This window comes from Herbiconiux solani NBRC 106740, assembly GCF_001571005.1.
Taxonomy (GTDB): Bacteria; Actinomycetota; Actinomycetes; order Actinomycetales; family Microbacteriaceae; genus Herbiconiux; species Herbiconiux solani.
Window position 1 is genome coordinate 1 of the sequence record NZ_BCST01000003.1, and the last position, 443,288, is coordinate 443,288.

The following is a 443,288-nucleotide window of genomic DNA, read 5'->3' on the forward strand; positions in this document are numbered from 1 at the left end:
CGAGGGCAGCGGTGAGGCCGCCGATCGAGCCGCCGACGACGACGGCACGCGAGCCGCGATAGGGGTGGGTGGACATGGGGATCACGCCTTTCGGGTGGGTGCGGAGGCCGGGCCGGCCGGCTCCGCGATCGGGGCGCCCGCCGCATCCGCCGCCAGCGATTCCTCGGTGGGCAGCGGCTGGCCGTTGGTCTCGCGGGCGAAGGCGACGCCGATCAGGCCGACGAGCCCGATGGCCGCGATCACCGCGGTGGCGATGCCGAGGTTGCCGTCGAACCACGAGACGGCGATGACTCCGGCGACCAGGGGGCCGGCGGCGGTGAAGAAGCGGCCGACGCTGTTGCAGAAGGCGATGGCCGAGGCGCGGACGCTGGTCGGGAACACCTCCGGGCTGTAGATGAACGCTCCCGACAGCGATCCGAAGAGCGCGAAGCCGAGCACGGGCATCACGATCATGTAGGTCGTCACGCTGTGCTGGAACGGGAACAGGAAGGCGATCGCGATCGCCGCGGCCCCGAAGGTGATGAGGAACGTGGGCCGGCGCCCGATCTTGTCGGCGATGAAGCCCCAGGCCGCGTAGCCGATGATGCCGCCGGCGTTGAACAGGATCGAGGCGAGCGCGACCCGCGAGGCGATCAGGTCGGGCGACCAGTCCTCGGCCGCGCCCATCTGGCGGATGATCTGGGGGTACCAGGTGGTGACGCTCCAGAACGCGATCAGGGCTCCGGTCGCGATCGCCGTGCAGACCAGGGTCGGGCGCAGCAGGGGCTTCCGGAACAGGCGCTTCAGCACGAAGTCGTCCTGGGCCGCGGCCCGTCCGGCGCGCTTGCGCTCCCGCCGGGCGCGGATGGCGTCGGCCGACTCCGGCGGCTCCTTCACGAAGCGGCGGATGAACCAGACCAGGATGGCGGGGATGACGGCGAGCGCCATCATGAAGCGCCAACCGAGTCCGCCGGCGAGGGCGAACACGATCGCGGCGATGAAGAACCCGGCCGCGTAGCCGGACATCATCACGCCGCCGGCCCGCGCGCGGTACCGGTTCTTCCAGCTCTCGGCGATCAGTGCCGCCCCGACGGGTGCCTCGACGCCCGAGCCGAGCCCCGCGATGAACCGCAGGATGCCGAGCTGCCACCAGGTGTCGGCGAACGCCGCGGCCGCGGTGAAGACGGCGTAGGTCAGGATGCCGATGGCCAGGATCCTGGTGCGGCCGAGATAGTCGGCCAGCACCCCGAACACGATCCCGCCGAGGGCCCAGCCGCCGAGGAAGAGCGCGACGGTCAGCCCGCCGTAGAGTCCGATCGCGGCCGGGCTGACCTCGATGCCGCTGTGCGGCAGCAGCTCGGTCATCGCCGGGCCGAGGACGAGCGTGTAGAGGCTGCCGGCGAAGCCGTCGAGCCCCCAGCCGAGCATGGTGCCGGTGAGCACGAGCCACTGGGCCTTCGTGATCTCCTGGCGCCAGCCGGAACGGAGTTCGTTGCGCGTGTTGCGAGTCTGCGTCACCATCGACGTGCTCTCCTTCGGAATAGGTGGTCCCGGTCCCGGATGCCCGGGGTCCGGGTGGTGCTCAGTTGAGGCGTTCGGTGCCCGATCCGCCGTACCAGTCGACGGAGTCGGCGGCGATGCGGGTGACGACGGTCTTGAGCCACGAGAAGTCGTCGAACGACTCCACGCCGGCGTCCTTGCCGATGCCGGACTCCTTGATGCCGCCCCAGGGGAGGGAGGGCTCGAGGCGGTGGTGGTCGTTGATCCAGACCATGCCGGCCTTGATCCGGTCGGCCACGCGGTGGGCGCGGGCGACATCCCTCGTCCAGAGGCCGGCCCCGAGGCCGTAGGGGTTGTCGTTGGCCATGGCGACCGCGTCGTCCTCGTCGTCGAAGGGGATGACGACGGCGACCGGGCCGAAGATCTCCTCGCGGGCCACGCGCATCTGCATCGTGGCGTCGGCGAGCACGGTCGGCTCGTAGAAGAAGCCGTTGCGGAGCGCCTCGGTCTCGGCCGTGCCGAACTCGGGCTCGGCGCCGCCCGCGGTCACGCTGGCGCCCTCCTCGCGGCCGGACTCCACGAGGGCCTCGACCTTGTCGCGCTGGCGCGAGCTGATCAGCGGGCCCATCTGGGTGTCGGGGCTGGTCGGGTCGCCGACGCGGATCGCCTTGGCGCGGGCGGTCAGGTGCTCGACGAACTCGTCGTAGACCGCGCGCTGCACGAGGAACCGGGATCCGGCCACGCAGGACTGCCCGGCGGCCACGAAGGCCGAGAACGCCGCACCCTCGGCGGCGTCGCGCGGGTCGACGTCGTCGAACACGACCACGGGGGTCTTGCCGCCGAGCTCGGCGGTCATCCGGGCGAAGCGCCGGGCGGTGGCGACCGCAGCGGAGCGGCCGGTCTCGGTGCCGCCGGTGAGGGTGATCTTGGCGATGTCGGGGTGCTCGGTGAGCGCGCGGCCGGCCTCGGCGGCGCCGGTCACGATTTGCACGACGCCCTCGGGGATGCCGGCCCGCTCGAGGATGGGCAGCAGCGCCAGGGTCGTCAGCGGGGTGAGCTCGGAGGGCTTCACGACCACGACGTTGCCGTTCGCGAGAGCGGCCGAGAGGCTGCGGGCGAGGATCAGCATCGGGTGGTTGAAGGGGGTGATGATGCCACAGACGCCGAGCGGGGCGCGGCGCTGGTAGGTGAGGTAAGGGCCGTCGGAGGGCAGCACGCCAGTGCGCTGGGCGGCGAGCAGCCCCGCGTTGTAGCGGAACCACTCGGGCACCCGCGAGAGCTGCGCCCGCGTCTCGGTGACCGGCCGGCCGTTGTTCAGGGCCTCGAGGCGGTAGAGCTCCTCGGTCGAGGCCTCGATCTCGTCGGCGACGCGGAGGAGGATGCGGGCGCGCTCGCTCGGGTGCAGGTCGGGCCAGGGGCCGGACTCGAAGGCGGCCTTGGCGACACCGACGATGCGGTCGACGTCGGCGGCGCCGTGCTCGGGGACCGACTGGATGACCGCGCCGGTGGAGGGGTTGATGATGTCGCGGGTCGGGCCGGTGGGGGCGGGGGTCTGCACTGTCCCGGGCGCGGTGGCCGGCTGGGCTGCCGGCTGGGCCTGGCTCGCGCCGTCCTCGGTGAGGGTGGTCTCGTTCACTGCGGTGTCGGTCATGTCGGTCTCCTCAGGCTGGGACATGGTCCCGAGAGAGGCTCCGTAAGGCCACGGCGCCCCACTCAGGTTCCAACAGCATGCCGTCCGCCCGAACCCACGACAATGTCCCTGACACCACACTTGACGCCGCGCGATGTGCGTGCTCACATGAGGGGGTGGACTCCGAACTGGTGGTGTGGCTGGGGCGGCTGCGCGAGCTGAGCGCGGTGGCCGTGGGTGGGCGATCCGTCGACCAGGCCCTCGAGCTCGTCGCAGAGACGGCCCGCGAGCTGCTCGGGTTCGACTTCTGCGGGGTGCTGGTTCCGGATGCGGCGGGCACGGCCCTGGTCATCACCGGCTGGAGCGGGCTGTCACGCGAGTACGTCGACGGAGTCAACCGCTCGAGCCCGGTGACGCTCGGCTCGACCGCACCCTCCAGCCAGGCGTACTTCGGCGGGCGGCCCGTCGCCGTCTCCGACATCGAGGTCGAGCGCGGCTTCGAACCCTGGGGCGGGGTGGCGCAGGAGCAGGGGTACCGCTCGATGATCAGCGTGCCGCTGATCGGGGCCGACCGCGTGCTCGGCACGCTGAACGGCTATCACGCGCGCATCCACGAGTACAGCGACCTCGAGGTCGAGCGGCTGACCCTGCTCGCGAACCACGCGGCGGCGGCGCTCACGAGTGCGTCCCTCGTCGAGGAGCTGCGCGGCGCCAACGCCTCGCTGCTCGAACAGCGCGACCTGCTCGCGAAGTCGGAGGACATCCACCGCCGGCTGCTCCGCGTCTCGCTCGAGTCGGGCGGGCTCGACGGGGTCGTGCGCACGCTCGCCGACCTGATCGGGCGGGCGGTGCGGCTGGAGGATCCGCGGGGCGAGACGCTCGCCGAGGCGGGCGGCGCGGGATCCACGGCTCGCCGACACGACGCGGCACAGGCCCCGGGACACGACGGGGCGCACGACCCCGCACACGACCGGGCGCACGACGGCGAGATCGTCGAGGTGCCCGTGCGCCTCGGCGCCGAGGAGGTCGGGGTGCTGCGCGTCGACGACCCCTCGGGTGCCGGCCTCGACGCGCTCGACGCCCGCGCGGTCGACCACGCCTCGGTGGTGATCGCACTCGAGGTGCTGCGCATCCGGGCCGCGCTCGAGACCGAGTACCGCATCCAGGGCGAGGTACTCACCGACGTGCTGCTCTTCGGCGTCACCGAGCAGGCCTCCCGGCGGGCGGCGGCGCTCGGCCACGACCTCGCGGGGCTCCGGGTCGCCACGGTCGCCAGCGTGCCGGGCCTCGGTGGCGCGCTCGGCCTCGGCGCGGCCGACACCCGGCGCACGCTCGCGGCGCTCTCGGCGGTCTCCGCACTCACCCTGCCCGGCACATCCACCGCCCGCCCCCTGGTCGCCGCACTGCAGGGGATGATCGTGGCGCTCTGGCCGGCGCCGCGTGACTCCGATCGGGGTGCTTCGGGTGCGGATGCGGTGGGCGAGGTCTCCGAGGCGGCGGGGCCGCTCGTGCTGCGGGCGCTGCACACGGCGTTCCCGGGCGAGAAGGTGCTGGTCGCGGCATCCGGAGCCCATCATCGGCCGCTGCCGGAGGCGTTCCGCATCGCGCGGGGTGCGCTCACGCTGGCTCGCGCCACCGGCCGGGCCGACGAGGTCATCACGCCGGCGGGGCTGGGGCTGGTCGGCGTGCTGCTGCAGACGGATCAGCCCGAGACCCTGCTCGAGTTCGCCCGCGAGCGGCTCGGGCCCCTGATGGACTACGACCGCGCCCGCGGCACCGACCTCGTCGAGACCCTGCGACGACACCTCGACGACGGGCTCGACCGCGCGGCGACCGCTGCCGCCCTGCGGTTGCACCCGAACACCGTCAACCAGCGATTGCGGCGCATCGAGGCGCTCACGGGTGCCGAGCTGCGCCGCCCCGCCGACGTCGTCTCGTTCGCCTCGGCGCTCGCGGTCTGGGACGTCGCCCGCTCCCTCACGGCCACCCTCGCCTGACCGCGCCGCCTCTCGCGCCCCACGAATGTCCGCGATCCGTCACTTGTTGTCGCTATTCCGTCCCCATAGCGGCAACAACTGACGGATCGAGGACAGTTGGGCGGAACCGCGAGACGGGGGCCGCCGCCAGGAGGTCAGGCGGAGGCGTAGCCGGGGAGGGCACGGATGAACGCGTCGACCAGGCGATCGAAGCTGCGGTCGACGTCGTCGGGCATGCCGAACCCGCCGGCCGCCTCGAGCGACACGAACCCGTGCAGCAACGACCGCAGCGCCCGGGTCGCGTCGATCGCGTCGCCGCCCTCGAGCCCGAACCCGGCGAGCGCGTCGAAGATCACCTCGAGCGCCGCCTCGGCCGCCACCACCTCCACCTCAGGGACGACCTCGCCCGAGTCCGCTCGGGTCTCCGCATCCGTTTCCACCACGACGACCTCCCCCGAATCCGAATCCGCGCCGGCCGCGCCGGCCGCGCCGGCCACTCCCGCCACCCCGGCCGCACCGGCCGCCACCGACCCGCCAGCCACCGCCGCCGCCTCAACCACCGCACCCCGCCGCGGCGGCGCCACCGTCGCCGAGTACCGCCCCGGATGCTCGAGCGCCCACCCCCGCAACGCCCGCGCGAGCGCACCCACCGCATCCGCCCCCGACCGCCCGACCGTCGCACGCGCCATGACCTCGGTCAGCTCGCGGATGGCCCGCTCCCCCACCGTCGCCTTGAGCGCGGCGAGCGAGTCGATGTGCTTGTACAGGCTCGGCAACCGGATCCCGAGACGAGCCGCCACCGCGGCGAGCGTGATGTTCTGGAGCCCGACCTCGTCGGCGAGCGCCTCCGCCTCCTCGGCGACCCGGTCGCTCGTGACGCCCGCCCTAGGCATCCGTGCCCGCTCCGGTCCCGGCGTCCGATGCCGCGGCCGCGCCCACGCGCTTCGCGAAGTCGAGGATGGCCGGGGTCACGAGCTCCGGACGCTGCGCGTGCGGGTAGTGCCCGGCCTCGGGCACCATCAGCACCTCGGCGGCCCCGCCGCGGGCTGCGTCGCGCCCCGCGAACTGCTCGGCGATCCAGCCGGCCTCCGTCGCGGCGCCCTTCGACGCGAAGTCGGGATCCATCTCGCCCATGACCACGAGCACCGGTGCCACCACGGCCGGCAGTGCGGCCTCGGCCGGAGCGTGGTTCACGTGCGTGGTCTTCGAGAAGGCCGCCGCGTGTCCCGGCCGACGCAGGGCCGCCACGATGTCGGCGCGGTGCGCCTCGAAGTCGGCGGGCTTCCGGCCCGCGTAGAGCGACGGCAGGTAGGCGCGCCAGACCGGCCTCGCCCACGGCCGCGCCATCATCAGCCGGAACGCCCCGAGCAGCAGCGGGTTCATCGGTGGGTTGCGCACGAACGGGCCGACGAGCACGAGACCGGCGACGAGGTCCGGCCGCTCGGCCGCGACGATCGCCGCGGCCCCGGCGCTCAGCGAGTTGCCGACCAGGATCGCCGGGCCCCCGAGGTGCTCGATCAGCGCGATGAGATCGGATGCGGTCTCCGGGTCGCCGTACGAACCGAAGCCCGCGTCGCTGTCGCCGTGACCGCGCAGCTCGGCATCCGCGACCCGGAATCCGGATGCGACCAGCAGCGGTGAGAGGGCGCGCCAGGTGGAGCGCAGATCGCCCATGCCGGGCGAGGTGACGACGAGCGGCCCGTGGCCGGCCAGCCCGTAGGCGAGCCGCCCCTCGCCGCGGTCGAGGTGGTGGAGCGAGGATGAGGTGTCGGTGGGGTTCATGTTGGCTACTCTAGCTAGCCTTTTGGCTATTAGCAATAGCTTTAGCAAAAAGCGGGTTAGAAACGACTCAGAAGGAATTTGGTTGTACCTACAAGCGTTCCACTCAGCATGACGTCGAACGCATCCGATCTCCTCGCCCCCGACACCGCCATGGGCGCCGTCACCCTCCGGGTGGGCGACCTCGATCGCATGATCGCGTACTACCGCGACGCCGTCACGCTCGACCTGATCAGTCAACACGGCGACACGGCGGTGCTCGGCCGGGGTGGCGTGCCTGCGATGATCCTGCAGCACGCACCCGAGCTCAAGAACCCCGAGCCACGGTCGGCAGGCCTGTTCCACACCGCGATCGTCTTCGAAACCGAGGCCGCCCTCGCCGCCGCGGTCTACTCGGTGGCGCAGCGTTTCCCGCACTCGTTCACCGGATCCTCCGACCACCTGGTGTCGAAGGCCTTCTACTTCACCGACCCCGAAGGCAACGGCGTCGAGCTCTACTGGGACCGCGACCGCACCTCCTGGAGCTGGACCCACGGGCAGATCGAGATGTCGACCCTCTACCTCGACCCGAACGCGTTCCTCCAGCAGAACCTCACCGAGGAGCTCGTCGAGGATCCGCGGATCGGCGGCGCCTCCGTCGGCCACGTGCACCTCTCGGTCGGCGACGTCGCGACCGCGCGCGACTTCTACGTCGACACCCTCGGCTTCGAGGTCACGAGCGCGTTCGGGTCGCAGGCCCTGTTCGTCTCGGCGGGCGGCTACCACCACCACATGGCGATGAACGTCTGGAACTCGCTCGGCGCCGGCCGCCGCCAGCAGACGCTCGGCCTCGGCCAGGTCGAGATCGTGCTCCCGGATGCCGACGGCGTCGCCGCCACCGAGGAGAGGCTCCGGCATCACGGCCTGCAGACCGCGAATGACGGCCGCACGGTCACGGTCGCCGACCCCTGGAACAACACCCTCCTCCTCCGCACCCCCACCCCCGCCTGACCGCCGGCCCGACCCCACCGCCCGCGAACCCCTCCTTGACATGGATAGTGTCGGTATCCAAGAATGGATATTACCGCTATCCGCTGACTCGAGGAGCCGACATGGCCCGCATCACCCCCGGCCGGATGACCCACCGTCACTCCGGCGAGCTCGTCGTCTTCCTGATCGGCATGCGGTTCAACCGCCCCTGGCGCATCGACCAGTGGTGGCCCGCGTTCGTCGCGATGCCGAAGATGCTCCGCGAACTGCTGACCGACCCCGACTCGGGCCTCATGGGCTTCCGGATGACGATCGGCTCCGGCGGCCCCGTGCTGGTGCAGTACTGGAACTCGCTCGACAAGCTCTACGCCTACGCCTCGGCACCGGACGCCGAGCACCGCCCGGCCTGGGCCGCCTTCAACGCCCGAGCGCGCAAGCACCCCGGCACGATCGGCATCTGGCACGAGACGTTCGTCACCGAGCGCGCCGAGAGCATGTACGTCGGGATGCCGGCATCCGGTCTCGCCGCGGCCACCGAAGCCGTCGAGGTCACCTCGCGATCGAACCGGGCGTCGGATCGGGCAGGGGACGGCGCGACCTCACGGTGAGGTAGAGCCGGTGCGCCGTGATGATCAGCGCGAGCCACGCGGCGCCCAGGATCCAGCCGGCCAGCACATCCGTGAACCAGTGGTGCCCGAGGAACACGCGGCTGAGCCCGACGGCGAGGTCGAACACCACGGCCCCCGCCCCGATCGCGATGCGGGCGCCACGCGACTTGCGGCGGAGGATCAGCAGGTACGCGATGATCCCCACCACGACCACGGCGTTCAGGGTGTGCCCGCTCGGGAACGACGGCGAGTACTCGTACGGCGGCACCGCATCCATCAGCGGCGGGCGGGCCCGGTCGATCAGGTCTTTGCCGGCGATCGTCATCAGCAACGACCCTCCGCCGGCCGCGGCGATCAGGACCACGGGGGTCCAGGATCGCCGATGGATGGCCAGGATGAGGATGGCGATCACCGCGATGACGGGCATCCCGATGGGCCCCGCGATATCGGTGAAGTGGGTGACCACGGTGTCGGCGACCGGACTTCGGAGGGTGAGCGCGAAGTCGAGCAGCGGCCGGTCGAGCCCGGCGACACCGTCGGAGTCGGTGACGGCGTCGTAGACCTGCCCGGCGGCGATGCTCAGGAGGAGCGCGATCCCGGCGCCGACCACGACCGTGATCACGAGCGTCGCGTTCGGCCCGAGACGGTCGCCCACCCAGCGGGCGACGGCGGCCAAGACGCGGCCGAACGGCGTGTACCAGTGGGTGAGGTCGGTGGGGCCGAGGTAGCGGTCCTGCTTCAGCTCGGCCCGGACGCCCTTCTCGGGCAGACCCTCGCCCTTCTCCGGCCCGGTCATGCCACCGCCGGGTCGACGACGACGGCGGTCCGCGGCGAGAGGCCGGGGGCCTGCGCCGCGGGAACCGGCAGCCGCACGATGAGCGCGCCCGGGTCGACCCCGAATCGGCCGCGCGTGGTCTCGCCGACCGGGTCGCCGTCGAGCTCGGCGAGCACGGGCTGGTCGAGCTCGAACTCGAACTCCCGGCCCGGCCACTGCTTGAGCGAGGCCAGACCGTTGCGGTTGCGAGTGGCGACGTCGATCGCGACGCCCAGCCAGCCGGCGACCACGTTGGGCCGCAGCATCACGAGTTCGAGGTCGCCGTCGTCGAGCACGGCACCGGTGGCGAGCTCGATGTTCGCGACGACCGAGCTGCAGTTGCAGGCGAGCACCATCAGGCAGTTGGTCGGCTCCTCGGCCTCGCCGTCGATCGTCAGGGTCGCCTCGAAGCCGCCCTTGAACAGGGCGGGTGCACCGGCGGCGACGTAGGCGCCCCAGCCGACCTTCTTCTTCAGCTCGTCGTCGGTGTTGTCCATGATCTGCGCGTCGAGCCCGACCCCGCCCATGACCACGAACACGCGCTCCTCGCCGTCGTCGAAGGTCGCGGTCCCGACGTCGATCGCGCGGTCCTGGCCGAGCAGGGCGATCTCCACCGCGTCATCGAGGTCGGTGAGCGGGATGCCGAGGTTGCGGGCGAGCAGGTTGCCCGTGCCGCTCGGCAGCAGGCCGTAGGGAACGCCGGTTCCCCGGAGCACCGCCGCCACGGCCCGCACGGTCCCGTCGCCGCCCATCGCGCAGACGACGTCGGCGCCCGCATCCAGCGCCGCTTCGGCCGCCGCGGTGCCCGAATCCTCCACGCTGGTCTCGAACCAGAGCGGCTCGGCCCAGCCCGCCCGCGAGGCGCCCGCGGCGACGGTGGCCTTGACCTCGTCGACGTCGGTGAACTTGCTCGGGTTGATGACGACGGCGACGGTGCGCCGATCGGAGGGGGCCTGACTGGGGCTGGCGTCGTGGGTCATTGTCGTACTCTCTGCTGTTCGAGGCGTTCGTGCAAGGGCGTGGCCGCCACCCGTGGGGGAGAGTGGCGGCCACTGGGGGTGTTCGAGGCCGGTTACTGCAGTCTCGTGGTCGCGGTCACGCGGGAACGGAAGCCGCCGCTGATCTGCACGAGCGCCGGCAACGGCCGCCCGAGCAGCTCGTCGAGCGCGCGCACCGCGTCTTCGACGATCCGGGCGGCGTCCCGGGGCGAGACACCGCGACGGCAGGTCACCGAGATCTTCAGCACCGGGGTGCGGCGCACCCGGTAGGTCGACACGTGCGAGGCGACGAACTCGGGGCGGGCCGAGATGGCCTCCTCGAGGGCGTGCTCGGCGACGGCGGCCTCGACCACGGTGGTGCCGTGCTCGCTGGTCGGCTCGGTGAGGGCGACCGAGGTGTGTCCCCGGCCCTGCCGGGCGATGAACACGACGAGCACGATGACCGCGATCACGAGCAGCACGAGCACGGCCGGCATGATCCAGCTCACCCCCGTGTCGCCGAGCGCCGTCTGCTGCAGCCACGTCGACACCTGGTGCGTCACCGGCCCGGTCGCGTCGCTCCAGCCGTCGCGGACGACCGGCACGAGCACGGTGGCCGCAGCCCCCGCTCCCACGACCAGCAGGGTCAGGCCGATCACGAGGATGAACAGGCGGTTGGCCGCCCGGTTGGTGCTGTTCATGCGCCGATCCTCCCGTTCTCCGCGATCTGGATCCGGGCCGATACCGGCGGCCGGAGCCCGTACGAGTCGAGCTGCCGGGTGACGGCCTCCGTGACCACGGCGCGGTCGACCGGGATGCCCGAGGTCGGCGTCAGGTGCACGACCGCGTGACGGTGCGACACCGAGACCGAGGCGTTGTCGGGGTCGACGTTTCCCGCCAGCGAGGCGTGCCGGGCGAGCGCCGAGGCGATCACCTCGTTGTCGACGACGATCGCGGTGCGCTCCGCCGAGAGCAGGTGCCGGGCACGGCGCCCGGGCGAGACCGCGGCGATCACGAGCACGAGCCCGATCACGGCGACCAGGATGCCCGCGGTCGCGACGATCGCGACCGGCGCGTCCACGAGGCCCAGCGTCCCGGCGAACATGTCGGCGGGTGCGACCAGCAGGGCCGGGGCCCCGAGCAGCGCGATCACGATCTCCGTGCCCACCCAGGCGAGCGCGACGATCACGATCACGGCGAGCACGATCGCGAGCAACGAGCGCGGCGAGTGGGTCTCGCGGCGGGCGATGCGCCGGTAGAGACGGGTGAAGGATGCCGGGACGGGCGTCCCGGAACCGTTCGAGGCGGAGTCGGGTCGCGCATCCTGAGCCGTGTCAAGGCTGGTGAGGGTCGTGGTCATCGGACTCTCTCCTCCTTCTGGATGTCGGCGGCCGACAGCCGCACGGTGACCCGGGCGACGGCCGAGCCGGTGAGGGCATTGACCCGGTCGCGGATGGTCTCCTGTGCCCGGGCGGCCCGCGAGACGATCGAGCCGCCGGCCCGTTCGACCACGGCGCGCTCTTCGGCGACGCGGTTCAGGGAGACGACCCGGATGGGCGTGGTGACGGTGAGGACCAGGAGGCCCTTCTCGTCGGCCAGGGCGACCCCGACCCGCGACGCCTCGACGCCGAGCGCGTCGGCCGTCACCGCAGCGACCACCCGGTTGAGAGCCCGGGACGTGATGCGGTTGCGGCCGGCCGCGACGGGGGTCGTCGCGGCGGTCGTCATGACGAGGTGCGCTTTCCGCGGAAGACGTCGACGAGCGCGGCGAGGCTCAGCTTGCCCTCGATGATCCGGCCGATCAGCGCGCCGATCGCCATGGCGATCGCGACGAAGAGGAACGGCCAGAAGCCGAGGACGACCCAGGTCAGGGCGAGGACCGCCCCGACCAGGATGCCGGTACGCGTGGCGGACGAGGTCACTGGACTCGCGCCTCGGGCGCCTCGACGTCGTCGGTGGGCAGGTGCACGTCGTTGACGGTCACGTTGACCTCGGTCACCTCGAGGCCGACGATGGTCTCCACAGCCTCGATCACACCGAGACGCACGCCGTCGGCGACGTCCTGGAGCGGCATCGGGTACTCGGCGACGATGGTCACGTCGACCGCGACCTGGGTCTCGCCGACCTCGACGCTGATGCCCTGGGTCTGGTCGGTGCCGGCGACGGCCTCACGGATGGCGCCGAAGGCACGGGCCGCTCCCCCACCGAGGGCGTAGACGCCGCGAGCCTCGCGGGCGGCGATCCCGGCGACCTTCGCGACGACGCCGTCGTTGATGACGGTCTTGCCGAGGGGGGTCACGTCGTCGACGACGGATCCGGAGGTGGTGATGCCGCTGGTTCCGGGTGTCGGGTTTGCCATGGTCGAGCTCCTTCTGGTTGGCCCGGAGAACCGGGGTGTGATGCGTTCTTACTGATGAGACGCAGGCACTCGGTCATTCGTCACGCCGCGGCCCGAAGATTGTTGCTCGGAGTCGGTTTTTCTCGGAGTCCGTTTTTTCCTCAGCCCCGGAACGCCTGCTGGAAGAACATCACCAGGAACGGCACGAGCGACACGGCGATCGCGATCGTGCTCACCCAGCGTGCGCCGGACGGCCGCGAGCGCATCACCGAGATCAGCGCCACGAACAGGCCGATCGCGGCCAGGAGGAGCGGCACCCACGCATCCACGCCGATCACGAGCAGCACGATGCCCACGACCCCGGCGGCGAGCGAGATCACGGCGGTCGGGTCGACGCCTCCGCGGGGGCGCTGCAGCGTCTGCGGGCGCTGGGTCGGGTCGTCGATGGCCTCGGTCATGATCTCTCCTCGTGGTGATGGCGGGCGACGAGCTCGACGGCGGCCGTCCGGCCCTCCGGTGTGAACTCGTAGACCCGCCGGCGGTGCAGCTGCGTGGTGACGTTCTCCTCCCAGACCGAGTCGATCCAGCCCTGCCGCTCGAGTCGTTCGAGGATGGGGTAGATCGTGCCCGAGGGCCGGCCGGAGCGCTTCATCACGTCGAGCCCGAAGACGGGCCCGGAGCTCTCGAGCATCGTCGAGAGCACGTCGACGGTGGGGGCGGTCACCCGCTTCAGCGGTTGCATACCCCCACCGTACCCAGACCACCGGGATCGGGCGGATTCCTGGACGCCGGGCTCCGGAATCCCTAGCCTCAGAACAGAGCCGGAGAGCGAGGTGGTCACGGTGAGGAAGCCGAGCGAGACCAACGTCATCGAGTACGACGAGGCGGGCACGGCGGAGGTGCTGACCGCCAGGACGCGGCCGTTGCCCGCGGCCGGCCCGGGCGAGGTCACCGTCGAGGTGATCTGCGCGGGGATCAGCCACATCGACGGCTTCATCCGCAGCGGGCGGGAGGCCACGTGGGAGGCCGAGCCCTTCCCCCGTCGCTCCGGCAGCGACTTCGCGGGGATCGTCGTCGACTCCTCCGACCCGCGGTTCGCGCGCGGCTCGGACGTCGTCGGGCATGTGCGGTCGGGGGCGCAGGCCTCGTACCTGACCGTCCCGGCAGCGGCGCTGGTCAAGAAGCCCAAGTCCGTCAGCTGGGAGACGGCCGGCGGTGCCTACCTCGCCGGAGTCACCGCGCTCGACACCCTGGACGACCTCCGGATCGGCGCCGGCGACACCGTCGTCATCTCGGCGGCGGCGGGCGGTGTGGGCAGCATCGAGGCCCAGCTCGCCTGCCACCGGGGCGCGACGGTGATCGGCACCTGCGGCGAGCGCAACTTCGACTACCTCCGGCAGCTCAAGATCATCCCGGTCAAGTACGGCGAGGGCATCGCCGACCGCATCCGGGCGGCGGCGCCGGGCGGGGTCACGGCCTTCATCGACAACTTCGGGCAGGACGGCCACGAGCTCGCCCGCGCGCTCGGCGTCCCCGAGTCGCGCTACCGCTCGAGCGAAGACCGCCGGGAGGTCGAGCTGCGGCTGCTCCAGGACGACTCCGAGTCGGTCGCGCACGGCACGAAGCAGCTCGAGATGCTGATGGAGCTCGCGGCGGCGCAGGCGTTCCACCTGCTCATCTCCGGCTACTACCCGTTCGACGACGTCGGGCTCGCCTACGCCGACCTCGAGCGGCTGCACTCCCGGGGCAAGGTCGTGCTCGGCACGCATCCGGTGTCGACGTACCGGTTCCTGAAGGCCAGGGACGTGCACGACCAGCGCAGCTGAACGCCGAAGCGGGCCCGGCAGATCGCCGGGCCCGCTCAGGTGGGGCCGCTCAGGTGGGGCCGCTCAGGTGGGGCCGCTCAGGTCGGGTCGCTCGGCGAGCAGCCCCGAGGGTGATCAGGCCTGGCCGATGCCGACCTCTTCGGGCGCGACGTCGGCGCCGGGCGCCGAGGGGTCGAGCGCGGCGGCGACGCGGGCCGACAGGTCGGCGTCCACGTTCGCCCAGTACTGCAGCACGCGCTCGCGGAGCGACGGGATGGTCACCTTCGAGACGTGCCCGGCGATGTTCTGCACCAGACGGGCGCGGGCGGCGTCGTCCAGCACCTCGCGGACGAGGGTTCCGGCCTGGCCGAAGTCGTCGTCCTCTGGGTGCAGCGTCGCGGCGCTGCGGACGAGCTCGCCGTCGGACTCCCAGCCGGAGTCGACGCCGAGCCGCGCGGGGTCGGCGTGCGGGCCGCCGAACGAGTTCGGTGCGTAGACCGGAACCGACGGATCCTTGAAGCCGAAGCGCATCGCGCCGTCCTTCGAGTAGCTGTTCTCGGCCAGCGGGGCGTTGACCGGCAGCTGCGCGTGGTTGGTGCCGACGCGGTAGCGGTGCGCATCCGCGTAGCTGAAGATGCGCGCGAGCAGCATCTTGTCCGGCGACGCCGCGATCCCGGGCACGAAGTTCGAGGGGGCGAAGGTCGCCTGCTCGATCTGCGCGAAGTAGTTCTCCGGGTTGCGGTTCAGCGTCATGGTGCCGACCTCGATCAGCGGGTAGTCGCTGTGCGGCCAGACCTTGGTGAGGTCGAACGGGTTGAAGCGGTAGGTCGCGGCATCCGCGTAGGGCATGACCTGCACCGACAGCGTCCACGACGGGAAGTCGCCGCGCGAGATGGCGGACGACAGGTCGCGGATGTGGAAGTCGGCGTCCTCCCCGGCGATCTGGTCGGCGTCGGCCTGGGTGAGGATCTCGATGCCCTGGTCGGTCTTGAAGTGGTACTTGACCCAGAACTTCTCACCCGCGGCGTTGATCCACTGGTAGGTGTGCGAGCCGAAGCCGTCCATGTGACGCCAGGATGCGGGCAGGCCGCGGTCTCCCATCAGCCAGGTCACCTGGTGCGCCGACTCGGGCGAGAGGGTCCAGAAGTCCCACTGCATGTCGTGGTCGCGCAGGTGCGTGCCCGGCAGGCGCTTCTGCGACCGGATGAAGTCGGGGAACTTGATGCCGTCGCGGATGAAGAAGACGGGGGTGTTGTTGCCCACGAGGTCGTAATTGCCCTCGTCGGTGTAGAACTTTAGCGCGAAGCCGCGCGGGTCGCGCCAGGTGTCGGGCGAGCCCTGCTCGCCGGCGACGGTGGAGAACCGGGCGAGCATGTCGACCGAGGCGCCGGGCTGGAAGAGCGAGGCGCGCGTGAAGGCGCTGACGTCGCCGGTGGTGCGGAAGGTGCCGAACGCGCCGCCGCCCTTCGCGTGCACGACGCGCTCCGGAACCCGCTCGCGGTTGAACTGCGCGAGCTTCTCGACCAGGTAGTGGTCGTGCAACACGACGGGGCCGTCGGCTCCGACGCTCTGCGAGTGGTCGTCGCTTCCGACGGGAGCGCCGGAGTTGGTGGTCGTGAAGTTCTGATCGGTCATGTTCTCCTGGTTTCGTTGGTGTTCTCAGGCAGACGATCGAGCGGTCTGACACTCGGGGCACAGGCCCCAGAAGGTCACCTCGGCCGTCGAGATCTCGAAGCCGCCGGTCGACGAGGGTGCCAGGCACGGCGCTTCACCGTGCACGCAGTCGACGTCGGCCACCGCGCCGCACCGCGTGCAGACCACGTGGTGGTGGTTGTCGCCGATCCGCCGTTCGTAGCGGGCGGGAGACCCCGCGGGCTCGATCCGGCGGAGGATCCCGGCATCCGTCAGCGCGTTCAGCACCGCGTAGGTGGCCTGGAGCGAGAAGCCCGGGAACTCCTCGCGCACCCGGCGGTGCACCTCGTCGGTGTCGGAGTGCGGATGCTCGTCGAGCGCCCGCAGAGCGGCGAGCCGCTGGCCCGTCACGCGCAGACCGGCATCCCGGAGGCGCGCGTTCAGCTCGATCGTCATGAAACGACCGTAGCCGGTAATCATGAACAGTTCATGATTACCGGCTACGTCGCGCGTGTCGTGCGCTACCCGTGTGGGTGAACGGCCGGGGTCAGCCGCAGGAGCGCAGGCTCGCCACCTCGGGCGACAGCGTCTCCGCGCCGCCGAGGAGGGTGACCTCCGTCGCACCCAGGCCGACGATCTGGTCGATCGTGGCCTGCGGGACGCAGGTGCCCGGGACCGTGAACAGCGGCGCACCCAGTCGGGCGGCGAGCGCCGAACCGGCCAGAGCATCCGGGAACGTGAGGCCCGTGGCGAGCAGCACGTCGTCGGAGGCGGTGAAGAAGTGCGCGTTGATCAGTCGCGACGTGTCGTACCGGTCGGTACCGCCCAGTCGCGTGGTCGTGGCGATCGTCTGCGCGTCGGCGAGGATGCCCGGGGTGACCGAGGCCTCTCCACCGACGATGACGATCTCCTTGACGTTCAGATCCTTCAGCGCCTGGCTCGTGGCGGCGTCGAGGTTCGACGCGGTGCCGTCCACCAGGATGACCGGGCCGTCGGCCCCGATGCCCGCACCGGCGGAGAGGGCGTCGGCGAAGTTCGCCCCGGCCGCCAGCACTGCCGTGTCGGCACCGGCCGTGAACACCGTCGAGGCGACCTTGCGGGACGTCTCGTACCGGTCGGCACCCTGGATGCGGGTGACGGTCGCGGTCGCAGCCAGCGTGGTCTCCACTCCGGCCGACACGGTCCCGGTGCCGCCGACGATCACGATGTTCGTCGGGTTGAGGCGCTTGAGCTCCTCCTGCACCGCAGCCGGCAGCTCGCCGCCCTGCGTCAGCAGGATCGGAGCGTCGGCCTTCGCCGCGGCAGGCGTGGCCGACAGCGCGTCGGGGAACACCTCGCCGGAGACGATGTAGACGGTGCTCGACCCGTCGGGCCAGCCCTTCTGCGAGGTCTCGACCGAGCTGGAGTAGCGGTCCTCACCCGACACGCGGTCGGTCGGGATGATCGGCAGCGTCTCGTCGACGGTCACCGCGACGCGGACGACCGTGCCGCTCGGCTTCGCCGTGAGCACCAGCACGCTCGACGCGGGGGCGTCGGCCGGGACCTTCAGCGACACCGTCGCCGCGCCGTTCGTGACCGCGACCGGAGCGAAGGTCGCCGTCGATCCCGTCCACGAGACCTCGAGCGAGGTGTTCTTCGGGCTGCCCAGCGAGGTGAGGTCGAGCTTCGCGACGTCGAACGTGACCGTCGAGCCCGGCGCCACCGCGGCGGTCGGCGCGTTCTTGACCTCGGCCGACCGGCGGGCGAAGTCCGGGGTGAGGCCCGGGTTCGTCTGCAGGTACGCGATCCACGCGTCCCGGTCGATCAGACCGGAGTCACGCAGATTCGTGCCCTTGGCCAGCTCGCGGAAGTTGTCTCCGCCCGAGGTCAGGAAGTTGAACGTCCCGATCCGGTAGCTGGCGGCCGGGTCGATCGGCTGACCGTCGATCCAGATGCCGGTGACGTGGTTACCCTGCGTGGCGGCCGAGTCGTAGGTGTACTCGACGTTCTCGGACAGGCCGAGCTTCAGGAATGCCCGCGACGGCACGGTGCCGTCGAGGTTCGTCTGCCACTGCTGCTCGAGCACCGTCTTGAACTGGGCGCCCGTGAGGCTCGTCGTCCACAGGTTGTTGGCGAACGGGAGCACCGCGTTGGCCTCGGCGTAGGTGACCGTGCCGTCCGGCGCGTAGGTCAGCTCGGCGCGGAGACCGCCCGGGTTGACCACACCGATCTGGGCGCCGCCGCGGTCGGCCGGGCTCAGCGAGGTCACGAGCGAGTCGGCGACCAGGTTGCCGAGCGTCGACTCCGAACCCCGGTCGTCGCGGGTGCCGCCGACGTAGACGTCGTTCGAGTAGCTGCCGCCGGTGAAGGCGGTCGTGATGTCGGCCTTGACGGAGCCGACCGGCTGGCGGCCGATCACGTCGGCGGCGGCGATCGCCGCATCCGTGATCCGCTTGACCTCGGCCACGCGGGGGTAGGTCGACACGAGGGTCGCGTCGGCCGTCGTCACGCGGGGCACGTTGCGGGCCGTGTAGCTCTCGACCTCGCCGGTGGCGGCGTCGACGGTGAGCTTCACGTTGCCGATGTTCTCGCCGTACGAGCCGGTCTGCAGAACGGGGCGGGTCTTGCCGGCCTCACCGGGGATCGGTGCGTCCCACGCGTACTGCTTGTGGGTGTGGCCGGTGAAGATCGCGTCGACGGATGCGGCGGTCTTCGTCACGATGTCGGCGAACGCACCGCCGGCGGCGATCTCCTGGTCGAGCGTCACACCGTCGGGGGTGCCGAAGCCGGCGCCCTCGTGGTAGCTGGCGATCAGCACGTCGGCCTCGCCGTTGGACTCGTCACCGTCGGAGAGCTGTGCCGCCACGCGGTTGACCGCGGCGACCGGGTCGCCGAAGTCGAGACCGGCGATCCCCGAGGGGGTCACGAGCGTCGGGGTCTCCTGGGTGACGGCGCCGATGACGCCGATCCGCACACCGTCGACGACCTGGATCGAGTACTCGTCCAGGGCCGGGGTGGTCGTGCCCTTGAGGTAGACGTTCGCGCCGAGGTAGTCCCACTTCGCGTTGCGCGCCGTGTCCGGCCCGATGATGCGGTCGGTCAGGTCGGAGTAGCCCTGGTCGAACTCGTGGTTGCCCACGGCGCTCGCCTTGAGGTCGAGCGCGTTCAGCACGTCGATCGTGGGCTGGTCCTTCGCCGAGGAGGAGGCGAAGAGCGAGGCCCCGAGGTTGTCACCGACCGAGAGGAACAGCGAGTTCTCCTCGCCGCCCTCCGCACGGATCTGCTCGATGGTGCCGGCGAACTTCACCGTGTTGGAGTCGATGCGACCGTGGAAGTCGTTGATGTCGATCAGGTTGAGGTCGACGGTCGACGGGGCCGCGGCGATGTCGTAGCCGACGATCACCGGGTCGTGGTCGCTCGAGCGGTAGAACGACTCGTCGTAGAAGTTCGTCGCGTTGTAGTTGAAGCGGCTGTACTCCTTCGCGATCGACTGGCCCGAGTTGATGTTCCAGATGTCGACGCCGGCGATCTTCGCCTCGGCCGAGGGCGACGCGAAGATGTGGTCGAGCGATCCGCTCGTCCCGGAGAACGAGTAGCTGTACTTGCCGGTCTTCGAGCCCTGGTCGACGTAGCCCGCGTCGGTGATGACGACGGCCGGGTCTTCCTTCGTGTAGGCGTTGAAGTCGCCGATCAGGAAGACGTCGCTCGTGCCGAGCTGCGTCTGCAGCGAGCTCGAGAACGTCACCAGCGCCTTGGCCTGCGCCACACGCGAGGCGTTCGAGGCGCCCTGGCCGTCGCCGGTGTCGGCGTCGGCCCCGGTTCCGGAGCCCTTCGACTTGAAGTGGTTGACGATCGCGATGAACGAGGATCCGTCGGTCGAGCCGGCGGCCTTGAACTGCTGCGCGAGCGGCTGGCGGGCGTTCGAGAACGCCGGGTCGATCAGCACGTGCGAGGAGCCGACCGGCTCCACGGCGGCCTTCTTGTAGATGAAGGCGGTGCGGATGACGTCCTGGCTCGACAGCGGCGGCAGCTGGTCGGCGGCGGGCGAGGGCACGAAGGCCCAGACGTCGCTGCCGGCCGCGGCGTTCAGCGCGGTCACGAGGGTGCTGAGGGCGCTGTCGCGGTCCTTGCCGAACTTGGCCGAGTTCTCGATCTCCTCGAGCGAGACGACCTCGGCGCCGAGCCCGTTGATGGCGGCGACGATCTTGGCCTGCTGGCGCGCGAGGTTCGCGGCGTTCGCGGCACCGCGGGCGTCGCATCCGGTGTTCACCGTGACGTTGTTGCCCGCGCGGTCGGTGTAGAACGAGCAGCCGGTGAGCTGGTCACCGGTGGTGGTGAAGTAGTTCAGCACGTTGAAGCCGGCGAGCTGGATGTCTCCGCCCACCTCGGCCGGAGCCGCATCCTGCACGTCGCTGAAGGTCGCCGGGGCGGTGCCGCCGACCGTGTAGGGCTGGGTCGGCTGGAACTTCCAGGCGCTGTTGCGGTAGTCGAGGATCACCGGGTTCGGGATCGTCGCGGCGGAGCCGACGGTGATGTCGGGGTTCTCCGTCAGGTACGGCAGCGGGATGTCCTTGTTCGCCGTGGCGCCGAGGAAGTTGATGCTCGCACCGTCGTCGAGCGTGACGGCCTTGGCCGCGTTCGCGGCGACGGCAGCGGTGTACTCGGCGGTACCGGGGCGGGCGATCTCGGTCGGGGTCAGCAGCGGCGAGTCCCCGGCGGCGAGGCCGATCTCGGCGTACTGGTTCGTCGAGTAGGTGTTGGTGACCGTGTAGGCGCCCTGGGGAGCGACGAGCATGCTCTCGACGGTCTCGCGGGCGGCGTCACCGAGCGGCAGCGTGATCGGCAGCGGGGTGACGGGGAGCGCGGCCGTGTCGAGCTTTTCTAGGCCCGCGGCCGAGGTGACGTTGAACTCGGTCAGGCCCTGGAACTCGCTGATCGTGCCGGTGACGCGCACCAGGTCGCCGATCGCGACGGATCCCGCGGTGCTCGCCGAGTAGACGAAGATCGCGTCCGAGGCGGTGCGGCCGTCGACGGTTCCGCCGCCGGTGCCCTGCGTCTGGATCGTGTAGCCGTTGAAGCCGCCGGTCGCGTAGACCGCGGTGACGACACCGGTGGTCTGCACGGTGGGCGCCGCGGTCGTGGCGTAGGGCGAGGAGTCGCCGGTGCCCTGCAGCTCGGCGATGGTGTGCACCTCGGCCGCCGGAGGATCGGTCGGGTCGGTCGGATCGGTCGGGCCGGTCTCGCCGGTGCCCGACTGCGGGGTGACGGTGGTGGTGGTGCTGAAGTCGGCCGAGTTGCTGTCCGTGTCGCCGAAGCTCGTGCGCACGAGGGAGTTCGGAACGCCGTTGGCGCCCTCGACCGGCTCGACGGCGGTCTCGAAGGTGTTGGAGGTGCCGTAGCCGACCAGGTCGACGATGTCGGCGGCGCCGGCGGCGTTGCCGACCGGCGGCGTCAGGGCCGTCGTCGTGTCGGCGAGGAAGACCGTTCCGGTGGTGCCGGAGGGGTTCAGCTTCGAGCCCAGGTCGATGTCCGGGGTCGGCAGAGCGGCGCCCGCGGCGGTCGCGCCGCCGTTGCCGTCGATCTGGATCAGGTAGTAGTCGCCCGCTCCGATGGAGCCGGAGAGCGCTCCGACGCCGTTGGCCGCGCCGGTTCCGCCCGAGGAGCGGTACTGCAGCGACCAGCCGTCGAGCGAGACGCTGGCAGAACCGGGGTTGTACAGCTCCACGAACTTCTTGTTGAAGAAGGCGTTGGCGCTGCCCCCCTTCGTGTACACCTCGTTGATCACGACGCCGGTTCCGTCGACGCTGGCGGATGCGGATGCGGCGACGCCGACGATGGGTGCTGCGAAGAGCGCCCCTCCGACGACCGTCGCGAGAATCGCTTTCAGCGACCTCGTGGCTTTTTGGGACATGTCACTCCTAGAACGAACGGCACACACGGATTCGGCCATGCTAGGAGGCGAAAGAGAATAAAGAAAGACTGGACATTTCCAGCAGGTTAATTCAGGATAACTGAATCATTGTCACCCTCTCGGGGGTCAAAACCCTAACGCATCTCCAAGCGGTCGGACAAGCCTCAGGGGGCCGTGTTCGGCCCCGCCGACGCCGTCCCGAAGGCCGCGTGCGCCACCGTCCCGCCGCTGAAGGGCACGAGACCCAGCCTCAGGGCGGTCACGAGGTACTGGGCGCTCGAGTCGCCGCTCGCCGGGATGAAGGTCGTCCCGGAGGGGGCGCCCGGCTGGTCCGGCTGCACGTTCACCGCGAGCGAGAGCACCTGCGGCAGGCGGTTGACGATCGTCCCGACCGCCGTCACGATCGGCGTCACCAGACCGGTGAGGGACGCCCCGAGGGTCGTGACCAGCCCGAGCACGGTCGTGGTGACCGCGTTGCCGAGCGGAGCCACGAGTCCCGTCGCGAGCCCGAGGATCGCGGTGGTCAACGAGGCCACCGTGTTGCCCACTCCGAGGATGCCGAGCAGGGTGCCGAGGAGGGTCCCGCTGACGAACTGGGGCGGGTCGACCGTGAAGGTCGCCGTACCGTCGACCAGCCCGCCGAGCGTCGAGTTGAGGTGCAGCCCGGTCGACACCAGCTGGATCCCCGCCACGTTGAGCCCCACCGCGAGGTTGACCGACACGGTCGCGGCCCGGATGGCATTCGTGATCGTCGTCGTCACCTGCGTCACGAAGGCGTCCAGCAGGGCGCCGACACGCGTGATGATCGGGTTGAGCACCGTGGAGTTCAGCACCAGCTGGGTGTTCGGCGGCAGGTCGTTCAGGCCGCCCGCACCGCCGAGGATGGCGGCGAGGTCGGCGTCGATCTTCCCGGTCGCGAGATCTACCGAGACGGTCCCGTCCGGGCTCGTCAGCTTCTGGGTCAGCAGGCTCGACACGGTCGTGGCGAGGTTGAGGTTCGACACCGTGACGTTGCCGGTGAGGTTGCCCACCGTCAGGCCGGGCACGAGCAGGTTGAGCTGCGCCCGGATGCGGTTCGAGAGCACGCCGTTCGACCCGGTCAGGCCGTCGAAGGCAGACTGGATGGCGGGCAGGCCCGCCGAGACGCCGCTCACGAGGTTGCCGACCAGCGGGCTGCTCAGCTGCACACCGAGGCCGGCGATCCCGTAGTCCCGGGTGACCCCGGTGACCGAGCCGTCACCCCAGAGCGAGGAGCGCAGCGCCGCGCACCAGTCCAGCGACGAGCTGGCGCCGACCGCACCCACCTGGGCCTGCGCATCCGCGATGCCCGTCACCGGGCCGAGCAGCGAGGTCAGTGAGACGGTCGCCGGCTGCGGCAGCTGGTCGTCCGGCGTCGACGCCGAGACCAGCACCCCGCCCGAGTCGTCGACCAGGCCCGAGGCGCCGGTCGAGTCGCCGTGACCGGACACCTGGGCGTACTGGTTCACCGCGCCGAGCGAGCCGACCGGGAGGCCGACCTGCAGACCGGTGAGGTTGAGCCCCGCGATGCCGCCGAGCAGCGAGATGTCGAGCGGGTTCGCGTAGGTCGCCGTCGGCGGGGTGGAGCCGAGGTTCTGGGCGTTCGAGGGGTCGACCGTCAGCGCGCCCGCACCGTCGCGGGTCAGCGTCATGCCGCGCAGGGCGGCCACGTTGTCGAGGTTCGTGCCGAGCAGCGAGCCGCTGAGGAAACGGCCGGATGCGGTGGTCGCGTAGCCCTCGTCGGTGCCGCAGTCGAAGGAGGAGGTGCCGACGGTGTCATGCACCCACTCGTCGTCGGGCCACGACGCCGTGGTCGCCGCGATCGAGGAGGGCACCAGCGCGACCGTGAGGACGGTCGCGGTCAGGAGGCCGATGGTGGTCGTGAGTCGTTGCATCTCAGTAGTCCTCGCCGCGTCGGATCGTTCGTCTGTGGAGGCGCCCCGCGACCATCGCGAGGCCGAGGAGCCCCGCCGTGAGGGCGCCGAAGGCGAGCATCGCCTGCAGCCCGCCGTCCAGACCCGTGTTCGCGAGGTTGCCCTTTCCGGGCGTCACGGGCGTGATCGGGCGGTCGTCGATGGCGGTGGCGGTGAGCCCCACGCCCATCGAGCCGGTCAGTCCCATCAGGCTGTCGTCGGCCATCGCCGCGGCCGAGTCCTCGACCGCGAGGGTGACGAGCAGGTGCTCGGGCGACCCCGCCGTCAGGGGCTGCAGGGTGAAGGTGGGGCTCGAGGTCGCGTAGTCGTCGGCCGGTGTGGCCACGGCGATCCGCGCGAAGCCCTCGCGGCAGGTGGGGGCGGTCTGGGGGTCGGTCCAGGCGACCGAGCAGCGGTCGACGGTCATCGTGATCCCGCGGGGATGCTCGGTGACCGCGCCGTCCTTCCGGAGCTCCAGGGTCAGGGTGGCGCGGGTCGCGTTCTCGAGCCGGGCGTCGACCTGCCAGTAGGCGGGGTCTCCCGGGCTGATGTCGAGGAATTCGGCAGGGTAGGGATCGGCCGCCAGCACCAGATGGCCGGGGGCGCCGGTCTCGGGGACGTCGACGAAGGCGGCCGTGGCCGCATCCGCCAGCACGAGCGAGCCGAAGGCCAGCGCGGCGACGGAGGCGAGGCCGATCAGCGCGGTCACGGCGCGAGAACGCCGCCGGACCGGTTCGGGATGGAGCATGTGATTCCCCTGTCGATGGTTCTGTGTCAGTGGCGCGGCCTGGCGCGCCGGTCGCGGCGGGTGGGCCGGTCGTGGCGGGTGGGCCAGAACGCCCAGGCCGCGATGGCGGCGACGGCGACGGTGATCCCGACCATCGCGATCGGGCTCTTCAGCCAGGCGACGACGGTGCCGGCGCCCGGGACCGCCACGAGCACCCGGCCGGCTTCGGCGACGACGTACTGCTGGCGATCGGGCCGTTCGTTGTCGTCGCCCTTGAGGGTCAGCGACCGCTGCTCGGCGACCCCGGCGACCTCGTCGATCGCCACGATCCGGTGGGTGACCGGGGTGCCACTCAGGGAGCGGGGTACGGTCACCACGTCCCCCACCCGCAGCTCCGAGGCCGGGACGGTCTGGATGACGGCGCCCGTCCCGGTCGGCATCGTGGGGGCCATCGACCCGGTGACGAAGACGATCACCGAGAGCGAGAAGATCCACGACACCAGGAGCCAGACCACCGCGAGGATGCCGAGCGTTCCCACGGTCGTCACGGTCGCGTCGCGGAGCGACGGTCGGTGCCGGACGGTCGTGGTCGTGCTCGTGCTCATCTGCTCCCCCGCGGTGGTCTGGAGATCCGGTCGGTGTCTTCGGTGCGGGCTAGTCGGCCTCGCCCTCGAAGTTCCAGGCCGGAGCCGCCGTCAGACCCATGTAGTCGTCCGCCGTGAAGCCGGTGGCGGGAACGAAGGGATCGGGCAGCGAGACCTCGAAGCAGTAGTACTGGATGCCGCCGGCCGCGGCCGCGAGGGCCTGGGTGGCCGTGCCGCCGGTCGTGCCGAGCGGGCCGTCGGCGATCACCGTCGGGGCACCGGGTGCGCCACTGAAGGCGGTCGCGTCGCAGACCGCGATGGGCGTGGCGCTCGTGGCCACCCGCACCTCGAGCGCGTCGAACAGCAGCTCGTCGGGGTCGGTGACCGCGATGCCCGCGGCCGGGACGGCCGGCTGCAGCTCGACCGTGCCGGCGAGCGACGTGGCCGTGGTGCGGAGCGACATCGCGGAGTAGACCGCGTCACCGGGCGAGATGTCGAGGGCGTCGAGCCCGAAGGTGATCTCGCCACCCGGGTTCGTGTCTTCGCTCACGAAGTCCGTGGGCACGTTGAACGGCGCGACCGTGTTCTGCTGCACCTCGAAGGTCGAGGTGCCGATGCCGGGTCCGCCGGCCCCGTCACCGCCGAACACCCACTCGGAGTCGGTCCAGGCCGCGAGCGTCGCGGTGGCGCCGATCCCCAGCACGGCGCCCGCCGCGGCGAGAGCGAAGACCTTGCGGCGGGTGCCGCCCTTGCCGCCGCTGTTCTTCTCCGTCGAAGCGTGAGATGTCATCTCGTTGTCCCCATTTCAGTCAGGTGCGGCCCCCGCTCATCCGGCGGACCGCGATCCGATCGGATCTGCTTCCGCACGCTAGGGGCGGCGAGAACCGGTGCACCATGGCCGACGACCCGACTCGGTGGTTGCTCCGTGGTGCCGACACCGAGAGCTGCGGGGATCCCGGTATCCGACACTGTTGTGAAGGGCTGATCTCGGTAGTGCGAAGGCCTGCGCTCGGCACAATTCGGTAGTAGGTAGACCGCTTGGGAGCGCACGGTGACGAGCTCGGCTCGGTAGGTTGGGGGGACGCCGCGGTGGGGTGGGACGAAGTCGTGTCATTCCCTCGGGGATGTCCGAGTGTGATGATGTGGTCGTGGGGGTCACAGATGACAACAACGGTGGGTGGATTCCGACGCGTCGGCTCCTCTGACGAGAACAGATCGACGATGGTCGGCGTGGACCAGCGGGTCGAGGAGGTGGCTGCCCACCTGCGGCGCGACGGGAGCGTCATGCTGGCCGGGGCTCTGGGTTCGGGTAAGAGCTTCTTCACCGCCGAAGTCGTCAGACTCCTTCGCGAGCGGCGGCTGGACCCGGTGATCGTGCGGGGCGCGAACGCCCTCTCCCGGGCGCCTCTCGGGGCCCTCCAGGCGGCGGCCGACGAACGGCTCGACCCGCTGTTGACCGGCGCCACCGATCCGGAGGCCGATCCCGTGCTGATCGTGGTCGACGACGCCCACGCCCTCGACTCGGCCTCGCTCGACGTGATCGCCCGCGCCATCTTCACCGGGTCGGCGCGGGTGCTGCTGGCGGTGGACGCCGACCCCTCCAAGGGCAACGCGCAGGCCGTCGTCGACCTCTGGCTCGACGGCGCGGCCGCCCGCTTCGACCTCTCGCCGCTCGACCATGCCACCGCCGACGCACTGATCAGCGCCTTCGTCGGCCCCGGCAGTCTCGACACCGCGACCCGGGCCGCGCTGTTCACCCGGTCGGTGGGCTCCCGCAGGCTCCTGCACGAACTCGCTCTGGATGCGGCGGCCGCCTCGGCGGCGGGTCGCGATCCCCTCGACCCGGCCCGCGACCTGCCGCCCGGCTCGCGGCTGTCCGATGCCTTCTCGGTCTCGCTCGGCGAGTGCACGGAGGAGGAGTGCCTGGCACTCGCCGTCCTCGGCCGACTGCGCGGGGTGGAGCACGCCACCGCCGCTCAGAACATCGACCCCGAGGTGCTGCAGTCGCTGATCCAGCGGCGCGCGGTGTTCGTCGACCCGAGCAACGAGCGGGGCCTCTACACGAACGCAGCGCTCGCCCGGGAGGCCGAGCGACGGGTCGCCCCGGAGAAGCTGGGCGCGGCGCTGGACGCGGTCGCGAACCGCGCCCTGGCCTCGGGCCCGCACCCCGTCGGCAACGCCGTCGACCGCCTCGTGGCGAGCAAGTGGTACATCGCCAAGCCCACCGTGCCCTCGCCCGCGGAGGTGGATGGCCGCGTGCGCTGCCGCATCCTCGCGAACGCCGCCCGCTCGGCCAACTCCCGCGGGCGGGCCGACCTGGCGCTGGCGTACGTGAACCTCGGCCGGCAGACCGACGGCTGCGCGACCCTGCACATCGAAGCCTCCCGCGCCTACGCCCGGTTGGGTCGGTGGCAGGAGGCCTACCAGGAGCTCACGGTGCACGAGCCCGCGAGCATGCCTGCCGACGACCTCCGGCGGCTCGTCCGCTGGTGGGGAGCGCTGCTGTCGTGGATGCCGCTCGGGCGCGGACTGGAGGAGATCGAGGAGTGGCTGGCGGCCGGCGGGATCACCGACCCGACCATCCTCTGCGAGCTCGACGTGCAGCGGGCCGAGTCGGCGTGCCTCGAGATGGACTGGGCGCGCGCGGTGGAACACGCCAAGAAGGTGCTCGCGGTTCCCGGCTCCCACACCCTCGCCCGGGTGCGCTCGGGCGTGATGGCCGGGATGGCGGACTCCGAGCTCGGGCGGCTCGACAGCGGCGCCTCGACCTTCGCGCAGGCGGAGCGGGCCAACCGCGATCCGGTGACCGGTCAGACGGTGTCGCTGCTCGCCGAGCTGTCCATCCTCTGCTTCGAGGCGATGACCACCATCCTCGGCGGGGTCGCCACGCCCGGACTCGCCGAGCGGCTCCGCGCGGCGACGCTGCAGGCGGCCCAGCGCGACGACCGGACGGGGCTCGCGATGGTGGGCATCGCGGCCGGCACCCTGCACGGGATCGGAACCGGGGACGGGGCGCGGGCCGAGATCGAGTTCGCGGCATCGCTCCGCCGGTTCGAGCGGATCGAGTTCGCGCTCTGGCGGCCTCTCGTCGTGCACTCGCGGATCGCGGCCCTCACACAGCTCGGCGACCTCGCCGGCGCCCGGGCGCTGCAGGAGGAGGTCGACCCCGACCTCGTCGCCTCGCACCGGCTCTACCGGGTCTCGGGGTTGATCGTCGAGGCGCAGCTGCGGGCGGCCGAGGGGGATCCGGCCGGTGCCGCCGAGGCGGCGGCCGAGGCACTGGCCGAGCGCGAAGCCGCGGGGACGACCCTTCCCGAGTCGATCGACGTGAAACGTCTCACCCATCTGATGGGCGCCGGCGAGATGGTGCCGATGGAGGCGTACGCGCCCCCGGGCATCCTGAAGGCCGACCTGCGACCGGTGGGCGGGCACTCGACGGATCGCCGGACCGACCGGCGCGGCGACCGGCACACAGGCGACCGGCATCTGGCCGATCGCCACGGTGCCGCGCGAGCCGAGCGGGGGGACGCCGGGCGGCTCGTCGGCGCGGAGCCGCAGACCGCCGAGAGGCCGCGGTCCGAGGGTCAGCGGTTCACGCAGGAGATCGGTTCGCGGAGGGGTGCGGACGAGCGCGGCGGCCGCTTCGACGACAGGCGCGGGCTCGGCGACGCGCACCGTGAGGAGAACGGAGCGGAGGGTGCGGTGCTCGCCGAACTCACCGACCGCGAGCACGAGATCGCGCTGCTGGTCTCCCGGCAGCTGACGAACAAGGAGATCGCGCGGCAGCTGTTCCTCTCGGTCCGGACGGTCGAGTCGCACGTGTACACGGCGCGCGGCAAGGTGGGGGCGCGCACCCGCCGGGAGCTCGGGCGGATGGTGGCCGAGGCCGACGGCGGCCCGACCGACAGCCGCGGGTGGCGGCTGGCATAGGCGACCGACCGACGAGGGTGGAGCCTGCCGTAGAATAGAGGAGTCCGTCCCGCCCCGACCGCAGGAGCACCACGTGCCGAAGATCGTCGTCGACGTCATGCCCAAAGCCGAACTCCTCGACCCGCAGGGAAAGGCCGTCGCCGGCGCACTGACCCGGCTCGGCCGCTCGGAGTTCACCTCCGTGCGCGTCGGCAAGCGCTTCGAGCTGACCGTCGAAGGGCCCGTCGACGCCGACGTGCTCTCGGCCGTCCGCGAGATCGCCGACGACCTGCTGTCGAACTCGGTGATCGAGGATGTCGTGAACATCACCGTCGTCGACGAGGCCGGCGAGCACAGCGCCGCGTCCGCATCCGGGGTGCTCGCGTGACCCGGGTCGGCGTCGTCACCTTCCCCGGCTCGCTCGACGACCGGGATGCCCAGCGTGCCGTGCGCTTCGCCGGAGCCGAGCCGGTCGCGCTCTGGCACGGCGACCACGACCTCCAGGGCGTCGACGCCGTCGTGCTCCCCGGCGGCTTCAGCTACGGCGACTACCTCCGCTGCGGCGCGATCGCCTCGCACTCCCCCATCATGCGCGAGGTCATCGCGGCGGCCGAGCGCGGTGTGCCGGTGCTCGGCATCTGCAACGGCTTCCAGATGCTGACCGAGGCGCACCTGCTGCCCGGAGGCCTGATCCGCAACGATCACGGCAGCTTCGTCTGCCGCGACCAGGTGCTGCGGGTCGAGAACGCGTCGACGGCGTGGACGAACGGGTACACCGTCGGCCAGGAGATCACCATCCCGCTGAAGAACGGCGAGGGCGGCTACATCGCCTCGGCCGAGACCCTTGCGCGGCTCGACGGCGAGGGCCTCGTGGCCTTCCGCTACGTGGGCGTCAACCCCAACGGCTCGCTCGACGACATCGCCGGCATCACCAACGCCCGCGGCAACGTCGTGGGCCTCATGCCCCACCCCGAGCACGCCGTCGAGGCCGGCTTCGGCCCAGACACCCCCCTCGCGATGCGCTCGGGCGTCGACGGCCTGACGATCTTCCGCTCAGCCCTGGAAGCGGTGCTAGCTGCCTGACGAGCGTGCTGCGCGCGCCCGTCAGGGCCGCGCCGCCGCCTCTGCGGCGCGGGCGACATGCTCGGCTGCGGTCGCTGACGCGGCCGCGGCCTCACCTTGGGTCGTCTGAGAGGGGCCCGTCGCCTTCGGCATTCGGGCGACTGCTCTGGGCAGGTGAGTGGGCTCTTATTCGCCGGTGGCTCCGTCTAGGAGTTCTCGGAGGATGTCGAGGTGGCCGAGGTGGCGGGCGGTCTCCTCGGTCATGTGGAGGATGATCCAGCGCAGGGAGAAGCGGCCGTCTCGGGCCGCACTCGGGGCGTCGAGGTCGTAGCGGGCCGCCACCTCGCGCGACTCCTGGCAGGCCGCCTCGTAGTCGGCGATGACCTCGGCCAGGCTGTCGGCCTCCGTCACCCGGAATTCGCCGTCGGGATCCGCGTCCGAGTACCGGAACGGCACGTTCTGCTGGCCGTCGAGGTCCTCGCGGAACCACGAGCGCTCGACGTCGGCCAGGTGGCGGATGAGGCCACTCACGGTCGTGAGGCTCGGCAGCAGGCGGCGCGCCGCATCCGCATCGCTGAGGCCGGTGGCCTTCCACACCACCGATGCACGCTGGAAGTCGAGGAAGCCCTCGAGGGTCTCGCGCTCGCCACCGCGCTCGGGCGCCTGCGGCCGCTCGTCGGGAGGGAGCGTGCCGGTCGAGGGTTCGGTACTGGTCATGCGACGAGGGTACGCCGCGAGTACGGTCGGGGGCATGACGGATCGGGTGCGGGTCGAGGTCGCCGACATCACCACGGTGACGGCGGATGCGGTGGTGAACGCCGCGAACAGCTCGCTGCTGGGTGGGGGCGGGGTCGACGGGGCGATCCACCGGGCCGGCGGGCCCGAGATCCTCGCCGCCTGCCGGGAGCTGCGGCGCACCGTGCTGCCGGACGGGCTGCCCGCGGGTGACGCCGTCGCCACGACCGCGGGGCGGCTGCCGGCACGGTGGGTCATCCATACCGTCGGGCCCGTCTGGTCGGCGCGGGAGGACCGCTCGGCCGTGCTCGCCTCGGCCTACCGGCGGTCGCTCGAGGTGGCCATCGAGCTGGGTGCGGCATCCGTCGTCTTCCCGGCGGTCAGCGCCGGCGTCTACGGCTGGCCGCACGCCGACGCCGCGCGCATCGCCGTCGAGACGGTTCGGGCCGCGCCCTTCGACGGAGAGGTCTCGTTCGCGCTGACGCCCACGATGCTCCCGCACTTCGAGCGGGCCCTCGCCGAGTCGCTGTAAAGCGCAGCGGGTGCAGCGACCGGACGCCGTTACGGCAGCCGGTGCCCCGCCGCCGTGAACAGGCGGTACCACTCCGGCCGCGTCAGCCGGAGCTCCGATCCCGCGGCCGCCTCCCGCACCCGCGACGGGCTCGTCGTGCCGAGGACGACCTGGATGCCCGCCGGATGCCGCGTGATCCACGCCAGCGCGATCGCCGTCGGCGTCACCCCGTAGGCCGCCGCGAGCTCGTCGAGCACGTCGTTGAGCTCGGCGTAGTGCTCCCGGTCGCCCAGGAAGACGCCCGGGTACTTTCCACTCTGGAACGGCGACCACGCCTGCAGCGTGATGCCCTCGACCCGGCAGTAGTCGAGCAGCCCGTTGTCGCGATCGACCGACTGCGGGTCGTCGGCCATGTTCGCCGCCACCCCCGCCGCGATCAGCGGCGCGTGCGTGATGCTCAGCTGCACCTGGTTCACGATCAGGGGCTGCCGCACCGACCGTGCCAGCAGCTCGATCTGCCCGGGAGTGTGGTTCGAGACCCCGAACGCCGTGACGAGACCCTGCTCGTGCAGAGCGTCGAAGGCCGCGGCCACCTCGTCGGGCTCGACCAGCGCATCCGGCCGGTGCAGCAGGAGCAGGTCGAGGTGGTCGAGGCCGAGCGCCGAGATCGAGGCCTCGGCGCTGGAGACGATGTGCTCGGCCGAGAAATCGAAGTAGCCCTCGCGGATGCCGACCTTCGACTGGATCAGCACCTGCTCGCGCTCGGCCGGCGAGAACCGCACCGCGCCGCCGAAGCGCGCCTCACAGGCGTGCGGCGAACCGCCGTAGATGTCGGCGTGGTCGAACACGGTGATGCCGGTGTCGAGGGCGGTCTTCACGAGCATCCGGATCTCGGCGTCGTCGAGCTCGCCGATGCGCATCATGCCCAGGATGACGTTCGAGGCGGGCAGATCGGTTCGCGGGAGGGTGAACTGCTTCATCCCTCGATCTTCGCAGAGCCGGAGTTCTCGGCCGGGCCCGGGTCGTTCGCCGGGTCGGGGTCGTCGAGCTCCTCGGGGTCGATCGCGGCGCTCCGCGCGTACCCCCGCACCCGCCGGTCGACGAAGGTCGCGACCCAGAGCAGCAGACCGATCACGAGCAGGATTCCGGCGATCTCGTACTGCGCCGCCGGCCTCCCCGAGGTGAAGGGCAGCACGAGGAACACACAGAGCAGTGCCCCGAGCACCGGCATCACCGTCGGCGTGCGGAAGTGCTTGTGGTCGACCTTCTGCCGGCGCAGCACCAGCACGCAGACGTTGACGACCGCGAACACCGCGAGCAGCAGCAGCGAGGTCGTTCCGCCGAGCAGCACGGCGATCGGGTTCTTCGGGTCGACCGAGACGAACGCGGTCAGGCCCAACGCGATCGCGGTGGTGAACAGGATGGCGGCCCACGGCGTGCGCCGCCCCGGCAGCACCTTCGACAGGAACGGCGGCAGCACGCCCTGCTTGCTCATGCCGTAGAGCAGTCGGCTCGCCATCATCATGTTGATCAGCGCCGAGTTGGCGACCGCGAACAGCGAGATGAAGGGGATGAGCGCCGAGATGGGGAAGTCCGGAGCCGCGGTCTGCACGACCGTGACGAGCGGGGTGTCGTTGCCGGCGAGCTCCCCGACCGGCACGATCGCCACCGCCACGATCGAGACGAGCACGTAGATCACGGCGGTGATGCCGAGCCCGGTGAGCATCACCCTCGGGAAGATGCGGCTCGGGTTGCGGGTCTCCTCGGCCATGTTGACCGAATCCTCGAAGCCGACCATCGCGAAGAACGCCAGCGAGGTGGCCGTCGAGATCGCGAGGAACACGTTCTTGTCGTCCGGAGTCGCGAAGGCGACCACCCGGGAGAAGTCGGCCTGGCCGCCGAAGATCGCGAAGAAGCTGATGAAGATCACCAGGAGGAGCCCCGACAGTTCGACCAGCGTAAGCACCACGTTCAGGCCCACGCTCTCGGCCACCCCGCGGAGGTTGACCGCGGCGATCAGGATCATGAACACCAGCGCGATCACGAGCGCGAGCCCCGGCCCCTCGCCGAGCCCGAAGCCGATCGCGAAGTTCGACGCGAAGGCACCCGCCGCGGCCGACGCCGAGGTGATCCCGGACGACATGACCGTGAAGCAGATGAGGAAGGTGACGATGTGGATGCCGAAGGCCTTGTGCGCGTACAGCGCCGCCCCGGCCGCCTGCGGGAACTTGGTCACCAGCTCGAGGTAGGAGCACGCGGTGATGGTCGCGACGACGAAGGCGATGAGGAACGGCAGCCACGCGGCCCCGCCCACCTCGGCCGCGACCTGGCCGGTCAGCGCGTAGATCCCGGTGCCCAGGATGTCGCCGACGATGAACAGCAGGAGGAGCTTCGGCCCCATGACCTTCTTGAGCTCTGGCTCTGTCTCCGGCGTGCCGGTCGACGGTGACGTCGTCGTCATGGACCAAGCATGCCCCCGTTAACCTTCAGACGGCATAATGCCCCCATGGCCAAGAAGACGAAGACCGCGTTGAAGGAGCTCACGAAGGCTCTCGAGAAGCACGTCGAGGTGCTCGAGGACTCCAAGAGCAGCAAGAGCAAGCGCGAACGCGCCACTGCGAAGGTGCGCGCCGCCGCCATCAACTACTCGTCGGTGCTCAATTCCCGCACGGGCAGCCAGAGCCCGTTCCTCGACATCCCGGACCCCGCGCTCGACGAGTCGACCGTGGCGTCGCTCAAGGCCGAGAAGGATGCGCTGGTCGCGCGCCGCTCGGCCAAGCACTCGCACGACCAGGGCTGAGCCGAGTCGGTCGGGCCGGCAGGCCCGGCCTGAACTCAGGCGGCCGTGCCGCCGATGTTCACCAGCCAGTGGATGCCGAATCGGTCGGTGAGCTGCCCGAAGCTGTCGCCCCACGGCGCCTTCTCGAGCGGCAGCGTGATCTCGCCGCCCTCGGCGAGCGCGGCGAACCAGCCCGAGAGCACCTCGTCGTCCTCGTCACCGCTCAGCGAGACCGAGATGTTGTCGCCGACGGTGTAGGGCATCGAGGAGGGGACATCCGACCCCATGAGGATCAGGCCCGCCGGCGTCACGAGCTGGGCGTGCATGACGAGGTCGGCCTCGGCCGGATCGGACGACATCCCGAACTCGGCGAAGGTGCTGCTCGTGAGGGTGCCGCCGAAGACCGATTCGTAGAACTCCATCGCCTGTCGGGCCTCACCGCGGAAGCTGAGATAGGGGTTCAGGTTGATGCTCATGGCGCCTCCTCGCGCTGGATAGGCGGAGGGTGTCCCGCCCTGCCTGCACCGTAACAGAGAATGTGAACGGTGTACACATGTCTACACCGGTCTCGGTAGTCAGGGTTCGGGCAGTCAGCGTCCGGCAGTCAGCGTTCGGATAGTCAGGCGGTGCAGGCCCCCGAGGCCACCGGCTCGCTCGCCGAGAGCTGGCCGAGCACGGGCGCGATCTCGTCGAGGGTCATGGCGTAGCCGGTCTCGCCGTCGATCGTCGACCGGGCGAAGACCACTCCGACGACGTCGCCGTCCACGTCGAACAGCGGGCCGCCCGAATTGCCGGGCCGCACGATCGAGCGGAGGGAGTAGATCTCGCGGGTCACCGCATCCTGTTCGTAGATGTCGCGGCCCATCGCGTCCACGAGCTCGCGCACGCGCGCCGAACCGACCGTGTAGGCGCCGTTCTCCGGGTAGCCCGCGACGACGGCTGGGTCGCCGGCGGCCAGCGCCGTGCCGAGGGGCAGCGGGTCGATGCCGAGCCCCGGCACCTCGAGCACCGCGAGATCGCGGGCGGGGTCGAACACGACGAGCTCGGCGGGCAGCAGTTCGCCGGTGCCGCCGCGCTGCACGTAGAGCTGAGCGGATCCGGCCACGACGTGCGCGTTGGTGACCACCCGCTCGCCCGCTGCGACCCAGCCGCTGCCCTCCGCATCCGCCCCGCAGGCCGGCGCGGAGGAGAGGATACGGACGACGCCGTCGGCCGCGTCGTTGACCGCGGCAGGGATGCTCGGGTCGGGTGCGGGCGCGTCCTGGATCGCCTCGTCGCCGAACGCGAACACCTGGGGGAAGCCGGAGTCGCCGAGCGTCGCCTCGAGCGTGCCGAGCGCGGTGGTCGCGGGAACCGGGGCGATCGCGTCGAGCGTCGCCACGACCTTCGACGAGGCCACGAGCTGGGTGACCGGGACGAGCCCGGTGGTCTGCAGGAAGCCGGCGACGAGCCAGACCACGACGGCCCAGGTCAGCAGGCCGAGTACGGCGCCGCCCAGCGAGTCGAGGCCGCGCGCGACGCGCAGCACGCCGATCACACGGCGGATGAGCCCGGCGACGAGGCTCAGCACCGTGATGGCGAAGGCCATGCTCAGCAGCAGCACGCCGCCGGTCGCGACCGCGCGCTGCACGGGGTTTCCCCAGCCCAGGCCGGCGAGCCATTCGACGATCGACGGCGCGATCCACGAGGCCAGGAAGGCGCCCGCCACGATGCCGAGGAGGGAGGCGGCCGTCATCAGCGCACCGCGGCGCCAGCCCCCGAAGACGGCGGCGACCGCGATGACGATCAAGACGATGTCGACGATGAGTTCCATGTGCCGCTCATGCTACGGAGGCCGCATCACGGCGACCTGGGAGACAGGTGTTGCGGGTCGCCTGTCCGGCCTTCGGCCCACTCCGCGAGAGTAGAGTTGCCGTCACCCGATCGTGATCGAAAGAGGCAGCCGTGGGCGCGAATCTGAACGACATCCCCCTGACCACCATCGACGGGACGACGACCACCCTCGCCGACTACGCGCCGGTGACCCTGATCGTCAACGTGGCCTCGCGCTGCGGGCTCGCGCCCCAGTACGAGAAGCTGGAAGAGCTGCAGAAGCTCTACGGCGACCGGGGCTTCACGGTGCTCGGGTTCCCCAGCAACCAGTTCCTCCAGGAGCTGTCGGACACCGACAAGATCAAGGAGTACTGCTCGATGACCTGGGGCGTCACCTTCCCGATGTTCGACAAGGTGAAGGTCAACGGCAAGTCGGCGCATCCGCTCTACGCCGAGCTGACCAAGACCCCGGATGCGGCGGGCAAGGCCGGGCGCGTCAAGTGGAACTTCGAGAAGTTCGTCGTCACCCCTTCGGGCGTGCACCGCTTCCGCCCCACCGTGCAGCCCGACGACCCCGAGATCGTCGCCCTGATCGAGTCCTCCCTCCCCGCCTGATCCTCACCCCCTGAGCGGCTCCACCCACCCCTTTCCCCTCGCCGAGAAGTCACTTTCACGTCCAAAACGGGGCGGGAAGACGTGAAGGTGACTTCTCGGCGCGGGGAGGGCGGGGGGTGGAGGCGGGATGGAGCGGGGTCCCAGGGGATGCTCGGAGTGGGGCGGGTAGAGTGACGGCGATGAGCGACAGCGACAGCGCCCGCACGGATGACGACGTCCGGCGGCCACAGGGTTTCGACGGGATCGTCGCGCGGCTCCGCGCGGCCGGATGCGTGTTCGCGGAGGACGAGGCGACTCTGATCCTCGAGGCGGCCGGTGACGACCACGGCACCCGCGAGCGACTCGTCTCGGCCCGCGTCGCCGGCACTCCGCTCGAACACGCCCTCGGATGGGCCGAGTTCTCGGGGCTCCGCGTCACCGTGGGGCCCGGCGTCTTCGTGCCGCGGCGACGCACCGAACTGCTGGTGCGCTCGGCACGCGAGCTGGCCCGGCCTGGCGCCGTGGTGCTCGACCTCTGCTGCGGCTCGGGAGCCGTCGCCGCCGCGCTGGCCGCGGGCGGCGGCAAAGAAGCGGAGCCGCTCGAGGTGTGGGCGAGCGACATCGACCCCAATGCGGTGCGCAGCGCCCGCGCCAACCTCGGCGACGAGCGCGTGCTCGAGGGCGATCTGTACGGCGCCCTCCCCGACACCCTCCGCGGCCGGATCGACCTGATCGTCGTGAACGCCCCCTACGTCCCGACCGAGGCGATCGCCACGATGCCGCCGGAAGCCCGCCTGTACGAGGCGCCGATCGCGCTCGACGGCGGCGACGACGGGCTCGACGTGCAGCGCCGAGTGATCGCCGAGGCCTCCGAGTGGCTCGCCGCGGGCGGCCGCCTGCTGATCGAGACCAGCGAGTTGCAGGCCCCCGAGACCACCGCACTTTTCGAGGCCGCGGGCTTCGAAGCCGAGACCCTGCGCGACGACGAGATCGACGCGACGGTGGTCTCCGGCGTCCTCCGCTGACCCGATCGCGCCGCGCCCCGCCCGCCTCGCGCCCAGAAGTCCCCGCCCAGAAGTCGAAAAGACGTCCAAACCCGAAGGTTTGGACGTCTTTTCGACTTTTCGATGACTGACGCATCAGCGAGGGGTGGGGGCCGGGCCGGAGCCCGACCCCTCACCCGCTACGCGGTGCGGCGGCGACGAAGGTAGAGGAACGTCCCTCCGACCCCGATCAGCAGCAGCGACCCCGCCGCCAGCGACCCGAGGATCGAGCCGTCGGTACCGGTGTTGCTGAGCCGGCCGGTCACGGATGCATCCGTCGCCCCGGTCGATCCCGAGCTGCCGTCACCGGGCAGCTGCGGAGCGAGCACCTCGAAGGACAGCGAGGCCGAGGCCTGCGAAGTCGCGCCCGAGGCCACGATGGTGTGCCCGCCGACCGCTACCTGCGGCACCGTGAAGGTGAGGCTGAATGCCCCGCGATCGCTCGCGGTCGCCGTTCCCACCGTCACCGGATCCGAGTTGAACTGCACGGTGATCTGCTCGCCGGGAGCGTAACCCTCGCCCAGCACCGTCACGAGGTCGCCGGGGCGGCCCGAGTCGGAGTCGGCGTGCAGCTGCGGCGTGTACACCGGGGTCACGACCGGCGGCACGACGTTGATCGTCGCCGTGGCCGGCATCTTCGACTCGGCGCCCGTGGCCACGATCGGGTAGATCGCGGGCACCGTGTCCGAGGGCACGGTGAGCGTGGTCTGGATGTGACCCGCGCCGTCGGCCTGGATGGTCGCCGTCACCGGGGTGGGCGTCTGCAGCTCGACCGAGACGGACTCGCCCGCCTTGTAGCCGTCGCCCGAGACAGTGACGTCCGTTCCGGCCAGCACGTCGTCGGCCGGATCGACCGTCAGCGTGGTGGCGTAGACCGGGGCCGCCGCGATGGTCGCGGTGAGCGAGAGCTGCTCGGTGTGATCGGCGGTCGCGACCGTGACCGACACCGGGAAGCTCCCGGCGGAGGCGTAGGTGTGGCTGCCGGTCACGGTGAGCACGGCCGGGTCCGTGGCCGACGGGGTGACCGTCGCGTCCTCGGTCACGGTTCCGTCGCCCCACTGGACGCGGACGATCGGCTCGACGTCGGCGGACTTCATGGTCACCGTGGCGAGCTCGGCCGAGACCGGCTCACCTGCGGTGCCCGCGACATCCTTGCCGACCGCCGTGGTGTAGCCGAGGTCGGCCTGCACCCCGTCGGACGCGATCGCGAAGATGTGCACGCGACCGGTCACGCCACCCTCACCGGGCTGCAGCGGGAGCGTGATGCTCGCCACCGTCTTGCCCGTGGGGATGGTGTAGGGCACCGTCGAGAAGAGGTACGGCGCAGCGCCGTTCCGCGACCCGCCGACCAGACGGTAGTCCGACTTCACGACCTCGATGTTGCCGTAGGGAGCCGTGGCACCCTGCTGGCCGCCCTTGGTCCAGTCCGAGAACTGCAGCGGGATGACCGCGGTCGTCTCGTCCGTGAAGGTCACCGTGGCGGTGGTGTCCTGGTTCTTCTCCGTCGCAGCGCCGATGAACGACAGCTGCTCCGCGCCCTCGCCGAGGTCGACCGCGATGGTCTGGCCCGATCCGGTCGCGTTGTCGGGAGCGCCGACCGGGACGGCCGGGATGGTGAACGACAGGTCGGTGCCCGGAACCGTCATCGGCTGGCCGAAGGTGAGTCCACCGTCGATCAAGCCCTGACGCGGGTACGAGATGCCCTTGTAGTCGCAGTTGCCGCCGCCGATGCCGTCGTCACCGATGCAGACGTTGTCGTACGCGGCGCGCAGACCCCCCTGCTCGAGGTAGTCGACGGTGATGGTGGCGAGAGCCGTGAAGGTCGACACGCCGTCCGCAACCGTGATGGTGGCCTGGTAGACCCCCGGCTGCGTGTAGGCGTGGCGGCCCGAGACCGGGTAGTTGCCGAGGGTCGCCGCAGCGATGTCGGCGCGATCGGTCTCCGACCCGTCACCCCAGTCGACCGTGGCCGTGTAGCCGTCCGCGACTCCTCCGGAGAGGATGCCGAGGGCGAAGTCGGTCGTGGTGCCGGTCGAGGCGGTCAGGCCCTCGGCGGGGCTGAAGGTCAGCTCGTTCGCCTCGGATCCGGTGCCGTCGGTGAGCAGCTCGAACTCGGCCAGCGCGACCGCTCCGGCCGAACCGCCCGCCGTGACCGAGATCCGGAACTGCTGGTAGGCACCCGGGTTCTCGATCTTGAAGGGGACGGTCTGGTTGCGGTTGGCGAAGGCGACGCCCGACTGCGAGTCGACCTGGGTCCAGGTCACTCCGTCGTTGCTGCCCTCGAGCGTCCATGCCGACGGGTCGGTCGCCGCGGTTCCGGCACCCGAGGTGAGCGTGTAGAACGTCGGGCGCTGCTTGGCGCCCTTGTACGCCACGGTCACCGAGGGCGTCGCCGAGGCGAACGTGACCTGGGTGCGCGAGGTGCCGTCGACCAGGCCGGCGACGTTCTCGCCACCGGCGCTCGTCGCCGAGGCCAGCACGGGTCCGGTCGAGTCGACCAGCGGAGCCGCGACGGCCGAGCCGGTCGTCAGCGACGGCAGTCCCGAGTTCTCGCCGGTGCCCCACGCGGAGGGCGAGGAGCCCATCGCGAAGTCGAGCGTCGCTCCGTCGGTCAGGATGCGGGAGTCGATCGAGGTGGTCGGGTGGTCCTCTCCGTTGACCTTGAGCGACTGCACGTAGATGTTCGACGTGCTGTTCTCCGGCGCGTTGATGACGAGCGACTTGCCGCCCGCGAGGTGCACGGTCGCCTTGGTGTAGAGCGGCGAGCCCAGCACGAGCTGGTCCGAACCGGTCTGCAGCGGGTAGAAGCCGAGCGCGTTGAAGATGTACCAGGCGCTCATCTCGCCGTTGTCCTCGTCGCCGGCGTACCCCTGGCCGATCTCGCCACCGGCGTAGGAGCGCTGGAGTGCCTCACGCACGATCGCCTGCGCCTTCGCGGGTGCTCCGGCCTCGTTGTACATGAACGGGATGTGGTGGCTCACCTGGTTGCTCACGCCCCACTGGCCGTAGCGGCCGTCGCGGGCCTCGACCATCTCGTGGATCGTTCCGAGGGTGGTCTCCGGGGTGGCGAAGAACTCGTCGAGCTTGTCCTCGAGGCCCTTCTGTCCGCCGTAGAGGTTGGCCAGACCGTTGGGGTCCTGCGGAGCGTGGAACGCGAAGTTCCAGCCGTTGGTCTCCGTGTAGGGGCCCCACCAGGTCTTCGGGTCGTACTGGTCCTTCGGGGTGGCGAAGGTGCCGTCCGCGTTGCGGGCCTGGAAGAAGTCGATCGAAGGATCGAACAGGTTCACGTAGCCGGTCGCGCGGTCGAGGTAGTACTCGCTGTCGGCCTTCAGCTGCTCGACCCGGTCCGCGGGGGTCCGCGGGTCGGCGGCGAGGGCTGCGGCCATGTTGCCGATGCCGAAGTCGTTGATGTAGCCCTCCGCGGCCCACGACACGCTCTCGCCCTGCGAGGCGGGCGTGTAACCGAGGAAGATCGACGTGGTCAGGCTCTTGCGGCCCACGCTGTCGTTGCTCGACGGGGTCGACGCGTTCTTGACGGCGGCGTCGTAGGTGGCGAGCGCATCCGGCAGCGGGACGTCGCGCAGGTAGCTGTCGGCGAACGCCACGTCCGAGCTGGTGCCCGTCATGATGTTCGCGTAGCCGGGCGAGGACCAGCGGGCGATCCAGCCGCCGTCACGGTACTGCTGGGTGAAGCCGTCGACCAGTTCGGCCGCGAGCTCGGGGTAGAGCATCGAGTAGGCGGGCCAGACCGTGCGGTAGGTGTCCCAGAAGCCGTTGTTGACGTACATCTTCCCGTCCTTCACGGCGGCACCGGTGACGGTGGCCGTGCTGGCGGAGGTCTGTGCGCTGACGGGGCTGGCGTACTTGTAGACGGGGGCGTCGGCGGTGCCGACGTTCTCGTGCTGCTCGTTCGGGTAGAGGTTGAGGCGGTAGAGGTTACTGTAGAGGGTCCGCAGCTCGGTCTCCGACGCGCCCTCGACCGAGATCACGCCGAGACGGTCGTTCCAGGCCGAGCGGGCGGCGTCGTGCACCGCGTCGAACGACTGGGCGCCGACCTCGGCGGCGAGGTTCTTCGCCGCCTGGTCCAGGCTCAGGTACGAGGTCGCGAAGCGGAGCTCCACGGTCTTGGAGCCCGAGGTGTCGAAGGTCGCGTACTTGGTCAGCTGGCGGCCGCCGGGGGCGGTGCCGGTCGAGGTGGGTGCGCGGTCGAACGCTCCCGAGACGAACATCCGGGTGCGGCCGGTGTCGCCGGCGGCGCCGTTCTCGATCCAGCCGCTGACGGTGCCGTCGGCGTTGATCGTGAAGCTGCCCTCGTTCGCGTTGCCGTTGGGGGCGTCGAGCACGAGGCTGCCGGAGGTGCCGGTGAAGGTGAAGCGCTCCACGGCGGCGTGGTCGGTCGGGGTCATCTCGGCCTTCACCCCGTTGTCCAGGGTCACGCCGTAGTAGTCGGGCTGAGCGGTCTCGTTCTCGTGGCCGAAGCTGCCGGAACGCTGGTGCCAATCGCCCGCGGGGACTCCCGAGCCGGCGACCGGCATCACGGAGAACTGGTTGCGGTCACCCATCCACGGGCTCGGCTCGTGCGAGACGCCGAGGCCCTCGAAACGGGTGCGGTTCGCGCTGGTGTTGTCCTGCTGCCAGGCGTACTCACGCGAGTTCGCTCCGGCGTTGGTCAGCGGCACGAGGAAGTTGAAGCCGTTCGGCATCGAGGTGATGGCCTCGTTCGACCCGCGCGAGAAGGCGCTGGAGGAGTTGGTGCCGCGGCGGGTGTCGACGTAGTGGGTCAGGCTCGAGCCGTCGACCGTGGCGGGCTGCGCCTGGATCGCGATGTCGTCGAGGTAGCCCGAGAACGCCGTGGTGGCCGATCCGCCCGGGTTGTCGTAGCGGAACTGGACGGCCGAGACCGTCTTGCCCGCCGCGACCGGGCCGAGGTCGATCTGCACCTGGTTCCACTGGTTGGGGTAGAGGACCTTGCCCGAGCCCTGGCCGGCGGCCGTCGCGTCGATGCCGTAGACATCCGTCGGCGACAGGTCGGACAGCTCGGTGCCGTCGGTGAAGCGCAGGTCGACGGCCGAGTAGGTCGACGGGTACTGCAGGTCGTTCGCGGTGAGCTCGGGGAAGATCAGGTAGCTCAGGCGGGTGGTCTGGCCGACGGGGATGTTCACGTCGAACAAGCGGTTGGTGAAGGATGCGGCGCCGTCGGCGGTGTGCGTGCCGGCCCACCGGAGCGAGTGCGAGCCGGTCCAGCCCACGCGCGCCTTCATGTTGTAGCCCGTGGTCGGTCCGGCGCCGACGGTCGTGACGACCGGGGCGGCGGGGGCGTTCGGGTCCTCGGGAACGAGGAGGTCCCAGTCGGCGAGCTGGATGATGCCGCCGGAGTGGTTGGTGACGTTGTCGAGACGGTAGTAGGTGTACGCCGTCGGGGTCGCGAAGGTGAAGGTCTTCTTGACGCCGCGCTCGGAGTCGGCCCAGGTCTGGTTCGACTGCGTGTCGAGAGTCGTCCAGGTGCTGCCGTCGTTGGATCCCTTGACCGTCCAGCTCTTCGGGTCGCGCTCCGGGGAGTCGTTGCCCGAGGTCAGCGTGTAGGTGACCGCCGCCGTGGAGGTGCGGAGCTGGTACTGCAGCCACGCGGTGCTGGTGAAGACCAGCCACTTGGTGGATGCATCCCCGTCGGCCGCCCAGATGGCCGCCTCGCCGGGGGCGTTCTGCCCGCTGGCGCTGACCGTCGCCACGTTCGGCAGCAGGCTGCCGCCGCCCGTGCCGTGCACGTTCTGCTGCAGCGGCGTGCCGTCGGCGGCGAGCTCGACCCGGCTGCCGAAGGGCGCCGTCTGGTCGGACTCGAACGAGTTCGAGAAGTCGGTGGGCGCCGGCACGGCGGGTGCGGCACTCGCGGCCGAGGCGCCCAGCGGGATCATGCCCGCGACGAGTGCGGCCGCGACCAGCGGCGCACCCATCCGGCGCAGAAGCGCGCCGCGTGGGCGGAGGGGACGGGGGGAAGAGTGGTGCTCCGGCATGCGGGGCCTTTCGACACTGAACGGCAGGGTGGTGGGCAGGCGCCCGAAAGACGCCCGACGGAAAACCTAACCCGCGGATGGCCGGTGTGTCAACGTTGTCACAGAGCGATTTGCCGAAGACCGGCCTATATCCTGACCCCATGACCACCCCTCCCACCCGCGCACGCCCCACGATGGGCGACGTCGCCGCTGCCGCCGGGGTGAGTCTGAAGACCGTCTCCCGCGTCGTCAACGGCGTCGGCTACGTCAGCGCCGAGACCCTGGCCTCCGTCCAGGCCGCCATCGACCAGCTCGGCTTCCGCCGCAACGAGTTCGCGCGGCAGCTCCGGCAGGGCACCGCGGCGACCATCGGGCTCGTGCTCGAAGACGTCGCCGACCCCTTCTACTCGGTGCTCACCCGGGCCGTCGAGGATGTCGCGCTCGAGCAGGGCTACCTCCTCCTGTCGGCCTCGTCGGCCGAGGATCCGTCGCGCTCGCGCCGGATCGTCGAGTCGTTCAGCTCGCGCGGGGCCGACGGCATCATCCTCGCGCCCGCCCGCGGCACCGACCCCGAGTTCCTTCGCGGCGAGATCGCGGCAGGATGCTCGATGGTGTTCGTCGACCGGCCCGTGCCGGGCATCCCCGCCGACACCGTACTGGCCGAGAACGTCGGCGGCGCGCGCGAGGGCACCGCCCACCTGATCGCGCACGGCCATCACCGGATCGCCTTCTTCGGCGACCAGGAGTCGGTCTACACGGCGACCGAGCGACGGACGGGCTACTGCGAGGCGCTCGAGGAGGCCGGGCTCGAGTCCGACGAGGCGATGATGGTGCTCGCGGCTCCCCGCGAGGCACCGGCGGAGCTGATCGACGATGTGCTCGAGGCCGCGGATCCGCCGACCGCGATCGTGGCCGGGAACAACCGATGGAGCGTGCGGCTGCTGCGGCACCTCAAGGAGCGCGGCCAGCGCCCCCTCCCCGGCTTCGTCGGCTTCGACGACTTCGAGCTCGGCGACGTGCTCGATCCCGGGATCACGGTCGTCGCGCAGGATCCGGCGACAATGGGCCGGCTGGCGGCCGAACTGCTGCTGCGCCGGGTCGCGGGCGACGAAGCGCCGCACGAGCACATCCGGCTGCCGACCCGCCTGATCGTGCGCGGCTCGGGCGAACTGCCGGGACCCTTCGCCGAGCGGTGACGAAGAAGCGCGCCTAGTTCTTGTAGGGCGACTTCACCATCTCGACGAGCGCCATCAGGCCGAGCGCCCCGACTCCGAGTGTGAGCAGTGCGACGATGCCGATCAGCACTTCAGCCATGAGCGTTCTCCCTCTGTTCCGCGTCTTCCAAGGCTACCAAGCATCGCCCCGCCGGCGGGCGTCGCCCGGAGACCGGCCACCGTGCGGTCGCCGAGCTGCCACCGATCGGCCGTCGAGCGGCAGCCCGACCCGGCGCGTCACGCCCACGGGTCGATCAGCACCTTGCCCTCGAGCTTGCCGCTGGCGAGCCGTTCGAGCTGAGCCGGCAGCTCCTCCAGCGGCAGCACGGCTTCGAGCAGCTCGGGCCCGACGACGCCCTCGGCGAGGATGTCGAGGGCCGGAGCCAGGTCGACGTCGCAGACGTGGGCGAGACTCGAGTCGATCGTGATCTCGCGGAACACCACCGAGTGCACGTCGAGCTCGGGCTTCGCCTTCGGCAGCCCCACCGCCAGCACCCGGCCCCCGTCCCGCACCAGCGAGACCGCGGTGGCGAGCTGTCCCGGGGCGCCGCTGGCCTCGATCACGACGTCCGGCTTCACCCCGCCGAGCGCCTCGGCGACGTCGGCCGCGAGGCCCTCGCCCGGCGAGACGACGTGGGTGGCGCCGAACCGGCGCGCGCGATCCTGCTTCGGGCCGGGGAACTCCACGACCACCGTCTCGACGTCGACCAGGTGCTGCAGGCCGGCGAGCACGAACGAGGCGATCGCCCCGGCGCCGATTATGACGACGCGGTCCCCGTCCTGCGCGCCCGAACGACGAGCCGCGTGGATGCCGACGGCGAGCGGCTGGGCGAGTCCGGCGTGGTCGTCGCTCAGCCCCTCCGGGATCCGGGCGAGGATCTTGGCGGGCGCCGAGACGTAGCCGGCCATTCCGCCGTCGGTGCTGAGCCCGTAGGTCCAGTACCGGTCGCACATGTTGGTGCGGCCCTCGAGGCAGCGCGCACATTCGCCGCACCAGACGCCGGCGCCGCTCGCGACGCGGTCGCCGGGGGCGAAGCCGCTGTCCGCATCCGCTTCGACGACCTCGCCGATGAACTCGTGGCCGAGCACCATCGGGCCGACGTGGCCGGTGACCCGGTGCGGCGTGTTCACCGGGAAGATCTTGGGCCCGACGGCCCACTCGGTCGCATCCGTGCCGCAGAGACCGGACCGGGTGATCCGGATCAGCACCTCGCCCGGAGCCCGCTCGGGCACCGGGACATCGGTCACGCGGATGTCGTGGTCGGCGTGATAGACCGCCGCCCGCATCGTGTCGGTCATCAGACGAGCACCTTCCGTCGACGGCGCGCCACCGAGTAGAACACGGCGGCGACGAGGATGAGTACGCCCTGGAAGATGTACTGCCACATCTGCGACAGCCCCAGGAACGTGGTGGCGTTGAGCACTTGGATCAGGAGGATGGAGCCGAACAGGCTCCCGACGAACGTGCCACGCCCGCCGAGCAGCGAGGTTCCGCCGAGCACGACCGCGGTGATGCTGGAGAGCGTGTAGCTGACGCCCTGCGCGGGGTCGCCGACCCCGATCTGGGTCATCAGCACGATCGCGCCGCAGAAGGCGAGCACCGAGGTGGCCATGTAGGCGAACACGACCGTGCGGTCGATGTTGACGCCGATCCGGCGGGCGGCCTCCTCGTCCGAGCCGGTGGCCCGCAGCCGCCAGCCCCACTTGCGCTTGCGGAGCGCGAGCTCCAGCAGCACCGTGAAGACGACCAGCACGATGAAGATCAGCGGGATCGGACCGACGCGGGTGGTCACCAGGTTCGTGAACGAGGTGGCGATGTAGCCGCCGGGCGAGTCGCGGAGCAGGAAGCTGAGGCCCTGCAGCGCGATGTACAGCGTCAGCGTCGCCGCGATCGCCGTGAACTTGCCGAACCGGATCAGGGAGCCGTTGATCAATCCGGTGGCGATCGCCAGCACGAACATCAGCAGGATGCCGAGCCCCATCACCCCGAAGGGCTTGTCGTCGTTCACGAAGAACGACCCGACCACCACCAGGAAGCCCGCGAGCGGCCCGACCGAGAGGTCGATCCCCCCGATCAGCAACGAGACGGTCTGGCCGAGGGCGATGAAGCCGAGCGCGCTGACGAGCATCAGCACCGAGAAGATGTTGAAGTCCGACAGGTAGCGCGCGTTCTGGCTGAAGATGAACGCGCCGAGCACGACGATCACGCCGACCAGGAGCGCCGAGGGCGCGTAGTCGCCCTGGATGAACCGGCGCACGGGCGTCGAGCGCACCACCTTCTCGGTGGCGAGCTGCGTGTTGGCGGTGTGCGCGGTCGAGGTCACGGCCGACTGCACGATCCGGGTCTCGGTGATGTCGTCGCCGAGCAGGGTGCCGACCGCGTTGCCGCGCGACATCACGACCACCTGGTCGCAGAGGCCCTCGAGCTCCTTGGCGTCCGAGGAGGCGACGACCACGGGGATGCCGGATGCCGACACGTCGCGGAGGATCTTGTAGATCTCCAGCCGGGCCCCGACATCCACCCCCTGCGTCGGCTCGTCGGCGATGACGATCGAGGGCTCGGAGAGCAGCGCCCGGGCCATCACGACCTTCTGCTGGTTTCCGCCGGAGAGCGAGGAGACCACCGCATCCATCGACGAGGCCTTGACCGAGAGCGAGTCGAGCGTCGAGCCGACGGTGGTGACCTCGCGGTCACGGCTGAGCAGGGCCCAGCGCTTGAACCGCTTGAGGGCGGCGACCGCGGCGTTCTCGCGCACGGTCAGCGACATCATCAGGCCCTCGGTGTGCCGATCGGCGGGCATGTAGGCCGCACGGCCGAGGAGCGACGACGAGCTGAGCTCGGCGCCGTTGACCACGACCCGGCCCTCGAAGGAGTCGAGCCCGGCGAGCGCGCGGAGCAGTTCGCTCTGGCCGTTGCCGACGACCCCCGCGATGCCCAGGATCTCGCCGCGCTTGACCGCGGCGCTGACGTCGACGAAGCCGTCGCCGGAGATGCCGTCGATCACCAGGTTGATGTCGTCGGCCTCCGTCGCGGTGTACTTCGGCGGGAAGGTCGACTCCATCTGCCGGCCGATGATCATGGTCAGCAGTTCGTCGTCGGTGACCTCGTCGACCCGGGCGACACCGCGGAGCCGGCCGTCGCGGAGCACGGTGACCCGGTCGGCGAGCTGCCGTACCTCCGCCATCCGGTGGGTGATGTAGACGACCGCGGTGCCGCCGGCGACGGCCTCGCGCACCCGGGCGAACAGCAGGTCGACCGAGTCCTGGCCGAGGGGTGCGGTGGGCTCGTCGAGCACGAGCACCTTGGGCTCGAGGGCGAGCGCCTTGGTGATCTCCAGCAGGTGCTTCTGCGCGACACTCAGCGTCTCGACCCGGTCGCCGACGTGGGCGGTCAGCCCCGACGCCCGGATGAGGGAGGTCGCGTACTCGTCGATCGGCCCCTTGCCCTCGAAGACCGAGGGCGGGAGGGCGACCCGGAGGTTCTCCAGGATCGTCATGTCCGGGAGCACCGCCGGGTGCTGGTGCACGATCGCGATGCCGAGCCGCGCGGCGAGCGCGGGGCTCAGCGACTCGATCGGGTCGCCGTTCACGCGGATGGTACCGTCGTCCGGCTGGACGGTGCCGGAAGCGACGTTCATGAGCGTCGACTTGCCGGCGCCGTTCTCGCCGAGCAGCGCGTGCACCTCTCCCGGCAGCACGTCCAGCGACACGTCGGTGAGTGCCGCGACGCCGGAGTACGACTTCGAGATGCCGGTGAGAGAGAGGACGGCGACGGTGGTGTCGACGTCTTCGAGTTGTGTGTCCACGGAGTTGCCCTCTGCTGGTGGATGGATACCGCTACTTCAGGAGTGCCGCCTGGTCATCTGCCGACATCTCGGCCGAGAGGAAGATGTCCCCCGGCAGATCCGCCTTGCACTCGACCGGGTTCGGGGTGCCCGAGACCGAGTCCTCGAAGACCGGGGCGTCGAAGACCGTGGTGTCCGGCAGCACGCCCCCGGTGGCCTTGGCCACCGCGTACTGCACCGCGAGGCGCACGTTGTCGTTGCCCGTGGCGACCGTCATCATCTTGAAGTCGGGGTTCGCGGCCTGGTTGTCGGTCCAGAAGCAGCCGAGCACGTTGCCGTCGGAGGTGACGAGGGCGGGGATGCTGCGGCCGCTCTTGGTGAACTCGGGCAGCGCGCCGACCAGCGACGGGCCGAAGTCCGACACGATCACGTCGATCTGCGGGTTCTTGGCGATCGCGCTCGTCAGCACCTGCTGCGTGAGCGCCGGGTCCCAGTTGGTGGGCTCGAAGGGGGTCTCGCCGATGAACTCGTACGAGCCGCCCTCGCCGAGCACCGAGTTCATCCCGGTCAGCTCGTCCTCGCCCTGGCTGTTGCCCTTGGGTCCGGAGACGAAGAGGATCTTGGCGCCGTCGGGGAAGTTGGTCTTGATCCACTTGCCCCAGTTCTCGCCGTCGGTGGTGAAGTCGGCGCCGATCCAGGCGTCGTAGTCCACGCCGTCCTTGCCGCCCGGGTTGACCCGGTAGGGCACGGTGACGACGCCGGCCTGGTAGGCGCTGCGGAGGGCGGGCAGCATGGCCTCGCCCGCATCCGGGAACACGACCAGGGCGTTGACGCCCTTGGCCACCATGCCCTGGATGTCGGCGATCGACTTCTGGGTGTCGCCCTGACCGTCGGCGTACTCGTAGCCGGTGACGCTCGGGCACTTGGCGACCTCGTCGGCGCCGGCCGCCGTGGTGATCTTGCGCCAGCTGTTGCCGCCGAAGCCGTCGAGGAGGCCGAGCGTGATCTGGTTGGGGCCGCACCAGCTGGGGGCGCCCGCGACGGGGGCCCCGGTGGCGACGGTGTCGTTCGAGGAGGGGGCGCCCGAGCTGCAGGCGGTCAGCGCGAGTGCGCTGACTCCGAGGGCCGCAGCCGCCAGGACGATTCTGTTCCGGATTGCCATGAGTGGTTCCTCTCACATCGGCGGCGCCTCTGCCGCTCGTTGGTGCCGACGGCGTCGTCGGCGTTCGGGTTGGTTCTCGGGTGTTCTCGGTGTTCGGGTGTTCTCGGTGTTCAGTGATGGATGGGTCAGGTGACCGCGCTGACGCGCCGCCGCCCCGCCAGCCGGGCGCGGATCCCGGCCCAGTTGATCGTGTAGAGGCCGACGCCGACCGCGAGGGCCGCCGCCTGGATGATGGAGCGCACCGCGAAGGGCACGCCCGCAGCGAGCACGAACTGGTCGAGCTGGCTGAGGAACAGGGCCGCCACCACGGTGGCGAGCGGGAAGCCGCGGCCGCCGAGGAGCGACGTGCCGCCGAGCACGACCACGGCCACGGCCGGGATCAGGTAGGTGTTGCCCTGGAAGGCCGTCGGCTGGGCCGTGATGCCCGCCAGCAGGATGCCGGCCAGGCAGTAGAGCAGCTGCGCCCAGACGTAGGCCGTGGCCTGGTGGGTGCGCACCCGGAGGCCGGTGGCGCGGGCGGCGACCGGGTTGGCTCCGACGGCCTCGAAGCGGCGGCCTGCGACCGTCTTCTTCACCAGCACGGTGACCAGCACGAAGGCGGCGAGGGCGAAGAAGACCGAGTTCGGGATGCCGAAGCTCAGGCCCCCGGCGATGTCGCGGAGCAGGCGGGTCGTCGTGGTGGGGCTGCCGCCAGAGATGCCGAGCACGACGGCGAACAGCAGGGCGTTCGTGCCGAGGGTCGCGATGATCGCGTTGAGCTTGAGCCAGCCGATCAGGGCACCGTTCAGGATGCCGGCGAGCGCCGCGAGCCCGAAGGCCAGGGCGACGGCCGGCAGCAGCAGGTTGCTGTCGCCGTTCGGTATGCGGCTGACGACCACGATCGACAGCGACACCGCGCCGGGGATCGACAGGTCGATGCCACCCTGCTGCACGACCAGCATCTGGCCGAGACCGACGCAGGTCAGCACGGCGAAGAAGGGGAGCATCCCGAGCACGGCGCCTTGGGAGACGCTGGACGGCGCGAAGACCGCGGAGAGGATGAACAGGGCCACCACGGCGATGCCGACGGTGACCAGTCCACGGGAGATCGTGAACCGGGAACTCGTCAATCCGGTCGTCGTCCGCTCCGTTGCGCTCATGCTCTCTCCAGTGATCGATCCGGGCGTCGTCCTCGACCCCGTCGTTGAGTATAGCTTTACAGCAGCGGCCGGGTGTTCACAACAGCTTTGGGTAACTATTCGATCAAAACGCCCGTTCTGCGCGGATGTGGCGGAAACGCGCAACGGATTGTAAAGCAAAAGTGTACATTTGCTCTGAACAGCTCGACGAAAGGGACGATGATGTCAACAGACGGATCCGGGCGCCGCGCCCTCGTGGTGGGATCGACGGGGATCGCCGGTCAGGCCCTCTGCCGGCAGCTCCTCGACGCGGGCTTCGAGACCTACGGGGTCTCCCGCTCGCTCGCCACCCCGGTGGCGGGGGTGAACCCGATCGCGGCCGACCTGCTCGACGCCGACGGCCTCGCCACGGCGCTGGCCGAGGTGCGGCCGAACCTGGTGTTCATCACGGCCTGGATGCGCCAACCCAGCGAGGCTCAGAACATCGAGGTGAACAGCGCGATCGTGCGCAACAGCATCGCCGCGGCCGCCGCGGGCGGGTCGCTCGAGCACGTCGCCCTGCTCACCGGCCTCAAGCACTACCTCGGCCCGTTCGACAACTACGCCACCGGCGTGATGGCCGACACCCCGTTCAGCGAGGACGAGGCGCGGCTGGACAGCCCCAACTTCTACTACGCGCAGGAGGACGAGCTCTTCGCGGCCGCCGAGCGCCACGGCTTCACCTGGAGCGTGCACCGCGCGCACACGGTCTTCGGCTTCGCAGTCGGCAACGCGATGAACATGGCGCTGACCCTCTCGGTCTACGCCACCCTCTGCGCGCGCACGGGCGAGCCGTTCCGCTTCCCGGGCTCGGAGACGCAGTGGAACGGCGTGACCGACGTCACCGACTCCGACCTGCTCGCCGAGCAGCTGCTCTGGGCCGCCACCGACCCGGCCGGCCGCGACCAGGCCTTCAACATCGCGAACGGCGACGTCTTCCGCTGGCGCTCGCTCTGGCCGAAGATCGCGGCGCACTTCGGTGTCGAGTGGATCGGCTTCGAGGGCGAGCCCGCGCCGCTGGAGGGCCGGATGGACCACGCGGCCGCGGAGTGGGCGGCGATCGCCGCCGAGAACGGTCTGGTCGAGAGTGATGTGAACCGGCTCGCGAGCTGGTGGCACACCGACGGCGACCTCGGGCGCAACCTGGAGTGCTTCACGAGCATGAACAAGAGCCGCGAGGCGGGCTTCCTCGGCTTCCGGTCGACGCCGCTGAGCTTCTTCGACAAGGTCGACCGCTACCGCGCCGCCCGCATCATCCCCTAGACCGGGTCCCACCCGCCCGACCGCGGGCGGGCTGTCGCGGGTCAGCGGTTGCGGGTCAGCGATTGCCGGTCAGCGGTTGCGGGCGGTCCAGGCGAGGAGGCGGTCGAGGGGCCAGGTCGTGACGATGCGATCGGCCGGCACCCCGGCGGCCGCGGCCCGCGCCGCACCCAGGTCGAGGAAGGCCAGGTGGCCGGGCGCGTGGGCGTCCGAGTCGATGCTGAACAGGCATCCCGCATCCAGAGCGACCCGGATCAGGTCGTCGGGCGGATCCTGCCGCTCGGGGCGGGAGTTGATCTCGACCGCGACCTGGTTGGCGGCGCACGCGGCGAAGACCGCGGCGGCGTCGAACTCGCTCTGCGGCCGGGTTCCCCGTGAGCCCTCGACCAGCCGGCCGGTGACGTGGCCGAGCACGTCGGTGTGGGGGTCGTCGACGGCGGCGAGCATCCGCCTGGTCATCGTGCTACGGTCGCTGCGGAGCTTCGAGTGCACGCTCGCGACGACCACGTCGAGGCGGTCGAGGAGGCCGGGCTGCTGGTCGAGCCCGCCGTCTTCGAGGATGTCGACCTCGATGCCCGAGAGCAGGCGGAAGCCGGAAGCGTCGCCGCCGCCCAGCGCCTCGTTCAGCGCCGCCACGATGCCGAGCTGCTGCTCGAGGCGGTCGGCGGTGAGGCCGTGGGCGATCTTCAGGTTCGGCGAGTGGTCGGTCAGCGCCTGGTACTCGTGGCCGAGCGCGATCGCGGCGTCGGCCATGCTCCGGATGTCGGTGGTGCCGTCGGACCAGTCGCTGTGTGCGTGCAGGTCGCCACGGAGAAGAGCCCGGAGCTCGGCGCCGACCGGGTCGAGCTCCTCCCCCGCGCGGGCACGCAGGTCGGCGAGGTAGTCGGGCACCCGGCCCTCGGCGGCCTGCGCGATGATCTCGAAGGTGCGGTCGCCGATCCCCTTGGTCGACTTGAGCCGGCCGTCGGCCAGTCGCGCGGCGAGCTCCTCGGCGCTCCACGTCTCGACGATCCCGGCCGCACGCCGGAACGCCTTCACCTTGAACCCCGGCGCCCGCTCGTGCTCGAGCCGGAACGCCACCTCGTTCAGCGCATCCAGCGGCTCCATGCCCACAACCTACCCCGCGGCGCGCGACCCCGGGGCGGCATCCGCGACCACTACGCTCAAGCCATCATCACCTGTAGAGCGGAAGGCCCTTCATGCACCTGATTCCCTCGAGCGAGTCGCGACGGACGCGACGACCTCTCCTCATCGCCGGGGTCGCCGTCGCGGTCGGCGCCGTCCTCGCGAGCGGCGGAGTCGCCGCAGCGGCCACTCCCACTTCTGTGGATCATGCTTTCAGCCTGCCCAGCACGCCGGACGAGCTCCTTCTCACCGGAATCTTCGATGGCCCGGGCTGGACCGCTCCTGGCGTTCCGGCGTCCACCACCTCGATCACCTTCCGCCTTCCCGATGAAACCGCGAACTTCTCCTCGCATGAGCTGCGCTACTCGCTAAACGGCGGCAGCACCGTGAACGACTGGGGCGACGTCGAATTCGACCCCACGTCCAAGTCGGTGACCATCCCGGTGGCGCCTGGCGCCTTCGCCGGGCTTCCGGTCGACGGGTCGACAGTCCTGCGCTTCCAGCTCTACAACACCGACCCCCAACCGCTCGGGTCAGGCCCGCGCGAGACATTCACCATGAGCGGCGATCTCAAACTCGTCGCGGCCGACGGCGACGACACGCAGTCGATCGTGCTTTCCCGGGCCCAGGCGACCTCCTTCACCTACCGCAATAGCTACCGCCTCCCGGAGCTCACGTCGTGGCTCACGCCCTCCGACACCATGACGTTCACGCTGGAAGGCGGGGCCACGTGGAGCAGCACTTCCAGCGGCCTCCTCACGTCAGCTACAGAGGAGCGCACCCAGGGCGGCTTCTGGGACCCGACCGGTCCCGTCTATTCGGGGCTGCCGCTGTCGAACGTGCCCTCCGCCGACCACACCTCATTGACCGAAGGATTCTCGCTGGCCGACTGGACGACGTCGTACTTCGGCGCGAACGGATTCGCCAATCTCCACCTCCTCTCTCAGCCGACGTCGCAGCCCGCGTCCGGGCCCGCCACCCCTGAGATCGAGGTCACGATGCTCGCCACGGTGGCCTTCCCCACCTCGTCGAGCGGCGTCGCCTCGACGCGCATCTCGGGAGCGGACCGCTACCAGGGGGCCATCGCGATCTCTGTCGCCGAGCACAAGACGTTCTCGTACGCACCCGAAGACGGCAACACGGTCTTCGTCGCGTCCGGGCAGAACTTCCCGGACGCTCTCAGCGCAGCACCGGTCGCCGCGGTCGCGGGCGGCTCGCTTCTGCTCGTGCCGCCGACGGCGGACGACTCCATCGACCATGAGATCTTCCGGCTCGCAGCGACCCGCATCGTCATCGTGGGCGGCGAGAACTCCGTGTCGTCCGCGTGGCAGGAGCACCTCGAATCGCTTCGGCCCGGTGAGGTGACCCGCATTGCGGGCACCGACCGCTACGACGCGTCCCGCACCCTCGCTGAGGAGAGCTTCCCGGAGGGCGCCCGCACCGCCTTCATCGCGACCGGCGCCACCTACCCGGATGCGCTCTCCGCGGTCTCGGCGGCAGCATCCGTCGATGCTCCCGTCATCCTCGTGCAGGGAACCGCCGCCAGCCTCGACCAGCCGACTCTCGATACGCTCGATCAGCTCGGAGTCGACCACGTCACGATCGTCGGAGGGCCGGCAAGCGTCTCCCCCGGGATCCAGACACAGCTGGAGTCCCTGCATCCGGGTGCCACGCTGCGGCTCGGCGGCGTCGACCGGTACGCGGCCTCCGCGGCCGTGAACGCGCACTACTTCGCGACGGCGCCCCGCGCCTACCTCGCCTCGGGCGCGAACTTCCCCGACGCCCTGGCCGGCGGAGTGCTCGCCGGCATGGACGGCGCACCACTGCTGCTCTCCCAGCCGAGCTGCGTGCCGGCAGCAGAGCTCGGCGCGATCGCCGGATGGGGAACGCACGAGGTCACGGTGCTCGGCGGCCCCGCCACCATTTCCCCGGCGGCCGCACAGCTCACGGCCTGCAGCTGAATAGGTGGAGGCTCCGGGACGCCCCTGACCGGGAGCGTCCCGGAGCCTCCGAATCTTCCACTCAGGAGGCGAGGGGGGCGGGGGCCGTGAGCTCGATCTGGGCCTTGATGACTCCGCGCTGGGCGGCGGCCGTGGCGACCGCATCCGTCGCCTCGTCGACACCGAAGACGTGGGTGATCAGCGGCGACAGGTCGATGCCGGTCGAGGCGAGGAAGCGGAGGGTCTGCGGCCACACGCCGGGCGAGCCGATCGAACCCGAGATGCTCAGCTCCTTCGACTGGATGAGGCCCAGCTGCGCGGTCGCCGAACGGCCCACGTCGATGCCGATGTACGCGATGCGACCGCGGAAGGCCGCGAGCTCGAGCGCGGTCGCCATGACCTCGGGGCGGCCGCTGGCCTCGACCACGACGTCGGCGCCGCGCCCGCCGGAGAGGCGGTCGAGGGTCTCCTGCACGGCATCCGGATGCACGGCCTCGGCCGCTCCCAGCTGCACCGCGATCGCGCGGCGCTCCTCCGAGGGCTCGACCACGATCGTCGTCGCCCCCATGGCCGCGGCCGCGGCGGTGACGGCGAGGCCGATCGGGCCGGCTCCGAGCACGACCAGCACGTCGCTGCCGTCGACGTTGCCGACCCGCAGCAGCGCGTAGTAGGCGACGCTGAACGGCTCGACGAGTGCGCCGGCGGCCCAGTCGAGCTCGTCGGGCAGGCGGTGCAGCCACGCGGGCTTCGCCACGAAGTACTCGGCGGCGGCGCCCGAGATCGAGAAGCCGAAGTGGTCGTCGCCGATCACGCACTCGCCGACCACCCGGTCGCCGACCGCGAACTCGGTCACGGCCGAGCCGATCGCGGCGACCTCGCCCGACCACTCGTGGCCGGGGATCACGGGGTACTCGAAGGGGATGATGTAGCGGCCCTCGAGCAGCTCGATGTCGGAGTGGCAGACCCCCACCCGGCGGGAGGCGATCAGCACCTCGTCGGGGGCGATCTCGGGGACGTCGAGGCTCCGCACCTGCGCGGAATCCTCTTCGACGAACTGCAGTGCCTTCATGGCGCGAGTCTCCTGTCTGGTTTCTGTCAGCGGGCCTGGATGAGGACTTTGACCTGGTCGCCGCTCGGCGAGAGCAGTGTCTCGAACCCGGCCACCACATCCGCCATCGGCACTTGGGCGGTGACGACCTTCTCGACCGGGTAGCGCCCGCGGGCGATCAGGTCGATGATGCGGGGCCAGTCGGTGACGGGGTAGCACCAGGTGCCGGCCAGGGTGATGTCGTGCTCGGAGAGCACCATCGGGTCGATCGATGCGGCCTTGGTGTGCAGGCCGGTCTGCGAGATGCGGCCGGCCGAGCGCACCGAGGCGATCGCGGCCTGCAGCGCGCGCTCGTTGCCCGAGCACTCGACGACGGCATCCACGCCGACGCCCTCGGTCGCGTCCTTGAGGTACGCGGGCACGTCGATCTTGGTCGGGTCGAGCACTTCTCCCACGTCGAGCGCGGCCGCGAGCTCGGCCCGGAACGGGTTGACCTCGGAGATGAAGACGTTCGCGCCGAGCGACGCGGAGTAGAGGGCGGCCAGGGCGCCGATCGGGCCGGCACCCGTGATCAGCACGGTGTCGCCGGGGCGCACGTGCGCGGTGTCGACGCCGTACGCCGCGACGGCCCCCGGCTCGACGAGGGCGCCCTGAAGGTCGGTCATCGCATCCGGCAGCACGAACACGTGCGTCGCGGGCACGACGGCCAGCTCGGCGATGCCGCCCGAGGAGTAGCTGAGGCCGATGCAGCCCATGCGCTGGCAGAGGTGGTTGAGGCCGCGGCGGCAGAAGTAGCAGACACCGCAGGAGAGCAGCGGCATCACCGAGACACGGTCGCCGGCCTTCACGTTCGTGACGCCGGCGCCGACCTCGAGCACCTCGGCCGAGAATTCGTGGCCGAGGATCTGCGGGGCGGTCGCCCCGGTGAGCGGATGCGGGGCGGCCGGGATGACGATCGGGCCCATCGCGTACTCGTGCAGGTCGGTGCCGCAGACGCCGCACCAGAACGGCCGCAGCAGCACCTCGCCGGCCGCCGGGCCCGCAGGCTCCGGCACCTCTTCGACCCTGATGTCGTGGGCGGCGTGGAAGACGGCTGCTCTCATCCCTTGCTCCTTTGCACGGTTCCTAAGTTCATTCTCACTGTACACATCTTGACGCGTCTTGGCACATTCCCTGGCGTTCGGGCCCCACCATCCGCCACTCTGTTCAGTAGAGCTATCCACAGTTCGCAGAACACGACCACGATCCGCGAAGAAGCAGGAACCAGGAAGAGGAGCAGACGATGACGTTCGTTCTCGAAGGCATCCACCACGTCGGCATCACGGTGCGCGATCTCGAGGTCTCGCGGGAGTGGTACTCCCGCATGTTCGGCCTGACACCCGGCCCGGTGAACACCGGCGCGGGGCCCGAGCTCGAGCAGGGGGTGCAGGTGCCGGATGCGCACCTGACGTTCTCGATGATCCGCATCGGCTCGACCCGCATCGAATTCCTCGAGTACCAGGAACCGGTGGGCGAGGACTTCGACCGTCGCAACTGTGACGTCGGGGCCTCGCACGTCTGCTTCGAGGTCTCGGACATCGACGCGGCCGTCGCCGAACTCACCGAGAAGGGCGCGGTGTTCAGCAGCGGCCCGATCGAGATCACCGAGGGCGCACTGGCGGGCTCGAAGTGGGCCTACTTCCGCGACCCCGACGGCATCCAGCTCGAGGTCTGGCAGTCACCCAGGTAGCGCGGCGCGGAGGCGGGGGAGGTTGTGCAGGCCGGGTGTGACCGTGCCGGCCTCGATCTCACGCGCCAGAGCGACGACGGCGGCGTTCACCGGGGCCGTGCGGCCCTGCGCCTCAGCCGTGCGCACGACGTGGCCGTTCAACTCTTCGACCTCGCTCCGCCGGCCCTTCGTCCAGTCCTGCAGAACGGTCGTCGTCGTGTGCGGCAGGATGAACCCGCCGTAGAGCGTGTCCAGCAGCGTGTCGACGACCTGGTCGGGGTGTCGCACGTCCTCCTCGGTCAGGCCGAAGATCGGCACGACGGTGGCTCCGTCGGCGAGCGCCGTGTCGAGCGCCTCCTGGCCCGAGGCGAGCATGAGCTCGCGCATCCCTGGCGTCGCCTCGGCCTCGGCCATCGACAGCCCGAGCGACGCGGTCGTCACGAGTGTCGTGGCGTTGCTCACGAGCTTCATCCACTTCGCCGAGCGGATGTCCTCCACCACGTCGACCCGCCCGCTCAGCGCCAGCACCTCGGCCACCTCGGGAGCCCGCGCCGCCGTCCCCGGCGTCGTGCCACCGATCGCGAACCAGCTGCGGCTCGCATCCGAATGCCGTTCGACGATCCCCGGCTCGAACATCGTCGACGAGATCTCGATCACGCAGCCGAGCGTGCGCTCGACGCCGACGACCGAGCCGATCGCATCCAGCGTCATGCCGTTCTGCACACCGACCAGCAGGCCATCGGGTTTGAGCAGCGGCCGCACGAGGTGCGCCGCCCAGACCGAGTCGTAGGCCTTCATGAGCATGAGCACGAGATCGAACGGCTTCCGCTGCTCGGCCACCTGGCTGAGGTGGATGACCTCGACCGGCGTGACCGTGCTGCCCGCGGTCGTGCGCACCTCGACGCCGCGCTCGCGCATCGCCGAGACGTGCTCGGGCCACTGCTCGATCAGTGTGACGTCGAGCCCGGCCCGCGTGAGGTCGGCACCGATCGCGGCGCCGTTCGCCCCGGCGCCGAGAACCGCGATCCTCATGACGCCGGGTCGTACTCGTAGTCGACCACGGCCCGGTTGGCCACGTACCGCCCGGCCTCCGCGGCGGCGGCCTGGTGATCCGGATGCACCTGGTAGGCCTCCAGGTCGGCGACCGTCTCGTGCTCGGAGACGAGCACCACGGGCCAGTGCCCGTCGACCCGCCCGAGGTCGGCCTGCACCGTGAGCGACACCACCACGTCGAGGGCGACGAGCGGCTCGAGCACGGCCTTCATCTCGCCCACGTCCTCGGCGATCTGCACCGGGTCGGAGGCCTTGAGGTCGAAGGCGACGATGTGCCGGATCATGACGGCTCCACCACCTTGCGCCGGGTGACCTCGGCGATCGAGGCCCAGTCGAGGTCGCCCTGCCCCTCGGCGAGCGCCGACTCGAACACCCCGCGCAGCACGCTCTCCGAGGGCATGGCGACCCCGGATGCACGGGCTGCGTCGAGCGCGAGCATCAGGTCCTTGAAGCCCAGCTCGGTCGTGAACAGCGCCGGCGAGTACGTGCTCGTCGCGATCAGGTTGCCGTAGCCGGTGTAGACCGGCCCCGGGAAGAGGCTGTCGCCGAGCAGCTCGACGAACATGCCGGTGTCGATGCCGCGCGTCTCGAGCAGGGTGACCGACTCGGCGAGCGCCTGCAGCGCGTGGATGATGAGGTAGTTCATCCCGATCTTCACGACGTTGGCGGTCGAGGGGTCGGCGCCGAAGTCCCAGACCCGGCGGCCGATCGTCTCGAGCACAGGGCGCACCCGGTCGACGAGCGCCGGGTCGCCGGCGGCGAGCACGCTGAGCGATCCGGATGCGGCCACGGGCGGGCGGCCGAGCACCGGCGCGGCGACGTAGCCGACGCCCGCGGCGGCGTGCCGCTCGGCGAGCCGGGTCGCGGCCGAGGCCCCGATGGTCGCCATGTTCACGTGCACGGCACCCTCCGGAGCCGACGCCAGGGTCTCCTCGTCGAAGACGTCGAAGACGACCGACTCGTTCGAGAGCATCGAGAAGACCGTGCCGGTCTCGAGCGCCTCGGCGACCGACCCGGCACGGGTGGCGCCCTGGGCGACCAGCGCATCCACCGCATCCGTCGACCGGTTCCAGACCGTCAGGTCGTGGCCGGTCTCCAGCAGGTGGCCGGCCATCGCGGCCCCCATCGAGCCGAGACCGACGAAGCCGATGGTGCTCATGCGCCGGGCTCGCCTCGCCCGGCGGCCGTGTTCAGGTGCGACTGCGCATCCCGCAGCGTCGGCAGCGTGCCGCCGACCGTGAAGTACCGCTTGCCGGCGACCAGCAGGTCTTCGGCGGGGAACTTCGTGATCACCTGGCAGCCGTCGGCGGTCACGATGACCTCCTCCTCGATGCGGGCGGCCCCGATGCCGTCGGCCGAGGGCCAGTAGGTCTCGAGGGCGAAGACCATGCCCTCCTTGAGCTCTTCGGGGTGGTCGAGCGAGACCAGGCGCGAGAAGATCGGCTTCTCCCAGATCGACAGGCCGACGCCGTGCCCGTACTGCAGGGCGAAGGCGGCCTCCTCGTCGGGGAACCCGAACTCCTGGGCGGTCGGCCAGACCTTGACGATGTCGGCGGTGGTCGCGCCGGGGCGCACCAGCGCGATCGCGCGGTCCATGTACTCGCGCGCCCGCTTGTAGGCGTCGTTCTGGGCCGAGCTCGCCGAGCCGACCGCGAAGGTGCGGTAGTAGCAGGTGCGGTAGCCGTTGAAGCTGTGCAGGATGTCGAAGAACGCGGGGTCGCCCGGCCGGATCAACCGGTCGGAGAAGACGTGCGGATGCGGCGAGCAGCGCTCACCGGAGATCGCGTTGACGCCCTCGACGTACTCGGAGCCGAGGTCGTAGAGCTTCTTGGAGACCAGGCCCACGCACTCGTTCTCCTTGACGCCGGGCTTGAGGAATTCATAGAGGTCTTCGTAGGCCGCGTCCACCATCGAGGCCGCCTGCGTGAGCAGGGAGATCTCGTCGAGGGTCTTGATGCGGCGGGCCTCCATGAACACCTGCTGGCCGTCGACGACCTGGATGCCGAGCTTCTGCAGCGCGAACAGCACCGGCAGCTCGATCACGTCGACGCCGAGGGGCTCGTTGGCGACGCCGAACTTCTCGAGCTCGCGCTTGATCTTCTCGGCGACGCGGTCGGCGATCTCGGCGTCGGGGCTGAAGGCGCCGCGGAGGGTCGAGATGCCGGCGCGGGAGCCGCCCTCCAGGCGCGGGCGCACGGCTCCGTGGTGCGGCGCGTGCGGGTCGGCGTCGGCCTCGGCGGTCGTGGTGTCGAGCCACGGGTTGAACAGCGCGTGGTGCTTGGCGGCCGAACCGAAGTCCCACATGATCGGGTCGCTGTTGCGGGTCAGCAGGCTGAACCGGATCAGCTTGTCCATCGCCCAGGTGCCGATGTGGGTCGAGGTCATGTAGCGGATGTTCGAGAAGTCGAACGCGAGCAGGGCCCCGACGTCCGAGCGGTCGAGCTCGGCCTTGAGGCGCGCGAGCCGCTCGCTGCGGAGACGGTCGAAGTCGACGCGCTGCTCCCAGTCGACCGCGTTCGTGCCCCGGGTGGCTGTCGCCATGGTGGCGCTCGGGCCGGATTGCGTGGTCATACGAGGACCATCCCTCCATCGATCATGATCACCTGGGCCGTGAGGTAGTCCGAGTCGGACGAGGCCAGGTACAACGCGGTGCCGACGATGTCGTCGACCTTGGCCGTGCGGCCGCGGATGATGCCGCTCGCGAACTCGTCCATGGCGGACGTGCCCTTCTCCACCTCGCCGATGTCGACCAGGTCGGCGTCGAGCTTGACCCAGAGCGGTGTCTGCACGACTCCGGGTGCGAACGCGTTGACCGTGACGTCGTGCTCGGCGAGCGCCTTGGCGGCGGACTGCGTGAGTGAGATGACGGCCGACTTGGCCGCGGAGTACGGGGCGAACGCGGGGAAGCCCTCGCGGCCGGCCATGGAGGTGGTGTTGATGATCTTGCCGCCGCCGCCCTGGGCGATGAACTGCTTGGCCGCCTCCTGGGTGCCGATCAGCACGCCGAGCGCGTTGACCTCCATGATGGAGCGCCAGTTGTCCTCGGTCACGTCGAGGAACTGCATCGGCACGTTGAAGCCGGCGTTGTTGAACCACACGTCGATGCGGCCGAACTCCTGCACCGCGCGCTCGACCACGGCCCGCACGTCGTCGCGCACCGACACGTTGGCGCGCACACCGATCGCCCGCTGGCCCGAACCCTGCAGCTTCTCGGCCGCCGCGGTGGCCGCCTCTTCGTTCAGGTCGGCGATCACGATCGCCGCACCTTCCCCGGCGAGGGCGTTCGCGATGCCCAGGCCCATCCCGCTGGCGGCGCCGGTGACGACGACCACTTTGTCCTTCATACGATTCGCCATTGATTCGTCCCTTTCGGCATGTTCAGTGTTGCTTGCCAGTGTGTTCAGCATAGCAACACACTCCGCCGGGATGACCCTACAAAATTAGAGAGACGGATCAGGGCCGTTCGTATACTCTTGCTGCACAAGACGTCCGCCCTCAGGGATGCTGAACAGAGGGTGCCGGGGTGGACTAGACGCAAGGAGATGGACCATCACCGATGACATCGGGCCCCGCCTGCGCGCTGCGCGCATCGCGAAGGGCATCAGCCTCAGGAGCGTGGCCACCTCACTCGGTGTCTCGGCCAGCCTCATCTCCCAGGTCGAGACGGGGAAGACGCAGCCGTCGGTGAGCACGCTCTACGCTCTCGTCAACCACCTCGGCATCTCGTTCGACGACCTGATGGCCGGCAGCGCGCACGGCTCGGCGGCCCCCGCCGCCGCGGCGCAGAGCGCCGAGAACGGGCGCGCGGCGCGGTCGCTCCCCGCGGCCGAGCAGTGGCCGGTCGGTGTGCCGGTGCAGCGCAGCGACGAGAACCCCGTGCTCGAGATGGAGAACGGGGTGCGCTGGGAGCGCCTGGCTGCGAGCCGCGACGGATCGGTGGATCCGCTGCTCGTCACCTACGACCCCGGGGCCTCGAGCTCGATCGAGGGCCGGATGATGCGGCACAGCGGCGTCGAGTACGCCTACCTGCTCTCGGGCGAACTCACCGTGCGCCTCGACTTCGACACCTTCACCCTGCGGCCCGGCGACTCGCTGAGCTTCGACTCGGTGCGGCCGCACATGTACGTCAACGAGGGTACGGTCCCGGCGAAGGGGCTGTGGTTCGTGGTGGGCCGCCGCGAGTTCTCGAACGAGATGCCCGACTCGGGCCAGCCGGAGCGCGCCACGGGCAATCTCAGCTCGGCGGTCGACGTCCTCCAGGCCATGGACCGCCTGGCCTGACGTCCCGCTCCCGCACCCTGCCGTCCGAACGGGCTGCTGAGAAGCTCCACGCGTGCAATACGCACACATAACGCTCCTCAGCAGCCCGTTCGTGCACGCACCGCCCCCCAATGCAACGCAACAGGCCCTACTCGACGACCCAGGGTGAGACCGTCGCCGCGTCAGCGACGGCGGCCTCACATGTCGCCCGTGCCGGGCAGGGACCGGCGCGGCAACAAGCACCTCGCATGTCGCCCGCGCCGGGCGGGGACCGGCGCGGCACTAAAGCAGAATGCTCAGCGGGTTCTCGATCCGCGACGTGAACGCCGCCAGCCACCGCGCCGCCAGGGCCCCGTCCACTGCACGGTGGTCGACCGAGAGCGTGCAGCGCATGACCGTCGCGACGCGGATCTCGCCGTCGACCACGACCGCCTGCTGCGTCGCGGCCCCCACGGCGAGGATGCCGGACTGCGGCGGGTTGAGGATCGCCGAGAACTCCAGCGTTCCGTACATCCCGAGGTTCGAGACCGAGAAGCTGCCGCCCTCGAGTTCGTGCTGCTTGAGCTTCTTCTCCTTGGCCCGGCCCACGAGTTCGGCGATCGACGCACTGACCGCGCTGAGGCTCTTGGTGTCGACACCTCGCACGACCGGAGTCACCAGGCCGCCTTCGGTCGCCACGGCGACCGCGATGTCGACGGCGCGGTGCACCCGCATGCCTTCGTCGCTCCAGGTGACGTTGGCCTCGGGCACCTCGGCGAAGGCCGCAGCCACCGCCTTGACCACGAAGTCGTTGATCGAGACCCGCACGCCCGAGGTCTCGTTGACCTGCTTGCGCAGGGCGATCAGGTCGTCGACCCGGCACTCGGTCGTGAGGTAGAAGTGCGGAACGGTCGCCTTGCTCTCGGTGAGCCGACGGGCGATCGCCTTGCGCATGCCGGTGTGGGGCACGAGGTGCCACTCGGCGGACGCGTCGGAGGCGGATGCCGGTGCCGGGGCGGCCGGCTGGGCCGGAGCGCTCGGTGCCGAACCGGTCGGTGCCGGCGTGCTCGCTGCGGGCGTTGCCGCCTCGGTAGCGGGCGCGGCGGTCGGAGTCACCTGAGCCGCGGGAGCCGCGTTCTCGATGTCACGGCGCACGATCCGCCCGTCCGGCCCGGTGCCGGAGATGGAGGCGGGATCGATCCCCTTCTCCTTCGCGAGCTTGCGCGCGATCGGGCTGACGAACAGGCGCGAGCCGGCCTCGGTCGACGCTGACACCGACGCGGATGCAGGCGCGGCAGCAGACGCTGCGGAATCACTGCCACCCGTCGCACCAGTCGTACCGGCCGTAGCCGACCCAGGCACCTCGGGCACGGCGGCCTTCTCGGCCTCCACCTGCGACGCCGCCTCGACGACCGGAGTCGCTCCGTCGGGGTCGCGCTCGGCCTCGTCGCCCTCGGGGATCGCGGGCGCGGTGCCGTCCGCACCGGGCTCGGGCGTCGGCGTGGCGCCCGACGGTCCCGTCGCGGGCGCCGCATCCGAGGCAGAGCCGGCCGCAGCATCCGTCGCAGAGCCGGCCGCAGCATCCGCCGCACCGGCCCCACCACCACCGCCGCCGAGCAACGCGTCGATCTCGGCGTCGCCCTCGCCCTCGGCGATCAGCACGGCAATCGGCGCACCGATCTCGCCCGACTCACCGGGCTCGAGCAGCACGCGCCCGACGATCCCGGCATCCTCGGAGTTGTACTCCACGACGGCCTTCTCGGTCTCGATCTCGGCCAGGGGATCCCCCACGGCGATCGACTGGCCGGGCTCGACGAGCCACGACGCGATCGCGGCCTCCTCCGAACCAGCGAGGACACTGGGCATCCTGATGATGATCGCCATCTCAGCTCTCCTTCCCGGCTGCGGCGCCGAATCCGGCGCGCACGCGTTCGAGGCCGAGGACGACCTCCTCGCTCCGTGCGATGGCGGCCCGCTCGAGCACCTTCGAGATGCTCGGCGACGCCTCGGAACCCGTCACCCGCTGCACCGGCTGGTCGAGCCAGTCGAAGTAGCGGCGCTGGATCTCGTCCGACAGCCAGGCACCGTAGGAGGTGCCCTGGGCGCCCTGCTCCACGATCAGCACGCTGTTGGTCTTCTTGATGCTCTCGCCGATGGTGTCCCAGTCGATCGAGGCGCGGTCGAGGAAGCGCAGGTCGATCAGCTCGGCGTCGATGCCGGTCTGCTCGATCGCCTTGGCGCTCTCGCCGACCATCGAGAGGTAGCTGATCACCGTCACGTCCGAGCCGGTCCGCCGCACGGCGGCCTTGCCGAAGGGGATCTGGTAGTCGAGGTCCTCCGGGATCTCGCCGGACTCGGCATAGAGGTCGACGTGCTCGATCATCAGCACCGGGTCCTGGATCGCGAGCGCCGCGTTCATCAGCCCGATGTAGTCGAAGGGCGTCGAGGCGGCCATGATCCGCCAGCCGGGGCTCGTGGCGAAGATGCCGGCCGGGTCCATCAGGTGCTGGGATCCGTAGCCGGAACCCATCGCCACCTTCGTCCGCAGCACCAGCGGCACCGGGTTGTCGCCGCCGAACATGTGGCGGGCCTTGCCGATCTGGTTGAAGACCTGGTCGGCGGCGACCCAAATGAAGTCCGGGTACATGAACTCGACCACGGGCCGGTAGCGGCCGTCGAGCGCGATGCCGGCACCGAGGCCGGCGAAGGCGTTCTCGCTGATCGGCGTGCCGAGCACCCGGCCCTCGTACTTCTCGGACAGGCCCTTGGTGGCACCGTTCGTGCCGCCCTTCAGGCGGTGCACGTCTTCACCCAGCACGACGATCCGGTCGTCCTCGGCCATCCGCGCATCCATCACGGCGGCGACGGCGTCGACGAACTTGCCGGTGCGGGTGGCGCCGGTGTACTGGTCCTGCTCGAGGGTGGTCGCGTCGGCGAGCTCGCTCAGGTCGCCGCGGATGCCGACGTCGACGAAGCTCGGGTCCGGCCACAGGTCGGGGCGGATCCGGCGCACGCCCGGCTTCCCACCCGGGTCGGGCTCGGTGAGGGCGTCCGAGGCACGGCGCACCGCATCCTGAGCCTGTGCCCGCACCGACTCGAGTCCCGCGTCGTCGATCAGGCCGAGGGCCTTCATCTCGCGGCCCATGCGGGTCAGCGGGTCGCGCTCGCGCCAGGCCGCCTCCTCGTCCTTGGGGCGGTAACCGAACGCGCTGCCGGGGTACGGGCCGTTCTGGTGGAAGAAGCGGTACACCTCGGCCTCGATGACGGCCGGGCCGCGGCCCGAGCGCATGTGCTCGGAGGCCTTCTCCATGGCGAGGTGCACGGCCAGCGGATCCATGCCGTCGACCCGCCAGGCCGGGATGTTGAAGCCGAGCGCGCGGGCCGAGAGTCGCGGCTCCGCGGTCACCTCGCTGACGTGCGTCGAGACGGCGTAGAGGTTGTTCTCGATGAAGAAGCACAGCGGCACGTTCCAGGCCGCCGCGAGGTTCATCGATTCGAGCACCGAGCCGATGTTCACGGCGCCGTCACCGAAATAGCTCACGGTGAGGTCGGTCGTGCCGGCGTGCTTCTGCGACCAGGCGTTGCCCGCCCCCATCGGCACACCGCCGCCGACGATGGCGTTGGTGCCGAGCGCACCGGCCTCGTGCCACTGCAGGTGCATGGAGCCGCCGCGACCACGGCAGTAGCCCTGGGCGAGGCCCAGGATCTCTGCGAGCGTCTTCTGCAGCACCTCCTGCACGGCGTCGTTGACGAGGTGCTCGGGGTCGAGCCCCTCCGGAGCGACGTGGCCGAGGGCCTTGGCGAGGAACTGGTGGTGCCCGCGGTGCGAGCCGTTGACCCCGTCGGCCGAGCGCAGACCGACGATGGATCCGACCGCCCCGCCCTCCTGCCCGATGGACGAGTGCGCGGGGCCGTGCACGAGGCCGGCGCCGGCCAGGTCGAGCACGGTCTCCTCGAACGCACGGATGAGGTGGAGCTGACCGAGCATGGTGGCCAGGAGCGCCGGATCGGCGGCCTTCCAGTCGGCGGACGTGGTGCGCAGCTCGACCCAGTCGGACCCTGGCTGCAGACGCTTCTCGCGGGGCATTCCACTTTCTCCTTCGATCGTGGGAAATGCAGGTACACGAGCACGCTAACCCGTGAATGGATACATTTCAACCCTTTTGCTCGGACATTGTGGCGAGTATCGTCGGCGATGGATACATCCTTGACGCAGAGAGGCGTAAGACATGCCCATTCCCACACTGCGCGGCGCCGAGCACCTCGGCTTCACCGTCCCCGACATGGAGGAGGCGCACACCTTCTTCGTCGACGTGATCGGGGCCGAGCACATCTACTCCCTGCCGGCCATGCAGAAGGACGACGACTGGATGCAGGAGCACCTCAACGTCGACCCGCGCTCGGTCGTCAACGAGATCCGCTTCTACCGCTGCGGTCACGGTCCGAATTTCGAGGTCTTCGAGTACCAGCCCGCCGCCGACCAGCGGCCGCAGCCGCGCAACAGCGACCTGGGTGGTCACCACATCGCGTTCTACGTCGACGACCTGGATGCGGCGATCGCCTACCTGCGCGAGTCAGGCATCCGCGTGCTCGGCGAGCCGACCGCGTCTCGGAACGCTTCGGCCGGCCAGCGCTGGATCTACTTCCTGAGCCCGTGGGGAATGCAGTTCGAGCTGGTCAGCTACCCGGACGGCAAGGCGTACGAGAAAGACGCCCCGGTGCTGCTCTGGCACCCGGCCCGCCCGGCCGAATGATCTGCCGGGTGCTGTGCCGGGTGACCCGCCGCTAGGCTGGCGCCGACATGAGTGCGATCAGCGAGAACGTCGCGAGCCACCGCATCGCGGATGCGCTGCGCACCGAGATCCTCGGCGGTGCGCTCGCCCCGGGCACCCGCATCCGCCAGGAGGATCTGGCCGAGCGCTTCGGCGCCAGCCGCATCCCGGTGCGCGAGGCGATCAGGATGCTGGACGCCGACGGCCTGATCACCATGGTCTCGAACTCGGGCGCCTGGGTCTCGCGGCTCTCGCTCGCGGAGTGTACCGAGGCCTACTCGATCCGCGAGCGGCTCGAGCCGCTCCTGCTGCGGTCGAGCCTCCCGGCGCTCGACGCCGACGCGCTCGACCGCCTCGGAGCGCTCGCGGACGAGATGCAGCGGAACACCGACGTCGACGTGTTCATGCGGCTCGACCGCGAGTTCCACCTGCTGAGCTACTCGGGCGCGACACCGGGCGGGTACCTGTGGGAGATCATCCACCGGCTCTGGAACACCACGCAGCACTACCGCCGCGCCTACGCGAACCTGGTGGGCGTGGGCCTCGAGGTGACGCACATGGAGCACCACCTGCTCGTCGACTGCCTGCGGCGGAGGGATGCGGACGACGCCGAGCGGGTGCTCGTGACGCACATCCGGCGGACGCGGCTCGAACTCGAGCGGCATCCGGAGATCTTCGCGTGACCGCAGCGTGACCCGCGCCTGAGAGCCGCTCGAATCGAATGAGAATCGGGGGGTCTGTCGACACTATGTCGACGAACCCCCCGATTCTCATTCCGTTCGGATCAGCCGACCCGCGCGCCCACCAGCAGCTCGATGTTCTCGGGCTTCCGCTCGAGCTCGCCGGCCTCGATCCGCCGGGCCAGCTCGACCACGAGCTCGTTGGCCGGCGCCGATCCGCCCACCTTGGCCTGCTCGTCGACGACCAGGCCGTTGATCTCGTGCACCTCGTTGCGGCGCCCCTTCATCCAGTCCTGCAGCGACGTCGTGCGGGTCGTCGGCGACGAGAAGCGGCGCAGCACCTGCTCGAACAGCTGCTCGGCGAAGACGTCCGGGTCGTCGAGGGCGGCCTCGGTCATGCCGAAGATGGGTCGCAGCTTGCTGCCCGAGGCTACCGCCGTGCGCGCGGCCTCGCTGCCGCAGCGCAGCATGAACTCGTACATGCCGGGCACCTGCACGGCCTTGGCGAGCTCGAGGTCGAGGATCGCCGAGGGCACGAGCTCGGCGGCGTTGACGATCAGCTTTCCCCACTTCGAGGAGCGGATGTCGTCCGACACCTCGACGGTGCCGGCGTGGCCGAGCACCTCGGCCACCTCCTGCTCGCGCCCCTCGACGGCCGGGTGGATGCCGCCGATCGCGAACCAGGCGTGCTCGGGCGGCGTCTCGCGGTTGACGACACCGGGCTCCCACATGTTCGACGCGACCTCGATCACGGCGCCGAGCGTGCGCTCCGGGCCCATGATGTCGGCGATGTCGTCGAGCGACATCCCGTTCTGCAGGCCCACGACCAGGCCGGTCGGCTTGACGAGCGGCTTGATCAGCTCGCAGGCCCAGCGGGTGTCGTAGGCCTTCACGACGATGAAGACGATGTCGAAGGGCTCGCGGAGCTCGGCGACCTCGTAGAGGTGGCGCACCTCGACCCGGGTGTTCTCGGTGCGGTCGGGCATCACGACGGTGATGCCGTTCTCGCGCATGGCCTCGACGTGCGCCGGCCACTGCTCGATGAAGGTGACGTCGAGTCCGGCACGGGTGAGGTCGGCGGCGATGCCGGCGCCGTTGGCGCCTGTTCCGACGAAGGCGATCTTGGGGGAGGTCATCGGCGCTGATACCTGCTTTCCGTTCGCTATTAATGAACAGTGGCCATGCTAACCCGGGGTCGAGGCCGGTGAACAGGGGTCAAGCGTTCATTTGAGCTACACAAAAGCACCCCTCGCCTCGCAATCCGGTCGGAGTTCGGCCACGCGGCACCCGACCGCCGTATTGTGTGGCCATGGCAGCGGAGTTGACGCTTGGCGCAGAAGAAGAGCTCCACCTGATCGATCTCGGTAGCGGGAAGCTGTCGGCGCGCGCGCCACAGATCCTGTCGCGGCTGCCCTCGGAGAACTACTCGGCCGAGATCCAGCGCACCACCGTCGAGACCAACACCGACGTGGTGACGGGGCTCGACGGTCTCCGCGACGAGATCCTGAGGCTCCGCCGCGGGGTGATCGAGGCCGCCGCACCCGACGGCGTCGGCATCGCCTGCGTCGGCACCGCACCCCGCTCCGAGTTCGCCGACTTCGAACTCACCACGACGGGCCGCTACGGGCGGATGCAGGAGCAGTACCGCCTGCTGGTCGACGAGCAGCTGATCTGCGGCACGCAGATCCACGTCGGCGTCTCCGACCGCGACCTCGCCGTCGACATCTCCCAGCGGGTGGCCCGCGACCTCCCCGTGCTCCTGGCCGTCTCGGCCAGCTCGCCGTACTGGAACGGGCACGACACCGGGTACTCGAGCATCCGCTCGATCATCTGGCAGCGCTGGCCGAGCGCCGGCGCCACCGGGCCGCTCGGGTCGGCCGCCGAGTACGACGAGCTGCTCGCCGACCTGCTCGCCACCGGTGTGATCGCCGACAGCAAGATGGCCTACTTCGAGGTGCGCCCCTCGTCGCACGCCCCCACGCTCGAGCTGCGCGTCTGCGACGCCTGCCCGATCGTCGACGACGCCGTGCTGATCGCGGGCCTGTTCCGCGCCTCCGTGCGCGCCGCCGAGCTCGACATCGAGACCGGGCTGCCGTTCGTGCCGCAGGCCGCGCCCGTGCACCGGGCCGCGATGTGGCAGGCCGCGCGCGGTGGACTCACCGGCGACCTGCTCGACGACACCGCGCATCCACGGCCGACCGCCGCCGCCCACGCGGTGCGGCACCTGATCCGGCGGCTTCGCCCCCAGCTCGAGGAGCTCGGCGACTACGAGCAGGTCTCCTGGCTGGCCGAGACGCTCCTCGCCCGCGGCAACTCGGCCGACCGCCAGCGCGCCGCCTTCGCCGAGCGGGGCGACCTGGCCGCCGTGGTCAAGCTCGTCGTCGAGGAGACGCACGGGCCGGCCGGCGGCATCCCGCCCGCGGCGCCCGCGCTCCGCACCTACCGCACCCGCGCCGGAGACGAGGCCGTGGGCCCAGGCTCGCGACCGCGGCCCGCCTACGAGTCGATCGTCGCCCACTACGAGCAGCTCGACCCGGCCCTCGTCGCCGAGCGGATGGCGGCCGTCACCGACTGGACGCGCACGCACGGCCTCACCTTCGGCGTCGACGGCGAGGTGCGCGACTTCGCGGTCGACCTCGTGCCCCGCGTCATCCAGGCGCACGAGTGGAAGCAGATCGGCGCCGGGCTCGAGCAGCGGGCCCGGGCGCTCGAGGCGTTCCTCGACGACATCTACGGCGAGCAGCGGATCGTGGCCGACGGGCTGATCCCGCCGAGTGCGATTCAGGATGCGCCGGGCTGGTGCGACGAGGCCAGATCGCTGCCCAGCGGCACGGTCAGGGCCCCCGTCATGGGCTTCGACCTCGTGCGCAACGAGTTCGGCGGCTGGCGGGTGCTCGAGGACAACCTGCGGAATCCGAGCGGCGCGGCCTATTCGGTCGCCATCCGCCAGTTGATGGACGACGTCTCGACCGCGCCGCGGCCGGCCGGGATGCTCGACCCCTCGAGCCTGTCGGGGCTGCTCCGGCGGTCGGTGCTGCCGGCCGGCGGCACCGGCGCCCTCGTCTCGACGGGCCCCGGCAGCACCGCGTGGTTCGAGCACCGTTCGCTCGCCGAGGGGGCGGGGCTCCGGCTGCTCGGTCTCGACGACCTCGAGGTGCGGGACGGCCGGGTGCTCGACCGCACCGACGGCACCGCGCTCGACGCCCTCTACCTCCGGCTCGACGTCGAGCTGCCGGATGCGCGGGACTCGTCCGGTTCCCCGATCGGCTCAGCGGTCATGGAGGTCGCCGCCGCGGGCCGCGTCTTCCTGGCCAATGCGCCCGGCAACGGGATCGCCGACGACAAGGCCATGTACTGCAACGTGCCCGGACTGATCGGCTACTACCTCGACGAGCGCCCGCTGCTCGAGCAGGTGCCGACCTACCGCACGAGCGACGAGACCGAGCGCCGGGGCGTGCTCGAGCGGGTCGGCGAGCTGGTGACCAAGCCGGTGGACGGGCACGGCGGCGAGGGCGTGCTGATCGGCCCGGCCGCGTCGGCCGCCGAGGTCGCCGCCCGGCGTGCCGAGATCGCGGCCGACCCGGCGAACTGGGTGGCGCAGGAGGTGGTGGCGCTGTCGTCGCATCCGACGTTCGTGGAAGGCGCGGGGATCGTGCCGGCGCAGGCCGCCGGGGAGGTCATCGCTCCGGTCTCGCTGCTCGAACCGCGGCACGTCGACCTCCGGGTGTTCGTCTACGCGACGGCCGACGGGTGGGAGCTCGCCGACCTCGCCCTCACCCGGGTCGCCCCCGGTGGGAGCATGGTCGTCAACTCCTCGCGCGGCGGCGGAGCGAAGGACACCTGGATCGTGACCGAGGATCAGCCGCTGGTCGTGGCCGATGCGGCGCGGCAGGCGGCGGAGCGGCTGTCCGGGCAGGCGGCGGTGGCGCGGCAGCCAGCGGCTCGCCAGGTGGCGACCGAGCAGGCCGAGCCGGCCGAGCATCCGGCGACTGCGCAGACCGAGCCGGTTGAGCATCCATCGACCGAGCCGCCCGAGCAAACGGCCGGCCCCACCGGCCAGGAGGAGGTGCCCGATGTGCGGAATCGCGGGTGAGCTGCGGTTCGACGGCCGCAGCGCCGATCTCGGCGTCGTCGAGCGGATGACCGCGTGCCAGAACCACCGCGGCCCGGACGGTTCCGGCCTCTGGTCCGAGGGCGGGGTCGCGCTCGGCCACCGCCGGCTCTCGATCATCGACCTCAGCGCCGCCGGCAGCCAGCCGATGATCGACCTCGACCTCGGGCTCTCGATCGTCTTCAACGGGTGCATCTACAACCACCGCGAACTGCGCGCCGAGCTCGAGGGCCACGGCCACCGCTTCTTCTCCACCTCCGACACCGAGGTGATCGGCAAGGCCTACGCCCAGTGGGGCAGCGACTGCGTCGACCACCTGCTCGGCATGTTCGCCTTCGTGATCGTGGAGCAGGCATCCGGTCGCATCATGATGGCCCGCGACCGCCTCGGCATCAAGCCGCTCTACCTCGACGAGCGGCCCGGCCGGCTGCGATTCGCCTCGACCCTGCCGGCGCTCCTGCAGGCCGGCGACGTCGACACCTCGATCGACCGCACGGCCCTGGAGTACTACCTCACGTTCCACTCCGTCGTGCCGGCGCCGCGCACGATCCTGAACGGCATCACGAAGCTGCCGCCCGCGACCGTGCGGCTGATCGACGCCGACGGGCGCACGACCGACCACGTCTACTGGCGGCCCGAGTTCGACCGCGACCCCGGCCGCGCCGACTGGACCGGCCGCGACTGGGAGGACGCGCTGATCACGAGCCTCCGCACCTCGGTCGAGCGGCGGATGGTCGCCGACGTCCCGGTCGGCGTGCTGCTCTCGGGCGGCATCGACTCGAGCCTCGTGGTGGCCCTGCTCGCCGAGGCGGGCCAGACCGATCTCGCGACCTTCAGCATCGGGTTCGACTCCGCGGGAGGCGAGTCCGGCGACGAGTTCGAGTACTCCACCCTGGTCGCCGAGCGCTTCGGCACCGACCACCACCGCATCGCGATCGACAGCTCGCGGTTGCTGCCCGGCATCGACGGCGCCGTGCGCGCGATGAGCGAGCCCATGGTCAGCCACGACTGCGTGGCGTTCTACCTGCTCTCGGAGGACGTGTCGAAGTCGGTGAAGGTCGTGCAGTCCGGGCAGGGCGCCGACGAGGTGCTGGGCGGGTACGACTGGTATCCGCCGCTCGCCGGGGTTCCGCGCGACCAGGCCGCCGAGGCCTACGCCGAGGTGTTCTTCGACCGGCGCCGGCCGGCGCTCGGCGGCATCCTCGCGCCCGAGTGGCTCGACGCGACCTCGGATGCCGCGACCGACTTCATCCGGGCCCGGTTCGCCGAGCCCGGCGCCGAGACCTCGGTGGATGCGGCGCTCCGCAACGACACGACGATCATGCTCGTCGACGATCCGGTGAAGCGGGTCGACAACATGACGATGGCCTGGGGGCTCGAGGCGCGCGTGCCCTTCCTCGACCACGAGTTCGTGGAGCTGGTCGCGCGCATCCCACCCGAGCTGAAGCTCGCCGACGGCGGCAAGGGCGTGCTCAAGCGGGCGAGCCGCGGCATCGTGCCGGACGAGGTGATCGACCGCACGAAGGGGTACTTCCCGGTGCCGGCGATCCGTCAGCTCGAGGGGCCGTACCTTGATCGGGTGCGGGATGCGCTGACCGATCCGGCGGCCCGTTCGCGCGGGCTGTACGACGGGAGTACGGTCGAGCGGATGCTCAGGACACCGAACGAGACCCGCACCACCCTCGGCTCGAATGCGCTCTGGCAGCTGGCGCTGCTGGAGATGTGGCTGCAGGAGCAGGGCATCCGATGACGGGGCGGCACGCGGCCGTGGGGGCGGGTGCTGCGGGGGCGGGTGCTGCGGGGGCGGGTGCTGCGGGGGCTGGTGCTGCGGGGGCTGGTGCTGCTGGGGCGGCGGTCGCTGACGGCACAGCGGCGGGTGCCGCCGGGCTCGGCACCGCCGATGAGTTCGCCGCCGCGCTGGTCGGGGCCTGGGGCAGCTGGGGCCCGTCGATGACGCCGGATGCCGACCGGGTCGCCTTCTTGAGCGACCGCGGCGGCATCCCCGAGGTCTGGGTTCAGGATGTCGTGCCGGGCGCGACCGCGCGACGCGTCTCCTTCACGCACGACCCGGTCGTCGCCGTCAGCTGGTCGGCCGACTCGGCCTGGCTCGCCTGCGCGGTCGCGACCGACGGCGGCGTGCGCACGCAGGTCTGGGTCGTGCGCCCCGACGGCACCGACGCGCGCCGCATCTCCGGCCCGCCCGAGCGGCACGCCGAGCTCGGCCCGTGGACCAGGAGCGGTCACCGCGTGGTCGTCACCATCCCCTCGACCGAGGTCGCCGAGCCGACCCGCGCGTTCCTGGCCGACCCCGCGACCGGGGAGCTGCATCCGCTGGCCGAGGGCGAGCTCATCCACGTGCTCGACCTGTCGGCGGCCGAGCGGATGCTCGTGCTCCGCGACGGGCGTCGCGGCCACGAGTTCGCGGTGGTGGTCGACCGGGCGACCGACACCGATCATCCGGTGATGCCGTACCCGGCGACCGGGGCGACGGATGTCGCGTTCATCCGCCCCTCGCCCCCCGGGCAGGAGGCGCCGGCGGTCGTCTACGCCGCGACGGAGGTCGGGCTGCCACGGCGGCAGCTCGTGGCGATGCCCGTCGATCCCGACGACTGGAGCCGCACCCCGGTGGTGCTGGCCGAGCGCCCCGATGCCGAGCTCGAGGAACTGGATGCGGATGACGCGGGCCGCCTGCTGCTGCTGGTCTGGAACGTGGCCGGCCGCAGCGAGCTCGAGCTGTACGACACGGCGACCGGCAGTTCACGGGCTGTGCCCGGGTTGCCGGGGGCGGTGGCGACGAGTCCGGTGCTGAGTCGTGACGGGTCGCGGGTGCTGCTGGCGGTCGAGGGCCCGACGCGGCCGCGGGAGCTGTGGCAGCTCGAGACGTCGTCGCTGGCCTGGTCGCGGGTGAGCGAGGTGCCGCGGCTGCCGGAGCTCGCGCTCGTGGAGCCGACGCTCGAGCGGTACGCGTCGCTCGACGGGCTCGAGATCACCGGGTGGTTGTACCGGGCTGGCGGTGCCGGCGGGGCTGGCGGTGCCGGTGCTGGCGGGGCTGCCGGCGCGGGTGCTGGTGCTGGTGCGGGTGCGGGTGCGGCCATGCTGCATCTGCACGGCGGGCCCGAGTCGCAGGAGCGGCCGACGTTCAGTCCGCAGCACCAGGTGATGGTCGCATCCGGGATCACGGTGTTCGCGCCGAACGTGCGCGGGTCGTCGGGGTTCGGGCGCGAGTTCGTGCACGCCGACGACGTGCGGAAGCGGCAGGGCGCGTTCGACGACGTGACCGCAGCGGCGCGGATGCTCGTGGAGCGCGGCATCGCGGATCCGGCCCGCATCGCGGTGACCGGCCGGAGCTACGGCGGGTACCTGACGCTCGCGGCGCTCGCCTTCACGCCCGGCGTCTTCGCGGCCGGCGTGGACATCTGCGGAATGTCGCACATGCTCACCTTCTACGCCGAGACCGAGCCGTGGATCGCGGCGGCGGCGGTGACGAAGTACGGGCATCCGGAGCACGACAAGAAGTTCTTGCGGTCGATCTCGCCGCTCGCGAAGGCCGATCAGATCGAGGTGCCGCTGCTCGTGGTGCACGGGGAGCTCGACACGAACGTGCCGATCGGCGAGGCGCACCGGATCGTGGCGGCGCTGCGCGAGCTCGGCCGCCCGGTCGAGTACCTCGAGCTGGCGGGCGAGGGGCACGAGTACCGTCGTGCCGACTCGCGGCTGCGGCTCGTGCTGGCGATGCGCGACTTCTTGGCCCCCGCCCTCTCCTGACCCGCCCGCCCCACCCCGCGCATCCCGGCCGTCCCACCCACCCCGCAGGTCCCACCCACCTCGCGCGTCCCACCCCTCCCCGCGCATCCCACCCCCACCCCTTCGCCGAGAAGTCACTTTCACGTCCAAATCCCGGCGTTTAGACGTGAAAGTGACTTCTCGGCGGGGTGGGAGGTGGGCTCGCGGGGTGGGAGGTGGGTGGCGCGGGGTCAGGCCGGGACGAGGGTGCGGGCCCGGGGCATGCGGAGGGCGAAGACCGAGGCCGCCGCCATGAGCACGAACGCCGACGCGAATGCGGCCGGGAACCCGAAGGCGTCGACGAGCAGCCCGGCGACCAGCGGGCCGGCGATGGCTCCCGCATCGGCCACCGCCTGGAAGACCGCGACCGGCTGCCCGCCTCGCCCGCCCGCCGCATCCCCCACCGAGGCGGCCGGCGCCGTGCCCATGAACGCGGCCGCCACGCCGTAGACGCAGAGCAGCACGATCAGCACGCCGATGTTCGGCACGAACGGGATGGCGAGCATGACCACGGCCCCCACCGCGAACGACGCGATGATCGCCGGACGGCGGCCGACCGAGTCGACGAAGCGGCCCGCCGGCAGCAGCGCCAAGGTCTGCGCGACGGCGGCGACCGCGAAGGCGATGCCCGTCCAGGCCGGTTCGCGGTGCAGCACCTCGACGACGAGCACCGGCACGAGGGCGCTCCGCACGCCCATCGCCGCCCACCCCTGGGCGAGGTTGGCGAGCAGGGCGGACTGGTACCGCGGATCTCTCAGCACCTGCCGCATCGGCCGGGGCTCCTCGCGCGGGATGCTGGGGTCGGCCGGGGCGTGGCGTTTGAGAAGGGCGAGGCCCACGGCTCCGGCGACGACGAGGGTACCGGCGTAGAAGAAGAACGGGGCGTGCAGCGAGATGCCCGAGAGCAGGCCGCCGACTGCGGGGCCGGCCATCCCGCCGATCAGGAAGCCGCCCTGGTAGAACCCGACCGCCCGGCCGCGCACCTCGGGCGAGGTCGAGGCGAGCAGCAGCGTCATCGCCGAGACCGAGAACATCGCCGAGCCGATGCCGCCGGCGCCGCGGAGCAGGAGCACCTGCGGGTAGTCCTGCGCGAGGCCGACGAGGGCGCTCGAGACCGCGACGATGCCGATGCCGGTCGCGAGGATGACGCGCTCACCCGCGAAGTCGATCAGCTTGCCCACGAACGGGTTGGCCACCAGCCGCATCACCGCGAAGGCCGAGACCACCGCGCCGACCTCGAAGTAGCCGACGCCGAAGCTGCGCACGTAGACCGGCAGCACGGGCACGACCACGCCGAACCCGAGCATCACGAAGAACGCGACGACCCCCAGCACCACGACGTCGCGGGGCAGCGCGGGGCCGTTGCCCCAGGCGAGGCGGCGGATGAGGGTGGATGCGCGGGACACCGCTCCAGCGTACGTCGCCCCACCGACGCCCACGCCCGCCAGGGCGCGCGGTGCCCGTGCGCGGTGCCGTCGGCCGCGGCGAGCGCCGGGTCAGTCCCGGGAGGGGGTGGGAGTGGTCGGGGCGGCGGCTGCGTCGGCGCGGGGCGGGGCGGATGCGAGGTGGCCGCCGCGAGCGCCGGATCGGTCGCTGGTTGCGGCGAGAGTGAGGCCAGTCGGAAGCAGGCGGAGGCCGGCTCGGGGAAGGTGCGGGGCGGGCGCCGCGAGCGCTAGACGAATTTCGGGGGCGCAGCGAGCGCCAGACAGACGCAGGACGGCCGTCGCGAGCGCCGGGTCAGTCGCGGGTGGCCGCCGGAGTGGTTGGGACGGCGGCCGCGAACCAGGCCAGGGCGTCGCGGGCCTCGAGGGTGAAGGTGGCACCGACGAAGTCGTGGAAGCCGTCGGGGTAGATGCGCAGCTCGGCATCCGTGCCGGCGGCCCGAGCCTTCCGCGCGAACGCCCGCACGTCGGGCACGAAGATCTCCTTCCCGCCCACCACCGCACGGATCGGCGGCAGCCCCGCCAGCGCGTCGGCGATCGGACTCACGACCGGGTCGTCCGCGCTGCGCGAGCCACGCCAGAGGTCGCCGGCCAGTCGCAGGGTGCCGGCTCCGAGCATCCGGTCACCCGGTTCGAGGGGTGGGATGCCGGGGTTCTCGAGCCGCACGTCGACCCACGGCGAGATGAGCAGGAGCGCGTCCGGGGGCGGCGCGCCCTCGTCGCGGAGCTCCATCGCCAGCGCGAGCGCGAGCCCCCCGCCCGCCGAGTCCCCGGCGATCAGCACCGGCCCGTCGGTGCGAGCGCGCACCTCGTCGTAGACCTCGCGCAGCAGCGGCAGCGCGTCGTCGACCGTGTGCCAGGGGGCGAGGCCGTAGAGCGGGACGGTCACCCGCGCATCCATCCGCCGCACCAGCTGCTCGATGATCGCCCAGTGCGCCCCGAGCAGCGGGTTCACGTAGGCGCCGCCGTGCAGGTACACGATCTCGGCCGCCGGCGAGGCGGCACCCGCGGGGTCGACGGGACCAGCGCCCGCACCAGCACGAGCGGCACCACCACCGGCACCGGCACCACCGGTATCGGCACGGGCACCGACGGCGGCGCCCCCACCACCTCGCGGCGTCAGCGTGATGACCGGCCGGCCGTGGCGGGTGGTGGTCTCAATGTGGCACAGCCGTTCGAGTCGCTTCGGGATGCGCGCGGGCTCCGGGTACGGCCGGTCGAGCCACGCGGCGCGCCTCTCGGCCGGCTCGGCCTGCCCCCGCCGGGCCGAGAAGACGACCCCCGCGGCGAACCGCGTCAACCGCATCGCGATGGTCATGCCGCTCCAGTCCGGCGAGCCCCGCCGCCTCCCGTCACCGTACTCCCGCACTCCCGCACTCCCGCGAGCCGGCCGGCGGGTTCGATGTCCGATCGCGACACGGCCCAGGGCCCGTCAGCCGCAGCTCACGTCGAGGCAAGAACCGCACTGGCCGCCAGGGCGAGCGCGAGGCCGATGATCTGGATGAGCGTCAGACGCTCCCGAAGCACGATCGCCGCGAGGATCACGGTTCCGATCGGATACAGGGCGTTGAGAACACTGACCAGCGGGAGGACATCCGCGGACGCCCCCGAGTGCAGGGCGGCCTGGATGAGGACGTTCGCGGAGGCGTCGAGCGTGCCGCAGATCGCGAGCTGCAGCCACAAGCCGCCTCGTCGACCCGGCGACCAGGCGGCGGCGGTGCGAGAGGTGGCGGCAGCGGCAGAAGTGGCGGCAGTGGCAGCCCCCCGCCGTCCTCGTTCACGGCCGGCGACCCCGGCGACCACGGCGACGCCGATCCACATCACAACGGCTTGCACGACGCGTGCGACGACGAGGGGCGCCAGCCCGTCCTCGGGTGTCGTCGCAGCATAGGCGAGCACGAGCCCGCCGAACCCGCAGCCCGCGGCGACCGCCGTGAGAAGCCCGCGACCGGTGAGCCGCGCGCCGGAACGATCCTTCACGGCGCCGACCAGCCCCACGGCGACGACGGCCACGACGACCGCCGCGATGCCGAGGCCGGTGAGCCGCGAACCCGCGAAGAGCAGGCCGACGCCCACCGGGACGATGACCGACACCACGGATGTCACGGGCGAGAGCACGCTCATCGGACCGACCGCGAGAGCGGTGTAGAGCATGAGCACTCCCAGCGAGCCCGCGATCCCGGCGACGGTGCCCCAGAGGAGCGCATCCGCTGAGAACCGGCCGCCCAGCACCGCGAGACCGACGGCGAGCGGCACCAGTCCGATGAGCGCCGCCCAGGCGGTCGCGACGATCGGGCGGATCGATCGCGACGCCAGCCCGCCCAGGAAGTCGGCGAACCCGTACGCCAGCGCTCCGGACAGTCCCAGGAGAATCGTCATCGGCCCGGCCCGAACTCGCGGTGCGAATCGCTCATACAGTCATTCTCTCCACAGCGGTCGGACCGGCAACGAGACGCTCGGGCGAACGAGCTGTCGCCTCGCCAGCCCCAACCGCCGGCCGACCGGAATCGTGCGGCTACGAGCCGGGTCGATCGGTCCCGGCCGCTTCCGCAGCCGCCGCTGCCGCCGCCGCGTCACGCACCGCCGCGAGCACGAGGGGGTCGGCACAGCCGCCCGCGAAACCGCGGATGCGCCGGTCCATGTCGCGCTGCAGAACGACGGTGCCGATGCGCTCGGCGAGCGGCGCCAGCCACTTGGGCCGGCAGGCGAAGTTGTAGCGCCAGACGGCGAGGGTGCTTCCCGGGTCGCCGGCGACGGGCGTGAACTTCCATCCGCCCGCGAGGCGCTCGAAGAACCAGGAGCCCTTCGTCATCTTCATGCCCACGTTCGACGGCGGGTTGTAGGAGACGTACTCGCTCTCCATCCGGAACCCGAATCGCTGCACGGTGAACGTCCTCACGCCCTTGGCCGGCAGGGTCGCCCCGCCGACGAAGTACTGGCGACGGATGAAGGGGTCCCATCGCTTGCGGGTGGCGCCGGTGGTCTGCGAGACCGCGAACGCGACATCCGGAGCCACGGGGACGACACAGCGGGACTCGACGACGGGCATGGCCTCATCGTCGCACGCCCGCCGCACCCGCGCAGCGTCGCACGCCCGCCGCGCCCCCGCACGGTCGCGCCGCCACACCACGCCCAATCACCCGAAGCCCTAAGCTCGAGGGCGCAGCGTATTCTTCGTCGCGCGCAAGAGCCCGCATCAGCTCGTATCGGAGAGATCTCGTCATGGCGATCAGAGGTGTGCCCCGCATCCCCGCCGGAATCGGTGAACGACCGCGGCTGACCCGTCGCTTCGACGGGCCCGAGCCGCTCGTTCTCGCGCAGGCGCCCGCGGGCTACGGCAAGAGCGTCGCCATGGCCCAGTGGGCGACCGCGACCGACGCCGACGGACTCTGGCTGCAGCTGCGCGAAGGCAACGCGAGCACCGCTGCGCTCGTGCAGCATCTCGCCGTCGAGCTGCTGGCCGCGGGGCTGATCGACGACGCGAACCCGCTGCGCTGGGGCTCCGAGGCGCTCGCCGGCGGGGCGGACGCGTGGGGCCTGCTGCGCCACGGACTCCGGATGATCGGCCGCCCCCTCACCCTGGCCTTCGACGGCCTCGACCGGCTGAGCGACGAAAGTCTCACCGGCCTCGCCGATCTCGTCTTCGAGCTGCCCGAGCTGCGCGTGCGTGGCACCGCCCGGCGCTCCGGGCCCCTGCACGAACCCGCTCTCGCCCTGAAGCTCGACGTGACGATCATCGGCGCCATCGAACTGGCGATGACCGAGGCCGAGATCCGGGCGGCACTGGGGGCGGATGCCGACGCGACGACGATCGCGCGGATCGTCGAGAACGGCGGCCTCCCCGTCGTCACCCGGCTGCTGAGCCGCGAGACAAGCGGCGAGACGAGCGGCCTGAAGAACGGCGAGGCCGACCCCGCCTCCCTGACCGGATCGATCGAGCACGTCGTCGACTCGCTCATCGCCGCCGAGCTCGCCTCCGGCCACTGGGACGCGCCCCTCGTGCGCTTCGTGCAGGCGACCTCGATCGCCCAGTCCTTCGACGCCTCGCTGGCCGCCGAACTGGCCGCCGTCGCCGGGGTGCTGAGCTCTCCCGCCGGCCCAAACGGTGAGGATGCGGCCCTCTCCGCGGTCGCCGAGTGGATCGACCGGGCCGAGTCCGAGGGGCTGGGACTCCGCACCGGCAGCACGAACGCGGCCTTCACCTACACACCCGTGATCCGGGAGGGGTTCGAACGCCGCCTCCGCGCCGAGAACCCCGGACTCGCCGCCGAGCTCACCCGCCGCGTGGCCCGCCGGGAGCTCGCCGACGGCCAACCCTTCCTGGCGCTCCGCCGCGCGGTCGAGTTGCGCGACTGGGAGCTCGCCTCCCGCGTCATCCGCGGCTACTGGAACGAACTGCTGCGCAACCACGGCCCCCAGCTCCGCACGCTCTTCCACGGCACGTCGCTCGGCGTCCTCCGGCGGCAGCCGTTCGTGACCATGCTGCTCGCCTTGGACTACAACCGTGACGGCCACCACCGGCTGCGGGCGCTGGAGTACTTCGCCCTCGCCTCTCACGCAGCCCGCACCCAGCGCGCGAGCGCGAGCCCGGCCGACCGCGCCGTGCTGCGCTCCATCGAGACGGCCGCGCTGCGCGTCAGCGGACGACTCGACGGCGCCGTCACCGCCGCGCTCGACGGCCGCGACATCCTGCTCGCGATGAGTCCCGACGACCGCGACCAGCTCGGGCGCACCGAACCGACCCTGCACAACCAGATCGGCACGTCCCTCTTCTACGCCGGCCGCACCGAGGAGGCCCTCGAATCCTTCGCCCGGTCGACGGCGGTCGGCGCCTCGAAGGGGCTGAAGGGCGGGCTCCAGGGCCTGGCCCTCTCGGCCGGAACCCTGGCGATCACCGGCGACCTCGGCGAGGCGCGGGCCCTCATCCGAGAAGCGGATGCGCTCGACTGGCCCGAGGGCTGGATCACCGGCTACGCGGGCAGCTTCTACCAGGTCGCCGCCGCCTTCTCGGCGCTCGAGTCGTGGGACGCGGACGAGGCCGAGCGCCGCATCCGCCTGCTCGATCCGCACCGCGAGACGATCGAGCACTGGCCCCTGCTCGCCCACGTCGACGCGCTCATCGAGCTCACCCGGGGCAATCCGGATCGCGCGCGGATCAAGCTCGAGACCGAGATGCGCACGCAGCAACGGCGCCGCGCGCTCGCGTCGCAGACCGTCGCCCGTCTCGCACGCACGCGGTCGCTGATCGAACTCGCGGCCGGGCGGCATGCGGAGGCCGAGAAGATCCTCGGCAAGGCCAAGAACTCGCGGCACGGGATCGCACTCGCCCGGATCGCGCTGGCCCGCGCACAGCCGGAGGCGGCCCTCCGACTCCTGATGGGCGATCACCCCACGGGCGGCGAGGCCGCGTCGTCCCGCTCGCGCGCCGAGACCCTCGCGCTCCGGGCCGGTGCACTCGCCCTCGCCGGGGATCGGCAGCGCGCCGACGCCGCCCTCCGGCTGGCCGTCGAGTTCGCGGTGGACCGCCAGCAGGGTCTCGCGTTCGCGCTCGTGCCGACCGATGCGCTCGAGGCACTCGTCGGGATCGCGGCGCGAGGCGGGGAATCGGCATCGGCACCTGCATCGGCATCCGCATCGGCATCGGCATCGGCGGGGCAGGCGGTAGCGCTGCTCGAGGGTGCGTGCGCGCATCCCCTCGTGCGGTCGGTCGCGGTCGTGCCGACGCTCTCGCCGCGCGAGCTCGCGCTGGCCCGGGTGCTGCCGCGGGTGAGCCGCACCGCCGAGATGGCCCAGATCCTCTCGGTCTCGCCGAACACGGTCAAGACGCAGCTGCAGGGCCTCTACCGCAAGCTCGGGGTCTCGAACCGGGCCGAGGCGGTCAACGCGCTCTCGCTGATGCAGCTCAGCGACGAACCGGCCGACCTGGCTGACCCTGCCGACCCGCAGCGTCGAGCGGATTCGGATCCGTTCGGTTGAGGACCGGCCGCAGGAAGACCAGCGGCACCAGGGCGAGCAGCGCGACCGCACCGGCGATCAGGTACAGCGCTGTGTAGTTGTCCGTCGACCCGGAGAGCGGATCGCCGCCGGTCGCCGCGAAGACGGCGAGCGCGAGAGCGGGTGCGATGGTCTGCGGCAGCGTCTCGGCGATGTTGAAGACGCCGAGGTAGGTGCCGGTCTCGCCTGCCGGAACCGTGCGCAGTGCGAGTGCGAGGTCGACGGCGTAGAAGGTGCCGAGCGCGAGCCCGCCGATCGCGGCGCTGATCCAGAGCTGGGAGGTGGCGGCGCCCGTGTCGGTGCCGGTGCCGCTGCCGCTGCCGCTGCCGGTCACGGTCGCCCGGAGCACCGCCGCGACGACGAGCCCCAGCGAGACGACGAGGATGTACGGGCCGTAGCGCCCCCGCCGCGACGCCAGGAACCCGGCACCCAGAGCGGCCACGACCACCGAGGCCCCGCCGATCAGCGTCGTGAGCGCGACGACGGACGACCCCTTCTCGGCGTCGACCGCCATCCGCGACATCACGAAGAACAGCGTGAACGTGGTGACCAGCGAGAACGCCAGCTGCAGCAGGAAGCGCTGTACCCAGATCCACGCGAAGAGGCGGTGGCGACGGATGCCGGCCAGCCTCGAACGGGCCGCCGGCGCGACGGCGTCCGGCCGCGGGTCGTCCTGGCGCAGGTCGTCCTGGCGCAGGCCGTCCGGGCGGGAGCCGGCCCGGGCCGGGTCGCTCTGCCGCCCGCCCGTGCGCGACCGGCGCAGCGGCGCGTCCGTGAGGAACAGGCAGCAGACGATCACCACGACCACCGCCGCCACCGGCATCGCGAGCACCACGATCTCGAGCCGCGAGGGCACCACCGCGGCGAGGATGAGCGGGGGCAGGGTCCCGAGGAACGCCGCCGCCCCGAACACACCCGACGCCGACGCGCGCCGTCGCTCGCTCACCTGGTCGCCGAGCATCGCCGCGACCGCCGCGAGCGAGGCGTTGTAGGCGACCTGCGCGAGCACCCAGCCGACACCGAGGACGATCACCGAGTCGGCCTCGACGATGACGACGGATGCGACGAGCCCGACGACGACGCCCCCCAGCATCCAGGGCCGCCGACGGCCGAAGCGACCCGGCGTGCGGTCGGAGAGGAAGCCGAACAACGGGTTCGCCACGACGGAGGCGATCGCGCCACTGATCGTGATGGCGGCGAGCACCGAGGTGCGGTCGGGCTCCGCCACGAGCCGGGAGATCACGAGCGGCAGGCCCGTGACGAGCGGGGCGGTCAGAGACCCGAGCACCACGAGGTTGATCGCGGCGAACAGAACGACCCTGCGCATCCTCAGCCCCCGTTCGTCGCCGACCTCTCAGCGTAGCGGTGAACGAAAGCCCGGCCGGCTACGGGTGGAGCCCCGCGTCCGCCTCCGTCACCCGCCACGAGGTGAAGTGCACGACCAGGCCCGCCCGCGACGGAGCGCAGCAGTAGGGCCCGGCCGTGACAGCGGCCTCGGGGTCGAGGGGCGCGACGCGCACCAGCCGCCAGTCCTCCTCATCCACCTTCGCCCGCACCGTCACCGCGTCGCCCGAGCGGCTCGCGCGCACCGTGACCGTGCGCCCCGCCCAGCCGCTGACCTGCCCGAGCGACCAGTCGGAGAGCCCGCGGGTCACGACGGCGCCGAGGCTCGTGGCGCCGTCGCTCGACTCGATGCCGGCCTTGATCCACACGGTGTCGTCGACGCGGAGGAAGACCCCCGCCTGATCGAACTGCTCGGCGAAGTCGAGCACGAACGACACCTCGACGGCCGTGCCCTCGTCGAAGGGCGCGAGGAGGGCGCGGGCGTCGTCGTGGATGAAGCCGTACGAGGTGATCCGCCACGCGTCGCTGCCCTCGACGGCCGTCACGCGCATCCCGTCGTCGGCGATCTCCACGCGGGCGGGTTCGGTGCTCCACTCGCCCGTGGCCCAGTCGATGCGTGTCATGAGTCCGATTCCGTTCCTGTCGAGGATGCCCCGACTTCCGTCGAGGATGCGCCGTCTTCCGTCGAGGATGCGCCGTCTTGCGCCGAGGATGCCCCGTCTTCCGTCGAGGATGCCCCGTCGCCGACACCAGTCTCGCGCGTTCCCAGCGCCTGGGCGATCGGCGTGCCGAGGAGCCTCCTGGTCCAGTCGGCCAGTGCCCGGATGGCGCTCCTCGAGACGGCGGCGCCCGGCATCATGCTCGTGAAGCCGTGGAACGCACCCGGCCACACGTGCAGTTCCGCGTCACCACCGGCAGCCCACAGACTGCTGGCATAGGCGACCGTCTCGTCGCGGAAGACCTCGGCGCTCCCGCAGTCGAGGTAGGTGCGCGGGAGTCCGGAGAGGTCGATCGCCCGCGCCGGTGCGGCGTAGACCGACACGTCCTCGCCGGCCCGGCGGGTCCCGAGGTAGGCGTCCCAGCCGAACAGGGTCATCTTCCGGTCCGCGACCCCGACACCGTCGATCTGCGTCGTCGACACGGTGGAGTCACGGTCGTCGAGCATGGGTGAGATCAGGATCTGCGCCAGGAGCGCCGGCCCTCTCCGGTCTCGAGCGAGCAGCGCGGTGCCGGCAGCGAGCCCGGCACCGGCGCTCTGCCCGGCGATCACGATGCGGTCCGGATCGATGCCGAGCTCGTCGGCGTGGGCGTGCACCCAGACGAGGCCGGCGTAGCAGTCCTCGACCGGATACGGGTCGGGATGCTCGGGGGCGAGGCGATAGTCGACGCTGATCAGCACGGCGTCGTGGTCGTTCAGCAGCCAGTCGTCGTAGGAGTCGAGGTTTCCGAGGTGGTGACCGAACATCATCCCGCCGCCGTGGATCGTGTACACCGCGCTCCTGGCCGCCGTGGTGCGGCCGCTCCGCTGGATCACGGCGAGCCCGATCGGTTCCCCGAGGTGGCCCGGCACGGTGAGTGCCCGCCGCTCGTAGCCACGGGACCGCAGCCGTTCGTCGAGCGCTTCCTCGCTCATCCCGAGGCCGCGCATCTGCGGCAGCATCCCGGTCGTCAGGGCGAACGGGCCACGCGCCTCGAGGGCGGTGAGGAAGGTGGCGAGTTCGGGGTCGAACGGGGGGCGGGGGATCTGATCAGACATGGGAGGGCTCCTGAATGGTGGGCGGGACTGAGGGGGTGCGGCGTGACCGGCGGATGCCGATGGCGACGAGGGCTGCGGCGAGCGCCGTGATCGTCAGGCCGGCGACGAGGATCGCGTTCTGGAAGGCCGCGAGCCCGTCGGGCGTGAAGGCCGTCGTCGCGATGCCGGCTCCGACGAGGGCGGCGAGGATCGTGCCGGTCGCGGCGATCCCCACGGCGGTGGCGATCTCGCTGGCTGTGTCGACGAGGGCCGCACCGACGGAGGTCCGGTTCTCGGGAAGACCGCGGAGCACGTTGTTGCCGGCGACGACGCCGACCACCCGCATCCCGGCGGCGACGAACACGAGCGCGACCACGACCCAGGGGTACCCGTACCGGCCGAGGAGCGCGAACACGGCGAGCCCGGCGACGACCGCGGCCGCGCTCATCCACGCGGCTCGGCCCAGGCCCACCCACGCCACGAACGGACCGACGAAGCGTCCGCTCGCCAGGAGCGCCACGACCTGAGGGAGGGTCCCGAGCGCGGCCAGGGCCGGCGGCCACCCCCAGGCGAACTGCAGCTGCAGCGTGACCAGGTACGACAGCCCGGCCATCGCGAGCCCCGCGGCGGCCTTGTAGGCGAGGCCGGAGGAGACGAGCGGATGCGCGACGAGCCGGAGATCGAGCAGCGGGTGGTGCGCGGTGCGCTCCCTGATGACGAAGGCGACCGCGGCTGCCACGGTGACGGCTGCTGCTGCCCAGCCGGCCCACGGCAGAACGACCCCGGTGCCGGCTCCGATCGCGTCTTCGATGCCGGCTCCGCCGGCGGCGACGAACAGCGTCGGGGTGAGGAGGACGCCCACGACCGTCAGGGTGCCGAGAACGGCGCCGACCACGTCGATGGGGTCGCGGTGGAGGTCGGCCCGGCGGTCGGCGGCGATCCCGGCGCGGATTCCGAGGAACGCGATCACCGCGATGGGGGCGTTGGCGACGATGAGCACCTGCCACGGCGCCACGGCGAGCACGAAGCCGCCGATCGTGGGCCCGGCGGCGAGCCCGACCAGCCCCGCGGTCGAGATGACCGTCAGCGCCCGCACCCGCAGGTCGTCCCGCGTGAACAGGCGGAACGCCAACGCCATCGACCCCGGAGTGGTCATCGCCGCCGCGACCCCCATCAGCGCGCGGACGGCGATCAGCTGCTCCACCGAGGTGACGAAGACGGTCAGGATGCTCACGACCGCGAGCAGCGTCAGCCCGACGAGCATGATCCGCCGTCGGCCGAACCGGTCGGAGATCGCACCGAAAAGCAGCATCAGGCCGCCGAACGCGACCGAGTACGCCCCCGAGACCCACTGCAGGGACGAAGTGGATGCCGCGAGGTCACGCGCGATGGTCGGCAGCGCGACGTTCAGCACGGAGTTGTCGAGCATCTCGAACAGGAACACCGCCGAGAGCCCGGCCAGCGCGACCCACGCGTCGCGGAGACGTGGCGGTGGGGCCGGGATGGCTGGGGAGGTCGAGGGTTCTGACATGGGCGCACTCCTTCGATGAAGAAGTGGCGGCTCCCACGAGCCGCGTGCGCGCTTCCGCCGGCCGGAGCACGACGGGATTTTTCCCTCTGCCGCCAGATTACCGCATCGTCGGGCGCTGCCCGGAACCCCCAGCGGACCGGACGCGGGGAGATGTCCCCATGGCCGAGGCGGGCGGTGCTTGGTAGCGTCGGGGGAACCGCAGGTCCGGTGTGTCGCCGGAATCCGATGCTGCGGAACTCTTTGACGAGGTAGAGGTAGACGATGAGCGACCAGAACCAGCCGCCGAGCTCCCCCGAGGAGAACGACTCGCCCACCGGCGCCGGCCCGGACACCCCTCCGGCGACCCCGCCCGCCGCGGCCCCCACCAGCGGGGCGGGCACGAGCGACGCCGATGCTAGCGGCACCGAGGGGATCGGATCCGACGCGATCGACGAGGACACCCACGCCACGGGCACGACTCCCTCGGCCACCTCGCCCGCCGCACCGACCGGCCCGACGACGCCGATCACCCCGCCGCCGCCCGCCGCGCCCACGAGTGGCGCGGGCGCCGCCTCGGGCACGGGACTGACCCAGCCTTATGGCCAGAACAGTGGCCAGCCCGGCCAACAGCAGCCCGGCGCCGGCCAGACCCCGCCCGTACCTCCCGTCGGCGGCCCGACCCCGCCCGCTCCCCCGGCCGGCGGTCCTTACCCGCCGTACCAGGGCCCCGGCGCAGGCCAGCCCGGCGCGCAGCAGCCCGGCGGCCCGCAGCAGCCCGGAGGCTACCCCGGCACCGGCCAGCCCGGCCCCCAGCAGCCCGGCGCCCAGCAGCCCGGCGCCCAGCAGCAGCACCCCCCGTACCAGCAGCCCGGCCAGCCCGGAGGCCCCGGCTCCTACCCGCCCGCGGCCGGCTTCGCGCCCGGTGACTTCCCGGGCAAGACGCTCGGCATCATCGGCCTCGTCGTCTCGATCATCGCCAACGTCATCGGCCTGATCATCTCGGCGATCGCGCTCAGCCAGTCGAAGAAGGCCGGCTACAAGAACGGTCCGGCACTCGCGGGCGTCATCGTCGGTGGCGCGCTGACCCTCCTCACGGCGATCTTCGTGATCTTCTCGATCGTGATCGCGGTCGTCGCGGGCACCGCCGCGACCGACGACTACGACTACGGCAGCGGCGGAAGCGGCAGCAGCGACTCCGGATCCGACGGCACCCAGACCGACGTCTTCGCGCTCGCCGTCGGCGACTGCCTCGACGACCAGACCGGTACCGAGATCACCGAGGTGCCCCTGGTCGACTGCTCGGCCCCGCACGACTTCGAGGTCTACTACGACTTCGATCTACCCGGCGGCCCCTTCCCGGGCGACGACGCGATCGAGACCCAGGGCGAGGCCGGCTGCCGCGACGCCTTCGAGACCTTCGTCGGCATCCCCTACGACGAGTCGTTCCACGACTTCACGTACTACAAGCCGACCGAGTCCTCCTGGACCGAGGGCGACGACCACCTGATCAGCTGCCTGGTCTTCGACCCCAGCGGCAAGGTCACCGGCACCCTCAAGGGCATCGGCGAATAATCCGCGCCGGCCGCGGCCGCTTCACGACAGCACGTCCTTCGTCGTGAAGCGGCCGTAGGCCAGCGCCCCGAACACCGCCACGTACGCCAGCTGCAGCAGCGCGTTCGATCCGAACGACGACCAGTCCACCGGCTGCCGCAGCAGGTCGGCGAAGTCGAGCCAGTGGTAGCTGAACAGCCACGGATGCAGCCACTCGGTCTGCGACAACTGCCCCAGCACCTGCGCCACGATCGAGATCACGACCGTGGCGGCCATCGCGCCGACCGGGGCATCCGTCAGCGTCGAGATGAACAGCCCGATCGCGCTGAGCCCCAGCAGCCCGACCGTCACGTAGGCCGCGATCAGCAGCGACCTGAGCAGCGATTCGCCGACGCTCACCTGGTCGCCCGAGAGCAGCGTCACCGGCCCGACCGGGAAGAGTGCGACCCCGATCAGGATGCCCGCGAGCGACACCGTCACGGTCGCGGCCAGGCAGAACACCGCGGCTGCTGCGAACTTCACGACCAGCAGGCGGATGCGCCCGACCGGCGAGACCAGCAGATACCGCAGCGTGCCGGCGTTCGCCTCACCCGCGATCGAATCGCCGGCGACCACGCCGACCGTGAGCGGCAGGAACAGCGGGATCGCGACGACCAGCGCGGTCATCGCGACGAAGAGGCCGTTCTGGGTGATGCGGTCGAGGAACGCCGGGCCCCGGCCGTCTCCGCCGTCGGTCACGCGGATGGCGACGGCGATCAGGATGGGCACGGCCGCGAGCGCCGCGAGCATCGCCCAGGTGCGCTTGCGCCGGAAGAGCGCGGCGAGCTCGGAGAGGAAGAAGCCGAGGCCGATCGCGCGCCGGGGCCGGCGGGCGTCGAGTGCGGATGCGGTAGCCGGGTTCGCTGCGGAGCGTGAGCTTTCCGCGGGGACCGGGCTTGCCGTCGGGACGGCGCCCGTCGATTCACTGGACAACGTCGAACCCCTCCCCCGTCAGCTCGACGAACAGCTCCTCGAGCGAGGCCCGTTCCACGGCGAATCCGCGCACCCGCACGCCGGCGGCGACGAGCTCGGAGACGATCGTCTCGGGAGGCAGGCCGTCGGGCAGGGCGGCCCCGAGCATCCACTCGCCGCCGGTCGAACCGGGGGCGGACTCGATGCCGGGCACCGACTCGATGCGGGGCGCACCGGCGGTCAGGCGGGCGAGCACCGCTTCGGCCGCGGCCGCATCCGCCGTCACGACCTCGAGCCGCACGCGCGCCTGGCCGGCACTGCGCAGCTCGTCGAGACTGCCCTGCGCCACCAGCCGCCCCGCGCGCATGACGGCGACGTGGTCGCACATCTGCTCGATCTCGCTGAGCAGGTGGCTCGAGACGAAGACCGTGGTGCCCTCGGAGGCGAGCGAGCGGATGAGGCTGCGCACCTCGCGGGTGCCCTGGGGGTCGAGTCCGTTGGTCGGTTCGTCGAGCACGATCAGTTCGCGCGGGGCGAGCAGTGCGTTGGCGATGCCGAGCCGCTGCTTCATGCCGAGCGAGTAGGCGCGCATCTTCTTGCCGGCCGCGTGCCCGAGCCCGACCCGTTCGAGGGCGCGGTCGACGCGGGCGGCGCGGGTCGCGTGCGGGGCGAAGCCGTCGGCCGCGTCGAGGCGGCGGAGGTTGGCGGCGCCCGACAGGTACGGGTAGAAACCGGGGCCCTCGATCAGGGCGCCGACGCCCGGGAGCACGGTGGCCGCGCGGGCGGGCATCTCGTGACCGAGCACGCGGATGTCGCCGGCCGTCGCCCCGGCGAGCCCGAGGAGCATGCGGATCGTGGTCGTCTTGCCCGAGCCGTTCGGCCCGAGGAACCCGAACACCGAGCCGCGCGGAACCGTGAGGTCGACCCCGTTGACGACGGTCGAGCGGCCGAAGCGCTTGGTGAGGCCGCGGGTGAGGATGGCGGGCTCGGCGCCGGCCGCGTCGGCGCCGGCCGCATCCGTCACCCGGTCGCCGGGCCGGACCGCGGTGCCGGCCTCGGCCGCATCCGTCACTCGGCCGCGGCCTGCTCGAGCGTCTCGACCGGAACCGCTCCGGCGAGCACCCGGCCGTCGTCGGTCAGCAGCACCGAGACCAGCGTGGTCTGCAGCGCGTCGCCGCCCTCGACGGGCGTGGCGAGCTGGGCGAACAGCGGGTTGGTCTTGAGCGACGAGAGGTCGCCGCCGATCGAGGCCTCGACCACGGCGTTCCAGCCGGTGCCGGTGACCGTCGGCTTCTGCGACTCCGGCAGCGAGCCCGAGCCGTCGTGCGCTCCGGCCCCCTCGTGCGGGGTCACGGTCTTCTCGGTGACGTCGGTGCCGGCCGGCGGGTTGAAGGAGAACAGGTCGGCTGAGGGCGTGTCGAGCGAGAGCGAGGTGAAGCCGACGCTGAATGCCGGGCTCGAGGCGCCGCGGGCGAGCACCTCGACCTGCAGCGGCAGTCCGGTCTCGGAGTCGACCGCGATCGAGACCGAGCCGACGAGCGTCTCGGAGCTGCGCGGGGTGAGCACGAGGTCGTAGGCGTCGCGGCCGGCGACCGAGGTGTCGGCTCCGAGCGAGACGTCGGTCGAGGGGTCGACCGCGTCGATGAACTGCTTCGCGAGCTGGGCGGGCGTCGGGATGGTGCCGGTCTCGAGCGGGGTGGCGGCATCGGAGTCGCCGTCGCTTGCGCTGCGGTCGGGCAGGGTCGCGTGCACGGCGCTGTCGTCGCTGGAGTCGTAGAGCCAGAGGTCGCTGCCGTTGAGGATCGCGTCGCGCTCGGCGAGCTGGTCGAGCACCTGCACCCGCAGGAGTCCGGGCCCGCCGGCGTAGACGCGGGCCGAGTGGCTGCCGGTGAGGAGTTCGAGGGCGCTGGTCACGGAGGCCGTGGCATCGGCGGACGAGCCGGAGCCGCTGCTACCGGAACCGGAGCCGCCGCTGCCCGAGCCGGAGCCGCTGCCTGCGCCCGCACCGCCCGGCACGCTCGACAGATCCGGCAGGCCGAGGTCGGCGCTCTGCTCGATCGTGCCCGAGAAGGCGGTGACGTCGGAGGCCGCGGCGAGCTCGAGCACCTGCTCGGCGCTCTTCTGCGGGAGGTCGGCCGAGGCGCTGGCGGCGAAGCCTCCTGCCACGACCACGGCGACCGCCGCGGGGGCCGCGATCGCGGGAATCCATCGTGTCCAGGTGCGTGCCATGTCGATCTCCTCCGTGCTGCAGGGCGGCTGCCGGGCCGCTGCCGTCGGGCGCTTCGGGATGCGCCGTCCGATGAGAGGAAAGATACGCCTCGCACCCGGGAGTTTGCTCGGCATCCGGCGCCCGCCGACCCCCCTTCGCGGCCCGGTAGAATCGATGCGCATCCCACCCCCGCAACTCAAGGAGTCCTGGCCGCGTGAGCATTGCCGATACCGTCGAGAACGCCGTCGCGACCCCCGAGAGGGAGCAGCCCTACGAAGCCCTCGGGCTGAAGGCGGACGAGTACGCGAAGATCCGCGAGATCCTGGGCCGCCGCCCCACGAGCGGCGAGCTGGCGATGTACTCGGTGATGTGGAGCGAGCACTGCTCCTACAAGTCGTCGAAGATCTACCTCCGCCAGTTCGGCCAGAAGGTCAGCCCGGCGATGAAGAAGAACCTCATGGTCGGCATGGGCGAGAACGCCGGTGTGGTGGATGTCGGTGAGGGCTGGGCGGTGACCTTCAAGGTCGAGTCGCACAACCACCCCTCCTACATCGAGCCGTTCCAGGGCGCCGCGACCGGCGTCGGCGGCATCGTGCGCGACATCATCTCGATGGGCGCCCGCCCGGTCGCGGTGATGGACCAGCTGCGCTTCGGCGCGCTCGAGCATCCCGACACCGCCCGTGTGGTGCATGGCGTCACGAGCGGCATCTCGTTCTACGGCAACTGCCTGGGCCTGCCGAACATCGGCGGCGAGACCTACTTCGACTCGGTCTACCAGGGCAACCCGCTGGTCAACGCCCTCTCAGTGGGCGTGCTGCGGCACGAAGACCTGCACCTGGCCAACGCGCGCGGCGTGGGCAACAAGGTCGTTCTCTTCGGGGCCCGCACCGGCGGCGACGGCATCGGCGGAGCATCCATCCTCGCCTCCGACACCTTCTCGGCCGGCGGCCCGACCAAGCGCCCCGCGGTGCAGGTGGGCGACCCCTTCGCCGAGAAGGTGCTGATCGAGTGCTGCCTCGAGCTGTACCGCGGCTCGCTGGTCGAGGGCATCCAGGATCTGGGGGCCGCCGGCATCTCGTGCGCCACCTCCGAGCTCGCCTCCAACGGCGACGGCGGGATGTTCATCGAGCTCGACAAGGTCCTCCTGCGCGACCCGTCGCTGACGGCCGAGGAGATCCTGATGTCCGAGAGCCAGGAGCGGATGATGGCGATCGTCGAGCCCTCCAAGCTCGAGGGCTTCCTCGCGGTCACCGCGAAGTGGGACGTCGAGACCAGCGTGCTCGGCGAGGTCACCGACACCGGCCGCCTGGTCATCAACTGGCACGGCGAGGAGATCGTCAACGTCGAGCCCCGCACGGTCGCCGTCGACGGCCCCGTCTACGAGCGCCCCGTCGCCTACCCCTCGTGGATCGACGAGCTGCAGGCCTCCTCGGCCTCCGTGCTGCCCCGCGCCACCTCGGGCGACGAGCTGCGGTCGGAGTTCCTCCGCCTGATCGGCTCGGCCAACATGGCGTCGAAGGAGTGGATCACCAACCAGTACGACCGCTACGTGCTCGGCAACACGGCGCTGTCGTTCCCCGACGACGGCGGCATGGTGCGCGTCGACGAGGAGTCGGGCCTCGGCTTCGCCCTCGCCTCGGATGCGAACGGCCGCTACTGCCAGCTCGACCCGTACCGCGGCGCGCAGCTCGCGCTGGCCGAGGCCTACCGCAACGTCGCCGTCACGGGCGCGACCCCGGTCGCCGTCTCGGACTGCCTCAACTTCGGCTCGCCGGAGAACCCCGAGGTGATGTGGCAGTTCTCGCAGGCCGTTGAGGGCCTCGCCGACGGCTGCCTCGAGCTCGAGATCCCGGTCACCGGCGGCAACGTGTCGTTCTACAACCAGACCGGCTCGCAGCCGATCCACCCCACGCCCGTGGTCGCCGTGCTCGGCGTGATCGACGACGTCGCCCGCCGCGTGCCCTCGGGCTGGCAGGACGAGGGGTCGAACCTGTACCTGCTCGGCACGACCCGCTCGGAGCTCGACGGCTCGGCCTGGGCCGGCGTCATCCACGACCACCTCGGCGGTCGCCCGCCGCAGGTCTCGCTGCCGGCCGAGGCTGCGCTGGCGTCGCTGCTGCAGGCGGGTGCGATCGAGGGTCTGATCGACTCGGCCCACGACCTGTCCGACGGCGGCCTCGCCCAGACCCTCGCCGAGTCGGTGCTGCGGTTCGGGATCGGCGCGCGCGTCTGGCTCGACGAGATCGTCGAGCGCGACGGGGTGTCGGTGTCGGACGCGCTGTTCAGCGAGTCGACCGCACGCGTGCTCGTTGCCGTGCCGCGGGAGGACGACGTGAAGTTCAAGGGGCTGTGCGCGGGACGCGACATCCCGGTGCTGCGGATCGGCGTGACCGACGCGGAGTCGGGCACGCTCGAGGTGCAGGGGCAGTTCGAGGTGCCGCTGGCCGAGCTGTCGCGCACGCACCGCGCAGCGCTGCCGGAGCAGTTCGGGCCGGTCGTCGGGGGCTGAGGCTGCCGCGCCGTGGCGTTCTTCGGGAGCTGAGGCTTCCGAACTAGGGCATTCGGCACCGGTGATGTTCGAACGGGCTGATATTCGCGGTCACGCGTGCAATATGCACGTATAGCGGCGAATTTCAGCCCGTTCGTGCACGCACGCTCTACTCGGCGGTGTCGGCCGCGATGCGCTCGTGGTGGTGGATGACCTCGGCGACGATGAAGTTGAGGAACTTCTCGGCGAACGCCGGGTCGAGGTGCGACTCCTCGGCGAGGCCGCGCAGCCGTGTGATCTGGCGCGCCTCCCGCTCGAGGTCCGCGGCCGGCAGCCCGTGCTCGGCCTTCAGCCGGCCCACCGTCTGGGTGAACTTGAACCGCTCGGCGAGCATGTGGATGAGGGCGGCGTCGATGTTGTCGATCGACTGCCGGATGCTCGTGAGGCGGTCGTAGACATCCGCCTTGCTGTCGAATCCCTCGGTGGACGCCGTCGTTTCAGCCATGCTCAAACTTTAGCGGCCGAGGCCCTCCGCGGCAGGCGCAGCCTGCCCTGTGCCAGGACGATGCCCAGGAAGACCAGGAGGGCGCCGAGCGGCGCGTTCCAGCTGAGGGTCTCGCCGAGCAGCAGGAAGCCGAGCGCCACGCCGACGACCGGCGTGAGGTAGGTGACCGTCGAGGTCGCGGTGGGGCCCCAGGCGTTCAGCACGTTCATGTACCAGTAGTACGCGACGCCTGTGCCGAGCACGCCGAGGATGACCAGGCTCACCACGATCGCGGGGTCGAGCGAGATCGGGCCGAGCGCGACGGCCGGAGTGAGCACGAGCAGGATGAGCGCCCCCATCCCGACCTGGAGGAACGCCGCGGTCAGGCCACTGACCGGGTGCCGGGTCGAGATGAACCGGCGGATGTAGCCGAACGTGAAGCCGTAGCAGAGCGCCGATCCGATGCAGGCGAGCTGACCGGCGAGCTCGAGGGCGAGGTCTCCGTGGGCGGCCTCGCTGACCGCGAACGACCACGGGGCGATGATCACGACCACTCCCGCGATGCCCGCGATCACGCCGAGCACCCGCGAGCGGTCGAGGCGCTCGACCCGGAAGACGACGGTGACCATGAGCGCGGTCGTGATCGGGGTGACGGCGTTGTAGATGCTGGCGAGGCCCGAGGTGACGTACTGCTCGGCCCAGGCGAAGAGCAGGTAGGGCGCGGCACAGCCGAAGAGCCCGATGACCACGAAGTGCAGGTACACGATCGGCCGGCGCGGCAGCGCGGTGCGCGTGATCAGGATGAGGACGGCGAGGGTGAGGGCGCCGAGGACCAGCCTGGTCCACGCCACCTGGCCGAACGAGATGCCGCCGAGCGCGACCTTCATGAAGAGGAAGCTCGCTCCCCAGATCAGCCCGAGCGCGGCGAACTGGAGGACGACGGTGGAGCGTTTCGGTGTCACTGCCCGAGAGTATCGCGCGGGCCCGACATCGGGCCCGCGCGAAGGGTGCTCTCGGGGAGGAATGGCGTCTGCACGTGGTGCATTGGCCGTTGTTCGTGGTCGGCTGGGTAGCCGTTGTTCGTGGTCGGCCTGGTGGCCGGGGTTCCTAGCTACTCGACGACGGCGACGTTCACGTCGATGTTGCCGCGGGTGGCGTTGGAGTAGGGGCAGATGGTGTGCGCCTTGTCGGCGATCTGCCGGGCCTCGTCGGGCGTGACGTTCGGAACGTAGACGTCGAGCTCGACGGCGAGGCCGAACCCACCGGCGTCGTTGTTGCCGATCGAGACGCTGGCGGAGACGCCGGCGTCGGTGGTGTCGAGCTTGAGCTCGCGCCCGGCCGCGTGCACCGCGCCGAGGAAGCAGGCCGAGTAGCCGGCTGCGAAGAGCTGCTCCGGGTTGGTGCCCTCGCCCGATCCACCCATCTCCTTGGGCGGGCGGGTGTCGAAGTCGAGTCGGTCGTCCTCGCTCCGGACGTGGCCGTCGCGTCCGCCACCGGATGCGTGTGCGATTGCAGTGTAGATAGCTTCCATGCCGCTATCCCATCACCTTCCCGCGCCCCGCGCCACGCTCGCCGCAGCCGGGCGCGGCGCTCACGACAACTGCACAGGTCGGCCGCCGCCCTGGTTCTCCACACGTTCGGCCAGACCGGCCCGCACCTCGGGCCATTCGTCGATGATGATCGAGAAGACGGCCGAATCCCTCCAGCTCCCGTCGGCGCGCGGAACATCGCGTCGATGGATGCCCTCGAAGGTGGCGCCGAGCTTCGCGATCGCCGCCCGCGAGCGCGTGTTGAGCACGTCGGCCTGGATCTTGACCCGACCGAAACCGTGCTCGAACGCCAGACCGAGAAGGAGGAGCTTTGCCTCAGGATTCACGACCGTGCCCCAGACCCGGGGGTCGTAGGCGGTCCAGCCGATGTGCGCGGCCTCGAGCGCCGGCACGAAGTCGCCGAGGGTCGAGGTGCCGATGAGCGTTCCGGCGTCTGGGCCACCGACGAGGCGGATGGCGTAGGGGTTGCCGCGGTCCCACTGGTAGTAGCGCCCGGCCCAGGCGATGAACTCGGGTTCGGTCGCGCGGTAGCCCGCGGGGCCGCCGCCGTAGCCCCCGGCGAAGACCTCGGGCCTGCCGATCGCTTTGAACAGCTCGGGCAGGTGTGCCGGGGTGAGTGGTTCGAGACGGATGTACCGGCCCTCGAGCGGAGCCGGTTCGGGACGTGTGGCTGGCATGGCCCAAGTCTGGCATCCGGGGGCCCGTGGGCGGGTAGCGGTCGTCGTGCGGGCGCCACAGCACCGGTTCCGGGCGCCCGTCGGGCGGTTCCGGGCGCCCGTCGGCCGGAACGAATTCGTCTGCACCTGTGCCACGATTGAGCCATGGGCAGCGCCGCCATGTATTTCCACTCAGCCACCGCGTTCCACGACCTCGTCACCCGCATCGACGACGACCAGTGGGATTCCGTCGCGCTCGGCGAATGGAGCCTGCGCTCGCTCGTGGGGCACACGACCCGGGCCATCCTGACCGTCGAGAGCTACCTGTTGCTCGACGACCCGGGTTACCCGAACGTGCAGAACGCCGAGGGCTACTACGCCCGGGTCTACCGCGACCTCACCGACCCGGTCGCCGTGGCCGCGCGCGGGGTCGAGGCGGGCATCTGGCTCGGAGCCGACCCGGCGCAGACGATCGCGGATGCGCTCTCGCGCGCCATGGCGCTCGTCGACGCCGCTCCGCCCGAGCGGATCGTCTCGATCGGCGGCCTCGGCATCGAGCTGCCGGAGTACCTCCGCACCCGCACCTTCGAGCTCATCGTGCACTCGATCGACATCAGCCGGGCGACCGGGCTGCCGCACGGTCAATCACCCGACGCGATCGCGGCCACCCTCGAGCTCGCGGCCGGCATCGCGGCGATGCGCGGCGACGGCGAGCTGCTCCTCGCCGCCCTCACGGGCCGGGGCGCCCTCCCCGCGGGCTTCTCGGTCGTCTGACCTCTGGGCGCCGCCGTCGGCCCATCCGCCCGCCGGCCCGTCCGCCCATCGCGGCTCCGGCTCTGCCGGCGGCGGCCTAGTCCGTCGTCGGCGCCTCGGGGTGGGATTCGAGGCTGGCCAGAAGAGCTCGAAGACCGTCCACGAGCCCGGGTCGCACCCCTGAGGGGATGCCGGTCAGGAGTTCCCGCTCGACCGCGAGGAGAGCGGGGAAGACCTCGTCGATGAGGGCGGTTCCGGATGCCGACAGGCTGATCAAGGCGCCGCGTCCGTCGGCGGGGTTCGGCGAGCGGTCCACGAGCATCCGGGCTTCGAGCGAGCGGAGGCGTTTGGTCGTGGCGGGGCCGGTGGCGAGAGCGACGGTGCGGAGGGATCCGGGCGACTGCGGCTCGGGCTGCCGCCGGAGCGCGGCCAGGATGTCGAACTCGCCCCGGGTGAGCCCGTAGCGCGCGAGGAACTCGTCGCCCGCTCGCGTCACGAGTGCCGAGGCGCGCAGGATGCGGCCGATCACGTCGATGGGCGCGGTGTCGAGCTCGGGATGCAGTCCCGCCCACGCGGCCCGCACTCCATTGATGACGTCCGTCGCCGCCTCGATCTCCGGGGCGAGAACGGGGGCAGGAACGGGGGCGGGGGACTCGGTGGGCACGAGTTCAGGGTACAGTAGTTCACGAGTAAACTACTTTCGGTCGACGGAGCCCGCCGTCGACAGGAGACCGCATGACCACCAGCCCCACCCGCCCAGCCGGCGCCGCCCGCACCACAAGCACCACCCGCGCCGAGCTGCTTCCGCACCCCCGGCGGCTGGTCGAGCTCGGGCCGCACGGCGGCGCGCACTGGGTCGCGCTCCGCGCAGGGGTCGCCGTGGCGATCCCGCTCGGCATCCTCTACGCCACCGGCCACATCGACCTCGCGCTCTACGCGGTCTTCGGCGCGTTTACCGCCCTCTACGGCCGGTCTCACACGCACGTCACCCGGCTGCGGATGCAGGCGAGCGCAGGCGTCGGACTCGTCCTGGCCGTCGTGATCGGTACGGCCGTGAGCGTCTCGGGTGCGCGCGACTGGATCGTGCTGCCCGTGGTCGCCGTGATCGCCGCCGGCGCGACCTTCGTGGCCGACGCGCTCGACTGGCATCCGCCCGGGGCGTTGTTCTTCGTGTTCGCGCTCGCGGCGTGCGCGTCGGTGCCCGCGGACGCCGGCCGCATCCTCACCGCCTTCGTGCTCGCCGCCGTGAGCGCGGTCGTCGCGATGATCATCTCGACGGCGGGGCTCGCCCTTCCCCGCTGGCGCAATCGCGAGCCGACCCGGCTGGCGATCTCGTTCGCCGCCACCGCGAATCGTCCCGGCGAGCTCGCGAAGGTGGCCGCCGTCGGAGCCGCGGTGCTGATCGCCGGGGCCATCCCGACCGCGACCGGGCTCGGGCATCCGTATTGGGCGATGGTCTCGGCGGTGGCCGCGCTCGGTGCCGCCGACACCGCCGGCCACCTGGTTCGCGCGGGGCAGCGGGTGCTCGGCACGCTCGTCGGCGTCGGGCTCGCGGCGGTGCTGCTGGCGGTGTCCGCCGCATCCGGATCGGCGACGGGCTCGACGGCCGCGCAGCTCGAACTGATCGTGTCCGTCGTGCTGCTGCAGGTCGGCGCCGAGCTGTTCGTGATGCGCAACTACGGCGTGACGATGATCTTCGTGACCCCGCTAGCGCTGCTCATGTCGCAGCTCGCGCACCCGCTCGACGAGGTGGCGCTGCTGCGCGACCGCACCCTCGAGACCCTCCTGGGAGCCGCAGTCGGCATCGCGGTCAGCCTCGTGGCAACCTTGGCGGCCTCCCGCGCCCGCTCCCGTCCCCGCGCCGGCCACCACCCGCACGCTCGCACCGACCCCTGATCCCAACGCCCGGCGCCCACCCCGAGCCCCACTTCATCGAGAAGTCACTTTCACGTCCACCCCAGGGGTTTTGGACGTAAAGGTGACTTCTCGACGAAGGTGGGGGTGGGGTCGGAGCGGAGGTGGGGGGTGGGGATTGGCGAGAAGTCACTTCTACGTCCATCCCGGGGGTTTTGGACGTGAAAGTGACTTCTCGGCGGAGGTGGGGCCGGGGCTAGGGGAGGAGGTCGTGGCGGGTGACGATGGCGTCGCGGTCGGGACCCACGCCGATCGCCGAGATGCGCGAACCGCTCATCTCTTCGAGCGCCAGCACGTAGCGCTGGGCCGCCGGCGGCAGGTCATCGAACGAACGGACACCCGTGATGTCCTCCGACCAGCCCTCGAACTCCTCGTAGATCGGGACGGCGTGGTGGAAGTCGCTCTGCGACACCGGCACCTCGTCGACCCGCACGCCGTCGACGTCGTAGGCGACGCAGACCGGGATGCGCTCGAGCCCGGTGAGCACGTCGAGCTTGGTGAGCACGAAGTCGGTGACGCCGTTGATGCGCGCGGTGTAACGCGCGATCGGCGCGTCGTACCAACCGGTGCGGCGCGGCCGCCCGGTGGTCGTGCCGAACTCGAAGCCCTTCGAGCGCAGGAACTCGCCCGACTCGTCGTGCAGCTCGGTCGGGAAGGGGCCGGCGCCGACGCGGGTCGTGTAGGCCTTGACGACCGCGATCACCCGGTCGATGCGGTTCGGCGCGACGCCGGAACCGGTCGCCGCCCCGCCCGAGGTCGCGTTCGACGACGTGACGAAGGGGTAGGTGCCGTGGTCGACGTCGAGCATCGTGGCCTGGCCGCCCTCGAAGAGCACGGTCTTGCCGTCGCGCAGCGCCCGGTCGAGCACGAGCGCCGTGTCGGCGACCATCGGCCGCAGCCGCTCGGCGTACGACAGCAGGTCGTCGACGACCTCGTCGGCCGCGATCGCCCGGCGGTTGTAGACCTTGACCAGGATGTGGTTCTTGAGGTCGAGCGCGCCCTCGACCTTTTGACGCAGGATGCCCTCGTCGAACAGATCCTGCACCCGGATGCCGACGCGGTTGATCTTGTCGGCGTAGGCCGGCCCGATGCCGCGACCGGTCGTGCCGATCTGACGCTTGCCGAGAAAGCGCTCGGTGACCTTGTCGATCGTGCGGTGGTACGCGGTGATCACGTGCGCGTTGGCCGAGACCAGCAGGCGCGAGACGTCGACGCCGCGCGAACCCAGCGCCTCGAGTTCGTGGAAGAGCACCTCTACGTCGACCACCACGCCGTTGGCGATGACCGGGGTGACCCCGGGGGTCAGGATGCCGGAGGGCAGCAGGTGCAGGGCGTATTTCTTGTCGCCCACCACGACCGTGTGGCCGGCGTTGTTGCCGCCGTTGAACTTGACGACGTAGTCGACGCGGCTGCCGAGGAGGTCGGTGGCCTTGCCCTTGCCTTCGTCGCCCCACTGGGCGCCGATCAGGACGATCGCTGGCATGTGGAATCCTTCCGGGTCCGATGTCAGTGTCCGACGAACGGTGCCGGTTGACAGCTGATTCTATCGCGGGGCGCTCGGCGCCGCCGCGGGGGCGCCGAAGCCTGGGGAATCAGACCGGCCGAACCGGTGTTGTGGAGAAGATGGCCGAACTCAGCGTCACGCTCTACTCCTCGAGCTTCTGCGGCGCCTGCACGAGCACCCGCGCCACGCTCGACGACCTCCGCCCGCTGCTCGGCGACCGCGTCGAGTGGCACGAGATCAACGTCGCGGATGCGCCCGACGTCGCCGAGTCGGCCGGGATACTGGCGACCCCCACGGTCGTCATCACGGCCGCCGACGGCACCGAGCGGATGAGGGCATCCGGAGTGCCCTCATCCGCTCAGGTGCTGTCGGCGATCGCCCGAGCTCTGCCCTAGCCCAGTCGCCGGCGCCGGCCGCGGATCACGGCGAGCGCCCCGAGCGCGATCACGAGCAGCCCGATGGCCAGCCATTGGCCTGCGCCGTCACCCACGCCAGTGGCTGCAAGGCTTCCACTCGACTGAGGCGCGACTGCAGATGCGGGATTCTCGGGAGAGCCACTAGTCGGGTCGGTCTGACCCGATCCAGGCGAACCCGAACCCGAACCCGACCCCGGCTTCCCCGGCTCCTCGACCACGCCCCCCACGGTGAACGTCCGCACCGCCGAGTAATCCACGGCACCGTACGGGTCGGCCGTCTTCACGAACCACCCGTGCTCGCCGTCGGCGAGGCCCTTCCAGACCGTCGACAGCACCGTGCCGCTGGCCACGTCGCTGAACGACGCGATCTCGTTGGTCGTCAGGATGTCGGCCGAGAACGCATCCGTCGCCAGCGTCTTGGTCGCCGAGCGGATGCCCACCGCCGCGTAGGGGATCGTGAACTCCTGGTCGGCGAGCGTGAACGACGGGTCGTCCGAGTCGAACTGGTCGAGCGATGGCGAGTAGGTGCGCACCGAGACCGTCGACGAGGCGTTGTCGAAGTGCAGCAGCCGCAGGAAGCCGAGGCCTCCCTCCGCGAGCCCCTGGTAGTCGAACAGCATCGCGTAGACCGTGCGGTCCGGGGTGCCGTCGCCGTCGTCGTCGAACTCGTCGGTGCGCGTGTAGGCGTCGTGGTAATGACCCGACATGACCATCATCACGTTGGGGTTGGTGGCCACGACCTCGTCCATGATCCGCTGCGGGATGGGGCCGAGCCCGCCCGTCGTCAGCATGTACTCGTGCAGGTTGATGATCACCTTGCGCTCGGGGTACTTCGCGATCACCTCGTTCATCCAGGCGATCTCGGCGTCTCCCGGATCCCAGCCCATCGACACGACCATGAAGTCGATGCCGCCGGCCGTGATCAGGTCGAAGTGCCCGCGGTTGTCGAGGTAGCTCTCGCCGTACCAGGGGTTGTTCTCGTAGCGCGAGGCGCCGAAGTACTTCGAGAACTCGGTGTAGTCGTCCTCCTTGTGTCCGACGTCGTGGTTGCCGGCGAGCACGCCGTAGGGCAGTTTCGCGTCGTCGAACAGGCGGTACGCGGCATCCGCGTTGTCCCACTGGTGCTGGTCGGCCGAGTTGTCGACGACGTCACCGGTGTGGAACACGTACTGCAGGTTGAGGTTCGCGCGCTCCTTGAGGAAGAACCGGTTGATGTCGAGCTGGTGCTGGTAGAAGGTGTCGTTGTAGTACTGCGTGTCGGTCTCCCAGCCGAGCGTGAAGTCGTAGTCGGCGCGCGGCGTGGCCCCGGCGTTGAACGGCGCCACGGCGGTGTCGCGGGTCGAGAGGTTCGCGCCGGCGAAGCCCTCCGAGTGCTGCACGAGCACCTGGATGCGGCCGTCCTTCAGGTGGCCGGCGACCGGCACCGTGGCGCCCAGGTCGAACGACGCGGGCGAGTCGGCGGCAGCGGCGTCAGCAGCGTCAGACGCAGCAGAGCCAGCAGCCGAACCGTCACCAGAGTCAGCCCCCGTCACATACCGGTCCACCTCCTCCCAATCCCCCGTCGCGGTGTCGAGCACGTACATCAGCACCTTCGCGTCGGCGTTCGCCGTGCCGCTCCAGGAGAGCCGGGCGAGTGCGTCGGCCCCCGCGGTCGCCGGAACCGAGACGTCGAACATCTGGTACGGGAAGGCCGCGTCGGTCGAGACGGAGGCGTCGATCCCGTCGGTGCCCGTCATCGCGGCGAGCTCCTCGGCCGAGACCGGGGTGCGGGCCGAGCGGTCGGTGCCCGAGGCCTCGCCCGTCTCGCCCTTCCAGCTCGTCACGCCCGCATCCGAGGGATCGAGGTGGTAGCCCTCGGCGAAGCTCGCGTCGAGCACGTCACCCGAGGGGTCGGTCACCTCGGCCGAGAGCGTCACGTCGCGGGTCGACTCGATCGCGTTCTCGACCGGCGAGATCGGCTCGGTGCCGGGCTGCTCGTCGGGGGTCGTGAACGCGACCGTCTTCGTCGCGGCGTTGCCGAGCGCATCCGTCGCCGTGATCACGAAGGCGTGCGAGCCCGAGGCCATGGTCACCGAGGAGGCCGAGTAGGGCAGGCGGATGGCCGAGCCGTCGAGGGTCGCGGTCTGCGTGGCCAGGCCCGAGCCCGCATCCGTCGCCGTCGCGTCGATCGAGAAGGCGCCGCGGTACTCGGTGCCGTCGGTGAGGGTCGTCGTGAGCGCCGGCGCGGTGTTGTCGACGGTCACCGCAGCGGATGCCGTGGTCACGCCGCTGGTCGCCACGACCGTGTGCGCCCCGTCGGCCACGGCGGTCGTGTCCCAGACCGCCGCCTTGGCCGAGAAGGCGTCGTCCGGCAGCACGAAGTGGGCGTCGTAGTAGTCGAGCTTTCCGGTGGAGTCGCCCATCTGCAGCACGGTCGACGGGTCGTCGTAGCCGACAGGGGTCAGCGTGCGGCCGTCCGGCAGCACGAGCCGCAGGTTCTTGATCGTGAAGTCGTCGTTGTTCTCGTTCGGGTCGATCACCGGGGCGGCCTTCGTGCCGGCCCAGACGCTGACCACGAGGTCCTTGCCCTGCGTCACGTACGACAGCGGGACCGAGGTCGAGATGGTCTCGTAGCCCGAGGGGATGCCGTCGTCGAAGATGCGGAGCACGTCGTCGCCGATGCGCACACCGTTCTTGAAGAAGACGTTGACGCCGCTCGCGTCGAAGGCGAACGAGGGCTCGGACTCGAGCGCCGGCGTGGTCGCGACCGCGGCCCCGTCGATGCTGAGGCCCACGGTGTCGGTGGCGTGGTCGGTCGCCGCCGAGAGCAGCGTCTTCCCGCCCACGAACTGGCCGTCGGTCACGTTGAGCCGGAGCGGGGCGTCGTTCGCGCCCTCGACCGTGAGGTGCACCGCGGGCAGGGTCGTCGTCTGCGCGCCGTCCGAGGCGGTCAGGAAGTAGTCGACCGAGCGGGCGCCGGTGAGGTCGACGGCCGGGACGGTGAAGCCGTAACCGTTCGACCCGTCGTTCTCGAGGTTGACGGTGCGGTAGCCCGCGTCGGCGTTCGTCTTCCAGTGCAGCGTGACCGTGCGGACGAGCACGTCGTCGGTGATCTCGAAGTGGAACGGCAGGTCGGCCGCGCGCTTCACGACCGTGGGGCTGGTGTCGGTCACGACGGGCGCCGAGTGGTCGGCCGGCGGCACCATGAGGCCGGCGGGCACCTGGTCGGCGGTGACGGATCCCGGGGAGGCCGGCGCCTGCTTCACGAGCGTCTGCCGGGTGAGCGCCTTCGGGTCGACGGCGTACTGGATGCCCTGGTCGGCGGTGGTGTCGTCGGCTCCGGCGAGGTTGTAGTAGGCCCGGTTGATGCGCTGCCCGGTGTTCGTGATGATCTCGATGCCGCGGGCCGAGGAGTTCGCCATTCCCGCGGTGCGGGTTTCGACGAGGTTCTGGCCCAGCGTGAGCGCGGTGCCGAACTTCGTGTTGAAGTCGGCGGGGGTCAGAGCGTCGTTCGTGCCGTTCTTGACCCAGACGACGAGCGTGCCGCCGGCCGGGATGACCGGGTTCGCGGGCTCGACCGGCCAGAGCGCGGTCTGGCTGTTCGAGAGGTCTTCGAGGGGGTAGAGGTAGCGCAGCGTGTAGTCGGAGAAGTCGACCGCCTCGCTCGTGGCGTTGTAGAGCTCGATGAACTCGTAGGCGTCACCGCCGCCGAGGTTCGAGGAGTCGGGCAGCAGCTCGGTGACCTGCAGCGGCGCCGTGACGAGCGCCGGGTCGGGCTGCGGGCCGGGCGCGGGGGCCGGGGTCGTGGGGGTGGGCGTCGGGGTGGGATCGGGCGTCGGCTCGGGCTCCGGGGCGGCCGGCAGCTGCTCGGCCGCGACGACTCCGGGCGTGGGCGCCCCGAGGGTCTGCTGCACGGGCGCGCTCGCCGTTGCCGAGTCGGCCGGCACCGCGAAGTGCACGCTGCGGTCGGCGCCCGCCGATCCGGTGGGGTAGAACGAACGGCTCACGGCCGTGCCGGCGGCGTCGGTGATGCGGATGCCGCGGTTGCCGCCGTTGGCCATCCCCGCCTGGCCGGTCACCTTGACGACGGGGTAGCCCGCCGTGCCGCCGTAGTGGGCGGCGAAGTCGTCGGCGTCGAGCACCGAGGTGTCGATGCCGGTGGCCGTGTAGTCGAGCCAGAACACAGTGGCCGCGTGGGCGGGCACGACGGTGCCGGCGGCCGGGGCGAGCGCCACGTCGCGGGCGCGGTCGTCGGTGTCGGCGTAGATGTAGGCGAAGCCGAACGCACCGTCGAGGGCGAGCGGAGCATCCGTCGTGTTGTAGACCTCGAAGAACTCGAACTGGTCCGAGCCGACGTTGTCGGGGTTGATCTCGGTGACGACGAGCGGCGGCGGCACGGATGCGGCGGCGGCAGCCGGGGCTGCGGCGAACGCCGGGGCGGCGACCAGGGCTCCCGCTCCGAGTGCGAGGCCGGTTGCTCCGGCGAGGACTGTGGACAGGAAACGGGGGCGTGCACGCATCGTAGAGATCAAGAACTCCGGCTCGTCGGTCAAAACGAGAGCGAACGTAACCACTTCGGGTTACCCGGATGCAGATGCCGAGTGAACACTAAGCACTCCTCAGCAACGCGTGTCGAGGAGCGGCGGCAACGTCAGAACGCCGCCGAACGCCGCCGAATCCTGCCCGCTCAGGCCTCCTGGCGCACCTGCCGCAGGTACCGGTAGACCGTCGGCTCCGAGATCTGCAGCACCGCGGCCGCCCTGGCCACCGACCCTTTCAACAGGAACACACCCGCCTTGTCGAGGTCGCGCACCGCATCCACCTTCTCGCCCGGCATCATGCGCGCCGGGGGCACCGGCTGGGCCGAGACGATCCGCGAGACGCTGTCGAGCGTCAGGTCGTCGACCGTGATGCTGAGCTTCTCGGAGTAGCCGTCGCCCTTCATGATGTTCGTCGTCGCCGTGATCGCCTCGAGCGCCCGCCTGGCCAGCACCAGGTCGGTGTCGTCGATGTTGATGCACAGCATCCCGATCACGGCGCCCGCCTCGTCGCGGATGAAGTAGGTGGACGACCGGAAGCCCCGGCCCGTCGCCGACTCGGCCTCGTAGTTCGCCAGGAAGTCGTCGCCGTCGCGCTGGTTGCGCAGCACCTTCAGCACGAGGTCGGTGGCCGGCGCCCCGACCGACCGGCCACTGACGTGGCCGTGGGTGAGCGCCACGACCGAGCGGCTCAGATCGCTGGTGTCGTGCAGCACGATCTCCGAGCGCGGGCCGAGCAGGGCGCCGAGGAAGTCCATCAGGCCGAGGAAGGGCGCGAACTCGGGCCGGAGCTCGCGGTCGGTCGCGATCTCGGTGCTGACAGACGTGGTCATGCCCGACCTCCAGGACGAATAGGCGTGAGCGGAATCATCTCAGGTTCCCGGCCCGGGAACGGGGTGAAACAACACCGAAATAATTATCTATCATGATGACAGTGTTCTATCACGCGGCACTTCCGCCGCGTGAAGACCGATGACGTTCCGAAGGAGCACACCTGATGCCTCGACTCACCACCCGCGTCGCGCTCGCGACCGGCGCACTCGCGCTCACCGTCGCCCTCGCCGCCTGCTCCGGTTCGGGAGCCGGCGCCGGTGCCGGCACGGGCACCGACGGAGCGGCCGACGCCGACGTCACCTCCGCCATCCCCGACACCTCCTCGATCCTCGACGCCGTCACCGCCGACGCCGCGCTCTCCGGGCAGGTGCCCGCCGCGATCTCCTCCGACGGCGTGCTGACCGTGGGCTCCTACGTGCAGTCGCCGCCGAACAACTTCTACGCCGCCGACGGCTCCACCGTGGTCGGCAGCGACCACGACCTGATCGTGGCCATCGGCAAGAAGCTCGGCCTCGACGTCGCCTACGAGAACCTCGACTTCCAGGCCCTGATCACGAGCCTCCAGTCCGGCCGCGTCGAGGCGACCATCGCCGCGATGAACGACACCGCCGAGCGCCAGAAGACGATCGACTTCGTCGACTACCTCACCTCCGGGATCACGATCATGGTGCAGAAGGGTAACCCGGCCGGCATCAACGGCCCGCAGGATCTCTGCGGAAAGAAGATCGCGGTCGTCACCGGCACCAGCCAGCAGGACTTCGCGCAGCGCACGAGCGACGACTGCGTCGCCGACGGCGGCAAGCCCCTCGAGATCACGGTCACCGACAGCGACAGCCAGAACCAGACCCAGCTGCGTACCGGCCGCATCGACGCGATCGTCAACGACCTGCCCACCGCCGTCTACGTCTCGCAGACCACCAAGAACGGCGAGGCCTTCGAGGTCGTGCCGGGCGACGTGATCGACGGAGCCCCTTACGGCATCGGCGTGAACAAGGACAACCCGGGCCTCCGCGACGCCATGGCCTCTGCACTCGACGCCCTGATCGCCGACGGCACCTACGGCCAGATCCTCGACGCCTGGGGCGTGCAGAGCGGCGCCGTCACCGCCGCAGCCGTCAACGGCGGAAAATGAGCACCACCCGAACGGATGGGGTGCGGCCCGAGGGCCGCACCCTCCTCCCCCAGGTGCGCCTGAAGCACACCGGGAGGTGGATCAGCGCGGCCGTGATCGTCGTGCTGCTCGTGCTGCTGGTGATCGGGGCGTCGCAGGGCGACATCGACTACGCGGCCATCCCGGCCTACGTGGTCTCCCCGGTCATCCTGGAGGGCCTGGTGAACACGATCGTGCTCGCGATCGTGGCCCAGGTCTCCGCCATCGTGATCGGCGTCGCGATCGCACTCATGCGCATCTCGAAGAATCCGGTGGCCGTCGCCTTCGCCTCGGGCTACACCTGGCTCTTCCGCGGCCTCCCGGTGCTGCTGCAGATCCTGCTCTGGTACAACCTGGCGCTGATCTTCCCGAACCTGCAGCTGGGCATCCCGTTCACCGACATCGTGTTCGTGAGCCTGAACACGAACGACGTGATGACGACCTTCGTGGCCGCCTTCCTCGGCCTCGCGCTCAACGAGAGCGCCTACATGGCCGAGATCGTGCGGGCCGGCCTGAAGAGCGTCGACCGCGGCCAGATCGAGGCCGCCCAGTCGATCGGCGAGACCCCGGCCCAGCGGATGTCGCGGATCGTGCTCCCCCAGGCGATGCGCGTGATCATCCCGCCCACCGGCAACGACTTCATCAACATGCTGAAGGGCACGGCGATGGCCTCGGTGATCGGCTACATGGAGCTGATCAAGGCCGCCAACAACATCTCGTCGTTCAACCTGCAGGTGATGGAGACGCTCATCGCCGCCGCCATCTGGTACATGGTGATCGTGAGTATCGCGAGCATCGGCCAGTACTACCTCGAGCGCGCCTTCGACCGTCAGGACCGCCGCCCCGGCGGCCGCGGCAAGGCGCCCACCCTTCGCCGGAGGGTCGCCGCCGATCTCGGTCGCGCCCCCCTGATCAGGAGCACGCAATGACCACGACCGCGCCCGCGCCCGTCCTCGAGGCGATCTCGATCGGCAAGTCCTACGGCCACAACACGGTTCTCGAAGACGTCTCGCTCGAGGTCTACCCCGGCGAGGTCGTCTGCATCATCGGCCCCTCGGGCGCCGGCAAGTCGACCTTCCTCCGCACGCTCAACCGCCTCGAAGTGCCCGACACGGGCGAGGTCTGGGTGGGCGGGGAGCCGATGGGCTTCGAGCTGCGTTCCGGCAGGCTGCACGAGTTGAGCGAGCGACGACTGTCGGCGCAGCGCGCGAAGACCGGCATGGTCTTCCAGCACTTCAACCTGTTCCCCCACCTCACGGTGCTCGGCAACGTGATGGAGGGGCCGGTGCAGGTGCAGCGACGGCGCTCCCGCGAGGTGCGCGAGGAGGCCGTCGCCATCCTGGAGCGGGTCGGTCTCGGTGACAAGCTCACCCACTACCCGGGACAGCTCTCGGGTGGGCAGCGGCAGCGCGTCGCGATCGCCCGGGCGGTGGCCATGAAGCCGCTGTTCCTCCTCTTCGACGAGCCCACCTCGGCGCTCGACCCCGAGCTGGTCGGCGAGGTGCTCGCCGTGATGGCGGGTCTGGCGAAGGATGGCATGACCATGCTCGTGGTCACCCACGAGATGGCGTTCGCCCGCCAGGTGGCCGACCGGGTCGTCTTCATGGCCGACGGCGGCATCATCGAGCAGGGTCCGGTGGCCCAGGTGCTCGAGCAGCCGCGCGAGCCGCGCACCCGCCAGTTCCTGCAGCGGGTGCTCGAGTGACGGCCCCGTTCGAGACCTACCGGGCGCAGTTCGGCGAGGACGAGGGGTACCTCAACTTCGCCAGCTACGGCCCGCCGTCCCGCGCGGCCGCCGAGGAGAGCGCGCGTCTGTTCGGCCTCGCGGTCTCGGGTGCCGACTCGGGCGCCGAGCTGCACTCGGCCGACCGGCGCGCGCTGGCGGCCGCGGCCCGGCTGGCGGGGCGCGAGGTGTCGGCCGTGCAGCTCTCGCCCAGCACCTCGCACGGGTTGTTCCAGGTGGCCTTCGGGCTCGCGGGCGGCGACGTGCTCGTCTCGGCGGCCGAGTTCCCGGCGAACCTCTACCCCTGGTGGCGTGCCGAGCAGGCCGGGCGGATCCGCACGGTCACGATGGGCGACGGCACCCCGCAGCCGGTCACGCCGGAGCTGGTCGCCGCCTCGCTGACCCCGTCGGTCACGGCCGTCTCGGTGAGCGCCGTCGACTTCCGCACCGGCCACCGCGCCGATCTCGCCGGCCTCCGCGAGGTCGTCGGCGACCGGCTGCTGATCGTCGACGGCATCCAGGGCTTCGGCGTGCTCGACCTGCCGTGGCAGCTGGCCGACGCCCTGGTCGTCGGCGGCCAGAAGTGGCTTCGCGCGGGGTGGGGCACGGGCTTCGTCGCGTACTCCGCCCGGGCGCTCGAGCGCCTCGAGCCGACTCTCGGCGGCTGGACCGGGGTCGAGCAACCGACACTCTACGACGGCGCCGAGCATCCCGTGCAGGCCGGCGCGCAGCGCTTCTCGGTGACGAACGGCTCGCCGTTCGCCTCGGGCGCCCTGGCCACGGCCCTCGAACTCGTCGAGGACGCCGGGGTCGGCACCATCGCGGCGGCCGTCGCCGAGCGCGTCGAGCTCTTGGTCGACCGCCTGGTCGGGGCAGGGGCCATGGTCGGAGCCGTGGCTGGGGCCGGGGCCGGGATGCGCGTGGCGCTGCCCGAGGATCCGGCCCGTCGCTCAGGCATCGTCCCGGTCGTCTTCGCGCCCGGCCGTGCCGAGGAGGCCCACCGGGCCCTCGCCGCCCAGGGCGTCACCACCACGCTGCACGGGCCGGACCGCATCCGCTTCTCGGTGCACGCGACCACCACCCTCTCCTCGCTCGACCTCGTCGGCGACATCCTGAAAGGCCTCCGATGACCGACACCACCAGTACCGCCCCCGCCGACACCGACACCGCCCAGGCCGTCGCCGACACCGCCCCCAACGGCGCCGGCGCCATCCGCACCGACCCCACCGGCAGCGGCGCCGAGACCGCCCGCATCCGCCCCGTCGCGGTCGAGACCGCTGCGGCGCCCGCGGCGATCGGACCGTACTCGCAGGCCGTGCGGGCGGGCTCGCTCGTCTTCGTCTCGGGCCAGCTGCCCATCGATCCCGCGACCGGAGAGTTCGCCGGGCCGGGCGTGAAGGACGAGGCGGCGCAGTCCCTGAAGAACGCCGCCGCCGTGCTCGAGGCCGCCGGAAGCGGGCTCGACCGGGTGGTGAAGACGACCGTGCTGCTCGCCGACATGGCCGACTTCGCCGACGTCAACGCGGTCTACGCCGAGTTCTTCCAGGGTGCGGTCCTCCCGGCCCGAGCTGCCTTCGCGGTAGCGGCCCTCCCCAGAGGCGCCCGCGTAGAAATCGAACTAATAGCCGCCGCCTGACCCCTCCCCCTCTCCCGCCCTCCCCCGCGAACCGTCACAAATCGCCCGAAAAGCCCCCGGGAAGGGCGGTTTCTGACGGCTCGCCGGACGAGGGGTGGCGAGGGGTGGGTGGATGCGCAGGGTGCGCCGATCCCCACCCCGGCTTCCGTCCCCACCCCCCACCGCGAGCCGTCACAAAACGCCCAAAAAGCCCCCGGGAAGGGCGGTTTTTGACGGGTCGCCGGACGAGGGGGGAGGGACGGGGGGCTAGGGGGTTACCGCCAGGAGGGCGCCGGACTCCATGGCCACCCAGATCGTGCCGGCGGGCGACACCGCCAGGCCGTGGGGCTCGTCGTGGCCCGAGGAGGCGAGGGCGAGCAGCGTGACCGCGCCCGCGAGGTCGATGTGGCCGAGCTCGTTCGAGCCCCAGAGCGTGAACCACGCTCCCCCACCGGCGGGGTCGGCCACGATGGCGTGCGGCCCCGATCCGGCGTCGGGCAGCGGATGCTCGGTGACGTTCCCGCGCCGGTCCACCCTTCCGATGCGGCCGGCCAGGATCTCGCAGAACCACGCCGCACCGTCGTCGCCGACCGTGATGCCGACGGGTCCCGCATCCGGAGTCGGCAGGGCGAACAGCTGCGGAGCCGAGTCACCGCCCCGCACATACCCCACGGCGTTCGCCCGGTGCGCGGTGAACCAGAGCGAGTCGCCGGAGGCCGCGATCATCGAGACCATCCCGTCGGAGGTGCCCGCCGCGAACTCGGCGACGCCGCCGAGGATGTCGATGCGGCCGAGCGAGTCGATGCCGGCCTCGGTGAACCAGGCGGTGCCGTCGTCGAGCGACACGATGCCGAACGGCTGGGCTCCCGGGGTGGGGGCCGCGATCTCGCGCAGCGTGCCGTCGGGGCCCAGGAGGAGCACCCGGTCGCGCGCACCGTCGGTCACCCAGACCGAGTCGTCGCCGGCGGCCGCGACCTGGGCGGGCTGCGCGCCCTCCCCCAGTGCGAACCGCGAGAACCCTCCTCCCGGAGCCTTCCGCACGACCTCGCCGGCGTGCACGAGGGTGCTCCAGACGGCCCCGTCGCGCGTCACGGCTACGCCGTACGGCCCGCCCGCGGGCCCTGACACGTCGTAGACCTCGATCGCGCTCATGGAGACCGAGCCTAGCCCGCAGCCCGCCGCGCCCGGCCCCGCGGAACCTCGTGAATCGTTTCAGAAAATTTGGCGCGAAACCTTGACACCTGTCGATCGTGACGACCAGAGTGGGCCCACCCGCCTTGCTCAGCCAAGGGACTACCCATCCCGGAAGTTGAAACGATTCAATGGAGAATTCACATGGCTCATAGGCTTCCACGCCGCCTTCGCACCGCTCTTGCCGGGTGCACGACTATCGCTGTCGCGGTCGGGATCGTCTCCCTCTCCGCACTCCCCGCTCAGGCGGCCGAGGCGCAGTCGCCGTTCGCGACCACCGCATCCTCGGCCGTCGACGCGACCACCGCATCCGCACCAGCCGCCCCGGCCCCGGCCCCGACGACCGCCCCGCAGGCCACCGCCCTCACCACCAACGACCTCACCGACCCGCTCGGCGTCGGCGGCGACGCGCCCCGCCTGTCGTGGCAGGTCATCGACCCCGACCGGGGCAGCGTGCAGTCGGCCTACCGCGTGCGGGCCGCGAGCTCTGCGGAGGGCCTCGCGAGCGGCGACACGATCTGGGATTCCGGCAAGGTCGACTCCGACCAGTCGGTCGACGTCGACTGGGCCGGCCCCGAGCTCGCCTCCTCGACCCGCTACTTCTGGCAGGTGCAGGTCTGGGACGGCACGGGAGCCGCCTCCGATTGGAGCGCCCCCGCCTGGTTCGAGACCGGTCTCCTCGAGGCCTCGGACTGGTCGGCCGACTGGGTCGGCGCGCAGGCCGAGTCGCGCGACTGGACCGACTACACCCTGACCTCCGAGTTCTCGCTCGTGCACCCCGCCTCCTCGGCGATCGGATTCTTCTTCCGCAGCCCCGACGCCCAGAACGGCTTCATGTGGCAGATCAACTCGGGCATCCAGGCCGCGGGGAAGGTCTACTTCCGCCCCCACGACAAGGTCAACGGCGGCTACAACCTCCTCGGCAACCAGGACATCACCTCGATCATCGCCGAGCACGGCGGCGTCGAAGCCACGCACACGATCACCGTCCAGGTGGTCGGTGACACCATCACGACCTCGATCGACGGGGTCGCCCTCGGCGGCCAGTTCGGCGTCGTGAAGAGCTCGAACCACCCGAGCGGCGGCATCGGCCTGCGCACGAGCGGCACCGAGAGCGCCCTGATCAAGAACCTCACGGTCGTCTCCTCCGAGGGCGAGAGCCTCTTCGGTTCCACCTTCGGAGCCGGAGGCACCGGCACAGCCACCACAAACCCCCTGAACGGCGGCACCCCCTCCCCCGACGGCCTCGCGATCAGCGGCGGCGTCGAAGCCTTCCAGACCGTCGAGCCCCCGATCGTCCGCGGCGGCTTCACCACCGACCCGACCAAGACCATCGCGTCGGCCCGCGCCTACGCCTCGGCCCAGGGCCTCTACCAGCTGAACCTCAACGGCGCCCAGGTCGGCGACCAGTACCTCGCGCCCGGCTGGACCGACTACTCCAAGACCTACCAGTACCAGACCTACGACATCACGAGCCAGGTCGTGCCGGGCGCGAACGCCCTCGGCGCCCAGCTCGCCGACGGCTGGTTCGCCGGCACCCTGCAGAGCGGGCCGAAGAACGTCTGGGGCTCGACCTCCGACCTGTCGCTGATCGCGCAGGTGCTCGTCACCTACACCGACGGCACCAGCCAGACCTTCGGCACCGACGGAAGCTGGACCACCTCGACCGGCCCGGTCGTGGCCGCCGACCTCTACAACGGCGAGACCTACGACGCGACCCGCGAGCAGACCGGCTGGGACACCCCGGCCTTCGACGCCTCCACCTGGGCGCCCGCCGTCATCCGCCCCTCGCAGACGGCGAAGCTGCGTGCGCAGTCCGACCAGCCCGTCCGGATCACGAGCGAGCGCCCCGCGCTCACCCAGACCGAGCCCACGCCCGGCGCGTTCGTCTACGACCTCGGCCAGAACATGGTCGGCACGGCCGCGCTCACGCTGACCGGCAAGGCGGGCCAGCAGGCGCGCATCCGGTACGCCGAGGTCCTCAACCCCGACGGCACGATGTACACCGCGAACCTGCGGAGCGCGAAGGTCACCGACTACTACACCTTCGCCGCCGACGGCACGGCGAGCTTCCACCCCACGCTGACCCAGCACGGCTTCCGCTACGTCGAGGTCACCGGGGTCGACACCGCCCCCGCCCTCACCGACGTCGTGGGCACCGTGTGGAACTCGGCCGGAGAGGACACGGTCGGCTTCACCACCTCGAACGCCCTCGTGAACCAGCTGCAGTCGAACATCACCTGGGGCCAGCGCGGCAACTTCGTCTCGATCCCGACCGACACCCCGGCCCGCGACGAGCGGCTGGGCTGGACGGGTGACATCAGCGAGTTCGCCAGCACCGCGACCTACAACCTCGACTCGGACGCGTTCCTGACCAAGTGGCTGCGCGACCTGCGCACCGCCCAGTCGGCGAACGGCGCCTACCCGGATGTCGCCCCGAACTACGCCGGGATGTCCGGCAACGGAAACTCCGGCTGGGCCGACGCGGGCGTCACGGTGCCCTTCGCGCTCTGGCAGAGCTACGGCAACACGGACGTGCTGGAGGACGGCTGGTCGTCGATGACGAAGTACATGGACTACCTCGCCGCGACCAGCTCGAACTTCCAGCGCGACGGCGGCGCCTTCCGCGACTGGCTGAACCTCAACGACGAGACCGCCTCGAACATCATCGGCACCGCGTACTACGCGCACAGCGCCGACCTGATGTCGCAGATGGCGGCCGCGATCGGCAACACGGCGGATGCGGACAAGTACCGCACCCTGTACGAGAACATCCGCTCGTCTTACCAGGACGCGTTCATCGGCGACGACGGCGCGCTCTCCAGCGACACGCAGACCGGCTACGTGATCACGATCATGTTCGGCCTGGTGCCGGATGCCGTGCGCGACCAGCTGGCCGACCGCTTCGTCGCCACGCTCGAGCGCGCCGACTGGCACCTCTCCACCGGGTTCCTGGGCGTCAAGAACCTGCTGCCCGCCCTCACCGCGATCGACCGCACGGATGTCGCGTACCGCCTGCTGCTCAACACCGACTACCCCTCGTGGGGCTACGAGATCGCGAACGGGGCGACCACGATCTGGGAGCGCTGGAACTCGATCATGCCCGACGGCTCCTTCGGCGACGTCAGCATGAACTCGTTCAACCACTACGCCTACGGCGCCGTCGGCGCGTGGATGTACGGCACCGTGGGCGGCATCTCGGCCCTCGAGCCCGGCTACCGCAAGACACTGATCGCCCCGGTGCCCGGTGGTGGACTGACCAGCAGCGCCATGGACTACCGCACCCCGTACGGCACGGTCTCCAGCCACTGGAGCACGGGCCCTGGATCATTCGACCTGACCGTCGCGGTGCCGGCGAACACCACGGCCCGCGTCGTGGTGCCGGCGCAGAACCCGCTGGCCGTGACGGAGGGCGGCTCGCCGCTCACCTCGGCCGCCGGGATCGTCTCGTCCACCGACACCGGTGACACCGTCACGATCGAGCTCGGCTCGGGCGACTACGACTTCGCGGTCGAGTCCCCGGCCGCCGACCTCGCCTCCGTGAAGGAGGGTCTCGCCGCCTTCGACCAGCTGGTCGAGGACGCGGACCTGACCGGGCCGCAGCGCACCGCGCTCCAGGCCGACTCGGCCACCGCCGCCGCGGCGGTCGACGCGGGTCTCGCCGACCCGGCCTCCGCGGCCGAGAAGGCGGGCGCCGCGCTCTCGGCCCTGCAGGACGCGAAGGCGCTCGTCGCCACCGACCTGACCGCCGGGCCGCTCGACCAGGCGGGGGCCGACGCTCTCGTCGCCGCCCTCGACCCGATGATCCAGAGCCTCAACCGGGCCCTGGTCGCGGCGATCGGCATCTCGGTGGGCACCACCGGGCCGGCCGGCGAGCTGCTGCCCGGCCAGACCGAGACGGTGACCGTGACGGCCAGCAACACCTCGGCCGCGGACATCGCCGACGTCGGAGCCGCGCTCGACCTGCCGGAGGGCTGGACGTCGGCCCCCGCGGCCGCCGAGCGCGTCACCCTGGCGGCAGGGGCGTCGAACGCCTTCACCTTCCAGGTCACCGTGCCCGTCGACGCCACGATCGGGAGCAACCCGATCGTCGGCCGGGTGGACGTGCCGATCACCGGAGGCCGGGCCTCGACGACCGCGGCCACCTCGGTCACGGTCGCCTCGCCGGTCACCCTGACCGCGACCGCGGCTCCCGCGACCGCGGCCCCGGGCGGCTACGCGCTCGTCACGGTGGCGCTGCACAACCGCAGCACGGCCACCGTGACCGGCACGGTGCAGCTGGGTGTGCCGGAGGGCTGGACCGCACCCGCGGCCTCGGCTCCCGTCACCCTCGCCCCGGGCGCCGACGCCTCGGTGCCGGTGAGTCTCGTCGTCCCCGCCTCGGGCAACACCGGGACGGTACCGGGCCTCGTGGCCGGCTTCGCCTCGGCGGGCCAGACGCTCGCCACGGCTCCGGTGCCCTTCGCGCTGACCATCGGCGTGCCGGATGCCGCGACGGCGATCGACTACCTCGACATGGGCAGCACGGCCTCCACCCCCGCGGGCGAGGCGGCCCACGCCGTGACCTTCTCGTCGCGCTCGGGCAACTCGCCCGACGAGGCCGGACTGACCCGCCGCTACACCTACAAGGGCGAGAAGGACGGCTTCATCCAGTTCACGATGAAGATCACCAAGGGCCAGCCGTTCGTCCTCCGAACCCGCGAGACGTACGACGGGCCGCAGATCAAGGACTACGAGGTGCTGGTGAACGGCCAGACCGTCGAGTCGCGGATGTTCGAGCACACCTCGGGCATGGGCACGGAGGTCTACCAGGTGGTGGTCGACGATCCGGCCCTGCTGACCGGTGACACCGTCACCGTTCGCTTCCAGAACAACCCCGAGGGCCGCAACTACGACCCGTCGATCGCGGATGTCTGGACGCTGCCGGTCCCGGCTGCTGACACGGTCGCCCCGGTGACCACCGCATCCTTCGACGACCAGGGCGGCACCGCCGTCGGGCCGGTCGCGGTCACCCTCGCGGCGACCGACGACGTCTCGGGTGTGGCGAGCACGACGTACTCGGTCGACGGTTCGCCCGCCGCCGTGTACACCGCGCCGTTCGAGGTCTCGGGCGCCGGTGCGCACACCGTCACCTACCGCTCGACGGATGTGGCCGGCAACACGGAGGAGATCAAGACGGCCACGCTCCACCTGGTGCAGGGGCCGCCCGAGGTCGACCGGTTCTCCGGCGTCGACCGCTTCGAGACCGCGGTGACGGTGTCGAAGGCCGGCTTCGAGACCGCCGACACGGTTTACCTGACCTCGGGCGAGACCTTCCCCGACGCGCTCTCCGCGGCTCCCGCGGCGGCCGTCGACGGCTCGCCGATCCTGCTGACGAACGCGGGCTCGCTGCCCTCGGTCGTGCGGGACGAGATCATCCGGCTCACGGCGACGCACGTCGTGATCGTGGGCGGGCCGAACTCGGTCGGCGCCGCGGTCGAGGCCGACCTCCAGACCCTCGTGCCCTCGGTCACGCGGATCGGCGGGGTCGACCGCTACGAGGCCTCGCGCAACGTCGCCTCGACGGCGTTCCCGACCGGAGCGGACGTGGCGGTCATCGCGACCGGCACCTCGTTCCCGGACGCACTGTCGGCCGGTGCCGCGGTGGCCGCGCACGGCCCGGTCATCCTCGTCGACGGCTCCGCCCCGACGCTGGATGCCGCGACAGTGGCGCTGCTGAAGCAGCTCGACGTCGATCAGATCGTGGTCGCCGGCGGTCCGGACACGGTCTCGGCGGGCATCCTGGCGCAGGCGAAGTCGCTGGTGCCGGACACCGTGCGGCTCTCCGGAGCCGACCGGTACGCCACCTCGCGGGCGATCAACGCGCACTTCTTCGACTCCACGGAGAAGGTGCTGATCGCCACCGGCCTGAGCTTCCCCGACGCCCTGTCGGGATCGGCTCTGGCGGCACGCGTGGGCGGCCCGCTGTTCACGGTGCCGGGCACCTGCATCCCGTCCGAGACCCTGGCGCAGATCACCGCGCTGGGTGCGAAGGACGTGGCGCTGCTCGGAGGCGAGAACACGCTGTCACCGGCGGTCGCCGATCTGACGGTCTGCGCACCCTAGCGCCGGCCCGCACGCCGTAGCACCCTGAGGGGGTGGCCGCACCCGCGGTCACCCCCTCAGTCCGTTTGATAGACTGAGCGACCTGCCCTCTCCCCGACATGAGGAGTCCGCGTGATCCTGATCCTGCTGCTGTTCGCAGGATTGTCAGCGCTCACTCCGATTCTCACGAGGCTGCTCTCGACGAAGGTCTTCTACCTCGTCGCCCTCCTCCCAGCCGGCGCGTTCTTCTGGACATTGGCGCAGTCAGGCGTCGTGCTGAGCGAGCACGCCGAGGGCACGGCCTCGATCACCGAGTACGTGCCGTGGATCCCGCAGCTGGACATCGCGCTGTCGTTCCGGATGGACACGCTCGCCTGGCTGCTCGCCCTCGTCGTCACCGGCGTCGGCGCGCTCGTCTTGATCTACTGCGCCCGCTACTTCTCGCGCGACGAGCCCTCGCTCGGCCGCTTCGCCGCGCTGCTCCTCGCCTTCGCGGGCACCATGTTCGGCCTGGTCACCGCCGACGACATCTACATCATGTTCATGTTCTGGGAGATCACGAGCGTGCTCTCCTACCTCCTGATCGGCCACTACACCGGCCGCAAGGAGAGCCGCGGTGCAGCGCTGCAGGCCCTGCTGGTCACCACCTTCGGCGGTCTCGCGATGCTCGTCGGCATCGTGCTGCTGACGGCGGATGCCGGCACCACGAGCATCGCCGAGCTGGTCGCCGACCCGCCGGCCGGCAGCGCGCTGGTCACCGCCTCCATCCTGCTGATCCTGGTCGGCGCCCTGTCGAAGTCGGCCCTCGTGCCCTTCCACTTCTGGCTGCCCGCGGCCATGGCGGCGCCGACACCGGTCAGCGCCTACCTGCACGCCGCCGCCATGGTGAAGGCCGGCATCTACCTGATCGCCCGGCTCGCCCCCGGCTTCGCCGACACCCCGGGGTGGACCCCGGTGCTCGTGAGCCTCGGCGTCTGGACCATGCTGCTCGGCGCCTGGCGCTCGCTCCGCCAGAACGATTTGAAGCTCCTGCTCGCTTACGGCACGGTCAGCCAGCTCGGCTTCCTCACCGTGGTGGTCGGCTTCGGCACGCGCGACGCGGCCCTCGCGGGCGCCGCCCTGCTGCTCGCCCACGCCCTGTTCAAGGCCACCCTCTTCCTCGTCGTCGGCATCATCGACCACGACGAGGGCACCCGCGACCTGCGGGAGATCTCCGGCCTCGGCCGCCGCCGCCCGCTGCTCGCCGCGGTCGCCCTGATCGCCGTGGCCTCGATGGCCGGCATCCCGCCGCTCCTCGGCTTCGTCGCCAAGGAAGGGGTGCTCACCGCGTTCCTCGAGGCGGGTCTCGGCTCGGCCGACGCCCCCGCCGACCCCTGGGGCTGGGTGGCGCTGGTGGGCGTCTCGGTCGGCTCGATCCTCACCGTGGCCTACAGCGCCCGGTTCTTCTGGGGCGCCTTCACCACGAAGAAGAAGACCACGGATGCGCTGGCCGGCCCGCAGGCGCACGCCGCCGCCCACGGCGAACCGGCCCACCCGCCGGCGCGGAGCATCCTCGCCGCACCGGTCGTGCTCACGCTCGCGACGATCGCCTTCGGCTTGCTCGCCTCCCCGCTCGGCCACGCGCTCGAGAGCTACGCCGACACGATGCCGGATGCGGAGACGGCCGACTACCACCTGGCGCTCTGGCACGGGCTCGAGCCCGCCCTCGGCATCTCGGCACTGATCATCGCCGCCGGCCTCGGCCTCTTCGCGCTGCGGAAGCCGTTCGCGCGGCTGCAGAAGAAGGTGCCGGCCCTGGTCGACGCCTCCCGCACCTATTGGGGCATCGTGCGCGCGGTCGACCAGGTCGCCGCACACGTCACGGTCTTCGCCCAGAAGGGCGGTCTGCCGCAGTACATCAGCACGATCCTCGTGGTGTTCGTGCTGTGCCTGGGCACCGCGACCGCCTTCAACCGCACCTGGCCGAGCGAGTTCGTGCTCTTCGACTACCCGGCCCAGGTGTTCGTCGCGGCCGCGATGGCCGTCGCCGCCGTGATGGCCGCCCGGGCGACCCACCGGCTCGCGGCCGTGCTGCTGGTCGGCGCGACGGGATTCGGGCTTGTCGCGCTCTTCGCCTTCCACGGCGCACCGGACCTCGCGCTCACCCAGGCCCTGGTCGAGACCGTCACGGTGGTGGTGTTCGTGCTGGTGCTGCGCCGCCTGCCGCAGAAGATCGCGCAGCACAACAAGCCCGTCCGGCAGGGCCGGCGCATCCTGATCGGCACGCTCGTCGGCGTCACGATGGGCCTCGTCGGCTTCATCGCGCTCGGCGCCCGGCAGGCCGGCGGGCTCGGCGACGAGCTCGCACGGCTCGCGCTCGAGGAGGGCCACGGCAAGAACGTCGTGAACGTGATGCTCGTCGACATCCGCGCCTGGGACACGATGAACGAGCTCTCGGTGCTCGTCGTCGTGGCCACGGGCGTCGCGAGCCTGATCTTCGTGACCGGCCGCAACTTCACGATCCCCCGGCTCCGCGAGTCCCGCGGCCGCCGGCAGGCGACCAACCGTCGCGACCTGGTGGCGGATCCGCACACCGCCGACGCCTCGCCGGACGACCGGCAGCACTCCTGGCTGCTCGGCGGCCGGACGCTGTCGCCGGAGAACCGCTCGCTCATCCTCGAGGTGCTCGTGCGACTGGTCTTCCACCCCGCGATCGTGGTCTCGATCTTCCTGCTGTTCGCCGGTCACAACCTTCCCGGCGGCGGGTTCGCGGCCGGGGTGCTGGCGGGGCTGGCGCTGATTGCGCGCTACCTGGCCGGCGGGCGCTACGAACTCGGCGAGACCATCCCGATCGGTCCGGGCATCCTGCTCGGGGTCGGGATGCTGCTGGCGACCGGCACCGCCGTCGGGTCGCTCTTCGCCGGCGCCGACATCCTCACCTCGGCCTACTTCGAGACCGACGTGCCGCTGCTCGGCCACATCTCGTTCGGCACCTCGACGATCTTCGACGTCGGCGTCTACCTGGTCGTGATCGGGGTCATCCTCGACATCCTCCGCGCGCTCGGCGGCGAGGTCGACCGGCAGCAGGCCGAGGACGACGTCGACGCCGCCCCCGACGACCACTCGGTCGTGGCGGATGAGGCCGACACCCGCGGACGGGTCGCGAGCCGTGCCACCAGCGGCCCGCTCGGCCGGGACGACGAGGCGCGGGCCGGCTCCGGCGACGCGCTGGAAGAGGAGGCCCGCCCATGAACGCCTCGATCACCCTCGTCGTGCTGATGGCCGTGATGTACGGCACCGGCGTCTACGTGATGCTCGAGAAGAGCCTCACCCGCATCCTGATCGGCTTCCTGCTGGTCGGGAACGCGACGAACCTGCTCATCTTCCTGATGTCGGGCCGCTCGGGGTCGTCGCCGATCATCGACGGCGGCACGGCCGACGCGCCCATGGTCGACCCGGTTCCGCAGGTGCTGATGCTGACCGCGATCGTCATCAACTTCGGGGTGACCGCCTTCATCCTGGCGCTGATCTACCGGTCGTGGTGGCTGTCGAACCTCGGCGACGAGGGAGACGACGTGATCGCCGGCGAGGAGGAGCAGGACGCGGCGGAGGCCGACCAGGCGCACGAGTTCCACCAGTCGCTCGAGGGCGACGACGACGCGGTGCGGGCGGTGCTCGGCGAAGGGTCGGGGGCGGGCGACGACGATGACGACGAACCGAGCGAGCAGGAGAGGGATGTGATGCGATGAGCGCCCTCGTTCCCCTGCTCGTGATCATCCCGCTCGTCGGGGCGGCGATCACCCTCATCCTCGGCCGCTACCGCCGGCTGCAGATCGCGATCAGCGTGACGGCCCTGACGGCCGTGACGATCGCGGCCGCCGTGCTGCTCGCCCAGGTCGACAGCACCGGAAACCCGATCGTGGTCAAGGTGGGCGGCTGGGAGCCACCGTTCGGCATCGTGCTCGTGGTCGACCGGCTCTCGGCGATCATGGTCGTGGTCTCGGCGCTCATGCTGCTCGGCGTGCTCGTCTTCGCCGTCGGCCAGGGTCTCGCCGACCGCGACCGCGACACCCCGGTCTCGATCTTCCATCCCACCTACCTGATCCTGTCGGCGGGTCTGTTCGACGCGTTCATCGCGGGCGACCTGTTCAACATGTACGTGGGCTTCGAGATGCTGCTCGCGGCCAGCTACGTGCTGCTGACGCTCGGCGGGACCGGGGCGCGGATCCGGGCCGGCGTCACCTACGTGGTCGTGAGCCTGGTCTCGTCGCTGCTGTTCCTCGGGGCGATCGCGCTGATCTACGGCGCGACCGGAACGGTGACGATGGCGCTGTTGTCGGACCGCATCCGGGAGCTGCCGCTGGACGTGCAGGTCATCCTGTGCGCCGCGCTGCTGATCGGTTTCGCGGTGAAGGCGGCGATCTTCCCGCTCTCGTTCTGGCTGCCGGACTCGTATCCCACCGCGCCGGCCCCGGTCACGGCGGTGTTCGCGGGGTTGCTGACCAAGGTCGGTGTGTACGCGATCATCCGCACCGACAAGCTGCTGTTCTTCGACGTGCCGCTGACCATCCCGTTGCTGATCGTGGGCGGGCTGACGATGCTGATCGGCATTCTCGGCGCGCTCGCGCAGGCCGACGTGAAGCGGCTGCTGTCGTTCACGCTGGTCAGCCACATCGGCTACATGATCTTCGGCGTCGCGATCGGCACCGAGCTCGCCACCGGCGCCACGATCTACTACATCGTGCATCACATCACCGTGCAGACCGCGCTGTTCCTGGTGGTGGGGCTGATCGAGCGGGTCGGCCGTTCGACCTCGATCACGCGGCTCGGCGGGCTGCTGAAGAAGGCGCCGTACGTGGCGATCCTGTTCTTCATCGGGGCGCTGAACCTCGGCGGCATCCCGCCGTTCTCCGGGTTCCTCGGCAAGGTCGGGCTGTTCGAGGCCGGTGCCGAGTCGCCGTCGCCACTGGTCTACGTGCTGATCGGTGCGGGCGTCGTCACCTCGCTGCTGACCCTATACGCGCTCATGCGGGTGTGGAACATGGCGTTCTGGCGGCCCTCCGAAGACGTCGAGGGCTACGAGTCGCCGCTGATCGAATCGCTGCAGGAGAGCCCGGATGCGGTCAACGGCTCGACCACGGGCGTCGGCGTCGCGACGCGCACCTCGGTGCTCATGGTGGGAGCCACGACCGGGCTGATCGTGATGACGCTGTGCCTGACGGTGTTCGCGGGGCCGCTGTTCGAGCTGGCCGGGCGGGCTGCGGGCAACGTGGCGACGCCGGATTCGTACGTCGACTCGGTGTTCCCGGGCGGGGTGCCGTCTGACGTGTCTGTCGGTGGGCCCGCCGGCTCGGGGGGTGCTCGATGAGGGCGCGGATCCTGAGCGGGCTGGTGCCCTTCCTCGGGCTGGTGCTGCTGTGGATGCTGCTGTGGGGCCAGTTCACCTGGCTCGCGCTGATCACCGGCGTGCTGCTCGCGGGCCTGGTCTCGATCACGTTCTACCTGCCCGCCGTGCGGCTGAGCGGGCGGCTCAACCCCTGGTACGGGCTGGTGTTCCTGGTGCGGCTGCTCGTCGACATCGTGCGGGCGTCGTTGCAGATCGCCTGGATCGCGCTGAAGCCGCACTACCGGCCCTCGAACGCGATCTTCGCGGTGCCGCTGCGCACGCGGTCGGATCTCGTGATGGTGTTCACGGCCGAGGCGATCGCGCTCGTGCCCGGGTCGATCGTGCTCGACATCGACCGCGACACGGCGACCCTCTACCTGCACGCGCTGAACGTACAGTCGGCGGAGGACGTGCCGGCGCTGCGGAAGGCGGTGCTGGCGACCGAGCGGCGGCTGATCCTGGCGGCGGGGTCGGCGGACGACCTCGAGCGGCTGCGGACCGGGGCGACGGTGGCGGGGGAGCTGGCGGCGGAGGCGGCGCGGGCGGCGGCGGCGGGTGAGCCCGGGTCTGGCCGCGCGTCCGAACCCGGCGGCGGGTCCGCATCCGCATCCGGCGAGGACTCCGGCACTGACTCGGGCACCGATTCGGAAGGGGCGAGGACATGATCGTGATCGTCGTGATCGCCGGCATCCTGATGGCCGGAGGTGCGCTCGGTGCTCTCTGGCGCATCGTGAAGGGGCCGTCGGCGCTCGACCGGATCATCGCATCCGATGTGCTGGTCGCCACCGCGATGTGCGCGATCGGCGCCGAGATGGCGATCAACCGGCACACCGACAACCTTCCCGTGCTGCTCGGGCTCGCGCTGTTCGGCATCGTGGGCTCGGTCTCGGTCGCCCGATTCATCTCGTCGAGGGATGAGACATGAACCCCATCGACTTCTCGTTCGGCGATGACGGCTTCGACCTGCGCGATGCGGTCACGGCTGTGCTCGTGCTGCTCGCCGCCCTGATGTGCTTCGCGGCGGGCGTCGGGCTGGTGCGGTTCCCGGATGTGCTGTCGCGGCTGCACGCGGCCACGAAGCCCCAGATCCTCGGCCTCATCGCGATCGTGGCCGACGTGGCGGTGACCAACCTCTCGGTCGGAACGGTCACGCTGGCGGTCGCGATCATCTTCTTCCAGGGCCTGACGGCGCCGGCGGCGGCGCACATGACGGGGCGGGCGGCCTTCCGCACCGACCACTTCCGCGAGGACATCCTGGTCGTCGACGAGCTCACCTCCCGCCCCGACGCCGATCGGCGCTCGTAGCCTGTCGCTTGTCATCCGGCGCTTGTCGCTTGTCGTCGGTGGCCTGTCGCCCGTCGCCATTGACACGACCGGCGGATGCTTGCGAGCCTGGAAGCAGGCCGGACTCGGCGTTCCGGCGACGGGAGGGCCACGATGACGGGCCGAATCGAGATCGATCTCTTCAGCACCCTCGACGGGGTCATGCAGGCACCCGGCGGGCCGGACGAGGATCGCGACGGCGGCTTCGCGTTCGGCGGCTGGCAGGCCCCGCTCGAGGATCCCGCGATCGGCGCCGAGGTCATGGCGGGCATCGGCAGGCTCGACGCCCTCCTCCTCGGCCGGCGCACCTACGACATCTTCGCCGCGTACTGGCCGCACCACCTCGACGGCCCGGAGGGCGAGATCGGGCAGACCTTCGACGCCGTTCCGAAGTACGTCGCCTCGCGGGGTGCTCCCGCTCTCGACTGGCGCGACTCGCACCTGATCGGGGACGACCTCGCCGCGCAGATCGCGGGGCTGCGGGAGCGGCACCGCGAGATCCACGTCATCGGCAGTGTGGAGTTCGCGCGCACCCTCGTGGCGGAGGGGCTGTTCGACCGGCTGAACCTCTGGGTCTACCCGATCGTGCTCGGCGCCGGAAAGCGCCTGTTCCCGCCGGACGGCCCCGCACTGGCGTTCGACCTTCTCGAGCCGGCCACCAGCACCCCGGCTGGCAGCGTCATCCTCCACTACGGCCCGACCGGCCGCACCCCCACCACCGGCGACATGACCCAGCCCGCCGCCTAGCCCGACGCACCACATCGCGTCGCGTCGCGTCGCACGTCGCGTCAGCCGGCGGGCGGGAGGAGGGCCGCGTACCAGGGCTCGGCGATCGCCTCGATGGCGGCGGGGTCGAGGTCGGAGAGGGCCGGCAGGTCGAGGAAGTGGCGGGCGATGGTCAGGCCCAGGATGCTCGAGACGAGCATCGCGGCGCGCAGGTCGGCGTCGGCGCGGGCGCTCGTTCGGGCGAGGTCGTCGGCGCGCTCCTGCAGGTACTCCCGCATCGCGTCGGCGGCGTCCGGCGAGGTGAGCATCGAGCGCAGCAGGGCGCGCGTCGCGGGCGGGAGCTCGCGCATCCTGATCTCGAGCACCTCGCCGAGATGGCGGGGCACGTCGGCCGCGGTGAGGTCGGGCTCGGGCCGGACGGCGACCTCGAACAGGCCCTTCTTCGAGCCGTAGTGCTGCAGCACGAGCGACGGGTCGACACCGGCGCGGCGCGCGATGCCGCGGATCGTGGCCCCCTCGACACCCCGGTCACCGAACTCGGCCTGGGCGGCCTCGAGGATGCGCGCGGCCGTCGCCGCCCGGCGTTCGTCGCGGCTCGGAGCACTTTCCATGAATTCACTCTACAACCGTGGAGCGAACAGGCGTAGTCTCACTCAACAGGTAGTGAGCGAACGGCTCACCCGACGCTCGGAAGGAGCGACGATGACGCATCCGATCACCGAACCCGAGGGCTCCCCCGCGCTGATCGCGATCGAGGAGCACTGGACCGAGGCATCCATCGACCGCGCCCTGCGCGCGCTGCCCGAGGCCGACCGCGACCCCAGCCTGGTGCTGAACGACCACGGCGACGTCGGCGAGCGCCTCAACGACATCGGCGAGAGTCGCCTCGCCGCGATGGATGCGCAGGGCGTCGGGATGCAGGTGCTCTCGCTGGCCCCGCCCGGCACGCAGGGACTCCGCGCCGCCGACGCAGTCGCGCTGAGCCGCGACGCGAACGACATCGCCGCCGCCCGCGTGGCCGAGGCGCCGACGCGGTTCGCGGCCCTCGCCAGCCTTCCGCTGGCCGATCCCGCCGCCGCGGCGGTCGAGCTCGAGCGGGCCGCCGGCCTGGGCCTCGTCGGCACGATGGTCTACGGGCGCACCGGCGACGTGCCGCTCGACGACCCGCGCTTCGACGACCTCTGGGCGGTCGCGGCCGACCTCGGGATGCCTGTGTTCATCCATCCGCAGATCCCGCCGAGGGCGGTGCGCGCCGCGTCGTACGGCGGACTCGGCGACCTGCCCGACCTGGCGCTGTCGACCTTCGCCTGGGGCTGGCACCTCGAGGCGGGCACCGCCGCGCTGCGGCTGATGGCGGCCGGTGCGCTCGACCGGCATCCGGAGCTGCAGCTCGTGCTCGGCCACTGGGGCGAGCTGCTGCTGTTCTGGCACGAGCGCGCCGACGGGCTGGCCCGGATGGCGGGGCTCGAGCGGTCGGTCACCGAGTACCTGCGCGAGAACGTCTGGATCACCGCCTCGGGAATGCTCGACCCGGCCCTGCTGCACCATGCGCTCGCGGTCACGACGCCCGACCGCATCCTGTTCTCGACGGACTACCCCTTCCAGCGCCCCACGGCCGAGCAGATCGCGGCCTTCCTCACCGAGCTGCCCGACGCCGCGGCCCGCGAGGCCTTCGCCTCCGGCACCGCCCGCCGCCTCTTCCGCCTCGACGGGCCGGACGGGAGGGACGGGACGGACGGGCCGGACGGGACAGACTGAGGCGAGGGCGGCGCGCGGGCCGGGGCGACGCGAGTAGCTCAGTCGGCCGCGAGCGCCGCGGGCACGGGGTCGGGCTTCGCGGCGGGCGTCTCGGCCGCGACCGACTCGCGGCCCGGGAGGAGGAACGAGAGCACGGTCGCGACCGCCGTGATGCCGATCGCCCACCAGAACGCGGTGTGGAACGCATCGACAGCAGCGCCAGCCGCACCAGCACCAGCACCAGCACCAGCACCAGCACCCACAGCAGACCCCGCCGCCCCCGCCAGCACCACCGCGAGCACCGCCGTGCCGAACGCCCCGCCGAGCTGCTGCGTCAACCGCGTGATCGTGCTCGCGTGCGGCACCTCGGGCCGGTCGAGCCCCACGAAGCCGACCGCCATGATCGGGATCATCACCGCCCCGAGTCCGAAACCGCGCACGACCAGCACGAGCGCGAGCATCCACACACTCGTGTCACCGTCGAAGAACGCGAACGGGATCGTCGACACGAGCACCACGGCGAATCCGAGCACGGCGACGGTCCGCGCGCCGACACGGTCGGTCAGACGCCCGGCCAGCGTGCGGCTGAGCAGCGACCCCACGCCCTGCGGGATGAGCAGCAGACCCGCGCCGAGCGCGTCGGTGCCGCGGAGCTCCTGGAACGACAGCGGCAGCACGAGCATCCCGCCGTACAGCGCCGCGCCCATCAAGAACATCAGCCCCGAGGCGGCGGCGAGCGGCCGGTGCCGCAGCAGCCGGAGGTCGACGAGCGACTCGCGACGACCGCGGGTGGCGTGCAGCACGAAGGCGACGAGCAGCACCGCACCGGCCGCGAGAGGCGCCCAGACGTCGAGGCGGGCGAAGCCGCCGTCGCCGGCCGCATTGCTCAGACCGAAGAGCAGCCCCACGACCGCGGGCGAGAGCAGCACGAGCCCGAGCACGTCGAGGCGGGCGGTGCCGCGCGTCCCGTCGGCCGGGATGAACCGCCACGCCAGCACGAGGCCCGCGATCCCGAACGGCACATTGACCCAGAACAGCCACGGCCAGCTGCCGGCGCCGAGGATGAGGCCGCCGATCACCGGTCCGAGGATGGGGCCGAGCGCGGTCGGCAGCGACGCCACCGACATGACGCGGCCGAGCGACTGCCCGCGCGCCGCCTGCATGAGCAGGGTGGTGAGCAGCGGCATCATCGCGCCGGCGCCGATCCCCTGCACGACGCGGAAGGCGATGAGACTCACCGGGTCCCACGCGAGCGAGCAGAGGATGCTGCCCACCGTGAAGACCACGAGCGCCGCCATCCAGAGGCGGCGGCCCCCGACGCGGTTCTGCAGCCAGCCGACGATCGGTACGGTGACGCCCAGCGCCAACAGGTAACCGGTACTCACCCACTGGATCGTGTCGAGCGTCGTGTCGAGGTCGGTCGCCAGCGTGCGGAGCGCCACGCTCACGATCGTCGAGTCGAAGAGCGGCGCCATCGCGCCGACGACCAGCGCGATGGCCAGCCGGGTCAGGTTCTTGTCCATGTCCACCTTAGATACGTTGAAGTGTCTTATTGGCAGCACTCTACGTCGACGCGATAAGATACGCAAATGGATCTTGTGAAGACACGCCGCCGCGGGGCCGAGCTCGAGGAGGCGCTGCTGGATGCGGCCTGGGCCGAGCTCCAAGAAGTCGGCTACCCGGCATTCACGTACGAGGGCGTCGCCCAGCGCGCCGGCACCTCGAAACCGGTGCTCTACCGGCGCTGGCCCGCGAAGGTGGATCTCGTGCTGGCCACGCTCACCCACGGCGGCCTCTTCATGCGGCGCGAGCTCGCCGACACCGGAACCCTGCGCGGTGACATCCTCGCCACCCTCCGCGACTTCAACGCCGCCCGGGCCGACTTCATGACGGTGATCAGCGTCTACCTCTCGAGCATCCACGCCGACACCGGCCTGACGCCGGCCGATCTGCGCGAGCGCCTGCTCGGCGGGGGTGCCGACACCGGCCGCGTCCTCCTCGAACGCGCGGTCGACCGCGGCGAGATCCCGCAGCGAGAGTGGCCGCGCGGCCTCACCACCCTGCCCGCCGACCTCGTGCGGCACGATCTCGTGATGACACTGAGGCCGCTGCCGGATGCGCGCATCACCGAGATAGTCGACGACCTCTGGCTGCCCCTGGTGCGCTGACGCCCGAGCCGGCCTGGCACCTCGAGAGCCTTGACCGGGCGGCGCGGGCGGTGCTATTTTCCCGGAATGGAAAGTACGAGCGGGGTGCGGACGAGGGCAACCGCAGACGATGAGGCGATCGGCGCGGTGTTCAGCGCCCTGGCCGACCCGACGCGACGGGCGCTCGTTCGGGCCCTCGGCGAGGGCGACGCGACGGTCGGCGAGCTGGCCTCGGGTTTCTCGGTGGGGGTGCCGGCGATCTCGAAGCACCTCTCGGTGCTCGAGGCCGCGGGGCTGGTGTCGCGGCACCGCGAGGCGCAGTGGCGCCGGTGCCGGCTCGAGGCGCAGGCGTTCGACCGGCTCCAGGAGTGGCTGCAGCACTACACCGCCCTCTGGCAGGGCAGCCTCGACCGCCTCGACGAGTTCCTCATCCGCTCACCCGACGAGGAGGCGCGGTCGTGACGGGGTCGAGCTCGATCACCCGGCTCCCCCAGGGGCTGGAGATCTCGCGGCGGTTCGCCGCGTCGCGGGAGCGGATCTTCCGCGCCCTGTCCGAGGCCGACCAGTTGATGCAGTGGTGGGGGCCTGCGAGCTGTCCGGTCGTCGAGTGCTCGGTCGACTTCCGCCCGGGCGGAATCTGGCACTACCGGCTGCACCTGCCCGACGGCGGCGAGGCGTGGACCCGTGCCGTCTACCGCGAGATCTCGGCCCCCGAACGCATCACCTACCGCGAACACTCGTCGGATGCGGCCGGCACCGAAACCCCCGACCGCCCCGCCGCCCTCGGCACCATCACCCTGCGGGCCGACGACGACGGAACCCTCTTCACGGTCACCCTGCGCTACGAGTCGCCGCTCGAGCTCGACCGGGCGATCCGCACCGGGGTCGAGCGTGGGTTCCCGGCGGCGCTCGACCAGCTCGCCGCGCTGCTCGACCGGCCCGGCTTGGTCTACGGGTCCGACCCGCTCGATGGGCCCACCCTCCCGACCGAACCAGCCCGCCCGCTCGACAGGCCCGGCCTTCGCGAGCCGGATGCCGCATCCGTCAGCTCTCCGAAAGGAACCCCATGAGCACCCTCACCTCCCCCGACGGCACGACCCTCGCCTACGAGACGATCGGGTCCGGCCCGGCCGTCATCCTCGTCGACGGAGCCCTGTGCTTCCGCGACGCCGGGCCCATGCGGCCGATCGCCGAAGCCCTCGCGCCGCACTTCAGCGTCACCCTCTACGACCGCCGCGGCCGGGGCGCTAGCACGGACGAGACTGCCATCGATGGCGAAATCGACCCCGTCGCCCGCGAGATCGAGGATCTCGACGCCCTCGTCGAGGCCGCCGGCGGCTCGGCCGTCGCCCTGGGCATCTCCTCCGGAGCGGCCCTCCTCCTGCGCACCGCCGATCGGCTCGGCCCCGACCGCCTCACCCGCATCGCTCTCTACGAACCCCCGTACATGCCCGAGCCGGCCATCCCCGCCGCCGCCCAGTACACGGCCGAACTCACGGCACTGCTCGCCGAGGGCCGGCGCGAGGATGCGGTGGACCTCTTCCTCGCGCGCGTCGGCGTTCCCGAGGCAGGCCTGAAGGGCATGCACCGGTCGCCCACCTGGCCGGCCACGGTCGCTCTCGCCCCGACTCTCGCCTACGACGACGCGGCGCTCGGTGACAGCAGGGTTCCGGTCGGCCTTGCCGAACGCATCCGGATCCCGCTGCTCGGGCTCGCCGGCGGCGCGACCCCGCCCTTCCTCCGGCACGGCGCCGAGGGCGTGGCGGCGGCCGCCCCCGCAGGTCGCTTCGAGCTCGTCGAGGGCCAGACCCACGACATCGCGGCCGCCGCCCTCGAGCCCCACCTGCGAGCGTTCTTCACCGCCGAGGTCTGATCCCCCGACGCCGACACCGGGCCCCACCTAGGCTGGCGTGCATGAAGATGGCAGAGCTCGCGCGCCGATCCGGGATCCCCGTAGCCACGATCAAGTTCTATCTGCGGGAAGGTCTTCTCCCGTCGGGCGAGCACCGCGCTCCCAACCAGGCCGTCTACAGCGACGAGCACCTGCGGCGGCTCTCGATGATCCGCGCTCTTCTCGAGGTCGGCGGCTTGAGCGTCGCCGCCGCCAAGAACGTCCTGCAGGCGATCGACTCGGACCTGCCGCTAGCGCAGACCTTCGAGGTCGCCCAGCGCGCCGTCTCCGAGAAGCCCGACGCGTCGACGCTGAACCCCGAAGCACTCGCCGTCGTCGACGACATCACCGCCGGATGGCACATGTACCCGGACAACCCGGGCCGCCTCGTCGCCGCCCGCACGATCGACACCTTCTGGAGCATCGGGCAGGAGGACACCCACGGCTGGTTCGTCCGATACGCCCAGGCGGCCATGCTCGCCGCAGAAGCCGACCTCGACGAGCTCGAGGCCCGGGAAGGCCGAGGCGCCCAAGCTGAGACCGTGGTGGTCGGCACGCTGCTCGGCGACGCCCTCTTCGCCGCGCTCCACCGCGCGGCGCAAGAACACGTCTCGTCGCTCCGTTTCCCCGCCGAGCCCAAGGGCCCCACGGCGTAGAGCGTCGGAGCAGGCTCGGCGACGCGTCTCCGCCCGCACAAGCGTGGCGCTTCAGAAAGTCCCTTCCACCGGTTCCGAGTGATCGACGTTCAGCTTGACCGTCATCTCGCCGGTGGCGTGGTCTGTAGTTGTTTTGCAGGTCCAGTAATCGACATAGTGGGAATCGTCGGACAGGCGAAACTCAGTCTGTCCCGTAATTTCCCACTCTTCGCTGTGTTCGCCGGCCACCTTGGGCACGGCTCGCACGTTGGTCGTCTCCGACCCGTCGAGAAAGTATTCCGAGTCGGTGTGGGTTGCAACATGCACACACGATTCGACCAGCTTTTCGCCGAGTCCGTGATATTCGACCGGGCCATCCCCGTAATCGGTGCACCCTGCGAGCGGGATCACTAGCAGAAGCCCCGCGGCTGCACCGATCCCGCACCTGACTACTCTCGGAATCACCACCCCTCACTGTCACCCCCGCACCCGACGCTTCAACGGAAGCCTCGCCGAACAAGCGCACGCAGCCGCCGGCCCGCTCTACCGGAACTGCGAGGGATTCCGTTCTTCGGTTGCGGTCTGGACACCCTCCCGACAGTGGAATGAGAGCGCGAGCACTCCGAGGATTCAGCGCGCTGCCAGCTAGTGGCCCTGGCTCCCGAGCTCGATGACCAGCACGCCGATCGCGATCAGCACGATGCCGGCGCCCATCCTCCAGGTGAGTCTCTCCTTGAAGAAGACCCGGGCCCCGACCGCCGTCAGCGCGACCCCGCACGCCGCCCAGATGCCGTAGGCGATGCCGACCGGCATCCCCGCCGCGAGGGCCACCGTGAGCAGACCGAACGCGCTCAGGTAGAACACGGCGACCGGGGCGATCCACCGCTTCTTGCGGAGCCCCTCCGACGCCCGGAGCGACATGGTCGCAGCCGCCTCGAGGATGATCGCGCCGGCGAGCAGAAGCCAGGTCACGATGCGTCCGCCTTCGTTCCGTGCCCGGTCTCCACGAGCACCACCCCGACGATCACGATGCCGATGCCGAGCCCGATGAGGAAGGTGAAGGGCTCCCCGAAGACGATGCTGCCGAGCACCGCGGTCAGCGCCACCCCAGCCGCGGCCCAGATGCCGTAGACGACGCCGATGGGCGTGCCCATCCTCAGCAGCATCGACAGAGCCACGAAGGCGCCACCGTACCCGACGACGGCGAGCACGGCCCACCACGGCGCGTCGATCGCGGCGCGCAACGACAGCGTCGCCATGACCTCGAGCGCGATCGCGCCCGCGAGGAGCAGCCATCTCCTCATCGGCGCTCCTCCCCGGGGAGCAGAGCGAGCAACGCGGCCACCAGCGCTTCACGCCGGGTGTCGTCGAGGGTCAGGATGCCGGTCGACTCCGCGATCCACAGCCCGTTCGCCGCCAGCCAGACCAGAAGCAGCGGGGTCGCGTCCGGCAGGTCGCCGCCGTCGACGGCGAACCAGGTCTGCAGGTAGTCCAGCCACGGCGCCGACAGCCCGGGGCGTCGCACCGCCTCAGAGAACACGGCGAACTCACCGGGCGTCGCCCCGCCGGTGCCGGTGAACTGGACGAAGGCCCTCACCCGCTGCTCCAGGGTCGACTCCGCGAGCGGGATGCCGAGCGCATCCTGCAGTTCGTGCTGCCACCGGCCGATGACGTGCTCGATGATCGCGATCATCATCGCGTCCTTCGAGGGGAAGTGGTACATCAGGCCGGCCTTCGTCAGGCCCGCCTCTCGCGCCACCGCGTCGTAGGTGATGTCGCCGCCGTCGGTGGCGTCGAGCACCCGCATCGCGGCGTCGAGGATCTGGGGGAGTGAGCTGGATCGCATCCCGTCACTAAACCATACGTACGGTAAAGTTTCGAAGCGTCAGGAAGCTTGACTCAGGTGTTCAGCAGCTTTTCCCGAAGTGTCTTCGCGATGTCCTCGAGGCGATCCAAGTCGCTGATCGCCTTGGGCCGTTTCGCACTGGATGGGTCCATAACCATCAGGGGAAATTGCGTCTGGGGCGCGGCCGTGTGGATCCAGACCGCCTTCGCGGCGAAGCCGGCCGCCGGGTAGGCTCCCGCCTCGATCGAGGACACGGTCGGCGCCGAGATCTCCGCCGCCGGGCGAAGCCGCCCATCCTCCTGGGCCCAGAGCGTGAGCATCCCTGAAGACACCGACACCGGCGTGTACCTCGGAACCCGCGGGGAGGTGAAGCCCAGTTTCTTAACCGCGCGGCGAGTGTCCACCCACGTCAGCGCGACGATGACATACGGCGAGTCGGGGCCCGAACGGAGCCGAGCCGCAGCCTCGTGGGCTCGCATGTAGCGCCTGCTCGGGACGAGAAGGAGCACGACGACGAGTGCGATGAATCCGGCCAACATTGGAATCGCGAGCCAGGTGAGGGTCGGCCCCAGGGCAATGCCCTTGATGACCACGGTCACGGTCATTCCGGCGATGAAGACCCCCGCCGCGACGATAGACGGCCACTGCCCGGCGCTCTTCTTGTTGCGGCTCACCCCTTGAATGTACCCAGCGGCGACGGCCAGACCGGGAGTGTGTTCTCGATCCTCGACGGGGGCACGGCGGACGTGCGGCTCCGTCGTGAATCAGGCGACGTCATTCCGTAGTGTCGTACTGATCGAAGGCGCCAAGCTCAGCCCAATTCGGCCACGTCGTCTCCCACAACTGCTGGATTCGCGCGTCCCGGAAGACGGCGATGAAGATCACTTCGATGCGCGTCGGTTCTTCGTCAGGTCGTGACGTCGTGATCCAGACGCGGCCCGCCACCCGATCGCCGGCATCGACCCACGCGTCGTCGTCGTACTCGAGGGAGTACTCGATCGCGGTGCCGTAGACCTTTCGATGCTCGTCCGCGAACGCCTGGAAGCCCTGTGTGACCCCGTTCGAGTGGAGCCGGAAGTCCTCGCTGTAATAGCGATCGACGAGGTCGGCGTTCTTCCCGACGACCATCGCCTGGAACATCTCGCGGATGAGAGCCACGCTCATTGCGGCACCCCTGCTGCGCCGACGGCCTCGGCTGGCAGACGGGTCGCTCCGGTTCCCTTCATCGTCAGGACCTCGCCGAGCGCCGCCGCCGGATGAACAGGAGGATGGCGCCGGCACTGACAGCGACTGCGGCCAGAGCGAGCGCGCCGCCCAGGTCTGTACCTGTGGCGGCCAACGCCCCGGAACCGGCCCCGGCGCCAGAAGGAGGAGTGCCGGCAGGCCCGGACCCGGACCCCGACCCGCTTCCGCCTCCCGGGCTCCCGCTCTCGACGACCTCGACCCGCATGATCTGCTCGTCACGAGCGCCTGCACTCTCCGTCCCGAGGATGACCTGGTGCAGCTCGTGCAGCCCGGGCTCTTCGGGAGTCCAGCTGAAGGATGCGGATCCGCCTTTCCCCGCGGCCACCCCACGCACCGTCGTCGACGCTACGAGCTTGCCGTCCGAGGGCTCGCCGTCGTAGATGAGCACGGTCTGGTTGTCAGCCGAATCGGATGCGGCCTTCATGTCCACATAACCGGTGAGACGCGTCCCTCTCGTGAAGGTCGGGACCGCAGAGGTCTCGTCCAACTCGACCGGCGCAGATCGGTCTGCGCGGATGGCGCCGCCGTCGAGGGTGACGTCGGCCGGCCCCTCGACCGTCGTCGCATTGCCGACCGAGATCAGCCCGTACCCCTGGTTGTTCTGGCCGCACTCCAGGGTGGAGGTCGCGCCGGTCATGGGGTCGATCAGAGCGGTGCCGCCTTGCACGGACGAGGTCGGGCAGGTGTTGCTGCCATCTCCCGCCCAGCCATGGACTTCAGCAATCGTGTCATCGGGATCGACGACGGCGAAGACACGGTACTGCTGCAGTGTCCCGTCGAGTCCCGCGACGGCCGACCAGCTCGGCGAGGAGATGGTGACCTCGCCTTGAGACGGGATCCCGCCCGTCCAGTCGGTGTTCCCCAGCGAGATCGGCGATCCCGTGACCCGCGCGTTGCGCGCATCCACCGGCACGGCGTAGAAGGCGACGTCAAGCGGTTCATTCAGATCCACGAGGCTGTAGTTGTGCACGGGGATGTCGAAGATGACCGGAGCCCCGGGCGCAGGAGCCGACGCGTACGGGGCACCCGATGTCGTGGGTGAGCTCGGATCTGCGGGCTGGTGCGCGACGAAACCTCGGATCATCTGCGCCGTGTCCACCGGATCCCACTTGGTGATGTTCCGCACCCCGACGGGGTTGTCGACGGTGAACGTGGCGTACGGCAGATTCAGGGCCGGGTCGGGGTCGACCCCATAGTTGGGCCCCCAGAACCCGGCCGACTCGGCGCCATCGGTGAGGTCCACCGAGTAAGCCACTTTCGGGTAACCGCCGGTGGTGTAGTAGTAGCTCGTCCCGATCGTGTACTCGTAGTCGTCGTTGATGCTCGGAACCGTGAGCGCGAAACTCTGGCCGTGGCTGTTCGTCGTCGAGCCGGTGGTCGAATCGGTGAACGAGTTCGCCGCGTTGAAGCCCACGCCGAATTGGTTGTTGATGCTCTCCTGGCCTTCACCGGGAATGCCCACTCCTGCCTTCACGGTCGTCGTGACGTCGGCACCGACGTTCCAGCTCTGGCTTGTCGATTCCGAGGTCGTGGTGCCGCTGGTGTCGCTGACGCTCAGTTGCACGGTGGCGGAGGTGCCACCGAGCTGTCGGATGTCGTTGATCAACGGGGCGCTGGAGGCGACTCCGTTGGCTGTGTAGGTGCCGATGTCAGCAAGGGTGATCGTCCCGTTGTCGATAGCGGGATAGGAGAGCGCGTTGCCGTTCGACCAATCCGGCTGGAAGAAGTCCATGCTCTTCCCATCGCCGGAGAGCGACTCGACGGAGCCGGGGATCGTGATCTCCCAATACCCGCTGCACCCCGCGTCGCAGGACCCGTCGGCGGAGTCGGTGCGTCCGGCAGTGCCGATCACGGGGTAACGCAGCACTCGGAACGTCTGCACTTCCGCATCGACGATGTCATCGTCGGCGGTGGCCTGGGACACAGCAGTAGACGTCGTGGAGGAGAACTGCGACAGCGAGCTCTGCTTTGACGACCAGGTCTTGTTGAAGTTCTCGGCGACGTTCAGGCTGAACTGCCCGCTGGCGATGAAAGGGATTCCGACCTTCGTCGTGGCCGTCAGGTCCTCCGTCTGCGATACCGCGTAGCTCTGGTCGCTCTCGTGCGCTGAGGTGTTCGAGTACCCCGCGGACGTCGTGGAGCCGATGTTCACATTGAACTGGTCCGTTCGGGAGACCTCTTGGAACGCGCCGTCGAGCCAGTCGGAGTGCCCCGGTGGCTGGCCGGCGACGAGATCGAGCTGCTTGAGCTGGTCGACCGTGAACACGAGGGGAGCGCCGAGGACGAGCGATTGCCCGGTCCGGTCGTACGAGGTGAGGGAATAGTGGTTCGCGAATGGGCCGGCGCTCTGAGGCAGGGCTTCCAGTGCGTTGAGGAAGGAGCTGACCGTTCCGTCGTCGTTGATGGACATGGTGAACAGGTAGGCGTAGTAGTCGTCGCCGAACTCAGGTGAGTACACGAACGAGACGGTGACCGACCACTTTCCCTCGTCGGAGGCGTCACCGAGGACGCCGGCCGCCATGTCCATCCCCCACAGACCGTCCGTGACCTGGAAGACCCCGAAGTTGCCGGGATCGTGGGCGATGATGGCGGCACTCTGAGGCGTCGAACCCGACGCCGGCGTGTATTCCCAGATGAACAACGTCGCCACTTGCTCCTGCTGATACGGGACAGCGATTGCGAGCTGACGGTACCCGGGTTGTCCGGCGTACTGGGGATCGAAAGATCCGGTGTCCATCAGGACGGTGTCGTGCTGACTCAGGCCCTGGGTGACCGGTGTGGAGTCTCCGTCATTGATCGGTGTCGTGTACGAGTTCGTCAGTGCGAAGTCGGAATCGAAGAAGAAGTATCCCAACGTCGGGACGCTGCTGTTCGATGCGTCCGGGTAGACGAAGGCGAGATCTGCGCCGCCGAGGAGGTCGAAGTTCCACGCGGCCGAGTCCGCCCACGTCGTGTCGAGCCCCTGCGTGGTCCAGAAGGGCTTGATGCCCAGCGGCACCACCGACGACACAGTCAAGGTCCTTTGTCCTGCTCCGGTGGTGGGATCAACTGTCGCGCCGTCTGCGTATTCGAGGAACGCGACCGAGGTGGTTCCGTCGGCGGTGGTCCACGTGACGGCGATCTCATTGCCTCCGTCGCCGTCGAAGTCTGCAATGTCCACGGTCACGGGGCCCCACGACGTCCCGACGGTGCCGACGTTGTCCACGGTCGTCACGAGCTGGCTGGAGTGGTCCGGGTTCGCGTTGAAGTCCACGACGGACACGGTGATCGCGTTGTCTGCACCGAGGTAGGCGACGGCCGCCTCGTCGTGGTAGTTCAACTGAGAGTCGATCGAATCGTCCAGGTCGCCGGCAGCCAGATCGATCGGTGTGTCCTCGCTGCCGACGTCGTTCGTCACCGACCAGGTGGCGGGTACGGGGCGTCCCTCATCGATGATCCAGAAGATGGTAGGGGTGTTGCCGAGCGCGGCCGGGTCGTAGAGCACGGGGGCGTCGTTGTCCGGGCCATTGGTGACCGCAGACCCGAACGGGAGGCTGCGTAGCTGCCAGGCGTTCTCGCCGACGTTGACGAATTGCCAGGTTTGGGCGGAGTTCGATGTGTCGCAGATATCGGTCACGACGGCCGAGTTGTTCTGGCCCTGGCCGGACGCTTCCATACAGGTGCCGTCGGCACGATTCTGCAGCCAGAAACCGCCGCCGGTTTGCGCGATCACCGTCCACTGCTGGTCGATTGAGAGTTGCTCTTGGTCGCCGTCAAGGAATTCGGCCGAGGTGACCGCGCTACCTAATTCGGCTGAAGTGGCTGCGCCGGCGTTGCTGATCGCTAGGTAGAAGATGCCGCCCGCCCCGATGCCGATGGTGTTGCCGTCTTGAGGAGCGCCGCTGATCGCGATTGGCGAGTCCCATCCCGGCGACTGGGCCTCGGGATACGTCGAGATGTCGGAGAGTTGGAGGTTGCTTCCCCCGCCGGCCGTGACATTTTGGAAGGCGAGAGCCTGGTCGACGTCGGCGGTGGTGAATCGACCCGATTCGGTCGGGAAAGAGGCCTGCACCGCGCGGGTGGGGGTGTCGGGCACAGTCGTCGGATCGGTGTTCAACGTGAGCGCACTGCTGTCGGCGTTGCCTGCAGCGCGGCTCTGGCTGGAGTTGTTGTCCCCGGCGGGCGGGCCCGACGTGCGGGTGACCAGCAACTCGTCACTGGGGAGGATGCTGCGGTTCACCGGAGCGCCGACCACGTCCTCCGGCAGGTCTGCTGAAGCGCCGACGTCGATCGGCGAGATCGCTGTCAGTGCGACCGAGCTCGCGGTCATGGGAGAGATGAGGACGGATCCGATGACGATCGCCGCGGCGGCGACGGCACCCGCCGCGCGGAGCGCAATCCGTGGATGGTGGTTCTTCGCGCTCACGAGCAGGCCTCTTCCTCGACAAGACGCCCTCGGCGCCGTCATCCATTCGCAACCCAAGCGTCGAAGCTGACCTAGCGCAAAACACTTGTGATTTTTAATTGAAGAGAATAGTTATCGGAAAGTCTTTTGCATAGAGTCCAGCGGAATCCGCGCGATAATTCAGCAATGGAATTCTGGTTGCACGGTTTCCCCCTGGTGGGCCGCACGAAGGATTGGGCCGCGCGGGCCGAGCAGCAGGGTTACGCGGGGATCCTGCTCGCCGACAGCGAGACCCTCGTCGCCGACCCCTATGTCGAACTCGCCCTGGCCTCTTCGGCGACCGAACACGTGCGACTCGGGGTCGCCGTGACCAATCCGATCACGAGGCATCCCGCTGTCACCGCGGCAGCCATTGCGACGGTGCACGCCGAATCGGGCGGACGAGCCGTTCTGGGCTTCGGCCGCGGGGATTCAGCACTTCGTCTACTCGACCTCAAGCCCGCATCCCTCGCTGCCTTCAAACAGGCGGTGATCGACGTGCGCCACTACCTCGGCTCTCCGCCGGATGAAGGCGACATCGCATCGGTCGCGACCCCCCTGTCCTGGATGACGGATGAGTTCGGGCACGTTCCGGTGGACGTCGCGGCGACCGGGCCGGGGGTCATCGCGATCGGTGCGGTCCACGCCGATCGCCTGACCTTCAATCTCGGGGCCGACGCCGGTCGCCTGAGCTGGGCGATCGCCACGGCGCGTAAGGCGCGATCAGACGCCGGCCTCGACCCTGACGCGATGTCCTTCGGCGCCTATGTCAATGTGGCGTGCGCGCCCCTTGATGACGCCATCGCGATGGTACGCGGGAGCGCGTCCATCTTCGCGCAATTCCTCGTGGAAGGCATGCGGGCGGGAGTCCCGGTCTCCGACGACGACAAGACGGTTCTCGAGGCTGTGGCATCGGCGCACGACGAAGCCCAGCACGGCCTGGGGATCGCTCCGCAGGCCGAACTGCTTCCCGAGGGTTTCCTGCGCCGGTTCGCTCTGTGCGGGCCGGCCGAGATCCTTCTTCCGAGGATCGCCGAACTCGAGGATCTCGGTCTCGACCGGATCGTGGTCGTTCCCGCGTCCCGGGACGTCTCCGCGGCAGCGGTCGATGCCAGCATCTCCGATTTCGCGACGGGAGTCATCGGAAAGGGCATGTTGTAAAATCTTTTCACGATCCGTAATCGATGGTTCCTGTACTGCAATTTTATTGCAGACCCTGTCGAGTGGATCGGGAAAGGGAACACGATGGCATTGTGGTTCGGAGCCGACTACAACCCCGAGCAGTGGCCGGAGTCCGTCTGGGAGGACGACATCCGCCTGATGCGTGAAGCGGGGGTCACGGTGATGACGGTCGGCGTGTTCTCGTGGGGCTTGCTCGAGAGATCCGACGGGGAATTCGACTTCGCCTGGCTCGACCGGGTCCTCGGCCTCCTTCACTCCGCGGGCATCGGCGTCGACCTGGCGACGAGTACGGCGAGCCCTCCCCAGTGGTTGACCGCGAAACACCCCGAGATATTGATGGTGGACGAATGGGGCCACACCCTGTCTCCCGGGAGCCGGCAGCACTACAATCCCTCGTCGGCCACCTACCGACGGTATGCCTGCCGCCTGGTGCAGAAGCTGGCCGAGCGATACGGATCCCACCCGGCTCTCGTCGCATGGCATGTCGGCAACGAATACGGCAACGACAATCCGCGCGACTACTCCGATGAGACGGCCTTCGCCTTCCGAACCTGGCTCGCCGCGAAATACGGGTCCATCGAGGCGTTGAACGACCGGTGGGGAACGGCGTTCTGGTCTCAGACGTACTCAGGTTTCGACGAGGTCCTGCCACCTCGTGCCGCCCCCACCTTCCGCAATCCGACGCAGCTTCTGGATTTCGATCGCTTCAGCTCGGATGCCTTGCTCGACTGCTACCGGGCGGAGGCGGACATCCTCCGCGCGGCTACGCCGGCCATCCCCGTCACGACGAACTTCATGGGCCTGTTCCAACCCGCCGACTACTGGGCCTGGGCGAAGGAGGTCGACTTCATCAGCGACGACGCCTACCCCGATCCCGCCGTCGTCGACTCCTGGAAGGACGCAGCGCTTCAACGGGACCTCATGCGCTCCCTCGGGGAGGGCAAGCCCTGGATCCTGATGGAGCAGGCGACCAGCGCGGTGAACTGGCGGCCCCTCAACGCACCGAAACGGCCCGGGCAGATGCGCGCCCTGAGCTACCAGGCACTCGCTCGAGGTGCGGACGGGATCATGTACTTCCAGTGGCGCCAGTCGCGGCGCGGCGGTGAGAAGTTCCACTCCGGCATGGTTCCGTTCGCGGGCACCGACTCCCGCATCTGGCGCGAGGTGGTCCAGCTCGGGCACGAGCTCGAGCAGCTGCAGGCGATGGAAGGCACACGTACCGCGCCGGCCCGGGTCGCCATCATGATCGACTGGGATTCCTGGTGGTCGATCGAACAGGATGCCACACCCGCGAGAGTGGACTACAAGGCCCTGGTCTCGGCCTGGCACAGCGCACTCCTGGATCACGGGATCGTGACCGACTTCGCCGGCCGCGACACCGACCTCTCCCGCTACGACCTGGTCGTCGTGCCGTCTCTCTTCGTGGCCACCCGAGCGACGACGGACGCGCTGTCGCGATACGCCGAGAGCGGTGGAAACCTCCTCGTCACCGCTCTCACCGCGGTGGTCGACGAGGATGCCGCGCTCAGCGCGGGCGGATACCTCGGATCGTTGGCCGCGACGCTCGGCGTACGGATCAAGGAGTTCGCGCCGCATCCGATCGAGGAGCCCGTCGCCCTCGTAGGCGAGGTGGACGCCAGGACCCTGCAATGGTCCGAGGTCATCCAGGTTAACGATGCGATAGTCGTCTCGCGCTTCTCGGGAGGCATGGCCGACGGCGGCGCAGCCCTCACCCGCCGCACGACCGGCACCGGGAAGGCATGGTACCTGGCGGCGGATCTGACGACTGAAGGGCTGCGTGCGGTTCTGGAGGCGGTCCTGCGCGAGACGGCCATCACTCCCGAGGTCCCCGGGCTCCCTGCAGACGTGGAAGCCGTGCGCCGAGGCGACTGGACGATCGTCGTGAGTCATCGGCGGGACTCCGTGAGCCTGCCAGTCGCTGGGCTGGACCTCCTCACCGGCGGTCGAGTGAGCCGACCGGTCCTCGAGCCCTTCGGAGTGCTCATCCTCGAGACGGCCGTGTCGATATAAAAAGATTATCAGTCAGCGGCGGCTTTCCCGCGCACGACTGCAAATAACTTGACACATCGAAAAGAGCGTGGAATTGTCTTCTCAGCAGCCACGCTGCAGACCAAGGACTTCGAAGAGGAACCAGATGACGACGATGTCGAGCACAGCAGTTCGCGCCCGAAAGGGCGGTGGGCGCCGTCGGCGGCGTAGCTGGATCGGGTGGGCCTTCGTGGCCCCCTTCTTCCTCACCTTCGCGTTCGTCACGGTCGCCCCTCTGGCCTACACGCTCTATCTGAGCCTCTTCCAGGAGAAGATGCTGGGCGGCACCGCCTTCGTCGGTCTGGGCAACTACGTCCAGCAACTCACCGACCCCGTGTTCTGGGATGCCCTGGGTCGCGTGAGCATCTACCTGGTGATCTTCGTGCCGGTGATGTTGGCTCTCTCGCTCATCGCGGCCTTGGCGATCGACAGCGCACGACTCCACTTCCCGCGGGTCTTCCGCCTGGCGATCTTCCTCCCCTATGCGGTTCCGGGTGTCGTCGCCGCGCTTCTGTGGGGCTACATGTACGGAACTCAGTTCGGGCTCGTGGGGAACATCGAGGACCTCCTCGGGGTGGCTCTTCCGGATCCGTTGTCCAGCAACCTCGTGCTGATCTCGATCGGCAACATCATGGTCTGGCTGACCATGGGCTACAACATGCTGGTCTTCTACTCCGCGCTGCGGGTGGTGCCCGCCGAATTGTATGAAGCAGCCGAACTCGACGGGGCCGGCGCATTCCGGGTCGTCCGCGCCATAAAGCTTCCCGCCATCCGGCCCGCGCTCGCGGTGACGCTCGTCTTCTCGGTCATCGGCGCCTTCCAGCTCTTCAACGAGCCGAACATTCTGCGCACGCTCGCCCCGAATGTGATCACGAGCCACTTCACCCCGAACATGTACGCGTACAACCTCTCGTTCGCAGGGCAGCAGTACAACGCGTCTGCCGCCGTCGCCATCACCATGGGCGTCATCACGATGGTGGTCGCCTACGTCATTCAGCGCGTCGCGAGCAGGAAGGCCTGACCATGGCGATCGTCACCACAGACACCACCGGAGAACGAACGGGCGAGGTGCCGGCGCGAACTCCCCGCGGCGCGTCCGCGCCCACGAGGGCCAAACGACGGGACCCCATGCAGCGGCGGCCGTCGTGGGTGCTCACGGCCGGGATGACGCTGCTCCTTATCTACAGCGTCCTGCCCTTGTTCTGGCTGGTCATCAACTCGACCAAGACCCAGGGCGCGCTGTTCTCCAGTTTCGGACTCTGGTTCTCAGGGCCGTTCGCTCTCTTCGACAACATCCAGCAGGTCTTCACGTACGGCGACGGCGTGTTCGCCCGGTGGCTGGCGAACACGCTCCTCTACGTGGTCGTCGGAGCAGGCGGCTCCACGTTCCTCGCGACCCTCGCCGGCTACGGTCTCGCCAAGTTCGACTTCCCCGGGAAGAGGGGCGCCTTCGCCGTCGTCATCGCGGCGATCGCGGTACCCGGATCGGCGCTGGCCGTCCCCACCTTCCTGCTGTTCAGTCAGCTGGGGCTCACCAACACACCGTGGTCGGTGTTGATCCCCTCCCTGGTGACGCCGTTCGGGCTGTTCCTGATGTGGAGCTACGCGAGGGAATCGATCCCCGACGAACTCGTCGAGGCCGCGCGCGTGGACGGTGCGGGCGAGTTCCGGACCTTCTTCACGATCTCCCTGCGGCTCCTGGCGCCCGGCGTCGTCTCCGTGCTCCTCCTGGAGATCGTCGGGACCTGGAACAACTACTTCCTCCCGCTGATCATGCTGAGCGATCCGCAGTGGTATCCGCTGACGGTCGGCCTGAATCAGTGGAGCGAACAGGCGAACACCGCCGGCGGTGAAGCGGTCTTCAACCTCGTCATCACCGGCTCGTTGATCACGATCGTGCCCATCATCGTCGCCTTCCTGCTCTTGCAGCGTTTCTGGCAATCCGGACTCGCCGCAGGAAGCGTCAAGCAGTAATCCACCCCCACCACGAAGAACCTCGGAAAGGTACCACCGATGACCACACACAGACGTTGGCGAATCGGGGCCAGGAAAGTCGCCCTCACGGCCGCAGCCGGACTCGCGCTCACCGCACTCCTCGGCGGATGTGCATCCTCTACGCCGGGCTCCACATCCGCGGCCCCGTCCGTGAGCGAAGCCGACATCGAGAATGCTCTCGATCAGGAGACGACGATCACGATCTGGACCTGGGCCACCACGCTCACCGGCATCATCGAGGCGTTCGAGAAGGAGCACCCGAAGATCACGGTGGACGTCGTGAACGTCGGCACCGGCGCCGCTCATTACACGAAGCTCGAGAACGCCCTGAAGGCCGGGTCGGGCGCACCGGATCTCGCGACCGTCGAGTACAGCGTGCTTCCCCAGTTCGCTCTCGGGGGCAACCTCGTCGACCTCAACACGTTCGGCTACGGCGACCTCGAGGACCAGTTCACCCCCTCCGTCTGGAACTCGACCAATCTCGACGGCGGGCTCTACGAATTGCCGCACAACGCCGGGCCCATGGCGCTGTTCTACAACAAGACCGTCTTCGACCAGTTCGGCATCGAAGTGCCGACGACCTGGGCCGAGTATGCCGCGGCGGCCAAGAAGATCCACGAGGCAGATCCCACGGTCTATCTCGCCGCCGACAACGGAGACGCCGGGTTCACCACGAGCATGCTCTGGGCGGCCGGGTCGAAGCCCTTCGAAACGACCGGCACGTCCGATGTGACCATCGACCTGTCCGACGAGGGAGCGAAGAAGTTCACCGATTTCTACAGCCCGCTCCTCGAGGACGGTCTCCTCGCGCCCACTGCAGGCTTCAGCAACGAGTGGTACCAGGGCCTCGCCAGCGGCAAGATCGCCTCCCTCGCAACAGGTGCCTGGATGGCCGGCAGCCTCAAGTCAGGCGTTCCCACCGGCGCCGGTCAGTGGCGCGTCGCCCCTCTTCCCACCTATGAGGCAGGCGAAAAGGCGAGCGCGATGAACGGCGGTGGCGGATACGCCATGCTGAACCAGAGCCCTGAGCAGAACCAGCTCGTCGCGGCAGCGTTCCTGAAGTACATGGAGACCGGCCCTGGCGTCCAGCTCTCCATCGACGCCGGGCAATTCCCGGCGACCGTGGCGGATCTCCAGTCCCAGGCGTTCCTCGACAAGCCGAACGACTACTTCGGCGGACAGGACATCAATAAGGTCTTCGCCGAGTCGGCCGAGAATGTCGTGCCCGGCTGGCAGTACCTGCCGTATCAGTCCTATGCCAACAGCGTGTTCGGCGACACCGCCGGTCAGGCGTACATCGGGCACACCTCGCTCGAGGACGGTCTCAAGGCGTGGGGCGATCAGCTCGTCACCTTCGGGAACGAGCAGGGCTTCACCGCCAAATAGCAGGGTCGGGAGTGGCCGGGGTTCGCGTGAGCGAGCTCCGGCCACTCCGTCCGTTAAAGTCGAAGCTGCGGGAACTCGCAGACGAAGGGCCTACCTCATGAAGACAGCGGCAGATCCAAGTCCTCTCCAACTCATGCGGGACGCGCTCCCCGGGCTGACCGGTGGGCGGAGAAGAGTCGCGGAACTCATCCTCGCCGACCCCCTCGAAGCGGGCCGGAACTCGATCACCTGGCTCGCCGAGCAGTCGGGTACGCAGGCAGCCACCGTCACCCGCCTGTCGACCGCGCTCGGGTACAGCGGCTTCCCGGCGCTCCGGGCAGCTGTTGCGAGCGAGAGCGGTCGCGAATCCCAGGCCGGCTGGGAGAGCGACATCGGTCCCGATCTGACCCCGCAGGATTCGCCCGAACAGGTCATGAACGTTCTCGCAGGACACGAGTTCCGGGCGCTGCGGAACGCCATGGCCAACGTCGACCTCTCCCTTCTCAGCAAGGCTGCGGATGCGATCGCGTCGGCGAAGCGAGTCGTCATCTTCGGCGAGTGGGGCGATCGACCTCCGGCGGACGAGTTGTCGATGCGCCTGATGCGCATCGGTGTGCCCGTGTGGTCCCATGAGGGGTCGCACACCGCTCGTGTAGGGGCATCCTTGATGACCAAGGGAGACGTCGCCCTCGCCGTCGTCCGCGCCGGCGAGAGCGAGATCGCGTCCTCGTTCCTGAAGGAAGCCGCGGCCCATCACGCCACCACCGTCATCATCACGGGAGTGCCCGGCGGCCCGCTCGCAGCCGACGCCGATCTGGTCCTCTTCACCGGAACCGGGGGCGGGCGTACCTGGACGGAGTATTTCGCCGGACGGGCCAGCGACGACTTCCTCGGGGGCGTGCTCTGGATTCTCGTCGCTCAGCGACTGAAGGCCTCGTTCACGTTGCCCTCATGAGGGTCGGACGACGCGGACCTCGCCCTGAGGCACGGCACCTTTCTTACGAGCTGAAGACGCGGATAGCCACGACCATCGCGTACTCCGAGCCGTTCGTCGCCTCGACGACGATCCTGAGCGCGGACGTCTCGACTTCCCGACCGAGATCGTGGACGCGACGGCGGCGGCGATTGCCGCTCTCGTGGTGCACAGCCATCCATTCGCCGTCGACGCAGACCTCGATCCGGTAGTCCCGCACCAATTCGGGGATCACCGGAAACGGACTCCGGTGATGGTGCAGGTTGACCAGATCCTCGTCGACGTCGTCGTTGAAGATCAGCTCGACCTTCCGGACGGGCACCACCTCGGACCAGGTGAGTTCGACGTGCTCTTCGGTCCCGTGATCCATGGGCAGCGACGACCACAGTTGGGGTCCGTTGTACGGTCGGGCCATCCCGCCGCGGACGTTGTCCGCCGCGTAGGCCCCGGTCGCGGATCCGATGTCGATCACCGGCGCCCGGCGTCGCAGTTCGGCGGCCGACCAGGCGTTCGACTGCGGACGGTGGAGGTCTTCGGCGGGCGTCCGGCTGAGGAGTCCGAGGACACCGTACGGGCCGGGCCGGGGATCGACGACCACCGCCAGGCCTGACGAGCGCCGGATGAGGACGACCGCGTCCTCCGGCTCGGCGGCGAGGTAGCCGAAATCGACGTCGATCCAGGAGCGGCCGACGGGCACCGGCCGGACGGACCGGCTCACGAACTCGACGGGGATGTGGTTCTCGCCCCCTCCGGTTCGCCACAGTTCGACGACCGCATCCGTGGCGTGATCGGCGTCGACCAGGATCCGCGTGCGGCCGAGCTCTCGGTGGACCGGAAGGTGGATACCGAAGTCGTGATCGTCGATCGGATAGGGAACCGACGAAGCGGAGGCCGCGACGGCGATCCTCTCCAGCGTGCTCGACGCCGTCACCTCCGCCTGGAGCGCCAGATCGTCCGGATGCGACCAGGGAACGCCGAGGAGGCTGCCGTCGCCGCGGAGCATGATCTGCTGGAGCTCGTCGATCCGCTGCTCGGCGATCACCCGGGGGGTCACTCCGTCGCGGGCGGCCAGAGCCGCTCCCACGCCGGCCGCCTCGCCGGTGAGAGCGCAGGTGGCCATGACCCGCGTGGTCCCGAAGGCGACGTGGGTCGCCGAGATGTCGCGACCGGCCATCAGCATGTTCGACACGTTCTTCGAATACAGCGAGCGGAACGGGATGTGATAGACGCCCGAGGTGAAGAGGTGCTTCGATCCCTCATCGGAGGAGTACATGCCCCCCGGTGGGTGCAGGTCGATCGACCATCCTCCGAAGCCGATCGAATCGTGGAACCTGGTCTGCTGCATGATGTCGTGCTGGGTGAGGATGTGGTCGCCGACGAACCGGCGGTACTCGCGCTTTCCGGGGATCGAGCCCACCCACTCGAGAGTGAGGTTGTCGGCGTCGAACTTCCCGGAGTTCTTGATGTGGTCCCAGATCCCGTACACGACCGACCACAGCTCGTCCCGGATCGCCTCGTTGTCGGCGACGGCGTCGAGCTCTCCACCCCACTCGATCCACCAGTAGTCGCACCCGTTCGCGGCGGTGTCGATCCGTCGGTGCGCCGTGATGGAGGTCGCCGAGATGTCTTTGGTGATCGAGGGCCCGACGAACGGAACCGGTTCGCCCGCATCCTTCGTGTAGAAGAGGATCGTGCTGCCGAGCATGTTGCCGTCGGGCACCTCGGGCGCCCATTCTTCTCCGTGCACCGCTGCCGCCTCGCGGCCGGACGAGTACCAGGCCCCGGCGAGGTCACCGACCAGGCCGTCGCCGCTCGCGTCGATGAACATCGGCCCAGTGAAGGTGATCCGCCGCTCCGAGCCCTGCTGCCACCCCGTGACCGACTCGATCGATCGGCGGTCGTCGGCACCGGAAGCCTTCACCTCGGTCACGTCGGTATTGAGGAAGAGGGAGATGCCTTTCTCCGCGCGGACCACGTCGAGCACCACCTGATCCCAGTACAGCGGATTCCCCTCGGGGTTGCGGTACTGGTTCTCGGTGAACAGTTCGCCCATGATGCCGGTTTCGCGGGCGAACTTCTGCGCTCCGTGGGCGGTCGCCCCGCAGACCCAGACCCGCACCTCGCTGCTGGAGTTGCCGCCGAGCACCGGGCGATTGTTGATGAGGGCCACCGATGCGCCGGTGCGGGCGGCCGCGACTGCGGCCGCGACTCCCGCCAGACCTCCCCCGATCACCGTGACATCCGATCGGACGGTCTGCTCCTGCATGGCGGCGGCTCCTTCGTCGCGGACATTCGCCGCTGCAAAAGAATAACATGCAGGATTACGTGCGAGACTTTATGACGCAAATCATTTTCTAGATGAAGGGGGCACAATGGCGAGCTTCGAGATCGGTGACGAGGACTTCCTGCTCGACGGCGAGCCGTACCGCATCATCGCAGGCGCCCTCCATTACTTCCGGGTGCACCCGGGGCAGTGGGCCGACCGCATCCAGGCCGCGAAGGAGATGGGCCTGAACACCATCGAGACCTACGTCGCCTGGAACGAGCACGCCCCCCGCCGAGGAGAATTCCGGACCGACGGCCCCCTCGATCTGGAGCACTTCCTCCGGCTCGTCCAGGAAGCGGGCCTGCATGCCATCGTCCGGCCCGGCCCGTTCATCTGCGCCGAATGGGACAACGGCGGCCTGCCGGGCTGGCTCACGGCCATGTGCGGCACGGACATCCGGAAGTCGGATGCGCGCTATCTCGACGCGGTGCGTGACTACTTCGAGCAGCTTCTGCCCGTGCTCGCGCCCCTTCAGATCGATCGCGGCGGGCCGGTCATCCTGATGCAGATCGAGAACGAGTACGGGGCCTACGGCAGCGATGCCGACTACTTGGAGACGCTCACCCGGTGGACCAGGGAGGCCGGGATCACCGTCCCCCTCACGACCATCGACCAACCCACCGACTCGATGCTCACCGCAGGAGGCCTGCCCGGTCTGCACAAGACCGCGTCGTTCGGGTCGAATGCAGCCGAACGACTGGCGACGCTCCGGCGCCATCAACCCACGGGCCCGCTGATGTGCGCGGAGTTCTGGGACGGCTGGTTCGACCACTGGGGCGGACGGCACCACACCACGTCGGCCGCGGACGCAGCAGCAGAACTCGACGCCATCCTCGCCGCGGGCGCATCCGTCAACATCTACATGTTCCACGGCGGTACCAACTTCGGGTTCACCAACGGCGCCAACCACAAGGGGTATTACGAACCCACCACCACGTCCTACGACTACGACGCCCCTTTGAGCGAGGACGGCCGCACCACAGCCAAGTACGCGGCGTTCCGCGACGTCATCGCCCGGTACACCGCCGTTCCCGGGATCACGCGCGAGGACCCGCCGGCGTCCCCGTCCTTCACGAGCCCGTTCGAGCAGGAGACGCGCATCCTCGAAGCGGTGGCCGACGGCCCGTGGCAGCGATTCACGTCGGTGCCCTCGATGGACGATCTGAACGCCTACCGGGGCTTCGCCCTCTATCGCGCCGCAGTCGCCGGCGGTGGTCGACTTCGATTCCGCGAGGTGCGGGATCGCGCCCAGATCTTCGCCGACGGCGTTCCGATCGGCACGCTGGAGCGGGAGCACGGAGACACCGGCATCGAACTGCCGAGTGGCACCAGCGATGTCCAGATCCTGGTCGAAGACGAGGGCCGAGTGAACTACGGGCCCCGCATCGGCGAGAGGAAAGGACTCATCGGCCCTGCGATGCTGGACGGGCGCGAGGTGACGGGCTGGTCTGCGGTACCGGTGCCTCTCGATGACCCGTCGGCGTTGTCGAGACGATCCGCCTCCACCTCGTCCCGGGCGCTGGGCCCGGTGCTGGCGAGTTCGACGTTCACTCTGAACGAGCCATCCGACCTCCACCTGTCCACGACGGACCTGGGCAAGGGGGTCGCCTGGCTGAACGGCTGGCCACTCGGACGGTTCTGGAGCCGAGGGCCCCAACGAACTCTCTTCGTTCCGTCGCCCGCCACCCGTGCGGGGCTCAACGAGCTGATCGTCCTGTCCCTGAGCGGGTCGCCTGCCTCCGATGCCCGGTGGGTGGATGTCGCCGACCTGGGCCCGTTGGAGTCCTGACTTCTGGACGCGTCGAAGGGCCCGGGCTCGAGCCCGGAGCCCAAGCGGGACAACATCAACGGCGCCGTCCTCGCGTCGGACGGCGGATGGTCGGTGCAGTAGGCGGCGGGCTCGGCGCTGAGCAGCCAGCCGGAGCCGGTGCAAAGACGAGCCCGCTACGCGCCCCAGCTGGCCTGGGCGCCGCCGACGCGGTCGGCAACGATCTTCTGCTGGTACCCCGATGCCTTGAAGGCCGCGATCGGGTCACCGGCGATACCGCGCGACTCGCGCCAGGAGGCCAGGGCGGGGCGCACGTCGGTGTAGAACGCATCCATCAGGATGCCGTTGGCCCCGAGCACGTCGTTCTCGTTCTGCGCGGCGAGCAGCGCCGCACGGTCGACGAGCAGCGCACGCGCCGTCATCTCCTGCACGTTCAGCACCGAGCGCATCTGGCCGACGATCTTGTCCTCGACGTTGTGGCACTGGTCGAGCATGAACGCGACCGGCGAATCGACGTCATAGCCGCCACCCCGCACGACCTCGAACAGAATGCGGAACAGCTGGAACGGATCCGCCGAACCCACGATCAGGTCGTCATCGGCATAGAACCGCGAGTTGAAGTCGAACGAACCCAGCTTCCCCAGACGCAGCAACTGCGCGACGATGAACTCGATGTTCGTTCCGGGAGCATGATGCCCGGTGTCCAGACAGGTGAACGCCCGATCGCCGAGCGCCGTGACGTGGGCGTAGGAGGTACCCCAGTCCGGGACATCCGTGTGGTAGAAAGCCGGCTCGAAGAACTTGTACTCCAGCACCAGACGCTGCGACTCGCTCAGCGCGTCGTAAATCTCGCGCAGCGACTCGGCCAGCCAGTCCTGCCGCGACCGGATGTCGCCCTGACCCGGGTAGTTGGTGCCGTCGGCGAGCCAGATCTTCAGATCCTGCGATCCGGTCTCGTTCATGACGTCGATGCACTCGAGGTGGTGATCGATCGCCTTACGGCGGATGCCCTTGTCCGACGAGGTCAGCGACCCGAACTTGTAGTCGTCGTCCTGGAAGGTGTTGGAGTTCACCGTTCCGATGTCGACGCCGAGGTCGTTCGCGTACGAGCGGAGCGCCTTGTAGTCCGAGACCTTGTCCCACGGGATGTGGATGGCGACCTTCGGCGCGAGGCCGGTGTACTGATGCACCTGCGCCGCATCCGCGATCTTCTCCTCCGGCGTGCGGGGCGTGCCCGGCGTGCCGAAGACCTTGAAGCGGGTACCCGAGTTGCCGAAGGCCCAAGACGGGAGCTCGATCGCTTGACGCTCGAGCTCAGAGGCGATGTCACTGAACTGCACCATGGGAAGTCCTTTCACGAGGGATGAGAGTGTCCGGGAAGACGCTCACGTGGGTGCCGTGCCCCAACTCGACGGGAGCGGCACCGGGGAAGTGCAACTCGGCGGTGGAGCCGACGGGAACCGTGCACGTCACTTCGACGCCCTGCTCGCTCACCCGCCAGGAGATGCCGGCTTCCCCGTACGGGGTGAGGTGACGCGCGGCCGCCGATCGGAGGCCACCCCCGGGACGCGGGGCGAACCGGATCCGGCGGTACCCCGGTGCATCCGGAGCCAGCCCTGCCACGACACGGTGCAGCCAGTCCCCCACGGAGCCGAGGGCGTAGTGATTGAAGGACGTCATGTCACCGGGGTTCACCGTCCCGTCGGGGAGCATGCTGTCCCAACGTTCCCAGATCGTGGTCGCGCCCATCCGCACCATGTACAGCCAGGACGGGCACTCCTCCGAGAGCAGCAGACTATAGGCGGCGTCGTCCTGGCCACCGATCGTGAGGGCGTCGGAGACGACCGGCGTTCCTGCGAACCCGGTCTCGACCCGTCCCTCTGCGGCCTGCACGAGCTCGGCCAATCGGGCGGCGCCGGCCCGCTCGGCCTCCGGAGTCGGCCAGAGCCGGAAGGTCGTGGCGAGCGCGTAGGCCGCCTGGGTGTCACCGTCGGCCCGACCATCGAGCGTCAGGAACCTCGAGGCGAAGGCGGCCTCGACGGCCTCTCCCAACTCGCGGTACGACTCTGCATCCCGTTCGGCACCGATCGCTGCTGCGATGACGCCGAGACGACGCGCGGAGTGCGCGAAGTAGGCGGTCGCGACGAGGTAGGGATCGGTCGTCGCGCGCTCGGGCGCATCGGGCGGAGCAGCGGGGTCGAGCCAGTCTCCGAGCTGGAAGGTGTCACGACAGATGAGGTCGTCACCGGCGCGCGAGTGCACCTCGTCGACCCACGCTTTCGCACTCGCATACTGGCGGCGGAGCAGTTCGACGTCTCCGGTACGAGCATGCAGCACATCGGGAGTGAGCACGGCGACGTCTCCCCAGACCGCGACCGGGTCGACGGGTGCGTCCTGCCAGGTACCGAGCGGGAGGTAGGGGACGTAGAACGGCACGGTTCCCCGGTCCGTCTGTTCCACCGCGACGTCCTGCAGCCATGACGAGAGCATCCCGGTCGCCGAATAGAGGAACGACGCCGTGGGGGCGAAGATCTGGAGATCGCCTGTCCAGCCGAGTCGTTCGTCACGTTGCGGACAGTCCATCGGGATGTCCACGAAGTTCGAGCGCATGCTCCAGAGGATGTTCTCGTGGAGCCGGTTCACCGCTGGGTTCGAGCTCTCGAACCAGCCGATGCGCTCCATATCCGTATGGAGGACACGCGAGACGATGTTCTCGGCTCTCAACTCGCCTTCCCAGCCGGTCACCTCGGCGTAGCGGTACCCGTGGATGGCGAACCGCGGCTCCCAGGAGAAGTCGCCCGGAGGCAATTCCACCTGGTCGGTCGCCGCCGCTTGCCGGAGCGTGCGGGTGTAGAGCTCCCCGCCTTCGATCACCTCGGCGTGCCGCAGGACGATCGAAGCACCTCGGGCGCTGCTACCGGTGACGTGGAGCCGCCCGGAGTGATTCTGGCCGAAATCGATCAGCCAACGCCCGTCACCCTTTTCGAGGATCTCGACGGGAACCAGTTCACCGGCGCAGCGCACCGGCGGCCCCGTGGGGGCGACGAGCGCCGCGGTTCCCCGGTCACTGATCGCGACCGGGCTCCACGAGGGATCGTTCCAACCCGGCAGAGACCACCCCGCGTCGTCCTGGCGCAGGTCGACGTGCTCGCCGTCGTACACACTCGAGAGCATCATCGGCCCGAACCCGGCCGACCACTCGGCGTCGCTGCCGATGACCACGACGCTCCCATCGGAACGGGTGAGTTCGATCTGGGCGAGCACCGACTGGTCATGGCCGTACACATCGCGCACGCCGCCCTCGAAGCCGATGCGATCGCGCCACCATCCGTCGGAGAGCCAGAAGCCGATCGCATTGGCCCCGGGCCGGAGCTGCGGGCCGAGATCGAAAGTGGCGTAGCGGAGACGGTGATGGTAACTGGTCCAACCCGGTGTCAGCTCTTCGTCGCCGACGCGGACCCCGTTGACCTCGGCCTGCACGAGCCCGTGCGCGGTGACGTACAGACGGGCTCGGACGATGTCGGAGGGAACGGTGAATTCGGCCCGTACCCGGCTGGGACGCCGGTCGGAGTCACGCTCCTCCGGCCAGGCCGCTCCGACGAAGCTGCCGACCCACTCGTGATCGTCCAGCAGCCCCAGTTCCACCGTCGCGCTATCGCTCCAGTCGCTGACTCCGGTTTCCGACTCGCTGCGCACGCGCACATGCACCCGCTCGCGGGAAGCCAGCGTGCGTCCCGGCCAGTCGACGAGGATCTGCTCGTCGCCCGTGATTCGCTGTTCGGAGACTTCCGCATCCCGGCCGGGCTGATCGATCGAGATCTCGATCGTGACCGCCGTCTGCCGGAAGCCGGGCGGCGCTTCCCGATATCGCCAGGAGAGCCGCGGTCGGGCCTCACCGATGCCGAGACGTCCGTCAGCGTGGTGCTCGAATCGGACATCGACAGGACGGGGTGTCAGGTCATGGGCCACGGTCATCCCTTCACCGCACCGGCAGCGAGTCCGCGCATCACGCGCTGATTGAGCACGAGGTAGAGCGCGAGGATGATGAACACGTTGATGCAGATCGCGGCGAACGTCGGACCGTAGTCGACCACCCCGAATTGGCCGGTGAAGTTCAGCAACCCCACCTGAACGGTACGGAGGCTGTCGTCGGTGGTGAAGGTCAGGGCGATCAGGAGGTCGTTCCAGAGGAAGAAGAACTGCACCAGCGCGATCGTGAAGATCGCATTGCGCATCATCGGCAGGGCGACGTAGAAGAAGGAACGCAGGATGCTCGCGCCGTCGAGCGTCGACGCCTCGAACACCTCCCGCGGGATGCTGCGGAAGTAGGTGGCCATCATGAACACCGTCAACGGCAGAGCCGTGGCCGTGTACGTGATGATGAGCGGCCACAGCGTGGAGCTGAGCCCGATGTTGAAGTACACCGAGAACAGCGGCAACAGAATCATCTGTCCCGGGATCATGATGCCCACGAGGAACACCAGCAGCAACGTGCTGCGACCCTTGAACACCATCACCTCGAGCGCGAATCCGGCCGCCGTTCCGATGAGCAGGCAGATCGCGAGCGAGGGGAAGACGGCGAGCACGGAGTTGAGCAGGTAGTGCGCGGTCGACTCCCATGCGACGGAGTAGTTGGAGAAGTTGAGCCAGTTCTCCGGGAGGGCCCAGGTGGGGTTGTTGAGGAACTCGTCCTGTGTCTTGAGCGAACCCAGCACGAGCCAGACGAGGGGGTAGACGAACACGATCAGCAGCAGGGCGACGATGATCCAGCCGGGGATCTTCCCCAGCACCGACCGGGTACGCCGTCGTCGGCGCACGGGCTGCGGCCGGGGGGACGCGAGTGCGGTATTCGTCATGAGAACTCCTTGGAGTTACGCGCGGTCGAGCGGAAGATGGCGACGGTGACCAGCAGACACATGATGGTCAGCACGAGAGCGATGGTGGAGCCGTAGCCGTAGTCACCTCCGGCGAACGCCGTGCGGTACATGTACAGGGTCAGGGGAGTCGTGGCCGAGCCCGGTCCGCCCCCGGTGAGGGCGTAGATCGAGTCGAAGACCTTGAGCGTGCCGTTGATGCTGAAGATGCCCGCCGCGATGATCACGGGCCAGGAGAGTGGGATCACGATGCGACGGATGAGGCTGAACGTGCCGGCACCGTCGAGTCGCGCCGCCTCCATGACGTCGTCCGGGATGTCGATCACACCCGTATAGAGCAGCACGCCGTAGAAGCCCATGGCCCGCCAGATGTCCATCACGGCGATCACCACGAAGGCGGTCGCAGGATTGCCGAGCCAATCGACGGAGTCCATCCCGAAGCCGTTGAGGACCGAGTTGACGAGTCCCGTCTGGGGTGCGAACTCGAACATCTTCTGGAACAGCAGCGACACGGCCACCGTCGGCAGCACGACGGGGAAGAACACGAGGGTCCGGACCACGTTCGATGCCCGTTTGAGGAAGAACGTATAGAGCAACGCGAGCAGATAGCCGAAGACGATCTGCCCGATGGTGACCACCAGCGCGTACTTGATCGTGAACAGCACCGCGGGGCCGGAGTTCGGATCGTTCCAGAACCGCACGAAGTTGTCGAACCCGGCGAAGTCGAATCCGCCGAGCACGCTTCCGGTGAAGAACGTGTATCCCAGCGACCACAGCATCGGCAGCAGCATCACCAGGGTGTAGACCAGCAGGGCCGGCCCGAGCAGGACCCCGATGGCACGCTTGTCGCTGAGAACGGATTTCATGTCAGCCTCGAGAAGAGAGAGGCCGTGGGCGGGGTCGAGCCGCCCACGGCCGGATGGAATGGGTACGGAGGTCAGTTACCGAGAGACGACTGAACGGTGTTCATGAAGTCGGAGCCCGAGAGCTGGCCGGAGCCCAGCGGGCCTCCGTTGGTCTGGCTGGCCGTGGTGGCGGCAGGACCGAAGAGGGCCTCAAACCACTGCACGGTCTCACCGGAGTCGGCGATCTCGGTCTGCACGAGCTTGGTCAGCGGCGGCACCTCGACATCGCCGTTCACGGTGAAGCCGGTGATCTGACCCTCGCGAAGTGCGGCGGCACCGTAGTTCGCGGCGATGCAGTCGGCCCAGGCCTTGACCTTCTCGTCGCCGTCGTACGCAGCCTTCGAGAATGCGATGTCGGTGCCGACGTTCGCCGGAGTCTGGTCGGCCGATCCGGCACCGCCCTTGACGGCAGGGAACGGGAGGAAGCCGATGTTGTCGGCTCCGATCTTGTTCTGAGCCTCGTCGTTGAAGGCCGAAACCGCCCAAGAACCCATGTAGTAGTAAGCAGCCTGGCCGGTGAGGAACTGGTTGAGCGCCGTGGCGTAGTCGATCGAGCTGGGCGAGGGGCCGAAGTAGCCGGCCGAACCCAGACCGGCGATGGTGTCGGCAGCCTCGGCGTACTCGGGGTCGGTGAGCTTCGCGGATCCGTCGGCGATCTTCTTCAAGGCGTCAGGGCCGAGGGTGCGGTAGATGTAAGCACCCACCCAGCGAGTGACGCCCCAGCCGTCGCCTCCCTTGCCGGCGGCGGAGATCGGCTGGATGCCGGCGCCCGCGAGCGTGCCGAAGGAGTCGTTGAGCGCCTCCCACGAGTCGGGCTCGGCGATACCGGCCTGCGTCAGCAGTGCCTTGTTGTACCAGATGCCTTCGATGTTGAGCTCGGTGGGGAGCACGAGGGTCTTGTCGTCGTAGAGCGTGTGAACACCGGAGAGCGCCACGGGGACGATCGACTTCTCGGCATCCGTTCCGGTGAAGTCGGCCACCTTGCCGGCCTCGTTCAGCTCCTTCAGGAGGTCTGGCGAGTTCGGCGACACGAAGGCGGACGGGAGGGCGTTCTGTCCACCGAGCAGCTGGAGCTGCTGGTCGAGCGAGGCCTGAGCCTGCTTGTTGATCTTCAGGGGGAGGGCGGTGTTCTCAGCCGCGCACTCGTTCTCGCTGAGCGAGGTCAAGACCGTGGGGATGGTGGTGTTCTCGTTGATGGCGAGGAAGGTGAACTCGCTCGCCGAGCTGTTCGAACCCGACCCGCCAGACGAACAGGCCGCCAGGCCGACGGCGACGACAGCGGCCGATGCGGCCACGAGGACGGTGCGACGAGCGCGGGATGTGCTGTGGAACATGGGTTCCTCCTTGAACCGGGAAATGATGAATTGAAGCGCTCCAAATAGTTGCATGGCAGTGGGCATTCGTCAACTGGCATGTTTTTCCGGCCCTCCCGCATAATGGTGAGCATCATGTCGACACCGGAGAACGTCGCGTCGCACGCCGCCGTGCGAATGGAGGACGTCGCCAAGCGCGCCGGTGTGGCGCTCGGCACCGTGTCGAATGTCCTCAACCAGCCTCAGAAGGTTTCTCAGAAGACGATCGACAAGGTCGTGCTCGCCATCGACGAGCTGGGGTTCGTGCCGAATCGCGCGGCGAGGGCCCTGGCTGCCGGCACCAGCAACACCATCGGGATGGTGATCGCCGACCTCAGCAACTCCTTCTTCGTCGACATGGCGCGCGGAGCCGAGCGTCTGGCATCCGAGTCGGGGATCAACGTCGTGCTCGCCAACACCGACATGCGTCGATCCAAGCAAGCTGCGAACCTCAATCTGTTCCGGCAGGAGAGGATGGCCGGGATCCTGCTGGCGCCGCTTCCCGGCGCGGACCCCACGCTCCTGACGAGCAACGCCACCCCGCTGGTCTTCCTCAACGACGCCGCTATCGTCGGCGCCTGCACCGTGAGCGTCGACAACGAACACGGTGGATACCTCGCCGCCAGCCACCTTCTCGGGCTCGGCCGGCGCCGACTGCTCTTCGCCGGCGACCCGGACCAGGCCGTTCCGATCGCCGATCGCTATCGAGGAGTCGAGCGCGCCGTGGCCGAGGTCGCCGGCGCGACTCTCGAACTCGCTCGTACGCCCGAAGTGCAGGCCGAGAACGGGCGGGAGCTCGGCATCGAGCTGACGCAGCGCGCGTCGGTCGATCGACCTGACGGGATCGTCGCGTCAGCCGACCTGCTGGCCCTTGGACTCGTGCAGATCTTCGGGGCCGACCCGTCCATCCGCATCCCGGAGGACATCGCCATCACCGGTTACGACAACAACCGCGCAGCCTGGGACAGTCTCATCCCGATCACCACGATCGATCAGCCGGGAGAGCAGATCGGTGCCGTCGCCGCCGAACTCCTGCTCGACGAGATCCGCTTCCCCGAGACACATCGGCACGTGCATTCCGTGCTCCAGCCCTCACTCGTGGTCCGAGCGAGCACTCGCCGCCCCTGACCCCGCTCAGGTCGCCCGGTGCTCCGCGATCACGCGGGCGTAGTGCAAGCCGCTGTCCTTGATCGTCCGTTTCTGCGTCTCGTAGTCGACGTGGACGATCCCGAAGCGTTGTCCGTAGCCCCAGTCCCACTCGAAGTTGTCGAGCAGCGACCAGTAGAAGTACCCCCGAACGTCGACTCCGCCGTCGACCGCGGCCGCCACGGCGCGGAGATGAGCGTCGATGAATCGCACCCGGGCCGCGTCATGCACCCGCCCCGCGACCACCCCGTCATGGTAGGCAGCCCCGTTCTCGGTCACGTAGATCGGCGTGCCGCGACGGGCTGTGTAGTCGTCGCTCAATCGTCGCAGAAGGCGTTCCAGTCCTTCTGGCTGCACCACCCACCCCAGCGCTGTGCGCTCCGGGAGCACCGTGTGGAAATGGATGCCTCGACTCGCCGGATACGGAGTCGCCGGGGGCCGGTCGGTGGCGGGCCGGATCGTGTCGTCGGCATCCGGTGGCGTGAACGAGACGACCTCACCGCGGTAGTAGTTGGCGCCGAAGAAGTCGAGCCGAGCCGAGATGAGGTCGAGGTCGCCGGCGCGGACGAGCCCATCGGGCCACCAGGGAGAGAGCGCCTCTCTCACATCCTCCGGATACGCCCCGTTGAACAGCGGATCGAGGAAGAAGCGATTCATCTGGCCGTCGATGAGCCGAGCCGCCGGTTCGTCGACCGGTGTGAGCGGATCGATGACCGACAGGTTCAGCGTGATGCCCAGCTCGGGGGCCGTGGCCCTCGCCCTCAGACGGGCAACGGCCGTGCCATGGGCGAGCAGCATGTGGTGCCCGGCGGCGATGGCTTCCGACGGGTTCTGATGGCCGGGAGCGTGAACACCGGCCGCATGACCCAGGAACGCCGCGACCCACGGTTCGTTGAAGGTCGTGTAGCGATGGATGCGATCACCGAGACGGTCGTCGACGGCGGCGGCGTAGTCACTGAAGCGCTCTACGATGCCGCGATCGGCCCACCCGCCCTCGTCCTGGAGCGTCTGAGGCAGATCCCAGTGGTACAGCGTGGGCCACGGGTCGATCTCGCGTTCGAGGAGCCCGTCGACGAGCCGTTCGTAGAAGTCGAGCCCGTTCGGGTTGAGTGTTCGCCCATCGGGCATCACCCGGGGCCAGGCGATCGAGAAGCGGTAGGCATCCAGCCCTAGGGCACTCATCGTCGCCAGGTCGTCGTCGAGCCGGTGGTAGTGGTCGCACGCGACCTCGCCGGAGTCTCCGCCGGCCACGGCACCAGGGAGGCGACAGAACACGTCCCAGATGGAGTCGCTCTTCCCGTCCGCGTTCGCTCCGCCTTCGATCTGGTACGCCGATGTGGCAGCACCGAAGACGAACCCTCTCGGCAGACGCGGCGGCGGCGGTGACGTCGGATTCAAAGGCGGAAGCCCGTCGTGGAGGTCGGTCATGCGGTCCTTTCTTGTGAAGCGCTTCAAGAATATCGAGGAATCCCTTGTGTTTAATGGAGCGCTTCAATAATGTCGGACCGCCCGCACCGATGCGGGTCGGAGGCCTGGTGCAGCACGGTCTCCCCACCCATTCGAAGGAGAATCAGTGGCACTCAGAAGACAGTTCACCGCGACTGCGTTGGTGGCCTCGACGGCCGCTCTCGTGCTCGTCGCCGGGTCGCTCGGGGCGACTTCCGCCTCTGCGGCCGCGCCGACGTTATCGAACGGACCCGTCGTCTCGACGACCTACAGCTCATCGGATGAATCGCTCACGCTCGACTCGGGCGCAGCGCTCGATTTCGCGCCGATCGACAGCAGCGGCATCACCACCATCGGCGTCAACACGTCGGAGACGGGCCAGTCGCTCGACGGTCTCGGCGGTTCGCTCGAGTCGTCGAGCGTGTACAACATCGCTCAGCTCTCGCCGGAGAATCGCGACGCCGTGATGAACGCGCTCTTCAACACCGAATCGGGCAACGGGTACGACCTGATGCGACTCGCCTTCGGCTGCCCGGACTTCTGCTCCGAGGCGTTCTACACCTACGACGACGTCCCCGCCGGGGAGTCCGACCCCACGCTGGCGAACTTCTCGATCCAGAAGGACATCGACTCGCAGATCGTATCGGTGGCCAAGCAGGCCCTCCAGATCAACCCGCACGTGGAGTTCTTCGCGTCGGCCTGGTCACCTCCTGCGTGGATGAAAGACAACCAGAGCCTCAACAACGGCGGCTCGGTGCTGCCGGAGTACTACCCCGTACTGGCGCAGTACTACCGGATGGCCATCGCCGCCTATGCCGAGCAGGGCATCCCGATCAAGGCCCTCACAGTCAACAACGAGCCGCAGGTCGTTCCCGACTACCCCTCGGCGTCGTGGACCTGGGAACAGGAGCGCGACTTCATCCCCTACCTGCGGGGCGAGCTGGACGCCCATGGGCTCTCCACCGAGATCTGGATCCAGGACGACAACTGGTGGACCACCTCGCAGTTCGCGAACATCCTCGCCGACCCTGTCGTGGGGCCGATGGTCGACGGTGTCGCCGTGCACGACTACGACGACGGTGACGTGACTCAGGCCGCTGCCCTGGTGGCGCAGTACCCCGACATCACCGTGCGGCTCACGGAGCGCTCGTACTACGACGTCAAGGGCATCGATCGGATGATCCAGCTGTTCCGCAACGATGTCTCGAGCTGGACCTACTGGCTCACCTTCCTCGATGAGGACGGCCTCCCGAACGAGGGCCCGCTCGACGGGGACTCGTTCCCGCAGCAGATCGGCGCACCGCACGACGACCTGAATTCCTGGTATCTCGACCGCGACTACTACCTCTACGGGCAGTTCTCGCGGTTCCTGGAGCGTGGCGCAGTCCGCGTGTCGAGCGACTATGGGTCGACCAGCACCGTCACGAACGTCGTCTTCCGCAATCCCGACGGAACGCTCGTGGCGATCGTCGACAACCAGACCGACTACAGCCAGCAGTTCCGTCTCGTCACCCCCGACGGTCAGGTGACCGACACTCTCCCCGAGGCGACGGTGGGAACCTACACCTGGACGCCTCAGCACCAGGCACTCGACCGCTCCGGCTGGACCGCCACCGCCAGCACCCAGGACTGGGGCTCCAGCCAGATGCTCGACAACGACGACAGCACCGCCTGGCGCAACTTCAGCCCCCAGACCCCCGGCCAGAGCATCACCGTCGACACCGGAGCCGTGCAGCCGATCGCCCAGGTGACTCTCGACAGCGGGGACCTCGAGAACGGTTCCAGCGCCAACGACTGGCCGCGCGGATATCGCGTCAGCACATCACTCGACGGCACCACGTGGAGCGAGCCCGTGGCCACAGGACGCGGCACGAAGCGTTTCACCAACATCGCCTTCACCACGACGGATGCCCGCTACCTCCGGATCGAGCTCACGGCCACCGCTCCCAGCAATTACTGGTCTGTCGCCGAGGTGTTCGCATACAGCGGCCCGCCCGCACCTGCAGAGGTCGACCGGATCGGCGGGTCCGACCGCTACGACGCCTCTGTGAAGATGTCGCAGGCAGGGTTCCCCGACGGATCCGACACCGCCTTCGTGGTGTCGGGCGAGGTCTTCGCCGATGCCCTCTCGGCCGGCCCGGCAGCTGCACGAGACGACGCCCCGATCCTCCTCACGGCGACGGACACGCTGCCCGCAGAGGTGGCCGACGAACTCAGCCGCCTGGCTCCGAAGAAGATCGTGATCGTCGGCGGCCCCAACTCGGTGACGCCGGCGGTGGAGGACTCGCTGAACGCGATCGCCGAGACGACACGGATCGGGGGTGTCGACCGCTACGAGGCGTCACGCAACGTCGCGAAGTACGCGTTCCCCGACGGTGCCGAGACCGCGGTCCTGACCACGGGTACGACCTTCCCGGACGCGCTCTCCGCCGGCGCCGCGATCGACGGTCTTGGCCCGGTCATCCTCGTCGACGGCTCGGCGTCGGCGCTGGATGCGGCGACGAAGGGCCTGTTGACGACAGCCGGAGTCACGAGAACGGTGATCGCAGGCGGCCCCGCCTCCGTCTCACCGGGCATCGAGACCGACGCCGGAACGATCAGTACCGTGACCCGGCTCGGTGGAGCTGACCGGTACGAAGCGTCCCGAACGATCAACGCGAGCTACTTCACGGCCTCCGACCGGGTCGTGATCGCGACCGGCGAGAAGTTCCCCGACGCGCTGTCCGGATCCGCACTCGCGGCGCGCTGGAACGCGCCGTTGTTCACGGTTCCCGGCACGTGCGTTCCCGCCGAGACCCTGGCGCAGATCAAGGCACTCGGTGCCGAACGGATCACACTCCTCGGTGGAGAGAACACACTCTCCGCCGCGGTAGGAGCTCTCCAGCCCTGCGACTAGGGAGGAAGCCGGTGGCGGGTAAAGGGCACGCTTTCACCCGCCACCGGCACTTCACCTGTTCTCGGGAAAACCCGAGCACGGCGCGCCGGGTTCTCAGCCTGGCCCGCTAAGGTCGGCCCCGATGAACGGAACGACGGCCGCATGAGCAGATCAGCGGATCAGGCGCGGCACGGCCGGCAGTCCACCCCCTCGCGGGCCGGGCTCATACTCAAGTCCCTCGGCATCGCGGTCTCGGTGCTCCTGGTCGCCGGCATCAGCGTCGTCGGCTACGCCGTGGGGAGCGTCTCGACCACCTTCCAGGAGGCCGCCGTCGACATCGGCGGCAGCGCCCCTCCGCCGCCCCCGCCCTTCCTCGGCGCGATCGAGGGCGGCTTCAACATGCTCATCGTCGGCAGCGACAACGACGACAAGCAGGGCGAGGAGTACGGCGAGCGCGAGGGCACGCTGAACGACGTCAACATCCTGGTGCACGTCGCCGCCGACCACCGAAACGCCGTCGTGCTGAGCCTGCCGCGCGACCTCGTCATCCCCCAGCCCGAGTGCGACAACTCGGATGCGGTCTCCGCCCAGCCCCTGAACGCCGCGTGGGAGCGGGGCGGCGAGAACGGCCTCGGCTGCGTCGTCGCGACCGTGCGCGAGCTGACGGGGCTCGACATCCCGTACGCGATGGAGACCTCGTTCAACGGCGTGATCGAGATGTCGAACGCCGTCGGCGGCGTCGACGTCTGCGTCACCGGCGAGATGAGCGACGAGTTCACCGGCCTCTTCCTCACCCCCGGCCACCACGTGCTGAAGGGAGCCGACGCGCTCGCGTTCCTCCGCAACCGGCACGGCGTCGGCGACGGCAGCGACCTCGCCCGCATCGGCTCGCAGCAGCAGTACCTCTCGTCGCTGCTGCGCACGATCAAGAGCTCGAGCACCCTCTCCGACCCGACCAAGGTCTACGGCCTGGCCCAGGCGGTCGCCCAGAACATCACCCCGTCGACCAGCCTCAAGGGCGCCGACACCCTGGTCTCCCTGGCACTGGCGCTCAAGGACATCGACCTCTCGAAGGTCGTCTTCGTCTCGTACCCGGTCTCGGCCTACGTCGAGAACCCCAACCAGGTGCAGCCCATCGAGAGCCTGGCCTCGGAGATGCTCGAACGCATCGCCACCGACCAGCCGTTCTCGCTCGACACCTCGTCGACGGCGACCGGCTCGACCGTCGAGGGCCCCGCCACCGACGCGGGCACGCCGCCGGACGCCGGAACCCCGACCGACGCGGGCACCCCCACCGGGACAGCGGCCGCTCCTCCCGCGTCCGACGCCCCGACCGACTCGGCGGCGACGCCCGACGTGATCGAGGGCCTCAAGGGTCAGACCGCGGCCGAGCAGACCTGCGCCAGCCCCTTCGAGGACTGACCAGGGGCACGGCGAGAGGGCTCGACCTTCGCGGGATCAGACTGGGCGGACCGGTTCGGCCGAGCCGCCCGCATCCACTCGTTCGAACGCCCCCACCCGCTCGAGCCGCACCGTCGCGAGCAGCACCCCCGCCAACAACGCCCCGAGCCCGCCGACCGCCATGTCGCCGATCGTGTCGTCGTACTCGACGAAGATCGCCGAGCTCACGTAGGTCTTGCCGATCCACTCCACCATCTCCCAGAGCGCGCTGACCGCGAGCCCGAGGGCGGTGGTGACGAGGATGCCGCCGGCCACCGTGAACCCCGCGCCACCCGGGCGGGCGACTGCGCCCAGCCGGGCCAGGAAGAGATACGCGACGATCGCGATCATCCCCGTGCAGACCAGATGCACCGGGATGTCCCACCAGGTCACCCGCGTGTAGAGGTCGAGCACGTTGCTCCAGCCGGCCGCCTGCAGGGCGAGGCAGTACGCGATGTCGAAGCCGGCGCGCATCCCGAGGAATCGCGGCAGCAGGAGGCCGGGCAGCACGAACGCGAGGATGCCGGCATCCGTCGCACTGAACAACAGCGCAGCGACCAGCACGCCGACAAGACCCAGGATGCGCAGCGCATCCGCCGCGATCTCGGCCGCACCGCGGGGCGGGCGGAGGAACTCGGCGATCACGCGCCCACCTCGGGCAGCCGCACCACCGCCTGCACGGGCAGGTGGTCCGAGGCCCAGACCCCGCCGGGCCGGCGCGGATCGATGCCGATGCGGTCGACGGTGACGCCGGGGGTCACGGCGATCCAGTCGATGCGCTTGCGCTTGAGCTGCGGATCCCGGTAGTTCGTGAAGGTGCCCCACTCGGGCGTGAGGCGCTTCTCGGCCGCACCCCACGCATCCACCAGCACGCCGTCGCGGAGGAGCTCGACCAGCGCGGTCGTGCCGTCGCCGGTGTTGAGGTCACCGGTGACGATCGCGGGCAGCCCCGAGTCGGCGACGAGCTGCCGCACCTGCGCCGCCGCCGCGACGCGCGCGCGACGCGAGAAGTTGTCGAAGTGCGTGTTGATCGCGAGAAAGCGGATGCCCGTGGCCCGGTCTCGGAACTCGGCCCGGACGAGCTCGCGCGGGGTCAGGTTGCCCCAGCCGCGCGAACCGGGCTTGTCGGGGGTGTCGGACAGCGCGAGTTGCGACCACTCCAGCAGCCGGAGGCGGTCGGTGTCGAAGTAGAGGGGTGTGCCCTCGCCCTGGCCGTCGGCGTTGCGACCGTGCCCGATGCGCCGGTGGCCGCGGCCGAGGGTCTGGGCGACGAAGCGCGCCTGGCCAGGCAGGGCCTCCTGCACGCCGAGCAGCGTGGGGCGCTCGGAGCGGATCAGCTCGGCGACCGCAGGCTGCCGGGTGGCCCAGCGGTCGGCCGAGGGCGGGAGGGCCTTGGGCATCCGGCGACGGATGTTGAACGTCATGACATGCAGGAACGGTGCTGCGACCTGCCCGATGAGCACTTTTTCCTTCACCCTCAGAGCCTAGGCCCGAGCCCCGCCCGCCCCACCCCGCGGGTCCCCCCACCCACGCCCGCGAGCCGTCACTTATCGCCCTAAAACCTGATGGGAGGGGCGGTTTGTGACGGCTCGCGACACGACATCGCCCCCCAACCCACCTCAAACCCCACCCAGCCCCTCCGCGAGCCGTCAGTAACCGCCCTAAAACCCCAGGGGAAGGGCGGATTGTGACGGGTCGCGGAGAGGCGGGGGCGCGCAGTCGCGCGCTACACTGCGCGGATGGCGGTGACCGACGAGGCGATCCTCAGGATCAAGGACATGATCCTGTCGGGAGAGCTGCGGCCCGGCGACCGCCTGCCCCCCGAGAAGGAGCTGAGCGAGCGCCTCGGGCTCTCGCGCAACTCGCTCCGCGAGGCCGTCAAGGCGCTCGAGGTGATCCGCGTGCTCGACGTGCGGCGCGGGGACGGCACCTTCGTCACCAGCCTCGAGCCCCGGCTGCTGCTCGAGGCGATGACCTTCGTGGTCGACCTGCACGACGACGACACGGTGCTCGATCTGTTCGCCGTGCGGCGCATCCTCGAACCGGCGGCGGCGCGGATGGCCGCGGCCGCGATGACCCGCGAGTCGGTCGAGGCGCTGCGGGCCACGATCCCTCAGACCTCACCGGCCGACCTGTCCGGCGTGAGCGAGTCGGATGAACGGGGCGAGACGGATGAACGGGGCGAGCCGGGCGGGGCGGCCGACGACACCACCGGCGCCGACACGGCCGCGACCACCACGACCGCCGAAGATCCGATGTCCGTCGACGCGCTGATCGCGCACGACCTCGAATTCCACTCCACCATCACGGCCGCCGCCGGCAACGCCTACCTCAGCACCGTGCTCGATTCGCTCTCGGGCCGCACGATCCGCGCCCGGATCTGGCGGGGCCTCACCCAGGAGAACGCGGTCGCCCGCACGCTGGATGAGCACCGCGCCATCGTCGACGCCCTCGCCGCGGGCGACGGCGTGCTCGCCGAGGCACTCTCGGTCGCGCACATCTCGGGGGTCGAGAAGTGGCTCGAGCAGTGGCGCTCATCCACTTGATTGTTGCTTGACACAACATACTCCACCTGCTTTCATGGGCTAGACATCGGATGTCTCAGCAGAGCCCCGGTGCATGACGATGACGTCCTGACAGCCCCGGAGGCCGACGATGACCGTTCCCGAGCACGCGCGCCCACGGCGGCGCCTCGTCTCCACCCTGATCTCGGGGGCCGCGCTCTCGGCCCTCCTCGCCGGAGCCCTGGCGGCCCCGGCCGCCGCATCCGCCGTCGGCACAGGCAGAGACGCAAGCGCAGGCACAGCCGCAACCACAAGCACAGCGGCGGCCGCACCCGCCCCCACCCCCGCCCCCGACGTCGACCGCATCCCCGGCCAGCCCGGCCTGATCTGGTTCGACGAACCCCTCCCCACCGACGGCGACGCGCAGCGCCAGTGGGAGCAGCGCGCCCTGCCGATCGGCAATGGCGCGATGGGCGCCGTGGTCTACGGCGGCGTGCAGAGCGAGCAGCTCCAGCTGAACGAGAAGACCCTCTGGACGGGTGGGCCCGGCTCGGCCGGCGGCTACGACTACGGCAACTGGACCGACGACCGCACCCCCGCCGACATGCAGGCCGTGCAGCAGATGATCCAGGATTCGCCGACCGGCGGCGTCTCCCCCGAGGTCGTCGCCGACCTGCTCGGCTCGCCCAAGAAGAACTTCGGCTCGTACCAGACCTACGGCGACCTCAAGCTCGACATGGCAGGCCTCGCCGATGCCACCGACTACCGCCGCCAGCTCGACATCGCCACCTCGCTCGTCACCACGACCTTCACCTCGGGCGGCGTCACCTACACCCGTGAGTACTTCGCCAGCGCAGCCGACGACGTGATCGTCGTGCGCCTGACCGCCGACCAGCCCGGCCGCATCGGCTTCACCACCCACGTCGACCTGCCCGACGGCCGCAGCGGCGTGAGCAACACCGCCGCCGCGGGTCGCATCACCACGAAGGGCACGCTCTCCGGCAACGGGATGCGCTTCGAGTCGCAGACGCAGGTCGTGGCCGAGGGCGGCTCGCGCACCGAGTCGGGCGCGGCCGTCACGGTGGCGAACGCCGATTCGGCGATGGTCGTCTTCTCGGCGGCGACCGACTACGCGATGGAGTACGACACCGACTACCGCAACGGCATCGACCCGCACGTGCCCGTCACGGCGGCCGTCGACGCCGCCGCCAACGCGGGCTACGGCCAGCTGCTCGCCCGCCACACCGCCGACTACACCGGCCTGTTCGACCGCGCGGCGCTCGACCTCGGCGCGGCCCTGCCGAACATCCCCACCGACGAGCTGCTCGCGCAGTACCGCTCGAGCATCGACCCCGAGAGCGCCCGCGCCCTCGAGGCCCTGTTCTTCCAGTACGGCCGCTACCTCCTCATCTCCTCCTCGCGCGAAGGCTCGCTGCCGGCGAACCTGCAGGGCGTCTGGAACCGGTCGAACAACCCGCCATGGGACGCCGACTACCACGTCAACATCAACCTGCAGATGAACTACTGGCCCGCCGAGACCACCAACCTGAGCGAGACCACCGGGCCGTTCTTCGACTACGTCGACTCGATGGTGGATCCCGGAACCGTCACGGCGAGCGAGATGTACGGAGCCCGCGGCTGGGTCACCGGCAACGAGACCAACCCGTTCGGCTTCACCGGCCTGCACGAGTACCCCTACTCCTTCTGGCAGCCGGATGCGGCCGCCTGGCTCGCCCAGCACTACTACGAGCACTACCTCTTCACCGAGGACGAGCAGTTCCTCCAGGAGCGCGCGTACCCGACGATGAAGTCGCTCGCGCAGTTCTGGTTCGACTTCCTGATCGTCGACCCGCGTGACGGCAGCCTCGTCGTCTCGCCGAGCTACTCCCCCGAGCAGGGCGAGTTCTCGGCCGGCGCCTCGATCTCGCAGCAGATCGTCTCCGAGCTGCTGACGCACACCAAGGAGGCCTCTGCTCTCCTCGGCGAGACGGATGCGGCCTTCCTGGGCGAGCTGGATGCGACGCTCGCCGACCTCGATCCCGGACTCCGCGTCGGCTCCTGGGGTCAGCTGCAGGAGTGGAAGTCGGACTGGGACCAGCAGGGCAACCAGCACCGGCACGTCAGCCACCTGTTCGGCGTCTACCCGGGATCCCAGATCTCGCCGGCTCTCACGCCGGAGCTCGCAGCAGCGGCCGAGGTCTCGCTGAACGACCGCGGCGACGGCGGCACCGGCTGGAGCAAGGCCTGGAAGATCAACTTCTGGGCCCGCCTGCTCGACGGCGACCGCTCGCACAAGATGCTCAGCGAGCAGCTGAAGGCATCCACTCTCGACAACCTGTGGGACGACCACCCGCCGTTCCAGATCGACGGCAACTTCGGGGCGACCTCCGGCATCGCCGAGATGCTGCTGCAGAGCCACGCCGGCTCGATCGACGTGCTCCCCGCGCTCCCGAGCGCCTGGCCGGACGGCTCGTTCAGCGGCCTCAAGGCCCGCGGCGACGTCGAGGTGGATGCGGCCTGGCAGGGCGGCGCCATCCGCGACCTGGCCGTGACGCCCACGCGCTCCGGACCGGTGACGGTCTCGAGCACCCTGTTCGCGCCCGGATTCTTCCAGCTCGTCGACGCGGCCGGCGATGCGGTGCCGTACACGCTGGCAGACGGAGCGGTCACCTTCACCGCCGAGGCGGGGCAGCGCTACGAGGCCACCGCCGAGCTCGCCGTGCGCATCACCGCACCGGCGACGGCGACCTCGGGCGAGACGGTCGAGGCCACGGTGGAGGTCTCGGCGACGGGGCGCAACCCGATCGTCGGCGGCTCGCTCGCGATCACGGTCCCGGCCGACACTGCCGAGGGAATCCTGCCCTGGTCGGCCGAGCCCGCCACGCTGACGCTGCCGGACATCCCGGCCGGTGAGAGCCGCACCGAGACGATCCGGGTGCGGGTCGGAGCGGGCAACGCGCAGCGCCAGTCTCCCGTGACGGCCACGCTCACCGCGGGTGAGGCATCCGTCTCGTCGACCGCAGTGCTGAACGTCAAGGCGCCGACGCCCTGCCCGGTGCCGGCGGCCGAAGGGACGCTGCTGGCCTGGGATCTCGGCGAGAGCCCGCTGACGGATGCGTCGGGCAACGGCGTCGTGCCGATGGTCGACGGCACCGCGCCGGTCGTCGCCGACGGGCCCACCGGATCCGCTCAGCGCCTCGACGACACGGGCTACGTGCGCAGTGCCTCGCCGGTCTCGCTGGGCTACCTCGAGGAGACGACGCTCGCCGGCGAATTCTTCATCGACGCCGACCAGCCGAGCTATCGGAGGCTCTTCGACACGCAGCCGGTCGGGGGCGACACCGAGGGCATCCTCGTCGACCTGACGCCGTCGAACAATGTGCGGATCATCACCGCGGGCGTCGGCACGGTCACCTCGGCCGTGCTGCCCTCGGCGACGTGGGTCGACCTGGCGGTGACCATCGGCACCGACGGCGGGCTCACCGTCTACGTGGACGGCACGGCGAAGGCCACCGCCAGCATCGCGGGGTACCAGGCGGTGAACGCGTGCGCCGAGCGCACCTTCCATGTCGGGGCCAACCGCGGGGGCGGCGAGCGGCAGCACGGTTTCGCCGACCGGATCGCGGTCTTCCCCCGCGCGCTGGATGCCGAGGAGGTGCGCTCGTGGCAGGACGCGGCCTTCGGTGTCGAGCAGTGCGCGACCCCGGCCCCCGAGGGCACGCTGCTCGCCTGGGATCTGGGTGAGGAGCCGCTGACGGATGCCTCCGGCCACGCGCTCACCCCGACCGTGTCGGGGCCGGGCGGGGTACTGGCCGAGGGGCCGACCGGATCGGCGCAGGCGCTGGACGGGCAGACCTTCGTCGGCAGCCCGGTGACCTCGCTCGGCCGGCTCACCTCGGCGACCTTCGCGGCCGAGGTGCGGATCGACGCCGGCCAGAACTCGTACCGCCGGCTGTTCGATTCGCAGCCCGAGGCCACGAACTGGGACGGCATCGTGATCGACGTGACGCCGGATGACCGCATCCGCATCATCACCGCGGGCGCCGAGCCGGTGACGACTCCGGTGGCCGTGCCGACCGGGGCCTGGGTGAATCTCGCGGTGGTGATCGCGTCGAGCGGCGCCGTCACCATCCACGTTGACGGTGTGGCGCACGAGGGCGGGACCATCTCGGGCTTCACCGCGATCGACGGATGCAACGAGCGGGCGCTGCGATTCGGCGCCGACCAGGGCGGTGGCCAGGCCCAGAAGGGCGCGGTCGATCGGGTCGCGATCTTCCCGACCGCACTCACCGCGGCCGAGGTCGCGACCTGGCAGGAGACCGCGTTCGGGGAGACGCCGGAGCCCGTGGCGCCGGTCGTGTCGTCGATCGAACCGGCCTCGGGGCCGCTCGCGGGCGGGACTCGGGTGACGCTGCGGGGTACCGGGTTGCTCGGGGCGACCGGGGTGACGGTCGGCGGGGCGGCTGGGGTCGCTGGGGCCGCTGGGGCCGCGTTCGAAGTTGTGAGCGACACCGAGCTGCGCTTCACGACCCCGGCTGTGCCGGCGGGCACGGCGGGTGCGGTGCCCGTGGTGGTGGTGCATCCGAACGGCGACTCGGTCGCGGTGGTCTTCACCTATGAGGCGCCGGCCGACCCGGGCGAGGACAACCCGCCCGCGACCGCCGGCGACCCGGTCGACGAGTCGCTGCTCACCGAGGAGTCGCGCGGCGGCATCACGAGCCCGGCGACGGCGACCGCCGGAACCGAGATCGCGGTGGGCCTGCCGGCCGACCGCGTCGGGGACTGGGTGTCGGTGTGGCTGCACTCGGAGCCCGCCCACCTCGGGTGGCACCGGGTCGACGCGACCGGGGGCATCCTTGTCACGCTGCCGACGGCGGTGCTCGGCGAGCACCGGCTCGTGGTACTCGACCGCGACGGCGCCCTGATCGGCTGGAACCCGATCACCCTCGTCGCCCCGTCGCCCGGTGGCGGCGACGGAGGTACCGGTGGCGGCGGAGGCGGCGGTACCGGTGGGAACGGCGGTAGCGGCGGCGATGGCTCCGGCACCGGTGGCACGGGCACTGAAACTGGCGGCACAGGCAGTGGCGTCGGCGGTCAGGGCTCCGGCTCCGGCGCGGGCACCGGCTCGAACTCGTCCGCAGGTTCCGGATCCGGCTCGGCCGCCAACACCGGTTCCGGCTCGGGTTCGCCCGACGGCGACCTGGCCGGCACCGGAGCCGCCCCCTTCGCGGCGGCGGGCCTGGCGGCCCTCCTGCTCGCGGCAGGCACCCTGTTCCTCATCCTCCGCCGTCGCCGCCTCGGCTGACCCCCTTCGGGCCCGCCACCTCGGCCCGCCCCACCCCGGGCCCACCCCCGACTGTCCTCGACCCGTCACCTGTTGCCGCTAATCCCCTGAAATGGCGACCACACCTGACGGGTCGAGGACATGAGGGTCGAAGACACGAGCCCATCCCCAGCCCCCACCTCCGCCCGAACCCGGGTCGCGAGCCGTCAAATATCGCCCCAAAACCGCTGCCGAGGGGCGGTTTCTGACGGGTCGCGGACGCGGACGCGAGGCCGTCCTTCACCCCGCCCCGGACCTCATCCCCCACCCCGGCCGCGAGCCGTCAGTCATCGCCCTAAAAGCTTGGGGGAAGGGCGGTTTTTGACGGGTCGCGGGGGCGGGGTCAGGGGAGGAGGGGGTCGAGGATGAGTTTGCCGCGGACGGAGCCGGTGTCGACGAGGATCTGCGCCTGCGCCGCATCCCGCAGCGGCAGCCGCAGCGCGACCTCGACCTCGAAGTCGCCGAGCTCGATCAGCTCGAGCGTCACGGCGTAGGCGGCCGCGCGCAGGGCGAGCTCCTCGCGCGTGGGCGGCACGGGGTTGCCCCCGGCCCACGCCTGGATGCCCAGCTCGGCCGCGCGGGCACCGGCCACGATCGTGCCGATGCGCTTCTTGTCGGCCACGAGTTCGATCGAGGTCTCGAGGGCCTCGTCGGTTCCGGCGGCGTCGAGCGCGGCATCCACCCCATCCGGAGCCAGCTCGCGCACCCGGTCGGCGAGCCCCGGACCGTACGCGACAGGGATGGCCCCCAGCTCGCGGAGCCGCTCGTGATTGCGTGGGCTCGCGGTCGCGATGACCGTGGCTCCCCAGTCGCGACCGAACTGCACCGCGGCCTGACCGACCGACCCCGAGCCGCCGTGCACCAGCAGCGTCGTTCCGACCTCGACGCCGAGCGACTTGAGGGCCTGATAGGCGGTTCCGGCCGGGATGCCGATGCCGGCCGCCTCGTCCCAGCCGACCGCGGCCGGCTTCCGCACCAGCTGCTCGGCGCGCGCGACGACGTGGGTGGCGTACGCGTTCTGCGCCTGGCGGATGACGACCTCGTCGCCGGCCGTCCAGCCATCCACACCGGCGCCGACCTCGACGACGACGCCCGCCGCGTCGAACCCCGGCACCCGCGGCGTGTCGATCGGATCGCTCGACCGCAGCCCCGTCCGCAGCTTCACGTCGATGGGGTTCACCCCGATCGACCTCGTCTCGACCACCACGCCGCCGGCCGGCGCCGACGGGGTCGGCACCTCGACGAACTCCAACACCTCGGGCCCGCCGAACTCGCGGTACTGCACCTGCTTCGCCATGCCCGCCATGCTATTGGCCCGACCGCCCCGCCGCCCACCGGATGCGCGACCCAGTACCGGATGCACGCCTCCCACCGGATGCGCGCCACCCCATCGGGTGCGCAACGCAGCGCCGGATTCGGCGCGGGGGTCAGCGGCGGACGGGGTCGGCGTGGGCGAAGGCCGCCAGGTCGGCGGGGCGGGCGAAGCCGCGCCAGTCGCTGGGGTGGGTGCAGGCGATGGCTCCGGCGAGCGCCCCGTCTCGGAGCGCATCGGACACGCGGCGGCCCTCGAGACGGGCGGCGAGGTAGGCGGCCGTGAAGGCGTCTCCCGCCCCGACCGTGTCGATGACCGGGACGGCGAACGCGTCCTGGTGCAGCACCTCGCCGTCCGTCACCGATGCGCTCGCGCCCCGGGGGCCGTGCTTCAGCACCGCCTCCGCCGGGCCGAGCGCACGCAGGGCGGCGAGCAGCGAGACCGTGTCGTCGCCGGGATCCGCGCCCGAACTCGAAGCCGCGCCGGAAACGCCAAGAGCGCCGACGACCAGGCGCGCCTCGTCGTCGCCCGCGATCACGATGTCGGCACGGGAGACGAACCCGCGCAGCACCGCCGCGGCCTCCTCGTCGGGCCAGAGCCGGGAGCGGTGGTTGACGTCGAACGAGACCCGGCAGCCGGCCTCCCGCGCGCGATCGATCGCGGCCGAGACGGTCTCGCGCGCCGACGGCGACAGCGCCGGGGTGATGCCGGTGAGGTGCAGCAGGGCGTAGCGGGTGAAGTCCACCGCATCCAGATCGGACGGGCTCAGGCGGCTGCCCGCGCTGCCGGCGCGGTAGTAGGTCACCTCGGTGCGACCGGCGTGCGGAGTGGTCTTGATCATGAGGCCGGTCGGCGCCCCGGCGTCGGCGAGCGCGACGACATGGATGCCCTCGGCACGCAGATCGCCGGCCACACGTCGGCCGAGCGCGTCGTCGCCGACCCGGCCGAGCCAGGTCACCGGCACGCCGAGGCGCGCGAGCCCGACGGCCACGTTGCCCTCGGCACCTCCGGTCTCAATGTGGGCGGTCGCCAGGTGCTCGAGGCCGCCGATCCCCTCGCCCCGGATGAGCGCCATGCTCTCCCCGAGCGTCAGCACCCCGCCCGGGCGGGCACCCGCCGCGTCAGCATCGCCCTGCGCGTCGGACCCGAGCGCTTCACCGCCCGCCTCCACGGCACCGCCCGCACGGGTACCCACGCCCGCGCCCGAGCCGTCAGCATCGCCCCGCGCGCCGGACGGGTCCGCGTCCGCGGCACTACTCGCGCCCGCGCCTCCGGGCACGCGCCCGTCCCCGCTCACGCCCACATCCCCGCTCACGCCCGCACCACCCCGCCCGCGGCCGGCACAGCGGAGCCGGCAGACGCTGCAGACGCAGACGCCGACGGCACAGCAGACCCGCCCGCCGCAGCAGCCCCACCCGCCACGACACCCCCCGCAGCCAAAACCGCCGCCCGCGCCAGCCCCTCGATCCGCGCGAAGTCGCCCGCCGCGATGGCGTCGCGCGGCACGACCCACCCGCCACTGACCGCGAAGACCGACGGATGCGCGAGGTACTCCCCCGCGTTCCCCTGCGACACCCCGCCGCTCGGCAGGAAGCGGGCGCCCGGGAACGGGCCGGCCAGCGCATCCAGATAGGCCGTGCCGCCGAGCACGCCCGCCGGGAACACCTTCACGTGATCGATACCGGCGCGCAGCGCCCGGCCCAGCTCGGTGGGCGTGGCGATGCCCGGCACGATGTCCAGGCCCTGCGCCTGAGCGGCCGTGACCACCTCGTCGTCGAACCCGGGCGTCACCGCGAAGCGCGCCCCCGCCCCGACGGCCGCGGCGAGCTGCCCGGGCGAGACCACCGTGCCGACACCCGCCACGAACCCCGGCACGCCGGCTGCCGCCTTGAGGGCCGCGAGCGCCGCCGGGGTGCGCAGCGTGAACTCGCCGCAGCCGATCCCACCCGCCACCAGCGCCTCGGCGAGGTCGCGGGCACGGGAGGCCTCGTCGATCACGATGACCGGCACGATCCACTGCCCGGCCAGCGAGGCCGGCGCGCCGCTCATCGGCCGAGCCATCCGCCGTCGACGGGGAGGATGATGCCGTCGACGTAGTCCGACGCGGGTGACGCCAAGAACACGGTCGCACCCGCGAGGTCGTCGGCCTCGCCCCAGCGCCCGGCCGGGATGCGGTCGAGGATGGACCGCGACCGCACCGGGTCATCCTGCAGCGCCTGCGTGTTGTCGGTCGCGATGTAGCCAGGGGCGATCGCGTTGACGTTGACTCCGAGCGGCGCCCACTCGTTGGCGAGCGCCTTGGTCAGCCCGGCCACGCCCGACTTCGCCGCGGTGTACCCCGGCACGTTGACCCCGCCCTGGAAGCTCAGCATCGACGCGGTGAAGATCACCTTGCCGCGACCGCGCTCGATCATGCCCGCGGCCACCGCCTGCGTCAGCCGGAACTGGCTGGAGAGGTTCACCGTCAGCACCCTGTCCCACAGCTCGAGCGGATGGGTCACCGCCGGCGCCCGCTCGATCGTGCCGGCGTTGTTCACGAGCACGTCGACCGGCCGCCCGGCGAGGGTGCGGCCGAGCTCGTCGACCGCCGCCGGATCCGCGAAGTTGCACGCGATCGCCTCGAAGCGGCGGCCCGCGGCCTCGACCGCGTCGCCGATCGCACTGCCCGAGGCCGGGATGCTCGCACTCACCGCGATCACGTCCGACCCCGCCTCGGCGAGCGCCTTCGCCATCGCGAAACCGATGCCACGACTGGCCCCGGTGACGACCGAGAGCCGCCCCTCGAGCGAGAACGAGACGCTCATGCGACAGCCCCGGCCGTGGACCCGGCCCCGGCCCGCACGTCCACGAGGATCTTCATCGCGCGGCCGCCCTCGAGCTCCTCGAGCGCCTGCTGCGTCTCAGCCAGCGGAACACTGCGGGTGATCAGCGCGTCGGCCGGGATCGTGCCGTCGGCGATGAGCTCGACGGCGCGCTCGAAGTCGGTGCGCTGGTAGACCCGCGCCCCGCGGATCGTCAGCTCGCGCCAGAACACGCGCTGCAGGTCGATCTCACGCGGGGTGGGGTGGATGGCGACGACCACGAGCATGCCCCGCACCTTCGCGAGCGCGGTCGCGCCGAGCACCGCCGCGGCGGCACCCGAGACCTCGAAGACGACGTCGGCGCCGACCCCCTCGGTCCACTCCTCGACCCAGACGGTCTGGTCGACGGCACGGGGGTCGACGGTCGTGAAGCCGAGCTCCTCGACCTGCGCGCGACGCCCGGCGTCGACCTCGATGACCACGACCTCGGCGCCGACCGAGCGGGCGACCGTGGCGATCAGGACGCCGATCGGCCCGCCGCCGATCACGACGGTCTTGTCGCCGGCCACGAGCTCGGCGCGGCGCACGTCGTGGACGGCGACGGCCGTGGGCTCGACGAGGGCGGCGTGATCGAGCCGGATGCCGTCGGGCAGCGCCACCAGGGTGCCGGCGGGCACGTTCCAGAGCCGCTGGAGGGCTCCGGGCGAGTCGATGCCGATGAAGTCGAGGTTCTGGCAGATGTGCGAGTTGCCCGCGAGGCACGCGGGGCAGGTGCCGTCCCAGGAGAGCGGCATGACGGTGACCAGGTCGCCGACCGACCAGCCCTCGACGCCCTCGCCCACGGCGGCGATCGAGCCGCTCATCTCGTGGCCGAAGACGACCGACTCGCCGACCCGCGCATCCATCGAGCCGTGGAAGATGTGCAGGTCGGTGCCGCACAGGCCGACGTGCGAGACGTCGATCTGCACCTGCCCGGGCGGGGGCGGAGGCGTGGTCTCCGCCTCGGTGATCTCGATGGTGCGATTCCGCACGTAACTGGCAGTCAACACTGACTCAACCTTCCGTCATCGGGGGGGGGTGTCCTTGGTTCCGTCGGCGCCCGGAGGGCCGCTCCTTGCGCGTCGACATCCGCTAAAGTAGCATGAGCAAACGATTGAGCAAAGGCTTCGCCCGATCGGGGCGTGCGCCCACCCGCAAGGATGCGGGCCCGGACCAGAAAGTGACACAGGTGCGATGACGGCACAAGGGACTCTGCCGCTGGACGGCATTCTCGTTCTCGATTTCAGCCAGTTCCTCGCCGGGCCGGTGGCCGCGATGCGGCTCGCCGACCTCGGGGCCCGGGTGATCAAGGTCGAGCGACCCGGCACGGGCGACATCGGTCGCACGCTCGCCTTCGCGGGCCGGATGGCCGACGGCGACACCGTCTCGTTCCACGCGATGAACCGCAACAAGGAGTCGATCACCGCCGACCTCAAAGACTCCGACGACCTGGCCTACGTCAAGCAGCTCGTGGCCGAGGCCGACGTGATCATTCAGAACTTCCGCCCCGGCGTGATGGAGCGGATCGGCCTCGACTATGAGTCGGTGCGCGCGGTGAACCCCTCGATCGTCTACGCGAGCGCGACCGGCTACGGCTCCGAGGGCCCCTGGGCCTCTCGCCCGGGGCAGGATCTCCTGGCCCAGGCCATCTCGGGGATGCCGTGGCTGAACGGCTCCGCGGCCGACGGCCCGGTGCCGGTCGGGCTCTCGATCGCCGACCACCTGCTCAGCTGCCACATCGCGCAGGGGGCGACCGCCCTGCTCGTGCGCCGCTTCCGCACCGGCGAGGGCGGGCTGGTCGAGTCGAGCCTGCTCGAGGCGATGCTCGACCTCCAGTTCGAGCTGCTGAGCGTGAAGCTCAACGACGAGTCGATCGCCGTCCAGCGCCACGGCGAGCACTCGGCCCACGCCTTCCTCGCCGCCCCGTACGGCACCTACCCGACCCGCGACGGCTACCTCGCCCTCGCCATGAACCCGATCCCGAAGCTCGGCGAACTGCTCGGGCTGCCCGAGCTCGAGCAGATGACCGACCCGCAGGATGCCTGGGACCAGCAGGAGCGCATCGAAGCGATCCTGGCCGACCGGTTCGCGACCGATTCGACCGAGCACTGGCTTCGCATCCTGGATGCGGCCGACGTCTGGTGCGCCCCCGTGCTGACCCTGGACGAGCTGATCGACAGCGAGGGTTTCGCCGCGATCAGGATGACGCAGGAGGTGGGCCGGCGCGGCACGACGCTGACCACGACGAGGAGTCCGCTGCGGGTCGACGGGCAGGTGCTCACCAGCCGGAAGGCCGCGCCGCTGCTCGGCGAGGACGACGAGCGGGTGCGCGCCGAGTTCCCGCCCGCGCGCGCCGGCGCTGCCCCGACAGCAGCTGCGACGGCGGCTCCGACAGCGGCGACCACCGCAGCCACGACAGCCGCGGCCCCCGCGACCGCGGCAACGACCGCGACCCCCGCCCCCACCCCAGGCCGCGCCCGATGACCGTCCACCTCCGCGGCATGACCTGGGAGCACGCCCGCGGCCACGGCAGCGTCGTCGCGGCCGCCGAGGCCTACCGCGCCCTGCACCCCGACGTCGAGATGACCTGGGAGTACCGCTCGCTCCAGGCCTTCGCCGACTACCCGCTCGAGAAGCTCACCGACGACTTCGACCTGCTGGTCATCGACCACCCGCACATCCCTTTCGCGGCCGAGAACGGGCTGTTCGCCCCGCTCGACGGCGCCGGGCACGACGAGGCCCTCGCGTTGCTGTCCCGCCAGTCGGTCGGCGCCTCGCACCGCTCTTACTCCTACGCCGGCCGGCAGTGGGGCCTCGCGAGCGACGCCGCCGCGCAGGTCTCCGCGTTCCGGCCCGACCTGCTCGACGCACCCCCGGCCGACTGGGACGAGGTCTTCGCGCTGGCCGAGGAGGGCCGCGTGCTCTGGCCCTACAAGCCGGTCGACGCGTTCTCGAGCCTGGTCACCGTGGCGGCCGGCCAGGGCGAGGAGGCGATGCGCACCGAGGGCGTCTTCCTCACCGCCCCCGCGCTCGGGGCTGCGATGTCGGTGCTCCGCCGCCTGGCCTCGCTGGTGCCGGCCGAGAACGCGACCTGGAACCCGATCCAGACGGCGGATGCGCTGAGCGCGGCCGGAAACGACCGCTACGCCTACGCCCCACTCCTGTTCGGCTACACCAACTACAGCCGCGCCGGCTTCCGGCCGAACCGCCTCCGGTACTCCGACATCCCGGCCTCGCGCCTGGGCGTGCGCGGATCCCTCCTCGGCGGTGCCGGGATCGCGGTCTCGGCCGCGTCGGAGCATCTCGCCGAAGCCGTCGCCCACGCCTTCTGGCTCGCCTCGGCCGAGGTGCAGGAGGGCGTCTACTACGACGGCGGCGGCCAGCCCGGCAACGCCGTGGCCTGGGAGAGCGACCGCACGAACGCCGACAGCCTCGATTTCTTCCGCGGCACCCGCGCGACGCTCGAGGGGGCCTACCTGCGCCCCCAGCATCCGCGGTACATCGAGCTGCAGAACGAGCTGTCCGAGCACGTCACGGCGGCGCTCCTCGGCGAGCTCGACGACGACGACCTGCGCGCTCGCCTCGACGAGGGCGTCGCGACCTGGCTGGGAGGGCCTGAACGATGATCACGATCGACCGCTACTACGAGGACTTCGAGATCGGCGAGCGCCGCGAGAGCGTCGGCCGCACGATCACCGAGGCCGACATCGTGCTGCACGCCGGGCAGACCGGCGACTTCTTCCCCCACCACATGGACGCGGAGTGGATGGCGACGCAGCCGGCCGGTCAGCGGATCGCGCACGGCACGCTCATCCTGTCGGTCGCGGTCGGCATGACCGCGGGAGACATCAATCCGCAGGCGATGTCGTACGGCTACGACCGCATCCGCTTCATCAAGCCCGTCTTCATCGGCGACACCATCCGGGTGACCGCGGAGATCAGCGAGAAGGCCCCTCATCCCAAGCGCCCCGAGGGCTACGGCTACGTGCACGAGCTCGTGACGGTGACCAATCAGCGTCACGAGACGGTGCTCGTGCTGACCCATCTGTACCTCGTGAACGCCCGCTCCGCGCTGTCCCTAGACTGATCCGATGGCGACCCTCAGCGATGTGGCGTCGATGGCGGGGGTCTCCGTCTCGGCGGTCTCCCGCGTGCTCACCGGAGCCGCGGACGCCCGGGTCAGCGAGGCCACGCGGAAGCGCATCCACGACGCCGCCCGGGAGCTCAACTACCGGCCGAACTACGCCGCGCGGGCCCTGAAGTTCTCGCGCACCAACGTCGTCGCCCTCGTCGTGCCCGACCTCACGAACGCGATCGTCAGCGAGCTGATGCGCGGGGTGGAGGACGAGGGGTACGAGCGGCGCTACATGGTGATGCTCGCGCGCGCCGAGAGCGAGCTCGAGGAGTACGCGCTGCCGCGCCTGATCGGCGAGGGACGCATCGACGGCGCCCTGGTGCAGGCGGCGGATGCGATGCTCCCCGCCGAGCTGAGCGAGCAGATCGACAGCGGGCTGCCTGTCGTCTACGTCAACTCCAACCACCCCGAGGACGGCGGCTTCGTCGACCTGCAGGATGCGCTCGGCGCCCGCATCGCCACCCGTCATCTGATCGGGCTCGGTCACAAGCGCATCGCCTTCGTCGGCGGGTTGGCCTCGTCGGTGACGGGCAGGCGCCGGGTCGCCGGGTTCCGCGACGAGATGGCGAGCGCCCGGCTGCCGGTCGACGACGCCCTGGTCACCGACCTCGGGTACGAGCTCGTGGTCGGCCGGGCGGCCGTCGAGCAGCTCCTCCAGCAGGAGGTGCGGCCCACCGGAATCGTGGTGGCCAACATCAACGCCGCCTTCGGAGTGCTGCTCGAGCTGCGCAGCCGCGGGGTCAGCGTGCCCCACGACATCTCGATCGTCGCGATGCACGACGCCTGGACGGCCGACAACACCTGGCCGCCGCTCACCACGGTGAAGATGCCGCGGTACGAGCTCGGCCGGGCCGCCATGGCGGCGCTCTACGACCGCATCCACGACGGGACGGTGCCGCAGCTCGTGGTCACCGACCCGCCGCCCCGGCTGATCATCCGGGAATCCACCGTCTCACCGCGGCCCTGACGACGCCGATCCCCGAGCCGCCGCGCGCGGTTTCAGGGGCTCGGCGGAATGAGGTCGGGTGTTCAGAACCGCTCAATCGTTTGTTCAGTAGGAGGAAACACGTGTACCCGATCATCGACGCCCACCAGCACGTGTGGGATCCGGCCCGCGCGGCCTACCCTTGGCTGGGCCCGCAGCATTCCCCGATCGACACCCGGATGACCTTCGAGGAGGTGCTCCCGGAGCTCCGCGCGGCCGGCGTCGACTTCACGGTGCAGGTGCAGTCCTCCGACAATCCCGAGGACACCGAGCTGATGCGCGAGTCGGCCGCCGCGCATCCCGAGGTGGCCGGGATCGTCGGCTACGCCCCCCTCGACGACCCCGGGACGGCCGCCGCCGTGGTGGCCTCGTGGGCCGGGGATCCCTTGATGGTCGGGGTGCGCACGCTCATCCACGAGCAGCCCGACCCGGAGTGGCTGCTCCGGCCCGAGGTCGACGAGGGCCTCGGCATCCTGGAGGCCGCGGGGCTCCCGTTCGACGTGGTGGCGGTACTCCCGCGCCATCTGGAGATCATCCCGATCGTCTCCGAACGCCACCCCGGGCTCCGGATGGTGATCGACCACCTGGCCAAACCGCCGATCGGTCTCGACGGGGACGCCCCCTGGGCGCGCCTGATCGCACGCGCCGCCGAAAACCCGAACGTGCACGGCAAGGTCAGCGGTCTCTACTCGGCGACGGAGCGGATGGAGGACTGGTCGACCGACCTCATCCGCCCCTTCTTCGACCACGCCCTGGAGATCTTCGGGCCCACCCGTCTGATGTACGGCGGCGACTGGCCGATCTCCGTGCTGGCCGGCGGATACACCCGGGTCTGGAACGGACTCCGACCCCTCTTCGACGAGCTCGGGGCCACCGATCGCGAGCAGGTACTCGGACGCACGGCGACGAGCTTCTACGGGCTCGACCGGGCTCGGATCGGTCTTTCGTGAACTCGGACCGCAAAATGTGCGCAAACGTTTGACTAGGCCTGCTCGCTCGGGATAACGTGGCACCGGCACCAAGCGGGACAACCCGCTCGCTCAGCAAACCGCAGTGTGGCGATTGCTCTCACTGCTCTCATCAGGGAGTGTCAATGAAGACAAGAAGATTCCTTTCAGCAGGAGTCGCCCTCGCCGCAGCATCGCTTCTCCTAGCGGGTTGCGCGGGCGGAGGCGACTCGAGCACCGCGAGCAACCAGACCGACTCGGGCGGCAAGATCACGGTGTGGGTCGACCCGCCCCGGGTCCCCGCGGCCGAGGCCTTCAAGGAGGCCTACCCCGACATCCCCATCGACATCGTGCAGATCGACGGCACGGTCGGCGGCCAGACGGTCCGTCAGGCCTTCGCGAACTTCGACTCGGCGGGGCAGGGCTGGCCGGACGCCATCTTCTTCCCCTCCAACGACGACATCGCGTGGGCCACCAACTCGACCAGCAACTACGCGGCCGACCTCACCGATCTGCTTCCCGACGTCGTCAAGGGCTACGACCCGGCCGTGATCTCGTTCTGCGACATCGACGGCCAGATCCGCTGCCTCCGCAACGACGCCGCACCGGACGTGTTCTGGTACAACAAGGCGTTCTTCGACGAGAAGGGCTACACCGTCCCGACCACGTGGGAGGAGTACGCCGACCTGTCGGTCAAGATCGCCCAGGAGAACCCGGGCAAGATCTCCGGCTTCCTCGGTGACGCCTACGCGGTCAACCGCTACCTCCAGGCCGCGGGCTGCCCGACCAACGACCGCGTGTCGGAGTCCGAGGCCCACATCAACATGGACGACCCGAACTGCCAGCGCGCCACCGATCTGCTCGACACGATGCAGGCCGGCAACGCGCTCTCGACCCAGGGCATCTTCGACGGCGACGCCGCCGAGGCCGGCGCGAACCTGGTGATGAGCCCCGGTGCGGTGTGGTGGGGCAACTACCTCTTCCGCGACACCTGGAAGATCCCGGCCGGTCAGATGACCGCGGTCGCGCCCCTGAAGTGGGAGGGCGACAGCAAGCCGTCCACGGGCAACGAGGGTGGCGGACTGTGGGGTGTCTCGTCGCACATCACCGGCAAGCAGCTCGAGAACACGCTGACCTTTGCGACCTTCGTGGCCACCGACCCGCGCTGGCAGGTCGACCTGAGCACGGGTCTCCCCGGCTACGGTCCGGTGCAGGAGGACTGGCTGGCGAAGATCGCCGGCGACGCCTACTTCGCCGACATCCCCACCACCCAGGCGGCGTTCAAGTCGGCGCTCGGCGACGTGCAGCCGTACTCGTACATGCTCTACGACACCGGTTCGGTCTGGACCCAGACGGTCCCGTCGACCCTCATCGGGGGCGGCTCCGCGACCGACGCGATCAAGGCCTTCGGCGACGAGCTCGTCAACCAGGCGAAATCCGTCGGCTACACGATCGTGACCGAGTAGCACCAGTGAACACGCGGGCGCCGGCATCCGTGCCGGCGCCCGCACCATCAGAGGACTCATGACCAATCAACTCCTGGAGGACCGGTCGGCGACCGGTCCGACCGCAGGCGCCTCGCGGGCGGCCGATGGTGGCACCCCGCCGAAGAAGCGCCGCCGCGCATCCTGGCTCCACCGCGACGAGACCGTCGGTGCCTGGATCCTGCTGGCGCCGTACACGATCCTGTTCCTGGTCGCGGCCGCGATCCCGATCGGCTACGCCTTCGTGATCAGCATGCAGAAGGCGCCCACCCTGGTGAACCCGAAGTCGGGCTTCGGCGGGTTCGACTCCTTCGCGACGGTCATCGGCGACTACCGGTTCTGGTCGACCTTCGTCAACATCTTCACCCTGATGGCGATCTGGCTGCCGATCATGATCATCGGCATCGTGGCCCTCGCCCTCCTCATCCACGCCAGCCCCGGCCGCTTCGGCGGCGCGATGCGCTTCATCTACTACATCCCGGGCGCGCTCGGCGGCATCGCCAACTTCGTGCTCTGGGTCTACCTGATCGACCCCGTCAACTCGCCGATCGCCTTTCTCTGGCAGGGCATCGGGGCGAGCACCTACAAAGAGGTCATCACCCCGGGCAACATGCCCTTCATCCTCACCGCGATGCTCTTCTTCCAGGGCGTCGGCACCTGGATCGTCGTGGTCAACGGAGGCCTGAACGGCATCTCGGACGAGGTGATGGAGGCCGCGCGCCTCGACGGCGCCAACGCCTGGCAGCTCGCCTGGCACGTCAAGCTCCCCCTCATCCGCCCCTGGGTCGGCTACGCCGCCCTGATGAACCTGGCCTACGGCTTCCAGCTCTTCCTCGAGCCCTATCTGCTGCGGCAGATCTCGTCGGGGTCGGTGGTGGCCGAGTGGGCGCCCACCCAGCTGGGCTACGCGTTCGCGTTCACCAACCGCAACTTCCCGGCGGCCGCCGCACTGTCGATCATCCTGCTCGTGATCACCCTGGCCATCGGCCTCGTCATCGTCACCCGCAGCGGGCTGTTCGGCGACGACCGCGTCCCGCGGATCAAGAAGAAGGACAGGACGGCATGACGCGCTTGACTCCCGAGCCCCGCGTGGTGGGCTCCTCTAAGTGGAACCCCGGTCGCGTCGCGCGCATCGTCGTGATGAGCGTGATCGCCGCGGCCTTCCTGCTGCCGATCATCGGCTTCATCGCCCTCGCCTTCGGCAGCCAGGAGAACATCGAGGCGGGCCGCAGCGGCTTCCTCGGCCTCGCCGGCATGTCCTGGGACAACATCGTCTACAGCTGGAACCAGATCACCGGCTTCGGCCCCGGCAACGGCGGCCTGTTCCAGCAGTGGATGCTGAACTCGGTCATCGTGGCCGTCGGCGGTGCAGCCCTCGCGCTGATCGCTGCGGTGCCGGCCGGGTACGCCTTCGCCCGGCTGCGCTTCCGCTTCCGCAAGACGTTCCTGATGGCGACGCTGCTCGCGATGGTCATGCCGAACACCGTGCTGGTCATCCCGATCTTCCTCGAGGTCAGCGCGGTCAATGCGGTCGGTCAGCTCTGGCCGGTCGCCGTGATCATGGGCTTCTTCCCGTTCGGCGTGTACCTCTCGTACATCCACTTCATGACGACGATGCCGCACGAGCTCGTCGAGGCGGCCCGGATCGACGGGCTCAGCGAGATCCGCACCTTCTTCCTGATCGGCCTGCCGATCTCGAAGCAGGCGATCGCGCTCGTCGCCTTCTTCAGCTTCGTGGCGAACTGGACGAACTTCTTCCTCCCGCTGGCGCTGCTCACCTCCAGCCAGCAGAACAAGACGATCTCCATCGGCATCCAAGAGCTCATCGGGGCGAGCCCGCTGTTCAACGCGACCGTGGCCGCGGGCCTCGACGTGAAGCTCTACCTGCCGCAGCTGGCCCTGGCCACCGTGATCTCGATGATCCCGCTGCTGGTGATGTTCATCGGGGCCCAGCGCTTCCTGGTGCGGGGGCAGACGATCGGGGCGGTCAAGGGATGAGCGCCGCGGCCTCCGCGACACCCGCCGCGGCCTCCCGGGCCGACCTGCCCGAGCGCCACCCCGCTGCGGCGTACACCCTCGAACTCCCCCGGCATCCGCGCCCCATCGTGATCGTGGGCGCCGGCGGGATCGTGAAGGATGCGCACCTGCCGGCGTACCGCAAGGCCGGCTACCCGGTCTGGGGCATCGTCAACCGCACGCTCGCCCGAGCCGAGGCGCTGGCCGCCGAGTTCGGCGTGCCGAACGTCTTCGGCAGCATCGAGGAGGCGGTCGCGGCGGCCCCCGCCGACGCCGTCTACGACATCGCGCTCATGCCGGAGCAGTACGCGGCGACCCTCGAGGCCCTGCCCGACGGCGCTCCCGTGCTGATCCAGAAGCCGCTCGGGCACAGCCTCGAGCAGGCCGAGGCGCTGGCCGAGATCTGCCGGCGCAAGCAGCTGGTCGCGGCCGTCAACACGCAGCTCCGCTTCGCGCCCTACGTGGCCGAGGCCCGCCGGCTGATCGCCGAGGGCGCGATCGGCGAGGTGCACGACATGGAGGTCCGCGTCTCGGTCGACACGCCCTGGCACCTCTTCCCGCACGTGTTCGGCATGGAGCGGCTCGAGCTGACTATGCACAGCGTGCACTACCTCGACCTCGTGCGCTCGTTCTTCGGCGACCCGGACGGGGTGAGCGCCGTCACCCGGCGGCACCCCGCGAAACCGGAGATCGCGACGACCCGGTCCACGATCATCCTGCGCTACCGCGACCGCGACCTGCGTGCGGTGGTCAGCACGAACCACGACCACGACTACGGGCCGGCCTACGAGGAGAGCTTCATCAAGTGGGAGGGGACCGAGGGCGCGATCCGTGCCCAGCTGGGCCTCCTGCTCGACTACCCGCGAGGGCGCGAGGACCGGCTCGAGATCGCCCGGGCCGGCGTCCGCGGCTGGAGCGCGGTGCCCTTCGAGGGATCCTGGTTCCCGGATGCGTTCATCGGCTCGATGGGGGCGCTCCAGCGCTTCGTCGAGGGCTCGGTCGACGCGCTGCCGACCTCGGTCGACGACATCCTGGGCACCATGGCGGTCGTCGAGGCCGCCTACGAGTCGGATGCACGCGAGGGCGTCCCGCTCCGTGTCGGAGCCGTGCGGTGAAGCGCGTCGCGTCGGTGATCGGCCTGCCCGCCGAGAACCGCGAGGAGTACGAGGCGTACCACGCGGCCGTCTGGCCCGAGGTGCTCGCCCGGCTGGCGGCGAGCCACGTGCACAACTACTCGATCTACCGGTTCGGCGGGCTGCTGTTCTCCTATTTCGAGTACACCGGCGACGATTACGACGCCGACATGGCGGCGATCGCGGCCGACGAGGCCACCCAGCGATGGTGGGCCGTGCAGGAGCCGCTCCAGCGACCGCTCGAGACCCGGGCCGACGGGGAGTGGTGGCAAGAGATCCCCGAGGTCTTCCACACCGCCTGACCCGTCCTCCGCACGCGCTATCGCGTCCCGCGCTGTTCCGCCTGTTCCGCCTTCCGCCCCCTTGACTCCCAGACCACCCACGACTGAATGGTTCTTCCGCAGATGACTCGAATCACCGGGGTCGACGTGTTCGACGTCCGCTTCCCCACCTCGCTCAGCCAGGACGGCTCCGACGCCATGAACAAGGACGGCGACTACTCGGCCGCCTACGTCGTGCTGAAGACCGACGACGACCTGCGCGGCTTCGGCTTCACCTTCACGATCGGCCGCGGCAACGACGTGGTCACCGAGATGTCGCGCCAGCGCGCACTGCCGCTGATCGGCCGCGAGGTCGAGGAGATCGTCGGCGACCTGGGCGGCATCTACCGCGAGCTCGCCTCCGACTCGCAGCTGCGCTGGCTGGGCCCGGAGAAGGGCGTCGAACACCTCGCGATGGCCGCCGTGATGAACGCGGTCTGGGACATGGCGGCCCGCCGGGCCGGCAAGCCGCTCTGGCGTCTGCTCGCCGACATGACCCCGGAGCAGCTGGTCGACGTCGCCGACCTGCGCTACCTCTCCGACGCGCTGACCCGCGACGAGGCCCTGGCGCTCCTGACCGAGATGGCGCCCACCCGCGGCGACCGGATCGCCGAGCTCGAGGCGCGTGGCGGCTACCCCTGTTACACCACGAGCGCCGGCTGGCTGGGCTACAGCGACGACAAGCTGCGCCGACTGCTCAAGGAGTCGGTCGACCAGGGCTACCGCCACCTGAAGCTCAAGGTCGGCGCGAACCTCGACGATGACATCCGCCGCTGCGGCATCGCCCGCGAGGTGATCGGCTGGGACACGCACCTGATGATCGACGCGAACCAGGTCTGGGACGTGCCGGAGGCGATCGAGTGGGTGAACCGCCTCGCCGAGTTCAAGCCGCTCTGGATCGAGGAGCCGACGAGCCCGGACGACGTGCTCGGTCACGCGGCCGTGCGGAAGGGCGTCGCCCCGATCGGCGTCGCGACCGGCGAGCACGGGATGAACCGGGTGCTGTTCAAGCAGATGTTCCAGGCCGAGGCGATCGACTTCTGCCAGCTCGACTCCGCGCGGCTCGCGAGCATCAACGAGATCCTCGCCGTGTACCTGATGGCCAAGAAGTTCGGCGTCCCGGTCTGCCCGCACGCCGGTGGCGTAGGGCTCTGCGAGCTGGTGCAGCACCTCTCGATCTTCGACTTCGTCGCCGTCTCGGGCACCTTGGAGAACCGGGTCACCGAGTACGTCGATCACCTGCACGAGCACTTCACCGACCCCTGCATCGTGATCGACGGCAACTACGTGCTGCCGTCGCTGCCGGGGTACTCGGCCGAGATGTACGAGGCGTCGGTCGCGGAGTACTCGTTCCCGGACGGCGGGTACTGGAGCCGGGCCCGTGCGGGTGCGGTGTCGCCGGAGGCCTCGCGGGATGCGGAGTCCGAGGGCGCCACCGTCAGCGCGGGGACGCCGGCGTGAGGACCCGGCGGCTGCGCACCGGGGTCGAGCTCACCGAGCTCGGCATCGGCACGGCGCAGTTCGGCAACCTGTTCCGGGAGACCACCGACGAGGACTCCGAGGGCGCCTACGCGGCCGCCTTCGACGCGGGGGTGCGCTACTTCGACACCGCTCCGCACTATGGACTCGGGCTCTCCGAGCGGCGGCTCGGCACGATCCTCCGCGACACCGGGACGCGCGACGCGATCGCACTCTCGAGCAAGGTCGGCAAGCTGCTCGTCGACAGCCCCGAGACGGCCGGCCGGCAGGACGACGAGGGGTTCGTGGTGCCCGCAGCCACCCGGCGGGTCTGGGACTACAGCCGTGACGGCATCCTCAGGTCGGTCGAGGCGAGCCTTGCCCGGCTCGGCACCGACCACCTCGACATCGCCTACCTGCACGACCCCGACGACCACTGGGACGAGGCCTCGACGACCGGCGTGGACGCCCTCGTCGAGCTGCGCGACCAGGGTGTCGTGCGGGCGATCGGCGCCGGGATGAACCAGGCGGCGATGCTCGCCGAGTTCGTGCGCCGCACCGACGTCGACGTCGTGATGGTCGCCGGCCGGCTCACGCTGCTCGACCAGAGCGCGTCGGCCGAGCTCCTCCCGCTCGCGGTCGAGCGCGGGGTGGGCGTGGTCGCGGCCGCCCCCTACAACTCGGGGCTTCTGAGCCGCGACGTCGTGCCCGAGACCGCCCACTTCGACTACGCCGAGGCACCGCGCGAGCTCGTGGAGCGCGCGCGACTGATCGCCGACGTCTGCGCTCGCCACGGCGTGCCGCTGCCGGCCGCGGCCGTGCAGTATCCGCTGCGGTTCGCGGGCGTGGTGAGCGTCGTCGCGGGTGCCCGCACCGCGCAGCAGGCGCTGTCGACCACCGAGCGTGCCGGCGTGGGGATCCCGCAGGCGCTCTGGGACGACTTGGATGAGGCGGGGCTGGCGCCCCGCGGCACGACGACCGACGACTAGCCAGAAGGACAAGGAAAGAGACACAGATGAGATTCCTCAGAATCGGCGCGCCCGGCGCCGAACGGCCCGCGGTCGAGGTCGACGGCATCCGGTACGACATCTCGGCGGTCACCGACGACATCGACGGCGACTTCCTGACCCGGGGCTACGCGGATCTCGAAGCGGCCCTCGCCGCGGGCGAGCTGCCGGTGATCGACGAGGGCGACCGGATCGGCGCGCCCATCGCCCGGCCGGGCAAGATCGTCTGCATCGGGCTGAACTACCGCGACCACGCCGAGGAGACGGGGGCGGCGATCCCCGGGGAGCCCGTGGTGTTCATGAAGGATCCGATGACGATGGTCGGCCCCTTCGACGACATCCTCATCCCGCGCGCGTCGACCAAGACCGACTGGGAGGTCGAACTCGGTGTCGTGATCGGCGAGACGGCCCGGTACCTGGAGTCGCCCGCGGCCGCCCGGGCGCACATCGCCGGCTACGTGCTCTCGCACGACGTCTCGGAGCGCGAGTTCCAGCTCGAGCGCGGTGGTCAGTGGGACAAGGGCAAGAGCTGCGAGACCTTCAACCCGCTCGGCCCGGTGCTCGTCACCGCCGACGAGATCGCCGACCCCCAGGATCTCGGGTTGCGGCTCTGGGTCGACGGCGTGCAGCGCCAGAACGGGTCGACGGCGAACATGATCTTCCCGGTCGAGTACGTGATCTGGTACCTCAGCCAGTTCATGGTGCTGTACCCGGGCGACCTCGTGAACACGGGCACGCCCGCGGGGGTCGCGCTCGGCATCCCGGGCAATCCCTACCTGCGGGCGGGCAGCCGGGTCGCGCTCGAGATCGACGGTCTCGGCCGCTCGGAGCAGGGCACGGTGCAGGCATGAGCGCCGGGGAGTTCGACGGCCTCGCCGCGATCGTGACGGGTGGGGCATCCGGGATCGGGGCCGCCACCGCCGAGGCGCTGCTCGCCGCCGGCGCACGCGTCGCCGTGCTCGACCGCTCGACCGAGGGGGCACCCGAGGGAGCCCTGACCGTCACCGCCGACGTCACCGACCGCGCGTCGGTCGTCGCCGCGGTCGACGAGGCCGCCCGGGCGCTCGGGGGGCTGGACGTGGTCGTGAACAACGCGGGCATCAGCGCCGTGGGCACGGTGGAGCAGAACGACGACGAGCAGTGGGCCCGCGTGCTCGACGTGAACGTGGTCGGGATGGCCCGGGTCTCGGCGGCGGCGCTGCCGTGGCTCCGCCGGTCGGAGCACGCCGTGATCGTGAACCTCTGCTCGATCGCCGCGCTCAACGGACTGCCCGATCGCGCGCTCTACGCGGCCTCGAAGGGCGCGGTGCTCGCGCTCACCTTCGCCATGGCCACCGACCACGTGGCCGAGGGCGTGAGGGTCAACGCGGTCAGCCCCGGCACGGTCTCGACGCCCTTCGTCGAGCGGATGCTGCAGGGCTTCGACGACCCGGTCGCCGAGCGGGCGGCCCTGGATGCGCGCCAGGCGACGGGCCGTATGGTCAGCCCCGCGGAGGTGGCGGACGCCATCCTGTACCTCGCCAGCCCCCGGTCGGCCTCGACCACGGGGTCGGTGCTCGACGTCGACGGCGGAGTGACGCATCTGCGGGTCCGGCGGTGAGTGGGGGCTCGTGCTGAGGGCGGTCGGGCGACGATCATCCGACTCCCAGCCGACGAGGGGGCGCGCGGGCGTACGGTGATCGCGGAGAAGGAACACGATGACGCCTGAACAGACCGCCGAAGACCTGCGTGCCCGCGACGAGTACGACGCGTTCGGCCCCTGGGTCGTGCGGGTGCGGGAGACCGCCGACCTGCCCCCGCTCTACACCGACGCGCGGCTCGAGCCGGGCCGGGACGTGGTGGTGAAGTTCCCGCGGCCCGAGGCTCGACGCGACCTGCTGCCCGGGATGGACCTCTACGACGCCGTGCTCTCGGCCGGCTCCGAGGCTCTGGTCGTGCTGCAGCGCGATCGTGGTGGGGCGCACCGGCACGCGACCCGCGTCATCCCGTATGCCGGGCTGGCGGCGATCGTCGACAGCACCGACCTGCTCGATGCGCGGCTCGAGATCCACTCGACCGACGGTGACGTCGTCGTCGTGCCCTACAACGGTTCGTCGAAGCGCACGGTCGGGGAGCTGATCGACGAGCTCCGGAGCCGGATCGCGGCGGCGGTCACCCCGCCGCCCGGCTGGTCAGGGGTGCCCCTGCCCGAGCCGGGTACGCCGGTGCGGCTCGGGATGGACGACCTCGGGCGCAAGGACGTGGCCCTCGTCTCGCTCTTCGACCAGGTGGCGCGAGGCGGCGGTGCTGTGCTGCTCGCCGCGGCCGGCCGGAGCGTCGCGCGCCCCGTCGGCGCGGGTGCCCGCCGGGCATTCGAGCAGGTCTGGCCCACCTCACTGCAGGGCATGGTGATCGTGGCCAGCCCGAGCGAGCTGCAGATCCTCACCCGTCGTCTGCCGTTCCGTCGTGGTGGTCGCCCCGAGACCTCGCTCTCCCGAACGATCCTGGTTGCGCCGCTCGTCACCGCCGTCGAGATCGAGCCGCACTCCACCCGCGAGGCCGTCACGCTCGTCACCGTCCGCGCCGGCGACGCGGCCCTCCCCTTCGCGGTCCCCGCCGCATCCCCCCTCGAGCGCGCCCTCCGAGCCTTAGCGCCCCGCTGACCCCCAGTCCCAAATCCGAGTCCGAGTCCGAGTCCGAGTCCGATGACCGCCATCGACCTCGGCTACCCGTTCTTCGGGGACTGGCTCGTGCAGAACAGCCCGGCCGACCGGGTGCCCAGTCATGGCACGACGGCGTTCGCGTCGTCCTACGCGATCGACTTCGTGCCGCTCGGTCCGGGTGGCCGCACGGCCCCCTTCACGATGGGCTCGCTGCTCCGCTCCGAGCCGCCCGAGCGGTTCCCCGGCTTCGGACGGGAGCTCGTGGCCCCGGTCTCGGGTCTGGTGATCGGCGCGCACGATGCCGAGCCCGACCATCCAGCCCACCGCGGTCTCCCGTCCGTCGGCTATGCGCTCACCCAGCGTCGCCGAGCCTCGGCGGGTTGGCTCGCTCTCGCCGGCAACCACGTCCTGATCGAGAGCGGCGGCGTGATCGTGACCCTCTGCCACCTGCGACGCGGCAGTCTCCGCGTGCGACCGGGTCAGCAGCTCCGCGCGGGCGAGCCCCTCGGCGCCTGCGGCAACTCCGGCAACAGCACCGAGCCGCACGTCCACGTGCAGGCCCTCGACGCCCCCGACCCCACCCGCGCCCGAGCTGTCCCCCTCACCTTCGACGGCGCCCTCCCCCGCACCGGCTCCGTCATCACCGTCCCCTGATCGCGGCCGACCCCGCGCCCACAGCCGCCAGCAGAGATCCGACCCCCAGAAAAAGGAATCGCCCCGGCGCGCCGACGCATTTCTGCGTCCCGTCCAGGGCTTACAGATCGATCTTACCGCTGTCCACAGGGCGCATCAAGCTCTCTTGACGATTTCTCATGAGGCGGCCACACTGACCAGGTCATGCCCGTCGACCCCGCATCCCTCTCCGCACTCCCCCACGTGATCGGTGCCGAACGGTTGGCCCCCTACCTGGCCACCTGTGGTCAGGATGCATCGCGAGCGATCCGGCTCTGCTGCTGGAACATCGAGGCCAGCAGCGCGTTGCTGGGGACCTTCGCCGCCGTCGAGGTAGGCGTCCGCAACGCGATGCACCGCTCGCTCAGCGAGCATCACGGACGCACCGACTGGTGGGTCGACGCCCCGCTGACCGGGCAGGATCGCGCGGCCGTCGTCGGCGCGGCACGGTACCTCGACCAGCGCCGCGGATCGCAGGATTGGACCCCAGGCCACCTGGTGGCGGAGCTGCCGGTGTCGTTCTGGGAGGGCCTGCTCGCGAATCGCTATCACCAGGCACTCTGGGTGCCCTCGCTCGCGGGGGCCTTCCCGCACTTCGACGGGCGGCGCCGGGATGTGAAGGCCCAGCTTCAGCGACTCCGGCTCCTGCGCAATCGGGCGGCGCACCACGAACCGATCCACTCCCGTGATCTCCGCGTCGATCTGCAGTACCTCTGCCAGCTCGCGGGGTACGTGTCGGCCGAGCTCAGGGTGTGGGTGGAGAGCCACTCCCGGCTGCCACGAGTGGTCGACGGCAAAAGCGCCTCGGTCGCCGGACTGCGGGCCACGCGGTTCTGACCGGCCGGGCCGAACGGCCGGCCGGCGGCGGCGGCGGGGGGCTCGGCTACTCGTGGAGGAGGGACTGCCAGTTCTGGGGCACGTGGCCGGCGGGGCCGGGGACCGGCTGGTCGAGGGGGTGCGAGTGCGGCGGGGCGAGCTCGGGGCCGTCGGCGAACTCCTGGGTGCGGTAGTTCCAGAACCAGTCCTCACCTGGCTCGTAGCTCTGGATGATCGGATGCCCGCTCGACTCGGCGTGCTTGGTCGCGTGCTGCGAGGGCGAGGAGTCGCAGCAGCCCACGTGGCCGCACTCGGCACAGCGGCGCAGGTGCAACCACCAGCCCGTCACGGGGTCGCAGTCCACGCATCCGGGACCGCTCGGTTTCACGTCTTGATTGATGCCGCTGTCGCTCGTCACACCTAGGATCGTAGGCCATGGACGACTCGGTGTCTCAGGATCTCGCGGCCGCCGCCCACCCGCTGCTGACGGCGGAGCAGCGGCAGCGACTCGGCGCCTACGGGCAGGAGACCGCGGTGGCCGAGGGCGACCTGGTGTTCGCATCCGGTGATGCCGCCCCCGATCTGGTGCTGGTGCACGAAGGCAGCGTCGACCTGGTGCAGGTCGCGACCATCGACGCCCCCGAGGAGGTGCTCTGGCGCTACGTGCCGGGCGAATTCGTCGGCGAGCTCAACCTGCTGACCGGGCAGCGCATCTACCTCTCGGCCCGGGTGGCCGAGGCCGGCCGGGTGACCCTCATCCCGCCCGCGGTCTTCCGGCGGATCATGGCCGACGAGCCCGACCTCTCCGACCTCATGCTCCGGGCGTTCGTGGCTCGGCGGCGGAAGCTCCAGAACAACGCGGGAGCCCGGGCGATCGAGATCATCGGCACCGAGTTCTCGGCGCCGTCGCTCGCCCTCCGCACCTTCGCCGCCCGCCAGCAGCTCGCCCACACCTGGATCGACTCGGACAGCGTCGAGGGCAGGTCGCTCCTCCGCGTGGCCGAGATCGAGGTGGGCGACCTGCCGGCCGTCATCCTGCCCGATGCCGTGCTCAAGCGGGCGACCCCGGGCCGCCTCGCCGAGCACGTCGGGCTGACCGCACCACGGAGCGGGGGCGAGACCGTCGATCTCGCCGTGATCGGCGCCGGCCCCGCGGGGCTCGCCGCCGCGATGTACGGCGCCTCCGAGGGGCTCGACACGGTGCTGCTCGAGGCCGTGGGCACCGGCGGCCAGGCCGCCGCGAGCTCACGGATCGAGAACTACCTCGGCTTCCCCTCCGGCCTCAGCGGCAGCGAGCTGACCTCGCGCGCGATGGTGCAGGCCGAGAAGTTCGGGGCGCGGCTCTACAGCCCGTGCACCGCCGCCTCGCTGCATCCGGATGGCGGACACCTCGACATCACCCTCGACGACGGCACGGTCGTGCACGCGCGGGCCGTGATCATCGCCAGCGGAGCCCGGTACCGCTCACTCCCGCTGCCGGAGTGGAGCCGTTTCGAAGGCGCGGGCATCTACTACGCGGCCACCGAGCTCGAGGCGCGCTCCTGCGCGACGAGCCCCGTGGTGGTCATCGGCGGCGCCAACTCCTCTGGGCAGGCCGCGCTCTACCTGGCCTCGAAGGGCGCCCAGGTCACGATCGCGGTGCGTCGCGACGGGCTCGAGGCGACCATGTCGGCCTACCTCGTCGACCGGCTGAAGGCGCACCGCAACGTGACCATCCGCACCGCGACCGAGGTGACCGCGCTGCACGGCGACGAGTCGCTCAGTCAGGTCACGCTGACCGACCACGCGACCGGCGAGTCGGCCGATCAGGCCTGCCGCGGACTGTTCTGCTTCATCGGCGCCGACCCCGCGACCGCCTGGCTCGACGGCTCGGTGGTCACCGACCACGACGGCTTCCTCCTCAGCGACACCGCGCTCGGCGCGGGGGATGCGCTGCCCGAGGCCTACCGGCTGCTCGGACGCGACCCGCTGCCGTTCGAGACGAGCGTTCCGGCCGTGTTCGCCGCGGGCGACGTGCGCCGCGGGTCGATGAAGCGCGTGGCGGCCGCGGTCGGCGAGGGCGCGAGCGCGGTGCGCTCGGTGCACGTCGCCATCGGCACCCGCGCCTGAGGGCGGGCGCCACGCCCGCCGCGCACGGGCCGCCGGTCACGACGCCAGATCGGCGGGCTAGCAGGCACGCGCAGCTATGCAGGGCCGCGCCGCCGCCGCCCGCCTCTACTCCGCCCGCAACCGCAGGTTCTGCATCCCGCCGTCGACCGCGATCGACGCCCCGGTCGTCGAGCCCGCGAGCGGCCCGGCGAGGTACGCGACCGCCTCCGCCACCTCGTCCGCCGAGACGAGCCGACCGTGCGGCTGCCGCGCCTCGAGAGCGGCGCGTTCGGCCGCCGGATCCGCGGCGCTGGACAGCAACCGCCCCACCCAAGGCGTGTCGGCGGTACCCGGGTTCACGCAGTTGACGCGGATCCCCTCGCGCAGATGATCGGCCGCCATCGCCCGTGTCAGCGCGAGCACGGCCCCCTTCGACGCACTGTAGAGCGCGCGCTGGGGCAGGCCGGCGGTGGCCGCGATCGACGCGGTGTTGACGATGGATGCGGCCGGCGACTCGCGCAGGAACGGCAGGGCCGCGCGGCTGACCCGCGCCATCCCGATCACGTTGATGTCGAGCACGCGGGCCCATTCGTCGTCCGGGTTGTCGGCCACTGTGCCCTGCGCGCCGACGCCGGCGTTGTTGACGACCACGTCGATCCGGCCGAAGCGCGCGGCCACGGCGGCCACCGCCGAGCGCACCGAGGCGTCGTCCGAGACGTCGGCGGTCACCGCGAAGTGCTCCGGAGAGGCGTGCGAGGGGTCACGGTCGAGCACGGCGACCCGGGCTCCCGCCGCGTGCAGGCGGTCGGCGACGGCGGCTCCGATCCCGGATGCTCCACCCGTCACGATCGCGACCAGCCCGTCGAACTCGTGGCCGGGCAGCACCCGAGGCACCACCCGCGGCAGCGGCGTGCGCAGCGGCTCAGGCATCGACGAACACCTGTCGCTGCCGGCCGAGCCCTTCGATCTCGATCTCGCAGACGTCTCCCGCCCGGAGATAGGGGAACCGTCCCGACAGCGCCACGCCCTCCGGCGTGCCCGTCATGATCAGGTCGCCCGGCTCGAGCGCGAGGAACTGGCTCAGGTACCAGACCAGGTAATCGACCCCGAAGATCAGGTCGGCGGTCGTCGAGTCCTGCCGCGGCTCGCCGTTGACCCAGCTGCGCAGCCGCAGGTTCGTGTAGTCGACCTCGTCGGGGGTGACCAGCCAGGGCCCGGTCGGAGTGAAGCCCGGCGCGCACTTGCCCTTCGACCACTGGCCACCCGAGAGCTCGAGCTGGAACTCGCGCTCCGAGAGGTCGTTGCCCACGACGAACCCGGCGACGTGCCGCAGGCTGTCGGCCGGGGAGTCGAGATAGAGCGCGCGCTCGCCGATCACGACGCCGAGCTCGACCTCCCAGTCGGTCTTCCGGCTGAGCCGCGGGATGGCGACGTCGTCGTCGGGCCCGCCCACCGTGTTCGGCGTCTTGAGGAACAGGATCGGGGAGGTGGGTGGCTCGGAACCGGACTCGGCGGCGTGGGCGGCGTAGTTCATCCCGATGCAGATCACCGAACCGGGCCGCGCGATCGGCGAGCCCACGCGGTTCGCCGCGGCCACGGCGGCTGGGTCGCCGCCCGCGTAGGCGTCGGCGAGCCGGGGCAGCACCCCGGACTCTAAGGCCGCCCGCACGCGCTCGACGCCGCCGGAGGCGAAGAAGTCTCCGTCGAGGTCGGGCGTGAGCCCCGAGAGGTCGTAGTGGGCGTCGTCGGTGACGAGAACGGGCCGTTCCTGGCCCACGGGGCCGAGCCGGGCGAGTTTCATGGAGTTCCTTTCACGAGGAGGACAGGAGGAGGCAGACGATCGAGCTGCTGGCACGCATCCGCTCTACTCGAACTTCCCGGTCGACGCCTTGAGCTCCGGCACGGTGAGCGCCTCTAGGCTGCGCCCGCGGGTCTCCGGCCCGAGCACGGTCGCCACGAAGCCGATCAGGCAGGCGGCGATCACGAACAGCGCGACCAGCCAGGATGCTCCGGAGGCTGCGGCCACCAGGGCCACGGCGATCAGCGGGGTCAGGCCGCCGGAGATCGCACCGGCGACCTCGCGGCTGAAGGCGAGGCCCGTGAACCGCGAGCGCGCGGTGAACAGCTCGGAGAAGTACGCGCCCTGCGGCCCGAACATCGCGCCGACGCCCACGGCGAGGCTGATCGTGACGGCGAGCGTGATCCAGAGCGGCGACTTCGTGCCGTCGATGATCGCGAAGTACGGGAAGACGAAGATCGCAGAGAAGACGATGCCGAAGAGCACGACCGGCTTCCGGCCGACGCGGTCTGAGAGGTGCCCGGCGAGCGGCAGCGTGATCATCGTCACGAAGGTCGCCACGGTGATCGCGATCGGCCCGATCGAGTTGGCGAGCTTCAGCGTGCCGACGAGGTAGGCCGTGAGGAAGGTGAGGTTCACGTAGGCGAGCACGTTCTGCGGGGTCTGCGTGCCGATCAGCACGAGCGCCGCCTTCTTCTCGAAGCGGAAGACGTCGGCCACGGGGGTGACCTTGACCTTCTTCTGTTGCGCCTTCTCCTGCGCCTCGAGGAAGGCGGGGCTCTCGGCCAGCCGGAGACGGATGAACAGGGCGACGGCGATCACGACGATGCTGGCCATGAACGGGATGCGCCAGCCCCAGCTGAGGAACGCGTCCTCCGGCAGCTGGGTCACGAGTGCGAACGCGCCGGAGGCCAGCAGCAGCCCGAGGTAGACGCCGACCGCGGGCCAGGCTCCCTGCAGACCGCGGGAGCGCGGGGTGGCGTGCTCGACCGAGAGGATCGCGGCGCCGCCGAACTCGGCGCCCGCGCCGATGCCCTGCACGGCCCGGAGCAGCACGAGGATGATCGGCGCCCACACCCCGACCTGCGCGTAGGTGGGCACGAAGGCCATCGCCACGGTCGAGAACCCCATCACCAGCAGCGTGATCACGAGTACGTTCTTGCGCCCCACGATGTCGCCGAGACGGCCGAAGATCAGCCCGCCGAGCGGCCGGATGAAGTACCCCACCGCCAGTGTCGCGAACGCGGCGAGCGTGGCCACGGTCGGGTCGACCGACGTGAAGATGATCTTGTTGAACACCAGCGCCGCGGCCGTGCCGTAGAGGTAGAAGTCGTACCATTCCAGCGCCGATCCGACGAGGGCGGCAGCGGCCACTCGCCGGGTCGAGCGGGAGTCGTGGGTGGGTTTCGTCATGGTCGTGTCGGACATCATTGTCTCCTCGGATTCGGAACGGGCGGTAGACGGGTCGTGCAGGGGGTGGTCAGGCGACCCGGCGGTCCTCGATCGCATCCAGGTCCCAGGCGATGCCGAGACCCGGTTCGTCCGGGACGACGGCGTGCCCGTCGACGATGCGCAGCGAGCTGGTCGTGATGGCGCCGAGCTGCGGGATGTGCTCGACGAACCCGCCGTTGGGGATCGCGGCGGTGAGGCTCACGTGCAGCTCCATCAGGAAGTGCGGGCACACGGTCACGTTGTAGGCCTCGGCGAGGTGCGCCACCTTGAGCCAGGGCGTGATGCCGCCGATGCGGGCGACGTCGGTCTGCACGATGCCGGCCGCGCCCCGCTGCAGGTACTCCTTGAACTGGCCGACCGAGTAGATCGACTCGCCGACGGCGATCGGCACGCTCGTCGAGCGCACCAGCTCGGCGTGGGCCGTGACGTCCTCGGCCGGCATCGGCTCCTCGTACCAGGTGAGGTCGAAGGGCTCGAGCAGCGCCGTCCGGGCGCGGGCGCTCGCGAGCGTCAGCGACTGGTTCGCGTCGACCATCACAGCCATCCCGGGGCCGACCGCATCCCGCACCGCCCCGACGCGCTCGGCATCCTCGCGCGCGCTCGGCCGGCCGACCTTGAGCTTCACGCCCGACCAGCCCTGCGCCTTCGCGCGGAGGGCGTTCTCGACCAGCTCGTCGGTGCCGAGGTGCAGCCAGCCGCCTTCGGTGTCGTAGAGCGGGACGGTGTCGCGGAATCCGCCGGCCGCGAGCCAGAGCGGCTGGGCGTCGCGGAGGCAGCGCAGATCCCAGAGGGCCGTGTCGAGCGCGGCGAGGGCGAGCGAGGTGATCGGCCCGACCGTGGTGGCCCGCGAGGAGTCGAAGGCGGCGCGCCAGACCCGCTCGACGGCCCGCGAGTCGAGCCCGATCACGGCCGGGAGCAGCGTCTCCCGGAGCATCGAGAGCACCGCCCGGCCGCCGGTGCCGATCGTGTACGAGTAGCCGCGGCCCGCGAGACCGTCGGCCGTGCCCAGCTCGACGAAGATCGTCTCCTGCTTGAGGAACGACTGGATGGCGTCGGTGCGTACCGTCTCGACCTCGAGGTCGACGAGGGAGGCGGTCGCAGTGGTGATGGTGGTCGCAGTGGGGGGCATCGTTGATCCTTCGCGTTTCGACCGATCATATAGTATTTGATCGAGTCGGCAAGGGTCTCGTCGCGATGAATCGACGGGCGTCCCGTCCCGTTACGGGGCGCCCCCGGTAGAGTCAGGTCATGACCATCGCGTCGCCGTTCGAGCGCCCCCGTCTCGGAGGATCACGCGGGCAGATGGTCGCCGACGACGTCTACGACCAGGTCACCCGGATGATCCTGCGCAACGAGGTCGCCCCCGGCGTGAGGCTCAACATCGAGGCCCTGGCCCATCACTTCGCCGTCTCGGCGACGCCGGTGCGCGAGGCGCTCGCCCGGCTCGAGGCCGACGGCCTGGTCGAGCGCGAACACCTCAAGGGTTACCGCGCCCGGGGCCTGCTCAGCCGCAAGGAACTGCTCGACCTCTTCGAACTGCGCCTGCTGCTCGAACCGCACGCGGCCGGGCAGGCGGCCGAGGATGCCGCTCCCGCCGAGCTCGACGGCATCGTGGCCGAGTTCGAGGCGAGCGGGTCAGCACCCTCGGGCGCCGACTACGACTCGTACAAGGAGTTCAGCGCCCACGACGCACGCCTGCACCGGTTGATCCTGGTCGCCGCGGGCAACCAGGCGGTGGCGGATGCGGTGGATCGGATGCATTTCCACCTGCACGCATTCCGGCTCAGCTACGACAACTCCTCTGGTCAGGAGACCGTCTCGGAGCACCGCGCGATCGTCGAGGCACTCACGGCCCGCGACCGGGCCGCGGCGGAGTCGGCCATGACCGCGCACATCGCGAACGCACGCTCGCGGCTGTCGCCGCACGCCGGGAGCTAGGTCGGCGGGAGCCGGGTCACCGGGTTCAGGTCACCGGGCAGCGCAACGCCTCGTGCCGGAGCGCCCGGCCCGCCTCCTCGGCCGCGAGCCGCTGCAGGTTGTCGAGCGATCGTGTCGAGTAGAAGGCCGCGTGCGGCGTGAAGAGCGCGTTCGGGTGGGCCCGGAGCGGCGAGTCCGCGGCGAGCGGCTCGGGTTCGAACACGTCGAAGGCCACGCCGCGCAGGCGGCCGCTGCCGAGGGCTTCGGCGACGGCTTCGGCGTCGACCAGCCCGCCACGCGAGGTGTTGACCAGGAACGCGCCCGGCTTCATCCACGCCAGGGTCTCCGAGCCGATCAGGTGATGGTTCTCGGGCGTGAGCGGGCAGTGCAGGGTGAGGGCGTCGGCCTCGGCGAGCACGGTGTCGAGGTCCGCCATCCGGATGTGGCCGTCGAGCGACTCCGCGGTGACGAACGGGTCGTACGCGATCACCCGGAACCCGAAGGGCTTCAGCCGTTCGGCGACCTGACGGCCGATCCGGCCGGTGCCGACGAGTCCCACGGTGGTGTCGGCGAAGCTTGCGATCGGCCCCACCGAGCCGGGTGTCACCCAGCCCTCCGCGCGGATGCCGGCCGTGTAGGTGCCGACCCGCCGCAGCAGGGTCAGCAGCAGCGTCACCGTGTGATCGGCGACCGTCTCCACCCCGTAGTCCGGCACGTTCGCCACCGCGATCCCGCGCTCACGGGCCGCCGGCACGTCGACGTTGTCGTAGCCGACGCCGTAGCGCACGACGATCGCTCCCGGCGCGAGCACGTCGAGCACGGCCGCCGTGACGGGGGCGAAGTTCACGAACAGCACGTCGGCGCCGCGGGCGGCCTCGACCGTCTCGGCCTCGGTGCGGCAGTCGTGCTCGGCGAACTCGGCGCCGTGCTCCTTCGCCATCGCGCGCTCGTGGGCCACGCCCCCGAAGGCCTGGTCGACGACGACGACCTTGGCGGTCATCGTGCCGCCCCTGCCAGGAGTCCGCGCGCGGCCAGGTTGGTCATCAGGGCGGCGATGCCGAAGGTCCACTCCGGCGCACGCTCCGAGAAGCCGACCGTATTGACGAGCGAGCCGAGCCGGGGCGACGAGATGGTGACGACGTCACCCGGGTGATGGGTGAAGCCGAGACCCGGCTCGTCCCTGTCCTGCGTCGGTGAGAAGAGCGTGCCGGTGAACAGGGCGAGACCGTCGGGGTACTGGTGGTGGCGGCCGATCGCCGCGCCGATCAGCTCCTCGAACGGGCGGCTGATCCGGGCCACGCTGTTGCGGCCCTCCATCCGGTAGCCGGCGTCGTCCGAGACGACCAGGTCGATCTCGGTGCCGCGCGCATCCTCGATCGAGTAGCCCTCGTCGAAGAGACGGATGAACGGGCCGAGCGCGCAGGACGCGTTGTTGTCCTTCGCCTTGCCGAGCAGCAGGGCGCTGCGCCCCTCGAAGTCGCGGAGGTTCACGTCGTTGCCGAGCGTGGCTCCGCGTGGGCGGCCGCGCGAGTCGGTGACGAGCACGAGCTCGGGTTCGGGATTGTTCCAGGTCGACCGCTCGAGCACGCCGACGGGCGATCCCGAGCCGACCGCCGAGAGCACGGGCGCTTTGGTGAAGATCTCGGGATCCGGCCCGATGCCGACCTCGAGGTACTGCGACCACATCCCCTCGTCCAGCAGCGCGGCCTTGACGCGCGCCGCCTCCTCCGAGCCGGGCACGACCGAGCCGATCGCACCGCCCACCGCGTCGGCGAGCTTCTCGCGCATCCGGACGGCGAGCGAGGCGTCGCCGGCGGCACGTTCCTCGACGACCCGCTCGAGCATCGACGAGACGAAGGTCACGCCGGCGGCCTTGATGGCCTGAAGGTCGATCGGGGCGAGGAGCCGCACGGCGTCGCCGCGGCCGGCGGCGGTGGCGTCGAGCACGTCGGCGAGCGCCCAGGAGGAGGGGGCGGGGGTGGTAGGAGTGGCGGTCGGGGTCGGGGTCGCTTCGTCGCCGGACACTTCGTCGCGGGCCGCTTCTTGGTCGATCACGGCGCGCACGAGCGCAGCGGGGTCATCCCGTTCGAGCAGCTGGGACACGGTCGGGGCCACGGCACCGAGATCGACGAGCCGATCGCCCACGACCGCGACCACGGTGGGGCCGCCGACCGCGGGGTCGAACACGCGGCCGAGCAGCAGGGCCGAGGCGTCGTCGTCGGGGAGCACGGCCCCGGGGTCGAGGGTCAGCGTCATGGTGTGCCTTTCCGTGGGGGGTCTGGGTTCTGGTCGAGGTCGCTTGTCAGGGCAGAGCGGTCGCGATCGCGCGCACCGGGCAGCCGTCCAGGCCCTCGACCGGCAGCGGGAGGCAGGTGAGGAAGAAGTCGGCCGCATCCAGGCCGGACAGGTCCATCCCCTCGACGATCACGACGCCCGCCCCGAGGAGCGCCCGATGCACCGCGAGCCCGTCGGTGTGGTGCACCGAGGGCTGTTCGATGCCGAGCAACAGGATGCCCGCCTCGGCGAGCCGCTCGGCCACCGCGACCGAGAGCTGCGGGAAGGCGTCGTGGTACTCCCCGGTGCCGAAGGTGCGCGCCCAGCCGGTCTTGAGCACGATCCGCTCGCCTGCCCGTACCTCTCCCACGTCGTCCGGACCGATCTCGGCGAACGGCGGCAGCATGCCCAGATCGATCAGCCGGGCCGGCCCGACGAGGCGGTGCAGGTCGGTGCCGAGCACGTCCGCTCCCCCGTCGAACACGTGCAGGGGAACGTCGATGTGGGTGCCGACGTGGGATCCGATATGGATGTCGCTGACGTGGTACCCCGACTCGCCGTGCTCGTGCGCGGTCAGCACCGCGAGCCCCGGGTCGCCCGGGTAGCCCGGGGCGCCGTTGGGCAGCGGATGCGACAGGTCGACGATCTCCCCCGGCCTCACGAGGCTCCTCCCGCGGCGATCTCGACGACGATCTTCACGTCGTCCGCCCCGCCGATCAGGTCGAAGGCCTCCGCCACATCCCCGAACGGCACTGTGCGGGTGACCAGCGGCGCCGGGCGCACCCGGCCCGAGGCGACCAGCGCGATCACCTCGTCCCAGATGCCGGGCGAACCGAGCGCGCCCTTCAGCACGAGGTCCTTCGTGACCAGCGCATCCGCGTCGAACGGGATCTGCGGCCGCCCGTAGAGCGAGACCGCCACGATCACGGCGCCCGGCACGGCGGCCCCGAGCGCGGCGGCGAGCCCGGAGGCCTGGCCGGTCGCCTCGATGATCCGGGTCCACCGCTCGGGCAGCGGGTCGTAGCCCGGGCCGCCGAGGTGGATGTCATCCGCCCCGAGCTCCGAGGCCATCGCGAGCCGGCGCGCGCTCAGGTCGGCGACCTCGACCGAGGCGGCCCCCGCATCCCGGGCCAGCTGCAGCGCGAGCAGCCCGATCGGGCCGGCGCCGATCACCAGCACCCGGTCGTCGGGCCGGATCCCTGCCGTCTTCACGGCGTTGAGCGCGATCGCTGTCGGCTCGATCAAGGCGGCCGAGACGTCGTCGACCCCGGCCGGCACGCGATGCGCGGCGCGGGCGGTGAAGAGCACCTCCTCGGCCAGCCCGCCGTCCTGCGTGATCAGGCCGGTCTCGTGGCGGTCGGGGCAGAGGTGGTAACGGCCCGAGGCGCAGACCGCGCAGACTCCGCAGCCGATGCTGCACTCGCCGACCACGCGGTCGCCCACGGCGAATCCCTCGACCCCCACGGCGCCCTCGACGTCCGGCCCCACCTCGACGACGGTTCCGACCCACTCGTGACCCGGCACGATCGGGTACTGGGCCATCCCGTTGGCGAAGTAGACCATCACGCCGTCGCGGATCTCCTTGTCGGTGGCGCAGAGCCCGACCCGGCTGATCGCGATCCTGAGCTGACCGGCGCCCGGCGGCACGACGGGGCGCTCGACCACGGCGACCCGGCCGTCGCCGCGCAGTTCGACCGCGCTGAACGTCGATGAGGTGTCCACGATGACATCCCGCCCTTTCAAGGTCTGATTATCAGACAATAGCCGAGACGGTAGCACATCATCAGATAATCTGATGAGCGCACCGATCGAAGGGCTCTCCATGGCGGCACCGACCCCCGAACTCCCCCGGCAGCGACTCTCCTCCGTCGTCGCCGAACACATCCAGCGCGACGTCCTCAGCCGCGGGATGCAGCCGGGCGACAAGCTGCCCACCGAGGCCGAGCTCGCCGAGCAGTACCAGGTCAGCCGGGCCGTGGTGCGCGAGGCGGGCCGCATCCTCGACGGGCGCGGGCTCGTCGACATCCGCCCGGGCCGCGGAATGACGGTGTCGAAGCCCGACGGCACGTCGATCGCGAATCAGTTCTCGCTCGTGCTGCAGATGAACCAGGCCACCTTCGGCCAGCTGATGCAGACCCGGCTGGTCGTCGAGGTCGAGATCGCCGCCCTCGCCGCCACGAACCGGAGCGACGAGGATCTCGCCGAACTCCGCGCGACCCTCGACCGGGCCCGCGACGCCGACGACGACTACGAGGCCTTCCTCGAGGAGGACCTGCGGTTCCACGAGCTGATCTCCCGCGCGAGCGGCAACCCCTACTTCTCGCTGTTCATCGACCCGGTCAACGAGTGCCTGCGCAATTCGTACACCGACGCGAAGCGGTACCTCTCGCGGCGGGAGTCGACCTTCCGCGAGCACGAGGCGATCGTCGACGCGATCGAGGCGGGGGATGCCGACCAGGCCCGCGCCGCCGCCCGGGCGCATCTCGAGCGGGTCGAGTCGCAGCAGTGGGAACTCGTGCCGCCGGCAGAGCGCGGCCGCACCGCCTGATCCAGCCGCACCGCCCGATCCGGCCGCACCGCCTGAACAATTCGGAGGCTCCGGGCGCTATCGTCTGATTATCAGATAATATGCTGATCACCTCGCCCCGACGCCGTCGCGAGACGGCCGGAGCGCAGTCCTTCCGAAGGAGACCCATGGCCCGCCCCGCCCCGTCGTCCGACGTCGTCAGCATCGACCCGCGCACCGACACCGTCGTCGAGGAGGTCGCGCCCGCCACCTCCGACACCGACGTGGCCCGCATCGCCGCCCGCGCCTCCGCCGCAGCCGACTCGTTCGGGCGCACCAGTCGCGCGTTCCGTGCCGCCCTCCTCCGCGCGGTCGCGGACGGGCTCGAGTCGCGGCGCGACGAGATCGTCGCGGTCGCCGACCGCGAGACCGCGATCGGCGAGACCAGGCTGAACGGCGAGCTCACCCGCAGCGTCTACCAGGCGCGCCTCTTCGCCGACGCGATCGAGGAGGGCGGCTACCTCGAGGCCGCGATCGACCACGCGGGTCCGACGCCGATGGGCCCGGGGCCCGACCTCCGACGCATGCTCGTGCCGATCGGTCCGGTGGCCGTGTTCGGTTCCAGCAACTTCCCGCTCGCCTTCTCGGTGCCGGGCGGCGACACCGTCTCAGCTCTCGCGGCCGGCTGCCCCGTGGTGCTGAAGGCGCACTCGTCCCACCCCGCGACCTCGAAGCTCTGCTTCGACATCCTGACCGGCGCGGCGGCGACCGCCGGAGCCCCGGACGGCGTGCTCGGCATCGTCTTCGGCCAGGCCGCCGGAGCCGCCCTCGTCGCCGACCCGCACATCAAGGCCGTCGGCTTCACCGGCTCGCTCTCCGGTGGGCGGGCACTGCTCGAGATCATCGAGCGCCGGCCACAGCCCATCCCGTTCTACGGCGAGCTCTCGGGCCTCAACCCCCTCGTCGTCTCGCCCGGCGCCGCGGCGGCCCGCACCACCGAGATCGCCGAGGGCCTGTTCACCTCGTTCACGGTCTCGGCCGGCCAGCTCTGTACCAAGCCCGGCGTGGTCTTCCTGCCCCGGGATGCCGCCGGCGACGCGCTGCGCGACCAGGTGGTGCGACTCGCCAACGCGAGCGACGAGTTCACTCTCCTGAACAGCCGCATCCGGGCCTCGTTCTTCAACATCTCGGCCCGCATCGCGGGGGCTCCGGGCACCCGGATGGCCGCCGGAGCCGGGCGCGCCGTCGACCGCATCCGCGTCGCGCCGCAGCTGTTCGAGCTGCAGGCGGCCGACCTCACCGACACCGTGCTCGAGGAGTGCTTCGGGCCCTCGACCGTGGTGGTTCGCTACTCCTCCCCGGCCGAGCTCGAGGCCGCGCTGACGCGGCTGCCACCCTCGCTGACCGGCACGATCCATTGCACCGACGACGAGCTCGACGGGTTCGAGCCGGTGATCCGCTACTTCGAGGCGAACAGCGGGCGGATCGTCTTCGACGGCTTCCCGACGGGCGTGCTGGTCTCGTGGGCGCAGACCCACGGCGGCCCGTGGCCGGCGACGAACAGCCTGCACACCTCGGTCGGGGTCACGGCGGTACGGCGGTTCCTTCGGCCGCTCACCTGGCAGAACGCCCCCGCGGCGGTCGTGCCGGAGGAACTGCAGGAGGGGTACACCGCGATCCCCCGCCGGGTCGACGGTGCGCTCGTGCCGGCGACTTCGACTGTGGCCGCGACCACGTCTGCGGATGCGTCTGTCGCTGCGCCCTCGACCGCCTGAGACTTTTCCCGGCTAACTTGCACACGGGTGTGCAGGTTAGCGTACGATGGTGGTCATGACCGCCACCCTGCCCACCGCACGCGCGACCCGGAAGGACGCCGTCGAGAACCGCGAAGCCATCCTCGTGGCCGCCGCGGTCGTCTTCCGGCGCGAACCCGAGGCCTCGCTCGACGCCGTCGCGACCGAGGCGGGCCTGTCTCGGCGCTCGATCTACGGCCACTTCGCCTCACGCGACGAGCTGCTCGCCGAGCTGATGGTGCGCGGCGGCGCCCGCATCTCGGCCGCCCTGGCCGACGTGCACGACGACGACCCCCGCACCCACCTCGCCCTGATCGGCGCCGCCCTCTGGACCGAGGTGCAGCAGGTGCGCGTGCTCGCCCAACTCGCCATCCACGGGCCGCTCGAGCAGACCATCGCCGAGGCGCTCGTGCCCGTGCGCGCCTCGGTGCGCGTCGCCGCCCGCGGCGGGGTCGAGGCCGGGTGGTTCCGGTCCGACCTGCCGGTCGAGTCGCTCGCGCGCCTGATCGAGGATGCGGCGATCGCCGTGCTCGACGAGGCCGTGCGCGCCGACCTCAGCGAGGCTGAGGGGCGGCGGCTGGTCATGGCGATGGGGCTCTCGGTCGCCGGGCTCTCCTGGCGGGAGGCGGACGCGGTCATCCGCGAGCTGCCGGGTGCCGGCGCCGCTGGGTCCGCCTCTTCGACTTCCTCCCACTCCCCTGATTCCCCCGTTTCCTCCGCCTCCCCCGAAAAGAGCCGCTCATGAAGATCGTCGCCGACCGCGTGAGCAAAGGGCACGCGGGCATCCCACTGCCCGAGACCACGCTCGCCTACGAGACCGGTCGCGTCACGATCGCCGAGGCCGAGGTGGGCGACCACCCCACCGTGCTCGCCCTCATGATGAGCGGCCGGATGCGCACCGACAGCGGGCAGCTCACCATCGACGGCGCCGACGACTCCGCCCTGGTGCGCGAGCGCGTGGCGCTGGTCGACGCCCCCGACGTCAGCGAGCCCACCGGCGACCTGCTCCTCAAAGACGTCGTGCGCGAGGAGCTCATGTTCGCGGGCCGCTCCGCCTCGCGCGACTCCGTCGCCCGGGCCATCGCCGAGAACGGCGGGGCCGACTACGCCGGGGTGCGCATCGCCGACGTGCCCGCGGGCATCCGTGTGCGCATCCTGACCGAGATCGCGGCGTTCCGCGCCGGAGTCCGCGGCATCGTGATCACGAGCCCCGACCGCCACGGCGGCGACCCGCGCGACTGGCTCGCCGTCGCCCGCGAGCTCGCCGAGCGCGACTTCGCGGTGCTCGTGGTCTGCGGCTACGCCTCGGCCGAGATCGTGCGCCCCCTGCTCCCGGCGAACCCCGTGGCCTTCGACGCGCCCGCCGAAACCTCACCCGGCGCCGCACCCGACGCCGCCTCTGACTCCACCCCCGGCGCCACCGCCGCCACCCCAGACGACTTCTCCTACGAAACCGAATCGGAGCGCCTCGCGTGAAGATCTTCACCCTCGTCACCACCGAGCTCAAGCGCCTCACGGCGACGAGCATGGCCAAGCTCGCGCTGGCCGCGCTCATGCTCGTGCCCATCCTCTATGCGGGCCTCTACCTCTGGGCCAACAACGACCCTTACGGCAACCTCAAGGACGTGCCGGTCGCGCTCGTCGTCGAGGACACCGGGTCGACGCTCGACGGCGAGACCGTCGACTACGGCGACCAGGTCGAGAAGCAGCTGCTCCAAGACGCCTCGGTGGGCTGGCAGGTGACGGATGCGGCCGACGCCTCGGCGGGCGTCCGTGACGGCCGGTTCGACTTCATCCTCACCCTCGGTGCGGGCTTCTCGGATGCGCTGACCTCGGCCAGCGGCAACAGCCCGCAGCAGGCGGTGGTGAGCCTCACGACCAACGACACGAACAGCTTCCTGGCCACGACGATCGCCGGGCAGGTGGCTGAGAAGGTGCGCGTGAGCATCACCGAGCAGGTCGGCAAGGAGGCGGCACTCAAGCTCTTGGACGGCTTCGCCGAGGTGCGCACGAACCTCACGGACGCCGTCTCCGGCGCCGGGCAGCTGGCCGACGGCTCGGCCTCGGCGCTGACCGGTGCGCAATCGCTCGCCTCGGGCGCGCAGACCCTCACCACCGGTGCGCAGTCGCTGGCCACGGGTGCGAGCTCGGCGAACGACGGGGCGCAGCAGTTGAACACGGGGCTGCAGCAGCTGCAGGCGGGGTCGGCGGATCTGCCGGCGCAGGCGGCCCGGTTGAACACCGGCGCTCAGCAGGTCGCGGCGGGCAACGCCGACCTGTCGAACAAGGCGAACGGGATCGCGACGACCGTGAACCAGGCGACCGCGACCGCGAACGGCCTGCACGTGGACATCGTCAACGCGATCAACGACAACGCCGCGCTCACCGCCGACCAGAAGGCCCAGCTCCTCGGCTATGCCGGTCAGATCAACGCGGCCATCAACAGCGGCAACAAGACCGTGCAGACCGATGTCGGGCAGATCGGGGAGCTCTCGGCCGGGAGTGCCGAGCTCGCCGCCGGCACCCAGACGCTGGCCGACAACGCGCCCGCACTGGCGAACGGGATCGCGTCGGCCGCATCCGGAGCCTCACAGCTCGCCGACGGAACCTCGCAGCTCGCCGACGGCTCGGCGCAGCTCGCGACCGGGGCGCAGCAGCTGACCGACGGCTCGAACCAGCTGGTCACCGGGCTCGGCACGCTGACCACCGGGGTGGGCACCCTGAAGAGCGGGCTCGCATCCGGCCTCGACCAGATCCCCGACCAGAACGCCGATCAGCGCGAGGCCGCCGCCCAGACCATCTCGGATCCGGTCGCGCTCGACACCAGCGCCGTCACCTCCGCGGGCAACTACGGGGCCGGGATCGCCCCGTTCTTCATCAGCCTCGCGGCCTGGATCGGCATCTACGCGCTGTTCCTGATCGTCAAGCCGCTCTCGCGGCGCGCGGTCACCGCCCTCAAGCGGCCGTTCGTCGCGACCACGGCGGGCTGGGCGACCCCCGCCCTCCTCGGGGCGCTGCAGATGGTGACCGTGTTCGGCATCGTGACGCTCGCGCTCGGGTACCAGGTGGAGCACGGGTGGGGGATGCTCGGGTTCATGATCCTGGTGTCGGCGACGTTCGCGACGATCATCCTGGCGCTGAACATCCTGCTCGGCAGCGTGGGGCAGTTCCTCGGGCTGGTGCTCATGGTGCTGCAGCTCGTGACGGCCGGAGGGACGTTCCCGTGGCAGACGCTGCCCGGGCCGCTGCAGGTGCTGCACAACGTGCTGCCGATGAGTCACGCGGTCGACGGCATCAGGCAGCTGATGTACGGCGGCGACCTCACGATCGCGGGTGCCGATGCCGGGGCGCTGTTCTTCTGGCTGGTCGGCGCGCTGCTCGTGTCGTACCTCGGCGCCCGGCGCCTCACGAGCCACCGCACCCTCCGCGACCTCCGCCCCTCCCTCATCGGCTAGCCCCGCTCGGCCCGTCCCCTCCCCTTGGGCTCCCGGCCCCTCCCGGCCGCCCCCGACGCGCGGGTTACGCCAAGGGGGGGCAGGGGTCAGCGGGTCAGGAGACGGTGACTCGGACGGTGTCCCAGCCCGAAGCTCCGTCGGGCGCGGGGGGCGCCTGCACGTCGGTCTGCGTCGCGCCGGAGGCGTCCGTCGCGCGCACGGCGAGGGTGTGCTGCCCGGCCGGCGCATCCCACTCGTAGACCCACTGCACCCAGGTGTCGACACCCGTGGTGCCGGCGAGACGCGCCTCGGCCCAATCGCCGCCGTCGACCTGCACCTCGACCTTCGAGACCCCAGTGTGCTGCGCCCAGGCGACGCCCGCGACCGCGACCTTCCCGGCGGCGACCGTGGCCCCGGCCCGCGGCACGTCGATGCGCGACTCGGTCTTGATGGGGCCGAGCGCCGACCAGCCGCGCGGGGTCCAGTAGCCCTCGGCATCCGCGAATCTCGTCACGCGTAGCTCGGTGACCCACTTGGTCGCCGACACGTAGCCGTACAGCCCCGCGACCACCATGCGCACCGGGAAGCCGTGCTCGACCGGGAGCGGCTGCCCGTTCATCCCGACGGCGAGCAGGGCGACGCGCCCCTCGTCCTGCAACGCCTCGAGCGGCGTGCCGGCCGTGAACCCGTCGGTGCTCACCGAGAGCACCATGTCGGCTCCGGCCTGCGGGGCCGCCTTCTTCAGGATCTCGCGGATCGGGTACCCCAGCCAGACCGCGTTGCCGATCAGGTCGCCGCCGACCTCGTTCGAGACGCAGGCGAGGGTGACGACGTGCTCCTCGAGGGGCAGGGCGAGCAGTTCATCCCAGCCGATCTCGACGGGCTGGTCGACGAGACCGGTGACCCGCAGCTTCCAGTTGTCGGTCGCGAGGGCCGGCACCTGCAGGGCGGTGTCGATGCGGTAGAAGTCCTCGTTCGGGGTGATGTAGGGCGTGAGGCCCTCGAGCCCGAGGTCGGCGGAAGCCGGCACGGCCGGAGCCGGGGTCGCCGCGGCCGGCAGCACCACCGCGTCGCGCGCCGCGCTCACGGCGTTCGCGGCCGCGTTCATCGCGCGCGCGATCACCCCGCCGAACGCGGCCACCAGCGCGGTGATGCCGGCGGCGGTGAGGAAGCGGCGTCGGTCGAGACCCGTCTGCGCGCCCAGGGGAACCGGTTCGGCGGCGGAGGCGGTCCAGGCACGCAGTCGGCGGGCGAGCATCCGGAGCACCAGCACGCCCACGATCATGCCCACCACGGTCGGGATGCCGGAGAGCCCGCTGGCCCCGGCCCGCGTCGTGACGGCCAGCACCGCGATGCCCGAGACGAGCACGAGCACGACGAGCCCGAACGGCGGGCGGCGGTATTCGAGGATGCCGGCAAGCGCCGCGAGTGCGACCACCAGGATGCCGAGGATCACCAGCAGCGCGGCCTTGTCGCCGGTGCCGAACACCGCGATCATGAACGACTTGACGCCGGGCGGCGCGAGGTCGATCGCGAGGGAGCCGACGGCGAAGACGGGGCTGGTGGCGGCTCCGGCGAAGATGGCGATGATCTCGGCGGCCGCGAGCACGGCGGCGGCCGAGATCAGGCCGGTGACGGCGGCCCAGACGTGGGCGGTGCGACGCATGGGGTCATCCTAGGTCGCTGCGGTGGGAGCGAAGCCTCGCCGAGAAGTCACTTTCACGTCCAAAACTCGGAGTTTGGGCGTAAAAGTGACTTCTCGGCGGGGGGGGCTAGCGGGCGGGGGGCTAGCGGGCGGGGAGGCTAGCGGGCGCGGAGGCGGCGCACGAGGAGGGCGATCGTACGCCAGCCCAGGAGGAAGACCGCGAGCACGATCGCCGTCACGATCACGAACGAGACCGCGATTCCCTGCCCCGAGACGGCACGGAGCACGAGCCCCACAGCCACGGTGCAGAACCACACGATCAGCCCGGCGACGAGCAGCGGCAGCGCACGCCCGGCGCGGGAGGCGTTCGCGATCGCCACCGCGATCCACCCCACGACGAGCCCGGCGACGAACGGCCAGGCCGTGATCACGAAGCCGAGCGCCGACGCATCCTCGTCGTGGCTGGCCCGGCCGATGGCGGCGAAGAGGAGCACGAGCAGCAGGTCGGCGACGACGGTCGCGACCACGGGGAGGACGGGGCGGGGGTTCACCGTTCGAGTGTAGGTGGGCGAAGATGGACTCGTGACCCACACCGACATCACCATCCTCAACTACACCGTCAACGCCGATGTCTACGCGCGGTACGGCGCCGACTTCGACACCGAGGCCGTCAACGACGAGATCCTGCGCATCCTGAACGCCGAGGTTCCCGAGGGCATCGAGATCCACCGCAACGGCAAGGTCGTCGCCGAGGACTTCGCGATCGAGACCGCCCAGAAGTACGACTGGGCCGCGCTGCTGAAGCGTCTCGACCTCGACACGATCCTCGCCGAGCACGGCAAGTAGGCGGGAGCCGCCCGCGCGGCACTGTTAACTTCTGCCACCGGGTGGGTGAAGGCACCGTCGCTTGTGCGCGGCCGACGCCCCCGGGAGGCTGAGGACATGCCCCCTCGCGACCGCCTCCTCGCCGCCCTCGTCGCCGTGCTGTGGGGCGTGAACTTCGTGGCCATCCACTTCTCGCTCGAGCAGTACCCGCCGTTCTTCCTCGTGGGGCTGCGGTTCCTGCTGCTGGCGATCCCGACCGTGCTGTTCGTGAAGCGGCCGGGAGTCAAGTTCCGGTGGCTGCTCGGCTACGGGGTGGGCTTCGGCATCCTGCAGTTCGCGTTCCTCTACGCGGGGATGTCGGCCGGGATGCCGCCGGGGCTCGCCTCGCTCGTGCTGCAGGCATCCGCCCCGTTCACGGTCGTGCTCGCGGCGGTGTGGCTGCGGGAGCGCCTGACCATCGTGCAGGGCGTCGGGATCGCGGTGGCCGTCGCGGGCCTCGGCGTGATCGCGGCCGAGCGGGCGGGGGTGTCGGCGCTGCTGCCGGTGATCCTGACCCTCTGCGGTGCGCTCGGCTGGGCCTTCGGCAACATCTGCAGCCGGCAGGCGAAGCCCGAGAGCCCGCTGCGGCTGACGATGTGGATGTCGGTGATCCCGCCGATCCCGATGATCGGCCTGTCGCTGCTGATCGAGGGGCCCGACCGCATCGGGGAGTCGCTCGCGACGAGCTTCACGCCCGAGGCGCTGCCCGCCGTGCTCGGGCTGGCGTACACGGTGCTGATCGGCACGGTGGTCGGATCGGGTATCTGGGTGACGCTGATGAAGCGCAACCCGTCGAGCCGCGTCGCCCCGTTCTCGATGCTGGTGCCGGTCGCGGGCTTCACGAGCGCCTGGCTCATCCTCGGCGAGACCCCCACCCCCTTCGACCTCCTCGGTGGCGCAATAGTGATCCTCGGCGTCCTCATAGCCACCCTCACCCGCCGCCCCCGCCCCGCCGCCGCGGCCCCGGCCCCGGAGGTAGAGGCCCACCGCCCCCTCCTGCCCGACCCCAAGTAACCGTGCCGCCGCCGCTTCAGCAGGAGGCATGGGGACACAAACGCAACAGGCCCTACTCGATGCTTCAAGGTGAGCGCGTCGCCGTGAGGCACGACCGCAGGCCGGGCCTCACGACGGCACGCGAACATGTCGCCCGCGCCGCAGAGGCGGCGGCGCGGTCAAAAAACATGCTGCATGACCCACGCATGCATCGCCACCGCCGCCGCCGCCGACGCGTTGATCGACCGCGTGCTGCCGAACTGCGAGATCTCGACCACCGCATCCGCCGCCGCGAGGGCCTCGGGCGACAGCCCCGGACCCTCCTGCCCGAACAGCAGCACACAGCGCGCCGGGAACGAGAACGTCTCGATGATGACGCTCCCCGGCACGTTGTCGATCGCGATCACCGGCAGCTCGGCCGCGTGGGCGAACTCGACGAAGGCGGCGACGTCCGGGTGGTTCTGCACGTGCTGGTAGCGGTCGGTGACCATGGCGCCGCGCTTGTTCCAGCGCTTGCGTCCGATGATGTGCACGGTGTCGGCGGCGAAAGCGTTGGCGCTGCGCACGATCGAACCGATGTTGAGGTCGTGCTGCCAGTTCTCGATCGCGACGTGGAACGGATGCCGGTGCTCGTCGAGATCGGCCACGATCGCCGACATGCGCCAGTAGCGGTAGCGGTCGATCACGTTGCGGGTGTCGCCGGCCGCGAGCAGCTCGGGGTCGTAGCGCGGGTCGTCCGGCAGGTCGCCCACCCACGGGCCGACCCCGCCCGCGCTGAACTCGACGCTCGGGTTCGCGGCGCCCGAGCTCGCGCCCGCGCTGGTGTCGGTCGGCAGGTCCTCGGGCATCCAGCCAGGCTACCGCCGGCGAGCCGCCCGCCCCGCTACAGCCACTTGTTCCGCTTGAACACCCAGTACAGCCCGAACCCCATCGCGAACATCCCGAGCACGGCGAGCGGGTAGCCGAAGACCCAGTGCAACTCCGGCATGTACTCGAAGTTCATGCCGTAGATCGTGCCGATCAGGCTCGGCGCGAAGAGGATCGCGGCCCACGCCGAGATCTTCTTCACCTCCTCGCCCTGGCGGATGCTCGTCTCGGTCAGCTTCCGCGTGTCCTCGGCGAGCGCGAGGCTGGCCTCGGAGATGCGCCGCATCTCGTCGTTCTGCTGCTGCGTGGCGAGCGTCGAGTGCACGGTGAGGGCGTTCTGCAGGGTCGCACGGAACGCGTCCGACCGCCCCGCGATCTGCAGCACGTGGTCGAGCACGTCGCGCACGCCGCGCTGGATCTCGAGGTCGACCTGGTACTTCTCCGAACCGCGCAGCAGCGCCTCGAGCATCCCCTTGAGCGGATGCACGGCCCGCTGGAACTCCATCACCTCGCCGAGCAGGTCGTAGATGCGGCGCGAGACCGTCGGGTCGCCGCCGAAGAGCTGCTTCTCGATCTCGTCGATGTCGTTCTCGAGACCCGCGATCACCGGCCCGTACTCGTCGACCACCTCGTCGACGATCGCGTAGAGCACCGCCTCGGGCCCGAGCGCGAGCAGCGGCGGGTTCGTCTCGAGCCGGTGCCGCACGGCGGCCAGGTTCGGCGACTCGGCGTGCCGCACCGTCACGACGAAGCCGGGGCCGAGGAAGACGTGCACCTCGCCGAACTCCACCCGCTCCTCGGAGTCGATGTACCGCGCCGGCCGCAGCACCACGAAGAGGGTGTCGCCGTAGCGCTCGAGCTTGGCGCGCTGGTGGCCGATCAGGGCGTCCTCGACCGCGAGGTGGTGCAGGCCGAACTCGGTCTCGACCGAGTGGATCTCCTTGGCGTCCGGGCGGTAGAGGCCGATCCACGCCATGCCGTCGAGCTCGCGGAGGAGTTCGTACGTGTCGTCGAGGCTCTTGGGGTCGTGGGCGCGGTGACCCGCCACGTACACGGCGTTGTCGATGAGGGGCATGGTGGACACGATAGGCACGATCGGTGAACAACCGGCGAACGCGGGTGGGGTGGATGCGCGGGGCCGGGTGCGCGGGCGGTCGGGCACGCGCGGCGGCAGGCGAGCGGATGCACGGGGCCGGGTCGCAGACGACGAGCGGATGCGCGGGGCCGGCCCGCAGCGCGCGGCTAGTAGTAGCGGTCGAGGCCCCAGACGTCCTCGTCGTGAGGCGGGCTGCCGAAGCCGGCGTGGGTGACGGTCTCGGAGCGGGATTCCGTCGTCTCCTCGGGCGTGACGCTCATCGAGATCGCGGTGCGGCGACGTTCGAGCCGCTCGACGAGGACGTCGTCGACGGGCTCGTCGAACGCCACCTCCTCGGGCACGCTCAGCAGTTGCATCCCGGGCCCGATCAGCATCTCGGCCTGCCGCGCGATGCCGTCGGCATCCACGATCGGGAACGCGACGACATCGGTCTCGCGGTGGCTGAGCAGGTGACCGGCGTAGCTCATCAGCGCCCCGGCGATGCGGTCGCCCGTGACGACCGACCCACCCGCGTGGAACAGGCGTCTCATGGCGACCCGCCCATCCTGTTCGACGACATGACGACCTCTCTCGCGTACGCATGCGCCGAGGTCTGGGACGCCGTGGCCGTAACCCTACGCCTGTTGGCCGGTTCTGCCTGCTGGGGTGGGTCGCACCCCTCGTGGCGGGAGCACCTCCTCTGCCACACTGGAGCCGGCGGGAGGCCGGGGAGGCGGGGACGATGGACGCGACGCCCGAGAGACCCCCCGGCAGCGCGAGCGCACCCGCGGCCTCCGGAGGCCCCGCCATCCGCACCCTCCTCCTGCTCTCGATCCCGGCCCTGGCGATCGGCGTCGTCTCAGCCCTCGTGCTCTTCGCCCTCGACGAGGTCGCCGGCTGGCTGCAGTCCTGGCTCTGGGGCGCCCTGCCCGGCGCCGTCGGGGTCGACCCCGCATCCGGCTGGTGGATCTTCGGCGTGCTCACCGTCACCGGCATCGCGGTCGGGCTCGTGGTCTGGCTGGTGCCCGGGCACGGCGGCCAGGACTCCGCGACCACCGACCTGATCGCCCCGCCCCAGCGGCTGATCGCCCTGCCGTCGCTCGCGCTCGTCGCGGTGCTCGGGCTCGCGGGCGGCGTGAGCCTCGGGCCCGAGAACCCGATCATCGCCATCAACACGGGCCTGCTCGTGGCGATCCTCGCCCGCCTCGTGCCACGGATGCCGCGTGAACTGGCCATGGTCGGCGCCGCCGCCGGCACGATCGGCGCGCTCTTCGGCACCCCGGTGGCGGCCGCGCTCATCCTCACCGGCGTGGTCGCGGCGCGCCCGACCGGAGGCGCGCTCTGGGACAGGCTGTTCCTCCCGCTCGTCTCCGCGGGAGCCGGGTCGCTCACGATGACCCTGCTCGCGCATCCGAGTTTCGCGATCTCGATGCCCGCCTACGACTCGGTGCAGGCGATCGACCTGCTGAGCGCGGCGGTGATCGCCGTGATCGGGGCCGCGATCGGGGTGTTGGTGGTCGTGGGGTTCCGGGTGCTGCATCCGCTGTTCCACGCGATCGGCAACCCGCTCGTCTACATCACGCTCGGCGGTGTGGTGCTCGGCGTGCTGGGGGCGATCGGCGGGCCGCTCACGCTGTTCAAGGGCCTCGACCAGATGGCCGAGCTGATCACCGACCGCTCGGGCTACGGGGCGGGGACGGTGATGCTCCTGATCGGGATCAAGCTCGCCGCGCTGGCCGTCGCGTCGGCCGCGGGGTTCCGGGGCGGGCACATCTTCCCGGCCGTGTTCATCGGGGTGGCGCTCGGGGTGCTCGCGAACAGCCTGGTGCCGTCGATCCCCTTGGTCGTGGCGGTCTCGGCCGGGGTGCTCGGGATCGTGCTCGCGGTGAGCCGCGACGGCTGGATCGCCCTGTTCCTCGCGCCCGTCGTCACGGGCAGCGTGATGGTGCTGCCGCTGATGTGCATCGCCATCCTGCCGGCCTGGCTGATCGTGACGAAGGCTCCGCACATGGTGGCGTCGGCGGCCGACGAGGGGCGGCGGCCGGTGTGGTTCGGGCGGCGACCGCGTGCCGGGGGCGCTGCGGCGGGGGCGTGAGGATGCTCGCGTCGCTCAGCCCGCACCGGTGACGGTGAGGACGCTCGCGCAGCGCCCGCTCAGCCCGCGCCGGTGACGGTCAGGGCGATGAGCACGACGTTGAGCGCCACGATCAGGGCGATCACCGTCCACGCGATGATCCGCACCGGCCGCCGGTCGGCGAACTCGCCCATCAGCGCGCGGTCGCCCGTGAGGCGGATGAGCGGCACGAGCGCGAACGGGATCCCGATCGAGAGCACCACCTGGCTGAGCACGAGCGCCCAGGTCGGGTCGATCCCGACCGCGAGCAGCACCAGCGCCGGCACGAGCGTCACGACCCGGCGCGCCAGGATCGGCACCCGCACGGTGAGCAGCCCCTTCATGATCACCGATCCGGCGTAGGCGCCGACCGAGGTCGAGGCGAGGCCCGAGGCGAGCAGCCCGATGGCGAAGATCGTGGCGATCGACGGGCCGAGCGCCGCCTGGATCGCGACGTAGGCGCCGGGGATGGTGTCGGTTCCGTCGACGCCCCTGAGACTGGATGCGGCCAGCAGCAGCATGGCGATGTTGACCGCGCCGGCCAGCGCGAGCGCCACGATCACGTCGGTGCGGGTGGCCGAGAGCAGCCGGCGCACGCGGGGCGCGGTGACGTCGAGGGAGGCGTGCGGGGCCGGGGTGGCAACAGAGGTGGTGGTAGGGACCGCAGTCGCGACTGTCACCCCACGCGCCACCCGCGCCTCCCCCGTGAAGTCGCTCGCCTCGGCCACCGACGCGAACTCCGCATGGTGCCGGTCGCGCGCCAGCGCCGAGTGCAGGTAGATCGCGTGCGGCATCACGGTGGCCCCCAGCATGCTGGCCGCCAGCAGCACCGTCGGCGCCCCGTCGAACCGCGGGATCAGGCCGTCGACGGCGGCGCCCCAGTCGACGTCCGAGACGAACATCCCCGCCAGGAAGCCGATCGCGATCACCGCGAGCAGCCCGATGATCACGAACTCGAACGACCGCTGGCGCCGATTGGCCTGGATCAGCAGCAGCCCGAGCGACACCACCCCCACGATGAGCCCGCCCACCACGAGCGGCAGCCCGAACAGCAGGTTGAGCGCGAGCGCCCCGCCGATCACCTCGGCGATGTCGGTGGCGGCGGCGACCAGCTCGGCCTGCAGCCAGAAGGCGCGCCTGGTCCACGGGCGCGCCCGCGAGCCGATGTGCTCGGGCAGCGTCTTGCCCGTGACCACGCCGAGCTTCGCCGACTGGTACTGGATGAGCATCGCCATCAGGTTCGCCAGCACCAGCACCCACACCAGCAGGTACCCGTACTGGGCTCCCGACGTGAGGTTCGCGGCGACGTTGCCGGGGTCGACGTACGCGATCGAGGCGACGAACGCCGGCCCGAGCAGCGCGAGCGGATGCCACCACCGCGGGCGCAGGCCCGACGGCGGGGTCACCGGTCCCGCCTCCGGCCGCAGCGCACTTTTAGGCATGCCGAAAAATTAGCACGCACCGCCGACTCCCGGGAGGGGGTGCACCCGCCAGGGATAGTGTGACGAGGTGACTTCCTCCGATCAGGCCCCGCCCGCGCCCGCGCTCACCGACGCGGCCGTGCCGTTCCTCACGGAGTACCGCCTCGCGACCCTCACGACCCTCCTCGCCGACGGCTCGCCGCATGTGGTCCCGGTCGGCTTCACCTACGACGCCGAGGCGACCCCGCCCCGCGTGCGGATCATCACCAACCGCACCTCCCAGAAGGTGCTCAACGTGCGCCGCGACGCCCGGGCGAGCGTCTGCCAGTTCGAGGGCGCCGCGTGGCTGACCTTCTCCGGCCCGGCGGTCGTGCTCGACGACCCCGATGCGGTGGCGGATGCGGTGGCCCGCTACGCCGCCCGCTACCGTCAGCCGCGCGAGAACCCGTTGCGCGTGGTCATCGAGATCGAGGTCACGAAGACGATGGGCTCGTCGGGCCTGCTTGCCTGAGGGGCTTCGCTGGCCTGGCGGGCTTCGCTGGCATGACGGTCAGCAGGACGGGTAGCAGGACGCGGTCAGGCGCCGAGGAGCGCCGGGAGGTCGGCCATCGCCGTGAAGACCGTGCGCGCTCCGGCGGCGAGTAACGCCTCCGGGGCGGTGTGCGCCACGTCGCCCGGCGCGAACGCGAACACCGTCGCCCCGGCAGCCACTCCGGCCGTGACCCCCGCCACCGTGTCCTCGACGACGGCGGCCCGTGACGGATCCACACCCAGCGCGGAGGCCGCAGCAAGATAGACATCGGGAGCCGGCTTGGTGCGGGCGTACTCGAGCCCGCTGAAGACCCGGTCGCCGAACGCCTCGGCGAGCCCGAGGGCCGCGAGCTGCATCTCGATCTTGGGGCGGTCGGCGCCCGAGACGCAGGCGATCCGGTCGCCGTAGGCCGCCTGCACCGCCCGCACGGCGGCGCCGGCACCGGGGATCTCGCGGAGCCCCAGTCGGAGCCCCTCGTTGCGCCGCCGCCGGAAGTCGGCCAACCACGAGTCCGTCACCTCGAAGCCGGTGTGCTCGCGGATGAGCGGCGCCTCGTCCTTCAGCGCCCGCCCGACGAACAGCCGCACGCACTCCGCGGGCTCGAGGTGCCAGCCGAGCTCGCCGAGCATCCCGCGCAGCACCTCGTTCGTGATCCCCTCGGAGTCGGCGAGCACCCCGTCGCAGTCGAACAGCACCGCGTCGAAGGGCAGGGCGCGCCCGCCCGCGCCAGCCACCGCGTCCGCACCGCTCACCGGCGGGCCGCCTCGAGCAGGCCTCGCACCCGGTGCGGCATGGCCTCGACCAGCGAGAGCGCCGTGTTCGTGCGCATCACGCCCTCGACGCGCAGCATCCGGCTGGTGAGGCTGTGCAGGTGCTGCGGATCGCGCGCGACGACCTTCGCCAGCAGGTCGGCGTCGCCGGTGGTCGCGTGCATCTCGACGATCTCGGGGATCTCGGCGAGCTCCGCCATCGCCGTGCTGTCGTTGGCCTGGCTGATCGCGATCCACACGAAGGCGACCAGCGGGTAGCCGAGCGCGGCCGGGGCGACCCGGCGACTGAACGGGCCAAGCGCGCCGCCCGCCGTCATCCGCTTCAGTCGTGCGTGCACGGTGTTGCGCGCCACGCCGAGGGTATTCGCGAGGGCCAGCACCGTCGCATCCGGGTCGTCGTCGAGCGCGAGCAGGATGCGGGAGTCGAGATCGTCGATCAGGGCCATGCTGGTCATTCTTTCACTGGCACGGCGAATCGGATGCATTCTGCTCAGTCATCCGCGGCCGGTTTGTGCGATCGCCCTCGCGCTCGGGACAATTCGAGCATGACCTCGTCACCGTCAGCGCCCACCCCACCGTCATCCTCGCCGTCGACGCCTTCGCCGCGCGCCGCGGTGCTGGCGCTGCCGGCCTACGTCGCCGGCCGCCGTGCCGACTCCGAACTGACGGCCGCCCTCGCCTCGAACGAGAGCCACTACCCACCGTTGCCCTCGGTGCTCGAGGTCGTGCGGCACTCGGCGGGCACGATCAACCGCTACCCCGACAACACCGCCCTGCCGCTGCGCACCCTCATCGCCGAGAAGCTCGGCGTCGAGGTCGACGAGACCGCGGTCGGGCCGGGCAGCACGGGTGTGCTGCAGCAGATCATCACCTCGGTCTGCGATTCGGGCGACGAGGTGGTCTTCGCGTGGCGCTCGTTCGAGGCGTACCCGATCCTCGTGCGCCTGGCGGGAGCCGTGCCCGTCGCGGTGCCGCTGCTCGCCGACGAGGGCCACGACCTCGACGCCATGGCCGAGGCGATCACCGACCGCACGCGCCTGGTCATCCTGTGCACCCCGAACAACCCGACCGGTGTCTCGCTGGGCTCGGCCGAGGTCGAGCGGTTCCTGGAGCGGGTGCCGTCGCACGTGCTCGTGGTGATCGACGAGGCCTACACCGAGTACGCGACTCGGGGGGTGGATGCGGACGCGGCCGACTCGCTCGACGCCATCGCGACCTTCCGGCGGCACCCGAACGTCTGCGTGCTGCGCACCTTCTCCAAGGCCTACGGGCTGGCAGGCCTCCGCGTCGGCTACGCGGTCGCCGCGCCAGTCGTCGCCGACGGACTCCGCCGCTCGGGCATGCCCTTCGCCGTGAGCGCCCTGGCGCAGCAGGCGGCGATCGCGTCGCTCGAGGCCCAGGACGAGATCTCGGCCCGCGTGGCCGCCGTCGTCGCTGAGCGCACCCGTGTGATCGCCGCCCTGCGCGCTCAGGGCTGGGACACCACCGACAGCCAGGCCAACTTCGTCTGGCTGCGCATGCCCGACGACGAGCGCCTCGCCCTGGTCGAGCACCTCGACTCGAACGACATCCTCGTGCGGGGCTACGTCGGCGACGGCGTCCGCATCTCGCTCGCGGATGCCGCCTCGAACGATCGCGTGCTCGGCGTGCTGAACGGGGTGCGCCAGGCGTACGTCGACAGCGCTCCGCACGGCGCCTCCCGCCACGGATCCGCACGTATGCCGGCCGAGGCATGAACCGCGGCCGAGCCGGCGGGGCGCCCTCATCCACCGTCCAGGAGCCCCGCGACGACGCAGCACCCACGGCCGCGCCACGCCGTGACCCCCTCAAGCACTCGGCGATCGAAGACATCGCGGGAGTCCTGACCGGCACCTTCGTCGCCTCGATCGGGATCTTCCTGCTCAAGTCGACCGGCGCCGTGACCGGTGGCACCGCGGGCCTCGCGCTCCTTCTCAGCTACGTCGTGCCGCTCCCGTTCGGCGTGGTGTTCTTCGGCCTCAACGTGCCCTTCTTCGCCCTCGCGCTCTGGAAGAAGGGTCTCTCCTTCACCCTCCGCACCGCCGCCAGCGTCGGTCTCGTCTCGGTGTTCTCGCTGATCAACCCGCTCGCCGTGGCGTTCGACCATCTCGACCCGGTGTTCGCGGTGATCGCCGGAAACCTGCTCGCGGGCATCGGGCTGCTGGTGCTGTTCCGGCACCGCTCGAGCCTCGGCGGGTTCAACATCGTCGCCCTCCTCGTTCAGGAGAAGCTCGGCTGGCGGGCCGGCTACGTGCAGATGGCGATGGATGTCACGGTCGTGGTCTGCTCGCTCGCGGTCGTGCCGCCGCTCACGGTCGCCCTCTCGGCGGCGGGTGCGGTCATCCTGAACCTGGTGCTGGCGCTCAACCATCGACCGGGGCGATACGCCGGGATGTGAGCGACCGGCATCCCGCGACCGGGCGCAGTTAGGCTGGTGCCATCATGTCGCGCCATGCATCCTCTCCCGGCCTCGGGCTCGAGATCGCGACCGAGAACTACCTCAAGTCGATCTACGCCCACACCGAGTGGCAGCCGGCGCCGATCACCCCGTCGGTGCTCGCCGCGCGGCTCGGGGTCGCGCCCTCGTCGGTGACCGAGATGGTGAAGAAGCTCGCTGCCGCCGGGCTGATCACGCACGTGCCCTACGGTCCGCTCACCCTGACCCCCGAGGGCCGGATGCGCGCGGTCGGCGTGGTGCGTCGGCACCGGCTGATCGAGACCTGGCTGGTGCGCGAGATGGGCTTCGGCTGGGACGAGGTGCACGACGAGGCCGAGGTGCTGGAGCACGCCATCAGCGACCGGCTGCTCGATGCGATCGACGAGCGGTTGGGGCGGCCGGGGCAGGATCCGCACGGGGATCCGATCCCCTCGGCCGCGGGCGAGGTGCCGGTGTTCGAGGCGGTGCTGCTGGCCGAGGCTCCCGAGGGTCACACGGCCTGCGTGGTGCGCATCAGCGACCGCGACGCCGCGCTGCTGCGCGCCCTGGCCGAGGGTGGGATCGGCCCGGGCACCGAGGTGCGCGTGGGTGCCGGGGCGTTGACGCCTCTCGCGGGTGGATCCGTCGTCGCGGTACCGCCCCACGCTGCCGACGCCATCTGGCTCGCCCTCTGACCCGCGCCCTCCCGCCCGCGCCCCCTTCGTCCCCACCCCGCGCCTCCCGCCCGCGCCATCTCCCCCACTTCGCCGAGAAGTCACTTTCACGTCCAAAACCCGCGCCTCAGACGTAAACGTGACGTCTCGGCGCATGGGGGGAGGGCGCCGGGGGGTCAGCGGAGGGTGCGGAGGGACGCTACCGCCGCCTCGAGCGCCGCGAGCGCCGAGACGAGCTCGGCACGGGTGGTGTCGGCTCCGAGGGTGAAGCGCACGGCGGTCTGCGCGACGCGCGGCGGGATCCCGAGCGCCAGCAGCACGGGCGACGGCTCGTCGCTGCCCGCCGCGCACGCCGAGCCGCTCGAGACGATCACCCCCCGCTCCTCGAGCCCGAGCAGCACCCCCTCCCCGCTCGTCCCCGGAAAGCAGAACGACGCGACCGACGGAAGCCGGCGTTCCGGGTGCCCCGTGAGCACCGCATCCGGAACCCGCTCGAGCACGCCCCGCACGAACTCATCCCGCAAGGCGGTGGTCGCGGCGGCGGAGGCGGCGACGCGGGCCGGATCCGCGAGCGACACCGCCGCCGCGAGCCCCACCGCGAAGGCGACGTTCTCGGTGCCCGAACGTCGGCCGCGCTCCTGGCCGCCGCCGTGCAGCACGGGTTCGAGCCCGATGCGCTGCCGCACGACGAGCGCGCCGACCCCTTTCGGAGCCCCGAGCTTGTGGCCCGAGATGCTGAGGGCGTCGACCCCGAGGGCATCGAGGCGCAGGTCGAGCCAGCCCGCGGCCTGCACCGCATCTGTATGGAAGGGGATGCCCCGATCCCGCGCGGCCGCCGCCAGCGCGGACACCGGCTGCACCGTGCCGATCTCGTTGTTGGCGAGCATCACGGTGGCCAGCGCCGTGTCGGGCCGGAGGGCCGCGGCGAACTCGGCGGGGTCGATCAGGCCGGCGGCATCCACCGGCACGACCGTCGACTCGAAGCCGTGCACGCGGTGCAGGTAGTCGACCGACTCGACGACGGCGGGGTGCTCGGTGGCGCCGAGCACGAGGTGGCGGCCGCGGGTCGACGCCAGCGCGATGCCCTTGACCGCGAGGTTGTCGGCCTCGGTGCCGCCCGAGGTGAAGACGACCTCGGCGGGCCGGCAGCCGAACCACTCGGCCACCGTGCGGCGGGCGTCGGCCAGGGCGCGGGCGGCGGATGCTCCGACGCCGTGGTGGCTCGACGGGTTGCCGAACTCGCCCGTGAGGTACGGCCACATCGCCTCGAGCACCTCGCGGCGCACGGGTGTGGTGGCGGCGGCGTCGAGGTAGATCATGGGGTGGGGGTGGATGAGGTGGCCACCTCGAACCCGACGTCGAGGCCGAGGTCGAGCGCGCGCACGCTGTGCGTCAGGGCGCCGACCGAGATGACGTCGACGCCCGTCTCGGCGATGGCCGCCACCGTCGCAAGACTCACCCCACCGCTCGCCTCGACCAGCGCGCGGCCAGCCACCTGAGCGACCCCCGCCCGCAGGTCGTCGAGGCTGAAGTTGTCGAGCATGATCGTGTCGACCCCCGCCGCCAGCACCGGCTCGATCTGGTCGAGGCGGTCGACCTCGACCTCGAGGTGGGTGGTGTGCGACATCCGTGCGCGCACGCTGCGCAGCGCCTCGGTCACGTCGCCGCCGTGCTGCGCGGCGAGCACCGCGAGGTGGTTGTCCTTCGCGAGCACCGCATCCGAGAGCGAGAAGCGGTGGTTGTGCCCGCCGCCATCGCGCACCGCCGCGCGTTCGAGGGCGCGGAGCCCCGGCGTCGTCTTGCGCGTGTCGACCAGCCGCACCGACGTGTGGGCGACCGCGGCGACGTACTGCGCGGTGAGGGTCGCGATGCCGCACATCCGCTGGGTGAGGTTGAGGGCGACCCGCTCGGCGCGCAGCACGCCCCGCGCCGGCCCGGACACCCGCGCGAGCACCTGGCCCGCCGCGAACGCCTCGCCGTCGGCGACGAGCAGCGCGGTCTGGATGCGCGGATCGGCCAGCCGCATCGCCGCCGCGAACAGCGCGCCGCCGCTGAACCTCCCGGGCTCCCGGGCGTCGAGCGTGGCCTCGACCCGGGCCTCGGCGGGGATGAGCAGCTCGGACGTCACGTCTCCCCACGGCGCGTCCTCGGCCAGCGCGCGGCTCACGACGTCGTCGACGATCTGGGTGGTGATCATGCGGTGACCTTTGCTCTGTGGATGCGGGGGAGGTGGGGGTGGGAGTGCACCTCGACGCCGGGCGCGGCATCGAAATGCGATTCAGGATGCGGAAGCTGCGCGACGGGCGCATCAGCCAGAACCGGGACGAGGTGGTGGGCGAACGCGGGGTCGACCGCCGGGAAGTCGGCTCGGAAGTGCGCGCCGCGCGACTCCTCCCGCGCCAGTGCCGACGCCACCACCGCCCGGGCGAGCAGCAGGAGGTTCGGGGTCTCGAGCCGCTCGATCTCGATCGGGTCGAACGCGGGGGCCGTGGATGCGCCGGACTCCTGCGCGATCAGTGGGGTTCGTGCGATCGGCGCGATCTGCCAGCTCGCCAGGCGGGCCGCGGCCTCGCGCAGACTCGCGCCGTCACGGTGGACGCCCGCCGCGCGCCAGAGGAGTTCGTGCAGCTCGGCCCGCGTGGGTTCCTTCGTGACGATCGCGGCCGTGGCGGCGAGTGTGCCATCGTCCGATCTCTGCGAACCTCCGGCCGCCTCACCCAGTTGCCGCGGAAAAATCGAGGACGACAGCGCCCCCGGCACCGGCACCCGGCGGAAGGCCGGGGCGTCGAAGACGGGAGGCGCGGCGGGGGTGCCGGCTACCGCATCCGCTTGCACCGCATCCACTCGGGCCGCACCCGCCCGGATCGCCTCCGCCGCCCGGTGCGCGAACACGACCGACTCGAGCAGCGAGTTCGAGGCGAGCCGGTTCGCCCCGTGCACGCCGGTGCAGGCGACCTCGCCGACCGCGAACAGGCCGGGTAGGGAGGTGCGGCCGTCGAGGTCGGTGGCGATGCCGCCCATCCAGTAGTGGGCGGCCGGGGCGACGGGGACGGGCTCGCGGGTCCAGTCGAAGCCCGCGGCCAGCGCGGCGGCGGTGATGGTGGGGAAGCGCCGACGCAGCTCCTCGGCACCGATACCGGTCGCGTCGAGCACGACGGGCTGCCCGGTCTCGATCATCTCGCGGGCGATCTCGCGCGCCACGACGTCGCGCGGGGCGAGATCGGCGAGCGGATGCCGCCCGGCCATGAACCGCTCACCCCGGGCGTTGCGCAGCACGGCCCCATCCCCGCGCACCGCCTCGGAGACCAGGAACGACCCCGGCACCGCCAGCGCGGTCGGGTGGAACTGCACGAACTCCACGTCGGCGAGCACCGCCCCGGCGCGCAGGGCGGCAGCGGCGCCGTCTCCGGTGGTGACCGCGGGGTTGGTGGTGTGGGGGTAGAGCTGGCCGATGCCGCCCGTGGCGAGCACGACGACGTCGGCCGCCAGCACCTCGCGCCGGCCCCCGCGCAGCAGCTCGACGCCGCCGACCCGGCGCTCTTCTGTTTCGGCCCCCTCCGTCACGAGGTCGACCAGGAAAGCGTGCTCGACGACCCGGATGCCGGCCGCCGCCACCGCGCGCACGAGCGCCGACTCGACCTCGAACCCGGTGGCGTCGCCGCCGGCGTGCAGGATGCGGTGGAACGAGTGCGCCGCCTCCAACCCCGCGTCGAAGTCGGGGAACTCCTCGACGGCGGACGCCGCCCGCGGGTCCGACGCGCCCGGTTCTTCCAGCGCGCCCGACCCACCAGGCGCATCCGATCCCGCGAGCGGCGGAACCGCCGCACCCGGCTCGCGCAGGTCGAAGGCCACGCCCCAGCGCAGCAGGTCGCGGATGCGGTCCGGCCCGTCGCCGCACAGCACCTCCACCGCGCGCGGGTCGCACAGCCCGGCCCCGGCCGCGAGGGTGTCGGCGACGTGCGCCGCGACCGAGTCGCCCGGCATCACGGCCGCCGCGACCCCGCCCTGGGCGTAGCGGGTGTTGCCGTCCGAGACGGCGCCCTTCGTCACCACGGTCACGTCGACCGCCGGCCCGAGCGCCAGCGCCGTCACGAGCCCGGCGACCCCGCTCCCGACGACCACGACCCGCGGCGGCGCACCCGCCGCATCCACCCCACTCGAGGCCGCGCCGGCCACCGACGCACCGCCACCACCGCCCGCACCGGCGGCCCCCACCCCCCTCATGGCCGGGCCGCGAGCATCCGCTCGAGGGCGACGCGGGCGGGCTCGGCCACGTCCTCGGGCACCGTGATCTGGTTCAGCACCACCCCGTCGACGAGCGACTCGAGCACCCACGCGAGGTACCCCGGGTGGATCCGGTACATCGTCGAGCATGGGCAGATCACGTCGTCGAGGCAGAAGATCGTGTGCTGCGGGTACTCGTTCGCGAGCCGCTGCACGAGGTTGATCTCGGTGCCGATGGCGAAGGTCGATCCGGCCGGCGCCGCAGCGATCGCCTTGACGATGAAGTCGGTCGACCCGGAGGAGTCGGCCGCATCCACGACCGCCATCGGGCATTCGGGGTGGACGATCACGCGCACATCCGGGTGGGCCGCACGGGCGCGCTCGATCTGGTCGACCGTGAAGCGCTTGTGCACCGAGCAGAATCCGTGCCACAGGATGACCTGCGCGTCGAGCAGCTCGTCGGCGCTCGAACCGCCGAGGGGCTTCCGCGGATTCCACATCGGCATCCGCTCGAGCGGCACGCCCATGGCCTTCGCGGTGTTGCGCCCCAGGTGCTGGTCGGGGAAGAACAGCACCCGCTGCCCCCGCTCGAACGCCCACTCGAGCACGGTCGCCGCGTTCGAGGAGGTGCAGACGATCCCGCCGTGCCGGCCGCAGAACCCCTTGAGGTCGGCCGCGGAGTTCATGTAGGTGACCGGGATGACGGGCACCCGGCCGTCGGCATCGGGCTCGGTGCCGTACAGCTCAGTGAGCTCAGCCCAGGCCGCCTCGACCGAGTCGATGTCGGCCATGTCGGCCATCGAGCAGCCCGCGGCGAGGTTCGGCAGGATGACGGACTGCGCCGGCCCCGCGAGGATGTCGGCCGTCTCGGCCATGAAGTGCACGCCGCAGAACACGATCGCCTCGGCATCGGGCCGCGCCTTCGCGGCGTTCGCGAGCTGGAACGAATCGCCCACGAAGTCGGCGTACTTCACCACCTCATCACGCTGGTAGAAGTGGCCGAGGATGACGACGCGGTCGCCGAGCTGGGCCTTCGCGGCGCGGATCCGTACATCCAATTCGTCCTTCGACGCGGTCGTGTACTGCTCGGGCAGCACGCCCTGGCGCGGGGTCGCGGCCGGGATCGGGTCGGCCATCGAAGCGCCCGGGCCGTAGACGGGGGCGGGGAGGAGGTCGATCGTCCAGGGTCCGTCGGCGAGCTCGGGCGCGCAGACGGCACCGGTCTGCCCGGGGGCGCTCGGGGTGCGGGCGGCGATGAGCTGGATCTCGGCGTCGACTGACAGCGGGGTTGCGGTCATGGGTGCGGCTTTCTCGGGGGTTCGGGTGGGGTGGGGTGGATGCTCAGGATGCTCAGGATGCGGATGCCGGGCGCACGGCCGGGGCGAGCGGCCCGCGGTCGGCCGGGTCGACGGCGTTGTTGTACCGGTAGAGCTTCGGCGGCCGGTAGCTCGTGCCCGTGACGCGCTTGCCGGTGGGCACGACCGCGTTCGACGACTCGATCTGGCGGCGGAAGTTCGCCGGATCCAGGCTCCGCCCGAGCACCGCCTCGTGCACCTCGCGCAACTCGGCCAGGGTGAAGGTGTCGCCGAGGAAGGCGTGCGCGATCCGGCTGTACTCGACCTTGTTGCGCAGCCGCCAGAGCGCGTACTCGACGATCACGTCGTGGTCGAACGCGAGATCGGGCAGGTCGTCGACCGAGAACCAGGCGACGTTCGCATCCGGTGTCTCGACGCTCGCGGGGGTGGCCTGGCTCGCCTGGTCGGCGTTCACGAGGGCCCAGTACACGATCGAGACGACCCTGTCCTTCGCGCCGTCGGGCGAGCGGTCGAGGGTTCCGAAGGCGTAGAGCTGCTCGAGGTAGTTGGGGGCGAGCGCGGTCGTCGCGGCGAGGGTGCGGGCGGCGGAGGCCTCGAGATCCTCGTCGAGCTGCAGCGGGCCGCCGGGCAGCGCCCACTGCCCCTCGTACGGCGGGCGGATGCGGCGGACCAGCGGCAGCCAGAGCGACGGCAGCGAGGCGGGTGCGCTGGGCACCTCGGGGCGATCGGGCCGCAGCGCGAAGATCACGGTGGAGACCGCGAGGGCGATGCCCGGGGAGTCGTCGTGGAGCGTCATGGCAGCCATCCTCTAAAGGTTGGACTGACTATAACCCCTTAAGGTCAGATGCACCCAAACAATTTCGGCGCGCTCAGTCAGGGGTGCAGCCCTGGCCGTCCGCCATGCAGAGCGGATGCTCGGCTCGCCACTTCTCGATGTTCGCCTGCACGCTGTCCTCGAGTTCCTTCTTCGCGGCGTCCCAGCCGTCGACCCAGGTGAACGTGGGGGAGCCGGTTCCGGTCTCGCCTCCGCCGCCGCCACCGCCACCATCGCCGGAGCCGCTGCCGGACGGCTGGGCCGCGAGGCGGGCCTGCTCGTCGACCCAGGCCTGCTGCGAGGCCTGCGCGGCACGCGACTTCGCGACCAGCTCGCCGACCAGGCGCGCGGTGTCGGCCGTCGCCGCCGGCGTGTTCTGCTGCTCGACGACCGCCAGATAGAGGGTGTCGCGCACGCCCTGCTCGGCGTTAGGGGTCTCCGCGTTGAGCACGCGCGACGAGGTCGCGATCACGTGCACCCGCGCGGCGTCGAGGGCCTGAAGGACGGCCGAGGAGTCGAGCGCGACGAGCTGGTTCCAGCCGCCGGGCGGGAGGACACGGTCGCTTGTGCTTGCGGTCGCGCTTGGGCTTGGGCTCGTGCTCGTGCTCGGGCTCGGGCTCGTGCCGGGCGTCGCTGTCGCAGTGGCCGTCGCCGCCCCGATCGACGCATCCGCCGCGGCGAGGTCGAGGTCGAGCCGGGTGACCGCATCCTCGAGGCCCACCTTCGACTCGGGCGAGGCGAACCCGTCGAGCGCGGCGACCATGCCGTGCACCGATGCGGCGAGCGCCACGGCGTTCTGGTCGGCGACGTACGCGGGAACGACCGGCGTGGCGGTCGGTGTCGGCGTCGCTTCGGCGGCGGCCACCGGCTCGACCGCGGGCGATTCTGCGGCCCCGGGATCCGTGCATCCGCTCACTCCGAGCAGCAGTGCCGAGAGCACCACTCCTGCACCGATCGTCATCCAGGCGCGCTTATCCACAGTTCCCCCCTCGCGGGAGCCCCTCAGCATCCCGTTCGCCATCCTAGGAGACATGAGAAGACACCAAGACCCCCTGAGACTCGGCCGACCGGCAGCGGTAGCCTGGAGCCACCCGCACCGCCGAGAGCCACCGCTCGAAGCCACCGCCGAGTGTCGGTACTGATTGCCGGCGCTGAGAAGCACCGCTAGAAGTCACTGCTGAGAGTCACCGTTCTGAAGGAGACGCACATGCCCCGCCGCGACGAGATCGAATGCTGGCTGACCGACATGGACGGCGTGCTCGTCCATGAGAACCACCCCATCCCCGGCGCCGCCGAGCTGCTGCAGCAGTGGCGCGACGAGGGCAAGCCCTACCTGGTGCTCACGAACAACTCGATCTTCACGCCCCGCGACCTCAGTGCCCGCCTGCGCTCGAGCGGGCTCGAGGTACCCGAGGAGTTCATCTGGACCTCGGCGCTCGCGACCGCCGCGTTCCTCAAAGACCAGATGCCGGGCGGCAGTGCCTTCGTCATCGGCGAGGCGGGCATCACGACCGCCCTGCACGAGGCCGGCTTCATCATGACCGAGACGGCGCCCGACTACGTCGTGATCGGCGAGACCCGTAACTACTCCTTCGAGGCCATCACGAAGGCGGTGCGGCTGATCGGCGCAGGCTCGCGGTTCATCGTGACGAATCCGGATGCGACGGGGCCGAGTGCCGAGGGCCCCCTCCCGGCGACGGGTGCGATCGCCGCGATGATCACGAAGGCCACCGGCAAGGAGCCCTACGTGGTGGGCAAGCCGAACCCGATGATGTTCCGGTCGGCGATGAACCGGATCGGGGCGCACTCCGAGAACACGGGCATGATCGGCGACCGGATGGACACGGATGTGGTGGCCGGCATCGAGGCGGGCCTCCACACGATCCTCGTGCTCACCGGCATCAGCGACCAGGCCGAGATCACGAAATACCCCTTCCGGCCCGACGAGATCATCGACTCGGTGGCCGACCTGCTCGCCCGCGAGCCGGTCGAGACCGAGCTCTAGGTCGCGGAGGGTCTTGGATCGGTCGCGGAGCGGTCGCGGCCGTCAGCGGAAGTCGCGCGGCATCCGTTCGGCGGGAATCGCACGAGGGCGGCGGCCGTAGCCGTCACGGGCGGTGGTCACGACCGTCGCGATCACGCCGACGAGGGACAGGATTCCGAGGAGGATCAGCAAAAGCATCATGGCAGCAACGCTACGGACCACGAACTGATGCCACGAGTGGCGGCAACGCCGAACTGCGTCGAAATCCTGCCAGAACCGACGTCGATGGCCGCGACACCCCGGCGCCAACCCTGTGAGAATCCCCGACACCCTGGTAGTGCCGTCCGCTAGTATCGACCGGCGAAGCGGATGCCCATTCCTCCCCGGGCGACTGAACCGAGAAGGACACCACTGTGACTGACAGCGATGTGCGCCCCAGGCGCCAGAACTCCGGCCCCGTTCGACACGGTCGACTGCACACTCCGTCGCCCGTCGCCGCAGTGGTCAAGACCCTCGCGGTCGTCCTCGCCGTCGCCCTTGTGAGCGCCGGAGCGGTCACCGCCTACGCCGTCTCGAGCGTCACCCAGCAGTTCAGCGCCAACGCAGTCGACATCTCGAACGGCGAGGATGCGCCCGCGCCGCCGCCGTTCCTCAGCGCCTTCGAGGGCGGCTTCAACATGCTGGTGATCGGCACCGACAACGACCCGAACCAGGGCGACAGCTTCGGCGAGCGCGACGCCACCCTCAACGACGTGAACATCCTGCTGCACGTCTCGGCCGACCACCAGAACGCGGTGGTCGTGAGCTTCCCGCGCGACCTGGTGATCCCGCATCCCGAGTGCGAAGACCCGACGACCGGCGACGTCTACGACTCGATGAGCGCCCAGCCGCTGAACGAGGCGTTCAGCCGTGGCGGCCTCGCCTGCGTCACCAAGACGGTCTCGAACCTCACGGGCCTCAACATCCAGTACGCGGCGGCGACCTCGTTCAACGGCGTGATCGAGATGACGAACGCGGTCGGCGGCGTGCCCGTCTGCCTCGTGGATGCGATCTCGGACACCGACTCCGGCCTCGACCTCCCTGCCGGCACGAGCGTCATCGAGGGCCAGATGGCGCTCGCCTTCCTCCGCAACCGGCACGGTGTCGGCGACGGCTCCGACCTCGCGCGCATCGCCTCGCAGCAGCAGTACCTCTCGTCGCTCATCCGCACCATGAAGAGCGCGAACACACTGAGCGACCTGACCAAGCTCTACGGCCTCGCCACCGCGGCCGGTCAGAACATCCTGCCCTCGAAGTCGCTGGCCAGCCCCGACGCCATGGTGTCGCTGGCGCTGACCCTGAAGGATGTCGACCTCTCGAAGATCGTCTTCGTGCAGTACCCGGCGGCGAGCTCGTCGGCGTACCCGAACAAGGTCGTCCCCGTGGTCGACACGGCCGACGAGCTGTTCGCGAAGGTGCTGGCCGACGAGCCGTTCACCCTGCCCGAGGACTCGACCGGCACCGGCTCGACGGTGGTCGCCGACCCCGCGGCGCCTGAGGCCACGCCGGCTCCCACGGCTGACGCCGGGGCAGACCCCGCGACGCCCGCGACGGATGCCCCGACGACGGATGCGCCGGTCGCCGCCGCTCCCGAGGTCATCGACGGCCTGAAGGGCCAGACCGCGGCCGAGCAGACCTGCGCCAACCCCTTCACCGACTGAGCCGTCCGGAACGTCCCGACGGCCGGCGAGAGCAGCCCCGAGACGTTTCGCGTCTCGGCCGATCCGAGGTCGTCGACACGGGACCAGACCAGGGTCTGACTCGAAGATCATCCCGGGGTACCACGGGTTCATCCCGGGGTCCGATCCCCCGGATATCGGCGTTTCGTAGCGTAAGAACATGACTTCAGACACCATCACCCCCGAGAACCCCACCCCCGCCGCGGATACCGACGCCGCCACTCCCGACGCCACCACCGGCCCCCAGCTGCCCGCGGCCACCACCACTGCGATCCCGGTCGCATCGACCCCCGCCCTGCCCCAGACCGCGTGGGTCGGCGGCTACGGACAGCCGACGGCGTCCGCCCAGCAGACCGGATACGCCCAGCCTGGCGCGAACGGATCCTGGGCCGGCTACCCCCAACAGACCGCAGACCCCCGGCAGCCGACGTTCGTCGCGCCGCCCCAGCAGCCCACCGCTCCGCTGCAGCCCGCATCCGGTCCCGCCTACCTGCCGGTGCAGCCGCGTACGAACGTGCTCGGCATCCTCACCCTGGTCTTCGGCATCCTCGGCTTCGGGGTGGTTCCCGTGGTCACCGGGCACATCGCCCTCGGCCAGATCAAGCGCAGCGGCGAGGAGGGCCGCGGGCTCACGCTCGCCGGCCTGATCCTGGGCTACGTCACGGTCGCCGGCTGGCTGCTCGTCGCCCTGTTCTGGATCGGTGCCTTCGGCGTAGCCATCCTCGCCGGCCGCTGACCCGGTGGGGACGGCACTCGCCCACCCACCCCCCTCGCCGAGAAGTCACTTTCACGTCCATAACCCCCGGTTTGCACGTAAAGGTGACTTCTCGGCGAGGGGAGTGGGGCGAGGGCCCGCGTGGTGGGTGGAGCGGGTCGGGAGTGGCGGGGGTGTGGAGTTCGGGAATGCGGTGGGCGGGGTCAGACGCCGCCGCCACCACCGCCGCCACCGCCACCGCCCGAGAAACCGCCGCCACCCGAGAAACCGCTCGAGCTGCTCGACGAACTGCCCGAGTAGGCCGAGGCCGACGTGGACGACAGGGACGAGATGGCCGAGGCGAAAAGGTAGGCGTTGAACACGTCTCCACCGCCGTACCAGTCGGGCCGGCTGCCGAGGCTCTCGTAGTAGGTGCCGAGCACCTTCGCCCACTCCGACTCGAGATCGAGCAGCACGGCGTACGGCAGCAGCTTCTCGTAGAGCTTCACGACCTGACCCCAGTCGGGCGCGTTCACCCCCGTGCGCAGCGCCCCCTCGGGGCTCTGCAGCACTCGGAAACGCTCCTCCTCGGCCCACTTCACGTACATCTCGATGCCCTCGATGTAGTCGCGCAGCTCGGCGCCCTTCGCGGTCAGCGGCGACCGGAACGCCGTCGCGAACACCACGATCACCGAGATCACGGCCGGGAACATCAGGATGACCGGAAGCCCCGACCCGAGCTCGGCGTCGGCCGACTGGGTGCCCGCGCCGATCGAGATCACGGCGAGCACGAACGCAGCGATCAACAGGAGGGCCCCGGTTCCCCGGATGCCCGACTTGAGATAGCCCTCGGCGAACGCCCGCTTTCGCGTCGCCTGCAGCACGGCGTAGACCTGCTTCGCCAGGGCGCTGTCGTTCTTCTTCAGCTCTCGGACTGACCCCGCCTGCAGGCCGTCCCCGAACAGCGCCTGCGCGAGGGAGACCTCGGCAGGGTTCAGGCCCTGGGCCGTGAGCAATCGCAGCACGTAGACCGTCTTCGACGAGAAGACCCCCGGCTCCTCCTGCTCGACGATCTGGATGTTGTGCCGCACCGCGTAGTCGACGAAGGATGCGGCCGCAGCCCGCGTGGTGCGCTTGGTGACGTCCGCCGCGATCAGCAGGTCGGCGTCGCGCGGCGGGGTGAACTCGGGGACGATGACGGGGCGACCCGGCGCATCCCGCAACCGCGTGACGCGGTAGACGATCGCGAGGACCGCGGTCGCCACGGCCAGCAGGAGGGCAATCAGCTGCACCCAGCTCGACACCGCCGAGAGGTACGAGGTGTCGGGTTCGACGAAGGTACCGGGCCGGAACGCGATGCCGATCGTCACGTTCTCACCCGCCGCGAGGTCGGTGGCGCGGCTGCTGAATACGGCTGAGCCGTCAGCCCCGTCGGCCCGGGTGATCTCGCACTGCGCGCTCGACCCCTCGCTGCCGACGAAGCAGCCCGTGCTGCCGGTGAGCGCTCCGACCAGCGCCGGAGCCACGGTGGTCGTCGTGGTGTGCACCGTGAAGGGCTGGCGCCAGAGTGTGCCGTTCGTGTCCCAGTAGAACTCGTCGTCGTCGGTGTTGTCGAAGTAGGCCGTGACGTCGGTCTGACGGTAGGTGAGCACGTAGGTCTGCTCGCCGTGCACGAAGTCGGGATCGGCACTCGTCACGATGAGGTTCTCGTCGTCGGTATCGGTCGTATACGGCCGTGGATTGCCGGAGCCGTCGGTCACCGATACCAGCGTGAGGTCGGTCGAGTGGCCCTTGTAGCGCTCGGGGATCGCCCGCTGGATGCCGTGGTTCTGATCGGCGTCGGGGAAGCGGGCGACGAAGGTCTCGACCGTGGTCAAGGTCGAGCGGCCATCACCGTCGATGCCGAGGTCGTACTGACCGTCGAAGGATTCGAACGTGAAGTCGTTGACGTCGCCGGGCTCCTCGGCGAGCGCGCCCACCGAACCGGCACCAGCCGGCACGACGGATTCGCCAGCGCCAGCGACCGAAGTCGCCGCACCCGAGCTCGCAGCCACCGCCGGGATCGCCGCACCGAACACGGCACCGCCCAGCACCCCCCCGAGCGCGAGCAGCCCCGCCACCGCCACCCGCACGATCGCCGAGCCCCGCCCCTCTCGCCTGCTTCTGCTCATGGGCTTCACTCTAGCCACGGCTCCCGACATTGCGGAGGAATGCTCACCCGAACTCATCCGGGACCCATCCCCGCTCAGCCCGCCGCCACCAGCGAGCCCCCGAGCGGCTCGCCGGAGGTGCGGCTGAAGAAGCAGGAGTAGCGGCGGTCACCGGCGCTCCAGGCCGCCGCGTCCGCCGGGTAGGAGGCCTGCCACTGCACGTCGGGCAGCGCACCCGCGGCGTCGTAGGCAAGGGCGGTCGGCGCCGTGCAGAGCAGGTTGAGCCGCGAGACCAGCTCGGCCTCGCCGGGGTACGCGGCAGCGGCATCCTCGGCGAAGAGCCCGGTCGAGACCAGCTGGGCCGTGTGGGCGGATGCGCAGTCGACGACCGTGAACCGCTGCTCCCAGGGCGAGGTGAAGCCGGTGAAGCACTCGCCTCCGCCCAGCTCGTCCCACTCGTGCACCCCCGGAGCAGCCGGCCCGGCCGGCACCGCGTCGGCCCCGGTGCTCGCCGCGGCACCTGTGGCACCTGCGGCCGGGGTCGGCGAAGCGGATGCGGCGGGAGCGGGTGTGAGGGTGGGCGTGGCGGTCGGCACGGCCGATTCGGATGCGGTGGCCGTCGGCGCGGTCGACACCAGCGACCGGCCGGTCACCCCGCCCTGCCCGATCCGCATCCCGATGAAGAACAGCGCGACCACGACCGCCAGCCCGACTGCGGCCGCCGCGATCACGAGCGCGCGGGGCTTCGAGCGCTCACGCGCCGCGGCGCCGGAAGCGCCATCTGCGCCGCGACCGCCAGCACCCGGGCCGGCGCCGGCGCCGGAATCCGCACCGCCACCCGCGGCACCAGGCCCCGGCACAACGCCGCCGCCCGACCCACCCGCCGCGTCAGCCACCGTCACTCCAGCCCGAGGTCCGCCAGCCCGATCGCGTAGTGGTACGGGTACCCGGCCTCCTCGATGCGCTCGCCCGCGCCGGTGGCCCGGTCGACCACCACGGCCACGCCGACGACGATCGCGCCGGCTTTCTCGAGCGCGGTGATCGCGGCGAGCGGCGATCCACCGGTGGTCGAGGTGTCCTCGAGCACGATCACGCGCTTGCCGGCGACGTCCGGGCCCTCCACCTGGCGACCGCGACCGTGGTCCTTCGGCTCCTTGCGCACCACGAACGCGTCGTACGCCAGGCCGCGGGCGGCACCCTGGTGCAGCACCGCGGAGGCGATCGGGTCGGCGCCCATCGTGAGGCCGCCCACCGCATCCACGTTCTTGATGCCCGCGATGAGGTCGAGCATGACCTGGCCGATCAGCGGGGCGACGCGGTGGTCGAGCGAGACCTTGCGCAGGTCGACGTAGTACGACGCCTTCTTGCCGCTCGTGAGCGTGAAATCGCCGTGGAAGACGGCATCGGACTTGATGTACTCGATGAGTTGGCTGCGCGCGTCGGTCACGTGCCGAGTCTACCGGGGGCCGTGCGGCGCGCTTCGGGATGGCGAAGCGCCGTTACCTCACTCCCCCGCGGCCAAAAACTCCTTCAGCGACTCCGCCCCCCGCCCCGTCAGCCGCTCGACGTCGTCGCTCACCCAGGCGAGTTCGCCCGACGCGATCGCCGTGTACGTGCTCACCCACGCCTCGACCTGCCAGGCCGGAGCCCCGTAGTGCGCGCGTGAGGCGTAGGCCTCGTCGAGCGTCTCGTCGACGAACTCGATCTGCCCGCGCGACCCGTCGGCGCTCAGCACCCCGGCGACCTCGAGCAGACTGAGCGCCTCGGGCCCGGTGAGGTCGTAGGTCGCGGCGCGATGGGCGGCCGGATCCCGCAGGGTGTCCTGCAGCACAGCGGATGCCGACCGGGCCACGTCGGCCCGCGTCACCGAGGCGAGCCGTCCGTCGCCGGCGGGGCCGCGGATCACGCCGTCCTCGTCGGCCAGCATCGGCAGGAAGTCGGTGTAGAGGTTGTCGCGCAGGAAGGTGAACCCCATGCCCGAGTCGCGGATCGCCTGCTCGGTGGCGAAGTGGTCGCGACCCAGCGTGAAGACGGAGTCGGGCGCCGCGGCGAGGAACGAGGTGTAGACGACGTGCCGCACCCCGGCCGCGGCCGCTGCCGCGATGAACGAGCGGTGCTCGGCGACGCGGTCCTCGTTCTCGGCGGCCGAGACCATGAAGAGCAGCTCGACCCCTTCGAGGGCGTGGCGCGCGGCCTCCTCAGCCGAGTACTCGGCGACGGCGATCTCGACGGTGGGAGTGGATCCGTCCTGCGCGTCGCCCAGCTCGGGCGCCCTGGTGGCATCGCGCACGACGAGGCGCAACGGGATGCCGGCGTCCGACAGCATCCTGGCCACCCGCCCGCCGACCGCGCCGGTCGAACCCGTGACGGCGACGGGCGCAGTACCGGGCTGGTTCTCGCTCGCCCCACCCGCGGTCTCGTTCGTGATTTCGCTCATGCCCCGATCATCCTCCGTCCGACGGGTCCGACGCATCCGACGAACGGCTGAACGCGGAACTGCTGAACGCGGAACGACTGAACGCCGCATCGCCGCCCGCGAGCGTCGCCAGCTCCTCCCGCGCCGCATCCCGCCGCCACTTCGCGGCCGGCCGCCGGAAGAACGTCGCCGTGCGGTACTCCTCCTCGGCCGCGCGCAGCCGCACCTCGGCCGCGAGGAGCAGGGCGTCGCGCTCGAGGGCCGCGCGCTCGGCGACCGTGGGTTCGTAGAGGCGCTCGTGCCTGTCCTCGGCCGCGACGGCGATCCAGGATGCGGCGACCAGCGTGACCACACTCGTGATCCTGAACCAGAGCAGCAGCGCGATGAACACCACGAAGGTCGACAGCAGCGGGTTCTGCGTGGCGCCGTCCAGCAGCCGGCTGCCGAGCACCTGGAGGAGCGCATGCCCTGCCCCGCCCAGCAGCGACCCCACCGCCATCCGCCGCACCGTCAGCCGCGCGCCGGCGAGGAACCGGAACATCACCATCAGCGCCCCGACGTCGATCGCGAACACGACCAGCAGGCTGATCACGGTGACGAGCGCGCGGGTCCAGTCGTGCGAGGTGACGCCGACGAGGCCGAGCAGCCAGTCGATCGCCGAGGTGCTGATCACACTGAGGACGGCCGCCGCGAACAGCACCACACCCAGCAGCAGCGAGACGACGAGGTCGCGCGCCTTCAGGTAGAGGTAGGCCCGCCGGTCGCGCGGCATGCCGAAGATCGTGCGCACGGCGATGCGGGAGTAGGTGATCCAGCCGATCGCCGTCCAGACCAGCACGATCAGGGCGGCGATGCCGGTGATCGTGAGCACCGATCCGCTCGACTCCGCGACGCGGCGAAGGTCGTCGTCCTTGATGATGCCGTGCTCGCCGATCAGGCTCGGCACGTAGGTGTTGATCAGGCGCACGAGGGCGTCCATGGTCTCGCGCGACCCGGTCAGCCAGATGCCGGCGACCGCGAACACGATGTAGACGGCGGCGAACACGGCGAACAGCGCCTGGTAGCTCATGCCCGAACTGAGGATGAAGCCGTTGCCGGCGAGGAACCGGCGCCAGACCCGGGTCGGGAACAGGGCGAGGGTCTGCTGCGTGAGGTTCGTGACGCGGGCGATCGGCTCGTCGAACCGCTCCTGGATGCGCTGCTCGAGCCGGTCGCGGCGGTCGCGCAGGTTGGGCTGCTGCGGCCGGTCCGGGCGGTCGCGCGCGCCGTGCTGCTCGGGCGGCCGCGCTCCCTGTCCCCCCTCCGCCATGGCCACAGCCTACTGACGCGGATGCAGCGTCATCCGCCGCTGTTAGCGTTGCATCATGCGTGTTGCCACCTGGAACGTGAACTCCATCCGTGCTCGAGTCGGCCGGGTCGTCGACTGGCTGGTGCGAGAGGACGTCGACGTGCTCGCCATGCAGGAGATCAAGTGCAAGGAGTCGCAGTTCCCGTTCGAGGCCTTCCAGGAGGCGGGCTACGAGGTCGTGCTGCACGGCCTCAACCAGTGGAACGGCGTCGCCTTCGCCAGCCGCCTGCCGATGCACGAGGTGACGAACACGTTCACCGGGATGCCCGGCTTCGGCAAGGTGCTCGACGACGGATCGCTGCCACAGGAGGCCCGCGCCCTCGGCGTCACGGTCGACGGCGTGCGGCTCTGGAGCCTCTACGTGCCGAACGGCCGCGCGCTCGACGACCCGCACTACACCTACAAGCTGGCCTGGCTGCACGAGCTCGCCGAGCAGACCCGCTCGTGGATCGCCGCCGACCCCGCGCAGCCGCTCGCCCTGATGGGCGACTGGAACATCGCTCCGCTCGACACCGACGTCTGGGACCGCTCGGTCTTCGAGGGCTCCACGCACGTCTCGGTGCCCGAACGCGCGGCCTTCGCCGAGTTCGAGGCTCTCGGGCTGGCCGACGTCGTGCGCCCGCTGGTGCCCACGGGCTACACCTACTGGGACTACAAGCAGCTCCGCTTCCCGCGCAACGAGGGGATGCGGATCGACTTCATCATGGGCTCGCCCGCCTTCGCCGACCTGGTCACCTCGGCGCGCATCGACCGCGATGAGCGCAAGGGCGATGCCCCCTCGGACCACGTGCCGGTGGTCGTCGACCTCGAGCTCGCCCCCGAGGACGACGACGACCGCCCCATGATCTTCGGCTGACCCGAACGCCCGATCCGGGCACTGTCCGCTTCAGGGCACGGAGCGGGGGCGCTTCCCGCGCCATGGACGTCACCGGATGCGTGTATAGATGGAGCATGTCCACTCCGACGGTCGGCGCCGGTTCGCCGTTGACGCCCGGCCAACCCTGGCCTGACGCCCCTCAGAAGCGCTCGCGCCTGCGCACCTGGCTGACCGACGGGCTGACCGACAACACCGGCCGGCACCCCGGCCCGGGAGCCGCCAAGCCCGAGAAGACGCACTCCTGGTGGCGCGTGATGTGCCTCACAGGTGTCGACTACTTCTCGACCCTCGGCTACCAGCCCGCGATCGCCGCCCTCGCGGCCGGCCTGATCTCGCCCTTCGCGACGATCGTGCTCGTGCTGCTGACACTCCTCGGCGCCCTGCCGGTCTACCGCCGAGTGGCCCGCGAGAGCTACCGCGGCGAGGGTTCGATCGCCATGCTCGAGAAGCTGCTCCCCTGGTGGGGCGGCAAACTGGTCGTGCTGGTGCTGCTCGGGTTCGCCGCCACCGACTTCATGATCACGATCACCCTCAGTGCAGCGGATGCGACGGCGCACGCCATCGAGAACCCGTTCGCCCCGAGCTGGTTCGAGGGCAACCAGGTCATCATCACGCTCGTGCTGATCGCGGCACTGTCGGTCGTCTTCCTCCGCGGCTTCAAGGAGGCCATCAACATCGCGGTCGTGCTGGTCGCGGTGTTCCTCGTGCTGAACGCGATCGTCGTCGTCGTGAGCATCGCGCACGTCGCCGAGAACACCGTCGTGATCGACGACTGGTGGGCGGCGCTCTCCGCCGAACGCGGCAACCCGCTCGTCGTGGTCGGCATCGCCCTGATCGCCTTCCCGAAGCTCGCTCTCGGCCTCTCCGGTTTCGAGACCGGCGTCGCCGTGATGCCGCAGATCACCTCCGACCCCGCCAAGAAGGGCCCGGAGAAGGGCGAGACGACCGACGCGACGGGGGTGCCGGTCGGCCGCATCCGCGGGGCGAAACGCCTGCTGACCACTGCCGCCGTCATCATGTCGGCGTTCCTGATCACGTCGAGCCTTGTCACCACCCTGCTCATCCCGCAGAAGGACTTCGAGGCCGGCGGGCCCGCCAACGGCCGCGCGCTGGCCTACCTGGCGCACCAGTTCCTGGGTGATGGATTCGGAACCGTCTACGACATAGCGACCATCTCCATCCTGTGGTTCGCCGGTGCATCCGCTCTCGCCGGCCTGCTCAACCTCGTGCCCCGCTACCTCCCGCGCTACGGCATGGCCCCGCACTGGGCCGGTGCCGTGCGCCCGCTCGTGCTCGTGTTCACGGCCATCGCGGTGATCATCACGCTCGTGTTCCAGGCGAACGTGGATGCGCAGGCCGGCGCCTACGCGACCGGCGTGCTGGTGCTCATCACCTCCGCATCCGTCGCGGTCACGCTCTCGGCCGCGCGCAAGAAGCAGAAGGGCGCGACGATCGGGTTCGCCGTCGTGGCCGTGGTGTTCCTCTACACGACCGTGGCCAACGTGATCGAGCGGCCGGACGGCGTGCGGATCGCGGCCCTGTTCATCCTGGGCATCATCGTCGTGTCGATCGTCTCGCGGGTGAACCGGTCGTTCCAGCTGCGCGCGACCTCGGTCACGCTCGACGCGCAGGCGCTCGACTTCGTGCTGACGGATGCCGAGGAGTTCGACTCGGTGCGGATCATCGCGAACGAGGCCGACGACGGGTCGGCCGAGGAGTACCGGCAGAAGGTCGCCGAGGAGCGGCGCGACAGCGGGATCCCGCTCCGCACGCCCGTCATCTTCCTGGAGGTCTATCCCTCCGACTCGTCCGACTTCGAGGAGGACCTGGTCGTCGAGGGCGTCGCCGTGCACGGCTACCGGGTGCTGCGGGTGACCAGCGGTAACATCCCGAACACGATCGCGGCCGTGCTGCTCGAGATCCGCGACCTGACCGGGGTGGTGCCCGGCATCTACTTCGAGTGGACCGAGGGGAGCCCGATCTCGAACATGTTCAAGTTCCTGGTCACGGGCACCGGCGAGGTCGCCCCGGTCACCCGCGAGGTGCTGCGGCGGGCGGAGAAGGATCGCCGGCACCGGCCGGACGTGCACGTCAGCTGAATGCGGGCTGAGGGTGGGAATCCTAGGCGGTCTGTGGCGTTAATGAAGGTATGTCCACGAAGACTCTCACCATTGACAACCACGACGAGACCGTCGCCGACGGCATCGTCCTGATCGACTTCTGGGCCGACTGGTGCGGCCCCTGTAAGCAGTTCGCCCCGGTGTTCGAGAAGGCCTCCGACGAGCACGGCGACATCACGTTCGCCAAGGTCGACACGGAGGACCAGCAGCAGCTGGCCGCCTCGTACGGCATCACCTCGATCCCCACGCTGGTCGGCTACCGCGACGGTATCCCGATCTTCGCCCAGCCCGGCGCCCTGCCCGGCCAGGTGCTCGAAGACGTCATCTCGCAGGTCCGCGCCCTCGACATGGAGGCCGTGAAGAAGGACTACGCCGAGGCCGTCGCCAAGCAGCAGGCCGTGGCCGAGGAGCAGCAGCCGCAGCAGCCGGCGGCTGAGGTCTAGGCCTCGAGGCCTCGCACACGAAAAGGGCGCCCACGTCAGGTGGGCGCCCTTTTTTCGTGCTGTTTTCGCGCGCGGCGTGCGGGTCAGGCGGCCTGCTGCTCGGCGTCGATCCCGTCGAGGGCCTCGGCGAACTCGGCGAGGAACGCCGAGAGCTGCTCGCGGATCTCCGCATCCTCCTTCGGGTGCGTCTCCGCGAAGCGCACCATCGAGTTCGGCACCGCGACGGTGGTCGACTCGATCACGTTGGCGCCGGCGATGCCGTAGGCCTTGCGCGCTTCGTCCTGCGCCCAGATTCCGCCGAACTGGGCGAACGAGGTGCCGATGACGGCGACGGGCTTCGCCGAGATCGAACTCGAACCGAAGGGGCGCGACGACCAGTCGATCGCGTTCTTGAGGTTCGCGGGGAGCGTCCCGTTGTGCTCGGGGGTGACGACGAGCACGGCGTCGGCGTCGGAGATCGCCTGACGGTAGGCGACGACGGATTCGGGCAGCGCGCCCTCGACGTCGACGTCCTCGTTGTAGAGGGGCAGCTCGGAGTGTCCGCCGTAGAGCGAGAGCGCCAGGCCCTCGGGGGCGAGTTCGGCGGCGGCCTCGGCGAGCTGGCGGTTGGTCGAGCCGGAGCGCAGGCTTCCGACGAGCACGAGCACGTTCTTCTCGGTCATGGTTCTCCTTGTTGGGGATGAGGGTGGGCGCGGCGCTGTCGACCGGCATCCACTTCGTTTAACCGGACCGCGGTCCGTTTATTCCCCAACTCTTCGATCGCTCCCACCCCCCCGTCCGCCGACCCGGCCGCTGGAACCCCCGTGGTACTGTCCCTGCATGGACAGGTCCGGCCTCAGCCCCCTCGTCCCGCTCCTCGGCCCGCCGCCCGAACCCCTCACCCCGGAGCGCGCCGACGCCGCGCGCAACCGCGCCCGCCTGCTCGACGCGGCCCGGCGCATCCTGGATCAGGACGGCCCGGACGCCCTGACGATGGATCGGCTCGCGACCGAGAGCGGGGTGGGCAAGGGCACGATCTTCCGCCGGTTCGGGTCGCGCGCCGGACTGTTCGAGGCGCTGCTGGACGAGTCGGAGCGGGCGTTCCAGCTGCGGTTCCTGAGCGGGCCGCCGCCGCTCGGGCCGGGTGCGCCGGCCGTCGAGCGGCTGGTCGCGTTCGGTCGCGAGCGCCTGGCGACCTACTCGGTGGTGGCCGAGGTCATGCGGGCGGCCGAGCGTCCGGTCACCGAGCGGGCGGCGATCCCCGTGCGCCGGGTCGTCGAGGTGCACATCGCGCTGCTCGTGCGCGAGGCGGGGTACCCGGCCGACGTGCCCGTGCTGGCGTTCAACCTGATGGCGGTGCTGGATGCGATCGTGCAGCTTCCCGGCGACGAGATCACGCGCATGCTCCCGCGGTTGAGCGACGGGTGGGAGGAGCTGGTGCGGCGGGTGCTGCGAGGGTGACACGGCGGATGCGGGTGCGGGCCGCCGCGTGTGCCGGTGCCGCGCTGCCGATCGCTGGAGACCATGTTGCCCGTGGCCACATCGACGTACGCTCGGGCCATGAGCGGTTCCGCACCTACGCCCTACCACCACGGTAACCTGCGCACGGCGCTGCTCGAGCGGGCGGGCGAGACGCTCGCCGCCGAGGGAGCCGACGCCCTGACCCTGCGGCGCCTCGCCCGCGAGCTCGGCGTGAGTCACGCGGCGCCGGGCCGGCACTTCCGTGATCGGCGGGCACTGCTCGACGCGCTCGCCCTCGAGGGGTACGCGGCGCTGAACGCGCGGCTCGAGGCGTCAACGGATGCGGCGGGCCCGGTCGACCCGCACGGTGCGTCGCGGTTCTCCGCCGTCGCGCGGGCCTACCTCGGTTTCGCCGGTGAGCACGGGCCGCTGATGGAGGTGATGTCGCGGTCGGTCTTGTCGCCGTCGGTTTCGTCGCCGTCGGTCTCCTCCCCTTCGGTCTCGGGGTCGGGCACCGCCGAGGCCGATGGGGCCGACGCGGCCGCTCGGCTCGCTGCGGCACGACGCCGCGGTCTCGAACTGACGGCGTCGTCGATGCGCGAGGACTCCGGCCCCGTCGACCCCCGGCGCGGGCTGATCGCGTTCGCACTGATCCACGGTCTCGCGCAACTCGCCGCCGAGGACCTCCTCGAGGGCCACCCGCTCGACGACCTCGTCGATCTGGCGGTGGACACGGTCTGGAGAGGACTCGAGACCGACGCCGGCCGAGGCACCAAGGCCGACGGCGATTCCGGGGTCGACGCATGACCGGCGTGACGCGGGCGGTCTTCGTCACGGGCGTCTCGGGGTCGGGCAAGTCGACGATCGGCTCGCTGCTCGCCGCCCGCCTGGGGTGGTCGTTCGTGGATGCCGACGACCTGCATCCGGCCGCCAACGTCGCGAAGATGGCCGGCGGCATCCCCCTCGCCGACGACGACCGCTGGCCCTGGCTCCGTGCGGTCGGAGCCGAGGCCGAACGCCTCTCGGCCACCGCCGCCGGTCCCGAACCCGCTCACCCGCTCGCCCGCGAGGAGGCGGGCGCGGCGGAGGCGGGCGCGGCGGGCGACGTCGCGCATCCCACCGGGGTCGTCGTCGCGTGTTCGGCCCTGCGGCGGGTGTACCGCGACCTCTTGCGCGAGGAGTGCCCGGGGGCGGTGTTCGTGCAACTGATCGGAGCCTCGGGCCTGATCGCCGCCCGCCTCTCGGCCCGGGTCGACCACTTCATGCCACCGTCGCTGCTCGACTCGCAGCTCGCCGCGCTCGAGCCGCTCGCCACCGGCGAGGCCGGCGTCGCGGTCACCGTCGGAGCCACCCCCACCACCGTGGTCGACGCCATCGTCGAAGCCCTGCACCTCACCCCGCCGCCCGCATCCTGACCGCCGCGCGCGTGAACCGCGCAGCAGCCACGAAGGCGGCAACGACAGCGCAGCTACAGCCGCGCGTCAGAGCTCGATCAAACGCACATCGCGCAGCACGCCCGCATCCGCCGTCGCCGTCATGAAGGTGCGGTGGGGCTGGCGGCGGCGATCCGTCGGGGAACCGGGGTTCAGCAGCAGCATCCCCGCCGGCGACGTCGTCTGCCAGGGGATGTGGCTGTGGCCGAAGACCAGCACGTCGGTGTCGGGGAAGAGCGCATCCATCCGCCGCTCCCGCCCGGTCGCCGCCCCCGTCTCGTGGATCATCGCGACCCTCAGCCCCTCCACCTCCACCCGCGCCACCTCGGGCAGGCGCGCCCGCAGCCCGGGCCCATCGTTGTTGCCCCACACGCCCACCAGCCGCGCTGACCGCTGCTCGAGCGCATCGAGCGTGGCCTCGTCGACCCAGTCGCCGGCGTGGAAGACGAGGTCGGCCGCATCCGCCGCCCGCCAGACCTCGTCGGGCAGCACCTTGGCGCGCTTGGGCAGGTGGGTGTCGGCGAGCAGCACGATCGAGGTGACCATGCCCCACATCGTGCCACCGCTTCGGCCGGGCCACCCCTAGGCTCGAACGCGGGAACCCTGAGCGGAGGTGGGGCGATGGCCGGCGGCGAAGGCGGCAAGAGCGGTGAGCGCGGCGACGAGCTGCGCGCCGCAGCCTGGGAGCTCTACGGCCTCCCCCCGTCGGATTTCATCGCCGCCCGCAACGCCCGCGCTTCGGCGGCGACGAAGAGCGGCGATCGCGCGCTGGCCGCCCGCATCCGCTCTCTCGTCAAGCCCACGGTCGCCGTCTGGGCGGTCGGTGCCCTCGTGCGCCATCGCGCCGACGACATCGACGCGCTCCTCGACCTCGGGGAGCGGATGCGCGAGGCCAGCGACCCCGACACCGGCGTCGATCGCGACGCCCTCCGCACCCTCGGTCGCGACCGTCAGCGGATGCTCGCCCACCTCGCCGACGAAGCCCGCACCCTGGGTGGCGAACTCGGCGCCGCCGTCTCGCCCAGCGCGGCCCTCGATGTCGAGCAGACCCTGCAGGCCGCCCTCGGCGATCCGCGCGCCGCGGCCGTGGTGCGCAGCGGACTCCTCACCCGCACCCTCGCCCCCGCCGGCTTCGGCGAGGTCGACCTCGAGGGCGCGCTCCCCGACGCGCTCGACGCCCAGGTGCTCGACGGGCTGCCGGAGCATTCCGCCGACCGCCCCCTCCGCGCGGTGCCCCGTCCGGCCGCCGAGGGCGCGACGACGGGGTCCGGGCCGGGGAAGAGCCGATCGACCAAGGACGGTCTGGCCAAGGACGGTCTTGCCAAGGACGGTCTTGCCAAGGACGGATCGGCAGACGCCGGGCCTACCAAGGCCGACCGGGCCGCCGCCGATCGCGCGGCCCGCCGGGAGCGCGAGCGCGCCGAGGCCGCCCGCGACGCCGAGGAGACCCGGCAGGACGCGGAGGATGCCGCGAACGAGGTCGCCGCGCTCGACCTCCGCGCGGACGAGCTCCGCGACCGCCGCGAGCACCTGGCCGACGAGCTCCGCGAGCTGAAGCAGCGCATCGAGGAGCTCACCGACCAACTCGGCGACACCACCTCCGAGGCGGCGTTCCTCCGCCGCAAGCGTGCCGCGGCCCAGCGCACCGCCGACGCCGCCCGTCGAGCGGCCGACCGCGCCCGAGCCCGCCTAGACCGCCTCGACGACTGACCGCCCCGCCCGGCCCCACCGCTCCGACGGCCTACCACCTAGGCCGCCCACCCCAGAAACGCCCGACCTCACTCCCGAACGGAATGAGAATCCCACCCCTCATCGACGTAGTGCAGCCGAACCCCCACTTTTTCATTCCGTTCGAATGGGCACCCCTCCCGAACGGGCTGAAGATCGCACTCATATCGACGTGGTGCACGCCTGAACGCGATCTTCAGCCCATTCGAACAGCACGAGCCACCCGCCAACCTCACGCCCCTACGCCAAGAACGCCGCAACCCCCACGAGCACCGGCACCGACCCCAGCGTCGTCAGCAGCACCGTGTCCCGCGCCACCCGCACCCCGCGCTGGTACCGGGCCGCGAAGTTGTAGATGTTCTGGGCCGTCGGCAGCGCCGACAGCGTCACCACCGCGAACACCTGCTCGGGCGCGAGCCCGAACACGAACCGCGCCGCCACGAATGCGACCGCCGGCATCACCACGAGCTTCAGCACGCTCGCGACCACGATCTCCGCCCGCCCCGCCCCGGGCTCGAGCGGCTTCTGCCCCACCAGCGACATCCCGAACGCGATCAGCACCACGGGCACCGCAGCCCCGCCGATGAGGTCGAACGGCGCCATCACCGCATCCGGCAGCACCACGCCGCAGAGCGCCAGCACCAGCCCGACCAGCGACGCGATGATCATCGGGTTCCGGAGCGGCTGCGTCAGGATGCTCCCCACCGACACCCGCCCCCGCGTCGAGATGTCGAGCACGGTCAGCACGATCGGAGCCAGCACGATCAGCTGCAGCAGCAGCACCGGCGCGACCAGCTGCGCGCTCCCCAGCACGTAGCTCGCCACCGGCAGCCCGATGTTGTTCGCGTTGACGTACGCCGATCCCGCCGCCCCCACCGTCGTCTCCGCGACCGGACGCCGGAACCAGATCCGCGACGCGACCACGAACAGCCCCGCCGACACGACCACGGCGATCACCGTCACGAGCAGCGAGGCCGAGAACACGGTGGCCGGATGCGAGCGGGCCAGCACCGCGAACAGCAACGCCGGCGTGGCCACGAAGAAGGCGAACCGGTTGAGCACCGCCTCCGAGCCCGAGGGCAGCACGCCGCTGCGCTGCACCACGTACCCGACCAGGATGACGAAGCCGATGATGCCGAAACCGGTCAGCACTCCGAGCATCGTCCGTCCCCTCCGAGTCCGACTCAGGTCTCAGTCGTCAGCGCGCGAGCGCCGACGCCATGGCCTTCTGCAGGAACGGCTCGAGCGTGAACGCGAAGGTCCGCGTGAGGTGGTCCGGGTCGCGGTAGACGTTCGCCCCGCCGATCACGGCCGCGCACTCCTCGGCCGTGCAGTAGGTGTCGCTGAAGTCGAGCAGAGTCACGTCCTGCCCCTGGGCCACGGCTCCCCGCGCGGCGACCGCGATCGGGTCGAAGGCGGCGAGGCCGTCCTCGCGCGGCTCCGCGCACGAGGACTCGGACTCGGTGCGCAGGCACTTGTTCGGGTCGTCCTCCCAGGCGGGGTTGTCGACCACGGTGACGATCGGAGTGCCCTGGCCGAGTACCTGCTGCCACGCCTCGCCGTACCCGGCGACCGCCGCCTGGCCCTGCGGCGAGGCAGCAGACCCGTCGGCATCCGCCGCGTCGATCAGGCCGGTGGTCGCCTCTTCGTCGGCCGAGAGCGCACGGTCGGTCAGCGCCGCCGTGAACACCGCGTCGAACGGTGTGTGCGCCGCGAGCTGCGCGGTCAGCACGCCCCGCCAGTCGTCGCACGAGCGGGCGAAGGCGTCGCTGCCGCCGAGCGGGGTCGTCGACCACGGGCATCCGCCCTTGAGGTACGTCGTGAGGCGCCAGCCGTTCTGCTCCGCCATCTGGATGAACGGGTCCATCAGGGCGTAGGCGTGGCTGTCGCCGATCAGCGCGATCTGCGGCGCATCCGTTGCCTCGCTGCCGAAGGTGCAGTCGCGCACGCTCGCGTCGTTGAGGGTGCTGAGGCACTCGGGGTGCTCGGGCCGGTCGGCGTTGCCGAAGCCGGGGCTCGGGATGATCTGTCCCGCCAGTTCGGGGTTCACGCAGAGCGGGTCGATCGGCGCGACGCCGTCGGTGGGGCCGGATGCGGCGCCGAAGCAGGCGGGCGGGTTGGCGAGCGTCTCGGCCAGCTGGGTCGCCTCGGTGTCGTACTTGGGCTGCTGCACGGCCCAGGCGCTGCCGACGAAGAGGCTCGAGACGGCCATCGCGGCGACCACGCCGATCAGGGTCACGCGCGGGCGGCGGGTGGTGAAGAAGCGCCACTTCCGCGCCGGGTCTTCGATGAAGCGCTTGGTCAGCCAGGCGATCACGAAGCAGAAGAGGAACAGCGCGATGCGGTTGAGGGTGCTGAGCCCCCAGCCCGGGATGTAGGGCGCGATGATGATCAGCGGCCAGTGCCAGAGGTACAGCGAGTACGAGATGTCGCCGATGAAGCTGACGGGGCGGAAGCTCAGCACGCGACCGGCGTCCCAGGGCTTCTCGCGGTGGTGCGCCACGATGATCGCCGCGGTGCCGAGCACCGGGATCGCGGCCATGTAGCCCGGGAACGGCGTCGACGCGGTGAAGAAGTAGCCGCAGCCGAGCACGACGGCGATGCCGCCCCAGCCCAGGATGTTCGACTGCCAGGCCTTCGTGGGCCGCAGCCTCGGCAGCAGCGCGAGCGCGCCACCGACCGCGAACTCCCACACCCGCGTGTACGTGACGAAGTAGGCCCCCGCCGGGTCGGTCGCGGTGACGAACACCGAGAGCGCGAACGAGACGACTCCGACCACGGCGAGCACGGCGATGAGGCCGACCCACTTGCGGCGGCCGAGCACCTTGACGGCGAACACGGATGCTCCGAGCAGCAGCACGGGCCAGAACAGGTAGAACTGCTCCTCGAGCGACAGCGACCAGTAGTGCTGCACGAGGCTGGCCTCGTTCGCGGCCGCCAGGTAGTCGACGGAGTTGGCCGCGAGGACCCAGTTCTCCACATAGAAGGTCGAGGCGAGGATCTCGCGGACGTTCTCGGTCAGACTCGACAGCGGCATGATGAACAGCGTCGCGAGGCTCGCGAAGACGAGCACCGTGATGGCGGCCGGGAGGAGTCGGCGGGCCCGCTTGGCGTAGAAGCTCGGCAGCGCGATGCGGTCGGTGCGCTCGAGCTGGCGGGAGAGCTGCTGGGTGATGAGGAAGCCGGAGATGACGAAGAAGACGTCGACGCCGATGTACCCGCCGGTGAGCCGGCCGGGCCAGAAGTGGTAGACCACCACGAGCAGCACGGCGATCGCGCGCAGGCCCTGGATGTGCGGGAGGAAGTGGGCGGGCGTCGGGGCGCCCGCCTTGCGGGCCGCATCGGCGGTGGCGGCGTTCGCGCCGGCGGCGTTCGCACGTTCGCGCTGCGCTCTCGAAGACCGGCGGCTGCTCGGGGCGGGGTTCGCCGCGGGCGCGGGCGTCTGGTTCTCCATCGCGTCTCATGCTACGCGAGGGGTACCTGAGTGCCCGGGAGACCCCGCCGGGTCACGCCGCGAGGAACCGGTCGGCTGTCCGCAGCCCCATGGCCATGATCGTGATCGCCGGATTCGCGATCAGCGAGCTCGGGAAGACGGAGTTGTCCGAGACGAAGAGATTCGGCACATCGTGTGACCGGCCGTCCGGATCGACCACCGAGCGATCCGGATCCGTTCCCATCCGACAGGTTCCCACGGTGTGCGCCGTGCGCGCCAGCACCCGGGTCGACCGCGCGCCGGCGGCTTCGACGATGGCCGTCATCGTGGCGATCGCGTGCTCGTCGATCGCCGTCTCGTTGGCGCCCGCCGAGAACGAGATCCGTGCCTTGGGGATGCCGTGCTCGTCGAGCTCACCGGTCAGCTCGAGCCGGTTCCCGTCGGCCGGCAGGCATTCGGCGTTGATCCCGACCCCGGCCATGAAGGGGTAGTCGTCGATCGCCTCGAGGAGCTCCCGCCCCCACAGCCCCGCCCCGCGCACGAGCGACGTGGCGAAGGTGAGCGGCATGACACCGAGACTCTGCATCAGGTAGCCGCCCGCGAAGTCCACGCCCGCGGGCCGCACCATGTCCTCGCTGATGATGGATGACGGGTAGCCGCGGTAGCCGCGCATCTCGGTGTCGAATCGCCCCCACACCTGCGTCGCGCCGTGCACCATGAAGTTGCGGCCGACCTGGCCGCTGCTGTTGCCGACTCCGGTGTGCAGGAGCAGTCGTGCGCTCTCCACGCCCCCGGCGCACAGGAAGACGTTCGCGCAGCGCTGTCGGTGGTCGCGACCGTTCTGGCGGTAGACGACGGCGGTGATCCGGCCCACCGCATCCCGCTCGAAGCCGTGCACCATGGCCTCGGCCCGGATCTCTGCGCCGGACGAGACCGCGGCCGGCAGATAGGTCGTGTCCATACTGGCCTTCGAGGCCGTCCGGCAGCCCTGGTGACAGGCGCCGCACGAGATGCACGCCTGACGCAGGCCGTACCGATCCTGATCGTGGTCGCGGGTCAGTACCGCGGCCGGTGCATCCGTCGCTCTGATGCCGATGGCCTCGCAGCCGCGCACCATCATGTCCGAGGACGCGTTCCGCGCGGTGGCCGGGTAGGCGTATCGCCGCGATGGGTCCCACGGGTAGTCGGCGGGGCCGGAGACACCGATGACGCGCTCGACCTTCTGCAGGTAGGAGGTGAGCTCGTCGAAGTCGACCGGCCAGTCCTCCCCCACGCCCGAGTCCGAGCGCAGGCGGATGTCGGCCCGGGTGGGCCTCGGAGCGAAGGCGCCCCAGTGCAGCGTGGAGCCCCCGACGCCACGGCCGCTGTTGTTCTGGCCGAACGCGGTCGGGTCCTCGCCTCCGCTCAGACGCTCCGACATCCAGTTGATCTCGACGGCCTCGGTCTCATCCGTCGTGTAGCCGTTCGGCTCGAAGTTCGGGCCGGCCTCGAGCGCCACGACACTGAGCCCGCGTGCCGCCAGAGCGGCGATGATCGGCGCCCCGCCCGCTCCCGTGCCGATGACCACCGCGTCGACGACGGTCTCGCTCGAATGGATGCGCATCGCAGTCAGGTTCATGCTCGCCCTCCCGGGGTGTCGAGGAGATCGAATCGCGGTTCCCAGCTCTCCCGCTCTCCGGCGGAGAGGACCCGGAAGCCGAGCTTGCGCGGGGCGTCGCCCCCCGTCGCGAACCCGTCGAAGCCGACGCGCGCGAGCGAGGCGGGATGGGCCAGCCAGAGCCGCGTCAGATCGGCGCAGGCGTCTTCGAACCACGTGCCGAGCTGCGCCGCCGTCAGTTCCGCACCGGGAGGCGAATACTCGGATGCGGCGACCGCCTGCAGCCGGGCGTCCTGATCCGCGGGGGTCTGGTCCTGCAGTCCGCCGAGAGCGGTGAGGGCGAGCGAGTATGCCTCCGGATCGGTCGGGAGCTCCGCGCTCCGCCAGCCGTCACCCTCGCCGCGTGCGAGCTGGGCGTCGAGCCTTGCGGCGAGGTCGATGGCTCGGCCCTCCTGCGGCACGACTCGATCGGCCACGGCGCGCAGCGTCACGAGCTGGTCGGGCGTGAGGCACGTCGGGCGGTAGGACGCGTCGTCGGCGAGCAGCCGCCGGGCGAGGATGCCCCGAGTGCGCGAGCTCGTCCGCGGCGACGCGATGACCCTCGCGAAGTCGGCCGGCACCTCGGGTCCGGCGAAGGCCGCGCCCTCGGCGAACGCGGCGATGAGTGCGGCCAGGGCGGCCACGCCGCCGCGGGGCACGAGGTTCGCGGGCGCCCCGGGCGCCTCGAAGGATGCACGGGGAACGGCAGTCTCGTGTCGCTCCGGGAGGCCCGCGGTCTCGCGCACCGGTGACGGCGAGGCGAGCTCCACCGCGCCGGCCAGGCCGAACACGGAAGCCGTGCCGTCGAGCACGCGAGTTACGACGGCCGAGACGATCTCGCCGTAGCCGGAGCGTGCGCAGATCAACCAGCGCGACAGCGCCTGCTCCGAGATACCCCGGAGCACGTGGTCGGCGGCCTCGTCGACCGCCGCCGGGGCGGATCCGTCCGCGCCGACGACACCGGGAACGTCGATCGAGAGGATGCCGAAGCCGGCCGACAGCTCGTCGACCAGGCCGTCGATCGCCCGATCGGTCGCACCGGTCGCACGCAGGAACACCAGTGTCCGCCGCGAGGGGAGTTGTGCTCCTGCTGCGTCCGCCACGTCAGGCGGCGTCGAGGCTGTCGAGGATGAGGTCCTGTTCGGTGTATCCGAACCGGGCCTTGACGTAGTCGAGAACGTCGGGGTGGACGAGGGTGGTGATGGTCGGGATGGTGTCGTTCACGAGAGGCTCCTCGGAGTGCGTGGCCCGGTTATCGGGTCGGTCGGATTATGTGCCTAGTTGAACTAGACATTAGACAGACTAATAATAAAATCGACGAACGCATCCCATTGACATCGTGCCCGGTAGCCGATATGAGTCGGGTGCGGAATGGTTGGCACGCTCCCGCCCTGGCGATAATCCGCGCGTCAGCCGCGCGGGCGCGCAAAGAAGCCGCGTCAGGGTCAAAGAAGCCCGGATGCGTTGCACCTAGGCTCGGTAGGACGACCGATCGGAGGTTCAATCATGTCCGCACATCCCGCCGCTCCCGCATCCGCCGCAGCCGAGTCCATCATCGGAGAACCCGAGGTCGTCGAGGACGAGACCAGCACGGCTGCCGAGCTCGTCTCCTCCCCCTACTGGCTCGCCCTGAAGGACGCGGTCGCCCGCGTGCAGCCCCTCCAGGCGAAGGACGGCTCGGTCCCCGACCCGGTCGACCACGCCGAGGCCCGCGAGCTCGTCGCCCAGATCGTCGAGGGCATCGCCGGGCTCGCTCCGCGCTTCCCGCACGACGACGAGTACCTGCGAGCGGTCCGCGCCGACTTCGCCGCCTGGGCCGAGGCCGGCTTCGGGGTGCCCGACTTCCTCAGCTCGCTGGTGGCGTTCCGGCCCGAACGGCACCGCGTCGACGGCGCCCGCCACCTCGTCGTGTTCCCGATGTACACGCAGAACGGCAGCACCGACCGTCACGTCGAGGCCGTGCTCGTCGAGGTGCTCTGGCCCGATTTCATCGCCGACCTCGAGGCCGGCGACTACTCGAACGCGCTTTTCGTGCCCATCCGCTTCCTCGACTTCACCGCCGGGTACGACACGAACTCGGCCGTGCTCTTCCCTGAGTCGGTCGCCACCTCGAGCATCCCCACGTACACCTGGGGTGCGATCTTCGCCGACCGCGAGGCCGCGCGGTTCCGTCGGGTGGTGCGGGAGGCGGCATCCGTCACCCGGCTCGACCTGCCCGAGGATGCCGAGCGCCTGCTCGGCGACCAGCAGCTGGCCGAGCGCACCTTCGTGATGTGGGACCTCATCCACGACCGCACCCACATGCGCGGCGACCTTCCGTTCGACCCGTTCATGATCAAGCAGCGGATGCCGTTCTTCCTCTACTCGCTCGAGGAGCTGCGGTGCGACCTCGCGGCGTTCCGCGAGGCGGTGCGCATCGAGCGGCGCCTGGCGGCCGAGGGCTCGCCGCTCGGCGATGCGGATGCCGAGCTCCTCGACCACGCGAAGCTGGTGCAGTACGCGGTGCTGTTCGACCGCATCTTCCGCTTCGCGATCACGGGCTCGCGGGTGCGCAACTACGACGGTCTCGGCGGGCAACTGCTGTTCGCGTGGCTGCACCAGCGCGGGGTGCTGCACTGGACCGACACCCGCCTCACGATCGACTGGCCCGAGGTCGCCGACGCCGTGACCGCGCTCGGCGACGCGATCGACGAGCTCTACTGGCGCTCGATCGACCGCCCGAAGACGGCGCACTGGCTCGCGGCCTACGCGCTGATCACCTCGACGCTCACGCCGAACCCCGCGTCGGTCTGGGCGCGGGGTCCGCAGGCGCTGCCGCTCGACGGGCCGCCGCGGGGGCTCACGGATGCCGTGCTCGACGACGAGTTCCCGCTCTCGATGTTCTACGAGGCGCTCGACAAGAAGATGCGCACCGTGATCGAGTCGACCGCGGGCATCACGGGAGCCTGACGCGTCGTCGAGAAGTCACTTTTACGTCTACCCACACGGTTTTGGACGTGAAAGTGACTTCTCGGCGAGGGTTCGAGGAGGATGGGGGCCATGAGCGAAGAGACCAACGGGGTGCGCGGGCGACGGGTCGTCGTGGCCGGCGCGACCAGCGCATCCGGAACCGCCGTCTGCACGGCCCTCACCGCGGCGGGCGCGACCGTGATCGCGGTGGGCACCTCGGCCGAGAAGCTCGACGCCCTGCGCGACCGGGTGCCCGGAGTCCGCACCGAGGTGTGCGACCTGGGCGACAGCGCCGCGGTCGACGCCCTCGCGGCGCGCCTCATGGGCGACAGGGCGGGCGCGGCCGTCGGCGGCGTCGACGGCCTCATCCACCTCGTCGGCGGCTGGGTCGGGGGCAAAGGCATACCCGGCCAGACCGACGAGGCGTGGGAGGCCATGGAGCGCGGCTTCCGCACCCTCCGCAATACGACCCGGGCGTTCTACCCGGCACTGCTGGCCTCCGACGCGGGCCGCGTCGCGTTCGTCTCGTCGACGACCGTGAGCGCCCCGACCGCATCCGGTGCCTCGTACACCGCCTCGAAGGCGGCGGGCGAATCGTGGATGCGGTCGGTCGCCGACGGCTTCCGTCGCGATGCCGCCTCGCGCACCGCAGAACTCACCACGGCCGCCACGATCTTCGTCGTGAAGGCGCTCGTCGACGACGGCATGCGGGCGGCCGACCCGTCGAAGACGTTCCCCGGCTTCACCGACGTGGCGGCGCTGGCCGACGCGATCGTCGCCCTGTGGACGAGCCCGGCTTCCGAACTCAACGGCGAACGCATCCCGCTCACCGGCGACTGACCGGGCCCGGACACCCTGGTCCGTGGCCCGGCCGGCGCCCGCGTCACTGGGCCGCGTAGCCCCCGTCGACCAGGTGGTAGCTGCCCGTCACGAACGAGGCGGCGTCGCTGGCGAGGAACGCGACGAGCCCCGCGACCTCCTCCGGCGTGCCGAGCCGCCCGAGGGCGTGCTTGGCGGCGAGCGCCTCCTGGGCTTCGGCCGACAGGTTCGCGTCGACGAGCGGGGTGTGGATGAAGCCGGGCCCGACCGCGTTGACGCGCACCTTCTGCGCACCGTACTCGAGCGCCGCGTTCTGGGTCAGGCCGGTCAGCCCGTGCTTGGCCGTGACGTAGGCCGACGACATCGGGATGCCGACGGTCCCGAGCACCGAGGCCATGTTCACGATCGAGCCGCCGCCGTTCGCGGCCATCGCGGGCAGCTGGGCCTTGAGGCCGTAGAAGACCGCGTTGAGGTTGATCTCGATCACCTTGCGCCAGCTGTCGAGCGAGTAGTCGCCGATGGTCGCGGCCTCGCCGCCGATGCCGGCGTTGTTGACCGCGATGCCGAGGGGCGCCAGCTTCTCGGCCGCCGCCACGCTCTGCACCGCGAACTCGGGGTCGGTGACGTCGCCCACGAGGGCCTCCGCCGTTCCGCCGGCCGCGCGGATCTCGTCGACGACCGCCCGGGCGGTCTCCTCCCGCAGGTCGGTGACGAGCACGGCGGCACCGCTCTTCGCCAGTTCGAGCGAGACGGCCCGGCCGATGCCGGATCCGCCTCCGGTCACGATCGCGGATCGTCCTGCGACGTCGTAGACAGCCATGGGATGCTTCTTCCTGTCGGGCTCCCGGCTCCGTCGGGAGCGATCATCGTCGATTACCTGCACACCGTAGTCCCGTCGGCTCCGTTTCCCCTCCGTCTCGGAGTGCAAGATCCGGCCTGCACGTCGACCTCGGCTTCCTCCCCCTCGAGACGGATGTGGCTGTCGGAGGCCCTCGCTACCGTTGAGTCATGTCCGCACCCACCGCACCGCGCCCCCGTGGCGAATGGATGCGGCGCGGCGACTGGGTGCGGCCGCGCCCGTCCGCATCCGGGTACCGTCGTGACGCGGTGGTCGCCGGGGTGCTCGCGGTCGCCGCCTGGGTGAGCTCGTTGCTCTACCTCGGGGCGGTCGATCAGCCGCACGCCCCGCCCTGGGCCACCGCGATCTGGGCGGTGGTGATCGCCGGCTCGCTGGCGTTCCGGCGGCGGATGCCTGAACTCGTGGCCCTCGTCGTCTCGGTCACCTTCGTGACCGGGCAGTACAACGGCGTCTACGAGCAGCTTTTCGCCAACATCTGCCTCTTCCTCGCCATCTATTCGGTGGGGGCCTGGGGCCACAACCGGATGCTCGCGACCGCCGTCCGCGTCGTGATCACCACCGGCATGGTGCTCTGGCTCGTCGGCGTGCTGGTCTATCAGGCGATCACACCCGACTCGATGCCGGGCGTCTCGCACGACGGCGTCACCTCGCAGTTCCTGGCCATCGGGCTGATCCAGATCATCACCAACCTGCTCTACTTCGGGGCCGCGATCGTCTTCGGCAACGCGGCCTACTCCGCGGCCGAGGAGCGCGAGGCCCTCACCGAGCGCACCGCCGAGCTCGAGCGCGAGCGCGAGGTCAGCAGCCGCCAGGCCGTGGCGCTCGAACGGGTGCGGATCGCGCAGGAGCTGCACGACGTCGTCGCCCACCACGTCTCGGTCATGGGTCTGCAGGCGGGGGCGGCCCGGCGCATCCTGAGCAAGGGTGCCTCGGCGGTGGCGGGCTCGGCGGCATCGGGCTCGGGGGTGACGGGCTCGGCGGTGGCGGGTTCAGAGCCGGCAACGGGCGTACGGACTGACCCGAACCCGGACCCGCGGGTGATCGAGGCACTCGGCGTGATCGAGTCGAACGGGCGCGAGGCGGTCGACGAACTGCACCGGATGCTCGGGGCGCTGCGGCAGGAGGAGCCCGGCCCCGAGGGCGGGCCAGGCGGTTCCGGTCGAGACGCGTCGGGTCTGCCCTCGGCGAGCCGCTCCACGTCGACCCGGGGCGTCGAGCAGTTGCCCGAACTGATCCGGGAGGCGGAGGCGACGGGCCTGCCGATCGAGTGGACGACGATCGGCGAAGCCCAGCCCGTTCCTCCCGCCATCGGGCTCACGCTGTACCGGATCGCGCAGGAGTCGCTCACGAACGTACGGAAGCACGCCGGGCCACGAGCGACCGTCGACCTGCGCCTCCGCTACCTGCCCGGGGCGGTCGAGCTCGAGATCAGCGACACCGGCGCGGGAGTCGCGGCGGCCGGCGGCGCCGGCCGAACGGCTGCGAGTGCGGGCGGGGCGAATGCGAGCGGCACGGGTGCACTCGGTACGGGTGCACCCGGTGCTGGTGCGGGTGGTGGTTCGGCGTCCGGCGCGCTCGGCGCTGCATCCCGGCGCGGTCTCGGGCAGATCGGCATGCGCGAACGCGTGAACGCCGCGGGCGGAGAGCTCGAACTCGGCCCACGGTCGCGCGGCGGCTACCGGGTGCGTGCGCGGCTGCCGCTCGGCGCGCCCCGAAGGGAGGATCTGGGATGACGGATGAGATCGCCGGACCGATCCGGGTCGTGCTCGCCGACGATCAGGATCTGGTGCGGGTGGGGCTGCGCATGATCCTCGAGTCGGAGGACGGCATCGAGGTCGTCGGCGAGGCGCGCAACGGTGTCGAGGCGATCGAGGTCGTCACGGCGCTCGCGCCCGACGTGGTCTGCATGGACGTGCAGATGCCCGAGCTCGACGGGCTCGCAGCGACACGGGCGCTCATCGCGGCCGGGAGCCCGACGGGCGTGCTCGTGCTCACGACCTTCAACCGCGACGACTACCTCTTCGAGGCGCTCGAGGCCGGGGCGAGCGGGTTCGTGCTGAAGAACTCCTCGCCCGAGGAGCTCGTCGCGGCCGTGCAGGTCGTGGCCCGCGGGGATGCGCTGCTGTCTCCGGACGTGACCCGGCGCGTGATCGAGACGTTCACCCGCACCGGGCCGGCTGCCGGCGGCCGCGACTCGGCGAGCGCTTCGGCTGGCCCGGCTGCTTCAGCCGCTCAGGCTGCTCCGGCATCCCATCCCCCGCACGAACTCGCGGCGACATCGTCGGCGACGGCCGAGCATCCGCGGCTGTCCGAGCTCACCGACCGCGAGCGGGAGGTGCTCGAGCTGATCGCGCTGGGGCTGTCGAACGCCGAGATCGCGGCGCGCCTGTACCTCGGCGAGGCGACGATCAAGACGCACGTGTCGAAGGTGCTGCAGAAGCTGGGCCTCCGCGACCGCATCCAGGCCGTCGTCTTCGCCTACGAGAACGGTGTGACGGTACCCGGGGGCGACCCGGCGCCCTGAGTCACGGCCACCCGAGGGCGTCGCCGGGGCCCGAGGGGGTACCCGCGCTCGAAAGGGCTACTTCTTCTTGTTGGCGTTCGAGACGACGTCGGCCGAGTGATCCTGGCGGTCGCCCTTGGCCTTCTTGTCGGCGCGCTTCTCTTTGAGCGAGCGAGCGGCGGGTTTGGCGACGGCCTTGCGTGCGGATTTCTCAGCCATGATGCTTCCTTCGTCGGAGCACGATGGCTCGGTACCCGAAGGGTATGCCCCCGGGGCCCCGCCGTCCGACCATCCCCCGCATTGCCAGCCGATCCCCACCCCGCCCGCGTCCCTCATCCTCCCGGCGGAGCCAACATCCCCACGCCCATCCTCCCGGCGGATGCCCCCGATCACCCCGCTCCGTAGCGTGGATCGTGCAGGACGACCCTCCACGGAAGGAGCCCCCATGCTCGAGATCGACGACGTCTCCCGCAGCTTCGGCACCAGGAAAGTGCTCGACCGCGTGAGCTTCACCGTCGGCGACGGCCGGATGACCGGCTTCGTCGGCGGCAACGGTGCCGGCAAGACCACGACGATGCGCATCATCCTCGGCGTGCTCTCGAGCGACACCGGCACGGTCACGCTCGACGGCGTGCGCCTGACCCCCGCCGACCGCGCACTCTTCGGCTACATGCCCGAGGAGCGCGGGCTCTACCCGAAGATGAAGGTCGCCGAGCAGATCGTCTACTTGGGCCGACTGCACGGGATGAGCGACAAGGCCGCCCGCGCCAGCACCGACGGCCTGCTCGACCGCCTCGGCCTCGGCGAGCGCGGCGGCGAGACCGTCGAGAGCCTCTCGCTCGGAAACCAGCAGCGCGCCCAGATCGCCGCCGCGCTCGTGCACGACCCCGACGTACTGGTGCTCGACGAGCCCTTCTCGGGCCTCGACCCGATCGCAGTCGAGACCGTGCAGGCGGTGCTCTCCGAGCGGGCGGCGGCCGGTGTGCCGGTTCTCTTCTCCTCCCACCAGCTCGACATCGTCGAACGTCTCTGCGACGACCTGGTGGTGATCGCGGGCGGCACGATCCGGGCCAGCGGGTCCCGGGAGCAGCTCCGCGACGAGCACTCCTCGCCCCGCTACGAGATCGAGGTCTCGGGTGATGCGGGATGGATCCGCGACGTCCCCGGCGTCCGCGTGATCGAGCTCGACGGCGCCTACGCGCAGTTCGAGGTCGCAGCGACGGCGGCCCACGCCGAACCCGCCGTCGCTGCGACCGCGACCTCGCTCGCCGCGCAGGCCGTCCTCGCGCGCGCCGTCTCGACCGGTGCCGTCGCCCGGTTCGCCCCCATCCGCCCCACCCTCGCGCAGATCTTCAAGGAGGTCGTGAAATGAGCACCCTCTCCCCCACCGCAGGTCCGACGCCGCCCACTCGCGCCGGCCGCGCCGGCCGCCCCGACCGCCCGTCGAGCCCCGGCGTCGTGCAGGCCACCTGGCTCGTCGCCCAGCGCGAGATCACGATGCGGCTGCGCAGCAAGGCCTTCCTCATCTCGACGGCGGTGCTGCTGCTCGCCATCCTCGCCTCCATCGTGGTGAGCGGATTCCTCGGCGCCTCCGCCGCATCCTCGGCCACGAAGGTCGCGACCGTCGGCCAGACCTCCGCGGTCGTCGAGGGCGTGCAGGGACTCGAGGTCACCCAGGCCGACTCGGTCGAAGCCGCCGAGCAGCTCGTGCGCGACGGCACCGTCGATGCCGCGATCGTGCCCGCCGAGGGCGACGCGGGAGCGGCATCCTCCCTCCCCTATGAGGTGGTCGCCCTCGACTCCACCCCCACCGGAGTCGTCTCCCTGCTGAGCGTCACCCCGACGGTGCAGCTGCTCGAGCCGTCCGACGACAGTGACGGCCCCCTGGCCTACATCATCGGCATCGCGTTCGGCATCGTGTTCTTCATGTCGGCCGTGACCTTCGGCTCGACCATCGCGCAGAGCGTGGTCGAGGAGAAGCAGACGCGGGTCGTCGAGATCCTGCTCTCCACGATCTCGGCGCGCGAACTGATGGCCGGAAAGGTGGTCGGCAACAGCATCCTGGCCTTCGGGCAGATCGCCCTGATCGCGGTGATGGCCGTACTCGGGCTCACGATCACGGGTCAATCCGCGCTGCTCGGACTGCTCGGCCCCGCCATCGCCTGGTTCGTCGTCTTCTTCGTCTTCGGCTTCGTGCTGATCGCGGCGCTCTACGCGGCGACGGCGGCCCTCGTCTCGCGGCAGGAGGAGGTCGCCTCGGTCACCTCCCCCGTCACGACGCTCGTGATGATCCCGTACTTCCTCGTCATCTTCTTCAACTCGAACGAGACCGTGATGGCGATCATGTCGTACGTGCCCTTCTCCGCCCCGATCGGGATGCCGCTTCGGCTGTTCCTGGGCGACGCCGCGTGGTGGGAGCCGCTCGTCTCGCTCGTGATCCTCGTCGCGACGACGGCGCTCGTGATCGCGCTCGGCTCGCGGATCTACTCGAACTCGCTGCTCCGCACCGGGGCGCGGGTGAGCCTGAAGGACGCCCTGCGCGGCTGACCGGACGCCGGTGTCGGCGGGGTTTGAGACACTGGAGGGGTGACCGACTCCTCAACTCAGCCCCTGCACGACACCGGCTACCGCGGCTTCGCCTCCGACAACTACGCCGGAGTGCATCCCGAGGTGCTCGAGGCCATCGCCCGCGCCAACGGCGGGCACCAGATCGCGTACGGCGAAGACGTCTACACGGCCGAACTGCAGAACGTCATCCGTCGGCAGTTCGGCGACGAGGCCGAGGCCTTCCCGGTCTTCAACGGCACCGGCGCCAACGTCGTCGGTCTGCAGTCGATGCTGCCCCGCTGGGGTGCCGTGGTCTGCTCGACGACGGCACACATCCACACCGACGAGAACGCGGCGCCCGAGCGGGTGGCAGGCCTCAAGCTGCTCACCGTGCCGACGCCCGACGGCAAGCTCACGCCCGAGCTGATCGACGTCGAGGCCTGGGGCTGGGGCGACGAGCACCGCGCCCAGCCGCTGACGGTCTCGATCACGCAGACCACCGAGCTCGGCACCGCCTACTCGGTCGAGGAGGTGGCGGCGATCGCCGACCACGTGCACGCCCGCGGCATGACCCTCCACCTCGACGGCTCGCGCATCTCGAACGCGGCGGCCTCACTCGGCGTGCCGCTTCGCGCGTTCACGACGGATGCGGGGGTCGACGTGCTCTCGCTCGGCGGCACCAAGAACGGCCTGCTCTACGGCGAGGCCGTCGTGGTGCTGAACCGGGCGGCGGTCGACGGCATCCCGTTCCTGCGCAAGCTCGACATGCAGCTGGCCTCGAAGATGCGGTTCGTCTCGGCGCAGCTGATCGAGCTCTACGGCACCGATCTCTGGCTGCGGTCGGCCTCGCACGCGAACGCCATGGCGGCACGCCTGCGGGCGGCGGTGTCGGGGCTGCCGGGGGTCACCCTGACGCAGGAGACGCAGTCGAACGCGGTCTTCGCGATCGTGCCGCCCGGGGTGGCCGACCGCCTGCGCCAGTCGTTCCGGTTCTACGACTGGAACCCGGCGACCGGGGAAGTGCGCTGGATGTGCGCCTTCGACACCACCCCCGCCGACATCGACGCCTTCGCGGCGGCCCTGGCCCGCGAGCTCGAGGCCCCCGCCGCCTGACCCGCCTCGCTGGGGCGTCAGGCCTGGCTGATGCGCAGGAGGTTGCCCGCGGGGTCGCGGAAGGCCGCATCCCGAACGCCCCAGAACTGATCGGCCGGCTCCTGGATGATCTCGGCGGTCCCGGCGGCCCGCACCTGCTCGAACGTCGCATCCAAGTCGTCCGTGCGGAACAGGATGCCCGGCAGCTCGCCCTTCGCGAGCATGGCGGCGATCGCGTCGCCGTCCTCCTGCGAGCGCCCGGCGTGCGGCTGCGAGAGCACGATCTCGATCTCGGGCTGGGATGCGGTGGCCAGGGTGATCCAGCGGAAGCCGTCGTTGGCGACCTCGTTGCGCACCTCGAGGCCCAGGGCGTCACGGTAGAAGGCGAGTGCCTCGTCGGGGTCGTCGACGAAGACGTGGACATGGCTGAGAGAAACGGTCATGCCGCCGACGTTAGCGGGCGGCGATGGCCGGGGCTTCTCCGATCCTGCTCGATGCGGGTGCGGCATCGGATGCGTCGGCCGGTGAGGATGCGGCAACCGATGTGGCAATCGATGCGGCCGCCGGCTCGCGACGCGGCCGCCCCAGCACCATCGCCGCGCAGAGCGGTACCACCTCGCTCGCCCCGTGCTCCCGGGCCCGGTACGCGCTCGGGGTCTCGCCGACGATCTCGGTGAAGCGCGAGCTGAAGGATCCGAGGCTGGTGCAGCCGACCGCGAAGCAGGCGTCGCTGACGCTCACGTCGCCGCGCCGGAGCAGGGCCATCGCCCGCTCGATCCGCCGGGTCATCAGGTGCGAGTAGGGCGTCTCGCCGTAGACCTCGCGGAACCGGCGGCTGAAGTGCGCGGCCGACATCAGCGCGGTGCGAGCCAGCGCCGGAACGTCGAGCGGTTGAGCGAACTCCCGGTCCATCCGGTCGCGGGCGCGACGCAGGCGGCGGAGCTCGTCGAGGTCGAGGGCTGCGGCGCTCATCCTCACATCATGCACCTATGGTTACCCCAGGGGGGTATATTTGGATGCATGAGTACCGAGTCGCACCGCCCCGCCTCCGACACCCCCGAGCCCGCCGCATCCGCCGGCGAGGTCGTCGAACCTGGCCACGAGCACGCCGGTCACGACCACTCGGTTCACGAGTCTCACGACCACTCCGGCCATGCCGACCACAACCACTCCGCCCACGATCACATGGGCCACTCCGGCCACGGAGATCACGCGGGCCACTCCGGCCACGACCACTCCGGCCACGTCGCCATGTTCCGCCGCCTGTTCTGGGTGATGCTCGTCGTCGCGGTGCCCGTCGTGGTCTTCAGCCCGATGTTCGCGATGATCCTCGGCTACGACCTCCCCGCCGACGGCCCCCTGACCTGGATCTCCCCCATCCTCGGCACCGTCATGTTCGTGCTCGGCGGTCGCCCGTTCCTCACCGGCGGCGTCGACGAGCTCCGCGCGAAGCAGCCCGGAATGATGCTCCTGATCGCCCTCGCGATCACCGTCGCCTTCGTCGCCTCCTGGGGCGCGACCCTCGGCCTCCTCGACCACGAGCTCGACTTCTGGTGGGAGCTCGCCCTCCTCATCGTGATCATGCTGCTCGGCCACTGGATCGAGATGCGCTCCCTCGCCCAGACCACCTCGGCCCTCGACTCGCTCGCCGCGCTCCTGCCCGACGAGGCCGAGCGCATCGACGCCGACGGCTCCACCACCCCTGTCCCGCCCGCCGACCTCGCTCCCGGCGACCTCGTCATCGTGCGCCCGGGCGGCCGCGTGCCGGCCGACGGCGAGGTCACCGAGGGCTCGGCCGCGGTCGACGAGTCGATGATCACCGGCGAATCGGATGCGGTGCGTCGCGGCCCCGGCGACCACGTCGTCGCCGGGACGGTCGCGACCGACTCGGTGCTGCGCATCCGTGTCACGGCGGTCGGCGACGACACCGCACTGGCCGGCATCCAGCGGCTGGTCACCGAGGCGCAGAGCTCGAGCTCGCGGGCGCAGCGCATCGCCGACCGGGCCGCGGGCTGGCTGTTCTGGTTCGCGCTCGGCTCGGGGGTCATCACCGCAATCGTCTGGACCCTCGTCGGCAGCCCCGACGACGCGGTCGTCCGCACGATCACCGTGCTCGTCATCGCCTGCCCGCACGCGCTCGGTCTCGCCATCCCGCTCGTCGTCTCGATCGCGACCGAGCGCGCCGCGAAGGCCGGCATCCTGGTCAAGGACCGCCTGGCGCTCGAGACCATGCGCACGGTCGACACGGTGCTCTTCGACAAGACCGGAACCCTGACCGTCGGGGCCCCCGTCGTGACCGACGTCGTGGTCTCCGCGACGGCCGGCTCCTCGACCACCGCCGCCAGCCGCTCCTCCGACCCGTCCACCGCCGGACCCACCTCCGCCGTCACGCCCGACGAGCTGCTCGCGCTGGCCGCCGCCGCGGAGGCCGACAGCGAGCATCCGCTGGCCCGCGCCATCGTCAGGGCGGCCCGGGAGCGCGGGCTCGACGTGCCGGCGGCGAGCGGATTCGAGGCCTCTCCTGCCGTCGGCGTCTCGGCGACCGTCGACGGTGCGCTCGTGCGCGTCGGCGGACCCCGCCTGCTGGCCGCGACGATCGGCCGGCAGGGCCGCGACGGCCGGAATGACGAGAGCGTCGGCACCGACAGCTCCGGCCACGCCGCAGGCGGCAGCACCGGCCGGGCCGCGGTCGACGCCACCACCGACACCGGCCACGCCGCCCACACCGACGACACCGCCGCCGCCCACCCCGGTCACACCGTGCTGCACGTCGTGCGCGACGGCGAGGTGCTCGGCCGGATCGCCCTGGCCGACGAGATCCGCCCCGAGTCGCGGCAGGCCGTCGACGAGCTGCGGCAACGGGGAATCGAGGTCGTCATGATCACCGGCGACGCCCCCTCGGTCGCCGACGCCGTCGCCCGCGAGCTCGGCATCACCCGCGTCTTCGCCGGCGTCCGGCCCGAGGACAAGTCGGCGAAGGTCGCCGAACTGCAGTCCGAGGGGCGCAAGGTCGCCATGGTCGGCGACGGCGTGAACGACGCCCCGGCCCTCGCCCGGGCCGATGTCGGCATCGCGATCGGCGCCGGAACCGACGTCGCCATCGCCTCGGCCGGCGTCATCCTGATCAGCGACGACCCCCGCTCGGTGGTCTCGGTGATCACGCTGTCGAAGGCGGGCTACCGCAAGATGACGCAGAACCTCTGGTGGGCCGCCGGCTACAACCTGCTGTCGGTGCCGCTGGCCGCCGGGGTGCTCGCGCCGATCGGTTTCGTGCTGCCGATGTCGGTGGGGGCGGTGCTGATGTCGCTCTCGACGATCATCGTGGCGCTCAACGCGCAACTCCTCCGTCGCCTCGACCTGCGACCGGATGCACGCCCCACCTCCCGCACGACCCCGAACGGACGCTGACATGCCTGACCACACCCCCACCCCAGACGGCGCAACCCACGACGCCACTTTCGACGACGGCTCCGGCGCACCGCACCACCACGGCTACATCGGCAACAAGGATGCCTACCTCAAGCGTCTGCGCCGCATCGAGGGCCAGGCCCGCGGACTGCAGAACATGGTGGCCGACGAGAAGTACTGCATCGACATCCTGACCCAGATCTCGGCGATGACGAGCGCGCTCGAGTCGGTGGCGTTGGGGCTGCTCGACGAGCACCTCAACCACTGCGTCGTCGAGGCCGTGGCCGAGGGCGGTCCGGTCGCCGAGGAGAAACTCCGCGAGGCTTCGGCCGCCATCGCCCGCCTCGTGCGCTCCTGACCGGCGCGTCCACCGCATCCACTGGGCGTCTCAGCCCGCCGCCCCGCCCGCACCCACTGAGCGTCTGCGGAGGAATGATGCCTAGGCTGAACGCATGAGCCTGGCCTTCGCCGACCCGTACCTCCTGACCGTCTCGACGGCCTCGGACGCCCCGAGCCTCGCGCCGACCACCGGAATCACGGACGCTGCGGCCAGCGCCACGACCGCCACCAGCGCCACCAGCACCTCCGGTTCCACGAGCGCCTCCGCCGCAGCCGGCCCCGCGAGCTCGGCCGACGGCGAAGGCGCCACCGACACCGGCCTCGGCGTGATCGGCGACTGGGTCGTCGGCCTGATGGAGACCCTTGGCGCCCCGGGCGCGGGCCTCGCCGTCGCGATCGAGAACCTGTTCCCGCCCATCCCGAGCGAGGTCATCCTGCCCCTCGCCGGGTTCGCCGCCAGCCGAGGCGACCTGAACCTCGTCGCGGCCATCGTCTTCACCACCCTCGGTTCACTGATCGGGGCGCTGGCGCTCTACGGCATCGGCGCCTGGCTCGGCCGCGACCGGATGCGCGCGATCGCCCGCAAGCTCCCCCTCGTCGACGTGCACGACGTCGATCGCACGGAGGCGTGGTTCCAGCGGCACGGCTCGAAGGCGGTCTTCTTCGGGCGGATGATCCCGATCTTCCGCAGCCTGATCTCGATCCCGGCGGGCATCGAGCGGATGCCGGTGTGGAAGTTCGCCCTCCTCACCACTACGGGCAGCCTGATCTGGAACTCGGTCTTCATCCTCGCCGGGTTCTGGCTCGGCGAGCAGTGGCACGTGGTCGAGCAGTACGCCGACATCCTGAAGTACGTCGTGATCGCCGGCGTCGTCGGGGCGGTCGCCTGGTTCGTGATCGGCCGGGTGCGCAAGCACCGCCGGGGCCACACCGACTCCGCGGCGGCCCGTGCCGACCGCACCTCGCGCGAGCCGCAGGGGGAATGACCACCCCCGCGCCGGGCCCGTCCGACCCGCACGCAGCCGCGTCGTCCGACCCGCATGCTGGCGAGCCGCTCGCACCGAGCCGCACCGCGCATCCCGAGCCCGAACCCCCGGCCGTGACCCCGCGCACCGACCGGATCATCGGCCTCGACCTCGCCCGCTTCATCGCCCTCGCCGGCATGACGGCGACCCACGTCTGGCTCTCGGCCGGCCTCGGAACCGACGAGGTCATCTGGGGTTCGAGCCTGTTCGAGGGCCGCGCCTCCGCCCTCTTCGCGGTGCTCGCCGGCGCCGGAACCGTCCTCGCCACCCGCGCACCCCTCCGCGACGGCCGCCGCGCCGCCGCCCGCCTGATGCTCCTCGGCCGCGGCACCGCGGTCATCGTCATCGGACTCACCCTGACGGCCCTGGTCGACCCGCCGATCCTCGTCATCCTCGTCTACTACGGCATGCTGTTCTGGATGCTCGCGCTCGTCATCACCTGGCCCCGCTGGGCCCTCGTCGTCTCGGCTCTCGTCGTCGCGGTCGGGGCACCGATCGCGTCGGTCGCGGTGGCGGACGCCTTCGGGGTCACCGGGCGGGAGGCGGCGAACCCCTCGTGGACCGCCTTCGCCGATCCGCTCGAGCTGGCCCGCGGCATCCTGTTCACAGGGTCGTATCCCAGCCTGATCTGGCTCGCGTACGGCCTCACCGGTGTGCTCGTCGGTCGCGCGCTCCTGCGGGCCGTCGGCAGCGACACAGCCGGCGGCGTAGGTGCTGGCACCTCCAGTCGATCGAGAGAGGGAGCAGCGCAACCGACGGCGCTCCGGATGCTCGGGGTGCGGCTGGTCGCGATCGGTGCCGCGATCTGGCTGGCCGGCATCGCCGCCGCGGCTCTCGTCCAGGGCCCCCTGGGCGGTGTGCCGGCGGTCGCGCGCGATCTCGGAGTGAGCGACGCCGAGGCGCTCGAGCTCCTGCAAGTCGGCGGCGGAAGCCGACCCGCGTCGGGCAGCCCGTGGCTGCTCGCGGCGGTCGGCCCGCACAGCGGAACCACCCTCGACCTGGCCGTCACCGCCGGCTTCGCCCTGACCGTGATCGGCCTCTGCGTGCTGCTCGGCACCGTGCTGGGCCCACTCGCCCGCCGCATCCTGAGGCCGGTCACCGCGGCGGGTGCCGCACCGTTGACGGTCTACACGGCACACGTGCTGCTGGTCGGCATCGTCGTCGAGGCCGCGCTCGGCCGGCCGTACAGCACGCTGACCTATCAGGAGTACATCGCGCTCGACACCCCGTGGTACCTCTCCAGCGGCGGTTTCTACCTGGCGAATCTGCTGCTCGCCCTCGCGATCGGGGCGGCGCTCGCGGCTCTGCGGAAACGTGGACCGCTCGAGACGCTCGTCACCTGGACGGGTCGTCGAGGGGCCGCCCTCGCACGTCGCAGCTCGCGGGAATAGCGCACCCCCGGCTATCGTTGTAGGCGATGCGGACCACAGTCCGCTTACTGTCCAACGGCGTGCAGCATCCTGCCTCTTCACCCTAAGGACTCTTCCCATGACGACCGAAACCCTCACGAACTCGCCCTCCGCCATTCCGGCGAAGACCGCCGAGACCAGCGCCCCCATCCACCCCACCCTCGCCGAGCGCTGGAGCCCCCGTTCCTTCGAGGCCGCCCAGCCCATCGACGAGGCGAAGCTGACCGCCGCGCTCGAGGCCGCCCGCTGGGCTCCCTCGGCCGCGAACTCGCAGCCCGCCCGATTCATCGTGGCCCGCCGCGGCTCGGACGCTTTCGCCACGATCGCCGCCTCCCTGATGGGCTTCAACGCCGTCTGGGCCGGCTCGGCCTCCGTGTTCGTCGTCGGTGTCGCCGAAGTGGCAGATGCCGACGGCAAGCCCCGCCGCTGGGCCGAGTACGACCTCGGCCAGGCGCTCGCGCACCTCTCCGTTCAGGCGCACCACGACGGCCTGCACGTGCACCAGATGGGCGGCTTCGACGTCGACGCGATCCGCACCGGATTCTCGCTTCCCGAGAGCCTCGTTCCCGTGACGATCACCGCCCTCGGCACCGCGGCCTCGCCCGACGCCCTCCCCGACGACACCCTCCGCACCCGCGAGCTCGCCCCCCGCACCCGCCTCCCCCTGGCCGACCTCCTCCTCACCAACGAGTAGCAGGTACCACCCCCACCACGAACGGGAGCGGGAGCCGACTCGCATTTGTCCGTCTCGAGCTCAGGAGGCGACGAGTCGTACTTGGAGTCTTTAGCCGCAGGTATTGAGGGAAGCGACTTGTTCACCGAGTGTGAGCGGGCCGCCCGAGAGAATCACTCTGTCCATGCCGGAGGAAGCAAACTTACTGAGAGTGGCTTCCGGCACACAGGTCGGCTGGACGAGAAAAAGAGGTGTGCCAAACGCAGCTCCGTAGGTGCCGCCCGCGAGGGCGTCAGAAAACGAACCACCATTTGCGACGAGGGCCTGACCGAATTCGCCGAACGCATCCTCGTTGATCGTGCGCGAGACAGAGTAACGGTCAGGGCCACCCAGCCGACGCACAATGGCATCTCGGCCGATGTCTGCCTCGATGGCAGCACTGACGGAGACGGGACCGCCAACTATCTTGACCGTCTTCCCGGACCCGCTGTATCGCCGCATCAGGTCGCGCTCTCCAGCCGACAACGCGGACTGTGAGCCGTCCACCAGGAGAATCCCAGCCCCACCGTGCCCAGCTGCCGCGCTGGCGGACAACGCATCCGGATAGTTCCGCCCATCTGCGACATAGATGACCTTGCTCGCAGCAGGCGCGTAAACGCTGGTCAAGAGGGCGCGCGACACGGCGTATCGATCGACCCCGTCTATCCGTTCCACCGACGCTTTCGGAAGCGCCAGCTGAATGCGGCCGATGACCGTCGCGCTCACGGTCGCCGGACCTCCCACGATCACCACCCGGCTGGGCTCCAAAGCTCGCAGTCGATTCTCGACGACTACGGGAAGCGTGTCTCTTGCCGTGAGTAGCAGAGGTGCGTTGTTCCATCCCGCAATTGGCCCGGCGCTAAGCGCATCAGCGAACTTTTCTCCGCTGACAAGGAACACGGTGGAGGCGCTCGTCCATTCATTCGAGATGGCGACCGCCGTTTCGTATCGATCGGCCCCATGGAGGCGATATGACGAGATTGAGGCCAACGAGTCCAGTCGTGCCAGCTTTCCGGCCCGTTTCTCCAGTGTCCAGACGAAGCGACCCTCCGTGAGCGCGAGCCCGGTGAGATCTCTCCGTGCCGACGGGAGATGAACGGATCCGTTCTGGCGAGGGTTGTCCCACCCGAGAGAATCCGTCGCGGCGTCCGCATACCACGTCCGATTCGGCGACGAGGCGAACCCAACGAGCTCGTCACGACCCGTGACGAGAATTTCACTCCCCGCGTTACCGGTGCTCAAATCGCAGGTCACATCCATGATCTTCGCTCGCGTCTGCATAGCAACAGTGACGTGCGATGCCGTCGAGCGAATAAGGGCGACCTCCGTTGCGCCGGCAACATGACACTCTCGCACCAGCGTCCCAGATCGTTCCATCACCCAGATAGCCGACGAATCCGCGATAAGGACATGATCATCGCTTCCGCTAAGCGACGAAAGTGACTCCGCCCCGGGCACAGGCCACTCGTCGACGCCCCACGTCGACTCCGTGAGGCGCCCGAGCTGCCCGGTGCCCGACTCGGTGAAGTAGACCTGGTCGCCACCGTCCCAGATGTCGGCCGGGAAACTGTTGGGCGTGGGGATCCGTCGCTCCAAGGCGCGATGATCGTCCGTGAGGTGCACCACGTAGTTGGCCGTGAGCTGCACGCCCCAGACACCACCCTCGTGGTCGGTCGTCATCTTCGTGACTGGGCCCGAGACCGGGATCGTCGCGAGCACCACGCCGTTGCGATCGAGGTGGAGCACGTTCCGCTCACCCAACAACGAGACCCAGACCGTTCCATCGGCGCCTGCCACGATGTCGGTGGGCAGGCTCGACGTGTTCGGCAGGTCGAATTCGACGAGCCGCGTACCGGCGTCGATCGGGGGTGTGAGTTCTTCGGCGTGGACAGCACCATCACCGGGGTGCAGGCCTATTGCGAGCAATGAGGCTATGCCAGCGGCTGCGACGAGCGGCCAACGAAACGAGAGGAGCGGGGTCCGGAGCATCATCCCTTCAGGATGCGCTCGGACCCCGCCCCTCCCGCGTGAGTACTTACTACTCAGCCGAAACGTCAGGCGCATCTGCCGACGCAGGCGCATCGGGCGCCGCGGCAGCAGCCGCCGCCACCACCGTCAACCCCTCGCCATCCGAGGTCACGTCCACGAGCACCGTGTCCCCGTCCCGCACCGCACCCGACAGCAGCGACGTCGCGAGCCGGTCGTCGATCTCGTGCTGCATCAGGCGCCGCAACGGCCGCGCCCCGTAGATCGGGTCGTAGCCGCGCTCGGCGAGCCAGGTACGGGCCGACGGCGTCACCGCCAGCGAGAGCCGCCGCGACGACAGGCGCCGGTCGAGCCGGTCGACGTACAGCGAGACGATCTGCGCCAGATCGGTCGACGACAGCGCCGAGAACACGACGATGTCGTCGAGCCGGTTCACGAACTCCGGCTTGAACGCGCGCCGAACCGCCTCGTGGACCAGATCGGAAGCTGCAGCAGGCGACAGCGTCGGATCGACCAGATACTGCGACCCCAGGTTCGAGGTGAGGATCAGGATCGTGTTTCGGAAGTCGACCGTGCGACCCTGCCCATCGGTGAGCCGCCCGTCATCCAGCACCTGCAGCAGCACGTCGAAGACCTCGGGGTGCGCCTTCTCGACCTCGTCGAGCAGCACCACCGAGTACGGCCGGCGGCGCACGGCCTCGGTCAGCTGACCACCCTGCTCATAGCCGATGTACCCGGGAGGGGCACCGAGCAGCCGCGCCACCGAGTGCTTCTCGCCGTACTCCGACATGTCGATGCGCACGAGCGCCTTCTCGTCGTCGAAGAGGAATTCGGCGAGCGCCTTCGCGAGCTCGGTCTTGCCCACTCCGGTCGGCCCGAGGAAGAGGAATGACCCGGTCGGCCGGTTCTCGTCGGCGATGCCGGCCCGCGAGCGGCGCACCGCATCGGCGACCGCGCGCACGGCCTCCTTCTGGCCGATCAGCCGACGGCCGAGCTCGGCCTCGAGGTTGAGGAGCTTCTCGGTCTCGCCCTGGGTGAGCCGGTCGACGGGGATGCCCGTCCAGGCCGCGATCACGGCCGCGATGTCGTCGCTGGTGACCCGGTCGTTGACCATCCGCTCGATCACCTCGCCGGATTCGGTGTCGGCCGTCTCGGCGGCCTCGGCGGCCGACAGGGAGCGCTCGAGCACGGGAATCTCGCCGTACAGCAGCCGCGAGGCCTGCTCGAGGTCGCCCTCGCGCTGGGCCCGCTCAGCGCGCATGCGCGCCTTGTCGAGCTTCTCCTTCAGCTCACCGACGGCGTTCAGAGCCGCACGCTCGCGGTCCCACCGCGCCTGGAGGTCGGCGAGGGTCGCGGTGCGCTGGGCCAGGGTCTCGCGCAGGGCGGCGAGCCTCTCGCGGGACGCCTCGTCCTTCTCCTTCTTGAGCGCCAGTTCTTCCAGGCGAAGACGGTCGACGCTGCGGCGCAGCTCGTCGATCTCGACCGGGGCCGAGTCGATCTCCATGCGCAGCCGCGAGGCGGCCTCGTCGATCAGGTCGATCGCCTTGTCCGGCAGCTGACGGCCCGGGATGTAGCGGCTCGACAGCGCGGCGGCGGCCACCAGCGCCGAGTCGGCGATGGCGACCTTGTGGTGCGCCTCGTAGCGCTCCTTGAGACCACGCAGGATGGCCACGGTGTCCTCGACCGAGGGCTCGCCGACGAAGACCTGCTGGAAGCGCCGCTCCATCGCCGCGTCGCGCTCGATGTACTCGCGGTACTCGTCGAGCGTGGTCGCGCCGATCAGTCGCAGCTCGCCGCGCGCGAGCATGGGCTTGAGCATGTTGGAAGCGGCGACAGAACCCTCCCCGCCGCCGGCGCCCATCAGCGTGTGGAGCTCGTCGATGAAGGTGATGATCTGACCGTCGGCCGCATTGATCTCGGCGAGGACGGCCTTCAGGCGCTCCTCGAACTCGCCGCGGTACTTCGCCCCCGCGACCAGCGCCGCGAGGTCGAGCGAGACGAGCTGCTTGCCCTTCAGCGAGTCGGCGACGTCGCCGGCCACGATGCGCTGGGCGAGGCCTTCGACGACCGCGGTCTTGCCGACGCCGGGCTCGCCGATGAGCACGGGGTTGTTCTTGGTGCGGCGCGTGAGCACCTGGCTGACGCGGCGGATCTCGGCGTCACGGCCGATGACCGGGTCGAGCTTGCCGCTCGCCGCGATCTCGGTCAGGTTGACGCCGTACTGCTCGAGCGCGCTCTTCTGCTCATCGCCGCTCGGGTTTCCCTGGTTGGTTGGCATGGGTGGAATCGTGTCCTTCGTGAAATTCATGGTGTCGGATGCGCGCACTCGCACGGGCGCAGCATCAAACTTGAGTTGACCTGACTCAAGTTTACCAGAGGTGACGATTTGATACCACTGGCAACCTATCCAGGCCGATGCCCATCTGATCGTGGTAAGAGTTGAGGGTGCCTGTCCTTCCTCCGCGCATCCGTTTGCTGCTCGGGATCGCCGGCTCCCTCCTCATCGTCGTGGGCTCCCTCGGCGTCGGCTGGCTGGGCCCGGGTTCGATCCTGAGGGACTGGCTGTTCTTCTCGTTGCTCCGGAACTCCCGCTTCGCCGCCTCCGTGTGCGCGATCTTCGTCGTCGTCGGCGCCCTGCTGCTCCTGCTCGCCTGGATCTCGCTCGGCCTCTCGCTTCTCGCCACCGCCCGCTCCGCGAAGCGTGATCCGGATGCTGCGGCCCGCCGCTCGAGCACCGCCCTCTCGCAGGTGGTCACCTCCGCACTGGCCTGGGGTCTCCCCCTCATCCTGACCCTCCCGATGTTCAGCCGCGACATGTTCGCCTACGTCGGCCAGGGCCGCCTGATGGCCGCGGGCCTCAACCCCTACACGACCGGCATGGCCGACATCCCCGGCTGGTACGAGATCGGCGTCGACCCCACCTGGGCCGACTCGCAGACCCCCTACGGCCCCGTCTTCGTCTGGCTCGAAAAGGTCGCCATGATGGCGACGCACGCGATGCCGACCGAGGTCACGATCTTCCTGTTCCGCCTGATGGCCGTCGCCGGGCTCGCGATGCTGGCGTACTACGCCTGGCGCATCGCCAAGCACCGCGGTCTCAACGAGGCCGGAGTGCTCTGGATCGTCGCCGCCAGTCCGCTGGTGCTGATGAACTTCGTGATCGCGGGTCACAACGACTCGCTCATGCTCGGCTTCATCGTCGGCGGCGTCTACTACGCCTTGAAAGACCGGCCGATCCTCGGCACGATCTTCGTGACCATCGCGATCGGCGTGAAGCCCATCGCCCTGGTGGCCCTGCCGATCATCGGGCTCATCTGGGCCGGTCAGGCCGCGGGCTGGGGTGCGGTCATCCGCCGCTGGCTCGCCGTCACCGGCATCTCGGTGGGCATTCTCGCCCTCATGGGCTGGGGCATCGGCGTCGGCTTCGGCTGGATCGGGGCGCTCTCGACGCCCACCGCCATCTCGTCCTGGTACGCCCCCGCGAACATCCTCGGCATCAGCATCGGCGGCCTGTTCAACGTGGTCGGACTCGACGGCGGGCTCACGCAGACGATCGTCAAGCTCGCCCTGCTCGGGGTCGGCGCCTCGTTCACGACCTACTTGATGGTCAAGCGCCGCCAGGCCGACCCGTTGTGGCTCCTGGTCGGGGCCTTCGCGGGCATCGTGCTGCTGTCGCCCGTCATCCACCCCTGGTACGGGCTGTGGATGATCACGTTCATCGCGATCGCAGGAGTCCAGCGCCGCTGGCAGATTCGCACGGTCGTCTACGCCACCGTGTTCTTCATGCTGATCGGGCTGTCCGAGCCGCTCGACCTGATCCCGCGCATCCAGATCGACACCATGATCCCGGTCAGCGTGATCGGCCTCGCGATCATCGGCGCGACCACGATCCTGATCGCCGCCGAGTACGCCTCACGGCGCCGGTTCACGGCGAGCGGGCTGGTGCTCGCCGCCGCACCGCTCAGCCGCGTCGAGCCCTCCTGAGCCGAGGGCCCGGATCGGCCCCGAGAACAGAGCCGGGCCGAGCAGCACGGTACAGCGCAACACGGCACAGCGCAACGGCACAGTGCAGCGACTCAGCGCCGCGTCGACACCATCACGGTGAACTTGGTGTTGCGGTCGACCTGACGCGTCGGACCGACGGCCCGCTGCAGCGCCGCCCGGTACGACAGGTGCGAGTTGAAGACGGTCCACAGCTCACCCCCGGGCGCGAGCACTCGCCCCGCGGCCTCGAACAGCTTCAGCGCGATCCCGGCGTACACGGTCGACCCCATGTGGAACGGCGGGTTCAGCACGATCAGGTCGGCGGAGGCGTCGTCGAAGCCCGAGAGGGCGTCGTCCCGCACCACCTCGACTCCGGCGAGGCCGTTGGCCGCGAGCGTCTCGCGCGTCGACGCGACGGCGGCCGCGGACTGATCGGTCGCGACCACCCGCAGTTCGGGCCGTGATCGGGCGAGGGCTGCCGCGAGCACGCCCGTGCCGCTGCCGAGGTCGATCGCCAGGGCGGAGCCGCCCCGTGCATCCGGTTTCATCGCGTCGAGATGAGGCAGCAGGAAGCGGGTGCCGATGTCGATCTTGGTGCCGGCGAAGGCCCCGCCCGTCGCGCAGACCCAGAGCCCGAGGTCGTCGTGGAACTCGCGGTGGTGCAACGCGGCACCGATGCCCTCGCGGCGGCCGCGGGCGATGAGCACCCGCGACTTCTGGCGCGCCAGGGTGGCCGTGACGGAGTCGAACGCGCTCTCGAGCACCTCGTTCATCGCGGTCGTCATGTGCTTGAGCCGGCCTCCCGCGTAGACCTCGACCGCGGGATCGGCCCAGGCGGCGATCGCCCGGGCGAGGTCGTCGAGTTCGCCGAGGCTGCGCGGGAGGCGCAGGAGCACGACCTTCGCGCCCTGCAGCAGTTCGGGCCCGAGGGGCAGCGAGCGGAACCGGCGGCTGAGGTCGAGCCCGGGGAACCGCCGGGCGTTCTCAGCGAGAGCGAGCTCGCCCGAGAGTGAATCCTGGTGCACCCGGATGCCCCCGATCCCGAGCACCGCGGCGGCCCCCAGGGTCAGCGCCCCGTAGGCATCGCCGATGACGACGACCGTGCCGGGTTCGTCGATCGTGGCCTCGAGCGCCGCGGATGCCTCGTCGAGGAGCAGGCGGTCGGCGGCGTCGACGGCGAAGAGGTTCTCGGCCTCGACATCGGGGTGACGCCGAAGGGCGTCGAAGGAGAACTCGGTCACCCCTCAACCGTACGCGCTCGCCCGTCGGTCAGCGGTTACACCCGGATGGGCGACGGTTCGGCAGGTGAAGGCCGCACTCGAGCCGGCCGGTTCGCGAAAGCGGTCGCGTAGATGATGCCGCTCGCGACCGCGACCGGCAGGGTCAGCACGGCCACGGCGATCGCCGAGATCGTGGTCAGCGGGGCGACGTAGTCGCCCGTCCAGAGGAACGCGATGGTCAGCAGACCGATGAGCCCGGCGACGAGCCCGATGATCAGCGTCGTGGCCGCGGCGACGAGCACCGTCGTCCCGAGGCACAGCCACGCGACCAGCTGCGGGCGAGGCGAACGCCATCGGCGCAGGATCGCGAACGCGCTCACCCAGCCGCCGGCGAGCAGCAGGATGCCGACCACCCCGACCACGGCCACCCCGAGCTCGCCCCAGTAGTAGCCGTAGACGGCGTACCAGCCGAGAAGCGGCGCGCCGGCCACGACGGCGGCGCCGATGCAGAGGCCGGCGATCGTGCCGCCGGATGCCGGGTTATGAGGATTCGTCACACGCACAGCATCGCGCGCGGCGACCTTCCTGTCAACGGCCGTGCCGGGTCGGCCGGGCGCGAGCTCAGTCGTCGCGGCCGGGCCGCCAGACGACGAGCTCGGTGCGCCGCTGCGTGCGGGTACCGTGCTTCAGCGAGATGACCTCGCCCTCGACGCCGGCCGCGAAGACGCGTCGGCCCGGGCGGTTGAGCACCTCTTCGGCGAGCGCGGTCTCGAGCTCGCGCACGCGGGCACTCAGCTCGGAGACCTGGTCTTCGAGCTGCAGGATGCGCGCGATGCCCTCGAGCGAGACCCCCTCCGACGACAGTCGGGCGATCTCGCGCAACTGCACGACGTCGCGCATGGAGTACCGCCGCGACTTGCCGGCGGTACGGGTGGGGCTGACGAGCCCCAGCCGGTCGTACTGACGGAGGGTCTGAGGATGCATCCCCGCCAGTTCGGCGGCGACGGCGATCGCGAACAGCGGCGACCGTTCATCCAGTTCAGCCATCCTCATCCCCTCCTTCGGGGTAGACATCACGGATCCCCCGCCCGAGGAGGGCGGGGGACACCGTCACTCGCGCGCCTTGGCGAGCAGTTCTGCCCGGGGGTTGTCGCCGGGCTCGACGGCGTGGAAGGCCTCGAGGGCCTCACGCTGTTCGGCGGACAGGTGCGAGGGCACCGCCACCTGCACGACGGCGAGCAGGTCGCCCTTGCCCTTGGAGGACTCGACGCCCCGCCCCTTGACGCGCAGCACGCGCCCCGAGGGGGTGCCGGCCGCGACCTTGAGCTTGACCGGCGAGCCGCCCAGGGTGGGCACCTCGATGGTCGCGCCCAGGGTGGCCTCGACGAAGGTGACCGGCACATTCACGCGCAGGTTGAGCCCGTCGCGCTCGAAGACAGGATGCTTCCGCACCGAGACCGTGAGCACGATGTCTCCGGGCTCGCCGCCGTCGGGCGAGGGCTCGCCCTTGCCACGCAGCTTGATCTTCTGCTGGTCGGCGACGCCCGCAGGGATCTTCACCGTGATCGGCTTGCCATCCGCTGTCTGCAGCTTGATGGTGTCGCCCTTGACCGCGGTGATGAAGTCGATGGTCGTGCGCGCGGTGATGTCGCGGCCGCGGGTGGGACCGTAGGCCCCGCCGAAGCCGGCGCGCCCGCCGCCGCGGCCGAACATCCCGCCGAGGATGTCGTCGAAACCGCCGGGTGCCTGCTGGTAGCTGTAGCTCTGCCCGCGGGCACCGCCACCGCCGCCGCCACCGAACATCCCGCCGAAGACGTCCTCGAAGCCGCCGCCCTGGCCCCCGCCGCCCGCCGTGAAGCGAGCGCCGGAGCCCATGGCGCGGATCTGGTCGTACTCCTTGCGCTGCTCGGGGTCGGAGAGCACCGAGTAGGCCTCGCTGATCTCCTTGAACCGGGCCTCGGCCTTCGCGTCACCCTGATTCGAGTCGGGGTGGTACTGGCGTGCCAGCTTGCGATAGGCCTTCTTGAGGTCGGCCTCCGAGATGTCCTTCGACACCCCGAGCACTGCATAGAAGTCTTTGTCGAACCAGTCTTGGCTAGCCATTGGGCACCGCCACTACGACCTTGGCGGCGCGTAGCAGCGTTGAACCCAGGTAGTACCCGGATTCGACGACGTCGGCGATCGTCGGCGTGGTCACCTCGTCGCTGGGCTGCTGGAAGATCGCCTCGTGGATCTGAGGGTCGAACTCCTCGCCGGCCGCCGCGAAGGGCTTGAGGCCCACCCGCTCGACGCCCGAACGCAGCTTCGCCGCGATCGCGGTGAACGGGCCGCCCTCGGCGAGATCGCCGTGCTTGGCGGCACGGTCGAGGTCGTCGAGAACGGGCAGCAGCACCTTGACGACGTCGCCGACGGCGCGGTCGCGCTCGATCTCACGGTTCGCCTCGGTGCGCTTGCGGTAGTTGGCGTACTCGGCCGTGACCCGCTGGAGGTCGGCGAGCCGCTCCGCAGCGAGCTCGCCGGCCGAGGTCTGGCCGGAGAGGAACGAGAGGTCGGCGTCGCTCAGCGAGGTCTCGACATCCGGTCCTTCAGCCTGAATCGGTCCTTCACCAGGGGTGAAGGGCGAGTCGGGGGTCCCCTCCTGGGAGGCCCCCGACTCGTCAGCAGGCTGACGACCGTTCTGGTTGTCGTCAGTCATGGATTACTTGTCCTTCGGCTCGTCTTCGTCTTCGACGACCTCGGCGTCGACCACGTCGTCCTCGGGGTTCGAGGTCGACTCGGTGGGCTCGCCCTGGTCGCCCGCAGGAGCCGAGGCATCCGCCTGGGAAGAAGCATAGATTGCCTGCCCCAGCTTCTGCTGGCTCTCGTTGAGCTTGTCGAACGCGGTCTTCACCGCGGCGTCGTCGTCACCCGCGAGGGCGGACTTCAGCGCGTCGACATCGGCCTGCACGTCGGTCTTGACGTCGTCGGGCAGCTTGTCGCTGTTCTCCTTGATGAGCTTGTCGGTCGAGTACGCGAGCGTCTCGGCCTGGTTGCGCACCTCGGCGGCCTCGCGGCGCGCCTTGTCTTCGGCGGCGTGCTCCTCGGCCTCGCGCACCATGCGCTCGATGTCCTCCTTGGGCAGCGACGAGCCGCCGGTGATGGTCATCGACTGCTCCTTGCCGGTTCCCTTGTCCTTCGCCGACACGTGCACGATGCCGTTGGCGTCGATGTCGAAGGTCACCTCGACCTGCGGGATGCCGCGGGGCGCGGGGGCGATGCCGGTGAGCTCGAAGGTGCCCAGGTTCTTGTTGTCGCGGGTGAACTCGCGCTCGCCCTGGAACACCTGGATGGCCACGGAGGGCTGGTTGTCGTCAGCCGTGGTGAAGGTCTCCGAACGCTTGGTCGGGATGGCCGTGTTGCGCTCGATGAGCTTGGTCATGATGCCGCCCTTGGTCTCGATACCCAGAGACAGCGGGGTGACGTCGATGAGCAGCACGTCCTTGCGCTCGCCGCGCAGCACGCCGGCCTGCAGGGCGGCGCCGACGGCGACGACCTCATCCGGGTTGACGCCCTTGTTGGGCTCCTTGCCACCGGTGAGCTTCTTGACGAGCTCGACCACCGCGGGCATACGCGTCGATCCACCGACGAGCACCACGTGGGCGATGTCGTTGACCGAGACGCCGGCCTCGGCGATGACGTCCTTGAAGGGCTTCTCGGTGCGGGCCAGCAGGTCGCTGGTCAGCTCCTCGAACTTGGCACGGCTGAGCGTGACGTCGAGGTTGGCCGGGCCGTTCTCGGTGAGCGAGAGGTAGGGCAGCGTGATGCTGGCCGACATGCCGGAGGAGAGCTCCTTCTTGGCCTGCTCGGCAGCCTCCTTGAGGCGCTGGAGGGCGATCTTGTCCTTCGAGACGTCGACACCGGTGGTGTCCTTGAAGTTCTTGATCAGGTAGTCGACGACCCGCTGGTCCCAGTCGTCTCCACCGAGGCGGTTGTCACCGGAGGTGGAACGCACCTGGATGGTGCTGAAGTCGTCGTCCTTGCCCACCTCGAGGAGGGAGACGTCGAAGGTACCGCCACCGAGGTCGAAGACGAGGATGAGCTCGTCCTCCTTGCCCTTGTCGAGGCCGTAGGCCAGGGCGGCCGCGGTGGGCTCGTTGATGATGCGGAGCACGTTGAGGCCCGCGATCTCGCCGGCCTCCTTGGTGGCCTGACGCTCGGAGTCGTTGAAGTACGCCGGGACGGTGATGACCGCGTCGGTGACCGTGTCGCCGAGGTAGCTCTCGGCATCCCTCTTCAGCTTGGCGAGGATGCGCGCCGAGATCTCCTGAGGGGTGTACTTCTTGCCGTCGATGTCGGCGGTCCAGGTCGTGCCGATGTGGCGCTTGACGCTGGAGATGGTGCGGTCGACGTTCGTGACGGCCTGCCGCTTGGCGGTCTCGCCGACGAGGACCTCTCCGTCCTTCGTGAATGCGACCACGGACGGTGTGGTGCGGAAGCCTTCCGCGTTCGCGATGACGGTGGGTTCTCCACCTTCGAGCACGGCGACCACCGAGTTGGTGGTTCCGAGGTCGATACCTACTGCACGAGCCATAAGGGCTGCTCTCCTTTTGTTGTGATGCTGAGCCGGCGTGACGCCGAGTCGAGGAAGTCGTTCAAGGCAAGTCGTTCAAAGACTTGAGCCTTGTGAGATCAAGTTTTCCACTCCCCCGACCTGACGTCAAGTGGGGATCCGAAAACTTGAGTCTGGATGGCTCAACTCTTGACGACCCCCAACTATTCCTCAGTTCAGTGAGGAGATCAGGCGGCGGGGCCCTGGGCGAGGGTGACCGTGCCCGAGGCGGTGGTGCCGGCGGCGGTGGTCCAGGTCAGGGTCACGCTGTCGCCCGGCTCGAGTGCCGCGATCGCCGCCGAGAGGGCGTCGGCCGAGGTGATCGACCGGCCGTCGACGCTCGTGATGGTGTCGCCCGCCGCGAGTCCCGCATCCGCTGCCGGCCCGCCGTCGACGACGCCGGAGAGCAGGGCGCCCGATCCCGTGCGGGCCTCGGCGAGGCCGACGCCGAGGAAGCCGGGGTAGCCGATCTGCACGGTGTCGGTGTCGACTCCCTTCTGGATCTGCGCGACCACGTCGAGGGCATCGGCGATCGGGATGGCGAAGCCGGTCACCGTGGCGCTGCCGGAGGACGCGGCCGTGTCGATGCCGACGACGTCGCCGTCCGAGTCGAGCAGCGGCCCGCCCGAGTCGCCCGAGACGATGTCGGCGCTGACCTGGATCAGGTCGTTCAGCGTCTCGCCAGAGACGCCGGCCTCGCTCTGGGTGGTGATGGTCTGGCCGAGGGCGGTGACGGTTCCGGATGCGGCGACCAGGTCGCCGGTGCCCTCCGCGTTGCCCACGGCCGTGACGGCGTCGCCGACGGCTGCCGCGTCGCCGGTCTCGAGGTCGGCGGTGGTCAGCCCGGACGCGCCCTTCAGCTGCAGCACGGCGATGTCGTGGGTGGCGTCGGTCCCGACGACCGCGGCCTGGTACTCGCGGCCGGTGAGCTCGTCCGTGACGGCGATCGAGGTCGAGCCCTCGACGACGTGGTTGTTGGTGAGGATGAGGCCGTCGGCGCTCAGCACGATCCCGGTGCCGGCCGATCGCGCACCCTGGTAGGTGAGTTCGGAGACGATCGTGACGACGCCCGCGGTCTGGTCCTGGGTCGCGGCGACCGCGGGGGTGTTGACGCCGGTGCCGGCGGTGCCGGAGCTGCCCGCGCCCGAGCCGCTGCCCAGGCTTCCGGACCCGGATCCCGGGTAGCCGTAGCCATACCCGTACCCGTTCGTGCCCGTGCCTGAGCCCGAGGAGCCTGATCCCGTGCCGAGGCCCGACCCGTAGGGCAGGGTGCCGGTGGAGCCCTGGGTGGGATCCTGCACGATCGAGCTGGTTCCGGATGCGTTCAGTTGCGTGCTCGCCTGACCCAGCGCGAACGCGCCTCCGCCGACACCGGCAAGGGCGAACAGCCCGGCGGCGGTGACGCCGGCGATCAGGGCGGCACGGCCACGGCGGTGACGGGGCGCGGGCGGCGCGGTGGTGATGAGCCACGGCGGCTGCGCCTGGAGGTTCTGGTCGTCGGTCATGCTCTGGTCCTCGTGTCTGTGGGCCGTCCGGAGACGGGGAAGTCTGGGGTGATGCATCCATTTGAACCGGCCCACTCAAGCGCGCGCTGGGCACGGACTATGGGTTCCCTATGACGCCCGAAGAGGCACAGGCGAGGCACAGAAGAGGCACACAAGCCCCAACCCCGTGACATCCCCCTTTGTTCACCGCCGGCGGTTACTGTGACTGCATGACCGACGGCATCCCGCCCCGCGACCCCTCCGGCGCGCACTCCTCTGCAGGCCTCCCCGCGCCGGCTTTCGCCACGACCGGGGCCCTGGCCGCCGTCGACGAGCGCTCGGGGGCCGTCGACCCGAAGCGCCGGCACGTGCTCGCGTGGGGCCTGTGGGACTGGGGATCCGCATCCTTCAACGCCGTCATCACGACCTTCGTGTTCACCGTCTATCTCACGAGCGACTCCTTCGGCGACGAGACCGCAGTCTCGGCCCAGCTCGGCGTCGCCATGACCATCGCGGGCGTGCTCGTCGCCCTGCTCGCGCCCGTGACCGGGCAGCGCTCGGACCGCGGGGGCCGCCGCAAGTTCTGGCTCGCCGTGAACACCTACATCGTGGTGCTGCTCTCGGCGGCCATGTTCTTCGTCGCGCCCGACCCTGGCTACCTCTGGCTCGGCCTCTTCCTTCTGGCCGCCGGCACGATCTTCTTCGAGTTCGCGAGCGTCAACTACAACGCGATGATCTGGCAGGTCTCGACGCCCAAGACGATCGGCAAGGTCTCCGGGTTCGGCTGGGGCATGGGCTACGTGGGCGGCATCGTGCTGCTGCTCATCGTCTACTTCGGCTTCATCGAGCCGATCGGCGGCACGGCGCTGTTCGGCGTGCCGTCGACCGACGGGCTGCCCATTCGCGTCACCGTGCTCGTCTCGGCGATCTGGTTCGGCCTGTTCGCGCTGCCCGTCCTGCTGTCGGTGCCCGAGTACCGGTCGCCGAAGGCCGCGGGCTCGCTGGCCGAGCAGGAGGGGCTCGGCGCCCCGGGTGCGGTGCCGGCCAAGCGGATCGGGTTCTTCGCGTCGTACGGGGTGCTCCTGCGCGACATCCGCACCCTCTTCCGGGAGAGCCGGCAGACGGTGTACTTCCTGATCGCGAGCGCGGTCTTCCGCGACGGGCTGACCGGCGTCTTCACCTTCGGCGGCGTGCTCGCGGCCGGGTCGTTCGGGTTCACCCCGGGACAGGTGATCATCTTCGCGATCGCGGCGAACATCGTCGCCGGCGCCTCGACGATCCTGGTGGGCCTGCTCGACGACAAGTTCGGGGCGAAGCCCGTCATCATCACCTCGCTGGTCGGCCTGCTGGTCTGTGCGGCCTTCGTCTTCCTGCTGCACGACGGCGGGCAGACCGTGTTCTGGACCTTCGGCCTCGCCCTCTGCGCCTTCGTCGGCCCGGCGCAGTCGGCGAGCCGCTCGTTCCTCGCCCGGCGCATCCCCGAGGGCCGCGACGGCGAGATCTTCGGCCTCTACGCCACGACCGGCAAGGCGGCGACGTTCCTCTCGCCGCTGATGTTCACCGTGTTCATCGGCGTGGGGGCCGCGGTCTCAGGGCCGGATGCGAGCGTGCAGTACTGGGGCATCCTCGGCATCGCGCTGGTGCTGCTGGCGGGGCTGCTGCTGATGATCCCCGTGCGGAGCGCCCGGCGCTGAGGTCGGTGGCGGGGTTCAGGGCTGACCTCGCGGGCTGAGCGCGGCGCCGGGCTCGGCAGCTGGGCTCGGGATGCGCCGGCTCAGGCCAGCGAGCCCAGCCACAGGCCGAGGGTCGCGACCGCGACGCTGGCCACGAGCATCCCGACCCCGTTGAGCAGGCCGGCCCCGACGCGGCCGGTCTGCAGCAGCCGCACCGTCTCGAAGCTCGCCGTGCTGAAGGTCGTGTAGCCGCCGAGGAATCCGGTGCCGAGCACGAGCAGCCACTCGTGCGAGAGCACCTGGCCGAGCGCGAGCCCGGTCAGCAGCCCGAGCAGGAACGAACCGCTCACGTTGATCACGGTCACGCCGATCGGGTAGCTCGAGCGGATGCGCGCCTTCACCACGCCGTCGACCAAAAAGCGGGTCGCGGCTCCGAGACCCCCGGCCAGCGACAAGGCGACGAAGAGGATCGGGGTCATCGGGTGCCCTCCCCCGGCTGGCCGGTCTGCCCCGGCTGCCCCGAAGCCGGCGTGCTGTCACGCCCGCCGTCACGCGTGCCGAAACGAGAGCCGAGGGCGATGCCGAGCCAGCTGGCCAGTCCGCCCACGATCACCGTGGCGGCGCCGTAGATCAGGGCGATGCCGATGCCGCCCTCGCTGAGCAGCGTGGCGCTGTCGGCCGAGAGGGCGCTGTAGGTGGTGAATCCGCCGAGCACGCCCGTGCCGACGAGCAGGCGGATGATGCGACGACTCCCGACGTCGGGCCCGCGCAGGGCCAGCGTCTGCAGCAGCAGCCCGAGCACGAACGCACCCACCACGTTGATGCCGAAGATCGCCGCCGGGAACTGCCCCACGGGGGCGATGACAAGTGAGGTCGCCGCGCGGAGCGCCGTGCCGACGGCTCCTCCCCCCGCCACCAGCGCCAGGTAGCCCAGGCGGAGGTGCGGGGGGAGGTCGTTCTCGACGGCGTCGGAGTCGAGCGGGAGTCCGGGTCGCGCGTCGGCACCCGACCGGCCATTCGGGCCACCCTGGCCCGGACGGGCACCGGGGTCGGCACCCGAAGGGCCGAGCGCGTCGCCACGCCCGGCCCCGCGGTCGTCGTCGGGGGCGCCCTCGGTCATCCCACTCCTCCGGTCGCCTCGCGAACTGATCGTGCTCGGAGACTACCGCGCACGCCGCCGCAGACCGACGACGAGCACGATCGCCACGATGACGATCACTCCCCCGGCGGCCCCGAGCCCGATCAGCACGAACGGCACATGCATACCGCCCGAGCCGGAGGCCGACGCATCGTCCGAGCCCGAGCCTGAACCCGAACCGGCCGGCTCGCCGGAGCCCGCGGTCGCGGTGGGCGACCCGGCCGCCTGGCCCGAGCCGGATGCGGCGTCGCCCGCATCCTGACCGGCCGCCGGCGTAGACGCACCCGCGCCGGGAGCCGCCGCCCCCGACCCGCCCGCAGGGCCGGCGTAGGTGAAGGCGAAGTGCCCCGACACGGGATGCCCGTCGGCCGACACCGTCTGCCAGAGCACGGTGTAGTCGCCCTGGGCGGCCGGCGCGACCGCGATGCTGAGCGTGCTGTTGACGATCGACACCGGCCCGCTGGCGATGTTCGTGCCGCCGGCGTCGTGCACCTCGATCGCGATCGCCGTGCCCGACTGCGTCAGCGGCGGCTCGTTGAACGTGAGCGCCACCGTCGACAACGGCTCGGTCACGGTCGAGCCGTCGGCCGGGTTCGTCGAGACGAGGTAGTCGTGGGCGGATGCGGCTCCCGCCGATCCGAGCACGAGCGCCCCGCCGGCGAGCGCGGCGACGACCGCGCCGGCGATCATCCCGCTGACCGTGCGGCGCGCCGAGCCGAGGCCCCGGGCACGAGCACGAGCGTGAGCATGAGCACGAGGCAGCCGGGCAGTCCCGATCCTCGTACGGGTCATCGGCCGGCCTCACGCGACGCCGGGCGACGCAGCAGCGCCACCGCGGCCACCACGAGAGCGATCGCCCCGAGGGCGAACCCGCCGATCCCGAGCCCGACCGCCAGAGAGGCCGAGGTCGAGGCGTCGGCGGCAGCGGTCGCGGCGTCGGAGTCCGAGGCCGAAGCGACAGTCATCTCGGCACCCGAACCCGAGCCGGCGGCCATCCCCGCGTCCTCCGACGCCGGCGGCGCATCCTCGATGTACAGGGTCGGTGCCGGGTGCTCCGGCTCCTCCCCCGACGCCGGGGTGGCCTCGGCCCAGTCGACGACCGTGCCGTCGGAGTAGCTCTGGTGCGCCGGCAGCTCGACGCTGCCGGTCTCGGGGACGGGCCCGGCCGAGATCGGGAACTCCTGGAACTGCCCGTCCGTGATCCCGACTCCGTCGACCGCGGTCCAGGTCACCGACACGGGAGCCTCGGTGATCGTGGCGTCACCGACCGTCACCTGCGCGGGCAGAGCGGCCGTGGTGACCGTCGTGGTCCACCCCGGAACGGGGAGGTAGCTGACGCTGGTGAACGGGGTGTCGGTCGGCAGGTCGACGGTCACCGAGGTGGTGCTCGCCGTCGCCGACTCGTTGGGCACCTTGAAGGTGAGGGTCGTGTAGCTGCCCGCCGAGGCCTGGCCGGGCTCGACGTGCACGTGGGCGCTGGCGGCGAGGGGTGCGGCCAGGGTGAGCGCGGCCGTCGCGAGCAGGGCGCCGGAGACGGCGGTGGCCCGCCGGGTGAGAGAGGTGGTCATGGTGAAGCCTTCCGTGGTGGATCGCGGCGAGGCGCCGTCGATCGATCGCCCGGGAACGCGGCCCCGGGCATCCGTCACCCACGCACGAACGCCCGACCGGCGTACGACCGATCAGACCGGGAGGTGCGTGAGCGCCACGTGCGGCGGCCCGCGGTGCCGCAGGGAGCCGAGCACGACCCCGAGGTCGCGCAGCCGGTCCGGCACGGGCAGTCCGACCGCCCGGTCCAGGATGCGCGGGGCGGCCGGGCGGAGCCCCGTCGTCCCCGAGACGGCGCGTACCAGAGCGCGCACGGCCGCGGTGACGAGTTCGCGTCGCGCCGCGACGGCATGGCCGAGCGCGAGCAGGCGCCGGAGCACCAGCTCCCCGTTCCGCAATGCGACGACCGTGATCACGCCGGCGAGCACGTGGGCCAGCCACATCGTCGAGGAGTCGTGCGCGTGTGAGCCGGCCACCGCATCCACGGTGTGCAGCGGGTCGGGCACGAGCGTGCTGACCGTCAGCCCGTGGTGCTCGTGGCTCGCGACGACCAGACCGGAACCGTCGCCGGCCCCCACCCCGAAGAGGAGGTGGAAGACCACCTGGCTGAGGGCGACCGAGAGCGTGAGAAGAGGGAGGGAGAGGGAGCGTCGGGTGAGCAGCACGCAGACCACGGCCGAGAAGGCGATCGAGAGCGCGAGCCCCGCTGTGCCGGGAGCGGCGCCTCCGCCGGCTGCGACGTGCGAGAAGGCGGCGACGAAGGTGGCCAGAGCGGCGGCGGCGAGACCGCGGGCGACGCGGGTCACCCGCTCGGTCGTCGCGCTGTTCCTCTCCACTCCTTGATTCTAGAGGCCCGCATCTGAGGGCTGAAAATCGATGCACTGGGTAAACAAGTTGTTAGATAATCTAGCCATTAGTCCTCTGAAAGGCCGCTTGTCAAGCCCCCCGTACCCCATTTCGGGGGACGCCCCTTGCGGGGCTAACCTGCCGATACGACCGGGATAGTCGAAGAAGAAGTAGTCGAAGTAGTAACGGAGATGAACATGTCGCGCACACCAGTCACCACAGCATCAGCCCGCAGCACCAGCGTCGCGGCCGCCACCGAGATCGACGAGGCCGAGCCCCAGGCGCGCCTCGGCGACATCCGGGGAGCGTCGGAGGATCCGGTGAAGGACTACCTCCGCCAGATCGGTCGCACGGCCCTTCTCACCGCCGAGGACGAGGTCGACCTCGGCCGCCGGATCGAGGTCGGCGTGCTCGCCGACGCGAAGCTGTCCGAAGACCCCACCCTCGAGCCCACCCTCCGCCGCGAACTCGAATGGCTGGCCCGCGACGGCCAGGCCGCGAAGCGCCAGCTCATCCAGGCGAACCTCCGCCTCGTCGTCTCGATCGCCAAGCGGTACCTCGAGCGCGGCCTCCCCTTCCTGGACCTGATCCAGGAGGGCAACATCGGCCTCGTCCGCGCGGTCGAGAAGTTCGACTACCAGGCCGGGTTCAAGTTCTCGACCTACGGGTCGTGGTGGATCAAGCAGTCCATCAACCGCGCCCTCGCCGACAGCGGGCGCATCATCCGCATCCCCGTGCACACCTCGGAGAAGATCTCTTCCATCACGCGCATGCAGCGCCGTCTGATGATCGAGCTCGGCCGCGAGGCGACGATCGACGAGGTCGCCGCCGCCGTCGACCTGCCGCCGCAGAAGGTGCAGGAGCTCATCCGCCACGGTCGGGACACCGTCTCGATCCACACCCCCGTCGGAGACGACGACGCCGAGCTCGGCGACCTGATCGAGGACACCACCCAGGCTCAGCCCTTCGACGCCGCCGCCGCGACCCTCCAGCACCACGACCTCGCGGTCGCGCTGGCGACGCTGCCTCCCCGCGAGGCGCACGTCGTGTGCATGCGGTTCGGGCTCGACGGCGAAGACCCGATGTCGTTCGACCAGATCGGCGAGGTGCTCGGCGTCTCGCGCGAGCGTGCACGTCAGATCCAGCGCCGCGCGCTCGGGATGCTGCGCGACGAGGCCCTGCACGACTACCTGATCGCGTGAGGCCCTGAGGGTCCGGCGCCTGCGCCCGGCCCTCCGCGCGTCTCTTCGACGATCTCCCTGAGAAATGCCCGCCCTGGTGGCGGGCATTTTTCGTTGCCCGGAGGTGCTGCCTTTGGGCCTGTGCGCGCTGGCCGGTCTAGGTAGTCGTCTAGGTAGTTTCTACTGATCCTCCACGGGTCGGGCGCAGCATCCGTTGACAGGACACGTGTCGAGGAGTGGTGTTGGGTCTATCTAGCTTCTGCGATCTGTGTCCGGGAGGTGATTCATCGTGGAGAGTACGGCTTCTGTGCCGGCGGCCCGCTTGTCGGGCGCCTCGGGCGCGGCTTCGGTCTCGCGGTGGATCGAGCGCCGGTGGGTCCGGATCGGGCTGGGTGCCGCAGGAGTCGCTGCGGGGTTCGTCGTGGCGGGTGCGCTGATGGGGGCGTCCTCGGCATCGGCGGATGAAGCTCCCACGACGGGGCCGGTCGCCGGCCTCCTCGGGTCGGTCGGCTCGGCCGTCGGGGGGCTGGGCGACGTGGTCGCGCCGGTCACCGGTGCGGTCGGCGACGTGGTGTCCGGGGTCTCCGACCAGGTCGTCGCACCGGTCGTGACGGAGGTCGTGACGCCCGTCGTCGAGGTTCTTCCCGCCCCGGTCTCCGAGCCGGTGGCGGATGTCGTCGCGGTCGTCCCCGCGGTGACCGACACGGTCGCCGACGTGGTCGACGCGGGCCCGGTCTCGGGCATCGTCGACCCGGTCGTCGGTGTCGTGGACGGCGTCGTCGCGCAGGTTCCCGTGGTCTCGGATGTGCTCGGATCGGCCCCGGTCGGGTCGGTCACGGCCCCGGTCACGGGTGTCGTCGATGGGGTTCTCACGGATGTCGTCTCCGGCACCGTCGCACCCGTCGTGCACGACGTCGCCGACCCGATCGTCGAGGCCGGCGGCGGCACGCAGGTGCTGCCCGGTCTCCCTGGTCTTCCCGGAGTTCCCAGTGTTCCCGGGCTTCCCGGGGTGCTGAACCCGGGTTCGGAGTCGCCGTCGGTGCCGGTTCTCGGCCCGGTCGCGGCTCTTCCCGGCGCCTTCGTCGGCGGCCCTTCGGCCGGGCTTGGCGGTGCTGGTCTTGGTGCCGGAGCCGGTGGGCTCGCGGGTGTGGGCGGCGGGTTCGCCGCATCCGCTTCTGGTTCTTCTGCGTCGGCTGCTGACGGCTCTTCGGACGCCTCTGCGGCTGCTCTCTCGGGGTCTGTGGGTTCGCCTGCCACCCCGCTCTCGCCCGCTCTTCCGGGCGCGCCCTACGGCCCTGCTGCCCCGTCCGGCCAGACGTCGGGTGCCGCGGGCGGTTCGTCCGGCCCCGGTGGGGCGGGCGCAGGCTTCGGAGCCGACGTGGTGGGTGCGGGCGTGTTCCCGGCTCTCTTCGGCGCTCTGACGGGCACCGCGGTCGACGAGGACATCCCCTCGTCCCCGGTGCACGAGACCGACACTTCTCCTGACTGACCGAACCCTCGCCCCGTGGATGCTCCGGGGCTGATGGGTTCTGACGCGGCATGTCCGTGTCCTGTTCGGTCAATCAATTTTTGGAGAAGTGTACTCATGAACAAGTTCGTCTCGCGGGGACTGTGGACAGTCCTCATCACCGGTGGGCTGTGCGCCCTCGGTGCGGGAGTCGCGAACGCTGCCACGACGGATGGCAGCGACTCGATCGGCTCCGGAAACCAAGCGGTCGTGCAGATCAACCTGCCGATCGATCTCTCCGGCAACGGTGTCGCCGTACTGGGCGACAGCAGCTCGTCGGGTTCGACGGTTTCGTCGGATGCCGCTCCGGCTCCGGCTCCGGCTCCGGCTCCCGTGGAACTCTCCACCAGCGGCCTCGACGGGGTGCTCTCGGGCACTCAGGCGATCGTCGACGTGAACGTCCCGATCACGGTCTCGGGCAACGCGATCTCCGGTGTCGGCGACGCGGCCACCGAGGACGCCACCGTCGAGGCTCCGGCCCAGGCGGCCCCGGCGGCGGATGCTCCCGTCGCGGACTCGTCGTCGGCGGGCTCCACCTCGGGTAACGACAGCATCCTCGGCGGCACCCAGGCGCCGATCGACGTCGCGGTCCCGATCACGGTCAGCGGCAACAGCGTCTCGGTCATCGGGGACTCCTCCTCGACCGGCTCGAGCGCCACGACCGGCACTGCTGGCACCGGCACCGCGCCGGCGGCCGGGACCACCACCGGAGAGGACAGCATCCTCGGCGGCACCCAGCTGCCGATCGATGTGGCGCTCCCCGTCACCATCGGCGGCAACGGCATCTCGGTCATCGGCGACTCCTCGTCGACCGGCTCCGACGTCGGAACCTCCACCGGCAACACCGGCAGCGGCACCACCTCCGGCATCGGCACCACCACCGGCGAGGAGAGCGTCGCAGGCGGCAACCAGGTGAACCCCGTCGTCACCGCCCCGGTCACGGTCGGCGGCAACGGCATCTCGGTCATCGGCGACTCCTCGTCGACCGGCTCCGACCTCGCCACCACCACCGGCAACACCGGTAGCGGAACCGGCACCGGCACCACCTCGGGCACCGGCACCACGACCGGCGAGGACAGCGTCGCAGGCGGCAACCAGGTGAACCCGGTCGTCACCGCCCCCGTCACCATCGGCGGCAACGGCATCTCGGTGATCGGGGACTCCTCCTCCACCGGCTCGGACGTCACCACCACCGGTAGCACCCCCGCCACGGGCACCGGCACCACCTCGGGCTCCGGCACCACGACCGGCGACGACAGCGTCGCGGGCGGCAACCAGGTGACCCCGGTCGTCACCGCCCCCGTCACCATCGGCGGCAACGGCATCTCGGTCATCGGAGACTCCTCCTCGACCGGCTCTGACGTCGGAACCACCACCGGCACCACCGGTAACGGGACCGGCACTGGCACCACCGGCGGAGCCACCACCGACGGCAACGACAGCGTCGCCGGCGGCAACCAGATCAACCCCGACGTCACCGCCCCCGTCACCATCGGCGGCAACGGCATCTCGGTCATCGGAGACTCCTCCTCGACCGGCTCGGACGTCACCACCAACACGGGCAACACCGGCACCACCGGCGGAGCCACCACCGACGGCAACGACAGCGTCGCTGGCGGCAACCAGGTGATCCCGGTGATCGGGCTCCCCGTCACGGTCGGCGGCAACGGCGTCTCCGTGATCGGCGACTCCTCCTCCACCGGCTCGACGGTGACCACCCCCACCGGTGGCACCCTGGGCAACCCGGCCACGAACGGTGACGGATCGATCGGAGGCGGCAACCAGATCATCCCGATCCTGGACCTCCCCATCACGATCGGCGGGAACGCCGCCTGCGTCATCGGCGACTGCACCACCGGCGGATCCACGGTGACCCCGACGGACCCCACCGATCCGACCGATCCCACGGACCCGACGGACCCGACCGATCCGACCGATCCCACGGACCCCACCGGCCCGACGGACCCGGGGACCCCGACCGACCCGGGCACCCCGGTGACGCCTGAGCAGCCCACCAGCCCCGCCACCCCGGCGGCTCCGGTGACGCCTGCCACGGTCGTCCCGGCCGGGTTCACCACCACCCCCGTCGCCTCCGCGGCGATGGGAACCGGTGCCGGAGCCGACACCGGCAGCCTGGCCCTCACGGGAGGCAACCCCTTCCCGCTGATCGGCGGACTGGCCCTGCTGCTCCTGCTCGGCACCACCCTCCTGGCCGCCACCCGCCGCAAGACGGGCACCCAGGAGTAGCCCCTCAGCACCACCTCGCGGGGGCGCCCACCCAGGGCGCCCCCGCTTCACCCTGCCCGCCGAAACCTAGCGTCTCCCCGAGAAGTCACTTTCACGTCCAAAACGCCCTGGGAAGACGTAAAAGTGACCCCTCGGCGAAGTGAGTGGATGCACGGGGACGCGCGGGATGGGTGAGGACGCGAGCAAGTCACGCGATGGGCCCTCGAGAAGTCACTTTTACGCCCAAAACCACGCGGGAAGACGTAAAAGTGACTTCTCGGCGAAGTGGGGAGGGGGCGACGACGGGTGCGCGTCAGCGGGAGGGCGTGCGGGCGCGGGGGCGGGAGCGCGCGAGGCCGCGGAGGAGGGCGCCGAGCGCCAGGACCGCCACGCCGACCGCGATCGACAGGGGCGGGAGCGTCACCACCAGCACCACGCACCCCACCGCACCCAACACCTGCAGCGCCCGCGGGTAGCGGCGGTGCTCCCGGGGCTGCGTGAACGCCGCCAAGTTCGCCACGAAGTAGTACAGCAGCACGCCGAACGACGAGAAGCCGATGGCTCCCCGCAGGTCGACCGAGAGCACGAGCACGATGACCACGGCGCCGACGACCAGCTCCGCCCTCCGCGGCACCGAGCGTCGCGGGTCGACGACGGCGAGCGCGCGGGGCAGGTCGCCCTCCCGTGCCATGGCGAGCGAGGTACGCCCGATCCCCGTGATCAGCGCCAGCAGCGCCCCGAGGCTCGCGAGCGCCGCCCCGAGCCGCACGATCGGCGTCGCCCACGCCCACCCGTCGGCTTCGACGGCGGCGGCGATCGGATCCGTCGACGCCGCCAGCCCGCCCGCCCCCAACGCCCCGAGGGTCACCACGGCGATCGCCGCGTACACGACCACCGCCACCGCGAAGGCGATGACGATCGCCCGCGGGATCGTGCGCGCCGGGTCGCGCACCTCCTCCCCCATGGTCGCGATCCGCGCGTAGCCGGCGAACGCGAAGAACAGCAGGCCCCCCGCCTGCAGGATGCCGTAGACCCCCAGCCCCCCGAGCACCCCCGCGGGCCCGCCCCCGACGACCCCGTCGACCCCCTCGACCCCCGGCGTTCCCGCGTCTGCCCCAGAGGAGCCCACGGCCGCCACGACCCCGGATGCGACGACCAGGGCCAGGATCGCCAGCACCACCACCACGATCCCCCGCGCCAGCCGCGCGGTGCGCGTGACCCCGAACAGGTTCACGGTGACCAGGGCCGCCACGGCGAGCGCCGCGACCGGTCTCGCCGCCCAGCCCCAGGCATCCGGGATCGTGTACAGCGCGAAAGTCAGCGCCATTGCGGCACAGCTCGCGGTCTTGCCGATCACGAAGCTCCAGCCCGCGGCGAAGCCCCACCACTCCCCCAGCCGCTCGCGACCGTAGACGTAGGTGCCGCCGGATGCCGGGTAGACCGCCGCCAGCTGCGCCGACGAGGTCGCGTTGCAGAAGGCGATGACGGCCGCGACGGCGAGTCCGATCAGCAGCCCGGCACCCGAGCCCGCGGCCCCCGCGGCGGGCGCGAAGGCCGAGAAGATCCCGGCCCCGATCATCGCCCCCAGCCCGATGAACACGGCATCGCCGAGCCCGAGCTTGCGCGCCAGCCGTCCGCCGCCGACAGCCGCGCCACCGCCGATCGCAGCGCCCCCACCGCTCGCACCAGCAGGGTTCATCCCGGGCTCCGTCATGCCGCGCAGAATACCGGCCCGACGTGAACGGCGATGCCCGCGCCGAAGATCAGCCCGACGCTTCCCCCGTCGCTCCCCCGCCCACCGGCGGCAGCGCCGGCACCGCATCCGCGATCAACGCGTGCCCCGCCTCGTTCACGTGCACCCCGTCGGCGTCGTACAGCGGGTCGAGGTGCGTCGGATCGGCCTGCCCGCGCAACAGCGCATCCGCGTCGATCACCCCGGAGAGCCCGTCCGGCACCGACCGCATCCACTCGTTCCACTCGACACGGGTCGCCTCCGACGACCCCGTGAGCCCGCGCGGCGGCTCGGTCATCGCGTAGACCGCGGCATCCGGCCACTGCGACTTCACCGTCGCCAGGATCTCGAGCCAGTTGCGCTGGACCTCATCGAAGGGATGCCCGTCCGAGAGATCGTTCGACGCGGCCCAGATCGTGACGATCTGCGGGTCGATGCCGGCGAACTGCTCCCACTTGGTCGAGTCGGCCCGGAAGTCGGTCGTCACCGCCCCCGACGACGCCATGTTCACGGCGATCGCGTCGTGCTCGGCGGCCCACTGCTGCGGCCACGACGTGTTCTCGCCCCGGGTCGGGAAGAGCTTGCGCTTGCCGTTCACCGGTGTGTTGAGCGAGTGGCCGATGCTGACGAGCACGGGCGCATCGCTCGAGAAGCTGTACTCGAGCGAGATGTCGAAGTAGTTCATGGTCGTCGAGACGCCGACCGGAGCGATGGCCGAGACGACCGAGGATGCGGACGACCCCGCCCCGGTCGCCAGCCACGAGAGCCCCGGGTAGGTCGCGAGCGTGGCGCCGGCCGGAGCCGTCCAGCCCATCGACAGCAGGTACGGGATGCCGTCGCCGAGCGCGTACTGGTCGGGCGTGATCCAGTCGGTGACGAAGCCGCCCGGGCCCACGTCGACAGGCCCGGCGAGCTCGACGGGGATGGAGGTGTAGGCGCCGGTGGGCCGCAGGATGCCGTCGGCCGGTGCACTCGCGGTGCCGTCCTCGGTCACCCCGCCGTCCCCAATCCACAGCCCCGTCAGCCGCACCCCGTCGTCGAAGGTCGTCTCGGCGTTGTACTGCCGGTTCTCGATCCGGATGCGGAAGGCGTCCGGCGCGACCGCGAGCTCGAAGGGCAGGCGCTGGCTCGCATCCATCTCGGCATCGGGGCTGGGCACCGTATTACCGACCGTGTGCCCGAACGAGAAGACGGCGTTCCGGGGCGCCCCGGCCACCGGAACGTCGTCGCCGGCCGTCGCGGTGCCGGGTGTGGGCGGCGAGAAGACGACGAGCAGCGCCACGACCGCCACCATCGCGAGGATGACGACGCCGAGCGCCCCGAGCACCGCGGTGAGCGTGCGCCGGCGCGCCGAACCCTCGGCGGCCGCCGCCACGGCGCCGCGGGAGCCGCGCGCGCCGCCGGCCCCGCTCACGAGATCACCCACGTCCAGATCAACAGCATCGTGATCAGGAACCCGGCGAAGAAGTTGAGCCAGAGGAACCGTCGCCACCCGGCGTTGGCGCTCTCGGCATCGGCGTCGCCCACCGACCAGAACGGCAGGATGCTCACGGCGTACGGCAGCGCGAGCACCGCGGCGAGCGGCCCGGGCCACGGCGTGAACAGCAGCAGCACCCCGGCCAGGAGGTAGGCCGCGAACGAGATGCGCACCGTCGTCGCTCCCCCGATCACGGTGGCGATCGAGCCGATCCCGCCCTCCCGGTCGGCGACGATGTCCTGCACCGCTCCGAAGGCGTGGCTCGCGACCCCCCAGAGGAAGAAGGCGGCCAGCACGGCCCACAGGCCCGGCGTGAAGACGGCCCCGGCGAGCACCAGGCCGAAGACGGCGGGGCTCACGAAGTGGGTCGAGGAGGTCAGCGAATCCAGGAACGGCCGCTCCTTGAACCGCAGCCCCGGCGCGCTGTAGGCGATCAGCGCGAACACGCTGACCGCGAGCACGGCCCAGGATGCCGGCGACCCGACCGCGACCAGATAGACCAAGAACGGCACGTTCGTGATCACGACCGCCCAGAGCGTGATGCGGTGCAGCGACCGGTCGAGCACGGCCCCCTCGACCCCGCCCTTCCGCGGGTTCCGCAGGTCGGACTCATAGTCGAAGACGTCGTTGATGCCGTACATCGCGAGGTTGTACGGGATGAGGAAGTAGATCGTGCCGAGCACGAACACCAGGTCGACCTCGCGGGTCGTCATCAGGTACCCCGCCGCGAACGGGAACGCGGTGTTCACCCACGACAGCGGGCGCGAGGAGAGCAGGAGCTGGCGGATCACGAGCGGGGGCGCCTTTCCAGGAGGAGCCAGAGCGACGGCAGCAGCACGGCGGCGGCGATCGCGTAGGCGAAGTCCTCCAACGGTGCGATGCCGATGAAGGCGCCGGAGATGAGGTCGGGGTCGTAGCCGACCAGACCGATGCCGATCATGACGTTGTCGAAGACCGCGGTGAGCACGAGCAGCAGGGCGAGGGCGATGCCGAACGCGCCGAGGGTGCGGCCGGTCGTGCGGTGAGTCGTGCGGCCCTGGGCGCGGCGACGAGCATCCGGATGCACGGGGTCGTGCCCGACCCGGAGCGCACGGACGATCCCGACCACGGCGACGACCACCACGACGGCCAGGAAGATCGCGTTCAGAGCCCAGTAGCTCATGCCCTCCCCCGTTCCGCCCGGTGCTCGAGCACCCTCTGCGCGCCCCGGAAGGCGTTCATCGTCAGGTAGCAGAGCAGGGTCAGGAAGAAGACCTCCTCGAGCGGCAGCTCGGGTGCGATCAGGATGCCGGTCATGAACGCCGTCTCGCCGCGGAAGAAGATGCCCAGCCCGATGCCGAACAGGTCCCACACCAGGAAGAACACGACCCCGGCCACGAGCACGACGGAGGCGCGGCCCGGGCTGTCGAAGAAGAACAGCTTCCAGCGCCGATCGAGCACCACCATGCCGCCGAGCGACACGAGGAGAGCAGCGAGGTACAGGATGCCCATGGAAGGTCTCCGGTCAGGCGCCGAGCGGCTCGGGCAGGGCGGTGGTGCTCGTGTCGCCGTGCATCCGCTTGACCACGAGTTCGGCGCTGATCAGGCACATCGGCAGCCCGATCCCGGGCGTGGTCGAGCCGCCCGCGTAGTAGAGGCCGTCGACCTTCGCACTCACGTTCCGCGCTCGGAACATCGCGCTCTGCCGGAGGGTGTGCGCCGGCCCGAGGGCCGTGCCCTTCCACGAGTTGAGGTCGGTCGCGAAGTCCTGCGGCCCGACCGTGCGGCGCACGACCACGCGCTCGGCGAGATCCGGGATGCCCGCCCACTCCGCGATCTGGGCGATGGCCTCGTCGGCGAGCGCCTCGATGCCCGGGTCGCCCGCGCCGTCCACACCGCCGGCGCCGATCTGCGGATCGGCGGGGATCGGCACCAGCACGAAGAGGTTCTCGTGCCCGGCCGGCGCGACGCCGTCGTCGGTCGCGCTGGGGCGGCAGACGTAGAGCGAGGCGGGCGACGGGATGCTGGGGCTCGACCCGAAGATCTGCCCGAAGTCGCCCTTCCAGTCCTTCGTGAAGAACAGCGTGTGGTGCTCGAGCTCGGGCAGCTCGCCCTCCACGCCGAGCAGCACCAGCAGGGCGCTCGGGCCCGCGGTCTTCTTCTCCCAGTACGCCTCGGGGTAGGTCTGCAGTTCGGGCAGCAGCAGCTGCGTCTCCGAGTGCCAGAGATCGGCGGTCGAGACGACGACCTCGGCGTCGAGCGAGTGCGCCCGCCCCGACTTGTCGGTGTAGTGCACTCCCCCGACGGCGGGCTTGCCGGCCCCGGGCTCCTGAACGACGGGCTCGGGCCGCACGGCGGTCGACGCCTCCCCCGCCAGCACCCGCGCGAGCTCGTCCCGGTCGATCACGTTCGTGTCGAACTCGGTGGTCTCGTAGTCGTAGACGTCGACGGGCTCGGGCATGACGACCGAGGCGCCCTCCAGCTCCATGACGATGCGCGTGGCCTCGGCCCCGGTGACGATCTCGACGCCCTCGGCCCGGGCCAGCCGCTCAATCGCGGTGATCACCGAGGCGATACCGCCCTGCGGGTAGAGCACGCCCTCGGTGAGGTCGAGATGGCTCATCAGGTGATACATGCTCGGAGCGGCATATGGCGATGTGCCGAGGAATACAGCGGGGTATCCCAGCACCTGGGCCAGCTTCGGGTCCTTCACCGTGCGGTTCGCGAAGGTCGCCAGCGGCTCCGTCAGCAGCCGGACCAGACGGGGAAGACGCTTCAGAACCGGCGCGACGAACAGCGGCGAGAACTTCTCGAAGGTCGAGTAGAGGAAGTGGTCCTTCGCGAGCTCGTAGGTCTCGGCGGCCGAGTCGAGGTATCCCGACATCCGCACGCCCGAACCCGGTTCGTAGGCATCGAACAGCTCGATGTTCGCCTCGCGGCTCGCGGCCAGGTCGAGCGGCTCGGTCTCGCCCTCGAAGTAGACCCGGTAGCCGGGGTCGAGCTTGACGAGGTCGAGCTGCTCCTCGGCGCTGGTGCCCAGGAGCTTGAAGAAGTGGTCGAAGACCTCGGGCATGAGGTACCACGACGGGCCGGTGTCGAACCGGAAGCCGTCCTTCTCCCAGATGCCGGCGCGGCCGCCGAGCTGGTCGTTCTTCTCCAGGAGGGTGACCGCCCAGCCGTCCCGGGCGAGCAGCGCGGCACTGGCCAGACCGCTGATCCCGCCGCCGATCACGATGGCCTTCTTCGCCGTCACGGTCACTGGGTCGTGTCTCCCTTTGTTGATCCTGTTGCTCTGGGCCCGCCCGGCGTGCCAGCGCGAGGCCGCGGAAGCCGCCCGATCGCGGCCTCCAGGGCTATTCTCGCCTTCACCGGCGACGGAACCCGGATGCGCGCCGTGGCGAGCACGGATGCGGGCGTGTCGCGCAGGCGGTCGGTGAGCTCCTCGAACAGCGCCTGGGCGAGGGCGACGGCCCGGCGGCTGGAGGCGGGGAGCCCCGGCAGGCAGGCCGCGGCGATCCGCAGGTCGACGTCGATGTCGGCGATGATCCGCGCCTTCTCCGCCTCGGTGAACGTGTTCACGTCGATGCCGGGGAAGTAGCTGCGGCCGAGCGTGCCGAAGTCGGCGGCGAGGTCGCGGAGGAAGTTGATCTTCTGGAAGGCCGCCCCCAGGTGCCGCGCGCCGTCGGTGAGGCGCTCGCGCTCGGCGGGAGAGGTGTCGACGCCGTCGAGGAAGGCCGCCAGGCACATCAGCCCGACGACCTCGGCCGAGCCGTAGACGTAGTCGTCGAAGCTCTCGGGCGTGTGCCGGGTGGCCGAGAGGTCGGCCTTCATGGAACGGAAGAAGGGGGCGGTCAGGTCTTCGCCGATACCCACGCGCCGCGCGGTCCAGCCGAAGGCGTGCACCACGAGGTTCGTGCTGTAGCCGCAGTCCATCGCCGAGCAGGTCTCGCGTTCGAGCGCATCGATCCGCTCGGCGATCTCGTCGGTCGCGAGATCGGCCTCGGCGGCCACGCCGTCGACCACCTCGTCGGCCAGGCGCACGAGCGCGTAGATGTTCTCGACGTGCTGGCGCACCGGGGGAGCGAGCAGGCGCGACGCCAGGCTGAACGAGGTCGAGTAGCGGCGGATGACGATGGACGCCGTCTCCATGGCGACCCGGTCGTACAGGCTGGGCTCCGCCCCCGACCCGGCCGGCCGCATCCGGGGCCGGCTCATCGCACCCGTCCGAGCACCGAGGCCACGATCGGGCGGAACTCCTCGCGCACGGGATCGGGCAGCGACTCGTCGACCAGCGACTTCCAGGCGCGGTTCGCGAAGTCGCGGGAGAGCGCCTCGGCGAAGCGGCGCGAGCCCGTCTTCTCGAGGACGCCGCGGATGCGGTCGCCCTCCTCGGCGGTGAGCGTCGGGGAACCGAAGAGGTCGGCGACCTCGGCCCACTCCGGCTGCGTGACGGCGTGGGCGAGCAGCACGGTGCGCTTGCCCTCGCGGAGGTCGCCGAGCGTCGTCTTGCCTGTGGCGCTCTCGTCGCCGAACACGCCGAGCAGGTCGTCGACGATCTGGTACGCGATGCCGATGTCGCGCCCGAAGTCGCCCAGCGCGTCGACGGCCGCTTGTTCGGCACCCGCGAGCACCGCGCCGGCCTGCAGCGGCCCCTCGAACGAGTAGCCGGCGGTCTTGAGGCGCTCCATGTCGACGATCTCCTCGACCGACGGGGGAGTGGAGCGGATGGAGAAGTCGACGTCGTAGAGCTCGCCGGCGGCCGAGACGAACATCGCCTCGTCGAGGATGTCGTGCAGCCGCGTGCGCAGCAGACCGTCGACGCCCGAGCGGTCGATCAGCCGGTAGGCGTTGAAGAGGGCGAGGTCGCCGGCGATGATCGCGACCGACATGCCGCGGTGCTCGGCGGTGGGCAACGGGATGCCCGCGGTCGTCGCGATGTCCCGGTAGCTTCCCGAAACGTTCGGCCCGCCCCGGCGCACGAAGTCCCGGTCGATGACGTCGTCGTGCACGATCAGGGCCGTGTGCAGCAGCTCGAAGGCGGCGCCCACGTGGGCAGCGGCGTCGAGGTCGGTTCCGCCGAGGGATTCGTAGGCCGCCATCACCATCCGGGGCCGGAAGCGCTTGCCGCCGGAGGCGTTCCGCTCGAGCGTCTCCCACAGCGCGGAGTAGGGGGCGCCGAGCGCACCCGCTCGACGACGCGAGTCGCTGAAGAAGGCGGCCAGAACACGGTCGACGTGCTGTTGCCGGCGCTCCGACACCGCGACGAGATCGTGAGTGTCCACGGCATCACGTTACACGGCTACCTTGTTATAAAGGACAATAGTGAAATGACCGCCGCGACCGAACAGGTGATTCTGCTCTCCGACGAGGGAGCCCCGATCGGCGTCGCCGACAAGACCTCCGTGCACACGGACGACACCCCGCTGCATCTGGCCTTCTCCTGCCACGTCTTCGACGAGGCGGGCCGCATCCTGGTGACCCGGCGAGCGCTCGGCAAGCTCACCTGGCCGGGGGTCTGGACGAACTCGTTCTGCGGCCATCCGGCGCCGGGGGAGGACCTGGAGGACGCGGTGCGCCGCCGGGCCGCCACCGAGCTCGGCCTCGAGATCACCGGGCTCGAGCTCGTGCTGCCGGACTTCCGGTATCTCGCGATCGATGCATCCGGGATCGTGGAGAACGAGATCTGCCCGGTCTACGTCGCCCGCGCGGCCGGAGCGATCGACGCCAACCCAGCCGAGGTCGCGGAGTGGCGCTGGGCCGAGGCCGCCGAGCTCGGTCTCGCCGTGTCGCTGACCCCGTGGGCGTTCAGCCCCTGGCTGGCCCTGCAGCTGCCCCAGCTCGACCTGGCCTGACGCCTCGGCGTTATGGAATGCTGATCCCCATGGACGCCCACGAGATCCGCAACTCCTACCTCGCCTTTCTCGAGAAGAACGGCCACACCGTGATCGACCGGGCGCCCCTCGTGCCCCGTGGCGACACCAGCACGCTGTTCAACGGCAGCGGGATGCAGTCGCTCCTGCCCTTCCTCCTCGGTGAGGAGCACCCCGCCGGCAAGCGCCTGGTCGACAGCCAGCCCTGCGTGCGCGCCCAGGACATCGACGACGTCGGCGACAACCGGCACACCACCTTCTTCGAGATGCTCGGCAACTGGTCGCTCGGCGACTACTTCAAGGAGACGCAGATCCGCCAGTTCTTCACCTTCCTGGTGGATGTGGTGGGCCTGGATCCTGAGAACGTCTACGTCACCTGCTTCATCGGCGACCCGGCGAACGGCATCCCCCGCGACGACGAGGCCGCCGGCATCTGGCAGCAGGTCTTCGCCGAGCGCGGCATCTCGAACGGCATCGCCGAGATCGGTTCGCAGGCCGACGGCGACGCCCGGGGCGTGAAGCCCGGCGAGCGCATCTTCTTCTACGACGGTGGCGAGAACTGGTGGTCGCGCGGCGGCTCCCTCGAGGGCACGCCGATCGGCGACCCCTGCGGCCCCGACAGCGAGGTCTTCTACGACTTCGGCGCCGACAAGCAGGATGCCTCGTACGGCCTCGCGCACCCGGCGAGCGACGGCGGCCAGTTCATGGAGATCGGCAACCAGGTCTTCATGCAGTACCGGCGCCTGGAGGACGGCTCCTTCGAGGAGCTCGCCCGGCGCAACGTCGACTTCGGCGGCGGGCTCGAGCGCATCGCGGCGGCCTCCCTCGGTTCGGACGACGTCTTCCGCATCTCCCTGCTCTGGCCGATCATCGAGTCGCTCCAGGCGCTGACGCGCCGGCGTTACGAGGACGAGACGGCGGCGATGCGCATCATCGCCGACCACCTGCGCGGGGCCACCTTCCTCGCGGTCGACGGGGTGCGGCCCTCGAACAAGGAGCAGGGCTACGTGATGCGGCGGCTGCTGCGCCGCGCCATCCGCCTCGCGCTCTCGCTGGGCCTCAGCGAGAACTTCTTCTCGGTCGTGGTGCCGGTGATCGCCGACCTCTACGCCGACGACTACCCCGAGGTCGCCGCGCAGCGCGACGAGGTGATCGCCGTGCTGGTCAAGGAGGAGAACGCCTTCCGCCGCACCCTCGACGGCGGGCTGCAGACGCTCGCCGACTGGGAGGGCGAGATCATCACCGGCCAGGACGTGTTCCGGCTCTCGGACACCTACGGGTTCCCGAAGGAGCTCTCGGTCGAGGAGGCGCGCCGGCTCGGCATCACCGTCTCGGACGACTGGGAGGACGCGTTCGCGGCCTCGCTCGAGGAGCAGCGCGCCCGCTCCCGCGGCGCGACGCGGCTCGGTGCCGCGGGCCTGCCGGGCGGCGGCGCCTCCTAACCCCCGAGCGCCCCTTCATCCACCGTCGACACGTCGGTGCGGTGGAAGTTGAGGTGCGAGCGGGAGGCCGTCGGCCCGCGCTGCCCCTGGTACCGCGAGCTGTAGGCGCTCGACCCGTAGGGCCGCTCGGTGGGGGAGGAGAGCTGGAAGAAGCACAGCTGACCGATCTTCATCCCCGGCCAGAGCTTGATCGGCAGGGTCGCGACGTTCGACAGCTCGAGCGTCACATGCCCCGTGAACCCGGGGTCGATGAACCCGGCGGTCGAGTGGGTCAACAGGCCCAGCCGGCCGAGCGAGCTCTTGCCCTCCAGCCGAGCGGCGATGTCGTCGGGCAGGCCCACCCGCTCGAAGGTCGCGCCGAGCACGAACTCGCCAGGGTGCAGGATGAACGGCTCGTCCGGCTTGGTCTCGATCAGCCGCGTGAGCTCGGGCTGGTCCTCGGCCGGATCGATGAACGGGTACTTGTGGTTGTCGAACAGCCGGAAGTAGCGGTCGAGCCGCACGTCGATCGACGACGGCTGCATCATGGCCGGCTCGTAGGGCTCGAGACTGACGCGGTTCTCACGGATCTGGGTGCGGATGTCGCGGTCGGAGAGGAGCACGGAGTCAGTGTAACGGCGCGCCTGCTATTCTCGTTCCTGCACCATTTCGCGGATGTAGTTCAATGGTAGAACTTCAGCTTCCCAAGCTGATAGCGCGGGTTCGATTCCCGTCATCCGCTCCACGAGGTCCATCATGGGTGGATGGCCGATTCGAAGAGTTCAGTTCCGCGCACGATCGCGCGCATCGCACTGGGATCCGTCCTGGTGTTCGCCGGGATCTCGCACCTCACGTTCGCGCGCAAGGACTTCCAGGCCCAGGTGCCGGATTTCGTGCCGCTGAACGACGACACCGTCGTGCTCGTCTCGGGGCTCGCCGAGATCGCACTCGGCTCGGCCCTGGTAGCCCTGCCGGGCAAGAAGAAGAGCGTCGGGCTCGTCGCCGCCGCCTTCTTCACGGCGATCTTCCCCGGCAACGTCTCGCAGTGGATCCACGGCCGCGACGCCTTCGGGCTCGACACCGACCGCCGGCGCGCGGTGCGATTGTTCTTCCAGCCGGTGCTCGTCGCCCTCGCGCTCTGGTCGACCCGCCCGAAGCGCTGACCGCCGCGCACTGGCCGACGCCGGGTAGATTGTGGTCGTGACCCACCGCGTTCTGCTCGACGTCGACACCGGGATCGACGACGCCCTCGCCATCATGTTCGCCGTCGCGCATCCCGAGATCGAGCTTCTCGGCATCACATGCGTCGCGGGGAATACGTCGCTCGAGAACGTCGTCGCCAACACCTTGAAGGTGCTCGACGTCGCAGAGGCCCCGTCGATCCCCGTCGCCGCAGGATCCCGCCGGCCCCTGATCGAACCCGCCCGGGCCTCACACGTGCACGGCGGAGACGGCCTCGGCGACGTGGGCCTGCCGGTCTCGGCCCGCGAGGTCGACCCGCGTCACGCCTCCGACTTCCTCCGCGACACCCTGCTGGCCCAGGACGAGCCGGTGACGATCGTCGCCCTCGCGCCCCAGACGAACCTCGCGCTGCTGCTCCGCCAGTACCCCGAGGTGGTGCCGAAGATCGAGCGCATCCTCTTCATGGGCGGATCGGCCAGCGGCGGCAACGCGACCGCGGTCGCCGAGTTCAACGTCTGGCACGACCCCGAGGCGGCCGCGATCGTGATCGACTCCGGCGTGCCCACCTTCATGTACGGCCTCGACGTCTTCAACCAGGTCACGATCGACGAGCGCGACGCCGACGAGCTCCTGCTCGGCCCGTCGGCCTCGGGCCGGCTCGCCGGCGCCCTGCTGCACCACCAGATGGCCGACGACGCCGAGGGCGAACCGAACCCCGACGGCTACGCCGGGCACATCGGCGATGCGGGCGCCGTCTGCGCACTGGTCGATCCGGAAGCCCTGCACGTCGAGCGGCGGCCCGTCCGGGTCGAGCTCGCGGGCGCGAGCCGTGGTCAGACCGTGGTCGACCGCCGCCAGCGGGTGGGGGAGGACGCGGTGCACGGAGCGCACGCCGCCCCCGACCGCACCCCCACGGGCGCCGCGGGAGGAACCGCGGGTGCTCTGGCCGGGCCCCTCCCGGTGGATGTCGCCCTCGACGTCGACCGCCTCCGCTACGCCCGGCTCTTCCTCGACACGATCGCGCTGCTGCCCTGATGGCGGGCGGGATGCGCGCGGTCAGCGAGGCGGAACGCACTGCCGAGTCCGGCGGCGGCGGTCCGGCACCGGTTGCGCTCGTCCGCGAGGGCACCTGGCTGCTTCCGCAGCCGATGCCGTCCGAGCATCTCCCGAAGCACACGCTGAGCTACCTGCTGCAGGACTCCGAGGGCGACCTCCACGTCGTCGATCCGGGAGTCGACGACGACCACAACCTCGACCGGCTGTTCGGCCTCATCCGGTCGATCGGCTCCGAGCCGTCCCGGCTGCGCACGGTCGTCTCGACCCATCTGCACCACGACCACCTCGGTCTGGCCGGGCGGCTCCGGCGCGAGACCGGGGCGCTCGTCGCGATCCACCGCGCCGAGCAGGAGGCGGTGCTCGCCCTCGCCGCAGCCGCTCCCACCCGGGTGGCCGACGACGCCGAGCGGGCCGAACGCTGGGGCGTTCCCGCAGCCCGCCGCGCCGAACTCGCCGACGTCGCCGTGCGCGCGGCCCACTCGGCGCCGTTCGAGGCCGACCTGCTGCTCGAGCACGACGACCTCCTGCCCGTGCCGGGGCGCCGCATCCGCGTGCTGCACACCCCCGGCCACACGCCGGGGCACCTCGCCCTCGTCGAGGAGAGGACGACGGAGACGGAGACCGGCACGGGGACGGGCACGGACACGGACGCGGACGCCCGCGGCCTCCTCTTCACCGGAGACCTCCTGCTACCCACGATCTACCCCGGCCTCGGGCTCGGCGGCCAGGCCACGGATCCGGTCGCAGACTACCTCGCCTCGCTCGACTCCCTGGCCCCCTACGCCGACTTCGAGGTGCTCCCGGGCCACGGCTACCGCTTCATCGGGGCCGCCCAGCGGATCGAGGAGACCCGGCACCACCACCTCACCCGATCGGCCGAGATCGCGGCGCTGCTCCGCGCGGATCCGGCCGCCTCCGTCTGGCGGATCGCCTCCGGGGTCGCCTGGACGGCGGGCTTCGAGAATCTCTCGGGCTTCTACCTCTGCTCCGCGCTCAGCCAGACGGCCCAGCACCTGGCCCACCTCGAGCGCCAGAGCGCCTCATCCGACCACCCGGCGGGAGCCTGATCATGCCCGAGTTCGTCGACATCCCCTCGCCCGGCTGGCCGCTCGAGTTCGGCGAGCCTGGCCGCCCGGCGGTGGTCATCATCCACGACGGCTACGGCCGACTGCCCTATCTCGAGTCATACGCGAAAGCGCTCGCTCACCAGGGATTCTTCGTGCTCGTGCCCGACCTCTTCGACGGCCTCGCGACGATCGACGCCGAGGGCGCCGACGAGCTGGTCGCCCGCGCCGAGCCCGGCTTCGCGCTGGCCACCGCCCTTGACGCCGTCGGCATGGGCCGGGCCCACGGCGCGACCCGCGTGGGCGTGATCGGCCTGGGCTACGGGGGAGAGCACGCCCTCCGGCTCGGCCAGAGCGGGTCGGCGGATGCGGTGGCCGCCTACTACGCGGTGCTCGGCGACGACGAGGCCGACCTCATCCCGTGCCCGGTGCTGCTGCATCGGCCCGCCGGATCCGACTGGGCGAACGGCGTCGACGTGGACGGCTTCGTGAGCCGGCTCAAGGAGCACGGCACCCCCGCGACCCAGCACAGCTACACCACCGCGCACGCGGGCTTCGCGAACGCGACCCTGGTGCCGCTGCTGGACAAGAACGCGGCCGCCCTGGCCTTCGCACGGACGACGTACTTCCTGCAGGCGCAGCTGCTCGACTAGGTTGGTGCCCCGTGACCTCCTCCTTCTCCACCGACGTCGTCGACGCGATCCTGCGCCACATGAACGGCGACCACACCGATGACAACCTCCTGATCGCCCGGGCCTTCGTGAACCCCTCTGCCGAGGCGGCCACGATGACCGGGCTCGACGAGGACGGCGGGGTGTGGGACGTGACCGTCGGCGGCTCGACGACCCGCGCATCCGTCGCCTGGCCGGCCGGCCGGATCACCGAACGCGCGGAGGTGCGCCGTGAGATCGTCGCCCTCTACGACGAGGCCTGCGCGGTGCTCGGGGTCGAGCCGCGACCCCACGCCTGACCGGGTCCGCGACGCGAATTCGCTGTCACGGGTTGAGGAAGGGTGGGGTCGTCCCACTAAAGTTAGGTAACACTAACCTCACTTGACACCCCGGGAATGATCGCATGGCTGTTGTAATCCCCTTCTCGCAGGCGCTCCGCGAGCGCACCTGGACCGGCCACAGCGACAGCGAGGGCGCAGGGTTCATGACCGACCTGATCAGCGGCAAGGGCACCCGCGACGACTACATCGCGCTCGTGGCGCAGCACTTCTTCATCTACGAGGCGCTCGAGGCCGCGGCCGACCGGATGAAGAACGATGCCGTCGCGGCCGCGTTCATCTCGCCCAAGCTCACCCGGCTCCCGGCGATCGAGGAGGATCTCCGCTTCCTGATCGGGGAGGACTGGCACGAGCAGATCACCCCGCTGGCGACCACCGCCCGCTACGTGCGCCGGATCAACGAGGTCGCCGCGACCTGGAACGGCGGCTTCATCGCCCACCACTACACCCGGTACCTCGGCGACCTCTCCGGCGGCCAGATCATCCGCACCCTGATGCAGCGCCAGTTCGGCTTCGAGACCAACGGCGTGGGCTTCTACCTCTTCGGCGACATCGCCAAGCCCAAGGAGTTCAAGGAGACGTACCGCACGCAGCTCGACGCCGTCGACTGGGACGAGATCGAGCGCGAGCGCGTGATCGACGAGGTGCTCGTGGCGTACCGCTTCAACACCGAGCTGTTCCTCGACCTCGCTCACGCGAAGGCCGGAGCCACCGCCGTCGCCTGACCGGCCGGGACGGCGTTCCGTCCGCGAGCCCTGGTCACCGCGATGAGCGACAGCGCCAGACCGATCGCGGCGACGACCACGAGCACGAGGGCCTCCTGGCCCGCCACGGCCGGTGATCCGCCGCCGAGCAGGGCGTGCATCCCGGTGATCGCGTGCGAGAGCGGCAGCAGGCCGGCGAGCCCGGAGTAGAACGGCGCGCTGAGCCCGCTCGGCACGATCACGGCCGCCGCCACGACCTGCACCACGACGAGCGCGAGCGACAGGATGCGCCCGGCCTGGCCGAGGAGGGCGACCAGACCCTGGTGCAGGGTCACGAACGACAGCGACATCAGGATGGAGAAGCCGACGGCGGCCGCCAGGTTCGCCGGGTCTGCTCCCGTGACCAGGAGCACGGCTCCCGCGATCACCGCCTGGATCAGCGCGAGCAGTGCCGCCGGGGCCAGCGCGCCGACGACGACTCGGAAGGTCGAGCGGGTCGAGGCGAGCTGCCGCCGCGTGTACGGCGTGAGCAGCAGGTAGATCGCGAAGGCTCCGAGCCACAGCGCGAGCGGCACGGCGACGGACGCGATCGCCGCCGCGGGCGAGGGAAGAGCCGTCAGGTCGCTCGTGGTGGTCACGATGGGCGTGCTGACCACGGTGGAGATCGTGTCCTGCTGGTCGGTCGTGTACGTCGGAATGGCGGTCGCGGCCTGCTTCAGGCCGCCCGCGAGCTGCGTCGTGCCGGATGCGAGCTGCTGGGCCCCGGAGACGAGCTGCACCGAGCCTCCCGAGAGCTGGCCGAGCCCGCTCGAGAGGGCGGCCGTCCCGGTAGCCAGTTTCGCGGAGCCCGAGGACGCCTCGGCGATCCCGTCGGTCAGCTGCGGGATGTCGGCGGCGAACTGCGCGGCTCCGGCGCTGACGAGGTCCGACCCGTCCCGCAGCAAGCCTCCGCCGAGACCGTCGAGCGTGAGCAGCCCGGCCGAAACGGCGACTCGGTCGCGCACCTCGACCGCCGCGTCGAGGGTCGGCTGCAAGGCCGGATCGGTCTGCACGGCCTGCTTGAGCGCGTCGACGACCCGCTGCTGCGTGTCGAGGGTCACGAGCAGCTCGTTCCTCCGGTCGTCGACCTGGCCGTTCAACAGGCCGATGCCGGTCGAGACGGCGGAGGTGCCTTCGGCGAGCTTGACCGCGTAGTCGGGGAGGTCGGTCGTCGCGGTAGTGATCGCGGCGAGGCCTCCGGCGAGCGCCTGGGCGCCCGTATTCAGCTCGGCTGCACCGGTGGCCGCGCCGGCGAGACCCGAGGAGAGCTGGGTGGCGCCGGAGGAGAGCTCTCCCGCCCCGGTCGCCAGCTTTCCGGCGCCCGCCGCGGCCTCCCCGATCGAGCCGTTCAGAGTGGTGAAGGCGCCGAGCGTCGAGGTCACGAACTGCTTGGTCACCTGCGTCGAGAGCGCCGACTGGAGGTCGGACGAGAGGGCCGACGCGAGCTGCTCGGTCGCGTAGCCCGAGGCGCCGTCGGTCTCGACCTGCAGCTGCGCCTGCGCCGGGTCGCTGCCCGAGACCGAGACGTAGTCCTTCGAGAAGTCGGCCGGGATGGTGACGACGGCCGAGTAGGTGCCCGCGCGGAGTCCGGCCGACGCGGTGTCCGCATCCGTGACGTCCCACGTGAAACCCTGCCCCGAGGTACCGGAGGTGAGCTGGCTGACGAGCAGCTTGCCCGCGAGCACGGGGGTCTTGGTGCCGTTCTGGTCGATGTAGACGATCGTGTCCTGGTTGACGACGGCGGCGGGGAGGGTGACGGCTCCGCCGTTCGCGTCGGCCGGCTCGGCCCGGAGCGCGGTCACCGCAACCCCCGCGATCACGAGCGGCGTGAGCACCGCGAGCGCCAGGGCGATGCGCCGGGCGGTGGGGGAGACCCGGGCAGTGTCGCCGCGGCGGGTCAGGGAGCGCAGACTCGTCATGCGGTCACCTCTTCTCGGGGGTCGGATGCGGTCGGATCGGATGCTGCCACGTCGGATGCGGGGCGATCGGATGCGGGGCGATCGGATGCGGAGCGGTCCGCGTCCCTGGGATCCCGCTCGGTGTCGGGCGCCGGCCCGGGTTCCGCGACGAATTCAGGGGGCTCCGCGAGCTCCACCACCGTCACCTCGCGCACCCCGGCCACCAGCCGCGCCCCGTGGTGCGCGACGACCAGCGTCGTCGACGACGGCAGGGCCCGGTCGAGCACCGCGAGCACGTGCTGCAGGAACGGGGTCGGGATGCCCGTCCCATCGACGGCCACGAGCCGCACGGGCGACACGCTCGCGACGGCGAGCTGCCGCAGCCACTCGGCCGCCGCCGCGGGGCCCCAGAGCTCGCCGAGCTCGGCCCCGATCGCGCTCTCGAGCTGCTCCTCGACGGCGAGGCCCCCCGGGGGCAGCGCCGGCAGGTCGTCCCGATCGCTCCCGGCAGCGGCGTCGAGAGCGAGCGGGCGGGTGACCAGGAGGCTCCGGCGCCGCAGCGCCGATCCCTCGTAGGGCAGCGGACGGTCGAGCACGCGCAGGTGACCGGCGAGCATCCGCTGGCGGCCCGCGGCCGCGGCGACGACGGCGGACGGGTTCGTCGAGGCGGCTCCGGTGACCAGCACCAGGTCGCCGGCGCGGGCCCGCACCGAGAACGGCGCCGCCTCCGCGCCTTCGACCACGGCATCGCCCGCGGCGAGCGCATACGGCTCCCCGTCGTCGTCGAGCGGCCGCCAGGCGGAGGCGTCGAGCATCTCGCGCACTCCCTCGCCCTCGAGGTCGACGTCGGGCAGCACGCGGCCGAGGGCCTTGGGCAGCGCCCAGCCGAGCCGGCCGAGCAGGATCATGATCGCGGGGATGAAGGTCATCCGCACCAGGAAGGCGTCGACGAAGACGCCCGCGGCCAGCCCCAGGGCGATCGGCTGCAGCACGGCGTTGCCGCCGGGCACGAACGAGGCGAAGACGGCGAACATGATGCACGCGGCCGCCGTCACGACCCGGGCGGCGCCGATGAAGCCGTGGCGCACGGCGGTGTGCGGGTCACCGGTCTTCACGAACTCCTCCCGCATCCGTGAGACCAGGAAGACCTGGTAGTCCATCGCGAGCCCGAACAGCACCGCCATCAGGAGGATGGGGAAGAAGCTGATCACCGGCCCCACCTTGGCCACCCCGACCACGTCGGAGAGCCAGCCCCACTCGAAGACGGCCGTGACGATGCCGAACGAGGCGCCGACCGAGAGCAGGTAGCCGACGGTGGCCGACAGGGGCACGGCCAGCGACCGGAAGACGATCGTGAGCAGGATGATGCAGAGCCCGACCACGACCACGCCGAACGGCAGCAGCGCCCCGGCGAGCCGCGCCGAGACGTCGATGCCCAGAGCCGTCTGCCCGGTCACCTGGTAGCCGAACCCGTTGGCGGCCGCGAATGCGGCGGAGTCGTCACGGATGGTGTGCACCAGATCCTCGGTCTGCACACTGTCCGGCGCGCTGGCCGGGATGATCGAGACGATCGCCATGTCGGCCGTCGCGTTCGGCACCGCCTGGCTGACCGAGACGACGTCGGGCAGCCCGCTGAACTGGTTCTGCAGCGCCTTCAGCGCCCCCTCGACGTCGAGGGTCTTCGAGATGTCGGCGGTCACCAGCAGCGGGCCGTTGAACCCGGGGCCGAAGCCCTCGGTGAGGAGGTCGTAGCCGGTGCGCGAGACCGAACCGGCCGGGTTGTACCCCGCATCCGGCAGCGTGAGCCGCAGCGAGGTCGCCGGTAGGGCGACCACGATCAGCCCGATCACGACGGCTACGACCGTGATCACGGGCTTGGCGGTGACCAGCGCGACCCAGCGGGCGCCGAGCGTGCGGTGGGTGCCCTCGGCGGCGAGCTCGCGCCGCGCCGCGCGCGAGGTCGGCTTGGGGATCAGCTTCCGGTTCAGCAGGCCCAGGATGGCGGGCAGCAGGGTGAGTGCGACGACGACGGCCACGACGACCGAGACCGCGGCGCCCACTCCCATCACGGTGAGGAAGGGGATCTGCACGACCGACAGGCCGAGCAGGGCGATGATGACCGTGAGCCCGGCGAAGACCACGGCGCTGCCGGCGGTGGAGACCGCGATCGCCGCGGACTCCCGCGGATCCATGCCCCGGATCAGTTGCGCGCGGTGCCTCGAGACGATGAAGAGGGCGTAGTCGATGCCGACGGCGAGGCCCAGCATCGTCGCGAGCAGCGGTGCGGTCGACGAGATGTCGGCGAAGCCCGAGGCGATCGTGATCAGGGTCGTCGTGATGCCGACGCCGACCACAGCCGTGACCAGCGGCATCCCGGCCGACAGCAGCGAGCCGAAGGTGATCAGCAGCACGATGAACGCCACGATCAGGCCGATCGCCTCGGTGTAGTCGACCGCGGCGGCCGGCGGATCGGTGACGCCGGAGAAGGCGACCGTCAGCCCCTGCGCGGGGTCGGCACCGGCCGCCTGATTCCCGGCCGCCATCAGCGCCTGGTCGTCCGCCGGGGTCATCGCGGTGCTCGCGACCGAGAGCTGCACGGCCGTATAGGCCATCGTGCCGTCCTGGTTCACCTGGCCCGAGGCGTTCTGATCGTAGGGACCGGTCGCGCTGGTGACGTTCGGGGCCGCGGCGAGCGCGGTGACCGACTTCTGGATCTCGTCCTGGTACTCCCCGACCGTGTGGCCCGCGGGCGGCACGTAGATCACCTTCGCCGAGCCGCCGCTGGCCTGCGGGAACCGCTGGTCGAGCATGTCGATCGCCTGCTGCGACTCGGTGCCCGGGATCTCGAACGAGGAGGCGAGCGTGCCGCCGAGCAGTTGCGCCCCGGTGACCGCGAGGCCGAGGATCACGATCCATCCCACGATCACGGCGAGGCTGCGCCGCGCGGCGAACCGTCCGATCCGGTACAGCAGCGTCGCCATGATTCCCTCTCCAACCCCGAGGGTAGCGGGAAGGGGGAGGGCGGAACCGGGCTCTGGCCGCCCCACAACAGGGGGCTTGGACCTCGACCGGCGGGACGACTCAGACGGCCGGGCCGCGCCTGCCGCTCATGAAGGCCCTGACCGATTCGTCGACGATGATGTCGCTCGGGCGGAGCGGGCGGGTGAGGTAGAGCCCCTCGAGCGAGGTGAGCCGGCTCAGTGCCACGTATGTCTGACCGGGGCTGAAGACGCGGGCACCGAGGTCGACGATGGCCTGGTCGTAGGTCTGGCCCTGCGACTTGTGGATCGTCACCGCCCAGGCCAGGCGCAGCGGGAACTGGGTGAACTCGCCGATCACCTCTTTGCTCAGCTGCTTCGACTCCGGGGCGTAGGAGTAGCGGTACTTCTCCCAGGCGACCGGGTCGACCTCGTGCACCTCGCCGTCGACGTCGACCCAGACCGTCGAGTCGATCTTCGTCACCGTTCCGACCGTGCCGTTCACCCAGCGCCCGTCGCCGTCGTTACGGAGGAACATCACCTGCGCCCCGACCTTGAGCTCGAGGTTCACGTCGGCAGGATAGGTGCGGCCGCCGAAGTCGCCGCTGATCTCCGCCTTCGCCGAGAGCACGCGGCCGGGCAGCCGGCCGAGCGCTGCCTGGTTGATGCGGTTGACCGAGTCGTTGCGCGTCGCCAGCGTGATCGCGCCGTCGTTCGGCGCCGGCCGTGCACCCGCGCCGTTCAGCGCGTCGGCGATCTCCTTCGTGACCATCCCGAAGCGCACGGCGTTCAGCATGAACTTGAAGTCGTCGTCGTGCTGCCGGTGCACCTCGCGCAGCTCGACGATCTCGAGGTCGGTCTCCTCCCACACCTTCGCGTCGAAGAACCACATCGAGCGGTAGTGATCGTTGAAGTACGCGCGCTCGTCGCCGTCGCCCGGCACCGGGGCCAGCTGGTACGGATCGCCGAAGAGCACGACCTGCACCCCGCCGAAGGCCTCGAGCGGGCGCTGGCGGGCCTGACGGAGACTGCGGTCCATCGCATCCATCAGGTCGGCGTTGACCATCGAGACCTCGTCGATCACCAGGGTGTCGATCGTGTTCAGCAGCTTCCGCACCTCGGCGTTCTGCTCGATGTCGTGGTCGGCGATGACCCCGATCGGCAGGCGGAAGAGGGAGTGGATGGTCTGGCCGCCCACGTTGAGCGCGGCGACGCCGGTCGGCGCCGAGATCACGAGCTGCTTCTCGGTGTTCCAGGAGAGGTGGTTCAGCAGCGTCGACTTGCCGGTGCCCGCCCGCCCGGTGACGAACACGTGCTTCCGGGTGCCTTCGATGAGGTCGAACACTCGCTGCTGCTCGGCAGAGAGGGTCGGACGGGTCATCCCTCCAATCTACCGTCCAGCCCCCAGCGGGAATCCGGGGCCCGCCTAAACTGTGGACATGAGTTCAGGGCCTGGGTACGCCGGGGAAGCGGCCGAGGCGCGCATCCGGCTTCAGCGGTCCGTGGTGATCTGGTCGGGCCTGCTCATCCTCACGGTCGCCGCCCTGTTCGCGGCCGTCGGCATCCTGAACCGCGAGCTCTTCAGCGCCTCGGCCTTCGTGCGGATCTACCTGCAGGAGCTCGGTTCCGGCGACGTGGCCGCGGCCGTCGACACCCCGGGCGTGGTGCTCGAATCCGGCGACGAGCCGGGCACGGGGGCCGCGGTGCTGGTGAATCCGGATGCGATCAACCGCTTCCACGACATCACCGAGGTCAGCGACACCCAGATCCTGCCCGGGCGGCACCGGATCGTCTACTCCTACGTCTTCGACGGCATCGACGGCAAGCCCGTCCCCGGCCAGACAGAGTTCGACGTGGTGCAGACCGGGTCGACGCTCCTGGTGTTCCCGCAGTGGGAGTTCTTCCGCTCCCCGGTCGCCCAGGGCACCGTCACGGTCACCCACGCCTCGGACTTCACCGCCGGCGGGCTCGAGATCGCGAGCGCCGACGCCTCCGCGTTCCGGGCGTCGGACACCTACGACGTGCTCGTGCCCGCCCTCATCACGCTCGGCCACCGATCGCGCTACCTCGGCGCCAATCCCGTGGCGCTCACCGCGACCAACACGGGTACCTCGACCAGCGCGATCGTGCAGGTGCAGCCGACGACCGGCTTCCTCGACGCCGTGCAGTCGACGGTGAACGGCTTCCTCGACGAGTGCGCCTCCCAGGCGCTCCTCTATCCCCCCGGCTGCCCGTTCGGGCTCGACGTCAACGACCGGATCGCGTCGGAGCCGTCCTGGACGATGGAGAAGTATCCGATGCTGACGATCCTCGCCGGTCACGACAGCTGGATCGTGCCCACCGCATCCGGTTCGGCGCACATCGCGGTCGACATTCGCTCGCTCTTCGACGGCACGGTGTCGACCCGGGACGAGTCGGTGCCGTTCGACGTGACCTTCGCTCTCACGATCCAGCCCGACGGCTCGATCGGCTTCGCACCGCGCGGCTGAGCGACGCCTCGGCTGCGCTCACCCCGACAGGCGAGAGGCGAGAGGCTTCCGGCTCAGCTCCGCTCGCGGCTCGCCAGCTTCTCGAGCATCGCGTTGTACTCGCCGAGCTCGGCCTCGTTCGTGCGGTCGGCGTTGCGGTCGCGCCGCTTGGTCTCCTTCTTGTCCGACAGGCTCCACTGCACCGCGACGACGAGGGCCAGGATGAAGGTCGGGATCTCGCCGATGCTCCAGGCGATGCCGCCGCCGTTCTGCTGATCGACGATCGCGCTCGGACCCCAGCTGCGACCCGTGGCACCGAACCAGTCGGCCAGCAGCAGCCCGGTTCCGCTCATCAGCGCCAGGCCGAAGAAGGCGTGGAACGCCATGGTGCCGAGCAGGAGGAGCAGCCGGAAGGGGTACGGGAGCTTGTAGGGCACCGGATCGATGCCGATCAGGGCCTGCACGAACAGGTAGCCGACGATCAGGAAGTGCACGATCATCCACTCGTGCCCGATGTGGTCCTCGGTCGCCCAGCGGAACAACGGCGTGTAGTAGAAGGCCACGAGGCTGGTCGCGAAGAGCACGCCGGCCACGATCGGGTTCGCGACGACGGTGGCGAACCGCGAGTGCACCGCGAGCAGGATCCACTCGCGCATGCCCCGGCTGCCGTCGTCGCGCTTGCGGATGGCGCGGAGCGCCAGCGTGATCGGCCCGGCGGGCACGAGCAGCAGCGGCACCATCATGCTGAGCGTCATGTGGCCGAACATGTGCACGCTGAACAGGAACTTCTCGTAGACGTTGAGCCCGCCGTTGGTCACGTAGAACAGCAGCAGGATGCCCGCGATCCAGAGCACCGTGCGGTACCACGGCCACCGGTCGCCGCGACGGTGCAGCCGCACGACACCGGCGAGGTAGAAGAAGATCGCGAAGGCGCAGACCAGCACCCAGATCAGATCGAAGTTCCACTGCGTCAGGAAGTTCTCGACCGTGAGCTCGGGCGGCAGCGGCGAATCGGTGAGGATCTGGGCGGCGGTGGGCGCGGCCGGCGGGGTCTCCGGCACCGGGGTCGCGGTGCGGGCGAGGGCGGCGGCGAATCCGCTCGCGATGCCCATGAAGCCCAGCTCGGCGACCACCAGCCACCAGAAGTGACGGCGTTGACCGGTGCCCGCGAGCTTCCGGATGACGAATCGACGGTGGAGCGCGCCGAACAGACCGAGCGCGATCAGGGCGCCGACCTTCACCAGCACCAGCAGGCCGTACGGGGTGGCCAGCCGGTCGAGAGAGCCGATCCGCAGTTCGGCACTGACGTACCCGGAGGCCGCCACCACCACGAAGCACACGAGGGCGACGCTGGAGTACCGGGAGATCGCGTGCACGAGCCGCTCGGTGTCGAGCTGGCGGCTCAGGATGGCGATCACCACGAGCCCGCCGAGCCAGGCGGCTGCGAAGATGACGTGCAGGCCGAAGGCGGTGACGGCGACGTCGTGGCCGCCGGCATCCGCCGCATGGCCCTGCTGCGCCATCGGGATGAGCGAGGCCACCGAGATGAGCCCGACGAAGAACAGCGCGGTCACGTTGCGCACGGCGAAGCAGAGCACGGTGACCACGGCTCCGATCAGCGTGGTCTGCAGCCAGGCCTGACCGAGGGCGATCTGCGTGAGGAACTGGCCGAGCCCCTGGCTGAAGGCGTCGTCGAAGCTCAGTGCGCGCGCCGTGACGCTGAGGTAGCTGAAGAAGCCGGTGAAGGCGGCGGCCACCGTGAACAGGGCCGCGGATCCGGCCGCCACATCGAGCGAGCGGTTGAACGCGGGGCTCTCCTGCGGGATCACGAAGAGCACGAGACCGATGGCGCCGATCATGCCGGAGGCCGCGATGTTGACCAGCATCGTCGAGATCGGCAGGCCGTACCGGACGACCGATCCCGGGTCCTCCAGCAGCTGCGGTGCCGCGCCGCCGCCGAGCGCCAGGGCGACCAGGAGCGCGACGAAGGCCGTCACCACCAGGAGGGCGGGACCGATGATGCGGGCGGTTCTCGGCACCCGACTACCTTACGCGGCGCTGGCTGGGGACTGTCCGGGCCGGAGCATGCGGCGGGAAACGGAGCGCGCCGGGAAACGCGAGAGGGCGCCGGCAGAAGCCGACGCCCTCTCGTGAGTGGTGCGGAAGACTACTTGGCTGCTGCCTTGAGCTTCGAACCGGCCGAGATCTTGACCGAGTGACCGGCCGGGATCTCGATGGTGGCGCCGGTCTGGGGGTTGCGGCCCGTGCGAGCGGCACGCGAGGTGCGCTCGACGGCGAGCCAGCCCGGGATGGTGACCTTGGTGTCGGACGCAACCGAGTCGGCCAGCGTGGAGAAGAGAGCGTCAAGAACCTCGTTGACGGAAGCCTGCGTCTGGCCGGAAGCGGCTGCGACGGCTGCGACGAGCTCGGTCTTGTTGAGTGACTTGTCAGCCATTAAGGTGTCCTCCTCGGACCTTTTCGCTACGGATGTAGCTGTTTACATGGAACGGTCCCGGCCACCAGGGCCAGTTCGGTTGGTCGGTACGACCGTGGGTAATTTACCAGCTGGACTTCGTAATGCCCGGCAACTCGCCACGGTGAGCCATGTCACGGAAGCGGACACGCGAGATCCCGAACTTCGAGAGGTTTCCGCGGGGACGGCCGTCGACGGCGTCGCGGTTGCGGACGCGGATCGGCGAGGCGTTGCGGGGGAGCTTCTGCAGCCCGAGGCGAGCGGCCTCGCGCTCCTCGTCGGTGGACGTGGGGCTCACAAGAGCCTTCTTGAGCTCCAGGCGCTTCGCGGCGTAACGCTCGACGATCACCTTGCGCTGCTCATTGCGCGCGATCTTGGACTTCTTGGCCATGGTTAGCGCTCCTCTCGGAAGTCGACGTGCTTGCGGATGACGGGGTCGTACTTCTTGAGCACGAGACGGTCGGGGTCGTTGCGACGGTTCTTCTTGGTCACGTAGGTGTAACCGGTTCCTGCCGTCGAACGGAGCTTGATGATGGGACGGACGTCCTGCTGCTTTGCCATTAGAGCTTGATCCCCCGAGCCTGGATGTCCTTGACGACCGACTCGATGCCACGAGCGTCGATGACCTTGATGCCCTTGGCCGAGAGGGTCAGGGTGACCGTGCGGCGAAGCGAAGGCACGTAGTACTTCTTCTTCTGCACGTTCGGGTCGAAGCGCCGGTTGGTGCGTCGGTGCGAGTGCGAGATGTTGTGACCGAAGCCGGGAACGGCTCCAGTCACCTGGCACACTGCTGCCATTGTTTCCTCCATTTGGTTACCGTGAGACGAGTGCCCCACCCAAGATGACTTGTCGGCGAACACGCCGATCGGCGCATCCACAATGGGCGGAGGATTCCACCCAACCTGACTACCTTAGACGCTCTGGCCTGATGGGGCAACTCAGGTCGGCACGCACGCCGAGCAGAACCCGAAGATGTCGACGACGTGCTCCGGCCGGCTGAAGCCGTGCAGGGAGGCGGTGCGCCCGGCCCACTCCTCGACCTCGTCGGCCTCGATCTCGACCGTGAGGCCGCAGCTGCGGCAGATCAGGTGGTGGTGGTGTGCGAGGGAGCAGGCGCGGTAGAGCGCCTCGCCCTCGGGTGACTGCAGCGAGTCGGCCTCGCCCTCGGAGGCGAGATCCGCCAGCGCACGGTAGACCGTGGCCAGCCCGATCTGCGATCCGGTGTTCTTCAGCGACGAGTGCAGCGCCTGCGCGCTCACGAAACCCATCTGGGTACCGAGGGCGCCGCGCACGGCCTCCCGTTGCCAGGTGTTCCTCTTCACTGCTCCACCGCCTTCTTCCCGCTCAACGCTAGTCCAGCATCCTGGATCCTCCCGGTGCCCGTGCCCCGTCGCCAGGCGATCAGCCGGCAGACCAGGTAGATCACGAACGAGATCGTCGTCACGTAGGGGCTGATGGGCACCGAGGAGCCCAGGGCCAGCATGATCCCGCCCACCAGGGAGACCACGGCGAACACCGTGCTGAGCAGGGGGACGAGGATGGGGGAGGACGAGACGCGCAGGGCCGCCGCCGCCGGCGTGACGAGGATCGAGAGCACCAGGAGCGAGCCGACGACCTGCACCGACACCGCGACCGCGAGGCCGAGCAGCAGCATGAAGAAGATGGAGAGCCCGCGCACCGGGACGCCGCGCGCGGACGCGACATCCGCATCCACGCTGGCGAAGGTGAGGGGGCGCCAGACCAGCAGCAGCCCGAGCACGACCACGATCGAGATGGCGATCAGCGAGTTCAGCCGCGGGTCGTCGACCGCCACGATCTGGCCGGTGAGCAGGCCGAACTTGTTGGCCGAGCGACCGGGGTAGAGCGTGAGGCAGAGGATGCCGAGACCGAGCCCGAAGGGCATCAGCACGGCGATGATCGAGTTGCGATCGCGCGCTCGCGACCCCAGCACGCCGATGATCAGCGCGGCGGCGATCGACCCGATGATCGAGCCCTCGACGACCCCGACACCGAACAGCAGGCCGGCGGCCGCCCCCGCGAACGAGAGCTCGCTGATGCCGTGAACCGCGAAGGCCATGTCGCGAGACATCACGAAGACGCCGATCAGACCGCCGACCACGCCGAGCACGGCCCCGGCGATGATGGAGTTCTGCAGCAGCACGACGAGCTCGCCGTAGTTGCTGAAGTCGAAGATCTGCGACCAGACGTCGGGGCTCACAGCGCACCTCCGCCGGGTTCGGGCTCGTCGTGGTGGGCGAGCTGGTCCTCCGGATGCCCGTGGGCGCCGTCCGGCGTGCCCACGACGATCACGCGGCCGTGGGTGCGGATGACGTCGATCCGGGATCCGTACAGCTCGCTCAGCACCTCCGAGCGCAGTACCTCGTCGGGCGGCCCGATCCGGAACCCGCCGTCGGCGAGGTAGAGCACACGGTCGACCATGTCGAGGATCGGGTTGATGTCGTGGGTCACGAAGAGCACCCCGAAGCCGCGCTCGCGCCGCTGGTCGTCGATCAGCTCGCTGATCGCGCGCTGGTGCGTGAGGTCGAGCGAGAGCAGGGGTTCGTCGCAGAGCAGCAGGGCCGGGTCGCCCACGAGCGCCTGCCCGATCCGTACGCGCTGCTGCTCGCCGCCCGAGAGGGTGGAGACGCCCACGTTCGCGTACTCGGTGGCGCCGACGGCGGCGAGCAGTTCGTCGACGCGGCGACGGCGGGCCGAGGAGGGGAGCGGCAGGCCCCAGCGGTGGCCGTCGAGGCCCAGCGCCACGAGGTCGCGCGCCCGGAGCGGCGTGCCGTCGTCGGCCAGCTTCTGTTGCGGCACGTAGCCGATCCGCCGGTCGCCGCGCCGCCCCGGTTCGCCGAGGAAGCGGATGCTGCCGGAGGTGAGCTTCTGCTGCCCCAGGATGACCTTGAGCAGGCTCGACTTGCCGGAGCCGTTCGCTCCGAGTACCGCGATGAACTCGCCCGGGTGCACGTCGAGGTCGATGCCCTGCCAGAGCGTGCGCGCGCCGAACTGCAGCCGCGCGTCGCGCAGCGTCAACACCGGATCGGTCACGAAGTCACTGTACTGGCTGGGGCGGGGCGGGTTCGGGCTCGGTCGCTCAGGAGCCGAGAGCGGTCGAGATCGCGTCGATGTTCGCCTGCATCCAGCCGAAGTAGTCCTGGCCGGCGGGGAGCGTCTCGGTGACGGGGACGGCGGGGATGCCGTTGTCGGCGGCCGCGGTCACGACGGCGTCGGTCTGGGCGCCGGAGGTCTGCTCGTTGTAGACCAGGGCGCTCACCTGATGGGTGCTGAACAGGGCCAGGGTGGCCTCGAGCACGGCCGGGGGCACGTCGGTGTCGAGCTCGATGGCCTCGCTGAACTCGTCGGGGGTGCGGTTCTCCAGTCCCGCCGCGTCGAGCAGGTAGAGGGGCACGGGTTCGGTGATCGCGACGCCGGCACCGGCGTGCGCCGTCTTGATGGCGGCCTCGCCCGCCTCGAGGTCGGCGAGCTTCGCCTTCGCGCTCATGCCGTTCGCCTCGAACGTGGATGCGGCGGCCGAGTCGAGCGCGCTCAGCTCGGAGACGAGGGAGTCGACGAGCTTCTCCATGGTCGGGAAGTCGTACCAGAGGTGCTCGTTGAACTCGCCGTCGGCCGGCTCCTGGTCGTAACCGGAGAGGTCGGCGACGTTCAGCACCGAGACGCCGGAGTTGCCGGCGGCGTCGAGCATCGTGTCGACGAAGTCGTCGTAGCCGCCGCCGTTCTCGATCACGATCTGCGCCTTCGAGATCGAGAGCTGGTTCTGGCCGTCGGCCTGGTACTCGTGCGGGTCGCGGTCCGGGTCGTCGATGATCGAGGTCACGGTGGCGGCGTCGCCGGCCACGGCCTCGGCGATCGAGCCGTAGACGTTGGTCGAGGCGACGATCGCGATCGTGTCGGAGTCGGTGGGGGCTGCGGATGACCCGGTGGAGCATCCGGCCAGACCGATGCCGAGGGCCAGGGTGGCCGCGGAGGCAAGCAGGGCGGTGGGGAGGGCGTGTCGTTTCACGGGAGCCTTGTCTAAGTCGGGAACGGCTCCACGATAGCTAATTGATAATGATTGTCAAAATCAGGAACGCCATCACCCGCGGGCGCCCATCCGCCTCCCTGTCTCAGTCGAGCAGCAGCGCCGGCTCTTCGATGATCGAGGCCACGTCGGCCACGAAGCGGCTCGCCACGTCGCCGTCGACGACACGGTGGTCGAAGCTCGCGCCGATCGTGGTCACGAAGCGCGGGCGCACTTCGCCGTCGACGACCCAGGGTCGCTGCTTGATCGTGCCGAGCGCGACGATGGCGACCTCGCCGGGGTTGAGGATCGGGGTGCCCGTGTCCATCCCGAACACACCGATGTTCGTGATGGTGATCGTGCCCTCGGCCATGTCGGCGGGGGAGGTGCGCCCCTCGCGGGCGGTGAGCGTGAGCTGCTCGAGCGCCCGGGCGAGGTCGCGCATCGACATGTCGTGCGCGTCCTTGATGTTCGGCACGATCAGCCCGCGGGGCGTGGCCGCGGCGATGCCGAGGTTCACGTAGTTGCGCACCAGGATGTCCTTCTCGGTCCACGCCGAGTTGACCATCGGGTTCCGGCGCACGGCCCAGATGATGGCCTTCGCCATGATCAGCAGTGGCGAGACCTTGACGCCGGTGAAGTCGGGCGAGGTCTTGAGGCGCTTGACGTACTCCATCGTGCGCGTGGCATCCACGTCGACGAAGAGCGAGACGTGGGGCGCGGTGAAGGCGCTCGTCACCATCGCCTTGGCGATCTGCTTGCGCACGCCCTTGACCGGGATCCGCTCCTCGCGCACCGGCGCCCACTGCGGGGTCTCGATGTTGTGGAAGACCTTCGCCTGGTCGGCGTGACGGATGACGTCCTCCCGCGTGATGTCGCCGATCAGACCGGTCGGCGTCACCTCGTTGAGGTCGACCCCGAGATCCTTCGCGAGCTTGCGGATCGGCGGCTTCGCGATCACCGGGACGCCGGGGATCGGCTGCTGCACGCGCGCCAGACGCGGCGCCTTCGGTCGGCCGTCGCTCGTCTCGCCGATGGCGGGGATCGCGGCCTTGCTGGAGCGCGAGCCCCGGCGGCTCGCGACCGCACCCTTGATGCCGTAGCCGACGAGCACGGCGCCGGGCTTCTCCTCGGCCGTCGCCGTGCGCTCGGCCGTGGCGACCATCCCCTCGGTCTCGCTGAGGTCGGCCGGCGGCAGGACCGTCACGGCGGTGACCGGAGCGGGCTCGGGGGCCGAGGTGCCGGAGGAGGTCACGCTGATGATCGGGGTGCCGACGTCGACCGTCGCCCCCTCGGCCACCAGCAGGCCCTCGACGACGCCCTCGAAGGGCGAGGGCAGCTCGACGAGCGACTTGGCGGTCTCGATCTCGACGATCACCTGGTTGACCTGGATGCTGTCGCCGGGTGCGACCCGCCAGGACACGATCTCGGCCTCGGTGAGGCCCTCACCGACGTCCGGGAGATTGAATTGCGAGGTGGTCACGATGTGCCTCCGGCCTAGTACGCCATGACGCGGTCGACGGCTTCCATGATGCGGTCGGCATCGGGCAGGAAGACCGTCTCCAGCTTCGCGGGCGGGAACGGGGTGTCGAAGCCGGAGACCCGGAGCACGGGCGCCTGCAGCGAGTAGAACGCGCGCTCGGCGACCGTGGCCGCGATCTCGGAGCCGACGCTGACGAAGCCGTGCGCCTCCTGGGCCACGATCAGGCGGCCGGTCTTGGCCACCGAGTCGAGGATGGGGCCGTAGTCGACCGGGCTGAGCGAGCGCAGGTCGACGACCTCGACGCTGACGCCCTCGCCGGCCGCGATCTCGGCCGCCTGCATGAGCACGCTCACCATCGCGCCGTGCGCGAGCAGGGTCACGTCGGTGCCGACGCGCACCACCCGGCTGGCGTGCAGCGGGGCGGCGGTGCCGGCGAAGTCGACCGGTCCCTTGGGCCAGTAGCGGCTCTTGGGCTCGAAGAACATCACCGGGTCGTTGGAGGCGATGGCCTCCTGGATCATCCAGTACGCGTCGTTCGGCGTGCTCGGGCTGACCACGCGGAGCCCCGGGGTGTGCGCGAAGTACGCCTCCGGGCTCTCCTGGTGGTGCTCGACGGCGCCGATGTGGCCGCCGTAGGGCACCCGGATCACGATGGGCATCGAGATGGCGCCCTGGCCGCGGTTGGTCAGCTTGGCCAGCTGCGTGGTGATCTGGTCGAAGCCGGGGAAGATGAAGCCGTCGAACTGGATCTCGATCACCGGGCGGTAGCCGCGCAGGGCGAGCCCGATCGCGGTGCCGATGATGCCGGACTCGGCCAGGGGCGTGTCGATGACCCGGTCGCCGAACTCGGCCTGCAGGCCCTCGGTGACACGGAAGACGCCGCCGAGCGGGCCGATGTCCTCGCCCATCAGCAGCACCTTGGGGTCGTCCAGGAGCGCCTGCCGGAGACCGGCGTTCAGCGCCTTGGCGAGCGGCAGCTCCTCCACGCGGGACGCGGCCGTGCCGGCCGTGCCGGCCGCCTGGTCGGTGGAGACCGGGGTCGTCTCGATCGAACTCATGACCGGTCCTCCTCAGCGGCCTCGAAGGAGGCCTCGTAGCGCTCGAGCCAGAGCTTCTGCTCGGCCATCACGGGATGCGGCTCGGAGTAGACGTGGTCGAAGATCGTGCCGATCGGCGGGGCCTCGAGCGCGAGGGTGCGCGAGCGGATGTCGGCCGCGAAGTCCTCGGCCTCGACCCGGACCTCCTCGAAGAAGGCGTCGCCCTCGCCGAGACCGCGCAGGTACGCACCGAAGCGCACGATCGGGTCGCGGGCGATCCAGAACTGCTCCTCGGCGTTGCTCCGGTACTTGGTGGGGTCGTCCGAGGAGGTGTGGGCGCCGACGCGGTAGGTGAGCGCCTCGATGAACTGGGGGCCACGGCCCGCGCGCGCATCCGCGAGATGCTTCGCCGTGGTGGCGTAGCTCGCGAGCACGTCGTTGCCGTCGATCTGCACGCTCGGGATGCCGAAGCCCCGCGAACGCAGGTAGAGCGGCGTGCGCGACTGCACCCGCACGGGGACCGAGATCGCCCACTGGTTGTTCTGCAGGAAGAAGACGTTGGGGGTCTGGCTGGACGCCGAGAAGACGAAGGCCTCGCTGACGTCGCCCTGCGAGGTCGCGCCGTCGCCGAAGTAGGCGAGCACGGCCGCGTCGACCGAGTCGTCGCCGGTGCCGACCAGGCCGTCGCGCTGGAGCCCCATCGCGTACCCGGTGGCGTGCAGCGTGTGCGAGCCGATGACCAGGCAGTAGCCGTGGAAGTTGCCGTTCGTGGGGTCGGTCGGATCCCAGCCGCCGTGCGTGTTGCCCCTGAGCAGCTCGACGATCGACAGCACGTCGATGCCGCGGACCAGGCCCACGGCGTGCTCGCGGTACGACGGGAAGATGTGGTCCTGCGGTCTCGCCGCCGAGGCGGAGCCGACCTGAGCGGCCTCCTGCCCGTGGCTCGGCACCCAGAGGGCCATCTGGCCCTGGCGCTGCAGGTTCGTCCCCTCGAGGTCGAAGCGGCGGACGACGGACATCTGCCGGTAGAAGCGGCGGAGGTCGTCCTCCCCCAGCTCGTCCAGGTAGGACGCGTACTCCTCGGCGGCCTCGGTCGGGGCGAACTCGCCCTCGACGGAGAGGAACTGGACCGTGGGCGTGGTTTCTGCCACCTGCCTACCTCCCTTGTATCTCTGCGGAAGCGTATAGGAGTTTCTCGACCGACTCCTGTTCGCCGATGGTCACCCGGACACCGTCCGGCGGGTAGGCGCGCGCGATGATCCCGTGCGAGCGGAAGACCTCGAGCACCTCGGCCGTTCGCTCTCCGACGGGGAACCAGACGAAGTTGCCCTGGGGGCGGGGCACGTCGCTCCAGCCGTGGGCGAGCAGGGCCTTGTAGACGGCGTCGCGGCGCGCGGCGATGTCGTCGACCCGGGCCTTGAGCTCGTCGCCGCGGTCGAGCGACGCGAGGGCCGCGACCTGTGCGTGGTCGGTCAGGCTGAGCGGCACGATCGTGGTGCGGGCGGCGGCCAGGATGGCGGAGGGGCCGATCCCGTACCCGATCCGGAGCCCCGCGAGCCCGTAGGCCTTGGAGAAGGTGCGCAGGATGACCAGGTTCGGGTAGCGGCCGACCAGGGCGTGGCCGTCGACCGCATCCGGGTCGGTGACGAACTCGGCGTAGGCCTCGTCGAGGATGACGAGCAGGTCGCTCGGCACGGAGGCCATGAAGGTCTCGAACTCGGCCTTCGTGACGACGGTCGACGTCGGGTTGTTGGGGCTGCAGACGATGGCGAGGCGGGTCCGATCCGTCACCGCGGCGGCCATGGCCACCAGGTCGTGCCGGTGGTCGGGGGTGTTGGGCACGGCCACGGCGGTCGCGCCCGGGAGCACCGTCATCCACGGGTACACCTCGAAGGAGCGCCAGGAGAAGAGGACCTCGTCGCCGTGACCGGCGGCGGCCATCGTGAACTGCATGAGCAGCGCCACGGAGCCGGCCGCGACGATCACCTCGTCGGAATCGACGCCCCACTCGCTCGCGAGCCGCTCGGTGATCTCCGGCGCCGACGCGTTCGGGTAGCGGTGCAGGGTGCGGGTCGCCGCGTCGACCGCTTCGAGCACGCCAGGCAGCGGATCGTACGGGTTCTCGTTGGAGGAGAGTTTGAACCCCTCCGGCGCGGCCTGGCCCTGCCGATACGCGGGCAGCGCGAGGATCTCGGGGCGCAGGCGGACGGGGAGGTCGGTCATCCGATCAGTGTAGTTCGCGCTTCGAAAGCGCTTCGGGAATATGACCCGTGCGCCACTCGTCGGCCGTGATCGCGTAGACGAAGTCGTCGGTCCACTCGCCCTTGAACCAGCTCGCCCGGAGATGATGGGCCTCCCGCCGCATCCCGAGCCGTTCCAGCAGGCGGGCCGAGGCGTCGTTCCGGGTGTCCAGCCGGGCGATCACCCGGTTCAGTCCGAAGCGGTCGAAGGCGAGCTCGAGCATCGCCCGCGCCGCCTCGGTCGCGAAGCCGTGGCCCTCCCGGTCGCGCGCCATCGCGTAGCCGAGCTCGGCCCGCGCATCCGTCTCGTCGTCGTACTTGAGCAGAATCTCGCCGATCACCCGGCCGGTCTCCCGCTCGACCATGGCGAGCACGAGCCACTGCCCCGGCTCGAACACCGAGCCCTGGCGGGTCCGCGCCTCGAGGGCCGTGACCGTCTGCTCGCGGGTGCGCACCGGCCACGGGATGTAGCGCACCACCTCGGGGTCGCCGTGGAAGCGGAGAAGGTCGTCCAGGTCGCCCAGCCGGTGCGGCCGCAGGTCGAGCCGCTCGGTCGCGACCGGGTACTCGGGGGCCCAGGGGAGATTCACCATGCTTCGACTCTGCACCCCGGGAGCCGTTCCCCGGAACCGGCCGGTCTGGGATAGTGGGGGCATGCCCAGATTCCTCGTCTCCCTCATCGCCAACGCGATCGCGCTCTGGCTGACCACGCTCATCGTCTCCGGGGTGAAGGTCGATGCGTTCGGCACCGACGACGGCGTGCTCTCGACCGTGCTCACCTACGTCTTCGTCGCCCTGATCTTCGGCATCGTGAACGGCATCGTCGGGACGGCGATCCGGATCGTGGCGTTCCCGCTCTACATCCTGACCCTGGGCCTGATCTCGCTCGTCGTGAACGCGCTCCTGCTGCTGCTCGCGAGCTGGGTCTCGCAGCTGTTCGGGTTCGGGCTCACGGTCGACGGCTTCGGGTGGGCGGTGCTCGGGGCGCTCGTGCTCGCGATCCTGAGCGCGATCATCGGCGCCATCCTGCGCCCGCTCGCCCGCCGCGACCGCTGATGCGAGAATAGGGTCATGTCGCCCGAGCCGGAACCGCAGGCGTTCCGCATCAGCATGGTGTGCACGGGCAACATCTGCCGGTCGCCCATGGCCGAGGTCGTGATGCGCGATCTCGTCGACCGGGCGAACCTCTCGGACCAGGTGGTCGTCACCTCGGCGGGCACGGGGGAGTGGCACGTCGGCGAGCACGCCGACCCCCGCACGGTGCGTTCGCTCGAGGCCCGGGGCTTCGACGGCAGCGCCCACCGGGCGCGCCAGTTCGACGCCTCCTGGTTCGACTCGCTCGACCTGGTCGTCGCCCTCGATCGCACGCACGAGCGGGTGCTCCGCTCCTGGGCGCGCAATGAGGAGGACCGGCAGAAGATCCGCCTGCTCCTCAGCTTCGACCCCGACTACGCCGGCCGCTCGGACGTGCCCGATCCCTATTACTCCGACGACGCCATGTTCGACACGGTGCTCGGGATGATCGAGCACTCCTGCCGCGCCCTGTTCCGCCAGCTCGAGCCGGCCTTCCGGCCCACGAGCCTGCCGCTCTGATTCTCTTCCCCCGCACGCCCCCACGAACTTCCCCCGTTAGGCCCCCACGAAAGCGACCATGCCTCCTCTGCCTCCCCAGCCCATCAGCCCGCTCGACGGCCGCTACCGCCCCGCCGTCTCCGCTCTCGGTGAGCACCTCTCCGAGGCCGGGCTCAACCGCGCCCGGGTGCAGGTCGAGATCGAGTGGCTGCTCTACCTCACCGACCACGCGATGTTCGGCTCAGAGCCGCTCGAGCCCGCCGTCGCGGCGCAGCTGCGCGCGATTGTGGACGACTTCGACCAGTCGTCGATCGACGAGATCGCGACGCTGGAGGCCACCACGCGGCACGACGTCAAGGCGGTCGAGTACTTCGTGCGCCGCCGCCTGGCCGAGCTGGGGCTCGACCGTATCGCCGAGCTCACGCACTTCGGCGCGACCAGCGAGGACATCAACAACCTCTCCTACGCCCTGACCATCCGCTCGGCCGTCGCCGAGGTGTGGCTGCCGGCCTTCACCGCCGTGATCGACGAGCTGCGCCGCCAGGCCGTGGAGTACCGCGCCGTGCCGATGCTCGCGCACACCCACGGCCAGCCCGCGACCCCGACCACCATGGGCAAGGAGCTCGCGGTCACCGTGCACCGCCTCGAGCGCGTCAAGGCGCAGATCGTGGCCACCGAGTACCTCGGCAAGTTCAGCGGAGCGACCGGCACCTTCGCGGCCGACCTCGTCGCCGACCCCTCGGCCGACTGGCAGGACGTCTCGCGCGGCTTCGTGACCTCGCTGGGCCTGGAGTGGAACCCGCTCACCACTCAGATCGAGTCGCACGACTGGCAAGCCGAGCTGTACGCGCGGATCAGCCACGCCAACCGCATCCTGCACAACCTGTGCACGGATGTCTGGACCTACATCTCGATGGGCTACTTCACCCAGATCCCGGTCGCCGGCGCCACCGGCTCGTCGACCATGCCGCACAAGGTCAACCCGATCCGGTTCGAGAACGCGGAGGCCAACCTCGAGCTCTCCAGCGCCCTGCTCGACTCGCTGGCCGCGACCCTGGTGACCTCACGTCTCCAGCGCGACCTCACCGACTCGACCACGCAGCGGAACATCGGTGTCGCGCTCGGCCACTCGCTGCTCGCGCTCGACAACATCCGCGGCGGGCTCGACCAGATCTCGCTCAACGAGACGGCACTGGCCGCCGACCTCGACACGAACTGGGAGGTGCTCGGCGAGGCCATCCAGACCGTCGTCCGGGCCGAGGTGACCGCAGGGCGCTCGTCGATCACCGACCCCTACGCGCTGCTGAAGGAGCTGACGCGCGGCCGCCGGATCGGCCAGGCCGAGCTGGTCGAGTTCGTGCAGGGGCTCGACATCGGCGACGAGGCGAAGGCGCGGCTCGTGGCGCTGACGCCGGCGCTGTACACCGGACTGGCCTCGGAGCTGGTCGACCACATCCTGTAGCGGGTTTCAGGATGCGCGGGCCGGCTCGCACGCGCTAGTGCGTGGCGGGCTTGTCCTCGTCGTCGATCTCGTGCTGCTCGAGGTCGTTCGGCTTGATCGACAGCGCGAACATGGCCAGCACCACGAGCGACACGATGAACGCGACGCCGAAGAAGATCACGGCCAGCAGCAGCTCGCGGGTCGTGAACAGCACCACCAGCCCGACGAACAGCGACATGACGGCAGACAGGACGAGCAGTTCGAGCGGCTTCAGCCGATCGCGCCTCGAGGGTTGGTTCACGATGCCTTTCCAGGTCTTGAGGGGCGCGCGGCACGGGTCACGGGCGCGGGATGCGTTCCCCAGCGCAGGGAGAGCCCCGCGATGACCAGGAACAGCCCGACGATCGCGCCGTAGGCGCCCAGCATCCCGACGGCGAAGACGGGATCGGTGGGGAAGAAGATGAGGACGAGCGCGAACACGATCGTGAACAGCCCGGTGATGGCCCAGTCGCGCCCGGCCGGGTTCTTGGTCGAGCGGAGACCGGCGTAGAGCTCGAGGAAGCCGCAGACGGCGGAGTTCATCGTGGCGCAGAACAGGAAGAAGCCGAGCCCGCCGGAGTTGAACGCGAGGGCCAGGCCGCCGAAGACCACGCCCGAGATGCCCTGGATCAGGAAGTTCACGCGCAGCGAGCGCTCGGTGACGGTGCGCCAGGAGAGCACGGCGACGATGAGGCCGGAGACGATCGCGAACACGCCGTAGCTGAGCAGGCCCACCTGCGAGGAGTGGTTCGAGACGAACGTGATCACCAGGGCGGTCACGATGAACGGGATCGCCCGGGCCACCGGCACGCCCCAGTAGGGCGACCGCGTGGAGATGCGGGGGGAGTCGGTCACTCCGGGGGCCTCGTTTCAGCTAGCGCTCGTGCCTCTAGTTTATCGACGCCTTGCTGAGTGCCCGGCCCGCTGGCTTCGACGGCCACCAGAAGGCGTCACCGGTGAGGAACACGAGGGCCGGGACGAGCAGGGTGCGGACGACGAGGGTGTCCAGCAGCACGCCGATGCAGACGATCACGCCGATCTGGGTGAGCGCGACCACGGGGAGCACGCCGAGCACCGCGAACACGGCCGCGAGCAGCACGCCGGCGCTCGTGATCACGCCGCCGGTCGAGGCGAGAGCCCGAACCATCCCCTCGCGGGTCCCGTGCCGGCCGGCCTCTTCGCGCGCTCTCGTGGTGAGGAAGATGTTGTAGTCGACGCCGAGTGCCACCAGGAAGAGGAACGCGAACAGCACCGTGTTGGAGTCGAACGCGGGGAAGCCGAGCAGGTTCTGGAACAGCACGTTCGAGGCACCGAGGCTCGCGAAGTAGGTGGCGAGCACGCTGGCGATCAGCAGCACGGGCGCCACGATGCTGCGCAGGAGCAGCAGGAGGATGAGGAAGACGATCCCGAGGATGAGCGGGATGATCAGCGCCTGGTCCTCCGCGGCCGCGGTGTTCGTGTCGAGGGCGGTCGCGTCGTTGCCGCCGACCAGGGTGCGGGCCAGGTCGCCGCCGGCGTCCTGGTAGCCGGTGCGGAGGGCACGGATCGTGTCGAACGCGGCGTCGCTCTCGGGCTCCGCGGCGAGGCTGACGTCGAGGCGGGTGAGACCGCCGCTCGACTCGCCGGCGCGCACGCTGTCGACGCCCGCGGTGTCCTCGGCGAGCGCCGTCGCCTCGGTGACCACCTCATCCGGGGTCAGCACCGTGGTCTGGCCGGTGAGGCCGGCCGAGAACGAGGCGTCGACGACCTCCTGGGCCTTCACCGAGTCGGGGTCGCCGAGCAGCTGGTCGGTCTGCGAGAGTCCGACGCGGAAGCCGGAGAGGCCGATGGCGAGGATGCCGATGGCGACGGTCGCGGTGATCGCGACGGCGGCGGGGCGGCGGGAGACCCCACGACCGAGCCGCATCCAGACGCCGGGCTTGGCCTCGGCGTGGTGGGTGTGCTGGCTGTGCTGGGGCTGCTGGGTATGCTGCCCGTCTGCTCGGCCGGCGGCTGCGTGGGCGCGGGGCACGAAGGGCCAGAACAGCCCGCGCCCGCAGACCACGAGGGCGGCGGGGAGCACGAGGAGGGCGAACAGGATGGCGATGACCACACCGATCGCGCAGGCGAACCCGAGCGCGCGGTTGCCCGAGAGCTGGGCGAGCAGGAGGGTGAGGAGGCTCAGTGCGACCGTGCCGCCGCTCGCGGCGATGGCCGGGCCGGCGCTGGTGACGGCCGTGAGCATGGCGCGGTGGCGGTTCTCCTCGCGGGTCAGCTCCTCGCGGTAGCGGGCGACCAGCAGCAGGGCGTAGTTCGTGCCGGCGCCGAAGACCAGCACGCTCAGGATGCCCCCGATCGAGGCGTCGATGGTGATGCCGAGCGGGTCGGCCAGGGCGGTCACCACCACGCGGGCCAGGCCGTCGGCGAGGCCCACGACCGCGAGCGGCACGATCCAGAGCACGGGGCTGCGGTACGTGATGATCAGCAGCACCGCGACCACGATCACGGTGACTAGCAGCAGGCGGAAGTCCGCTCCCGCGAAGGCGTTCGAGATGTCGGCCTGGAAGCCGACCGGGCCGGTGAGGAGGGCCGTGAGCCCGTCGGGCAGGCCGGCCCCGGCGGCGTCACGGATGCTCGTGGCCGTGGCCTCGACGTCGCTCTCGACGGTCGCGGCGTCCAGCGGCACCGCCACGAGAGCGGCCTTCCCGTCATCGCTGAACTGCGGCACGACGGCCTGCGGGGCGATGGACTGCCCGGCCAGGGTGGCGGCGTTCGCGGTGACGGCGGCGCGGTCGGCGTCGGTGAGCGGCTCGCCGTCGCGGCTCCAGACCAGGATCGCGGCGGTGGTGTCCGAGCTCGGGAACTCCTCGAGCAACGCGGAGACCTGGGCGGCCTGGCTGTCGTCAGGCAGGCCGGAGGGCGGGAAGGCGTCGCTCGAGCCCTTCGGGAGCAGGCCGAAGAGGAGGGCGATGGCCACGGCGGCGAGGCCGAGGGTGATCCAGGCGGTGCCGCGACCGCTCACGAATCGGGCGATCTGTCGCATGCTGTGTCCGCTCTCTCGGGTGGCGTCGGGTCGTCTCTAGGTCATCTCGGTGAATTCACTAAGCAACTTAGCTACCTATGGGATTAGCATGTCATCCATGACCGACACGCGCAACTCGGACGAGACCCCCTGGTCCCGTGACGAGCTCGACGAGACGGTGCGTGCGGAGGTCACCTCGATCAGCAACACGTTGCGCGAGATCGACGTGCACTCGCGGGCGTTCGAGCGCCGGCTCGGGTCGGTGCTGACGGTCAACCAGACGGATCTGGCGGCGATGGAGCACCTCATCCAGGAGGGCCCGCTGACGCCGAGCGAGCTCGCGATACGCCTCAAGGTCACCACGGCGGCGAGCACGCTGGTGGTCGATCGCCTGGTCGGCCTCGGGCACGCGGAGCGGCATCCGCACCCCCGCGACCGCCGCAAGATCGTCGTCGTGCCCGCGCGCGCCTCGGTCAACCGGGCCATCGACGAGCTGATGCCGGTCATCACGGGCATCGGCGCCCTGGCGGCCGACCTCACGCCCGAGCAGCGCGCCACCGTCGAGACCTTCCTCCGTGGTGTCGCCGCCGTCTACCGCACGGCGGCCGCGGCCCCCACCCCCGACGACTGACCCGCCGCTAGACGCCGTCCTGCTCTGAAGCGCCTTCCTGTTCTGAGGCGGCGGCGGTTCCGCCACTCGGGCCGGCCGCACGGCGGGCGATCACCCGCGGCGCGATCCAGAAGAGGGAGACGGCGCCGATGACCGCACGGAGGAACGCGAAGAGGAGCACCCACCAGCCGACCCCGTCGCCGGCGATCAGGTAGCCGATGCCGACGGCCACGAGCACGGCGTCGAGCACGTAGGGCACCCGCAGCCAGAACAGGAGGCGCTTCGTGGCGCCCTCGCCCGACGGGTCGGGGCCGGACGAATAGGTCATTCGGGCAGGCTACGCCGGGGGCATGTCCGCGAAGCGGGAGAAGTGGCCGTGGAAGCCGACGGTGATGGTCGCCGTCGGGCCGTTGCGGTGCTTGGCGACGATGAAGTCGGCCTCGCCCGCCCGCGGGTTGTCCTTCTCGTAGGCGCCCTCGCGGTGAAGCAGGATGACCATGTCGGCATCCTGCTCGAGCGAACCCGACTCGCGGAGGTCGCTGATCGCGGGCTTCTTGTCCGACCGCTGCTCGGGGCCACGGTTCAGCTGCGACAGCGCGATGACGGGCACCTGCAGCTCCTTGGCCATCAGCTTCAGCGCTCGCGAGAACTCGGAGACCTCCTGCTGACGGCTCTCGACCTTCTTGCCGCTGGTCATCAGCTGCAGGTAGTCGATGACGACGAGCTTGAGCCCGACCTTCTGCTTCAGCCGACGGCACTTCGCCCGGATCTCGACCAGCGTCATGTTCGGACTGTCGTCGATGTAGAGCGGCGAGTCGTTGATGCGGCCGCGCGTGGAGGCCAGCGTCGTCCAGTCCCGGCCCTCGATGCGGCCCTTGCGCATGCTCTGCAGGGGCACCGAGGCCTCGGCCGACAGCAGACGCATCGCGATCTCCGAGCGCCCCATCTCGAGCGAGAAGAAGATCGACGGCATGTCGTGCTTGATCGACGCGGCGCGACAGAAGTCGAGCGCGAGCGTCGACTTACCGAGCGCGGGGCGGGCCGCGACGATGATCATCTGACCGGGGTGGAAGCCGTTGGTGAGGTTGTCGAGGTCGCTGAAGCCGGTGGGCACGCCGGTCATCTGACCGTCTTTGCCCGCGGCCGCCTCGATCTCGTCGATCGCCGCCGTGACGGCGACCGTCAGCGGCACGTAGTCTTCGGCCTCGACCCCGCCGTTGACCGCGTAGATCTCGGCCTGGGCGTTGTTGACCAGGTCGGTGACCTCGCCCTCGCTCGCGTAGCCCATCTGCACGATGCGCGTCCCGGCCTCGACGAGGCGGCGCAGCACGGCCTTCTCGCTCACGATCGTGGCGTAGTAGCCGGCGTTCGCGGCCGTCGGCACGAGCGCGGTCAGCGTGTGCAGGTACTCCGCGCCCCCGGCTCGGGTGAGCTCGCCGGTCTTGGTCAGCTCGTCGGTGACGGCGATGACGTCGGTGGGCTCACCGTGCGAGTAGAGGTTGAGGATCGCCTCGAAGATGACCTCGTGCTTCGGGATGTAGAAATCGACCGAGCGCATGACCTCGACGACGTCGGCCACCGCATCCTTGCTCAGCAGCATGCCGCCCAGGGCGCTCTGCTCGGCGAGCAGGTCGTGCGGCGGAGTGCGCTCGCCCTGGCGCTGCTGCTCGGGACGCTGTTCGCCCGCGAGACCGAGGTGGGCGATCGACATGTGTTCTCCTGAAAAATCGTGCGAAAAGCGGTTCGTTCACTGCCGCGTGGCAACCCAACCAGGCACCACCGACACTCCACAAACCAGCCTGTGGATAACGGTGTGGATGATCTGCGCGAAACGCCGGGTGCCATGTGCACTCTCTGTGCACTGAGCTGTGGATAACATCGCTACTCGGAGCCGTAAAAGGCATTTGACCAGGTACTCCGTGTTTCCACACAGTGTGAGTGCCGACATCCTTCGACCCCCGGTTGAACCTTGGATTTTCCCCACCGACCTGTGTACAAAACTGGGGACACCGGGGCACCGAAAAGGGGGGTGCCGAGAGCCCTGAAAGCTCTTGACACCCCCCTGAAAAGGCGACTACTTTGCTGCGACCACCAGAAGGTTGATCGTGGCGGAGAGGTCGTCACGGAGGCGCACGGTGGCCTCGTGGTTTCCGACGGACTTGATGGCCGTCGGGATCTCGATCTTGCGCTTGTCGAGCGAGCCGATGCCGGCCGCCGACACCGCGTCAGCGATGTCGGAGGTCTTCACCGAGCCGAACAGACGACCCTCTTTGCCCGCCTTGACGGTGAGCTTGACGGTCGCGTTCTCGAGCGACTGCTTGATGTGCTGGGCCTCTTCGATGGTGGCGAGTTCGCGGGCAGTGCGGGCAGCCTTGATCTGCTCGATCTGCTTCTCGCCACCGCGGCTCCACGCCACGGCGAAGCCCTTGGGGATGAGGTAGTTGCGGGCGAAGCCGTTCTTGACGTCGACGACGTCGCCGGCCGACCCGAGTCCGGTCACCTCGTGGGTGAGAATGAGTTTCGACATGAGTGCTGCTCCTTAGCGGCCCGAGCCGGCGTAAGGCAGAAGAGCCATTTCGCGGGCGTTCTTGACGGCACGGGCGATGAGGCGCTGCTCCTGGACGGAGACTCCCGTGATACGGCGGGCGCGGATCTTTCCACGCTCCGAGATGAACTTGCGGAGGGTCGCGACGTCCTTGTAGTCGATGACGCCTACGCGGATCGACTTCGCGGGAGCGGCGTTCTTCGCGCCCTTTGCGCCGCGGAGCGGCTTGCGGCGGTCGCCGCTTGACTTTCCAGCCATTGTTGAGATTCCTGTTCTGAAAGAAGAGAAGTTTAGAAGGGGGTGTCGTCGGCGTAGCTGCCGGGAGTGTTCCACACGTCGCCGCCGGCGCCGTTCGCGCCCGAGGAGGCGGGAGCGGATGCCGCCCACGGCTCCTCGACCTGACCGCCGCCGCGCTGGCCGCCCGCGAAGGAGCCGCCACCGCCCGCGCCACCACTGGTCGCACGGGTCACCTGAGCGGTCGCGTACCGGAGCGAGGGGCCGATCTCGTCGACCTCGAGCTCGATCGAGGTGCGCTTCTCGCCCTCTTTCGTCTCGTAGGAGCGCTGACGCAGGCGACCGGTCGCGATGACGCGGCTGCCCTTGGTCAGCGACCCGGCGACGTGCTCGGCGAACTCGCGCCAGACCGAGGCGCGCAGGAAGAGCGCCTCGCCGTCTTTCCAGTCGTTCGCCGCACGGTCGAAGGTGCGGGGGGTCGAAGCGATCGTGAAGTTCGCGACCGCGAGCCCGTTCTGCGTGTAGCGCAGCTCAGGGTCGGCGGTGAGGTTTCCCACCACGGTGATGACGGTTTCGCCAGCCATGACGGACTACTCGCCGGCCTCGGCCTTGGCGGGGGCAGCAGCGGCAGCCGGAGCTGCAGCGGCGGGCGCGGCAGCCGGAGCAGCAGCAGCGGGCTTCGACGACGCGGCCTTGACGGCAGCGGCCGGAGCAGCAGCGGCACCGGAGGACGCGGGAGCGGCAGCGGCGGCCTTGGGGTTGGCGGCCTTGCGGGCGGCCTTCTCCTCGGCGAGCTTCGAGGCGGCGGCGACCTGGGCGATCGCTTCCTCCGCACGCAGCACCTTGGTGCGCATGACGGCCTCGGACAGCTTCAGCTGACGGTCGAGTTCCTTGGTCGCATCGGCGTTCGCGGTGAGGTTCACCACGGCGTAGATGCCTTCGGTCTTCTTGTTGATCTCGTAAGCCAGGCGACGGCGACCCCAGATGTCGACCTTGTCCACGGTGCCGCCATCGTTGCGGATGACGTTGAGGAACTTGTCGAGACTCGGGGCCACGGTACGCTCGTCGATCTCGGGATCGAGGATGACCATGAGTTCGTACTGATGCGTCACAAACCCACCTCCTTCGGACTTGAACGGTCACAGACGGTCTGTGACAGGAGGGTTCTGCATCGTTCTCGCACCCGCGTGGAGAGTTCCACTGGGCACAAGACAACCTGAGTAGCCTACCAGATGTGAGTTTTCGTGTCGCGTTCCCGGTTTTCCACACCTCACCGCTCGCGACGCCGGGTTCGGGCGACGCCGGCGGGATGAACGTGTTCGTCGTCGGGCTCGCCGAAGCGCTGCTCGCCCAGGGCGTCGTGGTCGAACTGCTCACCCGCGCGACGGGGGCCGCCGACGAGGTCGAGGATGCGCGGACGCCGGGCGGCGTCCCCGTGCGCTTCCTCGAGGCCGGGCCCCGTGAGCCCCTTCCCAAATCGGCGCTGGCGGGCCTCGCGCCGGCCTTCGCGGCCTCGGCGGCCGCACTCGGGCCGTTCGACCTCGTCCACTCCCACTACTGGCTCTCGGGCCTCGCCGGTCTCGAGCTCGCGGCGGCCTGGGGGGTTCCTCACGTCCTGAGCCTGCACACGGTCGCCGCGTTGAAGAACGAGCGCCTCGCCCCGGGCGACACGGCCGAGCCCGCCGAGCGGCTGGCGGGCGAGCGGATGCTCGTGCACGGGTCGGCCCTGACCGTCACGCACACGGCGGCCGAGCGCAGGGCGATCCTGGATGCCTACGCCGCGGACCCCGAGAGAGTGGTCGCGGTCGCTCCCGGGGTCGACACGGCCCTCTTCCATACGGCGGCCGAGCGGCCGGATGACCCTTTTCTTCTGGTGCTCGCCCGCATCCAGCCCCTGAAAGGGGTGGATCTCGCCATCGAGGCCCTCGCCGCGATCCCGTCCGGCCGGCGCCCCCGCCTGGTGGTCGCCGGGGGGACGAGTCCCGGCCACGATGCCTACGCGCACGGCCTCCGGGACCGCGTCGACGAACTCGGCCTCACCGATGTCGTGACCTTCCTGCCCGCGCAGGAGAGAGAGGATGCCGCACGCCTCCTCCGCGAGGCCTCCCTCCTCCTCGTCCCCTCCCACTCCGAGACCTTCGGCATGGTGGCCCTCGAAGCGGCGGCCAGCGGCACGCCGGTCGTCGCCGCCGCGACGAGCGGACTGACCGAATCGGTCGAGGACGGCGTCAGCGGGATCCTCCTCGACTCCCGCGATCCCGCGGACTGGGCCGACGCGATCGACACGCTCCTCGGCGATCCCGGCCGCCGTGCGGCCCTCGCGGCCTCCGCCCTGGAGTTAGGCAAGGCCCATGACTGGGCGGCGAGTGCGGCCGCGATCGCCGAGCACTACCGGGCCATCGCGCAGACCGGGGCACTGGCGCGCCTGGGAGACGCACCGGTCTTCCTGCACGCGCATCCCGACGACGAGTCGATCTCCACGGGCGGCACGATCGCGGCCCTCAGAGCCTCCGGCACCGAGGTCGTCATCCTCACGGGCACCCGCGGCGAGCGCGGCGAGGTCGTGCCGGGCGAACTGAAGCCCCTCGAGGGCACGGCCGCCCTCGCCCCGCACCGCCAGACCGAGCTGGCAGCCGCGCTCGGAGCCCTCGGTGGACCAGCTCACGTTTTCCTAGGCACCCGACCGGCTCGGGCCCAGGGACTGCCCGAACGCTCGTATTCCGATTCCGGCATGCGGTGGGGGAGCGGCGGTCTTGCCGAGGGCGCCGACGACGCCGGCCCGGATGCGCTCAGCCTGGCGCCGCTGGCCGAGGTGACCGACGACGTGCTCGCCGGCATCCGCTCGCTCGCCCCGGGCGCCACCGCGATCGTCAGCTACGACGCGATCGGGGGCTACGGACACCCCGACCACGTCAGGATGCACGAGGCCGGCGTGGCAGCGGCCCGCGCTCTCGGCATCCCCTTCTACGCGATCGTCGAGCCGCGGGTGGAGAGCGGTGCGGAGTCGCCGGAAGACGCTCGCTCCGGCGTCCTCGCCATCCCCGTCGACCCGGTCGCCAAATCCCGCGCTATGGCCGCCCACCGCAGCCAGCTGACCGTCGCGCAGGACGACGACGGCATCCGCTTCACCCTGAGCGGTGGCCAGACGCATCCGGTGAGCGACCGGGAGTTGTTTCGCGGGCCGTAGAATAGTTGAGTTTTGACAACGACAGACAGGGCTGTGCCGAATGAGCATCAAGGTCGCGATCGCGGGCGTGGGGAACTGCGCCAACTCACTCATCCAGGGCGTGACGTACTACGCCGACGCTGATGAGGCGGAGGTCGTTCCCGGGCTCATGCACACGCGCTTCGGCGCCCACCACGTGGGTGACCTCGAGTTCGTGGCCGCTTTCGACGTCGACGCGGCCAAGGTGGGCGTCGACCTCGCCGAGGCCATCTGGGCCAGCGAGAACAACACCCTGAAGTTCGCCGACGTGGCCCCCACCGGCGTCACCGTGCAGCGCGGACCGACCCTCGACGGGCTCGGCGAGTACTACGTCGAGATGATCGAGGAGTCGCCGGCCGAGCCGGTCGACGTCGCCTCCGCCCTTCGGGAGAGCGGTGCCGAGGTGCTGGTCTGCTACCTGCCCGTCGGGTCCGACGACGCCGCGAAGTACTACGCCCAGGCGGCTCTGGATGCGGGGGTCGCGTTCGTCAACGCCGTTCCGGTCTTCATCGCGAGCGACCCGGTCTGGGCCGCGAAGTTCACCGAGGCCGGTCTACCGATCGTCGGCGACGACATCAAGAGCCAGGTCGGCGCGACCATCACGCACCGCGTGCTCGCCCGTCTGCTCGAGAGCCGCGGCATCGCGATCGACCACACCTACCAGCTGAACGTCGGCGGCAACATGGACTTCAAGAACATGCTCGAGCGCCGTCGCCTCGCCTCGAAGAAGATCTCGAAGACCCAGTCGGTCACGAGCAACATCGACATCGACCTGCCCGCGCGCGACGTGCACATCGGCCCGAGCGACCACGTGCCGTGGCTCGACGACCGCAAGTTCGCCTTCGTGCGCCTCGAGGGCCACGGCTTCGGCGGAGCACCGATGAGCCTGGAGTACAAGCTCGAGGTGTGGGATTCGCCGAACTCGGCCGGAGTCATCATCGACGCCGTGCGCGCCGCGAAGATCGCGCTCGACGCCGGTCTCGGCGGCCCCGTGGAGTCGGCCAGCGCCTACTTCATGAAGTCACCCTCGGTGCAGCTGCCCGACGATCAGGCACGCGAAGCGCTCGAGGCGTTCATCGCGGAGAACACCCCCGCCTGATCGGCTGAGGGTGGGTCGGGCCAGGCCGGCGGGGTCGGTCCGGCCGGCCCAGGCGGGTACACAACCCCCGCCGGGCCGCGTCAGCCCCGCCGGGCCGCGTCAACCCTGCCGGGCCGCCCACCAGTCGACGAGCCGGCGGGTCGCCTCCTCGTCCGAGAGCGGCCCCTCGTCGAGCCGCACCTCGAGCAGGTACGCGTAGGCCTCGCCGACCGCACGCCCCGGCGGGATGCCGAGGATGCTCATGATCTGCTCGCCGTTGAGGTCCGGCCGCACCGAGTCGATCTCCTCCTGCGCCGCGAGGGTCGCGATCCGCTCCTCGAGGTCGTCGTAGGCGAAAGCGAGCTGGTCGGCCTTCCGCCGGTTGCGCGTCGTCACGTCGGCCCGGGTCAGGATGTGCAGGCGCTCGAGCTGGTCGCCCGCGTCGCGCACGTACCGGCGCACGGCGGAGTCGGTCCAGGCGCCCTCGGTGTACCCGAAGAACCGCAGGTGCAGCTCGATCAGGCGCGAGACGGCCGCGATCGTGTCGTTGTCGAACCGCAGCTCGCGCAGCCGCTTCTTGGCGAACTTCGAGCCGACCACGTCGTGGTGGTGGAAGCTCACCTGCCCGCCGGGCTCGTTGCGCTTGGTCGCCGGCTTGCCGATGTCGTGCAGCAGCGCCGCGAGGCGCAGCACGAGGTCGGGCGGGCTGCCCGGATGCCGCGACTTCTCGAGGTCGATGGCCTGATCGAGCACCGTGAGGCTGTGCTGGTACACGTCCTTGTGGTGGTGGTGCTCGTCGGATTCCAGCTGCAGCGCCGGCACCTCGGGCAGCACGATCTCGGCGAGGCCGCTCTCGACGAGGAGTTCGACGCCGCGGCGGGGCGCATCCGTCTTCAGCAGTTTGGAGAGCTCGTCGTTCACGCGCTCGATCGAGACGATGCCGATCGAGTCGCGCATCTCGGTCAGCGCCACGGCGACGTCGAGCGAGACCGTGAAATCGAGCTGAGCGGTGAAGCGGATGGCCCGCAGCATGCGCAGCGGGTCGTCGCCGAACGAGACCTCGGGTGTGCCGGGGGTGCGGAGCACTCCGGCGACCAGGTCGGCCATGCCGTCCGAGGGGTCGACGAGCACGAGCTCCGGGAGGCGCAGCGCCATCGCGTTGACCGTGAAGTCGCGGCGCAGCAGGTCGCCCTCCAGCGTGTCGCCGAACTCGACCGCCGGCTTCCGGGTGGTGTGGTCGTAGCTGTCGGAGCGGTAGGTCGTGATCTCGACCGTCTCGCCGTCGATCCGGGCGGCGATGGTGCCGAAGGCCCGCCCGACGTCCCACTGGGCCTGCGAGATGGGGGTCACCAGGGTGAGGATCTCGTCCGGCGTCGCATCCGTCGTGAAGTCGAGGTCGGTGATCGGGCGGCCGAGGAAGGCGTCGCGCACCGGGCCCCCGACGAGGGCGAGCTCGTGGCCGGCCGAGGCGAACGCCTCGGCCAGGGTCGCAACCGGCCCTGACGCCGCGAGCTTCGCCAGGAATTCGAGGGACTGCTGAACCGACTGCACCGCCTCATTTTAGCGGCGAGTGACGCATCGCCCCGCGGCTTCCGGTTCTCCCAGCCCTCGTCTCCTAGAATCGGCACGACGGATGCGGTGGCAGACACGGCGCCCGTCACGATGTCCATGACCTCCAGCGCGCGTCGATCGTCTCGAATTGCGCCCGTGATCGCTGCAAGCGCGGTGATCGCCGGTGCACTCTTCGCGACCCCGGGAGCGGCCTTCGCGGCATCAGCGGCCTCGGCGGTGGCGCCGGCCTCAGCGATTGCGCCTGCCTCAGCCGCCGCCGGTTCGACCTCTGCCAGCGCGGCCCCCGCCATCTCCCCGAACGACGGCGTCACCCTCGCCGTCTCGCCCGCCGGCGCCGGGGTCCTCACGGCCGGCGCCGACCTCCCCGTCTCGGTCGAGATCGCCAACCCCGGTCAGGATCTGGTCGGCGAGGGCACCGTCACCCTCTCGTTCGACCCCGAGCCCCTGACGGGCGCCGACCAGACCGCCTGGCTCGCCGCCACCGACGGCCTCGGCTCCTCGGGCCAGGCGCTCACGATGGTGCTCGCGGTCCCGGCGGCGAGTGTGCAGGCGGGCACCGTCCACACGCTCCAGCTCAGCATCCCCGCAGCCCTGCTCCAGGGCGCCTCGGGCGTCCACGGCCTCCAGGCCGGCCTCTCGGTCGGTGGCCAGGTGATCACCACGGCCCGCACCACGATTTCCATCGACGACGGGACGACCCTGCAGCCTCCCGTGGCCGAGGTCACCGTGGTGGCGCCCCTCACGACCCCCGCGAGCGCGGGCGGCCTCCTCTCCAGTGATGCCCTGACGGCCCTGACCGCCGAGAACGGCGAGCTGACGCGCGAGCTGGATGCGGTGGTCGACCGCCCGGTCACCCTCGCCGTCGACCCGCGCATCATCGTCTCCATCCGCGCACTCGGGTCCACCGCGCCGGCCTCGGCCGTCTCCTGGCTCACCCGCCTGAACGCCGCCTCGAACCCGGTGATCCCCCTCACCTATGGCGATTCCGACATCGCCGGGGAGCACCAGGCCGGCGCCCCGGGAGTCCTGGCCCCGACCTCGTTCGCCTACGCGCTCGATCCGGCCCGCTTCACGAACGTCGGCGAGCTGATCGAGCCGTCGCCCTCGGCCGGCAGCGACCCCGCCCCCACCCCGGCGGCCGGCGCTCCAGCGGCCCCCGCGGTGCCCAGCACGCAGCAGCTCCTCAGCTGGAACTGGACGAGCACGGCCGTGGCCTGGCCGCGCGCCGGTTCGCTCGAGGCGACCGATCTGGCCTTCTTCGCCGCATCCGGTCTCACCACCTCGCTCGTCGGCTCGGCCGAGGTCGCGCACGAGGACGGCTCGGCGGTCACCCTCCCCGACGCCGTGGCCTCCGTGGGCGCCGACACCGTGCTGGTGGCCGACGACGCGGTCTCGGCGGCCGTCCAGGGCGCCCTCACCGCCGACACGGATGCGCGACGCGGCCAAGCCCTCGCCCAGCTGGCGGGTGCGGTCGAGCTGTCGGCCGCCCAGGCCACCGACACCGGCACGGAGTCCGGGACGCCCCGCCAGATCCTCGCCCTGGTCGACCGCGGGACGACCGACCTCGATGCGCTCGGACAGGTGCTCGCGACCATCGAGGGCCTCCCGTCGGCCTCCACCGGCTCGCTGCAGACCCTGCTCGCCCTCCCGGCCACCCAGACCCTGACGGTCACGGGCAGCCCCGAGCCGACCGAGCGCCTCTCGCGCATCTCGGGACTCTTCCTCGACCTCGGCCGAATCGACGCCTTCTCCTCGGTGCTCGCCCAGCCCGAGCTGCTCACCGGCCGCCAGCGCGCCGACCTCCTCGCCCTGCTCTCGAACAGCTGGACGGCTGACGACGAGGGCTGGACCACGGCGGTCCAGGATGAACGTGAGGGCACCGCGAAGACCCTCGACTCCGTGCAGGTCGTCGAGGGCTCGAACATCAACCTGCTCTCGAACCAGGCGCCCCTGCCGGTCACGCTCAGCAACGAGCTGCCGTACCCGGTCACCGTCGTGCTGCACGTGACCCCCTCGAACGGGCGGCTCGTCGTCGAGGAGACGGATGTGCCCGTCACGCTCGAGGCCTCCTCGCGCAAGGGCGCGCAGATCCCGGTGACCGCCGTGGCGAACGGCTCGGTCACCCTGAACTACCAGCTGCTCAGCCCCAGCGGGGTGCTCATCTCGACCCCCGCGCCGGTCGACGTCAACGTCAGCGCCGACTGGGAGACCTGGGGCACCGTGATCGGCGGGGCCCTGCTCGTGGCCCTGTTCGGTGTGGGACTGGTGCGCAACATCCTGCGCCGCCGCAAGACCCGGGCCGAGGCCGAGGCGGCCGCCGAGACCAGCCCGGACGACGGAGGAGCGCATGAGTAGCACCAGCATCGGCCGCGCGAGCGCCTTCCTCGCCTCGGGCACGATCGTCTCGCGGGTCATGGGCTTCGTGCGCACGATCATCCTCGCCCAGACCATCGGGGCCGTCGGCAGCGCGAGCGCCGACGCCTTCGCGGTGGCGAACCAGCTGCCGAACAACATCTACGCGATCATCGCCGGCGGCACCCTGAGCGCCGTGCTCGTGCCCCAGATCGTGCGGGCGACCCTGCACAGCGACGGCGGCAAGGGGTACATCAACAAGCTGCTGACGATCGCCATGGTCATCCTCGGCGGCACGACGCTCGCGGCGACCCTGCTGGCCCCGGTGCTCGTCACGATCTCCGCAGCGACCTGGAGCGGCGAGCAGCGCGCCCTGGCCATCGCCTTCGCCTACTGGTGCCTTCCCCAGATCTTCTTCTACGGCCTCTACACGGTGCTGGGGGAGGTACTGAACGCCAAGAACGTGTTCGGGCCCTTCACCTGGGCGCCGGCGATCAACAACCTGGTCTCGATCGCGGGTCTCGTGGTCTTCATGGCCCTGTTCGGCGCCGACGCGGCGGGCGATCGGATGGTCGCCGACTGGACGCCGGACAAGGTGGCACTGCTCGGCGGTGCGACGACGATCGCGGTCGCCGCCCAGGCCCTGATCCTGTTCCTCTTCTGGCGGCGGGTGGGCATCCGCTACCGTCCCGACTTCAAATGGCGGGGAGTGGGCCTCGGCACCGCCGGCCGCCTCGCCGGCTGGACCTTCGGGATGCTGCTGGTCACCCAGGCAGCGGGCCTGGTCGAGACCAACGTGGCCGCCATCGCGTCCGGTGACGGCGCATCCGTCGCGGCCATCCAGTACGCCTGGCTGATCTTCATGCTGCCGCACTCGCTGGTGACGGTCTCGATCGTCACCGCCTATTTCACGAAGATGAGCGGGCACGCGAACCGCGGTGAGACGGCCGAGCTGCGAACGGATGTCTCCGCCTCCATCCGCGTCACCTCGCTGTTCATGGTGCTCGGCATGGCCGTGCTGATCGTGGTCGCGTACCCCTTCGCGAGCCTGTTCAACGATTCGGTGTCCCAGTCGGCCGAGATGGGCAACGTGCTGATCGCGTTCCTGGTGGGGCTCATCCCGTTCAGCGTGCTGTTCGTGCTGCAGCGGGTGTTCTACTCGCTGAGCGACACGAAGACCCCGTTCTTCCTCCAGGTCGTGCAGGCCGCGATCTTCACGGTGCTCGCGCTCTGCTGCGCACTGCTGCCGGTGGAGTTCATCGCGATCGGCCTCGCGCTCGCGCTGTCGTTCGCGACGGCCATCCAGACCCTCATCGCCGCCGTGATCATCCGCCGGCGTCTCGGGAGAGTGGGCGGCCGCTCGGTGGTGCTGAGCCTCGTCCGCTACGCCGTCGCCGCGGTGCCGACCGGGGCCGCCGGCCTCCTCACGCTGATCGGCCTCGGCACGCTCTTCGGGCCCGATTTCGCCGTGACCGGCTACCTCGGCCCGATCGTCTCGATGGCGATCGTCGGGGTCGTCATGCTGGTGGTCTACCTGGGCGCTCTGAGGCTGCTCCGGTCGCCCGAGCTGCGGGATGCGCTCGGGCCGATCCGGGCCCGCCTCGGCCGGTCCTGAGTGGCTGCGTGAGCGCCTCCCGGCCCCGCTCCTGAGCCCCTCCTGAACGCCTGTTCGCGCGGAATACCACGCGGTTAGGATGTGTTGTACCGGTCAGTGGACGCACCTGTCGTGCGCCCGCCGAGAACCTCAGGAGCGAACCACATGCGCGAGATCATCATCATCGGGTCGGGACCCGCGGGATTCACCGCGGCGATCTACGCCGCCCGGGCGGGCCTGAAGCCCCTCCTGCTCGCGTCGAGCGTCGAAGCCGGCGGCGAACTGATGAACACCACCGAGGTCGAGAACTTCCCCGGCTTCCCCGAGGGCATCCAGGGCCCGGCGCTCATGATGAAGCTGCAGGAGCAGGCCGAGAAGTTCGGCACCGAGGTCGTGCTTGACGACGTCACGAGCGTGAAGCTCGACGGCGACGTCAAGGTCGTCGAGACCGGCTACTCCGGCACGTTCGAGGCCCGCTCGGTGATCTTCGCGACCGGCTCGGCCTACCGCAAGCTCGGCCTCCCCGACGAGGAGCGCCTTTCGGGTCGCGGAGTCTCCTGGTGCGCCACCTGCGACGGCTTCTTCTTCAAGACCAAGACCATCGCCGTCGTCGGCGGCGGAGACTCGGCCATGGAGGAGGCGACCTTCCTCACCCGCTTCGCTGAGAAGGTCTACGTGGTGCACCGCAAGGACACTCTGCGCGCCTCGAAGATCATGCAGGACCGCGCGTTCCTCAACGACAAGATCGAGTTCGTCTGGAACTCGGAGGTCGTCGGGATCAACGGTGAGAACGCCGTCGAGGGGCTGACCCTCCGCGACACCCGTACGGGCCTCCAGTCCGAGCTCCCCGTTCAGGGCCTGTTCGTCGCGATCGGCAACGACCCGCGCGTGCACCTCGTGCACAACCAGCTCGACCTGACGGCTGACGGCACCATCGCGGTCGACGGCCGTTCTTCGAGGACCAACCTGCCCGGTGTCTTCGCCGCCGGCGACGTGATCGACGCGCACTACCGTCAGGCCGCCACCGCTGCGGCCTCCGGCACCGTCGCGGCGCTCGACGCCGAGGAGTACCTCGCCGCTCTCGACCAGGTCGAGCACGAGTCCCCGGCGAAGCTCGCCGCCGACCTCGTCGCGGCCGAGTAGCTGAGCTACTCCAGCAGCTCGAACAGCTCGACCGGCTCCACGAACCACCCGGGCGGACGACCCGGGTCCCGAATCACACGAAAGAAGGAATCATGTCCAACGCCAAGGCCGTTTCCGACGCCAGCTTCAAGGCCGACGTCCTCGACTCCGAGAAGACCATCCTGGTCGACTTCTGGGCGGAATGGTGCGGTCCCTGTCGCGCCGTCGCCCCCATCCTCGACCAGATCGCTGCCGAGCACGGCGACAAGATCGAGATCGTGAAGCTCAACGTCGACGACAACCCCGAGACGGCCATGAAGTACCAGATCACCTCGATCCCGGCGCTCAAGGTATACAAGGGCGGCGAGGTCGTCAAGACCATCATCGGCGCCAAGCCCAAGGCGGCCCTCGAGTCCGACCTGGCTGCGTTCATCTGACGCCTCCGCGGTTCGGTTTTCGCCGAACCGCCCCGGACCGACCGGGTCTGACCGGGTCTCACCACCCTCAGACCGGCCAGTTCGTGTCAAGTGGCCCGCTGCATCCGTGCGGCGGGCCACTTTTCTCTTCCGCCCGTGTCATACCATTGAATTTCGGTCAACGTCGGGAAGTACGTCAGTGAGTAGCCAGAACCCCCCTCAGTCCTCGGGAAACAACCTCGACCCCTGGTACGGCAACTACGCCGACCGCACCGCAGGCCTCGCCGCCTCGGAGGTGCGTGCGCTCTTCGCCGTGGCCTCCCGCCCCGAGGTGGTGTCGCTGGCCGGCGGCATGCCCGCCGTGTCAGCCCTCCCGCAGGAGCTCGTCGTCGAGTCGATGAACCGGGTGATGAGCGAGCAGGGCTCGGTCGCGTTGCAGTACGGGTCGGGCCAGGGGGTCCCGAAGCTCCGCGAGCAGATCCTCGACGTGATGGCCATGGAGGGCATCAAGGCGAGCGCCGACGACGTGGTGGTGACCACCGGCTCGCAGCACGCGCTCGAGCTCGTGAGCAAGCTCTTCCTCAACCCGGGTGACGTGGTGCTGGCCGAGGGGCCGAGCTACGTCACCGCGATCGTGATCTTCCGGTCGTTCCAGGCCGAGACGCATCACGTCGCGATGGATGAGTACGGGATGGTGCCCGAGTCGCTGCGCGAGAACATCGCACGCCTGAAGGCGGCCGGTCGCACGATCAAGTTCCTCTACACGATCCCGTCGTTCCAGAACCCCGCGGGAGTCACCCTCAGCTGGGAGCGCCGGCTCGAGGTGCTGCAGATCGCGCGGGAGAACAACATCCTCGTCCTGGAGGACAACCCCTACGGCCTGCTGCACTTCGACGCGCCGCCGCCCCCCGCGCTGCGCTCGATCGAGCAGGAGGGTGTCATCTACCTCGGCACCTTCTCCAAGACTTTCGCCCCCGGCTTCCGGGTGGGCTGGGCGCTCGCCCCGCACGCCATCCGCGAGAAGCTCATCCTGGCCAACGAAGCGGCCGTGTTGTCACCGAGCTCGTTCAGCCAGCTCGTGATCTCGCAGTACCTCGACACGATCGACTGGCGCGCCCAGGTCGACCGATTCCGAGGCGTGTACAAGGAGCGAAAAGAGGCGATGATCAGCGCTTTAGCTGAATATCTGCCGAACCTGTCGTGGACGGATCCGGCCGGGGGATTCTACGTCTGGTTGACGCTCCCGCCCTATCTCGACTCGAAGCAGATGCTGCCTCGCGCGGTCAAAGAACTCGTGGCCTACACCCCGGGCACCGCGTTCTACGCCGACGGCGGCGGGCGCAACAACATCCGGCTGTCGTTCTGCTACCCGACACCGGAGTCCATCCGCATCGGTGTGCGTCGACTTCAAAACGTGATCAACGGCGAGATCGATCTGCTCGAGACCTTCTCGCAGACCGGTCCGATGTCGACCGTCAGCGACCGCACGTTCTCCGCGCCCCCTCCGAACCTGGATTGAGCTCATGACCGATACGAACGACAAAATCGTCCCCCGCACCGTCGTGGTGCTCGCCGGCGGCATTTCGCACGAGCGCGACGTGTCGCTGCGCTCCGGCCGCCGGGTCGCCGACAGCTTGAGCGAGCGCGGCCACACGGTGATCCTCCGCGATCCGGATGCGTCGCTCCTGCCGTTCCTGGACGAGACGCGACCCGACGTGGTCTGGCCGGCCCTGCACGGCGCCAGTGGTGAAGACGGCGCTCTTCGCGCTCTGCTCGACGCGATCGGCGTGCCGTACGTCGGTTCGCGATCGGATGCATCCCGACTCGCGTGGAACAAGCCGACCGCCAAGGTGCTCGTCGAGCGCGGTGGCTTCGCGACGCCGCGGTCGATCACGCTGCCGCGGGACACGTTCCGCGAGCTCGGGGCGACCGAGGTGCTGTCGCGCGTGGTCGCCGACCTCGGCACGTCACTCGTGGTCAAGCCTGCCCAGGGCGGTTCGGCTCTCGGCGTCGGCGTGATCTCGTCGGCCGATGATCTGCCGCGCGCCGTCGTGGATGCCTACACGTACGGTGAGGTCGCGCTGATCGAACAGCGCGTGCACGGTGTCGAGGTCTCGGTCGGGATCGTCGACCTCGGTGACGGGCCGTTCGCGCTGCCGGTGGTCGAGATCGAGCCACGCTCGGGCGTCTACAGTTTCGAGGCCCGGTACAACGCGGGGGAGACCAGCTTCTTCGTGCCTGCCCGTCTCGACGATGAGACCGCACGCGTGGCGCAGGAGACCGCCCTGGCGATCCACACCCTGCTCGGTCTCCGGCACATCTCGCGCGTCGACCTCATCATCGATGACGCCGGTGTGCCGTGGTTCCTCGAGGCCAACGTGCTGCCCGGGCTGACGGAGACGTCGATCGTGCCGCAGGCCATCCTGGCGGCCGGCCACACCCTCGGCAGCGTCTACGCGGCGCTGAGCGATCTGGCGATCGCGGAGTCCGCGCGCTAACTCGCCCTGCATGTTTCACGTGAAACATCCCGCCTCCTCGCGTTAGCCACGCCCGTGCCCAGGCCCATCCGTCGCTAAACGCCCTATCCGCCCCTTTGTAGGGCGGTTTGTGACGGCTCGCCCTCCCAAGTAGCTCCGCAGGACTGGCGATACGTGCTCGGCTGGCGTTCCCCGTGTCATTTGGGCCAGCTTCGGGTAGAGCAGCCGCTCGCTATCCCGCCGTGCGCGAGGCCACCCCTTCCTCGTGCCGTCCGACCTAGCAAGGATGACAACGACCGCCGGCGTTAGGGCCGACCAGACGCTTCTCTCGAACCGTCACAAAACGCCCATCCCAGCCGCCTATTGGGCGCTATGTGACGGCTCGCCCGTCCACCTAGCGGCCGAACTGGCAATACCCACTCGATTCGCGATCCCCGCGTCTCCCCGGACCGACGTCGGATCGAGCGGGGGTCCGTCATCTCGCCGGCCGCGAAGCCGCCTCTTCCTCGTGCCGTCCCACTCAGCAAGGATGGCAGCGACGCCCCGGGCGTCTGGGCAACAGATTGGTTTCATCGAACCGTCACTAACCGCCCTTGCCGCTCCTGTATAGGGCGGTTAGTGACGGCTCGCCCTCCCACGTAGCCTCGCCGAGCTGGCGATGGGTGCTCGACACCCGGCCCCCACGTGTTCCCCCGGGATGCCACAGGTCGAGCGGACGTCGGCGCTCTCGCCGTGCGCGAGGCCACCCCTCCCCCGTGCCATCCCACCCACCAAGGGTGAAAGCGACCCCCGGCGTCGGGGCCGACAAGAAGTTTCCCGTGACACCCGCGGGTCTAGGCAAGAGATTGATCCCGTCGAACCGTCACAAACCGCCCTTTCCGCCCCTCTATAGGGCGATTAGTGACGGGTCGCCCTTCCAAGTAGCACCGCCGAGGTGGCGATGCTCGGGGTTGCGGTCCTGGCGCCTCCCCTAGGCCAGCGCCGGACCGAGCGGACGTTGCTGGCTCGTAATGCGCGAAGCCATTGGGTCCTTGTGCAACCCATTGAGCAAGGATGACAGTGACACCCAGGGCCTGGGGCAGGATGAGAAGTCGTGTCTATCGAACCGTCACAAACCGCCCATCCCGGGCGCCTAAGGGGGGATTTGTGACGGTTCGGTCAGTTGGTCGGGCTCTCCAGGGGGCGCTCGCACTCGCGCTTGAGGCGGGTGGCGTGGTGGTGCCAACCCTGCCCGTGCTCGACGGGGAGCGAAGTACGCGCGTTTAGCTGTCCGAAGCCCGACCCTGTGATCGTCAGGCGCGTCGCTGAGCCTTCCGGGTTCAGCCGAAACTCCACCTCGAGGGAGCTGGGCCAGCCAGGCTCCGTCCAGATGAACTTGAGGAGTCGATCCCGCTCGACCCGGGTGACCTCTCCGGTCGCGGTCATTTGGATGCCGTCTTCGGTCCAGGTTTCGAGCACCAGTGAACCCCTGATTGGCTCAAGAGCTAGCTCCGGCCACCACGCCTGGCGATCGACCGTGAGCTTTCTCCAGACCACGAAGGGAGAGGCCCGGATAGTTGTGCTGATGGTGATCGAGTCATTGGCCAGAAGAGTTCATCCCGATTTGGAATGTTTCACGTGAAACATCGACTGACTGTCCGAAAGCAATTCGCTCGCACCGATGTTTCACGTGAAACATTGGGCGGGGGAGGGGCTAGCGGGCGCCGAAGCCGTCCTCGCCGAGTTCGGTGAGGATGCGGTTCAGGTCCTCGATCGTGGCGAAGTCGATGACGACCTGGCCCTTCGAACGGCCGAGACTCACACGAACACGCGTATTGAGGCGGTCACCGAGCCGATTGCCGATCTCGTCCAGGTGTCCGCGACGGGATCCGGCCGTCGGCTTGGCGCGGGAGGCCTTCGGAGCCGACGACGCCAGAGCCTCTGCGGCGCGCACCGACAGGTCCTCGTTCACAATCTTGTCGGCGAGCTTCGTCATCGCATCCACATCACCGACCGCCAGGACCGCACGCGCGTGGCCGGCGCTCAGCACGCCCGCGGCGACGCGGTTCTGTACCTCCGGGGGGAGGCGCAGCAGACGAAGGGTGTTCGTGATCTGCGGTCGGGATCGTCCGATCCGCTCGGCCAGCTGCTCCTGCGTGATCCCGAAGTCGTCCAGCAGTTGCTGGTAAGCCGAAGCCTCTTCAAGCGGGTTGAGCTGAGAGCGGTGCAGGTTCTCGAGCAGGGCATCCCGAAGCATGTCCTCATCGGCGGTGTTGCGCACGACCGCGGGGATCGTGTCGAGCCCGGCCTCCTTCGTGGCGCGCAACCGGCGCTCACCCATGATGAGCTCGTACTGCTGCGGTTCACCAGCCGCGAGGGGGAGTTCCCGCACCACGATCGGCTGCAGAACGCCGAACTCCTTGACCGAGTGCACCAGTTCGGCGAGATCCGACTCGTCGAAGACGCTCCGGGGCTGCTTCGCGTTGGGAACGATCAGCGAGGGGTCGAGCTGCGCCAGACGCGCGCCGGGAACCGGAAGTAGATCAGGCGCCGCGGGGGAGTCCGACCCGAAACGGTTCGTCGTTCCCGGCTCACCCTCCCGGGAAGGGGTGTCGAAGAACACGTCGACAGGGCGAGCTCCCTCGACGCGCGGCTCGTCCGTCGGGATCAAGGCGCCGATGCCCCGGCCCAGTCCGGTTCTCTTCTTAGTTGCCACGAGGAGCTCCTCTGTCTGCGATTTCGGCGGCGGCCTCGAGATACGAGACCGATCCGGGTGAACTGGGATCGAAACTGATGACGGTCTGGCCGTAGCTCGGGGCCTCCGAGATCCGCACCGAACGGGGGATCACCGCGCGCAGTGTCTCCGCTGGGAAGTGCGCCCGCACATCCTCCGCCACCTGGAACGCCAGGCGCGTGCGCCCGTCGTACATGGTCAGCAGGATGGTCGAGACCGCAAGCGTCGGGTTGAGGTGCCGTTCGATCAACCCGATGTTGTTGAGCAGCTGACTCAGCCCTTCAAGCGCGTAGTACTCGCACTGGATAGGAATGAGTACTTCACGAGCGGCGACGAAAGCGTTGATCGTCAGAAGGCCCAGCGACGGCGGGCAATCGATCAGAACATAGTGGAACGGGGTGCCGGCCTCATCCATCGCCGCCAGGTAGCGGTCCAGTGCACCGCGAAGCCGCTGCTCCCGGGCCACCATAGGCACCAGCTCGATCTCGGCACCCGCAAGGTGGATGGTCGCGGGCAGGCAGAACAGGTTCTCCGACTCCGGACTCTGTTGCACGACATCGACCATCGGCTCATCACGGATGAGCACGTCGTAGACACTCTGCTGCTCACCGCGATGCTCCACGCCCAGGGCCGTGGAGGCATTGCCCTGCGGGTCGAGGTCGATTACCAGCACCCGGGCCCCGTTCCGCGCCAGCGCCGCAGCGAGGTTCACAGTCGTGGTCGTCTTGCCGACGCCACCCTTCTGGTTCGCGACCGTCAGCACTCGAGGAGACGAGGGGAGGGGGTACTCCCGCGTCGCGAGCTGGCGCCGACGCTGGGACAGATCCGCCAGCTCGCGAGCCAGGGGAGTCGACGCATCGAAGGCGGTGGCATCACTGGTCATTCACAAATCCTGTCGTGATGTTTCACGTGAAACATTGTGGGCGGAAGACCCGAACGGACGAGACTTCGATCGTACCGAATGACGCTGACAGTCAGGACGTCGTGCGAGCCAGAATCACCCGGGTCACATCGATCCCGAGTTCCTCACCGAGAACCACGACCTCGACGTCGCGGAGCTTGTACTTGCGGATGGCCTTCTCGGCGGCCTCGATCTCGCGTGTGGCGTTCGCACCCTTCATGAGCACCATCTCGCCGCCCGGACGCAGCAACGGCACGCACAGCGGGATCAACTTGCCGAATGCGCTGACCGCCCGTGCCGTGACCTGATCAAGCGGAGGGACATCCCGCACATCCTCGGCACGGGCACGCAGCACAGTCACGTTCGACAGCCCCAGCGCAACCCTCTGCTCTTCGAGCCACAGCACGCGACGCTCCATCGGCTCGATGAGCACGAAGTCGACGTCCGGTCGGGCGATCGCCAGAACGATCCCAGGGAGCCCGGCGCCACTGCCGATGTCTCCCACACGACCAGGGCGCAGCAAGGGTGCGACGAGGGCACAGTTGATGACGTGCCGCGTCCAGATGCGGGGGAGCTCGAGCGGCCCGATCAGGCCGAGCTCTTCACCCCGCCCGACGAGGTCGGCCGTGTAAGCCCGGGCCAGCTCGATGCGGTCACCGAACACCTCGGTCGCGATCGCCGGCTCCGCCTCGGGTGCCGCCGTGTCGAGCTCGCCCACGCCGGACCCGATCAGGCGCGCGCGATGACGGTGTGGCGGTCGCGGCCTTCGCCCTCGGACTCCGAGGAGAACCCGCGGGCGGCCACGATGTCGTGCACCAGCTTGCGCTCGTACGACGACATCGGCTCGAGGGCGGCCGTGACCGACCCTCCCTCGATGTCGGAGATCGCGGAGTCGACCAGACGCTCGAGCTCGCGCTGACGCTGCTCGCGGCTTCCGCCCACGTCGAGGATCAGGCGGGAGAACTCGCCGGTCTTCGTCTGAACGGCGAGACGGGTCAGCTCCTGCAGTGCCGACACCGTGTCCGGCTTCGAGAGGATGCGCAGGTTGCTGTCGCCCGAGGCGTTGACCGAGATGTAAGCGCGCCCGTCGGTCACCTCGATGTCGATGTCACCGTCGAGGTCGCAGATGTCGAGCAGTTCCTCGATGTAGTCAGCGGCAACATCGCCCTCATCCACACCGGAGGCAGCGGAATCAGCAGAATCAGCAGAATCAGCAGAATCGACAGCCGCAACAGCCGAGTCGAGGCCGGCCGCAGACGCACCAGACGCGCCGGACACCTCAGCCCCATCCACCTCGACGGCCTCGATCGTCTCGAACTCCTCGGTTCCCGTGCTCTCGGTCACATCGCTCATTTCTTGTCGCCTTGCTGCTTCTTGGCCCGGTTCTTGCTCACGGGCTGCTGTCGTTGGGTGGTCTTCGGTGCCTCGGGGATCGACTCGATCGCGGGCGCGCCCTTGCTCGGCTCGAGCTTGCCCTTCTTGGCCAGTCGCGCCTCACGGGCCTTCGCGGCCTCGCTCCCGGGGGTCGGCATGTTGCGGATGACCAGGAACTGCTGGCCCATGGTCCAGAGGTTCGAGGTCAGCCAGTAGAACATGACACCGAGCGGGAAGGCGACACCCGAGAAGACGAACACCAGCGGGAGGATGTAGAGCAGCACGCGCTGCTGCTTGAACATCGGGCTGGCCTTGGCCTCGGGGGACTGGTTCTTGGCCATGATCTGGAGCTGCGTGTAGAACTGCGAGGCCGTCATCAGCACGACCATGAGGCCGGCGATGACCATGACCTGCCACGGTCCGCCGTTGTTCCACGACCCGATGAAGGTGTCGTGCAGCGGTGCCACGCCGAACAGCGTCGCGTTGCCGAACTGCTCACCGAGCTGCGCGTTCAGCGGCCCCACACCGGCCTGGCCCTTCTGCGCGTTGTTCAGCACCGAGAACAGGCTGAAGAAGATGGGCATCTGCAGCAGCAGCGGGAGACAGGATGCGAGCGGGTTCGTGCCCGTCTTGCGGTACAGCTCCATGGTCTCCCGCGACATCGCCTCGCGTGAGAACTGATCCTTCTTGCCCTTGTACTTGTCCTGGATCTTCTTCAGCTGTGGCGCGACCTCGAGCATCTTGCGCTGACTCTTGATCTGGCGCACGAAGATCGGGATGAGGGCGGCACGCACCACGAGCACGAGGCCCACGATGGAGAGGACCCAGGTCAGACCCGCCGCGGGGTCGAGCCCGATGAAGGTCCAGAGGTAGTGCCAGCCCACCAGGATGAGCTCCACGACCCATTTGATGGGCCAGAGGATGGTATCGAGAAACGGGATTTCCATTGGGTGGGGTCAGCCCTTTCCATGGCTAGCTGCTACGACGAAACCGAACGGCGTCAGCCGGTATCTCTGCCGGCGGACAGGCGGCACGTCGTCGACGCCGCCCTTGGCCCAGGGGTGGCACCGGATGATGCGATAGACGCCGAGAGCCGAGCCGACGATCAAGCCACGCTGCTGGATCGCCTGGAGTGTGTATGAGGAGCACGAGGGGTAGTACCGGCAGACGTCGCCGTACAACGGCGAGATCACGGCCCGGTAGGCCCGGAGCAGGAGCACGGCAAGGTTGCGCGGCGCGAGCACGAGCGCAGTCACCACCGACGTCATGCGAGCACGGATCCTTTTGTGAGAGAACGCGAGAGTTCTTCGAAGAGTACGCGGTAAGGCTGTGACGAAGCTTCGGGCAGAGCGCGCACCACGATGTCGGTTCCGGGACGCACATCTGCGAGCAGCGCGTACGACGCGGCCTTGAGACGACGACGGACGCTGTTGCGGACGACGGCGATCCCGACCGACTTCGCCACGATGAACCCGAAACGCGCATCCGACGACGGATCGTCGGATGCGCGAATGTAGGTCACGGTGTGAGGGCCGACGATCTTCGCACCACGGCGCACGGTACCGCGATAGTCACGGCCGTGCGTGATGCGATTGGCTTTGGCCAGCACCGCGGATGACGGAGTGCTTAAGCAGACAGCTCGGTGCGACCCTTGCGGCGGCGAGCCGAAAGGATCGAACGGCCGGCACGGGTGCGCATGCGCAGACGGAAGCCGTGCACCTTGGCGCGGCGGCGGTTGTTCGGCTGGAAAGTTCTCTTGCTCATAATGATCTCCGTGGTCCGACAGGCATACAGGATGGACGCCGTCGTGAAGTGGTGTTGTTCAGGGGTGTGGACGAGTTCCACAAGTCAACTGATTAAAACTACGGCCAGAATTGCTTGCGGTCAAACCGGTGAGGGCAAAGGATCAAGTATCCACACCCTGTGGACAAAATCTGTGAGCGACACACCCACCGTCAATCCGCCGAACTTGCCCTCCGGCATGGCAGTCACTAGCTTAGTTCCCTACAGTTACTAACAGCCGGCGGGGGCTCACGGCCCGGCTGAAAGTCGGGCGTGTTCCAGTTCGGCTCGCAACAGACGTTCGACAGGAGTTCCTTTGGCTGACGGTGCCAGTTCGACAGAAGACAACTGGCGGTCGGTCCTCCAGGTGCTGTCGACCGATGACCGCATCACGCCGCAGTTGAAGGGGTTCCTCGGCCTGGTCGTCCCGAAGGGGATCCTCGGTGGCTCGTTCTATCTCGAGGTGCCCAACGACTTCACCCGGGACATGCTCGAGCAGCGCGTCCGGCCCTCCCTCCTCTCCGCTCTCGGCACGCTCGATCCGCAGCTCGCCGTGAGCAGCTTCTCGGTCGTCGTCAATCCCGACATCGACGGCTACGACACCCCGGCCACGGAGACCGGCCCCTTGGCGACGGGGCCTCTGGCCACCGGCCCCCTTGCGACCGCCCCGCTGAGTTCGGGAATCGCCACCGAATCCTCCTATGTCGAGTCGGTCGCCCCTCCCGTCCAGGAGACCGTCGGCCCTCTCCGCAACAACGACACCCGGCTCAACCCGAAGTACTCCTTCGACAACTTCGTCATCGGCGGCTCGAACCGCTTCGCCCATGCCGCCGCGGTCGCCGTGGCCGAGGCGCCGGCGAAGGCCTACAACCCGCTGTTCATCTACGGCGACTCGGGCCTCGGCAAGACCCACCTCCTGCACGCGATCGGCCATTATGCGATCAGTCTCTATCCCGGCGTGCGGGTGCGGTACGTCAGCTCCGAGGAGTTCACGAACGACTTCATCAACTCGATCGCCAACAACCGGGGTGCCGCGTTCCACTCCCGGTACCGCGACATCGACCTCCTCCTGATCGACGACATCCAGTTCCTGCAGGGCAAGGCCGAGACGCAGGAAGCGTTCTTCCACACCTTCAACACCCTCCACGACCACAACAAGCAGGTCGTCATCACCAGCGACCTGCCGCCGAAGCACCTCACGGGCTTCGAGGACCGGATGCGCACCCGCTTCGAGTGGGGCCTGATCACGGATGTGCAGACCCCCGACCTCGAGACGCGCATCGCCATCCTCCGCAAGAAGGCGCAGAGCGAGCGACTCCGGGTGCCCGACGACATCCTCGAGTTCATGGCGACGAAGGTCTCGAGCAACGTGCGCGAGCTGGAGGGCACGCTCATCCGCGTCACGGCGTTCGCGAGCCTCAACCGCACGCCCGTCGACATGCAGCTGGTGCAGACCGTGCTGAAGGATCTGATCACCCTCGACGACGACAACGTCATCGCGCCGGTCGACATCATCAACCACACCGCCGAGTACTTCAAGCTCTCGGTCGACGACCTGTACGGATCATCCCGTTCGCAGGCGATCGCCACCGCACGCCAGATCGCGATGTATCTGTGCCGCGAGATGACGAGCCTGTCCCTGCCCAAGATCGGCCAGCTGTTCGGCGGACGCGACCACACCACGGTGATGTACGCCAACAACAAGATCGGCAAGCTGATGACCGAGAAGCGGTCGATCTACAACCAGGTCACCGAGATCTCGAACAGGATCAAGCACAACCAGCGCTACAAGAGCGCCTGAGCGCGTCGACGCCTCCGACTCCCTCGAATCGCTCCGACCGCCTCTGAACCCCCGCACCTGAGCGGTTCCTGGCTCCGTTGTCCACAGATTGTGAAAACTATGTGGATAACATCCCGCATCATGTTGAGTGATCACGGATGCGTGTGGAATCGTTCGTCAGCGGTTCATCCCGAGTTGGGCCGGTCCCACACGTCCTTCACACTCGGCCAACAACTCACACGCGTGTAGTTCTCGGAGACGACGCGGTTTAAACAGACTTATCCACATATCCACAGACGTTAAGAAGGTTAAAAAATCTTCTTTAATGAAATGACATCCGACAACCTTGTGTGATTCGGATCGCTCTCGGGCCGGACGGCCGCACCCGATAGCATTGACCGACTCAAGGTCTCAATTGCCGACAGAGGTGACTTCGTGAAGTTCCAAGTAAACCGAGACGTCTTCAGCGAGGCCGTGTCCTTCGCCGTGAAGCTCCTGCCTCAGCGCACGACGCTCCCCATCCTGAGCGGTGTGCTCATCGAGGCGACGGATGACGGGCTCACGCTCTCCTCCTTCGACTACGAGGTCTCCGCCCAGACCCAGATCCAGGCCGATGTCGAAGAGCCCGGGGTCATCCTGGTCTCCGGGCGCCTGCTCTCGGACATCGCGAGCCGGCTCCCGAACGCACCGGTGCGTTTCTCGACCGAGGATTCGCGGATCGTCGTGAGCTGCGGCACCGCACGCTTCACCCTGTTGAGCATGCCGGTCGAGGAGTACCCGACGCTGCCGCAGGTCGGCGCCGAGTCCGGGCTCCTCCCCGCCGAGCAGTTCGCGGCCGCCGTGGCGCAGGTCGCCGTCGCCGCCTCCCGCGACGACGTGACCCCGGTGATCACCGGCGTGCAGCTCGAGGTCAGCGAGAACAGCATCTCCCTCGTCGCCACCGACCGGTACCGCGTCGCGGTACGGAACATCGATTGGGATTCCAACGACTCCGGCACCACCACGGCCACCGCCCTGGTGCCGGCCCGCACGCTGCAGGAGGTCGGCAAGACCTTCGGCAACGCCGGAACGATCTCGGTCGCGATCACCAACACCGACGACCGCGAGTTGATCGCCTTCAAGAGCGACAAGAAGACCGTGACCACGCTGCTGATCAAGGGCAACTTCCCCCCGGTCAAGCGCCTGTTCCCGGAGAGCGTCGACAACTACGCGGTCATCAACACCGCCGACCTGATCGAGGCCACCAAGCGCGTCTCGCTCGTGCTCGAGCGCGAGGCCGCGCTGCGCTTCACCTTCACGATCGACGGCGTCACCCTCGAGGCCATCGGCTCCGAGCAGGCCCAGGCCTCCGAGTCGATCGACGCCCTGCTCACGGGGCAGGACACGGTGGTCTCCCTGAAGCCGCAGTTCCTGCTCGACGGCCTGAGCGCGGTGCACTCGGAGTTCGTGCGCATCTCGTTCACGAAGACCGACAACCCGAACAAGCCGGGCCCCGTGCTGATCACGAGCCAGTCCTCGAAGGACCAGCCGGGTTCTGACGACTACAAGTACCTGCTGCAGCCCAACCTGCTGCTGCGCTGACATACCTCCCCACACCACACCACTTCACAAGGAGAAGGCAATGAACCTCGGACTCATCGGTCTTGGCAAGATGGGCAACAACATGCGCGCCCGTCTGCAGCACGCCGGCATCGACGTGGTGGGGTACGACACCAACCCCGCCGTGAGCGACGTGGCCGACCTCGCCGCCCTGGCCGCCGCGCTCCCCGCGCCGCGCATCGTCTGGGTCATGGTCCCGGCCGGCACGATCACCGACGCGGTCATCACCGACCTGGCCGACGTGCTCGACGAGGGCGACCTCATCATCGATGGTGGCAACTCGAAGTGGACCGAGGACTTCAAGCACTCCGCCCAGCTCGTCGACAAGGGCATCGAGTTCATGGACGCCGGTGTCTCCGGCGGCGTCTGGGGCCTCGAGAACGGGTACGGCCTGATGGTCGGCGGCACCGCCGAGAACGTCGAGCGCGCCATGCCGATCTTCGACGCTCTGCGCCCCGAGGGCCCGCGCGACGAGGGCTTCGTGCACGTGGGCGAGGTCGGCGCCGGCCACTACGCCAAGATGGTCCACAACGGCATCGAGTACGGGATGATGCAGGCCTACGCCGAGGGCTACGAGCTGCTCGACGCGAAGAAAGACATCATCAAAGACGTCACCGGCACCTTCAAGGCCTGGCAGCGCGGCACCGTCGTGCGCTCCTGGCTGCTCGACCTCCTGGTGCGCGCCCTCGAGGCCGACCCCGAGTTCAAGGACATCCAGGGCTACGTGCAGGATTCCGGTGAGGGTCGCTGGACCCTGGAAGAGGCGATCGAGAACGCCGTCCCGATGCCCGCGATCAGTTCCGCGATCTTCGCGCGCTTCGTGTCGCGCCAGGAGGACTCGCCTTCGATGAAGGCTGTCGCGGCGCTGCGCAACCAGTTCGGCGGCCATGCGGTCAAAGAGCTCGACTAGTCACCTGGCTTGTACGTCCGTCACCTGAGCCTCACCGACTTCCGCAACTACGCCACCGCGGAGGTCGCGCTCGAACCCGGCCCCAATCTCTTCGTGGGCCGCAACGGACAGGGCAAGACCAACCTCGTCGAGTCGCTCGGCTACCTGGCCACGCTCTCCTCACACCGGGTCTCCACCGACCAGGCGCTGATCAGAGCGGGCCAGGATGCCGCGATCGTGCGGGCGCGGCTCGAGCACGACGGCCGCGAGCTGCTCGTCGAGCTGCAACTGAACCGCTCCGCGGCCAACCGGGCGCAGGTGAACCGGGCCGCGATCAAGCCGCGTGAACTGCCGCGGTACCTCTCCACTGTGCTGTTCGCTCCCGAGGATCTGGCGTTGATCCGGGGCGAGCCGTCCACGCGGCGCCGGTTCGTGGATGCGCTGCTCGGCCAGCGATCGCCCCGACTGCTCGGCGTCTTCTCCGACTACGAGCGGGTGCTGAAGCAGCGGAACGCGCTTCTGAAGTCAGCCCGTGCATCCGGGTTGAAGGATGCGAAACTCAGCACCCTCGAGCTCTGGAACGAGCGGCTGGTCGAGCTCGGCACCGAGATCATCGCCGAACGTCTCGCGATCGTCGAGGCCCTCGGCCCGTTCGTCCGCGACGCGTACCAGGCCGTCGCCGGTTCGGAGCAGGAGCCGACGCTCGAGCTGGTGCTCAGCATCCTGGCCGAGCGACCCGGCGACGACGAGGAGCCGGGGGTGCAGGCCGACGCGCCCCGCGCATCCGGAACCCGGGCCCTGCCGAGCCGGGCCGAACTGGCCGACGCGTTCCGCGCGGCGCTGGAGAAGGTCGCCCGCGCCGAGCGTGATCGCGGGATCACGCTGGTCGGGCCGCACCGCGACGACGTGCTCTTCCGGCTCAACGGCCTGCCGGCGAAGGGCTACGCGAGCCACGGCGAATCGTGGTCGTTCGCGCTGGCGCTCAAACTCGCCTGCGCCGAACTGCTGCGGGCCGAGTCGAGCACGGGAGACCCGATCGTCATCCTCGACGACGTCTTCGCCGAGCTCGACCAGGGCCGACGGGGCCGGCTGGCGGATGCGGTCAAGGACTACGAGCAGGTGCTCATCACCGCGGCCGTGTACGACGACGTCCCCGAGGAGCTCACGGCGCACACCGTGCGCATCCAGGCCGGCACCATCGTGGAGGAGTTCTCGTGAGCGAGGCGACCGAGGTCTACCTGCGCCTGAAGGCGGCCTTCGGCGACCCGAACTCGCGGGCCGCGAAGTGGCGCGACCGCAAGCGCCGGCGCGGTGACGACGACGAGGCGAGCATCCCCTACGGCGTCGGGCGCGACCCGAAGGGGCTCGGAGACGTGATGTCGAACCTCTCCTCCGAGCTCGGCTGGACCTCGTCGCTAGCGAAGAGCGACCTCCTCAACGCCTGGACCGAGATCGCCGGCCCGGAGACCGCCGAGCACTCGACTCCGATCGGCATCACGGACTCGGTGCTGACCGTGCAGTGCGACTCGACGGCCTGGGCGACGCAGCTCCGACACATGCGTGTGCTGATCATGACGACCATCGCACAGCGGTTCCCGGAAGCGGGCATCGAGTCGATCCGCTTCGAAGCCCCCCACGCCCCTTCCTGGAAAAGGGGCTCCAGATCGATTCCAGGGCGGGGTCCTCGCGATACCTACGGTTGACAGGGCAAATGTGGTCATCCCTCCACAGAAAGTTCGTCAGAGGGGCATATGAGCGCCGAATCACAGCCTTCCTTTGATAGAATGAAGGGTCGCCTGCCCGGCCGTTGGGCGCGGCACTGAGGAGCCCATTTCCATATGTCTGAATCGGACAAGGTCCACCCTGACAACGAGTACGGCGCGGACCAGATCCAGGTTCTTGAAGGCCTCGAGGCGGTGCGCAAGCGCCCCGGTATGTACATCGGTTCGACCGGCCCCCGCGGCCTGCACCACCTGGTCTACGAGATCGTCGACAACTCGGTCGACGAGGCACTCGCCGGCTACGCGACCCACATCGAAGTGGTGATGCGGAAGGACGGCGGGATCACGGTGACCGACAACGGTCGCGGCATCCCGGTCGACATCCACCCGATCGAGAAGAAGTCGACCGTCGAGGTGGTCCTGACCATCCTGCACGCCGGCGGCAAGTTCGGCGGTGGCGGCTACGCGGTCTCCGGTGGCCTGCACGGCGTCGGCAGCTCGGTGGTCAACGCGCTCTCCAGCGAACTCGACGTCGAGGTGCGCCGGCAGGGCAACGTCTACCGCCAGAGCTACAAGATCGGTGTGCCCCAGGCTCCGCTGGAGATGGGGGAGACGACCGACGAGACCGGCACCCGGATCACTTTCTGGCCGAGCATCGACATCTTCGAGACCGTCGAGTTCGACTACGAGACGTTGCGCGCCCGCTTCCAGCAGATGGCTTTCCTCAACAAGGGCCTCGCCATCAAGCTCACCGACGAGCGCGGCGGCGACAGCGGAGAGGACGAGGAGACCACGGTCACCTATCTCTACGAGAACGGTCTGAAGGACTACGTCGAGTACCTCAACCGCTCGAAGAAGGCCGACCTCGTCAACGAGGAGATCATCTCCTTCGAGCAGGAGGACACCGAGCGCAAGATCGCGCTCGAGGTCGCGATGCAGTGGACCACGGGGTACACCGAGAGCGTCCACACCTACGCGAACACGATCAACACCCACGAGGGCGGCACGCACGAAGAGGGCTTCCGCGCCGCGCTGACGACGCTCGTCAACAAGTACGCGCGCGAGAAGAACATCATCAAGGAGAAGGACGACAACCTCTCCGGCGACGACGTGCGCGAGGGCCTGACCGCGGTCATCTCGATCAAGCTCGCCGAGCCGCAGTTCGAGGGCCAGACGAAGACGAAGCTCGGCAACACCGAGGCGAAGTCGTTCGTGCAGCGCGTGGTGACCACCGAGCTGACCGACTGGTTCGACCGCAACCCCGTGCAGGCGCGCGACATCATCCGCAAGGCGATCCAGGCATCCCAGGCCCGGATGGCCGCGCGCAAGGCCCGTGAGCAGACCCGGCGCAAGGGCCTGCTCGAGGGCGGTGGGATGCCCGGCAAGCTCAAGGACTGCTCGAGCCGCGACCCCGCCAAGAGCGAGATCTTCATCGTCGAGGGCGACTCGGCCGGCGGCTCCGCCATCCAGGGCCGCAACCCCGAGACGCAGGCGATCCTGCCCCTCCGCGGCAAGATCCTCAACGTCGAGAAGGCGCGGCTCGACCGCGCGCTCGGCAACAACGAGGTGCAGGCCATGATCACGGCCTTCGGCGCCGGCATCGGGGAGGACTTCAACCCCGAGAAGGCCCGGTACCACAAGATCGTGCTGATGGCGGATGCGGATGTCGACGGTCAGCACATCACGACTCTGCTGCTCACCCTGGTGTTCCGCTACATGCGGCCGCTGATCGAGCTCGGCTACGTCTACCTCGCGATGCCGCCGCTCTACCGCCTCAAGTGGTCGAACTCCCCGCACGAGTACGTGTACTCGGATGCGGAGCGCGACGCGCTGCTCATCGACGGCCAGGCCGCCGGCAAGCGCATCCCGAAGGAGAACGGGATCCAGCGCTACAAGGGTCTCGGCGAGATGGACTACCGCGAGCTGTGGGACACGACGATGGATCCGGACACCCGGACCTTGCGCCAGATCACCCTGGACGACGCGGCCGCGGCGGACGAGATCTTCTCGACCCTGATGGGGGAAGACGTCGAGTCGCGACGCAACTTCATCCAGAAGAACGCCAAAGACGTCCGCTTCCTCGACATCTGACCCGCGCTTTCGCGAACATCGACAGAGACTGAAACCGAACCATGACGGATGAACTGACCCCTGCCGCGGGCGACCGCATCGAGCAGGTCGACCTGCAGCTCGAGATGCAGCGCTCGTACCTCGACTACGCGATGAGCGTGATCGTCGGACGAGCCCTGCCGGATGTGCGCGACGGCCTGAAGCCCGTGCACCGCCGCGTGATCTACGCGATGTACGACGGCGGCTACCGGCCCGACCGCGCCTTCTCGAAGTCGGCGCGCGTCGTCGGCGAGGTGATGGGCCAGTTCCACCCGCACGGCGACTCGTCGATCTACGACACCCTGGTGCGCCTCATCCAGCCCTGGAGCCTCCGCTACCCGCTCGCGCTCGGTCAGGGCAACTTCGGTTCCCCCGGCAACGACGGCGCGGCCGCCCCGCGGTACACCGAGACGAAGATGGCTCCGCTCGCGCTCGAGATGGTGCGCGACATCCAGGAAGAGACCGTCGACTTCCAGGACAACTACGACGGCCGCACGCTCGAGCCCGTCGTGCTGCCGGCCCGCTTCCCGAACCTGCTGGTCAACGGCTCCGTGGGCATCGCGGTGGGCATGGCCACCAACATCCCGCCGCATAACCTGCGCGAGGTCGCGGCCGGCGCGATCTGGTACCTCGAGAACCCCGAGGCCACCCGCGAGGAGCTGCTCGAGGCGCTCATGCTGCGGATCAAGGGGCCGGACTTCCCGACCGGCGCCCAGATCCTCGGAACCAAGGGCATCCACGACGCGTACCGCACGGGCCGCGGCTCGATCACGATGCGCGCCGTCGTGAGCGTCGAAGAGCTGCAGGGCCGCACCTGCCTCGTCGTCACCGAGCTGCCCTACCAGGTGAACCCGGACAACCTGGCGATCAAGATCGCCGACCTCGTCAAGGAGGGCAAGCTCGCGGGCATCGCCGACATCCGCGACGAGACCTCGGGCCGCACCGGCCAGCGCCTCGTGATCGTGCTGAAGCGCGACGCGGTCGCCAAGGTCGTGCTGAACAACCTCTACAAGCACACGCAGCTGCAGGACAACTTCGGCGCGAACATGCTCGCGATCGTCGACGGCATCCCGCGCACCCTGCCGCTGGACGGCTTCATCACCGAATGGGTGGCCCACCAGATCCAGGTCATCGTGCGGCGCACCCAGTTCCGTCTGGCCGAGGCCGAGGCACGCATGCACATCCTGCGCGCCTACCTCAAGGCGCTGGACGCGCTCGACGAGGTCATCGCGCTCATCCGTCGCTCGCCCACGGTCGAGGAGGCCCGCGACGGCCTGATCGACCTGCTCGACATCGACGAGCTGCAGGCGCGCGCGATCCTCGAGCTGCAGCTGCGCCGCCTGGCCGCTCTCGAGCGCCAGAAGATCCAGGAGGAGGCCGAGGCCCTCCAGCTGAAGATCGACGAGTACCACGTCATCCTCGGCAGCCCCACGCGTCAGCGCGAGATCATCATGGAGGAGCTCACCGAGATCGTCGACAAGTTCGGCGACGACCGGCGCACCGAGATCATGTTCGGCTTCGACGGCGACATGAACATGGAAGACCTCATCCCCGAGGAGGAGATGGTGGTCACCGTGACGCGCGGAGGCTACGTCAAGCGCACCCGGAGCGACAACTACCGCAGCCAGCACCGCGGCGGCAAGGGCGTCAAGGGCGCCCAGCTGCGGGCCGACGACGTGGTCGAGCACTTCTTCGTCACCACGACGCACCACTGGCTCCTGTTCTTCACCAACCGGGGCCGCGTGTACCGCGCGAAGGCCTACGAGCTGCAGGAGGCCGGCCGCGACGCGAAGGGCCAGCACGTGGCCAACCTGCTCGCGCTCGCGCCGGACGAGCAGATCACGCAGATCCTCGACATCCGCGACTACCAGGCCGCGCAGTACCTCGTGCTGGCGACCAAGGGCGGGCTGCTGAAGAAGACGGCGCTGACCGAGTACGACACGAACCGCTCCGGCGGCATCATCGCGATCAACCTGCGCGACGACGACGAGCTGGTCTCGGCGCTGCTCGTGAACGAGGACTCCGATCTCCTCCTGGTCTCCCGCAAGGGCATGTCCATCCGCTTCACGGCGACCGACGAGGCGCTCCGGCCGATGGGCCGGGCGACCTCGGGGGTCATCGGCATGAAGTTCCGCGGCGACGACTCGCTCCAGGGCGCGAACGTCGTGTCGGACGAGGGCTACGTCTTCATCGTCACCGAGGGCGGCTACGCCAAGCGCACCTCGGTCGACGAATACCGCGTGCAGGGGCGTGGTGGCCTGGGCATCAAGGTGGCCAAGCTGCAGGATGCACGGGGCGATCTGGTGGGCTCGCTGATCGTCGGCGAGGACGACGAGGTCCTTGTGGTTCTTGCCAGTGGCAAGGTGGTACGCTCTGCCGTGGCCGAAGTTCCGGCTAAGGGACGCGACACGATGGGCGTTGTCTTCGCCCGTTTCGCGGACGATGACAGGATCATCGAAGTGGCCAAGAACACGGAACGCAACCTGGAGGCGGAGCTCGATGCGAGCGCCGACGCAGAGTCTGCGCCTGGAGAGGACGTACCGACGGATGAGTAATCTTGGCGACAAATTCGCGAAGAAAACGGCAAGAGTCGCCACCACCAAGCAGGTTCGCCTGAAGCTGGTCTACATCGACTTCTGGTCTGTTTTGAAGATCGCGTTCCTCTTGGCCATCATCCTCGGGATCGTGACCGTCGTCGCCAGCTTCCTCGTGTGGTCGGTGCTGAACCAGACCGGCGTCTTCGACTCGGTCAACACGCTGCTGCAGGACATCGCGGGGGCGGGCAACTTCAACCTGTTCGACTTCGCGTCGCTGCCGCAGGTGATGGGCTTCTCGGTCGTCGTGGCGGTGCTGAACGTGATCGTGATCACGGCTCTCGGCGCCATCGGCGCGGCGTTGTACAACCTCGCCGTGCGGATCACGGGCGGCATCATGCTCGGCTTCACCAACAAGTAGGAGCCGAATTGGCCGAAGGGACTCCCGTAGGGTAGTCTCGACTCTGGTCAAAAAACGGGGCTATAGCTCAGGCGGTTAGAGCGCTTCGCTGATAACGAAGAGGTCCAAGGTTCAAGTCCTTGTAGCCCCACCACATCCCGTTTTTCCGGGGCCTTAGCTCAGTTGGTAGAGCGCCTGCTTTGCAAGCAGGATGTCGGGAGTTCGATTCTCCCAGGCTCCACGGTGCTGATAGAAGAGGATGCGTACACGCATCCTCTTCGTCCTTAATGGCCGGGTTTCGAGACAGAGAAAAGGCCCCGCGCATTCTGTGCGCGGGGCCTTTCCTTGTTTGCGGAGATCAGCTCTCGGGGCTGGTCTCGGGCTCGGGATCCTCATCGGCGATCCAGAGCTCGTCGTCGGCCCGGAAGGTCTGCCAGAGGGCGTACCCGAGACCGGCGGCGGTGACCACGCCGAGGCTGATCACGAAGAACAGCCCGACCTTCGAGCCGGCCGACTTCGGGGCCTGCTTGTCGAGGGTCTTCGCCGCCTGAGCGGCCTTCTTGCCGGCGTTCTTGACGAACTCCGGGTTCTTCGAGGACTGCAGCACGGCGGCGGCGGAACCCACGGTTCCGGCCAGCGCCGGGACCACGTCGGAGGAGAAGCGGTGCTTGACCGTCTCCCCGGCGACCTTGACCTCGGCCACCTTCTTGGCGATCACGGGAGCGACCTGGTCGGCAGCGGCCTTGACGCGCGGCTTGACCTCTTCATCGGCCAGGAAGCTGGCCTGCTTGCCGGCCTCGCGGAGAATCGCGTTGGCACGGTCGAGGACGGCCTGCTGGTCGACCCACAGGTCTTCTGCCGTTCCCTTCAGACGCTTGAGCGCCTTGCGACGCTTACGGGAAAGACTCATGGTGAAACCTCCATCGGCGAGAGCACGGTAGTCCCCATCTTGGCACGCAATGCCAGAGCGGAGTAGTTCGGCCTCTGATCATCCACCCCGCATCGCCTGGACGCTCACTGGATGCCCGCCCGCGGTGTGACAGAATCGACACATGCCCGCACACACGCATGTCGCCACCCTCACCACCAACCACGGTCCGATCGTCGTGAACCTCTACGGTCACCAGGCACCCAAGACCGTCAAGAACTTCATCGGGCTCGCGAACGGCGAGATCGAGTGGACCGACCCGAAGACGGGCCAGCCCACCCACGACCGCCTCTACGACGGCATCGTGTTCCACCGCATCATCCCGGGCTTCATGATCCAGGGCGGCGACCCGCTGGGCAACGGCACCGGCGGCCCCGGCTTCAAGTTCGACGACGAGATCAACGGCGAGCTCAACTTCAACGAGCCCTACGTGCTCGCGATGGCCAACGCCGGGATCCAGGGCGGCAAGGGCACCAACGGCTCGCAGTTCTTCATCACCGTCGGCCCGACCACGTGGCTGCAGGGCAAGCACACCATCTTCGGCACGGTCGCGGATGACGCCTCGAAGCGCATCGTCGACAAGCTCGCCGGTGTCGCGACCGACGCCTACGACCGTCCCCTGGACGAGGTCGTGCTGGAGAGCGTCACCGTCGAAGAGGTCTGAGCACCGCTCGCATGACCAGTGCGCCGTACTCGGCTGACAACTTCTGCTACCGCCATCCGGATCGCCAGAGCTTCGTGCTCTGCCAGCGGTGCGGCAAGACGGTCTGCCCCGACTGCCAGGTGCAGGCCGCGGTGGGGGTGCACTGCGTCGACTGCGCGCGGCAGGATCGCCGGGAGACCCCCCGCGCCTACTCGGCCGGGCGGCGTCCCGCGTTCCTCCGCAACCTGACCGGGGCGGATGCGCCGGTCGTCACGTACGCCATCATGGCGGTCTGCGTGATCGTGTACCTGCTGCAGCTGATCCCAGGGCTCGGGGTGACGCAGGCGGTGATCTACGCGCCGGCGTACACGATCCCGGCGACCGGGGCCCCGCTCGAGCCGTGGCGGATGATCACGTCGATGTTCGCGCACTCCCCGGTGAGTGCGCAGAACCCGTTCGGCATCTTCCACATCCTGCTCAACATGTACACGCTGTTCGTGCTGGGGCCGTCGATCGAGCGGATGCTCGGCAAGGGCCGGTTCCTCGCGCTCTACCTGATCGCCGGTTTCGGCGGCTCGGTGGCGGTCGCGTTCCTGGCGTCGCCGCTCTCTGCGGTGCTCGGCGCATCCGGTGCCATCTTCGGCCTGATGGGCGCGTACTTCATCATCAACCGGCATCTCGGCGGATCGAGCGCCCAGATCGTCGTGCTGGTCGTGATCAACCTGGCGTTCGGCTTCGTCGTCTCCGGGATCTCGTGGCAGGCGCACCTGGGCGGACTGATCGCCGGCGGCCTGGTCGCCTTCGTCTACGTGCGGACGCGGGCCATCCGGAAGCGGAATCTGCAGATCCTGCTGGTAGCCGCGATCGTCGTCGGACTGGTGCTGCTGACGGTCGCGAGAGCCCTCGTGTACCCCATTACGGGGTAGCGGACTTCACAGGCTTATCCACAGGCCGTGAGTTATCCACAGCTGTTTCCACACTGGGGATAATTACAGCAGTGTAATTAGCGCCATCTCGTGGTCATGATGAAGCCGATGAAGGCGATGCCGAAGCCGACGAGGATGTTCCAGCTCCCAAGGTCAGGGATCGGGAAAAGGCCCTGGCTCACGTAGAACACGATGATCCAGAGCAGACCGATGATCATGAAGCCGAACATCACCGGCTTGAACCAGACGGGGTTCGGAGCCTGGGAGGACTCGTCGCGGCTGGTGCGCTGAACGTCGCGATTGCGGCGATCCAGGTCCTTGGTCGGTGCTTTGTCTCGGGCCATGCCGATGATTCTAACGGTCTTTGGCGGGTGGTTCTCCACCGGTTTTCCACAGGCTGCACTCTCGGGGCGCCTCCCCAGCTAGAAGCTCTTAGGATTGGGGCATGAGCGAGCAGCCGCCCACCGAGCCCACGACCCCCGCAGGCGGGGCCGAGACGGTCCTCAAGCGCCCGCGGCGGCAGAAGCGCAGCATGGTCTCCCGCGTCGTCGGCGTGTTCGGAGAGCTGCTGATCACGGCCGGCGTGCTCGTCCTCCTCTTCCTGGGCTGGCAGTTCTCGCTCAACGGCATCATGTTGAGCAACCAGCAGGCGTCGGATGCGAACTCGCTCTCCCAGAGCTGGGCCAGTGACACCCCCGCGAGCGAGGCCCCGGCCCCGGCGCCGTCCTCGGCGGCCGCAGCGCCCTCCACCTTCCAGTACGGCGAGCCGCCCGTGCTCGCGACCCCCGGCAACACCCAGGAGTTCGCGGTCATGTACGTGCCGCGTTTCGGGTCGGACTTCAAGAAGACGATCGCCGAGGGCGTCGATCCCCGCACCGTCCTCAACAAGGGCGGCGCCGGGCACTACGGCACCACCCAGATGCCCGGCCAGGTCGGCAACTTCGCCGTCGCCGCGCACCGCGACGGCTGGGGCAGCCCGTTCTTGAAGATCAACGAACTGCAGGTCGGCGACCCGATCTACATCGAGACGCAGGACGGCTGGTACACCTACACCTACCGCGGCAGCGAGTACGTCACGCCCTATGGCGTCGGCGTCATCGACCCGGTTCCGCAGTCGCCCGGCGCCACGCCGACCGATCGGCTCATCACGCTCACGAGCTGCAACCCGCTGTACGTGGCCTCCGAGCGCATCATCGCCTACGGCGTGCTGACCGACTGGACCCCGCGTTCAGCCGGAGCGCCCGCCGCCATCGCCGGACTCGTGGGGGCCTAGATCATGTACGCAGCTCTCTGGCGCATCCTGCCCGGCCCGCTCTGGGTCCGCATCCTCATAATCGTCGTGCTGCTCGCGGCCGTGCTGTTCGTGCTGGCGTTCTACGTCTTCCCGTGGATCGACAACCTGACGGCGCCGGTGCAGGACGTGACGGTCGACCAATGACCCGCGTTCTCGTCGTCGACAACTACGACAGCTTCGTCTACACGCTGAACGGCTACCTGCAGCAGCTCGGCGCCGAGACCGACGTCGTGCGCAACGACTCGTTCGACGCCGCCGATGCGGCCGAGACGATCGGCGGCTACGACGCCGTGCTGCTCTCGCCCGGCCCGGGCAAGCCCTCCGACGCCGGGGTCTCGATCCCGGTCGTGTTCGCGGCCCTCGAGACCGGCACTCCGCTGCTCGGCGTGTGCCTCGGCCACCAGGCGATCGCGGAGGCGCTCGGCGCCACGGTCACCAACGCCGACGAGCTCATGCACGGCAAGACCTCGGTCATCCGGCACGATGACAGCCCGTTCTACGACGGGGTGCCCGACGGCTTCACCGCGACGCGGTACCACTCGCTCGCAGTGGTCGACGGCACCGTTCCGGAGAGCCTGGTCGTGACCTCGCGCACTGACGGCGGGGTCATCATGGGGCTCCGTCACGTCTCGGCACCCGTCTACGGCGTGCAGTTCCACCCGGAGTCGGTGCTCACCGAGGGCGGGTACAAGATGCTCGCCAACTGGCTGGCGACCGCCGGGCTCGTCGAGGCTCCGGCGCGGGCTGCCGAGCTGAACCCGCTGCTGCGCGCGGTCTGATCAGCCGAGAACTCAGACGCCGCTGCAGTAGCGGATGGTGATCTCCGACTTCTGCACCGCGTCGCCGGCGGCGATCGACTGGCTCGAGACCGGGTTCGTGGCCTGGGTCTTGCATCCCGGATCCTGCTCCACCTTGACCTGCAGCAGTACGCGCTCGAGGGTCGCACTGGCGACGTCGATGGGCTGGCCCGCGACATCCGGAACCGTGACCAGGCCGCTGGAGACCACGAGATCGATCGTGTCGCCGGAGTAGCCCTGGGTCGTCGAGGCGGGGTCGGTGCCGATGACCACGTCTGCGGGCACGTCGGGAGAGTTCTCCTTCACCGTCTTGCCCACGGTGAAGCCGGCGGCCGTGAGGGTGCTCGCGGCCTGCGTGGCCGCGATGCCCGAGAGGTCCGGGATCGCCACGGCCTGCCGACCCTGCGAGACCCGCACGTCGATCACGGTGCCCGGGCTGACGATCGTGCCGGCCGGTGGGTTCGTGTCGACGACCTGCCCCTGCGGGATCGTGTCGCTGTAGACGAGGTACTGGGCCGTGATCAGGTCGAGTTGCTGGAGCGTCGCATCCGCCGCCTCGTAGGTCTGACCGGTGACGGTCGGGATCTGCCGCGAGGTCGAGGGCAGCTGATCGCTCGGCTGCAGGGTCAGCACCCAGAAGACGATCGCGACCAGGATGACGGCGACCGAGACGATGCCCGCCCAGATCCACACCACCGGCGGCCGCGACTGCGTGCGCACGGCGTACTCGTCGTCGCCGGCGAGCTGGGTGAGGGCGGCGTCGCTGCCTTGCGCGAGGCTCGGCGGGGCGCCGAAGAGCGAGCTCTGGAAGTCGTCGGCCGGAACCCGCTTCGACGGGATCTTCCCGGCGCCGGCGATCTCGAGGTCGCTGCGGAACTCGACCGCGCTCTGGAAGCGCGCGAAGCGATCCTTCGCCAGGGCGTGCAGCACGACCTGGTCGATGGCGGGAGAGACCGAGGGCTTCACCTTCGAGGGCGCGACTGGCATCTCGCTGACGTGCTGGTAGGCCACGGCCACCGGCGTCTCACCCTTGAAGGGCGGCTCGGCGGTGAGCATCTCGAACAGCACCACGCCGGTCGAGTACAGGTCGGTGCGTGCATCGACCGACTCGCCCCGCGCCTGCTCCGGCGAGAAGTACTGCGCGGTGCCGAGGATCGCGGTGGTCTGGGCGACGGTGGCCGAGGAGTCCGAGATCGCGCGGGCGATCCCGAAGTCCATGACCTTCACCTGGCCGCCGTGGGTGATCATCACGTTGCCGGGCTTGATGTCGCGGTGCACGACCCCGGCGCGGTGCGAGTACTCCAGCGCGGTCAGGATACCCTCGGTGATCCGGATGGCCTCGGCCGAGTCGACCGGGCCCTCCTTGATCAGGTCTTTGAGCAGCTTGCCCTCGACGAACTCCATCACGATGAAGGGCACGACACCCTCGAAGCCGCCGGCCTCGGCCACGCGCTCCTCACCGGCGTCGAAGACGCGCACGATCGTGGGATGCGCCATCCGGGAGGCGGCCTGCGCCTCCTGCCGGAACCGCGTGCGGAACACCGGGTCGCCGGCGAGCGACGACTTCAGCAGCTTGATCGCGACCTGCCGGCCGAGTCGTTCGTCGCGGCCGGAGTAGACGTTCGACATCCCGCCCCGGCCGATGAGCTCGCCCAGGCGGTATCTCCCGGCGAGGAGACGGTTGTCGTCGGTCACTGTCGATAACTCCTGGATCCGGTGCTCAGTTGTTCTTCGCGGGCGCGCCGCCGGTGCCGGCACCGGCACCCGTCCCGGCCGGGGTGTTCGTCGGCGCGGGTGTTGCGCCGCCCTCGATGGTCAGCGTGAGCGAGGGCGAGAACCCGGAGGCCGAGTTCGAGCAGCTCACGTTGTACTTGACCTCGATGGTCGAGCCCGGGGCGCCGGTGGCCGTCAGCGTGGCGGCGGTCGTCGTGCCGGGAGGGGTGGTCACCGTCGCGTTCGTCGCCTCGACCGAATAGCCCGTGAGGGTGGTGCCGGACGGGCAACTGTACGACGTCCAGCCGATCGTGAAGTCCGTTCCGGCCCTGACCTTGCCGTCGCTGGACCCGGAGGTCACGGCGGGGGTGGTGGTCGGGGAGTCCGGCACGATCACGTCGGTGTAGACGGTGAGCGCGATGGTCGTGCCCTTTGCCACGTTGCCCACCGGCGTCGCCTGATAGACGACGTCGACCTGGTCGGCGCTCGGAGCGGCGTTGCCGGGCACGCGGTTGGCGCTGAGGCCCATGGCCTGCAGGATGCCGGCGGCCTCGTCGAACGACTTGCCCTTGAGCTCCGCCTCCGTCACCGCGACGGGGGTGTTGGTCGGCGTCGGTGTGGTCGTCGGGGTGGACGGCGTCGTCGGCGGGGGAGTCTGCGAGGCGGTGGTGCTCGGCGTGGCCGGCGCACTGGATCCGTTCGCCTGCACCACGAGGGCCACGATCGTGCCGATCAGCACGAGGCCCAGGATGATGATGAGCACGATGAGCGGCCAGGTCCACGGGGAGCGCTTCTTCGGCTCCTCGGCCGGGACGTCGTCGGCCACCGGCGGGATCGGGCCGGCAGGACCTGCCGGGCCACCCGGGGTGGAGAGCAGCGTCGTCGCCTGGGTGGGGGCGCCGGACGGCATGACCGTGGTGGCCATGGTCGGCGGCAGGCCCTCCGGCCCGAGGACGGCGGGCACGGCGGCGGCCGCGGAGGCGATGTCGCCGCGACGGAGCGCCATCGCCGCACGGGCGAGCGCAGCCGTGGAGGCCGGGCGGTCCTCCGGCTTCTTGGCGATGCAGGAGAGGACGAGGTTGCGCACCGGCTCCGCGATGGTCACGGGGAGGTCGGGCGGGGTCTCGTTGATCTGGGCCATCGCGATCGCGACCTGCGACTCGCCCGTGAAGGGGCGCTTGCCTGCGAGGCACTCGTACGCGACGATGCCGAGCGAGTAGATGTCGGTGGTCGGCGAGGCCGACTGACCGCTGGCCTGCTCGGGCGAGAGGTACTGCACGGTGCCCATCACCTGACCGGTGGCCGTGAGCGGCACCTGGTCGGCGATGCGGGCGATGCCGAAGTCGGTGATCTTGACCCGGCCGTCCGGCGTGATCAGCAGGTTGCCGGGCTTGATGTCGCGGTGCACGAGGCCCGCGGCGTGTGCGGCCTGCAGGGCGAGCGCGGTCTGCGCGACGATGTCGAGCACGCGATCGGTCGAGAGCACGTGCTCGCGCTCGAGGATGGTCGAGAGCGCCTCGCCGGGGACGAGCTCCATCACGAGGTAGGCGCTGCCCTCCTCCTCGCCGTAGTCGAAGACGTTGGCGATGCCCTCGTGGTTGACGAGAGCGGCGTGCCGGGCCTCGGCGCGGAAGCGCTCGAGGAAGCCGGGGTCGCCCAGGTACTCGTCCTTCAGGATCTTGATGGCGACGGTGCGCCCGATCACCAGATCGGTGGCCTGCCAGACCTCGCCCATGCCGCCGATCGCGATGCGATTCGACAGCTCGTACCGGCCACCGAAGGTCACCCCTGCTGTGGGTCTCATTTACTCAGCACCGCCTCTAGTACTCGTTGTGCGATCGGTGCGGCCACCTGGTTCCCCGTCCCGGACTGACCCAACCCACCGCCGTCCTCCACGACGACCGCGACAGCGACCCGGGGGTTGTCTGCGGGTGCGAAGCCGGTGAACCACAGCGTGTAGGGATCGCCTTCACCGTTCTCCGCGGTTCCGGTCTTACCGGCCACACTGACCCCGTCTATTCTTGCATTAGTCGCTGCGCCGTTATCGACGGCGTCGACCATCAGCCCCGAAAGTGTCGAAGCTGTTACCGAAGTCAGCGGGGTGCCGAACTCCTTGGCCTCGAAGCTCTCGAGAACACTCAGATCCGGGGCCCGGACCTCGTCGATCAGGGTGGGGGTCATCAGCTTTCCTCCATTCGCCACGGCGGACGACAGCATCGCGATCTGCAGGGGCGTCGCCACGTCGCTGCCCTGCCCGAAGGCCGAGAGCGCGAGCTGCGCATCGTCGAGGCCGCGCGGGTAGACGCTGGTCGAGACATCCATCGGCACCGACAGCTCGCTGCCGAAACCGAAGGCCTTCGCCATGTCGCCGAGCGAGCCCTCGCCCATCTCGACGCCGAGCTCGGCCATCGGGATGTTGCACGACAGGATGAAGGCGGTCGCGATGGTCACGGTGTCGCCGCCGCCGCAGGTTCCACCGCCGGCGTTGCTCACCGTCTGGTCGCTGCCCGGCAGCGGGAAGCGGGAGAGGTTCGGCTCGGTGTGGTCGACCGGCAGGTTCGCGTTCTGGAGCGCGGCCGAGGTCGTGACGATCTTGAACGTGGAGCCGGGAGGGTTCAGGTCGTTGATCGTCTTGTTGATCAGCGGGTCGCCGGATGCCGCGAGCAGTGAGTCGTAGGTGTCGAGCACCTGCTGGCTGTCGTGCACGGCGAGTGTGTTCGGGTCGTAGTCGGGCTTGGAGACCATCGCGAGGATCCGGCCCGTCGAGGGCTCGATCGCGACGACCGCACCCTGGTAGCTGCCGAGCGCGTCGTAGGCCGCCTGCTGCACGACCGGGTCGATCGTCAATTCGACCGAGGCGCCCTGCGGGTTCTGGCCGGTGACGAGGCGGTTGAGGTACTCGAGGAACTGCGAGTCGCTCGTGCCGCTCAGGTAGTCGTTCATCGACTGCTCGATCTGGCTGGAGCCCTGGCCGAGCGTGTAGTACCCGGTGACCGCGCTGTAGAGCGGGCCCTGGGGGTAGGTGCGCTGGTACTTGAACTCGTCGTTCGTCGCCACCGACATCGCGATCGGCTGGCCGTCGACCAGGATCGGGCCGCGCTCGGTGTCGTAGGAGGCGTAAACCGTGCGGGCGTTGCGGGCGTCGGTGGAGAGGTTGTCGGCCTGGAAGAACTGGATGGTGGTCGTCGAGACGAGGAGGGTGAGGAACATCAGGAAGACCACGATGCTCACACGCTTGAGTTCACGGGTCACGGGTCTAGATCACCAGCCTTGGCTGATTGCGGACTGTGTCCGACAGGCGCAGCAGGAGCGCCACGATGATCCAGTTCGCCACCAGGGAGCTTCCTCCGGCGGCGAGGAACGGGGTCGTCAGGCCGGTCAGCGGGATGACCCGGGTCACGCCGCCGATGACGATGAAACACTGCAGGGCGACGGTGAACGAGAGCCCGACGCCGAGCAGGCGGCCGAAGTCGTCCTGGCCGGCGAAGCTGATCCGGAGGCCGCGCGAGATGAACAGCAGGTACAGGGCGAGGATGGCGAACAGGCCCGCGAGCCCCAGTTCCTCGCCGAGCGAGGCGATGATGTAGTCGCTCTGCGCCAGCGGGGTGATGTCCGGCCGGCCCTCGCCGAGGCCGGTGCCGATCAGGCCGCCGTTCGCGAGTCCGAAGAGACCCTGCACGAGCTGGTAGCTGCCGCCGGTCGCGTCGTAGATCTCGGGGTTGAAGGCGTCGAGCCAGTTCGTGAACCGGTCGTTGACGTAGACCAGTACCTGGCCCGCGATGACCGCGCCGGCGAGGAAGAGGCCGACGCCGAGCACGACCCAGCTGGCCCGGCCGGTGGCGACGTAGATCATGACGACGAACAGGCCGAAGTAGAGAAGCGCCGTGCCGAGGTCGCGCTGGAAGATGATGATCGCCATCGACATCGCCCAGAGCAGGAGGATCGGGCCGAGATCGCGGGCCCGCGGGAACCGCATCCCGAGCACCTTGGTGCCCACCATCGAGAGGCTGTCGCGGCGCGAGACGAGGTAGCCGGCGAAGAACACGGCCAACGCGATCTTCGCGACCTCGCCCGGCTGGAAGGAGAAGGCGCCGACGTGGATCCAGACCCGGGCGCCGTAGATCTCCTGGCCGATCACGGGGAGCATCGGGAGCAGGAGGAGGATCGCGGCGATGAGCATCGCGAGGTAGGTGTAGCGCTGCAGCACCCGGTGGTTGCGGATGACGACCACGACGACGATGGCCAGGGCGATCGCGATGCCGCTCCAGACCACCTGGCGCACGGCCGTGCTCTCCCAGCCGGTGAGGTTCTCGGCGATGTCGATGCGGTAGATCATCGCGATTCCGATGCCGTTCAGCAGCGCCGCGATCGGCAGGATGAACGGGTCGGCGTTGGTCGCGACGAACCGGAGCGCGATGTGCATGCCGAAGACGAGGATCGACAGGCCCGCGCCGAGGGTGACGACCGTGCCGTCGGCGTAGCCGAGCGCCCCGAACTGCACGAGCACGACCGCGAGGGCGTTGACCGCGCAGACGAAGATGACCAGGAAGAGCTCGACGTTGCGGAGCTTCTGGGGCACACGGATGCGCCGGATGCCGCGGCCCGGTGTGGGGGCCGGCTGGTCCGGGGTGGCGACGGAGGCGGTGGGGTTCGTCATGGGGCGGGGGTGCTGCCGGTTCCGTCGGTGGTTCCGGTGCCCTGGGTGCCGGTGCCTTGGGTTCCGTCGGTGGGTGCCGGGGTCGGAGGCGGCGTGGTGCCGTCGGTCGGGGTGTTCGTGGCGGCCGAGTCGCTCAGGCGCTTCACGATCTCGAGGGCGGCCGTGATCGAGTCGGCGCTGATGGTGTTCTCGACCTGGCGGCGCGTGTAGTCGGGCAGAGCATCCGTCGTCACGTCGGTCTCCTGGAAGACGTGCGAGAGCGCGATCGGGCCGACGGTCTGCTGGATGCCCTGGAAGATCGCGACCGAACCGTTCGAGGCGCCGACGTAGTAGCGGGTCTGGGTCCAGCGGTAGCCGGCGTAGAGTCCGCCGGCGATCAGGCCGAGGACGACGATCGCGGCCACCAGCCAGGTCGCCTTGCGGCGACGGCTGCGCCTGCGGTCCTCTTCGATCAGCTCGTCGAGGTAGTCGTCGGAGCCGGGCTCGAAGTGGCTGGGCTCGGTGCTCGCGGGGCCGCGGGGGTGCATCCGGAGCCCCGGGATGCCCGCGATGCGGACGGTGCGCCGTACCGGCTGCTCGAACGCGATCGGGACCGCCGCGGAGCCGACCACGACCGGCTCGACCGCGGGGGTGTCGAGCGATTGGTGCACGTCGACGATCACGACGGTGACGTTGTCGGGGGCTCCGTGGTCGAGGCTCTCCTTGACCAGGGCGTCGGCGGCGGCGTGCGGCTCGGCGTTGTCCTTCAGGATCGTCTCGATGTCGTCGAACTCGACGACGCCCGACAGACCGTCGGAGCACAGCATCCACCGGTCGCCCGGCCGCGTGTCCATCACCTGGAGGTCGACCTCGGGGGCCGCGTCGACGTCGCCGAGCACGCGCATGAGCACGGAGCGGCGCGGGTGGGTCTTGGCCTCCTCGGGCGTGATGCGGCCCGAGTCGACGAGGCGCTGCACGAAGGTGTGGTCGACCGTGATCTGGGTGAGCACGTCGTCGCGCAGCCGGTAGACCCGCGAGTCGCCGATGTGGGCGAGGGCGACGCTGTGGCCGACCCGCACGAGTGCGCTCAGCGTGGTGCCCATGCCGGTGAGCTCGGGATGCTCGTACACGGTCTCGGTCAGCACCGCGTTCGCCGCGACGATGGCCTCCTGCAGGGCGAACTCGGCGTCGACCGCGGAGTTGTACTGGCCGTCGATCTCGGCCAGACGCTTGAGGGCGAGGGCGCTCGCGACGTCGCCGCCCGCGTGACCGCCCATCCCGTCGGCGACCGCGAAGAGCGTCTCGCCGGCGAACCCGGAGTCCTGGTTGTTCGAGCGGATCTTGCCCACGTGGGACACGGCCGCGCTCACGGTCACGATGGCCATGGGCTACCGTCGCAGCTCGAACGTCGTCGCGCCGATCCGGATGGGCGTGTTGAGCGGCACGTGCACCGGGGCGGTGACCCGCTGGCCGTCGAGGAAGGTGCCGTTCGTGGAATCGAGATCCTGGATGACCCACTCCTCGCCCCAGACCATCAGGCGGGCGTGGTGGGTGGAGGTGTAGTCGTCGCGGATCACGACGCTCGAGTCGGTCGAGCGCCCGATCGTCAGCGGTTCGGTGCCGAGGGGGATGTCGGTGCCCGACTTCGGCCCGGAGGTGATGACCAGGCGGCCGGCGTTGGCGGTCGAGGCGCGCGGCGGGCCGCTGAGCTCGGTGCCGGGGGCCGGGATGAAGGTGGGGACCTTGGGGGTGCCGGGGGGAGGAGTCGTGGGGGCGCCGGCTGCGGCGGCTCCGGCCGGCCTGGCTGCGCCTGCGGCGGCTCCCGCCGCTGCGGCACCGGCCATCGCGGGACCGGAGGCGGGCGCGGGGCCGGCCGCCGCATCCTTCAGCTTGCGCACGCGCTGCCCGAACAGGTCGGACCGCATCGTGTAGACCACGATGAAGATGAACACCCAGAGCAGCGCAAGGAACGCCAGCTGCAGGATGAGGAGGGTCAGTTCGCTCATTGTCGCCGCCTACCGCCAGAATCCGCCGGGATCGAGGGGTGGGCGATCGTTGTCGTGGGAGCTGCTTCGGGGGGTGTCGCGGCCGGCGTCTCGGCCCGTGTTTCGGCCCTGGGCGGGCATCCGGCTGGTCGCCGCGGGGTCGGCGGGGCGGTGAGTGGCCGGGCGGCCGGCCTGGGGCACGATGCGGAAGACGATGTTGGTGCGGCCGATCTGGATGACGGACTCGGGCTCGATGGTGACGCGGTCGAACGGGCGGCCGTTGAGCTGCGACCCATTGGTCGAGCCGAGGTCGTGGGCCTGCGCGTGCGAGCCGTCCCAGAGGATCTCGACGTGCTTGCGGGAGGTGCCCGTGTCATCCACCGTGATGTCGGCGTCGCTGCCGCGGCCGATGATCGTGCGCGACTTGGTGATCGGATGCCGCTTGCCCGCCACGTCGAGCACCGGCGTCCACGCCACATCGCCCTGCACGTTCGAGGACTCGATCTGGATGACCCCGGTCGACAGGCGCTGGTCGTTGACCAGGTCGATCGACACGCCGCCGGCGAACTGGAAGCCCTGCTGGGCCGCGTGCTGCTGCACGATCTGATTGAGGTCGTCGATCAGGGTGGGCCCGATCGTGGTCATGCGCTGGAAGTCGGCAGGGGCGAGCAGCACCTGGAAGCTGTTGGGCACGAGGATGCGGTCGCGGGAGACGACGGCGGCCTTGGTGTCGAGCTCGCGCTTCAGCGCGGAGGAGATCTCGACCGGCTGGAGCCCCGAGCGGAAGGTCTTCGCGAAGGCGCCGTTGACGGCGCGCTCGAGACCCTTCTCGAAGTTGTCCAGTATTCCCACGTCTCTCCCGATCTTCTTTCTCGCGTCGCGACTCGGCCGCCGGGGCGGTGGCTTCGTGGTGGCGGTCGATGCGACGCTCAGGCGGCGCGCACTGTCAAAGGCGTGAATGCTACGACGATGTTACTTGTCTTGGGTGTTAATGCACTCTCAGGGCCCGGTTCGCTCGCGTCGCGTCGGTCGTGCTAATCTCTCCTAGTTCGCGCGAGTGGCGGAATTGGCAGACGCGCTGGCTTCAGGTGCCAGTGCCCGCAAGGGCGTGGGGGTTCAAGTCCCCCCTCGCGCACGGACAGGGGTGCCGGTCTTCTTCGGAAGGGCCGGCACTTCGTCGTTTCCGGGGTGGTCTTCCCGTCGTCTTCAGGGGATGAAGGCCGTCAGGGCCGCGGCGAGTTCGCGGCGCACGGTGGTGTCGTCGACCGTCGAGGTGCCGTCACCGGGCTGCAGGCCGTAGTCGCCGAACTGGGCGTGCGTGGCGCCGTCGAGCACGACGTAGACGGTGTCGGCGGGGAGGTCGGGCTTCGACGCGTCGATCTTCTCGGGGGTGCTGAGGCCGTCGTTGCTCGCCGAGACCGAGAGCACGGGCTTCGCGAGGCCCGATTCGTCGCCGGCGCAGTAGGAGCCGAGGAGCACAAGGCCGCGCGCGCCGGCATCGGCGTCGGCCGCGTACTGGCAGGCCTTGACGCCGCCCAGGCTGTGGCCGCCGACGAACCAGTCGGTGACCCCGGCGCTCGCGGGGGCCAGGGCGGTGAAGTCGGAGAACGGCCGGAACTCGAAGATCGCGAAGTTCAGCACCGGGCGCACGATCACGACCGTGGTGCCGTCGTCGACCAGGCCGCTGAGCTTCGAGGCGTAGGCGAGTGGATCGACCTTCGCGCCGGCGAGGAAGACCAGGCCCGCGCCGTTCTGCGCGGCCGGATCGGAGGGGGTCATGACGACGTGGTCGTAGGTCCACTCGACGTCGATCGCCGGGTCGTCGGCGATCGCCTGCACGGGAGCGGGCGTGGCGGCGTAGGTGGTCTCGGCGTAGATGAGGAAGCCGCTGACCGAGGCGACGAGCGCTGCGACGACGGCTACGGCCGTCACGCGGAGGGCGGGGTGTCGCTTGGTTCTTGGCATGGTCGCACTGTAGCGCCGGGGTGCGGGGGTCGGGGTGGTCTGGCTCTCGAGCCGCGGCGCGGGCGGAGCGGCGCGGGCCCAGGCGGTGCCGGGCGGCTGCTGTCGGTCGGCTGTCGGGCGGGCTAGTGCAGGGCGTCGTAGCGCGCGAGGGCGTCGGCGTCGGTGGCCAGGGTGGCCGCACGGCGTGCCCCGTCGAGCGCGGCGACCGGATCGGACTCGGCCCTGGCGAGGTCGAGCTCGCGCTCGGCGGCGGCGAGCCGGGTGCGGGCGTCCGTGCCGACCCGCGTGCGGCGGCCCGAGATCACGTCGCGGGCGGTGCCGATGTGGCTGGTGGCGATGGCCACTGCGCCGACCAGGGCCTCGCGGGCCGAATCGAGGCGCTGCTGGGCGGTGCGGGCGACGGCCAGCGTGCGGTCGAGCTGGGCCGCGGCGGCGCTCAGCGCATCCACATCGGCCATCGGATGCGCGTGGCGGCGCTCGCGGGAGGTCGCGACCGCCTGCTGCAGCGCGGCGGCGGCGTCGGCGATGCGGGCGACCGCATCCGCATCCTCGATCGAGTCGCGCAGCCGCGCCGCCTCGGTGAGCTGGGTCGCTGCGGCGTCGAGCGCCGCCCGCCGCGCCTGCCGCGCTTCGAGGAGGGCCGTGCGGTGCCGCTCGATGGCGTCGAGCAGGGCCAGGCCCGTGCGCGCGGCGGCCTCGGCCGACTGCACCGCACGGGTGACCGGGGCGATCGAGCTGGTCGCAAGGGAGGCTTCGGCCTCGGCCGCGAGGATCTCGGCCTCGTCGAAGGCGCGGGCCGCCGCGGTGTCGTTGCCGGAGACGCTGGCGAGGGCATCCGCGTCGTAGGCGTCTGAGAGTTCGGTGAGCGTGGCGGTGGCCAAGGGCATCCGGCGGCGGCCACCCTCGACGGTGTCGCGGACGCGGCGGAGGGCATCCGGAGCGGAGGTCTCGAGGCGGCGCAGGCGCTCGAAGGCGCGGGACTGGGCCGTGACCAGGGCCAGCGCCGCGTCGCTCAGGCCCAGGATGCGCTTGGCCCAGTCGCGCTTCTGCTGCTCGGTGTCGGGGTAGGCGTCGTCGAGCTGCTGCTTGAGGGCGAAGGCCTCGGAGGCGCGACCGCGGGCGGTGGCGAGGGCGTCGGTGAACTCGTGGATGCTGGCGTCGCCGAACTCGGCGCGCGCGAACTCGAGCTCGTCGGCGGCGTCGCGGATGGCGTCGTCCATGCGGACGAGCTGGATGTCGGCCTGCTTGAGGAGGTCGTCGAGGGGGAGGCGGACGGGGGCGCCGCCGGGGATCTCGGGCGGGGCGGAGCCGAGTTGGACGGTGCCGGGGCGGCCGGCGGTCGTGTCGCCGGGTTCGGGCAGGAGGCGGCCGGTTCGTGCGGCGATGCCCCGGCGGGCGCGCGTGCGGAGCCAGCGGAGGCCGAGGATCAGCGCCAGGAGGGCCGCCCCGAACACCACGAAGGTGGGGATGAGGGAGAAGTCGCCCATGGGGTCAATAGTAAGGAGGGATCTCGGGGGCTGGGTGTCGTCGGCGAGTGTCGGTGAGTAGAGATTGCTCATAACGGGTGAGGGCTTGGGTAAGGGAACGTGGGGAGACGTTCCTCACGAAAGCGGGTCCCTATGTCCTCCGTCAGCCTCACTCGTCCCTTCGGCCTCGCCCTGGCGGTGGTGCTCGCGGTCGCCGGTCTGTTTGCGGGGGCGCTGCTGTCCGTCGGGGCGCCAGCGACGCGGGCGGATGCGGCGCCGGGTGACCAGGTATCCATCTCGATCCCGGGGTTCGGCGCCGATTTCGGGTACGTCAAGCAGGGTCGGGTCGTGATGCGCACGATCGAGGTGCTCAACGACGGCGTGGATGCGGTGTCCATCGATCCGGCGCCGCTGAGAGCTCTCGTCGCCCCGTTCGAGCTGGTGTCGACGACTCTGGTCGCCGGAGAGACGATCATGCCGAACCAGCGACGGAACTTCGTCGTGCGGTACACGGCACCTGCTGCGCGCACGCCCTCGCTGCAGAACATCACGCTCACCGCGGTCGACGTCGAGCGCACCGGCACGGCGACGCTGGTCGTCCCGGTCAAGGCGGAGTCGCTCACGACCGACCGGGCCTTCTTCGAGGTCGCGGTGCCGGGTGGCGGCACGACGCTCGACTTCGGCACGGTGAAGAGCGGCGAGTCGGCGACGAAGCGGCTCACGCTGACGGTGCGGGGCATCGACCCGCTGCGCTTCGCGAATGCGGACGTGATCGTGCGTGACCAGGGCGGTGCGGTGCTGTCGATGGTGTCGATCTCCGCCTCGTCATTCGGCGCCGGCCAGACCATCGACCCCTCGGCGACGCCGAACACCGCGACCGTCGATCTGAAGTTCGCGCCGACGGGCGCGGGCACCTTCCCAGGAACCATCACGATCGTCGGCCGCATCATGAACGGCGACCCCGAGGCGCTGAGCGTCACGGTCGTGGTGCCGCTGACGGCGCGCGCGACGGCGGCCGTGGATCCGACGCCGACGCCGACCCCGACTCCCACCCCCACGCCTTCCCCGACGACTCCCCCTCCGGGCACGCCCGGTGGGGGAACGGGTGGCACGGGTACGGGTGGCACGGGAACTGGCGGTACGGGTACAGGCTCGGGTGGCACGGGCACCGGCGGGACCGGTTCGGGTGCGGGAGGAGCGAACTCCAGCACGACCGGCGCGGGCTCAGCCGCCGCCGGAACGGGTGGCGCCGCCTACCGCGGAGCCGGTGCGGGCAATGGCAGCCTCGCGAACACCGGCGCCGACCCCGCTTTCGCGGCGGGCTTCGCGGGCCTCACCCTCCTGGCCGGCGGAATCGCCCTGGCGCTCGCGCGACGCTCCCGCCGTAATTCGACCCGCTGAGCCGCGCTGTCTCCCGCCCGGCGGATGAGCGGGTGGACTAGGTGAGACGCCCGCTAGAGGAGGGCGGAGCGGAGCTGGTCGACGGAGTGGACGACCGCGATCGCTCCGACGGCCTCAGCGGGGGAGCCGTAGCCCCACTCGACCATGATCGTCGGGATGCCGTGCTCGGCTGCGCCGACGACGTCGTGCTCGCGGTCGCCCACGAGCACCAGGTTCGACAGGTCGACCTCCTGCTCGCGCAGGCGGCGGAGCGCCTCCTCGATCACGTCGGCCTTCGAGCTGCGGGTCTCGTCCTCGGACGATCCGGTGACCACAGTGAAGCAGGAGGCGATGCCGAGGTGCTCGAGCACGCGGGCGGCCTGGACCTCCGACTTCGACGTGGTGAGCGCCAACGGGATGCCGGCGGCGTGCAGTGCACGCACCAGGCCGAGCATCCCGGGGTAGACCGCCGCGTCATCCTGCGGTCCCTCGCTCGCGGCGAGCCCGCGGTAGACGACAAGGGCTTCCTTGGCCTCCTCCTCGTTCATCGACGCGACATCGCGGAAGCCGTCGAGGATCGGCGGGCCCACGAACGCCACCAGTTCGGCCGGCAGCGGGATCGGTCGGCCCATCGCGGTCAGCGTGCGGGAGAGGCGGCCGATGATGCCGGGCGCGGAGTCGGTGATGGTTCCGTCGAGATCGAAGAGGATGCACGACCACGGCTTCGAGGGAGTATTGGGAATCACTTCAGACATCCTAGGGTCGGCACGCAGACAGCGGACATCCGGCTCCCATTCACGAGGCGCGCCACGGCACCGATGTCGACAGCTGATGGGGCATAGCAGCCAGAGCGCGGGAATAGACTCACCGCAGCATGCTCGCCTTCGCCGCGCGCCGGGTCGGCGCCATCTTCACCACGCTCCTGCTCGTGGCCGCCGCCGTCGTGGTCGCCACGGGACTGCTGCCGCTCCCCGAATTCGGCGCGCTCGCCGCCCGGGTGAGCCCGGTGCTCGCCTTCGTGGTGGGCATCACGATCGTCGCCGAACTCGCGAGCGCCGCCGGGGTGTTCACCGCGCTCGCCGAGTTGATGGCGGGCTGGGGCCGCGGGCGCGTCGCCCTGCTCTGGGTGCTCGTGATCCTGCTGGCCGTCATCAGCACGGCGTTCCTCTCCCTCGACACGACGGCCGTGCTGGTCACCCCGGTCGTGGTCGGGCTCGCGCTGCACATCGGCGTCTCCCCGCTGCCGTTCGCGCTCGTCACGGTGTGGCTCGCGAACACCGCCTCCCTCTTCCTCCCGGTGTCGAACCTCACCAACCTGCTCGCCGCCGACGCGTTGGGCGAGTCGCCGGCGCAGTTCCTCGCGACGACCGCGGTGCCCGGGCTCGTCGGAGTGGTCATCAGCGTGGCCATCCTCTCGATCGTCTACCGCCGGTCGCTCCGCGGGAAGTTCACGCTTCCCGAGCGAACCCCGATCACCGACAAGCCGCTGCTGATCTACTGCGCGGTCGTCGTGGTGGCCCTGCTGCCGATGCTCGTCTCGGGGATCGAGGTCGCGATCGTGGCCGGGGTGGCCGCGGTGCTGCTGCTCGGGGCGTTCCTCGTGCGCAACCGCGGCGCGATCGGCATCTCGCTGATCCCGTGGCAGGCCCTCGGCATCGCCATCGGCCTGTTCGTGCTCGTCGAGGCGGCCCAGGTGCACGGCCTCGGCGACCTGCTGTCGACGATCAGCGGTTCGGGCAGCGATCCGCTCAGCCTGGTGCATCTGGCCGCGGTCGGCGCCGTCGGGGCGAACGCGATCAACAACCTGCCCGCCTACCTCGTGCTCGAGCCGCTCGCGGGGGATCCGCTGCGGCTGACCGCCCTGCTGATCGGCGTCAACCTCGGGCCGCTCGTCACGCCGTGGGCGTCGCTCGCGACCCTGCTCTGGCACCAGAGGCTGAAGGCGCTCGGCGTGACGGTGTCGTGGCCGAAGTTCATGGGCCTGGGGCTCGTGGCCGTGGTGATCATCGTGCCGCTGTCGGCGCTGGCGCTCGCCCTCGTCGGCTAGCCCAGCAGCAGGCAGCGGCGGCAGGCAGCGGCAGGCAACAGGAGGCGAGCAGGCGGCTCGAGCTCGACTCAGGCGACGACGAACTCGCGCTTGACGATCTGGCCGAGGCTGCCCGGGTCGAATTGCACGGCCACGAAATCGGCGGTCTCGATGAAGGCCAGCGCGTCGGCAGCCGGGATGATCAGGGCTTTGACCCCTGGCCGCTCGGCGACCGGCACGGCCAGCCGCAGCTCGGTCAGCGAGGTGAACAGCGGCAGGATCAGCTCGCCCTCGGTCGAGAGCACCGTGCGCAGCTGGGGGTCGGCCGGGTCGGTCGTGCCGGTGATGTCGACGACGAGCCCGCCGGTGCGCATCGCGGCGAGGAGCGCATCCAGCGTCGCGCGCGTGGGCAGCGCACCGAAGGACTCGAGCGCCTTGCGCAGCGGGCGGTTCGCGTAGGTCTTGGGGAAGGCGGGTGGTCGGCGGGCCATCCGACAACCCTACGGGCGAGCGCCCAGGCGGCGCGAGCCGAGCAGGAGCAGGTCAGAGCACGCCGGACGAGGATGCCGGGACGGCGACGCAGGGACGCCCGGGCTCAGAACAGGCGCGAGTCCGCGTCGTCGAGTCCGCGCATGGCGTCGTAGTCGAGCACGACGCAACGGATGCCGCGATCCTGCGCGAGAGTGCGCGCCTGCGGCTTGATCTCCTGCGCCGCGAAGACGCCCTGCACGGGAGACAGGTGCGGGTCGCGGTTCATCAGCTCGAGGTAGCGCGTGAGCTGCTCGACCCCGTCGATGTCGCCCCGCCGCTTGATCTCGACGGCGACCGCGGCCCCGGCGGCATCCCGAGCGAGGATGTCGACCGGACCGATCGCCGTCATGTACTCGCGCCGCACCAGCGTGTGGCCGTCGCCGAGAAGCGTGATCTGCTCGGCGAGCAGCTTCTGCAGGTGCGCCTCGACGCCGTCCTTCACCAGGCCCGGGTCGATGCCGAGCTCGTGCTCGGAATCGTGCAGCACGTCGTAGAGCGAGACCACGAGCACGTCGTCGGTCTTCTTCTGCGTGACCTTCCAGAGCTGGGTGATTCCGGCCTCGGCCTGGTCGGCGTCGGGCTCCTGCACCGTGATGCTGCAGGGCGGGCTCATCCAGTTGAGGGGCTTGTAGCTGCCGCCGTCGGAGTGCACCAGGATGCTGCCGTCGCTCTTCAGCATGAGCAGGCGCTTCGCGAGCGGCAGGTGCGCGCTCAGTCGCCCGGCGTAGTCGACGGAACAGGTGGCAATGACGAGACGCACCAGTAGAGCGTAACGCCCGGTGGGGGTGGGGTCGGCGTGGGTGCGCGGGAGCGGGGTGGAGCGACCTGTAGATGGCGGGTGGGGTCGGCGTGGATGCGCGGGAGCGGGTGGGATGGAGCGGGCCGGGTGGGATGAAGCGTGCCGGGCGCGGTGGGGTGACCTGCGCCCGGCGGTTACGTCCCGGCTCAGCGGGGGGCGGAGGGCTCGGGGGCGGGGGAGCCGGCGACGGTACGGCGGATGCGCTCGCGCGCGGCCGGGGAGGCGATGCCCGCGAGGGCCACGAGCACGAGCACCAGGAGCAGGGCGTGCAGGATGCCGAACTCGTGGCCGAGGAGGCCGAGCACCGGCGGGCCCACGAGGAACGCCACGTAGCCGATGATCGCCACCGCGCTCACCCGCGCCGCCGAGAGCTTGGGGTCGTCGGTGTCGGCCGCCGCCGACATTCCGACCGGGAAGCCGAGCGAGCAGCCGAGCGCCCAGAACACGGTGCCGACCGAGGCCAGCCAGATGTTCGGCGCGAAGATGAACAGCAGCAGGCCGAGCACGCCGAGCAGGGCGCTGACCCGCAGCACCGGCACGCGGCCGAAGCGGTCGAGGATCGGGCCGCCGAGCACGCGCCCGAGCGTCATCGAGACCGTGAATACGCCGAATACCAGCGCGCCGACGGTGTTGGACTGGTCGTGTCCGTCGACCACCGCGAGGGCGAGCCAGTCGTTCGCCGAGCCCTCGGCGAAGGCCATGCCGAGCATGATCACGCCGATGGCGAGCAGGCGCAGGTCTTTCCAGACCGCGAGGCTCGCGCGCAGGCGCTCGCCGAAGGTGGGCTTCGCGACCGGGGCGGCAGCGGTGCTCGTGCCGGTCTGTGGGGCGCTCGCGGTCGCGGACTCGGCCGCATCCGGAACCCCCGCCTCGGCACCTCGGGGCACGTACCGCACGGCCACCAGCCCGGCGGCACCGATGATCAGCCCCATCACGATCAGGTGCGCCGCGACCGGGATCGACAAGGCCGAGGCGAGCGCGCCGAGGCCGGCCCCGGCGACCGTGCCGAAGCTGAAGAAGGCGTGCATGAGGGGCATCAGCGTCTTGCCGATCGCGCGCTCGGCGGCGGCGCCCTCGACGTTCATCATCACGTCGAGCGCGCCGTTGGCGAACCCGAACAGGGCCAGGCCGATCGCGACCATCGTGACCGAGACGGCGAGGGATGCTCCGAGCCCGATCACCGCGAGCGAGACCGTCAGCAGCAAAAGGCAGAGCAGCATCCCGGTGCGGGCACCCGTTCGCAGCATGACGGGTGCGGAGGCGACCAGGCCGATCACCGAACCGGCCGACATCACGAAGATGAGCAGGCCCACCTGGGCGGTGTCGAGCTGCAGCCCGTCGCGCACGGCGGGGAGCCGGGCCACCCAGGAGGCGATCGAGAGGCCGCTCAAGGCGAAGATCGTGAAGATGGCGTTGCGCCAGGCGATGAGCTGCCGGCGCGTCAACGTCTCGGTCATGATCTCCCTCGATGAGATGGTGTGCCCTGTTGAATGCACGGGGCTGCGGTGATGCGGATGCTGGGGTGGTGCGGGCGACGGCGGTGCGGATGGCGCCGGTGCGGGTACTTCGGGTGATGGTCGAATCGATTCGATCGAACCGATTCGACTACGCTAGCAAGCATGCCGGGTCTGCAGCAACCTCCCCTCGCACGAGCGACGCTGCTCGACGTGGCCCAGCGTGCCGGAGTCTCGCGCTCGACGGCCTCCCTCGCCTTCAGCGGAGCCGGGCCGGTCTCGGCCGCGACCCGTGATCGCGTGATGGCGGCGGCGGCCGAGCTGGGCTACTCGGGGCCGGACCCGCGGGCACGGTCACTCCGCCAGGGGCGGTCGGGCGTGGTCGGGATCGTGTTCGACGAGACGCTGCTCGCCGCCTTCCGGGATCCGGTGAACGTGGCGACCCTCGACGGCATCGCGTCAGGACTGGGCACGGGGAGCAACGGGCTGCTGCTGCTGACGGAGGCTCCGGTGGTCGAAGCGGGGGGCTCGCTCGCGGCCGAGCAGGACAGCGAGGCCCATGCGCGCACCGCAAGCGAGGCCGCGCGCGACGCCGAGACGGCCACCGCATCCCCGTCACCCATCGAGTCCGCCGCCATCGACGCCGCCGTGCTGATGGGCTGCGCCCCCGCTTTCGGCCGCGTGGTCGAGTCGCTGCGCCGGCGCGGTGTGCCGATCGTCTCGATCGAGGGCGGCCCCGAGGCGGGAGTGGTCGACATCGCGCTCGACAACGCCGATGCCTCCGAGACGCTGGCCCGGCACCTGCACGACCTCGGACACCGCCGCGTCGCGACCGTGACCCTCGCGACCGACGTCGAGCGCCGGGCGGGTTTCGTCGACGCCGCCCGCGACGCGGCGACCACCACGACGGTCACCGCGGATCGCCTCGCCGGTCTCCGTCGGGTCTTCCCCGAGGCGGTCGCGTGGTCGTCGTCGTTCAACCTCGTCGAGGACGGCGTGGCCGCGGCCAGGGCCCTGCTCGCCGAGGCCGACCCAGAGGCCGACGCCGCCAACGGCCCCGACGCCGCCGGTGGTCGCACCGCACGGCCGGCCGCCGACCGCCCGACCGCGATCCTCGCCCAGAGCGATCTGCTCGCCGTCGGTGTGCTCCAGGTCGCCGAGGAGCTCGGCCTCGCGGTGCCCGGCGATCTCAGCGTCACCGGCTTCGACGGCGTGCGGATCGACGGCCTGGCCGGCCACGATCTCACCACCATGCGCCAGCCGGCGACCGCGAAGGGCCGGGCTGCCGGGCTCGCCGTGACCCGGATGCTGGCCGGCGAGGAGGCCGAGTCGGTGCAGTTCACCTGCGAGCTGCACCTCGGCGACACCACCGGGCCGGTCCCGGTCTAGACGGCCCGCACCGCCGGCTGACCGCGAGACCCGCCCACGAGCGAGGAGAACGGGCTGCCCGGCTGCCCGCCGCCCGAGCCCGCGCCCGCTCCGCCCGCACCCGCGCCCGTAAGCGGAGCCGGTTTGGGCGGCGGCTTCGAATCATCCGTCGTCCATTTCCCCGCGTAGATCGGGAACTCGCCCTTCAAGGTGAAGAGGGTGACCTTTCCGAGTTCCTTGCCCCAGATCGAGAGCTTCATCTTGCCCGCGAGCTCGGCGACGACCGCGAGCTTGAACTGGACGTACGCGCGCGTGTGCTCCGGAACCGTGGGAATGGCCGTCGCGACCTCGACGCCGACGGTCAGGTCGACCTTGAGCAAGCCGCTGAGACTGATCTCGGGGCCCGCGACGTCGTAGAGCTTCGAGGTCACCGCCAGCACCGGCCCGTAGGACATACTCCCGGTCGCCGAGAAGTCGGTGCCTCCGAAACCGTCCAGGAGGCTCAGCTTCGCCGTGTTCTCCGGCTCCTTCGTGAGCGTCTTGTACCCGTCCGCCTCGGTGTAGGTGAAGCCGTAGGTGTAGACCCGCTTGAACGAGAGCTCGGGCAGCGTGAGCTTCGCCTCGAGCCCGAACGACGACCGCAATGACACCCCGACGTCGTTCGTGATCACCACCGGCACCGGGCCGGCGAAGAACGAGACCGTGGGCAGCTTGTACCCGCCGAGCGCGTTCCAGGTGCCGAACTCGCGCTTGGTGCCGACCGAGAACTTCACCTGCGCGGAGCCCTTGAGGGTGGCCACGAGTTTCACGGTGAGCTCGTCCAGGTGGACCGCGGGCGGATGGAACCCCCATTCCCAGGTGAAGTGCACGTGCATCGCGAAGGTGAGGTCGACGGAGGCCTGGGCCTTGAGAGCGAGTGCGATGGCGGCCGTGTCGGTGTCGATGTCGTCCTTGTACTGGCTGTTCAGCACCGCCTCGGCCTCTTCGGGCGTCTTGGCCTTCTTCGAGACCTCCTGCACCGTCGGCAGCCCCAGCTTCGACTTCCACTCCACGAGGAGGTTCGCCTGGATGCCGAGCGAGGCGCTGAGGGTGGGCGGGGCGGCGGTCGTGAGCGTCGCCGGCGTCGCCGTCGGGCCGTCCTCGGCCGGCAGGTCGCTCAGGTCCACCTGGTCGGACGGCACGATCCACGTGCGTTCGCCCTCACCGTCGCCGTACTCGACCGGGGTGTACGGGTCGGGCTGCCCGCTCGCATCCGTGGGCTCGGGCAGCGCGGCCGGGTCGTCCTCGGCGGCCAGCTCGGCGGGATCGTCGAGTGCTTGGACCTCGTCGATGTCGACCTGGAAGAACGCGTCCTGAACGGTCGCGGGTTCGACCTGGATGCGCCAACCCGCGCCCGCGCGATCGATCGCGACCACCTTCACGAAGACGCCATCCGGGGTCGCCGTGCTCTCAGCACCCACGACCACGTCACCCGGGGCGAAGGTGGGCTCGACGTCGAGGGTCAGCTCGGTGTCGCTGACCTTGTGCAGCGTCTGCTGCGCGGGGTCGCGGTTGAAGACGTGGGTCTCGGGCGAGGTGACGGTGTCGTCGGGATCGACGGCCTCGACGTCGATGGTCACGTCGTCCGAGGCGCTGTGATCGGCTCGGTCGAACACCGTCGCGGTGTACCGGAAACTGCCGTCGCGCGGCGCGGACGCGTCGAACTCCCAGTGGCTGCCGGCGGCATCCGTGCGCACGTCGGCGGTGCCGATCAGGCCGTCGGGTCCGCTGACCTCGACCCGGTCGACGGCCGAGCCCGGCGTCGTCAGGTCGCCCGAGAGGGTGAAGTAGCCGTGGTCGCCGAGGTCGATATCGTGGCCGTCGTCGTGCGAGTCGATCGAGATCGTGGGAGCGGCGTCGTGCGGGCGGCTCTGCTCGGCGCCGAGGATGTCGCCGACCGGCGCCCAGGAGACCTCGGCCTCGCCGCGGCGGAGAGTGAGGAACGCCGAATCGCTGTCGGCAGCGGTCAGCATCAGCTGCGGGATCGCGCCGGCCCCCCGGTCGACGACGGCGCCACGTCCGCGACCCCGGTAGTCGGGGCCGAGGTCGAGGAAGGTGGTCTCGGGTGCGCCCTTCGCGGTCACCATCGCCGTCGCGGAGACGAGCCCGATCGTGTACTCGGCATCCGTCGTCCGCGCGAGGTGCGCCTCGAGCGGTTGTCCCTCGCGCACGGTGGTCGTCGCGCCGTCGGTGGCGTCGGCGGTCGAGACGAAGCTGCCGGGCAGGTTGAGCTGCGACGACTGGTCGGGCGCGTCCGGGATCCAGCCCGACACGAACAGCTGCAGCTGGGCCTGCGACTCGCTCGAGCTGACCCCCACGGCGCCGTTCTCGTCCAGCGGCGCGATCGTGGTCAGGGCGGTGCGGCCGGTGGGGATCGGGAGGCGCTGCCCACCGATCGCGATCGTGGTGGCGCGGTCGGTGTTCACGACGAGGGTGGCGTAGACGGCGCGCACGTTCTCGCTCGGCACCCCGCCGAGACCGACGGCCCCGACGGTGACCTCGTCGGCACCGACAGCGGATGCGGCCAGGCCGGCGGCCGTGTCGGCCCGCAGCACCGGCGCATCCAGAGCGATCATCGACCCGGGCAGCGACGGGTTCGACTCGAAGCCGGCCAGCACGTCGACGCGCACCGCGACCGGCTGATCGGCCCAGAGCTGCACCGCGCCGTCGTGCACCGGCAGCAGGAGGGTCGTGGATGCCGAGGTCGCCGCGGCGACCTCGAGGGCCGGCACCCCGCCCGAGCGGTAGACCGTCGTGGCGGCCGGGGCCGAGAGAGCCGAGATCCGCACGAGGGCCGAGCCGAAGCCGGTCACGGCGGAGCCGAGACCGACGGTCGAGCCGGGGGTGGTCGAGAGGGCGCTGCCGCGGCCGATCTCGGAGTCGATCACCGGCACTGTTCCGGGCTGGGACACGCGGTGTCCGATGGTGCCGGCGACGACGACGGAGGGCAGCTCGGGGGCGGCGGCCGGCGCGGCGGCGGCGGTCGTGACCGATGAGAGCACGACGGCCGAGGTGGCGAGGACCGCGACGGCGGTGGCGACGAAGCGGCGCATCTCAGGCACCCGCCTTCGCGTCGAGGGCGGGTCGTCGGTCGTGCCGACGGCCCGACAGGGCGCGCAGGGCGAAGGCGCCGGCTCCGGCCAGGATCGCCGCGAGGGCGAGACCCAGGGGGGTGAACGGCTCGGGGGCTCCGGTCGCCGCGAGATTTCCGCGGGTGCCGGTGGTCGTGGGCTTGTCGCCGGACGGGACGACCGTGACCGCTGCGGGGTCGTCGGAGCCTCCCGGCATCCCGAGGCCCGGCACGTTCAGCCGCTCGCTCGAGCTCGCGAGCACGTCGCCGCTCGCATCCAGCACGGTCAGGGCCGCGTCCGGGGTGCTCGTCGGGTTGCCGGGCGCCGATTCGACGCTCACCTCGAGGCGTCCGGCGGTGACCGGGAGCTCGCCGTGGAGGCCGAACGTCGTCCCCGTGAGGTCGATCTCGCGCCACACACCGTCGCCCAGGCGGGCGCTGACCTCGAGCGCCGCCGGCGGGAGACCGGCCTGCTCGAACTCGATCCAGGCAACGGACGCTCCCGCGGGGGCGTCGATCCGCAGCGTCGCGGTGTGTGCGTCGCCGGCCGTAACGGCGGGATCAGCGGCGAAGGCGACTGGCGCCAAGGCCGCGGGCGAGGCGATCGCCGCGAGCGTGAGTGCGGCCGAGGCGGCCGCCAGGATCCCGGCGCGACGGCGCGGTCGGATTCTGGACATCGGTGTTCTCCCCCTGGGCGCGGTCCGACCGGCGCCCGAAAGCAGCAGGCTAACAGCCGGGTCGACAGCCTCGGTAGCCCGCGTTCGGGTGACCGGGGGACCGGTCAAGGGCGAACAGGGACAGGCGGACGACCAGGCACAGGCGACCAGGGACAATGGGAGCATGCTGCTCACCGTGCTCGGAACCGCCACCCCGTATCCGCAGCCCGGAAACGCCTGCTCGGGCTACCTGGTGCAGAGCGGCGGCCCGCTGAGCGGCGACCGGCAGAGCGGCGGCCCGCTGAGCGGCGGGGCCGACGCCCAGCCCCGCGCCACGATCTGGGTGGATGCCGGCACCGGCACCCTCGCCGAGCTGCAGCGCCACACCCGGCTCGCCGACCTCGACGCCATCTGGATCTCGCACCGGCACGCCGACCACACCGCCGACCTGCTGGTCGCCTACTACGCTCTCCGCTTCTCCGAGCTCGCGCCCAAGCGCCCCGTCCGGCTGATCGGGCCGGAAGGACTGCTCGATCGGCTCGCCGCCTTCCTCGGCCCGAACGCCGCGGCCCTCCTGCCGGAGGTCTTCGATTTCACCCCGATGAGCGGATGGGGCGAGACCGAGGTCGGCCCGCTCGCGCTGGCCTGGGGGCCGGTGCAGCACGGCGTGCCCGCCTTCGGCCTGACGGTCGCCGAGAACGGTCGCCGCCTGGCCTACTCGGGCGACTCGGCGCCGTGCATCTCGCTCGAGGAGCTGGCGGAGGATGCCGACCTGCTGCTGATCGAGGCCGGGTACGCGGAGGCGCCGGCCGGCTCCGAGACCGCAGAGGCGCCCGCCCACCACACCCCTGAGGATGCGGGGCGCACCGCGAGCCAGGCCCGGGCGGCCCGGCTGGTGCTCACGCACATCGCGAACGAGGTGACGCCCGCGGTCGCGGTGAGGCGAGCATCCGCTCACTTCGACGGGCCGCTCGAGGCGGCCGCCCCGGGCTCGGTCTACGAGATCTGACGCCGGTTCAGGCCGGCGCGCCGGTCACGATCCAGCGCGTGCCGCGAGCGCGCAGCCCCAGGGTGAGCGCCCGCGCGCTCATGTAACCGAAGCCGAACGCGGCCCAGAGCCACACGAGCCCGGCGGCGCCCTCGGGCCGGAGGATGCCGACCGCGAGGAGCAACGGGCTGTACAGCGCGAGCGTCACGAGCCCGGCGATCGCGAGGTACCGGGCGTCGCCCGCGCCGATCAGCACGCCGTCGAGCACGAAGACGAAGCCGGCCAGCGGGATGCCCGCGGCCATCACGAGGAGCGTCACGGTGAGGGCATCCTGCACCGCCGGATCGGGGCTGAACACCGGCCCGGCGAACGGGGCGGCCAGGGCCAGCAGCCCTCCGAGCACGACGCCCGAGACCACGCCCCAGCCGATCAGCCGCCGGGTCACCGCCGCGACCCGGGGCACGTCGGCGGAGCCGAGCCCGTGCCCGATCATCGCCTGCCCGGCCACCGCGAGGGCGTCGAGGATGAACGCGAGGGTCGAGAAGATCGTCAGAGCGATCTGGAAGGCGCCGAGCTGCACCACTCCGAGCGACGAGGCCACGACCACCGACGCCAGCAGTGCCGCGCGGAGGCTCGCGGTGCGCAGGAACAGCCAGCCGCCGGAGGCCGCGGCTCCGCTGACGCCGTCGAACCCGGGGCGGAGCGACACCCCCGTCGAGCGCGCGGCCCGCACCGCGATCACGACGTAGACCGCGCCATCGCCCACTGGGCGACGACCGTGCCGGCCGCCGACCCGGCGATGCCCCAGCCGGCGCCGTAGATCAGCACCGCGTTGAGCGCGGCGTTCGCGGCGAAGCCGGCCACGGCGACGATCAGCGGGGTGCGGGTGTCTTGGAGCCCGCGGAGGAGGCCGGTCGCGGCGATGACCACAAGCATCCCGGGCAGCCCGATCAGCGAGATCGTGAGGTACGTGGTGGCCTCGTCGCTGACGGCCGCGGTCGAGCCGAACAGCTGCACGAGCGGGCCGGCGGCGGGCCAGGCGAGAAGCGCGAGCACGACACCGATGCCGAGGGCCAGCCACATGCCGTCGATGCCGGCCTTGATCGCGCCGGGCCGGTCGCCCCCGCCGAGCCGCCGCGCCACGGCCGGGGTCGTGGCGTAGGCCAGGAAGATCAGGAGCCCGACCGCGGTCTGCAGGATGGCGCTCGCGACGCCGAGCCCGGCGAGCGGGTCGGCGCCGAGGTGCCCGACGAGGGCGGTGTCGGTCAGGAGGAACAGCGGCTCGGCGACCAGTGCGCCGAGCGCCGGGACCGCGAGCCGGAGGATGTCGCGGTCGATGGGCAGCACCCGTCAAGCCTAGGACCGGGGGCGCGGAGGCCCGTCGGCCAGGGGACGGGCCGGGGTGAAGATCTCCCGGCCCGGTGTCGGCCCGGGTGCGTAGAGTTGCCGTGTGACTGCATCCGGAATCGACCTCGCCGAACTCGACCCCGCCATCCGCCCGCAGGACGACCTGTACAGGCACGTCAACGGCAAGTGGATCGAACGCACCGAGATCCCCGACGACAAGGCCCGCTTCGGCTCGTTCTACGAGCTCGCCGAGGAGGCCGAGAAGGCCGTGCGCCAGATCGTCGAGGAGGCCCAGCAGGCCCCCGAGGGCACCGAGATGAGGAAGTTCGGCGACCTCTACACGAGCTTCATGGACGAGGAGCGCATCGAGCAGCTCGGCGCCCAGCCCATCGCCCCCCAGCTCGCCCTGGTCGACGCGATCGACGACCTCCCCTCGTTCGCCACGACCCTGGGCCGCCTCGAGCGGCAGGGCATCGGCGGGTTCCTCCGCTACGGCGTCGACAACGACCCCGGGCAGCCCGACCGCTACCTCGTCTTCATCGGCCAGGGCGGCATCTCGCTGCCCGACGAGAGCTACTACCGCGACGAGAAGTTCGCCTCCGTGCGCGAGGCCTACCTCGGCCACATCCAGCGGATGTTCGAGCTCGCCGGCCTCGACGACGCCCCGGGTCGCTCCCAGCGCGTCTTCGACCTCGAGACCCGGATCGCCGCCTCGCACTGGGACAACGTGCGCACCCGCGACGCGCAGGCCACCTACAACCCGATGACCTGGCAGCAGTTCCTCGACCTGCCCGGCGGCACGGTGACCGACGCCGACGGCGTCTCGCTCTACGAGCTCTGGCGGGAGGCGCTCGGCGCCGACACCGGCGTCTTCTCCGAGGTCGTGGTGCAGGAGCCGAGCTTCATCGAGGGCGTCTCGGCGACCCTCGCCGGCGAGCCCCTCGACAGCTGGAAGGACTGGCTGGCGTGGAAGATCGTGCACGGCTGGGCCCCCTACCTCTCCACCGACTTCGTCGAGGAGAACTTCGACTTCTACGCCCGCACCCTCACCGGCACGCCCAGCATGCGTGCGCGGTGGAAGCGCGGGGTCTCGCTCGTCGAGGGCGTCATGGGCGAAGCGGTCGGCCGCATCTATGTGGAGCGCCACTTCCCGCCGACCGCGAAGGCCGCGATGGACGTGCTCGTGGCCAACCTGATCGAGGCCTACCGCGACTCGATCTCGACCCTCGAGTGGATGAGCCCGGCCACCCGCGAGAAGGCCCTCGAGAAGCTCGACAAGTTCACGCCCAAGATCGGCTTCCCGGCGAAGTGGCGCGACTACTCCACGCTCGAGATCGACCCGACCGACCTGATCGCGAACATCCGCGCCACCAGCGAGTTCGAGTTCCAGCGCGAGCTCGGCAAGATCGGCAAGCCGCTCGACCGCGACGAGTGGTTCATGACGCCGCAGACGATCAACGCGTACTACAACCCCGGTTTCAACGAGATCGTGTTCCCCGCCGCCATCCTGCAGTACCCGTTCTTCGACGAGTCGCGGGATGCGGCGGCCAACTACGGCGCGATCGGCGCCGTGATCGGGCACGAGATCGGCCACGGCTTCGACGACCAGGGCTCGCGCTTCGACGGCGACGGCCGCCTGATCGACTGGTGGACCGAGGCCGACCGCGAGGCCTTCGACAAGCGCACCTCGTCGCTGATCGCGCAGTACGATGCGCTCGCCCCGGCCCAGGTGCCCGACCAGCACGTCAACGGCGCGCTGACGATCGGCGAGAACATCGGCGACCTCGGTGGTCTCGGCATCGCCTGGAAGGCGTACCTGCTGTCGCTCGACGGCGAGGAGCCGCCCGTGATCGACGGGCTCACCGGTGCGCAGCGCTTCTTCCTCTCCTGGGCGCAGGCCTGGCAGCAGAAGTCGCGCGACGCCGAGGTCATCCGCCTGCTCTCGATCGACCCGCACTCGCCGAACGAGTTCCGCGCCAATCAGATCGTGCGCAACATCGACGAGTTCTACGAGGCCTTCGACGTCGATTCACACGACGATCTCTGGTTGGACCCAGCTGAGCGTGTGACGATCTGGTAGCCGACCGAGGAGACGCCAGAGCATGCCTGATTCCATCCGCCCGGAGTCGACGCGCCGGAGTGCGCGGGCCGAGCGGTCGGAACGCGAGGAGCTCGCTCCCCGCGGCCGGCGGTCGGGGGCGGTCGACGACGGCGGCGGGATCTTCCGCAAGGGTTTCGCGTCGCTGACCGAGCTGGCCCTCTCGGGGGTGCAGGTCACGGCGTGCGCCGTCGATCTCGACTCGGGCAAGGTGCTGTTCTCGGTCGACGACCATCTGTCGGTGCCGACCGCGTCGATCGGCAAGGTGCTGCTGCTGATCGAGGTCGCGGCACGGATCGTGGCGCGGGACGGGCGGGCTGGGGGCGCTTCTGGGCCTGGCTCGGGTGGTGGTTCCGGTTCTGGTTCCCGTTCGGGCTCGGGGTCGGGCTCTGGCTCCGACTCCGATGACCCGCTAGGCCGGGCCGTTCGCCCGGCGCCCGGGGCCGAGGCGCTCAGCATCCTCAACCGCACGGCCGGCGACTCGGTCGGCGACTCCGGCCTCTGGCAGCACCTCCAGGTGCCCGCTCTCCCGGTGGCCGACCTCGCCGCGCTGATCGGCTCGACCAGCGACAACCTCGCCACGAACGTGTTGCTGCGCCGGGTGGGGCTGGATGCGGTACGCGCGCGGGCCGAATCGCTGGGCCTCCGCCGCACGCTGCTGCTCGACATCGTGCGCGACGAGCGGGGTCCGGATGACGCGCCCCAGCTCTCCGTCGGCTCCGCGCGCGAGCTCGCCACCCTCTTCCGCCGGCTGCACCGCGGCGAGGTGGTCGACGAGACCACCAGCGCCCTCGTGCGCAGCTGGCTGCGACTCAACGCCGATCTGTCGATGGTGGCCGGTGCCTTCGGGCTCGATCCGCTCGCCCACACCGGCACCGACCACGGCATCACGCTCTACAACAAGACGGGCACGGATGCGGGGGTGCGGTCCGAGGTCGGCGTCGTCACCGGGCCGAACGGCGGGGTCGCGTACGCGGTGACCATGCGGTTCAACGACGCGGAGCTGCTCGGGCGGCTCGCGGTGCTCGAGGGCATGCGCACGCTCGGCGTCGACTTCCTGGAGTACATCTACTGAGGCCGGTCGGCGCGCGGGCAGGCGGGCGCGCGCTCACCCGCTCACTCGCGGCTAGGCGCGCGGATCGCTCTCGAGGAGCAGCCGGAGCGTCTCGCCGACCGCGGGGATGTGGTCGGCGCCGGGCCGGGTGACGGCGACGAGCATCCGGTGGTCGTCTCCCGTGGTGGGCAGGGCGACGACCCCGGCCGGCAGGGGAGACGCGGTCAGCGCGAGTGCGGGGAGCAGGGCGACCCCGAGACCCGAGGCGACCATGCTCATCACCGCGACGACGTTGTCGGTCTCGAAACCGATCGCGGGGGCGAAGCCGCTGCGCGCGCAGCTGGCGAGGAGGTGGCCGCGGCAGCGGGGGCAGCCGGCGATCCAGTTCTCTCCGCGGAGGGCGGCGAGGTCGACGCGGCCGGCGGACGTGCCCGTGTCTCCGCCTGCGCTCGCGGCGGCCTGCACGACCGGGTGCTCCTCGGGCGCCAGCACGAGGATCTCGTCCCGCCCCAGCGTCTGCACGGTGAGCCCCTCCGCGCCCGCCTGGAACGGGTCGTCGCGGTCGCCCGGGTAGTGGAAGGCGATCGCGAGATCGCTCTCGCCGTCGCGCACTGCGGCGACCGCCTCGGGCGGCTCGGCCTCGACGTAGGTGAACCGGACGCCCTCGTGCGCCGCCCCCATCCGCCGGATCAGCCGCGGCACGATCGTCGACGACGCCGAGGGGAAGGCCGCCAGCCGAACCCGGCCGGAGCGCAGGCCCGAGAGGTCCGAGAGCTCGCCGGCCGCCGCATCCAGGGCGCCGATCACGGCGACGGCGTGCCGGGCGACGACCTCGCCCGCATCCGTGAGCCGGATGCCGCGGCCCGCGCGGGTGACCAGTGGCATCCCGAGCCGGGCCTCGACGCGTTTGAGCTGTTGGCTCACGGCGGGCTGGCTGTAGCCGAGAACCGTGGCCGCGCGGGTGATCGAGCCGTACTCGGCGATCGCGCCGATCACCCGCAGCGTCTGCGAATCGAGGTCGAAGGCACCGGGCGGCGGGGCGAGGCTCATGATCGAACCCTACCGGACGCATAACGCGAGGTTATGGATGCCATGATCGACCGGGGATTGTTGAATCGATCGCGCTCCGGGATCCTGGAGGCATGAGCCCGACCGACGCTTCTGCCCTCCTCGGTTCGGCCGAGCGTCTCGGCCTGGACGACCTGCAGTCCCGTTTCGACGCCCGGCCCGGTTACCTGGCCGCGTGCACCGCGGGCATCCCGCCGCGCGAGACGGTCACGGCGTTGGCCGCCGATCTCGCCGAGTGGTCGGGCGGCCACCGCGGCCTCGCGGGCTACGGCCTCGCGGTCGAGGAGGCCCGGGCGGCCTTCGCGCGCCTGGTCGGCGTGCCGGCCGAGCAGGTCGCGACCGGGTCTCAGGTCTCGGTGACCACGGGCATGATCGCGGCGTCGCTGCCCGGGGGCTCCGAGGTGCTGGTGGTCGACGGCGACTTCAGCTCGATGGTCTTCCCGTTCTTGGTGCAGCAGCAGCGGGGGCGCCTGACGGTGCGCTGCGTTCCGCTCGACGAGCTCGCCGCGGCGATCGGGCCGTCGACCACCCTGGTCTCGTTCTCGCTGGTGCAGTCGGCGACCGGCGCGCTCGCCGACGCCGACGCGATCGTCGAGGCGGCCGCGCGGCACGGCGCCGCGACCTACTGCGACACCACGCAGGCGGCGGGGTGGATGCCCGTGGACGCGTCGCGCTACGACGTCACCGTCTGCCACGCCTACAAGTGGCTCTGCTCGCCGCGCGGCGCCTCGTTCATGACGGTGACCCCCGAGTTCGCCGAGCGTCTCGTGCCGGTGGATGCCGGCTGGTACGCGGGCGACGAGGTCTGGGGCTCCTGCTACGGCCCCGGGATGCAGTTGGCCGCGACGGCCCGCCGCTTCGACGTCTCGCCGGCCTGGCCCGTCTGGATCGGGGCGGCCCGCTCGCTCGAACTCTTCGCCTCAGCCGACCTCGAGGCCGTCCGCGCCCATGACGTCGGCCTCGCAGACGAGCTGCGCTCGTGGCTCGGCCTCCCGGTCGGCGGCTCGACCGGCTCGACCCCGATCGTGTCTTGGCCGGACCCCGACGGCAGCGCCTTCGCCGCCCTGACGGCGGCGGGCATCGCCGCCTCCTCCCGCGCCGGTCGCGCGCGCGTCGCCTTCCACCTCTGGAACACCCCCGCCGACGTGGCCCTGGTGAAGACGGCCCTCGCCTGATTCCGTCCCGGGTCGATTAGATTCCGGTCGTGCGGGAGGCTGAGACACCCGCGGCCGGCTCGATCTGCGTGGCTCAGTCGAGCTCGAGCTCGAGCTCGAGGTCGAGCTCGCAATGATCGACAGCGCTGGCTGCCCTGAACCGGCCCTGCGCCCCGGCAATGCTCTCGACGTCCCACTGCCAGACCTTCTGGGGTGCTATGCCTGAGCCGCCGGGGAAGATGCGACCTTCCTTCGTGGACAAGTCTCCGGGCGGCTCAACGGAGATCTCCGCGAGAAAGGACTCGGCATCCGACAGTGGCGGAGACTGCTGGTCGGGCTCGCTCCCTCGACTGCTCACGACCCATCGATAGAGGTTCGTGGCGGACGCCTGGACGGGATCGGTGGTGATCGCACTCTCGACGGCCGCCGCCGCGATGAACACGCTTCCGCCCTCGTAGGCCACCCGCAGCATCGCGTCGACGCCCGACGACGTCTTCAGGGTCGCGACATCCATGCGTCAGTCGACCCAGGTGGGGGAGTTGTCCTTCGTGGGGTCGTGCGTGCCGAGGGGGCGAAGCGGGTCCGTGCCGTCCCTGATCACGAGGACGCCTCTGATGCCGAAGTACAGCGCGACCACCCCGCACAGGAAGAGCACCCCTCGCGCCACGGGTGCGAGCGACGGCCAGCCGAGCAGGATCACGGCGGCCACGACCACGATCACCGCCGTCCCGGTCGTGATCAGGATGCCCTGCCGCAGGCGGCGACGCGGTTCGATGTACGGGCGCATGTAGGACGGGTTGGCGTTGGAGGTGCCGCCATGATCGTCGTACCGCACCTTGATCGCGCCCTCCCGAACCGAGGCGACCGTGCCGATCCGGGCGCGTTCGCCCGGCTTTCGCCAGACCCGCACCCGATCGCCCTCGGCGTAGCGGCGACGGCGCTGCTGATCCATCTCGTTCTTGGCCATGATGACTCCCCCGTCGAATCGCTCGGCACTTCTTCCAGACTAGGTGACCGAGCTTTCAGTCGATCAGGTCGAGCGCGGCCAGGCGGCGGAGGGTCTCGGCCCCCGCGGGCGGGCAGCGGTACTCGTCGGCCGTGGTGACCCAGTGCAGGGCGTCGACCTCGCTCGAGGCGACCGGAGCATCCGGAGTCGTGCCACCGAACACCTGCATGTCGACCAGGCGCCCGTCGGGCTCACCGTGGGCCTGTACCGAGACCGAGAACAGCGGCTCGAGCGACTCGGGGTCGATGCGCACGCCCACCTCCTCGAAGGCCTCGCGCGCGGCGGCCTGCCGGGCGGTCTCGCCGGCGTCGATCTTGCCGCCGGGCAGGTAGACGACGTCGCGGCCGCGGGCGGTGACCATCAGCAGCCGGCGGTCACGGATGAGGGCGAGCGCGGCGACCCGGATCGGCTCCATCCCGGCGCCGTTCCGCGACGCGGTCGCGTCTTCGTCGTGCGGCACGGCCACCACGGCGGGTCAGGCCTGAGCGCGGCGGGGGGCGTCGAGGTCGGGCGTGATCGCGATCGGATGCGCGGCCGGAGCAGCGGCCCCAGCAGCGGCCCCGGCAGCAGCAGCGGCGCCAGCGGCAGAGCCCGCCGCACCGAGCCCGAACAGCGTCTCGACCGCCGCGAAGACCTCGTCGGCCCGGCCGTCACGAGCGAGCTCGCGAGCGCGAACCGACGGCGCGTGCAGGATGACGCCCACGAGGTGGCGCAGCGCACGCTCCGTCTCGGTCGCCTGCTCGCCGCGCGCCCGGGAGCGCTCGATCTCGGCGTCGAGGAGGTCGAACAGGTGCGAGCGCAGCGCGACGACGGCCGGCGTGACCTCGGCCTCGGCCTTGCCCGCGCGGTACTCGGCGGCGGCCTGGTCGACCAGCGCACGCGCATCCGACTCGGCGTTCAGCTCGTCGAGCGGGGCGTGCAGGCTGATCGTCTCGAGGTCGAGCAGCTCGGCACCGGCCGAGGCGACGGTCGACACGTCGGGGTCGACGTTGCGGGGCAAGCCCAGGTCGATCACGAGCCGGCGGGTGAAGGCGCCGGGGAGCTCCATGGCGGCCGCGAGGTGGGCCGCATCGAGCACGACCGTCTCGACGGTGCTGCAGGTGATCACGACGTCGGCGGTGGCGAGCGCCTCGAGGTAGCCCTCGGCGGGCACGGGCACCAGGTCTTGCTTGGCGGCGAAGGTCACGGCGCGACCGGACGGCGAGTAGACACGGATGTCGGTGACCCCGCGGTCGCGGAGGTTGGCGAGGGTGACGCGGGCATACTGACCGGTGCCGACGAGCAGCACGCGCGTGCGCGCCCAGTCGGTGACCCGGCTCTCGGCCAGGTCGAGCGCGAGGCGGGCGAGCGAGCGACCGGCTCCGCCGAGCCCGGTCTTCGTCTTGACACCGCGGGAGGTGTGGGCCGCACGCTGGAAGAGCCGCTCGAGCGACGACGACGTCGTGCCCTCGATGCGGGCGGTGCTGAGGGCACGCTTGACCTGACCGGCGATCTCGTCCTCACCGACGACGACCGACTCGAGCCCGGACGACACCGCGAAGAGGTGGTCGGCCACGCCGTCGCCGCAGAGCACGGTGAGGCTGTCGCGCAGCTCGGCGACATCCGTGCCCGACGCCGCGCCGAAGCTCTCGGCGGCCTGCTCGACGGCCAGGGTGACCCCGGCCGTCAGCGGCTCGTCGATGTCGAGGTAGGCCTCGAAGCGGTTGCAGGTGGCCAGCACGACCGCGCCCTGCACGAAATCGCTCTCGGCCACGAGGCTCTTGGCCACATCGGCGGTGCCCACCGACAGCTTCTCGAGGAGGTCGAAGCTCGCGTTCCGGTGGTTCGCGGTCAGGCAGATGAGCACTGCCCAAGTCTAAACCCGCCCAGCGGCACCGGATGTCGGCCGCCGTAAGATGTGCCAGTGACTCTGCCCGCAACCCACCCCCTGCTCGACGGCCGCACCGCATCCTCCCCGCTCGTCACCACCTACCGGGGCACCCGCGGGCCCGTGACCCCGGTCTGGTTCATGCGACAGGCCGGGCGCTCGCTGCCCGAGTACCGCGAGCTGCGCGTGGGCACCCGGATGCTCGACGCCTGCCTCGACCCCGCGATGGCGAGCGAGATCACGCTCCAGCCCGTGCGCCGGCACCACGTCGACGCGGGCATCTTCTTCAGTGACATCGTCATCCCGTTGAAGCTCGCGGGCGTCGACGTCGAGATCGTGCCGGGGCGCGGGCCGGTGCTCGGCAAGCCCGTGCGCACCCTCGCCGACGTGCAGGCGCTGCCGGCTCCGGATGGCGCCGACTTCAGCGCCATTCAGGCCGGCGTCGCGCTCACCGTCGCCGAGCTGGGCAGCACCCCGCTGATCGGCTTCGCGGGCGCGCCCTTCACCCTCGCGGCCTACCTGGTCGAGGGCGGGCCGTCGAAGGACCACATCCGGGCGCGCACCCTCATGCACGCCGACCCCGAGGCCTGGGAAGGCCTCCTCTCCTGGGCCGCCGACGTCACCGGCCGCTTCCTCCGAGCGCAGCTCGAGGCGGGCGCGAGCGCGGCGCAGCTGTTCGACTCCTGGGTCGGATCGCTCTCGAAGGCCGACTACGTCGAACGCGTCGCCCCGTTCTCCCGCGCCGCTCTCGCTCCCATCCGCGATCTCGACGTGCCGGTCGTGCACTTCGGCGTCGGCAGCGGCGAGGTCTTGAAAGAGATGCACGAGGTCGGTGCCGACGTCGTGGGCGTCGACTGGCGCATCCCTCTGGATGTCGCCTCCGCCCGCCTGGGCGGCGGGGTGACCGTGCAGGGCAACGTCGACCCGGCACTGCTCGCCGCGCCCTGGCCGGTGCTCGAGGCGCACGTGCTCGACGTGCTGCGCCGCGGACGGAGCGCCCCCGCCCACGTGCTCAACCTCGGCCACGGGGTTCCGCCCGAGACCGACCCCGACGTGCTGAGCCGGATCGTCGCGCTCGTGCACGAGCAGGGTTCGGCCGCCGAGGATCTCGAGGTCGAGGAGGCCTGACGTGACGGACCAGGGCAGCCCCAGCCCGCACGCCGATTCCGGCGCGCGGGACAGCGACTTCGATTTCGACGTCGTCGTGATCGGCGGCGGCGCGGGTGGCCTCGTCGCCGCCCGCCAGCTCGCGCACCTCGGCAACACGGTGCTCGTCGTCGAGGCTCGCGAGGCCCTGGGCGGCTTCGTCGGCCGTCACGAGCTCGCGGGGGTCGTGCTCGACTCGGGAGCCGAGAGCTTCGCCACCCGGCGCGGCACCGTCGCGGCGTTCGTGACCGAGCTGGGTCTCGACGACCGCATCGTCGTCCCCGCCAAAGCGGGCGCCTGGGTCGCCTGGACCGGCGGCACCGCCCCGCTGCCGGCCGCCGGGATCCTCGGGATCCCCGGGGTTCCGCTGGCCGACGACGTGCGCCGGGTCATCGGCTGGGGCGGCTCCCTGCGGGCTTACCTCGACCGCCTGATGCCGCTGCTGCGGGTGAAGCCCGAGCACGATCTCGGCGACATCGTGCGCCGCCGGATGGGCCGGAAGGTGCTCGACCGGCTGGTCACGCCCGTGGTCGCCGGGGTGCACTCGGCCGACCCCTCGATCGTCGACGTGCGTTCGGTCGCGCCCGGCCTCACGCAGGCGATGACGACCCAGGGCTCGCTCTCCGGCGCCGTGATGGCGCTGCGGGAGCAGGCGCCCGCGGGGTCGCAGGTGCAGGGGATCGCGGGCGGCGTCCATACCCTGATCGATGCCCTCGAAGCGGATGCGCGGTACTACGGCGTGGAGTTCCGCACGGCGACCCGGGTCAGCGGGCTCGAGCGGGGTGCCGCCACCGACGTCGACGGGGAGGGTTGGGTCGTCCGCACCGACCCGGTGCCGTTCGGCGCCGACGGAGGAACCGACGGGGCCGACGGGGCAGAGACGCGGGGGTCGGCTCCCATCCGGGCGCGCGCGGTGATCATGGCGACCGACTTCCGGCCCGCGCTCGACCTCCTCACCCAGGCCGGCGTCGGCCGCCCGGCGAGCGGGTCGGCTGAGGCGGCTCCGGCGACCGGCGCTAGCCCGACCACCCCGGCCCTGACGACCCCGGCCCTGCCCGCCGCCGACGAGTGGCCCACCCCCGCCTCGGTGACGATCGCGACCCTGGTGGTCGACGACGCCCGGCTGGATGCGGCGCCCCGCGGCACCGGCGTGCTCGTCGCCCCCGGCACCCAGGGGGTCACGGCGAAGGCGCTCACGCACGCGACCGCGAAGTGGGCCTGGCTCGCCGAATCCCTGCCGGCCCACCGGCACGTCCTCCGGCTCTCCTACGGGCGAGCGGATGCGACCGGGCGAGCGGATGCGGCCGGATCCGCTGCCGCACCGACCACTGCCGGTGCGGTCGGTGCCCGCCCACCGGCACCGGCCGCCGCCCGCCAGGTCGACAGCGCCCTGGCGCTCCAGGACGCCTCGACCCTCCTCGGCATCCGGCTGAGCCCCGCCACCGTGGTCGACTTCGACACCGTGCAGTGGAGGGACTCGCTCGCCTTCGCCACCCTCGGCCACAAGGCCCGGGTCGCCGAGGCTCTCGCAGCAGTGGCGGTGGTGCCCGGGCTCGACGTCGTGGGCGCGTGGGTGTCGGGGACGGGCCTGGCCGCGACGATCGCCGAGGCCCGCACCACCGCATCCGCTCTCGCAGCCGAGCTGCGCGGCGACCGCCGCCTGCCCACCGACTGAGCGACCCCCGGCCCACCGACCGAGCCGGCGACCGGCCTGGGGATCCCCTGTGGGGCGGGCTCCCGGGGCAATGCGGGTCGCGCATCCTTGGGACTACGCTGGAAAGAACCCTGTACTCGCGATCGATCGGAGTTCACATGCGCGGGAAGATCATCTTCGTCGTCGGGCTTGCTACCGGGTACGTCCTCGGTACGCGAGCCGGTCGCGAGCGGTACGAGCAGATCAAGGCGGGAGCCGACAAGGTCTGGAACACCAGGCCGGTGCAAGCCGCCGCGGGCAAGGCCCAGGACTTCGCCGACAAGCGTGTCGACGAGGTCAAGGCCTCCCTCTCCCGTGCGGCGCGCAACGCGCTGGCCGGGCTGCTCGGCCGCGAACCGCTGACCGGTCCGCAGCAGAGCTCCGCTGCGAAGTCGGTCGGCTCGACCAAGGCGACGCCCCCGAAGCCGCGCGCGGCGACGGCCTCGGCCAAGTCCTCCGCGGCCAAGCCGGCGGCCGCCAAGTCGTCCACCGCCAAGCCTGCCGCGTCCACCCCCGCGAAGACCACCGGTGGCACCGCCGCCGCGAAGAAGCCCGAGGGCGAGAAGGCCGACCAGGCCTCGTCCGACGGCGACGAGTAGAACGAGGAGGCGTCAGCCGTGACCGAAGAACGCGACAAGAAGGCACGCCGCTCGCTGGTGTCCCTGTTCGCCGAGCTGCCCACGCTCGTCATCCAGCTGCTCAAGGACGAGATCGAGAACCTCAAGCGCGAGCTCACCGCCAAGCTGGCGAAGCTCGGGATCGGCATCGGGCTGTTCGTGGCCGCGGCGCTGTTCGCGTTCTTCGCGTTCGCGACGCTCGTGGCCGCGGCGGTGCTCGGTATCGCGACCGTGCTGCCGGGCTGGCTGGCCGCGCTCATCGTGGCCGCCGCCCTGCTGATCATCGCGGGCATCCTGGTGGCCGTCGGGATCTCGTCGCTCAAGAAGGGCCTCCCTCCGGTGCCCGAGGACGCGATCGAGAGCATCAAGAAAGACCTCAACACCGTCAAGGGATTGGGCGAGTGATGACCGACACGCACGCCTCCGCCAAGGCTCCGGCCGCTCCCGCCCCCGAGCGGTCGAAGGCCGAGCTGCACGCCGACATCGAGAAGACCCGGGCCGATCTGCGCTCGACCCTCGACGCGATCGAGTTCAAGCTCAACGTGCCGAAGCAGACACGGCACGCGGTGCACCGCCTGAAGAGCAGCGTCAACCGCTTCCGCGAGGCCAACCCCGTCGGCTTCGCCGTGGGGGTCGCCGGAGCCGTGGTGACCCTGGGAGCGGTCGCCGTTCTCGGCTTCCGCTTCGCTTCGAAGAAGTAGCATCGAATAGCTCCACCGCCGCCTCGCGGCGTCCCGCATCACAGAACACGAAGAAGGAACATGACTGACCCGACAGTCGGCGTCGATCCCGAGCCCATCAGCCCTCGCGACGTCGAGGACTCCGAGGCGGTCCCCGTCGTCGGCTACACGCTCTGGGCCGTCTTCCGGCGCAACCCCGATCATCCGCTGCTCGTCGACGGCACGGACGTGCCCGACTTCCTCGCCGAGATCGACGAGGCCCTGGCCTCGATCGACGACGAGGACGTGATGGTCCGCGGGATCTACGACGTCTCCGGCCTTCGAGCCGACGCCGACATCATGGTCTGGCTGCACGGCAGCGTTCCGGAGACCCTGCAGTGGGCGCTCCGCCAGATCCGACGCACCCGGGTGTTCGCGCCCCTGCTGCCGACCTGGAACGCGATGGGCGTGCACCGCGACGCCGAGTTCTCCTCGAACCACCTCCCCGCCTTCATGCGCGGTAAGGAGCCGGCCGCCTGGGTCACCGTCTACCCGTTCGTGCGCAGCTACGAGTGGTACCTGCTGCCCGAGGAGGAGCGGCGTGCGATGCTCGCCGACCACGGCCGCAAGGGGTCCGAGTACCGCTCGGTGCTCGCGAACACCGTGGCCTCCTTCGCCCTCGGCGACTACGAGTGGATCCTGGCGCTCGAGGACGACGAGCTGCTCAACCTCGTCGACCTGATGCGTCACCTCCGGCAGACGGATGCGCGCCTGCACGTCCGCGAGGAGGTCCCGTTCTACACCGGACGGCGGCTCGAGGTCGCCGAGATCATCGAGGTGCTGCAGTGACCGTCGTCCTGGGCGCCAGCCCCGCCGCATCCTCGGGGCCCGAGCACGTCACCGTACCCGTCGCCTACGACGCCATCCTGCTCGCCTCCTTCGGCGGGCCGGAGGGGCAGGACGACGTGATCCCGTTCCTCCGCAACGTCACGCGCGGCCGCGGCATCCCGGACGAGCGGCTCGAAGAGGTCGCCCATCACTACCGTGCCTTCGGCGGCATCAGCCCGATCAACGCCCAGAACCGGATGCTCAAGGCCGCTCTTGAGACCGAGCTCGCCGACCGCGGCATCGACCTCCCGGTGCTCTGGGGTAACCGCAACTGGGACCCGTACCTCCGCGAGGCGCTGACCGAGGCGCACGACCGCGGGTTCAGCCAGCTGATCGCGATCGCGACCAGTGCCTACAGCTCGTACTCCAGCTGCCGCCAGTACCGCGAGGACTACGCGATCGCGCTGGAGGAGACCGGCCTGGCCGGCGAGATCACGATCGACAAGGTGCGCCAGTTCTTCGACCACCCCGGTTTCGTGCAGCCGTTCATCGACGGGCTGCGTGCCGCGCTGGCCGACATCCGTGAGCGCTTCGAGGGGATCGACCTCGCGAGCGAGGTCGAGGTGCTCTTCACGACGCACTCGATCCCGAGCGCCGACGCCGAGCGGTCCGGCCCCTCCTTCCGCGGGTTCGGGCCGGAGGGTGCGTACGCCGCCCAGCACCGCGCCGTCGCCGAGGTCGTCATGCTCGCCGCCACGTCGGGTGTGGGCGAGACCGACGTGCCGTGGCAGCTGGTCTTCCAGTCGCGCTCCGGCCCGCCGAGCCAGCCCTGGCTCGAGCCCGACATCAACGACGCGATCGCCGAACTCCCCGCCAAGGGGGTCCGCGCGGTCGTGATCGTGCCGCTCGGCTTCGTAAGCGACCACATGGAGGTCATGTGGGACCTCGACAACGAGGCGCTGGAGAGCTGTGCCGAGAACGGGCTCTACGGCGTGCGCACCCCGACGCCCGGGGTCGACCCGGCCTACGTCTCCGGGCTCATCGACCTCGTGCTCGAGCGCGTGAACGGCACGCCGACCGAGGAGCGCGCCTCCGTCACCGACATCGGCCCCTGGTACGACGTCTGCCGGCCCGGCTGCTGCGAGAACGTGCGTCTCGGCTTCAAGCCGGCCCTGGCGGGGATCGCACCATGACCAGGATGCTCCGTGTCGCCACCCGGGGGAGTGCACTCGCCCGGGCGCAGACGGGGCATGTCGTCCAAGCCCTGGTGGCGGCCACGGGCGTCGAGGTCGAGACCATCGTGATCGCGTCCGAGGGCGACCGCTCGAAGGAGTCCCTGTCGAGCCTCGGCGGGACCGGGGTCTTCGCGAGCGCCCTCCGTGAGGCTCTCGTCGCGGGGGAGTGCGACCTGATCGTGCACTCCCTCAAAGACCTGCCGACCGCCGACTACCCGGGCCTGGTCATCGGGGCCGTTCCCGTCCGCGAGGATGCGCGGGACGCGCTCTGCGCCCGCGACGGCCTGACGCTCGACGAGCTGCCCGAGGGTGCGCGCGTCGGCACCGGCTCTCCCCGGCGGGTCGCCCAGCTGCTCAGCCTGCGGCCCGACCTCACGATCGTCGACATCCGCGGCAACGTCGACACCCGGCTGGGACGAGTGGCCTCCGGCGATCTCGACGCCGTGGTACTGGCGTCAGCGGGGCTCGCCAGGCTCGGTAGGCTAGACGCAGCATCCGAACTGTTCGCTCTCGAACTCTGGCCCACCGCGCCGGGACAGGGTGCACTCGCGATCGAAACCCGTGAGGGGGACAGCATTCCCGAGTTGCTCAGCATCGAGCATCCGCCGACCCGCACGGCGGTCCTCGCCGAGCGCGCCGTCCTGGCCGCCCTCGAGGCCGGCTGTGCCGCGCCGATCGGGGCGTCGGCCCTCGTCGAGGGCGACGAGCTCCAGCTCTCGGCGACCGTGTATCAGCCGGACGGCGAGGCCGAGCTCGGCTGCGAGCGGTCCGCCTCCCTCCTCGGTGACGACCTCGTCGTCGCCGGACTCCTCGGCCAGGCCGTCGCCGCACAGCTGCTCGAAGACGGCGCCGCCGAGATCGCGCCCGTCGGGCCCGAGAGCGGCGCTCAGGCCTCGGGCGGCGGCGCCGACCTGCCCGGCGGCACCGAATGACCGCCTGGTCGCAGCGCCCGCTCGGCGGCTGGCGCATCCTCGTCCCCCGCGGAGGCCCGTGGGGTCACGGTGTCGCCGCCGACCTGCGGGCGGTCGGCGCCAAGCCGATCGTCGCGCCGATGATCAACTTCGCTCCGACAGAGGATGACGAGACCCTGCAGCGAGCGCTCAAGGCGCTCGCCGAGGGCTCGTTCGACTGGCTGACCATGACCAGTGCGACCACGGTCGACGTGCTGACCGCGCACCAGGCCGTCGTTCCGCCCGAGACCCACATCGCCGCCGTCGGCGAGACCACCGCTGCCGCGCTGACCGCCGCCGGCTACAAGGTCGACCTCGTGCCGCCGGAGGACAACTCGGCGAAGGGGCTGCTGCGCGAGCTCAAGCGGTTCGAGCAGTTCGGCCCTGAGCTCCGGGTGCTGACGCTCCGCAGCGACATCGCGAAGCCGGTTCTCACCGAGGGCCTGATCGAGCGCGGGCACACCGTGGAGTCGGTCGTCGCGTACCGCACGATCGGAGTCGAGGTCGACCCGCAGATCCGGGCCGATGTCGCCGCAGGTGCGATCGACGCCATCTTCGTGACCTCTGGTTCGGTGGCCGAGCAGGTGCAGTTGCAGCTCGGACCCATCCCGGAATCGACGCTGGTGGCGGCCATCGGTCCGCGTACCGCCGACGACGCGCGCGCCTACGGGCTGCGGGTCGACGTGATCGCCAAGGGCCGGTCGGCCGAGTCGCTGATCAACGCGGTCATCGAGGTCGCGAACGCGCGCCGGGCCGAGGACGACGCGTAGGCGATCGCGCTTCGGTGCCCTTCCCTTCCCCGCTCTGCCCTGCCCTGCCCTGCTCGACGACGAGCCGCTCGGCGGGGCTCGCACGCTGCGCTCAGCGCGGCCAGACCGGGCGGAACTGCACGCTGATGCGCGGGCCGACCGCCTGCTTCGTCTTCAGCACCGCGTGCTCGTGCGTGCGCTGGCAGCTGCCGCCCATCACGATCAGGTCGCCGTGGCCGACCGGGAACTTGAGGGTCGCCCCCGGTTCGCCGCCGAGGCCCGGCTTCGGTCGCACCGACAGGGTGCGTGCCGCCCCGACCGAGACGATGGCGACCATCGTGTCCTGATCGATCGTGCGGCCCACCCGGTCGCCGTGCCAGGCGACGCTGTCGTCGCCGGTGCGGTAGAAGCACAGGCCCGCGGTCTGGAACACCTGCGCGGCGGGCCGGCCGTAGTGCTCGTTGAGCGCATCCTGAGCCTTGTCGAGCAGCGGATCGGGGTACAGGTCGTGCGCCCCGAAGTGCGAGACCAGGCGCGGCACGTCGACCACCCGGTCGTACATCTCGCGGCGGTCGGCCTGCCACGGAACGTCGAGCGCGAGCCGCTCGAACAGGGCGTCGGAGTCGGTCACCCACCCCGGCCGGAGGTCGACCCAGGCGCCCTGCCCGAGCTCGGTGCGCTGCACCGACGAGCCGAGCGTCTCGAGGCCGGGCTCGGCGTCGAGGTCGTCGAAGAGGGAGGTCTGGAAGTCGAGGTGCATGCGGGCAAGCCTACCGACATTCGAAGATATGTTCTAGAGAGCAGGATGAAGAGGCCGGTCAGGATGCTCGCGACAGCGGGCAGGGCGGCCTCCTGTTCCCGCCCCGTCGCGGCCAGGACGACTGCCGGTCGTTGCTGCAGGGCCATTAGGAGCGTCAGATCTGCGGTCTCGCGCTTGAGGGCGTTCCCCGTCTCGCGCTCCAGCGTCAGCCGGAGCTCGAGGTGGATGATTTCGTACGGATCCGCCCTCACCGGAGGCAGCTCGAGGGCGTCCGGCGAGCCCGCCGGCTTCAGCGCGTTGACAGTGGGCCGAGCGGTGACGGCGGTGCCACCCGCGGTGTGCGCCGAGACGGACAGCGACGTCCACAGGTCGCTCGGTGCCGTCGGCGACAGGGTCAGGCGGAGGTCGGCGGAGGTCGAGAGTGCGGTGCGGATCCAGAGTTGGCGCTCCAGCGACGAGCCGGGTGCGAAACGATAGTCCGAGGGGATCAGGTCTGCGAGCGGTGCGGCCGACCAGGTCGTGCCGTCGGTGCTCACCTCGACGGACGGCTCAGCGGCCTCGGCCGAGGGGATGTCGGCCGCCGTCGTCGCTGCGAAACAGGAGAGGGCGAACATCAGCATCGCGGCCATTCTCCGGAGCGGATGCGACCTCCGCATCGTCGTGCACCGCATCCGGGACCCCCTTCCGCCGCGCGATCTGCGACCGCGCCGCCTTCAGCCACATCAGGGCCGCGTACGTGAGGAGCAGGCCGGCGACCGCCGCCGTCACGGGCCCCCGCCATTCGCCGGTCAGCCAGAGGTTGAGGTAGCCGGCGAGGGGCACGTGGTACCAGAGCGCCCCGCGCAGCTGCTCGGCGCGCACCGAGTCGGGATCGGATGCCGGGTTCGCGTCGCCCTGCAGCGTGAAGACGCGCTCACCGGCCCCGGTGACGGCGACCGAGACGACGCGGTGCGTGACGACTGCAGGCTTGCCGGATTCGAGCTGGTACGTGACCACCTGCCCGACGGTGACCGAAGCGGGATCGACCGGGCGCACCACCACGAGCTCGCCCGGCGGCAGCCCCGGCTCCATCGATCCGGTGAGGATCGTGTAGGCGGTGGCCCCGGCCAGCCGCGGCAGGGCGACCATCGTCACGAGCAGCGCCGCCGCGGTCAGCAGAAGGGCCCACGCGGCGACGCGGCCCGCCCAGCGAGCGGCCGTGCCGAGTGGCGTGCCGCCCCGCCCTGCCCGACGAGCGGCCGTGCCGAGTGGCGAGCCACCGGGCCCGGCCGTCCGCCGCCCGGTCACGGGTTCGGGTTCTGCACCAGGGTCAGCTCGAAGTCGTCCAGGTTCACCGCCGCATCCATGCCCTCGTTGAAGGACGTGCCCGCGTCGAAACTGAAGTCGAGCTGGATCGGATACGCCTCGGCCCCGTCGACCGTCCCCAGGTCGTAGCTGAGGTCGGAGGTGGTGATCGAGTCGACCGTCATCGTGACGTCGAGGTACGGCAGCAGGTCACCGCTCAGGTCGGCCGTGTCGGCGAGAAGTGTGGCCTCGAGGTTCTTGCCGGCGCCGTCGACGACCGCGTTCGCGGTGTACCGGATGACATCGCCCGGCACGATCTGGTCGGTCGCCGGGTCGAAGGGCGCCGGGATGCCCGTCGTCACGTCGGACCAGGTGGCCTCCTGCACCGAGAGGGCGAGGTAGCCCGAGCGGATCGTGCCGCCCGCGACCTGAGCCTGGTCGGACCACAGTGCGTACGACCCGAGGCCGCCGGTGAGTAGGACGACGGCGGCTCCCGCCGCTATCGCTCCCTTTGCTATCGTGTTCATTCTGGTGCCCCAATCCATCGGAGGAACCGGACGATCAGGCGAACGCCCGTGCCGTGAACAGTAGCTGAGCATTGCTCATGATGATATCCCCCGTTCGGGGACGTCGACCGAGGCGGGTGCCCCTCATCCAGCCCCCGCCCACCGTGGCGGATCTAAACTGGAGGTCATGACCTCCGGCTTTCCCGACATCCGTCCGCGCCGTCTCCGCAGCACCCCCGCCATGCGGCGTCTCGTCGCCGAGACCCGGATCGACCCGGCCCAGCTGGTGCTCCCGCTCTTCGTGCGCGACGACATCGTCGAGCCCGCTCCGCTGCAGTCGATGCCCGGCGTCGTCCAGCACACCTTCGACAGCCTGAAGGCCGCGGTCGTCGAGGCGGCCGAGGCCGGGATCGGTGGCGTCATGCTCTTCGGCGTGCCGGGCGAGTCCGACAAGGATGCGCGGGGAACCGCCGCCACCGACCCCGACGGCGTGCTGAACGCGGCGACCCGGGTGGTGGCCGACGAGGTCGGCGGCGCCCTCGTCGTGCAGACCGACCTGTGCCTGGACGAGTTCACCGACCACGGCCACTGCGGCGTGCTCGCATCCGACGGTTCGGTCGACAACGACGCGACGCTGGTGCGCTACCGCGACATGGCCGTCGAGCAGGCCCGCGCCGGCTCCCAGCTGCTGGGGCTCTCGGGCATGATGGACGGCCAGGTCGGCGCGGTGCGGGCGGCGCTCGACGCGGACGGCTTCCAGGATGTCGCCATCCTCGCCTACGCGGCCAAGTACGCCTCGGCGTTCTACGGCCCCTTCCGCGAGGCGGTGGGCTCGACCCTCCGCGGAGACCGCAAGACCTACCAGCTCGATCCCGCCAACCGGCGGGAGGGCCTCCGGGAGGCCGTGCTCGACGTCGAGGAGGGTGCCGACATCGTGATGGTGAAGCCGGCCCTCAGCTATCTCGACCTCGTCGCCGACGTCTCGGCGGCCGTTCCCGTGCCGGTCTGGGCGTACCAGGTGTCGGGGGAGTACGCGATGATCGAGGCCGCGGCGGCGAACGGCTGGATCGACCGCGACCGCGCCATCCTCGAATCGCTCACGAGCATCCGCCGGGCCGGCGCCGAAGCCGTGCTCACCTACTGGGCGGTCGAGGTCGCCACGACTCTGAAGGGGCTGTGATGAGCCAGACCGACGTCAACGCGAACGCGACCACTACGACCACCACCAACGCCGCCGAGTTCGAGCGGGCCCAGCGTTCGATCCCGGGCGGGGTCAACTCGCCGGTCAGGGCCTTTCGCTCGGTCGGGGGCACGCCGCGCTTCCTGGTGTCGGCGCGTGGGCCGTACGTGACCGACTCCGAGGGCGTGGAGTACGTCGACCTGGTGTCGTCGTGGGGGCCCGCGATCCTCGGCCACGCGCATCCCGAGGTCGTCGCCGCGGTGCAGGATGCCGCGTCCCGCGGTCTGTCGTTCGGCGCGACCACGCCGGCCGAGACCGACCTGGCCGAGCTCGTGCGGGAGCGGGTGCAGGCCGGCGGTGCGCATCCGATCGAGAAGCTCCGGCTGGTCTCGACCGGCACCGAGGCGACCATGACCGCGATCCGGCTGGCGCGCGGCTTCACCGGCCGCGACGTGCTGATCAAGTTCGCCGGGCACTACCACGGGCACTCGGACTCGCTGCTGGCCGAGGCCGGCTCGGGCCTCGCGACCCTGGCACTCCCCGCCTCCGCCGGCGTGCCCGCGGCGACCGCGGCCCTCACGATCGTGCTGCCCTACAACGACCTGGGTGCGGTGCGCGAGGCCTTCGCCTCGTTCGGCTCCGACATCGCCGCGATCATCGTCGAGGCGGCTCCGGCGAACATGGGCGTCGTGCCGCCCGAGGCCGGCTTCAACGCTGCGCTCGCCGACATCGCGCACGCCCACGGAGCGCTGCTGATCGTCGACGAGGTGCTCACCGGGTTCCGGGTCGGCGCGGCCGGGTGGTGGGGGCTCGAGAACGCCGGCCAGCCCGTCGCCGAACTGCATCAGGATGCGCCCGACGGCGTCGCCGTGCCCGCCTACCTCCCCGACCTCATCACCTTCGGCAAGGTCGTGGGCGGCGGCATGCCACTCGCCGCGCTCGGCGGGCGGGCCGACGTGATGGACCACCTCGCGCCCCTCGGGCCGGTGTACCAGGCGGGCACCCTCTCGGGCAACCCGATCGCCGTGGCCGCCGGGCTCACCACCCTTCGCCTGGCCGACGCCGCCGTGTACGAGGCGCTCGACCGCACCGCGCTGACGGTCTCGACCGAGGTCTCCTCGGCGCTCGCCGCCGAAGGTGTCGCGCACAGCGTGCAGCGGGCCGGCAACCTCTTCAGCTTCACGTTCGGATCAGCCACCCCGCCGCGCAACTACGTCGACGTGCAGGCGCAGGAGGGCTACCGCTACGGCCCGTTCTTCCACGCCATGCTCGACGCGGGGGTCTCGCTGCCGCCGTCGGTCTACGAGGCCTGGTTCGTCTCGGCGGCGCACGACGACGCGGCGCTCGGCCGCATCCTCGACGCCCTCCCCGCGGCCGCGCGTGCCGCGGCGACCACGGTCCCGCCTCGCCCGTGACGCGCTCGTGTCGGCCCCTCGACGCGGGTCGATCGTGCCCACAGGTGTAGATTCCTCAATCGTTATATATCGGCCGGCGGGAATCCTGCCGGTATTCAGGCAAGCCACGGCAGGATAGAGACATGGCCGTCCTCTTCGTCCACACCGATCGCCTCGAGGTCCGACTCACGCGTGTCGAGAAGATGCTCTCGTTTCGGCGCACCGACATCGTGGTGCCCCTCGACAGCATCAAGTCGGCGGCGCTGACCGACGACCCCTGGGTGTGGGTGCGCGGCATCCGGGCGCCGGGCACGGCGGTTCCGCTGACGCTCGCGGTGGGGACGTGGAAGTTCCACGACGGCAAGGACTTCCTGCTCGTCAAGGGCACGCGCACCTCGGTCGTGATCGACCTCGAGGGTCAGGAGTTCTCGCGGCTGATGGTGACGACTGCGCACTCGATCGAACTTCTGCGCGCGCTGCGCGTGCCGCCCGTCGAAGGCACCGAGGTCATCAGCAGCTGACCCTTGCGGGCCGGCCGCCGTCGCTCAGAGGCTGAGGTCGACGACGGTGCGGCCGCGGACGGCGCCGTCGAGGATGCGCGGGGCCACGTCGAGCGCCCCCTCGAGCGAGACGGTGGTCGTCAGCGAGTCGAGGGCCTCCGGGTCGAGCTCGCGGGCGAGGTCGGTCCACGCGCGCTCCCGCAGCGGGAGCGGCGCCTCGACCGAGTTCGCTCCGGTCAGCGTGACCGAGCGCAGGATGAACGGCAGCACCGTGCCCGGCAGGTCCGGCCCCTGGGCCAGACCACAGGCCACGACCGTGCCGCCGTAGTTCGTCTGCGCCAGCACGTTGGCGAGCGTGCGACTGCCGACCGAGTCGATCGCGCCCGCCCAGGCCTGGCTCTGCAGCGGACGGCCCTCCTCGCCCAGCGGTCCGCGATCGATCACGCGCGCCGCCCCCAGGCCCTCGAGGTACCCGCCGAGCTCCTCGGCCCGGCCCGTCGAGGCGACGACCCGGTAGCCGCGGCGCGCGAGCAGCGAGATGGCGATCGAGCCGACGCCACCGGCCGCCCCGGTGACCAGGATCTCGCCGTCCTCGGGCCGCACCCCCGCATCCTCGAGCGCCAGCACGGCGATCATCGACGTGAAACCGGCGGTGCCGATCGCCGCCGCGCGGGCCGGGGCCGCCTCGAATGCCGAGGGGAGGTGCACGAGCGCATCCGGCCGCACGCGGGCACGGTCGGCCAGGCCGCCGTGGCGATCCTCACCGATGCCGTCGCCGTTCAGCACGACGAGGTCGCCCTCGGCGAACCGCGGCGACCGGGAGCCGGTGACCCGGCCGACGATGTCGATGCCCGGGATGAGCGGCCACGAGCGCACGACACCGGGACGGCCGGTCAGGGCCATCCCGTCTTTGTAGTTGACGCTCGAGTAGAGCACCTCGAGGTCGACGGCCTCGTCGCCCCCGGTGCCCTCGAAGAACTCGTCGTCGTCGATCTCGAGCAGCCGGCCGCCGGCGCCCTTCTCGGTCACCACGATCGCTCTGGTCATGCGTCCTCCTCGACTCTCCGACCGGCCCGACTCTCTCCGACCGGCCTTGCTCCGAATGCGCTGCGCCTTACGCCTTACGCCTTACGCCCTACGACACGTCCCGGCGCCAGCTCGTCACGTACCCGATCACGGTCGCCACGACCGCGATCGCGGCGAGCACGAGCCCGCCCTGCCACCATTCCAGCCCGACGCCCGTGCCCCCGCCCGGCGAGGCGATCGTGAACACGCTGCCGCCGACCAGCGCATCGCTCGCCGACCCCGGAAGGAACTGGGCGATCTGCGCCGACCAGTCGGTGAGACTCGCACCGAACCGCAGCAGCGGCTCGAGGAACTGGGTGAACGCCAGCACGATCACGATCGCGGCCACCTGGCTGGGCACGAGGGTGCCGAGTCCGACCCCGATCGCGGCCCACAGCGCCATCGCGAGGATCGACCGGCCGACGAAGGCCCAGATGTCCCCGGTCGCAAGCTGCGTGTCGATCCCGAACCCGGCGAGCACGCCGCCGCCCGCACCGATCGAGCCGATGAGCGCCAGCACGCCGAACACGGCGCCCGCGATCAGCAGCGTGATCGCCTTACCGGCGAGCACGATCCCGCGGCGGGGCTGGGCGAGGAAGGTGGGGGTGAGCGACTGGAAGCGGAACTCGCTCGTCACGGCCAGCGCGCCGAGGAGCACCGGGAAGACGTAGCCGACCGAGGTCGCGAAGCTGTAGACCAGGCGCGGCAACTGGTCGTCCGGCAGCGTCGGGCCGTTCGCCCGGGTGCCGACCCCGGCGAAGATCGCCGCCAGCCCGCCTGAGCAGAAGGCGACGTAGACCACCATGATGATCGCGAGCACCCACCACAGCCTGGTGCTGGTGAGCTTCGTGACCTCTGAGCGCACGGCGTTGACGAGCTTCACAGCGATCCCTCCTCGCCCACGAGCGTGAGGAACGACTCCTCGAGACCGGTGCGTTTCTGCGACAGCGCGGTCAGCGGGATGCCCGCCTCGAACGCGAGCCGCCCGATCACCGCCGCTTCGGCGTTCTCGACCAGCACGCCCGAGCGGAGGTTCGACACCTCGAACCCGGCCGCGCGGATGACCTCGGCCAGCCTGTCCTTGTCGTCGGCGTTCACCTGCACCTGCTTCGAGTCGGACACGTCCAGGCTCGACAGCTCGCCGCGGTGGACGAGCTTGCCGTGCGAGATGATGACCACGTCGTCGACCGTCTGCTGCACCTCGCTCAGCAGGTGCGAGCTGATCAGCACGGTGCGGCCCTCGGCGGCCATCGATCGCAGCAGCAGCCGGATCCACTTGATGCCCTCCGGGTCCAGCCCGTTGATCGGCTCGTCCAGCACCAGCACGCCCGGGTCGCCGAGCAGGGCGAACGCGAGTCCGAGGCGCTGCCGCATGCCGAGGGAGTAGCCGCCGACGCGGCGGTTCGCGTAGCCGGACAGGCCCACCTTCTCGAGTGCCGCATCCGGAGCCGTCTTGGGCAGCCCGGCGGCCTGGGCATAGACCGCGAGGTGGTTGCGGGCGGATCGGCCGGGATGGAAGCTGGCGGCCTCGAGCGAGGCGCCGACGGTCGCGAGCGGGGAGTCGAGCTTCGAGTAGGGCGTGCCGCCGAAGGTCGCGCTGCCGGAGGTGGGCTGCACGAGCCCGAGCAGCATCCGGAGCGTCGTCGTCTTGCCGGCGCCGTTCGGCCCGAGGAAGCCGGTGACCTGCCCTGGCTCGACCGTGAGGCTCAGGTCGGAGACGGCCTGGACGTGCCCGAACGACTTCGTGAGCTCTGTGAACTCGATGGGTACGCCTGAGGGCATCGATTCAGTCCTGTCGGTGTCCGGAGGGGAGAACAGGCGGTGGTCACCGCGCCTCCAGACTAGGGTGGCGCCCGGTCGTTGTCACAGCTTTCGGATGATCCTGCGAGAATCGCGGTGTCGCCCGTGAACGATCGGGCGGTGGATGTCGATGCAGATCGACCGGATGCCCGTGATGGAAGAGGACGCGATGCCTGAGCCCGACGCCGCCGAAGCGGCGCGTCTCGGCGAGCTGGAGGATGCCGGGCTCGTCGAGCACATCCGGCGCCGCAGCCTCCGCGGATCCGTCGGGCTGGTCGTCGACAGCGCGTTCTTCCTCTTCGGCACGGTCGCGACCGGCTGGCTCGCCTATCTGGTCATCACCGAGTCGTTCGCCCGCGGCTGGCAGCAGCTGTGGTTCCTGCTCGTCTTCTGGCTCGTGGTCGCCTACCTGTTGCTGCCGCGGGTGCACAGCATCCTGACCCTCTTCTACGTTCCCGACTATTTCATCGGGCGCGCGAAGACGAGGGAAGGGCTGCTCGGCGACCCGATCAACATCGCGCTGCGCGGCACCGACGAGCAGATCCACCAGGCGATGACCGAGGCCGGCTGGCACCTGGCCGACGACATGGGGCTGACCTCGGCGCTCCGCACGGTGCGCGGAACGCTGCTGCGCCGCAGCTACCCCGGCGCCCCCGTCTCGCGCCTGTACCTCTTCGGCACGGTGCAGGACTTCACCTACCAGCAGGAGGTCGAGGGCAACCCCTCCAAGCGCCACCACGTGCGGTTCTGGCGCTGCCCCGCGGGCTGGCTGCTGCCGGGCGGGCACAAGGCCGACTGGCTCGCGGCGGGCACCTACGACCGCAGCATCGGGATCTCGTTCTTCACCCTGCAGGTCACGCATCGCATCGACAAGGAGACCGACAAGGAGCGCGACCACATCGTGCGCACCCTCGTCGAGGGCGATCCCGAGGTGCGGGTGCGGCTGATCCGCAACTTCTCGACCGGGTACCACCACGTCAACGGCGGCGGCGACGCGATCGTGACCGACGGCGACCTGCCCGTGGTCGACCTGCGGCGGGTGAAGACGGATGCCGCGGTCGCCGACCCGGCGCACCACCGCGGAGTCGCGCCGACGCCTGCCGCGGTCTTCTCCGAGGAGCCGATCGAGGGCGCCCGGCGACCCGCCTCGCTCTACCTCGGCGTGCTGCTGATGGCGCTGCGGGTGCTCGCGGCGCTCGGCGCGGCGGCGGTCGTCGCGTTCTCGATCGGCGACGGCGAACTCGACTTCCGAACCGTCACCGGCGCCCTGACTCCGGCAGACGCGCGTTACCTGGGGTCGCTGGTCGCGATCGTGTTCGTGTCGTTGGCCCTACTGATCAGCGCTTTGTACTCGGTGCTCGCGTTCCTGATCTTCCACGGCCACAACTGGGCACGGTTCGCCGCTATGGGGCTGAGCTCGGCGGCGATCATCATCACCGCGATCGACTTCTTCAGCGGCGGCCCGCAGATCACGTTGCAGACCAACCTGCTCGGGCTCTCGTTCGACGTGCTCGTGCTGCTGGCCCTGTCGGGCACGGATGCGCGGCGGTTCTCGCACCGCCGGGCCCTCGAGCGGCGTCAGGCGCGCGCGGAGCGGCGGTCGGTGCGGGTCAGGTGAGGGTCTGGGTGCTGGGCGGGTTGCCGGGCGGCGGGCTCGGGCTCAGGTCAGCGTCTGGGTACCGGGCGGGAGCACGCCGCCGGCGTAGAGCGTGAGCGCCGACTCCTGCAGGGCGGTCAGCGCCACCCGCTGCGGCCACGGGCCGTACGAGATCCGGGCGATGCCGAGCTCCTGGTAGCGCGCGGGCGTCAGGGAGCCGGGGACGCCGATGACGCTGACCTTGCGGTGCCCGATCCCCTCGACGAGACGGATGGCGGTGGGTTCGTCGACCAGGCCGGGAACGAAGACGCACGCCGCGCCCGCATCCAGATACGCCCGTCCGCGCTCGATGGCGTCGTCGATCGCCTCGTCGAGGGAGCGGTCGCCGCGGCGGATCAGCGCATCCGTGCGGGCGTTCAGCACGAAGCGCACGCCCTCCTCCTCGGCCGCCTTCATGACCTCGGCGACGTTCTCGACCGATTCGATGTGCGGGCGCAGCTGATCCTCGAGGTTCCCGCCGACCACGCCGACGCCGATCGCCATGCGCACCGTCTCGGCCGGGTCGCCGTAGCCGCCCTCGAGGTCGGCGCTGACCGGGAGCGAGGTCGAGAGCGCGATGCGGCCGACCGCCTCGATCATCAGCTCGACCGGGATGCGCTCGCCGTCCTCGAAGCCGTACGACGCCGCGATGCCGTGGCTCGCGGTGGCCAGGGCCTTGGTCTCGGGAAGGTCGGCGATCACCATGGCGCTCGCGACGTCCCAGACGTTGACGAGCGTAAGGATCTCGGGGGCCTCGTGCAGCCGGAGCAGCGCATCCGCGCGGTCATGCACGAGTTCGTGGCTCGGGTGGGCCTGCAGCGGATCGTAGGGGTCGCTCATGGGGCGAGCCTAGCGGGGTGCGTGGGCCGGGCAGCGGATGGCTTTGGTGCTGGTGCTGTCGGTGTTGGTGCCGGTGCCGGTGCCGGTGCCGGTGCTCGTGCCGTCGGGGTCGGCGCAGGCTTCGCAGACGATGAGCTGGGCGCGGCAGGTGGGGTCGGCGCAGTTCTGCATGAGGGAGGTGGGCCCGCCGCATCCGACGCACTCGCCGATCACGGCGGCATCCGGTGAGAACGCGATCGAGCCGCGGCGGTCGAAGACGTAGAGCGACCCCTCCCAGAGGCCCCGGTCGCCGTAGGTCTCGCCGTAGCGGACGATGCCGCCCTCGAGCTGGTAGACGCGCTCGAAACCCCGGGCGGTCATCAGCGACGAGAGCACCTCGCAGCGGATGCCGCCGGTGCAGTAGGTGACGACGTCCTTGTCTTTCAGGTGGTCGTACTTGCCGCTGTCGAGCTCGGCGACGAAGTCGCGGGTGGTCGCGACATCCGGAACCACCGCGCCCTTGAAGCGGCCGATGCCGGCCTCGAAGGCGTTGCGGCCGTCGAAGAAGACGACCTCCTCGCCCGCGGCCTCGACCCGGTCGACGAGTTCGTGCAGTTCGGCGGGAGCGAGCCGGGTGCCGCCGCCCTTCACCCCGTCGGCGTCGACCTCGAGCTCGCCGGGGGCGCCGAAGCTGACGATCTCGTCGCGGACCTTGACGCTCAGGCGCGGGAAGTCGGTGCTCGCGCGGTACGGCGTGTGCTTCGAGGCGGGGGCGCCCTCGAGCGCGGCGCCCTCGCTCCACTTGACGTCGAGGCCGGCGAACGGGCCGAACTCGCGGGTCTTGCGCACGTAGCGTTTCACGGCGTCGAGCTCGCCGCCGAGGGTGCCGTTGATGCCGTCCGGCGAGATCAGGATGCGGCCGCGCAGTCCCAGCCCCTCGCAGAGATCGCGCTGCCACAGCCGCACGGCCTCGGGATCGGCGATCGGGGCGAAGACGTAGTAGAGGATGATCTTCGGGACGGGCACTTGGCGATTTTACCGGCGGGGGCTGGGGGCGGGGCTGTCGCGGTTGTTTGCGGTGGTGCGCGGTGGCTTGCATGTTTGCGGGTGCTCTCGCTTGTAGGAAAGCACAGTCGGTATGGCCGTTCGCGGTGGCGAACCCTACGATCGCGCTGTGCATTTCTTCTTCAGAACCGTCGTCGGCACCCTGCTCGCGCGCTTCCGGCGTCCGCTCGGGATGTGGGATGTCGGGATCCGTACATTCCGCGTGCTGCCGACCGATCTCGACGTGCTGCGGCACATGAACAACGGGGTCTACCTGTCGATCCTCGACATCGCCCGGCTCGACCTGATGGTGCGGAGCGGGGTGTGGAAGGAGCTGAGCGCGCGCGGGTGGTACCCGGTGGTGGTGTCGGAGACGATCAGCTTCCGGCGCTCGCTGCAGCTCTGGCAGAAGTTCGACGTCGAGACGCGGGTGCTCGGGGTGGATGCGAAAGCGGTGTTCGTCGAGCAGCGGTTCGTCGTGGGCGGTGAGATCGTCGCGCGAGCCTATGTGCGGGCGCGATTCCTCAGCCGGTCGGGCGGGACGGTGTCGATCGAGGACCTCCTCGCCGTGCCGGGGGTGGGGGCGGTGCCTTCCGACGGAAGGATGCCTGCGTGGCTGGCCGGGTGGGGGGACGAGGTGGCTTTGCCGCCGAGCCGGGGGGCCGCGCCGAGCGTATGGGAGTGAAGTCGGGGTTCTCGCCTGCATTCCGTCTTCGGCATATGGCTAGCGCGCATCCGCTTCTCCACAGCGTGGGATGGGAATGAAGTTGTCCTCAGCCTGCATGTGCTGAGCGGCGCGGGCGGGTTCTCGACCTATTGTCGGAGCATGTCCGAGTTGAACGACACCCAGGCCCCTCCGTCGACTCCCTCGTCGCCGAATGAGGATGCTGCGTCGTCGTCGTCGCTCGAGGTGGCCGCGCCGTCGACCGAGGCGGCTGCGCAGTCGACCGACGCGGCTTCGCCTGTGGTCGAGGATGTCGCTTCGTCGATCGAGCTCGGGCCCCAGGCCGTCGCTCTCGCCCGGCGCTGGCTCGACGAGAGCGCCGACTCGCCCGTCGACCCCTCGGCGGCACGGCTGGCGGGCGTGCTGAAGGATCCGGACGGGCTCGCCTTCACGGTCGGCTTCGTCGACGGTGTCGCGCGGCCGGAGGATCTGCGCGTGGCGGCCGAGAACCTGAAGGTGCTCGCGCGGCGCACCCCGCGTTTCCTCCCGGCTTACCTCCGGATGGCGATCCGCGCCGGCGGAGCGCTCGGCGAGGTCGCCCCGGGAGTGGTGGTGCCCATCGCGCGGAAGGTGCTGCGCTCGATGGTCGGTCACCTGATCGTCGACGCCCGGCCCTCGCGCTTCGGGCCCGCGGTGGAGAAGCTGCGGGCGATGTCCGGAGACGGCACCGTGCGCTTGAACATCAACCTGCTCGGTGAGGCGGTGCTCGGAGACCGCGAGGCCGCGAAGCGCTTACAGGGAACGAAGGAGCTGCTGCAACGGCCCGACGTGGATTACGTCTCGGTCAAGGTCTCGTCGGTTGCGAGCGATCTGTCGATGTGGGCTTTCGATGAGACGGTCGAACGCGTCGCGCAGAGCCTCATCCCGTTGTACCGTCTCGCCGCGAAGAAGGGTCTGGTGGGCCCGGCCGACGGCGCCTCGCCGGCCGCGGTCGCCCGTAAGTTCGTGAACCTCGACATGGAGGAGTACCGCGACCTCGATCTCACGATCGCCGTCTTCCAGCGCGTGCTCGACGAGCCCGACTTCCTCGACGTCGAGGCGGGCATCGTGCTGCAGGCCTACCTGCCCGACGCGCTCTCGGCGCTCCAGCGCCTGCACGCCTGGGCGGCCGAGCGGCGGTCGCGGGGAGGGGCGCCGATCAAGGTGCGCATCGTCAAGGGCGCCAACCTCGCCATGGAGCACGTCGACGCCGAGCTGCACGACTGGCCGCTCGCGACCTACGGCTCGAAGCAGGAGACCGACACGAACTACAAGCGGGTGCTCGACTGGGCTCTGCGTCCCGAGCACATCGACGCGGTGCACATCGGGGTCGCCGGCCACAATCTGTTCGACGTCGCCTGGGCGTGGATCTTGGCCGGCAAGCGTGGTGTCGCCACGGGCGTCGACTTCGAGATGCTGCTCGGAATGGCGACGGCCCAGGCCGAGGCGGTTCGCAAGACGGTGGGTCAGCTGCTGCTGTACACGCCGGTCGTGGCGCCGGCCGAGTTCGATGTGGCCATCGGCTACCTCGTGCGGCGCCTCGAGGAGAACTCGAGCGACGCGAACTTCATGTCGTCGGTCTTCGACCTGGCGTCCGACCGATCGGCCTTCGAGAAGGAGCGCGACCGCTTCCTTGCGTCGCTCGAAGCCCTGCCGGTGCCGGGTGCGGGTGCGGGTGCGGGTGCGGGTGCGGGTGCGGATGGCTCTGGTGCGGAATCGGCTTCGGCTGCGCGCGATTCGGACGCGGCCACGACGACCTGGTCGCTCGAGGGCGAGTCGGTTGAATCCATCGATCCGGCCGAGGTCGCGACCGAGGCCGAGGGAGCCGAGACGGAGAATGGCGAGCTGGATGGGCCGGCCGAGGATGAGCTTACTGTCCCGGAGTCGGCCGATGGCGAGCTGGATGAGAGCGCATCTGACCCGGCTGTTCCGGCCGAGGCGGAGCGCGACCGCGGCGCTGTCGACGAAGTCGGTGACGGGGCTGATGGTGCCGAGGCGGCTCGCGACGGCGACTCCGGGGTCGGCGTGCCGGTTCCGAACCGGCGGCAGAATCGGATGCTCGGTGACATCGAGCCCGCGACGGCGGCGTTCCAGAACGCGGCCGACACCGATCCGTCGCTCGCGGCGAACCGTGCGTGGGGTGCGCGCATCCTGAGCCGGGTGGCGGACTCGACCCTCGGTGCCGACACGATCGATGCGGCGACGGTGGACGATGAGGATCAGCTCGAGCTGATCCTCCAGCGCGCGGTCATCGCGGGCACCGCGTGGGGCGCGCGTCCGGCGACCGAACGCGCGGGGTACGTGCGTCGTGCGGGCTACGCGCTCGAGGCCAATCGCGACCGCCTGATCGAGGTCATGGCCGCCGAGACGGGCAAGACGATCGACCAGGCCGACCCGGAGGTCTCCGAGGCCATCGATTTCGCGCGGTACTACGCCCACACCGCGGTCGAGCTCGACGCCGTCGACGGAGCGGTCTTCGAGCCCTCGACGCTCACGGTGGTCGCACCGCCGTGGAACTTCCCGGTCGCGATCCCCGCCGGATCGATGCTGGCGGCGCTCGCCGCGGGCAGTGCCGTGATCATCAAGCCCGCACCGCAGGCCCGTCGTTCGGCGGCCGTCCTGGTCGAGGCCCTCTGGGAGTCCGGCATCCCGACCGACGTCCTGACCCTGGTCGACGTCGACGAGGAAGACCTGGGGCGCAGCCTGATGTCCGACCCGCGGGTCGACCGGCTCATCCTCACCGGCGCCTACGAGACCGCTGCGCTCTTCCGTTCGTGGCGGCCCGAGCTGCCGCTGCTCGCGGAGACGAGCGGCAAGAACGCGATCGTGGTCACGCCGAGCGCCGACCTCGACCTCGCGGTCTCCGACATCGTGAAGAGCGCCTTCGGGCACGCCGGGCAGAAGTGCTCGGCCGCGAGCCTGGTCATCCTCGTCGGCTCGGTCGCCTCGTCGAAGCGGTTCACCCGGCAGCTGGTGGATGCGGTGACCTCCCTCCGCGTCGGCTACCCCTCCGACCCGTCCGTGCAGATGGGACCGCTGATCGAACCGGCGTCCGGCAAGCTCGCGGACGCCCTGACGAAGCTCGGGCCGGGTGAGCGCTGGCTGGTCCAGCCGCGGAAGCTCGACGACTCCGGTCGGCTCTGGTCGCCCGGAGTGCGCGAGGGCGTGCTGCCCAGCTCGCCCTTCCACCTCACCGAGTACTTCGGGCCGGTGCTCGGCATCATGCACGCCCCGACCCTCGAGGCGGCGGTCGAGTTGCAGAACGCGGTGCCGTACGGGCTGACCGCGGGCATCCACTCGCTCGATGCCCTCGAGATCGAGCAGTGGCTCGCCACCGTGCAGGCGGGAAACGCGTACATCAACCGCGGGATCACCGGCGCCATCGTGCGTCGCCAGCCGTTCGGGGGATGGAAGAAGTCGTCCGTCGGCGCCGGAGCCAAGGCGGGCGGCCCGAACTACCTCGTGCACCTCGGTTCGTGGCGAAACGACCCGGGCGCCGAGAGCGACGGGCTGAGCCTGGCCGGGCTCGACCCTCGCGTGGTGCAGTTGCTCGAGTCGGCGACGGGCGGCCTCGCCTGGTCCGACTTCGACATCGCCCGCCGGGGAGCGAAGAGCGACCAGGCGGCGTGGGAGAGCGTCTTCGCGCCGAGCGACGAGTCGGGGCTGACCGTCGAGCGGAACGTGTTGCGGTACCTGCCGGTGCCGGTCGTCATCCGCCTCTCGGAGGGCGCGCCGCTGCACGAACTGGTGCGGGTGCTCGCCGCGGCGACGCGGGCGCGCGCGACGGTGTCGGTCAGTTCGGCGGTGAAGCTGCCGCGTCCGCTCCGAGCCCTGCTGAAGGAGCGTGGCGTGCGGGTCACGATCGAGAACGACCGGGCCTGGCTCGGCCAGGCGCCGGAGTACCGCGGGTCGGTGCCGCGCATCCGCTTGATCGGTGGCGACGCCGTGGCCCTGGCTCACGCCCTCGACGGCTCGCCCGACCTAGCGGTCTTCGCCGGGGACGTCACCCGGGCCGGCCGCCTCGAGCTGCTCCCCTTCCTCGTCGAGCAGTCCGTCAGCGCCACGAACCACCGCTTCGGCAACCCGAGCACCCTCCTCGACCCCCTCTTCGCCCCCCGCCCCTAGGCGTTCTCGCGCCGAGAAGTCACCTTTACGTCCAAACCCGCCCATTTGGACGTGAAAGTGACCTCTCGACGCAGCGGGCTAGGGGGTCGGGGTGCCCAGGGCTGCCGCCACCAGGGCGTGGGCCTCGGCGGGCGGGATGCCCAGGGAGGCCGCGCGGTCGGCGTAGGCACGGGCCGCGGTCTGGAGCTCGCGGTGTGCGGCGTCTCCGGTGGCGGAGACGAAGGAGCCGAGGCGTCCGCGGGTCTCGATCAGCGCATCCGTCTCGAGTTCGCGGTACGCCCGCGCCACGGTGTTCACCGCGAGGCCGAGTTCCGCAGCCAGCGCCCGGACCGTGGGCAGACGCACGCCGGCCGCGAGTCGCCCGTCGGCGATCGCATCCCGGATGCCGGCCCGCACCTGTTCGAACGGCGCGGCGCCCCCACGTTCATCCACCCGCAGTCCGATGCCTCCGGAAAACCCCTCACCGGCAGCAGCGGCGATCATCGGCGGATGAGGTTCGAGAGCACGATCGCGCTGCGCGTGTGATCGACGTTCGGGGCGATGCGGACGCGCTCGAGCGCATCCTCGAGGCTCGGGATGTCACGCGAGCGGATGTGGACGATGGCGTCGGCGCTGCCCGTGACGGTTCCGGCGTCGACGACCTCGGGCACACCCGCCAGGATGCGCTTCAGCTCGGCCGGGGCGACGGTGCCGCGGCAGAAGAGTTCGACGTAGGCCTCGGTGACGGTTCCGTCGAGAGCGGGGTTCAGCTGGATCGTGAAACCGGTGATCACGTTGTCGGCGATCAGTCGGTCGATGCGCCGTTTGACCGCCGACGCGGAGAGGCCGACGACCTGTCCGATGTCCCCGTACCCGCTTCGCGAGTTGATCTTGAGGAGGTCGATGATGCGGTGGTCCAGGGCGTCCATCCCGCGATGCTACGCCTGTTTCTTGCGTCGCCCGGTGAACATTGCACGATTCGAGACACTCGTAGCATCAAACCGCGGAAAGCGCGTGCGACACTGAACGCGGCGTGCCCCGCTCGGGGCCCCAGGACAGCGCGCTGGTCCGCCATCCGCCTCGTGCAACACGTTGCTGCAAGGAGCCCGTATGTCGACCCCGATTCTCGATCAGGACAGCCAGAGCCAGGACGCTCAGAGCCAGGCCAGCCTGGACCAGGCCGCTCAGAGCCGGCCCGCCACAGGCGAAGCCCGCACCGCATCCCCCCGGCACTACCTGATGTGCCGCCCCGACCACTTCACGGTCACCTACCGGATCAACCCCTGGATGGACCCGGCCATCCCCACCGACACCTCGGTCGCGGTGCAGCAGTGGCAGACCCTGTACGACATCTACCGCTCGCTCGGCCACGAGATCGAGCTGATCGACCAGATCGACGGCCTACCCGACATGGTCTACACCGCGAACGGCGGCTTCGTGATCGACGGCGTCGCCTACGGCGCGAAGTTCACCCACCCGCAGCGTCAGCCCGAGGGGCCGGCGTTCATGGAGTGGTTCGGCGAGCACAACTACCAGGTCGTCGACCCGAAGAACGTCAACGAGGGCGAGGGCGACTTCCTGCTCGTGGGCTCGCGCATCCTGGCCGGCACCGGCTTCCGCAGCGACTCGGGCAGCCACGCCGAGATCGCCGCGCTCTTCGGCCGCGAGGTCGTCACGCTCACCCTGGTCAACCCGAGCTTCTACCACCTCGACACCGCGATCTCGGTGCTCGATCCGCTGACCGACGACGTCACCGCGAACATCGCCTACCTCCCGAGCGCCTTCGACGCCGAGAGCCGCGCGACGCTCGAGCGCCTGTACCCGGATGCGATCATCGTCAGCGAGGAGGACGGGTCGATCCTCGGCCTCAACTCGATCTCCGACGGCTACAACGTCGTGATCGCCGCTCGCGCGACCGGCTTCGAGCAGCAGCTCCGCGACCGCGGCTACAACCCGATCGGCGTCGACCTCTCCGAGCTCCTGCTCGGCGGCGGCGGAGTGAAGTGCTGCACGCTGGAGCTCCGCGCATGAGCGCCGCGACCGGCAGCACCGGCACCCCGACCTCGGCCGCCGCGACCACCTCGGCCACCCCGACGACGGCCGTCCCTTCCGCCCGCGCGGCCCACCTCATCCACCAGGTCGACGAGCACGCCGCCCACAACTACCACCCCCTCCCCGTCGTGGTCGAGAGCGGTGAGGGCGCGTGGGTCACGGATGTCGACGGCCGCCGCTACCTCGACTGCCTCGCCGCCTACTCGGCCGTGAACTTCGGTCACTCGCATCCGGTGCTCCTCGCCGCGGCCCGCGAGCAGCTCGACCGCATCACCCTCACCAGCCGCGCCTTCCACGCGGCCGCCCTCGGCCCCTTCGTCGAGGAGCTCGCCGCACTCGCCGGCAAAGACATGGTGCTGCCGATGAACACGGGCGCCGAGGCCGTCGAGTCCGGCATCAAGGTGGCCCGCGCCTGGGGCTACCGGGTGAAGGGCGTCGAGGAGGATCGCGCGGTCATCGTGGTCGCCGACGGCAACTTCCACGGCCGCACCACGACGATCATCAGCTTCTCCGACGACGCCGACGCCCGCGATGACTTCGGCCCGTTCACGCCCGGCTTCGTGCGCGTGCCCTACGGGGATGCGGATGCTCTGGCCCGCGTCCTCGCCGAGACGCCGAACGTGGTGGCCGTGCTGCTCGAGCCGATCCAGGGCGAGGCCGGCATCATCGTGCCGCCCGCCGACTACCTCCCGCGGGTGCGCGAGCTGTGCACGGCGAACGAGGTGCTGTTCATCGCCGACGAGATCCAGTCGGGGCTCGGCCGCACCGGAGCGACCTTCGCGTGCGACCTGGTCGGCGTGGTCCCGGATGTCTACCTGCTCGGCAAGGCCCTCGGCGGCGGCATAGTGCCGGTGTCGGCGGTCGTGGCGAACAGCGACGTGCTCGGCGTGCTGCGTCCCGGCCAGCACGGCTCGACCTTCGGCGGCAACCCGCTCGCGGCGGCCGTCGGAACCGCGGTGGTCAGGATGCTCGCGACCGGCGAGTACCAGGAGCGCGCGGCCCGCCTCGGCGAGCACCTGCAGTCGCGTCTCGGCGCACTCGTGGGCCACGGCGTGGTCACGGTGCGGGGCGCCGGGCTCTGGGCCGGGATCGACATCGACCCCGAGCTCGCCTCCGGCCGCGAGGTCTGCGAGCTGCTGATGGCGCGCGGGGTGCTGGCGAAGGACACGCACGGCTCCACTATCCGCCTCGCCCCGCCGATCGTGGTCGAGCAGTCCGACCTCGACTGGGCCGTCGAGCAGCTCGAGGCGGTGCTGACCGAGCTCGCGTCCCGCTGAGCGGCTGCGCGACCCGCGAGCCGGGTCGTGCATCCGCTCTTCACCCCACCCTCGCTCGCCGTATCTGTGAGTGAATGCAGAGACGGATGCGCCAGGGCATGCCGCCGCGAACGGCCGGTAGAATCGCCGTGAAGGCAGGTGATGATGGCGGTTTCCGAAGCGGGCTCGCGGGTCGACAACGCATACGAGTGGCTGCTCGCCGAGATCACCGGGTTCCGGTTGCGGTCGGGGTCGCCGCTGTCGGAGAACCGGCTCGCCACGCAGCTCGGCATCAGCCGCACGCCGGTGCGCGAGGCGCTGCAGCGGCTCGAGAAAGAGGGCCTGGTCAAGCGCACCGACAACGCGCGCTTCACGGTCTCGCAGCTGACGGCGACCGAGGTCAACGACGCCTGTGATCTGCTCGAGCTGCTCGACACGTACATCTGTCGCAAGGCCGCATCCACTCTCACCGACGAGGAGGCCGCGCGCCTCAAGGGCTACGTAGACGACATGTTCTCGGCCGCCGCGAACGACGACCGGGCGGGGTGGGCGCTGGCGGATCAGCTGTTCCACCGCACCTCGAACGCGCTGGCCGGCAACGTGCTCGTCGCCGAGACCGTGCGCGAGACGCGTCGGCGCATCCAGCGGTTCTGGCTGCGGGCCGCGAGCCTGCAGAGCCGGCTGCTCTCGTGCGCCGAGGAGTACCAGGAGCTCTACGAGGCCATGGTCGCCGGCGACTACGCGGCGATCGAGCCGGCGGTCAAGAAGCACATCGGGCACATGCGCGAGCGCATGCTCGAGATGATCGCGGCGGCCGCCATCCTCCTCGGCGACGACTGACCCGTCGCCGCCGCCCCAACCCCGTCTCCGCGAACCGTCACAAAACGCCCTTCCGGCGTGGTTTTGGGGCGGTTTGTGACGGGTGGCGGGGTGGCGTGCGCGGCCTTCGGCGGTTTGTGACGGGTGGGATGGGTGGGTCCCTCAACCTCCACCCCCCAGCCCCCTAACCCCACCCCCGCCCCGGCGAACCGTCGAAAAACGCCCTTCTGGCATGGTTTTGGGGCGGTTTGTGACGGGTGGCGGCGTGGCGTGCGCGGCCCTGGGGCGGTTTGTGACGGGTGGCGGGGCGGCGGGCTACTCGGGCTCGGTGACGAAGTCGATGAGCTGCTCGACCCGGCCGAGCAGCACCGGCTCGAGGTCGGTGTACGTGTGCACCCGCGACAGGATGCGCTTCCAGGCCCGCGCGATGTCGGCCTGCGAGTCGTGCGGCCAGCCGAAGGCCTCGCAGATGCCGTGCTTCCACTCGATCGACCGCGGCACGGTGGGCCAGGCCCGGATCCCGAGCGCCTTGGGCGTCACCGACTGCCAGATGTCGACATACGGATGCCCGACCACGAGCACGTTGGCCCCGAACGGCCCGCGCGCCACGGCCTCGGCGATCCGGCTCTCCTTCGAGCCCGGCACGAGGTGGTCGACGAGCACGCCGACGCGACGCGACCTGGTGGGGGCGAACTCGCGCACGATCGCATCCAGGTCGTCGACGCCCTCGAGGTACTCCACCACGACGCCCTCGCCGCGGAGGTCGTCGCCCCAGACCTTCTCGACCAGCTCGGCGTCGTGCCGGCCCTCGACGTAGATGCGGCTCGGCCGGGCGACCCGCGCGCGTTCGAGCGGCGCGGCGATCGAGCCCGAGGCGGTGCGCTTCGGGCCAGCAGCGGCACCCGGACCCCCGGCCCCGCCTGCCCGCGGCGGCACGAGCTGCACGGCCCGGCCCTCGAGCAGGAAGCCCGCATCCAGCGGGAACACCCGGCGCTTGCCGTGCCGATCCTCGAGCTCGACCATCCGCCCTTCGACACTCACGACGCTGCCGCAGAAGTCACTCGCCACCTCCTCGACCACGAGGTCGAACTCGGCCTCCACACGTGGCAGCTCGACCGGCTTCGCGCGGCGGTTGTAGTCGGCGAGAACGTCGGATCCGTAGCGGTCGAAGGGGTCATCCAGCACCGCACAAGGCTACGTCGCCGCCCGCCGCCGGCCGTGCCATCCGAGCGGCACGTCATAGACTCGGGGCGTGGCGGAGACTCGGGGCGTGGCGGAGCAGAACGCGGGCACGCGCATCCTGGTGATCGGTGAGTCGCTCGTCGACGTCGTCGAAGGGGATGCCTCGGCTTCTGGTTCGAACGCGGCCTCCACCTCGACTTCGACTTCGACGTCGACTGCGTCCTCCCCTTCGACGTCGACCGAGCACGTCGGCGGCTCGCCCCTCAACATCGCCTACGGCCTGGCCCGCCTGGGCCGCCCGGTCGAGCTGCTGACCGCGATCGGTCCGGATGCGCGCGGCACCGCGATCACCGAGCACCTCGATGCGGCGGGCGTCGCCGTGCTCCCCGCGTCGAACCGCACCGAACCCACGTCGACCGCGACCGCGCGACTGCGTGCGGACGGCTCGGCCGACTACGTCTTCGACCTGCGCTGGTCGCTCCCGATCGGGTCGATCGAACTCGCCGAGGAGCTCGAGCCGGCCATCGTGCACACCGGGTCGATCGCGGCGTTCCTCGAGCCGGGCGGGGCGGCGATCGTCGAGCTGTTGTCCGCACTCGCCGGCTCCGAGCATCCGCCGCTGGTCACCTTCGACCCCAACATGCGGCCCTCGATCATCACCGACCACGCCTCGGCGTTCGAGCGGTTCACCGCGATCGCGGCGCTCACCGACGTGCTGAAGCTGAGCGACGAGGATGCGGAATGGTTGTTCCCGAATGCGTCCGTCGATGAGGCGCTCGACCGCATCCTGGCTCTCGGGCCGGCGCTGGTCGCGGTGACGCGGGGCGGGGACGGAGCGATCCTTGCTACGGCGCGCGACCGCGTCGCGGTGCCGGGCGTGCGGGTCGAGGTGGCAGACACGATCGGCGCCGGCGACTCGTTCATGAGCGCCCTGATCTTCTCGCTGGCGGCCCTGCTCGACGCCAGCGCGTCGACGCCGGGCGCCACCTCGGCCGACGACCCATCACGTGGCGGCGCTCCGGCCGAAGCCTCGACCTCGACCTGGGACGCATCAGGCGGCGGCGCTCCGGCCGACGCCTCGACCTCGACCTCGACCTGGGACGCGTCACGCGGCGGCGCCTCGGGTGGTGGGGCCTTCGTGGATGCGCTCCGCTCGGGCACGGCGTTCGATGCGGCCGGCCTCGACCGCCTCGGCGCCTTCTCGGTGCGTTGCGCCGCGGTCACGGTCTCTCGTGCCGGTGCCAACCCGCCCACCCTCGCCGAGGTCGCCCCCGCCTGACCCGCCCCGCCCCGCATCCACCCGTCACAAAACGCCCTTCCGGCCCCAGTTTGGGGCGAATTTTGACGGTTCGCGCGGGATAGTCGGGGGTCGGGCAGCTTCGTTTCTTCGGAACGACGGAGGTGGCGGCGAACGACGGACCGTCAGTCCGACTCAGCCGCCCTTCCGGGCTCCGTTTGGGGCGGTTTGTGACGGTTCGGTTGGGCGGGGGTGGGGGGTCAGGCGTCGAGGTGGGCGGGGGTGGCCGCCTGGTCGTCGGAG

General features: G+C 70.4%; 390 protein-coding genes, 4 tRNA genes and 2 pseudogenes. 180 read left to right on the plus strand and 216 right to left on the minus strand.

Going from position 1 to position 443,288, the window contains the following annotated elements:
• Positions 1–81 precede the first annotated feature (81 nt).
• Together HSO01S_RS05735 and HSO01S_RS05740 are read right to left on the minus strand one after the other, a co-directional pair.
• Positions 82–1,500 carry an MFS transporter gene (locus HSO01S_RS05735; protein ID WP_066039636.1) on the minus strand — a complete coding sequence of 473 codons (1,419 nt, stop codon included), beginning with the start codon at positions 1,498–1,500 and terminating at the stop codon, positions 82–84.
• Between the two features lie 61 nt (positions 1,501–1,561).
• Positions 1,562–3,130 carry an aldehyde dehydrogenase gene (locus tag HSO01S_RS05740; RefSeq protein WP_084361371.1) on the minus strand — a complete coding sequence of 523 codons (1,569 nt, stop codon included), beginning with the start codon at positions 3,128–3,130 and terminating at the stop codon, positions 1,562–1,564.
• Between the two features lie 155 nt (positions 3,131–3,285).
• Here HSO01S_RS05740 and HSO01S_RS05745 point away from each other — a divergent pair, with 155 nt between their 5' ends.
• Positions 3,286–5,106 carry a helix-turn-helix domain-containing protein gene (locus tag HSO01S_RS05745; RefSeq protein ID WP_066039637.1) on the plus strand — a complete coding sequence of 607 codons (1,821 nt, stop codon included), beginning with the start codon at positions 3,286–3,288 and terminating at the stop codon, positions 5,104–5,106.
• Positions 5,107–5,240: 134 nt separating this feature from the next.
• On the opposite strand, the gene HSO01S_RS05750 is transcribed toward HSO01S_RS05745, so the two are convergent.
• Both HSO01S_RS05750 and HSO01S_RS05755 read right to left on the minus strand, forming a co-directional pair.
• Positions 5,241–5,978: a TetR/AcrR family transcriptional regulator gene (locus tag HSO01S_RS05750; protein ID WP_066039638.1), complete on the minus strand. Its 738-nt coding sequence runs from the start codon at positions 5,976–5,978 to the stop codon at positions 5,241–5,243.
• A complete protein-coding gene (locus HSO01S_RS05755) occupies positions 5,971–6,867 on the minus strand; it encodes an alpha/beta fold hydrolase (protein ID WP_066039639.1) in 897 nt (298 codons plus the stop codon). The genes HSO01S_RS05750 and HSO01S_RS05755 overlap by 8 nt, the downstream gene beginning before the upstream one ends.
• A 108-nt stretch (positions 6,868–6,975) precedes the next feature.
• Between HSO01S_RS05755 and HSO01S_RS05760 the strand changes: the two genes are divergently transcribed.
• Positions 6,976–7,854, plus strand: a complete 879-nt coding sequence (locus HSO01S_RS05760) for a VOC family protein (protein ID WP_066039640.1) — start codon at positions 6,976–6,978, stop codon at positions 7,852–7,854.
• A 101-nt stretch (positions 7,855–7,955) separates the two neighbouring features.
• The gene (locus HSO01S_RS05765) at positions 7,956–8,441 is read left to right on the plus strand and encodes a DUF4188 domain-containing protein (RefSeq protein ID WP_066039641.1); all 486 of its coding nucleotides are present in this window, start codon (positions 7,956–7,958) and stop codon (positions 8,439–8,441) included.
• Here HSO01S_RS05765 and HSO01S_RS05770 read toward each other — a convergent pair.
• From HSO01S_RS05770 to HSO01S_RS05810, 9 genes are all read right to left on the minus strand, one after another.
• A complete protein-coding gene (locus tag HSO01S_RS05770; RefSeq protein WP_066039642.1) occupies positions 8,383–9,237 on the minus strand; it encodes a phosphatase PAP2 family protein in 855 nt (284 codons plus the stop codon). The two genes, HSO01S_RS05765 and HSO01S_RS05770, sit on opposite strands and share 59 nt — an antisense overlap.
• Entirely contained in the window at positions 9,234–10,235 is a 1,002-nt protein-coding gene (locus tag HSO01S_RS05775; RefSeq protein ID WP_066039643.1) for a diacylglycerol/lipid kinase family protein, read from the minus strand. Before HSO01S_RS05775 ends, HSO01S_RS05770 begins: the two co-directional genes overlap by 4 nt.
• A gap of 92 nt (positions 10,236–10,327) precedes the next feature.
• On the minus strand, positions 10,328–10,933 hold the full coding sequence (locus tag HSO01S_RS05780; RefSeq protein WP_066039644.1) for a hypothetical protein: 606 nt from the start codon (positions 10,931–10,933) through the stop codon (positions 10,328–10,330).
• A complete protein-coding gene (locus HSO01S_RS05785) occupies positions 10,930–11,592 on the minus strand; it encodes an Asp23/Gls24 family envelope stress response protein (protein WP_066039645.1) in 663 nt (220 codons plus the stop codon). The genes HSO01S_RS05780 and HSO01S_RS05785 overlap by 4 nt, the downstream gene beginning before the upstream one ends.
• Positions 11,589–11,960, minus strand: a complete 372-nt coding sequence (locus HSO01S_RS05790) for a hypothetical protein (protein WP_066039646.1) — start codon at positions 11,958–11,960, stop codon at positions 11,589–11,591. Before HSO01S_RS05790 ends, HSO01S_RS05785 begins: the two co-directional genes overlap by 4 nt.
• The gene (locus HSO01S_RS05795; RefSeq protein WP_066039647.1) at positions 11,957–12,154 is read right to left on the minus strand and encodes a DUF2273 domain-containing protein; all 198 of its coding nucleotides are present in this window, start codon (positions 12,152–12,154) and stop codon (positions 11,957–11,959) included. Before HSO01S_RS05795 ends, HSO01S_RS05790 begins: the two co-directional genes overlap by 4 nt.
• Positions 12,151–12,591 carry an Asp23/Gls24 family envelope stress response protein gene (locus tag HSO01S_RS05800; protein WP_066039648.1) on the minus strand — a complete coding sequence of 147 codons (441 nt, stop codon included), beginning with the start codon at positions 12,589–12,591 and terminating at the stop codon, positions 12,151–12,153. Before HSO01S_RS05800 ends, HSO01S_RS05795 begins: the two co-directional genes overlap by 4 nt.
• A 140-nt stretch (positions 12,592–12,731) precedes the next feature.
• On the minus strand, positions 12,732–13,028 hold the full coding sequence (locus HSO01S_RS05805) for a hypothetical protein (protein WP_066039649.1): 297 nt from the start codon (positions 13,026–13,028) through the stop codon (positions 12,732–12,734).
• On the minus strand, positions 13,025–13,312 hold the full coding sequence (locus HSO01S_RS05810; RefSeq protein ID WP_066039650.1) for a PadR family transcriptional regulator: 288 nt from the start codon (positions 13,310–13,312) through the stop codon (positions 13,025–13,027). Before HSO01S_RS05810 ends, HSO01S_RS05805 begins: the two co-directional genes overlap by 4 nt.
• 100 nt (positions 13,313–13,412) lie before the next feature.
• Between HSO01S_RS05810 and HSO01S_RS05815 the strand changes: the two genes are divergently transcribed.
• Entirely contained in the window at positions 13,413–14,396 is a 984-nt protein-coding gene (locus tag HSO01S_RS05815; protein WP_245635908.1) for an NADP-dependent oxidoreductase, read from the plus strand.
• A gap of 114 nt (positions 14,397–14,510) precedes the next feature.
• On the opposite strand, the gene HSO01S_RS05820 is transcribed toward HSO01S_RS05815, so the two are convergent.
• From HSO01S_RS05820 to HSO01S_RS05850, 7 genes are all read right to left on the minus strand, one after another.
• On the minus strand, positions 14,511–16,010 hold the full coding sequence (locus HSO01S_RS05820) for a catalase (protein ID WP_066039652.1): 1,500 nt from the start codon (positions 16,008–16,010) through the stop codon (positions 14,511–14,513).
• A 24-nt stretch (positions 16,011–16,034) separates the two neighbouring features.
• Positions 16,035–16,463, minus strand: coding sequence for a Fur family transcriptional regulator (locus tag HSO01S_RS05825; RefSeq protein WP_066039653.1), 429 nt, complete (start codon positions 16,461–16,463; stop codon positions 16,035–16,037).
• A gap of 91 nt (positions 16,464–16,554) precedes the next feature.
• Positions 16,555–21,897: an ExeM/NucH family extracellular endonuclease gene (locus tag HSO01S_RS05830; RefSeq protein WP_066039654.1), complete on the minus strand. Its 5,343-nt coding sequence runs from the start codon at positions 21,895–21,897 to the stop codon at positions 16,555–16,557.
• 164 nt (positions 21,898–22,061) lie between these two features.
• On the minus strand, positions 22,062–23,810 hold the full coding sequence (locus HSO01S_RS05835) for a choice-of-anchor G family protein (RefSeq protein WP_066039655.1): 1,749 nt from the start codon (positions 23,808–23,810) through the stop codon (positions 22,062–22,064).
• 1 nt (position 23,811) lies between these two features.
• Positions 23,812–24,576 carry a hypothetical protein gene (locus HSO01S_RS05840; protein ID WP_157078940.1) on the minus strand — a complete coding sequence of 255 codons (765 nt, stop codon included), beginning with the start codon at positions 24,574–24,576 and terminating at the stop codon, positions 23,812–23,814.
• Between the two features lie 26 nt (positions 24,577–24,602).
• Positions 24,603–25,160: a signal peptidase I gene (locus tag HSO01S_RS05845; protein WP_066039657.1), complete on the minus strand. Its 558-nt coding sequence runs from the start codon at positions 25,158–25,160 to the stop codon at positions 24,603–24,605.
• A 49-nt stretch (positions 25,161–25,209) separates the two neighbouring features.
• Positions 25,210–25,929 carry a SipW-dependent-type signal peptide-containing protein gene (locus HSO01S_RS05850; protein WP_066039658.1) on the minus strand — a complete coding sequence of 240 codons (720 nt, stop codon included), beginning with the start codon at positions 25,927–25,929 and terminating at the stop codon, positions 25,210–25,212.
• 431 nt (positions 25,930–26,360) lie between these two features.
• Here HSO01S_RS05850 and HSO01S_RS05855 point away from each other — a divergent pair, with 431 nt between their 5' ends.
• The 3 genes from HSO01S_RS05855 (at position 26,361) to purQ (ending at position 30,131) form a co-directional block, all read left to right on the plus strand.
• Positions 26,361–29,069 carry a helix-turn-helix transcriptional regulator gene (locus tag HSO01S_RS05855; RefSeq protein ID WP_066039659.1) on the plus strand — a complete coding sequence of 903 codons (2,709 nt, stop codon included), beginning with the start codon at positions 26,361–26,363 and terminating at the stop codon, positions 29,067–29,069.
• 73 nt (positions 29,070–29,142) lie between these two features.
• Positions 29,143–29,436 (plus strand): phosphoribosylformylglycinamidine synthase subunit PurS, encoded by a 294-nt coding sequence (purS, locus tag HSO01S_RS05860; protein WP_066039660.1) that lies wholly within the window; start codon positions 29,143–29,145, stop codon positions 29,434–29,436.
• Positions 29,433–30,131: a phosphoribosylformylglycinamidine synthase subunit PurQ gene (gene purQ / locus HSO01S_RS05865; RefSeq protein WP_066039661.1), complete on the plus strand. Its 699-nt coding sequence runs from the start codon at positions 29,433–29,435 to the stop codon at positions 30,129–30,131. Before purS ends, purQ begins: the two co-directional genes overlap by 4 nt.
• A 165-nt stretch (positions 30,132–30,296) precedes the next feature.
• Here purQ and HSO01S_RS05870 read toward each other — a convergent pair whose 3' ends face one another.
• Positions 30,297–30,827 carry a DinB family protein gene (locus HSO01S_RS05870; protein ID WP_066040012.1) on the minus strand — a complete coding sequence of 177 codons (531 nt, stop codon included), beginning with the start codon at positions 30,825–30,827 and terminating at the stop codon, positions 30,297–30,299.
• Positions 30,828–30,861: 34 nt separating this feature from the next.
• Between HSO01S_RS05870 and HSO01S_RS05875 the strand changes: the two genes are divergently transcribed.
• Positions 30,862–31,377 (plus strand): O-acetyl-ADP-ribose deacetylase, encoded by a 516-nt coding sequence (locus HSO01S_RS05875; RefSeq protein ID WP_066039662.1) that lies wholly within the window; start codon positions 30,862–30,864, stop codon positions 31,375–31,377.
• 29 nt (positions 31,378–31,406) lie between these two features.
• Here HSO01S_RS05875 and HSO01S_RS05880 read toward each other — a convergent pair whose 3' ends face one another.
• Positions 31,407–32,336, minus strand: a complete 930-nt coding sequence (locus tag HSO01S_RS05880) for an aldo/keto reductase (protein ID WP_066039663.1) — start codon at positions 32,334–32,336, stop codon at positions 31,407–31,409.
• Complete coding sequence (locus HSO01S_RS05885; protein WP_066039664.1) at positions 32,333–33,817, minus strand: APC family permease; 1,485 nt, start codon at positions 33,815–33,817, stop codon at positions 32,333–32,335. The genes HSO01S_RS05880 and HSO01S_RS05885 overlap by 4 nt, the downstream gene beginning before the upstream one ends.
• Positions 33,818–33,862: 45 nt before the next feature.
• Here HSO01S_RS05885 and HSO01S_RS05890 point away from each other — a divergent pair, with 45 nt between their 5' ends.
• Complete coding sequence (locus tag HSO01S_RS05890; RefSeq protein ID WP_066039665.1) at positions 33,863–34,156, plus strand: hypothetical protein; 294 nt, start codon at positions 33,863–33,865, stop codon at positions 34,154–34,156.
• 35 nt (positions 34,157–34,191) lie between these two features.
• Here HSO01S_RS05890 and HSO01S_RS05895 read toward each other — a convergent pair whose 3' ends face one another.
• Complete coding sequence (locus HSO01S_RS05895) at positions 34,192–34,611, minus strand: VOC family protein (RefSeq protein WP_066039666.1); 420 nt, start codon at positions 34,609–34,611, stop codon at positions 34,192–34,194.
• Positions 34,612–34,754: 143 nt separating this feature from the next.
• Positions 34,755–35,948 carry a MarP family serine protease gene (locus HSO01S_RS05900; protein ID WP_066039667.1) on the minus strand — a complete coding sequence of 398 codons (1,194 nt, stop codon included), beginning with the start codon at positions 35,946–35,948 and terminating at the stop codon, positions 34,755–34,757.
• A gap of 131 nt (positions 35,949–36,079) precedes the next feature.
• Between HSO01S_RS05900 and HSO01S_RS05905 the strand changes: the two genes are divergently transcribed.
• Positions 36,080–36,562 carry a glutathione peroxidase gene (locus HSO01S_RS05905; RefSeq protein WP_066039668.1) on the plus strand — a complete coding sequence of 161 codons (483 nt, stop codon included), beginning with the start codon at positions 36,080–36,082 and terminating at the stop codon, positions 36,560–36,562.
• 179 nt (positions 36,563–36,741) lie between these two features.
• Entirely contained in the window at positions 36,742–37,566 is an 825-nt protein-coding gene (locus HSO01S_RS05910) for a putative protein N(5)-glutamine methyltransferase (protein ID WP_084361373.1), read from the plus strand.
• Between the two features lie 158 nt (positions 37,567–37,724).
• Here the strand turns inward: HSO01S_RS05910 and HSO01S_RS05915 are convergent, their stop codons facing one another.
• Complete coding sequence (locus HSO01S_RS05915; protein ID WP_169799951.1) at positions 37,725–43,535, minus strand: GH92 family glycosyl hydrolase; 5,811 nt, start codon at positions 43,533–43,535, stop codon at positions 37,725–37,727.
• A 200-nt stretch (positions 43,536–43,735) separates the two neighbouring features.
• Between HSO01S_RS05915 and HSO01S_RS05920 the strand changes: the two genes are divergently transcribed.
• Positions 43,736–44,770 carry a LacI family DNA-binding transcriptional regulator gene (locus HSO01S_RS05920; RefSeq protein ID WP_157078941.1) on the plus strand — a complete coding sequence of 345 codons (1,035 nt, stop codon included), beginning with the start codon at positions 43,736–43,738 and terminating at the stop codon, positions 44,768–44,770.
• 255 nt (positions 44,771–45,025) lie between these two features.
• On the opposite strand, the gene HSO01S_RS05925 is transcribed toward HSO01S_RS05920, so the two are convergent.
• The 4 genes from HSO01S_RS05925 to HSO01S_RS05940 all read right to left on the minus strand — a co-directional run bounded on the left by HSO01S_RS05925 (position 45,026) and on the right by HSO01S_RS05940 (position 50,874).
• On the minus strand, positions 45,026–46,087 hold the full coding sequence (locus HSO01S_RS05925) for a zinc-dependent alcohol dehydrogenase (protein WP_066039670.1): 1,062 nt from the start codon (positions 46,085–46,087) through the stop codon (positions 45,026–45,028).
• Positions 46,087–48,594 (minus strand): ATP-binding cassette domain-containing protein, encoded by a 2,508-nt coding sequence (locus tag HSO01S_RS05930; protein WP_066039671.1) that lies wholly within the window; start codon positions 48,592–48,594, stop codon positions 46,087–46,089. The genes HSO01S_RS05925 and HSO01S_RS05930 overlap by 1 nt, the downstream gene beginning before the upstream one ends.
• 31 nt (positions 48,595–48,625) lie before the next feature.
• On the minus strand, positions 48,626–49,735 hold the full coding sequence (locus HSO01S_RS05935; RefSeq protein WP_066039672.1) for a substrate-binding domain-containing protein: 1,110 nt from the start codon (positions 49,733–49,735) through the stop codon (positions 48,626–48,628).
• A 125-nt stretch (positions 49,736–49,860) separates the two neighbouring features.
• Positions 49,861–50,874 (minus strand): ABC transporter permease, encoded by a 1,014-nt coding sequence (locus HSO01S_RS05940; protein ID WP_066039673.1) that lies wholly within the window; start codon positions 50,872–50,874, stop codon positions 49,861–49,863.
• Positions 50,875–51,075: 201 nt separating this feature from the next.
• Here HSO01S_RS05940 and HSO01S_RS05945 point away from each other — a divergent pair, with 201 nt between their 5' ends.
• Positions 51,076–52,155 (plus strand): SDR family oxidoreductase, encoded by a 1,080-nt coding sequence (locus HSO01S_RS05945; protein ID WP_066040017.1) that lies wholly within the window; start codon positions 51,076–51,078, stop codon positions 52,153–52,155.
• A gap of 69 nt (positions 52,156–52,224) precedes the next feature.
• Here HSO01S_RS05945 and HSO01S_RS05950 read toward each other — a convergent pair whose 3' ends face one another.
• Positions 52,225–53,259: a PHP domain-containing protein gene (locus tag HSO01S_RS05950; RefSeq protein ID WP_066040021.1), complete on the minus strand. Its 1,035-nt coding sequence runs from the start codon at positions 53,257–53,259 to the stop codon at positions 52,225–52,227.
• 92 nt (positions 53,260–53,351) lie between these two features.
• On the opposite strand from HSO01S_RS05950, the gene HSO01S_RS05955 reads away from it, so the two are divergent.
• A complete protein-coding gene (locus HSO01S_RS05955; protein WP_066039674.1) occupies positions 53,352–55,238 on the plus strand; it encodes a cell wall-binding repeat-containing protein in 1,887 nt (628 codons plus the stop codon).
• 61 nt (positions 55,239–55,299) lie between these two features.
• On the opposite strand, the gene HSO01S_RS05960 is transcribed toward HSO01S_RS05955, so the two are convergent.
• On the minus strand, positions 55,300–56,286 hold the full coding sequence (locus HSO01S_RS05960) for a zinc-dependent alcohol dehydrogenase (protein WP_066039675.1): 987 nt from the start codon (positions 56,284–56,286) through the stop codon (positions 55,300–55,302).
• 26 nt (positions 56,287–56,312) lie between these two features.
• Positions 56,313–57,368 carry a 2,3-butanediol dehydrogenase gene (locus HSO01S_RS05965; protein ID WP_066039676.1) on the minus strand — a complete coding sequence of 352 codons (1,056 nt, stop codon included), beginning with the start codon at positions 57,366–57,368 and terminating at the stop codon, positions 56,313–56,315.
• A gap of 179 nt (positions 57,369–57,547) precedes the next feature.
• Here HSO01S_RS05965 and HSO01S_RS05970 point away from each other — a divergent pair, with 179 nt between their 5' ends.
• Positions 57,548–57,994 carry a VOC family protein gene (locus tag HSO01S_RS05970; protein WP_066039677.1) on the plus strand — a complete coding sequence of 149 codons (447 nt, stop codon included), beginning with the start codon at positions 57,548–57,550 and terminating at the stop codon, positions 57,992–57,994.
• On the opposite strand, the gene HSO01S_RS05975 is transcribed toward HSO01S_RS05970, so the two are convergent.
• From HSO01S_RS05975 to HSO01S_RS05995, 5 genes are read right to left on the minus strand one after another with little or no spacing between them, the layout of a single operon-like run.
• Complete coding sequence (locus HSO01S_RS05975) at positions 57,983–59,005, minus strand: ketopantoate reductase family protein (protein WP_066039678.1); 1,023 nt, start codon at positions 59,003–59,005, stop codon at positions 57,983–57,985. The genes HSO01S_RS05970 and HSO01S_RS05975 overlap by 12 nt on opposite strands.
• Positions 59,002–59,310, minus strand: a complete 309-nt coding sequence (locus HSO01S_RS05980) for a Dabb family protein (RefSeq protein ID WP_066039679.1) — start codon at positions 59,308–59,310, stop codon at positions 59,002–59,004. The genes HSO01S_RS05975 and HSO01S_RS05980 overlap by 4 nt, the downstream gene beginning before the upstream one ends.
• Positions 59,307–60,185, minus strand: coding sequence for an NAD(P)-dependent oxidoreductase (locus HSO01S_RS05985; RefSeq protein WP_066039680.1), 879 nt, complete (start codon positions 60,183–60,185; stop codon positions 59,307–59,309). Before HSO01S_RS05985 ends, HSO01S_RS05980 begins: the two co-directional genes overlap by 4 nt.
• Positions 60,182–61,597 (minus strand): M24 family metallopeptidase, encoded by a 1,416-nt coding sequence (locus HSO01S_RS05990; protein WP_245635909.1) that lies wholly within the window; start codon positions 61,595–61,597, stop codon positions 60,182–60,184. The genes HSO01S_RS05985 and HSO01S_RS05990 overlap by 4 nt, the downstream gene beginning before the upstream one ends.
• On the minus strand, positions 61,594–62,382 hold the full coding sequence (locus HSO01S_RS05995) for an SDR family NAD(P)-dependent oxidoreductase (protein ID WP_066039681.1): 789 nt from the start codon (positions 62,380–62,382) through the stop codon (positions 61,594–61,596). The genes HSO01S_RS05990 and HSO01S_RS05995 overlap by 4 nt, the downstream gene beginning before the upstream one ends.
• Positions 62,383–62,527: 145 nt before the next feature.
• On the opposite strand from HSO01S_RS05995, the gene HSO01S_RS06000 reads away from it, so the two are divergent.
• Entirely contained in the window at positions 62,528–63,307 is a 780-nt protein-coding gene (locus HSO01S_RS06000) for a helix-turn-helix domain-containing protein (RefSeq protein ID WP_084361375.1), read from the plus strand.
• 261 nt (positions 63,308–63,568) lie between these two features.
• Here HSO01S_RS06000 and HSO01S_RS06005 read toward each other — a convergent pair whose 3' ends face one another.
• Together HSO01S_RS06005 and HSO01S_RS06010 are read right to left on the minus strand one after the other, a co-directional pair.
• Positions 63,569–65,149, minus strand: coding sequence for a dihydrolipoamide acetyltransferase family protein (locus HSO01S_RS06005; protein ID WP_066039682.1), 1,581 nt, complete (start codon positions 65,147–65,149; stop codon positions 63,569–63,571).
• Between the two features lies 1 nt (position 65,150).
• Positions 65,151–67,352, minus strand: coding sequence for an alpha-ketoacid dehydrogenase subunit alpha/beta (locus HSO01S_RS06010; RefSeq protein WP_066039683.1), 2,202 nt, complete (start codon positions 67,350–67,352; stop codon positions 65,151–65,153).
• A 142-nt stretch (positions 67,353–67,494) separates the two neighbouring features.
• Here HSO01S_RS06010 and HSO01S_RS06015 point away from each other — a divergent pair, with 142 nt between their 5' ends.
• Positions 67,495–68,019 carry a VOC family protein gene (locus HSO01S_RS06015; RefSeq protein WP_066039684.1) on the plus strand — a complete coding sequence of 175 codons (525 nt, stop codon included), beginning with the start codon at positions 67,495–67,497 and terminating at the stop codon, positions 68,017–68,019.
• Positions 68,020–68,066: 47 nt separating this feature from the next.
• Complete coding sequence (locus tag HSO01S_RS06020; protein ID WP_066039685.1) at positions 68,067–68,720, plus strand: GntR family transcriptional regulator; 654 nt, start codon at positions 68,067–68,069, stop codon at positions 68,718–68,720.
• Between the two features lie 101 nt (positions 68,721–68,821).
• Here the strand turns inward: HSO01S_RS06020 and HSO01S_RS06025 are convergent, their stop codons facing one another.
• Positions 68,822–69,853, minus strand: a complete 1,032-nt coding sequence (locus tag HSO01S_RS06025; protein ID WP_066039686.1) for a ketopantoate reductase family protein — start codon at positions 69,851–69,853, stop codon at positions 68,822–68,824.
• Between the two features lie 173 nt (positions 69,854–70,026).
• On the opposite strand from HSO01S_RS06025, the gene HSO01S_RS06030 reads away from it, so the two are divergent.
• From HSO01S_RS06030 to HSO01S_RS06040, 3 genes are read left to right on the plus strand one after another with little or no spacing between them, the layout of a single operon-like run.
• Positions 70,027–72,810, plus strand: coding sequence for a glutamate--cysteine ligase (locus HSO01S_RS06030; protein WP_084361376.1), 2,784 nt, complete (start codon positions 70,027–70,029; stop codon positions 72,808–72,810).
• The gene (locus HSO01S_RS06035; RefSeq protein ID WP_066039687.1) at positions 72,791–74,578 is read left to right on the plus strand and encodes an N-acetylglutaminylglutamine amidotransferase; all 1,788 of its coding nucleotides are present in this window, start codon (positions 72,791–72,793) and stop codon (positions 74,576–74,578) included. The genes HSO01S_RS06030 and HSO01S_RS06035 overlap by 20 nt, the downstream gene beginning before the upstream one ends.
• Positions 74,575–76,593 carry a S9 family peptidase gene (locus tag HSO01S_RS06040; protein WP_084361377.1) on the plus strand — a complete coding sequence of 673 codons (2,019 nt, stop codon included), beginning with the start codon at positions 74,575–74,577 and terminating at the stop codon, positions 76,591–76,593. Before HSO01S_RS06035 ends, HSO01S_RS06040 begins: the two co-directional genes overlap by 4 nt.
• Before the next feature lie 209 nt (positions 76,594–76,802).
• Here the strand turns inward: HSO01S_RS06040 and HSO01S_RS06045 are convergent, their stop codons facing one another.
• The 4 genes from HSO01S_RS06045 to HSO01S_RS06060 form a co-directional block, all read right to left on the minus strand.
• A complete protein-coding gene (locus HSO01S_RS06045) occupies positions 76,803–78,017 on the minus strand; it encodes an MFS transporter (RefSeq protein ID WP_084361378.1) in 1,215 nt (404 codons plus the stop codon).
• A 331-nt stretch (positions 78,018–78,348) separates the two neighbouring features.
• A complete protein-coding gene (locus HSO01S_RS06050) occupies positions 78,349–79,371 on the minus strand; it encodes an alpha/beta hydrolase fold domain-containing protein (RefSeq protein ID WP_066039688.1) in 1,023 nt (340 codons plus the stop codon).
• A gap of 125 nt (positions 79,372–79,496) precedes the next feature.
• Positions 79,497–80,432 carry an EamA family transporter gene (locus tag HSO01S_RS06055; RefSeq protein WP_066039689.1) on the minus strand — a complete coding sequence of 312 codons (936 nt, stop codon included), beginning with the start codon at positions 80,430–80,432 and terminating at the stop codon, positions 79,497–79,499.
• 136 nt (positions 80,433–80,568) lie between these two features.
• On the minus strand, positions 80,569–81,102 hold the full coding sequence (locus HSO01S_RS06060; RefSeq protein ID WP_066039690.1) for an SRPBCC family protein: 534 nt from the start codon (positions 81,100–81,102) through the stop codon (positions 80,569–80,571).
• Between the two features lie 173 nt (positions 81,103–81,275).
• On the opposite strand from HSO01S_RS06060, the gene HSO01S_RS19600 reads away from it, so the two are divergent.
• A complete protein-coding gene (locus HSO01S_RS19600) occupies positions 81,276–84,029 on the plus strand; it encodes a LuxR C-terminal-related transcriptional regulator (protein WP_066039691.1) in 2,754 nt (917 codons plus the stop codon).
• Here HSO01S_RS19600 and HSO01S_RS06070 read toward each other — a convergent pair.
• Genes HSO01S_RS06070 through HSO01S_RS06085 form a run of 4 tightly spaced genes read right to left on the minus strand, consistent with a single transcriptional unit; the run spans position 83,956 to position 88,657 of the window.
• Positions 83,956–85,374, minus strand: a complete 1,419-nt coding sequence (locus HSO01S_RS06070) for an MFS transporter (RefSeq protein WP_066039692.1) — start codon at positions 85,372–85,374, stop codon at positions 83,956–83,958. The genes HSO01S_RS19600 and HSO01S_RS06070 overlap by 74 nt on opposite strands.
• A gap of 58 nt (positions 85,375–85,432) precedes the next feature.
• The gene (locus HSO01S_RS06075) at positions 85,433–86,014 is read right to left on the minus strand and encodes a DUF1349 domain-containing protein (RefSeq protein WP_066039693.1); all 582 of its coding nucleotides are present in this window, start codon (positions 86,012–86,014) and stop codon (positions 85,433–85,435) included.
• On the minus strand, positions 86,011–87,147 hold the full coding sequence (locus HSO01S_RS06080; RefSeq protein WP_084361379.1) for an alpha/beta hydrolase: 1,137 nt from the start codon (positions 87,145–87,147) through the stop codon (positions 86,011–86,013). Before HSO01S_RS06080 ends, HSO01S_RS06075 begins: the two co-directional genes overlap by 4 nt.
• Positions 87,140–88,657: an MFS transporter gene (locus HSO01S_RS06085; protein ID WP_066039694.1), complete on the minus strand. Its 1,518-nt coding sequence runs from the start codon at positions 88,655–88,657 to the stop codon at positions 87,140–87,142. The genes HSO01S_RS06080 and HSO01S_RS06085 overlap by 8 nt, the downstream gene beginning before the upstream one ends.
• A 261-nt stretch (positions 88,658–88,918) precedes the next feature.
• Here HSO01S_RS06085 and HSO01S_RS06090 point away from each other — a divergent pair, with 261 nt between their 5' ends.
• Positions 88,919–90,208 (plus strand): DUF4190 domain-containing protein, encoded by a 1,290-nt coding sequence (locus HSO01S_RS06090; RefSeq protein WP_066039695.1) that lies wholly within the window; start codon positions 88,919–88,921, stop codon positions 90,206–90,208.
• A 21-nt stretch (positions 90,209–90,229) separates the two neighbouring features.
• On the opposite strand, the gene HSO01S_RS06095 is transcribed toward HSO01S_RS06090, so the two are convergent.
• The 3 genes from HSO01S_RS06095 to HSO01S_RS06105 form a co-directional block, all read right to left on the minus strand.
• Positions 90,230–91,039, minus strand: coding sequence for an ABC transporter permease (locus tag HSO01S_RS06095; protein WP_066040028.1), 810 nt, complete (start codon positions 91,037–91,039; stop codon positions 90,230–90,232).
• A 109-nt stretch (positions 91,040–91,148) separates the two neighbouring features.
• Positions 91,149–92,162 (minus strand): ABC transporter ATP-binding protein, encoded by a 1,014-nt coding sequence (locus HSO01S_RS06100; RefSeq protein WP_066040029.1) that lies wholly within the window; start codon positions 92,160–92,162, stop codon positions 91,149–91,151.
• 44 nt (positions 92,163–92,206) lie between these two features.
• Positions 92,207–93,367, minus strand: a complete 1,161-nt coding sequence (locus HSO01S_RS06105; protein ID WP_066039696.1) for a LolA family protein — start codon at positions 93,365–93,367, stop codon at positions 92,207–92,209.
• Between the two features lie 194 nt (positions 93,368–93,561).
• On the opposite strand from HSO01S_RS06105, the gene purL reads away from it, so the two are divergent.
• Positions 93,562–95,856: a phosphoribosylformylglycinamidine synthase subunit PurL gene (gene purL / locus HSO01S_RS06110; protein WP_066039697.1), complete on the plus strand. Its 2,295-nt coding sequence runs from the start codon at positions 93,562–93,564 to the stop codon at positions 95,854–95,856.
• 148 nt (positions 95,857–96,004) lie between these two features.
• Here purL and HSO01S_RS06115 read toward each other — a convergent pair whose 3' ends face one another.
• The 4 genes from HSO01S_RS06115 to HSO01S_RS06130 form a co-directional block, all read right to left on the minus strand.
• Positions 96,005–96,340 (minus strand): chorismate mutase, encoded by a 336-nt coding sequence (locus tag HSO01S_RS06115; protein WP_066039698.1) that lies wholly within the window; start codon positions 96,338–96,340, stop codon positions 96,005–96,007.
• A 2-nt stretch (positions 96,341–96,342) separates the two neighbouring features.
• Entirely contained in the window at positions 96,343–97,281 is a 939-nt protein-coding gene (locus HSO01S_RS06120; protein ID WP_245635911.1) for a DMT family transporter, read from the minus strand.
• 149 nt (positions 97,282–97,430) lie between these two features.
• A complete protein-coding gene (locus tag HSO01S_RS06125) occupies positions 97,431–97,850 on the minus strand; it encodes an organic hydroperoxide resistance protein (RefSeq protein WP_066039699.1) in 420 nt (139 codons plus the stop codon).
• Between the two features lie 60 nt (positions 97,851–97,910).
• Positions 97,911–98,546 (minus strand): GNAT family N-acetyltransferase, encoded by a 636-nt coding sequence (locus HSO01S_RS06130; RefSeq protein ID WP_066039700.1) that lies wholly within the window; start codon positions 98,544–98,546, stop codon positions 97,911–97,913.
• A gap of 159 nt (positions 98,547–98,705) precedes the next feature.
• Between HSO01S_RS06130 and HSO01S_RS06135 the strand changes: the two genes are divergently transcribed.
• Positions 98,706–99,299, plus strand: a complete 594-nt coding sequence (locus HSO01S_RS06135) for a maleylpyruvate isomerase family mycothiol-dependent enzyme (protein ID WP_169799952.1) — start codon at positions 98,706–98,708, stop codon at positions 99,297–99,299.
• Positions 99,300–99,375: 76 nt separating this feature from the next.
• Here the strand turns inward: HSO01S_RS06135 and HSO01S_RS06140 are convergent, their stop codons facing one another.
• Positions 99,376–99,942: a MarR family winged helix-turn-helix transcriptional regulator gene (locus tag HSO01S_RS06140; protein WP_066039702.1), complete on the minus strand. Its 567-nt coding sequence runs from the start codon at positions 99,940–99,942 to the stop codon at positions 99,376–99,378.
• A gap of 71 nt (positions 99,943–100,013) precedes the next feature.
• Here HSO01S_RS06140 and HSO01S_RS06145 point away from each other — a divergent pair, with 71 nt between their 5' ends.
• Positions 100,014–101,174: an FUSC family protein gene (locus HSO01S_RS06145; RefSeq protein ID WP_066039703.1), complete on the plus strand. Its 1,161-nt coding sequence runs from the start codon at positions 100,014–100,016 to the stop codon at positions 101,172–101,174.
• 214 nt (positions 101,175–101,388) lie between these two features.
• Here the strand turns inward: HSO01S_RS06145 and HSO01S_RS06150 are convergent, their stop codons facing one another.
• On the minus strand, positions 101,389–102,675 hold the full coding sequence (locus HSO01S_RS06150; RefSeq protein WP_066039704.1) for an adenylosuccinate synthase: 1,287 nt from the start codon (positions 102,673–102,675) through the stop codon (positions 101,389–101,391).
• A gap of 140 nt (positions 102,676–102,815) precedes the next feature.
• Between HSO01S_RS06150 and HSO01S_RS06155 the strand changes: the two genes are divergently transcribed.
• On the plus strand, positions 102,816–103,091 hold the full coding sequence (locus HSO01S_RS06155; RefSeq protein ID WP_066040033.1) for a thioredoxin family protein: 276 nt from the start codon (positions 102,816–102,818) through the stop codon (positions 103,089–103,091).
• Here the strand turns inward: HSO01S_RS06155 and HSO01S_RS06160 are convergent.
• Positions 103,088–107,611 (minus strand): lamin tail domain-containing metallophosphoesterase family protein, encoded by a 4,524-nt coding sequence (locus tag HSO01S_RS06160; RefSeq protein WP_157078942.1) that lies wholly within the window; start codon positions 107,609–107,611, stop codon positions 103,088–103,090. The two genes, HSO01S_RS06155 and HSO01S_RS06160, sit on opposite strands and share 4 nt — an antisense overlap.
• A 167-nt stretch (positions 107,612–107,778) precedes the next feature.
• Entirely contained in the window at positions 107,779–108,462 is a 684-nt protein-coding gene (locus HSO01S_RS06165; RefSeq protein WP_066039706.1) for a helix-turn-helix transcriptional regulator, read from the minus strand.
• A 164-nt stretch (positions 108,463–108,626) separates the two neighbouring features.
• Between HSO01S_RS06165 and HSO01S_RS06170 the strand changes: the two genes are divergently transcribed.
• From HSO01S_RS06170 to HSO01S_RS06190, 5 genes are read left to right on the plus strand one after another with little or no spacing between them, the layout of a single operon-like run.
• A complete protein-coding gene (locus tag HSO01S_RS06170) occupies positions 108,627–109,595 on the plus strand; it encodes an ABC transporter substrate-binding protein (protein ID WP_066039707.1) in 969 nt (322 codons plus the stop codon).
• Positions 109,592–110,542 (plus strand): amino acid ABC transporter permease, encoded by a 951-nt coding sequence (locus HSO01S_RS06175; protein ID WP_066039708.1) that lies wholly within the window; start codon positions 109,592–109,594, stop codon positions 110,540–110,542. Before HSO01S_RS06170 ends, HSO01S_RS06175 begins: the two co-directional genes overlap by 4 nt.
• On the plus strand, positions 110,539–111,318 hold the full coding sequence (locus HSO01S_RS06180) for an amino acid ABC transporter ATP-binding protein (RefSeq protein WP_066039709.1): 780 nt from the start codon (positions 110,539–110,541) through the stop codon (positions 111,316–111,318). The genes HSO01S_RS06175 and HSO01S_RS06180 overlap by 4 nt, the downstream gene beginning before the upstream one ends.
• Positions 111,315–112,466 (plus strand): aminotransferase class V-fold PLP-dependent enzyme, encoded by a 1,152-nt coding sequence (locus tag HSO01S_RS06185; protein ID WP_066039710.1) that lies wholly within the window; start codon positions 111,315–111,317, stop codon positions 112,464–112,466. Before HSO01S_RS06180 ends, HSO01S_RS06185 begins: the two co-directional genes overlap by 4 nt.
• The gene (locus HSO01S_RS06190) at positions 112,463–112,972 is read left to right on the plus strand and encodes a Rid family detoxifying hydrolase (RefSeq protein ID WP_176573208.1); all 510 of its coding nucleotides are present in this window, start codon (positions 112,463–112,465) and stop codon (positions 112,970–112,972) included. The genes HSO01S_RS06185 and HSO01S_RS06190 overlap by 4 nt, the downstream gene beginning before the upstream one ends.
• Positions 112,973–113,218: 246 nt before the next feature.
• Here the strand turns inward: HSO01S_RS06190 and HSO01S_RS06195 are convergent, their stop codons facing one another.
• Positions 113,219–114,103 (minus strand): Vgb family protein, encoded by an 885-nt coding sequence (locus tag HSO01S_RS06195; RefSeq protein WP_066039711.1) that lies wholly within the window; start codon positions 114,101–114,103, stop codon positions 113,219–113,221.
• A 183-nt stretch (positions 114,104–114,286) separates the two neighbouring features.
• On the opposite strand from HSO01S_RS06195, the gene HSO01S_RS06200 reads away from it, so the two are divergent.
• From HSO01S_RS06200 to HSO01S_RS06235, 8 genes are all read left to right on the plus strand, one after another.
• The gene (locus HSO01S_RS06200; protein ID WP_066039712.1) at positions 114,287–120,247 is read left to right on the plus strand and encodes a family 78 glycoside hydrolase catalytic domain; all 5,961 of its coding nucleotides are present in this window, start codon (positions 114,287–114,289) and stop codon (positions 120,245–120,247) included.
• Between the two features lie 111 nt (positions 120,248–120,358).
• Positions 120,359–123,457 carry a Na+/H+ antiporter subunit A gene (locus HSO01S_RS06205; protein ID WP_084361386.1) on the plus strand — a complete coding sequence of 1,033 codons (3,099 nt, stop codon included), beginning with the start codon at positions 120,359–120,361 and terminating at the stop codon, positions 123,455–123,457.
• On the plus strand, positions 123,454–123,954 hold the full coding sequence (locus HSO01S_RS06210; protein ID WP_066039713.1) for a sodium:proton antiporter: 501 nt from the start codon (positions 123,454–123,456) through the stop codon (positions 123,952–123,954). The genes HSO01S_RS06205 and HSO01S_RS06210 overlap by 4 nt, the downstream gene beginning before the upstream one ends.
• Entirely contained in the window at positions 123,951–125,573 is a 1,623-nt protein-coding gene (locus HSO01S_RS06215; RefSeq protein ID WP_066039714.1) for a Na+/H+ antiporter subunit D, read from the plus strand. Before HSO01S_RS06210 ends, HSO01S_RS06215 begins: the two co-directional genes overlap by 4 nt.
• On the plus strand, positions 125,570–126,256 hold the full coding sequence (locus HSO01S_RS06220; RefSeq protein ID WP_084361387.1) for a Na+/H+ antiporter subunit E: 687 nt from the start codon (positions 125,570–125,572) through the stop codon (positions 126,254–126,256). The genes HSO01S_RS06215 and HSO01S_RS06220 overlap by 4 nt, the downstream gene beginning before the upstream one ends.
• The gene (locus tag HSO01S_RS06225; protein ID WP_066039716.1) at positions 126,253–126,516 is read left to right on the plus strand and encodes an MrpF/PhaF family protein; all 264 of its coding nucleotides are present in this window, start codon (positions 126,253–126,255) and stop codon (positions 126,514–126,516) included. Before HSO01S_RS06220 ends, HSO01S_RS06225 begins: the two co-directional genes overlap by 4 nt.
• Positions 126,513–126,896: a monovalent cation/H(+) antiporter subunit G gene (mnhG, locus tag HSO01S_RS06230; protein WP_066039717.1), complete on the plus strand. Its 384-nt coding sequence runs from the start codon at positions 126,513–126,515 to the stop codon at positions 126,894–126,896. The genes HSO01S_RS06225 and mnhG overlap by 4 nt, the downstream gene beginning before the upstream one ends.
• A gap of 132 nt (positions 126,897–127,028) precedes the next feature.
• Positions 127,029–127,661 carry a dihydrofolate reductase family protein gene (locus HSO01S_RS06235; RefSeq protein WP_066039718.1) on the plus strand — a complete coding sequence of 211 codons (633 nt, stop codon included), beginning with the start codon at positions 127,029–127,031 and terminating at the stop codon, positions 127,659–127,661.
• Between the two features lie 41 nt (positions 127,662–127,702).
• On the opposite strand, the gene HSO01S_RS06240 is transcribed toward HSO01S_RS06235, so the two are convergent.
• On the minus strand, positions 127,703–128,251 hold the full coding sequence (locus tag HSO01S_RS06240) for a TetR/AcrR family transcriptional regulator (RefSeq protein ID WP_066039719.1): 549 nt from the start codon (positions 128,249–128,251) through the stop codon (positions 127,703–127,705).
• Between the two features lie 91 nt (positions 128,252–128,342).
• Here HSO01S_RS06240 and HSO01S_RS06245 point away from each other — a divergent pair, with 91 nt between their 5' ends.
• A complete protein-coding gene (locus tag HSO01S_RS06245) occupies positions 128,343–129,398 on the plus strand; it encodes an amidohydrolase family protein (RefSeq protein WP_066039720.1) in 1,056 nt (351 codons plus the stop codon).
• Positions 129,399–129,436: 38 nt separating this feature from the next.
• Here HSO01S_RS06245 and HSO01S_RS06250 read toward each other — a convergent pair whose 3' ends face one another.
• Entirely contained in the window at positions 129,437–130,900 is a 1,464-nt protein-coding gene (locus HSO01S_RS06250; protein ID WP_066039721.1) for an MDR family MFS transporter, read from the minus strand.
• Positions 130,901–130,966: 66 nt separating this feature from the next.
• Between HSO01S_RS06250 and HSO01S_RS06255 the strand changes: the two genes are divergently transcribed.
• The 5 genes from HSO01S_RS06255 (at position 130,967) to HSO01S_RS06275 (ending at position 134,071) form a co-directional block, all read left to right on the plus strand.
• Positions 130,967–131,545 carry a TetR/AcrR family transcriptional regulator gene (locus tag HSO01S_RS06255; RefSeq protein WP_066039722.1) on the plus strand — a complete coding sequence of 193 codons (579 nt, stop codon included), beginning with the start codon at positions 130,967–130,969 and terminating at the stop codon, positions 131,543–131,545.
• Between the two features lie 66 nt (positions 131,546–131,611).
• Positions 131,612–131,986, plus strand: a complete 375-nt coding sequence (locus HSO01S_RS06260; protein ID WP_066039723.1) for an ArsR/SmtB family transcription factor — start codon at positions 131,612–131,614, stop codon at positions 131,984–131,986.
• Positions 131,983–132,594: an SRPBCC family protein gene (locus HSO01S_RS06265; protein WP_066039724.1), complete on the plus strand. Its 612-nt coding sequence runs from the start codon at positions 131,983–131,985 to the stop codon at positions 132,592–132,594. Before HSO01S_RS06260 ends, HSO01S_RS06265 begins: the two co-directional genes overlap by 4 nt.
• Entirely contained in the window at positions 132,591–133,397 is an 807-nt protein-coding gene (locus HSO01S_RS06270) for an alpha/beta fold hydrolase (protein WP_066039725.1), read from the plus strand. The genes HSO01S_RS06265 and HSO01S_RS06270 overlap by 4 nt, the downstream gene beginning before the upstream one ends.
• A gap of 41 nt (positions 133,398–133,438) precedes the next feature.
• Positions 133,439–134,071 carry a MerR family transcriptional regulator gene (locus HSO01S_RS06275; RefSeq protein WP_066039726.1) on the plus strand — a complete coding sequence of 211 codons (633 nt, stop codon included), beginning with the start codon at positions 133,439–133,441 and terminating at the stop codon, positions 134,069–134,071.
• Between the two features lie 51 nt (positions 134,072–134,122).
• Here the strand turns inward: HSO01S_RS06275 and HSO01S_RS06280 are convergent, their stop codons facing one another.
• From HSO01S_RS06280 to HSO01S_RS06310, 7 genes are all read right to left on the minus strand, one after another.
• Positions 134,123–134,461, minus strand: coding sequence for a hypothetical protein (locus HSO01S_RS06280; protein WP_157078943.1), 339 nt, complete (start codon positions 134,459–134,461; stop codon positions 134,123–134,125).
• Between the two features lie 234 nt (positions 134,462–134,695).
• Positions 134,696–135,022, minus strand: a complete 327-nt coding sequence (locus tag HSO01S_RS06285) for a DMT family transporter (protein WP_084361389.1) — start codon at positions 135,020–135,022, stop codon at positions 134,696–134,698.
• Positions 135,019–135,354 (minus strand): DMT family transporter, encoded by a 336-nt coding sequence (locus HSO01S_RS06290; protein ID WP_066039728.1) that lies wholly within the window; start codon positions 135,352–135,354, stop codon positions 135,019–135,021. Before HSO01S_RS06290 ends, HSO01S_RS06285 begins: the two co-directional genes overlap by 4 nt.
• Positions 135,351–135,896, minus strand: a complete 546-nt coding sequence (locus tag HSO01S_RS06295) for a TetR/AcrR family transcriptional regulator (RefSeq protein ID WP_066039729.1) — start codon at positions 135,894–135,896, stop codon at positions 135,351–135,353. The genes HSO01S_RS06290 and HSO01S_RS06295 overlap by 4 nt, the downstream gene beginning before the upstream one ends.
• A 53-nt stretch (positions 135,897–135,949) precedes the next feature.
• On the minus strand, positions 135,950–136,570 hold the full coding sequence (locus HSO01S_RS06300) for a hypothetical protein (RefSeq protein ID WP_066039730.1): 621 nt from the start codon (positions 136,568–136,570) through the stop codon (positions 135,950–135,952).
• Positions 136,571–136,670: 100 nt separating this feature from the next.
• Positions 136,671–137,054, minus strand: a complete 384-nt coding sequence (locus tag HSO01S_RS06305; RefSeq protein WP_218003778.1) for a nuclear transport factor 2 family protein — start codon at positions 137,052–137,054, stop codon at positions 136,671–136,673.
• A gap of 70 nt (positions 137,055–137,124) precedes the next feature.
• Positions 137,125–141,546 carry an RICIN domain-containing protein gene (locus tag HSO01S_RS06310; RefSeq protein WP_066039732.1) on the minus strand — a complete coding sequence of 1,474 codons (4,422 nt, stop codon included), beginning with the start codon at positions 141,544–141,546 and terminating at the stop codon, positions 137,125–137,127.
• A gap of 165 nt (positions 141,547–141,711) precedes the next feature.
• Between HSO01S_RS06310 and HSO01S_RS06315 the strand changes: the two genes are divergently transcribed.
• From HSO01S_RS06315 to HSO01S_RS06340, 6 genes are all read left to right on the plus strand, one after another.
• Positions 141,712–142,725: an LLM class flavin-dependent oxidoreductase gene (locus HSO01S_RS06315; RefSeq protein ID WP_066039733.1), complete on the plus strand. Its 1,014-nt coding sequence runs from the start codon at positions 141,712–141,714 to the stop codon at positions 142,723–142,725.
• Between the two features lie 84 nt (positions 142,726–142,809).
• Positions 142,810–144,777 carry a beta-galactosidase gene (locus tag HSO01S_RS06320; protein WP_066039734.1) on the plus strand — a complete coding sequence of 656 codons (1,968 nt, stop codon included), beginning with the start codon at positions 142,810–142,812 and terminating at the stop codon, positions 144,775–144,777.
• A gap of 124 nt (positions 144,778–144,901) precedes the next feature.
• A complete protein-coding gene (locus tag HSO01S_RS06325) occupies positions 144,902–145,816 on the plus strand; it encodes a carbohydrate ABC transporter permease (RefSeq protein WP_066039735.1) in 915 nt (304 codons plus the stop codon).
• Positions 145,817–145,923: 107 nt separating this feature from the next.
• Positions 145,924–146,769, plus strand: a complete 846-nt coding sequence (locus tag HSO01S_RS06330) for a carbohydrate ABC transporter permease (protein WP_218003779.1) — start codon at positions 145,924–145,926, stop codon at positions 146,767–146,769.
• A gap of 171 nt (positions 146,770–146,940) precedes the next feature.
• A complete protein-coding gene (locus HSO01S_RS06335; RefSeq protein ID WP_245635912.1) occupies positions 146,941–148,176 on the plus strand; it encodes an ABC transporter substrate-binding protein in 1,236 nt (411 codons plus the stop codon).
• Between the two features lie 133 nt (positions 148,177–148,309).
• Positions 148,310–149,110: a MurR/RpiR family transcriptional regulator gene (locus tag HSO01S_RS06340; RefSeq protein ID WP_066039738.1), complete on the plus strand. Its 801-nt coding sequence runs from the start codon at positions 148,310–148,312 to the stop codon at positions 149,108–149,110.
• A 43-nt stretch (positions 149,111–149,153) separates the two neighbouring features.
• Here HSO01S_RS06340 and HSO01S_RS06345 read toward each other — a convergent pair whose 3' ends face one another.
• Entirely contained in the window at positions 149,154–151,394 is a 2,241-nt protein-coding gene (locus HSO01S_RS06345) for an FAD-dependent oxidoreductase (protein WP_066039739.1), read from the minus strand.
• Between the two features lie 106 nt (positions 151,395–151,500).
• On the opposite strand from HSO01S_RS06345, the gene HSO01S_RS06350 reads away from it, so the two are divergent.
• The gene (locus HSO01S_RS06350; RefSeq protein WP_066039740.1) at positions 151,501–153,243 is read left to right on the plus strand and encodes a glycoside hydrolase family 35 protein; all 1,743 of its coding nucleotides are present in this window, start codon (positions 151,501–151,503) and stop codon (positions 153,241–153,243) included.
• A gap of 155 nt (positions 153,244–153,398) precedes the next feature.
• Here the strand turns inward: HSO01S_RS06350 and rhaI are convergent, their stop codons facing one another.
• The 5 genes from rhaI to HSO01S_RS06375 form a co-directional block, all read right to left on the minus strand.
• Positions 153,399–154,565, minus strand: coding sequence for an L-rhamnose isomerase (gene rhaI / locus HSO01S_RS06355; protein WP_066039741.1), 1,167 nt, complete (start codon positions 154,563–154,565; stop codon positions 153,399–153,401).
• Positions 154,549–157,197, minus strand: a complete 2,649-nt coding sequence (locus tag HSO01S_RS06360; protein WP_066039742.1) for a glycoside hydrolase family 78 protein — start codon at positions 157,195–157,197, stop codon at positions 154,549–154,551. The genes rhaI and HSO01S_RS06360 overlap by 17 nt, the downstream gene beginning before the upstream one ends.
• Positions 157,194–158,078: a carbohydrate ABC transporter permease gene (locus HSO01S_RS06365; protein WP_066039743.1), complete on the minus strand. Its 885-nt coding sequence runs from the start codon at positions 158,076–158,078 to the stop codon at positions 157,194–157,196. The genes HSO01S_RS06360 and HSO01S_RS06365 overlap by 4 nt, the downstream gene beginning before the upstream one ends.
• On the minus strand, positions 158,075–158,962 hold the full coding sequence (locus HSO01S_RS06370) for a carbohydrate ABC transporter permease (RefSeq protein ID WP_066039744.1): 888 nt from the start codon (positions 158,960–158,962) through the stop codon (positions 158,075–158,077). The genes HSO01S_RS06365 and HSO01S_RS06370 overlap by 4 nt, the downstream gene beginning before the upstream one ends.
• 71 nt (positions 158,963–159,033) lie before the next feature.
• Positions 159,034–160,335, minus strand: a complete 1,302-nt coding sequence (locus HSO01S_RS06375; protein ID WP_066039745.1) for an ABC transporter substrate-binding protein — start codon at positions 160,333–160,335, stop codon at positions 159,034–159,036.
• Between the two features lie 114 nt (positions 160,336–160,449).
• On the opposite strand from HSO01S_RS06375, the gene HSO01S_RS06380 reads away from it, so the two are divergent.
• Positions 160,450–161,481, plus strand: a complete 1,032-nt coding sequence (locus HSO01S_RS06380) for a LacI family DNA-binding transcriptional regulator (RefSeq protein ID WP_066039746.1) — start codon at positions 160,450–160,452, stop codon at positions 161,479–161,481.
• Between the two features lie 6 nt (positions 161,482–161,487).
• On the opposite strand, the gene HSO01S_RS06385 is transcribed toward HSO01S_RS06380, so the two are convergent.
• A complete protein-coding gene (locus tag HSO01S_RS06385; RefSeq protein ID WP_084361393.1) occupies positions 161,488–162,927 on the minus strand; it encodes a GH1 family beta-glucosidase in 1,440 nt (479 codons plus the stop codon).
• 145 nt (positions 162,928–163,072) lie between these two features.
• Here HSO01S_RS06385 and HSO01S_RS06390 point away from each other — a divergent pair, with 145 nt between their 5' ends.
• Together HSO01S_RS06390 and HSO01S_RS06395 are read left to right on the plus strand one after the other, a co-directional pair.
• Positions 163,073–165,841 carry a cell wall-binding repeat-containing protein gene (locus tag HSO01S_RS06390; RefSeq protein ID WP_084361394.1) on the plus strand — a complete coding sequence of 923 codons (2,769 nt, stop codon included), beginning with the start codon at positions 163,073–163,075 and terminating at the stop codon, positions 165,839–165,841.
• Between the two features lie 141 nt (positions 165,842–165,982).
• Positions 165,983–167,242: an LCP family protein gene (locus tag HSO01S_RS06395; protein WP_066039748.1), complete on the plus strand. Its 1,260-nt coding sequence runs from the start codon at positions 165,983–165,985 to the stop codon at positions 167,240–167,242.
• Positions 167,243–167,278: 36 nt separating this feature from the next.
• Here HSO01S_RS06395 and HSO01S_RS06400 read toward each other — a convergent pair whose 3' ends face one another.
• Both HSO01S_RS06400 and HSO01S_RS06405 read right to left on the minus strand, forming a co-directional pair.
• On the minus strand, positions 167,279–167,905 hold the full coding sequence (locus HSO01S_RS06400) for a DUF2238 domain-containing protein (protein ID WP_066039749.1): 627 nt from the start codon (positions 167,903–167,905) through the stop codon (positions 167,279–167,281).
• Entirely contained in the window at positions 167,902–168,735 is an 834-nt protein-coding gene (locus HSO01S_RS06405) for an endonuclease/exonuclease/phosphatase family protein (protein WP_245635913.1), read from the minus strand. The genes HSO01S_RS06400 and HSO01S_RS06405 overlap by 4 nt, the downstream gene beginning before the upstream one ends.
• A gap of 264 nt (positions 168,736–168,999) precedes the next feature.
• Between HSO01S_RS06405 and HSO01S_RS19305 the strand changes: the two genes are divergently transcribed.
• Complete coding sequence (locus tag HSO01S_RS19305; protein WP_066039751.1) at positions 169,000–169,806, plus strand: FadR/GntR family transcriptional regulator; 807 nt, start codon at positions 169,000–169,002, stop codon at positions 169,804–169,806.
• Between the two features lie 109 nt (positions 169,807–169,915).
• Positions 169,916–175,069 (plus strand): glycosyl hydrolase family 95 catalytic domain-containing protein, encoded by a 5,154-nt coding sequence (locus HSO01S_RS18280; RefSeq protein WP_084361395.1) that lies wholly within the window; start codon positions 169,916–169,918, stop codon positions 175,067–175,069.
• A gap of 361 nt (positions 175,070–175,430) precedes the next feature.
• On the opposite strand, the gene HSO01S_RS06420 is transcribed toward HSO01S_RS18280, so the two are convergent.
• The 5 genes from HSO01S_RS06420 to HSO01S_RS06440 all read right to left on the minus strand — a co-directional run bounded on the left by HSO01S_RS06420 (position 175,431) and on the right by HSO01S_RS06440 (position 180,249).
• Positions 175,431–176,384: an NADP-dependent oxidoreductase gene (locus tag HSO01S_RS06420; protein ID WP_066040040.1), complete on the minus strand. Its 954-nt coding sequence runs from the start codon at positions 176,382–176,384 to the stop codon at positions 175,431–175,433.
• 130 nt (positions 176,385–176,514) lie between these two features.
• A complete protein-coding gene (locus HSO01S_RS06425; RefSeq protein WP_245635914.1) occupies positions 176,515–177,594 on the minus strand; it encodes a sugar kinase in 1,080 nt (359 codons plus the stop codon).
• 116 nt (positions 177,595–177,710) lie between these two features.
• Positions 177,711–178,448, minus strand: a complete 738-nt coding sequence (locus tag HSO01S_RS06430; protein WP_245635915.1) for a bifunctional 4-hydroxy-2-oxoglutarate aldolase/2-dehydro-3-deoxy-phosphogluconate aldolase — start codon at positions 178,446–178,448, stop codon at positions 177,711–177,713.
• A complete protein-coding gene (locus tag HSO01S_RS06435; RefSeq protein WP_066039752.1) occupies positions 178,445–179,203 on the minus strand; it encodes an SDR family oxidoreductase in 759 nt (252 codons plus the stop codon). The genes HSO01S_RS06430 and HSO01S_RS06435 overlap by 4 nt, the downstream gene beginning before the upstream one ends.
• Positions 179,200–180,249, minus strand: a complete 1,050-nt coding sequence (locus HSO01S_RS06440) for a zinc-dependent alcohol dehydrogenase (protein WP_066039753.1) — start codon at positions 180,247–180,249, stop codon at positions 179,200–179,202. The genes HSO01S_RS06435 and HSO01S_RS06440 overlap by 4 nt, the downstream gene beginning before the upstream one ends.
• 184 nt (positions 180,250–180,433) lie before the next feature.
• On the opposite strand from HSO01S_RS06440, the gene HSO01S_RS06445 reads away from it, so the two are divergent.
• The 17 genes from HSO01S_RS06445 (at position 180,434) to HSO01S_RS06525 (ending at position 196,875) form a co-directional block, all read left to right on the plus strand.
• Positions 180,434–181,723, plus strand: coding sequence for a CaiB/BaiF CoA transferase family protein (locus HSO01S_RS06445; RefSeq protein WP_084361397.1), 1,290 nt, complete (start codon positions 180,434–180,436; stop codon positions 181,721–181,723).
• On the plus strand, positions 181,720–182,865 hold the full coding sequence (locus HSO01S_RS06450) for an extracellular solute-binding protein (protein ID WP_066039754.1): 1,146 nt from the start codon (positions 181,720–181,722) through the stop codon (positions 182,863–182,865). Before HSO01S_RS06445 ends, HSO01S_RS06450 begins: the two co-directional genes overlap by 4 nt.
• Entirely contained in the window at positions 182,862–183,326 is a 465-nt protein-coding gene (locus HSO01S_RS06455; protein ID WP_066039755.1) for a MaoC family dehydratase, read from the plus strand. Before HSO01S_RS06450 ends, HSO01S_RS06455 begins: the two co-directional genes overlap by 4 nt.
• A gap of 4 nt (positions 183,327–183,330) precedes the next feature.
• On the plus strand, positions 183,331–184,341 hold the full coding sequence (locus HSO01S_RS06460; RefSeq protein WP_066039756.1) for a LacI family DNA-binding transcriptional regulator: 1,011 nt from the start codon (positions 183,331–183,333) through the stop codon (positions 184,339–184,341).
• Positions 184,342–184,442: 101 nt separating this feature from the next.
• Positions 184,443–185,309 (plus strand): amidohydrolase family protein, encoded by an 867-nt coding sequence (locus HSO01S_RS06465; protein ID WP_084361398.1) that lies wholly within the window; start codon positions 184,443–184,445, stop codon positions 185,307–185,309.
• Positions 185,310–185,452: 143 nt separating this feature from the next.
• Positions 185,453–186,772 (plus strand): ABC transporter substrate-binding protein, encoded by a 1,320-nt coding sequence (locus HSO01S_RS06470; RefSeq protein WP_066039757.1) that lies wholly within the window; start codon positions 185,453–185,455, stop codon positions 186,770–186,772.
• 58 nt (positions 186,773–186,830) lie between these two features.
• Entirely contained in the window at positions 186,831–187,856 is a 1,026-nt protein-coding gene (locus HSO01S_RS06475) for a carbohydrate ABC transporter permease (protein WP_066039758.1), read from the plus strand.
• Positions 187,853–188,788: a carbohydrate ABC transporter permease gene (locus HSO01S_RS06480; RefSeq protein ID WP_066039759.1), complete on the plus strand. Its 936-nt coding sequence runs from the start codon at positions 187,853–187,855 to the stop codon at positions 188,786–188,788. Before HSO01S_RS06475 ends, HSO01S_RS06480 begins: the two co-directional genes overlap by 4 nt.
• The gene (locus HSO01S_RS06485; protein WP_084361399.1) at positions 188,785–189,921 is read left to right on the plus strand and encodes a Gfo/Idh/MocA family protein; all 1,137 of its coding nucleotides are present in this window, start codon (positions 188,785–188,787) and stop codon (positions 189,919–189,921) included. Before HSO01S_RS06480 ends, HSO01S_RS06485 begins: the two co-directional genes overlap by 4 nt.
• Positions 189,918–190,241, plus strand: a complete 324-nt coding sequence (locus HSO01S_RS06490) for an L-rhamnose mutarotase (protein WP_066039760.1) — start codon at positions 189,918–189,920, stop codon at positions 190,239–190,241. The genes HSO01S_RS06485 and HSO01S_RS06490 overlap by 4 nt, the downstream gene beginning before the upstream one ends.
• Positions 190,242–190,343: 102 nt before the next feature.
• Complete coding sequence (locus tag HSO01S_RS06495; RefSeq protein ID WP_066039761.1) at positions 190,344–191,720, plus strand: L-fuconate dehydratase; 1,377 nt, start codon at positions 190,344–190,346, stop codon at positions 191,718–191,720.
• Positions 191,717–192,706 carry an aldo/keto reductase gene (locus tag HSO01S_RS06500; RefSeq protein ID WP_066039762.1) on the plus strand — a complete coding sequence of 330 codons (990 nt, stop codon included), beginning with the start codon at positions 191,717–191,719 and terminating at the stop codon, positions 192,704–192,706. Before HSO01S_RS06495 ends, HSO01S_RS06500 begins: the two co-directional genes overlap by 4 nt.
• A gap of 26 nt (positions 192,707–192,732) precedes the next feature.
• The gene (locus HSO01S_RS06505; RefSeq protein WP_066039763.1) at positions 192,733–193,575 is read left to right on the plus strand and encodes a fumarylacetoacetate hydrolase family protein; all 843 of its coding nucleotides are present in this window, start codon (positions 192,733–192,735) and stop codon (positions 193,573–193,575) included.
• The gene (locus tag HSO01S_RS06510; RefSeq protein ID WP_066039764.1) at positions 193,572–194,324 is read left to right on the plus strand and encodes an SDR family NAD(P)-dependent oxidoreductase; all 753 of its coding nucleotides are present in this window, start codon (positions 193,572–193,574) and stop codon (positions 194,322–194,324) included. Before HSO01S_RS06505 ends, HSO01S_RS06510 begins: the two co-directional genes overlap by 4 nt.
• Positions 194,325–194,421: 97 nt before the next feature.
• Positions 194,422–195,366, plus strand: a complete 945-nt coding sequence (locus tag HSO01S_RS06515; RefSeq protein ID WP_066039765.1) for a hypothetical protein — start codon at positions 194,422–194,424, stop codon at positions 195,364–195,366.
• 42 nt (positions 195,367–195,408) lie between these two features.
• Complete coding sequence (locus HSO01S_RS06520; RefSeq protein ID WP_066039766.1) at positions 195,409–196,020, plus strand: M23 family metallopeptidase; 612 nt, start codon at positions 195,409–195,411, stop codon at positions 196,018–196,020.
• 183 nt (positions 196,021–196,203) lie between these two features.
• Positions 196,204–196,875 carry a hypothetical protein gene (locus HSO01S_RS06525; RefSeq protein ID WP_066039767.1) on the plus strand — a complete coding sequence of 224 codons (672 nt, stop codon included), beginning with the start codon at positions 196,204–196,206 and terminating at the stop codon, positions 196,873–196,875.
• 46 nt (positions 196,876–196,921) lie between these two features.
• On the opposite strand, the gene HSO01S_RS06530 is transcribed toward HSO01S_RS06525, so the two are convergent.
• Positions 196,922–197,272, minus strand: a complete 351-nt coding sequence (locus tag HSO01S_RS06530; protein ID WP_066039768.1) for a UBP-type zinc finger domain-containing protein — start codon at positions 197,270–197,272, stop codon at positions 196,922–196,924.
• 17 nt (positions 197,273–197,289) lie between these two features.
• Between HSO01S_RS06530 and HSO01S_RS06535 the strand changes: the two genes are divergently transcribed.
• The gene (locus tag HSO01S_RS06535; protein WP_066039769.1) at positions 197,290–198,963 is read left to right on the plus strand and encodes an FAD-dependent oxidoreductase; all 1,674 of its coding nucleotides are present in this window, start codon (positions 197,290–197,292) and stop codon (positions 198,961–198,963) included.
• 105 nt (positions 198,964–199,068) lie between these two features.
• Here the strand turns inward: HSO01S_RS06535 and HSO01S_RS06540 are convergent, their stop codons facing one another.
• From HSO01S_RS06540 to HSO01S_RS06555, 4 genes are all read right to left on the minus strand, one after another.
• On the minus strand, positions 199,069–199,872 hold the full coding sequence (locus HSO01S_RS06540) for an SDR family NAD(P)-dependent oxidoreductase (protein ID WP_066039770.1): 804 nt from the start codon (positions 199,870–199,872) through the stop codon (positions 199,069–199,071).
• Positions 199,865–200,743 carry a fumarylacetoacetate hydrolase family protein gene (locus tag HSO01S_RS06545; RefSeq protein ID WP_066039771.1) on the minus strand — a complete coding sequence of 293 codons (879 nt, stop codon included), beginning with the start codon at positions 200,741–200,743 and terminating at the stop codon, positions 199,865–199,867. Before HSO01S_RS06545 ends, HSO01S_RS06540 begins: the two co-directional genes overlap by 8 nt.
• 63 nt (positions 200,744–200,806) lie before the next feature.
• A complete protein-coding gene (locus tag HSO01S_RS06550; RefSeq protein ID WP_066039772.1) occupies positions 200,807–202,168 on the minus strand; it encodes an MFS transporter in 1,362 nt (453 codons plus the stop codon).
• A 52-nt stretch (positions 202,169–202,220) separates the two neighbouring features.
• Positions 202,221–203,321: a mandelate racemase/muconate lactonizing enzyme family protein gene (locus HSO01S_RS06555; protein WP_066039773.1), complete on the minus strand. Its 1,101-nt coding sequence runs from the start codon at positions 203,319–203,321 to the stop codon at positions 202,221–202,223.
• Between the two features lie 119 nt (positions 203,322–203,440).
• On the opposite strand from HSO01S_RS06555, the gene HSO01S_RS06560 reads away from it, so the two are divergent.
• Positions 203,441–204,130, plus strand: coding sequence for a GntR family transcriptional regulator (locus tag HSO01S_RS06560; RefSeq protein ID WP_066039774.1), 690 nt, complete (start codon positions 203,441–203,443; stop codon positions 204,128–204,130).
• Between the two features lie 25 nt (positions 204,131–204,155).
• On the opposite strand, the gene HSO01S_RS06565 is transcribed toward HSO01S_RS06560, so the two are convergent.
• From HSO01S_RS06565 to HSO01S_RS06580, 4 genes are read right to left on the minus strand one after another with little or no spacing between them, the layout of a single operon-like run.
• Entirely contained in the window at positions 204,156–205,109 is a 954-nt protein-coding gene (locus HSO01S_RS06565) for a C-terminal binding protein (protein ID WP_066039775.1), read from the minus strand.
• On the minus strand, positions 205,106–206,365 hold the full coding sequence (locus HSO01S_RS06570; RefSeq protein ID WP_066039776.1) for a fumarylacetoacetate hydrolase family protein: 1,260 nt from the start codon (positions 206,363–206,365) through the stop codon (positions 205,106–205,108). The genes HSO01S_RS06565 and HSO01S_RS06570 overlap by 4 nt, the downstream gene beginning before the upstream one ends.
• 46 nt (positions 206,366–206,411) lie before the next feature.
• A complete protein-coding gene (locus HSO01S_RS06575) occupies positions 206,412–207,044 on the minus strand; it encodes a cyclase family protein (RefSeq protein WP_066039777.1) in 633 nt (210 codons plus the stop codon).
• Complete coding sequence (locus HSO01S_RS06580; RefSeq protein ID WP_066039778.1) at positions 207,041–208,105, minus strand: zinc-dependent alcohol dehydrogenase; 1,065 nt, start codon at positions 208,103–208,105, stop codon at positions 207,041–207,043. Before HSO01S_RS06580 ends, HSO01S_RS06575 begins: the two co-directional genes overlap by 4 nt.
• Before the next feature lie 73 nt (positions 208,106–208,178).
• Between HSO01S_RS06580 and HSO01S_RS06585 the strand changes: the two genes are divergently transcribed.
• The 5 genes from HSO01S_RS06585 (at position 208,179) to HSO01S_RS06605 (ending at position 214,137) form a co-directional block, all read left to right on the plus strand.
• On the plus strand, positions 208,179–208,931 hold the full coding sequence (locus tag HSO01S_RS06585) for a FadR/GntR family transcriptional regulator (RefSeq protein ID WP_218003780.1): 753 nt from the start codon (positions 208,179–208,181) through the stop codon (positions 208,929–208,931).
• A 146-nt stretch (positions 208,932–209,077) separates the two neighbouring features.
• Positions 209,078–210,664, plus strand: a complete 1,587-nt coding sequence (locus HSO01S_RS06590) for an aldehyde dehydrogenase (NADP(+)) (RefSeq protein ID WP_084361402.1) — start codon at positions 209,078–209,080, stop codon at positions 210,662–210,664.
• 55 nt (positions 210,665–210,719) lie between these two features.
• Positions 210,720–211,427, plus strand: a complete 708-nt coding sequence (locus HSO01S_RS06595; protein WP_245635916.1) for a TetR/AcrR family transcriptional regulator — start codon at positions 210,720–210,722, stop codon at positions 211,425–211,427.
• Positions 211,424–212,158 (plus strand): radical SAM protein, encoded by a 735-nt coding sequence (locus tag HSO01S_RS06600; protein ID WP_066039779.1) that lies wholly within the window; start codon positions 211,424–211,426, stop codon positions 212,156–212,158. The genes HSO01S_RS06595 and HSO01S_RS06600 overlap by 4 nt, the downstream gene beginning before the upstream one ends.
• Positions 212,155–214,137: a YhgE/Pip domain-containing protein gene (locus HSO01S_RS06605; RefSeq protein ID WP_066039780.1), complete on the plus strand. Its 1,983-nt coding sequence runs from the start codon at positions 212,155–212,157 to the stop codon at positions 214,135–214,137. Before HSO01S_RS06600 ends, HSO01S_RS06605 begins: the two co-directional genes overlap by 4 nt.
• Positions 214,138–214,231: 94 nt before the next feature.
• On the opposite strand, the gene HSO01S_RS06610 is transcribed toward HSO01S_RS06605, so the two are convergent.
• Positions 214,232–215,782 (minus strand): molybdopterin-dependent oxidoreductase, encoded by a 1,551-nt coding sequence (locus tag HSO01S_RS06610; RefSeq protein WP_066039781.1) that lies wholly within the window; start codon positions 215,780–215,782, stop codon positions 214,232–214,234.
• A gap of 137 nt (positions 215,783–215,919) precedes the next feature.
• The gene (locus tag HSO01S_RS06615; protein WP_245635917.1) at positions 215,920–216,312 is read right to left on the minus strand and encodes a DUF3054 domain-containing protein; all 393 of its coding nucleotides are present in this window, start codon (positions 216,310–216,312) and stop codon (positions 215,920–215,922) included.
• A 31-nt stretch (positions 216,313–216,343) separates the two neighbouring features.
• Here HSO01S_RS06615 and HSO01S_RS06620 point away from each other — a divergent pair, with 31 nt between their 5' ends.
• Together HSO01S_RS06620 and HSO01S_RS06625 are read left to right on the plus strand one after the other, a co-directional pair.
• Positions 216,344–216,607 (plus strand): hypothetical protein, encoded by a 264-nt coding sequence (locus HSO01S_RS06620; RefSeq protein ID WP_066039782.1) that lies wholly within the window; start codon positions 216,344–216,346, stop codon positions 216,605–216,607.
• Positions 216,608–216,703: 96 nt separating this feature from the next.
• Positions 216,704–217,639 carry an EamA family transporter gene (locus HSO01S_RS06625; protein ID WP_066039783.1) on the plus strand — a complete coding sequence of 312 codons (936 nt, stop codon included), beginning with the start codon at positions 216,704–216,706 and terminating at the stop codon, positions 217,637–217,639.
• Positions 217,640–217,797: 158 nt separating this feature from the next.
• On the opposite strand, the gene HSO01S_RS06630 is transcribed toward HSO01S_RS06625, so the two are convergent.
• The 3 genes from HSO01S_RS06630 to HSO01S_RS06640 form a co-directional block, all read right to left on the minus strand.
• Positions 217,798–218,466 (minus strand): TrmH family RNA methyltransferase, encoded by a 669-nt coding sequence (locus tag HSO01S_RS06630; RefSeq protein ID WP_066039784.1) that lies wholly within the window; start codon positions 218,464–218,466, stop codon positions 217,798–217,800.
• Positions 218,467–218,501: 35 nt separating this feature from the next.
• Entirely contained in the window at positions 218,502–219,560 is a 1,059-nt protein-coding gene (locus HSO01S_RS06635) for a magnesium and cobalt transport protein CorA (protein WP_066039785.1), read from the minus strand.
• Between the two features lie 167 nt (positions 219,561–219,727).
• Complete coding sequence (locus HSO01S_RS06640) at positions 219,728–220,111, minus strand: hypothetical protein (protein WP_066039786.1); 384 nt, start codon at positions 220,109–220,111, stop codon at positions 219,728–219,730.
• A gap of 191 nt (positions 220,112–220,302) precedes the next feature.
• On the opposite strand from HSO01S_RS06640, the gene HSO01S_RS06645 reads away from it, so the two are divergent.
• Positions 220,303–221,655 carry an ion channel protein gene (locus HSO01S_RS06645; RefSeq protein ID WP_084361404.1) on the plus strand — a complete coding sequence of 451 codons (1,353 nt, stop codon included), beginning with the start codon at positions 220,303–220,305 and terminating at the stop codon, positions 221,653–221,655.
• A gap of 59 nt (positions 221,656–221,714) precedes the next feature.
• Here HSO01S_RS06645 and HSO01S_RS06650 read toward each other — a convergent pair whose 3' ends face one another.
• Complete coding sequence (locus HSO01S_RS06650) at positions 221,715–223,115, minus strand: Nramp family divalent metal transporter (protein WP_084361405.1); 1,401 nt, start codon at positions 223,113–223,115, stop codon at positions 221,715–221,717.
• Between the two features lie 67 nt (positions 223,116–223,182).
• On the opposite strand from HSO01S_RS06650, the gene HSO01S_RS06655 reads away from it, so the two are divergent.
• Positions 223,183–223,605, plus strand: coding sequence for a PPOX class F420-dependent oxidoreductase (locus HSO01S_RS06655; RefSeq protein ID WP_066039788.1), 423 nt, complete (start codon positions 223,183–223,185; stop codon positions 223,603–223,605).
• Between the two features lie 65 nt (positions 223,606–223,670).
• On the opposite strand, the gene HSO01S_RS06660 is transcribed toward HSO01S_RS06655, so the two are convergent.
• Entirely contained in the window at positions 223,671–224,378 is a 708-nt protein-coding gene (locus tag HSO01S_RS06660; RefSeq protein WP_245635918.1) for an HAD family hydrolase, read from the minus strand.
• On the minus strand, positions 224,375–224,851 hold the full coding sequence (locus HSO01S_RS06665) for an Lrp/AsnC family transcriptional regulator (protein ID WP_066039789.1): 477 nt from the start codon (positions 224,849–224,851) through the stop codon (positions 224,375–224,377). The genes HSO01S_RS06660 and HSO01S_RS06665 overlap by 4 nt, the downstream gene beginning before the upstream one ends.
• Positions 224,852–224,941: 90 nt before the next feature.
• Here HSO01S_RS06665 and hisC point away from each other — a divergent pair, with 90 nt between their 5' ends.
• From hisC to HSO01S_RS06680, 3 genes are read left to right on the plus strand one after another with little or no spacing between them, the layout of a single operon-like run.
• Entirely contained in the window at positions 224,942–226,132 is a 1,191-nt protein-coding gene (gene hisC / locus HSO01S_RS06670) for a histidinol-phosphate transaminase (RefSeq protein WP_066039790.1), read from the plus strand.
• A complete protein-coding gene (locus HSO01S_RS06675) occupies positions 226,129–226,812 on the plus strand; it encodes a YitT family protein (protein WP_084361406.1) in 684 nt (227 codons plus the stop codon). Before hisC ends, HSO01S_RS06675 begins: the two co-directional genes overlap by 4 nt.
• Positions 226,813–226,856: 44 nt before the next feature.
• On the plus strand, positions 226,857–227,525 hold the full coding sequence (locus HSO01S_RS06680) for a metal-dependent transcriptional regulator (protein ID WP_066039791.1): 669 nt from the start codon (positions 226,857–226,859) through the stop codon (positions 227,523–227,525).
• 155 nt (positions 227,526–227,680) lie between these two features.
• Here the strand turns inward: HSO01S_RS06680 and HSO01S_RS06685 are convergent, their stop codons facing one another.
• The 6 genes from HSO01S_RS06685 to HSO01S_RS06710 form a co-directional block, all read right to left on the minus strand.
• Positions 227,681–228,823, minus strand: coding sequence for a cysteine desulfurase family protein (locus tag HSO01S_RS06685; RefSeq protein WP_066039792.1), 1,143 nt, complete (start codon positions 228,821–228,823; stop codon positions 227,681–227,683).
• Positions 228,820–229,701, minus strand: coding sequence for a carboxylating nicotinate-nucleotide diphosphorylase (gene nadC, locus HSO01S_RS06690; RefSeq protein WP_066039793.1), 882 nt, complete (start codon positions 229,699–229,701; stop codon positions 228,820–228,822). The genes HSO01S_RS06685 and nadC overlap by 4 nt, the downstream gene beginning before the upstream one ends.
• Positions 229,698–231,728, minus strand: a complete 2,031-nt coding sequence (locus HSO01S_RS06695; protein ID WP_084361407.1) for an L-aspartate oxidase — start codon at positions 231,726–231,728, stop codon at positions 229,698–229,700. The genes nadC and HSO01S_RS06695 overlap by 4 nt, the downstream gene beginning before the upstream one ends.
• Positions 231,725–233,026: a quinolinate synthase NadA gene (gene nadA / locus HSO01S_RS06700; protein ID WP_066039795.1), complete on the minus strand. Its 1,302-nt coding sequence runs from the start codon at positions 233,024–233,026 to the stop codon at positions 231,725–231,727. Before nadA ends, HSO01S_RS06695 begins: the two co-directional genes overlap by 4 nt.
• Positions 233,027–233,078: 52 nt before the next feature.
• Entirely contained in the window at positions 233,079–233,840 is a 762-nt protein-coding gene (locus tag HSO01S_RS06705) for an NUDIX hydrolase (protein WP_066039796.1), read from the minus strand.
• A 73-nt stretch (positions 233,841–233,913) separates the two neighbouring features.
• Positions 233,914–234,819, minus strand: a complete 906-nt coding sequence (locus tag HSO01S_RS06710) for a hypothetical protein (protein WP_066039797.1) — start codon at positions 234,817–234,819, stop codon at positions 233,914–233,916.
• A gap of 246 nt (positions 234,820–235,065) precedes the next feature.
• On the opposite strand from HSO01S_RS06710, the gene HSO01S_RS06715 reads away from it, so the two are divergent.
• On the plus strand, positions 235,066–235,863 hold the full coding sequence (locus HSO01S_RS06715) for an HAD-IIA family hydrolase (RefSeq protein WP_066039798.1): 798 nt from the start codon (positions 235,066–235,068) through the stop codon (positions 235,861–235,863).
• Between the two features lie 42 nt (positions 235,864–235,905).
• On the opposite strand, the gene HSO01S_RS18670 is transcribed toward HSO01S_RS06715, so the two are convergent.
• Positions 235,906–236,043 (minus strand): hypothetical protein, encoded by a 138-nt coding sequence (locus HSO01S_RS18670; RefSeq protein ID WP_157078946.1) that lies wholly within the window; start codon positions 236,041–236,043, stop codon positions 235,906–235,908.
• A 212-nt stretch (positions 236,044–236,255) separates the two neighbouring features.
• Between HSO01S_RS18670 and HSO01S_RS06720 the strand changes: the two genes are divergently transcribed.
• Both HSO01S_RS06720 and HSO01S_RS19605 read left to right on the plus strand, forming a co-directional pair.
• A complete protein-coding gene (locus HSO01S_RS06720) occupies positions 236,256–237,542 on the plus strand; it encodes an LCP family protein (protein ID WP_066039799.1) in 1,287 nt (428 codons plus the stop codon).
• Between the two features lie 178 nt (positions 237,543–237,720).
• Complete coding sequence (locus HSO01S_RS19605; protein ID WP_066039800.1) at positions 237,721–238,296, plus strand: DUF4190 domain-containing protein; 576 nt, start codon at positions 237,721–237,723, stop codon at positions 238,294–238,296.
• Positions 238,297–238,478: 182 nt separating this feature from the next.
• On the opposite strand, the gene HSO01S_RS06730 is transcribed toward HSO01S_RS19605, so the two are convergent.
• The 5 genes from HSO01S_RS06730 to HSO01S_RS06750 all read right to left on the minus strand — a co-directional run bounded on the left by HSO01S_RS06730 (position 238,479) and on the right by HSO01S_RS06750 (position 244,129).
• Positions 238,479–240,425 (minus strand): DUF2207 domain-containing protein, encoded by a 1,947-nt coding sequence (locus HSO01S_RS06730; protein ID WP_169799953.1) that lies wholly within the window; start codon positions 240,423–240,425, stop codon positions 238,479–238,481.
• A 74-nt stretch (positions 240,426–240,499) separates the two neighbouring features.
• Positions 240,500–241,300, minus strand: a complete 801-nt coding sequence (locus HSO01S_RS06735; RefSeq protein WP_157078947.1) for a septum formation family protein — start codon at positions 241,298–241,300, stop codon at positions 240,500–240,502.
• Positions 241,301–241,302: 2 nt separating this feature from the next.
• Positions 241,303–241,851, minus strand: coding sequence for an orotate phosphoribosyltransferase (pyrE, locus tag HSO01S_RS06740; RefSeq protein WP_066039803.1), 549 nt, complete (start codon positions 241,849–241,851; stop codon positions 241,303–241,305).
• A gap of 57 nt (positions 241,852–241,908) precedes the next feature.
• Complete coding sequence (locus HSO01S_RS06745) at positions 241,909–242,841, minus strand: SDR family oxidoreductase (protein ID WP_066039804.1); 933 nt, start codon at positions 242,839–242,841, stop codon at positions 241,909–241,911.
• 7 nt (positions 242,842–242,848) lie between these two features.
• On the minus strand, positions 242,849–244,129 hold the full coding sequence (locus HSO01S_RS06750; protein WP_066039805.1) for a YihY/virulence factor BrkB family protein: 1,281 nt from the start codon (positions 244,127–244,129) through the stop codon (positions 242,849–242,851).
• Between the two features lie 55 nt (positions 244,130–244,184).
• On the opposite strand from HSO01S_RS06750, the gene HSO01S_RS06755 reads away from it, so the two are divergent.
• The 3 genes from HSO01S_RS06755 to trxA (HSO01S_RS06765) all read left to right on the plus strand — a co-directional run bounded on the left by HSO01S_RS06755 (position 244,185) and on the right by trxA (HSO01S_RS06765) (position 247,608).
• The gene (locus tag HSO01S_RS06755; protein ID WP_066039806.1) at positions 244,185–245,024 is read left to right on the plus strand and encodes an exodeoxyribonuclease III; all 840 of its coding nucleotides are present in this window, start codon (positions 244,185–244,187) and stop codon (positions 245,022–245,024) included.
• A 95-nt stretch (positions 245,025–245,119) separates the two neighbouring features.
• On the plus strand, positions 245,120–247,144 hold the full coding sequence (locus HSO01S_RS06760; protein ID WP_066039807.1) for an APC family permease: 2,025 nt from the start codon (positions 245,120–245,122) through the stop codon (positions 247,142–247,144).
• Positions 247,145–247,194: 50 nt separating this feature from the next.
• Positions 247,195–247,608, plus strand: a complete 414-nt coding sequence (gene trxA / locus HSO01S_RS06765; RefSeq protein ID WP_066039808.1) for a thioredoxin — start codon at positions 247,195–247,197, stop codon at positions 247,606–247,608.
• A gap of 83 nt (positions 247,609–247,691) precedes the next feature.
• On the opposite strand, the gene HSO01S_RS06770 is transcribed toward trxA (HSO01S_RS06765), so the two are convergent.
• Complete coding sequence (locus HSO01S_RS06770; RefSeq protein WP_066039809.1) at positions 247,692–248,270, minus strand: NAD(P)H-dependent oxidoreductase; 579 nt, start codon at positions 248,268–248,270, stop codon at positions 247,692–247,694.
• Positions 248,271–248,427: 157 nt separating this feature from the next.
• On the opposite strand from HSO01S_RS06770, the gene HSO01S_RS06775 reads away from it, so the two are divergent.
• From HSO01S_RS06775 to HSO01S_RS06785, 3 genes are all read left to right on the plus strand, one after another.
• Positions 248,428–249,048, plus strand: coding sequence for a TetR/AcrR family transcriptional regulator (locus HSO01S_RS06775; RefSeq protein ID WP_066039810.1), 621 nt, complete (start codon positions 248,428–248,430; stop codon positions 249,046–249,048).
• 99 nt (positions 249,049–249,147) lie between these two features.
• On the plus strand, positions 249,148–249,855 hold the full coding sequence (locus tag HSO01S_RS19610) for a TetR/AcrR family transcriptional regulator (RefSeq protein WP_066039811.1): 708 nt from the start codon (positions 249,148–249,150) through the stop codon (positions 249,853–249,855).
• Positions 249,852–250,463 carry a gluconokinase gene (locus HSO01S_RS06785; RefSeq protein WP_066039812.1) on the plus strand — a complete coding sequence of 204 codons (612 nt, stop codon included), beginning with the start codon at positions 249,852–249,854 and terminating at the stop codon, positions 250,461–250,463. The genes HSO01S_RS19610 and HSO01S_RS06785 overlap by 4 nt, the downstream gene beginning before the upstream one ends.
• Positions 250,464–250,529: 66 nt before the next feature.
• Here the strand turns inward: HSO01S_RS06785 and HSO01S_RS06790 are convergent, their stop codons facing one another.
• Complete coding sequence (locus HSO01S_RS06790) at positions 250,530–251,027, minus strand: metallophosphoesterase family protein (protein ID WP_066039813.1); 498 nt, start codon at positions 251,025–251,027, stop codon at positions 250,530–250,532.
• Between the two features lie 75 nt (positions 251,028–251,102).
• Between HSO01S_RS06790 and HSO01S_RS06795 the strand changes: the two genes are divergently transcribed.
• Positions 251,103–252,191, plus strand: coding sequence for a hypothetical protein (locus HSO01S_RS06795; RefSeq protein ID WP_066039814.1), 1,089 nt, complete (start codon positions 251,103–251,105; stop codon positions 252,189–252,191).
• A 258-nt stretch (positions 252,192–252,449) separates the two neighbouring features.
• Here HSO01S_RS06795 and HSO01S_RS06800 read toward each other — a convergent pair whose 3' ends face one another.
• From HSO01S_RS06800 to HSO01S_RS06815, 4 genes are read right to left on the minus strand one after another with little or no spacing between them, the layout of a single operon-like run.
• A complete protein-coding gene (locus HSO01S_RS06800; RefSeq protein WP_066039815.1) occupies positions 252,450–253,370 on the minus strand; it encodes an AEC family transporter in 921 nt (306 codons plus the stop codon).
• A gap of 37 nt (positions 253,371–253,407) precedes the next feature.
• Positions 253,408–255,663, minus strand: coding sequence for an acyltransferase family protein (locus tag HSO01S_RS06805; RefSeq protein WP_066039816.1), 2,256 nt, complete (start codon positions 255,661–255,663; stop codon positions 253,408–253,410).
• Positions 255,664–255,715: 52 nt separating this feature from the next.
• On the minus strand, positions 255,716–257,260 hold the full coding sequence (locus tag HSO01S_RS06810; protein WP_066039817.1) for a GMC family oxidoreductase: 1,545 nt from the start codon (positions 257,258–257,260) through the stop codon (positions 255,716–255,718).
• Positions 257,257–258,381 (minus strand): hypothetical protein, encoded by a 1,125-nt coding sequence (locus HSO01S_RS06815; RefSeq protein ID WP_157078948.1) that lies wholly within the window; start codon positions 258,379–258,381, stop codon positions 257,257–257,259. Before HSO01S_RS06815 ends, HSO01S_RS06810 begins: the two co-directional genes overlap by 4 nt.
• A gap of 403 nt (positions 258,382–258,784) precedes the next feature.
• On the opposite strand from HSO01S_RS06815, the gene HSO01S_RS06820 reads away from it, so the two are divergent.
• A complete protein-coding gene (locus tag HSO01S_RS06820) occupies positions 258,785–260,227 on the plus strand; it encodes a DUF6421 family protein (RefSeq protein WP_066039819.1) in 1,443 nt (480 codons plus the stop codon).
• Positions 260,228–260,317: 90 nt separating this feature from the next.
• Positions 260,318–261,067: an SDR family oxidoreductase gene (locus tag HSO01S_RS06825; RefSeq protein WP_066039820.1), complete on the plus strand. Its 750-nt coding sequence runs from the start codon at positions 260,318–260,320 to the stop codon at positions 261,065–261,067.
• A gap of 43 nt (positions 261,068–261,110) precedes the next feature.
• On the opposite strand, the gene HSO01S_RS06830 is transcribed toward HSO01S_RS06825, so the two are convergent.
• A complete protein-coding gene (locus HSO01S_RS06830; protein ID WP_066039821.1) occupies positions 261,111–261,866 on the minus strand; it encodes an SDR family NAD(P)-dependent oxidoreductase in 756 nt (251 codons plus the stop codon).
• Positions 261,867–262,054: 188 nt separating this feature from the next.
• On the opposite strand from HSO01S_RS06830, the gene HSO01S_RS06835 reads away from it, so the two are divergent.
• Positions 262,055–263,638 (plus strand): sensor histidine kinase, encoded by a 1,584-nt coding sequence (locus HSO01S_RS06835; protein WP_157078949.1) that lies wholly within the window; start codon positions 262,055–262,057, stop codon positions 263,636–263,638.
• Positions 263,635–264,429, plus strand: coding sequence for a response regulator (locus HSO01S_RS06840; protein ID WP_066039823.1), 795 nt, complete (start codon positions 263,635–263,637; stop codon positions 264,427–264,429). The genes HSO01S_RS06835 and HSO01S_RS06840 overlap by 4 nt, the downstream gene beginning before the upstream one ends.
• A 57-nt stretch (positions 264,430–264,486) precedes the next feature.
• Here the strand turns inward: HSO01S_RS06840 and HSO01S_RS19025 are convergent, their stop codons facing one another.
• Positions 264,487–264,627, minus strand: coding sequence for a hypothetical protein (locus HSO01S_RS19025; protein ID WP_169799954.1), 141 nt, complete (start codon positions 264,625–264,627; stop codon positions 264,487–264,489).
• 226 nt (positions 264,628–264,853) lie between these two features.
• Here HSO01S_RS19025 and HSO01S_RS06845 point away from each other — a divergent pair, with 226 nt between their 5' ends.
• The 3 genes from HSO01S_RS06845 to HSO01S_RS06855 are packed head-to-tail and all read left to right on the plus strand — an operon-like array spanning position 264,854 to position 268,068.
• Positions 264,854–265,780 carry an ABC transporter ATP-binding protein gene (locus HSO01S_RS06845; protein WP_066039824.1) on the plus strand — a complete coding sequence of 309 codons (927 nt, stop codon included), beginning with the start codon at positions 264,854–264,856 and terminating at the stop codon, positions 265,778–265,780.
• Positions 265,777–266,955, plus strand: coding sequence for an ABC transporter permease (locus HSO01S_RS06850; protein WP_084361409.1), 1,179 nt, complete (start codon positions 265,777–265,779; stop codon positions 266,953–266,955). Before HSO01S_RS06845 ends, HSO01S_RS06850 begins: the two co-directional genes overlap by 4 nt.
• A gap of 39 nt (positions 266,956–266,994) precedes the next feature.
• On the plus strand, positions 266,995–268,068 hold the full coding sequence (locus HSO01S_RS06855; RefSeq protein ID WP_066039825.1) for a threonine aldolase family protein: 1,074 nt from the start codon (positions 266,995–266,997) through the stop codon (positions 268,066–268,068).
• Positions 268,069–268,085: 17 nt separating this feature from the next.
• Here the strand turns inward: HSO01S_RS06855 and HSO01S_RS06860 are convergent, their stop codons facing one another.
• The gene (locus tag HSO01S_RS06860) at positions 268,086–268,490 is read right to left on the minus strand and encodes a VOC family protein (protein ID WP_066039826.1); all 405 of its coding nucleotides are present in this window, start codon (positions 268,488–268,490) and stop codon (positions 268,086–268,088) included.
• Between the two features lie 10 nt (positions 268,491–268,500).
• Positions 268,501–269,019: a helix-turn-helix transcriptional regulator gene (locus HSO01S_RS06865; protein ID WP_084361410.1), complete on the minus strand. Its 519-nt coding sequence runs from the start codon at positions 269,017–269,019 to the stop codon at positions 268,501–268,503.
• A gap of 48 nt (positions 269,020–269,067) precedes the next feature.
• On the opposite strand from HSO01S_RS06865, the gene HSO01S_RS06870 reads away from it, so the two are divergent.
• The 5 genes from HSO01S_RS06870 (at position 269,068) to HSO01S_RS06890 (ending at position 274,922) form a co-directional block, all read left to right on the plus strand.
• Positions 269,068–271,455, plus strand: a complete 2,388-nt coding sequence (locus HSO01S_RS06870; RefSeq protein WP_066039827.1) for a heavy metal translocating P-type ATPase — start codon at positions 269,068–269,070, stop codon at positions 271,453–271,455.
• Between the two features lies 1 nt (position 271,456).
• Complete coding sequence (locus HSO01S_RS06875; RefSeq protein WP_066039828.1) at positions 271,457–271,813, plus strand: metal-sensitive transcriptional regulator; 357 nt, start codon at positions 271,457–271,459, stop codon at positions 271,811–271,813.
• Between the two features lie 334 nt (positions 271,814–272,147).
• Complete coding sequence (locus HSO01S_RS18675) at positions 272,148–272,780, plus strand: DedA family protein (RefSeq protein WP_174522972.1); 633 nt, start codon at positions 272,148–272,150, stop codon at positions 272,778–272,780.
• Positions 272,777–274,210 (plus strand): heparan-alpha-glucosaminide N-acetyltransferase domain-containing protein, encoded by a 1,434-nt coding sequence (locus HSO01S_RS06885; RefSeq protein ID WP_066039829.1) that lies wholly within the window; start codon positions 272,777–272,779, stop codon positions 274,208–274,210. Before HSO01S_RS18675 ends, HSO01S_RS06885 begins: the two co-directional genes overlap by 4 nt.
• 97 nt (positions 274,211–274,307) lie before the next feature.
• A complete protein-coding gene (locus HSO01S_RS06890) occupies positions 274,308–274,922 on the plus strand; it encodes a nitroreductase family protein (RefSeq protein WP_066039830.1) in 615 nt (204 codons plus the stop codon).
• 90 nt (positions 274,923–275,012) lie between these two features.
• Here HSO01S_RS06890 and HSO01S_RS06895 read toward each other — a convergent pair whose 3' ends face one another.
• Both HSO01S_RS06895 and HSO01S_RS06900 read right to left on the minus strand, forming a co-directional pair.
• On the minus strand, positions 275,013–276,932 hold the full coding sequence (locus HSO01S_RS06895; RefSeq protein ID WP_066039831.1) for a cell wall-binding repeat-containing protein: 1,920 nt from the start codon (positions 276,930–276,932) through the stop codon (positions 275,013–275,015).
• A gap of 46 nt (positions 276,933–276,978) precedes the next feature.
• Positions 276,979–279,204 carry an ATP-dependent Clp protease ATP-binding subunit gene (locus HSO01S_RS06900; protein WP_084361412.1) on the minus strand — a complete coding sequence of 742 codons (2,226 nt, stop codon included), beginning with the start codon at positions 279,202–279,204 and terminating at the stop codon, positions 276,979–276,981.
• Positions 279,205–279,371: 167 nt separating this feature from the next.
• Between HSO01S_RS06900 and mptB the strand changes: the two genes are divergently transcribed.
• A complete protein-coding gene (gene mptB, locus HSO01S_RS06905) occupies positions 279,372–280,910 on the plus strand; it encodes a polyprenol phosphomannose-dependent alpha 1,6 mannosyltransferase MptB (RefSeq protein ID WP_157078950.1) in 1,539 nt (512 codons plus the stop codon).
• Positions 280,911–281,002: 92 nt separating this feature from the next.
• On the opposite strand, the gene HSO01S_RS06910 is transcribed toward mptB, so the two are convergent.
• From HSO01S_RS06910 to HSO01S_RS06940, 7 genes are all read right to left on the minus strand, one after another.
• Positions 281,003–282,151 (minus strand): class I SAM-dependent methyltransferase, encoded by a 1,149-nt coding sequence (locus HSO01S_RS06910; RefSeq protein ID WP_066039833.1) that lies wholly within the window; start codon positions 282,149–282,151, stop codon positions 281,003–281,005.
• 35 nt (positions 282,152–282,186) lie between these two features.
• Entirely contained in the window at positions 282,187–282,687 is a 501-nt protein-coding gene (locus HSO01S_RS06915) for a hypothetical protein (RefSeq protein ID WP_066039834.1), read from the minus strand.
• Between the two features lie 64 nt (positions 282,688–282,751).
• Positions 282,752–283,183, minus strand: coding sequence for a heat shock protein transcriptional repressor HspR (locus HSO01S_RS06920; protein ID WP_169799963.1), 432 nt, complete (start codon positions 283,181–283,183; stop codon positions 282,752–282,754).
• A 57-nt stretch (positions 283,184–283,240) separates the two neighbouring features.
• Entirely contained in the window at positions 283,241–284,233 is a 993-nt protein-coding gene (locus tag HSO01S_RS06925) for a DnaJ C-terminal domain-containing protein (RefSeq protein WP_066039835.1), read from the minus strand.
• Positions 284,226–284,825 carry a nucleotide exchange factor GrpE gene (locus tag HSO01S_RS06930; RefSeq protein WP_084361413.1) on the minus strand — a complete coding sequence of 200 codons (600 nt, stop codon included), beginning with the start codon at positions 284,823–284,825 and terminating at the stop codon, positions 284,226–284,228. Before HSO01S_RS06930 ends, HSO01S_RS06925 begins: the two co-directional genes overlap by 8 nt.
• Positions 284,826–284,828: 3 nt before the next feature.
• A complete protein-coding gene (dnaK, locus tag HSO01S_RS06935; protein WP_066039836.1) occupies positions 284,829–286,700 on the minus strand; it encodes a molecular chaperone DnaK in 1,872 nt (623 codons plus the stop codon).
• 206 nt (positions 286,701–286,906) lie between these two features.
• Positions 286,907–288,223 carry a S1C family serine protease gene (locus tag HSO01S_RS06940; protein ID WP_066039837.1) on the minus strand — a complete coding sequence of 439 codons (1,317 nt, stop codon included), beginning with the start codon at positions 288,221–288,223 and terminating at the stop codon, positions 286,907–286,909.
• A 209-nt stretch (positions 288,224–288,432) separates the two neighbouring features.
• Here HSO01S_RS06940 and HSO01S_RS06945 point away from each other — a divergent pair, with 209 nt between their 5' ends.
• The gene (locus tag HSO01S_RS06945; protein ID WP_066040063.1) at positions 288,433–289,896 is read left to right on the plus strand and encodes an MFS transporter; all 1,464 of its coding nucleotides are present in this window, start codon (positions 288,433–288,435) and stop codon (positions 289,894–289,896) included.
• An 80-nt stretch (positions 289,897–289,976) separates the two neighbouring features.
• Here HSO01S_RS06945 and crcB read toward each other — a convergent pair whose 3' ends face one another.
• From crcB to HSO01S_RS06970, 5 genes are all read right to left on the minus strand, one after another.
• Positions 289,977–290,354: a fluoride efflux transporter CrcB gene (crcB, locus tag HSO01S_RS06950; protein WP_066039838.1), complete on the minus strand. Its 378-nt coding sequence runs from the start codon at positions 290,352–290,354 to the stop codon at positions 289,977–289,979.
• Positions 290,351–290,995 (minus strand): fluoride efflux transporter FluC, encoded by a 645-nt coding sequence (locus HSO01S_RS06955; RefSeq protein ID WP_084361414.1) that lies wholly within the window; start codon positions 290,993–290,995, stop codon positions 290,351–290,353. The genes crcB and HSO01S_RS06955 overlap by 4 nt, the downstream gene beginning before the upstream one ends.
• 42 nt (positions 290,996–291,037) lie before the next feature.
• Entirely contained in the window at positions 291,038–291,703 is a 666-nt protein-coding gene (locus HSO01S_RS06960) for a copper resistance CopC family protein (RefSeq protein WP_066039839.1), read from the minus strand.
• Between the two features lie 98 nt (positions 291,704–291,801).
• A complete protein-coding gene (locus HSO01S_RS06965; RefSeq protein ID WP_066040065.1) occupies positions 291,802–292,581 on the minus strand; it encodes a YcnI family protein in 780 nt (259 codons plus the stop codon).
• A 111-nt stretch (positions 292,582–292,692) separates the two neighbouring features.
• Positions 292,693–293,394 (minus strand): hypothetical protein, encoded by a 702-nt coding sequence (locus tag HSO01S_RS06970; RefSeq protein WP_066039840.1) that lies wholly within the window; start codon positions 293,392–293,394, stop codon positions 292,693–292,695.
• A gap of 207 nt (positions 293,395–293,601) precedes the next feature.
• Between HSO01S_RS06970 and HSO01S_RS06975 the strand changes: the two genes are divergently transcribed.
• The 3 genes from HSO01S_RS06975 (at position 293,602) to HSO01S_RS19310 (ending at position 298,339) form a co-directional block, all read left to right on the plus strand.
• Positions 293,602–294,606 carry a sigma-70 family RNA polymerase sigma factor gene (locus tag HSO01S_RS06975; protein ID WP_169799955.1) on the plus strand — a complete coding sequence of 335 codons (1,005 nt, stop codon included), beginning with the start codon at positions 293,602–293,604 and terminating at the stop codon, positions 294,604–294,606.
• Between the two features lie 268 nt (positions 294,607–294,874).
• Positions 294,875–296,074: a hypothetical protein gene (locus HSO01S_RS18680; protein ID WP_157078951.1), complete on the plus strand. Its 1,200-nt coding sequence runs from the start codon at positions 294,875–294,877 to the stop codon at positions 296,072–296,074.
• A 96-nt stretch (positions 296,075–296,170) separates the two neighbouring features.
• Positions 296,171–298,339, plus strand: a complete 2,169-nt coding sequence (locus HSO01S_RS19310) for a beta strand repeat-containing protein (protein WP_066039843.1) — start codon at positions 296,171–296,173, stop codon at positions 298,337–298,339.
• 292 nt (positions 298,340–298,631) lie between these two features.
• On the opposite strand, the gene HSO01S_RS06990 is transcribed toward HSO01S_RS19310, so the two are convergent.
• From HSO01S_RS06990 to HSO01S_RS07025, 8 genes are read right to left on the minus strand one after another with little or no spacing between them, the layout of a single operon-like run.
• Positions 298,632–300,032: an APC family permease gene (locus tag HSO01S_RS06990; protein ID WP_245635919.1), complete on the minus strand. Its 1,401-nt coding sequence runs from the start codon at positions 300,030–300,032 to the stop codon at positions 298,632–298,634.
• 49 nt (positions 300,033–300,081) lie between these two features.
• Positions 300,082–301,476 (minus strand): SGNH/GDSL hydrolase family protein, encoded by a 1,395-nt coding sequence (locus tag HSO01S_RS06995; protein ID WP_066039844.1) that lies wholly within the window; start codon positions 301,474–301,476, stop codon positions 300,082–300,084.
• A complete protein-coding gene (locus HSO01S_RS07000; protein ID WP_084361417.1) occupies positions 301,461–302,318 on the minus strand; it encodes a prenyltransferase in 858 nt (285 codons plus the stop codon). Before HSO01S_RS07000 ends, HSO01S_RS06995 begins: the two co-directional genes overlap by 16 nt.
• Positions 302,315–302,689 (minus strand): hypothetical protein, encoded by a 375-nt coding sequence (locus HSO01S_RS07005; protein ID WP_066039846.1) that lies wholly within the window; start codon positions 302,687–302,689, stop codon positions 302,315–302,317. The genes HSO01S_RS07000 and HSO01S_RS07005 overlap by 4 nt, the downstream gene beginning before the upstream one ends.
• Positions 302,686–303,018 (minus strand): lycopene cyclase domain-containing protein, encoded by a 333-nt coding sequence (locus HSO01S_RS07010; RefSeq protein ID WP_066039847.1) that lies wholly within the window; start codon positions 303,016–303,018, stop codon positions 302,686–302,688. The genes HSO01S_RS07005 and HSO01S_RS07010 overlap by 4 nt, the downstream gene beginning before the upstream one ends.
• A 13-nt stretch (positions 303,019–303,031) precedes the next feature.
• On the minus strand, positions 303,032–304,759 hold the full coding sequence (gene crtI / locus HSO01S_RS07015; RefSeq protein ID WP_066040068.1) for a phytoene desaturase family protein: 1,728 nt from the start codon (positions 304,757–304,759) through the stop codon (positions 303,032–303,034).
• A gap of 2 nt (positions 304,760–304,761) precedes the next feature.
• Entirely contained in the window at positions 304,762–305,721 is a 960-nt protein-coding gene (locus HSO01S_RS07020) for a phytoene/squalene synthase family protein (RefSeq protein WP_245635920.1), read from the minus strand.
• Positions 305,718–306,788, minus strand: coding sequence for a polyprenyl synthetase family protein (locus HSO01S_RS07025; protein ID WP_084361418.1), 1,071 nt, complete (start codon positions 306,786–306,788; stop codon positions 305,718–305,720). Before HSO01S_RS07025 ends, HSO01S_RS07020 begins: the two co-directional genes overlap by 4 nt.
• A 45-nt stretch (positions 306,789–306,833) precedes the next feature.
• On the opposite strand from HSO01S_RS07025, the gene idi reads away from it, so the two are divergent.
• Together idi and HSO01S_RS07035 are read left to right on the plus strand one after the other, a co-directional pair.
• A complete protein-coding gene (gene idi, locus HSO01S_RS07030; RefSeq protein WP_066039849.1) occupies positions 306,834–307,358 on the plus strand; it encodes an isopentenyl-diphosphate Delta-isomerase in 525 nt (174 codons plus the stop codon).
• 29 nt (positions 307,359–307,387) lie between these two features.
• Positions 307,388–308,818, plus strand: a complete 1,431-nt coding sequence (locus HSO01S_RS07035) for an alanine--tRNA ligase-related protein (RefSeq protein ID WP_066039850.1) — start codon at positions 307,388–307,390, stop codon at positions 308,816–308,818.
• Here the strand turns inward: HSO01S_RS07035 and dcd are convergent.
• On the minus strand, positions 308,815–309,420 hold the full coding sequence (gene dcd, locus HSO01S_RS07040) for a dCTP deaminase (RefSeq protein WP_066039851.1): 606 nt from the start codon (positions 309,418–309,420) through the stop codon (positions 308,815–308,817). The two genes, HSO01S_RS07035 and dcd, sit on opposite strands and share 4 nt — an antisense overlap.
• Positions 309,421–309,468: 48 nt before the next feature.
• Here dcd and HSO01S_RS07045 point away from each other — a divergent pair.
• The 7 genes from HSO01S_RS07045 (at position 309,469) to HSO01S_RS07075 (ending at position 313,833) form a co-directional block, all read left to right on the plus strand.
• Positions 309,469–309,542, plus strand: a tRNA-Gly gene (locus tag HSO01S_RS07045).
• Positions 309,543–309,561: 19 nt separating this feature from the next.
• Positions 309,562–309,960 carry a DoxX family protein gene (locus HSO01S_RS07050; RefSeq protein ID WP_066039852.1) on the plus strand — a complete coding sequence of 133 codons (399 nt, stop codon included), beginning with the start codon at positions 309,562–309,564 and terminating at the stop codon, positions 309,958–309,960.
• Positions 309,961–309,997: 37 nt separating this feature from the next.
• Positions 309,998–311,014 (plus strand): nucleoside hydrolase, encoded by a 1,017-nt coding sequence (locus HSO01S_RS07055; RefSeq protein WP_084361444.1) that lies wholly within the window; start codon positions 309,998–310,000, stop codon positions 311,012–311,014.
• Between the two features lie 11 nt (positions 311,015–311,025).
• Entirely contained in the window at positions 311,026–312,102 is a 1,077-nt protein-coding gene (locus HSO01S_RS07060; RefSeq protein ID WP_157078952.1) for an MBL fold metallo-hydrolase, read from the plus strand.
• A gap of 2 nt (positions 312,103–312,104) precedes the next feature.
• Positions 312,105–312,752 carry a dienelactone hydrolase family protein gene (locus HSO01S_RS07065; protein ID WP_066039855.1) on the plus strand — a complete coding sequence of 216 codons (648 nt, stop codon included), beginning with the start codon at positions 312,105–312,107 and terminating at the stop codon, positions 312,750–312,752.
• Positions 312,753–312,763: 11 nt separating this feature from the next.
• The gene (locus tag HSO01S_RS07070; RefSeq protein ID WP_245635921.1) at positions 312,764–313,069 is read left to right on the plus strand and encodes a DUF2470 domain-containing protein; all 306 of its coding nucleotides are present in this window, start codon (positions 312,764–312,766) and stop codon (positions 313,067–313,069) included.
• 104 nt (positions 313,070–313,173) lie between these two features.
• Positions 313,174–313,833 (plus strand): biliverdin-producing heme oxygenase, encoded by a 660-nt coding sequence (locus tag HSO01S_RS07075; RefSeq protein ID WP_066039856.1) that lies wholly within the window; start codon positions 313,174–313,176, stop codon positions 313,831–313,833.
• Here the strand turns inward: HSO01S_RS07075 and HSO01S_RS07080 are convergent.
• From HSO01S_RS07080 to HSO01S_RS07090, 3 genes are all read right to left on the minus strand, one after another.
• Positions 313,800–315,770 carry a YhgE/Pip family protein gene (locus HSO01S_RS07080; protein ID WP_066039857.1) on the minus strand — a complete coding sequence of 657 codons (1,971 nt, stop codon included), beginning with the start codon at positions 315,768–315,770 and terminating at the stop codon, positions 313,800–313,802. The genes HSO01S_RS07075 and HSO01S_RS07080 overlap by 34 nt on opposite strands.
• Entirely contained in the window at positions 315,767–318,730 is a 2,964-nt protein-coding gene (locus HSO01S_RS07085; RefSeq protein ID WP_066039858.1) for an MMPL family transporter, read from the minus strand. The genes HSO01S_RS07080 and HSO01S_RS07085 overlap by 4 nt, the downstream gene beginning before the upstream one ends.
• Before the next feature lie 100 nt (positions 318,731–318,830).
• Positions 318,831–320,108: an ATP-dependent DNA helicase gene (locus HSO01S_RS07090; protein ID WP_066039859.1), complete on the minus strand. Its 1,278-nt coding sequence runs from the start codon at positions 320,106–320,108 to the stop codon at positions 318,831–318,833.
• Positions 320,109–320,166: 58 nt separating this feature from the next.
• Here HSO01S_RS07090 and HSO01S_RS07095 point away from each other — a divergent pair, with 58 nt between their 5' ends.
• Entirely contained in the window at positions 320,167–321,216 is a 1,050-nt protein-coding gene (locus tag HSO01S_RS07095) for a hypothetical protein (RefSeq protein ID WP_157078953.1), read from the plus strand.
• A 53-nt stretch (positions 321,217–321,269) separates the two neighbouring features.
• Here the strand turns inward: HSO01S_RS07095 and HSO01S_RS07100 are convergent, their stop codons facing one another.
• The 14 genes from HSO01S_RS07100 to HSO01S_RS07165 form a co-directional block, all read right to left on the minus strand.
• On the minus strand, positions 321,270–323,234 hold the full coding sequence (locus HSO01S_RS07100; protein ID WP_218003781.1) for a bifunctional copper resistance protein CopD/cytochrome c oxidase assembly protein: 1,965 nt from the start codon (positions 323,232–323,234) through the stop codon (positions 321,270–321,272).
• A 128-nt stretch (positions 323,235–323,362) separates the two neighbouring features.
• Positions 323,363–323,650 (minus strand): HU family DNA-binding protein, encoded by a 288-nt coding sequence (locus HSO01S_RS07105; RefSeq protein WP_066039861.1) that lies wholly within the window; start codon positions 323,648–323,650, stop codon positions 323,363–323,365.
• Between the two features lie 103 nt (positions 323,651–323,753).
• A complete protein-coding gene (gene rpsN / locus HSO01S_RS07110; RefSeq protein WP_066039862.1) occupies positions 323,754–324,059 on the minus strand; it encodes a 30S ribosomal protein S14 in 306 nt (101 codons plus the stop codon).
• Positions 324,060–324,061: 2 nt separating this feature from the next.
• Positions 324,062–324,229 (minus strand): 50S ribosomal protein L33, encoded by a 168-nt coding sequence (rpmG, locus tag HSO01S_RS07115; protein ID WP_022897487.1) that lies wholly within the window; start codon positions 324,227–324,229, stop codon positions 324,062–324,064.
• Positions 324,229–324,465: a 50S ribosomal protein L28 gene (gene rpmB, locus HSO01S_RS07120; RefSeq protein WP_066039863.1), complete on the minus strand. Its 237-nt coding sequence runs from the start codon at positions 324,463–324,465 to the stop codon at positions 324,229–324,231. The genes rpmG and rpmB overlap by 1 nt, the downstream gene beginning before the upstream one ends.
• Positions 324,466–324,606: 141 nt before the next feature.
• Positions 324,607–324,990 carry a Fur family transcriptional regulator gene (locus HSO01S_RS07125; RefSeq protein ID WP_084361419.1) on the minus strand — a complete coding sequence of 128 codons (384 nt, stop codon included), beginning with the start codon at positions 324,988–324,990 and terminating at the stop codon, positions 324,607–324,609.
• Positions 324,987–325,886 carry a metal ABC transporter permease gene (locus HSO01S_RS07130; protein WP_066039864.1) on the minus strand — a complete coding sequence of 300 codons (900 nt, stop codon included), beginning with the start codon at positions 325,884–325,886 and terminating at the stop codon, positions 324,987–324,989. Before HSO01S_RS07130 ends, HSO01S_RS07125 begins: the two co-directional genes overlap by 4 nt.
• Positions 325,883–326,719, minus strand: coding sequence for a metal ABC transporter ATP-binding protein (locus HSO01S_RS07135; protein ID WP_066039865.1), 837 nt, complete (start codon positions 326,717–326,719; stop codon positions 325,883–325,885). The genes HSO01S_RS07130 and HSO01S_RS07135 overlap by 4 nt, the downstream gene beginning before the upstream one ends.
• A gap of 46 nt (positions 326,720–326,765) precedes the next feature.
• The gene (locus HSO01S_RS07140; RefSeq protein WP_066039866.1) at positions 326,766–327,692 is read right to left on the minus strand and encodes a metal ABC transporter solute-binding protein, Zn/Mn family; all 927 of its coding nucleotides are present in this window, start codon (positions 327,690–327,692) and stop codon (positions 326,766–326,768) included.
• Positions 327,693–327,795: 103 nt separating this feature from the next.
• Entirely contained in the window at positions 327,796–329,172 is a 1,377-nt protein-coding gene (locus tag HSO01S_RS07145; RefSeq protein ID WP_066039867.1) for a dihydrolipoamide acetyltransferase family protein, read from the minus strand.
• Positions 329,173–329,186: 14 nt separating this feature from the next.
• Positions 329,187–330,230: an alpha-ketoacid dehydrogenase subunit beta gene (locus HSO01S_RS07150; protein WP_084361420.1), complete on the minus strand. Its 1,044-nt coding sequence runs from the start codon at positions 330,228–330,230 to the stop codon at positions 329,187–329,189.
• Positions 330,227–331,360 carry a thiamine pyrophosphate-dependent dehydrogenase E1 component subunit alpha gene (locus tag HSO01S_RS07155; RefSeq protein WP_066039868.1) on the minus strand — a complete coding sequence of 378 codons (1,134 nt, stop codon included), beginning with the start codon at positions 331,358–331,360 and terminating at the stop codon, positions 330,227–330,229. The genes HSO01S_RS07150 and HSO01S_RS07155 overlap by 4 nt, the downstream gene beginning before the upstream one ends.
• 4 nt (positions 331,361–331,364) lie before the next feature.
• A complete protein-coding gene (locus tag HSO01S_RS07160; protein ID WP_084361421.1) occupies positions 331,365–332,432 on the minus strand; it encodes a histidinol-phosphate transaminase in 1,068 nt (355 codons plus the stop codon).
• 4 nt (positions 332,433–332,436) lie between these two features.
• Positions 332,437–333,042, minus strand: a complete 606-nt coding sequence (locus HSO01S_RS07165) for a GNAT family N-acetyltransferase (protein WP_066039869.1) — start codon at positions 333,040–333,042, stop codon at positions 332,437–332,439.
• A gap of 61 nt (positions 333,043–333,103) precedes the next feature.
• Between HSO01S_RS07165 and HSO01S_RS07170 the strand changes: the two genes are divergently transcribed.
• The 3 genes from HSO01S_RS07170 to purB are packed head-to-tail and all read left to right on the plus strand — an operon-like array spanning position 333,104 to position 335,483.
• Positions 333,104–333,505: a phage holin family protein gene (locus HSO01S_RS07170; protein WP_066039870.1), complete on the plus strand. Its 402-nt coding sequence runs from the start codon at positions 333,104–333,106 to the stop codon at positions 333,503–333,505.
• Between the two features lie 15 nt (positions 333,506–333,520).
• Positions 333,521–334,042, plus strand: coding sequence for a low molecular weight protein-tyrosine-phosphatase (locus HSO01S_RS07175; protein ID WP_066039871.1), 522 nt, complete (start codon positions 333,521–333,523; stop codon positions 334,040–334,042).
• A 58-nt stretch (positions 334,043–334,100) separates the two neighbouring features.
• Positions 334,101–335,483, plus strand: coding sequence for an adenylosuccinate lyase (gene purB / locus HSO01S_RS07180; RefSeq protein WP_066039872.1), 1,383 nt, complete (start codon positions 334,101–334,103; stop codon positions 335,481–335,483).
• A 34-nt stretch (positions 335,484–335,517) separates the two neighbouring features.
• Here the strand turns inward: purB and HSO01S_RS07185 are convergent, their stop codons facing one another.
• Genes HSO01S_RS07185 through HSO01S_RS07195 form a run of 3 tightly spaced genes read right to left on the minus strand, consistent with a single transcriptional unit; the run spans position 335,518 to position 338,523 of the window.
• Positions 335,518–335,763, minus strand: a complete 246-nt coding sequence (locus tag HSO01S_RS07185; RefSeq protein ID WP_066039873.1) for a hypothetical protein — start codon at positions 335,761–335,763, stop codon at positions 335,518–335,520.
• Complete coding sequence (locus tag HSO01S_RS07190; protein WP_066039874.1) at positions 335,760–336,356, minus strand: hypothetical protein; 597 nt, start codon at positions 336,354–336,356, stop codon at positions 335,760–335,762. Before HSO01S_RS07190 ends, HSO01S_RS07185 begins: the two co-directional genes overlap by 4 nt.
• Positions 336,357–336,390: 34 nt before the next feature.
• Positions 336,391–338,523 (minus strand): MMPL family transporter, encoded by a 2,133-nt coding sequence (locus HSO01S_RS07195; protein ID WP_066039875.1) that lies wholly within the window; start codon positions 338,521–338,523, stop codon positions 336,391–336,393.
• Between the two features lie 97 nt (positions 338,524–338,620).
• Between HSO01S_RS07195 and HSO01S_RS07200 the strand changes: the two genes are divergently transcribed.
• The gene (locus HSO01S_RS07200) at positions 338,621–339,133 is read left to right on the plus strand and encodes a MarR family winged helix-turn-helix transcriptional regulator (RefSeq protein ID WP_084361422.1); all 513 of its coding nucleotides are present in this window, start codon (positions 338,621–338,623) and stop codon (positions 339,131–339,133) included.
• A gap of 7 nt (positions 339,134–339,140) precedes the next feature.
• Here HSO01S_RS07200 and HSO01S_RS07205 read toward each other — a convergent pair whose 3' ends face one another.
• The 6 genes and pseudogenes from HSO01S_RS07205 to rpsF all read right to left on the minus strand — a co-directional run.
• Positions 339,141–339,440 carry a hypothetical protein gene (locus HSO01S_RS07205; RefSeq protein ID WP_066039876.1) on the minus strand — a complete coding sequence of 100 codons (300 nt, stop codon included), beginning with the start codon at positions 339,438–339,440 and terminating at the stop codon, positions 339,141–339,143.
• Between the two features lie 9 nt (positions 339,441–339,449).
• Positions 339,450–340,823: a replicative DNA helicase gene (dnaB, locus tag HSO01S_RS07210; RefSeq protein WP_066039877.1), complete on the minus strand. Its 1,374-nt coding sequence runs from the start codon at positions 340,821–340,823 to the stop codon at positions 339,450–339,452.
• Between the two features lie 363 nt (positions 340,824–341,186).
• Complete coding sequence (rplI, locus tag HSO01S_RS07215) at positions 341,187–341,639, minus strand: 50S ribosomal protein L9 (protein WP_066039878.1); 453 nt, start codon at positions 341,637–341,639, stop codon at positions 341,187–341,189.
• 12 nt (positions 341,640–341,651) lie between these two features.
• A complete protein-coding gene (gene rpsR / locus HSO01S_RS07220; RefSeq protein ID WP_022895757.1) occupies positions 341,652–341,915 on the minus strand; it encodes a 30S ribosomal protein S18 in 264 nt (87 codons plus the stop codon).
• Positions 341,916–341,947: 32 nt separating this feature from the next.
• Positions 341,948–342,475 (minus strand): single-stranded DNA-binding protein, encoded by a 528-nt coding sequence (locus tag HSO01S_RS07225; protein ID WP_066039879.1) that lies wholly within the window; start codon positions 342,473–342,475, stop codon positions 341,948–341,950.
• Positions 342,476–342,631: 156 nt separating this feature from the next.
• Positions 342,632–342,982 (minus strand): annotated as a pseudogene (gene rpsF / locus HSO01S_RS07230) (30S ribosomal protein S6); the annotation flags it as partial.
• Between the two features lie 143 nt (positions 342,983–343,125).
• Here rpsF and HSO01S_RS19035 point away from each other — a divergent pair.
• Positions 343,126–345,078: a glycosyltransferase gene (locus tag HSO01S_RS19035; RefSeq protein WP_169799956.1), complete on the plus strand. Its 1,953-nt coding sequence runs from the start codon at positions 343,126–343,128 to the stop codon at positions 345,076–345,078.
• Positions 345,079–345,118: 40 nt separating this feature from the next.
• Positions 345,119–346,195: an inositol-3-phosphate synthase gene (locus HSO01S_RS07240; protein WP_066039881.1), complete on the plus strand. Its 1,077-nt coding sequence runs from the start codon at positions 345,119–345,121 to the stop codon at positions 346,193–346,195.
• Positions 346,196–346,294: 99 nt separating this feature from the next.
• Here the strand turns inward: HSO01S_RS07240 and HSO01S_RS07245 are convergent, their stop codons facing one another.
• On the minus strand, positions 346,295–347,725 hold the full coding sequence (locus HSO01S_RS07245; protein ID WP_066039882.1) for a CCA tRNA nucleotidyltransferase: 1,431 nt from the start codon (positions 347,723–347,725) through the stop codon (positions 346,295–346,297).
• A gap of 156 nt (positions 347,726–347,881) precedes the next feature.
• On the opposite strand from HSO01S_RS07245, the gene HSO01S_RS07250 reads away from it, so the two are divergent.
• The 6 genes from HSO01S_RS07250 (at position 347,882) to HSO01S_RS07275 (ending at position 355,728) form a co-directional block, all read left to right on the plus strand.
• The gene (locus HSO01S_RS07250) at positions 347,882–350,101 is read left to right on the plus strand and encodes a DUF6049 family protein (protein WP_066039883.1); all 2,220 of its coding nucleotides are present in this window, start codon (positions 347,882–347,884) and stop codon (positions 350,099–350,101) included.
• Positions 350,094–351,713 carry a murein biosynthesis integral membrane protein MurJ gene (gene murJ, locus HSO01S_RS07255; RefSeq protein ID WP_066039884.1) on the plus strand — a complete coding sequence of 540 codons (1,620 nt, stop codon included), beginning with the start codon at positions 350,094–350,096 and terminating at the stop codon, positions 351,711–351,713. Before HSO01S_RS07250 ends, murJ begins: the two co-directional genes overlap by 8 nt.
• A gap of 144 nt (positions 351,714–351,857) precedes the next feature.
• Positions 351,858–352,835, plus strand: a complete 978-nt coding sequence (gene trxB / locus HSO01S_RS07260; RefSeq protein WP_066039885.1) for a thioredoxin-disulfide reductase — start codon at positions 351,858–351,860, stop codon at positions 352,833–352,835.
• Between the two features lie 92 nt (positions 352,836–352,927).
• A complete protein-coding gene (trxA, locus tag HSO01S_RS07265) occupies positions 352,928–353,251 on the plus strand; it encodes a thioredoxin (protein ID WP_066039886.1) in 324 nt (107 codons plus the stop codon).
• A gap of 178 nt (positions 353,252–353,429) precedes the next feature.
• Complete coding sequence (locus HSO01S_RS07270) at positions 353,430–354,749, plus strand: aminotransferase-like domain-containing protein (protein ID WP_066039887.1); 1,320 nt, start codon at positions 353,430–353,432, stop codon at positions 354,747–354,749.
• Between the two features lie 4 nt (positions 354,750–354,753).
• Complete coding sequence (locus tag HSO01S_RS07275; RefSeq protein WP_066039888.1) at positions 354,754–355,728, plus strand: D-alanine--D-alanine ligase family protein; 975 nt, start codon at positions 354,754–354,756, stop codon at positions 355,726–355,728.
• Positions 355,729–356,865: 1,137 nt separating this feature from the next.
• Here the strand turns inward: HSO01S_RS07275 and HSO01S_RS07280 are convergent.
• From HSO01S_RS07280 to rpmH, 9 genes are all read right to left on the minus strand, one after another.
• Positions 356,866–357,243 carry an SRPBCC family protein gene (locus tag HSO01S_RS07280; protein WP_169799957.1) on the minus strand — a complete coding sequence of 126 codons (378 nt, stop codon included), beginning with the start codon at positions 357,241–357,243 and terminating at the stop codon, positions 356,866–356,868.
• A gap of 157 nt (positions 357,244–357,400) precedes the next feature.
• Positions 357,401–358,402: a ParB/RepB/Spo0J family partition protein gene (locus HSO01S_RS07285; RefSeq protein WP_174522970.1), complete on the minus strand. Its 1,002-nt coding sequence runs from the start codon at positions 358,400–358,402 to the stop codon at positions 357,401–357,403.
• On the minus strand, positions 358,392–359,303 hold the full coding sequence (locus HSO01S_RS07290) for a ParA family protein (protein ID WP_066039890.1): 912 nt from the start codon (positions 359,301–359,303) through the stop codon (positions 358,392–358,394). Before HSO01S_RS07290 ends, HSO01S_RS07285 begins: the two co-directional genes overlap by 11 nt.
• Positions 359,304–359,394: 91 nt before the next feature.
• Positions 359,395–360,039, minus strand: coding sequence for a 16S rRNA (guanine(527)-N(7))-methyltransferase RsmG (rsmG, locus tag HSO01S_RS07295; protein WP_066039891.1), 645 nt, complete (start codon positions 360,037–360,039; stop codon positions 359,395–359,397).
• Positions 360,040–360,050: 11 nt separating this feature from the next.
• Positions 360,051–360,674 (minus strand): Jag family protein, encoded by a 624-nt coding sequence (locus tag HSO01S_RS07300; protein ID WP_084361424.1) that lies wholly within the window; start codon positions 360,672–360,674, stop codon positions 360,051–360,053.
• A complete protein-coding gene (gene yidC, locus HSO01S_RS07305) occupies positions 360,671–361,642 on the minus strand; it encodes a membrane protein insertase YidC (RefSeq protein ID WP_066039892.1) in 972 nt (323 codons plus the stop codon). The genes HSO01S_RS07300 and yidC overlap by 4 nt, the downstream gene beginning before the upstream one ends.
• Before the next feature lie 9 nt (positions 361,643–361,651).
• Positions 361,652–361,963: a membrane protein insertion efficiency factor YidD gene (gene yidD / locus HSO01S_RS07310; protein WP_066039893.1), complete on the minus strand. Its 312-nt coding sequence runs from the start codon at positions 361,961–361,963 to the stop codon at positions 361,652–361,654.
• Entirely contained in the window at positions 361,960–362,304 is a 345-nt protein-coding gene (gene rnpA / locus HSO01S_RS07315; protein ID WP_066039894.1) for a ribonuclease P protein component, read from the minus strand. Before rnpA ends, yidD begins: the two co-directional genes overlap by 4 nt.
• A gap of 17 nt (positions 362,305–362,321) precedes the next feature.
• Positions 362,322–362,459, minus strand: coding sequence for a 50S ribosomal protein L34 (gene rpmH / locus HSO01S_RS18295; RefSeq protein ID WP_055810406.1), 138 nt, complete (start codon positions 362,457–362,459; stop codon positions 362,322–362,324).
• A gap of 334 nt (positions 362,460–362,793) precedes the next feature.
• Between rpmH and dnaA the strand changes: the two genes are divergently transcribed.
• From dnaA to HSO01S_RS07365, 10 genes are all read left to right on the plus strand, one after another.
• The gene (gene dnaA / locus HSO01S_RS07320) at positions 362,794–364,278 is read left to right on the plus strand and encodes a chromosomal replication initiator protein DnaA (RefSeq protein WP_066039895.1); all 1,485 of its coding nucleotides are present in this window, start codon (positions 362,794–362,796) and stop codon (positions 364,276–364,278) included.
• A 414-nt stretch (positions 364,279–364,692) separates the two neighbouring features.
• Positions 364,693–365,838: a DNA polymerase III subunit beta gene (gene dnaN / locus HSO01S_RS07325; RefSeq protein ID WP_066039896.1), complete on the plus strand. Its 1,146-nt coding sequence runs from the start codon at positions 364,693–364,695 to the stop codon at positions 365,836–365,838.
• Between the two features lies 1 nt (position 365,839).
• On the plus strand, positions 365,840–366,766 hold the full coding sequence (gene gnd, locus HSO01S_RS07330) for a phosphogluconate dehydrogenase (NAD(+)-dependent, decarboxylating) (protein ID WP_281177815.1): 927 nt from the start codon (positions 365,840–365,842) through the stop codon (positions 366,764–366,766).
• Positions 366,767–366,775: 9 nt separating this feature from the next.
• Complete coding sequence (recF, locus tag HSO01S_RS07335) at positions 366,776–367,963, plus strand: DNA replication/repair protein RecF (protein WP_066039898.1); 1,188 nt, start codon at positions 366,776–366,778, stop codon at positions 367,961–367,963.
• Positions 367,960–368,448, plus strand: coding sequence for a DciA family protein (locus tag HSO01S_RS07340; protein WP_066039899.1), 489 nt, complete (start codon positions 367,960–367,962; stop codon positions 368,446–368,448). Before recF ends, HSO01S_RS07340 begins: the two co-directional genes overlap by 4 nt.
• A 135-nt stretch (positions 368,449–368,583) precedes the next feature.
• On the plus strand, positions 368,584–370,557 hold the full coding sequence (gene gyrB, locus HSO01S_RS07345) for a DNA topoisomerase (ATP-hydrolyzing) subunit B (RefSeq protein WP_066039901.1): 1,974 nt from the start codon (positions 368,584–368,586) through the stop codon (positions 370,555–370,557).
• Between the two features lie 41 nt (positions 370,558–370,598).
• Positions 370,599–373,130 carry a DNA gyrase subunit A gene (gene gyrA / locus HSO01S_RS07350; RefSeq protein WP_066039904.1) on the plus strand — a complete coding sequence of 844 codons (2,532 nt, stop codon included), beginning with the start codon at positions 370,599–370,601 and terminating at the stop codon, positions 373,128–373,130.
• On the plus strand, positions 373,123–373,530 hold the full coding sequence (locus HSO01S_RS07355; protein WP_066039906.1) for a DUF3566 domain-containing protein: 408 nt from the start codon (positions 373,123–373,125) through the stop codon (positions 373,528–373,530). The genes gyrA and HSO01S_RS07355 overlap by 8 nt, the downstream gene beginning before the upstream one ends.
• 56 nt (positions 373,531–373,586) lie before the next feature.
• Positions 373,587–373,663: transfer RNA gene (locus HSO01S_RS07360), tRNA-Ile, on the plus strand.
• A 14-nt stretch (positions 373,664–373,677) separates the two neighbouring features.
• Positions 373,678–373,750: transfer RNA gene (locus tag HSO01S_RS07365), tRNA-Ala, on the plus strand.
• Positions 373,751–373,867: 117 nt separating this feature from the next.
• On the opposite strand, the gene HSO01S_RS07370 is transcribed toward HSO01S_RS07365, so the two are convergent.
• Positions 373,868–374,419 (minus strand): hypothetical protein, encoded by a 552-nt coding sequence (locus HSO01S_RS07370; protein ID WP_066039907.1) that lies wholly within the window; start codon positions 374,417–374,419, stop codon positions 373,868–373,870.
• 142 nt (positions 374,420–374,561) lie between these two features.
• Here HSO01S_RS07370 and HSO01S_RS07375 point away from each other — a divergent pair, with 142 nt between their 5' ends.
• Both HSO01S_RS07375 and HSO01S_RS07380 read left to right on the plus strand, forming a co-directional pair.
• Positions 374,562–375,101, plus strand: coding sequence for a peptidylprolyl isomerase (locus HSO01S_RS07375; RefSeq protein ID WP_066039909.1), 540 nt, complete (start codon positions 374,562–374,564; stop codon positions 375,099–375,101).
• 11 nt (positions 375,102–375,112) lie between these two features.
• Entirely contained in the window at positions 375,113–376,006 is an 894-nt protein-coding gene (locus HSO01S_RS07380; protein WP_066039910.1) for a rhomboid family intramembrane serine protease, read from the plus strand.
• A gap of 77 nt (positions 376,007–376,083) precedes the next feature.
• Here the strand turns inward: HSO01S_RS07380 and HSO01S_RS07385 are convergent, their stop codons facing one another.
• Positions 376,084–376,350 (minus strand): cell division protein CrgA, encoded by a 267-nt coding sequence (locus HSO01S_RS07385; RefSeq protein WP_084361425.1) that lies wholly within the window; start codon positions 376,348–376,350, stop codon positions 376,084–376,086.
• Positions 376,351–376,451: 101 nt separating this feature from the next.
• On the opposite strand from HSO01S_RS07385, the gene HSO01S_RS07390 reads away from it, so the two are divergent.
• The 3 genes from HSO01S_RS07390 to HSO01S_RS07395 are packed head-to-tail and all read left to right on the plus strand — an operon-like array spanning position 376,452 to position 378,079.
• Positions 376,452–377,279 carry a class E sortase gene (locus tag HSO01S_RS07390; protein WP_084361426.1) on the plus strand — a complete coding sequence of 276 codons (828 nt, stop codon included), beginning with the start codon at positions 376,452–376,454 and terminating at the stop codon, positions 377,277–377,279.
• A gap of 3 nt (positions 377,280–377,282) precedes the next feature.
• On the plus strand, positions 377,283–377,444 hold the full coding sequence (locus HSO01S_RS19040; RefSeq protein WP_169799958.1) for a hypothetical protein: 162 nt from the start codon (positions 377,283–377,285) through the stop codon (positions 377,442–377,444).
• Positions 377,441–378,079, plus strand: coding sequence for an anthranilate synthase component II (locus tag HSO01S_RS07395; RefSeq protein WP_066039911.1), 639 nt, complete (start codon positions 377,441–377,443; stop codon positions 378,077–378,079). Before HSO01S_RS19040 ends, HSO01S_RS07395 begins: the two co-directional genes overlap by 4 nt.
• A gap of 12 nt (positions 378,080–378,091) precedes the next feature.
• Here the strand turns inward: HSO01S_RS07395 and pknB are convergent, their stop codons facing one another.
• From pknB to HSO01S_RS07430, 7 genes are read right to left on the minus strand one after another with little or no spacing between them, the layout of a single operon-like run.
• Entirely contained in the window at positions 378,092–379,792 is a 1,701-nt protein-coding gene (gene pknB, locus HSO01S_RS07400) for a Stk1 family PASTA domain-containing Ser/Thr kinase (RefSeq protein ID WP_157078954.1), read from the minus strand.
• A gap of 25 nt (positions 379,793–379,817) precedes the next feature.
• Positions 379,818–381,614 carry a serine/threonine-protein kinase gene (locus HSO01S_RS07405; RefSeq protein WP_066039914.1) on the minus strand — a complete coding sequence of 599 codons (1,797 nt, stop codon included), beginning with the start codon at positions 381,612–381,614 and terminating at the stop codon, positions 379,818–379,820.
• Complete coding sequence (locus tag HSO01S_RS07410; RefSeq protein WP_066039916.1) at positions 381,611–383,062, minus strand: peptidoglycan D,D-transpeptidase FtsI family protein; 1,452 nt, start codon at positions 383,060–383,062, stop codon at positions 381,611–381,613. The genes HSO01S_RS07405 and HSO01S_RS07410 overlap by 4 nt, the downstream gene beginning before the upstream one ends.
• A 4-nt stretch (positions 383,063–383,066) precedes the next feature.
• Entirely contained in the window at positions 383,067–384,467 is a 1,401-nt protein-coding gene (locus HSO01S_RS07415) for an FtsW/RodA/SpoVE family cell cycle protein (RefSeq protein ID WP_066039918.1), read from the minus strand.
• Entirely contained in the window at positions 384,464–385,831 is a 1,368-nt protein-coding gene (locus HSO01S_RS07420; RefSeq protein ID WP_084361427.1) for a PP2C family protein-serine/threonine phosphatase, read from the minus strand. Before HSO01S_RS07420 ends, HSO01S_RS07415 begins: the two co-directional genes overlap by 4 nt.
• A 3-nt stretch (positions 385,832–385,834) precedes the next feature.
• Positions 385,835–386,452, minus strand: a complete 618-nt coding sequence (locus HSO01S_RS07425; protein ID WP_066039920.1) for an FHA domain-containing protein FhaB/FipA — start codon at positions 386,450–386,452, stop codon at positions 385,835–385,837.
• Positions 386,453–386,461: 9 nt separating this feature from the next.
• Entirely contained in the window at positions 386,462–387,283 is an 822-nt protein-coding gene (locus HSO01S_RS07430) for an FHA domain-containing protein (RefSeq protein WP_084361428.1), read from the minus strand.
• Between the two features lie 199 nt (positions 387,284–387,482).
• Here HSO01S_RS07430 and HSO01S_RS07435 point away from each other — a divergent pair.
• A tRNA-Leu gene (locus tag HSO01S_RS07435) sits at positions 387,483–387,566 on the plus strand.
• 71 nt (positions 387,567–387,637) lie between these two features.
• Here HSO01S_RS07435 and HSO01S_RS07440 read toward each other — a convergent pair.
• Both HSO01S_RS07440 and HSO01S_RS07445 read right to left on the minus strand, forming a co-directional pair.
• Positions 387,638–388,396 carry an alpha/beta hydrolase gene (locus tag HSO01S_RS07440; protein WP_066039922.1) on the minus strand — a complete coding sequence of 253 codons (759 nt, stop codon included), beginning with the start codon at positions 388,394–388,396 and terminating at the stop codon, positions 387,638–387,640.
• A 122-nt stretch (positions 388,397–388,518) separates the two neighbouring features.
• Positions 388,519–389,883, minus strand: coding sequence for a hypothetical protein (locus HSO01S_RS07445; RefSeq protein WP_066039924.1), 1,365 nt, complete (start codon positions 389,881–389,883; stop codon positions 388,519–388,521).
• 132 nt (positions 389,884–390,015) lie between these two features.
• On the opposite strand from HSO01S_RS07445, the gene HSO01S_RS07450 reads away from it, so the two are divergent.
• Positions 390,016–391,263 (plus strand): LPXTG cell wall anchor domain-containing protein, encoded by a 1,248-nt coding sequence (locus HSO01S_RS07450; RefSeq protein WP_066039926.1) that lies wholly within the window; start codon positions 390,016–390,018, stop codon positions 391,261–391,263.
• A 53-nt stretch (positions 391,264–391,316) separates the two neighbouring features.
• Here HSO01S_RS07450 and HSO01S_RS07455 read toward each other — a convergent pair whose 3' ends face one another.
• A complete protein-coding gene (locus HSO01S_RS07455; protein ID WP_066039928.1) occupies positions 391,317–391,997 on the minus strand; it encodes an HAD hydrolase-like protein in 681 nt (226 codons plus the stop codon).
• A 119-nt stretch (positions 391,998–392,116) separates the two neighbouring features.
• Here HSO01S_RS07455 and HSO01S_RS07460 point away from each other — a divergent pair, with 119 nt between their 5' ends.
• The gene (locus HSO01S_RS07460; RefSeq protein WP_066039930.1) at positions 392,117–393,289 is read left to right on the plus strand and encodes an SLC13 family permease; all 1,173 of its coding nucleotides are present in this window, start codon (positions 392,117–392,119) and stop codon (positions 393,287–393,289) included.
• A gap of 68 nt (positions 393,290–393,357) precedes the next feature.
• Here HSO01S_RS07460 and HSO01S_RS07465 read toward each other — a convergent pair whose 3' ends face one another.
• The 3 genes from HSO01S_RS07465 to HSO01S_RS07475 form a co-directional block, all read right to left on the minus strand.
• Positions 393,358–393,759 carry an SseB family protein gene (locus HSO01S_RS07465; protein WP_066039931.1) on the minus strand — a complete coding sequence of 134 codons (402 nt, stop codon included), beginning with the start codon at positions 393,757–393,759 and terminating at the stop codon, positions 393,358–393,360.
• 104 nt (positions 393,760–393,863) lie between these two features.
• Positions 393,864–394,559 (minus strand): endonuclease NucS, encoded by a 696-nt coding sequence (gene nucS / locus HSO01S_RS07470; protein ID WP_066039934.1) that lies wholly within the window; start codon positions 394,557–394,559, stop codon positions 393,864–393,866.
• 185 nt (positions 394,560–394,744) lie between these two features.
• Positions 394,745–396,055, minus strand: coding sequence for an MFS transporter (locus HSO01S_RS07475; protein ID WP_066039936.1), 1,311 nt, complete (start codon positions 396,053–396,055; stop codon positions 394,745–394,747).
• Between the two features lie 162 nt (positions 396,056–396,217).
• Between HSO01S_RS07475 and HSO01S_RS07480 the strand changes: the two genes are divergently transcribed.
• Entirely contained in the window at positions 396,218–397,441 is a 1,224-nt protein-coding gene (locus HSO01S_RS07480) for a LacI family DNA-binding transcriptional regulator (protein ID WP_066039938.1), read from the plus strand.
• On the opposite strand, the gene HSO01S_RS07485 is transcribed toward HSO01S_RS07480, so the two are convergent.
• Positions 397,438–400,521: a hypothetical protein gene (locus tag HSO01S_RS07485; RefSeq protein ID WP_157078955.1), complete on the minus strand. Its 3,084-nt coding sequence runs from the start codon at positions 400,519–400,521 to the stop codon at positions 397,438–397,440. The genes HSO01S_RS07480 and HSO01S_RS07485 overlap by 4 nt on opposite strands.
• Entirely contained in the window at positions 400,514–401,206 is a 693-nt protein-coding gene (locus HSO01S_RS07490; RefSeq protein ID WP_066039944.1) for a hypothetical protein, read from the minus strand. The genes HSO01S_RS07485 and HSO01S_RS07490 overlap by 8 nt, the downstream gene beginning before the upstream one ends.
• Positions 401,207–401,369: 163 nt before the next feature.
• On the opposite strand from HSO01S_RS07490, the gene HSO01S_RS07495 reads away from it, so the two are divergent.
• Positions 401,370–402,194, plus strand: a complete 825-nt coding sequence (locus HSO01S_RS07495; RefSeq protein WP_066039945.1) for an MBL fold metallo-hydrolase — start codon at positions 401,370–401,372, stop codon at positions 402,192–402,194.
• Between the two features lie 7 nt (positions 402,195–402,201).
• Here the strand turns inward: HSO01S_RS07495 and HSO01S_RS07500 are convergent.
• Positions 402,202–403,520 (minus strand): annotated as a pseudogene (locus tag HSO01S_RS07500) (MATE family efflux transporter).
• Positions 403,521–403,623: 103 nt separating this feature from the next.
• Between HSO01S_RS07500 and HSO01S_RS07505 the strand changes: the two are divergent.
• Together HSO01S_RS07505 and HSO01S_RS07510 are read left to right on the plus strand one after the other, a co-directional pair.
• Positions 403,624–405,600: a M13 family metallopeptidase gene (locus HSO01S_RS07505; protein ID WP_066039948.1), complete on the plus strand. Its 1,977-nt coding sequence runs from the start codon at positions 403,624–403,626 to the stop codon at positions 405,598–405,600.
• Between the two features lie 22 nt (positions 405,601–405,622).
• Positions 405,623–406,693 carry a serine hydrolase gene (locus tag HSO01S_RS07510; RefSeq protein ID WP_245635923.1) on the plus strand — a complete coding sequence of 357 codons (1,071 nt, stop codon included), beginning with the start codon at positions 405,623–405,625 and terminating at the stop codon, positions 406,691–406,693.
• Positions 406,694–406,744: 51 nt separating this feature from the next.
• Here the strand turns inward: HSO01S_RS07510 and HSO01S_RS07515 are convergent, their stop codons facing one another.
• Positions 406,745–407,722 carry a LysR family transcriptional regulator gene (locus HSO01S_RS07515; RefSeq protein WP_066039950.1) on the minus strand — a complete coding sequence of 326 codons (978 nt, stop codon included), beginning with the start codon at positions 407,720–407,722 and terminating at the stop codon, positions 406,745–406,747.
• A gap of 92 nt (positions 407,723–407,814) precedes the next feature.
• Here HSO01S_RS07515 and HSO01S_RS07520 point away from each other — a divergent pair, with 92 nt between their 5' ends.
• Positions 407,815–408,915: an aminotransferase class V-fold PLP-dependent enzyme gene (locus HSO01S_RS07520; RefSeq protein WP_066039953.1), complete on the plus strand. Its 1,101-nt coding sequence runs from the start codon at positions 407,815–407,817 to the stop codon at positions 408,913–408,915.
• A gap of 73 nt (positions 408,916–408,988) precedes the next feature.
• Here HSO01S_RS07520 and HSO01S_RS07525 read toward each other — a convergent pair whose 3' ends face one another.
• From HSO01S_RS07525 to HSO01S_RS07540, 4 genes are read right to left on the minus strand one after another with little or no spacing between them, the layout of a single operon-like run.
• Entirely contained in the window at positions 408,989–409,408 is a 420-nt protein-coding gene (locus HSO01S_RS07525) for a hypothetical protein (RefSeq protein ID WP_066039955.1), read from the minus strand.
• A gap of 3 nt (positions 409,409–409,411) precedes the next feature.
• Positions 409,412–409,861: a hypothetical protein gene (locus HSO01S_RS07530; protein ID WP_066039957.1), complete on the minus strand. Its 450-nt coding sequence runs from the start codon at positions 409,859–409,861 to the stop codon at positions 409,412–409,414.
• Positions 409,862–409,916: 55 nt separating this feature from the next.
• On the minus strand, positions 409,917–410,366 hold the full coding sequence (locus HSO01S_RS07535) for an NUDIX hydrolase (RefSeq protein ID WP_245635924.1): 450 nt from the start codon (positions 410,364–410,366) through the stop codon (positions 409,917–409,919).
• 9 nt (positions 410,367–410,375) lie between these two features.
• Positions 410,376–411,746 (minus strand): glutamyl-tRNA reductase, encoded by a 1,371-nt coding sequence (locus HSO01S_RS07540; RefSeq protein WP_084361430.1) that lies wholly within the window; start codon positions 411,744–411,746, stop codon positions 410,376–410,378.
• Between the two features lie 57 nt (positions 411,747–411,803).
• On the opposite strand from HSO01S_RS07540, the gene hemE reads away from it, so the two are divergent.
• From hemE to HSO01S_RS07585, 9 genes are all read left to right on the plus strand, one after another.
• Positions 411,804–412,895: a uroporphyrinogen decarboxylase gene (gene hemE / locus HSO01S_RS07545; protein WP_066039959.1), complete on the plus strand. Its 1,092-nt coding sequence runs from the start codon at positions 411,804–411,806 to the stop codon at positions 412,893–412,895.
• Position 412,896: 1 nt separating this feature from the next.
• Complete coding sequence (locus HSO01S_RS07550) at positions 412,897–414,588, plus strand: protoporphyrinogen/coproporphyrinogen oxidase (protein ID WP_066039961.1); 1,692 nt, start codon at positions 412,897–412,899, stop codon at positions 414,586–414,588.
• Positions 414,589–414,725: 137 nt separating this feature from the next.
• Positions 414,726–415,205 carry a hypothetical protein gene (locus tag HSO01S_RS07555; RefSeq protein ID WP_066039963.1) on the plus strand — a complete coding sequence of 160 codons (480 nt, stop codon included), beginning with the start codon at positions 414,726–414,728 and terminating at the stop codon, positions 415,203–415,205.
• Between the two features lie 18 nt (positions 415,206–415,223).
• The gene (locus tag HSO01S_RS07560) at positions 415,224–415,628 is read left to right on the plus strand and encodes a phage holin family protein (protein ID WP_066039965.1); all 405 of its coding nucleotides are present in this window, start codon (positions 415,224–415,226) and stop codon (positions 415,626–415,628) included.
• On the plus strand, positions 415,628–415,924 hold the full coding sequence (locus tag HSO01S_RS07565) for a DUF3618 domain-containing protein (protein ID WP_066039967.1): 297 nt from the start codon (positions 415,628–415,630) through the stop codon (positions 415,922–415,924). The genes HSO01S_RS07560 and HSO01S_RS07565 overlap by 1 nt, the downstream gene beginning before the upstream one ends.
• 60 nt (positions 415,925–415,984) lie before the next feature.
• Positions 415,985–416,731 (plus strand): hydrogen peroxide-dependent heme synthase, encoded by a 747-nt coding sequence (gene hemQ / locus HSO01S_RS07570; RefSeq protein WP_084361431.1) that lies wholly within the window; start codon positions 415,985–415,987, stop codon positions 416,729–416,731.
• Positions 416,728–417,903 (plus strand): ferrochelatase, encoded by a 1,176-nt coding sequence (locus HSO01S_RS07575; RefSeq protein WP_066039969.1) that lies wholly within the window; start codon positions 416,728–416,730, stop codon positions 417,901–417,903. Before hemQ ends, HSO01S_RS07575 begins: the two co-directional genes overlap by 4 nt.
• Positions 417,900–418,877, plus strand: a complete 978-nt coding sequence (hemC, locus tag HSO01S_RS07580; RefSeq protein WP_066039971.1) for a hydroxymethylbilane synthase — start codon at positions 417,900–417,902, stop codon at positions 418,875–418,877. Before HSO01S_RS07575 ends, hemC begins: the two co-directional genes overlap by 4 nt.
• Entirely contained in the window at positions 418,874–419,665 is a 792-nt protein-coding gene (locus HSO01S_RS07585) for a uroporphyrinogen-III synthase (RefSeq protein WP_066039973.1), read from the plus strand. Before hemC ends, HSO01S_RS07585 begins: the two co-directional genes overlap by 4 nt.
• A gap of 91 nt (positions 419,666–419,756) precedes the next feature.
• On the opposite strand, the gene HSO01S_RS07590 is transcribed toward HSO01S_RS07585, so the two are convergent.
• The 3 genes from HSO01S_RS07590 to HSO01S_RS07605 all read right to left on the minus strand — a co-directional run bounded on the left by HSO01S_RS07590 (position 419,757) and on the right by HSO01S_RS07605 (position 422,215).
• On the minus strand, positions 419,757–420,404 hold the full coding sequence (locus tag HSO01S_RS07590) for an alpha-ketoglutarate-dependent dioxygenase AlkB (protein ID WP_066039975.1): 648 nt from the start codon (positions 420,402–420,404) through the stop codon (positions 419,757–419,759).
• 549 nt (positions 420,405–420,953) lie between these two features.
• Positions 420,954–421,691 carry a signal peptidase I gene (locus HSO01S_RS07600; RefSeq protein ID WP_066039980.1) on the minus strand — a complete coding sequence of 246 codons (738 nt, stop codon included), beginning with the start codon at positions 421,689–421,691 and terminating at the stop codon, positions 420,954–420,956.
• Positions 421,688–422,215, minus strand: a complete 528-nt coding sequence (locus HSO01S_RS07605; protein WP_066039982.1) for an alternate-type signal peptide domain-containing protein — start codon at positions 422,213–422,215, stop codon at positions 421,688–421,690. Before HSO01S_RS07605 ends, HSO01S_RS07600 begins: the two co-directional genes overlap by 4 nt.
• A gap of 166 nt (positions 422,216–422,381) precedes the next feature.
• Between HSO01S_RS07605 and hemB the strand changes: the two genes are divergently transcribed.
• The 3 genes from hemB to HSO01S_RS07620 all read left to right on the plus strand — a co-directional run bounded on the left by hemB (position 422,382) and on the right by HSO01S_RS07620 (position 425,289).
• Positions 422,382–423,374 carry a porphobilinogen synthase gene (gene hemB / locus HSO01S_RS07610; protein ID WP_066039985.1) on the plus strand — a complete coding sequence of 331 codons (993 nt, stop codon included), beginning with the start codon at positions 422,382–422,384 and terminating at the stop codon, positions 423,372–423,374.
• On the plus strand, positions 423,374–424,789 hold the full coding sequence (gene hemL, locus HSO01S_RS07615) for a glutamate-1-semialdehyde 2,1-aminomutase (protein ID WP_066039987.1): 1,416 nt from the start codon (positions 423,374–423,376) through the stop codon (positions 424,787–424,789). The genes hemB and hemL overlap by 1 nt, the downstream gene beginning before the upstream one ends.
• A 122-nt stretch (positions 424,790–424,911) precedes the next feature.
• Entirely contained in the window at positions 424,912–425,289 is a 378-nt protein-coding gene (locus tag HSO01S_RS07620) for a hypothetical protein (protein WP_066039988.1), read from the plus strand.
• Between the two features lie 24 nt (positions 425,290–425,313).
• Here the strand turns inward: HSO01S_RS07620 and HSO01S_RS07625 are convergent, their stop codons facing one another.
• From HSO01S_RS07625 to HSO01S_RS07635, 3 genes are all read right to left on the minus strand, one after another.
• Entirely contained in the window at positions 425,314–426,315 is a 1,002-nt protein-coding gene (locus tag HSO01S_RS07625) for an MDR family oxidoreductase (protein WP_066039990.1), read from the minus strand.
• Positions 426,316–426,403: 88 nt separating this feature from the next.
• Positions 426,404–427,216, minus strand: coding sequence for an ABC transporter permease (locus tag HSO01S_RS07630; protein WP_066039992.1), 813 nt, complete (start codon positions 427,214–427,216; stop codon positions 426,404–426,406).
• The gene (locus HSO01S_RS07635) at positions 427,213–428,115 is read right to left on the minus strand and encodes an ABC transporter ATP-binding protein (RefSeq protein WP_066039994.1); all 903 of its coding nucleotides are present in this window, start codon (positions 428,113–428,115) and stop codon (positions 427,213–427,215) included. The genes HSO01S_RS07630 and HSO01S_RS07635 overlap by 4 nt, the downstream gene beginning before the upstream one ends.
• Positions 428,116–428,257: 142 nt before the next feature.
• On the opposite strand from HSO01S_RS07635, the gene HSO01S_RS07640 reads away from it, so the two are divergent.
• Positions 428,258–429,751, plus strand: a complete 1,494-nt coding sequence (locus HSO01S_RS07640) for an LssY C-terminal domain-containing protein (protein WP_245635925.1) — start codon at positions 428,258–428,260, stop codon at positions 429,749–429,751.
• Positions 429,752–429,793: 42 nt separating this feature from the next.
• On the opposite strand, the gene HSO01S_RS07645 is transcribed toward HSO01S_RS07640, so the two are convergent.
• Both HSO01S_RS07645 and trhO read right to left on the minus strand, forming a co-directional pair.
• Entirely contained in the window at positions 429,794–430,609 is an 816-nt protein-coding gene (locus HSO01S_RS07645; protein ID WP_084361433.1) for an isocitrate lyase/PEP mutase family protein, read from the minus strand.
• Positions 430,610–430,618: 9 nt separating this feature from the next.
• Positions 430,619–431,614, minus strand: coding sequence for an oxygen-dependent tRNA uridine(34) hydroxylase TrhO (gene trhO / locus HSO01S_RS07650; protein ID WP_084361434.1), 996 nt, complete (start codon positions 431,612–431,614; stop codon positions 430,619–430,621).
• 112 nt (positions 431,615–431,726) lie between these two features.
• Here trhO and HSO01S_RS07655 point away from each other — a divergent pair, with 112 nt between their 5' ends.
• Together HSO01S_RS07655 and HSO01S_RS07660 are read left to right on the plus strand one after the other, a co-directional pair.
• A complete protein-coding gene (locus tag HSO01S_RS07655; RefSeq protein ID WP_174522971.1) occupies positions 431,727–432,317 on the plus strand; it encodes an acyl-CoA thioesterase in 591 nt (196 codons plus the stop codon).
• 141 nt (positions 432,318–432,458) lie between these two features.
• The gene (locus tag HSO01S_RS07660) at positions 432,459–436,460 is read left to right on the plus strand and encodes a proline dehydrogenase family protein (protein ID WP_084361435.1); all 4,002 of its coding nucleotides are present in this window, start codon (positions 432,459–432,461) and stop codon (positions 436,458–436,460) included.
• A 78-nt stretch (positions 436,461–436,538) separates the two neighbouring features.
• On the opposite strand, the gene HSO01S_RS07665 is transcribed toward HSO01S_RS07660, so the two are convergent.
• Entirely contained in the window at positions 436,539–436,892 is a 354-nt protein-coding gene (locus HSO01S_RS07665) for a GntR family transcriptional regulator (protein WP_245635926.1), read from the minus strand.
• A gap of 47 nt (positions 436,893–436,939) precedes the next feature.
• Positions 436,940–437,368 carry an Lrp/AsnC family transcriptional regulator gene (locus HSO01S_RS07670; protein WP_066040002.1) on the minus strand — a complete coding sequence of 143 codons (429 nt, stop codon included), beginning with the start codon at positions 437,366–437,368 and terminating at the stop codon, positions 436,940–436,942.
• A gap of 181 nt (positions 437,369–437,549) precedes the next feature.
• Here HSO01S_RS07670 and ddaH point away from each other — a divergent pair, with 181 nt between their 5' ends.
• The 3 genes from ddaH (at position 437,550) to HSO01S_RS07685 (ending at position 440,587) form a co-directional block, all read left to right on the plus strand.
• On the plus strand, positions 437,550–438,470 hold the full coding sequence (gene ddaH / locus HSO01S_RS07675; RefSeq protein WP_084361436.1) for a dimethylargininase: 921 nt from the start codon (positions 437,550–437,552) through the stop codon (positions 438,468–438,470).
• Positions 438,467–439,768 carry an ornithine--oxo-acid transaminase gene (gene rocD, locus HSO01S_RS07680; RefSeq protein WP_084361437.1) on the plus strand — a complete coding sequence of 434 codons (1,302 nt, stop codon included), beginning with the start codon at positions 438,467–438,469 and terminating at the stop codon, positions 439,766–439,768. The genes ddaH and rocD overlap by 4 nt, the downstream gene beginning before the upstream one ends.
• Before the next feature lie 144 nt (positions 439,769–439,912).
• Positions 439,913–440,587: a GntR family transcriptional regulator gene (locus HSO01S_RS07685; RefSeq protein WP_169799959.1), complete on the plus strand. Its 675-nt coding sequence runs from the start codon at positions 439,913–439,915 to the stop codon at positions 440,585–440,587.
• Between the two features lie 294 nt (positions 440,588–440,881).
• On the opposite strand, the gene HSO01S_RS07690 is transcribed toward HSO01S_RS07685, so the two are convergent.
• Complete coding sequence (locus HSO01S_RS07690) at positions 440,882–441,751, minus strand: DUF3097 domain-containing protein (protein WP_066040006.1); 870 nt, start codon at positions 441,749–441,751, stop codon at positions 440,882–440,884.
• Positions 441,752–441,818: 67 nt separating this feature from the next.
• On the opposite strand from HSO01S_RS07690, the gene HSO01S_RS07695 reads away from it, so the two are divergent.
• The gene (locus HSO01S_RS07695) at positions 441,819–443,027 is read left to right on the plus strand and encodes a PfkB family carbohydrate kinase (protein ID WP_084361438.1); all 1,209 of its coding nucleotides are present in this window, start codon (positions 441,819–441,821) and stop codon (positions 443,025–443,027) included.
• Positions 443,028–443,288: the final 261 nt, after the last annotated feature.

Bases quoted from the DNA above. Each gene is read 5' to 3' on its own strand.
- HSO01S_RS05735 (WP_066039636.1), bottom strand. From the start codon at position 1,500: ATGGTGACGCAGACTCGCAACACGCGCAACGAACTCCGTTCCGGCTGG.
- HSO01S_RS05740 (WP_084361371.1), bottom strand. From the start codon at position 3,130: ATGACCGACACCGCAGTGAACGAGACCACCCTCACCGAGGACGGCGCG.
- HSO01S_RS05750 (WP_066039638.1), bottom strand. From the start codon at position 5,978: ATGCCTAGGGCGGGCGTCACGAGCGACCGGGTCGCCGAGGAGGCGGAG.
- HSO01S_RS05755 (WP_066039639.1), bottom strand. From the start codon at position 6,867: ATGAACCCCACCGACACCTCATCCTCGCTCCACCACCTCGACCGCGGC.
- HSO01S_RS05760 (WP_066039640.1), top strand. From the start codon at position 6,976: ATGACGTCGAACGCATCCGATCTCCTCGCCCCCGACACCGCCATGGGC.
- HSO01S_RS05765 (WP_066039641.1), top strand. From the start codon at position 7,956: ATGGCCCGCATCACCCCCGGCCGGATGACCCACCGTCACTCCGGCGAG.
- HSO01S_RS05770 (WP_066039642.1), bottom strand. From the start codon at position 9,237: ATGACCGGGCCGGAGAAGGGCGAGGGTCTGCCCGAGAAGGGCGTCCGG.
- HSO01S_RS05775 (WP_066039643.1), bottom strand. From the start codon at position 10,235: ATGACCCACGACGCCAGCCCCAGTCAGGCCCCCTCCGATCGGCGCACC.
- HSO01S_RS05780 (WP_066039644.1), bottom strand. From the start codon at position 10,933: ATGAACAGCACCAACCGGGCGGCCAACCGCCTGTTCATCCTCGTGATC.
- HSO01S_RS05785 (WP_066039645.1), bottom strand. From the start codon at position 11,592: ATGACCACGACCCTCACCAGCCTTGACACGGCTCAGGATGCGCGACCC.
- HSO01S_RS05790 (WP_066039646.1), bottom strand. From the start codon at position 11,960: ATGACGACCGCCGCGACGACCCCCGTCGCGGCCGGCCGCAACCGCATC.
- HSO01S_RS05800 (WP_066039648.1), bottom strand. From the start codon at position 12,591: ATGGCAAACCCGACACCCGGAACCAGCGGCATCACCACCTCCGGATCC.
- HSO01S_RS05805 (WP_066039649.1), bottom strand. From the start codon at position 13,028: ATGACCGAGGCCATCGACGACCCGACCCAGCGCCCGCAGACGCTGCAG.
- HSO01S_RS05810 (WP_066039650.1), bottom strand. From the start codon at position 13,312: ATGCAACCGCTGAAGCGGGTGACCGCCCCCACCGTCGACGTGCTCTCG.
- HSO01S_RS05820 (WP_066039652.1), bottom strand. From the start codon at position 16,010: ATGACCGATCAGAACTTCACGACCACCAACTCCGGCGCTCCCGTCGGA.
- HSO01S_RS05825 (WP_066039653.1), bottom strand. From the start codon at position 16,463: ATGACGATCGAGCTGAACGCGCGCCTCCGGGATGCCGGTCTGCGCGTG.
- HSO01S_RS05830 (WP_066039654.1), bottom strand. From the start codon at position 21,897: ATGTCCCAAAAAGCCACGAGGTCGCTGAAAGCGATTCTCGCGACGGTC.
- HSO01S_RS05835 (WP_066039655.1), bottom strand. From the start codon at position 23,810: ATGCAACGACTCACGACCACCATCGGCCTCCTGACCGCGACCGTCCTC.
- HSO01S_RS05840 (WP_157078940.1), bottom strand. From the start codon at position 24,576: ATGCTCCATCCCGAACCGGTCCGGCGGCGTTCTCGCGCCGTGACCGCG.
- HSO01S_RS05845 (WP_066039657.1), bottom strand. From the start codon at position 25,160: ATGAGCACGAGCACGACCACGACCGTCCGGCACCGACCGTCGCTCCGC.
- HSO01S_RS05850 (WP_066039658.1), bottom strand. From the start codon at position 25,929: ATGACATCTCACGCTTCGACGGAGAAGAACAGCGGCGGCAAGGGCGGC.
- HSO01S_RS05855 (WP_066039659.1), top strand. From the start codon at position 26,361: ATGGTCGGCGTGGACCAGCGGGTCGAGGAGGTGGCTGCCCACCTGCGG.
- HSO01S_RS05870 (WP_066040012.1), bottom strand. From the start codon at position 30,827: ATGACCAGTACCGAACCCTCGACCGGCACGCTCCCTCCCGACGAGCGG.
- HSO01S_RS05875 (WP_066039662.1), top strand. From the start codon at position 30,862: ATGACGGATCGGGTGCGGGTCGAGGTCGCCGACATCACCACGGTGACG.
- HSO01S_RS05880 (WP_066039663.1), bottom strand. From the start codon at position 32,336: ATGAAGCAGTTCACCCTCCCGCGAACCGATCTGCCCGCCTCGAACGTC.
- HSO01S_RS05885 (WP_066039664.1), bottom strand. From the start codon at position 33,817: ATGACGACGACGTCACCGTCGACCGGCACGCCGGAGACAGAGCCAGAG.
- HSO01S_RS05890 (WP_066039665.1), top strand. From the start codon at position 33,863: ATGGCCAAGAAGACGAAGACCGCGTTGAAGGAGCTCACGAAGGCTCTC.
- HSO01S_RS05895 (WP_066039666.1), bottom strand. From the start codon at position 34,611: ATGAGCATCAACCTGAACCCCTATCTCAGCTTCCGCGGTGAGGCCCGA.
- HSO01S_RS05900 (WP_066039667.1), bottom strand. From the start codon at position 35,948: ATGGAACTCATCGTCGACATCGTCTTGATCGTCATCGCGGTCGCCGCC.
- HSO01S_RS05910 (WP_084361373.1), top strand. From the start codon at position 36,742: ATGAGCGACAGCGACAGCGCCCGCACGGATGACGACGTCCGGCGGCCA.
- HSO01S_RS05915 (WP_169799951.1), bottom strand. From the start codon at position 43,535: ATGGGTGCGCCGCTGGTCGCGGCCGCACTCGTCGCGGGCATGATCCCG.
- HSO01S_RS05920 (WP_157078941.1), top strand. From the start codon at position 43,736: ATGACCACCCCTCCCACCCGCGCACGCCCCACGATGGGCGACGTCGCC.
- HSO01S_RS05925 (WP_066039670.1), bottom strand. From the start codon at position 46,087: ATGACCGACACGATGCGGGCGGCGGTCTATCACGCCGACCACGACATC.
- HSO01S_RS05935 (WP_066039672.1), bottom strand. From the start codon at position 49,735: ATGGCAATCCGGAACAGAATCGTCCTGGCGGCTGCGGCCCTCGGAGTC.
- HSO01S_RS05940 (WP_066039673.1), bottom strand. From the start codon at position 50,874: ATGAGCGCAACGGAGCGGACGACGACCGGATTGACGAGTTCCCGGTTC.
- HSO01S_RS05945 (WP_066040017.1), top strand. From the start codon at position 51,076: ATGTCAACAGACGGATCCGGGCGCCGCGCCCTCGTGGTGGGATCGACG.
- HSO01S_RS05950 (WP_066040021.1), bottom strand. From the start codon at position 53,259: ATGGAGCCGCTGGATGCGCTGAACGAGGTGGCGTTCCGGCTCGAGCAC.
- HSO01S_RS05955 (WP_066039674.1), top strand. From the start codon at position 53,352: ATGCACCTGATTCCCTCGAGCGAGTCGCGACGGACGCGACGACCTCTC.
- HSO01S_RS05960 (WP_066039675.1), bottom strand. From the start codon at position 56,286: ATGAAGGCACTGCAGTTCGTCGAAGAGGATTCCGCGCAGGTGCGGAGC.
- HSO01S_RS05965 (WP_066039676.1), bottom strand. From the start codon at position 57,368: ATGAGAGCAGCCGTCTTCCACGCCGCCCACGACATCAGGGTCGAAGAG.
- HSO01S_RS05970 (WP_066039677.1), top strand. From the start codon at position 57,548: ATGACGTTCGTTCTCGAAGGCATCCACCACGTCGGCATCACGGTGCGC.
- HSO01S_RS05975 (WP_066039678.1), bottom strand. From the start codon at position 59,005: ATGAGGATCGCGGTTCTCGGCGCCGGGGCGAACGGCGCCGCGATCGGT.
- HSO01S_RS05980 (WP_066039679.1), bottom strand. From the start codon at position 59,310: ATGATCCGGCACATCGTCGCCTTCGACCTCAAGGCCTCCGACCCGGTG.
- HSO01S_RS05985 (WP_066039680.1), bottom strand. From the start codon at position 60,185: ATGAGCACCATCGGCTTCGTCGGTCTCGGCTCGATGGGGGCCGCGATG.
- HSO01S_RS05990 (WP_245635909.1), bottom strand. From the start codon at position 61,597: ATGACCACGCAATCCGGCCCGAGCGCCACCATGGCGACAGCCACCCGG.
- HSO01S_RS05995 (WP_066039681.1), bottom strand. From the start codon at position 62,382: ATGGCGAATCGTATGAAGGACAAAGTGGTCGTCGTCACCGGCGCCGCC.
- HSO01S_RS06000 (WP_084361375.1), top strand. From the start codon at position 62,528: ATGCTGAACAGAGGGTGCCGGGGTGGACTAGACGCAAGGAGATGGACC.
- HSO01S_RS06005 (WP_066039682.1), bottom strand. From the start codon at position 65,149: ATGGCGATCATCATCAGGATGCCCAGTGTCCTCGCTGGTTCGGAGGAG.
- HSO01S_RS06010 (WP_066039683.1), bottom strand. From the start codon at position 67,352: ATGCCCCGCGAGAAGCGTCTGCAGCCAGGGTCCGACTGGGTCGAGCTG.
- HSO01S_RS06015 (WP_066039684.1), top strand. From the start codon at position 67,495: ATGCCCATTCCCACACTGCGCGGCGCCGAGCACCTCGGCTTCACCGTC.
- HSO01S_RS06020 (WP_066039685.1), top strand. From the start codon at position 68,067: ATGAGTGCGATCAGCGAGAACGTCGCGAGCCACCGCATCGCGGATGCG.
- HSO01S_RS06025 (WP_066039686.1), bottom strand. From the start codon at position 69,853: ATGACCTCCCCCAAGATCGCCTTCGTCGGAACAGGCGCCAACGGCGCC.
- HSO01S_RS06030 (WP_084361376.1), top strand. From the start codon at position 70,027: ATGGCAGCGGAGTTGACGCTTGGCGCAGAAGAAGAGCTCCACCTGATC.
- HSO01S_RS06035 (WP_066039687.1), top strand. From the start codon at position 72,791: ATGTGCGGAATCGCGGGTGAGCTGCGGTTCGACGGCCGCAGCGCCGAT.
- HSO01S_RS06040 (WP_084361377.1), top strand. From the start codon at position 74,575: ATGACGGGGCGGCACGCGGCCGTGGGGGCGGGTGCTGCGGGGGCGGGT.
- HSO01S_RS06050 (WP_066039688.1), bottom strand. From the start codon at position 79,371: ATGACCATCGCGATGCGGTTGACGCGGTTCGCCGCGGGGGTCGTCTTC.
- HSO01S_RS06055 (WP_066039689.1), bottom strand. From the start codon at position 80,432: ATGACGATTCTCCTGGGACTGTCCGGAGCGCTGGCGTACGGGTTCGCC.
- HSO01S_RS06060 (WP_066039690.1), bottom strand. From the start codon at position 81,102: ATGCCCGTCGTCGAGTCCCGCTGTGTCGTCCCCGTGGCTCCGGATGTC.
- HSO01S_RS19600 (WP_066039691.1), top strand. From the start codon at position 81,276: ATGGCGATCAGAGGTGTGCCCCGCATCCCCGCCGGAATCGGTGAACGA.
- HSO01S_RS06070 (WP_066039692.1), bottom strand. From the start codon at position 85,374: ATGCGCAGGGTCGTTCTGTTCGCCGCGATCAACCTCGTGGTGCTCGGG.
- HSO01S_RS06075 (WP_066039693.1), bottom strand. From the start codon at position 86,014: ATGACACGCATCGACTGGGCCACGGGCGAGTGGAGCACCGAACCCGCC.
- HSO01S_RS06080 (WP_084361379.1), bottom strand. From the start codon at position 87,147: ATGTCTGATCAGATCCCCCGCCCCCCGTTCGACCCCGAACTCGCCACC.
- HSO01S_RS06085 (WP_066039694.1), bottom strand. From the start codon at position 88,657: ATGTCAGAACCCTCGACCTCCCCAGCCATCCCGGCCCCACCGCCACGT.
- HSO01S_RS06090 (WP_066039695.1), top strand. From the start codon at position 88,919: ATGAGCGACCAGAACCAGCCGCCGAGCTCCCCCGAGGAGAACGACTCG.
- HSO01S_RS06105 (WP_066039696.1), bottom strand. From the start codon at position 93,367: ATGGCACGCACCTGGACACGATGGATTCCCGCGATCGCGGCCCCCGCG.
- HSO01S_RS06115 (WP_066039698.1), bottom strand. From the start codon at position 96,340: ATGGCTGAAACGACGGCGTCCACCGAGGGATTCGACAGCAAGGCGGAT.
- HSO01S_RS06125 (WP_066039699.1), bottom strand. From the start codon at position 97,850: ATGGAAGCTATCTACACTGCAATCGCACACGCATCCGGTGGCGGACGC.
- HSO01S_RS06130 (WP_066039700.1), bottom strand. From the start codon at position 98,546: ATGCCAGCCACACGTCCCGAACCGGCTCCGCTCGAGGGCCGGTACATC.
- HSO01S_RS06135 (WP_169799952.1), top strand. From the start codon at position 98,706: ATGTATTTCCACTCAGCCACCGCGTTCCACGACCTCGTCACCCGCATC.
- HSO01S_RS06145 (WP_066039703.1), top strand. From the start codon at position 100,014: ATGACCACCAGCCCCACCCGCCCAGCCGGCGCCGCCCGCACCACAAGC.
- HSO01S_RS06150 (WP_066039704.1), bottom strand. From the start codon at position 102,675: ATGCCAGCGATCGTCCTGATCGGCGCCCAGTGGGGCGACGAAGGCAAG.
- HSO01S_RS06155 (WP_066040033.1), top strand. From the start codon at position 102,816: ATGGCCGAACTCAGCGTCACGCTCTACTCCTCGAGCTTCTGCGGCGCC.
- HSO01S_RS06160 (WP_157078942.1), bottom strand. From the start codon at position 107,611: ATGCGTGCACGCCCCCGTTTCCTGTCCACAGTCCTCGCCGGAGCAACC.
- HSO01S_RS06165 (WP_066039706.1), bottom strand. From the start codon at position 108,462: ATGACCACGTCTGTCAGCACCGAGATCGCGACCGACCGCGAGCTCCGG.
- HSO01S_RS06170 (WP_066039707.1), top strand. From the start codon at position 108,627: ATGCCTCGACTCACCACCCGCGTCGCGCTCGCGACCGGCGCACTCGCG.
- HSO01S_RS06175 (WP_066039708.1), top strand. From the start codon at position 109,592: ATGAGCACCACCCGAACGGATGGGGTGCGGCCCGAGGGCCGCACCCTC.
- HSO01S_RS06180 (WP_066039709.1), top strand. From the start codon at position 110,539: ATGACCACGACCGCGCCCGCGCCCGTCCTCGAGGCGATCTCGATCGGC.
- HSO01S_RS06190 (WP_176573208.1), top strand. From the start codon at position 112,463: ATGACCGACACCACCAGTACCGCCCCCGCCGACACCGACACCGCCCAG.
- HSO01S_RS06195 (WP_066039711.1), bottom strand. From the start codon at position 114,103: ATGAGCGCGATCGAGGTCTACGACGTGTCAGGGCCCGCGGGCGGGCCG.
- HSO01S_RS06200 (WP_066039712.1), top strand. From the start codon at position 114,287: ATGGCTCATAGGCTTCCACGCCGCCTTCGCACCGCTCTTGCCGGGTGC.
- HSO01S_RS06210 (WP_066039713.1), top strand. From the start codon at position 123,454: ATGAACGCCTCGATCACCCTCGTCGTGCTGATGGCCGTGATGTACGGC.
- HSO01S_RS06215 (WP_066039714.1), top strand. From the start codon at position 123,951: ATGAGCGCCCTCGTTCCCCTGCTCGTGATCATCCCGCTCGTCGGGGCG.
- HSO01S_RS06220 (WP_084361387.1), top strand. From the start codon at position 125,570: ATGAGGGCGCGGATCCTGAGCGGGCTGGTGCCCTTCCTCGGGCTGGTG.
- HSO01S_RS06225 (WP_066039716.1), top strand. From the start codon at position 126,253: ATGATCGTGATCGTCGTGATCGCCGGCATCCTGATGGCCGGAGGTGCG.
- mnhG (WP_066039717.1), top strand. From the start codon at position 126,513: ATGAACCCCATCGACTTCTCGTTCGGCGATGACGGCTTCGACCTGCGC.
- HSO01S_RS06235 (WP_066039718.1), top strand. From the start codon at position 127,029: ATGACGGGCCGAATCGAGATCGATCTCTTCAGCACCCTCGACGGGGTC.
- HSO01S_RS06240 (WP_066039719.1), bottom strand. From the start codon at position 128,251: ATGGAAAGTGCTCCGAGCCGCGACGAACGCCGGGCGGCGACGGCCGCG.
- HSO01S_RS06245 (WP_066039720.1), top strand. From the start codon at position 128,343: ATGACGCATCCGATCACCGAACCCGAGGGCTCCCCCGCGCTGATCGCG.
- HSO01S_RS06250 (WP_066039721.1), bottom strand. From the start codon at position 130,900: ATGGACAAGAACCTGACCCGGCTGGCCATCGCGCTGGTCGTCGGCGCG.
- HSO01S_RS06255 (WP_066039722.1), top strand. From the start codon at position 130,967: ATGGATCTTGTGAAGACACGCCGCCGCGGGGCCGAGCTCGAGGAGGCG.
- HSO01S_RS06260 (WP_066039723.1), top strand. From the start codon at position 131,612: ATGGAAAGTACGAGCGGGGTGCGGACGAGGGCAACCGCAGACGATGAG.
- HSO01S_RS06270 (WP_066039725.1), top strand. From the start codon at position 132,591: ATGAGCACCCTCACCTCCCCCGACGGCACGACCCTCGCCTACGAGACG.
- HSO01S_RS06275 (WP_066039726.1), top strand. From the start codon at position 133,439: ATGAAGATGGCAGAGCTCGCGCGCCGATCCGGGATCCCCGTAGCCACG.
- HSO01S_RS06290 (WP_066039728.1), bottom strand. From the start codon at position 135,354: ATGAGGAGATGGCTGCTCCTCGCGGGCGCGATCGCGCTCGAGGTCATG.
- HSO01S_RS06295 (WP_066039729.1), bottom strand. From the start codon at position 135,896: ATGCGATCCAGCTCACTCCCCCAGATCCTCGACGCCGCGATGCGGGTG.
- HSO01S_RS06315 (WP_066039733.1), top strand. From the start codon at position 141,712: ATGGAATTCTGGTTGCACGGTTTCCCCCTGGTGGGCCGCACGAAGGAT.
- HSO01S_RS06320 (WP_066039734.1), top strand. From the start codon at position 142,810: ATGGCATTGTGGTTCGGAGCCGACTACAACCCCGAGCAGTGGCCGGAG.
- HSO01S_RS06325 (WP_066039735.1), top strand. From the start codon at position 144,902: ATGACGACGATGTCGAGCACAGCAGTTCGCGCCCGAAAGGGCGGTGGG.
- HSO01S_RS06330 (WP_218003779.1), top strand. From the start codon at position 145,924: ATGCAGCGGCGGCCGTCGTGGGTGCTCACGGCCGGGATGACGCTGCTC.
- HSO01S_RS06340 (WP_066039738.1), top strand. From the start codon at position 148,310: ATGCGGGACGCGCTCCCCGGGCTGACCGGTGGGCGGAGAAGAGTCGCG.
- HSO01S_RS06345 (WP_066039739.1), bottom strand. From the start codon at position 151,394: ATGCAGGAGCAGACCGTCCGATCGGATGTCACGGTGATCGGGGGAGGT.
- HSO01S_RS06350 (WP_066039740.1), top strand. From the start codon at position 151,501: ATGGCGAGCTTCGAGATCGGTGACGAGGACTTCCTGCTCGACGGCGAG.
- rhaI (WP_066039741.1), bottom strand. From the start codon at position 154,565: ATGGTGCAGTTCAGTGACATCGCCTCTGAGCTCGAGCGTCAAGCGATC.
- HSO01S_RS06360 (WP_066039742.1), bottom strand. From the start codon at position 157,197: ATGACCGTGGCCCATGACCTGACACCCCGTCCTGTCGATGTCCGATTC.
- HSO01S_RS06365 (WP_066039743.1), bottom strand. From the start codon at position 158,078: ATGACGAATACCGCACTCGCGTCCCCCCGGCCGCAGCCCGTGCGCCGA.
- HSO01S_RS06370 (WP_066039744.1), bottom strand. From the start codon at position 158,962: ATGAAATCCGTTCTCAGCGACAAGCGTGCCATCGGGGTCCTGCTCGGG.
- HSO01S_RS06375 (WP_066039745.1), bottom strand. From the start codon at position 160,335: ATGTTCCACAGCACATCCCGCGCTCGTCGCACCGTCCTCGTGGCCGCA.
- HSO01S_RS06380 (WP_066039746.1), top strand. From the start codon at position 160,450: ATGTCGACACCGGAGAACGTCGCGTCGCACGCCGCCGTGCGAATGGAG.
- HSO01S_RS06385 (WP_084361393.1), bottom strand. From the start codon at position 162,927: ATGACCGACCTCCACGACGGGCTTCCGCCTTTGAATCCGACGTCACCG.
- HSO01S_RS06395 (WP_066039748.1), top strand. From the start codon at position 165,983: ATGAGCAGATCAGCGGATCAGGCGCGGCACGGCCGGCAGTCCACCCCC.
- HSO01S_RS19305 (WP_066039751.1), top strand. From the start codon at position 169,000: ATGGCGGTGACCGACGAGGCGATCCTCAGGATCAAGGACATGATCCTG.
- HSO01S_RS18280 (WP_084361395.1), top strand. From the start codon at position 169,916: ATGACCGTTCCCGAGCACGCGCGCCCACGGCGGCGCCTCGTCTCCACC.
- HSO01S_RS06420 (WP_066040040.1), bottom strand. From the start codon at position 176,384: ATGGCGAAGCAGGTGCAGTACCGCGAGTTCGGCGGGCCCGAGGTGTTG.
- HSO01S_RS06430 (WP_245635915.1), bottom strand. From the start codon at position 178,448: ATGAGCGGCGCGCCGGCCTCGCTGGCCGGGCAGTGGATCGTGCCGGTC.
- HSO01S_RS06435 (WP_066039752.1), bottom strand. From the start codon at position 179,203: ATGAGCGTCTCGTTCTCGCTCGAGGGGCGGCTCTCGGTCGTCACCGGG.
- HSO01S_RS06445 (WP_084361397.1), top strand. From the start codon at position 180,434: ATGACGGCACAAGGGACTCTGCCGCTGGACGGCATTCTCGTTCTCGAT.
- HSO01S_RS06450 (WP_066039754.1), top strand. From the start codon at position 181,720: ATGACCGTCCACCTCCGCGGCATGACCTGGGAGCACGCCCGCGGCCAC.
- HSO01S_RS06455 (WP_066039755.1), top strand. From the start codon at position 182,862: ATGATCACGATCGACCGCTACTACGAGGACTTCGAGATCGGCGAGCGC.
- HSO01S_RS06460 (WP_066039756.1), top strand. From the start codon at position 183,331: ATGGCGACCCTCAGCGATGTGGCGTCGATGGCGGGGGTCTCCGTCTCG.
- HSO01S_RS06470 (WP_066039757.1), top strand. From the start codon at position 185,453: ATGAAGACAAGAAGATTCCTTTCAGCAGGAGTCGCCCTCGCCGCAGCA.
- HSO01S_RS06475 (WP_066039758.1), top strand. From the start codon at position 186,831: ATGACCAATCAACTCCTGGAGGACCGGTCGGCGACCGGTCCGACCGCA.
- HSO01S_RS06480 (WP_066039759.1), top strand. From the start codon at position 187,853: ATGACGCGCTTGACTCCCGAGCCCCGCGTGGTGGGCTCCTCTAAGTGG.
- HSO01S_RS06485 (WP_084361399.1), top strand. From the start codon at position 188,785: ATGAGCGCCGCGGCCTCCGCGACACCCGCCGCGGCCTCCCGGGCCGAC.
- HSO01S_RS06495 (WP_066039761.1), top strand. From the start codon at position 190,344: ATGACTCGAATCACCGGGGTCGACGTGTTCGACGTCCGCTTCCCCACC.
- HSO01S_RS06505 (WP_066039763.1), top strand. From the start codon at position 192,733: ATGAGATTCCTCAGAATCGGCGCGCCCGGCGCCGAACGGCCCGCGGTC.
- HSO01S_RS06510 (WP_066039764.1), top strand. From the start codon at position 193,572: ATGAGCGCCGGGGAGTTCGACGGCCTCGCCGCGATCGTGACGGGTGGG.
- HSO01S_RS06515 (WP_066039765.1), top strand. From the start codon at position 194,422: ATGACGCCTGAACAGACCGCCGAAGACCTGCGTGCCCGCGACGAGTAC.
- HSO01S_RS06520 (WP_066039766.1), top strand. From the start codon at position 195,409: ATGACCGCCATCGACCTCGGCTACCCGTTCTTCGGGGACTGGCTCGTG.
- HSO01S_RS06525 (WP_066039767.1), top strand. From the start codon at position 196,204: ATGCCCGTCGACCCCGCATCCCTCTCCGCACTCCCCCACGTGATCGGT.
- HSO01S_RS06535 (WP_066039769.1), top strand. From the start codon at position 197,290: ATGGACGACTCGGTGTCTCAGGATCTCGCGGCCGCCGCCCACCCGCTG.
- HSO01S_RS06540 (WP_066039770.1), bottom strand. From the start codon at position 199,872: ATGCCTGAGCCGCTGCGCACGCCGCTGCCGCGGGTGGTGCCTCGGGTG.
- HSO01S_RS06545 (WP_066039771.1), bottom strand. From the start codon at position 200,743: ATGAAACTCGCCCGGCTCGGCCCCGTGGGCCAGGAACGGCCCGTTCTC.
- HSO01S_RS06550 (WP_066039772.1), bottom strand. From the start codon at position 202,168: ATGTCCGACACGACCATGACGAAACCCACCCACGACTCCCGCTCGACC.
- HSO01S_RS06555 (WP_066039773.1), bottom strand. From the start codon at position 203,321: ATGCCCCCCACTGCGACCACCATCACCACTGCGACCGCCTCCCTCGTC.
- HSO01S_RS06560 (WP_066039774.1), top strand. From the start codon at position 203,441: ATGACCATCGCGTCGCCGTTCGAGCGCCCCCGTCTCGGAGGATCACGC.
- HSO01S_RS06565 (WP_066039775.1), bottom strand. From the start codon at position 205,109: ATGACCGCCAAGGTCGTCGTCGTCGACCAGGCCTTCGGGGGCGTGGCC.
- HSO01S_RS06570 (WP_066039776.1), bottom strand. From the start codon at position 206,365: ATGACGCTGACCCTCGACCCCGGGGCCGTGCTCCCCGACGACGACGCC.
- HSO01S_RS06585 (WP_218003780.1), top strand. From the start codon at position 208,179: ATGAGCGCACCGATCGAAGGGCTCTCCATGGCGGCACCGACCCCCGAA.
- HSO01S_RS06590 (WP_084361402.1), top strand. From the start codon at position 209,078: ATGGCCCGCCCCGCCCCGTCGTCCGACGTCGTCAGCATCGACCCGCGC.
- HSO01S_RS06595 (WP_245635916.1), top strand. From the start codon at position 210,720: ATGACCGCCACCCTGCCCACCGCACGCGCGACCCGGAAGGACGCCGTC.
- HSO01S_RS06600 (WP_066039779.1), top strand. From the start codon at position 211,424: ATGAAGATCGTCGCCGACCGCGTGAGCAAAGGGCACGCGGGCATCCCA.
- HSO01S_RS06610 (WP_066039781.1), bottom strand. From the start codon at position 215,782: ATGCGTCGCACCGCCCACGTCTGGGCCGCCGTCACCGGCCTGATCTCG.
- HSO01S_RS06625 (WP_066039783.1), top strand. From the start codon at position 216,704: ATGCCCCCTCGCGACCGCCTCCTCGCCGCCCTCGTCGCCGTGCTGTGG.
- HSO01S_RS06630 (WP_066039784.1), bottom strand. From the start codon at position 218,466: ATGCCCGAGGACCTGCCGACCGACACCAGCGCGGGCGCGAGCTCGGGC.
- HSO01S_RS06635 (WP_066039785.1), bottom strand. From the start codon at position 219,560: ATGCCCCTCATCGACAACGCCGTGTACGTGGCGGGTCACCGCGCCCAC.
- HSO01S_RS06640 (WP_066039786.1), bottom strand. From the start codon at position 220,111: ATGAGACGCCTGTTCCACGCGGGTGGGTCGGTCGTCACGGGCGACCGC.
- HSO01S_RS06645 (WP_084361404.1), top strand. From the start codon at position 220,303: ATGGACGCGACGCCCGAGAGACCCCCCGGCAGCGCGAGCGCACCCGCG.
- HSO01S_RS06650 (WP_084361405.1), bottom strand. From the start codon at position 223,115: ATGCCTAAAAGTGCGCTGCGGCCGGAGGCGGGACCGGTGACCCCGCCG.
- HSO01S_RS06665 (WP_066039789.1), bottom strand. From the start codon at position 224,851: ATGACCAGCATGGCCCTGATCGACGATCTCGACTCCCGCATCCTGCTC.
- hisC (WP_066039790.1), top strand. From the start codon at position 224,942: ATGACCTCGTCACCGTCAGCGCCCACCCCACCGTCATCCTCGCCGTCG.
- HSO01S_RS06675 (WP_084361406.1), top strand. From the start codon at position 226,129: ATGAACCGCGGCCGAGCCGGCGGGGCGCCCTCATCCACCGTCCAGGAG.
- HSO01S_RS06680 (WP_066039791.1), top strand. From the start codon at position 226,857: ATGTCGCGCCATGCATCCTCTCCCGGCCTCGGGCTCGAGATCGCGACC.
- HSO01S_RS06685 (WP_066039792.1), bottom strand. From the start codon at position 228,823: ATGATCTACCTCGACGCCGCCGCCACCACACCCGTGCGCCGCGAGGTG.
- nadC (WP_066039793.1), bottom strand. From the start codon at position 229,701: ATGATCACCACCCAGATCGTCGACGACGTCGTGAGCCGCGCGCTGGCC.
- HSO01S_RS06695 (WP_084361407.1), bottom strand. From the start codon at position 231,728: ATGAGGGGGGTGGGGGCCGCCGGTGCGGGCGGTGGTGGCGGTGCGTCG.
- nadA (WP_066039795.1), bottom strand. From the start codon at position 233,026: ATGACCGCAACCCCGCTGTCAGTCGACGCCGAGATCCAGCTCATCGCC.
- HSO01S_RS06705 (WP_066039796.1), bottom strand. From the start codon at position 233,840: ATGACGCTCCACGACGACTCCCCGGGCATCGCCCTCGCGGTCTCCACC.
- HSO01S_RS06710 (WP_066039797.1), bottom strand. From the start codon at position 234,819: ATGACGATCGGTGCAGGAGTGGTGCTCTCGGCACTGCTGCTCGGAGTG.
- HSO01S_RS06715 (WP_066039798.1), top strand. From the start codon at position 235,066: ATGCCCCGCCGCGACGAGATCGAATGCTGGCTGACCGACATGGACGGC.
- HSO01S_RS18670 (WP_157078946.1), bottom strand. From the start codon at position 236,043: ATGATGCTTTTGCTGATCCTCCTCGGAATCCTGTCCCTCGTCGGCGTG.
- HSO01S_RS19605 (WP_066039800.1), top strand. From the start codon at position 237,721: ATGACTTCAGACACCATCACCCCCGAGAACCCCACCCCCGCCGCGGAT.
- HSO01S_RS06730 (WP_169799953.1), bottom strand. From the start codon at position 240,425: ATGAGCAGAAGCAGGCGAGAGGGGCGGGGCTCGGCGATCGTGCGGGTG.
- HSO01S_RS06745 (WP_066039804.1), bottom strand. From the start codon at position 242,841: ATGAGCGAAATCACGAACGAGACCGCGGGTGGGGCGAGCGAGAACCAG.
- HSO01S_RS06750 (WP_066039805.1), bottom strand. From the start codon at position 244,129: ATGGCGGAGGGGGGACAGGGAGCGCGGCCGCCCGAGCAGCACGGCGCG.
- HSO01S_RS06755 (WP_066039806.1), top strand. From the start codon at position 244,185: ATGCGTGTTGCCACCTGGAACGTGAACTCCATCCGTGCTCGAGTCGGC.
- HSO01S_RS06760 (WP_066039807.1), top strand. From the start codon at position 245,120: ATGTCCACTCCGACGGTCGGCGCCGGTTCGCCGTTGACGCCCGGCCAA.
- trxA (WP_066039808.1), top strand. From the start codon at position 247,195: ATGTCCACGAAGACTCTCACCATTGACAACCACGACGAGACCGTCGCC.
- HSO01S_RS06770 (WP_066039809.1), bottom strand. From the start codon at position 248,270: ATGACCGAGAAGAACGTGCTCGTGCTCGTCGGAAGCCTGCGCTCCGGC.
- HSO01S_RS06775 (WP_066039810.1), top strand. From the start codon at position 248,428: ATGGACAGGTCCGGCCTCAGCCCCCTCGTCCCGCTCCTCGGCCCGCCG.
- HSO01S_RS19610 (WP_066039811.1), top strand. From the start codon at position 249,148: ATGAGCGGTTCCGCACCTACGCCCTACCACCACGGTAACCTGCGCACG.
- HSO01S_RS06785 (WP_066039812.1), top strand. From the start codon at position 249,852: ATGACCGGCGTGACGCGGGCGGTCTTCGTCACGGGCGTCTCGGGGTCG.
- HSO01S_RS06790 (WP_066039813.1), bottom strand. From the start codon at position 251,027: ATGGTCACCTCGATCGTGCTGCTCGCCGACACCCACCTGCCCAAGCGC.
- HSO01S_RS06795 (WP_066039814.1), top strand. From the start codon at position 251,103: ATGGCCGGCGGCGAAGGCGGCAAGAGCGGTGAGCGCGGCGACGAGCTG.
- HSO01S_RS06800 (WP_066039815.1), bottom strand. From the start codon at position 253,370: ATGCTCGGAGTGCTGACCGGTTTCGGCATCATCGGCTTCGTCATCCTG.
- HSO01S_RS06805 (WP_066039816.1), bottom strand. From the start codon at position 255,663: ATGGAGAACCAGACGCCCGCGCCCGCGGCGAACCCCGCCCCGAGCAGC.
- HSO01S_RS06810 (WP_066039817.1), bottom strand. From the start codon at position 257,260: ATGAACCTGACTGCGATGCGCATCCATTCGAGCGAGACCGTCGTCGAC.
- HSO01S_RS06820 (WP_066039819.1), top strand. From the start codon at position 258,785: ATGTCCGCACATCCCGCCGCTCCCGCATCCGCCGCAGCCGAGTCCATC.
- HSO01S_RS06825 (WP_066039820.1), top strand. From the start codon at position 260,318: ATGAGCGAAGAGACCAACGGGGTGCGCGGGCGACGGGTCGTCGTGGCC.
- HSO01S_RS06830 (WP_066039821.1), bottom strand. From the start codon at position 261,866: ATGGCTGTCTACGACGTCGCAGGACGATCCGCGATCGTGACCGGAGGC.
- HSO01S_RS06835 (WP_157078949.1), top strand. From the start codon at position 262,055: ATGTCCGCACCCACCGCACCGCGCCCCCGTGGCGAATGGATGCGGCGC.
- HSO01S_RS06840 (WP_066039823.1), top strand. From the start codon at position 263,635: ATGACGGATGAGATCGCCGGACCGATCCGGGTCGTGCTCGCCGACGAT.
- HSO01S_RS19025 (WP_169799954.1), bottom strand. From the start codon at position 264,627: ATGGCTGAGAAATCCGCACGCAAGGCCGTCGCCAAACCCGCCGCTCGC.
- HSO01S_RS06845 (WP_066039824.1), top strand. From the start codon at position 264,854: ATGCTCGAGATCGACGACGTCTCCCGCAGCTTCGGCACCAGGAAAGTG.
- HSO01S_RS06850 (WP_084361409.1), top strand. From the start codon at position 265,777: ATGAGCACCCTCTCCCCCACCGCAGGTCCGACGCCGCCCACTCGCGCC.
- HSO01S_RS06860 (WP_066039826.1), bottom strand. From the start codon at position 268,490: ATGACCGTTTCTCTCAGCCATGTCCACGTCTTCGTCGACGACCCCGAC.
- HSO01S_RS06865 (WP_084361410.1), bottom strand. From the start codon at position 269,019: ATGAGCGCCGCAGCCCTCGACCTCGACGAGCTCCGCCGCCTGCGTCGC.
- HSO01S_RS06870 (WP_066039827.1), top strand. From the start codon at position 269,068: ATGAGTACCGAGTCGCACCGCCCCGCCTCCGACACCCCCGAGCCCGCC.
- HSO01S_RS06875 (WP_066039828.1), top strand. From the start codon at position 271,457: ATGCCTGACCACACCCCCACCCCAGACGGCGCAACCCACGACGCCACT.
- HSO01S_RS18675 (WP_174522972.1), top strand. From the start codon at position 272,148: ATGGAGACCCTTGGCGCCCCGGGCGCGGGCCTCGCCGTCGCGATCGAG.
- HSO01S_RS06885 (WP_066039829.1), top strand. From the start codon at position 272,777: ATGACCACCCCCGCGCCGGGCCCGTCCGACCCGCACGCAGCCGCGTCG.
- HSO01S_RS06890 (WP_066039830.1), top strand. From the start codon at position 274,308: ATGACGACCGAAACCCTCACGAACTCGCCCTCCGCCATTCCGGCGAAG.
- HSO01S_RS06895 (WP_066039831.1), bottom strand. From the start codon at position 276,932: ATGATGCTCCGGACCCCGCTCCTCTCGTTTCGTTGGCCGCTCGTCGCA.
- HSO01S_RS06900 (WP_084361412.1), bottom strand. From the start codon at position 279,204: ATGCCAACCAACCAGGGAAACCCGAGCGGCGATGAGCAGAAGAGCGCG.
- HSO01S_RS06920 (WP_169799963.1), bottom strand. From the start codon at position 283,183: ATGAGGATGGCTGAACTGGATGAACGGTCGCCGCTGTTCGCGATCGCC.
- HSO01S_RS06925 (WP_066039835.1), bottom strand. From the start codon at position 284,233: ATGGCTAGCCAAGACTGGTTCGACAAAGACTTCTATGCAGTGCTCGGG.
- HSO01S_RS06930 (WP_084361413.1), bottom strand. From the start codon at position 284,825: ATGACTGACGACAACCAGAACGGTCGTCAGCCTGCTGACGAGTCGGGG.
- dnaK (WP_066039836.1), bottom strand. From the start codon at position 286,700: ATGGCTCGTGCAGTAGGTATCGACCTCGGAACCACCAACTCGGTGGTC.
- HSO01S_RS06940 (WP_066039837.1), bottom strand. From the start codon at position 288,223: ATGACCGACGACCAGAACCTCCAGGCGCAGCCGCCGTGGCTCATCACC.
- HSO01S_RS06945 (WP_066040063.1), top strand. From the start codon at position 288,433: ATGACCGACGGCATCCCGCCCCGCGACCCCTCCGGCGCGCACTCCTCT.
- crcB (WP_066039838.1), bottom strand. From the start codon at position 290,354: ATGACCCCGATCCTCTTCGTCGCCTTGTCGCTGGCCGGGGGTCTCGGA.
- HSO01S_RS06955 (WP_084361414.1), bottom strand. From the start codon at position 290,995: ATGACCGAGGGCGCCCCCGACGACGACCGCGGGGCCGGGCGTGGCGAC.
- HSO01S_RS06960 (WP_066039839.1), bottom strand. From the start codon at position 291,703: ATGATCGCCGGCGCGGTCGTCGCCGCGCTCGCCGGCGGGGCGCTCGTG.
- HSO01S_RS06965 (WP_066040065.1), bottom strand. From the start codon at position 292,581: ATGACCACCTCTCTCACCCGGCGGGCCACCGCCGTCTCCGGCGCCCTG.
- HSO01S_RS06975 (WP_169799955.1), top strand. From the start codon at position 293,602: ATGTCGCGCACACCAGTCACCACAGCATCAGCCCGCAGCACCAGCGTC.
- HSO01S_RS19310 (WP_066039843.1), top strand. From the start codon at position 296,171: ATGAACAAGTTCGTCTCGCGGGGACTGTGGACAGTCCTCATCACCGGT.
- HSO01S_RS06990 (WP_245635919.1), bottom strand. From the start codon at position 300,032: ATGACGGAGCCCGGGATGAACCCTGCTGGTGCGAGCGGTGGGGGCGCT.
- HSO01S_RS07005 (WP_066039846.1), bottom strand. From the start codon at position 302,689: ATGAGCTACTGGGCTCTGAACGCGATCTTCCTGGCCGTCGTGGTGGTC.
- HSO01S_RS07010 (WP_066039847.1), bottom strand. From the start codon at position 303,018: ATGGGCATCCTGTACCTCGCTGCTCTCCTCGTGTCGCTCGGCGGCATG.
- HSO01S_RS07020 (WP_245635920.1), bottom strand. From the start codon at position 305,721: ATGAGCCGGCCCCGGATGCGGCCGGCCGGGTCGGGGGCGGAGCCCAGC.
- idi (WP_066039849.1), top strand. From the start codon at position 306,834: ATGACCGCCGCGACCGAACAGGTGATTCTGCTCTCCGACGAGGGAGCC.
- HSO01S_RS07035 (WP_066039850.1), top strand. From the start codon at position 307,388: ATGGACGCCCACGAGATCCGCAACTCCTACCTCGCCTTTCTCGAGAAG.
- HSO01S_RS07050 (WP_066039852.1), top strand. From the start codon at position 309,562: ATGGCCGATTCGAAGAGTTCAGTTCCGCGCACGATCGCGCGCATCGCA.
- HSO01S_RS07060 (WP_157078952.1), top strand. From the start codon at position 311,026: ATGCGCGCGGTCAGCGAGGCGGAACGCACTGCCGAGTCCGGCGGCGGC.
- HSO01S_RS07065 (WP_066039855.1), top strand. From the start codon at position 312,105: ATGCCCGAGTTCGTCGACATCCCCTCGCCCGGCTGGCCGCTCGAGTTC.
- HSO01S_RS07075 (WP_066039856.1), top strand. From the start codon at position 313,174: ATGGCTGTTGTAATCCCCTTCTCGCAGGCGCTCCGCGAGCGCACCTGG.
- HSO01S_RS07080 (WP_066039857.1), bottom strand. From the start codon at position 315,770: ATGACGAGTCTGCGCTCCCTGACCCGCCGCGGCGACACTGCCCGGGTC.
- HSO01S_RS07085 (WP_066039858.1), bottom strand. From the start codon at position 318,730: ATGGCGACGCTGCTGTACCGGATCGGACGGTTCGCCGCGCGGCGCAGC.
- HSO01S_RS07090 (WP_066039859.1), bottom strand. From the start codon at position 320,108: ATGACCCGTCCGACCCTCTCTGCCGAGCAGCAGCGAGTGTTCGACCTC.
- HSO01S_RS07095 (WP_157078953.1), top strand. From the start codon at position 320,167: ATGAGTTCAGGGCCTGGGTACGCCGGGGAAGCGGCCGAGGCGCGCATC.
- HSO01S_RS07105 (WP_066039861.1), bottom strand. From the start codon at position 323,650: ATGGCTGACAAGTCACTCAACAAGACCGAGCTCGTCGCAGCCGTCGCA.
- rpsN (WP_066039862.1), bottom strand. From the start codon at position 324,059: ATGGCCAAGAAGTCCAAGATCGCGCGCAATGAGCAGCGCAAGGTGATC.
- rpmG (WP_022897487.1), bottom strand. From the start codon at position 324,229: ATGGCAAAGCAGCAGGACGTCCGTCCCATCATCAAGCTCCGTTCGACG.
- rpmB (WP_066039863.1), bottom strand. From the start codon at position 324,465: ATGGCAGCAGTGTGCCAGGTGACTGGAGCCGTTCCCGGCTTCGGTCAC.
- HSO01S_RS07150 (WP_084361420.1), bottom strand. From the start codon at position 330,230: ATGAGTTCGATCGAGACGACCCCGGTCTCCACCGACCAGGCGGCCGGC.
- HSO01S_RS07160 (WP_084361421.1), bottom strand. From the start codon at position 332,432: ATGACCGACCTCCCCGTCCGCCTGCGCCCCGAGATCCTCGCGCTGCCC.
- HSO01S_RS07165 (WP_066039869.1), bottom strand. From the start codon at position 333,042: ATGGTGAATCTCCCCTGGGCCCCCGAGTACCCGGTCGCGACCGAGCGG.
- HSO01S_RS07170 (WP_066039870.1), top strand. From the start codon at position 333,104: ATGCCCAGATTCCTCGTCTCCCTCATCGCCAACGCGATCGCGCTCTGG.
- HSO01S_RS07175 (WP_066039871.1), top strand. From the start codon at position 333,521: ATGTCGCCCGAGCCGGAACCGCAGGCGTTCCGCATCAGCATGGTGTGC.
- purB (WP_066039872.1), top strand. From the start codon at position 334,101: ATGCCTCCTCTGCCTCCCCAGCCCATCAGCCCGCTCGACGGCCGCTAC.
- HSO01S_RS07195 (WP_066039875.1), bottom strand. From the start codon at position 338,523: ATGCGACAGATCGCCCGATTCGTGAGCGGTCGCGGCACCGCCTGGATC.
- HSO01S_RS07200 (WP_084361422.1), top strand. From the start codon at position 338,621: ATGACCGACACGCGCAACTCGGACGAGACCCCCTGGTCCCGTGACGAG.
- HSO01S_RS07205 (WP_066039876.1), bottom strand. From the start codon at position 339,440: ATGACCTATTCGTCCGGCCCCGACCCGTCGGGCGAGGGCGCCACGAAG.
- dnaB (WP_066039877.1), bottom strand. From the start codon at position 340,823: ATGTCGATCGCCCACCTCGGTCTCGCGGGCGAACAGCGTCCCGAGCAG.
- rplI (WP_066039878.1), bottom strand. From the start codon at position 341,639: ATGTCGAAACTCATTCTCACCCACGAGGTGACCGGACTCGGGTCGGCC.
- rpsR (WP_022895757.1), bottom strand. From the start codon at position 341,915: ATGGCTGGAAAGTCAAGCGGCGACCGCCGCAAGCCGCTCCGCGGCGCA.
- HSO01S_RS07225 (WP_066039879.1), bottom strand. From the start codon at position 342,475: ATGGCTGGCGAAACCGTCATCACCGTGGTGGGAAACCTCACCGCCGAC.
- HSO01S_RS07240 (WP_066039881.1), top strand. From the start codon at position 345,119: ATGAGCATCAAGGTCGCGATCGCGGGCGTGGGGAACTGCGCCAACTCA.
- murJ (WP_066039884.1), top strand. From the start codon at position 350,094: ATGAGTAGCACCAGCATCGGCCGCGCGAGCGCCTTCCTCGCCTCGGGC.
- trxB (WP_066039885.1), top strand. From the start codon at position 351,858: ATGCGCGAGATCATCATCATCGGGTCGGGACCCGCGGGATTCACCGCG.
- trxA (WP_066039886.1), top strand. From the start codon at position 352,928: ATGTCCAACGCCAAGGCCGTTTCCGACGCCAGCTTCAAGGCCGACGTC.
- HSO01S_RS07275 (WP_066039888.1), top strand. From the start codon at position 354,754: ATGACCGATACGAACGACAAAATCGTCCCCCGCACCGTCGTGGTGCTC.
- HSO01S_RS07290 (WP_066039890.1), bottom strand. From the start codon at position 359,303: ATGACCAGTGATGCCACCGCCTTCGATGCGTCGACTCCCCTGGCTCGC.
- HSO01S_RS07300 (WP_084361424.1), bottom strand. From the start codon at position 360,674: ATGAGCGATGTGACCGAGAGCACGGGAACCGAGGAGTTCGAGACGATC.
- yidC (WP_066039892.1), bottom strand. From the start codon at position 361,642: ATGGAAATCCCGTTTCTCGATACCATCCTCTGGCCCATCAAATGGGTC.
- yidD (WP_066039893.1), bottom strand. From the start codon at position 361,963: ATGACGTCGGTGGTGACTGCGCTCGTGCTCGCGCCGCGCAACCTTGCC.
- rpmH (WP_055810406.1), bottom strand. From the start codon at position 362,459: ATGAGCAAGAGAACTTTCCAGCCGAACAACCGCCGCCGCGCCAAGGTG.
- gyrB (WP_066039901.1), top strand. From the start codon at position 368,584: ATGTCTGAATCGGACAAGGTCCACCCTGACAACGAGTACGGCGCGGAC.
- gyrA (WP_066039904.1), top strand. From the start codon at position 370,599: ATGACGGATGAACTGACCCCTGCCGCGGGCGACCGCATCGAGCAGGTC.
- HSO01S_RS07355 (WP_066039906.1), top strand. From the start codon at position 373,123: ATGAGTAATCTTGGCGACAAATTCGCGAAGAAAACGGCAAGAGTCGCC.
- HSO01S_RS07370 (WP_066039907.1), bottom strand. From the start codon at position 374,419: ATGAGTCTTTCCCGTAAGCGTCGCAAGGCGCTCAAGCGTCTGAAGGGA.
- HSO01S_RS07375 (WP_066039909.1), top strand. From the start codon at position 374,562: ATGCCCGCACACACGCATGTCGCCACCCTCACCACCAACCACGGTCCG.
- HSO01S_RS07380 (WP_066039910.1), top strand. From the start codon at position 375,113: ATGACCAGTGCGCCGTACTCGGCTGACAACTTCTGCTACCGCCATCCG.
- HSO01S_RS07385 (WP_084361425.1), bottom strand. From the start codon at position 376,350: ATGGCCCGAGACAAAGCACCGACCAAGGACCTGGATCGCCGCAATCGC.
- HSO01S_RS07390 (WP_084361426.1), top strand. From the start codon at position 376,452: ATGAGCGAGCAGCCGCCCACCGAGCCCACGACCCCCGCAGGCGGGGCC.
- HSO01S_RS19040 (WP_169799958.1), top strand. From the start codon at position 377,283: ATGTACGCAGCTCTCTGGCGCATCCTGCCCGGCCCGCTCTGGGTCCGC.
- HSO01S_RS07395 (WP_066039911.1), top strand. From the start codon at position 377,441: ATGACCCGCGTTCTCGTCGTCGACAACTACGACAGCTTCGTCTACACG.
- HSO01S_RS07405 (WP_066039914.1), bottom strand. From the start codon at position 381,614: ATGAGACCCACAGCAGGGGTGACCTTCGGTGGCCGGTACGAGCTGTCG.
- HSO01S_RS07415 (WP_066039918.1), bottom strand. From the start codon at position 384,467: ATGACGAACCCCACCGCCTCCGTCGCCACCCCGGACCAGCCGGCCCCC.
- HSO01S_RS07420 (WP_084361427.1), bottom strand. From the start codon at position 385,831: ATGGCCATCGTGACCGTGAGCGCGGCCGTGTCCCACGTGGGCAAGATC.
- HSO01S_RS07425 (WP_066039920.1), bottom strand. From the start codon at position 386,452: ATGAGCGAACTGACCCTCCTCATCCTGCAGCTGGCGTTCCTTGCGCTG.
- HSO01S_RS07440 (WP_066039922.1), bottom strand. From the start codon at position 388,396: ATGCCAAGAACCAAGCGACACCCCGCCCTCCGCGTGACGGCCGTAGCC.
- HSO01S_RS07445 (WP_066039924.1), bottom strand. From the start codon at position 389,883: ATGGGCGACTTCTCCCTCATCCCCACCTTCGTGGTGTTCGGGGCGGCC.
- HSO01S_RS07450 (WP_066039926.1), top strand. From the start codon at position 390,016: ATGTCCTCCGTCAGCCTCACTCGTCCCTTCGGCCTCGCCCTGGCGGTG.
- HSO01S_RS07455 (WP_066039928.1), bottom strand. From the start codon at position 391,997: ATGTCTGAAGTGATTCCCAATACTCCCTCGAAGCCGTGGTCGTGCATC.
- HSO01S_RS07460 (WP_066039930.1), top strand. From the start codon at position 392,117: ATGCTCGCCTTCGCCGCGCGCCGGGTCGGCGCCATCTTCACCACGCTC.
- HSO01S_RS07465 (WP_066039931.1), bottom strand. From the start codon at position 393,759: ATGGCCCGCCGACCACCCGCCTTCCCCAAGACCTACGCGAACCGCCCG.
- HSO01S_RS07475 (WP_066039936.1), bottom strand. From the start codon at position 396,055: ATGACCGAGACGTTGACGCGCCGGCAGCTCATCGCCTGGCGCAACGCC.
- HSO01S_RS07480 (WP_066039938.1), top strand. From the start codon at position 396,218: ATGCCGGGTCTGCAGCAACCTCCCCTCGCACGAGCGACGCTGCTCGAC.
- HSO01S_RS07490 (WP_066039944.1), bottom strand. From the start codon at position 401,206: ATGTCCAGAATCCGACCGCGCCGTCGCGCCGGGATCCTGGCGGCCGCC.
- HSO01S_RS07495 (WP_066039945.1), top strand. From the start codon at position 401,370: ATGCTGCTCACCGTGCTCGGAACCGCCACCCCGTATCCGCAGCCCGGA.
- HSO01S_RS07510 (WP_245635923.1), top strand. From the start codon at position 405,623: ATGCCTGATTCCATCCGCCCGGAGTCGACGCGCCGGAGTGCGCGGGCC.
- HSO01S_RS07515 (WP_066039950.1), bottom strand. From the start codon at position 407,722: ATGAGCCTCGCCCCGCCGCCCGGTGCCTTCGACCTCGATTCGCAGACG.
- HSO01S_RS07520 (WP_066039953.1), top strand. From the start codon at position 407,815: ATGAGCCCGACCGACGCTTCTGCCCTCCTCGGTTCGGCCGAGCGTCTC.
- HSO01S_RS07525 (WP_066039955.1), bottom strand. From the start codon at position 409,408: ATGGATGTCGCGACCCTGAAGACGTCGTCGGGCGTCGACGCGATGCTG.
- HSO01S_RS07530 (WP_066039957.1), bottom strand. From the start codon at position 409,861: ATGGCCAAGAACGAGATGGATCAGCAGCGCCGTCGCCGCTACGCCGAG.
- HSO01S_RS07555 (WP_066039963.1), top strand. From the start codon at position 414,726: ATGCGCGGGAAGATCATCTTCGTCGTCGGGCTTGCTACCGGGTACGTC.
- HSO01S_RS07565 (WP_066039967.1), top strand. From the start codon at position 415,628: ATGACCGACACGCACGCCTCCGCCAAGGCTCCGGCCGCTCCCGCCCCC.
- hemQ (WP_084361431.1), top strand. From the start codon at position 415,985: ATGACTGACCCGACAGTCGGCGTCGATCCCGAGCCCATCAGCCCTCGC.
- hemC (WP_066039971.1), top strand. From the start codon at position 417,900: ATGACCAGGATGCTCCGTGTCGCCACCCGGGGGAGTGCACTCGCCCGG.
- HSO01S_RS07585 (WP_066039973.1), top strand. From the start codon at position 418,874: ATGACCGCCTGGTCGCAGCGCCCGCTCGGCGGCTGGCGCATCCTCGTC.
- HSO01S_RS07590 (WP_066039975.1), bottom strand. From the start codon at position 420,404: ATGCACCTCGACTTCCAGACCTCCCTCTTCGACGACCTCGACGCCGAG.
- HSO01S_RS07605 (WP_066039982.1), bottom strand. From the start codon at position 422,215: ATGAACACGATAGCAAAGGGAGCGATAGCGGCGGGAGCCGCCGTCGTC.
- hemB (WP_066039985.1), top strand. From the start codon at position 422,382: ATGACCTCCGGCTTTCCCGACATCCGTCCGCGCCGTCTCCGCAGCACC.
- hemL (WP_066039987.1), top strand. From the start codon at position 423,374: ATGAGCCAGACCGACGTCAACGCGAACGCGACCACTACGACCACCACC.
- HSO01S_RS07620 (WP_066039988.1), top strand. From the start codon at position 424,912: ATGGCCGTCCTCTTCGTCCACACCGATCGCCTCGAGGTCCGACTCACG.
- HSO01S_RS07625 (WP_066039990.1), bottom strand. From the start codon at position 426,315: ATGACCAGAGCGATCGTGGTGACCGAGAAGGGCGCCGGCGGCCGGCTG.
- HSO01S_RS07635 (WP_066039994.1), bottom strand. From the start codon at position 428,115: ATGCCCTCAGGCGTACCCATCGAGTTCACAGAGCTCACGAAGTCGTTC.
- HSO01S_RS07640 (WP_245635925.1), top strand. From the start codon at position 428,258: ATGTCGATGCAGATCGACCGGATGCCCGTGATGGAAGAGGACGCGATG.
- HSO01S_RS07645 (WP_084361433.1), bottom strand. From the start codon at position 430,609: ATGAGCGACCCCTACGATCCGCTGCAGGCCCACCCGAGCCACGAACTC.
- HSO01S_RS07655 (WP_174522971.1), top strand. From the start codon at position 431,727: ATGGCCGTTCGCGGTGGCGAACCCTACGATCGCGCTGTGCATTTCTTC.
- HSO01S_RS07660 (WP_084361435.1), top strand. From the start codon at position 432,459: ATGTCCGAGTTGAACGACACCCAGGCCCCTCCGTCGACTCCCTCGTCG.
- HSO01S_RS07670 (WP_066040002.1), bottom strand. From the start codon at position 437,368: ATGGACGCCCTGGACCACCGCATCATCGACCTCCTCAAGATCAACTCG.
- ddaH (WP_084361436.1), top strand. From the start codon at position 437,550: ATGTCGACCCCGATTCTCGATCAGGACAGCCAGAGCCAGGACGCTCAG.
- rocD (WP_084361437.1), top strand. From the start codon at position 438,467: ATGAGCGCCGCGACCGGCAGCACCGGCACCCCGACCTCGGCCGCCGCG.
- HSO01S_RS07685 (WP_169799959.1), top strand. From the start codon at position 439,913: ATGGCGGTTTCCGAAGCGGGCTCGCGGGTCGACAACGCATACGAGTGG.